The organism is Corynebacterium afermentans subsp. afermentans (assembly GCF_030408355.1).
GTDB classification, from domain to species: Bacteria; Actinomycetota; Actinomycetes; order Mycobacteriales; family Mycobacteriaceae; genus Corynebacterium; species Corynebacterium afermentans.
Map to the genome: position 1 here is coordinate 2,040,104 of NZ_CP046606.1, position 335,350 is coordinate 2,375,453.

Sequence of the window (335,350 nt, forward strand, 5' to 3'; positions counted from 1 at the left end):
GCTCGGCGTTGGGTCCGGTGTTGGGCCCGACTGGGCGCTCGGAGGGGTGCTCTGCAGAGTGCGGAACAGTCATGGGAGCTAATTATCCCACAGTTCCGAGTGCGGGCTGGTACGCAAAGCCTGCCCCGGTGCGAATACGCCGGATCCACCCCCAGACCGTCACCGAACTGGGGGATGTTTGAGGAGCTGCGACACACGATTGAAACCTGTCGCCCATTCCTTAAACTCCGGATCGACGATTTCTAGAAGCTCGAAGATATCGTTAAGCCGCTGACGAAGAGGATGCGTTGCGGTTACATGAGCTGAAGGCCCCAGCAGGTACTCGTGGTGCGCTATGCGGTTCCGAAAGTATGTGAGCCTGTAGAGAAGCCACCGCAATCGGTCCGGATCGGCTCCCGGCTGGAAAACACAGTTGAGGGCAGACTCCCAAAGAATGGTGCGGTAGTTGTTCGTCACCGGGTCTTTCGACTCTCCCCACTCAGACGGAAACAAATTGTGCCACGCTCCAAAAGTCACCTGAGCAAGAACATCGCCTTCCTGCAACGGAAATCCCTTTCGTGGGTGCGCAGGGTTCTGATCTCGACGGTTCTTCGCTTCCTTCGCCTTGGATTGAGCCTCAAGCAGAGGTCCCTTCATCAACTTCTGCAAAGGAAGCGGGAGCATAGCTGGCTCCGCGAGCAGCCATTTCCCCACGTCCCTAGAGAGACAGTAGCGGTCAACCCCTCTGTAGATGACGTTTCGCAAAGCAACCTCCGAAATGCCAAGCAATTCAAAATAAGCTGCCCCGACTTGGACATTCCAGAGATAAAACGAGAGCGCCAACTTCACGTTTCCATCAGCAAGCTGAAGGAACGGCGCTAAACGAGCCTCTCCGAAATAGGTTCCCCAGAAACCCTTATCCATTACCATCCCCCTCGATACGTGCTACTGTTCTACGCGAAAAGGCTCTACGGAGTCGGAGACTGAAAGCGGGTCTGCTGGTTTTCACCAGCACGGCCCGCTTTCGTTTGCGTTTACTCGGACAGACCCTGGGATCCTCACCCTGGGATCGGCCGATTTTCTAGGGGGAGTTGTCAGTGGGTGAAGATCCCAGAGTTTGGCGGTGCCGGGGGTCTGAGCAGCGCACTTCACGAATAATGATCGATCATTAAAAGTGATCAAGCGGATAAGACCAGTCGCCCACGGGCTCGTCCCCAACCAAACGACGAAGCGCCCCCGCCTCCCAGTGCGGGAAGCGGGGGCGCTCTGCTCGAGTACATGTGACAGAAAGATTTCACATGTCCACCAAACGGCGGTGGGACGCTGCAGCAGGCGCACGGCGAACAACGCAATAGCCCCTGCCCTCCCGCACGGGAGAACAGGGGCTACCTAAGCCGGACTACGCGGGACTACTACTTCTTGTCAGCAGCCTTCTCGCCAGCCTTATCGGCATCCTTCTTGTCAGCCTTCTTCTGGCCCTTCTTCGAAGAACCAGACTCAGCACCCTTCTCAGACGCCTTGCCACCCTTCTGATCCTTCTTCGAAGAACCAGCGTAGGTCTTACCGGAAGAACCCTTCAGCTCCAGATCCTTCACAGAGCTGCCACCACCATTCGGCGAGCAGTTGTCGTAGATCAAAGTGCCAGCCAGAATGCCAGCCGCAATCAGCGCCAGGCCAGCGGCAACGGTGCCAAGATCGGTGCCGAACTGCGCCAGCTGCTTGTTCGCAGCATCAACCTGCGCGGCAACCTCCGGGTTAAACAGACCCAGCTGCTGCTGAATCTGCGTATTCGCAGCCTGCAGCTGAGCATTCGCGTCAGCCACAACGTCGGACAGACCCGGGATCTCCATCTGGGTAGCCAGACCCAGCGGAATCAACGCCAGCAACGGCAAACCGAAACCAACCGAGGTAGCAACACACTTACCGGTGTCAATACCAACCTGCTCAGTGGTCTTGTTACCAGCACCGTCAGAAACAATCACCTTGTCACCAGGCTTGAGCTCGACATCAGCCGGAACCTTCACGGTCCACTTGCCGTCCTTGTCGGTCTCGGTCTCGACCTTCTTGCCACCCGGCAGCTCGACGATGATCTTCTCATTCGGACGATCACCCGTACCAGAGACGGTCTTATCACCCGGCTTAATCTCGTCGACCTTCGGAGCAGTCTTGTCCTCGCCCTGCTCAACCGTCACTTCGCTGGAGTTACCAGCACCATCGGTGACGGTGACCTTGTCGCCAGTCTTCAGCTCAACATCAACCGGGACGTCGACGGACCAGTTGCCGTTCTCGTCGGTCTTGGTCTTGATCTCCTTGCCGTTCGGCAGGGTGACAATGATCTCCTCGTTCGGACGATCACCCGTACCAGAGATGGTCTTGTCACCCTCGGTGATCGGGTTCACCTTCGGAGCGGTCTTGTCCTCGACATCGCCCCCCTCGGACGGCATGGAGTTATCGTCTGCCGGGTTGGAACCGCCTTCAATCTCCTCCTTGTTGGTGTAACCGTCACCGTCGAAGTCGCCTTCCGGATCCAGCAGGGACTTGCCGTCCTTGCCCAGCAGGTCGAAACCAGCGGTTGCGTCGTTTGTGGACTTGTCCTCGTACTCGAAACCAACCTTCACCTTCGGCTTCGCGTAGGGCTCGAAGGTCTCGACGAACTTGTCCCAACGCTTCTTCTCCTCAACCTTGGCAAGGTTCGGCAGCTCTTCATTCACCGCCTTCTTCACTTCGTCGGAGGTAGGAGCAGTTGCCTTGACGACGCCATCCGGCTGCGCCTCGAATTCCCAATCCGTCGCCGCAGTCTTCGGGTCCTCGCCGTTGATCTCCTTGATCACGGTGGAAGCGACCGGAACGTCCTTTTCGGTGAACGGGTTCTCAGTGTTGCCGTTCTCGCCGACCTTGACGCCGGTGACGTCCTTGTACTCCGGCACGAACTTCTCAGCGTCCGTGGCTGCCGGAGCGTCCGGCTCCTTGATCTCGACCTCGACGGTGTCGATGACGTTGCCCTCGGGATCCTTCACCTCGACAACAATCTTGTCGTCCGGCTTCGCGTCCTCAGACGGCGTCACCTTGATGTTGCCGTCTTCGTCCAGCTCCGCGGTACCCGGACCATCGGTCACCTCAACGGTCGAGCCTTCCGGAACATCACCGGAGCCGTCCTTCTTCGGAATCTCAACCGACTCACCCGGGGTCGTGAACGCATCGTCCCAATCCGGAGCCGCCGTCGGCTCTTTAACAACGATCTTGGAATCAACCTCGTCAACAGAGCCATCCGGGTAGGTCACCACAACGGTGACATCCTTGGTGCCCGGGGTGGAGGTGTCCGGCTTATCCGCGTACTCGAACGTAGTGCCCTCCGGCAGCTCGTCCGGGTTCTGGATGTTGTTCTTCGGATCCGGCTCGCTGTTGAGATCGACTTCCTGAGACTGCGCCTCTGGTTCGATCTTGTCGGCCTGGGAAACAACGAGAATGGTGGTACTTACTTCCTCGCTGGAGCCATCTGGGTAAGTCACAACCACGGTGACCGGCTTGTCACCGGTGGTGGAGGTATCCGGAGTCTCCGTGAATTCGAACGTGGTGCCATCCGGCAGCTCGTCGACGTTTTCGATGGAGTCCTTCGCCTCTGGCGTCGAGTTCAACGGCACCTCGCGACGTTGACCACGGGGATCGAATTCATCAGCCTGGTCCGTCACGGTGACGGTTGCCGGAACCTCGTCGGTGGAGCCATCCGGGTAGGTCACCACAACGGTGACGTCCTGCTGGCCGGGCTTAGAGGTGTCCGGATCCTTCTCATACTCGAACGTGGTGCCCTCAGGCAGCTTGTCCGCATCCTTGATGTTGTTCTTCGGATCCGGGGTTTCGCCCTGCTTAACCTTCTGGTCTTGGCCCTTCGGATCGTTGTTGTCCGCGTCCGAAGTTACCTTGACGGTGGTGTCCACGGTCTCGGAGGAGCCGTCCGGGTAGGTCACAACGACAGTGACGTCCTTCGTGCCCGGGGTGGAGGTATTCGGGGTCTCCTCGTACTCGAACTCGGTGCCCTCCGGCAGCTGATCAACGTTGCCGATGCTGTCCTTGGCCTCAGGCTCGGAGTTCAGTGGCACTTCCTGTTCCGCACCCTGCGGGGTGTAGTTGTCCGCATCCGTCTTGTCGGGATCGGCGACCTTCACCGTTGCGTCAACGGTGTCCTTGGTGCCGTCCGGGTAAGTCACGATCACCTTCACAGGCTTATCGCCCGGAGTGGAGGTGTCCGGATCCTTCTCATACTCGAACGTGGTGCCCTCAGGCAGCTTGTCCGCATCCTTGATGTTGTTCTTCGGATCCGGAGTCTCGCCTTCCTTGACGGTCTGGTCCTGACCCTCAGGCGAGTACTTCTCAGCGTCCTCGACGTCCTTGACCTTGAACTTCGCGAAACCAACCGTCTTCGTGCCATCTTCCAAGGTGGCACGCACCGGAACCTCGAGCTCAGTGCCGGGCTCCGCATCCTTCGGGAAGGTTACAGAGACTTCACCGGTCTCCTCATCGAGGTCAACCGTGTAGCCGTCCGGAACCTGGAAGGTATCCGGGATCTCGTACGACTTCACCGGAGACGGCAGATCGCTGCCCTTCTCCTTTTCCTCCTCATCGGTGGTGGTGTTATCGAACACCGGCTCACCGGACTTCAGCGGCTCACCCGGAGCACCTTCAGTCTCCTCATACACCGGAGCCCAACCAACCAACACAGTGAAGGAATCCGCGGCGATACGGCTGCCACGTGCGTTGTCTTCGTCGACGTCAACCGGGTAGAGATCCGCACGGAACGTCGTCGTCTTGTCGATGCCGTCCGGGAACAGCTTCGCATCACCGGTGTTCAGCGGGAACGATGGCAGAGTACCGTTCGCGTCCGCTGCCATCGGCTCGCTGGTGTTGACAACCTCACCGGTATCAGCGTTGACCCACTCGATGACGTAGTTGAGGTTCTTCACAAACTTTGCCGGCAGGCCACCAGTCTCCGTCTCCGCGACATCGCCCGGCTTCGCCCAGTTCGCGCCGGTGTCGTATGGCGTGACATCAAACGTGGCGTAGTCCGCGTACATGCTAAGGAAGGCAGTGTTCAGGTGCTCGCCGACCTTAACCACGTTCCAGGTGTCGTTGGTGTTGTATGCACCGACATCGAGGTAGCCGTTAGTGTGCCATGGCGTTTGCACACCAAGACCAGGCACGTCCTCAGTAGAAACAAACAGCCAGTCCCAGTTCACGTGCTTCGGCATCTTGTCGCTAGAGTTGCCCAGCGCACCCTTGCGGAAAGTACCGTAATTCGGGTCCGGCGCAACCGTGCCCAACAGATCCCACGCCACATGTTCAGAACCGTCCGGGAAAGTCACCTTTGTGTCGTCATTGCGGTTCAGCGGATTACGAGACACGCCGCCAGTGCCGCGGTCGCCCTTCTCGTCTTCGCCGAAAGTGCCGTTGAACTGCAGCGTGTAGTTGTTGTCGGCGCCGACCGTTGCCATGACGGTCTCGGCGATCCAGCGGTCCTTGCCGAACTTGCCCGTGATCGGGTCCTTTTCGGTGTCTGCGACCATCTCGCGCTTGATCCAGTTCTGCAGCGCAGCTTCGTCGTCACGCGTCCAATCGCGACGAGTGCCCTTACGGATCTCGTCGACACCAAGGTCAGCCGGCGCCTCGGTCATAATCTTGTTGATCGCATAATCCGACAGGTAGGAGCCGTAAATCTTCAGCCCTTCAGCAGCAACATCACCACTGTTGAGGGTGTTCATCAGGTTCCACGTAAAAGCACCAGCGGTGTGGTCCTGCTCCCAGAAAGCTTTACCCTGCACCTGGCCGCCCTGGCCGGAGGACTTCTTCGGGTTCTCCACCGCCTGGTCCAGCTTGTGCATGACCTCATTCTTCGCACGCTCGCCGTAGAAGAAGCTCACATTACTCACACGGTTCGGACCAACCAACCAATGCGTGTTTGCACCCTGGGTGTCGATGGTGCCGCTCTGTGGAGCCAAGAACCCGGAGTTGTAACTGTAGGTCTGCTGGAAGATCTCGCCGTCCGGGTTCTCCGCCCACACGCGGATTTTCTCGAGTTGCGGACGGTTCGGATCCGCGTCGAATTCGTGCAAACCACCCAGCGCGTCCACGAACGGACGCATCTTGATGGCGTAACGCCCATCCGGTCCAGTAACAGCGGTGTAGACCGGCGAAGTGTAACCACCCTTATCAATCCACTCCGCATAGACACGTACGCCCTCCATCGGAATCGGGCGGTAGTTCTTAGTTCCCGGGTGAACCGACATGTTGCCGTTGCGGTGATTCAGGACAAAGCCCTGGATCGAATCGGTGTCGTCCTGCGTGGTGCCAGATTCAATCGCATTGTGTTTTGCCGGACCCGGTTCGAAGGTGTAGCGCGGCTCGCCCACAGACGTCTGGTAGATGCCATCGGCGTTTTCGCCGGGGTACTTCACGTCGTTGTTTTTGGCGTTAGCCTGGCCCGCCTCCTCCTTAGTGGATGCGAAAGCGGAGGTTGCCGATCCCGGTACCGCTACCGACTGCGCCATCGGCGCAACTAGAGCAAAAGACAGCGCGGCTGCGGCAACGGAAGTGCCGCGACGGCGCGCGTTGTAGTTCTTCTTCAAAATGGTTCCCTTCAACAAATTGTAGATCATGAAGCCCTGCAGTTGATCCCCGGTTTCGACGGTGGATACACCTCTCCCAGAGCCAACAATGACGACCGTAAGCTAGCGGACACCTGTTCTCAAGGATGTTTAGACCATTTTCGAAACACCGGCTCGAAATATTAGCCACAGGTAATGCGATCCAAACCTGACCCCCACCTGCATCATCACCACTTTAAGTACACCTGTATATCATATTCGTCACGGGCGACTGAGAAAGGTATGAACTATGCCTGTCGACGACCAAAGGTTCACAACATCGCAGCAAGGCAGTGCAAACCCCTTTTGACAGAAACTCAATGTGTTGACGTGTCACATTATAGTTCTCTAAGAACGTGTCCAACTCCCTACATAAGGGGGTAAATGGAGGGCCTCGCAAAGGAATAACCCCTGCCCTCCCGCACGGGGAGGACAGGGGCTACGCAGCCGGACTAAGCGGGACTACTTCTTGTCAGCAGCCTTCTCGCCAGCCTTATCGGCATCCTTCTTATCAGCCTGCTTCTGATCCTTCTTCGAAGAACCAGACTCAGCACCCTTCTCAGACGCCTTGCTACCCTTCTCGTCCTTCTTCGAAGAACCAGCGTAGGTCTTACCGGAAGAACCCTTCAGCTCCAGATCCTTCACAGAGCTACCGCCCTCCGGGGAGCAGTTGTCGTAGATCAACGTGCCAACCAAGATGCCAGCCGCAATCAACGCCAGACCAGCGGCAACGGTGCCAAGATCTGCGCCGAACTGCGCCAGCTGCTTATTCGCAGCATCAACCTGCGCGGCAATCTCCGGATTGAACAGACCCAGCTGCTGCTGAATCTGCGTGTTCGCCGCCTGCAGCTGCGCATTCGCATCAGCCACAACGTTGGACAGACCCGGAATCTCCATCTGGGTAGCCAGACCCAACGGAATCAGCGCCAGCAACGGCAAACCGAAGCCGAGGGAGGTAGCAACACACTTACCGGTGTCGATACCCACCTTGGCGGTGGTCTCATTACCCGCAGCATCAGACACCTTGATGTTCTGACCCGGCTCAAGCTCAACACCAGCCGGCACCTTCACAGACCACTTACCATCCTTATCGGTCGTGGCCTCGACCTTCTTGCCGCCCGGCAGCTCAACGATGATCTTCGAGTTCGGACGATCGTCCGTACCGGTAATCGTCTTATCACCCGGCTTGATCGGCTGAACCGTCGGAGCCTTGTCCTGGACATCGCCCTTTTCCGGGGTCAGCGGATCAGTGCCGTCCTTCTCCTCGTCACCGTCGCTGATGCCGTCACCGTCGGTGTCCGGGTTATTGGGATCGGTCGGGGCCGGGTTGCCGTCCTTGTCCTTACGGTTGACCTCGTCACCATCGGAGATGCCGTCACCATCGGTGTCCGGGTTCAGCGGATCGGTCGGCTTACCGTCGAAGTTGTTGCCCTCACCGGAAACCTCGTCACCATCGTTGATGCCGTCACCGTCGGTATCGGCCTTGTTCGGATCGGTGCCGAGCTCCTTCTCCTTGGCGTCGGTCAAGCCATCGCCATCGGAATCCTTCTCCAGCGGGTTAGTACCGTCCTTCTCCTCGTCACCGTCGTTGATGCCGTCACCGTCGGTATCGGCCTTGTTCGGATCGGTCGGAGCCGGGTTGCCGTCCTTGTCCTTACGGTTGACCTCGTCACCATCGGAGATGCCGTCACCGTCGGTGTCCGGGTTCAGCGGATCGGTCGGCTTACCGTCGAAGTTGTTGCCCTCACCGGAAACCTCGTCACCATCGTTGATGCCGTCACCGTCGGTATCGGCCTTGTTCGGATCGGTGCCGAGCTCCTTTTCCTTGGCGTCGGTCAAGCCATCGCCATCGGAATCCTTCTCCAGCGGGTTAGTACCGTCCTTCTCCTCGTCACCGTCGTTGATGCCGTCACCGTCGGTATCGGCCTTGTTCGGATCGGTCGGAGCCGGGTTGCCGTCCTTGTCCTTACGGTTGACCTCGTCACCATCGGAGATGCCGTCACCGTCGGTGTCCGGGTTCAGCGGATCGGTCGGCTTACCGTCGAACTTGTTGCCCTCACCGGAAACCTCGTCACCATCGTTGATGCCGTCACCGTCGGTATCGGCCTTGTTCGGATCGGTGCCGAGCTCCTTTTCCTTGGCGTCGGTCAAACCGTCGCCATCGGAATCCTTGTCCTCAGGGTCCGCCGGAGCCGGAGCTTCAGGCTCCTCAACAGTGACAGTGACGTCAACATTGTCCTTCGAACCATCCGGGTAGGTCACCTCAACCGGAACAGTGATCTTGTCATCCGGCTTCGCATCCTCCGGCACAGTCACGGTGACCTCACCAGTGTCCGGATCAACCGTCACACCATCCGGAGCATTCTCACCCGGCTTGAACGTGGTGTCCTCAGGCGCCTCGGCCGGGTTACCATCCTTGTCCTTGAACTCCGGCGCCGGAACCGTCACATCATCGCCCGGCTTACCGTTGCCGTCCTCGTACCCCGGCTCGAACTTCTCGCTGTCCTTGTCCTCCGGAGTCGGAGCCGGAGCTTCAGGCTCCTCAACAGTGACAGTGACGTCAACATTGTCCTTCGAACCATCCGGGTAGGTCACCTCAACCGGAACAGTGATCTTGTCATCCGGCTTCGCATCCTCCGGCACAGTCACGGTGACCTCACCAGTGTCCGGATCAACCGTCACACCATCCGGAGCATTCTCACCCGGCTTGAACGTGGTGTCCTCAGGCGCCTCGGCCGGGTTACCATCCTTGTCCTTGAACTCCGGCGCCGGAACCGTCACATCATCGCCCGGCTTACCGTTGCCGTCCTCGTACCCCGGCTCGAACTTGTCCTTATCTTTCTCAACCGGAGCCAGCACGGTGACCTTGGCCTCGATGGTCTCGCGGGAACCATCCGGGTAGGTCACCACGACTGGGATGGTGTAGTCGCCAGGCTTCGCATCCTCCGGCGGTTCAACCACGATCGAACCATCTGGATTAACCGTGATCCACTCGGGCTTGTCGACCTTGTTGCCCTCCGGATCAGTCACCTGACCGGTCGGCTCGAAAGTGGTGCCCTCCGGAATCTCCTTGCCATCTTTGTCCTTCGGTGCTTCCACGGTGGTCTTCTCACCGGCAGGAGCAGTAGCGTCCTCATACTGCGGCTCAAAGTCACCGTTCTGGCGAACCTTGTCCAACGCGAGGAAGGAGTCCTGACCAACGACGACGTCGTACGCATTGACCAGCTGCGCGACGTACGTGCCCGGGTTCTTGAAATCTTCGGGAGCCAGAGAGCAGTTAGCAGCGTCCGCCAGGGTATCGACCGCGCAATCTTCGCCAATCTGCTTTCCATCCGGACCGATCCAACGGATCTTGTTATCACCAGAAAACGGCAGCGCACCCGTCAACTTGACCTTCGCCGGCTCAAGATTATTGATACTTTCCGGAAGATCTGCCGGGTTGAGGTAGGAATCGTAATTAACGATATCCAAGTTAGCGATGTCGGCCTGAACCTCAGCAAAGTTGATGTTGTACCAACGCTGGTTAGTGTAGCTCGGAATACCGACTGCACCGCCCCAGTTCGGGTTCTCACCCGCATTGCCGTTCACCTTCTGGAAGACCGGCGTCGGGAAGCCACCGAAGGAGTTGAGAACCTTGCCATCATTCTCAGCCCAAATGTAGGTGTAGTTCTTCATGCGGTCGTCGACATCGTCACCCATACGGATGGTGTATCGGCCTTCCGCATCGGTTTCAGCGCCGACGGTCTTGAGGATCGGCTCCTTGCCGTTCGCCCGCATGTTTTCAATCATGGCCTTGGTAGCGGCAGCCTGCTCACGGTACGGCATATCACCAATCGCCAAACGATCGTATTCAGCGATACCATCGTCGGAAAGAACCGAGGCATAGACCTTCGCACCCTCAATCGGCTGATCGCCGTCCCACTGGTAAAGCGGGCCGGTCTCGTCACGGTCCGGGCCACCTTCCGCATCGGCCCAAACCCTGCCGAAGTAGGAGTAGCGTGGCGCTTCCTTTCCTTCAGGCTTATGCCAGCCTTTATCATCCATGGAAAACTCCGGGCTCACCATGTAGGAGTTTTCCGAAACGCTCGGCGCACGCTCCTCCAAGAACACACCCGTGCGCTGCATGTTGGTGCCCCGCAAGAAGAAAGCACCGTTTGCGGTGCCCTTCAGGGCCGGTACCCAAGCGCCTGGGACGCCGCCACCAGCCTGGCGAACGTAACCCAGGTCGTTGCCCGTTTCCTCATTCTTCAGCGGGGAATCGACCCAAATGCGGTACTCCTGACCGCGCACAGCGCGGAAGACGTGAGGTTTACCGTTAGCATCGACGAAGGAGTACTCGCCGCCCGACACAGGGCTGTCCGGGTGGGAAAGCACATTGCCATCCTCATCCTTCGCACGAAGATCGAAAACGTACGTACCGGCATCGCCGCCAAGCTGGTGGGACTTCGTGGTGTAGATCGGCGAAATCGTGCCATCAACATCCTTGAACTGCATGTACACCGTGGCGTCATTGATACCCATGGTTCCATCGAGGGAACTCGACGCACTGGTTTCTTTCAGGCCGACGGAACCAGACAGCGTTGCGAAAGCGTTCGTCATATCGATTAGCTTCGTGACATAACCGTTGGCGATACCATCCGCTTCAATCAGCTTGGTCGGATCCGTTACCGGAGTAGCAGCAACCGTGCCCGAAGTTTGTGCATAAGCTGCCGGACCAACCTGCGGGGCCGCAACCGTCTGGACAGCAGGCGCGACCAACGCAAGCGACAGGGCCGCCGCAGCCACGGACGTGCCGCGGCGACGAGCGATGTAGTTCTTCTTCATAAAAGTCCCTTTCGAGGAATCTCGGAAACAACAGATCGCTGAGCCCGTGACAGGTGCACAGCTAGTCAACCGTCCATAAGGGCCAACAAAGGCAAGCGTACGGACGCCTCAAGGGGGCTGCAATGACCCCCAAATACATATCGACGCACGTCATACAGGGTCAATCCTTGACTAAAATGACATATGCCACGGTTTACCTGGTCAGATGTTCACAACACCAAGGACGAAAAAGCGGAGCATTGAAGTATGGCAAACTCCCGGAAAACGCCGTTTTTAACAACTCGCTGAGCGAGCCGGCGAGTGAACATTCCCCCGCCCGCGAGAGCGGTACCGAGGGGTGGCGCAACAAGATTCCCAGCTAGGAAGTTCACGTCACAAAACTTGCTGGGAACTTGCTGGACAACTCGCACCTAATGAGCTTCAGCCAGGAAGACGCAGGTAGAGAGGACTTAAAATCAAGTAAGAATGTGACGCAGCGCTGCGTTCTTCACCCTTATGGGGGTGGCCGGAGGGGCGTCGATAGGCAAAGGCCCCCACCCTCCCTTGCGGGAGCGCGGGGGCCAACCTGGGCTTAGCCGAGGCTACTTCTTCTCAGAAGAGCCCTGCTTCACCGCCTTCTCCTCCTTCTTGGAGGAACCGGCGTAGGTCTTGCCGGAGGAACCCTCGAGGCGCAGCTCGTTCACGGAGCTCTGGGAGCCCTCCGGAGCACACGCGTCGTAGATGATCGTGCCGGCGAGAATGCCAGCCGCGATCAGAGCCAGGGCGCCAGCGACAGTACCGAAATCGGTGCCGTACTGAGCCAGCTGCTTGTTAATCGCATCCACCTGGACTGCAACCTCCGGGTTGAACAGGCCGAGCTGCTGCTGCATCTGGGTGTTGACGTTCTGCAGCTGCGCGTTGACGTCGCCGACCATGTTGGAAAGACCCGGGAGCTCAACCTGGGTAGCCAGGCCAACCGGGATCAGTGCTAGCAGCGGCAGACCAAAGCCGAGGGACGTAGCCAGGCACTTCTCGTTTACCTCGCGCGGCTCAGCCGGCTTCGCAGCCTCGGAGATCTTGAAGGTGACCTCGCGGGTATCGATGACCTTGCCCTCTTCATCCTTCGTGGTGAAGGCAACCTTGAAGGTGCCGGCCTTGGTCGGAGTACCCGTGATCTTGCCGTCCTTGAAGGTCAGGCCATCCGGCAGCTTGCCGCCGGTCAACTCCGGCTTCACGCCGATAGCCGAGACGGTGATCGGGTCGATCGCCTTGCCGACAGTGCCGTTGAAGGAGCCGTCGATGCGGATGATGCCGTGGCCGTTCTCGAGCTCCTTCGGGAAGGAGTTCTTGTCCAGCGCGTCGGTGCCCTCGGAGATTTCGTGGCCGTCGTTGACGCCGTCGCCGTCCGTGTCCGGGTTGTTCGGGTCGGTGCCGCGCTCGATCTCCTGGCCGTCGGTCAGGCCGTCGCCGTCAGAGTCCGACTTGTTCGGATCCGTTGGAGCGCCGTTCTCCTCGCCGTCCTTCTTCGGGTTAGAGGTGAACGTGCCGTCCTCGTTCTTGGTCGGCTTGCCCCACGGGTTAAGGGAGCCGTCCTTCTCCTCCTTGTCGGTCAGGCCATCACGATCGGAGTCCTTGCCGCGGTAGTCGTCCTTATCCAGCGGGTCGGTGCCGTCGATCTTCTCCTGGCCGTCGTTGACGCCGTCACCATCGGTATCCGGGTTGTTCGGATTGGTCGGAGCCGGGTTGCCGTCCTCATCAACACGATTGACCTCGTCACCGTCGGAGATGCCGTCGCCGTCGGAGTCAGCCTTCGTCGGATCCGTCGGCTTACCGTCGAACTTGTTGCCCTCACCAGAGACCTCGTCACCATCATTGATGCCGTCGCCATCAGTGTCAGCCTTGTTCGGATCAGTACCAAGCTCCTTCTCCTCAGCGTCGGTCAGACCATCGCCATCAGAGTCCTTCTCCAGCGGGTTGGTGCCATCGGCCTTCTCCTCACCGTCAGAGATGCCGTCACCATCGGTATCCGGATTGTTCGGATCCGTGCCGTCAATGATCTCCTGACCATCGTTGACACCGTCCTTGTCGGAATCAGCGTTGTCCGGGTCGGTCGGAGCACCGTTGTCCTCGCCCTCACCCTTCGGGTTGGACGTCAGCGTGCCGTCCTCGTTCTCGGTCGGCTCACCCCACGGATTCTTGGAACCGTCCTTCTCCTCATTGTTGGTCAGACCATCGCGATCGTCGTCATCCTTATTCCCGCGGTAGTCATCCGGATCCAGCGGATCGGTGCCGTCGATCTTCTCCTGGCCGTCATTGACGCCGTCGCCGTCCGTATCCGGGTTGTTCGGATTGGTCGGAGCCGGGTTGCCGTCCTCATCAACACGGTTGACCTCATCCCCATCAGAGATGCCGTCACCATCGGAGTCAGCCTTCGTCGGATCCGTCGGCTTACCGTCGAACTTGTTGCCATCACCAGAGACCTCGTCACCATCATTGATGCCGTCGCCATCAGTGTCAGCCTTGTTCGGATCAGTACCAAGCTCCTTCTCCTCAGCGTCGGTCAGACCATCGCCATCGGAGTCCTTCTCCAGCGGGTTGGTGCCGTCCTTCTTCTCGTCACCATCAGAAATGCCGTCACCATCGGTATCCGGGTTGTTCGGATCCGTGCCATCGATGATCTCCTGACCGTCATCAACGCCATCCTCATCGGAGTCAGCGTTGTCCGGGTCCGTCGGAGCACCGTTGGTCTCACCCTCATCCTTCGGGTTCGAAGTAACGGTACCGTCCTCGTTTTCGGTCGGCTCACCCCACGGGTTCTTGGAACCGTCCTTCTCCTCGTTGTTGGTCAGACCGTCGCGATCGTCATCATTCCTGTTACCGCGGTAGTCATCCTCATCCAACGGGTCGGTGCCGTCGATCTTCTCCTGGCCGTCGGTCACACCGTCGCCGTCGGTATCCGGGTTATTCGGATCCGTCGGAGCCGGGTTGCCGTCCTCATCAACACGATTGACCTCGTCACCATCGTTGATGCCGTCACCATCGGTGTCAGCCTCGGTCGGATCCGTCGGCTTACCGTCGTACTTGTTGCCGTCACCGGAGACCTCATCACCATCGTTGATGCCGTCGCCGTCAGTGTCCTTCTTGGTCGGATCGGTGCCGAGCTCCTTCTCCTCACCATCGGTCAGGCCATCACCATCGGTGTCCTTGTTCTTCGGATCGGTGCCGTCGTTGACCTCATCACCGTCATTGACACCGTCACCATCGGTATCCGGGTTGTTCGGGTCGGTGCCGAGCTCCTTCTCCTCACCATCGGTCAGGCCATCGCCATCAGAATCCGGGTTCTTCGGATCAGTGCCGTTATCCTGCTCTTCCTTGTCAGAGACGCCATCACCATCGGTATCCGGGTTGTTCGGATCAGTGCCGAGCTCCTTCTCCTCACCATCCGTCAGGCCATCGCCATCAGAATCCGAGTTGTTCGGATCAGTGCCGTCCTTGGCCTCTTCGCCGTCCTTGACACCGTCACCGTCGGTATCCGGATTGTTCGGATCAGTGCCGAGCTCCTTCTCCTCACCATCCGTCAGGCCATCGCCATCAGAATCCGGGTTCTTCGGATCGGTGCCGTCTTCGGCCTCATCGGTGTCCTTGACACCGTCACCATCCATGTCGTCGACATCGGCGGCAATCACGCGGATGTTGAACTTTTTGGACTCGCTCGACTCACCGTTCGTTGCGGTGACGGTTACTTCGGACTCACCAAGCTGCGTGGGTGTGCCCTCGATGGTCTGGGTGTCCTCATTGAAGGTCACACCATCCGGCAAGCCGGTAACGGTGACCTCAGCGCCTTCTGCGCCGCGCCCGTCCACCTGAACCTCGATCGGCTTGAGTGCCTGGCCTTTTGTCACGATCGCATCGACGATCGGGTGGACGTGCACGTCATTCGCAAGCGGGGAGAGGACAAACCTCGCGGAGACCTTATCATCCACTGAACCATCCGGGTACGTCACCGTAACCGGAACATCAAACTCCTCAACAGTATCGCCAGTCGGCTTCTCCGGAGCGGTAACAGTGATCTCACCGGTGTCCTCATTAATGTCAACGGTGTAGCCCTCAGGAGCCGTGAAGTCATCAGGAATCTTAAACTTCGAATCCGCCGGAACCTCGACGTCCTTACCGTCCTTGTCGGTAAAGCTCGGCGAAGACTTCGTCTCCTTACCAGGAACAACGAGCTTGTCCTTGTACTCCGGCTCAACGGTATCCGCCACGGCCGTGGTTACCTTCAGCGGCACACGATCCGTCACCTCGTACTCTTCACCCTTGGAGTCAACCAGGGTGTAGGTCACGGTGACGTTCGGGTTTTGCTCGTCAGCCGCAACTTCTTCAGTCGGCGTCCCGGTAACCTTGCCAGTCGCCGCCTCAAAGGTAAGGCCTGCCGGCAGGGTCGCCTGATCGACCGAAAGGGAGTCTTCCTTCACCTTCAGCTTCAACGGGTGATTCTCAAAACCAGTTGGCTTAACGTCATGCTCATACTCGGCATCAACAAAGCCAGCCTCCATCGGTGTATCGGTGATGGTCGCCACCAGTGTCACACTGTCCGTGCGGTCTTCCTCAATCTCAACCGACTTCGTCTTGACAACACGCTCATTCTCGGGTGCTTCCGGGTCAACGTAAACCGGGTTACCGTCCTCGTCAAAGATCGGCTGGTCTACCGTCGTCTTCACCTTGACTGTACGGGTGATAGTCGCCTCAGAGGTGCCTGCCTTCTCCGGAGTACCAGAGATCATGCCGGTCTCTGAATCAAACTCCAAGCCCTCCGGAAGCCCCTCAGCCTTGTACGTCGTCTCCGAATTCTTAACCTTGTTGTTAGGTTCCTCTGGCAGATCCGCAAGCGCGTCAAATTCGTCGTACTCGTCGTACACCGAACCAAAAGGCATCACGACCGGCACAACAACAGTAAACGAGTCTGCAGCCAGCACAGTATCGTCGCCAGTGACGAACTCGGCAGTGTACAGATCACCATTCGCAGCGTCTTCAGGAACGGTCAGCTCGCAAGCATTTGCCTCAGCCTCGCTATTGATATCGCACGTCTTGACGACCTCGCCGTTGTTCTTCTTCCAAACAATCTTGTTCGGCGTCACCGGGAACGGACCGGTGACATTCAGCTCGGCAGTATCACCAATGCGCGCAGGCATATCCGTCATGTTCAGGTTGGTGATATCCAACGAGACATCATGACGCGGCACCAACGCAAAGTTCACGTTGTACCACATTGGGTTCTGCACCGGGTTTTCCGCAGCAATCGGCGCTGGGTTACGAGTGCCGTTGTTCTTCGGGGAGTTGAACAAGGGCACACGCCATGCGGAGTAACCACTCGGGATCTCCCCATCAGCATTTTCCACGTGCGCGTAAAGGTACTGCTTGGTGTCGTCGGTCAGCGTCCCGCCCGGGAACTTCACAGAGTAGTAGCCATCCTCGCCGACTTCAGAACGCACAGTGGCCGCAATGTACTCCGGGTGCTCCTCCAGCAGCTTCTTTGCAGCAGCAAGCTTCTGCGCTTCAGGGAGCGTATCCACGGTCTCAGCATACGCACCGGCGCCTGCCTTGGTCAGCACGCTCATGACCACATACATACCGGAGGCAGGAACATCGCGGGTATCGTTCGGTCCGTTGACGCGAGCATCCGTCGTCTCGTGCCAGACTTTGCCACCAACATGGCCCGTCATCGCCGGGTTAGTTGCCTGGCGCGGCACCGTCGGCGTCTCGTCGTTGATCCACTCGGACTTCGGCTTGTGCATGTACGGCACATCACGATCAGCCTGCATCAACACGGCAGTGCGCTGCATATTCGTACCGATCGTGTTCCAAGCGCCCTGCTGATCAGCACCCATGGAGTTGCGGAACACACCCGGGAAGAAACCACCAACCTGGCGGAACGGGTACACGGTAAATCCGTTACGCTCATCCTCGAACGGGTTGATCCACAGCTTGTAGTACTGGTTCGTCGAAGCCGTGTAGGTGTGCGCCTTGCCGTGATGATCGATCCATGGCTTGCGCAGATCAAACGCGTAGGCACCAGGACCAGCCTGGTTAGCATTGCCGCCGCCCAATTCGCTTGTAGTCTGTGCAACATACACCGGCGAAACAGCACCGTCTTTATCGATCCACTGCATGTAGACCTTCGTGCCGTCCGGCACGGCCTGCTGGCCACCATCCGTCGGAGAAAATCCGTAGCCATCGTCAATAAATGCACGGCCCGAAAGCGCGGACTTCGCATTGGTCATACCCGTTGCAGACCTGATGTAGCCGTTTGCAATGGCGTCGGCGACTATTGCACCGCTTTCATCCAAGGTCTCGGCGTCAGTGCTGACATCAGCAACCGCAGCAGGAGTCTCCTGAGCGACTGCTACCGACTGCGCGAACGGCGCTACCAGCGCAAACGACAGCGCGGCTGCGGCAACGGAGGTGCCACGGCGGCGAGCGATGTAGTTCTTCTTCACAAAAATTCCCTTCGAGAGAGGTATTAGAGAGACATGAAGCCTGACCCAGTTCCGCAACAAACACGCACCTGTCGCATAGGGTCAACACGATCATCGTAAGAAACAAGACGCACGTTCACAATGCGGTTTCCAGATAACATTCATCGATCGCCAATTTTTCCGTAAGATCGGCACTTCTTTTACACTTGTCTCACCTGGTACTTTCCGGATTTGCGCAACATGTGTACATAAAATGATCACACATCATAAGCTAATGGTGTGATATGAAAACAATCCCCATTACGTCACATCGCACACCCAACCCTCGACCCCACCCGGGTACGGCAGTCTCAAAACCGGTCGCCACACAGGCTCCCACCTGCATACTTGTTCACGTATCCACAACTACACCGTCAACGCCGCGCCACCGAGCATCCAACAAGGCAGGTCAAAACACTGAAATATTGTTAAGATTTTTGCGCTTACCCGAAAACGGGGGCGAAAACGCCGAAAGGCGCCTGCAAAACAGTCGCCTTTTCACCCCCAAACCCCCTTTGGAACGTGCTACCGCTCCATCACGTCGTGGCGCACGATGGTCTGGTCGCGTCCGGGGCCGACGCCGATGCAGGAGATCGGCGCGCCGGAGAGCTCCTCAAGTCGCAGCACGTAATCCTGGGCCTTCTGTGGCAGCTCATCAAACGTACGGCACTCGGTGATGTCCTCGTCCCAGGCCGGCATGGTCTCGTAGATCGGCTCGGCGTGGTGGAAGTCGGTTTGGGTGAGCGGCATTTCGTCGAAACGCTTGCCGTCCACGTCGTAGGCCACACAGATGGGGATCTCCCCGATGCCGGTGAGCACATCCAGCTTGGTCAGGAACAGGTCGGTGAAGCCGTTGACGCGGGAGGCGTAGCGCGCGATCACGCTGTCGTACCAGCCGGTGCGGCGGACACGCCCGGTGTTCACACCCACCTCGCCGCCGGTGACCTGGAGGAACTCGCCCCACTTATCAAACAGTTCCGTCGGGAACGGGCCGGCACCCACGCGGGTGGTGTACGCCTTCACAATGCCCAGCACCCCGGCGATGCGGGTCGGGCCGATTCCGGAGCCCACGCAGGCGCCGCCTGCTGTGGGGTTGGAGGACGTGACAAACGGGTAGGTGCCGTGGTCCACATCCAGCATCGTGGCCTGGCCGCCTTCCATGAGGACGTGCTCGCCGCGGTCCAGGGCGTCGTTAAGCACACGCTCCGCGTCGATGACCATGGGCGCGAGACGCTCGCCGTAGCGGCCGAAGTAGTCCATCGTCTCCTCCACGGAGATCGCGCGGCGGTTGTACATCTTCACCAGCATCTGGTTCTTCACGTCCAGCGCGGACTCGATCTTCTGGCGCAGGATGGACTCGTCGAAAATGTCCTGCACGCGCAAGCCCACGCGCGCGACCTTGTCGGCATAGGTGGGGCCAATACCGCGGCCGGTGGTGCCGATGGCGCGCTTGCCCAAGAAGCGCTCCTGCACGCGGTCCAGCTGCTGGTGGTACGGCGCCACCATGTGCGCGTTGGCCGAGACCTTCAGGCGCGAGGCGTTGGCGCCGCGGTCCTCGAGCCCGTCGATCTCCTCGAACAGCGCCTCCAGGTTCACCACCACGCCGTTGCCAAGGATCGGGGTGGCGTTCTCGCTGAGCACGCCGGCGGGCAGGAGCTTCAGCTCGTATTTCTCCCCGCCCACCACAACGGTGTGGCCCGCGTTGTTGCCGCCGTTGGGTTTCACTACGTAATCGACCTTGCCGCCGAGGATGTCGGTTGCCTTGCCTTTGCCCTCGTCGCCCCACTGGGCGCCCACAATGATGATGGCGGACATCGCACACTCCTTATATATGGCGCAATAACGGCCATATTGTAGCGTGAGCGCCATGCGGCTCATCCACTGCGCGTGCGGCGACGCGCCCGTCATCCCCGGCGCCCAGCGCTTCGACCTTCCCCAGCACCCCAGCCAGCGGGAACTGAAGTTTCTGGCGCAGATCGCCCGCGAAGTGTTGCCGGAGGATCCCACCCCATCTTTGGATGAGATTCAGGCAAGCCCGAACGTGTCCCACCTCGGCGAGCCGGCGTTTGCACCCCAGCGCCCCGCAGAGCCAGTGCGCGTGATTGTTTCCGGCGATGATCGCGCGCTCGGCCTCGTGCTCACCCGCCTCATGCGGGCGGATGTGATGTGGGTGGAGGTCGGTTACGTGCCCGTCGATAAGCACTCGCCCGCAGCGCTCGTGTGGGGCGCAGGCGATATAGCACTCGCGGTTGAGGGCGCGGTGCGGCCGATGCCGTGCGTGCGCACGGACTTCGGCGAGGCGGTTGCGGGGTCCGCGGAGCTCTACACCGGCGACGGGTCGGCGCCCTACGTAGGCGAAATTGTCGTGGATTCGGAGGTGCTCGTCGGCGGCGACGAGTACGGCGCACGGCTGGTGCCCACCGTGGACGCGCCCGGGCTGGTCGCGGTCCCGTTTGTCAGCCCGCTGGTGCCCACGCGCCGCTTCTTCCGGCGACTACCCGTGCGCCGCACTGACTCCTCCCGGGTGCTCGCGGGCCGCGCGCTGCAATCCGGGGGCGAGGAAATTGCCGTACTTATCGACGGCATTCTGCGCCCCCGCCCCGTTTCGCGGGTCACCTTTTACCGCCATTTACGCGACATCCAGAGCGTGCGAGAGTCTTAAATCCCTAAACGTGATTTATCTCACAGTGGGATTTTTGTGGCGTTTGGTTAGCGTTTCGTTACCTCGTCGGTATTTGAAAGTGTTGTAGGTTTTTTCGTTTTCGGTGCCGTCGATAGGCAAATGCCCACGTCACAGACACATTTAAGGGGCTACCTGAAACTGGGAGGTTTGTCGCTCGAACTTTTGTTCAGTGACCCAAATTTGGACGACCGTCCAGACGTAGGGGCGGGGCCTTCCCTACATTCGGATTTGTTCCCGCAAGGACCGCTTCAGACGGGAAACGCGGGGCACGACAAATCTACTAGCCGAAATCTTTAAGGAGAAATCATGGCTGACTTCAACCGCATCGAGGACCTGGCAAACGCTACCGCTTACGACGTCGACGGCGACAAGGTTGGCGGCGTCAAGGACGTTTACGTCAACGACACCACCGGCCAGCCGGACTTCGTTTCCGTCAACCACGGCCTCTTCGGCGGCGGCGACTCCATCGTTCCGCTGCGCGGCCACACCCTGCGTGATGGCGAGCTGCACCTCGCATTCCAGAAGGACCGCATCGAGGACGCTCCGGATCTGGACGAGAACGGCCACCTCACCACCGAGGACCAGGACGCGTTCTACCGCCACTACGGCCTGGAGAACACCCAGGACGTGACCACCTACGAGACCGGTAACCGCTTCGCAGAGACCGGCGCCGCAGGTGCTGCTGGCGCAGGTGCTGGTTACGCAGCTGGCGAGCGCACCGACGTCGACACCGAGCGTCGCGACGTTGTCGACGCTGACCGCCGCGATGTCGCTGACAACGACGAGATCATCCGCTCCGAGGAGCAGCTGAACGTCTCCAAGGACCGCGTCGAAACCGGCGAGGTTCGCCTGCGCAAGTACGTTGTCAACGAGACCGAGAACGTTGAGGTTCCGGTTGAGCGCGAAGAGGTCCGCGTTGTCCGCGAGCCGATCACCGACGCTGACCGCGCCAACTACGACGGCAACATCGGCGAGCAGGAAGCCTCCGTCACCCTCTCCGAGGACCGCGTGAACGTCTCCAAGGAGTCCGTCCCGGTGGAGAAGGTCTCCCTGGAGAAGGACACCGTCCGCGACACCGAGACCGTCTCCGAGGAGGTCCGCAAGGAGCGCTTCGAGACCGACGGCGTTGTCGAGGGCGACGTCGAGGGCGACATCAACAAGCGCTAAACACTGAGCGCTTGAGCGCTTGAGCGCTAGACGCCTCAAACCCCGGCTGGGTTTTCCTCCCAGCCGGGGTTTTCGCTGTGCATGGGGGCGGGGGTGGGCGGCGCGGAAGACGGGGCGCAACGGTGCCGCGCATCGCGAGCACCGCCGACGAGAGCGAGCGCACCGCCCCCAGGCGCGCTAGTCGAAGTCGAAGGCTTCCGGCTCTACCTTCGGTGTCTTCGAGGTTGGCGCAAGCGCCGCGAGCGCTGACTCGTTGGACATGCCGCACACCATCAGCAGATCCACGATCAAGGACCGCGTCTGCGCCAAGACGGCGTACGCGGACAGCACGCCGTCTTCCGGGATGACATCCATGCCAGCCTCCTGAGCAGCCTGACGCAGCTCGTTGACGCACTTCGGGATCACGGTGGCCTGGGTGACGCGAGAGTTGACGTCGTAGACCTCGGAAAGTTCCAGGCACACCTGGGAAAGGGTGTCCAGGAGTTGGATTTGGGCGGAGGTAGCGGAATCGTTGTCGTCGGCAAGCACGCCCGCCCTACGCGCCAACACACGAGTCGTGCGCACCGCATTATCGACGGGCGGGATCACGCGCGCGAGCGAATTGATGTAGCGGCGCGTACCCCACAAAAATGGCGAGACTCGCGACGTCTCCTGGCCAGCCTTGATGGCAGCGGCGAGGTCGTCGATGCCGGTCTGAGTGCCGCGGATCAGGTCGAGAGCTTCGTCGATGCTCGCAGGATCGTTGTCGCGCAATCCGTCCGAGACGTCGTCGAGCACCGACGACATGATGCCCAACACCTTGGACACCTCCGCACGCGCCGACTGCATCGGCGCCTGAGGGATCAGCGCGATAGTCGCCAACGCGACCAGGCAGCCGATGATCGCGTCCACGGTGCGGTCAATACCCGTGACTTCAGCGTCCGGCGGCATGATCGTGGCGATCAGGATCGCACCGATCGCGGCCTGGTTGTTCACCAGGATCGAACTGGACAGAAACGACGCAATAAGCAGCGATCCGGCGACGATGACCGCGATCTGCCAGCCGCCGTCGCCGAGCCGGTAGAAGATGAGGTCGCCCACTAAAACGCCGAGGATGCAGCCGAGCGCCATATCCAGAGACTTGGAAACGCGATCTCCGCCCGTCATACCAATAATGATGACCACGCTGATCGGGGCGAAAAACGGGCGCGGGTGGCCGGCAACGTCGCGTGCCAAGAAATAGGCCAAGCCGGCCGCGAGACCGATCTGCAGAATCGGGAGCAGACGCTTGCGCACACGCTTCAAGCGCGCCTGCACCGACTTATCCACATGTTGAAGACGCTCCCGCGTACCCATCCTCTGCTTCGCCATGGTTAGACAGTCTAGGCGGGAGGGCAACTGGATCCGGGCAAAGGAAAAACCTCCGGGGAGGGCCGGAGGTTTCGTCGATAAGCAAAGAGTGCTTACTTGGACACGGACTTCCCCACGGAGTGGAGGTCCTGGCACGCCTCGATGACGCGCTCGGACATGGCCTGCTCGGCCTTCTTCAGGTACGAGCGCGGGTCGTAGGTCTTCTTGTTGCCCACCTCGCCGTCGATCTTGAGCACACCGTCGTAGTTGGAGAACATGTGGGCCGCGACCGGGCGGGTGAACGCGTACTGGGTGTCGGTGTCCACGTTCATCTTGATCACGCCGTAGCGCAGGGACTCCTCGATCTTCTCCTTCTCCGAACCGGAGCCGCCGTGGAAAACGAAGTCGAAGGACTGGGCGCCCTCGTCCAGGCCCAGCTTGCGGGCGGCGACCTTCTGGCCCATGTCCAGCACCTCCGGGCGCAGCTTCACGTTGCCCGGCTTGTACACGCCGTGGACGTTGCCGAACGTAGCCGCCAGCAGGTAGCGGCCGTTCTCGCCGGTGCCGAGGGCGTCAACGGTCTTCTCAAAATCTGCCTCGGTGGTGTACAGGTTCGCGCCGGCCTTCGCCTCAACGCCGTCCTCTTCGCCACCGACGACACCGATCTCCACCTCGAGGATGATGTTCGCGGCCTTCGCCTTCGCAAGCAGCTCCTGGGCGATCTCCAGGTTCTCGTCGATCGGCACCGCGGAGCCGTCCCACATGTGGGACTGGAACAGCGGCAGCTCGCCGCGGTCCACGCGCTCCTGGGAAAGGGCGATAAGCGGACGGACGTAGTCGTCCAGCACTTCCTTCTGGCAGTGGTCAGTGTGCAGCGCGATGTTGACGTCGTAGTGCTGCGCCACCTCGTGCGCGAACGCCGCCAGCGCCTTTGCGCCCGCAACCTTATTCTTCACGCCCAGGCCGGAACCGAACTCAGCGCCGCCGAGGGAGAACTGGATGATGCCGTCAGACTCCGCCTCAGCGAAACCCTTGATTGCCGCGTTGATGGTCTCCGACGAGGTGCAGTTGATCGCCGGGAACGCGAAGCCGCCCTTCTTGGCGGTGTCCAGCATCTGGTTGTAGACCTCGGGGGTTGCGATAGGCATGGAAATCCTCCTGCTAGGGGTTGCAGTTACGTCCCCAGTATGCCCGTTTTACGCCTGCGCTGCAGCCACCCTCGCCGCCGCCTCCAGCAGCATCCAGCCGGAAAGTTGGACGGACAGGTCGCGCTCGTCGATACGCACAAGCCCCACCGCCTCGCTTATCGACGAAGGCCCGAGCCCGTAGTTGTGCGGCAACTTCGCATCCTGCGTCCACTCCGCGGCGAACACCGGCAAACCGTCCACCTCAAGGCGGTGCGACCACAGCGAATCCGCCGACTGCATAACCAGTCGCGCCGCGATCTTGCGGGTGGCGATGTTCTCCTTCGAATCCGCCGGCAGCCGCAGCGCCACCTCCGCCAGGTAGCGTGCGAGGATGCCCTTGAACAGGCCGCCGTCGCCCTCCCCGGACTCCTCCGGCGGGCTCAGCAACACACCCTGCGGGGTGGCCAGGTTCAGCGCCACCGACTGCACGATCGCGCGGATGTGGGTGATGTAGAACATCGACGCGTCCGCGCGCTCCGAGTAGACGAAGGAATCGATCTGCTCGTTGTACGCCAGGCCAACGTCCTCACGCAGCGCGAGTGCGATTTCCAGGCTCGCACCAAGTGCGGTGCCCTGGTTGTACGTGTAAATCTTATCCACGACCTCCGGTCCGCTCATGCGCATCCGAATGCCATCGTCGAGCAGGCCGTCCTCGCGCACCAGATTGTCAAAGATCCAGTCCACAATCTCACGCGCCTTATCCAGCCTGCCCGTGCGGGCGAACAGCAAAGCCGCAGTGGCATTCGACGGCACGTTGTAGAACGTCTCGCCGCTGCGCCAGGGCAGCACGCCGGTGACCGGGTCGATGCCCGCGAGCAGGTCAAACTCCAGATCATCCAAGTGGCGGTTGCGCTTGATGCCGCCGATGCGGGTCGCGCGGTTCCACGCCAGTGCCAACCACGCCTTGTCGTCGTAGTGGACGTTGGTGAGCAGCTTGCCCCGGTTGCGGCGCTGCACCCCGCGCAACGTGTCCGCGATCCGGCGGCGGCGGGTCTTGGTTTCCCGGCGGGTAGCGGCGTCGACCTGACAATCCAGGTACTGCGCCTGCCACCAGTAGTGCCAGTGCCAAAACAAACGGTCTTTGGGGCCCGGCGGCCACGTCACCACCGCCAGATTCGTTTTGGGCAAGCCCCAGAGCTTTTGCGCGTGGCGTTCATTTACGGCAGATTCAGCCAGGTCAGCGCGGTGCGCCCACGTTTCCGGCACAGGGGACTCCTCAAGTTCAAACGGTTCGTACCTATATTGCCAGAGGCACCGGTTTCGTTTCACCGGTTCTGGCGGGTTTTAGGGGTTCTGGCCGCCCAGCTAAACGAAACGCGTAAAAGTTGACATCCGAGACGGTTGTCCAACTTTAAACGGAAGGGGCCGCCAGCGAGATCCCTACCAGGCTTGGGAGAGGTCCGCGTGCTGGCGGACCCAGGCGTGCATGGCGATGCCGGCGGCCACCCCCGCGTTGATGGAGCGGGTGGAGCCGAACTGAGCGATCGAGCAGGTCATCACCGACGCCTGCTGGGCGGCTTCGGTCACACCCGGGCCTTCCTGGCCGAACAGCAGGACGCACTCGCGGGGAAGCTCGGCGGTCTCCAGCGGCATGGAGCCGGGAGTGTTGTCGATAGCGACCACCGGTATGGCCTCCGCGGCGGCCCATTCCATGAGGTCGGCGACGGTTTCGTGGTGGCGGATGTGCTGGTAGCGGTCCGTGACCATGGCGCCGCGCCGGTTCCACCGCTTGCGCCCGACAATGTGCACCTCGCGGGCCAAAAAGGCGTTGGCGGTGCGCACAACGGTGCCGATGTTCATGTCGTTTTCGAAGTTCTCGATGGCCACGTGGAAGGGGTGGCGGCGCTGGTCAAGGTCCTCCACGACCGCGTCCAGCGACCAGTAGCGGTACGCGTCGACGACGTTGCGGCGGTCGCCGTCGCGGAGAAACTCCGGGTCGTAGCGGGGGCCTTCGGGCCACTGCCCCTCCCAGGGGCCGACGCCGTGGCGGCCTTCGTTCCACTCGGTGGGGCCGCGGAGCTCCTCGTTGGACGAGTTGGACACGTCAGGCAAGTTAGGCAAGGCCCAGGTCTTCGAGTCCGAGGAGGAAACGGTACTCCAGGCCGGCGTCGCGGAGCACCTGGTCGGCGCCGGTCGCCCGGTCGACGACGGTGGCCACCGCGACCACCTCGGCGCCCTCCTCGCGGCAGGCCTCGACGGCGGTCAGCGGCGAGTTGCCGGTGGTGGTGGTGTCCTCGACCACCAGCACGCGCTTGCCCTTGATGGACGGGCCCTCGATACGGCGCTGCATGCCGTGCTTCTTCGCCTCCTTGCGCACCACAAAAGAGTCGATCGGGCGGCCGGGGGCGTGCATGACGGCGGTGGCCACCGGGTCGGCGCCCAGGGTGAGGCCGCCGACGGCGTCGAAGTCCAGGTCGTCGGTGAGCTCGCGCAGCAGCTGGCCAATCAGCGGGCTGGCCTCGTGATGCAGCGTCGCGCGGCGCAGATCCACGTAGTAGTCCGCCTCCTTGCCCGAAGACAGGGTCACCTTGCCGTGCACCACTGCCAGCTCTTTGACCAGATCAGCGAGTTTTTCCTTCATCGTTCTACTCCTTATCGTCGAAAATTGAGCTCGGGCCCTGCATGCGGCGCACCCGGGTCAGGTCCACCACGCGGCGCTCGTCGCCGGCGATAGCTTCCACGTCGTCGCCGCCGATGGTGTGGTCGGCCACCTCGCCGCGCTCGCCGCCGGTGGTGCGCGTCGGCAGCTCCACGGGGTCCTCCGGGCGCTGCATCACCGGCTCGTTCTCCGCCTCTTGCGCCGCCGCGGGGGCCTGTCCTGGGATTTCGCGGGTGGGGAATGGCAGGTTCAGCGGGGTGTCGTCGATAGGCGGCAGCGTCCGGGCCGCATCCGCGAGCAGCGCCAGGGGCGCCAGCGTCGCGTCCCAATCTTGCGGGGTGGCGTCGCGGCCCAGCTGGGCAATCGCCCACGCGCCCTCGAACCAGACGGCCTGCACAGCGGCGGGAAGTTGTTCGAGCGCAGTGAGCACTCGCCTATCGACGAACCTCCGGCCCGCCCCCGCCTGCGTCGCAAAACACGTGAACCCATGGTGCGTGTCCAGTTCCACCAGGTCGTCGGAGCCTTCCGCCGCGAAATCCGTGCGGCGGAAATCCACCACCGCGCTGGTCTCGGCGCCGGTGCCCATGGCGATGACGGTGGCATCACCCAGGTCCGCCACGTGCGCGTCGTGCCCGTAGGCGGCGCCGGTGGCAACGTTTCGGGCGGGCGCTCCCCCGGCGGCGGCGCCGCGCGACCACTCGCTGGCCAGCATGTCGTCGCTGGACGCAAACGCGTAGCCGTGTTCACGCGCCCAGGCGCGGCGGGCACGCTTGCTGGGCTTGGCGGGTTTGGCGGGGTGCGTGCTGCGCTCACGGGAGTCCGACGCGAACAGCGCCACGGCGGCGAGCAGCGCCACGAGTGCGAGAACGAACAGCAGGATGACCATCGCGGCCTATGCTACCGCGCGGCCCGACACTAAATGTCCGTCGCCACCGGGTTGTCGCGGTTCGCGCTCCACTGGGACCAGCCGCCCACGTAATGGGTGAGCAGCGGCAGGCCGGCGTGCTCCATCGCGGCCAGCAGCAGGGCGGAGTGGTTGCCGGAGCCGGAGTAGGTGATCACGCCGGCCGGGTCCGTGTTCTGGGTAACGCCCAGCTGGGAGAAACGGTCGCGGATCGTGTCGGTGTCCTTCACCTTGTGGCTCTCCGGATCGAACAGGTCGTTGACCGGCAAGTTCCGTGCACCCGGGATGTGCCCGGCGCGCAGGTCCAGGATTTCGCGGAGGCCCTGAAAACGGCGGGCACCTCTGGCGTCGATAAGCAATCCCTCAAATGCCCTGACGTCCTCCATAGTTGCGGACGGCAAGTTGCCCTCGGTGAGCTCGACGCCGCGCGGGACGACGATGCCTCCCGGGCCCGCGACCGTGGGGAAACCTTCGCCGTCCCAGGCGGCGAAGCCGCCGTCGAGAATGTGCACGTCCGTCACGCCCGCCCAGCGCAGAATCCACCATGCGCGGGCGGCGAACAGGCCGTTGCCACCGTCGTAGATGTACACCGGGCGGCCGTCCTCGATGCCCCAGCCCGCGGCCGCTTTCCTGACAACGTCAATGCTGGGCAGCGGGTTGCGGCCCACCGCACGGCCGGGCAAGCCGGCAAGCTGCACCGAAGGGTCGCAGTACAGCGCCGTCGGGATGTGCTCCGATTGGAATTTGGACCACGCTTTGCCGTCTTTCGGCTCCCACAGCGCGGCGATAATGGTCTGTTTTTGGCCAGTCTGGATGCGTTCGTTGAGTTCAGCGGCGGAGACAAACACGCTCATGGCCGCAAGTGTAACGGTGTTCTACGCCATGTACCCAGGAGCGAGCTGGATTGTGCCCTGCTCCTCCAGACCGCTGAGCCACTCGGTGATCCCCTCACGCGGACAGTCCGCGCCGATGCTGGCCGCAAGCATGCCGCCCGGGCCGAGCTCCACCCGGCAACCGAACGCCAGCAAGGTTCCGGCGATCTCATCAGGGTCCAGGCCCTCCGGATCCTCCGGCAGCACACGCACCGTCGATGCGCCGCCACGCACCACCACCCGATCCACATGGAACGCCCCACCCACCGTCACGCACTCAACGATGTCGCCCATCGCGAGCGTCGTATCCACGAACGGAACGCTCGCCACCACAAAATGATTCTGCCCAATCTGGTGCGCCTGCAGCTGCTCGCTCTCAACGCCCGGGATTGCAACGCGGGTGAGGATGGTGGTGGTTGCCTGCATGCAGGGCAGTCTAAACCCTTCCGGTGCTGATTTGGGATTTTGCCGATTGCCGCTGGCCTAGACTGCATGCGTGACTGGATACCTAGCCCCCACCAAGAAAGTGCGCGTCGCGGACTTCGCGCGCAAGAAAGCCGACGGCGAGAAGTGGGCGATGCTCACCGCGTACGACTACGCCACCGCGAGGGTGTTTTCCCAGGCCGGCATCGAGTGCCTCCTGGTCGGCGACTCCGCAGCCAACGTGGTCTACGGCTACGACACCACAAACCAGGTCTCCGTGGACGAGATGGCGTTCCTCGGCGCGGCCGTCGTGCGCGGCGTGGGCCATGCGCTGGTGATCATGGACCTGCCGTTCGGGAGCTACGAGGCCAGCGACGAGCAATGCGTCCGCACCGCCACCAGCCTGATCAGCCGCACCGGCGCCCACATGGTGAAGCTGGAGGGAGGCGTGCGGATCGCCCCGCGCATCCGTGCGCTGAAAAACGCCGGTCTGGCGGTGTGCGCCCACGTCGGCTTCACCCCGCAGTCCGTGGACAACCTGAGCGGGTTCAAGGTCCAGGGCCGCGACGCCGGGGCCGATCAGCTGCGTGACGACGTCAACGCGGTCGTCCAAGCCGGCGCCGACATGGTGGTCTTCGAAATGGTCCCCGCGGACTTAGCGGCGGAACTGACCGCCTCGTGCCCCGTCCCGACCGTCGGCATCGGCGCAGGTGCAGGCACTGATGCCCAAGTGCTGGTCTGGCACGACATGGCGGACATCCCCGCCGGCGACCACCGCGCGAAATTCGTGCGGAAGTTCGGCTCGGTGGGCACGGATCTGGCCGCCGCGGCCGCCGACTACAAGCGCGCAGTGCACACCGGGGAGTTCCCAGGGCCGGAGCACGCGTTCTAGGCGGGCGCGGGGGCGGTCGGCGCTACTTTGCACAGACCCTGGGAGGCTTACCCTGGGTTCGCGCAAAAATCTGCCGCTCCCAGGCTGAGGATCCCAGGGTTTGCGGATCGAGGCGGGCGGAAGTGGCGTGGCGTGATGCAGCGGTGATGCAGCGGGAGCGCGCCGCCGCGTTAGAGCTCGATCGGGGCGTTGTCCAGCAGCCTCGTCGATCCGACCTTCGCCGCCACGAGCAGGCGCGCCGACCCCGTGTATCCGTCGGGCAGCGCGGACATGTCCTCGGCGGTGGCAACGAGGTAGTCGAGGTGGAGTCCTTCGGTGGCGTCGAGAAGCGAGCGCGCTTCGGCGAAGCTGCCGGTGGCCAGCGCCCGCGGGATAGCGAGGGCAACTGTGCGCTCCTCGGCGGAGAGGTATCGGTTGCGCGAGGATAGCGCGAGGCCGTCGGTGTCGCGCACGATCGGGCAGCCGTGGATTCGCACGGGAAGGTGCAGGTCATCGACCATCTGCCGGATCAGCGCGAGCTGCTGGTAGTCCTTCTCGCCGAAAAGCGCGTCCGAGGCGCCGGTCAGCGCGAACAGCTTCGCCACCACCGTGAGCACGCCCGCGAAGTGCGTCGGCCGGGTCGCGCCCTCCAACACCCCGCCGAGCGGACCGGGTTGGATCGTCGTGCGCGGGCCGTGCGGGTACATCGTCTCGGCGGAAGGCGCGAAGACAGCGTCGACGCCGAGGGCCTCAAGCTTGGCGACGTCCTCAGCCAACGTCCGCGGATACTTCTCCAAATCCTCGCCCGGCGCGAACTGCAGCGGGTTGACAAAGATGCTCACCACCACGGGATTGCCCAGCGCTTTGGCGGCGCGGACGAGGGCGAGGTGGCCGCTATGCAGCGCACCCATGGTGGGAACGAGGGAGATGGGGCCGGCCGGAAGCGCCGTAGCCAGCGCTTCCGGGGTATGCACGAGTTGGGTCATACGCCCATTATCTACCTCGCGGCAACGTCCAGGCCCTCGCCTTCGTCAGCGACGTCCACGTGGACGGTGTCGCCGTCGACGATCTCACCCGCCAGCAGCTTCTTGGCCAGGCGGTCGCCGATGGCCTGCTGGATCAGGCGGCGCAGCGGGCGGGCACCGTAGGCCGGGTCGTAGCCGCGCTCGGCCAGCCAGGACTTCGCGGAATCCGACACGTCCAGCACGAGACGGCGGGCGGCGAGGCGCTCGGCCAGACCCTCAAGCTGGATGTCCACGATGCCGACGAGCTGGTCCTGGCTCAGCGGGTCGAAGACCACCACGTCGTCGAGACGGTTGATGAACTCCGGCTTGAAGTGGTGCTTCACCGCGTTCATGATCTGCTCGCGGTTGCCGCCGGCGCCCAGGTTGGAGGTGAGGATGACCACGGTGTTGCGGAAATCCACCGTCCTGCCCTGGCCGTCGGTGAGGCGCCCGTCGTCCAGGACCTGCAGGAGCACGTCGAAGACGTCCGGGTGCGCTTTCTCGACCTCGTCGAAAAGCACGAGCGAGTACGGGCGACGGCGCACGGCCTCGGTAAGCTGGCCGCCGGCATCGAAGCCGACGTATCCCGGAGGGGCGCCGACCAGGCGGGCGACGGAGTGCTTCTCGCCGTACTCGGACATGTCGATGCGGATCATGGCCGCTTCGTCGTCGAAGAGGAACTCCGAGAGCGACTTGGCCAGCTCCGTCTTACCCACGCCGGTGGGTCCGAGGAAGAGGAAGGAGCCGATCGGGCGGTTCGGGTCAGCCACACCGGCACGGGAGCGGCGCACCGCGTCGGAGACCGCGACGACGGCTTCATTCTGGCCCACGACGCGCTCGCCGAGCACGGACTCCATGTTCAGCAGCTTTTCCGTCTCGCCCTGCATCATCTTGCCGGCCGGGATGCCGGTCCAGGAAGACACGACGTCCGCGATGATGTCCGGTGTGACCTCCTCTTCCAGCATGGTCTTGTTGCTGGCCTCGGATTCCGCGCGCGCAACCTCGGCCTCGAGTTCCGGGATGCGGCCGTAGCGCAGCTCGGAAACCTTGGCGTAGTCGCCCTCGCGCTCCGCGATCTCGGACTCGTTGCGCAGGCGCTCGAGCTCCTCCTTCGCGGACTGGACCTTGTTCACCTCCGCCTTCTCGTTCTCCCAGCGCGCCTTCATCTCGCCGAGGCGCTCGCGCTGGTCCGCGAGCTCCTCGCGCAGGTGCTCCAGGCGCTGCGCGGAAGCGGCGTCGGACTCCTTCTGCAGGGCGATCTCCTCGATCTCCAGGCGGCGCACGATGCGCTCGAGTTCGTCGATCTCCTGCGGGGAGGAGTCGATCTGCATGCGCAGGCGCGAGCCGGCCTCGTCGACCAGGTCGATGGCCTTGTCCGGCAGGAAGCGGTTGGTGATGTAGCGGTTGGACAGCTCCGCCGCCGACACCAACGCGGAGTCCTGGATGCGCACACCGTGGTGCACCTCGTAGCGTTCCTTCAACCCGCGCAGGATGCCGATGGTGTCCTCCACCGTCGGCTCGCCCACGTACACCTGCTGGAAGCGGCGCTCTAAGGCGGCGTCCTTCTCGATGTACTGGCGGTACTCGTCCAGCGTGGTCGCGCCGACCAGGCGCAGCTCACCGCGGGCGAGCAGCGGCTTGATCATGTTGCCGGCATCCATCGCGGAATCGCCGGACGCACCGGCACCGACGATGGTGTGCAGCTCGTCGATGAACGTGATGATCTGCCCGTTGGACTCCTTAATCTCGTCCAGGACGGCCTTCAGGCGTTCCTCGAACTCGCCGCGGAACTTCGCGCCGGCGACCATGGAGCCCAGATCCAGCGAGATCAGCGTCTTGCCCTTGAGCGACTCCGGAACGTCGCCGGCCACAATGCGGCGGGCCAAGCCCTCGACGATCGCAGTCTTACCGACGCCCGGCTCACCGATGAGCACCGGGTTGTTCTTCGTGCGGCGGGAAAGCACCTGCACCACACGGCGGATCTCCGAATCGCGCCCGATCACCGGGTCGATCTTGCCCTCGCGCGCACGTGCGGTCAGGTCGGTGGAGTACTTCGCCAGCGCCTGGAACTGGTCCTCCGGGTTGTCGGAGGTGACGGTCTTTCCGCCGCGCACCGAGGAGAAGGCCTCCTTCAGCGCGTCGAAGGTGGCGCCGCGCTTGGTCAAAAGCTCAGCGGCGTCGTCGTTTCCCTTCGCAATGCTTGCCAAAAGGACGTCGGCGGAAACGAACTCGTCGCCAAGCTCGCCCGCGAGATCCTGCGCGTGCTGCAGTGCCGTCTGCAGATCCCGGTTGATGCCCGGGTTGGCCATGTTCTGCCCCTGTGCGCTGGGGTAGCCGCTAATCAGCTCGCCGGCCTCGCGCGCGACTGTCTCCGGGTCCACGCCCGTGGTCTTGAGCACCGGGGCGGCGATGCCGTCCTCCTGCTTCAAAAGCGCTTCGAGAACGTGTGCCGGGCGCATCTCCGGGTTGCCGGCGGCGGAGGCGCGCATCTGCGCCTGCTGCAGGGCCTCCTGTGTCTTCTGCGTGTACTTGTTCGCCATGATCCCATGGTCCTTTCTTGCCTAATGTTTGTTTCGCACTAGGTGTAACGCACAAGAAGTTGAGTCTGTTCCTGTCAACGGCAAAAAAGTTGCGCGGGGTTAGCTCAAATGGGGCAGGACTATAAGAGTCCAGTGGAGGGTGTCTCAGAGGTCGAGGCGCAAAGACCGGGTACCGGTCAGGGTGGGTTAAGGGTTAAAAAGGGGTTAAACGACAAAAAGTGTGTCTGGAATCGACGATTTTCAGGGTTTGACCTGTAGGTTTCAGGGAAATATATGCTTCGGGGGCATATATTTAGGTCTCGAGCGTTCAATCCTCGGTGTGGCTGCCGTGATGTGCTATGTGCGGCGTGGTGTGGTGTCGCAATGTCAAAGAACCAACCACGCTGCCACTGCGGCGGAGAAATGAAACGAAACGGCACCACTAGCAAAGGCACCACCAGGTGGCGCTGCAAACGATGCGGCGCCTCCAGCGTGAAACGCAGAAGCGACATCACCAACGCGGCGGCGTTCACCGTCTTCATCGACCACCTCACCACCGGCGCCAGCCTCGATACCGTTGCCCGCCGTGTGGGGTGCTCACCGCGCACGATGCAACGTCGATTCGAACCGTTCTGGTTCGTTGATGTGCCTGACCCCACCGCCGGCCACGACAAGCGGGTCTACGACCAGATCTTCCTTGACGGCACCTACACCGCTGGCGGCTGCTTGATCGTCGCGGCGACGATCGACCACGTGATTGCCTGGCACTGGTGCAAACACGAAACCACCCGCGACTACCAACTGCTGCTTGAGCGCATCGAAGCCCCACTCATCGCCGTCATCGACGGCGGCCAAGGCGCATACAGCGCGATCAAAAAGTGCTGGCCGACTACGAAAATTCAACGCTGCCTCGTCCACGCCCAACGCGTGGTACGCCGCTACACCACCAGTAACCCACGCACCGATGCCGGGCGCACCATCTACCGACTTGCGCTGAAGCTGACCCGGATCACCACGCTGGATGAAGCCGCTGCATGGGGTGCGCAGCTGCACGAGTTCTCCACGCTCTACCGGTCATGGATGGACGAGAAAACCCTGGTCAAAGATCCCAAAACCGGTGCATGGACCCGCGTGTGGACGCATCACAACGTGCGCAAGGCATACAACAGCCTCAACCATCTTTGGCGGTCCGAGATGCTGTTTGTCTACCTCAACCCGCCAAAAGCAGTACTTCAACCAGAGTGGATCAAATCCACCACCAACAGCCTGGAAGGCGGCATCAACGCCCAGCTCAAACTGCTCGCCAGAACACACCGCGGCAGATCAGGTGAACGACAACGCCGCATGCTGGATTGGTGGCTCTATTTGAAAACGGAACTGCCTGACGATCCAGTACGAATCGCCAGTCAGTCCGACTGGGGCCAGGGCCAACTCGCCAAAGTATCCACCCTGACCCGAAACGAGAACGAAGCCGACCACGAAACCGGACGACCAGCCCTCTACGACAACGCTATCGACACCAACTACACACACTCAATCGGCATCCAAAAAGGCCAAATCTAACCCCCACGACACGCTGAATCAGACACACTTTTTGTCGTTTAACCCTTAAAAAGAAACCCGCTGGGCGTGATGCCCAGCGGGGATTCTTATTGATACCGGATTTTAACCCGTCTTGTACCTGAAAGTGTATACATGGCACCGTGCAGGCGCAAACTATCTCAGCAATCACCAATGCCTTGTCCGATGCACGGTTCGACACCTACCGGGCTGCTGCAGGAGGATCCGAAGCAAAGGCGCTGAAGCTGTACTTATGGAACATTACGATGGCCGGTGCCGTCACTGCCACAACCGGAATTGTTGAAGTGCAGCTGCGAAACAGCATCGACACGAGGCTCCAAAGCTGGAACGAAACTGAGCCTGTACACGAGCCAGGTAGGTCAAGCTCCTATTCACGAGATTGGTTGATAGACCCCGCACCCAAACTCAAGCAAATTATCTCGCCAACCAACAGGCAACCTTTATGGAAGAAAGCTGCGCCTGCATTACTCGGAGAGGATGGCTCCGCCAGGAAAACTAACCCCACGCATGACGATCTTGTAGCAGCGCTTCCCTTCGGGGCATGGCTCTTCTTACTCCCTCAGCCTCAAGTGTCGTCCCCCAACAACCCAAGGATGAGGCTCTGGAATGAGGCGCTGAGCAACGCTTTTAATGCGAGGGCAGGTTCTCCATTCCGATACGCAAATCATTCAGTCATCTATCGGTGGGCAAACACAGTGCGATTCGCTCGAAACCGGGCGAGCCACTTGGAACCGCTACTCGATTCCAGGGAGCTCTTGCGGTACCACAGGGTCTGCCTCCGATTGATGAATTCGCTAAACCCTGCAGCAGCTTCCTGGCTTGCAGGGCAGCAGTACATTCCTACCGCGCTACGTAACCGCCCGTGATAAGCATCAAGCTTTACGACGATCTCTTGGCCGGTATCCACTTCATCACGTAAGCCAGCACGACCACCCCGACCGCGATCGCGAACGCGATCCAGCCGAAGATCGCGGTAAAGCCGGCGATCACCGCGATCGGCGCAATGATGGTCGTGCCGATCTCGAACGGGGCGAAACCGACGTAGGCCACGCCGTACTCGTTGAGCGTGCCGGACTTCAGCTTCGGGTCCACCATCTTCAGCAGCGCGATGCCGGTGGCCACGGCGGCGGTGGCCCAGCCCCAGCCGAACAGGCCGCGCTCGAGCCACTTCTCGCCGAAGAAAGTCGGGCCGGCCCAGAACATCCACACCACGCAGAACAGGGTGCCCAGCACGAAGATGAGCACGAGCGCCTGCCAGTAGCCCGCCAGTGCTGCGGGCACGATGGAGGCGATGCCGAAGGCGATCATGTAGTCCGTGGCGGCGCCGGAAACGGAGCTGATGGTGGAGCTGTCCAGGTAGTTCGGGCGCCCGACGAGCTTGAGCACCAGGCGGCCGATGAGCCCGATAACGAATGCCATGGCGAACAGCGGGATGGACACGTTCGACCACTGGTCCTTGATCAAACTGTTGACCATGTACGCGATGAGCACGGTGAACGCGATGAAGCCGGCGTGCAGCGCCAGCGGCTCGATGGACGAGGGGTTAGTGGTGGCCTTGCCGATGGAGGGGCGCTCGTCTTCGTTGTGAATGTAGCCGGTGCGCAGGTCGTCAGGCAGCGTGCCGGCGAGCTGGGACGACTTGCCCTTGCGGATGCCCCAGTTGGCCATGATCACACCGCCGACGATGGCAACCAGGGTGCCCACGGTGGCCGAGGTGAAGCCGATGGAGGAGGCCCCTTCCACGCCGATTTCCTCGAGTGCGGAGCCCACGGCCGCCGCGGTGCCGAAGCCGCCGATGAAGCCGACCGGCAGCATCATGCCGAACCACGGCTCGGTGCCGAACACCGGCGCAAAGACATACAGGCCGAGCAGGATGAACAGGCCCCACTGGCCCATGAACATGGCGGTGGAATAGCCCCACATGTTGCGGGCACCGGAGGCGACGGAGCCGCCGAGCTCCATCGAGTACGCCATGGAGGCGAACACCACTGCGATCAACAGCGTGGTGTACGTGCCCACTTGGTCAGACCAATGGATCACGCCCAGCACCTCGTCGCCCAGCAGCAGGCCGAGCAGACCTGCGGTGATCGGGGCGGGCAGCAGCAGCGCCTGCAGCACCTTCAGCCGGTTGCGCAGAATATTGCCGACGATGAGCAGGACCGAGATCCAGCCGATGTCCGTGAGCAGCGTATACGGGGTGAATTCCACCGCAGCACCTCTTTTCTATCCACTTATCACATTTAAACCGGGTGCAACTTTAGCCCACAGCCGCTAGGTAGCCTGTTTTCATGCCTTCCGTCCCCTTTTCGCAGACGTTGCGCACCCACGGCCCGCAGGTCAGCCGCGCGTGGCGCGCCCGCTTCTCCCAGGCGTACCCGCAGGCGGAAATGATGCTGCCACCTGGAGACGAGATGCCGCCGCTGCTTTTACGCGCCGCCCTCGCCGTGCTCGAACGCCCCGCCGAGGAAGTCCGCGACGAGCTCAAAGCGCTGGCGCTGGATCTGCGCCGCACAGGGTTTCCGGCTGAGGAGTACCCCAACGCTGTGCAGATGCTTATCGACGAAGGCGCGGACGCCGAAGCCGACCGCACCGCCCTATCCGACGCGGCCGAGCTCATGCGCGATGCCGCCTCCCAGGCCGACTACGCCGGCGTACCCGCCGCCACCGCCGCCCAGGTCACCAGCGTGGCGGACCACGGCGAGGTGCAGGTGGTGCGCCTGGAGGCCGGCACGCCGGTGCCGTACTCCCCCGGCCAGGTCATCCCCGTGATGTCGCCGAAGCGTCCCGGCGAGTGGACCGGCTTAGTCCCGGCGCTGCCGTCCAATCCGCTCGGGCAGCTGGAGTTCCACGTACCCGGCGGCATTCCGTTGGAGCCGGGCGACTGGTTGACGTTGGGGGCGGCGCGCGGTGGGCTGCGGGAGGTTGTGGACAAGCAACTGCTCCTGGTTGCCGCCGAGGGCGGTATCGCTGCGGCGAAGGCGCTGGTGTTCCACTGCCTAGAGCAGCCCGATCCGCCGGAGGTGCACCTGGTCGTCGGCGCGCGAGAGCCCGGCGAGTGGTACGACACTGCTGCGCTGGATGCGCTGGCCAAGGCCCAAAACTGGCTGGATATTACGTGGGTTGCAGAGTCGCGTGTGGGGGCATCGCTGGAGCAGGTGGCCTCTGGCGTCGGCATGTGGTGGGGCCGCGAGGTGATCGTGTGTGCGCAGCAGGAGCGGGCGGTGAGCCTGGCCGCTGCACTGGAGGTCGCCGGGGCGCAAGACGTGCAGACCGTCGCCCCCGATGCGGTGCCGGAGTGGTTCAGCGAATAGCGCTGTGCTCCCGAATCTCCGCCAGCGGCAGCTCCTTGCGCGCCTCGGTGGCGTCCGCCGGGTCGATTTCCACCACTAGCGTTTCTGGCCCGTAGCCGGCCTCCGCAAGCCGCTGGCCCGTCGGCCCCACCACCACAGAGTGGCCCGCGCCAGTGGGCCCTGAAGGCTCCCCGGCCTTGGTCTCGAAGTCCGGGCGAGCCTGGCCAGCGGCCGCGACGAACACCCCGGCATCCAGCGCACGCGCGACGGTGAGGATGCGCCACTGCTCCACCTTGCCCGGCCCATCCGCCCAGCTCGTGGGCACCACAACCACTTTCGCGCCCCGTTGAGCGAGCGCCTGGAACTGCTCTGGGAAGCGGATGTCGAAGCAGGTTGCCACTCCCACGGTCACGCCGTCGTGTTCAAACGTGACCAGCTTGTCGCCGGGGCGCACCGTGTCCGATTCCTTGTAGTTGAAGGCGTCGTACGTGTGGATCTTGTCGTATCCCTTATGCGCCCCGCCGCCGGTGATCAGCGTGGTGTTGTAGACGCGGTTGTACTGCTTGCCGTCCACGGTGTTCGTGTCTGCGGGGCGGAACATGCCGGCGACGATGGTGACGCGGAGCTCGTCGCTAAGCTTTTTCAGCCCTGTGGCGAACGGACCGTCCAGTTCCTCTGCCTGCGTATCCAGCCGCCCCTGCCCGAACGCCTGGCTGGTGGCCTCGGGCAAAACGATCAGCGTGGCGCCTTGGGCGGCGGCGTCGCGGATACGCGGTTCGATGGCGGACAAATTTTCCATCTTGTCGCCGCCGGCGGCAATTTGCAATAGCGCGATCTTCATGTGGATAACTCTAGGTGCGTCTCGGGGGAGTTATCCACAGATTTGGATTGGGGTATTGCGTCGACTGTTGCGTTCGCGGATGGTTCGTTGCATGACATTTCTTCAACTGACCACAGACACCGCACCCGCCGCCCGCAGCTGCATCCGCAGCTTCACCGCCCTTCCCGCCGCCCACTTAAATCCCTCGCGCTCCGCGTCCGCGCTCACATCGTTGCAGGACGTTGAGCATTTGCTTGTCGACGATGTCACGTCCCGCCTGGACACCCACCTCCACGACGTCGCCGCATTTGCGTCCAAAGTGGAGCAGACGGACACCCGCTTGGGCAAGGAGCTCACGCCGTGACGTACAAACCAGCACTGTCCACATCCGAATTGTTCGCCGCGGCAGCCGCCACCAAATTGGCAGCAGCCGGTGCGCGGGAGCGCGCGGAACACGCGCCGTATTCAGCCGCCGTCATTGCGGATTCAGGGTTCCGCGGACCCGCGTTCGAAGCGTCTGCTGCAAGGCTAGCCAGCTACAACGCGGCGCTTGCCGCCAGTGCTGTGCGGCTGGAGCAGGCGTCGGTGGCCTTGCTCGCCGCCGCCGGTTTGCAGCAGCAGTTGGACGAGGCCGCCGAGTTCATCGGCGTCACCGCCCATTCACGCGTCGTGCTGTGGCTCAACGGCATGTCCATGATGCTGGATCTGAGGCTGTCACGGACCCTGTTGGGTGCAGCCGGCAAGGAGCAGGACTACGACCCGCTGTTCGATCACCCGGACGAGTCCTTCGAATCGTTGCACGCCCGGCACGCACAGACGGTGCCAGCGTCCACGATGGCAGCGGTGGAAGACGCTGGCGGCGTGATCCTCGAGGCCGGTCCGACTGCGACCACGGTCCTGGTCGGCGACGCGGTGGACCCCTCACGCGTGATCACCATGGTCGCGGGTGCAACCACCGGCACACCCTCGAAGCTGCCGGGCGAGCTGGAGAAAGCCCAGATGTTGTCAGAAAAGACCGGGGCCGCCGTGGTGGTGTGGCAGGGCTACGCCCCTCCCCCGCTGCTCACGGACGCAGCCTCGCCCCACCGCGCCCACGCCGGCGCGGACGACCTTGCAATGTTCCAGGCCGCGTTGGAGGAGCGCTTCCCCGACGCACAGAAGACCGTGGTCTCCCACAGCTACGGCTCGCTCTTAGCCACGAAGGCGGCGCACCAGCACGGGTTGCTTGCAGACGACCTGTGGATCCTGGGCAGCGCAGGCGTCTCGGGCGAGCACGTCTCGAAGCTGACCCTGGCTGGGCCCGAAGCGACGGTGCACGTGGTGGATTCCCCCGAAGACCCGATCCTGTTGTTGCGCTCCGGTCCGACGGCGGCGATCGGCTCGTCGCCGTCGTACATCGGGTGGGGCGGCGAGCGTGTGCTGGGAGTCAGGGGCGGGCACACCGACTACTTCACAGACCCCACATTTCTGTCGGCTTTACAACAGCGCTCGGACCCAGCTGCGTAAAAGTCGTTACCATGGCGCACGTTGAATGAAACGACTAAACAGGAGATGTAGGTAGGCAATGCCCAATTTCGCAGAGCAAGTAGTCAAGCGCCTAGAGGACCTAGGCGTCAAGCGTATTTACGGCCTGGTGGGCGACTCGCTCAACCCGCTGTCCGACGCCGTGCGCCAGAGCGACATCGAATGGGTGCACGTACGCAATGAGGAGGCAGCCGCGTTCGCCGCCGGTGCCGATTCCCTGGCCGCCGACGAGCTCGCCGTCTGTGGCGCATCCTGCGGCCCGGGCAACACCCACTTCGTCCAGGGCCTGTTCGAGGCGCACCGCAACGGCGCGAAGCTGCTGGCCGTTGCGTCGCACATCCCCACCATGGAGATCGGCTCCTCCTTCTTCCAGGAGACCCACCCGGAGCTTCTGTTCCAGGAGTGCTCCTCCTACTGCGAGTTAGTCCACGAGGCGGACCAGGGCATGCGCGTGCTGCACAACGCCTTGCAGAACACCTTGGCAGGCAACGGCGTGTCCGTGATGGTCGTGCCTGGCGACATCTTCGCCGCCGACACCGCCGAGGGCCCGCACACCGCGGACTCCGTCTACGCCACCGGCAAAAACAAGCGCGTCTACCCGGACCCGCACGAGGCCGCCCGCCTGGTGGAGGCGATTAACAAGGCCGACAAGGTCACCCTGTTCTGCGGCTACGGCGCACGCGACGCCCGCGACGAGGTCTTCGCCCTGGCGGAGAAGATCAAGTCCCCGATCGGCCACTCCTTCCGCGGCAAGATGTACTTCGAGTACGACAACCCGTACGACGTAGGCATGTCCGGCCTGCTCGGCTACGGCGCTTGCGTGGACGCGATGGAAGAGTCCGACCTATTCATCATGGTCGGCACCGACTTCCCGTACACCGACTGGCTGCCCGACGAGAACGTCGCGCAGATCGACATCGACGGCACCCACATCGGCCGCCGCACCACTGTGGACTACCCGGTCGTCGGCGACGTGAAAAGCGTCATCGAGAACATCCTCCCGCACATCGAGGAGAAGACCGACCGCGGGTTCTTGGACAAGATGCTCAAGCGCCACTACCAGCTGCTGGACCACGTGGTGAAGAGCTACACCTCCAAGGCCTTCGAGTCCAAGAAGCCGATCCACCCGGAGCTCGCCGCATCCGTGCTGGACGAGCTCGCGGACGACGACGCGTACTTCACCGTCGACACCGGCATGTGCAACGTGTGGTCCTCGCGCTACCTCACCCCGAACGGCAAGCGCGACGAGGCCGCATCGTTCCTTCACGGCACCATGGCCAACGCCCTGCCGATGGCAATCGGCGTGCAAGCGGCATACCCCGACCGCCAGGTCATCTCCTGGTCCGGCGACGGCGGGTTGGGCATGCTCATGGGTGAGCTGCTCACCATCAAGCTGCACCAGCTGCCGGTGAAGGTGATCTGCTTCAACAACTCCTCGCTGGGCATGGTGAAGCTGGAGATGCTGGTGGCTGGCATGCCGTACTTCGGCACCGACCACGAGCAGGCCAACTACGCCGAGATTGCCAAGGGTGTGGGCATCAAGTCCTTCCGCATCGAGGACCCGGACGACCTCGAGCCCGTGCTCAAGGAGGCCCTGGCCTACGACGGCCCGGTGCTCGTGGACATCGTCACCGACCCGGAGGCGCTGTCGCTGCCGCCGGGAATCACCTGGGACATGATGAAGGGCTTCACCAAGTCCGGCGCCCGCACCGCTTTCCTCGAAGGTGGCGTTGGCCGCCTGTTCAACCTGGCTAAGTCCAACCTCCGCCACATCGGCGGCGCCGCGGCCATCGAGTTCGGCGGCTAAGTTCGGCTCGGTAGCCTCCTCAATGCGAAAACACATCGGCGTATGTAGTGTTGTGGAGGCTTTCAAAAGGCCCCTAGCCTTCCATGGCTAGGAAGCGTTTCGAATTTTCTAAGCACAAACGCCCGCGCTCAAGTGTTCACTGCGCGGGCGTTTTGTCATTCCGCATTCGATTTCCACTGCCGATACCCCAGCGCCCGCCGAATCAGCGCCGACCACCCGACGATCTGCAGCACAATGGACGCCGCACCCAGTGTGGCGTTGAGCCAAAACTGATCCTCGTACGGAAACCCGGTCAGCCTCAGCACGAGACCAATAACGTACGCGACACCCAGGTAGCCAGCGTCAACAATAAAATCGTTTACCCGGCGATTCTGCAGCGGAAGCCCGATGAGCAGCGCCGCGGCGAGCATCCCCAGCACGGGGATGACAACGTAGCCGCCGAATACCGCCACGCCTGGAAACGCAACGCACAGAATCGCGACCAGTAAAAACTCGGGGATGCGAAAACCCCACGGTCGCGTGTCTTTGAGCAGCGGCGGTTCGCTGACACCTGCCATCATGCTGCCGAGTATACGAGCCTCTGCGTCATTTCCTCTTCCACGCCAGGAGCGCAATTGCGCGCCGCAGCGCCGCGGAGACCCCGGTCAGAATTATGGCTGCGGCGACGTACGGCATGATGGCCGGCAGCGCACCGTACGGATTGTCACTTTTAGCCAAAATTACTGCGACGAGAACGCCCACCACGATGTAGGCGGCATCTCCCCAAAACTTGTTCACCGGCTGGCGCTGCAGCGGGATGCCCAGCACCATGCACATCAGCAAAACACCAAGCAACATCGGAGCGACGAATACCAGCGCAAATCCAAAGCCAGCGCTGATTTCACTGTTCGCGTCCTCAACCACCATCCACACGAACGCCGCAACCAACAGGATGACTTCCGGGAAACGGAACCGCCACGGACCGGTCTCTTTGAGCAACGGCGGAGCGCCAGCCTTAGTCGTCATGCGGCCGAGTTTAAAACTCCGATCGCTACCGCGTGGAGCGCCGGCGGCGTCGAGAAGCAGCTGGCTCCCACGTGACCACCGCGGTGGAGCGCGGCACGTGCACCAGCTCACCGCCGCGGCGAGTACCGGTCTGCAACTTCTGGCGCAGCTCCTCGTTATGTCCGCGTTGGGTTTCCAGTTCGTCCTGGAGGTCCTCGATCTGCTGGGAGAGCTCGATGATCGTCTTAATGCCGGCGAGGTTGACGCCCTCCTCCTGGGAGAGGTACTGGATGCGGCGCAGCATGGAGATGTCGCGCCGCGAGTAGCGGCGGCCGCCACCCTTGGTGCGCATCGGCGTGACCAGGCCAAGCCGGTCGTAGGTGCGCAGCGTCTGCGCGTGCATGCCGGTCAGTTCAGCGGCGACGGAGATGACAAAATACTCCTGTTTCTCATCCATCGTCTACACCTCCTTCCTGGGCTAGAGCCCGGCCCACCCGGCGCGCGGGTCGAAGCCGGAGTCCTTCTCAGCCTGGGCGTAGGCGCGCAGCGCGGAGGTGGCGGACGGATCCAGGTCCTTGGGCACCTTCACCTCCACGGTGACCATCAGGTCGCCGGCGGCGCCGGAGCGCTTCGGGATGCCGCGGCCCTTCACGCGCAGGGTGCGCCCGTTCGGGGTGCCAGCCGGAACCTTCACCTTCACCGGGTTGTCCAGGGTGGGCACCGCGATGGTTGCGCCGAGGGCGACCTCGGAGAACGCGACCGGGACGGTGACCTCAAGGTCGTCGCCGGAGCGGGTGAACACCTCGTCGTTGCGCACATGCACGGTGACGAACAGGTCGCCAGCGGGCGTGCCGTTCGGGCCCGCCTCGCCTTGGCCTGCCAGGCGCACCTTCTGCCCGTCGACCACGCCTGCGGGGATACGCACGGTGATCGAGCGGGTGCGCCGCACGGTGCCGGTGCCGCCGCAGGTGTCGCACGGGTCCTCGATGATCTCGCCGGTGCCGCCGCAGTTCGTGCAGGGACGTGCCATGCCGAAGGCGCCGGAATTCTCGCGGATGTAGCCGGAGCCAGAACACATCTGGCAGGTGTGCGTCTTGCCGTCCTTGGAACCGGAGCCGTGGCAAGTGGTGCACGGAGCTTCGCCGGTGAGCTCGACCGGGATGGTCGTGCCCTTGGCGGCCTCACGGAAATCGAGGGTTATTTCCGTTTCGACGTCGGCCCCCCGCGACGGCCGAGCGTTCCTGCCAGCACCGCCGCGGCCGCCAAAGAAGCCACCGAAGATATCACCAAGGCCGCTGTCTCCAGCTTGTCCACCAGCGGCTGATCCGAAGATGTCGGAGAGGTCGAATTCCGTTTCCGTGCCGCGAAACCCGCCCGGAAAGCCGGATCCTCCTCCCCGCCCGAACCGGCCGAAGCCGCCCGAGCTGATCATGGATTTCAGCTGGTCGTATTCCTTACGCTTCTGCTCGTCGCCGACAACGTCGTACGCCTCGGCCACCCGCTTAAACTTCTCCTCCGCCTTTTTGTTGCCGGGGTTGGAGTCGGGGTGGTTTTCGCGTGCGAGCTTGCGGTATGCCTTCTTGATGTCTGCAGCGCTTGCCGACGAGCTCACGCCCAAGTCGCCGTAATAGTCCTTATCGGCCCATTCTTGTTGCATAGCCATCTCGCACCCTCCTTTCCTCTACAAAGAGTGTTGAGTCTGTCTCGCTAAAGTTTGTTCACTAATTTATCTAAGTACAAAGGCCGGGGACGAGGCCGCGTGGGTCCGCGCTGCCTCATTCCCCGGCCCTTCCATCCGAGCGATTTACCTACTCGGTTGTGTCGGCTTCTGGCTCGCCGGCCGGCTCAGCAGGCTCGGCGGGATCAGCGATGATCACCATGGCGTTGCGCACCAGGCGGTCGCCGATCATGTAGCCCTTGCGCAGCACCGTGCCCACGGCCTTGGTGTCGCCCTGGGAGAGGTCCTGCACCGCCTCATGGATCTCCGGGTTGAACGCGTCGCCCTCAGCACCGAACTCCTTGATGCCCTGGCCGGCAACGATCGAGCGGAACTTGTCGGCAAAGGCCTTGAGCGGCCCCTCGGCCAAGTCGCCGTGCTGCTCGGCCAGATCCAGGTCGTCCAAAAGCGGCAGCAGCGGTGTGGCGAACTTCGCCTTGGCAGTGTTGGCCAGCTCACCACGCTCGCGTTCGGTGCGGCGGCGGTAGTTCGCGTACTCGGCGCTGACCCGCTGGAGCGACTCAGTACGCTCCGCCAGCTGCAGCTCGATGTCGCTGACTGCGCCGTCGCCGTCTGCGTCCGGGTCGATCGCGTTCTCCGCGATCTTCGCGGCGTCCTCGAGCTCGGCGTCCGCGGCTAAGAGAGGGTCTTCGTCCGTCGCAAGCGCCTCGGACTCAGCAGCCTCGTCGGCGAGGGTTTCCGCCTGGTCGGGGGACACGTACTCGGGGTCCGTGGCCTCCGGAGCGCCCGGGTTGTCGGGCATCTGCTCGTCGTGCGGATTCGTCATCAGACGTCGCCTCCTTACTTGTTATCGGAATCGGTTGCGTCGTCGTCCTCGACAACCTCAGCGTCGACCACGTTGTCGTCGCCGTCGGCAGCGTCGGCCTGGGTTGCACCCTCGTTCGCCTGAGCCTCGTAGAGCGCGGTGCCCATTGCCTGGGACTCGGTGTTGAGCTTCTCCACTGCGGACTTGATGGCATCCAGGTCCTCGCCCTTAAGCGCCTCATCGACAGCGTCGGCAGCCTCGGTCACGCGGCCCTTGATGTCCTCCGGCAGCTTCTCGCCGTTTTCATCCATGAACTTGCGGGTCTGGTACGCCATGGTCTCCGCGTTATTGCGGGTCTCCTGCTCCTCGCGGCGCTTCTTGTCCTCGTCGGCGTGAGCCTCGGCGTCCTTGATCATGCGATCGATCTCGTCGTCGGACAGACCGGAGCCGTCCTGGATCTTGATCGTGTTCTCCTTGCCGGTGGCCTTGTCCTTCGCGGACACGGACACGATGCCGTTAGCGTCGATGTCGAAGGTGACCTCGATCTGCGGCACACCACGCGGAGCCGGTGCGATGCCTGCCAGCTCGAAGGAGCCGAGCAGCTTGTTCGCGGACGCGATCTCGCGCTCGCCCTGGAAGACCTGGATCTGCACGGACGGCTGGTTGTCCTCAGCCGTGGTGAAGGTCTCCGAACGCTTCGTCGGGATGGTGGTGTTGCGCTCGATGAGCTTGGTCATCACGCCGCCCTTGGTCTCGATGCCGAGGGAAAGCGGAGTGACGTCGAGAAGCAGCACGTCCTTGACGTCGCCGCGCAGCACGCCAGCCTGCAGCGCAGCACCCAGTGCCACGACCTCGTCCGGGTTGACGGACTTGTTCGGCTCCTTGCCGGTCAGTTCCTTCACCAGCTCGGACACGGCCGGCATACGGGTGGAGCCGCCGACCAGAACCACGTGGTCGATGTCGCCGACGGACATGCCGGCGTCCTTGACCACCTGGTTGAACGGGCTCTTGGTGCGGTCCAGCAGATCGGAGGTGATCTTCTGGAACTCGGTGCGGGTCAGCGTCTCGTCCAGGAACAGCGGGTTCTTCTCGGAGTCCACCGTGATGTACGGCAGGTTGATGGAGGCCTGCTGTGCGGAAGACAGCTCGATCTTGGCCTTCTCCGCGGCCTCGCGCAGACGCTGCATCGCCATCTTGTCCTTGGACAGGTCAACGCCGTTCTGGGACTTGAACTTGTCCACGAGCCACTCAACTACGCGGTTGTCCCAATCGTCGCCGCCGAGCTCGTTGTCGCCGGCGGTAGCCAGCACCTCGACGACACCGTCGCCGATCTCCAGCAGGGACACGTCGAAGGTGCCGCCGCCAAGGTCGAAGACCAGGATGGTCTCTTCCTTCTCGTTCTTGTCCAGGCCGTACGCCAGGGCGGCCGCGGTCGGCTCGTTAACAATGCGCAGCACATCGAGGCCCGCGATCTGGCCGGCCTCCTTGGTGGCCTGACGCTGAGCGTCCTCGAAGTACGCCGGGACGGTAATAACAGCCTCGGTGACTTCCTCACCGAGGTACGCCTCAGCGTCGCGCTTCAGCTTCTGCAGGGTACGGGCGGAGATCTCCTGCGGGGTGTACTTCTTGTCGTCGATCTCCACGGTCCAGTCCTCGCCCATGTGGCGCTTGACGGAGCGGATGGTGCGGTCGACGTTGGTTACCGCCTGGTTCTTCGCGGACTGGCCAACCAGGACCTCGCCGTTCTTCGCGAAAGCGACGACGGACGGGGTGGTGCGGGAGCCCTCCGCGTTAGCGATCACAACCGGCTCGCCGCCCTCAAGGACGGAGACGACCGAGTTCGTGGTGCCAAGGTCAATACCAACTGCACGTGCCATAAGAGTTATTCCTCCTGTTGAGAAGTGGTTTATCAGTAAGTTGATGTGCTCCGACTCAACTTGACGGCCACCACTATAACACTGGCGGCGACGTTCTTGAGTCTGTCGCACTCATAGGTAACAACGGCACGTACAACAAAGTTGTTCCCACCCAGCGCAACTTTCTTTGTTTCCGCAGGCAAACGCATAGAAAAACCTCCGGTTACGTGGGTAACCGGAGGTTGAATCGTCGACAAGCAACTGCTTAGAACAAGCCAGTCTCCTGCTCGGAGTAGGACACCAGGAGGTTCTTAGTCTGCTGGTAGTGGTCCAGCATCATCAGGTGCGTCTCGCGGCCGATACCGGACTGCTTGTAGCCGCCAAACGCCGCGTGGGCGGGGTAGGTGTGGTACTGGTTCACCCACACGCGACCAGCCTGAATGGCGAGGCCGGCCTTGTACGCCGTGGTGCCCGAGCGCGCCCACACGCCCGCGCCCAGGCCGTAAATGGTGTCGTTGGCAATCGAGATGGCCTCATCGAAATCCTTGAACGTAGTCACGGACATCACCGGACCGAAGATCTCCTCCTGGAAAATGCGCATGTCGTTGGTGCCCTTAAACACGGTCGGCTCGATATAGAGGCCGTTTTCCAGGCCGTCGATCGTGTTCACGCCGCCTCCAGTGAGCACTTCCGCACCCTCCTGGGGCCCAAGCTCCAGGTAGGACTGGATCTTGTTCATCTGCTCGGTGGAGGCTTGCGCGCCCATCATGGTGTCAGTGTCCAGCGGGTTGCCGGTCTTGATCTTCTTGACGCGCTGCACGCCAAGCTCCAAAAACTCGTCCGCGATGGACTCGTGCACCAGCGCACGCGACGGGCAGGTGCACACCTCACCCTGGTTCAGCGCGAACATGGCGAAGCCCTCGACCGCCTTCCTCTTGAAGTCGTCGTCCTTTTCAAAGATGTCCTCGAAGAACAACGCCGGGGACTTGCCACCGAGCTCCAGAGTGACCGGAATGATCTTGTCCGCCGCGGCCTTGTTGATGATCTTGCCCACCTCGGTGGAGCCGGTGAAGGCGATCTTGGCAATACGGTCGGAGCCGGACAGCGCCGCACCCGCCTCGTCGCCCATGCCGTTGACGATGTTCAGCACGCCCGCCGGGATGAGGTCGCCGACCAGATCCATCAGGTACAGGATCGACGCCGGGGTCTGCTCCGCCGGCTTGAGCACGATCGCGTTGCCCGCCGCCAGCGCCGGTGCCAGCTTCCAGGAGGCCATGAGTAGCGGGAAGTTCCACGGGATGATCTGGCCGACCACGCCGAGCGGCTCGTTGAAGTGGTAGGCGACAGTGTCCTCGTCGATCTGGCTCAGGCGGCCTTCCTGCGCGCGCAGCGCACCCGCGTAGTAGCGGAAGTGGTCGATGGCAAGCGGGATGTCGGCGGCGAGCGTCTCGCGCACGGCCTTGCCGTTTTCCCAAGTCTCCGCCACCGCGAGCTCCTCGAGGTGCTCTTCCATGCGGTCAGCGATCTTCAGCAGCACCATCGCGCGCTCCGCCGGGGAGGTCTTGCCCCAGGCGGGCGCGGCCTTGTGCGCGGCGTCGAGCGCCAAGTTGATGTCGGGCTCTTTACCGCGCGCGACCTGGCAGAACACCTCGCCAGTGACGGGGGTGATGTTGTCGAAGTACTCGCCGTCCACTGGGGCGACCCAGTCGCCGCCGATGTAGTTGTCGTAGCGCTCGCGGTACTTGACGTTTGAGCCTTCGGTTCCGGGGTTCGGGTAGACAGCCATTTCCATGCCTTTCTTACATTAGGGTCAGGTTGTGTCCCACGCTACACTTGTATCCACGTGTGGTCTAGGGCATTGTTCTTGACGACGGCCCTCCAGCTCCCACGTCATATGCATTAACCAGCATCTCTGGCACAATGAGCGCGTGACTAAACACGAAAACAACGACTACGTCGGCGCGCTCGACACCGCAGTCGACGATGTCCGGATGCTGCCCACCCCGGCAGACGCGGCCCAGGAGCTTTCCAAAGAGCCCGTAGACCGCGGCGACATCATCGCCTCTGACGGCCGCACCGCCGCCGCCTGGGCGCTGCGCTTCATCATCATTGTCGCCGCCACCGCGATCCTGCTCTACCTGCTCAAATGGGTGTGGATGGGCCTTTTGCCCATCCTGCTTGCACTGATCCTTGCCACGGTGCTGTGGCCGCCGGTGCGCTGGATGCGGGGCCACAAGATCCCCGCCGCCCTCGCGGTGTTCATCACGCTAATCGCCACCTTCGGCATCCTCGGCGGCATCATCGCCGCGATGGCGCCGACCGTGAAGTCGCAGGGCACCGAGCTCGGCCACCAGGCCGAGCAGGGCATCAACCAGATCATCGCCTGGCTCAAGGAGCAGAACTTCACCTTCCTCGAGCCGGAACGTATCCAGCAGGCCGTGGACCAGGCCACCGCGTTTGTGAAGGGTCAGGCGTCGAACATCGCCTCCGGGGTGTTCTCCGGCATCGGCGCGATTACGTCGGTAGGCACCACGCTCGCGTTGACGCTCGTGCTGCTGTTCTTCTTCCTCAAAGACGGCGACCGCTTCCTGCCGTGGGTACGCAAGTACACGGGCGTGCGCGCCGGCTGGCACCTCACCGAGGTGTGCATGCGCTCCTGGAACACCCTGTCCGGCTTCATCCGCACCCAGGCCATCGTGTCCATGGTGGACGCCATCTTCATCGGTTTGGGCCTGCTCTTCCTCGGCGTGCCGCTGTGGCCGGTGCTGGCTGTGGTGACCTTCTTCGCCGGCTTCATCCCGATCGTGGGTGCGATCTCCGCCGGCGCCTTGGCCGTGATCATCGCGTTGGTGTCCAACGGGTTCATGAACGCTGTGTTCGTGCTCCTGCTCATCATCGCCGTGCAGCAGCTGGAGGGCAACGTCCTCTCCCCGATCCTGCAGTCCCAGGCCATGGGCCTGCACGCCGCCGTGGTCCTGCTCGCCGTCGCTGTGGGCGGCACCCTGTTCGGCATCGTCGGCGCGTTCCTGGCTGTGCCGGTCGCCGCCGTTGCCGCGGTATGGCTGCGTTACTGGGCCGAGATGGTCTCGCTGCGCTCCGGTGAAATCACCGCCGATGAGATAGCCATGGCCACCCAGCAAACCCAAACCATGGATTCGAAGACGTCGTTCCTCGCCGTGCGCGACCACATGATGCGCATGGCCAAGCGAGAAAAGTCCAACACCAAGGTCCCCGTCAAGGAAGGCCTCGGCTCCACCCGCGTCCCCTTGGGAGAGGTCGAGGGCGACACTGAGGTTCCGGGCCGCACCCACGCCATCAAGGACGAAGAATAGGTACGGTGGGCGCCGTACTTACTCATCGACGAAAGGACGAAACCATGGCTGACCTCAACGGCAAGAGCGTCGCAATTATCGCCACCAACGGCTTCGAGGATTCGGAGCTGACCTCCCCGAAGGAAGCCGTGGAGTCCGCCGGCGCGACCACCAAGGTCATCTCCACCGAAACCGGTGAGATCGAAGGCAAGAAGGGCGCGAAGGTGGCTGTCGACGCCAAAACGGCCGACGCCTCCGCCGACGAGTTCGACGCCCTTATCCTGCCCGGCGGCACCGTTAACGCTGACACCATCCGCACCGACGCCGACGCCGTAGCACTGGTTAAGACGTTCAAGGACGCCGGCAAGCCGATCGGCGTGATCTGCCACGGCGGCTGGATCCTCGCCGAAGCCGACGTGCTCAAGGGCGTGACGCTCACCTCCGTGGCCAACGTCAAGACCGACCTGGCCAACGCCGGCGCCAACTGGGTCGACGAGGAGGTTGTGGTCGACTCCGGCTTCATCTCTTCCCGCACCCCGGACGACCTGCCGGCGTTCAACGCCACGCTCGTGGAGGAGTTCGCGAAGTAGGACTCTGCTCTCGCCGCCAGATCCCCAGTACGAAACCCCTATTAAGCGCCATTTTCGCGCTTAATAGGGGTTTCGTGCTCTGGGTTTGTGGTGCCTCCGCATCGCTGCGGGCTCATCTGCTAGTTGCCCAAAAACGCTCCTAGCAGATGAGCTCCTTACTGGCACCTGGTTCCAACATCACCTGGAACAACAGAAAGTTGGACACTTGATCTGCTAGTTGGGCGTGCGGGGCAACTAGCAGATTCGCAAGATGGGGCGCAGGGAGCGGTCGCCGGGAGCGCAGCGGCCCCAGGCGATTACCGCAGGTGCTCGCGCAGCGCCTGCCCCAGCTCGACGCGGGCGCGCTCGAGGGCGGCCTCCCACACCGCGGAGGCGGACTCGTCGGCGGAATCGGACACCTGCTTGAGCAGGGTCAGCGGCACGCCGAAGGTGGAACACACCGCGGCCAGGGCGTAGCCCTCCATGTCCACGAGCTGGCACTCGCGGGCGAGCTCCTCGCGCAGATCGGAGCGGTTCACAAACGCATCCCCGGTAGCGAGTTTGGCCTTGGGCAGCTCGGTCAGCGGGTCGAACGAGAACCAGCGCGGGTAGACAAAGTCGGTGATCTCGGAGGTGCCACCGACTTTGAAGTCGTGTTTGACGGCGTCGGAAACCTCGTAGACGCCAGGCTCCAAGTCCACCAGGGCGCCGGCCGTGCCGACGTTGATCACGCGCGACGGCAGCGGCCCGGAAGACAGGCGGCGGGTCAGCGCGATCGCGGCGGGCAGGGTGCCGATGCCGGTGATCAGCACCTCGTGGTCGCCGCCGGACATGATGTCCGCGGCCTCTTCTTTCATCGCTGCGGCGATAAGCAAGTCAGACATGGTTGCTTATCGTAGGCGGGCTGGCTCCGCGTCGACCACTGTCGCTCCCTCGCGCTCCCCCGCGGCCCGCGAGTTCTGGCGCGCCTTGAGCACGCCGCGCACGGACAGCGCCGCACCGAGCACCAAAACCAGCACGCGCACGACCCACAGGCCGGAGTCCACGCCGAGGAACTTCAGCACCACCGGCAGGTTCAGAAACACGATCAAGGTGCCCACGACTCCGCCGAGCGCGATGGGGTTCATGCGGGTGACCACCCACGCTCCGATAGGCGCGGCGACGACTCCGCCCGCCAGCAGCGCGAGCACCCCAGCGAGGTTGGCCACAAGGTCGTTCCACATTCCCACCGCGAACCCGAGGGTGGCGGCCGTGGTGACCAGGAACTCGGCGGTGGTGACGGTGCCGACGATGCGTCGCGGCTCAGCGCGCCCGGCGGACAGCAGCGTCGAGGTGGTCACGGGCCCCCAGCCACCGCCGCCGGTGGCGTCCACAAACCCGCCGAACATGCCTAGCCCGGCTAAAAACCCGCGGGAATGAGGTTTTTCCACCAGCTTGCGCTGGGTCAGCCCGCGCGCGAAACGCAGCATCAGGTTCAGCCCGATCAGGGCCAGGATCAGCGACATCACCGGCCGAGCGGCTTCGGTGGAGAGGCGCACCAGCACTGTCGCGCCGAGGAACGCGCCGATCGCGCCGGGGATGCCGATGGCGAACGCGGTGCGCCAGTCCACGTTGCCGAAGCGGGTGTGCGCGACGCCGGAGGCCAGCGTGGTGCCCAGCTCCGCGGTGTGCACGACGGCGGACGCGGCCGCGGGGGTCAGCCCGGCCAGTGCGATGAGCATGGTGGACGAGGTGGCGCCGAAGCCCATGCCGAGGCCGCCGTCGACAAGTTGGGCGGCCAGGCCGGCCACGGCGATGAGCAGCAGCGTCTCAATCTTGTACATCTCAGGCGTCCTTTTCGGCAGTGCGGTATCGGTTGGCAACAACATCCGCGAGGTCTGTGGTCAGCGGCCCAGAAGCTGACAGGTGCGGTGGGATCCGGTCCAGGAGTGTTCCGTGGGTGACAAACAGCGGCAGCACGTGTGTGTGCCTATCGACGAACCTCCGGTCGCCCCTCGTCGCCTGCACCACCGACACATCGATCCCGGCCAAACGCGCCAGGTTGTCCGCCAGGCGGGCGTAGTTCGCGGCCTGTTCGGCATCCGATGTGCCGACGGGAAATAGGGTGGCGTGGGACGCCGAAGGTGCGTCGATACGCAAGCGCTTGTGCAGGGTCTCGGCGATGTCGGGGCCGGTGCCGAACGGCTCAGCGAGGGTGAGGTCGCAGTGCTCGCGCGCCTCGGTGAGGTGGGCCGGCACGTCCACCTTCGCGTGGAACGCGCGGGTGAACAGCAGCGGCACGACGATGGCGCGCGGCGAAGACAACGCGGCGGCCGCCTCGGCAAGGGTGGGGCGATCGAACTCGAGGTGCGCGTCCGCCCACTCCACACCGAGCTTTTCGGCGGCCGCTTCGGTGAGCGCGCGGATGCCCTCCTTGGCCCGCGGGTGGCGCGAGCCGTGGGAGAGGGTGATCAGCGCGGTCATGGTGGGTGCTCCTAGCGCAGGCGCTTTCCCACGAGACCCGCGGCCAGCGTGTTGCCGGAAGACTGGTCCACGAGCAGGAAGTTGCCCACCGCGCCGCGGGCCGCGTAGGGCTCGACCGGCAACTCGTCGGCGGTCTGGATGGTCACGTGCGCGATCTCGTTGAGCGCGACGGCCTCGGGCGAGGTGTTGTCGCCGGCAGCACCGTCGATGTCGAGGACGCGGTCCACGCTGGCCACGCGGGCGCGCACGAACGCGGTGCCGATGCGCAGCTTCACAGCCTGCCCGGCGCGCAACTCCTTCTCGGTGAGCCCCACAACGGTGGCGGCGAACTCCCTTGTGTCTTCTGGCCGGGTTCCAGAGGCCAGGAGGTCACCGCGGGTCAGGTCAATTTCGTCGGCAAGGCGCAGGGCCACCGAGTCGCCGGCGTGGGCGGCCTCCACCGGGCCGTCGGTGGAATCGATGCCGGCCACGGTGGTTTTCCGGCCGTACGGGGCGAGGACCTCATCGCCGACGGAGATGGAACCGGCGTTGACGCGGCCGGCGTAGGCGCGGTAGTCGGTGGCGTGCTCGCGAAGCACGTACTGGATGTTGAAGCGGAAGTCCAGGTCGTCGGCGCGGCCGTGGTTAACCGGGATGGTCTCCAGCAGCTCCAGCACGGTCGGGCCGGTGTACCAGGGCGTTTCCGCGGACAGTTCAGCGACGTTGTCGCCCTTGAGCGCGGAAATCGGCACCACGTGCGGGTCCTCGATGCCGAGCTCGGCGGCCTTGGCGTCGAAGGTGGTCTTGATCTCGTTGAAGGTCTCCTCCGAGTAGCCGACCAGGTCGATCTTGTTCACCGCCAGGATCACGGTGCGCACGCCCAGCAGCTTGGCCACGGTGAGGTGGCGGACGGTCTGTTCCACCACGCCGCTGCGGGCGTCCACCAGCAGCACGACCACCTGGGAGGTGGACATGCCGGTCACGGTGTTGCGCGTGTACTGCACGTGCCCCGGGGTGTCGGCGAGGATGAAGGTGCGCTTATCGGTGGCGAAGTAGCGGTAGGCCACGTCGATGGTGATGCCCTGTTCGCGTTCGGCGCGGAGCCCGTCGACAAGCAAGGAAAGGTCGAGGCCCTCAAAGCCCCTGTCGGCCGAGGTGCGCTCGACGGAGGCAAGCTGGTCCGCGAGCACGGACTTCGTGTCGTGCAAAAGGCGGCCGACGAAGGTGGACTTGCCGTCGTCGACGGAGCCGGCGGTGCACAGGCGCAGGGTTTCGCGGTCCGCCAACGCGGCTGCGGCGGAAGTGGTGGTCGGGGCAGTCATCAGAAGTAGCCTTCCTTCTTGCGGTCTTCCATGGCGGATTCGCTCAGGCGGTCATCGGCGCGCGTCGCGCCGCGCTCGGTCAGGGTGGAGTTGGCGATCTCGACGAGCACCTCGTCGATCGTGGACGCGTCCGAATCAACCGCGCCCGTGCAGGACATGTCGCCCACGGTGCGGTAGCGCACGCGGCGGGTCTCAAGCTGCTCGCCGTCGCGCGGGCCACCCCACTCGCCCGGGGTCAGCCACATGCCGTCGCGGCCGAACACCTCGCGGTCGTGCGCGAAGTAGATCGACGGCAGGGCAATCCCGCGGGCGCCGATGTACTCCCACACGTCCGCCTCGGTCCAGTTGGAGATGGGGAACACGCGCACGTTCTCGCCCGGCAGCGTCGCGCCGTTGTACAGGTCCCACAGCTCGGGGCGCTGGCGGCGCGGGTCCCAGCCGCCGAAGGAGTCGCGCACGGAGAACACACGCTCCTTGGCGCGGGCGCGTTCCTCATCGCGGCGCGCGCCTCCGAGCACGGCGTTGTAGCCGACCTCCGCGATGGTCTCCACCAGCGGCACGGTCTGCAGCGGGTTGCGGGTGCCGTCGGGGCGTTCCTGCAGGTCGCCGCGATCAATCCAGTCCTGCACCTCGGCCACACGCAGTCGCAGCCCGTGCTTTTTTACCAGCTCGTCGCGGAACTGGATCACCTCCGGGAAGTTGTGCCCGGTGTCCACGTGCAGCAGCTCAATCGGCATGGCCGCCGGCGCGAAGGCCCGGCGCGCCAGCTCGAGGACCACGCAGGAGTCCTTGCCGCCGGAAAACAGCAGGCCGATCTTGTCGAACTGCCCGGCCACCTCGCGGATGATGTGGATGGACTCGTTTTCCAAGTCCTTCAGGTGCGGCGACAGCTCAGGTGTCGTTGCTTGCGTCATCTTGTCTAAAGCTCCTTTTATTCGTGCAGGCCGCACTCGGTTTTGGATGCGAACGCCCAGCGCCCGGCGCGCGGGTCCTCCCCCTCGGCCACGGGCATGGTGCAGGTGGCGCAGCCGATGGAGGGGTAGCCCTGACGGGTCAGCGGGTGGATGATCAGGTCGTTATCCTCCTCGAATGCCTCCGTGTCCTCCAGCGACCAGGTCACCAGCGGGGAGATCTTCAGCCGCCCGGTGTTATCCAGGCTCAGCGCGGGCGCCTCGGCTCGGGTGGGGCCGTCGGCGCGGCGCAGGCCGGTGATCCAGCCGGCGTACGGGCTCATGTGCACCGCCAGCGGCTCAACCTTGCGCATGCGGCAGCACGCGCCGGGGTTGCGCAGGTACAAATTCGGACCGTACACCTTGTCCTGCTCCGGGCGGGTGAGCTGGGCGGTTGCGCGCACCAGCGTGTGCGAGGGGTAGCGGGCCTCAACTGCGTCGGCCACCTCGAGGGTCTCCGGGAAGTGGTACTCGGTGTCTAAAAAGAGGAAGTCCGCGTCGGGCAGGTGGCGCTCGGCCAACTCCGCCAGCACTGTGTTCTCCATGGAGAGGGTCACCGCGAGCTTGCCGGGCGCGTGCTCGTGGGCCCAGCCGAGGATGTCGGCGGCGGAGGCGTCGTAAAGCTTGGGTGCCCACTGGTCTACGAGCTGGGCGTTTTGCTTGGCGACGTCCTCCGGCAACGCCGCCGTCTCCCTCGGCCCTGCCGGGCTGATCTCGGGGTCGCGGAAGTTTCCTCCCGGCTGGTTGAGCAGGTTGGTCATCGCTTCTCTTCCTTCACTACTGCGGTATGCCCGTGCCGCGCCAGGGAGGCCTGCAGCGCCTCCTCCGTCGACGGCGCGGGCGCGTGCGGGGTGTCCGGATCGTCCTGGCCGTGGTACTTCACCTCGAAAACACGCAGGCACTCCCCGCATTTCCAGGCAAAGTCCGTCTCCTCGTTCGGCCAAAGGTCCTCCCCGCCACAATAGGGGCAAAACGAGGGGAAATTGCGGTTCGGATTCGGGGCTCGGCGAAAGCTCATCGCAAATCATCCTCGTCCGCGCGGGCGACCCATTGACGAAATGTTTCGCCGTCCTCGCGCTTGTCCACGTAATGCTGCACCACGCGCGTGACGTAATCCGTCAGCTCGGTGGACAGCACCTTGTGGCCGCGCAGCTTGCGGCCGAAGTTCGCGCCCTCGCCGATAGTGCCGCCGAGGTGCACCTGGAACCCCTCGACTTTCTTGCCGTCCTCGTTCGCCACCATCTGGCCCTTGAGCCCGATGTCGGAGACCTGGTGGCGCGCGCACGCATTCGGGCAGCCGTTGAGCGAGATGGTGATGGGCGAATCCAGGTCGCCGAAGCGCTCCTCCAGCTCATCCGCCAGCTCGATCGCGCGGGACTTCGTGGTCACGTGCGCGAGCTTGCAGTACTCCAGGCCGGTGCAGCTGAGCAGGCCGCGGCGGAACTCGGAGGGCTTCGAGTACAGCCCCATCTGTTCCAAATCGCTTTGCAGCTTCTCGACGTCCTCCGGTTCCACCCCGAGCAACAGCACCTCCTTAAACGGAGTAAAGCGCAGGTCGGTCACGCCGTATTGCTCCGCCAGGTCCGCGAGCGCGATGAGCTGCTCGCCGGACATGTGGCCCAGCGTGGGCTTCACGCCGATGTAGACGTTGCCGTCATTTTGTTCGTGCACGCCGATGTGGTCGCGGTCGACCAGGTTGTTGGGGGCCTTTGGGCCGTCGGCAAGCGCATAGCCCAAGTAATCCTCCTCGAGGATGCGGCGGAACTTCTCCACGCCCCACTCCTTGACCAGGAACTTCAGGCGCGCGCGGTTGCGCAGGCGGCGGTAGCCGTAGTCGCGGAAGATGCGCACCACGTTCGCCCACACGTCGGGGACCTGCTCGAGGGTGACAAATGCACCGAGGGACTGCGCGAGCATCGGGTTGGTGGACAGCCCGCCGCCGACGTAGCACTCGAAGCCGGGGCCGAGCTCGGGGTGCTCAACGCCGATGAAGGCAAGGTCGTTGATCTCGTGGACCACGTCCTGGCGGGCGTTGCCGGAAATAGCGGTCTTGAACTTGCGTGGCAGGTTCTGGAATTCCTCGTCGGTGACGATCTGCTGGATTTTGCGGATCGCGGGGGTGGCGTCGATGATCTCGTCCTTGGCAATGCCGGCGACCGGGGAGCCTAAGATCACGCGCGGCACGTCGCCGCACGCGTCCCAGGTGTTCAGGCCGTGCTCCTCGAGCTTCTCCCAGATCGCGGGGACGTTCTCGATGCGCACCCAGTGGAACTGCATGTTCTGGCGGTCGGTGAGGTCCACGGTGGAGCGCGCGTAGTCGCGGGAAAGCTCGCCGACGGCGCGGGCCTGCGCGGTGGAGCAGATACCGCCGTCGAAGCGAATGCGCATCATGAAGTACTTGTCTTCCAGGACGCTGTTGTCCTCGCCGGTGAACTCGCCACCCAGGTTCTGCTTGCGTTGGGTGTACAGGCCGAGCCACTTAAAGCGCGGGTAGAGGTCCTCGCGGTCGATCGAATCGAAGCCGCCCTTGGAGTAGACGTCGATTACGCGCTGCTTGACGTCTAGGACTGGGGATTCCTGCTTGATCTCCTCGTCGTGGTTCAGCGGCGCGGAGCCGTCTATTAGCCACTGCCCCTCCGACTTCTTCGGGCGTGTCCTGGGCTTAATGGGTGCGCTCATCTGCTCTCCCTAAATAGACAACTCTGTACGCATCCGGGCGGCCCGGAGCTATTGCTGGCCAATAGTGCCGTACTACTCGGTCTAAAACAACTGGACCGGAGAAAGTGCCGGTTAAGGCAGTGAATGTAAACGTTTTACGGGGGTTGAGAATGAAATTATTTGCGGGTTTAAGACCACTCGGTCTATACGCTATAGTGTCCAACATCAACACACCCTTTTGCGAAAGGACAACGAACATATGAGCCTGCGCGTCGCCGTAGTTGGAGCCGGCCCAGCCGGCATTTACGCCTCCGACCTGCTAATCCGCAACGAAGAGCACGACGTCCACGTCGACCTCTTCGAGCAGATGCCCGCCCCCTTCGGCCTGATCCGTTACGGCGTGGCACCCGACCACCCGCGAATTAAGGGCATTGTGAAGTCCCTGCACAACGTGCTGGACAAGGACAAGCTGCGCCTGATCGCTAACGTCACCGTCGGCCGCGACATCACTATCGACGACCTGCGCGACTACTACGACGCCGTCGTCATCTCCACCGGTGCCGTGCGCGACCGCGAGCTGCTTATCCCGGGCGGCGACAAGTCCATCGGCGCCGGCGAGTTCGTCGGCTTCTACGACGGCAACCCGCGCTTCGAGCGCAACTGGAACCTCGAGGCCAAGGAAGTCGCCGTCGTCGGCGTGGGCAACGTGGCACTCGATATCTCCCGCATCCTGGCCAAGACCGGCGACGAGCTCACCGTCACCGAAATTCCGGACAACGTCTACGAATCCCTGAAGAACAACAAAGCGGAGACGGTGCACATGTTCGGCCGCCGCGGCCCCGCCCAGGCGAAGTTCACGCCGAAGGAGCTGCGCGAGCTCGACGAGTCCGACACCATCCAGGTGCTCGTGGACCCCGAGGACATCGACTACGACGAGCTGTCGGAGCAGGTCCGCCGCTCCGACAAGTCCGTCGATCTGAACTGCCAGGTGCTGGAGCAGTACGCCATGCGCGAGCCGGACGACGCGCCGCACAAGATCCACATCCACTTCTTCGAAGAGCCGGTGGAGGTGCTCACCGACGACTCCGGTGCCGTGACCGGCATCCGCACCGAGCGCCAGGAGCTCGACGGCAACGGCGGCATCCGCGGCACCGAGAAGTTCACCGACTGGCCGGTCCAGCAGGTCTACCACGCCGTGGGCTACCGCTCCGAGCCGGTCGAGGGCGTGCCCTTCGACCTGGAGCGCCACGTCATCCCCAACGATGGCGGCCGCGTGTTGGTCACCGCCGAAGAGGGTGCCGCACCGGAGGACAAGCTCTACGTCACCGGCTGGATCAAGCGCGGACCCGTGGGCCTGATCGGCAACACCAAGTCCGACGCCAAGGAAACCACCGACATGCTCATCGCCGACGCGGACGCCGGCAAGCTTGCCGCGCCGACCCACACCGGCGCCGACGACATCTTTGACCTGCTGCGCGAACGCGGCGTGGACTACGCCACCTGGGACGGCTGGTACAAACTCGACGAGGCCGAGCGCGCCCTCGGCGCCGCCGACGCCAACTTCCCGCGCGAGCGCAAGAAGATCGTGGAGTGGGAGGACATGCTCGGCCACTCCCGCGCCGGCCAGTAAGCGTTTCGGCGGGCACACCCGCCGCCGCCCCAGCCGCAAACGCCGATATCGGCATTTAGCCTGAGCGCCGAGCCGCGACCTGGGCTTTTACAGCAGCTGGCGCCGTAAACGCCGATATCGGCGTTTAGGCAGCAGCAGTATCGCAGCAGCGCGGCCCCACCGGTCTAGGATTACCCCGGAGAAAAGAGAGGGGCACTCATGGATCTCATCCGCCTCACCGCGCGTTTTGGCAAGCGGTACAGCGGCAAGATCGCGCTGGTTATCGTGCTGCAGCTGGTCACGACCCTGGCCACGCTGTACTTGCCGGACTTGAACGCGGACATCATCAACAACGGCGTCGCCCAGGCGGACGTGCCGTATATCTGGCGCACCGGCCGCACGATGCTGGCAGTCGCGCTGGTGCAGATCGCAGCGGCGATCGCGGCAGTGTGGTTCGCCTCCCAGGTGGCCATGGACACCGGCCGGGACATCAGGGCCTCCGTGTACAACCGGGTGTCCGATTTCGATAGCGAGGAGATGGCGCATTTCGGCGCCGCCACACTGGTCACGCGCGGCACGAATGACGTCCAGCAGGTGCAAATGACGTTCCTGTTGTTCATGAACTTCATGGTCGCAGCACCCATCATGGCCATCGGCGGCATCATCATGGCGCTGCGCCAGGACGCTGGTATGTCGTGGCTGGTGGTCACGGCGGTGCTCGTCCTGGCCGTCGTGGTGGGCGTCACCGCGGCGATCCTGATGCCGCTGTTCAAGCGCATGCAGACAAAGCTTGACGCGATCAACGGCCTGTTGCGCGAGCAGATCGCGGGCATCCGGGTGGTGCGCGCGTTCGGCCGCGAGGACTACGAGGCCGAGCGGTTCACGGACGCGAACCACGACATCACCAGGCTAAGTCTGAACATCGGCCGCGTGTTCGTCACAATGTTCCCGGTGATCATGCTCATCCTCAACCTCGCCACCGCGGCCGTGCTGTGGTTCGGCGGCCACCGCGTGGACGACGGCCTGGTGGAGGTCGGTTCACTCACCGCGTTCATGCAGTACCTGATGCAGATCCTCATGGCGGTGATGATGGGCGTGTTCATGCTGATGATGCTGCCGCGCGCGATTGTCTGCGCGGATCGCATCGAGGAGGTGCTCGGGCATGAGGTGAAGGCGTCGGTGGCCGAAGGGGCGTCGATAGGCGAAGGCTCCGTGCGCTTCGAGGACGTCTCCTACACCTACCCGGGCGCGGAGAAGCCGGTGCTTGAGGGCATTTCGTTCGAGGCCCGCCCGGGGACCACGACTGCGATCATCGGCTCGACGGGCAGCGGCAAGACCACACTCGCGGGGCTGTTGCCCCGGCTGTACTCGCCGACTTCGGGGCGCGTGCTTATCGACGGCCATCCGGTCACCCACATCCCGCGCCAAGACCTGGTCAAGGCGGTCGCGATGGTGCCGCAGAAGCCGTGGCTGTTCTCCGGCACGGTGGCGTCGAACCTGCGCATGGGCAACCCGAACGCCACAGACGAGCAGCTTTGGGCGGCGCTGCGGACCGCGCAGGCCGGGTTCGTGGACGATTTGGACATGCCGATTTCCCAGGGCGGCACCAACGTCTCGGGCGGGCAGCGCCAGCGCCTGTGCATCGCGCGGATGTTTGTGGCGGATCCGAAGGTGTACGTCTTCGACGATTCGTTCAGCGCGCTGGACGCGACCACCGAGGCGAACCTGAACGCGGCGATGCGCGAGATCGTGCAGGAGCGCACCGTGATCGTGGTGGCGCAGAAAGTGTCCTCGATAAGGCACGCGGACCAGATTCTGGTGATGGAGGCTGGGCGCATCGTCGCGCGCGACACCCACGACGAGCTGCTGCAAACCAGCGAGACGTACCGGGAGATCGCGGCGAGCCAGGCGGAGGTGGACGCATGAGCAACCAGCACGGATCCGAGCTGACAGACGACCAGCTCGCCGAGTACGAAGAGAAGATGGCCGGCGACGACTACTCCAACAAGGCGCCGCGCAAGGCCAAGCAGTTCTGGCCGTCCGCGAAACGCCTGCTGGGGTTGCTTGCCCCGTACAAGCTGGCGCTGACTGCGGTGTTCGCCATGAACGCCGTGTCCGTGGTGCTGGCCGTGTACGCCCCGCGCGTGATGGGCCGGGCCATGGACGTGATCTTCTCCGGCGTGATGTCCAAGCACATGCCGCCGGGCACTACCAAGGAGCAGGCGGTCGAGGGCTTGCGCGCCGCGGGCCAGAACCGCTTCGCTGACATGGCCTCGGCGATGGATCTCACGCCCGGCACCGGCATCGACTTCGACCGGCTTGGCCAGCTCATCGTTGCGGTCCTAGTGCTCTACGTCGCTGCGTCGCTGCTGATGTGGGCGCAGGGCGCGATTTTGAATAGGCTGACCATGCGCGCGGTGTTCAACCTGCGCGAGCGGGTGGAGGCGAAGATCAACACCCTGCCTCTGCGCTACTTTGACACCCGCCAGCGCGGCGACGTGATGAGCCGCACCACCAACGACGTGGACAACGTGCAGCAAGCCCTGCAGCAGTCCCTGTCCTCGCTGTTCAACGCGATCCTGACGGTGGTGGGCATCCTGGTGATGATGTTCGCCATCTCCTGGCAGCTGGCCCTGGTGGCGCTGCTGGCCATCCCGCTAACCGGCCTGGTCATGGGTTTGGTGGGCACGCGCTCGCAGCAACAGTTCACCACCCAGTGGAAGGCCACGGGCGACGTCAACGGGCACGTGGAGGAATCCTTTTCCGGCCACGACGTCGCCGTCATATTCGGGCGCACCGAGGAGCTGCGCCGCACCTTCGACGAGCGCAACAACGAGCTCGCGGGCGCGGCACAAAAGGCGCAGTTTTTGGCCAACTCAATGCACCCGACCATGCAATTCATCTCGTACCTGTCGTATGTGGCCATCGCGGTGCTCGGCGGGGTGAAGGTCGCTTCGGGCAAGCTCACGCTCGGCGACGCCACCGCGTTTATCCAGTACTCCCGCCAGTTCAACCAGCCGCTCGGCGAGATCGCCGGCATGATGCAGATGCTCCAATCCGGTGTCGCTTCCGCGGAGCGAGTCTTCGAGCTTCTCGACGCTGAAGTAGAACCCGCAGACAGCACCACGGCCCGCATGGACGGCCGCGCCGAGGGCCTGGTGGAGTTCCGCGACGTGTCCTTCTCCTACACCGACGAGCCTTTGATTCAGGACCTGAACCTGCGGGTGGAGCCGGGCCAGACCGCCGCGATCGTCGGCCCCACCGGCGCCGGCAAGACCACGCTGGTGAACCTGATCATGCGCTTCTACGACGTCGATTCCGGCGCGATAACCCTCGACGGCACCGACATCCGGGAGTACTCCCGCGAGGACCTGCGCGGCCAGATCGGCATGGTGCTGCAAGACGCGGTGCTGTTCAAGGGCACGATCATGGACAACATCCGCTACGGGCGTTTGGACGCCACCGACGAGGAGGTCATCGAGGCGGCGAAGGCCACCTACGTGGACCGCTTCGTACGCTCGCTGCCGGAGGGTTACGACACGGTAGTCGACCAGGACGGCGGGTCCGTCTCCGCCGGCGAGCGCCAACTGATCACGATTGCGCGCGCGTTCCTGTCGCAGCCGGCGCTGTTGATCCTGGACGAGGCGACCTCGTCGGTGGACACCCGCACCGAGGTCATGGTGCAGCAGGCCATGCACGCGCTGCGATCCAACCGCACCTCGTTTGTCATCGCGCACCGCCTGTCCACCATCCGCGATGCGGACGTGATCGTGGTGATGGAAGACGGACGCATAGTGGAGCAAGGTTCGCATGCGGAGCTCGTCGCAAAGCAAGGTGCGTACTGGCGCCTGCACCAATCCCAGTTCAGCGCCTAACTGACAGCAAATTCACACGTTTCCCAAATGTTCACCTTGCGGACACCGTTCCATTAACGCGGCGGCCATACGCTGGCGGGCGAGCCTATGTCAGCTGACTGATTGGGAAACCATGAAACGTGAAGAAACCGGCGGATCTACCGTCGCCACGGCCGACAACACCGGCCGCACCGAAAAAGACGAAAACAAAAACCTCGAGGACCTCGACGTCGACGACGACAGCGAGCGCAAAGACCCGCTCGGCTTCCTCCCGCTCGACGGCAAAGCCAAGGAGATCGCCAACTGGATCGCCGTGATCATCGGCATCTGGATCCTGCTCAACGGCGTGGGCATGATCGGTGACGGCTTCAAGGGCATCGCCGGCGACCGCGCGGAGGAGCTGTTCTCCTTCGCCGAGAACCCGTTCGTGGGTCTGGCCATCGGCATCGTGGCCACCTCGATCATTCAGTCTTCCTCCACCACCACCTCGATCGTGGTGGGCATGATCGCCGGCGGCCTGCCGCTGAACATCGCGATTCCGATGCTCTTCGGCGCGAACATGGGCACCTCCGTGACCTCCACCCTGGTGGCGCTTGGTCTGGCCGGTAACAAGAAGCAGTTCCAGCAGGGCTTCTCCATGGCCACCGTGCACGACTTCTTCAACCTGATTGCCATCCTGATCTTCTTCACGCTGGAAATGTTCACCGGCTTTTTGGGCAAGACCGCAACGGCGATTGCGCCGTCGCTGTCCGGCTCCGGTGACGGTGTACTGGCGGGCATCTTCGAATCCATCGGCGACTTCATCGACATGATCACCGAGCCGCTGGTGGGCCTCGCCGGCAGCCTGGTCGAGCCGCTGGGCGACGTCTGGGGCGGCGTGGTCCTGGCCGTGCTGGGCATCGTGCTGATCCTGTTTTCCATCCAGTTCATCGGCAACATCCTCAACGCGCTGCTGGTGGGCAAGGCCCAGGACATCCTCTACGCGGCCCTGGGCAAGAACGCCTTTGTGGGTGTGCTCTCCGGTGCCGCCATCACCACCCTGGTGCAGTCCTCCTCCACCACCACCGCACTGACCGTGCCGCTGGCCGCCTCCGGCAAATTCAAGGTGCGCACCCTGTTCCCGTTCGTGGTCGGCGCCAACATCGGCACCACCGTCACCGGCCTGATCGCCGCGTTCTCCGCCTCCGGTGCCGAAGCCGAAGCCGCGATGGCAGGTGCGCTGGTGCACACCCTGTTCAACACCTTCGCCGCGATCCTGATCCTGGGCGTGCCGTTCTTGCGCAAGCTCCCGCCGGCCGGCTCCGACTGGCTCGCAGCCATGGCAACGAAGAACAAGCTCTACGTCTTCGCGTGGATCGGCGGCGTGTTCTTCCTCATCCCGATTCTGGCCGTGTTCATCTCCAACGCACTCTCCTAAGGAGCCCCCAAAATGACTACTCCCGAGAACCCGACCAACACTGGAAACACCCCGGGCGAGACCCCCGACCTGACCCCGCTGGCGCAGGACCTGATTAACCGCGAAGCCCCCGATGCCGAGCTGCACGCGCTGCTGCACGAGCTGGAGGAGACCGCAGACGAGCTTCGCGGCGAGCTGCAGGCCCGCATGGGCAACCGCGACAAGCTGGAAGGCGAACAGGCCCGCGCCCACCGCAAGATCAACCCGAACGTCACCCCGGAGCAGGAAGAAGAGCTGAAGAACTTCCCCGAGTACTGGGCAAACTCCAAGGGCTCCTGGAGCAACCTGTTCAAGCTGCTGCGCGAACTGCGCAACGAGGTGCGGGAAGGCAAGGGTAATGCGTAAACGACTCACCGCGACTGTCGCTGTGGCCGCCGTCGCTGCGCTGGCCGTCGGCTGCGGCAACGACACCACCCCGGGCGAGGACGCCATCAAGGTCACCGGCTCCTCCACCGTCGAACCGATCACCAGCTACATGGCCAACCGCTACGACTTCGACGTGGACATCGACGCGGTCGGCTCCACCGACGGCTTCGAGGTGTTTTGCGCCGGCGACGCCGACATCAACGACGCCTCCGTGGCCATCCCCGGCTCGAGCGCGGACGTGGACTACCAGAAGCAGTGCGCCGATGCCGGCGTGAACTTCATCGAGCTGCCCATCGCTTTGGACGCCATCACGCTGGTCAAGCACCGCGACAACGACTGGGCCCAGGACCTGTCCATCCAGCAGCTGCACGACATCTGGGCGAAGGACTCTTCCGTGACCAAGTGGTCGGACATCGACCCGTCCTGGCCGGACGAGGAAATCACCCTCTACGGCCGCCCGGACGGCTCCGGCACCCTCGGCGTGTTCGAGCAGCTCGTGCTGGGCGGCGACGAGATCCGCGACGACTACCAGGCCACCGACGACATCCAGGAGCTGTCCAAGTGGGTCTCCGAGGACGTCAACGGTCTGAGCTTCATGGGCATCGGCAACTACCTGGCCACCGAGGACCCGACGCGCAACCGCATCGACAACGTACTTGTCGACGGCGTGGCACCGAGCGTCGATGAAGCAAAGAGCGGCAACTACCCGCTGGCGCGCCCGCTGTTCATCTACGTCAACGAGGACTCCGCAAAGCGCGAGGACGTCAACGAGTTCGTCACCACCTACCTGGACAAGGTCGAGGCCGTGCTGCCGCGCGTGTACTTCTACCAGCTGCCGGAAGAAGAGTACGACAAGGCGAAGAAGCGCTACGAGGACCGCGAAACCGGCGCTGACGAGCGCTGGCAGTAAGTAGGATCAGGCGCATGACTACCGAAAACGAAGGCCTGTACACCAACATCGAGACCGGGAAGACCGCTGCCGGCCAGGACGCCGCGGGCGGCGCGAACCAGAACATGGACACCCTGCCGCTCGGCGAGGGCGTGCGCACCGTCGAGGAAGCCGAGAACCACGAGGACAACGCTCGCTGGAACGACGGCAACCTGCCGCGCGAAGAGGTCCGCGACGGCTCCCGCGAGGACAGCTAACCGCACGCGCAACCACCGCCCCGGACGTGCACGACAGCCGTCCGGGGCGTTACTATATGCGGCGTGAGCACCCCATACGGCAACTTCAGAATCGGCGACCAGGAGCGCATGGACGCCATGGACACCCTCGGCCGCGCACTTGGCGAGGGCCGACTCAACATGGGCGAATTCGATGACCGCTGCCGACAGGTCGCCGAAGCACAGGTCCACTCCGACCTGGAACCGATTCTCGGGGATTTGCCGCCGCAGCAGCAGGCCGGGGGTGCCGTCGATAGGCAAGAAGTGCACCCGGGCGACGTGTTTTACAGCGGCCGCGAGATCATGCAGGCGCGGCGCTCCGGCAAGCGCATGCGCGCGGGCATGTTTTGGCTGGGCACGGTAGGCGCGTTCGGGCTCACCGCGCTGCACCCGGTGTTCCTGCTACTCATCCCTACCCTGTTCATCCTGCTGTACGTAATGAAGGTCGGCCCGGACTCCTGGTACACCCCCACCCTGCGGCAGCTGGAGCAGCAGCGCCGCCAGGAAATCAAACGCCGCCAGCTGGAAATCGAATCTGCCAAGGCGCACCAGCATGCCATGATGCGGGTGCAGCGTAGGGACCAGTTCAACCAGCTGACCTCGGACGCGCTCGATGTTGCACAAAACACGATAAACCGCTTCCGCAAACAGTAAACAGGCCTACAGTGGTGCCATGAGTGAGCCACTGAAGAAGCACCGCCATTTCGACCAGGCGGACAAACTGAAAAACGTCTCCTACGACATCCGCGGGCCGGTGAGCGCCACCGCCGAGAAGATGGAGCGCGACGGCCACACCATCTTGAAGCTCAACACCGGCAACCCGGCCGTGTTCGGCTTCGAGGCGCCGGACGTGATCATGCGCGACATGATTGCCAACCTACCCACCTCACAGGGCTACACCACCTCCAAGGGCATCACGTCCGCACGCCGCGCGGTGGTTACGCGCTACGAGATGATCGACGGCTTCCCGCCCTTCGACATCGACGACGTTTACCTGGGCAACGGCGTGTCCGAGCTGATCAGCATGACCACCCAGGCGCTGCTCAACGACGGCGACGAAATCCTCATCCCCGCCCCCGACTACCCACTGTGGACCGCCGCGTCCACGCTCGCCGGCGGCAAAGTCGTGCACTACATGTGCGACGAAGAGGACGATTGGAACCCCTCGCTCGAGGACATCAGGGAGAAAGTCACCGACCGCACCAAGGCGATCGTGGTGATCAACCCGAACAACCCCACCGGCGCCGTGTACTCGCGCGAGGTGCTCGAAGGCATCGCCGACATCGCCCGCGAGCACGAGCTCATGGTGCTTTCCGACGAAATCTACGATCGCGTACTTTACGACGGAGCTTCGCACATCTCCATGGCAGAAATCGCCCCGGATCTCGTGTGCATCACCTTCAACGGCCTGTCCAAGGCGTACCGGGTGTGCGGCTACCGCGCCGGCTGGATGGTTATCACGGGCCCAAAGCGCCGCGCCGCCGGCTTCATCGAAGGCCTCGACCTGCTTTCGGGGACCAGGTTGTGCGCGAACGTGCCCGGACAGCACGCCATCCAGGTGGCTCTTGGCGGCCGGCAGTCCATCTACGAACTCACCGCCGAAGGCGGGCGCCTGCACAAGCAACGCAACGTCGCAGTGCGAAAGCTCCGCGAAATCCCCGGTGTGTCCGTGGTGGAGCCGAAGGGTGCGCTGTACTGCTTCCCCAAGATCGACGCGGAGATGTACAACATCCACGACGACGAGAGGTTCATGCTGGACCTGCTCAAATCCGAAAAGATCCTCATGGTCCAGGGCACCGGCTTCAACTACCCCACCCCGGACCACTTCCGCGTGGTCACGCTGCCGTGGGCGTCGCAGTTGGAAAACGCCATCGAACGCCTGGGCAACTTCCTGGTGGACTACCACCAGCACTAGGGGTTCCAGCGCGCGGGGTTCCAGCGGCGACCGTGGCGAGGCATCCTGCGCCTATGACTTCTGCGCCCGTGCCCGGGGAGACGTTCCGACACAGATCTGCTAGTTCGTTCGGAATACCTCCTGAGCGAACTAGCAGATCAAGCGTTCAACTTCGCGTTTCCCCAGGTGTTATTGAAACGCGGCGCCAATAACAAGCTGATCTGCTAGTTCGCCTGCAAACCCTTAAATGGCGAACTAGCAGATCGGTGGGCTGGGAGTTGGGCTGGGAGCTACGCCACCGGGCGGAAGGTGTCCGGGGAGGCGGCTTTCCAGTCGGGGGCCCAGATCGAGGGGGCGTCTTCAAGCAGTTGCCCCGGGCGCAGCCACTCGTAGATGGATGCGTAGGAGCGCGACTCGGTCGGCGAGACGCTGCGGCGCAGCATGTGCGGGGTGAGCTCGGACGGGTCGGCGACACCCATGGACGCCATGAGGCGCACGGCAGTGTTGACGGTGGTCTTCTGGAAGTTGTAGACCGCCTTGGACTTGTCCTCCACCACGATGGCGCGGTTGCGGCGCGGGTCCTGGGTGGCCACGCCCGTGGGGCATTCGCCGGTGTGGCAGCGCTGGGCCTGGATGCAGCCGGTGGCCATCATCATGGCGCGGGCGGAGTTGGTGTAGTCCGCGCCCTGGATCATCCGCATGACGATGTCGGAGCCGCCGGAGACTTTGCCGGAGGCGCCGATCTTGATCTGGTCGCGAAGCCCAGTGCCCACGAGCGCGTTGTGCATCAGCATCAGGCCGTGGGTCAGCGGCATGCCCATGTGGTCTTCGAAGTCGATGGGCGCAGCACCGGTGCCGCCTTCGGAGCCGTCCACCACGATGAAGTCGGGCGCGGTGCCGACAGTGCGGATGGCCTTGCAGATGGCCAGCACTTCCCTGCGGCTGCTGACGCACATCTTGAATCCCGCCGGCTTGCCACCGGAAAGCTCGCGCATCTTGGCAATGAACTCGATGAGCTCGACCGGGGTGGTGAACACGCGGTGCGCCGCCGGGCTGATGCAGTCCACGCCCATGGGCACGCCGCGGATCTCGGAGACTTCCTTGGTGATCTTGTCCGCCGGCAGCACGCCGCCGATGCCGGGCTTGGCACCCTGGCTGAGCTTCAGCTCCACCATCTTGACCTGGTCGTCCTGCGCTTTGTCGCGGAACTTGGCCGGGTCGAAGCCGCCGTCCTCGGTGCGGGCGCCGAAGTAGCCGGTACCCATCTGCCAGACCAGGTCGCCGCCATTTTCCTGGTGGTACGGGGAGATGCCGCCCTCGCCGGTGTTGTGGGCGAACCCACCCATGGCCGCACCCTTGTTCAGAGAGCGCACGGCGTTTTTGGACAGCGAGCCGAAGCTCATCGAGGACACGTTCAGCATGGAGATGGAGTACGGCTTGGTGCAGTCCTTGCCACCCACGAGCGCGCGGGGCGGCTCGGCCGGCTCCTCCACCGGGGCGATGGAGTGCACGAGGTGCTCGTGGTTGGAGTCGTAGACGTCCTGGACGGTGCCGAACGACGTCTCACTCTGCTTGCCCTTCGCACGCTCGTAGATGGCGTTGCGCTGGTCGCGGTTGAAGGGGCGGCCGTCCCAGTCGCGTTCGATGAAGTACTGGCGCAGCTCCGGACCGATGTCCGTGAGCAGGTAGCGCATGTGCCCCAAAACGGGGTAGTTGCGCAGAATCGGGTATTTGGTCTGTGTGAGGTCGTGAATGGCGACACCACCCAGCGCTGCTGCGGCCGCGCCCAGGGCGCCCTTGGCAAACTTTCCTGACTTCTCCTTGGACATGCGGACTATCATGCCCCACTCAGCCAGAAATACTAAGACGGGCACACCCTGCAGGTATGCCCGAATTAGGTACTACGAAACTACAGGGTCCGACCCAGGGCGCGGAGCTGCCAGCCAGTGTTTTGCCAGTCGGTGACGTTGAGGACGTTTCGTCCGTCGATAAGCAATTGCTTTGCGACGAGCTCCGCCGCCCACCGCGGGTCCATTTCCTTGAACTCCTGCCACTCGGTGGCGAGGATGACCAGTTCCGCGCCGCGCAGTGCGTCCTCGAGGCTGGTGGCGTAGTCGAGGGTGGGGAAGACCTTGCGGGCGTTGTCCATGCCCTGCGGGTCGTAGACGCGCACGGAAGCGCCGGCGAGCGAAAGCTGGCCGGCCACAGCCAGTGCCGGCGAGTCGCGCACGTCGTCCGAGTTCGGCTTGAACGCGGCACCGAGCACGGTGATGTTGCGGCCGATGACGCTGCCGAGCTCCTCGCGGGCTAAGTCGATCACGCGCTGGCGGCGGCGCATGTTGATCGCATCCACCTCGCGCAGGAAGGTCAGTGCCTGATCGGCGCCGACCTCGCCGGCGCGTGCCATGAACGCGCGGATGTCCTTGGGCAGGCAGCCGCCGCCGAAACCGAGGCCGGCGCCGAGGAACTTCCGGCCGATGCGGTCGTCGTAGCCGATGGCGTCCGCAAGCTGGGTCACGTCCGCACCGACGTTCTCGCAGACCTCGGACACGGCGTTGATAAACGAGATTTTCGTGGCGAGGAAGGCGTTGGCGGAGACTTTCACCAGCTCCGCGGTCTGCAAATCCGTCACGATAAACGGGGTGTCGTTTTCCAGCGGGGTGGCGTACACCTCGCGGGCGATCTCCTCCGCGCGGGAGTTCTCGGCGCGGTGCCCCAGTACGATGCGGTCCGGCTCGATGGTGTCTTTCACGGCGTAGCCCTCGCGGAGGAACTCCGGGTTCCAGGCGATCTCGACGCTGGCCTTGTTGCCGTTGGCGGCGGCGAGTTTGTCGGCGCGCCCCTGCAGGGCGGCAGCGGTGCCGACCGGCACGGTGGACTTGCCCAGGATCAGGTGCTCGCCCTCGAGCTGGGGCACCAGGGCGTCGATGACGGCCTCGACGTAGCGGGTGTCGGCCGCGTAGGAGCCGCGCTGCTGCGGGGTGCCCACACCGATGAAGTGCACGTTCGCGAAGGCGGCGGCCTCGGCGTAGTCCGTCGTAAAGCCAAGGCGTCCTGCGTCGATGTTGCGCTCGAGCACCTCGGGCAAGCCCGGCTCGTAGAACGGCACTTTGGAGTTCTTCAGCGCCTCGATCTTGGTTTCGTCAACGTCTACGCCCAGCACCTCGTGGCCGAGTTCAGCCATGCACGCCGCATGCGTCGCGCCGAGGTAACCAGTGCCAATCACAGTCATCCGCATAAGTGGCCATTATGCCGTGGAGCGGCGAGGTCGGCAGAGTGAGTAATGTGTGCATATTTTTAGCAGCGGAAATTCATATGCTCCTCGCGGTCTCTATTTTTCAAAATCGTATTTTTTGCAAAATAGATAGATGGAGATTTCGCTAAAATCCCAGAATTGAAGATTCTGACCTGTAAAGGACGCTCTGGAAATGGACAACTACAAAAACCTGAAGACAGTGTTTCACAAATCCCCAAACGGCCAACGGGCTGCAGAGGCGGAGTACATCTCCCGATTTTCATCCCCAGCTGCGCTTCATTGGGACTTCACAGTAGGCAAACATCAACTTTTCGCGGTACTAACTGCGGAGATTCAGTCGCTTTTGGAGCAGGTCTGGAGGACGGAGCTCCGAATTTCCCACAAGTGGTCCACGCTTCCAGGCGTAGCAGGTAGCCACTACCTGACTGGCCTGCTCATTGAGGAAATCAAAGCGACCAATCAGATTGAGGGCGTGCATTCGACCCGTAAAGAAATTGCGGAAGCCCTAACCCGCCCCTCAACCGGACCGCATAAGCGTTTTCGCGAAATGGTTGCCTTCTACGAGTCGCTGCTTAACCCTAATGATCGACCAGAGTTCCCGCGGACTCCCGCATCCCTCCGCGCTGAATACGACAAGTTACTTGCGAAAGAAATCGATGAAGCGGATCGTCCCGACGGGCAATTGTTCCGAGCAGGAACAGTAGAGATTCACGATGGCATGAAGGGAGTTCACAAAGCTCCCCTCGGCGAAGACAACATTGAAGAGCGCATGCGGACGTTCCTAGACACCCAACAAGATGAAACCCATGTCCTCATCAACGCGCTCGTCGGCCACTTCATCTTTGAGTACACTCACCCGTTTTACGACGGTAACGGCCGTATGGGACGCTTTCTTCTCGCATTCAAGGCCCTCGAGGTCCTTTCTCCACCGACCTCGATGTCCCTCTCTCAACAGTTCTCGCTCCAGAGGAAGAAGTACTACGCGGCTTTCGTAGAGACGGAAAACGCGATGAACTACGGGGAGGGAACTTTCTTCCTCAAAGCCATTCTCGAGATGCTGATCGATGCTCAGAATGACCTGGAGACATCACTGGATCAAAAGCATTCCCAGTTACGTAGTTTGCAGGAGGTTTTATCCTCGGTAAATCGAGACGAATACGAACGCGACTTACTTTTCTTAGCCGCGCAGGCATTTCTTTTTAGCCCGGAGCTCCCCTTCCCCCTCAAAGAAGCAGTTTCAGCAATGGGGCGCTCTTGGAACACCGTCCGACCCGTTGCAGAACGCCTGGAGGCGGAGGGCCTAATCCAATCCGCATCCAAGCGTCCGCTCACGCTCGAACTCACTTCTCAGGGCCGTGAATACTTGCGTTTGTCAGAGTACTGAGCGGGGTAGGCCTTTGGCTCGTCGATAAGCAAAAGCCCCTACCGGAAGTTCAGGTACGCCTTCGACGGGGTTGGGCCGCGCTGGCCCTGGTACTTCGAGCCGAGCTTGCCGGAGCCGTACGGGGTGTCCGCGGGCGAGGTCATGTTGAACAGCGCGAGCTGGCCGACCCTCATGCCCGGCCACAAGACGATGGGCAAATTGGCCACGTTGGATAGCTCCAAGGTGATGTGGCCCGAAAAGCCCGGGTCGATGAAGCCCGCGGTGGAGTGCGTGAGCAGTCCCAGGCGGCCAAGGGAGGACTTGCCCTCGAGGCGGCCCGCCAGGTCCGTGGGCAGCGTGAAGCACTCGAGGGTGGAGGCGAGTACGAACTCGCCGGGGTGCAGGACAAACGCGTCGCCGTCCGGCACCTCAACGAGCGTGGTTAGATCCGGCATCTCCTGCTTCGGGTCGATGTGCGTGTACTTCGAGTTGTTGAAAACGCGGAAGAACTTGTCAATGCGCACATCGATCGAACTCGGCTGAATAAGCTCGGCGTCGAATGGGTCGATACCGAGGTGGCCGGAGTCAATGGCATCGCGGATGTCGTGATCTGAAAGCAACACGAATCTGAGTGTACTTCCCTGTTTTGGGCCGCGAATCCGTGGTGCTAAAGTTGGCAGAGCTGCCGGCGTAGTTTAGTGGTAGAACATCAGCTTCCCAAGCTGAGAGTGCGAGTTCGATTCTCGTCGCCGGCTCTCTTTTCTTTTTCGGGGTGCGGGCTACAAGAAGTAGCGGATCTTCCACGGCACCTCTGGGCCGTACACCTGCCTCGAGCACGGGCGCATGTCCGCTCGTGCAAGGGAGATGAACGGGTCCTTGATGCCGCTTTCTTCGGGAAAATTGCACTGCATGACGTTGTAGCCCACGCAGTACTTCACGGCGAACTGCATTGCCCACGGGTCGTGGTGGAAGACCTCGTCAACACCGAGTGGTGTGGCAATGACAGTACGCAAACCGGTCTGCTCCACGACCTCCACGGGCTGCCAGTCCTCGTCGGTGTGCATGGTGGCGTCCCATATCTCGCCGCCGAGCACATGGTGGCCGTTCCCCTCCACCTCGCACTCGTCCGCGTCAACATAACGCCGCGCCACCCACACCGGCGGTGCGGAAATCAGCTCGCCGGAGGAGTTGCGAAACGCGTTGCGCCCCGGCGAATACTCGAAAAGGAACCCGAGGCGGCGGATGCACTGCAGCGCCTCCTTCGAATTCGGGAACCGAAAAGCGAGCAAGAGCTGCCCCACGTTCACGGTGAAGTAACGGCCGTTTTGGAAGTTGCGAGTTGCGGTAAGGAAGACGGTGGGGTCCGGGAGGTCGTCGAAAAGCATTACGCGTGGCTGCAGGGCCCGATCGGCTTCGAGGACACCACGCTCACCGGGTAGCTGCGGCCGTTAGGTTTACCGCGCAGCACAGGCCACTCGCGGTTGTAGGCAGTGGCGTTGGCAAGGCGCTCCGGATCGTGGTGGTAGCAGGTGTACACGCCGTCCTCGGTGGAAAAGATCAGCTTGTTGCCGTCGTGTTCGATGATGGTGATGGGCAGCCAGTCTTCTTTGGGGCCGTTGGCGGCGCGCAGCACCGGGATCCAGTGCCCCTTGTGGCCGTTCGCGACCAGGTCGCACTGGTCGTGTCCGCACGGGATGCGCTCAGCGGGCGGCTCCGGCAGCGGGATTACGGTGCCGTTTTGGTCGCGGATTGCCCCTTCGATGGCGGAGTACTCGAACTTTGGCCCGGTGCGGCCGACAAAGTCGAAAGCATCCATAGCTGACGGGAATTCCGCGGTGACCGTGTCATCGGTGCCGTCGACAGTGAAGGTGACCGTGCTGATGTTGACGTTGCCCAGGGTTGCGGGCGCCCAGTCGTCGGCGAAGATGGGCTGGTTGGACATGTCGTTCATGTCGTTCATGTCGGAAGACATGGTTGATCTCCTTTGAGAATCGCACTTCCGGCGCGGCGGTTGCGCGTGCCGGCGGATCTTCCCCCGGGGGCACCGTGCGCGATATGCGCGGTTGCCAGCCGACGAGCCGGGAGGCTTTTCCCTTGTGCAGGGTGCGTCGGACTTCGTGATCCAGTTCAGAACAATAGCAGACCGCTTGGTCTACTGCAAGTGGGGTCGGAGGACGCCGATAAGCAATATGCTCAGAAGGATGAAACTGAGCAGTGCGATGATGACACTGGCGGCCGGGTACGGGGCGGTGCGCGGGCTGCAAAACCGGCCGGCAATGCCGTTCAACGACCGGAATTTTCAGCCCACACACCCCACGCCGGTGATGTATGTACACGGCATTAACTCGCGCACCGCAGCGTTTGAGTCGAACGCTCATAGACTGCGCGAGCAGGGGTTTTGGGTATGGGGGTACGACTACGGCGACATGATTGCGCCGGGGTTCTTCGGCGCAGGCGACCTCAGTTCCATCGTCGGCGACGTGGAGGACCACGTGGACCGCGTACTGCGGAAAACCGGGGCGGAGCAGGTGGATATTGTGGCGCACTCGCAGGGCGCGCTGATGACCAAGCTGTTCATCTCGCGCGGTGGTGCGGCGAAGGTGCGGCGCGTGGTGGCGATGGGCGGCAACTTCCACGGCACCGACTTCCGCGGGCTGGCCGGGAGGATGGGCGAGATCGCCTCGAAGCACCCGCGCCTCACCGCGCTGTTCGCCCCGGGAGCGGCGCAGCAGCTCGCTGGTTCCGCCTGGTTGCGCGAGTTCGCGAGCGGCCCGGACACCGTTCCGGGAATCGTGTACACCTCCATTTACTCGCCGGCGGACACCGTGGTCACGCCCGCGTCCGCGTCGATGCTTCAGGCCGCGCCGGGGGCGGATGTGGCGAACATCGACTCCGGGCAGTGGTACGACGGCTACGCGCCCTACCACGCGCTCATGCCGCGCGATCCGCTCTACGCGGAGCTCACCGCGTGGGGGCTGCTACGCGACGTGGGCGACCATGTGCCGCCTGCAAGTTTCGACTGAGCGCGCTGCTTATCGACGGGCTAAAGTTGCTGGCTAGATAGGTTAGTTCGAACGGTTGTTCGTGTTTTGTGTGGTCATGTCGGAGGCGTGTCGTAGCGTGTGCATTGTTCATTCGTTGACGGCGTGACTTTGAAGGGAGGGATCCGGCCATGACCACCGTGATTGACCACCACGTGGATCAGCTCGTCGATAGCCTCAAAGCTCTCGAGGCGCTCATGATGCAGCCCGAATCCCTCCACCTGTTGTCCACGCACCAGGCGATGGAGCGGCTGCACGCGGCGCTGCCGCTGCTGTCCAACGCGAACATCGCGTTTGCGCACCTGTGCGAGCGCGACGAGGCGGGACGGCTGGTCGGCGCGAACCACCCAGTGGAGTATTTGACCAAGCAGCTCGGACTCCCGCGGGCCGAGGCCTTTAGCCTGCTCAACCAGGCGAAGACGATGTTCGGCGAGGTCGAGGTGCCGACGCCGCCCTCGGATCCGCTGATGGACGAGGAAGACCGCAAGAAGCAAGCAGAGGAAGAGGAGCGCCGCAAAGAAGAAGCGCGCAAGGCCAAAGAGCGCGCCCGGAAGGCGGCCGCGAAGGCCAACACGGAGAAGAAGCGCATCATCGAGCGGGCGCTGATGCAGCTCAACGAGCATTCGGACCCGGGCCACGACGAGATCTACGCGCAGGCGCTCGAGGCGGCGGAGACGATGTCCGCGGAAGAGCTGCGGAAGCACGTGAACACACTGGTCAAGCGCGCCAACCGCAGGGGCAGGGACTACGAGGGCAACAAGGACCCGCTCGCCGCGTTTAAGAAGCGCACCATGATCTTTGGCGAGGAGGACAGCGACGGCGGTTCCTGGGGGCAGATCTACTTCGACAAAGCCAGCCGCGCCGCGTTCGAAGCCGCGCTGGCCGCCGGCGAGTCGCCCGGGGCGAACCTGCCGCCCGGCGCCGAGGACAAGCGCACCCGCGGGCAACGGCGGTTCGACCAACTCATGGACATCGTTAACGACCACGCGAACTCATCGGCCGTGGCGCGCAAGGGCATCGGCACCGTGGTGATGACGCTGACGTTAGACGACCTCATGGGCGCGGACGCCTACACCGAGTTCGCCACCAACACCTCCGTGTCCTTGACCGCTCTGGACATGGTCCGGCTCGGGCTAGCGGGCGACTCGTTTGCCCTCCAGCTGGACTCCTGCACCGGGGTACCACTGTCCCTCGGGCGGGCGCGGTTGGCCAGCGTGGAGCAGAAACTGGTGCTGTTGGCCATGCAGCAGGTGTGCGCCTGGACCGGATGCACCAAGCCGGGCGTGGAACTGGAAGCCCACCACATCCAGTCGTACCTGCACGGCGGGCTCACGGACCTGGAAAACCTTGTCCTCCTGTGCCGCGAGCACCACATGTGCAACAACGACAACAGGGATGGCGCCGGCGGCAAGGGATATTTCGACAAAGACCCCTCCACCTGGGACATCACCCACCACCCCGCCGACGGTGGGCCACCGACACCAACCGCCACGCATCAGTACCAACAATCGCCTGGTCAGAGAACTATTCGGCGGGTGCGGAAGAAATACCCCGCGTTCGACGACCCGCCGAACCAGACCACCACCGATCCTCCGTTATTTGATCTCGGCGATGGGTCCAGGGCCGGCCCCGACCGGGGCGGAAACACAGCGTGAAAGTTGGACGCGCGGCGTGGAATGCCGCGCGGGGTACCTCAGCGTGCTAACCGCAACGCACGATCGGCTGCGGGTCGTACACCGTGGTCTGGGTCTCCCGGTTGCGCTCATTTCCGGCGAGGTCGTAGATGATGCGAGTGTCGGACGTAGTGAACCCCGGCGCGCCCGATGACGGCACGCAGCTCGACCCGGAAACGTTCACCGGCTGCGGCTGCGTCTGCGCCCACCGGCCACCGTTGACAGACTCGACGGTCACGGTCTTGACACCCATCAGGCTCACCGTGACCTCCCCACCGCCGACACTGGTGGCAATGCGCACCGGGTACGGACTGTCGTTGCGGAACTGCAGGTCGATCGCACCCTCGTACACGGTCGCCTCGCGGCCCGCCGGGTAACGGGAGATGTAGTAGGAGTGCGGCATGTGCGCCACATCCGTCATGCCGGCGAAGTAGGAGGCGTTATACAAGGTGGTGGCGAACTGAGAGATGCCGCCGCCGACCGCGGTATCCGCGCGCCCGTTGAGGATGATGCCGGACTCCACGTACCCCTGCGCGGGACCGCGCGGGCCGGTGTAGCCGTTCAAGGAGAACGTCTCGCCCGGGTTCACAATCGCGCCGTTGACGGTCTGGGCCACCAGCAAAATGTTGGTGCCGGACGCGCCCGAGTAGCCGCTGGTGGTGAACGAGCCGACCACGTCGTTGAAGGTGGCGTTTTGCGCCTGTTCGGTGGTGAATTGCGCGGGCACGTCCTTGTACACCGCGTCCCACGCACGGGGTTCGCTGCCGGTCAGCCGCTTTTCAAATCCTGCGAGGGTGGCGTCCCAGTCCACCACGGATCCGTCCACGGACGGCTCGACGCCGCCGCCGGCCAGCACGCGGGCATTTTTGCCCTCCACTTCGGTCTCCGCGAGCTGGTCGCCCAAGATGGTGCGCGTGGCATCGAGGTTCACATCAGGTGTGATGCGGCCTTCTACTGCGGGGAACTGCACGATCTCCCCGATGCGGTCCTGCGGCACCGCGGCGGCGACGCCGTCCTTGCCGGTGACGGTGATCGGGCCGTCCAGGGCGGCGCGCACGGGGCCGCCGAGCGCGGCCTTCATGGCGTCGTCGTTGACCGCGGGCTGCGTCTGCGACGGCTCCAACTCGACACCGTCTGGGTTGAGCCAGCCGGTGGTGACCTCGTCGCGCAGGGCGGCGCGGTCCACGTCCTGGCCCAGCTTCGGATCGGTCGTTTCGGCCTTGCCGCCCTGCACACGGATGGTGCCGTCGATGGGGTCCACGTGCAGCTCTTCAACCATGCGGTCGAGCTGGCCGCCCAGGGCTTTGTCGTCGACGGTCGGCACGACGTCCACTTCTCGGGTGGTGAACAACCCGCGGAGTCGGTCCACGGGGTTGGCGGTCTCGATGCCGGCGGCGTCCACCGTGGCGTCGAAGTCGATGCCCAGGCCCGACTTCGCAGGGATAAACTCGGTGGACTTCTCCCCCGCCTTCACGGGCACGGCCTTGTCGGCGACACCGCCGAGTTCTGCTTGGAGCTTCTCGCGCGCCTCATCCGGCGCCATCGCACCGATGTCCACGCCGCCGACCTGAGTACCGCGGGGGACGTTGCCCCGGTGGGTGGCCAGGTCCGCCAGGTAGATCGCAAGCGCCACGGCGAGGATGCCCAAAAGCACACCTAGCGTTATTTTCGTGCCGCGGCCCATCACGCCCGGCCCGCCCTTGGCGGTGCCGGCGCGGCCCTTTCTGTGCGAGGTTGCCTTCACCGTAGTCACGCGCCCCACAATAATGCAGATCTTTGATCCCTCATAGCCGCGGGAGCGTGAGAAACGCTTACAACCCCACGTCGATGAGCTGCTGCTGCACCCTGGTCGCTGCCTCGTCCACACGGGCTTCGGGGATGTAGCCCTGGTGGACGCACCACACGATGTGGTCGATGATGCCCGGCAGGTCCGCGCCCGAGGACCACAACGCCTGGTCCGCACCGGAACCGATTGCCCTGGCCACAGCGTCGCGGGTGGGGGCATAGTCCAGGATGCCGCGCATGCCGGATAGGTCGTCGGTGACTACAACGCCTTCGAAGGGCACGCCGCCGGGATAGTCGCCGGTGCGCAGCAGCCGGTAGGTGTCCGGGTTCATGGAGCTGGGCACGCCGTCCGGGCCAAGGCTGGGGACGATCATGTGCCCCATCATCACGCTGGCGCGCGGGAACTGTTCCAGTAGCGGGCCGTAGGGTCGCAGGTCCAGCTCGCGCATCTGGTCCAGCGGCGGGGTGACGGCCAGGTGGTGGTGCGTGTCCCCGGAGGCGCGCCCGTGGCCGGGGAAGTGTTTGAACGTCGGCGTGACCCCGGCGTCGATAAGCCCCTGCGAGAATAGCCCTGCCACGCGCACGACTTCGTCGGGGTTGCCGTGGAAGGAGCGGTCGCCCACGATGTCCAGGCCGTTGAGGTCCAGGTCCAGCAGCGGCGCGTAGTCCACGTTGATGCCGTGGGCGCGTAAGGAGCGGCCGATGTCGTAGCCGGTGCCGCGAATTACCTCGGGCGGCTGCCCGGCGAGCGCGCGCGGCGGCATGAACTCGCCGAGTACGGGGGTGTGGCGCTGCACGCGGCCGCCTTCGAAGTCGATGGCCACGCTAAACGGCCGGTGGTACTGAGCGCGCAGCGCGTTGATGTCGCGGCCCACCTCGGTCAGCAGTGCCGGGTCCGCCCAGCTGGGGATAATCAAACCGCCGACGCCTTGGTCCAGCGCGAACCGAGCCTGGTCGTAGTTGGCCACGCCGACCACCATGAGCGAGGCGACCTTTTGCCGCAGCTCGTCCGGCACACGCTGCTGCGCAGGCGTTAAGGGCGCGGGCGCCGCCGGGGGTTCAGGTGGCGCCGGCATCTCGGGGGCTTGTTGCTTCTCGACGTCCTCACGGTCCGCCCCCGCAGTCTCCAGGGCAACCTCAGCTGCGTTGTCCTCTGGCTGTTCGGCGCATCCGGCGAAGGCGACGGTAGACAGGAACGCAAGTGCGAGCATCGCCGCACCTGTCCGAGCCCGCATGCGCCTGTCCCCTTGTCAGCTGTTTCAACACTGTTTCAAACCACAGCCACTGTACCCGCTGCTGGTAGGCTTCTCCGACATGTCCCATCGAGTATTTGCCCTGCCGGCGTCGCTTGCCCGGCGCGCCACCGCGCCCGTGTTGGCCAGCACGGTCGTCGGCGTCGTACTCGGTGTTGTGGGGGTGCTCGGCATCGCGTCCGTGTCCGGCCAGTCCACGGTGCCGCAGGGCACGGCGGTGCCGGCGGATGAGGCGGTGCTGGGCGGGCCGGAGTACGGCTCGAGGAAGTAGGCGCTCGTGCGGGGGATGCGCGCGCACCTCGCGGGCTGGCTGGTCCTGCTCGTTGTTGTGCTTGCACAGCCGCCGGAGCAGGTCGCGGCGGACACCAAGTTCGACCTGGTTGCCGCCCCCGGTCGGTTTTTGCGCCGCGCGACCCACGCGTACACGGACGAGTTTCCGCTGGGCCAGGTGCAAAACCAGGCGTACGGGTATTTGTTCCCGCAAGGGCCGTTCTTCCTGGTGGGGGACCTACTGGGCGTGCCGGATTGGTTGATCCAGCGCGCGTGGTGGTGGCTGTTGCTGTGCCTGGCGTTCTCGGGCGCGCTGACGCTGGCGCGGCGCGTAGGCATCCGTGGCACGTTCCCGCAGGTCCTCGCGGCGGGGCTCTATGCGCTGAGCCCGCGCATCCTGACCACGCTCACCGCGATCTCCTCGGAAGCGTGGCCGGTGGCGCTGGTGCCGTGGACGCTGATCCCGCTGACGCTTCGCACCCCGCGGGTGGCGCCGGCGGTGGTGGCGGTGGCGTGCATGGGCGCGGTCAACGCTACCGCCACAATCGCCGCCTGCTTGCCGGCGTTTGTGCTGCTGATCGCCCGGCGCTCCTACGCGGCGGCGGGCAAGTTCGTGCTCGGCGCGGCGGCGGTGTCGGCGTGGTGGATTGGGCCACTGCTGGTGCTGGGGCGATACTCCCCGCCGTTTACGGACTTCATCGAGTCTGCCCGCGTGACCACCGCGTGGCTCAACCCGGTGGAGATTCTGCGTGGCACCACCAGCTGGACTCCGTTCGTGGACACGGAGCGCGCCGCCGGCCACCTGCTGGTGGCGGAGCCGACGTTCATCATCGCCACCTGTCTCGTCGCCGCCGCTGGGCTCGCGGGTTTGGCGCGCCGGGACATGCCGTGGCGCGGGCCGTTGCTCGCGGTGTTCGCGGTCGGCTTCTGGGTGCTCGGTTCCGCGCACATGGGCACTTCGCTTTACGACGGTGCTCTCGCCCCCTTCCGCAACCTGCATAAATTCGACCCCCTGGTTCACCTGCCGCTCGCGCTCGGTGCCGGGCATGCGGCCGCGAAGGTGAACCACCCCAAGGCCGTCGGCATCACGCTCGCCGCCGTCGTGGCGGTGGCGCCGGCGTGGTCACTGCGCCTGCTCCCGGAAGGCACCTGGACCGAGGTGTCCCAGGACTGGGTAGCCGCGGGTCAGTGGTTGGACGAGCACGCCGCCGGCACCCGCACGCTTGTGGTCCCTCCGGCGTCGTTCGCGCGGCAAACGTGGGGGTGGACGCGCGACGAGCCGATCCAGGCGCTGACCCAGGCGAAGTTCGCGTTCAGGGACGCGGTGCCGCTGGTGGACCCGGAGGCGATTCGGGGGTTGGAGGGGCAGGCGGAGCTCGTCGATAGGCAAGCGCTGCGATCCATCGGCGTGGGCGCGGTGGTGGTGCGCCGGGACCTTGAGCACCAACCTCCAACGCCGAGCCTGGGCGAGCCGGACGCGAGCTTCGGCGAGGTGGACGTGTTCCTGCTGGACCCGCATGCGGACGTGATGGAGACGGAGCGCGAGCCGGTCGCGGTGGACGGCGGCGGCGAGGTGTTGCCGCTTCTGTGGCGCGAGCTCGGCTACTTCCCGGCACGCCTGGCCAGCGGAAATGCTGATGTTGTCACCGACACCCCGGCGCTTGCGGTGCGCAACTACGGCACCATCGACGGCCAGTCCGGCCACCTCACCGCCGAGTGGGAGGACGCCACGGTGCGCAACCGGGTGAAGGACTACCCGTCTGCGGGCACGCGCACTGCGGTGACAATGGACGGCTTCGCCCGCGCGTCTTCGTCGGCCGCCGATGCCGGTGCGTTCGGCGGCCCCGACGCGTCAAAGTCGCTGACCTCCGCCTTCGACGGTGTGAGCGAAACAGCCTGGTGGCCTGCGCCCGGCGACGCGCGCGCCTGGATCGAATTCCAATCGCAGCAGGAGCACGTCACCATCGCCGCCACCGCAGACACGACGGTGCAGCTGTGCGACGGGCACAGTAATTGCCGCAGCGTCACCCTAGTGAAAGACCAGCCGCGCAGGCTCACCCGCGGCGACGCCACAATCCTGCAGCTGACGGAGCCGGTGGGCATCCGCGAGCTCGACGTGGGAGTCACGCGCATCGTGGAGGTCCAAGGCACCGCGGACCGCTACTTCTTCCAGCGCCACTTCCCCGAGCACACGGTGATCCAGCGCCGCTTCACCACCGCCGCAGACGCCACGTGGCAGCTCAGCGCGCCTGCCACCATCGACGGCGAGCGCCGCGTGGGCAGCGTGTTCTTGAAGGCCGGCACCCACGAGCTGTTCACACGCGCGGACACGGTCATGCTCTCCCGCGCGCCCCTGCCGAACCGCGCCGGCGACAGGTTGATCCTGACCACCCGCGCGTTCAACGACGGGCTTCGCGCCACCCTCGGCGACACCGAGTTAGAGCCGGTGCGTATCGACTCCGGCGCCCAAGCCTTCCGCGTCCCCGAGGGGGCAAACGGCGAGTTTCGGATGCGTTTCGCCGGGGACAACGCCTACCGCTACTCGCTGATCTTAGGCGGGGCGTTCAGCCTGCTCGTGCTGGCGCTGTGTTTGTGGGTGCCGTGGCGGCGCGAAGACGACACCCCGTACATGCCGAAGCCCAACGGGAACTGGGCGCCGACTGTCGCCGTGATCGCCTCGTTCCCGTTCCAGGGCCTGGCGGCGGTGGCGCTGGCGTGGGTGGTGCGCCGCTTCACCGTGTTGCCGATGCACCGCGTCGCGGCCGCCGCCATGGCCCTCTGCGGGCTCGTGCTGGCGCGGGCGGCGTGGCCGGCGGCGAACTACGCCGGTTCCTCCACCTTCTTGGTCGTGGCCGGCCTGTTCGCCGTGGCGTGCCTGACCAGCCGCGCGCCCGGCACCTCCACCAGCTCGTAGGAGATGTACGCCACCGCGGTACTCGCCAGCACGGTGGCCACGTACACCAGCACAAAGTGCCCCGAAAACATCGGCACCCCGAGTACGGGGAAGACGAAGTACAGCACCGCCATGTGCCACAGGAACACCGAGTAGGACCAGTGGCCCAGGGTGCGCATCACCCTCGACGACAGCACCGTGCCGCGCTCACGCCGCCCCAGCGCGAATGGCGCAACGACCAGCGCCGCGAACAACGCGCCGAGCAGCACACGCACGTTGAACTCGAGCGGCGACGGGTGCTCCAACCCCCGCGGGCCCACCACCCCACCGACCCACGCCACCGGCAGCGCCAGCGCCGCAACCGGCCAGCGCGGGCCGGCGTAACGCACGCCGGCGCGCTCCAGCTCCGCCAGCACGAGCCCCACCGCGAACCAGGGGGCGTACGACGGCGGCCAGATCTGCATGTTCACCACCGCCGGGTCCGCGATACCCGCCACTGCCCACGGCCACGCCAGCCCCAGCACCACCGACCCCGCCAGCGCAACGCGGCGGCCTCGCGGCCCGAGGCGTAGGTACAACGGCAGCACCAGGTAGAAGGCGGCTTCGACGCAGAGCGACCACATCTGCGTGAGCCCGTCGATAAGCGAATGCGGCACGTAAATCTGCGCAAGCAGCACATTCGCTGCGACCTGGCCCCACGTCACCCCCGCGAGCGGCGGCAGCGCAAGCAGCACCACAACCACGCACACGAGGTACGCGGGCGCAAGGCGTGCGATGCGGCGCGAATAGTACCCCTCCCGCCGTCCGCCGCGCGCCAGCAAAAACGCCGAGAGCGCGAAGAAGACAGCCACGAAGTAGTCGAAGCGCTCCAGCACCGCGGAGCCGGTGGCGGTCTGGAACGCGACGTGCGTGGCCACGATGCCGTAGGCGGCCACGGCGCGCAGCCCGTCGAGCTCGGGCAAAATGGCGGGTCTGTTCACGATGGCGCAAGTCTAGCCACCCGGTAGGGTGACACGGGTGAACCTGCGACGCCGACTTGCCGCCTGCCTAGGCATCATTGTCGTGTGCGCCGCGTTGAACCTCGTCTCCCCCATCGTGATTGCGCAGCAGCGCACACTTGATCCGGGCGAGTACACCATGCTTTTCGACGGCACTTCGCCCCGCACCCGCACCATCGCGCTGTCCAAAGCCCCGAAGAGCCTGGACGCGGTGGTGACGCTGGACGGCGACGAGGTGGACGCGTTTCCCATCGACCCCTCCACCGCCTTTCCCGCGAAGGGGCGCGCCGGGCTGGGGCCGCTGCTGCCCTACCGCCCGGAGCGGCGCACGTACCCGCTGTTCGATTCCACGTCCGGGGAGGATGTCGGGATGGACTACCTGGGCCCCGGTTCGGTGCAGGGGTTGGACACGTACAAGTACTCGGCTGCGCTTTCGGACGGGTGCGTGCGCACCGTTGATGCGGAGCGGCGCACCGGCCGCATCCTCGACGAGGTGTGGGACTGCGGCGCCGACCAGTGGGTGCTTGCCGATGCGACCAAGGCGGCGCAGGTTTCGGCGGCAGGGCGCGAGGTGGCGTGGCTGCGCGGGCTGCAGGTGATGTCGGTTATCACGCGGATCATCGCCGCTGCGGCGTTCGTGGCGGGCCTGGTGCTGTATGCGCGCCGCCGTTAACCGCTTCTGGGCGCCGGTGTACGGCGCTCTGCTGGTGGTGGCGCTGACCTGGCCGTTTTTGGTGCCCGGCGAGGCGTTCGCGCTTCGCGACATGATGGTGTTCGACTCCATGGCGCTCACCCGGGCGTCGCTCGGCTGGGGCGATCTGGCCGCGCGCAACGTGCCGCAGGACGCGCTTTTGGGGATCCTACCGTGGCCGGTGGCGTTCCTGCGCGTGTTCATGGTCGCCGCCGCCGGGTGCGCGGCGTGGGCGGGTTTTAGGCTCGGCCGCAGCCCGTTCGGGCAGGCGGCGGCGATGACGGTGGCGGTGTGGAACCCGTTCGTGGTGGAGCGGCTGCTGCAGGGGCAGTGGTCGTTGGCCGCGGCGGCATGGCTGCTGCCGCTGGTGGCGTTGGGCCTGGTGCCAGCGTCCGGCCTGGCGCACTGGTTGGCATCACTGACCCCCACCGGTGCGCTGGCGGCGGCTTGTTTCGCCCGCGGGTGGCGCGGGGCGGCGGTCAGCGTGTGCACCTGCCTGCCGTGGGTGGTGGCCGGCGTGTTCGCCGGCGCGGAGGGCACGTCCTCGGCGGCGTCCGTCGAGGCGTTCACACCCCGCGCCGAGGCATATGCCGGCACCCTCGGCTCCCTGCTGGGCCTCGGCGGGATCTGGAACGGCCAGGCGGTGCCTACCTCCCGCGAGCTCGGGTTCGCGCTGTTCGGCGTGGCACTGTTTGCCCTACTTGCGCTGTCGTGGCGGGCGGTGCCCCGCCACTTCGTGCTGCTGGCGGCGCTGGGGTTCGCGGTGGCGCTTGCGTCCTGGGCGGGGCTAACCGCACCACTTGTCCAGTATTTCCCGGGCGGTGGGTTGCTCCGCGACGGCCAGAAGTGGCTCATCCTCGCCATCCCTGCGTTCGTCGCTGCCGCCGGTGCACTCGAGCCTCGGCGCGCGCTCGCTGCCGCCGCGTTCGCCCTGCTGCAGGTCCCGGACGCGCCGCTCGCTCTCGCTGCGCTCACCCCCACCACCGTCGAGGTTCCCGCCGTCGACCACCGCGGCCGCGACGTCTTCTTCGAATCGCGCCCCGCGCTTTTGCCTCTCGACGGCCACCCAGTTGTCGACCCCGCCCCCAAGGCAATGAACGTGGTCGAATCCGGGGCGCTCACAGTCGACGGGGTGGCGGTAGACCCGCCGTCGCTGCGCTGGTCCGCGGCGCAGGCGGCCCTCGATGACCACGACCGCCTGCGCGAGCTGGGCGTCGGCGTGGTGATGCGCGCCGACGGTTCCGTAACCGAGACGGGCGCACCTGCACGCCCGCTGCCGCCTGTGGGTGTGGCGTTGTTTGCCCTGTGGTGCATGGTGCCATGGCTGCTGTGTGACACGGATCACACCTACTCAGCCCGGCGCTCCTGCCTGCGCGTTTCAGGAAATTAGTTGGCTTTTACCAATTAATGTGCACTTCCAATCATTGATGTCCTTGCACTGCTCGCCTCGCATTTCCTAAAGTGAACGCCAAGTTAACAACAGGTTGCGTACACGCGTAACCCTGAGCCTAGAGAAGGAGCAGATACCGCTTCTGCAAGGAGGAACACACCATGGCTAACAAGATTGACTTCAGCATCATCCGCGAGCGCGCCCTGCGCAACATCCGCGAGGACCTGCTCGCCGAGTTCGCCGGCCAGTTCGATGCACTCGAGATCAATGACGCGTTCGATGCTGTCCTGCGCACCCACCGCAGCTCCGCTGTAATCGAGGACTTTATCCCCGTCCTCGTCGAGGCCGAGATGCGCGACCGTCTCCGCGACGGCGAGCTGTTCCCCTCCGCGGCATAGCACCGCATAGACCCAACGCCCAGCCCTTCCCAGCGGCTGGGCGTTTTGCTATGCTCGGATGACACTGTCGGTAGCGGAAAAGCTCGCCGGCACCCAGCGAACGTCAACCCCACGCGTCCGGGGAAAAGGGCGCACTCCCGGCGCCTTGTGGCCGTATCAGGGCTGAAGCGGTTCGATTCCGCTCACACGCACAACGCATGCGGCCTGCACGACGCACACGGGCACGACCCCCACCACAGGGTTGCACCGAGCACTGTTTACTACCACGACGTTGGGGGTGCCGCGGACGCAGCCGCGAGGGTTGGGAAGGGTTAAACGACAAAAAGTGTGTCTGATTCAGCGTGTCGTGGGGGTTAGATTTGGCCTTTTTGGATGCCGATTGAGTGTGTGTAGTTGGTGTCGATAGCGTTGTCGTAGAGGGCTGGTCGTCCGGTTTCGTGGTCGGCTTCGTTCTCGTTTCGGGTCAGGGTGGATACTTTGGCGAGTTGGCCCTGGCCCCAGTCGGACTGACTGGCGATTCGTACTGGATCGTCAGGCAGTTCCGTTTTCAAATAGAGCCACCAATCCAGCATGCGGCGTTGTCGTTCACCTGATCTGCCGCGGTGTGTTCTGGCGAGCAGTTTGAGCTGGGCGTTGATGCCGCCTTCCAGGCTGTTGGTGGTGGATTTGATCCACTCTGGTTGAAGTACTGCTTTTGGCGGGTTGAGGTAGACAAACAGCATCTCGGACCGCCAAAGATGGTTGAGGCTGTTGTATGCCTTGCGCACGTTGTGATGCGTCCACACGCGGGTCCATGCACCGGTTTTGGGATCTTTGACCAGGGTTTTCTCGTCCATCCATGACCGGTAGAGCGTGGAGAACTCGTGCAGCTGCGCACCCCATGCAGCGGCTTCATCCAGCGTGGTGATCCGGGTCAGCTTCAGCGCAAGTCGGTAGATGGTGCGCCCGGCATCGGTGCGTGGGTTACTGGTGGTGTAGCGGCGTACCACGCGTTGGGCGTGGACGAGGCAGCGTTGAATTTTCGTAGTCGGCCAGCACTTTTTGATCGCGCTGTATGCGCCTTGGCCGCCGTCGATGACGGCGATGAGTGGGGCTTCGATGCGCTCAAGCAGCAGTTGGTAGTCGCGGGTGGTTTCGTGTTTGCACCAGTGCCAGGCAATCACGTGGTCGATCGTCGCCGCGACGATCAAGCAGCCGCCAGCGGTGTAGGTGCCGTCAAGGAAGATCTGGTCGTAGACCCGCTTGTCGTGGCCGGCGGTGGGGTCAGGCACATCAACGAACCAGAACGGTTCGAATCGACGTTGCATCGTGCGCGGTGAGCACCCCACACGGCGGGCAACGGTATCGAGGCTGGCGCCGGTGGTGAGGTGGTCGATGAAGACGGTGAACGCCGCCGCGTTGGTGATGTCGCTTCTGCGTTTCACGCTGGAGGCGCCGCATCGTTTGCAGCGCCACCTGGTGGTGCCTTTGCTAGTGGTGCCGTTTCGTTTCATTTCTCCGCCGCAGTGGCAGCGTGGTTGGTTCTTTGACATTGCGACACCACACCACGCCGCACATAGCACATCACGGCAGCCACACCGAGGATTGAACGCTCGAGACCTAAATATATGCCCCCGAAGCATATATTTCCCTGAAACCTACAGGTCAAACCCTGAAAATCGTCGATTCCAGACACACTTTTTGTCGTTTAACCCGTTGGGAACGGGGACAGCAACGTACAAGGAGGCACACACATGCTGCTCGCAGAGGCACTGGCGCGCCGCGCCGAGGCGCAGGACCGCCTGAACAAGCTGCAGGAACGCCTGGTACAGGGCGCGATGATCCAGGAGGGCGACACGCCCATCGAGGATCCGGCTGCCATGCTCGAGGAGGCCGCCGGCCTACTCCAGGAGATTGAGACGCTGGTGCGCCGCATCAACCACACCAATGCGCAGACGGAGTTCGAAGGTGCCACGCTCACCGACGCCATCGCGCGACGCGACGCGCTGCTGCGCTCCCGCCGCCTCTACGCCGCCATCGCCGACGCGGGCACCATGACAGGCTCGCGCTATTCCCGTTCAGAGGTCCGCTTCGTCCCCGCCGTGGACGTGAAAGCCCTGCGCGAGATGGCCGACAGCGCCGCGAAGGCGTACCGCGAGCTGGACACGAAGATCCAGCAGCTCAATTGGACAACACAGCTGCAATAATCCGCTCGAACTTTCGGCCGGTCTCCTCCCAGGAGAACCGCGCCGCCCACGCCCGCGCCGCAGGAGCCATTGCCTCTCGACGCCCCAAGGTCTCCCCCACAACCTCCCCAAACTCCTCACCAGGCTGCACCAGCCTGCCGGTCTCTCGGTCGCGGATAGAGTCCGCCACCCCGCCGGCGGACGCGTAGGCGACGGTGGGCACCCCGTGCTGCGCCGCCTCAATCACCGCAATCCCCCAGCCTTCTTTGCGCGAGGGCAAAAGGTGCAGCTCAGCCCGCTCCAGCAGGGCATGCTTGTACGGCTCGGAGACGTGCCGGTGGAAGACCACCTTGTCCCCGTACGGGGCGGCGTACTCGCGCAACTGGTCCTCCCACCAGCCGGAGCCGACCACGTCCAGCACGGCGCCGTCCATGTCCGCCACCGCGTCGATCGCCTCCTCGATGCGCTTGTGCGGCACCAGACGGGAGAGGGTGACCAGGTGCAACCGTTGGTCGTCGTAAAGCACAGGCGTATGCGCCGGAACAGGGTCCACGCCGTTTTCCACGATCGCGATGTCTGCCTCGCGCACCCCGAGCGCCACCAGGTCGCGCTTCGAGGCCTGCGACACCGTCACGTACTGCGCGCCCCGGTACACCCTCGGCGCCACCTTCGCTTCAAGGAACCAACCAAGCCGCCGGATCAGCGGGCCCGCCACCGGCCACTGCTCCTTGTGGCAGTGGTGCGTAAGCAGCACCACGGGTTTGCGCGTGAACAGCCGCGCGAAAAAGGGGATGCCGTTTTGCGTGTCCACCGCCACATCCGGCCGGTTTCGCCAGATCGACAGCGGCGCCGCAAGGTACACGCCGAACTTGCCGCCGGCACGCTCGTAGCGCACCCCGTTCCGCCTGGATCTGCGCGGCGCGTCCGTGTGTTTTGCGGTGCGGTAAATCACCTCGTGGCCCTGCGCCGCCAGGTACTCCCCGACGCGCTCGAGGTAGCGCTCCGACCCGCCGCCCTGCGGGTGGGTGGTGTCGCGCCAGCACAGAAGCAGTATCTTCATGGTGCGATGACCTCGAGCCCAACTTCGCGCGCCGCATCCGATAGCCGCATGTCGTAGGTGAGCACCGCATCCGACTCCAAGTCCAGCGCCGCCTGCAGGTGGATCGCATCCAGCGTTCGCAGGTACGGCATGGGCAGCATGCTCGCGCTGCGCAGCGTCGCCCGGTTGAGTTCCGCAAGCGAAATTCCGCGCAAGATGAGCGTGACCTCGCCCTGGGGCCTGCCCAAGCGCACCGCCAGCCGCCGCAGCTCAATCTCGAGCAGGTCCGACGAAACTACCTCGCACTTCCCTGCCTCGAGCCAGAGTCGCATCGCCCGCGTGTGTGGCTCCGCTTTCAGCAGGCAGGCGATAGCCGATGTATCCGCATACACCCGCCGCATCCTAGAAGCGGTCCTCGCGCATGTCATCGAGCATCTCAGTCAACGGTTCGCCTTCCGCCGGCTCCACCGGAAGGTCCAGCCATCCGCCAACACGGGTGGCGGGCCGAGTGATGGTCAACCGCGGTTTCGGCTCGTCGAGGGGCACCAGCCGCCCCACCGGTTCGCCGTTGTTGGTGACCACGAAGCTGTGCCCCGCCCGCACCGCGCGCAGGATCCGCGCAGAGTCGTTGCGCAACTCGCGCTGCGATATTCTGCGTTCAACCAGCGATTCGTCGTATTCCGGCGTGGCCATGCACCGCACTGTAGCACGGTTGCTACGGTATGCATATGCACCGTACCCGCCGGATGGCCACCTTTTCCCGCTCGCTCCGGCTGTTGCGCGCGTTTTCTTACGAGCAATTCCGCCCGCGCATCTTCTACTCCCTGCTCGCCCGCGACACGCGTTCGCTTCTCGACGCCCTCTCGCACGACCTCCTGGGCACCCCCGTCACCGGCCAGTCGGTACTGGACGTCGGCGGCGGGCCCGGCTACTTCGCCGACGCGTTCTCCGACTGCTTCTACGTGGGCCTCGAGCCGGACATCTCCGAAATGTCGGCCGCGGGGATATCGGGCTTCGGCTCCGTGCGCGGCGACGGCACCGCCCTTCCCTTCACTGACGATTCCTTCGACGTGGTGTACTCCTCCAACGTCGCCGAACACATCCCGAACTGGCAGGCCATGGGCGACGAGATGCTGCGCGTGGCCAAACCCGGCGGGCTGGTGGTGCTCAGCTACACGGTGTGGCTCGGCCCGTTCGGTGGACACGAGACGGGGCTGTGGCAGCACTACGTGGGCGGGGAGTACGCGCGGCATCGATACGCAAAAGTGCACGGCCGCGACCCGAAGAACATCTTCGGCGAGAGCCTGTTCGCCGCCTCCGCGCGCGAAGGACTTGCCTGGGCGGAGGCAACCGGCCAGCTCGCGGCCGCCTTCCCCCGCTACCACCCGCGGTGGGCGTGGTGGGTCACCCGCGTGCCGGCGCTCCGCGAGTTCGCGGTGTCAAACCTCGTGCTTGTCCTGCGCAAGGGTTAGAAACGCGGTCGCAGCAGCAAATTACGTTGCACCCGATCCATTTTCTTCATCACCCCGAGCGTCTGGGGAGACATCGCATGAACCAACGCGTACATGTCAGCCAATCGTTCTTGATGGTCAACGTTGAGTATTTGTTCCTGATGGCTCACACGGTTTCTCAACCTACGTAGCTGCTCGAGAGCAGTCGCAACAGCGTACCCGCTCTCCACCTGAACTGGAACAGAAGGATGAATGCTTGATCGGTGCGCGTCTACGAATTTTTCGGCCAATCCCGGAAACCCACCGGAGAGTGCATGTATCCACAGGTTCTCCTTCGCCGAGAATCCACTCGCGAAATTCGAGCGGTTGCGCGGGGCCTGCAAGGGGAATAATGAGCTGATATTGCCGAATGAAAGCTGCGAAATTCGATCATCTAAGGTTATCGGAGCACTAAACCGCGGATGATTTCGCGGTCTGCGGCGAGCACTGCTTTCCGCAGCGTTTAACGCGTCTGAAGCCATTCGACTGACCGCTTTCTTTAGCGGTTGAGCCGGATCCTCCAACCAATCCTCAGTGTTCCCTTGAGCTTGATTCCACTTTCTGAGTTCGCAATCAATACGATTGCGCAGTACGGGCTCGAAAATCGAGAGAGCCTCATACCAGGCCGATGCCACTGCGCTTTGCCACAGGTACAAGGACTGAACGGAGCGGTCAGAAACAGAGTTCGCGCTACGGCCTGTCTCCCCCACAATGGCCATGCGGTATGAGTGCACCCGTGCACTGCTAAGCCCCCGAAGCATCCCACCACTCATGCGGGTAACGCTAACAAAAAACCCGCCTTTCGGCGGGTTTTCTGCAAAATTAACAACAGATCCTGTCTGAAGTTTTCCAGCAGCGACGTTACAGCATTACTGCCGTGCTACACAAGCGCCTACTTCGCCGCAGCCTGGACGCGCTCGTCGAGTTTGGCCAGCTGGTCGAAGATCTCCTGCGGCACGCGGGAGCCGAGGCCCTCGAGGTAGCGGCGGGAGTCTGCGACGTCTTCCTTCCACAGCTCCGGGTCGGCGGTGAGTGCCTCGCGCACGTCCTCGATCGGGGTGTCCAGGCCGGTCAGGTCCAGGTCCTCGGCGCGGGCGGTGTAGCCGACCACGGTCTCGTCGGCGTCGACGTTGCCCTCGATGCGGTCGATGACCCACTTGAGCACGCGGGAGTTGTCGCCGAAGCCCGGCCACAGGAAGCGGTCGTCGTCGCCGCGGCGGAACCAGTTGACCAGGAAGATCTCCGGCATGCGGTCGCCGCCCTTTTCACCCATGTCCAGCCAGTGCTGGAAGTAGTCGCCCACGTTGTAGCCCATGAACGGCAGCATGGCCATCGGGTCGTGGCGCAGGGAGCCGACCTTGGCTTCCGCGGAGGCGGCGGTCTGGCCGGAGGAGAGCATCGCGCCGATCATGGTGCCGTGCTCCCAGTTGTGGGCCTGCGTGACCAGCGGCACGGTGTCCGGGCGGCGGCCGCCGAAGAGGATGGCGTCGATCTTGACGCCCTGCCAGTCGTTGAACTCCGGTGCGGCGGCCGGGCACTGCTCGATGGCCACGCAGTAGCGGGAGTTCGGGTGGGCGGCCTTGGAGGAGGACTCAGGCGTCCAGTCCTCGCCGCGCCAGTCGATGAGGTGGGCGGGCGCCTCGCCGTCCATGCCTTCCCACCAGACGTCGCCGTCGTCGGTGAGCGCGACGTTGGTGAACAGGATGTTGCCCGGCTCCATGCTCTTCATGGCGATCGGGTTGGAGGCGTAGTTGGTGCCCGGCGCGACGCCGAAGAAGCCGTTTTCCGGGTTGACGGCGTACAGCCCGTCCTCGCGCAGCTTCATCCAGGCGATGTCGTCGCCGACGACCTCGGCCGTCCAGCCGTCCAGCGTCGGGGTGATCATGGCCAGGTTGGTCTTGCCGCAGGCGGACGGGAAGGCGGCCGCGATGTGGTAGGCCTTGCCCTCCGGGGAGGTGAGCTTGAGGATGAGCATGTGCTCGGCCATCCAGCCCTCTTCTTTCGCCATCACGGTGGCGATGCGCAGGGCGTAGCACTTCTTGGCCAGGATGGCGTTGCCGCCGTAGCCAGAGCCGTAGGACCAGATCTCCTTGGTCTCCGGGAACTGGGAGATGTACTTGGTGTCGTTGCACGGCCACGCCACGTCTTCCTGGCCCGGCTCGAGCGGGGCGCCGACGGAGTGGAGGCAGTGCACGAAATTCTCGCCCTCGATCTTTTCCAGGGCCTGGGTGCCCATGCGGGTCATGATGCGCATGGAGAGCACGACGTAGGCGGAGTCCGTCAGCTGGACGCCGAGCTTCGGGTCCGGATCGGAGATGGGGCCCATGCAGAACGGCACGACGTACATGGTGCGGCCGCGCATGGAGCCTTCGAAGTGCTCCAGCATCTCCTCTTTGAGGGCTGCCGGCTTCATCCAGTTGTTGGTCGGGCCTGCATCTTCTTCGTTCTCGGTGGAGATGAAGGTGCGGGACTCCACGCGTGCCACGTCGGACGGGTTGGAGCGGGCGAGGAAGGAGTTGGGCCGCTTTTCCTCGTTGAGCTTGATCAGGGTGCCTGCGTCGACGAGTTCGGCGGTGAGGCGGTTCCACTCTTCCTGGGAGCCGTCCGCGAAGACGACCTTGTCAGGTTGGAAAAGTTCGACCGCCTCGTTGATCCAAGCGATGAGCTTGTCGTTGTCGGTGGGGTTGGTCCCCTCCAGGCGCTTGATTTCGGCGGTCATTTACGTACTCCTTGTGTAACTGGTTATGGCCAGTGCGCGTGCGAAATTCATCGTTGTTGCGCCCCAAGAGTATCGAAACGGGCGTTCATCTGGCCAAAAGTTCCGATCAATTCACTCGTACTGGATATAACCAGCTGGCACGAGCACGACCTTTGTCGCAAGCGGGGGTGGAGCTCTACCCCCGCCACCCGTTCTCGGGCATTTGCTTTACGACGCCTCCGGGGGTGACCCGTGGAGCTTGCGTTTGCCCAGTTCATGTGGACAATAAATTTGATGAATAATACTGAAAATTTGCGCCCGGGAACGGGCGAATTGCCGGCGGGCCGCCCGCTGCAAACCGAGTTCGACACCGGCCTGGACTACCCGCGCCTGGGGTCTGTGACCTTCCGCCGCGGCACCCTCACCGAAAACCAGGAAGCCCTGTTCGATGAGCATTGGCCGCGCTTAGGTCGCGTGCTGGCGGAAGGCTCGGACGAGCGCATCGACGTCGACGAGTGGTTCGATCGCACAGGCCACCCCACGATTGTGGAGATCGGCTCCGGCACCGGCACCTCCACCGCTGCGATGGCTCCGCTGGAAGCGGACACGAACGTCATCGCCGTGGAGTTGTACAAGCCGGGCCTGGCCAAACTGCTGGGTTCAGTGGTGCGCGGCGGCATCGACAACATCCGCATGGTGCGCGGCGACGGCGTGGAGGTCCTGGCCCGGATGTTCGGCGAGGAGTCCCTCGACGGCGTGCGCATCTTCTTCCCGGACCCGTGGCCGAAGGCGCGCCACCACAAGCGCCGCATCATCCAGTCCGGCACCCTGAACCTGATCGCCACCCGTTTAAAGCCGGGTGGTGTGCTGCATGTGGCCACGGACCACGCGGATTACGCGGAGTGGATCGACGAGCTGGTGAACGTGGAACCGATGCTGGAGTACAGGGGGTGGCCGTGGGAGGATGCACCGCTGCTCACGGACCGACAGGTGATCACTAAGTTCGAAGGCAAAGGTCTGGACAAGGATCACGTGATCCGCGAGTACCTGTGGGAGAAGAAGTAGCCATGGATCTGCAAGCGCTGTCGCACCCGTACACCCCAGGCGCGCCCGCCGGCCCGGAGAGCCTGCTGCTGGTGTGGGACGCGCCGAACCTGGACATGGGCCTCGGCGCGATCCTGGGCGGGCGCCCGACTGCGGCGCACCGCCCCCGCTTCGACGCGATCGGGCGCTGGCTCATCGACGAAGCCGAGGCCCGCGCCGACGACCTCGGCCGCGACATTGAGCCGGAGGCGACGGTGTTCACCAACGTCTCTGCCGGCGGAGCGGATTCCATCCGTCCATGGGTGGAGGCGCTGCGCAACGTCGGCTTCGCCGTGTTTGCCAAGCCGAAGAGCGACGAGGATTCGGACGTGGACCGGGACATGCTGGCCCACATCGAACGTCGCCGCGACGAGGGCGTGCTCCAAGGTGTCGTGGTCGCCTCGGCGGACGGGCAGAACTTCCAGGAGCCGCTGCTCGAGCTCGTCGACGCCGGCATCCCCGTCACCGTCCTCGGCTTCCACGAGCACGCCTCCTGGGCGGTGAACTCCCCGGACGTGGACTTCGTGGACTTGGAGGACATCCCGGGCGTGTTCCAGAACCCGCTGCCGCGCGTGAACCTGGACCGGCTGCCGAACGGCGGCGCGTGGCTGCAGCCGTTCCGCCCGCTGCGCTCCCTGCTGCACAACACCCGCGACTAGGAGGCCGGAGATGTTTTACAAGTGGGGCCGTTTTGCGTTCCGCCACCGTCGGATCATCCCGCTGGTGGTCATCGTGCTCATCCTGGCCATGCAGGTGCTGTTCGGCTCGAAGCTGGGCGAACGCCTCTCCCAGGAAGGGTGGGAGGATCCGGGAGCGGATTCGACCACGGCCGCGGTGATCGAGCAGGAGACGTTCGGCCGCGACAACTCGGGCGATGTGATCGTTTTAGTCAGCGCCAACGACGCCGACGACCCGCAGCTGACGGAGGCGGCCAACGCCCAGCTGACCTCGCTGCGCGAGCAGTTCCCCAACGAAATCGCCCACATCACTAGCTACTTTGAGCGCCCCAACCCGCAGCTGGTGAACGCCGAGCACACCAAGGCGTTCGCGGCGATCGGGCTCAAGGGCGACGGCGAGCAGACGCTGAAGGATTTCCGCACCATCAAGCCCGCGCTCGAGGCGATGGAGCTGCCGGGCGCGACCGTGCAGGTCGCCGGCGCGACCGCGGTGGCCGACGCGCTGGACGAGGGCATGGCCGCCGACATCGCCCGCGCCGAGAAGGTCGGCCTGGTGTTCGTGGCCGTCATCCTGCTGTTCGTTTTCGGCGGCGTGGTCGCGGCCGCGATGCCGCTGATCGTGGGCATTTTGTCCATCATCGGCTCGCTGTCTCTGCTCGCGGTGCTGGCGCAGTACCAGCAGGTGAACATCTTCTCCCAGTCCATCATCACGCTGCTGGGGCTGGGCCTGGCCATCGACTACGGCCTGTTCATGGTCTCGCGTTTCCGCGAGGAGCTGGACCGCGGCGCCGAGGTCGAGGAGGCGGTGGCGGTGACCACCAACACCGCCGGCAAGACCGTTTTCTTCTCCGCGCTCATGGTGGGCGTGGCCTTGTCCGGCCTACTGATGTTCCCGCAGGCGTTCCTCAAATCCGTGGCCTACGGCGCGATGAGCGCGGTGCTACTCGCCGCGGTGATCTCCGTGGCGGTGCTGCCGGCGCTGTTCGGCATGCTGGGCCCCAAGATCGACATGTGGTCGGTGCGTAAAGCTTCTCGACGTTCACGTCGCCTCGAGGACACCGTCTGGTACAAGATCCCGGCGTGGGCGATGCGCCACGCCAAGGCTGTCGTGGTCGGCTGCGCGGCGCTGTTGCTCCTGCTCACCGTGCCGATCGTGGGCATCACCTTCGGCGGCATCAACGAGACGTACCTGCCGCCGAGCCAGGCCACCCGCCAGGCCCAGGACGAGTTCAACGAGGAGTTCCCCGCCTTCCGCACCGACCCGGTCAAGCTCGTGGTCACCGGCGCGGACAACCAGCAGCTGGTAGACATCGTGATGCAGACCCGCCAGGTCGATGGCCTGGCCGCGCCGCTGAAGCCAGCGCACGCCACGCAGGACGGCACCACGGTGCTTTCCGCCCCGCTGGAGGATAGGGCCGGGGGCGCGGACGTCGTGAAGCAATTGCGAAACATTAACGCCCCCGAAGGCGTCGAGACCTACGTCTCCGGCACCCCGGCGATGGAAACCGAATCCATCGAGGCGCTGCTGAAGCGCCTGCCGTGGATGGCGCTGTACATGGTCATCGCCACGTTCCTGCTGATGGCGCTGGTATTCGGCTCCGTGATCCTGCCGGCGAAGGCCGTGATCATGAACGTGCTTGGCATCGGCGCCACACTCGGCTTCCTCACCGCCGTGTTCGTCGACGGCCTCGGCGCCGGCGCACTGAACTTCACCCCGGGCCCGCTGATGAGCCCGATTCTGGTGCTGATCATCTCCATCCTCTACGGCCTGTCCACGGACTACGAGGTCTTCCTGGTCTCCCGCATGGTGGAGGCCCGCCAGAACGGGCTGAGCACCGACGAAGCGATCAAGCGCGGCACCGCGCACACCGGCGGCATCATCACCGCCGCGGCCGCCATCATGATCGTGGTCGCCGCCGCCTTCGCGCTCAGCGAGATCGTGATGATGAAGTACATCGCCTACGGCATGATCTTCTCGCTGGCCCTCGACGCCACCCTGATCCGCCTGCTGTTCGTGCCCGCGGTGATGCACATGCTGCGCGAGGACAGCTGGTGGGCGCCGCGCTGGGTGAAACGTTTGGCCGGTGCGTTCGGAGAGGGCTCAAGCCTATCGACGCCACCGCGCACCGAAACCCCCATCACCGAAATGGTGCCCGACACCCAACCCGGCCGCGCGGGAGTGTCGGTGTCCGAAGACGCCTCCCTGGTGCCGTTCACCCAACTCATGCGCGACCTGGAGGAACGCCGCGCACGCCAGGCGTTAGAGCAGCTGAAGAAGAAGGAACTTGAGCGCTAACACGTGGCGGCAGTGGCTGCGCTGGCTCGCACCCGTGGCGCTGCTCGCGGTGCTGGCCGTCGCGTTTCGCAACGAGCTCGGCTTTCTCAGCGAAGCGTTCGTGGCCTTGCGCCGCGCCGTCGCCACCTCCCCCGGCCCGCTCGTCGGCGCGGTCATCGGCGCTTTCGGCGCGATTTTCGCCATGGCAGCCGTGATGATGATCCTGCTCAACGTGGACGCCCCGCGCACCAACATGATGCGCACCGTCGCGCTCACGCTCGGCTCCAACGCCTGGTCCACCTCCGTGCCCGGCGGGCCCGCGCTCTCGGCGTGGCTGACCTACCGCGTGCAGCGCAGCTGGGGCGCATCGAACGGCCTGTGCGGCTGGTTCTTCGTCATCTCCGGCGCGCTGTCCACGGTGTGGATGGTGCTCATCGGCCTGGTCGCCGTTGTCTTCCTCGGTGCTTCGCTGTCCGTGACGACGCTGGTAAGCACACTCGCGCTGACTCTCCTTGTCATCGCCGGAATGTTCTGGGCCACGCGCAACCCCGACATTCTTACGCGCTGGGCCCGCTACCTGCCGCCGAGTGTGCGTGACCGGGTCACGAACGTGATCCAGCAGGTCTCGCAGATCCGCATGAGCACCGGCCAGTTCGTAACCGCGGCGTTCTTCTCCCTGTGCAACCGGCTCCTCGATTTGGTGGTGCTCTTCTTCTGCGTCTGGGCCGTCCTCGGCACGCCGCCAGGCACGCAACCGGGACTCAACGAGGCCTCGCTCATGGGGGTCACGCTCGCGTTCATCATGACCAAGCTCGCCGGCGCCGCCCAGGTCACCCCGGGAGGGGTGGGCACCGTTGAGGCTGCCGCAGCCGCCTCGCTCGTCGCAGCGGGCATGTCGCTTGTCGACGCCACCGCCGCCACCCTCATTTACCGCATCATCTCGTTTGTACTCATCACCGCTATCGGCTGGGTCGTTCACATTGTCTGCTACGCCGGTCGTGGCTACATGCTGGGCGCACCGTCGCGGTCGGGGTCTGAGTCCGGCGAGCAGTGACAGGTTGAGAGGTCGTCGCGTGGCGTGCCTTAGCACTCACTTACGCTTTCCCTGGTTTTTTCTCGTCGTTGTTGTGGATTGCAGATTACGCTGAATCCCACGCCTCAATCAGATTTTGGGCCGCATTATCGCCACCTGGAACAAACGTTTTTAGCATGTTCACCACTTCACTAGTCCCCATCGTCCCCTTGTCGGAGTATTCATTAAACAGCACTACGGTTTCTCTGGGGAATGGCAATAACCCTAGGTTTATATCGACCTTTTCACCATTATTCTAAGCATGCACTGCTCCCAATAGCTTGAGCGCTAACGTCTCTTGTTCGAAAGTCAACGCCATTAGCATCGCTGGTTTTCGAAACACTGTTATCGGCGAGGGGAATGGGCTGTGAAGTTCAATCAGGCGTTCAATTTGAACAGACAGATACTCTATCCTCCGCTCCAGGGCAGCGACGTCTTCTGAGTCTTCTTCCACAAAAACTCTCCCTACAACAGGACAAACATCAATGCTTCAGCTATACCAAGGGCTAGTTGCTGACCTACGACTGGTTCAAGGTTGACACGTAGTTTCTCCTTCTACCTGTCTCACTTTCCGGTGGGAGTGTTCCTCACTTCCTAACCCTTACCCAAGCTTCAAGATTTCGCAGGACGACAGAAAATTAAGCACACATAGCGTACCGACGACAGTCGTGAGTGAGGAAAATCACCAGGACTAATCATCGCAATGTGGGGTTTTCTATAGCACGCTGTTTTCTACTCTTTTTCCACCGGCACTCAATAAATGTCAGCCCTCGAACTATGGAGCTCCGAATGTTTGAGCTGACTTCTAAATAAGAGCGTCGACACCGGCAGGCGAAAGACGGTGTAGAGACTGCAGTGTTTGCATGAGAATTCATTACATCTACAGACACTCGAATACCCGCAAACTCGGGTGCTACCACATACTCACCACCCCGCTACCGTTTCAGTCTTCTGAACATCTTGTTTTCCGCCTGTGCGGAATTAGTCTGGCAACTCGCTGGACGATAGGCAGAGGCGCAATGGGCGAGGCGGTAGAGCGTCGTCAAGCGCCGGACTGCCCGAACTTCCGCCGCTGCGGAATTAGACTAGGAGCTTGCTGGATGGGGTGCAGCCTTGAGGCACCCTTAGCTGAGGTAGGAACCAAACCCAGGACGCTTCACTAAAAGAATTCAGAGAGAAATATGATCTATGTCGTTTTTGGTGCGGTGGTCGCGCTATTCATCTCCTTATGCATCATGGCAATCGGGTACCTAGTCCACCTTTCAGCTAAGCAGAAAGTGCTTTCTCCATACCGTTTCTTAGTCGTGATGGTTTTACTAGCACCCGTTTTTCTGATCTACGACATACTCAACGATGAGATGTGTAGTGGCCTTTTCAATTATGCGGTCAGCGGTTACTTAATTACCGCAGTCATCATCTGTTCTCTATGGCGCATCGTTGCGGATGACCTCAGCGAAGCGTGGGAGTAGGAGCGGTCGTTAGGAGAGAGTGTGTATCCAGTGCTTCCCGCGAGGTATTTATACAAGGCGGTTCGCCCGATCCCGAGCCTGCGGGCGACTTCCGCTTTGGGCACACCATCAGCTATCCACCCCGGGACTGGGCAACCTGGGCGTCGTTAAGCACCTTCGCCCGCCCCTTGTATACCCCGCGCGTCTTCGCTCGGACGATGCCCTCGGCCTGGCGCTCCTTAATTAGGTCTCCGCGATCCGCATCTCCGCGCCAGCGTTTTTCGCGGCGGCGGGTCTGTCGCTTGCGAACCGGCTTTTGGACCTGGCCACGATGGTCTTCGCCGTGTGGGCCGTGGCCGGCCAGGGCGTGCCGCTTGCCGGGGTGTGCCTGGCGTTCATCATGACCAAGCTGGCCGGCTCAGCCCAGGTCACGCCCGGCGGTCTCGGCACAGTGGAGCCGGTGGCGGTGGGCATGCTGGTCGCCGCGGGGCTGCCGCTGGCCCACGCCACGGCGGCGACGGTGGTGTACCGGGCCGTGTCGTTTGTGCTCATCACCGCGATCGGGTGAGTCGTCTACGCGGCGGTGTACGCCGGGCGCGGGTTCATGGCCGGGCGCCCGGCCGCTGGCGAAGCCGTTTGAGCTTGCGTGACGTTTTATCTTGCGCACGGCGCGCAACTTGGGTCTATGGTGACAAGACATGAGCGTTTCCAGGATGTTTTACGGACGCAGCGTGGATTTTGAACGCGTCGTGCCCATCGGCTGGCACGCGCACGAGGAGGGGGTTGCCACACTCCTGGATAGCTTCCGGCGGGTGCCAGACGGCCAGCGGGTGCGCCTGGCCAAGAAGACGTCGAACCTTTTCCGTTCCCGCGACGCGGAGAGCGCCGGACTCAACGTGGATGGCCTGCGCGGCGTCATCGCCGTCGACCCAGTGACAAAAACCGCCGACGTGCAGGGCATGTGCACCTACGAAGACCTAGTCGACGCGACCCTGCCGTACGGCCTCGCGCCACTCGTGGTGCCGCAGCTGAAAACCATCACGCTCGGCGGCGCCGTCTCCGGCATGGGCGTGGAGTCCACCTCCTTCCGCAACGGCCTGCCGCATGAATCCGTGCTCGAGATGGACGTGCTGGTGGGCACCGGCGACGTCGTCACCTGCTCGCGCGAGGACAACGTTGCACTCTTCCGCGCGTTCCCAAACTCGTACGGCTCACTAGGCTACGCGGTACGCCTCACCATCGAGCTCGAGGAGGTCGCGCCGTTCATCGAGCTCCAGCACGTGCGTTACAACGACCTGACGGCCTTCCAGGACGCTCTGGCCGACGCCGCCGCCGCAGGTGAGTGGGGCGGGCGCGCCCTGCACGGCCTCGACGCCGTCGCGTTCTCCCCCACCGAGCAATACCTCGTCTGCGCCTTCCAGGCGAGCGAGGCGCCGGAGACCTCCGACTACACGCGCGACGCCGTGTACTACCGCTCGCTGCAGCACCCGTCGGGCGTGCACCACGACTTCCTCACTATCCGCGATTACATCTGGCGCTGGGACACCGACTGGTTCTGGTGCTCCCGCGCCTTCGGCACCCAGAACCCCAAGGTGCGCAAGTTCTGGCCGCGCGAGCTGCGTCGCAGCGCGTTCTATTGGAAGCTCGTGGGCCTGGACAAGAAGTACGACCTTGAGTATCGGTTCCTGAAGAAGCCGAAAGGCCTGCCGCGCACCGAGCGCGTCGTGCAAGACATCGAGGTGCGCGACACGCAGATCGCCGAGTTCCTCGACTGGTTCTTCAAAGCCAGCGATATCCAGCCGGTTTGGCTGTGTCCGATCCGGCTGCGGGACGGCGTCGATACGCTCGCTGGCGTCGGCCTCGACGAAGAGGCGCCGTGGCCGCTCTACCCCCTCGAGCCGGCGACGACGTGGGTGAACGTCGGCTTCTGGTCCGGCGTCCCGGAGGTGGAGCCGGGGGCCTTCAACAAGGTCATCGAGCGGAAGGTCTCAGACCTCGGCGGGCACAAATCCCTGTACTCCGAGGCGTTCTACGACCGCGCCGAGTTCGAGCGCCTCTACGGCGGGGACCTGCCGGAGCAGATGAAAGCCCAGTACGACCCGGACCGGCGCTTCCCGGGCCTCTATAAAAAGACAGTGGAAAACGCGTAGGAGAATGGCAATGCAGATGACCGTGGCGGATATCGTCGACACCCTCTTCCCCTCTGGCACCCCGTTCAAGTGGGAAGCTTTCGACGGCTCATCAACGGGACCGGCGGACGCCAAGCACACCGTGAAGGTGAACAGCCCCGGGGGCCTGTCCTACATAGTCACCCACCCCGGCGACGTCGGCCTCGCCCGCGCCTGGGTCACCGATGGCCTGGCGGTTGAAGGTGCGCACCTCGCGCACCCGTACGACGTCTTCGATGACATGCGCACCCTCTACAACAACTACAAGCGCCCGAACCCGCGCGAGCTCGTCCGCATCGCACGCTCCCTGCGCTCCATGGGCGCACTGCAGATCCAGCCAATCCCGGGGGCGGAGCAAGCGTCCTGGCTCGAGCGCACCATCCGCCAGGGTCTCGCCCCGCACTCGAAGGAACGCGACGCCCAGGTTATTTCGTCCCACTACGACGTGGGCAACGACTTCTACGAGCTGTTCCTCGGCGACTCCATGGCCTACACCTGCGCCTACTACCCCACCCCGGACGCCACACTCGACGAGGCGCAGGAAAACAAGTTCCGCCTCGTCTTTGAGAAGATGAACCTTAAGCCCGGTGACAAACACCTCGACGTCGGCTGTGGCTGGGGCTCCATGGTGCGTTACGCAGCCCGCCAGGGCGTGAAGTCACTCGGCGTCACCCTGTCGAAGGAGCAGGCCGAGTGGGCGCAGGCGAAGATTAAGGAGGAGGGCCTCGAGGACCTCGCGGAGGTGCGCTTCTTGGACTACCGCGATGTCACCGAGACCGACTTCGACGGCATCTCTTCGATCGGTCTGCTGGAACACATCGGGGTGAAGAATTTCGCCTCGTACTTTGAGTTCCTCGCCGGCAAGCTGCGCCCGGGTGGCGTGATGGTAAACCACTGCATCACCTACCCGGACAACCACAAGACGCCGCAGGGCGACTTCATCAACCGCTACATCTTCCCGGACGGCGAGCTCACCGGCTCCGGCACGATCATTTACGAGATGCAGGACCACGGCTTCGAAGTCTTCCACGAGGAGAACATCCGCTTCGACTACATGCGCACGCTGCACGACTGGTGTGAGAACCTCAAGGCCAATTGGGACGAGGCAGTCGCGCTCGTCGGCGAGAACACCGCTAAGTTGTGGGGCATGTACATGGCGGGCTCCGAATGGGGTTTCGAGCACGACGTCGTGGAGCTGCACCAGGTCGTGGGCATCAAGCTTGCTAGCGACGGCTCCCGCGCCGGCACACCTGAGCGCCGGTGGTGGAACGACTCGGTGTTCTAGAGTGGCTGGCATGAGCAACACCATCTCCAAGCCCTACGCCATCGCCGCCGACTACGTCGCCATCGCCGCCTTCGCCCTCTTGGCGCGCGCGGCGCACCAGTCCGACGACATGCCCTTCAACTTCACCGGCTGGCTGTCCACCCTGTGGCCGTTCGCCCTCGGCGTGACGCTCGGCTGGCTGATTACCCGTGAGAACAAGGGCGGGCTCATCTGGATCATCACCGTGGTCACGGGGCTCGTGATCTGGGGCATCCGCAACGGCGACGTCCCCCACTGGTCTTTCATCGTCGTCGCCACCACCATGAGTGCGCTGCTGATGCTCGGCTGGCGCGGCGTGGCCAAACTCGTGCGCAAGTAGGGCTTTTAGAACCCGATGCCGAAGTTCCAGGCCGGGTTTCCGGTCTGGATGCCATTGATAAACCAGACCAGCATGCTGATCAGGTCGCCGACGATGTCAAGAGTGGAAGAAAGCATGGGGTGAAACCTTACTAGAGGGGACTAATGGTGTGCTTCTTAGGCAGGTCGAATTCCTGCTTGGAGGCTAGCTGGCGCAGGGCACGTCGTAAAGCGAGGCGGGTCTGCGACGGTTCGATCATCTGGTCGATGTAACCGCGCTCCGCGGCGACGTACGGCGAGGTCATTTCCTGGTCGTAGAAGTCCATGAACATCTTCTTCATGGCCTCGCGCTGCGCCGGGTCCTCGATGGCGGCGAGCTGCTTGCCCTGCAGCATCACCACCGCCGCCGCCGAACCCATCACCGCGATCTGGGCGGTGGGCCACGCTAGGTTGATGTCGCCGTTGAGGTTCTTCGAACCCATCACCGCGTACGCGCCGCCGTAGGCCTTGCGCACCACCAGCGTGACCTTCGGCACGGTGGCCTCCACGCCCGCGAACGCGAACTTCGCGCCGCGGTGAATCAGTCCCTCGCGCTCCTGCTCCACGCCCGGCAGGTAGCCGGGGGTGTCCACGACGTAGACGATGGGGATGTTGTAGGCGTCGCAGGTGCGGATGAAGCGTGCGCCCTTGTCGGCGGCGTCCGCGTCGATGCAGCCCGCGGCGTACATGGGGTTGTTGGCGACGAAGCCGACGGCGCGGCCGTCGATACGCCCGAATGCGCAGATGAGGTTCTCCGCGTACCCGGACTGGACCTCGACGAGGTCCTCGTCGTCGCCGAGCTGTACCAGCAGGTCCATCATGTCGTAGCCGGCGTTGGTGTCGTCGGGCATGAAGGTGTCCAGCGCTGAGTCGTCGAGCTCCTCGTCCGGCTGCGCGGCGACGACGGGCGCGGCGTCGAACGTGGACGTCGGCAGGTGCGCCAGCAGGTCCTTGACGTAGTCGAAGGCGTCCCCCTCCGTCGCCACAACCGCCTGGATGTTGCCGGCTTGCTCCTGCACGCGCGCGCCACCGAGCTCGGCGGAGGTGATGTCCTCGCCGGTGACCTCGCGGATCACGTTCGGGCCGGTGACGTACATCTCGGACTCGCCGTCCACCGCCACCACGAAGTCCGTGGTCACCGGCGCGTACACGGCGCCGCCAGCGGACTTGCCCAGCATGATGGAGATCTGCGGCACGCGGCCCGACAGCGGCAGCTGGCGCTTCGCGATCTCGGAGTACATGGCCAGCGACGTCACCGCGTCCTGGATGCGCGCGCCGCCGGAGTCCTGGATGCCGATCACCGGGCAGGAGATCTTGATGGCGAACTCCATGACCTCGGTGACCTTGCGCCCGAACGTTACGCCGACTGACCCGCCGTAGACGGTCTTGTCGTGGGCGTACACCGCAACGGGGCGGCCGTCGATGCGCCCGTAGCCGGTGACCACGCCGTCGGAGTAGACGGCGTCCGGGTCGCCGGGGGTGCGGGCGAGCGTGCCGATTTCGACGAAGGAGCCTTCGTCCAGCAGCGCGTCGATGCGCTGGCGCGGGGTGGTGCGCCCGGCGTCGTCGCGGCGCTTCCGGGAGCGCTCAGAGCCCGGGTCCTGTGCCTTGTCCAGGCGCTCGCGCAGGTCGGCGAGTTTGTCTGCGGTACTCATCGCTTCCCCTCAATCCATGCGTTCATATGCTTGCCGACGATCCCCACCGCCGGCTCGTCCACCACCGCGAGGTGGTCGCCGGGTAGGTGGACGATAGTCAGGTCGTCCACGATAGCGCCCCAGCCGCCGTCCTCATCGATGTGCGCGTAGTTCGGCTCGAGCTGGATCGCACCGTCGTGCATGCGCTCGGAGCGGAACAGTAGCACCGGCACCTTCACATCCGCCCAGCGGCTGAAGTCCAGGTGGTTGAGGATCTGGTTGTCCACGAACGACGCCCGCTGGTGCTCGAGCACGCCGGCGGCCAGGCCGTGCTCGGAGGCGTCGGTGGTGGCCAAAAACTCGGTGAGCATTTGCAAAAGCGCGTCTTCGCCAGCGGTTTCCAGCAGCTCGTACGGCACGTCGAACTCGAGACCGTACGTCTCCTTGGCAAAGGCGGCGTAGCGGCCCCAGCGCGCCTTCGTCTCCTCGAGCGTGTCCGGGATCGGCTCGGACGGCTGGGTGGTGTCCAGAAGCGCGATGTAGTCGATCTTGTCGTTGCCCAGCTGGTGCGCGACCTCGTAGGCCAGCGCGCCGCCGAACGACCAGCCGGCTAGGACAACCTTGCGCCCGTCGGCAATGCGCTCAATGTCCTTGACGTACTCGGCGGCGCGCTCCTCCAGGGAGCCCTCGAGGCGCTCCACGCCGTAGACCGGCACGTCGTCGCCGAGCCTGCGCGCGAGCGGCGCGTACACCGACGACGAGCCGCCGGCCGGGTGGAAGACAAACACCGGATTGGCGGTGCCGTCGCGGAAGACGCGGATGTTGCCGTCCACCGGCGTCTCCAGCCCCTCGCGCACGAGGTTCGCCAGCGGCTCGAGCGTCTCAGCACCCAGCACGTCGTCCGCGGTGACCTCGATACCGGAGCGCTCAGTGAGGTGGGCGGCGATCTCGCCCGCCTGCTCCTTGCTAATCGACGGCAACGCCGACGTCACACCAGCCGCCGCCGCACCCGCGTACTTGGCCCAGGCGCCGAAGACCATGCGCTCGGAAGCGTCGCGTGGGGCAACGCCCACGCCCTGGGTCTTCTCGGTGGCCGCGGCCGGGTCGCGTGACTCGTCGTTGTACGCCAGCGGCTGCGGCTCCTCGGATTTGCCGGCGACGGCGTCTTCGACGATGCGGATCACGTCGGCGACGGAGGCGTCGCGAAGCGTTTGCACCTGCAGCGGCGGGATCTGGAAGTCGTTTTCCACACGGTTTTTGATGCGCATGCCCATCAGGGAGTCCAGGCCGAGGTCGATCAGCGGCAGCTCGTCGGGCAGGTCTGCGGCGTCGTAGCCCATGGACTCGGAGACGATGTCGCGCAGGCGGTCCTCGACCGATTCGCCGGAGTTGGGGTCCCAGCGCACCGCGTCATCGGTGTCGGCGGTGTCGGCGGTGTCGGCGGTGTCGGCATCGGCCGATGGTTCGTCGTCACGCGGATGCTCCATGACCCCCTGCACCGGCGCGCGGTCGATGGTGGAAGCGAAGCCCTCTGCCACCAGCGCGGAACCGTCGTACACCTTGACGGACACCCCGCCGAGCGAGGAGGCGACGATGGTGGTCACCTCGCCGTCCGCGGGCAGGTAGCCGTGCTCCTCGGTTGCCACCACGCGTGCGTTCGGCGAGACCTCGGCGGCGGCGGACTCGATGAGTTGGTACGGGCTGAAGATTTGGTCGGCGGCGGTGGAAAACGCCACTTCGCCGCCCGGTAGGCGCACGCGCGAGCCCAAAAGCGACGCGCGCGAGGACGACGGGCGCGCCGGCGTCCAGTGGTCCACCTGCCTGAACATGGTCTTCGGCGCCTGCACCACTTCACCCGCGCCGTAGAACGCGCCGAAGTCCACGCCCATGCCGTTCACGTACAGTTTCGCGGCGAGGTCCAACAGTGATTCCAGCTCGTCCACCTTGCGCTTGGTGGTGTACAGCAGCTGCGCGTCCGGCTTGCCGACGGCGAACGCGGTGTTCATCATGCCCATCAGCGCCACCGGGTTCGGGGTGATTTCCACGAGCGTGGTGTGGCCGGCGTTAAACGCGGCTTCGGTCGCGTCCTGGAAGTACACCGGCTGGCGGGTCATGCGCAGGAAGTACTCATCGTCGTGGACGATTTGGCCGGGCTGGTACACCTCGCCGCGGTCCACGGAGGAAAACAGCGGCACGCGCAAAGGCCGCGCGTTCAGGCCGGCGATTTCGCCGGCGAGGTCGCCCATGATCGGGTCGAGGGCGCTGGTGTGGCCGGCGCCGCGCACGTTGAGCTTGCGCGCGAACTTCTCCTCGGCTTCAAGCGCGGCCACTACGTAGTCGACGGCCTTGCCCGGCCCGCCGACGGTGGTCATGCCGGGCCCCGCGTACACGGCGGGCTCCACACCGGCCGCCTGCTCATGCTTATCGACGAACTCCGCCAACTCCTCGCGGGAGAGCTCCACCACCGCCATGGCGCCTTCCTGCTCAGTGCCGGCGATCATGGCCTCGCCCTCGCCCATCAAGCGGGCACGCGCGGTGGCGACGAGGATGCACTCCTCGGCACTTAAGCCGCCGGCGCCGTAGGCCGCGGCGATCTCGCCCATGGACATGCCCATCGTGGCGGCCGGGGTGATGCCGGCGGCGGCGAGCAGGTCGGTCTGGGCGATCTGGATGGCGGTGATGGTGACCTGGCCGTTTTCGGTGTCGTAGGTCAGCTCGTCGTTTTCGATGATCTCGAGCATGGACCAGCCGGCCTGGAATTTGACCATCTCGTCCAGCTCGCGCATGCGGCGTGCGAACAGCGGGGAGCGCGTGATGAGCTCCTTGGCCATCTTGCGGTGCTGGGATCCGAAGCCGGAGTAGACGAAGACCGGGCCCATCGGGGTGGGCGCGTCTGCGGCGGCGATGCCGGGGCCGATCTTGCCGTCGGCGACCTGGCGCAGTCGGCGCACGGCTTCCTCGACGCCAGTCGCCTGCACGACGGCGGCGGAACGGCCGTGGTTGCGCTTGGCCAGCGAGCGCGCGACGGGGATCAGGTCCGCGTCCGCGCGGCATTCGAGGAAGTCCGCGAGCACGCCGGCGGCCTCCTTGCGACGCGACGGCAGCAGGCCCGACACCGGCAGCGCCGCCACGGAAACGCCCTCGAACGCAGCCTCGGTCTCCGCGGCTTTAAAGTCGTAATCGGCCGGGTCGAAATCGGCCACGACCACGTGTGCGTTGGTGCCGCCGAAGCCGAAGCCGGAAACGCCGGCGACGCGGCGGCCGGAGTAGCGCGGCCACTCGCGCGGGTCCTGGACGACCTCGATGCGCTCGGCGTCGAAGTCCACGTAATGGTTCGGGCCAGAGAAGTTGATGGACTCCGGGATCGTGTCGTGCTTCAGTGCCTGCAGCACCTTGATCAGCGCCACCACGCCGGCGGCGGATTCGGAGTGGCCGATGTTGGACTTTGCCGAGCCCAGCAGCAGCGGCGCGGCCGCCTCGCGCCCGCGGCCGAGCACCTCGCCCAGCGCGGCGGCCTCGATCGGGTCGCCCAAGATGGTGCCGGTGCCGTGCGCCTCCACCAGATCCACCTCGTGCGGGTCCACGCCGGCGTCGGCGTAGGCGCGGCGCAGCACATCCACCTGCGCCTCCGGGTTCGGGGCGGTGAGCCCGTTGGAGTGGCCGTCGGAGTTCGTCGCCGAGCCCTTGATCACGGCCAGCACGTTGTCGCCGTCGCGGATAGCGTCCTCGACGCGCTTGAGCACGACAAAGCCCGCGGCGTCGGCACGCACGATGCCGTCGGCGTCGTCGGAGAACGCGTGGATGCGCCCGGTGGGCGAGATCACGCCGAGCTCGGAAAACGCCAGCGACGCGAACGGGTTAGCCAGGATGTTCACGCCGCCGGCCAGGGCGACGTCGGCCTCGCCGTCGCGAAGTGCGCGCACCGCGTGGTGCACCGACACCAGCGACGACGAGCAAGCGGTGTCGACGTTCATCGACGGACCGCGGAAGTCGAACGCGTACGAGATGCGGTTCGGGATCACGGCCGAGGACGCGCCCGTCAACGCGTAGGGGTGCGCCTCGTTCGGGTCGGCGGCGATGAGCATGCCGTAGTCGTTGTTGGATGAGCCCACGAATACGCCCACCGGCTCGCCGCGCAGCTCGCTGGGCGCCAGGCCGGCGTCCTCGAGCGCCTCCCACGCCACCTCGAGCATGATGCGCTGCTGCGGGTCCATGTTCTGCGCCTCGAGCGGGGAGATACCGAAGAACTCGTGGTCAAAGGACGCGATGCCGTCCATGTACCCGCCGTCGGTGTTTTCCTCGGCCATCTTGGTGCGCACCACAGGGTCGCCCAGGTATTCGTCCCAGCGGAGCGGGGGGAGGGGGCCGGTGGCTAAGCGGCCGTCGATAAGCAGCTGCCAGAACTCGTCGTTGTTTTTCGCGCCTGGGAAGCGCCCCGCGGAGCCCACGATCGCGATGTCGTGGGAGCTCGTTGCTTCTCGACGTTCAACCTCCGGCGCGTCCTGCCTTTGCGCAAGGAGCGCCTTCGCCAGCGCCGTGATGGTCGGGTACTGGTAGGCGACGGTGGGGTCGACCCGCCGGCCGAGCTTCTTTTCCAGCTCGCCGGAGAGGATCACCGCATCGCGGGATGCGAGGCCGTAGGTTTCGAGCGGCGTGGTCGGGTCCACCGAGTCGACGCCGGTGGCGCCCTCGACCCAACTGGTGAGCCACTGGATCAGTTGATGCTCGTTCATAACAGTTCAGAGTATCGCCCATTTTGGGCTTTTCGTTACTCTGCTGCAGCGTGTTCGCGTTCGGTGAACTGCTTCGCGTTGACGCGGCGGGCGATCTTGCCTGCGGTGGAGCGGGCCACCCCGCCCGGCGCACGGAACTCCACGACCTCTGGCGAGATGCCGTGGTTGGTGGTGATGGCGGAGCGGATGGCGTCCTCGGCGGCGGCATCGCCGTCCTCGGTGGCGCCGTCTGCACGCTCAGCGAGGATGATCAGGCGCTCCACGTCGTCGCCCGGCACGGCGAACGCGGCGACGGAGTCCTTGCGCACGTGGTCGGTGGCCTCCATCGCGGTGGCCTCGATGTCCTGCGGGTAGTGGTTGCGGCCCGCCACGACGACGAGGTCTTTCACACGGCCGGTGATGTAAAGGTGGTCATCCAGCACGGTGCCCAGGTCGCCGGTGGCGCACCAGTTGTCCTTGGGCAGGCCGTCCTGGAGGGTGGTTCCGATGGTGTTGCGGAAGGTCGCCTCGGTTTCCTCCGGGCGGTCGAGGTAGCCGGCGGCGACGTTGTTGCCGTTGACCCAGATCTCGCCGATCTCGCCTTCCGGCAGTTCGTTTTTGGTTTCGATGTCCACGATGGCGAAGTGCATCCACTTCACCGGCTGGCCGTTGGACGCCATGGGCACGCCGTCTTCGGCGGGCACCGCCTTGCCCTGCGCCAGCGCTTCGCGGTCGAACTCCACGAACTTCGGACGGTCCTCGGTGCGGTCGGTCGACACCAGCAGGGTGGTCTCCGCCAGGCCGTAGGAGGGGCGCAGCACAGTACGGTCCAGGCCAGAGTCGCCGAACGCGCCGATGAAGGCTTCCACGCCCGGCTTTGTCACGGATTCGGAGCCGATGATGATGCAGTCCACGGCGGAGAAGTCGTACTGGTCGGGCGACTCCGGCGCCGCGTAGCGCGCCGCGAGGTCGAGCGCGAAGTTGGGGATGCAGGTGTAGATGTGGACGTCGGCCGGATCGTCGTCACGCCTCGAAAGCTTGTCTACCCAGCGCTTCGGGTTCTGCAGAAAGTCGCGCGGGCTCATAATATCCAGCGCCTGGCCGAGCACGACGCCGAGAATGGCGACGATGACACCCATGTCGTGGTGCTGCGGCAGCCACGTGGGGATGCGCATCGGGGCTTCGAACCGCAGCGCCTCGTTGATCTGGAGCACGTCGGTGACCAGCGCTTCGTTGGTGATCATCACGCCGGCAGGGTTGCGGGTGGAGCCGGAGGTGTACTGCAAAAAGCAGATGGCGCCGGCGGTGTCCTCGCCCTCGACCGGGGCGATGGGCTGCCAAGACTCCGCGAGCGTGTCCGGCAGGGAGTCCGCGGCGAGGATGCGGGGGCGCTCGGCACCCGGCCGGTCGGCGAAGTAGGCGCGCACGGCCGGGGCGCCGGCGGAGTTGGTCACCACGAGCCGCACGTTGGCGTCGTTAAGCACGGCGCGCAGGTGGGCCTCATGGCCGGGCTCGTTCGGGTCGTACAGCGGCACCGGCACCAGTCCGGCGTACAGCGCGCCCATGAACGCGAAGAGGTATTCGGCGGAGTTCGGAGCCATGATCGCCACGCGCTCCCCCGGCTCGCCCACCTGCGCGAGACGCGCGGCGACGGCTTTGATGCGGGTGTTGACCTGGGTGCGGGTGAACTCGCGGGCCTCACCCTCCGGGTTGGAGGTGTAGTCCCAGTCGCGGATGTTCAACGCGTCACCGCCGCCGGTGGCGAGGTGGGCCTGGTAGATGGTCTCGCTCAGGCGTGGGAGGGTGAAGTGCTCTGGGAGCGCGATTTGGCCTTTGTCGTCGAAAAACTGCGCGATGAGCTGCTGAAGATCCATACCCGTAACTCCTTTGCGGGACAAAACTATTTTGGGCTACAAACTTTCTACCACGTTCTGCACCCAACCTACAGTCCATTCCGGCACGGTGGTCCCGGGAATGACGGCCGGATTGGTCGCGTACATGGCGTGATTGCCGTTCGCCGCGATGAGCGCGTGAGCCCGGTCGATGGCGTTGCCCACGCCCTTCGGCGCGTCGCAGACGGTGTCGTCTGGCGCGCAGATCTCAAACGCGCGGTCCTCCACCAAGCCGAAGCCGCCGGGGCGCGGGCCGGTCATGGTCGCGCCCGGGGTGACCCGGTCCACCAGCGCCTGCAGCGGCTGCATGACAATCTCCGCGCCCACGCCTGCGACCTCGGCGCCGGGGTTGACGCCCACGCCGTTTTCGCGCCGGCCGTCCGCAATCATCACCGCGCCCAGCAGCCGCTCCGGGTCGATCGGCCCTTCGCTATTGCCGATCTTCGACGCCACGTCGCCCACGATCACCGCGCCCTGGGAGAACCCGGCGATGATGAACTTCGTCGACGGGCATGTTTCCGCCACAAACCGCAGCTCGCCGGAAAGCTTCGCGGTACCTTCGGCACGCGAGTCGTCGTACGTCATCTCGGCACGGCCGTGCGCCGTCTGGATGTTCTTGAACTGCGCGGTGTACGGCACCGTGAACACGCGCACGTGGTTGATGTCGTACATCTGCTGCAGCGGCTGGGTGATCGAGAGCATGAAGCTCGCCGGGTTCGCTGCCGGGGCAAACGGGTCATCGTCCGCCGCGGACTCCCAGGTGCCGGGCACGGAGACGAACTCGACCGCGGGGCACCAGTCCGGCTCCGCCGCTTGCGTCTCTGACGGGGAGGCAGGAGCCTCGGACGTTGCCAGCGGGCCGTCCGCCGACGGCAGCCCGGTCTCGCCGGAGCGCCACTGGTAGATCCCGAGTCCGATTAAAGACAGCACCACAATCACTGCGGCGACGACAAATACGTTGCGCGATGTGCGCATGAGCCCAGGCTCCCTTCTGTACTGCTAGGAGCAGAGGTTGGCGCGAGCGGTGTCGCTGATCAGCGCCGCCACGCCCGCCGCGTCCATGTCGGTGCGGCGTTGCTCCACAAGCTGGCCTGCCACCGCGTCGCGGGTGATCAGGTTGTCAGCGCACACCGTAGCGCCGGTAGCTGTGAGCTGGTCTTCAATCCCGTCGACGTTGACTCCGCTTTCCCTTAAGGTGGCCAGGTATGCCTCTTCCTGCGGGGAGAAAGCGCTGGCTTGCTGCGGCACGTCGGTCACCTCGCGGGCCGGCTGATCATCGACGCGTTTGCTTTGCGACGACACCACAGCCGACGACGACGGAGCCTCCGACGTTTCCGACGTTTCCGTCGTTTCTGCAGTTTCCGTAGTTTCCGTCTCGGATTCAGTTTCAGCCTCGGAGGCCACCGTCGGAGTGTCGGTCACGTCGTCCGAGTCCACGGTGGCGCCCCCGCAGGCGGCCACGGCGACGGCGGCAGCGGCCGTCGCAAAGCAGAATGCAACCTTGCGCACTAGTTCTTCCTTACATCAACACGGCCGTTGACCTGCTGGATCGTGCCGTTCTGGAAGTCGATCGTCAGGCCGCCCGCCGGAATCTTCTCCATGTCCTTGACCGGCCAGCCCAGCTCACCCTGCTCGTAGCCGCGCTTGCCCCACTCGTCGAAGATGTCGCCGGTGAGGATGGTGTGCGCGCCGGTGGCCGCGGACCAGTAGATATTGCCGTGCTCGAACGGCTGGAAGAAGCCGCCCTTGACCGCAATCTCGTTGCCGGTCGGGTACCCCAGCTCAGAGGTGGCGGTGCCGATCTCGCCGTACTTCTCCGCGATCGCGCCGTGAACGATGAAGTGCGTGCCGTCCGGGTTGCGGGTGAGGAAGCCGCCCTGGAACTTCTGCACGTAGCCCTGACCCACCTGGTTTGCCTCGGCCACCGGGTACTTCAGGTCGCCGCCCTCGTAGCCGTTCTTGCCCCACGCAGCGAACATGTCGCCCGGGATGGCGTAAGCGCCGGTCTCCGGGGTCCAGTACACCGAACCGTGCTGGAAGTGCACAAAGCGGCCCACACCGTCCGGTGCCGGGGTCTCGCCCGTGACCGGGAAGCCCAGCCAGCCCGCCGGGCCGCCGAGCGCGTTGTACTTGGCCAAGATCGCGCCGAACAGCGCGTGCGCGCCAGTGTCTGGGGACCAGTAGGCGGTGCCGCCGCGGAAGTCCTGGGCCTTGCCCTTTGTGTCCTTGCCCGCGTCGTACTCGTCGTTGACGCAGGAGCCGATCGTGCCGGACTTGGTGGCCTCGGCGATCGCGCCGACCGGGGTGCACTTGGAGCCGCGGTCCGCCTCCGGCACCTCCAGCGCGTTGGCGATGTACGGCCATGCCTGCGCCATCTCGAACTGCCAGTACTCCCAAGAGTGCACACCCGACGGGCGGAAGCGCACAATCGGCTTTACCGCGGTGCGCGAGGCGTAGTCCACGAACGTCTGGGTGGACAGGCGGGACAGCACCTCCAGGCCGATGCCGGCCGGGTTGGCCTGGCCCTTTGCTACGGACTCCGGGTTGCCGAAGTCGTCGCGGCCGGAGCCTGCGGAGACGTAGACCGTCATGTCCTTCAGGTTCTCAATGCCCAGCTTCGGGTCGTGGTCGATCCAGTCCTGCGAGCCCAGCGGACCCCACATCGCTTCCGCGTTGTAGCCGCCGGCGTCCATCTGCGCCGCCTTGATCGCGGTGGGCATGCCGGTGGTGGTGGTGTCCAGGTAGCCGGAGAAGGAGCCGACGAACTTGAACAGGTGCGGGTTGCGCTCAGCCAGGTTGACCGCGGCGGTGCCGCCCATGGACAGGCCCACCACGGCGCGGGAGCCATTGGAGCGGAACTCGTTGTCCAGCACCGGGACGAGCTCCTTGGTCAGGAACGTCTCCCACTTGTAGTGCTTGCCGTTGTTCTCGCGCTGCCAGTCGGAGTAGAAGGAGGACTCGCCGCCCACCGGCAGGATCACATTGACGTTCTTGTCGGCGTAGAACTGCTCGATGTTCGTCTCGATGGTCCAGCCGTTTTCGTCGTCACGCGCGCGCAGGCCGTCGAGCGCCCACACCTCGGGGAACTTCGCGGTCGGGTTGGAGTGCCAGTCGCGCGCCAGCAGGATCTGCACCTGGATCGGGTGGTCCGGCATGGACGGGGAGTTGATAAACACGGCGACGCGGCGGTTGGTGATCCACTCGATGCGGTCCACCTTCACGCCCTCGGGCAGCCCCGGGATCTGCGGGGTGGTCTCCACCTCGATCGGGGTGCGCTTCGGCGGGTCGTGCGGGCGCAGGCCGTCGGAGATGCCGCGGTTCGAAGACATCTGCGAGGACAAGTCACCCGGCAGGCTCGACTGCGCGTTGGCGGGGCTGACAGCGACGGGTGCCAGCGTGAGGGCAAGGGCGGCGGGCAGCACCGCGGCGGCGAGCCGCGTTGGGGTGGTTCGGTTGTCTCGCATGAGTCTCCTACCTCGTCTGGCTACTGGTGTCACAAGAGTATCGACCAAAAGCTTAAGTTTCACTTGAAGGTTTAGTCGTGTGCGACACGCGATGCGTTACGACGAGCCCCTCCCCCGCCCCGGGCACAATCCGGCCCCAATCCACGCAAATGGTGAATCTTCGATGGTGAATCCGTGCTCCACAGCAGGTTTTCACCATCTGCGGTTCACCATTTGCCCCGAAAAGGCCAAAACCGGCGCACCGCAAGCGCTGCGGTAGCCGGTTAGTGATTGGTAGGCGCCTACCAGGCGTTCATCACGTTAAGGATGCGCGGCTTGGTGGCCGCGAGCTGGCCGCCGAACTGGTCCCAGTTGTGCAGGCCGGTCGGGGTGAACACAGCGGTGTGCTTCACGCCGGTCACGGTGGCCTTCGCGGACCATGCACGGGTGGTGGCGCTCGCGATGTTTTCCAGCGCGATGCCGGATGCGCGGTGCTGCGGCAGGTACTTCTCGTCGGCCGGGCCCGGCACGCCGGAGCCTGCGGAGACGTACACGTCGCGGCCGCGGAGGTTGCCCATGTTCAAAAACGGGTCGTTTTCAAAGCGGCGCGGGTTCAGCGAGGAGCCCCACATGGCGTTGAGGTTGTACATGCCGCCGTCGAGAAGCGCGGCGCGAAGCGCGGTCTGCGCACCCGGGACGGTGGTGGTGAGGTAGCCCGAGAAGGACAGCACCTGACGGAACTGGTTCGGGTGCAGCGCGGCGAGGTTGATCGCGGCGGTGCCGCCCATGGACAGGCCGAGGATGGAGTTGTTCGTGGGCGAGACGCCGAAGTGCGTCTGCAGGTAGGACGGCAGCTCCTTGGACAGGAAGGTGTCCCACTTGTAGGTCACCGGGTGGTTGAAGTCGTAGGTCGCCGGGGCGTTCCAATCGGTGTAGAAGGAGGACTGGCCGCCAACCGGCATCACCAGGGTGATGTTGTTGTCTTTGAACATCTGGGCGGCGTTGACGTCGTTGACCCAGGCGTTGGTGATCTCGGTGGCGCGCAGGCCGTCGAGCATGTACAGGCCAGCGTTGCCGGCGCGCTGCGCGGGCTGGATCTGGACGGGGATGTGGCGGTTCATCGCGGGGGACCAGACGGTGCAGCGCTGCACCCAGAACCCGACGCGGTCCCACTCGCAGTGGCCGGTGGAGTCGGGTCGCAGCCAGTCACGGTGCGCCGCTGACGCCTGCGGGGCGCCGATCACGGCTGCCAGGCCGGTGACCAGGGCCATCAGCAGCGCGGTGAGCTTACGGCGCACAGAATTTTTGGAGTTCATAGATCCCCTCAAAACGTGTTTTCAGGCAAAAGACACGTTTACGTTACCAATTAGAAACGTGCTCCGCTATTTCCTAGCGTGCGCCTCCACCGGCCAGGCGAGCTGTGCGCCGTCCATCCCGGGGTTGGCCCCGCGGCGGATTGCCCGGCGGGTATCGGTGTCGATGTAGAGGCCGGGGTCGCTGGAAAGTTGCAGCGTGCGGCCGTCGCTAAGCGAATAGCGCACGTTTTTCCAGAACCGCTCCCAGCTCATGGGTTCGCGCGACGTGGCCAAAAGTTCGGAGATTTCGGGGCTGCGCAGCGCGGCACGCGCCTGCTTCGCGCGCATGGAGCTGATAAACGGCGGCAGCCCGTCCAGGTAGGTGTCGGTGTCGGCGGCCTGCCAGGCGGGGTCGAGGAATTTGTCGTGGCCGACGCGGCCTTTCGGGTCGCGCGGCATGCGCGCGGCGATTGGGGTTGCCAGGCCTACGGTGTCCAGGATGCGCACGTCGAGAGGCGCGTTCATGCTGGTCATTCCCAGGTTGATTAGATACGCCGTCAGCGGCAGGTTGCTCAGATCCGACTCCTCGTCCTCGCGGTCGCGGTAGTACCAGCTGTACAGCTCCGGCTCCGCCGAGACGTAGGCGAGGTTGAGCTGCGCGGCGTCGGCGTCGATGGCGTCTTCCAGGGCGTCTTCCCAGTTCTGCATGAGCTTGGAGCCGAGGAAATCTTCGGCGTAGCGCGGCGGGTCAGTCAGCTCGCGGCCGACGGCGAGCGTCCAGAACTCCCGCTCGTCCACGATGCCGAGTTCTTTCTCGCCGGTCTGGTACGCCTCCCAGTCGATGGGGTGGGCGCGCACGATGGTTACGCCGGCCCACACGGCCACGGCGGTCGCCAGGGCAATGCTGACGCGCGTAATCGGCACGGCCATCGCGGGCAGCAGCAGCGCGAACAGGGGCAGAAGCCACATGCGCCCGTGCATGAAGTCGCCGCCGACGCGCAGCACGTAGAGGATGTGGGCGAGTGCGCAGCCGGTGACAAGCAAAACAATTGCTAATCGACGTCCTCCGGTTCCCCGCATCATCCACCCCACCAACCCCGCGGTGGCAAGCACGGGCAGCCAGAGCCAGTAGTAGCCGACAAAGTCTGCGAAGTACTCGAACCCGCGCGCCCATTCGGAGCCGGACGCCGATTTGGCCACTGCGGTGTGCGGGGTGATCAGGCCGTAGTACCCCATGCGGAAAAGCTGGTAGGCGGCAGGTACAGGCAGCGCCGCGGCAAGGATGCCGGGGGTTTTGCGCGGGGAACACCAGATGAGCAGGATGCCGGTCACACCTCCGTAGAGGGCCAGCTCCGGGCGCACGAGCCAGGACATTCCGCACCAGAAGGCGAGGAAGTAGCCGGCTCCCGGCGCGCGGCGGCGCACCGGCTCCGCCCACGCCACCAGGGCAGCCCACCACCCGGCGATCCACAGCAGCGACAGGCCCCACTCCAGCCCTGAAGTGGCGAAGTCGCGCGCCGGCGGCAGCGCCAGGTAGATGATGATGCCGAGCGGGAGAACCGGCCCGACCTTGCCCCAGTAGCGGCCCGCGGCGTAGGTGGCCAGCGCGGCGGCAGCGATGGTGAACAGGAGCGCGAGCCACATGGCTACGTCTTCGAGCCGGGCGCCGGTCACCCACCCGGCGGCGGTGATCAGGTACTGCCACAGGGTGGAGGTGTTGGCCTCAACTCGCTCGCCGGCGTTGAACACGGGTCCGTTGCCCGCCAGCAGGTTGCGCACGGTGCGCAGGACGATCAGCCCGTCGTCGGACATCCAGCGGCGGGTCCACCCGCCCCAGAACGCGAAGATGCCCGCGACTACGGCTGCGGCGAGCACGGAGAGGCGGGCGGTCTTTGTCATTGCGACAATGTTAGTGGGTCAAGACCTACCAGCCTAAGTTCGGCACAACGTAGACGGCCATGGCGATGCAGAACAGCCACGCTGCGGCGAGCAGCTGCAGAACGCGGTCTTCCAGAGCGATCTCGTCGGGCGCGCCACCCTGCCCGCCGTCGACTACGGAGGCGTAGCGCAGGATCGCAATGACAAACGGCACCATGGACACCTGGTACCAAATGGCGGCGGTACCCCCGACAGAGTTGGACAGTTGGAAACCCCACAGCGCGTACGACATGACCACGGCGGTGGCGGAAAGCGTCCACACGAACCGCAGGTAGGTCTCGGTGTAGCCTTGCAGCGAGCGGCGGATCTCCGCGCCGGTTTCTTTGACCAGCAGCAGCTCAGCGTAGCGCTTGCCGGATGCCATGAAGAGGGAGCCGAACGCCGCCACCAACAGGAACCACTGCGACAGGGCGATGCCTGCGGCCACGCCGCCGGCCATGGTGCGAAGCATAAAACCGGAGGACACCAGCGCGATGTCGATCACCGGGACGTGCTTCCAGCCGAAGCAGTAGCCCAGCTGCAGCGCGATGTAGATGCCGATGACCCAGGCCAGCGACGTGCCGTCGGTAGCCAGAAGCGACAGGCCGAGCGAGAGCGCGATGAGCACCGCCGCCATCACGTACGCCAGGTTGATCGGCAGCATGCCGGAGGCGATCGGGCGGAAGCGCTTGGTGGGGTGGCGGCGGTCGGATTCGACGTCGCGCGCGTCGTTGATCAGGTAGATCGAGGACGCGCCGAAGCAGAACACCACGAACGCCAGGAGGATGTCCACAGCGGTGCGGGAGTTGAAGGCATCCGCGCCGGCGGCCAGGGGCGCGGCCAGCACGAGAACGTTTTTCACCCACTGCTTGGGCCGCAGGCCCTTGACCATCGCGTCCGGGAGGTTCTTCGGCGGCGCCTTCTTCATCACCTGGTCAACGCCGGAGGTGTGCGGCTCCGACTTGATCAGGGGCTCGTCCACGGGTTCACGGGTGTTTGCCACTAGATCCTCTTCTCAGCCTCGATTGCCGCCTTCGCCGTCACCGCGCCCAGGGCAGCACCGGCGAGGGTGTCGGTTGGGTAATGCACGCCGAGCACGTTACGCGACAGCATCATCACCGGCACGAGCAGCCACGGCCACTTGCGTCCGGTGATGTCCGCCAGGTGCGCGGCTGCGGCGCCGGTGTTGGCGGCGTGCGACGAGGGAAACGACAGCTGCGAGGGCGTTTTCACGCCGATCTTCACGCGCGCATCGTTCGGACGCGGGCGGCGCACGATCCGCTTGAGCACCACGGTCGTGGCATGCGCGGCGAAGGTACCGGCACCGAGCGCGAGCCACTTGGAGCGCTTTCGCTTATCGACGGCTCCGCCAAGCCCCGCCACCGCCAGCCAACCGAGGTCGTGCTCGCCGAAGTAGCTCAAGCACCGGGCGGCCTTCGCGGTTTCCGGGGTGTACAACTTGTCCTGGATGGCGACGAGAAGGTCGGTTTCTTTACTGGGCATCGAAGACCTTCCCCCAGTTCTCGTGGCTGGTCAGCTCTTCGCGCGCGTCGCGGTAGGTGCGCTTGAGTTCCGGCCAGCGCTGCTTGATCTGGGCGCGGAGTTCCTTCTGCTCGCGCATCAGGTCGTCGGCAAGTGCCTTGTCGCGCTTGCGGAAGGCCACGCCGGTGCCGCCGGCGGTGGACACGGTCGCCGAGTCCACGCGGGCAAGCGTGTACCAGCGCGCCTCGTCGGCGGTGAGGTTGAGCTGCGGCGCGTCCCAGTGCGCGCGGTCCTCGTCCTTGCGCAGGTGCATCAGAGCCTTGACGGCCCACGGGATCTTCTTGATCTTGGCCAGGCGCCCGCCGACCTTGTTGGTGGGCACGCCCGGCGCGCCGGTCGGCGCGGGCAGGTCGGTCGCGGACGGCAGCACCTGCGCGTCCGAGTACTCCTTACGGATCCCCTGAATCCGCGGTAACGAGGATTCAAGGATGTCGAAGAGCTGGTCCGGGCCCGCGAGGAAGTCGCGCATCGCCTCGTTTTGGATGGCGATGGTGGAGTACTCCATGCAGAAGTAGTGTTTCGCGGTGGATTTAGACATGTTCTTCAGCATCGCCTCCGGGTTGTCCGGCCCGTAGATGCTGGCCACGATGAGGCGGTTGCGCATGTGGAAGTACGCCTGCCAGTCAATCGCGTCGTCCTTGTCCGCCCACGCCATGTGCCAGATGGCCACGCCGGGCCAGGTCACCGTCGGGAAGCCTGCTTCCTTGGCGCGCAGGGCGTACTCGTTGTCGTCCCACTTGATAAACAGCGGCAGCGGCAGCCCCAACTTCTCCGCCACCACGCGCGGGAACAGGTTCATCCACCAGCCGTTGTAGTCCACGTCGATGCGGCGGTGCAGCGGGCGCGAGGTGGTCTTTTTCGGGTCCAGGTCCTCTTCGTCCGTGCCCACGTAACCCAGCGGGTACTTGGCAAAGTCGTGGTCGTAGACGGCGTGCTTGGCGACGGAGAACATGAAGATCTCCGGGTCCACGGTCTCGCCGGTGGTGCGCAGCTGCGAGCGGTCCTGCAGGTTGAGCATCTGCCCGCCCACCAGGATCGGCTTAGCTGCGTAGCGGGCGGCCTGCACGGCGCGCACGATGGAATCCGGTTCGATGGCGATGTCGTCATCCATGTACAGGATGAACGGCGCGTCGGTGCGGTTCAGCGCCTCGTACATGATGCGGGAGTAGCCGCCGGAGCCGCCCAGGTTGCCCTGCTGGAAAATCTCCAGCTTGCCGTTCAAGTTCTTTTCGGCTTCGGCGAAGTCCGGCTCGTTCGCCGGGTGCTGGTTGCCTTGATCGGGCATGAGGACGTTGCTGATGCACGCTTCCACGTACGGGTCCTCCGCCAGGGCGTGCAGCGCGTTGACGGCGTCGCGGGGGCGGTTGAACGTGGGGATGCCCACGGCCACCTGTTTGGGCTGGGGCGGGACCACGGTGCCGTCGTCAAGCTCTTGCTCCTTTGGCTCCTGCGGCGAGCACCACGCGGCGTCGGCGATGCGCGTGTCGTCTTCGGCGGTGACGTCGAACCACAGCCAGCCGCCGTCCTCGAAGTTGCTCAGCTTCAGCGGGATTTCGATGCTGCCGGTGGCCTCGACGTTGGTGACGCTGACGCGCGTGCCGTCGTGCTTCGAACGGTAAACCGAGATGGTCGCGCGGCCCTCGATCTCCATGGCCAGGACCACCGTGTCCAGTTGCGACCAGCGGCGCCAGTAGCTTGCCGGAAACGCGTTGAAGTAGGTCTCGAAGCTGACCTCGTTGCCCGCGGGGACCTCGAAGCTCGTGCGGTCGGACCAGCGCAGACGCTGCTTGTTGTGCTCCTGCTCGATCAGGTACAGCATGCGCACGTCGTGCGGCTCGCCCTTTTTGGGCATGAGGACGCGCTGCAGCGTGTCCACGGCGAGGGTCTTGCTCGTCTCCACAGCTCTCACTTTCTGTTGTGGGCAGTCGGAAACCAAGCGTAATCGCTTCAATGGTGATTCCTTGGTGTGGCTCGCGGGATGGCGCGGGTTAGGCGGAGAAGAGGAGACGCAGGCCTTCGCGAAGGTCTGCCACGATGCGGCTGGCTTCAGATTCGGGAACCCGCAGGTTGTCTAGAGCGAGGCCGTTGATCAGCGCGGTAACCAGGCGCGCTTTGGGCTTTGCGTCCTCCTCACCGCCCAGCGCAGCGACAACGTTGCCCTGAAAGTCTTCAAGCACCTCGGTGTAGAGCTTCGCAATCCAGTCCCGGGTTGCAGAGGCGGAGCCGTACGTGACCCAGATCGCGGCATCTTCGGAACGCACCCCTCCGGTCGGGAGGAGCTCGGCAAGCCTCGCCACCCAGGTTTCGAGCTCGCCTTCCCTTTCAGACACCGCCGCCACCCGCTCGCTCTGGCGCTGGATGGAGCGGATGAACGCGTGAGCCAGCAGGGTGTCCCTGTTCGGAGCGTGGTACTGCACAGAGCCGGCGGCGAACCCGGATTCCTTCGCCACCTCCCGCACGCTCACGGCATCGAGCCCCCGCGACGCAATGATGCGGATAGTGGCGTCGGCAATGGTCGCGGCCGATTCTGAAAACTGATGGTCCAGGGAGAAGTCGTTCATGGTTGCGCCCCATTCTAGATTCTCGTACGTTCGTAAGGCGTAATACGTTCGTACGAGAGATCCGGAGCGTCCCATGGGTTCAGTCATCGCAGTTGGTGGTTTGGCGCTGCTCGACAGCCTGAGCTTGGGCACCCTTGTCATCCCCCTTGCGCTTATCGTCCACTGGCGCGCCGTTAAAGTTCCGGCGCTGACCGCGTATTTGATCACCGTTGCGGCGGTGTACTTCCTCCTCGGACTAGGGATCCTCCTCGGATTCGCCGGTCTGGGCTCAATTGCCGAACGGGTCACGCAGACCGACGTCTTCCCATGGATCACGTTGATACTGGGCGCGGTCCTCGCGCTTTTCGGCATCTTCGCGCCCAACCCCAAAAAGCCCGAACCCGGGCAGTTGCCGAAACGCGCAGCCGGAGCCACAAGCAGTGTGCCGAGCATGGTCGCCCTGGGCCTCGGCGCATCTCTCACCGAGGCGGCGACCATGCTGCCGTACATCGCTGCAATGGGCATCATCGGAAGCTGGGATATCCCCTCCGCGGCCAAGGCCGGGGCCGTGGGCATCTACTGCCTCATCATGATCTTGCCGACAGTCATCCTCGCCACCTTGGCACTGCTCTTTGGCCAGAAGTTCTTCCCGCGGCTCGAACGCCTTATCCCCCGCCTCGAGTACGAGGCAAAAGTGACGCTTCTCTGGATCGCCGCCATCGTCGGCATCTACATGGTGGCGAACAGCGTTGCGACGATCCGCGGTGACCTCCCCGCCTCATAGTGAGGACCGGTTTCGCGCGACGGCCGCATTGGCGCTTGATGCGCATGACCGATACGGTAGCTACGTTTTCACGCCCTCACCTGCCCGAGGGGGCACTTTCCCGCGCATTCAGAACGGTAGATTCCATGGCTTTCGCTCACACCGAGATTTCTCACGAACCGCCCGCTCCGACGGGGGTTGTGGAGTCCTTCCGCTACGCATTTTCGTCGCCTACTCGCCTGCGCAAGGAGGTGCTGGCGGGCCTCACCGTCGGACTGGCGCTCATCCCCGAGGCCATCGCGTTTTCCATCCTCGCCGGCGTTGATCCGGCGCTCGGGCTGTTCGCCTCGGTGATCATGGCCATCACCATCGCGTTCACCGGCGGCCGCCCCGCGATGATCTCGGCCGCCACGGGTGCGGTCGCCCTGGTCATCGCCCCGGTGGCCCGCGAGTACGGGGTGGACTACTTCATCGCAACCGTCTTGCTGGCGGGCATGCTGCAGATCGTGCTCGCGGCGCTCGGGGTGGCCAAGCTGCAGCGCTTCATCCCGCGGTCGGTGATGACCGGCTTCGTCAACGCGCTGGGTATTTTGATCTTCACCGCGCAGCTGGAGCATCTTATCGACGTACCAAAGGTCGTCTACGCCCTCGTCGCAGCTGGCATCGCGATCATGATCGGGTGGCCAAAGCTTACGGGCGCCATCCCCGCCCCGTTGATCACCATCATCGTCATCAGCGCTGTCGTGGGGCTTGCCGGATTCCGCGTCCCCACTGTGTCGGATATGGGGCAGCTGCCGGATTCCCTGCCGCGCCTGTTCATCCCGGACGTGCCACTGACGCTGGAAACGCTTCAGATTATCGCGCCGTATTCCCTGGCTATGGCAATCGTGGGCCTGCTGGAGTCGTTGATGACGGCCAAGCTTGTCGACGACATCACCGACACCCACTCCGACAAAACCCGAGAATCCTGGGGCCAAGGCGTGGCGAACATCGCCTCCGGCATCTTCGGCGGCATGGGCGGCTGCGCCATGATCGGCCAGACCATGATCAACGTCCGCGAATCTGGGGCGCGCACCCGCCTGTCTACGCTGCTGGCCGGCGTATTCCTCCTCGCATTCATCCTGCTGCTCGGCGACGTGGTGGGCCAGATCCCGATGGCGGCACTCGTGGCCATCATGATCATGGTGTCCGTGGGCACCATCGACTGGCACTCGGTGCACCCGCGCACCCTGAAATTCATGCCACTATCGGAGACCGTGGTGATGCTGGTGACCGTCGTAGCAACGCTTGCCACCAGCAACCTCGCCGTCGGCGTCGTACTCGGCGTGATCACCGCGATGATCACCTTCGCCCGCCGCGTCGCACACCTCGCCTCCGTCGAGCAGGTTTCCGCCGAGGACACGACCAACGACGGGCAGGTGGACACCCGCACCTACCGCATCCACGGCCAGCTGTTCTGGGCCTCCAGCAACGACCTGGTCTACGCATTCGACTACACCGACCCTGCAGAAAACATCGTGCTCGACTTGAGCGCGGCCGAGGTGTGGGACGCCTCCACCGTGGCCACGTTGGACTCCGTCACCCGCAAGTTCGAGGAACGAGGCAAGACCGTCACCATCGTCGGCCTCGACGGGCCGAGCAAGGACCGCCTGGACCGCCTGTCCGGAAAACTCAACAGCCAATAACAGCATGTCTCCCGTAGGCTGCGAATCATGCAGTTCAAGGGATACAACGACGACGGTCTCCCCCACGGCCCCGCAGGTGGACCACGCAACAGCTCCGGTACGCCGGCGCGCAACTACGCCATCGGCGCAGCCTGCATCGTGGTGGCCGTGCTCTCGTTCGCGTTCCTCACCGGCTCCACCGCCGTGTTTATCGGCATCGCGGGTGCGGTTACCGGTGCGGTGTTTCTGGTGATGGGGATCCAGGGCAGCGGCGACCAGCAGCCGGGCGTCCTCGAGCAGGGAAACTTCGGCACCCAGGACCCGGGTGCGGACTACGACTGGGACGGCAACTTCCGCCGCGAGTTCGGCGACGGTCAGCACCGCTAAAGCCCGGGCCAGCTAGATGTTGCCCGGTGGCGGCGGCGTACCCTAAGCTAATCGCGTTAGCTTAGGCACACCTAACCATGGGTGCTTTCGTTCCCGACCGAAAGGGCGAACCTTGAAACGTACTTCCCCATTGTCGCTTCAGCGGTTGACCGCTACCTTCACCGCGGCTGCGCTGCTGCTCACCGGCTGTTCCAGCGAGTCCGCAGACTCCGGCCAGCGCACCGACGCGGCGGGGTCGAACGACCGCATTGTCACGCTCGGGCTTGGCGACGTGGACACCGTCCTCGCGTTGGGGGAGCAACCGGTCGGCTACGCCACCTGGGAGGCAGAGGGCTCGGGCGATCCGTCCGGCCTCGGACCGTGGGCGAAAGACAAGCTCACCGCCGAGCCGAACCCGATCCGCAACACCACCACCGAGTTCAGCACCGACACCGCTGAGCAGGTCGCAGCGCTCGATCCGACCAAGATCATCGCAGTCAACAGCGGTTTCGACAGCGACAAGCAGGCCCTGCTGCAGCAGATTGCGCCGGCGACCTTCCATTCCGACCAACACGAAGACTGGCAGGTGCCGTGGGACGAGCAGATTAAGGAGATCGCGGCGGCGTTGGGTCAGGAAGCTGAGGGCGACAAGCTCATCGCAGAATCCGAGCAGGCTTTCGCCGACTTCCGGCAGGCGCATCCGGAGCTGCAGGGCAAGACCGCGGTCATCGGGATGCCTTACGACGGCAAGCTCGGCGTGTACACGGCAGGCGACGGCCGCGGCTCCTTCATTGAAAAGCTCGGGTTTACCATCCCGGACAAGTTCAACGGTGACGGATCCAGCTTCTTCATCGATTGGTCCCCCGAGAACTACTCCGACTTCAATGACGTGGACTACGTGTTCATCCTGGACTACTACGACGCGATCGACGCGCTGAAGAACGATGCCGCGTTTGCGAACCTTGACGTCAACACGCGCGGGGGCGTGCACTGGCTCGACACCGACACCGCCAACGCGATGAGCATGCCCAACCCGCTGACCATCCCGTACGCGATCACACAGATTGACCAGGAGCTCTAGAGCGCGCTAGCGGGGCACGATCAGCGGCCCTCCTGCCACCGGGTCCTCGGCGACCACGGCGGGCAGCGAGAATACGTCGGCAAGCAACTGCTCCGACACAACCTCGGCGGGCGTGCCCGCCGCTTGGACCTCGCCGCCTTTCATCACGACCAACTGGTCGGAAAAACGCGCCGCGAGGTTCAAATCGTGCAGCACCATGACCACGGTGCGCCCCATGTCATCGGCGAGACGGCGAATAAGCGCAAGTAACTCGACGGAGTGGGAAAGGTCCAGATACGTGGTCGGCTCGTCCAAAAGCACGAGCGGGGTGTCTTGGGCGAGCACCATCGCGATCCACGCGCGCTGCCGCTGCCCACCCGAGAGCCGCTCGAGCGGACGCTCCGCGAACTCGGACACCTGAGTCAGCTCCATCACCTCGTCCACCACCGCGCTGTCTTTCTCCGAGGTCTGGCGCAGCCACGTCTGGTGCGGGTGGCGCCCGCGTCCGACCAGGTCACGCACCGTCAGCCCGTCCGGCGCTACGGGGGTTTGCGGCAGCACCGCGAGCGTGCGGGCGATCTCGCGGCGTTTCATCTCCGCGGTGTTTCGGCCGTCCAAGACCACCTCCCCGCGCTCACGCGGGATGAGGCCAGCAACCGCGCGCAACAACGTTGATTTACCGCAGCCGTTCGGCCCGACGATGGTGGTGACGCCGCCGCGCGGGACGTCGAGGCCGAGCCCGTCGATGATCGTTGCCGCACCGTAGCTGACGGTGAGATCACGCACGTGAAGCATTACAAGGTCACCTTTCTGGTCGCGCGCATCAGCGCGTAGAGCAAGGCCGCCCCGCCGAACGCTGACGTGGCCACGCCTACCGGTAAGTCTCCCGGCACAACGGTGCGCACCGCGAGGTCCGCACCGGCGACGATCAGCGCGCCAGCAATCATGGCGGTGCCAAGTGGGGGCGTGGGGGCATTTGCTAATCGACGGCCCACGTGCGGCGCCACAAACGCCACAAAAGCAATCGGACCTGAAGCCGCCACCGCCGTCGATGTCAACGCCACGGCAAGCACCATGAGCACAAGCTGGGTGCGGCGCGGATCGACGCCCAGCCCCGCAGCCGTGTCGTCCCCGAGAGAGAGGGCTTCGAGCTGGAATGACGCCCAGCGCAGCAGCGGCACAACCAGCGCAAGCGCCACCAACACAGCGGCGGCGTCACCCCAACCCGAGGATCCGACAGAGCCGGTCACCCACGCCTGGGCTTTGCCCACATCGCGGTAGTCGGCACGGACGAGGAGGAAGGAGTTGTACGCCACCGCCAGGGCGTTGAGGATGATGCCGGCGAAGATGAGCTGAAACGATCCCAGGCCGTCGGCGCGGCTGAGCCACCAGATCGCCCCGGAGACCGCTATCCCGCCGACAAACGCGCTCAGCGGCACCTCGAGCGCGCTGAGCAGCACCCCGGTACCGCCACCCGCGAGCAGCGCTGTAAGTGCGAACGCCGACGCACCTGAAACAACGCCCAAGATGTCTGGACTGGCCAGCGGGTTACGAGTGATCGTCTGAAAGATCGCACCCGCGAATCCGAGCGCGGCCCCCACCGCCACCGCCGTGGCAACACGCGGCAGGCGCCATTCAACGACCACGGTGCGGGCCATGCCGGTGGACTGTCCGGTCAGGGCGGCGAGGACGTCGCGAAGCCCAAGCCCGAATTCACCCACCATGATGCCTCCGAGCGCGACGGCGAGCCCACACGCAGCGAGCACGACATTAACTGCGAACATGCGGGTCACAGCTTCGCCCCCTTCCGCAGCAGGTACAGGGCGAACGGGGCGCCGACGAATGCGAGGGTGATGCCAACTTGCAGCTCACCGGGGCGGGCGATGACTCGGCCGGCGACATCCGCGAGGAGCAGCAGCGTCGCACCGGCAAGCGCGGAGCATGGCAGCACCAGCCGGTAATCCGGCCCGGTCAGGGAGCGGACGATATGCGGCACGACCAAGCCGACAAACCCGATCGGGCCCGCCCCCGCCACAGCTGCACCAGCAAGCAGGGCGACCAGCAGGATTCCCACCGCGCGTGCAGCCGCGACGTTGACGCCGAGGGAGTGCGCGACGTCATCGCCCAGGTTCACCATGTTCACCCGGTTCGCCGTAGCGAACGCAGCCACCAGGCCGACCAGTATGACCGGGGCGACGGCGGCGACGATGTGCATGTCCCGGCCCGCGACGGAGCCCGCCGTCCAAAACCGCATGTCATTGAGGCTTTGCGTGCTGGTGAGCACGATGCCGCTGGTCAGCGCGGAAGACACCGCCCCGAGCGCGGACCCGCCGAGTACAACCGTGATCGGGGTGGATCCGCGGCTTCGCGCGCTCAGTGCGAAGACGAGCACTACCGCCATTGTCGCGCCGAGGAAACCGACCCCCACCGCGACCAGCACGGGCAGCGAGCCGAACACGGCGGTTGCTGCAGCCACCGCAAGCGCCGCCCCCGGGGCGATGCCCAGCAGGTTTGTGTCAGCCAGCGGGTTGCGCGTGTGCCCCTGGAGCAGAGCTCCCGCTGTGCCTAGCGCCGAGCCGGCGAGCAGGCCGAGCAGCGTGCGTGGAACCCGCAGTTGGGCAACCACTTGCGCTTCCTCGCTGACCTGCCCAGATTCGGTGTGGAACGCGAGGGCAAGCCCGTCACGCACAGCGCTGACGCTTTCTGTCACGCCCATCTGCCGCGCGCCGACGGCGAGCGAGAGCAACACCGCGGCGACAGCCGAAATCCCGAGCGCAATGGCGAATCCCGCGCGTCTAGTCGCACTCATGGTCTGTCACCGCCAATACCCCATGAACGAGATGTGCTCGCGCGGCAACCCCGCCTCTTTAACCAATAGGCGGCGCATCGCTTTCACCGAAGTGTTCTTGCCGGCGATCCAGTAGTAGGTGTGTCCGGACGCGCCCGCCCCACTGTTGATGGGTTCCCCGCTTCCCGAATACGTCGGGGTTTCCCAGACATTGTCTCGCTGGAGGCCACCGTCGTTATCGGGCTCATCGGTGGTGGGAGCTGCTGGGCCCCGCAGCGGCTCAATGTCCTGTTTAAGCTGCGCGTAGAGCTTGTCCCCATGCCCGACTTCGGGCTCGGTGCGGAAGTGCCAACGGACATCAACGTGGGCAGGCGCATCGATTTGAAGGCTGTTGCCCGCCGGCACCTCAATGTCAGCGGAACCGGCGAGGTCTTCGGGCCAGTCCTCCAGCACTCGGGAAATCGCCGGAAGAGCAGTTTCATCGCCGTACAGTCGAGCTGCCGCGGCAGCGCCGGGAGCGAATTCGATACCGACGCCAGACGCGTCATCGCGGGTCGGCCCGATGATCCACAGCGCCTGCCCGGGCAGCGCGCTTTCTGCCCACGCGGAGGCTGGCCCAGCGTTGTGGCCGTGCAGCACGAAATCCACATCGAGTTCGTCCGGGTCACCGTCGTTGCGCCGGAGGGCGCGAATGGAGTAGGTGCGGAGATGCCCGCGCGTGTGTTCCGGCATGGCGCGCCAGAGGTCCCACCACCCCTCGGCCGGCAAATCAACAAGCCCTGCCGCCGACGGGATGATGAGCTTGATCCGCAGATCCATGATGGGCACAGCGGGACCCATTGCGTCGACACCGGTGAACGTCACACGTTGAAAATTCGGTGCGATGCGCTCGCTGCGAACGACTGTTGCAAGGAAGGGCCGGAAACTCACCGCACGGACTATATAGGATTGCCTAACTTAACAAAAGTGGGGGGCTTGCCGATTAGCAAAGGCGCTAATTGCTGGCCAAGGTAAACGCCGGTAAGCGAAAAACCGCACCCTTGTACTTCATCATGACATCAAACCGAGTGTCCGGGTGACACCATTGGGGAACAAAATTTGGCGGATCCCTTCGCCATAAACCACCGCCACTGACCTGCCCATTTTGCATTTCGAAACGGTTTCACTTGGCGTTTTGAAAGCGATCCGCTTGGCATTTTGAAAACGGGGCGGGCCGGGGGCTCGTCGATAGGCAAAGCCCCTTACTTCGGCTCCCACAAGCTGCTCGGCCCAGTAAGAGCCTTGCGGTCGCGCGCGAGAATGAGGCGGTCCAGGTCGGCGAGCACCGCGTCGACATCGGACGGGTTGTAGCGGCGCTCGCGCCGAGCGCGCTGCAGCTCGCGGCTAGCGGCGCGAAGTGCGACCTCCTGCATCTGCATCGCCCCAGCATGGGCGCGCTTGAAGGCTTCCTTGCGCTCCTCGGACCCTTCCGGATCCTGCAAACGCTTCTCCGCAAACGAATTCAGCCACTCCTGCACCATCGCGTAGGCCTCGGGCTGGTACTCCTCGCCGTGCTCACGCACCGCCCTGCGCGCCGCATCGTAGGCGCGCTGGTTCAGCTCCTCGAGCGCCTGATCGGCGCCGGGTCCGTTTTGCAGATCAAGCTTATCGACGAGCCACGGCAGCAACAGCCCCGGCACCACCATCGTGCAGGTGAGCACGGTCAACGCGATGACTGAGAGTTCGTGGTGGTAGCTCGTCGCCGATGCCGGGATTGCCAGCACGAGCGCTAGCGTGACCAGCCCGCGCATGCCCGCCCACGCCATGAGCAGAACCTCCTGCAAACGCAGCGGGGAGACGTTCGTTCGGTGCTTTTTCTCGTTGAGCTTGTACAGCACCCACATCCACACGAAGCGCACCGCAAACGCGACGACGGACAGGACAACGCCCACCTGCACCGCCTGCCAGATGTGCGTGCCGGCAGTGTCGATAGCGTCGCGCACGCTCATGCCGATCAGGCCGAACGCCACGCCGGTAAACAGCAGCTCCACGGTTTCCCAGAAGGAGTGGCCGGTCAGCCGGTCCTCGGCGGTCATGGTGGAGCGCGAGGACATCTCCACCGCGGCGATAACAAGCGCGATGACGCCAGAAGCGTGGATGGCCTCGCAGCCTGCGTAGATGGCGAATGGGAGCACCCAGGTAAACGCGGTGCGGATCACGGAATCGGGCACGGAGTTGGCGAAGATAGCCGCCAGCCTGCCCACGACCAGGCCGATCAACACCGCGGCGACGGCGGCGTAGAGGAACTGCAAGAAACCCTTACCGAAGTCAACCTCGCCGTGCGCGACTGCGGCCGCCATGGCGACGTTGAAGGTCACGATGGAGGCGGCGTCGTTGAACAGCCCCTCAGTCTGCAGCGTGCCGGTGATGCGCTTCGGGATGCCGGCCGGGCCCGCCACCGCGTCCACCGCCACCGGGTCCGGCGGGGCAATCGCGGCGGCGAGCACCATCGCGGTGGCCAAGCTGAGCCCCGGAAGCATCCACATCGCCGTGGCGGTCAGCGCGGCGATGGTGAGGAACACCAGGATGATCGACATGGTCAGCACCACGTTGAGCTGCGAGCCGATTTGCCCCCAGCTCGTGCGCCGGGCCAGCGACCACAGCAGCGGCGGCAGGAAGATCGGCAAGATCAAGTGCGGATCGATGGACACCGTATCGATGCCGGGGATGAAGATCACCGGCGCGACCACCACGGTCAGAAGCGCCGGCCACGGCAGGCCGGTGCGCTCACCTACCGCGGCGACGAGGACGGTGGCCAGCAGCAGGCCGATTAGTGCTATGAAAGTTCCCACGGTGGGTCAGTGTACGGGGCACCGCGGGCGGCAGCAGGTGTCGCCGAAGCTGATCCTCCATCTCAACGTTCGTCGACTCGGTCCCGCGCACTCTCTACCTCCGCAAACCATATAGGCTTGCCTAACCTAAGAGAAGCACTGAGGTGCGTAATCCCCGGCGCCCGTATAGCTGGCCAAACGGCTAGTCGCCTTTAAAACAGGTGTCGGCACGGGCATCATCAACCACTCCGACATCAACCGGTACCTCGTTTCGACCTTCGTCGCCCCGGCCCTGAGCGCCTAACCAACCCTTTTCGGAGTTGTTTGAAACAACTCCAAAACAACTCGCCGTAAAACTGACCAGAAATCAACCCATCTGAGCAGGTCAGGATAGTTGTTTGGAGTTGTTTAGAGGGAAACCCACCGAACACTCGGACCTCGAGTCGGGCTACCGTCGGCAATCTTCGCTTTACCCAAATCTCGAAGGTGGCGAAGGATTCGGCTCACTGATTCACGCTCTACGCCGAGTTCATTCGCAACCTCACGAGCGTTCAGGGACTTCCCCTCGCGCAACTGAGCAATGATCCAGTCCTCGGTAGTCACGGATGCAATCGCAGTAGATTCGTTCCCCTCAAAGGCCGTCCGAGCTCGAGCGGACAGTATCCACTCAGGAGCATCCCGCAAAGGTTCTAGGAAGCCCTGACTTGCGTACCACCCCAAGGTTTCTTGGGCCTGCGCTTCCGGGACTTGCATGAGTCGAGCTGCCGTGGCCGTCATCAAAATCTGGTTGTTCGCTAGATGACGCGCAACCAAAAGCCCATCCACACTCTTGAAGATCGCTTCACCAAACTCAGTACGCAACAGGTACAGCGTCTTAATAAACGCCGAATCGACATTTCCGGCGGGCAACGTGACCTCAACAAACGGCCCATCGGCATTCAGACTGGGGGCTTGCCTACCACTAGCAAGCATGGAGACCCACATGCGATCGAAGCCTCGCGAAGATTCTTCAGCAAGTCCTAACTGTCGCAGTGCACCCATCAGAATCGGGTTGCGCGGAATCGATTGGGTGGTCAGAATCCGCTCCTCGGGCACGCCTACGGGGAGGCCACCAGGAGACCATACGGTCAGACTGGTCGGAGACTGATCAACGACGATTGCAGTGGTCGCTCCCCAGTCGCGGTGCGCGAATGCGTTAGAAACAATTTCATCTACAGCAGCCGCAGGAAACGCCGGAATGGGAAACTCTTGCCCGTTCGGGAGCTGCACTCGCGCAATCTCCTGCGACGTGTGAGCCTTAATCAACGCACGTAGCTGTTCTGACGCAGTAATCAACGGTGCGGAGATCTCGGTTACTTTCGGATCGCCACTGGGCACGTCGCGAAGCAAATGTCTCACGACCGTCCGGTTGTGCAGTGGCTGCATGAAGAGAATTTCTGCCGCAAATGTCAGCGCGCCATCGGCCGTAAGCAATCCCAACTCACTGCAGAGTTGATGACTCGTCTGGGGTACAGGCGAGTCATCACCCAAGGCATGCTTCCGGTTGGCAAGGAGTGCTTTAGCCTGCTCGATTGCCTTAGGGTCGAGATCTTCAGGGCTTCGTCGAGACACAGTAGCGCTCAGGTCAGGGTTCGAACGGGACAGGTGAATACTGCGACGCTCATCCTCCCCCAAAGGAACACAGTTTTTCCCGACGCGTTTACTGGCCTGGCCTTTGGATCGCTGATACAACGCCATCCCCCGCGGGATGCGCAACGCAATCAAACGCTTGCCACAGCGCTCGATTTCAGAAGCTTCGACCTGAATATGAGGCTGCGTCTTGCTGTAAATCTTTTCCACCAACCAATCGCATGAGCGATCAGTACCCGTGAACGCAGCAGGGCCTGCCTTCTTGTCATTGACGCCAAGGACAATGTAGGCGACTCCGCCGTCGGCGTTGGAGAAACAAATGACTTCGTCGATGAGAAACTCCACAAGACCCGCATCGGGGTTCTTGTTCATCGGGTGGACGGCGGGATCCTCCTTGAAATCCAGTACCTGGGATTCCCAGATATCAGCGCTATCTCCGGCCTCAATTGCCGACAGTGCTTCCTCCACACCCTCAAAACCCGAATCGAGCATGGGTTCAGAATAACAAAAGTTGTTTCAAAGTTGTTTGAAACAACTCCGAAACAACTTACCGCAAAAATCGCCCAAAATCAGTCCATCGACGCAGGTCAGAATAGTTGCTTGGAGTTGTTTCGAGTTGTCTATAACTCGACCGGAGCTACCATTCTCGTTATAATCCGTTCATCAGCTGGCTAGGAGGCGTGGTTATTTTCCACAACCTGGTCGGCGTTTTAATTGGTCGGCCGGGCAGCGGTGCCGGGCGACCCCGGCACCGCGTCGCCGTGGCCGCTACACCGCGTCGAAGAACTCCACCGTGGTGCCGTCGAGCACCTTCGAGGGCACGCCGATCTTGCCGGCGTCCCGAGCGGCGGCGTAACCGGACAGCCGGTCACGGTAGTGCAGGAAACGCTTCAGACCGCCGAGCTCGGTGACGTCGACAAGCTCCGCGTCGCCGAAGCTGTTCGGGCTGTCGTTGTACTCGGCGATGACGCCCGTGCAGTCCGGACAGTCGGGGTGAACGAAAATCTCTTGAATTGCCATGCCGCCCCCTAGTGCCCGCGCGGCTGGCTCAGCGGCTCGCCGGACTCGAAGAACGGGCGCAGCTGGTTGTCAAACAGGGTCAGCGCCGCCGCGATGGCCATGTGCATGTCCAGGTACTGGTAGGTGCCCAACCGGCCGCCGAACAGGACGTTGTTCTGCTCGGATTCTTCTGCCGCGAGGCGTCGATAGGCTTCGAGCTTTTCGCGGTCCTCCGGGGTGTTGATCGGGTAGTAGACCTCGTCGTCGTCGGAGGCGAAGCGGGAGTACTCCTTCACAATCACCGTCTTGTCGTCCGGGTACGAGGAGCGCTCCGGGTGGAAGTGACGGAACTCGTGGATGCGGGTGTACGGCACGTCCGCGTCGTTGTAGTTCATCACCGGGGTGCCCTGGAAGTCGCCGACCTCGAGGACTTCCTGCTCGAAGTCGAGGGTGCGCCAGCCCAGGCGGCCCTCGGCGTAGTCGAAGTACTGATCCAGCGGCCCGGTGTAGACCACGGGCGCGTCCGGGTTCTCGGCGCGGACCTCGGAAGCGACGGCGAACCAGTCGGTGTTCGTGCGGACGTCGATAAGCTCATGCTCCGCCATCTTCTCCAGCCAGGCGGCGTAGCCGTCGACGGGCAAGCCCTCGTAAGTGTCGTTGAAGTAGCGGTTGTTGAAGGTGTAGCGCACCGGCAGGCGCGAGATGATTTCCGGCGGCAGGTCCGTGGGGTCGGTCTGCCACTGCTTGGCGGTGTAGTGCTTCACAAACGCGTCGTAGAGCGGCTTGCCAATAAGCGCGATGCCACGCTCCTCCAGGTTCGTCGCGGCCGCGGGGTCGAGGCCTTCGCGCTGCTCCTCGATGAGCTTTTTCGCCTCTTCCGGCGAGTAGTAGCGGCCGAAGAACTGGTTGATCAGGCCGAGCCCCATGGGGAACTGGTAGGCGGTACCGTCGTGCATCGCGAAGACGCGGTGCTGGTAATCCGTGAAGTCGGTGAAGCGGTTGACGTATTCCCACACCCGCTCGTTGGAGGTGTGGAACAGGTGGGCGCCGTACTTGTGCACCTCAATCCCCGTTTCCGGCTCGCTTTCGCTGTACGCGTTGCCACCGATGTGGCTGCGCTTTTCCACCACCAGCACGCGTTTGCCCAGCTCACTCGCCGCTTGCTCGGCCACGGTGAGGCCGAAGAAACCCGATCCAACAACAATGAGGTCGTATGCCATGAGGCCTATTTTCGCACAGTTGCCTATCGACGGAGCTCCGCCGCGACACGCCCCAGAAGTCTCAAGTCTTTCTTGAGACTTGAACTTGCACTACACTTCGTTTCTGTCACATTTGCCACTGCTTTCGCAGTGAACCCCAAGAACCCCAGGAGTATTACTGTGCAGCAACGTCGCAGCATTCAGGGCGGCGCGGCCCGACCCGCCCGGGCCGCGATCATGCCCGTGATCGTGTCCGTCCTCCTCGTCACAGCACTCGTTGCCGCCAACGCATTCAGCGGCAACCGCATCCTGCAGGTGCAGTCCCTCGGCGCAGGCGCCCCGGAGGTCTACACCAGCACCTCATCGTTCGCGGCCGGCGACAACATCACCGTCGACGACGCCGCCATCCGCACCCAGGGTGGCGAAGAAGATCACGTGCGCCGCGTGGTCAAGGAATTCTCCAACGACCGCGAGTTCTCCATCGTGGGCCTGACCTGGACCGGCGAACGCGACGTCGCCGCGTACGTACGCTCCCAGAAGGCCGACGGCACCTGGTCCGAGTGGTTCGAGATGGACCCGGCAGACCCGCAGGCGGGCTCCGACAAGTTCGGCACCGAGCCGATCTACGTCGGCCGCACTAAGCGCATCCAGGTCTCCACCGGCAACGTGGACCTGCTTGAAGGCGGCCGCGCCGTCTCCGACGCCCCCACCACCGCCAACGACATCGAAGCCGTGTTCCTGGACGGCGGCACCGGCACCGTGCAAGGCGGCATCCAACCGGTTGCCGATTCCTACACCCGCGGCATGCCCGAGGTAGTCACCCGCGCGCAGTGGGGCGCCGGCCGCAGCAGCACCCCGTACTACTCCGAGCCCACCACCGCCGCCACCGTGCACCACACGGCCGGTTCCAACAACTACTCCGAGGCCGAGGCACCGGGCATCGTGCGCGGCATCTGGAACTACCACACCAACAACCTGGGCTGGGGAGACATCGGCTACCACGCGCTCGTCGATAAGTACGGCAACATCTACGAAGGCCGCGCCGGCGGCATGGACCGCGGCCCGCAGGGCGCCCACGTCGGCTCCTTCAACCAGAACACCTGGGGCGTGTCCATGCTGGGCGACTACCAGTCCGCCGAACCCACCTCGGCCGCCCTTCGCGCCATGGGCGAGATCATCGGCTGGAAGGCCGCCGTCGCGGGCTTCGACCCCACCGGCTCCAGCTACCACGTCGCCGAGGGCAACTTCCGCGGCTCCAAGTACGCAGCCGGCCAGGGCGCAATGTTCAGCAACATCAACGCCCACCGCGACTTCCACTACAACACCTGCCCGGGCGATAACCTGTACTCCAAGCTGCCCGTGGTCCGCGCAACTGCGGCCACGAAGTACCGCTCCTTGGGCGGAAGCCGCTCCGGCCTCGGCTCCATCCTGGACCGCTTGAGCGGCAACGACAAAACGTCCACCACGGCGACCACGACTGCGACCGCGACCACGACCGCGATGGATGCTGCCCCGGCAGATCCGAACTTCCGCGCCACCGGAACCGCGCCGACGCCAACGCCGACGCGCCAGGGCAGCCCGAGCAACGGCACCCCCGACGGCAACCTGGCCGCGCTGTCCTCCGGCGACCCGAACGCCATCGCCACCGTGGCCGGCACCGCCATCGGCCTGGTGCTGCTGTTCCTGGCGGCCCAGGACAAGCTACCCACCGTCTCCACCGCCGGCGACACCCAGGTCTTCGAGGGCCTGACGCTGGCACAAGCAGCCGGTTTAGCCAAGCAGATCAGCCCGGCCGTCGCGCCTACCCTCAACGCCTTCGGCTCCAGCGACGCCGCCCAGGTCTGGACCGCACTCGAGCCCACCTTGGGCAAGCTCGTCGCCGGCGTCGGCGGCCCCACCGGCCCGGCCGTGGCGCTGTACTCCAACGGCATCGGCGCCCGCAACAACGAAGGCGAAATCATCGCCCTGGTAGGCAAGATCGCCGAGGCCTGGCTGCAGCAGGGCCTCGACGCAGGCCCGCTGGGCATGCCGGTAACGCAGCAGTTCAACCCCACCGCCGACACCGTCCGCGTGGACTTCGAAGGCGGCTTCATCACCTACAACCCGTCCGCCAACACGGTGGACATCAACACCAACTAGGCCCTCGCAAGCTCGGGCCTAGCGGTTATGCCAAATTGAGGCAGCGCGACACCGCGTCCTCCCAGGCGGCGACAAGCCGGTCCCTTTCGGGGCCGGCCATTTCGTTTTCCCAGGTAGTTGAGGGGCCGAGCGTCAGCGGTTCGTCGATAAGCGAAATGCCCATGCCCGCCGCCGACGCCGCGCCCATCACCGTGGTCTCCGTGTTCGCGGGGCGCTCCACTGTCAGGCCCAGGATGTCGGCCTGCATCTGCATGAGCAGGTCGTTCGTGGTCATCCCGCCGTCGACCTTCAGCGCCTTCGGCTCCCCGCCCATCGCACACACCACCTCGCGCGCCTGCAAACAGGTCGCCTCGAGCGCCGCCCGGGCGATATGCCGCCTATCGACGAACCGGGTCAACCCCACGATCACCCCACGCGCATCGGGGCGCCACCTCGGCGCAAACAGGCCCGAAAACGCCGGCACGATCACCACTCCCCCACTGTCCTCGACCTGGCTGGCCAACGTCTCGGACTCCGCAGCGGTGGCGAGGATGCCCAGCTGGTCGCGCAGCCACTGAATCAGCGAACCGCCCACCGCCACCGAGCCTTCCTGCGCATACACCGGCGGCTGGCCCTGGATCTGGTACGCCACGGTGGTGAGCAGCCCGCGGTCGCTGAACCTCGGCGTTCCACCCGTGTTGAGCAGCATAAACAGGCCCGTGCCGTAGGTCATCTTCGCGTCGTTTTCGCGAATCCCGCCCTGACCGAACAGCGCGGCCTGCTGGTCGCCCAACACGCCAGTGATGGGCACGCCCGCCAGCGGGCCGCGGGGGCGGATCTTGCCGAAATTGCCCACCGACGGGCGGATCTCGGGGAGGATTTGCGGCGGGATGCGGAGCTCGTCGCAAAGCTGCATGTCCCACTGGAGCGTCTCCAAATCCATGAGCAGGGTGCGCGACGCGTTAGTCACATCCGTCAGGTGCAGCGCGCGATCCAGGTCCTTCGCGCCGCCGGTGAGGTTCCAGATCAGCCAAGTGTCGATCGTCCCCGCGAGCAGCTCGCCCTTTTCCGCGCGCTCGCGGGCGCCGGGCACGTTATCCAGGATCCACGCCCACTTCGGCGCCGCCGGGTACGAGTTGTGCAACAGCCCCGTCTTACGCAGGAACTTCTCGGCGTCGCCGTCGTGGTTCGTGCGTGTGTCCTGCCACACGATGGCGTTATAAATCGGCTTGCCGGTCTCCTTTTCCCAGATCACGGCCGTTTCGCGCTGGTTGGTCAAGCCGAGCGCGTCGATGTCCTGCTCGCTGATGTCCTCGTCCGCGAGCGCCTCGCTCAACGCCCGGCGCGTGTTGCGCCAGATCTCCATCGGGTCGTGCTCCACCCAGCCTTTTTGCGGCATGTGCTGGGCGTGCTCGAACTGCGACTGGGCGACGACCTTGCCGTCGGTGCCTGTGATGCACACGCGTGTCGACGTTGTGCCCTGGTCAATCGCCGCAATCAAAGCCATGCGCGTGATTCTACGGGCGGGGGCGGGGGTGTCTATCCGGTGGCCGGGAGCTTGCGGGGTCGTGGACAGGGCCGAGGGTGCAGATCTGCTAGTTGTCGCTGATCTGCTAGTTGCCCCCGCATCAGCCTGGCCCCGAACTAGCAGATCATGCTCTTACCGACAACGGCATTCAATACCACCTGGGCAAACACAAACTTGGACAGTTGATCTGCTAGTTGCGTCTCCCGGCCAACTAGCAGATCAGCGCAACTCGCAGATTCACATCACCACCAGCGGGGACCCCCACACAGACATGTCCAGAAAGTCACCAGACTCCGTGTCCAAAAAGTGTGTAGACACCACTGCCCACTGAAATCGACAAGATCCACCTTCACCCGCCCGACCACGAAAGGCATAGTGGGCGCATGGGGGATCTACAGCAGAAACGAGACGCAGAAATCCAGCTGATCAAGGACATCGCTTCGCGGTGCAAGACAGCAGTTATCACGGGCCCGGCCGCTGCACGGTGGCTTGACCTTTCCACAAAGACTTGGGTAACAAAGGTGGATCTCGCCTTGCCCGGCAACTCACGGACCTGGGGTGACAAGGATCCGCGCAAGGTGTATCACGGCGGCCTCCTCCGCGCGGCCGAGTTCGTGGAGCACAACGGCATCCGCACCGCGACAGCGATACGAGCCATGTTTGACTCGTTCCGCTACTACGGCCCGATCGAGGCGCTGGTGCAGATCGAGTCCGCGCGCTTCAAGCATGAGCACCTCACCACGGACTACTTGCTGGAAAAGACCGAAACGCTCACCCGCGCCCGCGGCATCAGGGCGTTCCGTGAACTGATCTGCTACTCCGCCGACACGTCCGCGAGCGCGTTGGAGACAATCGTGCGCTATGCGATTTTGCGCGCGATCGCGCAGGGCCGCCTCACGGGGGCGGAGACCATCGAGTTCCAGGTGGGGTTCCGCATCACTGAGGCAGATGGGTGGCCCACCGTCGCCTGGGCGGACGTGCTCATCAACGGGTTTATCGTGCTCGAGGCGGACGGGCTGGAGAAGAACAGCGGGGTGTTCGGGGATGCAGCAGAAGCTTTACGACGGGAACGCCACCGCGAAACCCAACTCCAGAATCAAGGCGCCGTGGTGCGCAGGGTCGGGTGGGACGGGGCGGGCACCGGGGAGTTCATCGCGCAGATCCAGAACGCCATTGACCAGCGCCCGGGGGTGCACCAGCTGGCGAACCGGCTGGACACTCCCTACCGGGTCTGGCTGGCCGAGCTAGCAAAAAAGGCGAGCTAGAACCAGCGCTCGAGCACTTGCGCGACGCCGTATTCGTCGTTGGTGGCGGTGACGTGGTCGGCGGCGTCGTGAAGCATGGGCGCGGCGTTGGCCATGGCCACCCCGCGGCCGGCCCAGCGCAGAAGCTCGAGGTCGTTGGGCATGTCGCCGAATGCGATCGCGTCGGCGGCGGTGACGCCGTAGCGCTCAGCCAGGTAGCGCGCGCCGGCGGCCTTGTCCACGCCGGGGCAGGACACTTCGATCAGGCCCTCGTCCATGGAGTAGGTCACGTGAGCGAGCTCCGGGTCCACCTCGGGGGCGATGAGCTCGAACATCTGCGCCGAGGTCATGGATGAGCAACGCACCAGCAGTTTCGCGGCGGGTTGGCTGATCAACGTTTGGGTGTCAGTGACGCCGAATTGGCTGTCCCAGGCGTCCCGGTTGTACTCGGGGGTGATGATGAAGCACTCTTCTTCCGGGTCGAGCGCGGACGAGCCGACGCGTTCTACGCCGTAACCGTGCGGCACACCGGCGAGGACACGCTCCGCTACCTCGACGACCTCGGCCATCGCGGCCGGTGTGAGTTCGTAGGCGTGCAGCACCCGGTCCGAAGCGGGGTCGTAGACCACGGCGCCGTTGGCGCACACGCACACCGGCGCGATCGGCAGCTGCTCCAGCACGGGAATGAGCCAGCGGTGCGGACGGCCCGTAGCCAGTCCGAAGTGCGCGCCGGATTCGACGGCGCGCACGATCACTGTGCGCAACCGGTCGGTGACTCGTCCGGCGGAGGTGATGAAGGTGCCGTCGATGTCGGAGATGATCAGGCGCGGGGCGGCGTTCATGTTGTCACTTCCTGCGCTGCTTCTTCGCTTCGCGCTCAGCGCGTTCCTTCGCGTAGAGCCCCTCAGCCTCCTCCAGCGTGGGCGCGGTGCCGCCGAGCGCCACCGGCATCCATGCCTCGCCCGCGCCGTCGGTGTAGAGGGTGGCGTATTCGGACCGTGAGGCGTCAAGTAGGGACTGCATCTGGCGCTTCAGCTCGGCGGTGTCCGCCTCGGCGTCGCCGGTGAGGGCGACGGGCTCGCCGTAGCGCACGATGACTGGCACGTCGCGGAAGTGTTTGGGCAGGTCCTTGGTCCAAATGCGCTGCGAGCCCCAGATCGCACAAGGCACGAGCGGCACCCCAGCCTGGTGGGCGATGCGCGCGGCGCCAGTTTTGAAGTTGGCCAGCTCAAACGACCGCGAGATGGTGGCCTCGGGGAAGATGCCAACGAGGTTGCCCTCGCGCAGCATCTGCACCGCCGACGCGATGGAGGCGCCGCCGCGAGCCCGGTCCACCGGCACATGCTTCATCAGCTTGAGCAGCCAGCCCAACACGGGCACGTCGAAGACGGACTTTTTGGCCATGAACCGCACGAGCCGCTCGCCGTGCAGGTAGGGCCCGGTGCCCATCAGGATAAAGTCGGCGTAACCGGTGTGGTTACCAGCGAGTAACGCGCCGCTTTCCGCCGGGATGTTTTCGGCGCCGATGACCGTGACCTCGATGTTTGCCGCGCGCATGAGGCGGCGCGCGAAGCCGACGAGGCCCTGGTAAAACCTCTCTGCTGCTTCGTTGCGGTTAGCGACGACGCCTTCGTAGAGTCGCGGGACCGTGAAACCGCGGTATCGGCGCGTATCCATTAGGGCGTGAGCACTTCCTTGCCCAGCCACGGACGCAGCGCCTCGGGAACACGCACGGAACCGTCCGCCTGCTGGTTGTTCTCCAGGATGGCTACCAGCCAGCGGGTGGTAGCCAGGGTGCCGTTGAGGGTGGCGGCGGTCTGGGTCTTGCCGTCCGCGTCGCGGTAGCGGGTGTGCAGGCGGCGCGCCTGGAAGGTGGTGCAGTTGGAGGTGGAGGTTAGCTCGCGGTACGTGCCTTGCGACGGCACCCACGCCTCCGTGTCGAACTTGCGGGCGGCGGATGAGCCGAGGTCGCCGGCCGCGACGTCGATGATGCGGTAGGGCACCTCCACGGCGGCGAGCATGTCGCGCTCTAGGCCGAGCAGCTTCTGGTGTATTTCCTCAGCGTCTTCTGGCTTGCAGTAGGCGAACATTTCCAGTTTGTCGAACTGGTGGACGCGCAGGATGCCCTTGGTGTCCTTGCCGTAGGAGCCGGCCTCGCGGCGGAAGCAGGAGGACCAACCGGCGTAGAGCAGCGGGCCGTCCGACAGGTCGATGATCTCGTCCTGGTGCAGACCGGCCAAGGCCACCTCGGAGGTGCCCACCAGGTACATGTCGTCGCGCTCGAGGTAGTAGATCTCCTCGTCGTGCGCGTCCAAAAAACCGGTGCCCTGCATGACGTCCGGGCGTACCAGCACCGGCGGAACCATGAGCGTGAACCCGGCCTCGCGCGCCTTCTGTGCGGCGAGCATGAGCATGCCCAGCTGCAGCCAGGCGCCGTCGCCCGCTAGGTAATAGAAGCGCGCGCCGCCGACCTTGGTGCCGCGCTTCATGTCGATGATGCCGAGCGGTTCCGCCAGGTCCAGGTGGTCTTTGACCTCGAAGTCGAATTCGGGTACCTCGCCGACGTGCTCGAGGACGACGAAGTCCTCCTCGCCGCCGGCCGGGGCGCCCTCGATGATGTTGGCGATAGAGTATTGCAGCTTCTCCAGCTTCTCCTGCGCCTCAGCCTTCGCCGCCTGGGCCTCCTTCACGCGGGCCTTGAGCTCGTTGGAGCCCTCCAGCAGCGCCGGGCGGTCTTCCGGGGCGGCCTGACCGATCTTCTTGCCAAACGCCTTCTGCTCGGAGCGCAGCTCGTCCGCCTTCTGGATGGCGGCGCGGCGGGCTTCGTCGGCGGCCAGCAACTCGTCCACAAGCGAAGGGTCTTCGCCGCGGGCTCGCTGGGACTCGCGGACGGCCTCGGGGTTTTCGCGCACACGCTTCAGATCAATCACGCTTGTTCACCTTACATTGTCTGCCGACGCAGCAACGGCACAACAGCGTCCGGTCATAACCAGTGGGCTATGGTGGGCGTATGACCCTCCCGATCGCAGACGGCCCTGTGCCCAAGCACGAGCAGCTCCGCTCGCTTCTGGAGTCCCGCATTGCCGCGGAGTTCTCCCCCGGCGACCCGCTTCCGGGTGAGCGCGCGCTGGAGGATGAGTACGGCGTCTCCCGCATCACGGTACGCCGCGCGATCGGGGATTTGGTGGCGGCGGGCCGGCTGCGCCGTGTGCGCGGCAAGGGCACGTTCGTCGCCCCGGCGCCGTTGGTGTCGCGTCTGCACCTGGCTAGTTTCTCGGATGAGATGCGGGCGCAGCGCGTGGAGGCGTCGTCACGCATCTTGTTGTGCGAGCGCACCGCCCCGCCGGAGGAGGTCGCGTAGTTTTTCGGCACCGCCGCCACCGACACGCACATCCGTTTGCGCAGGCTGAGGCTTGGCGACGGCGAACCGTACGCCGTCGACGACGCCTGGTACAACGCCACGCTCGTGCCGGACCTGTTGGAAAACGACGTCTACCACTCCGTGTACACCCTGCTGGAAAAGCACTACGGCCTCGGGGTCACGGAGGCGGAGCAGACCGTCACCGCGGTCACCGCCGGGCCGGACAACGCCCCGCTGCTAGACGTTGAGCCGGACGCAGCCCTGCTGCACATCGTGCGTTATGCCCGGTCAGGGGCGCACAACGTGGAGTTTTGCTCCTCGGTGTACCGAACGGACCGCTACCGGCTGACTACTCGAGTAGCGAGAGAAGTGGAATAATGGGCCGCCATGGCTTCGAAACAGAGCGCGCTGCGTTCCTTCATCATCGCCGCACTGGCGGGCGCCGTCGGCGCGGGCACGTACACGCTCGCCGCCGACACTTCGGAGACTGAGCCCGGCGCGCAGGCATCCTCGACCAGCGCCAGTTCCACCGTCTCGCCCGATCAGGCCACCACGTTCACAACCGCCGACGCGGGGGCCTGCCTGACCTGGCAGGTGGCAGAAGACGGCACGATCACCGGCTTCGAGCAGGCGGACTGCGAGGGCGAGCACCGCTTCGAGGTATCCCTGCGGCAGAATCTGGCCACCTACCCCACCTCCGAGTTCGGTCCGGAGGCGCCGATGCCGAACCCGACGCGCCAGGCCCAGCTGCGCGAGGAGCTGTGCGGCGCCGGCACGTTCCGGTACTTAGGCGGCAAGTACGACCCGAACGGCCGCTACTCCATCGCCCCGATCCTGCCGCCGGCGGACGCGTGGGCCCGCGGGGACCGCACGATGCTGTGCGGGCTGCAGGAGACCAACCGCGCCGGCGAACCAATCCTCACCTCGGGCCGCGTGGCGGAACAAGACCAGGCCCGCGTGTTCGAGGCGGGCCAGTGCGTGGCCATCGACGCATCCAACACGCTCACCGCGGTAAAGTGCGCAGACCCGCACCAGCTGGAGATCACCAGCCAGGTCTCGCTGGAGCAGGTTTTCCCGGATCACACCCCGGCCGTTGAGGAGCAGGACAAGCACCTCCAGGACGTGTGCACCCAGGCCGCGCAAGACTACATGGGCAGCGAGGAAAACCTCTACCAGATCGCGCTGCGCCCATTCTGGACCACGCAGACCCCCGCCGCCTGGGAGGGCGGCTCCCGCAGCGTGAATTGCGCGTTAATGTTCTCGCGCCCGGAGGGAGGTTTTGCCAACCTCACCGGGTCCGCAACGCAGGGCCGTGAGCATCTGCTTATCGACGACGCTCCGCCCCCCGAGCGCCCCCAGCGCCGCCCCTTGCGGGAACAGCAGGCTCCGGCCGCCCCGGCACAGGCTCCGGTGCAGTAGCCCATGCACCCGGTCAGCGACGAGGCGTTCGAGGAGATGATCAACGACGCGTTGGACACCATCCCGAACAACTTCGCCCAGTACATGACAAACATGGTGATCCTGGCGCGGGACTACAACCCGGACGACCCGACCTTGCTGGGCCTGTTCGAGGGGGTGCCACTCACGGAGCAGCACTCGAACCACTCCGGGTTCTTGCCGGACGCGGTGTTCGTGTACAAAAACGCCCTCGAGGCGATCTGCTCCGATGAGGAGCAGCTGCGCCACGAGGTGAAGGTGACCGTGCTGCACGAGGTGGGCCACTACTTCGGGCTGGAGGAAAACGAGCTCCACGCCCTCGGCTGGGGCTAGAACCCGCTCACCGGACTAGCGCCCCGTGCGCGCCCAGGTGCCAAGCTGCCGCATCGCGGTGGTGTGCGAGGCGCCAGCCTCCAGCGCGGCCGCCACCGCCGCGTCATTTGCGTGGCCTGCGAGGTCCACGAAGAAGTCGTAGGTGTTGGGCTCCTCGCGCGTGGGCCGCGACTCGATGCGCGTCATGTCCACCCCGCGCGCGGCGAACTCCTGCAGCACGCGCACCAGGGCGCCGGGTTCGTTCTTCGTGCGGAAGACAATCGCGGTGCGGTCGTTGCCGGTGGGTTCCGGCAGGGCAGGTTGCTTTGCGACGAGCACGAACCTCGTCCGCGCCGTCTCCGCGTCAGCGACACCCCGGGCGTGGATTTCCAGCCCGTGCAGCGCCGCCGCCCGCCCCGGGGCGACGGCCACGTCGGCCGCGCCGTCGGCGACCATCTTCGCCGCGGCAGCGTTGGACGGTGCAGGGATGAACTCCGCGCGTGGCGCGTGTGTTGCCACCCAGCGCTTGACCTGTTGGTGGGCGACGGGGTGGGTGGCGAGCCGGAGGGCGCTATCAAGTGCTTGGCCCTGCCTGGTCATGACGGCGAACGCGATGGCGAGCTCGGTCTCTCCCACGATGCGCGCGCTCGGGGTTGCGGCGAGCGCATCCATGGTGGTGGTCACCGCGCCGTCGATGGAGTTCTCAATCGCGCACACAGCGTACTCTGCCTCGCCCGCGTCCAGGGCGGCAAGAGCCGCGGCCGGCGAATCAACAGGCAGGTACTGCGCGCCCTCGATGCCGAAGCGCAGCGCTGCTTCTTCTGTGAAAGTGCCGGCAGGGCCCAGGTAGGCGACGCGGGTCATTGGACTCTCACCGGATCGCATAGCCACGTTTGTACACGAATGTCAGCTGGCAGGTATGTTTGCCGCCGCGTCCTCCGCGAGGACCGCGTAAGTGATCAACCAGTGCGTTGCCATGAAGTTGTCGCCGGTCAGGTGGGGCGCAGCTGCGTCGATAAGCACCTGTGTTCCTTCCGGCTTACCAATTTCGCGCAGCAACCAGGCGCGGGTGAGCATGAGCCCGATGAGATGGGCCTGCTGGCCGTCCTGCGGGTCCGCGACCTGGATCGGCGCGGTGTAGAACTCAAACGCCGCGGGTGTGAGGAAGCCGCCCAGCCAAGTGGAGAACTCTTCGGCTGGTAGCACCCGGCGCATTAGCGCGGACTCGGCCAGGCCGTTGGAAACGAAATCGTGGCCCGAAACCTCCCACGCGTGCGGGTAGGCGCGGTCGTCGCCGAACCAGGCTTCGGCGGTGCGCTCCACCAGCTCGTGCAGCGCAGGTGCAGCATCGTGGATGAGCAGCAGCGCCAGCGCCGAGTTCGAGTGCACCCCGTGGCGCACCGGCCACTGCTGCGTGCCCAGCCACACGGCGATGTTGCGCTCCAGCTGGGCCTCAAGCGGCGCGAGCGAGCCCTCCCACCGGGTACCGCGGCACACTTTGACCAGCTGCATCGCCCACGCCCAGCCGTACGGGCGCTCATAGACGGGATGTGTCCGCAGGTACTCGGCCTCAGCGGCGACGTTGTCTTTGGTCAGGCGCTCATCGAGAAGGTCGGCGAGCCTGTGGTCATCGACACGCAAATGCATCTTCACCGCGGTGCAGAGCATATGCACGCACGAGTGCCAGTCGTAGGAGCCCCAAAACGCCGGGTGCAGGGTCCGCGGGTCGGGGTGGCCGGAGCCTGCCTGCTCATGGTGCATGGCGGCGGGGTATTCCTGGCCGACAACCTGCTCGATAGTGCGCGCCCACGAATCCTGCATGGCGTTAAAGTTAGCGCATGACTCGGCGCCTGAAGCTCGAAATCATGCTCGTCCTCGCGGTCACCTTCGGCACCGCGGGGCTGCGTGCGGCGCTTCGGCTTGTGGACTCGCTGCTGAAAGCCCCGCTGAACCAACAGAGCACCACCATCCACGACGCAGCCTCGTCGATTCCCTGGCTCGACCTGGCGCTGCAGGCGACTTCCGCACTGACGCTTCTCGCGTGGGGCGGGCTGGCATGGTTCCTTTTGGAAGAGCGCTGGCGCTGGCCTCGGTGGTCCGACGCCGCTTGCGGGGCCGGGTTCGCAGCGCTGATCGGGCTGCCCGGCCTGACGTTCTACGTCGCCGCGGTGCACCTCGGCCTGTCCAAGGTGGTGGTGCCGACCACCGCCGCGGTGCAGATCCCCACTTCACTGTTGTGGTCGTTCGCCAATGGATTCGGCGAGGAGATCGTGGTGGTGATGTACCTGGTCACACGCCTGAAGCAGCTGGGGTGGAAACCGGGGCAGTTCATCGCGGCCTCGGCGGTGCTGCGCGGCTCCTACCACCTGTACCAGGGGGTCTCGGCGGGTGTCGGCAACATTGTCATGGGCGTAATCTTTGCCTGGTACTTCCACAAAACTGGCCGGGTGTGGCCGCTGATCCTGGCGCACTTTTTCATCGATGCCGTGGCGTTTATCGCCTACCCGCTGCTGGACCTGTCGTGGCTCGGAATCTAAACACTTCCGTCACACTGGTTACACTTAGCGCATGTCTACTACGCCCCATTCCAACGACCCCCGCGATAAGGCGGGCGAGTTCGTGCTGGGCAAAGACGGCAAGCCCCTCGTGGACCGCTTCGGCCGCCCCATTCGCCGTCGCACAACTGCTTCTCGACGCGATCCCGCCGCCCGCCACCCCGACGAATTCACGCGCGTAGAACCCCGCGCGCGCAGAGTTCCGCCGCCGGTTTCTGCGCGGGTTGAGCCGGGCCACACCGTCTACGAACCCCCCGCCGCCTACGAGCCGCGCCGCGCGCCGGAGCATCCGCGCAGCCGGCCCGCGCAGCAGCGGCCGGCGCCGCGTAAGGCGCAGCAGCGGCCCGCCCTGGAGGAAGTCCCGCTGCAGGTGTCGAAGCGGAGGCGGAGGGGGCCGAAGGAACGTCGCAAAGTAAAGCTCCCCGGCTGCGGCGCAGTACTTGCCCTGGTCATCGCCTTGCTTATCGGCTCGGTGCTGATCGCGGACGCGCGCCTCAACCGCACCGCCGCCATGCCTGACCAGCAAATCTCCGGCACCTCCGGGACGAACTGGCTGCTCGTGGGCTCCGACTCACGAACGGGCCTGAGCGAAAAGGACGTCGAACGCCTCGGCACCGGCGGCGACCTGGGCACCGTGCGCACCGACACGATCATGCTCATGCACCTACCACTGCGCGGAAAGCCGACGCTGGTGTCCATCCCGCGCGACTCGTATGTGCCCGTGCCCGGGTACGGCTACGACAAGATCAACGCCGCGTTCTCCATCGGCGGGCCGCAGCTGCTGGTGGAAACCGTGGAGCAGAACACCGGGCTGCACGTGGACCGCTACGCGGAGATCGGCATGGGCGGCCTCGCCGGCGTGGTCGACGCGGCGGGCGGCGTGGAGATTTGCGTCGCCGAGCCCATCGACGACCCGTTGGCCAACATCAACCTCCAACCCGGTTGCCAGCAAATGGACGGCCCCACCGCGCTGGGCTACGTGCGCACCCGCGCCACCGCCCAGGGCGACCTGGACCGCGTGGCACGCCAGCGCGAGTTCATGACCACGCTGGTCACGCGCCTGCTGTCCCCGTCCGTGTACCTGAACCCGTTCCGGATGGCGCGGCTGTTGTGGGTCACCCCCAGCCTGCTGACGGTCAACTCCGACGACCACGCCTGGAACCTCGCCCGCATCGTCATCGCGCTGCGCGGCGGCCTAAAGACGGAGACCGTGCCCATCGGCGGCTTCACCGACACCGAGGTGGGCAACGTGGTGCTCTGGGACGACGCGGAGGCCGAAGCGCTGTTCGAGTCCCTGTGGTAGGGCGCCGAGCGGGGCGGTTGGCGCAACAAGCGGCCACAGGCGGGAAACGGTGTTCTGGTTGTCCCGGAAGACCACAACACCGAGGAAGGTCATCGTGCTGCCCGGTGGGTGGTCTGCAGCGACCCAGCTCACCCCAGCGACCGACCATGCTGCGGGGTTAGGCGTACCGCAGGGAACTCATCATCCCGGTTTCCATGTGATAGGCGTTATGGCAGTGAAATGCCCACTCACCGGGGTTGTCAGCGATCAGGTCGGCGATCATGGTTTCACCGTGGCGGAGAAGGACGGTGTCCTTGCGTAGCCCGCCGCTGCCGGGCAGCGCCCACGTGTGTCCGTGGATGTGCATGGGATGGGGCATCATGGTCCTGTTGCGCATGACCATCCGCAGGCGCTGGCCCTCCTCCACGGTCGCGGAGGAGGATTGGCCGTCGGTGAGAATGCTCCATTCATACGGCATCATCTGCCCGCCCAGGTCGATGCTGACTTCTCGGTCTGGTGTGCCCTCGGGCAGGAGTGCACGGTCTGCTGGCTTCAGGGAGGACAGAAGCAGTCCGGTGGACGACAACTCGGGGAAGTCGACATCGGGGCGGGGGGCCTGGCCGCCGGCGGTGCGGATGACGGCGAAGGCGCGGTCGTCCTTACCCACCGCCAAAGCCGTGAGCGGGAAGATGCCGTCGCCGAGGATGACCTCGACGTCGACACGCTCGCCCATCGACAGGTAGATCGATTCGGTCTCCCTGGGCTGGACAGGGAAGCCGTCGGTGTGGGTGACGGTCATGCGGTGACCACCGAGGGCCACCTTGAAGATGGTGTCACCGCCCGCGTTGATAAACCGCAGGCGGGCCTTGTCGCCCGGGCGAGCCTCGAAGGTCCGGTGAGCACGGGGGATACGTCCGTTGATGAGGTAGTGCGGATACATCACATCACCGGCATCCCCGCCCAGTACCCGGTCCGGGGTGCCGTGCATCATCTGGCCGTGACCTCCCATTCCGTTATGGTCGCCCGAACCCATTCCGGTGAGCTTGTCGAGCTCATCGTCGGGAGTGCCCTGAATGCCATCGACCCAGTCGTCGAGCACGATGGTCCACTCGACGTCCTGGTCCTCAGCGTCTTGCGGGTCACGGATGATCAGTGGGGCGTGCAGACCCCGGTCGAGTTGCAGGCCGGTGTGGGAATGGTAGAAGTAGGTGCCACCGTGGGGGACTTCAAAAACATAGGAGAAAGACTCGCCAGGTTCAATGGGATCCTGGGTCATGCCGGGCACACCGTCGGCTGCGTTGTGGAGTGCGATGCCATGCCAGTGGATGGAGGTGCTCTCAGGCAGTTCATTGGTGATATCGACCTGGAGGACGTCGCCGGCGGTGGCCTCAATGGCCGCATCCCCGGTGTCAGAGACGTATCCCCACGTCTTGGCTTCGATGCCGCCGATATCCAGGGAGAGGGGCCGCGCGGTCAGCGTCCGGCGCACCGTCGGCTCACCGAGCGCAGTGGGGGTGGGAGTGGGGCGAAGGGAGGGACCTGGTGCCGGGGCAGCGGGTCCAGGGTCGCTGGTGCAGGCGGCCACGGCCCCGGTGCCGGCGAGGACGAGCCCGCCGAGCAGAAACTGTCGTCGGGAAAACGCGTTCGTCATGATTTAACCTTCCTTGGTGCAAGATTTCAGTGGCACGGGAGACAGTCGCAGGTGAGGATCCTGCTGAGCCATCACGTCAGGCGCAGGTCTGTGACACAGGTGGCACCGTCGTCGGTGGTGGAAAACTCCGTGGTGCCGGTACGCCCCTGGTAGCTGACCTCAATCAGGCCGGTGACATCATCGGGAAGCCAGAAGCCAATAAACCCGTTGTCGAAGGTTGTTGTCGCCTCGTCCACCAGCACCTCACCGGTCGCCTCATCGGTGATCGTGACCTGGATATCCTCATTGTCGAGTTCCCCCTGGCAGGTCGTGAGGCTGTGGTAGAAGCAGTCGTGGGTGGAGGTGAGATAGGGTGCGATCGAGACATACGTCTGATTGTCGGGAAGATCGAGCGCGACTTCCTGGTCATCGCTCGAGAGCAGCAGTTCATCGTTACGCACTGAGGCGATCAGATCCGTGGGACGCTCAGTGACCTTCTGCCGGTCGAGGTGATCAATGATCTCCACCGCGTCCATGTCGGCCAGGCCATGGCTAGTCAGGAATGCATCCTGGGACACCGTCCCATCGGCGGTGGGTTCCGGGTCGGCGGCCGAACACCCCGTGAGGGCGAGGGCAAGGGCGGCGGCTGCGATCGCTGCTCGTTTCACGTCAATCTCCTTGGATCGTGGTAGGGCCATGAGAAGACACCGCCTCAAGGTCGATGCCATACCTTTATCTAGCACGGGTGCCTAACGGACTAGAATTCAAAAACCCTGCTCAAAGCCTTATAACAGGGCGAAAAGGGGGTGAATTCGGTGGGCTGGGTCACCACCGGAACACCACCCCACAGCCGTGGGCGATGTCCTTCCACCCACCCCGGGTATGCGGTGCAGGCAGTGAAATCCCTGGTGGCGCCTGCTGAACCGACCAGGGGAGGCGATGCCGCCGGCCCGGGGTGGGGCACAGGGGTGACGACGGTCGAAGGGTGATGTTTGAAGATTTGATGAAGATTTCCCGCCGGGCACTGAGCGAAGGTGGTATTCCCCCTGCCCGGAGCGATACTGGGGTCTATGGCTGACCACACACCGACCACCGCCACGCCCCCGGGGCGGGTGCTGGTCGTCGATGATGAACAACCCCTGGCTCAGATGGTGGCCTCCTACCTCATCCGGGCCGGCTTCGATACCCGCCAGGCACACACCGGCACCCAGGCCGTGGACGAGACCCGTCACTTTTCCCCCGATGTTGTGGTACTGGATCTGGGGCTGCCCGAACTCGACGGCCTGGAGGTATGCCGACGGATCCGCACCTTCTCGGACTGCTACATCCTCATGCTCACCGCGCGTGGCAGCGAGGACGACAAGATCAGCGGTTTGACCCTGGGGGCGGATGACTACATCACCAAACCTTTTAGCATCCGGGAACTGGTGACCCGGGTGCATGCGGTGCTGCGCCGCCCGCGCACCAGCACCACCCCACCGCAGGTGACCACCCCCTTGATCGTTGGTGACCTCATCCTTGACCCCGTCGCCCATCAGGTGCGGGTGGGGGAGACGACCGTCGAGCTCACCCGCACGGAGTTCGAGCTGCTGGTTGCCCTGGCCCTGCGCCCCGGCCAGGTGCTGACCCGCCACGACCTGGTCACCGAGGTCTGGGACACCACCTGGGTCGGTGATGAACGCATCGTCGATGTCCACATCGGCAACTTGCGTCGCAAGCTCGGCACCGACACCCGGGGCCGGGGGTTTATCGACACCGTGCGTGGCGTGGGCTACCGGGTGGGGCAGCCATGAATCACGAACCCGGCCTGACCTTCCGCTTCCTGGCCGCCCAGGTGTTGGTCGTGGTGATTAGCCTGCTGGTGGCCGCGGCCGCGGCCACGATGGTGGGCCCGACCCTGTTCCAGGATCATATGTTGATGACCGGCCGGGAGTACCCCTCGCTGGAGCTGTTCCATGCCGAGCAGGCCTACCGGGACGCCAACCTGATCACCCTGGCCGTCGCCCTGCCCACCGCCTTGATCAGCGCCCTACTGGCCAGCCTGTGGTTATCGCGTCGCCTGCGCACCCCCCTGCAGGATCTCACCCGCGCCGCTACCAGCCTGACGGCCGGCAACTCCCATATCCGCGTGCCCGCCGGAGAAGCAGGCCCCGAGGTCACCACCCTGGCGCATGCTTTCAACACCATGGCCGACCGGCTGGAACACACCGAACAGGTCCGCCGCCAGATGCTCTCTGATCTGGCCCACGAAATGGGCACCCCCTTATCGGTGCTCACGGTCTACCTCGATGGTCTCCAGGACGGGGTCGTGGACTGGGATAATGCCACCCACGCGATCATGGCTGACCAACTCACCCGCCTGACCCGGTTGATGGAAGACATTGACGATGTCTCCCGGGCCCAGGAACACCGGATCGATTTGGACCTGGCGGAGGAAGGGCTCGGGGATCTGCTCCATACCGCCGCTGCTGCCGCGGGGGAAGCTTATGCTGACAAAGGCGTCGATTTACAGGTCGAGACCATTACGGACGCCGCCCGGGTGCTCGTGGACCGGCAACGCTTCGGCCAGGTGATGAGCAATCTCCTGTCGAACGCGCTACGGCACACCCCGGCCGGCGGGCAGGTTCGGATCAGCGTCTACCGACAGGGGGCGTCCACCGCGCTCATCCACGTCGCCGATGACGGCGAGGGCATCCCACCTGGCCAGCTCGGACACATCTTCGAACGCTTCTACCGGGGGGATGCCGCCCGCAGCCGGGATAACGGCGGGGCCGGTATCGGTCTGACCATCTCCAAGGCATTGATCGAGGCCCACGGCGGCACTCTCACCGCCACCTCCCCCGGACCCGGTCGCGGAGCGGTGTTTGCCCTCCGCCTCCCGCTGTCCCCTCCCGACAGTGAGGAGGCTGCTCGGTGACCACACCCTGCCCCGCGTGAGGGCCGTGCCCTCCACCCCTTGAAAATGTACCCCCGGGGGGTATATGCTAACGAGCGTTACCGCACCCAACGACCCATAGGAGCTTTCCCATGACCACCTCCCCGCCCCACCTCTTGCCGATGGCCTCCCACGGCTGCAGCTGTTGCGGACCCGCCTCACATGCCGACACCGCCTCCACCCCTGCCGCCAGCGACTCGTCAGCAGGAGGATCCTCCCCTAGCTACCAGGTCACCGGCCTGACCTGCGGGCACTGCGTGAAAAGCGTGACCCAGGCCCTTCAGGCCCTCCCCCAGGTCGACGACGTCCAGATTGATCTCGCCGCTGGTGGTGTTTCCACCGTCACGGTCACCGGTGCCGTACCTCCGGAGATGGTTCGCCGGGCCATCGAAGAGGCCGGCTACACCGTCTTATCCTGATCAGTTTTACCCATCATCTCGACCCCGACCGGGTTGATGCGGAAGGAACCTCATGAGCACTCCCCACCATTCCGGAGATCACCATGGTGATCACCCCGCTCCGGAAACAGACCACACCCACCACCCGGATCATGCCAGCCACGAACACCACGCAGATGCCGACACCCACGGCCAGGCGATGCCCCACGATCACCCGCACTCCGCCATGGACGAAGACCACCACGTTCATGGTCACGGCGAACACGCCGGACACAGCACCGCAATGTTTCGGGACCGCTTCTGGTGGTCGCTGATTCTGTCCATTCCCGTCGTTATTTTCAGCCCCATGGTCGCCCAGCTGCTCGGCTACCACCTCCCGGCATTCCCCGGATCCACCTGGATCCCCCCGGTGCTGGGCACGATCATCTTCGTCTACGGCGGAACGCCTTTCCTCAAGGGCGGATGGAACGAACTGAAATCCCGCCAACCCGGGATGATGCTCCTGATCGCCATGGCCATCACCGTGGCGTTTGTCGCCTCCTGGGTCACCACTCTGGGGCTGGGCGGTTTTGACCTGGACTTCTGGTGGGAGCTGGCCCTGCTGGTGACCATCATGCTGCTGGGCCACTGGCTGGAGATGCGTGCTCTCGGGGCCGCGTCCTCCGCGCTTGACGCGCTGGCTGCCCTGCTGCCGGATGAGGCCGAGAAGGTCATCGACGGGACCACCCGCACCGTGGCCATCTCCGAGCTGGTCGTCGACGACGTCGTGCTGGTGAGGGCCGGTGCCCGGGTGCCGGCCGACGGAACCATCCTCGACGGAGCCGCCGAATTCGATGAGGCGATGATCACCGGCGAATCCCGTCCCGTCTTCCGCGACACCGGTGACAAGGTGGTCGCCGGTACTGTGGCCACCGACAACACCGTCCGCATCCGGGTGGAGGCTACCGGCGGGGACACCGCCCTGGCCGGGATCCAACGCTTGGTTGCCGACGCCCAGGAGTCCTCCTCCCGGGCCCAGGCCCTGGCGGATCGGGCGGCGGCGTTGTTGTTCTGGTTCGCGCTGATCTCCGCTCTGATCACCGCGGTGGTGTGGACCATCCTCGGCAGCCCGGACGATGCCGTGGCGCGCACGGTCACGGTACTGGTCATCGCCTGCCCGCACGCCCTGGGCCTGGCGATTCCGCTGGTCATTGCGATCTCCACCGAGCGGGCCGCGAAATCCGGGGTGCTCATCAAGGACCGGATGGCGCTCGAACGGATGCGCACCATCGACGTGATGCTCTTCGACAAAACCGGCACCCTGACCGAGGGGGCGCACGCGGTCACCGGTGTCGCGGCAGCTGTCGGCGTCACCGAGGGCGAGCTGCTGGCCCTGGCCGCCGCCGCGGAGGCCGACAGCGAGCACCCCGTGGCCCGCGCCATCGTGGCGGCCGCGGCCGCCCATCCCGAGGCCTCCCGTCGGCAAATCCGTGCAACTGGTTTCAGCGCCGCCTCCGGCCGGGGGGTCCGGGCCACTGTCGATGGCGCTGAGATCCTCGTGGGCGGGCCGAACATGCTGCGCGAGCTCAACCTCACCGCCCCGGCCGAGCTCACCGACACCACCAGCGCCTGGACCGGGCGTGGGGCCGGTGTGCTCCATATTGTCCGCGACGGTCAGATCATCGGTGCGGTGGCCGTCGAGGACAAGATTCGCCCCGAATCCCACGCCGCCGTGAAAGCCCTGCAAGACCGCGGGGTGAAGGTCGCGATGATCACCGGTGACGCGCAGCAGGTGGCCCAGGCGGTTGGCAAGGACCTGGGGATCGATGAGGTCTTCGCCGAGGTCCTGCCCCAAGACAAGGACACCAAGGTCACCCAGTTACAGGAGCGTGGCCTGAGCGTGGCCATGGTCGGCGACGGTGTCAACGACGCCCCCGCTCTGACCCGCGCGGAGGTCGGTATCGCCATCGGGGCCGGCACGGATGTGGCCATGGAATCCGCCGGAGTGGTCCTGGCCAGTGATGACCCGCGGGCAGTGCTGTCGATGATTGAGCTCTCGCAGGCCAGCTACCGCAAGATGATCCAGAACCTCATCTGGGCCTCTGGCTACAACATCCTCGCCGTGCCGCTGGCCGCCGGCGTGCTCGCCCCGATCGGGTTCGTGCTGTCCCCGGCCATGGGCGCGATCTTGATGTCTGCCTCGACCATCGTGGTGGCCCTGAACGCCCAGCTGCTACGCCGCATTGATTTGGATCCGGCCCACCTGGCTCCGACCGACGGGAAGGAGGAGAAGGCTGCTATGAGCTCTGCAGCCCCCGTCCGCTGACTTTCAATCCTTCATCGACTCCCCCATACACAACCTCCGAAAGGGAACCCCCATGAAGCGCACCATCACCATCGCCGCTCTCGCCTTGACCTCCACCCTGGTTTTGTCCGCCTGCGCAGATAACACTGAGGGAGAAAACACCGACACCACGACCATCGCCACTACGTCCGCCCCCGACACCACCGAAACGACCGGGGCCACCACGGATCCTGAGACAGAGACGGGGGCGGCCGGAGAGGTCTCCGCCGAGCACAATGACGCGGACATCATGTTCTCGCAGATGATGATCCCGCATCACCAACAGGCCGTGGAGATGAGTGAAATCCTCCTGGCCAAGGACGATATCCCGGCCGAGGTCATCGAGTTCGCCCAGGGTGTTATCGATGCCCAGGGGCCGGAGATCGACCGGATGAATACCATGCTCGAGACCTGGGAAGAAGATCCGGTCACCGGTGATATGGGTGAGATGGACCATGGCGGGATGAGTGGAATGATGAGCGAGGAGGACATGACAGCCCTCGAGGACGCCAAGGGCACCGAGGCTGCCCGGCTCTACCTTGAGCAGATGACCGCCCACCATGAGGGCGCGGTCGATATGGCCCGCGAAGAGGTCACTGATGGCCAGAACCCGCAGGCCATCGCTCTGGCTGAGCAGGTCATTGAAGATCAGGAGGCCGAGATCGCCGAGATGGAGCAGATGCTCAACGAGCTCTGAATAAGGACATTCCCCGACCACCCCAGATGAGAAACACGACCATACGGCCATCGGGCCAAACGAGGATTTCCGGGAAGGACAATCAGCATGCCGAATAAAATCAAGGTTGCAGTAAACGGGTACGGTGTCATCGGTAAACGTGTAGCCGACGCGGTGAGAGCCCAGGAAGACATGGAACTCCTCGGGGTCAGCGACGTCACCACCGATTACCGGGTCGCCACCGCCATCACGCAGGGCATCCCGGTCTATGCCTCCACCGAAGAAGCCCACCAAGAGATGAGCGCTGCCGGATATCCCATCGCCGGGAAACTACCGGACCTGCTCGACAACGCGGATGTCGTGGTGGACTGCACCCCGTCCACCATCGGGGCCGGCAACCTCGACCTCTATCGCACCCATGGAGTCAAGTCCGTGTTCCAGGGCGGGGAGAAGCACAGTCTCACCGGCCACTCCTTCGTTGCCCACGCCAACTACAGTTCCACGCTTGGACGCGACACCACCCGCGTGGTTTCCTGCAACACCACCGGCACTGTCCGCACCCTTATCGCACTCCAGGACGCTGGATTGCTGTCCAAAGCGCGGGGAGTGCTTGTCCGCCGGGCCACCGATCCGTGGGAATCCGACCACTCGGGGATCATGAACACCATAGTTCCCGAAGGTCGTATTCCCAGCCATCAAGGCCCAGACGCCCAGTCGGTGGTCCCCGACCTGGATGTGGTGACCATGGCGGCCAAGGGAGCGCACACCCACAACCACCTGCATTTCTGGACCATCGAGCTAACCCGCCCGGCAGACACAGAAGAGGTTCTCGAAGCGTTGAAGGCGATGCCGCGGATCGCTTTCGTGCGGCGCTCCGATGGAATCGTGGCGGTCAACAGCACCGTCGAATTGATGCGAGATCTAGGCCGGCCACGGGGCGATATGTATGAGGTCGCCATCTGGGAAGATATCCTGACCGTGCAGGGCAATGAGTTGTTCTGGACGTACACGGTCGACAACCAGGCCATCGTCATCCCCGAGAACATCGACGCAATCCGTGCCCTGGCTGGCACCGTGGAAGACGGTGATGAGTCCATCCAGCGCACCGACCGTGCCCTGGGGGTGCGCGCGGACTTTTTCTCACCTCTGTCCAACGGCTGATTCCAGCAGGAGACACCCACGGCGGTGCCCGACCCAGATCGCTCATGTCCGGGTCGGGCACCGCTGTATAAGCAGTTGATCAGGCGCACCGCGCCTTTTCGGAAGGCGTAGTCAGGTGCGTGAGGCTTCCGCGATAGTGCCGATTGTTTCATCCAGGACAGCGTCGAATTCGCGGTCGTCCTGGGTGACGGTGAGCCCTTCGGTCAGGGCGCGGGAGAAACTGGCGACTATTCCGGGGTTGCGTGCCAGGCGAGCGTTAGCTTCCGCGCGAGTAGCCGCCTGATAGTGCCAGCACCCGCGGATGTTCCACGAGCTCGCGGTAGAAGTCATCAGTTTCGGGAAGCGTCAGTTTGAGGATGACCGCCTGGTCCTCCTTCAGCTGGTCGAGCTCTTTGCGCAGGGTCACCCGGAGCTGGTCTTCTACCTCGATCTTCCGGGGGCTGTGGATGTCGACCTCAGGCTCGACAATGGGTACCAGCCCGAACCGGAGGATCTGCTGAGCGATCGCGAACTGCTGCGCAACGACAGCGTCCACCCCCCTCCCCGGGAAGCCTGATGAACGAGCGCATTTTGGTGCCGAACATGTGCTTGCTTACCGCACGCTCGAGCAGGTTGTCCAGATCAGGGAGGGGCTTCATGACCTGAGCCCCGTGGGTTTCTTCCGCCAGGCCCTTGTCAATCTTGAGGAACGGCACAATGTCTTTGACTTTCCACAGATAATCCCCTGTAGGCATTCCCCCGATGTCGCGGTCCATTGTGTCCTCGAACAAAATCGCCCCGAGGATCCGGTCACCGTCGAAACTGGGGCTGGTAATGATGCGCGTGCGCATCTTATGCACCAGACCAAACATCTCCTCCCCACTGGAGTAGGCGTCCTCGTTGATCCCATAAAGTTTCAGCGCTTTCGGGGTACTGCCCCCGCTTTGATCCAACGCCGCGATGAAGCCGGTACCGGCCCTGACCTTGTCGTATTTTCCTACGTCCATGAAACGTCCTTCCGCCTAGCGAGTTGTGACCATGTCGTGGAGCCCACTGTGCCCCGGTCCCAGGCAACTGTGCTCGTTGTCGTATCCCGGTACGGTTCCAGTCCAGTTAGGTAAATACCGAGGATCTGCGTCATGACGGTTCTTCCCCGGTGGTGCCCGGCCAGCGTGGGTCTTCGGCAGCTGTGCTCTCCGCCGAAGGGAACCGGTCATGCTCCTGGCTTCGGCCTGCTTGGCAGACATCATGGGTTTTCTCACCTGGTTAGGTCCGGGGTAGGTTTGTTCTGCAGGCCGCGTCGTGCCTCGAATAGGTCCGTTGACTCCCCACCGGCGAGTTCCACATACGCTCCCGCGCTCCCCACGTAGATGGGTGGCGCAGTACTGGGGTGTAGTCGGATCAGGAGACTATCGATGCTCAGGGCAACATCGATCAGGTGCCCGCGGTACTGGATCTGGAATTCCACTTTTTCCAGGTGGGTACGCAGTCGGGGATCGAAGGTAAGGGCGTTGGCTTCGGTCTGAAGACCGGCAAAAGAGCGGGTTAGGATATCCACCGTGCCCGCCATCGCACCCAGATGAATTCCTGCGCGGGTGGTTCCCTCCTGGGTGTCATCCAGGTCCGCGACCACGGCTTCGCGGAAAAGGGCCCAGGCCCGGTCCTCGTTGAAGCGGGAGAGCACCGAGGAATGGACCACCCGGCTGAGTGTGGATCCTTCTGAGCTGCGGGACACGTAGTACTCTACGGTGCGTTTCAGGTCAGTTTCGGAGAAGGAATAACCGAGCCTGCCGAGTTGGTTGATGACACCGGTTGGTCCCAACAGATAGATGAGCATCAGTACGTCGGCCTGTTTGGCCAGTTTATACCGATTGGTGGTGTCGTTTTCGGCTTCCAGGATCAGGTCGAGCCGACCGATATTGCCGTACGATGTCAGTAACCGAAACCAAGCGCTGACCGCTATCCTGCGCATCGGCCCGCCCACGGAGGATCCCTACCACTGACACGTCAGAGTCCACTTTTTACGTACTGCGTTAACTTCTTGGGCCATCAGAGAAAGCGCATGAACAAAAACATGGTCTCCTCACCATTCGATGCTTCCCAGACCGGCTCCGAAAGGTTGTTTATATGCACAAAATATCGATCGAGGCCCTCGCCCGCAAGCAACTTAAAGAGGCCGTCATCGCCCCTAGTGCTCGTGCCGCCGATACCGTCTTCGGCGGACACGAAAAAGTTCTGCGGCAGACCGTCGTCGGGATACGTCAGGGTGCCGAGCTCGGAGAGCGCGACAATCACGATGAATCCACGATTTATGTCCTACAAGGGCGTGTCCAACTCAGGACGGGCGATGAGACCTGGATAGGTCGCAGCGGTGATCTGTTGATCGTGCCGCGATCTCGGCACAGCCTCGAGGCAATCGAGGACTCCGCTGTTTTGATCACCATTGCCAAACTGAAGCAATAAGAAAGATAGGGACTTCCCCTGGGGTGTTTGAGCCCGCCGAGGGTCCGTTTTTCGCGGCGAGACCATGGACCGGCACCGTTCGATCACCGGCCTCCTGTCGCTGATGTTTGTACCAGCATGCGACGGTGACCAGCTGACCGGTTCCACTATCCTTACCGCTACTGGCGGCGGGGGTAATCGAAGATATGTGCCCATTGGTGAAGGATCGGGGAGCTAGTAGGATGACAGTGAACCTATTTTCCACGTCTTTATCCGTAGTATCGGAGATCCGATGACCTACACAATCGCCCAGCCCTGCGTTGATGTCCTGGATCGAGCCTGCGTCGAAGAATGTCCCGTGGACTGCATTTACGAGGGCAAACGGATGCTCTACATCCACCCCGACGAGTGCGTCGACTGCGGTGCCTGCGAGCCCGTTTGCCCGGTTGAGGCCATCTTCTACGAAGACGATGTCCCAGACAAGTGGGTGGACTACATCGACGCTAACGCCGGCTTTTTCGACGACCTCGGTTCGCCAGGCGGTGCCGCCAGCCTGGGTCCGCAGGACTTCGACGTCCAGCTCGTCGCGGCGCTGCCGCCACAGAACCAGAACTAGGACCTGATAGGTGCTGTTGCAAACTCGCGTTTTCGACGAAAACGGCGGATCCGGTACCAGCGTTGTGCTGCACACTAACAAATAGTTAGTTATTTGGAATTCCTGTTTGCAACAGCACCCAACTCGCTGGAGTGGGCGACTAGTTGCCCGCCGCCGCGCCACAACTTCACCTCGCTACCGCGTATCTGCTCCGAGCGGCCTGCGTTCGAACTGCACTACCCGCACATGGTTGAACGCATGCGACGCGAGGGGCATGTCACCGCACGCGACGAACGTGCCGACACCACGCAGACCGGCGCCCCGGAGGACGACCATGCTGGCGTGAGGTAACGGGCGCTGAACGCACGAATGCAGAGACGGCCCCCACGGGGCAGGGGAGGCGCGCCTTCTGTCGGCGCAGTCTCGGAGGTCTGTGAGTGCCACTCCACTGGCTTCCTGAGCAGCGGCGCCGGCGGGGCCGATGGTGTTTCGCCGTCGGCTGCTGGGAGGGCGTCGCCGCGGTGATGTGCTTGTACGAGTGGTGGATCTTCCACAACGCCCACAGGGTTCATTAACCCCGCTATCGTCGGACAAACTCCGGACTTGCGTGCACACAGAGGGCTAGAGATACATCTAATCGCAGCGGTGCTGTTGTCCCTGATCCCGAAAACCCTGAAGTGCGCGCAGATCGTGGTTAGGATAGCGCTCGAGGTCATTGACCGTCGGCCGCCTTCAGGGCTGCGGCTCTCCCCCCAACTTTGCAACAGCACCGGTTGATGTTGCAGGTGGGGATGTGGTCAAGGTTGTTCAGTGGCGCGATCTTTTCGACCAGCAGCAACAGTGGCCATCAACCCGATCATGTCGCCGCCAGCAGCAGGACTCCGAAGCCTCCAGCCGGCAACAGGGGCGGTCAGAGTGGCCTGGCCGCCGTTCTCGACGGGGGTGTGGTGGTCGGGTCCCGGCCTGTCACCGGGCGAAACGGGCGATAGCGTCGGTGACTTCCTGGAACTTGGCGTCGGCCTCCTCTCCTCCTAACTTGGCGGCGTCACGGACGCAGTGTTTCATGTGGTCATCGAGTAGTCCCAGGGCAACGCTGCGTAGGGCAGCATTGACCGCGGAGATCTGGGTAAGGATGTCGATGCAGTACTGTTCCTCGTCGACCATGCTGCGCAGGCCCCGGGCCTGTCCCTCGATGCGCTTGAGGCGGGCGAGATAGCGATCCTTGTCGTTGATGTAGCCATGGGTCAAGTCCCGTGTAGTGGTGTAGCCGTTTGTGCTTTCGGCTCGGTATGAAGTTGGGGGGTTGTTAGGCGGTTAGCTGGTGGTGGTCACCATGATCATCTCCTGTGTGGGGGTGAAGCGTCCTGGGTTTAGTTCCTACCTCAGCTAAGGAAGGATTGAACTATGCCTAGAAAGTATTCCGTCGAGTTCAAGGAGAAGGCGGTCCATCAGATCATCGAAATGGTCCGCTTGGAGTCCTGCTCATTGCAGCGTGCCTACGAACAGGTCGGAGAGCTCCTCGGCGTATCACGCCACACATTGCGGGCGTGGTACCGCGACAGCGCCTCCACACGAGATGGCCGCACAACGCCGGATAGCGAAACAATGGAAGAAGAACTCAAGCGTTTGCGCCGAGAGAACCGTGAACTGAAGCGAGCAAACGGGATTCTTAAGACAGCTTCGGCTTTTTTCGCAGCGGAACTCGACCGACCCACGACCAAATGATCTCTTACATCGACACGTATAAAGATCAGTTTGGGGTCGAGGCCATCTGCCGAGTCCTGAAACAAGCAGATCGTGGATTCATTACTTCACGCGGCTACCGCAAAGCCACCACACGCGTTCCCAGTGCAAGGGCCTTAAGCGATAGCCTTCTCATCCCAGAAATACAGCGTGTGCATGCGGAGAACTTCTCGGTCTACGGTATCCGCAAAATGTGGCACGCGATGAACCGTGAAGGTTTTCATATCGGTCGTGACAAGGCTGCACGACTGATGAAGCTAGCAGGTGTTTCTGGCCGCAGACGTGGACGAACCCCTGTGACAACGATTAGCCCGAAGGCACCGGATCATCGCCCAGACCTAGTACAGCGAAACTTTCGTGCACAAGCACCAGGCAGGTTGTGGGTTGCCGACATTACCTATGTTCGCACTTCGTCGGGATTCGCCTACACCGCATTTGTAGTTGATGTCTTCAGTCGGAAAATTGTTGGTGTTGCTACACGCTCGACGATGCGTACCGATGCGCTGCCGATGGAGGCTTTGGAGCATGCGTTAACGACTGCAGGGCGAATTCATGGAAACCAGTTAATTCACCATAGTGATCGGGGCAGCCAGTACGTGTCACTGAAGTATTCCACTGCGCTAGCGGAATCCGGAATCCGTCCGAGTGTGGGAACAGTCGGCGATTCTTATGACAATGCTCTAGCCGAAACAGTCAATGGTCTCTACAAGGCGGAACTGATTCATGCCCAAGGTCCGTGGACGTCGGTCGGAGAAGTCGAACTGGCCACCTTGCGGTGGGTGCATTGGTGGAACACCAAGCGGCTTCATGAAGCTTTGGACTACGCCACCCCACAGGAAGTAGAAACCGAGTACTATCTCACCCAGCCCATCAACACAGGGCCGTAAAAGAAGCGGAACTAAACCCAGGACGCTTCAGGGTTGGGTTGGTGCATGAGGTGTTTGGTGTGCTCGAGTGCAGATAGTGACATGTAGCGTTTTTGTTGGATCCAATCGTCGTGTTGCTCGGCAAGGACGGCGCCGACAAGCCGGATGATCGATTCGCGGTTCGGGAAGATACCCACGACGTCGGTGCGCCGGCGGATCTCCCGGTTTAACCGCTCGGTGGGGTTGTTTGACCACACCTTCGTCCAGACCGGTTTCGGCGCTGCGGTAAACGCCAGCACCTCATCGAGTGATTCCTCCAGATACGCCGCAACCTGGGGGAACTTCGGCTCCAACAGGTCAACGACTTCGCGGGCTTGTCCCCAGGTGGATTGGGCGTCGGGTTGCTGGAAGATCGTCTGGAACATCGCCGAGACCATCGGCCACTGGGTTTTCGGCACCTTTTCGTAAAGGTTTTTCGCGAAATGGGTGCGACACCGCTGCCAGGACGCGTCAGGCAGCACTTCAGATATCGCGTGCTGGATGCCCTCATGAGCATCACTGGTGATAAGGAAGACACCGCGAAGCCCGCGGGCTTTTAAGTCTTGGAAGAAGCCTTTCCACGACGCGTTGGATTCCGCAGTGGCAACGTGCATGCCGAGCATTTCGCGGTACCCGTCGGCGTTGACACCGGTGGCAAGCAGCACGGAGCATTTGACCACCCGGCCGCCTTCGCGCACTTTGATCGTCAACGCGTCGCACGACAGGTAGGAGTACCCGCCGGGATCCAGTGGGCGGTTTCTGAAGTCTGCGACCATCTCGTCGAGTTCTTCCGACATGCGCGAGACTTGCGATTTCGACAGGTGAGAAATCCCAAGGGTTGCCACCAGATCGTTCATTCGGCGGGTGGAGACCCCTTTGAGGTAGCAGGTGGCAATCACAGTCGATAGTGCCCGTTCGGCTCGTGAGCGGCGCTCTAGCAGCCAGTCCGGGAAGAACGCGCCGTGGCGCAGCTTCGGCACCGCGACATCGATGGTGCCGACTCGGGTGTCGAGGTCGCGGTGGCGGTACCCGTTGCGGTGGTTGACCCGCTCGGTGGAAGCAACGCCGTATTCGGCGCCGCAGACGGTGTCGGCCTGGGCGGAGAGGATCTGGTTGATAAACCCTTGCAGCATCTGGCGCATCAGATCCGGGGAGGCTTGAGCGAGCAGATCATCCAGATAGGTTGTCGGGTCGATAGAATGCGGTGCAGCGGTCATCGTCATGTGCCTTTCGGTGAGATGTGGTAGTTGAGTCGAAAGGTTACTGACGATGGCCGCCCCTGTATTTCCCAGGGCCCACCATCAGCAAGCGTTACACCACACTAAGGGACGCAACCGTAGCCATGGGTGGTGTGACAGGTGTCGGCCCCACCCGAAGAGGAAACGGTCTAATCAGGGGTGCGAGTATCCACAATGGTCTCCTTGCTGAAAAAAGGGGGCAGGTATGTCCTGAGTCAGTTGCGGGTCGATCAGGATGGAAAGCCCGAGGGTATGGAATGAGGCGTGAGAACCTCATGGTTCCCACGCCCTGTGGCGTTATTCGGATAAGTAGTCGGCAAATTGTCAGCCCGGAGGGGCCTGCCGGGTGGGGCCGGGGGAGAGGTCAGGAGCAGGTACTTGGGGACGGAGGTTTGAGTGTTATTGGAGGGACTCAGCCGCAGGAGGAGGACACGGGGTTCCTTACCGCTAGCAAAGGATGCGGATTAGGCGGTGACCGGCTGCCGCACGGAGGGGCGAGCGGGCTGCGGTGAGGAACTTGTGTTGTCGTGGGAGGACTTGAATCTACGCAGCGTGAGGGAGTTGGAGACCACGAACACCGAGGAGAAGCCCATCGCAATGCCCGCCAACCCCGGGTTGAGGAAACCGATCGCGGCGACCGGGATCAGCACGACGTTGTAGGCGAACGCCCAGAACAGGTTGCCCTTGATGGTGCCCAGCGTGCGACGTGACAGACGGATGGCATCGCCCGCGGAGCGCAGGTCGTTGTTCATTAAAGTGATATCGGAGGCCTCGATGGCGACATCCGTGCCCGCCCCCATGGCCAGACCCAGATCGGCCTGGGCCAGGGCGGCCGCGTCATTGACGCCGTCGCCGACCATGGCGACCTTCTTGCCCTCATGTTGTAGCTTCTCGATGACCGCGACCTTGTCCTGCGGCATGACCTCGGCACTCACGTTGGCCGCATCGATGCCCACCTCTTGGGCGACGGCGGCCGCGGCCTTCGCGTTATCGCCGGTGAGCAGGTACGGCCTCAACCCCAGCCTGCGGAACTGGGCGACCGCTTCCGCTGAGGAGTCTTTGATGACATCGCGCACCACGACCACACCGGCGGGCTGGTCATCGACGTAGACAGCCACCGGGGTCGCGCCCTGCGACTGTGCGTGGTCGAAGGCGGTGGTGAGGTCACGGGGCAGCTGGCCGGCGGGGCGGCCGACGGTGACGACGTGACCCTTGACGGTGGCCGTGACGCCCCGGCCGGCGGTGCTGTCGAAGTCGGTGGCCTCCTGGATGTTCCCGGAGCGCTCGGCCTCGGTGACAATCGCCTTGGCGATGGGGTGCTCGGAGCCTGCTTCGACGGCCGCCGACAAGGCGAGGACCTCGTTGTTGGTGTAGCCGTCGGCGGCGTGGACGCCGGTGACCGACATGACCCCGGAGGTGACGGTGCCGGTCTTGTCCATGACGATGGTGTCGACCTGACGGGTGGATTCGAGGACCTCCGGGCCCTTGATCAACAAGCCCAGCTGCGCGCCCCGGGAGGTGCCCACCAGCAGGGCGGTCGGGGTGGCCAGTCCCAGGGCGCATGGGCAAGCGATGATCAGCACCGCGACTGCGGCGGAAAAGGCCCAGTTCGCCCCGCTGCCGAGGGCGAGGTGGACGATCAGGGTGATGATGGAGACGACAATGACCGTCGGGACGAAGACCGAGGAAATCTTATCCACCAGGCGCTGAACCGGGGCTTTTTTCGCCTGGGCGTCAGTGACCAGCTTGGCCATCTGGGACAGCGTGGTCTCCGAACCTGTGCGGGTGACTTCGACCAGCAGTCGACCGGAGGTGTTGATCGTCGCGCCCGTGACCGGGGTGCCGGGGGCGGCCTCGACGGGAACGGACTCGCCGGTCAGCATCGACTCGTCGATGGCCGAGGTGCCCTCGATGACACGACCGTCGGTGGCGATCTTCTCACCCGGGCGGACGACGAAGACGTCACCGACTGTCAGCTGGGAGACCGGGACGCGGACTTCCTCACCGTCGCGGATCACCGCGGCGTCTTTCGCACCCATGTCCAGCAGGGACTTCAGCGCCGCGGAGGACTGGCCCTTGGCGCGGACCTCAAACCACCGGCCGAGCAACAGGAAGGTGATGACTACGGCGATGGTCTCGAGGTAGATGTGGTCCATGCCGTCATCGCGGGGCAGCAGGCTCATCTCCATGACCATGCCGGGGTGCCCGGCGTTGCCGAAAAACAAGGCCCACAGCGACCACAGATACGCAGCAGTAGTGCCCAGAGACACGAGTGTGTCCATCGTGGTCGAGCCGTGACGCAGGTTGGTTAAGGTCGCCCGGTGGAACGGGGCGCCACCGTAGAAGTAGATCAGGGTGGACATGACGAGTAGGGCCCACTGCCAATTCATGAACTGCAGGGACGGGATCATCGAGATCGCGACCACCGGAACGGAGAGGATCGTCGACCCGATCAGACGCGACTTCAGGTCTGTGGCCTCGGCCTCGCGGGCCTGTTCGTGGCGGTCACCGACCACCTCGGTGTCCTCCTCCGGGCCGCTGTCCACGGCGGAGGCGTGTTGATCCCCCATGGTGAACGCGTCGTATCCGGCACCCCGCACGGTTTCGATCAGCCGATCGGCGTCGACTTTGGTGGGGTCGTAACTGACGGAGGCGGATTCGGTGGCGAAGTTGACGGTGGCCTCCACGCCATCGAGCTTGTTGAGCTTGCGCTCCACCCGCCCTGAGCACGACGTACAGGTCATGCCGGTGACGCCCAGATCGACCTGGAATAGGTCAACCGACGGTTGAGTTTGAATCATCAGTGATCAGTCCTTCAGCAAACAGTGGTGAGGTGCATCTCCGAGGTCCCAAAAGGCCCGCCCACAGATGCACCGTCGGGGATATCGAACCGGCATGGCTGGGCCTGATGGGCATATCCAGCAGGGTTGGCCCGGCCGTGTCTACGTGAGGCGGGGACCGGGCCCAGGGATTAGGGCTTGACGGTGTAGCCGGCTGTCGTGACAGCGGCGACAACATCGTCGTCGGTGAAGTTTTCACCCGTGACGGTCACCTGCCCGGTATCCACGGTGGCCTCCACCATGGTCACACCGGCGACCTCGCCGATCTCCTCCTCCACGGAGGACTTGCAGTGTCCACAGGTCATGCCTTCGATGATGTACTTCTTTGTTACGGCGCTCATCAGATGATCCTTTCCTTGATGTCCTGAGGGGCAGAAGTGGAGATGCCCCAACAACCTTCAACCTATACCCATGGGGGGTATCAGTCAAGGAGGTGCCCGGACCCGGTCGCGGAGCGGTGTTTGCCCTCCGCCTCCCGCTGCCCCCTCCCGACAGTGAGGAGGCTGCTCGGTGACCACACCCTGCCCCGCGTGAGGGCCGTGCCCTCCACCCCTTGAAAATGTACCCCCGGGGGGGTATATGCTAACGAGCGTTACCGCATCCCAACGACCCATAGGAGCTTTCCCATGACCACCTCCCCGCCCCACCTCTTGCCGATGGCCTCCCACGGCTGCAGCTGTTGCGGACCCGCCTCACATGCCGACACCGCCTCCACCCCTGCCGCCAGCGACTCGTCAGCAGGAGGATCCTCCCCTAGCTACCAGGTCACCGGCCTGACCTGCGGGCACTGCGTGAAAAGCGTGACCCAGGCCCTTCAGGCCCTCCCCCAGGTCGACGACGTCCAGATTGATCTCGCCGCTGGTGGTGTTTCCACCGTCACGGTCACCGGTGCCGTACCTCCGGAGATGGTTCGCCGGGCCATCGAAGAAGCCGGCTACACCGTCTTATCCTGATCAGTTTTACCCATCATCTCGACCCCGACCGGGTTGATGCGGAAGGAACCTCATGAGCACTCCCCACCATTCCGGAGATCACCATAGTGATCACCCCGCCCCGGAAAACAGACCACACCCGCCTAGGTAGCCGGTTTGATTACGGCTAGATGTTGCGGGCCGTGGTGACGACCTTGCCCTCGACGCCCGGCCAGGTGCCGGCCTTGATCATGCGGTTCTTGCGCTCCACCCAGAAGTCGGCGTTGCGGATACCCAGCGCCTCGGGGTCGAAGTGCGGGTCGATGCCAGCCTTTTTCTGGCGACGGTAGTCCCACAGGCACTTCAGCGCCGGGATCTGCAGGAAGATGATCGCCACGATGTTGAGCCATGCGGTCGCGCCGACGCCGATGTCGCCGAGCGCCCAGGCGGTGCCCGGGGTGGTGGTTGCGCCGATGAAGACGGCCACGAGGATCAGGGCGCGCAGCACCCAAATAATGGCCTTACGTGCGCTTTCGTTTTTCACCCAGCGGTTCAGGTAGGTGAAGTTGGTCTCTGCCATGTAGTAGTACGCCAGCACGGTGGTGAAGGCGAAGAACATGATCGCCAGGGCGATAAACGACGGGCCGAGGCCGGCGGAGAAGGAGTTCAGGGCTTCTTGGACGAAGCCGGGGCCGACAGGAATGCCGTCGGCAAGCGAGCCCTCGTAGATCAACGCACCGTCTTCGGACTGGCCCTCGAAGACCTTGTACATGTCGGTGGAGATGATGATGAAGGCGGTGGCGGAGCAGACGAACAGGGTGTCAATGTAGACGGCGAACGCCTGGACGAAGCCCTGCTTGGCCGGGTGGGAGACCTCGGCTGCTGCTGCAGACTGCGGGCCGGTGCCCTGGCCGGCCTCGTTGGAGTAAATGCCGCGCTTGACGCCCCACATGATGGCGGCGCCGAGCATGCCGGAGAACGCGGCTTCCTTGTCAAAGGCGGCGCGGACGATGGTGCCGAAGACCTCGGGAATCTGGGAAGCGTTGGCGAACAGCACCACGATGGCAATGATGATGTAGATGCCGGCCATGAACGGCACAACCATGGAGGCGAAGTTCGCAATGCGCTTGACACCGCCGATGATGATGAACGCGAGCAGCACGGTCATGATGGTGGCGGAGACCCAGATGTTGATGCCCCATGCATTATCGACGGCCGCAGCCACGCCGTTGGCCTGAATCCCCGGCAGGAAGTAGGACGTTGCCAGCAGCATGCACACCGCGAAGATAATGGCGTAGACCAGCATGAACGGGGCGGCCTTGGTGTGCTTGTAGGTCTTTTCGATGTAGTAGGCGGGGCCGCCGCGGTACTCGCCGGTGTCGCGGTCCGTCTCTTTGTAAATCTGGGCGAGGCAGCACTCGATGAACGAGGTGGCGGAGCCGAGCAGGGCCACCAGCCACATCCAGAACACCGCGCCCGGGCCGCCGAACGCGATGGCGGTGGCCACGCCGGCGATGTTGCCCACGCCGACGCGGCCGGCGAGCGAGATCATCAGGGATTGGAACGAGGAAATACCCTGCTCAGAGCTTTCTCCGGACTTGAGCTGGCGGATCATGTCCGGCAGGCAGCGGATCTGCAGGAACAGGGTTGCGAGCGTGAAGTACGCGCCTGCGCCGAGGCACAGATAGACGAGAGCGTTGGACCAAATCACGCCGTTGAGGGTGTCGATAAAACCTTCCACGGGACCCTCCTAAAGGGGTATGTGCTGAGAATTATTCGGGAAACCTTGCAGGTATCTAGAGAACATAGGCCATCTGGTTGTGCTTTGGGTCACTTTTGGTGTAAAAATTATGCGCCGACACCGAAAACATTCCGTTCTGCGCGATATCCGCAGGGTTTTGCGGTGCTGAACGCCACAGATGGAAGGACACAATGAACGAGACTGCGAAGCCGGTGCACTCCCGGCGCAGGTTTTCCCCCGCATGGCCGGTGAAGAACTTGCCTGCGGGTGCGGAGGCGCTCATCCCGGAGCTGGACAACCCCAGCTTTGAAGGCATCGAGGACCCCACGGACAACACTGAAAGCTTCACGCGCACGGAGCAGCCCGGTCAGCGAAGCACCGCACCTGAGGCGGACCCGAAGCCGAAGGCGGTGTGGCGCTTCTTCCTCTACAGCGCCATCGGCATCTTCGCGTTTTTCGTGCCGTTTACCATCGGCGATTCCAAATCCACGATCCTGCTGGACCACATTGTCAGCTGGATCACCACCACGCTCGGCGAGAACACCCGCTACCTGGCGTTGTTCGCCATCATCGCGGGCACGGTCTACCAGTTCGTCTCCGGGCGCTGGAAAGAGGATTACCCGCGCATGGCGTTCGCCGCGCTGTCGGTGCTGGCGATCGTGTTGTGCGCGATGCTCACCTTCGGCTTCGGCCCGGCGTGGCTGTTCAACCCGGATATCGGCCCGTTCATCTTGGACAAGCTGGTCATCTCGGTTGGCCTGCTCATCCCGGTCGGCGCGATCTTCCTCGGTCTGCTGGTCGGCTTCGGCCTGATGGAGTTCATCGGCGTGATGGTGCAGCCGATCATGCGGCCGGTGTTCCGTACCCCGGGCAAGTCCGCGGTGGATGCGGTGGCGTCGTTTTTGGGCTCCTACTCGCTGGGCCTGCTGATTACGGACCGCATGTACAAAAACGGCAGCTACAACGGCCGCGAGGCGTCGATTGTGGCGTCGGGATTTTCCACCGTGTCCGCGACGTTCATGGTCATCGTGGCCAAGACGCTGGACATGATGGAGCACTGGACGGCGTACTTCTTCATCACGTTCATCATCACCTTCATCGTCACCGCGATCGTGGTGCGCATCCCTCCCATCACCCGGATTCCAGAGGACTACTACCCGGGCGCCACCCCGCACCCGGAGAAAGAGATCGAGGGCAACCGTTTTAAGGCGGCGTGGCGCGAGGCGAAGATAGAGCTCAACCGCGCCGAGTCTTTGGGCAAGGTGCTGTGGGCGAACTTCCGCGACGGGTTGATCATGGCCGTGCAGGTCACCCCGGGCATCATGGCCGTGGGCACAATCGGCCTGGTGCTGGCCACCTACACGCCAGTGTTCAAGATTCTCGGCGTGGCGTTCTTCCCGGTGGTGTGGCTGCTGCGCCTGCCGGACCCGTGGGCGACCTCGGGCGCGCTGGCGTCGGGCCTGGCGGAGATGTTCCTGCCGGCCACACTGTCCGCAGGTTCGGACGACATGGTGCTGAAGTTCACCATGGCTGTGGTGTGCGTGAGCCAGATCTTCTTCTTCTCGGCGATGGTGCCGGCGGTGCTGGCCACCGACATCCCGCTGAGCATCTGGAAGATGGTGCAGATCTGGTTCATCCGCGTGGTGCTCACCGTGCTGATCACTGTGCCGGTGGCGCACCTGATCTTCTAAAAAGCAGCTGCTTGTCCGCGCAGCTTCGCCCCGACAACCGCATCGTCAATCAGCCGCGCGGCAGCCTTGGCGGTGCGGTTGTCCACGTCGAAGTCGGGGTTAAGCTCGACGACGTCGAGAAGCGCAACGCGCCCGGTGGACGCCACGGCCTCGACCATCGCGCGCAGCGTCGCGTACTCCACGCCGAAGCCGGCCGGGGCGGAAACGCCCGGCGCGACCGCCGCCGGCAGCACATCTAGGTCGATGGACAGGTGGATGGGCCGGTCGCCTTCCACCGCCGCGAGGGCACGCTCGGCGGCCTCACGCACGGTCATTGCCGCAAGCTCGGTGTCTAGGACGGTGGTCACGCCGAGTTCGTCGGCGGTGTCGAAGAGCACCTTGGTGTTGTTGGGCTTGGAGATACCGAAGACGCTGTAGTCGAAGTCCTCGCCCACCAGGCCGGCGATCTGCTTGAACGGGGTGCCGGAGGTGGGGCGGGTTTCGGTACGCAGGTCGAAGTGAGCGTCGAAGTTGATCACCTGCATCGGCCCGATCGCCTCGTAGGCGCCGCGGTGGGTGGCAAACGAGGTTTCGTGCCCGCCGCCGAGCACGACCGTCATCCCGTCTGCGCCCTGCGCCGCCACGAGGTCGCGCACCCGGTCGGACAGCTCGCGCTGGGAGCCTTCGAGGTCGGTGTTTTGGGTGGTCACGGTGCCGGCGTCGAGAAGCGATGTGCTCTCGTGGACCGCGAGTGAGCCGAGCGCGGCGCGAAACGCCTCCGGGCCCTTCGCCGCGCCCTGGCGGCCGCCGTTGCGCTCGACGCCTTCGTCGGAGGCGTAGCCGATCAGGTGCGTCGCACCCTCAGTGGGCTGGGCGGTCGTGTCGATGACACTGTGCCAGCGGGCGTGCTCGGGGCCGGGGCCGTCGTTGCGGCCGGACCAGTTGGAAGCGGGGGTGAAAAGCGGTGCAGTTACGGTGTTCATGCCCTCCGAGGGTAGCGCCGCGGGCATACTAAGTGCGATGACTAAGCCGCAGGTTCCCGCCGCGCACAATGTGTTGCGCATCCTGGCGCTGTTGTCCACCACGGACGCGCCGATTTCCGCCACCCGCATCCAGCGCGAGCTGGACCTGCCGCGTTCCACCACCTATCACCTGCTGCGGGAGCTGGAGGATTCCGGGTTTGTGGTGCACCTGCGCAAGCCCGGCACGTACGGGCTGGGGCTGGCGTCGTACCGCATGGCGCAGGCGTACACCACGCAGCAGCCGCTGGTGCGGCTGGCCACGAAGCCGCTGGCGCGGATCGCCGAGCTCGCGGGCGGTTCGGCGCACTTGACGCGCCTCGCTGGTCCGGAGATTGTGTACTTGCACGAGGTGCGCGCCCCCGGTGCGGTGTCGCTGGTCACGGAGGTGGGCGTGCGTTTGCCGTCGTTGAAGACCGCCTCGGGGCGCATCATGCTTGCGCAGCTGCCGGAGGCGGAGCTGCGCGCCGCGTACAACTCCTCGGGCGAGCGCCGCCGCTACAGCGAGGTCAAAGAGGAGCTTTCTGCTTATCGACGCCAAGGGTTCGCCACCGAGCACGAAGCCATCTCGCGCGGCCAGGAGTCCGTGGCGGTGGCGGTGCTGGACCACCTTTCGCGCCCAGCGGCGGCGCTCGCGGTGACCTTCGCCGTGGGCAGCGCGGACACGCAACAGCTGGTCAGCGCGCTGCACACCGCCGCCGAGGGGCTGCGGGCACAGTTCTTCGGAAACGTGTGATCGGACACACTTTTTTAGGCTACTATCACGTCCATGACGCACACAGTTTCAGTTGGAATTGGGGCCCTGTCCATCGAGGACGTTGTGGCCGTCGCCCGCCACGGAGCCGAGGTCGCCATCGACCCGACGGCCCTTGATGAGATCGCCGCGACCCGCAAGCGCGTCGAAGAGCTCGCCGCGGATCCCACCCCGGTCTACGGCGTCTCCACCGGTTTCGGCGCACTGGCTACCAAACACATCCCGGAGGACATGCGCGCCCAGCTGCAAGTCTCCTTGGTCCGCTCCCACGCTGCGGGTACCGGTCCTGAGGTGGAAGAAGAGGTCATCCGCGCGCTGATGCTGCTGCGCCTGTCCACGCTGTGCACCGGCCGCACCGGCGTGCGCCCCGTGGTCGCAGAAACCTACGCCGCCGCGCTCAACGCCGGCATCACCCCGGTGGTGCGCGAGTACGGCTCACTCGGCTGCTCCGGCGACCTGGCGCCGTTGGCGCACTGCGCGCTGGCGCTGCTCGGCGAGGGCGAAGTCCGCGTGCGCGGCGGCAAGATCGTCCCGGCGGCTGAGGCGCTTTCGGCTGCCGGCATCGAGCCGCTGGTGCTGCGTGAAAAGGAGGGCCTGGCGCTGATCAACGGCACCGACGGCATGCTCGGCATGCTGTGCCTGGCCATCGCGGATCTGCGCGAGGCCGCCAAGGTCTCCGACATCGCCACCGCCATGAGCGTCGAGGGCCTGACAGGCACCCTGTCCGTCTTCGACGAGGACTTGCAGGAGCTGCGCCCCCACCCTGGCCAGGCGGATTCCGCCTACAACATCCGCACCGTCGCCGCCGGCTCGCCGATCCTCGACGCAGCCCTGGACGGCTTCAAGACCAACGAGGTCCAAGACGCCTACTCCATCCGCTGCACCCCACAGGTCGCCGGCGGTTTCCGCGACACGCTGGCCCACGTCACCACCGTTGCGAACCGCGAGCTCGCCGCCGCCAACGACAACCCCGTGGTGGCCAAGGACGGCCGCGTGGCCTCCAACGGCAACTTCCACGGCGCGCCTGTGGCTTACGTGTTGGACTTTTTGGCGATTGTGGTGGCGGACTTGGCGTCGATTAGCGAACGGCGCACCGACCGCTTCCTCGACCCCGCCCGCAACCGCGGCCTCAACGCCTTCCTCGCCGGCGACCCGGGTGTGGACTCCGGCCACATGATCGCGCAGTACGCGCAAGCCGGCATCGTCGGCGAGCTCAAGCGCAACGCCGTGCCCGCCTCCGCCGACTCGATCCCGTCCTCGGCGATGCAAGAAGACCACGTCTCTTTGGGCTGGTCCGCCGGGCGCAAGCTGCGCCGCAGCATCGACGGCCTGCAGCGCGTGCTCGCCGTGGAGATCCTCACCGCCGCCCGCGCGCTGGACATGCGCGACGGCGAGTCCTCCGCCGGCACTGGCGCGGCAGTGTCCGTGCTGCGCAAGCGTGTCGACGGCCCCGGCACCGACCGTTACCTCTCCCCCGAAATCGAGCACTCCGTGCAGCTAGTCAAGGGCGGCGACTACGTCGAGGCCGTCGAAGCCGCGGTGGGCCAGCTGCGGTAGGAGGTTTTGGTCCCGGCTTTCAGCCCTGCCCCCCCCCCTTTTCCCACAAACCCTGGGATCAAAAGCCTGGCAACGTGCCGATTTTTGCCGTTCCCTGGGTGTGGCTCCCAGGGTTTGCTGCTTTGCCCAGAGGAGCAAAAGGTGCCGTGCAACTTTGGCTGCCTCCACCCTGTGCGCGAGTCTTGTATCCAAGACAACTCCCGCCGGAAGCCAGATGTGACCTCCAAAAACCTCCATACACTGTCGCGCACACCATAGTTTCGCGTCGATTGTGATTGGAGTCTCATCATGGCTGGACGGTACCCGAACGGCGATTTCTACGATTTTGAGTCCGAGCTGCCCGCGGAGGAAAAGGAGATCCTCCACAACGTCCGCGAGTGGGCGACGGAGAAAGTGTTGCCCATCGCCGTGGACTACTGGAACCGATCGGAGTTCCCGCACGAGCTGCTGCCGTCGATAGGCGAGCTGAACATCATCAGTCTCGTGCGCGGCCAGGGCCGCTCCCGTCTGCTAGCCGGCCTGGTTGCGGCGGAGATCCACCGCGCGGACGGCTCCGTGGGCACGTTCTTCTCCGGCCAGGACGGCCTGTTCACCGGCAGCATCGAGCTGCTTGGCTCCGAGGAGCAGAAGGAGCGCTGGCTGCCGGACCTGTACGCGGTGCGCAAAACCGGCGTGCTGGCAATCACCGAGCCGGAGGCCGGTTCCGACGTCGCACAGGGCATGCGCACCACCGCCACCAAGGTCGACGGCGGCTGGATCCTCAACGGCGCAAAGCGCTGGATCGGCAACGCCACCTTCTCCGACTACGTCGCCGTCTACGCCCGCGACCCGGAGGACGATCAGGTCAAGGGCTTCATCGTGGACACTTCCGCGGAGGGCTACACCGCCACGCTGATGGAAAACCGCATCGCCATCCGCGCGGTGCAAAACGCCGACATCACCCTGGACAACGTCTTCGTCCCAGACAGCGACAAGCTCGAGGGCGCGAACTCGTTCAAAGACATCAACAAGGTGTTCAAGAGCGCACGATCCACGGTGGGCTGGCAGGCCGTCGGCACGCAGATGGGCGCCCTTGACGTCGCGCTCGGCTACGCGGACGAGCGCATCCAGTTTGGCAAGAAGATCTCCTCATTCCAGCTCAACCAGAACAAGCTGGCCACGATGCAGGGCAACCTGGTCGCCTCCGAATCCATGATGGCGCAGCTCGCCCGCATGGAGGACCGCGGCTCCGCCAACAACGAGCAGTCCGCGCTGGCCAAGGGGTTCACCTCGAAACTCATGCGTGAAACGGTCGCGCTCGGCCGCGAGATCCTGGGCGGCAACGGTCTGATCTCGGACTACCGCATGGCCAAGATCTTCAACGACGCGGAGGCGATCTACTCCTACGAGGGCACCTACGACATCAACCAGCTCATCGTCGGCCGCTCCATCACGGGCGAGTCGGCGTTCGTGTAGTTCGGGTTAGGAGGAAACACCATGAATGCACCACTTTCCGGCATCCGCGTCCTCGATCTATCCCGAGTGCTCGCGGGCCCGTTCTGCTCCATGATCCTGGCGGATCTCGGCGCCGAGGTGATCAAGGTGGAATCGCCCTGGGGCGATGATTCGCGCCAGTTCGGCCCGTTCGTGGACGGCACGTCCGCCTACTACCGCCTGTTCAACCGCTCGAAGATGGGCATCACGCTGGACTTCAAAAACGACGACGACAAGGAGGTGCTGCGTGACCTGGTCCGCCGCGCCGACGTGGTCGTGGAGAATTTCCGCCCGGGCGTGTTGGAGAAGCTCGGTTTGGGCCCGGAGGGACTGTTGGAGGTCAACCCTCGGCTCGTCGTCACGAGCATCTCCGGCTTCGGTCAGACCGGATCTTTGTCCAAGGAACCGGCGTACGACCTGGTCGCCCAGGCGATGAGCGGCCTCATGTCCATCACCGGCTGGCCCAACGGCAAGCCGACGCGCGTCGGCATCTCCCTGGGCGACCTGATCCCAGGCCTCTACGCCGCCATCGGCACCGTCTCCGCGCTCTACCACCGCGAATCCACCGGCCGCGGCCAGCATCTGGATCTGGCTATGTACGACTCGCTTATCTCCGTCATGGAGTCCGTGGGCATGCGCGCGCTTTACGACGACGTCCCGCCCACCCGCATCGGCAACGACCACGGCCTCTCCGCGCCGTTTTCCACGTATGCGACCAAGGACGGCGACGTGGTCATCGCGATCACCACGAACCGGCTGTTCGAGCGCCTGGCAAACGCGCTGGACATCCCGGAGATGGCCACCGACCACCGCTTTGCCGAACCGGTGGCCCGCTCCGAGAACCGCGTCGCGCTGCGCGAACTCATCGAAGAAGCGCTGAGCACCAAAACCCGCGCCGAGACGATCGCGCTGTTTGAAGAGCACGGCGTGCCCACCGCCCGCGTCTACCACCTGGACGAGACGCTGCGCAGCCCGTTCGCGGAAGAACGCGGCGTGGTGGTGGAAGAAACGGATGGGTTCCGCACCCTCGCGTCCCCGCTCAAGCTGGCCGGCATGGAAGGGCCAAAGCCGGCGCCGGAGCTGGGGCAACACAACGACCGCATCGAGTCTTGGCTGAGCGAAGACCCGCGCTAAGTTCCGCGAAGGAGCAGCACCATGGAGGACCCCCTCAACACCCGCCGCGGCGGAAGCACCCGTTGGATCAAAGGCGAAAGCATCGCCCCTGTGCCCTCAATGCCCGAGCCGCACGAGGCAGACCGCACCGACCCGAAGCAGAAGTGGCGCTTCTTCGTCTACAGCGCCATCGGCTCGTTCGCATTCTTCGTGCCTTTCACAGTGGGCGAGAAGAACACGATTTTGCTGGACCACATCGTGGGCTGGCTGCAAGAAGGGCTCAGCGCCGCGCTGCCGTACATCACACTGGTGATGATCACCGCCGGCGCCGTCTACCAGTTTGCCACCGGCAAGTGGCGCGAGGATCGGGCGCGCGCGGTGTTCGCCTTCCTCTCCGCGTTGGCCGTGCTGCTGTGCGCGATGCTGGTGTTCGGCTTCGGTCCGGCATTTCTTTTCGACGAACGCCTCGGCCCCTTCATCCTGAACAAGCTGGTCATCCCCGTCGGCCTGCTTATCCCGGTGGGCGCGATCTTCCTCGGCCTACTGGTCGGCTTCGGCCTGATGGAGTTCATCGGCGTGCTGGTGCAGCGCTTCATGCGGCCCGTCTACCACACGCCGGGCAAATCCGCGGTGGACGCAGTGGCGTCGTTTCTGGGCTCGTACTCGCTGGGCCTTTTGATTACTAACCGCGTCTACCGCACCGGCGGCTACACCGCCCGCGAAGCGTCCATCATCGCGGCCGGGTTCTCCACCGCCTCGGCAACGTTCATGGTTGTTGTCGCCCGCACCCTGGACCTAATGCACATCTGGGGCGTGTACTTCGCCGTGACGTTGATCGTCTGCTTCCTGGTCACCATCGTCGTGGTGCGCATCCCACCGCTTTCCACCATCCCGGACGACTACTACCCCGGCGTCACCCCGCAACCCGAGGAGCAGGTGGAAGGCAACGTGTTCGCCGCCGCGTGGAAGGAAGCGATGGCGTTTCTCGCGCAGGCCGACTCGCTGCCGAAAACGCTGTGGCGCAACTTCAAAGATGGCGTGATCATGACCATCCAGGTCATCCCCGGCATCATGGCCGTGGGCATCATCGGCCTGGCGCTGGCGTTCTACACCCCGGCCTTCAAGATCCTCGGCGCGGTGTTCTACCCGCTCGCCCTACTGTTCCAGCTGCCCGACCCGTGGCTGGCCTCTGAGGCATTCGCCATCGGCCTGTCCGAGCTGTTCCTGCCGGCAACACTGGTATCCGGCAACGAGTCGGAAGTGCTGCGCTTCACCGTCGGAGTGGTCTCCATCAGCCAGGTGTTCTTCTTCTCCTCGATGATCCCGGCGGTGCTCGCCACGGACATCCCGCTGAAGATCAACCACATGGTGATCATCTGGTTCCAGCGCGTAGTGCTGTCGATCATCCTGACGGTGCCGATCGCGTACCTGATCTTCTAGCGCCTGGTGCTTCAGACCCTGAGCAAGCGATCCAGAGCATGCCCCAATTCCGGGCATGCTCTGGATCGCTTGCTCAGGGTTTGTGCGCGAGCACGGGCCCCTCCCTCAAAAAGTCTCGCATACGAGACAAATGGCCCTACGCCACCCTCCGCGCATCCTGTGACGAGCGTTACTGTTTATCCGATACCTCGATTGGGCAACAACAGAAAGGAATTCCCATGGCGAAGAACTGGTCCGAAGGCGCACGCGAGGTCCGCTCCCCGCGTGGCACTGAGATCTCGGCGAAGTCGTGGCAGACCGAGGCGCCGCTGCGCATGCTGCAGAACAACCTCGACCCGGAGGTTGCGGAGCGCCCGGACGACCTGGTCGTCTACGGCGGCACCGGTCGCGCTGCTCGTAGCTGGGAAGCGTTCGACGCGATCGTCGATACGCTGAAGGACCTCGAGTCCGACGAGACCCTGCTGGTGCAGTCCGGTAAGCCGGTCGGTGTGTGGAAGACCAACGAGTGGGCGCCGCGCGTGCTCATCGCCAACTCGAACCTGGTGGGCGACTGGGCGAACTGGGAGCATTTCCGCGAGCTCGAGGACGAGGGCCTAATGATGTACGGCCAGATGACGGCCGGTTCCTGGATCTACATCGCCACCCAGGGCATCCTGCAGGGCACCTACGAGACCTTCGCGGCTGTGGCGAAGAAGCGTTTCGACGGCACCCTGGCCGGCACCCTGACCCTGACCGGCGGCTGCGGCGGCATGGGCGGTGCACAGCCGCTGTCCGTCACTCTCAACGGCGGCGCCTGCCTGATCGTGGACGTGGACGAGGGCCGTCTGAAGCGCCGCCAGGGCAAGCGCTACCTCGACGAGGTCACCACCGACCTCGACGAAGCAATCAAGCTGGTCACCGAGGCCAAGGACGAGAAGCGCGCCCTGTCCGTGGGCTTGGTGGGCAACGCCGCAGAGGTGTTCCCGGAGATGCTGCGCCGCCAACGCGAAGGCGAGTTCACCGTGGACATCGTCACCGACCAGACGTCCGCGCACGACCCGCTGTCCTACCTGCCCACCGAGATCCCGTTCGAGAGCTGGCACAACGAGGCCGACGCGGATCCGACCACCTTCACCAAGAAGGCCCGCGAGGCGATGGCCGCCCAGGTCCAGGCGATGGTGGAGTTCCAGGACGAGGGCGCCGAGGTCTTCGACTACGGCAACTCCATCCGCGACGAGGCCCGCAAGGCCGGCTACACCCGCGCCTTCGAGTTCCCGGGCTTCGTCCCGGCCTACATCCGCCCGCTGTTCTGCGAGGGTCTCGGCCCGTTCCGCTGGGTTGCGCTGTCCGGCGACCCGGAGGACATCAAGGTCACCGACCAGGCCATCAAGGAGGCTTTCCCGGACAACGAGCACCTGCACCGCTGGCTGGACGCCGCTGAGGAGTACGTCGAATTCGAGGGCCTGCCGGCGCGCATCTGCTGGCTGGGCTACGGGGAGCGCGCGAAGGCCGGCGTGATCTTCAACAACCTGGTCAAGGAGGGCAAGGTCAAGGCCCCGATTGTCATTGGCCGCGACCACCTGGACTCCGGTTCCGTGGCGTCACCGTACCGCGAGACCGAGTCCATGCTCGACGGCACCGACGCTGTCGCGGACTGGCCGCTGCTCAACGCCATGACCGCCGTTTCCGGCGGTGCGACCTGGGTGTCCATCCACCACGGCGGCGGCGTGGGCATGGGCCGCTCCATCCACACCGGCCAGGTCACGGTGGCTGACGGCACTGAGCTCGCGGAGGCGAAGCTCAAGGCCGTGCTCACCAACGACCCGGGCATGGGTGTCATCCGCCACGTCGACGCCGGCTACACCCGCGCCGACGAGGTGGCCAAGGAGCGCGGCGTGCGCATCCCGATGGAGTTCAAGGCACGCGACTAGCCCCTTACTCATGCGCTGACGTTTCCCCTCGTGGGCGCGTCAGCGCTTTTCATTACCCTGGGCCCTGCAAACCCTCGAAGAAAGGCACACTCATGAGCACCTTCATCACCGGTATTTCCGAGCTGCGCACCGTCTCAGAGCTCGGCACCATCAAAGACGCCGCAATGCTTATCGACGACGGCGTGGTCACCTGGGTCGGCCCCGCCAACGAGGCGCCAGCTGAGGCGGCGAAGGCGGCGGAAACTGTAGACGTCGAGAAGCGAGCTGTGCTCCCTGGCTGGGTGGATTCCCACACGCACATGGTCTTCGACGGCAACCGCGCCGAGGAGTTCGAGGCGCGCATGGCCGGCGAAGGCTACGCCGCCGGCGGCATCGCCGTGACCATGGAAGCCACCCGCTCCGCGGGCGAGGAGCGCCTGGACAAACTGGTGGCGGAGCGCATCGCCGCGGCGCAGGCGCTGGGCACCACCACCTTTGAAACCAAGACCGGCTACGGCCTCAACGTCGAATCCGAGGCCGAGGCCGCGCGCGTGGCAGCCCGCCACGTCGACGAAGTCACCTTCCTCGGCGCCCACCTCGTGCCGCCGGGGGCGGACGCCGACGAGTACCTCGACGAGGTCGTCGGCCCGATGCTCGACGCGGTAAAGGACCACGTGCAGTGGATCGACGTGTTCTGCGAGCGCGGCGCGTTCAACGAGGAGCAGTCCCGCCGCGTCCTCGAGGCCGGCAAGGCCGCTGGCCTGGGCGTTCGCGTGCACGGCAACCAGCTCGGCGAAGGCCCCGGCGTGAAGCTCGCCGTGGAGACGGGTGCCGCCAGCGTCGACCACGTGAACTACCTGTCCGACGAAGACATCAAGCTGCTGGCCGAGTCGGAGACCGTCGCGACGCTGCTGCCCGCCTGCGACCTGTCCACCCGCGAGGAGCTCGCCCCGGGCCGCAAGCTCATCGACGCCGGCGCAACCGTCGCCATCGCCTCCAACCTGAACCCGGGCACCTCGTACACCTCCTCGATGAACTTCTGCGTCACCACCGCGGTGCTGCAGCAGCGCCTCACCCTCGACGAGGCCATCGAGGCTGCCACCACCGGCGGCGCGAAGGCATTGCGACGCCACAACGTCGGCGACGGCAAGGACCCCCAAGGCCGACCGGCGAAGGGCACCCTCGTGCCCGGCGCGGCCGCCGACCTGCACATCCTCGACGCCGAGAACGCCATCAACCTGGCGTACCGCCCGGGCATGCCGATCACCTGGCAGACCTGGGTCGCAGGCCAAAAGGTCTACGGCTAGGCGCCCGGCCCCCGCGTCCCAGCGCCCGCGTCCCAGCGCCCCAAATTCGCGGATCCAGCTAGTAAGACCCAGCTATTCGCCGAAAATCAGCGAATAGCTGGGTCTTACTAGCTGGATTTGGCCGTTAGCCCGCGCCCGAAACCGGCCGAGCGTTAAAGGTAGTCGTAGTTGATCTCGGTCTCCGGGTCGAAGAACACCACGCCACCTTCCATTGGGCGCAGGTAGATGGTGTCGCCGTGGTTGACTTCGATGCCGCGTGGAACCTTGACCGTGATGCGGTCGCCACGCACCGCGATGACGTTGTCGGCCGTTTCCCGGCGGTGCCCGTAGACGTAAAGATCGGAGCCGAGGTGCTCCACAATGTCGACCTCAACCGGCAACCCGTAATGCTCACCCGGCTGATTCACGCCGACGATCTCCCAGTTCTCCGGGCGCACACCGACGATCACGCGATCGGACTCCACTTTGGCGGCAAGCTCACGCGTAATGAAATAGTCCAGCGCGTGGCCCTTGCCGCCGACGACGTGACCGTCGATGAACGGCACGTTGTCAATCAACGTCATCGCCGGCGAACCGATAAACGATGCGACGAACGTGTTGCCCGGGTTGTTGTACAGGTTCGCCGGGGTATCAACCTGCTGAATGATGCCTTTCTTCAGCACGCAAACCCGATCACCCATGGTCATTGCCTCGGTCTGATCGTGAGTGACGTAGACCGTGGTGGTGCGCAACTTGCGTTGCAGCTGCAGAATCTGCGCGCGGGTGGACACACGCAGCTTGGCGTCCAGGTTGGACAGCGGTTCGTCCATGAGGAACACCTTCGGCTCACGCACGATTGCCCGCCCCATGGCCACGCGCTGCCGCTGACCACCGGACATCGCCGCAGGCTTTTTGTCCAGGAGATCCTCGAGCTCCAGCATCTTCGCCGCGAAGTCCACCCGTTCCTTGATGGTCGCTTTATCCGCCTTGGCGTTTTCCAACGCGAACGCCATATTCTGGCGCGCCGTCATATTTGGATAGAGAGCGTAAGACTGGAACACCATGGCGACGTCGCGGTCACGCGGACGCGTTTCCGTCACGTCCTCGCCGTCGATGAAGATCTGCCCTTCATCTACCGGCTCCAACCCTGCGAGCATACGCAGCGTCGTCGACTTGCCGCAGCCGGACGGACCGACCAGAACGAGGAACTCACCGTCGGCGATGTCCAGACTGATGCGGCTGACCGCAGGCGGGCGCGACGGATCGTAGATACGGGACGCTTGGCTGAACTCAACGGTTGCCATGGGCGGCTCCTTCTTTCGCTCGAGCCTGGAAGGCTACTTGTCCAGCTTCGGGGTGATGTCGCGGTCGATAACCTGCTGGGTTTCCTTGTCCAGGTCCGCGAAGACCTTCTCCACGTCCTGGCCGCCAACGGTGATTTTGTCCAGTGCACCACCAATGCGCTTGCCGCCGCCCGGCACAAACACGCGCGCGAAGTCCTGCGGCTTGGTGTTTTCGTTGAGCTGCTTAATGGCAGTCTCCGCGTTCGGGTTCTCATCCAGGAACTTGCGCTCCTCCGGGTTGTCCAGTGCGTCCTTACGCACCGGCATGTAGCCGGTCTTCTGAGAGAACATGATGGTGTTCTCGGTGTTGGTGATGAAGTCGATGAACTTCACGGCGTTCTTCTTGCGCGCGTCCGAGATGCCGTTCGGAACAGCCAGGCCAGCACCGCCCGTAGCCGCGGACGGGCCGGGCCCCGGCAGGTAGGTGGTGATAAACGGCACCGTTGCGGACTCCTTCAGACCACCCAGCGAGCCGGTGGATTCAAGCAGTCCAGAGACGTTGCCGTTGCCGAATGCCACGGTCGGGTCGGTACCGATCTCGATGTGGCCCTTGTTCACCTGATCCTGCAGAAACTTCGCAGCCTCGATGGTCTTTGGATCCGAGAACTTCGGCTCCCACTCGTTGGAGTAGCCGCCACCGAAGGCCCAGACCATGCCCTGGAAGTACCAGTCCAGGTAGCTGGAACCGTCCGGGATGGTCAGCGCCGGCTTACCCGTCTTCTCTGTGAGCTTGGCTGCCCACGCGTCGAACTCCTGCCAGGTCTCAGGACCGCGGTCCGTGGGCAGACCAGCGGCAGCCAGGTCGTCGGTGTTCCAGTACATCAGGTTGGTCGAGCGGGAGTACGGGACACCGTAGTGCTTGCCCTCATAGAGGTAATCGTCGCGCAGGGTGTCCACGTAGGACTCGTAATTGATGTCCTCGGACTCCCACAGATCGTTCAGCGGGGTGGTGGCATCGTTCAGGGCGAAGTTGAACCAGGTCACGTCGGAGGCGACAATGACGTCCGGCAGGTCCGAGCCAGCAAGCGCAGCGTTGAACTTTTGCGCCAGCTCTTCGTAGCTCGCGCCGCCGTCGACAAGCTCGACGCTCAGATCCGGGTTTTCCTTCTCAAACGCCTCGATGAGTTCCAGCTCGAGGTCGCGGGAGTTACCCGGGTGGTTAGACCAGAAGACGATCTTGTTCTCGTCGCCGCCGTTACCGCCGCCGGTGTTACCGCCGTCGCTGGTGGAGCCACCTGCGCAAGCAGTCAGGGAAACAGCGGTGAGGGCAGCCAGGGCAGCAGCACCGAGACGTTTGGTCAGTGAGTTGTTAGACATGGGAATCTCCATTCTTGGATTGGTATAGGGAGTTTGTAGTTAGCCCTTGACGGCACCCGCAGTCAGGCCCTTGATCATCTGTTTTTGCAAAAAGAGGAACACGATAATCATGGGCAAAGTGGTCAACACGGTGCCGGCCATGACGGGCGCCCAGTTGGTCAGACCCTCTGCATCCTGCAGTCGGGTCAGGCCCACTGGCAGTGTCGCCGCAGCCGGGGTGTCCGTGATGAGGAACGGCCAGAGGTACTGGTTCCATTCGTTAACCACAGTTATCAGCAGGAACGCCGACAAGGTCGGCCAGGACATGGGCAAGACAACCTTGAACAGCTTCGCGAAAAAGCCGGCGCCGTCCATCTCCGCTGCTTCCAAGATTTCGACCGGAAGCGATTGGAAGTGGTTGCGCATGAGGAAGCAGCCGAAAGCCACACCTGCCAGAGGCACGATCACACCGGTCCAGGTATCGCGCCACCCCAGGGATGCGGCGAGCGAGTAGTTGGAAATGATGGTGATCTGGTTGGGCACCATCAATGCCGCGATTACCAGAAGAAAAAGCAAGTTCCTCCCCGGGAAGCGAAGGAACGCGAAGGCGTACGCAGACAACACACCGAGCACCACCTCGATCACGGTGAGGATGAGCGTGATGCCGATGGAGTTACGCAGGTACTGCGGGAAACCGGACGTTTCCCACACACGCGCGTAGTTCTCCGGGACAATCGGTTCCGGCCAGAACGAAATCGGATCCGAGTACACGTCCTGATAGGTCTTGAACGAAGTGATCACGATGAAGTACAGCGGAACCAGAATCATCAGCACCGTGAGCACGAGCGCGATGTAGCCGAGGACTTTCATGCCCTTCGAGCTGGTCTCCGCAGGTGCTTCTTTACGATTGCGCTGAGCATCGGTGATCACCGGCTCGCCCGACGCTTGGCTTCCCGGCACAGGCGGCAGCGAATCCTCGTCCCGCACGACCGCTGCCGGGATCTGTGACACCGGTTTTGTGGCCTTGCCTGAATCAGCTGAGAATTTTGTCGACATTTACTTGTCCAACCTTTCCTGCAGCTTGATCTGGAGCACAGTGATAACCAGGACAATCAGGAACATGATCGTGGCCACGGCAGCGCCGTAGCCCGCGCGTCCGTTGACGAAGGTCTCGGTATACACCTGGAAAACCATCGTCGTGGTGCCGTAAGTGAACGGGCCGCCCCTGGTCATCGCATTGATGATGTCGAAGACCTGGAAGGAGCTGAGCAGCACGGTGATCAGGAGAAAGAACGTGGTGCCGCGCAGCTGCGGCAGCACGACGCGGAAGAAGTGGCGGGACGATGACGTGCCGTCGATCTCGGCTGCCTCGTCCAGGTCGCGGCGACGCCCCTGCAGGGCGGCAAGGTAGATGACGAAGACGTAACCGACGTTTTTCCAGATGTAAGTCACCGTGATCATGAACAAGGCCCAGCCGGAGTTTTGGTAGAAATTCGGCACCGGGATGTTCATCAGGTTGAGGAAGTACTGGATGAGCCCGTACCGCGGGTCGAATACAAACTGGAACGCCACACCGATCGCAGCGCCTGCGATGACGTACGGGGCAAAGACCATCGATCGTACTGCAGCGCGGCCGAAAAGTTTCTGGTCCAACAGGACTGCAAGCACAAGTCCGATCACCATCGACCCAGCGACAGCGAAGAGAGTGAAGATGAGGGTGTTCCAAACGATGGTCTTGGTTTCCGGGGCTTGGAACCAATCGATGTAGTTCTGTAGCCCTACCCACGTCATCGTTGGCGAGGAAATGTTCCAGTTGTAGAACGAAATTCGAATGTTATCTACCAACGGACGGTAGGTGAACAGGATGAGCAGCAGCAGGTTCGGGCCAATCAGCAAAGTGGCCAGCCCTACCTGGCGCCAGTCAACTTTCCGTCGTCCCCTCCCGCGGGATGCCGCGTACTCTTCGGAGACTTCAGGCTCCACGGAGACAGCCGGAATCGTCGCATTCATGCAGAGCACCGTAAGCTCTGCTGATGAACGAACAGTAAACTTAAAGTAGTCTTAAAGAAAACGTTGATCGAACGGATCGTGCTCGTAAAAAATTCTATGTCGCGGGGCAACGTCATATGTTCGCACCATTTTCATGCCAGCATTTCTGAGTGGCGTGTGAAAACGACGGAACCGGCCACCCCGCGTTCAGGGTGACCGGTTGGATCTCCTCGCTAGATGGTCACCTGGCGGGACTTGATGTTGTCCAACTGCTTGCGCTCGTCGGCAGACAGTGCGGCGTCGTTGGCGTACTCCGCCTCGATCTTCGTGTTCAGCGCGGTCAGCGCCTCCTCATATGAGCCTGCCTCCACGGACGGGTCGAGGTCGAACACCGGCACGACCAGGCCGTGGGTGCGGAAGGCGCCGGCGAACTTGGTGCCTTCGCCCAGGTTCAGCTCGCCGCGTGCGGCGATGCGGGCCAGAGCGGAGAGCATCTGCGCCTCGTTGTCCTCGGTGCGTACCCAGCGGATGTGGGCCTTGCCGCCGCCGGGGTTGACCCACCAGATCGCGCCCGGCAGGTCCGCGCCGACCTTCTCGGACGGCAGGACGGCGTCGTTGGCCTGCTGCAGCGCCTGCTGGATCTGCGGCGGCACTGCGGCACCTTCAGGGAACCACCAGGAGAAGTCCTGGTAGGTGGTGATCTCGGGCGTCGCGTCTGCGTCGATAAGCGAAGTGAGCTCCGGCTGCGAACCATCGGCGACGGTGGACTGCAGCGTCTCGCCCGGCTTCGCGTCGACGACCCAGTTCAGGGCGTACGCGAGGTCGCGGCCCGGGTTCTGGGAGTGGGAGGTGACCTGCAGGGCCACGAAACGCTCGCCTCCCTGCGACTCCTCGCGCACCAGCGCGGCGCCGGCGCCCGGCAGCACGCTGGCGATGTTCACCGGGGTGCCCTTGATGTCATAGGTGGTCACAGCGGACGGCACGAACTCCTGCAGGGCGACCAGGTCGGCCTCTGCGGCTAGGCCGCCGAACGGGCGGGGGTCCTTCTGCAGCTTCTCGCGCTCGGCAGCGCGGGCGGCCAGCTTGGCCTCGCGACGGGTCATGCCCTCGGGCAGGTCCTCGCGGTTCTTCTTCTTTTTCGGCTTGCGTTGCACCATGGGCGCAAATCTACAGCACACCCATGTCCGCCAAGGCTTAAGACAGTGTCTCCAGCGCGATGTGCGGCAGGTCGGTGCCGATTAATGACGCACCGTTTTCTTTCAGCCACACCATGTCCCTAGGCAGGTTCACGGTCCACACGTAGGTACGGAACCGTCCGTCGAGAAGCTCAGGCTGCGCTTTGGCTTGCCGCACACTCGGTCCTGCATCGCAGTCCCCCACAGGCGAAAACGTCCCATTCACCAGCAGAAACGTGTCGATATCTGGGAGCAATCGCTGGGACCGCTCAATCGCGCCAGGATCGAAAGAAATAAGGTGGACCCGCTCGTCCACGTCCATTCCGCGTGAGCGCAGCACCTCGGCGACTGCCTCCTCGAGCGCCGCGCCGAACGGCGATGGGTGCTTCGTCTCAATCAGAATGTGTTTGCCGGGATATCGGTCGAGCAGATCCAGCAGCTCGTCCAGCAGCATGATCTGCTGCGGATCATCGTTGGTGCCGACGTTGAGTTTGCGGAGCTCGTCGATAGTCATCTGCGCAACTTCGCCGGCGCCATCCGAAGTGCGGTCCACGGTGAGGTCGTGAATAACCACCACCTGGCCGTCCTTGGAAAGGTTTACGTCGCACTCGATACCTACGATGTCCAGCTTGAGCGCTTCTTCGAACGCACGGCGCGTGTTCTCTGGGTAAAGCCCGTTGAAGCCACGGTGGGCGATAATGCCGGCCATCGTCGCCCCTACCCCGCCACCGCCGCGGCCGGCACCTGCTCGAACGCAGCGAGTGCGACGTCCGGGAGGTCGGTGGCGATGACATCGACGCCGTTGTCGGCGCACCAACGCATCTGGCGTGGGGTGTTCACGGTCCAGGTGTAGGTGCGCAACCCCCGGTAGCCCAGCAACTCGCGGCGTATTTGCAGGTGCTGTAGCGCAGGCCCGACGCCATAGGGGCGGGAGAACATGTGGTTCTTCTTGTTCCACCGCATCTCTTTAAGGCGGAACAGGTAGAAGGTCTCCAGCTCGGGCGCCATGTGGGTGAAGTAGCGCACGGCGCGGTGGGAAAACGAGATCACGTGCACGTTCTCGGATTCGTGTAGCCCGGCGTAACGCAGGGTGCGGAGTGTCTGCTCGTCCACTTCGGGCCCGTAGATGGTGGGGTGTTTGGTTTCGATGTAGATGTGCTTGTCGGGGTAGTCCTGCATCAGTTCAAGCAGTTCTTCCAGGCACATGATTTGCTGCGGCTCGTCGGCGGTTCCGCAGTTGAGCCGGCGCAAATCAGCGAAGTCCATGCAGTCCACGCGACCGCGGCCGTCGGTGGTGCGGTTGACCGAAGCGTCGTGGAAGACCACCACGCGCCCGTCGCGGCTCAAGCGCACGTCGCATTCGATGCCGTGGATGGGCAGTTTCAACGCTTCTTCGAACGCCCGGCGCGTCAGCTCCGGGTGGTGGCCGGAGAATCCGCGGTGCGCAACAATCTTGGGAACCCTCAGTTCGCTCACGGCCCCTGAGGCTACCCGCGCGCAGCGGGCCCCGCGACCGGAATATTTTTGGAACAATCGCTTCCGTGCCTTCCAACTTCCTCGACCACGCCCGCAAGGCTTTGCATCAGCTGCCGGATGCGCTGCAACGCGCGCGTTCGCGCTATTCCGTCAGGCGCGACGGTGTGCTGGCGTTGCCGATGGGCGTGTTGGAGGTGTTGGCCGACATTTCCCCGGGCGTGCGCATGGGCGGTCTGCGCCGTTTGCCGCCGAGTTTCCGCGCGGGGCTTGCGGGGGCTGAGGTGGCGACGTGGGGTGCGGTGTCGCCGTCGCTGCTGCCGCACAGTTGGTGGGCGACAGCGGCGAACGTGGGTGTGTTGCAGGGCATGGGCCATGGCTTTGCGACGGTAGCTTCGCAAGCCCTCCGCCCCGTCCGCTCCGACGAACCGCAGAGTTTGCTTCCGGCCCCGGTGCGCCTGGCCATGACCGGGGTGACCGCCGGCGTGTTTGCCACGTCGTTGCGCAGACGCGCGCACCAGGAACAGCTGTTGGAAAGCGACGAGAAGTTCAAGGTCAGCCCGCAGATCCTTGGCATCACGCTGGGCACGCTGGGCTACGGCGTGGTGCTGCTGATCGGCGACGCGATCCAGGCGTTCATCGACGCGATCAACGAGCTGTTGGGCAAGAAGCTGCCGCCGGTGGCGTCCTGGCCGCTGGCGATCGCGGGCGGCGGCGCCCTGCTGATTTTGGTGGGCGACCAGATGGTGGTGCGCCGCTTCGCGGTGCGCGTAAGCCGCCAGGCCCAGGAGCTGGATCGCGAGTTCATGCGTGGCGCGGACCAGCCACAGCGCGCCGAGCGTTCCGGTTCGCCTGACTCGCTGGTGGATTGGGACACGATGGGTCGCCAGGGCCGCGCGGTGGCGGCCGGCGGGCCGCGCAAGGCCGACATTGAGCGCCTGCTCGAGGGCGAGGCGATGGAGCCGATCCGCATCTTCGTGGGCCTGGACTTGGGCACGGAGGACACCCCGGATTTCGAGGCTATGGCCGCCGTCGCAATCAAGGAGATGCACCGCACCGGCGCCTTCGAACGCAGCCACATCGCGGTGATGTCGGCGGCGGGCACGGGGTGGATCAACGACTTTCACACCTCGGGCTTCGAGTTTGTCACCCGCGGCGACTCGGCCGTGGTGGCCATGCAGTACTCCTACCTACCTTCGGCGTATTCGTACTTGGCGGACCGCAAAAACCCGGTGAACTCCTCGCGCGTGCTCATCGAGGCGATCCGCCGCGAGCTGGAGAGAATCGACCCTCACGATCGCCCGAAGCTGTACGTCGGTGGCGAGTCGCTGGGCGCGTACGGGGTCTCGGACGCGTTCGAAACCGTCGAGGAGTTCCTCGAGCACACCTCAGGCGGCGTGTTCACCGGCACGCCCGGGTTTGCCCGCAACCACAGCTACCTGACCAGGCACCGCGAGAAGGGCTCTCCGCAGCGCCTCCCGCTTATCGACGGCGGCCGCCACGTCCGCTTCACCGCCCATCCCGCACACCTGCGCCACGACTTCCGTGGCAACGCCTACCGCAACAGCTGGGAAGAACCCCGCTTTGTGTTTGCCCAGCACGCCTCCGACCCAGTGGTGTGGTGGGAGCCGTCCCTGGCGTGGAAGGCCCCGGACTGGCTGCGCGAGCCCGGCTCGCGCGGCGAACCCGCCCCCGCCGCCCAGCACTTGGACGCGCTGGACACGATGCGGTGGATGCCGCTGGTGACGTACTGGCAGGTGGGCATTGACCAGCTGCCGTCAAAGAACTACCCCTCACCGCACGGGCACAACTACCACGATGAGACGGTCGCCTATTGGAACGCGGTCATCCACGGCGCGGGCGACGACGCGCACGCCCAAGCGCTTTCCCGCCCCGAGCTGGTGCGTGTGTCACGCTGGATCCACAACGACGCCACGAAGACCCGAATGCCGACGGACGGTTTCCCTTCTAAGCACGGCTACTAGCTAGATCCCGCAGGCCACGCCGGTGGAGTGGTGCGGGCAGTAGCCGTTTGGCACCTTGTGCAGGTACTGCTGGTGCTCTTCCTCGGCCAGGTAGTAGCGCACGCCGCCGGCCTCCGCGGATTTCACCTCGGTGGTGATGTCGCCGTAACCGGCGCTTTGCAGGTCCTGCTCATACTGGCGGATCCACCCGCGGATCTGCTGCGCCTCTTCTTCGGTGTCGGTGTAGAAGGCGGAGCGGTACTGCGTGCCCACGTCGTTGCCCTGGCGGTAGCCCTGCGTCGGGTCGTGCGCCTCCAGCGCAGCCTTCACAATTTCTTTCAGCGTGATCACCTCCGGGTCGTAGACCACCTCCACCGCTTCGACGTGGTTGGTCTGACCGCTGCACACCTCGCGGTAGGTCGGGTTCGGGGTGATCCCGCCGGCGTAGCCCACCGACGTGGAGTTCACGCCGTCCATCTGCCAGTACATCTTCTCCGCGCCCCAGAAGCAGCCGATGCCCACCAGCACGCGTTTTTGTCCCTCGCGCCACGGCCCCGTGGTGGGTGTGCCCAGCACGGCGTGCTCGCGCGGGTTGGCGAGGATGGGCTCGGGGCGGCCGGGGAGGGCGGAGTTGGCGTCGACAAGCTTTGGCTCAGGTGCGAAAAGAAATCCCATGCCCCCTACAACGGATTACCTCACAACACTGTTCCCAAATTTTCTCTACCATGGGGCCCGCAACTGATTCGCAGACGAAAGGAATCAATCATGGCTGTTTACGAGCTTCCCGATCTCCCCTACGCATACGACGCGCTGGAGCCGCACATCTCCTCTGAGATTATGACGCTGCACCACGACAAGCACCACGCGACCTACGTCGCTGGCGCCAACGCCGCTCTCGAGGCCCTCGAGGCTGAGCGCAACGGTGAGGCTAACCCGGACCGCCTGCGCGCCCTGTCCAAGAACCTGGCGTTCAACCTGGGTGGCCACACCAACCACTCCATCTTCTGGAAGAACATGGCGCCGAACGCTGGCGGCAACCCGACCGGCGAGATCGCTGAGGCGATCGACCGCGACTTCGGTTCCTTCGAGGCCTTCAAGAAGCAGTTCGCTGGCGTGGCCACCGGCCTGCAGGGCTCCGGCTGGGCAGTGCTCGGCTACGACCACATCGCCGGCCGCCTGATCATCCAGCAGCTGACCGACCAGCAGGGCAACATCTCCGTGGACTTCACCCCGGTGCTCATGCTGGATATGTGGGAGCACGCGTTCTACCTGCAGTACAAGAACGTCAAGGCTGACTACGTTGAGGCATGGTGGAACGTTGTCAACTGGGACGACGTCAACGAGCGTTACGCAAAGGCATCCGCTTAACGACGTTAAGCTACCGCCCTTCCCCGGCCCCGCACATTTGTGCCCGGCCGGGGTTTTTCTTTCCTAGCATGGTGGGCATGCAGAAAGGCAGCCCGGAATACCGTCGCGCAACGTGGGCCATGCTCGCATTCGGGCTAGCCATCTTCAACGCGTTGTACGCAACACAAGCGCTGCTGCCCACGCTCACCACGGAGTTGGCGGTGAGCCCGTCCACCGCCGCGCTGACCGTCTCCGCCGCCACCGGCGCGCTCGCACTGTGCGTGGTGCCTGCCTCCATCCTGTCGGAGAAGTACGGCCGCGGGCGCGTGCTGGTGGTCTCGGCGCTGGGCGCGACCGCGCTCGGCCTCGCACTCCCGCTGGCGCAGACGGCGGGGCAACTCATCGCGTTGCGCGCGGTGCAGGGCGCGCTCATCGCCGGCACCCCGGCTGTTGCCATGACCTGGTTGTCCGAAGAACTCGATTCGCGCGACCTGCCCGGCGCGATGGGCCTGTACATCGCCGGTAACTCCATCGGGGGCTTAAGCGGGCGCCTTATCCCCGCCGGGCTTCTGGAGGTCACCTCCTGGCGATGGGCCATGTTCGGCAGCGCGCTCGTGGCGTTCACCTTGGCGGCCTTGGCGGCGTGGGCGTTGCCGCAGCAGCGCAACTTCGTGCCGAAGGCGTCGATACGCCCCAGCGTCGAAGTGGGCGCGATGCTGGGCCACCTGCGCAACCCGCGGCTGGTGGGGCTGTATGCCACCGCGTTCATCGCCATGGGCGTGTTCGTGTCCATGTACAACTTCTTCGGCTTCCGCGCCGTGCTTGACTACGGGCTGCCCGCGGCACTGTCGGGCCTGGTGTACGTGGTGTACCTGTCCGGCACCTGGTCCAGCGCGCGGGCCGGGGCACTTTCACGACGCTACGGGCGCGGCGTGGTCGTGCTCGCCTCCGCGACGATGATGTTGTTGGGCGCATTGGCCGTCGCAGCGCCGAGCCTCTGGATCGCTTTGGCGGGCCTGCTGGTGTTCACCGCCAGCTTCTTCGCGCTGCACTCCACGGCCTCCGGTTGGGTCGGGCTCATTGCCGAGCGCGACCGCGCAGAAGCGTCCAGCATGTACGTGTTCTGCTACTACATGGGCTCGTCCATCCTGGGTGCGGCGACCGGCTGGGCGTACGAGGGTTTGCCGTGGGCAGGGTTCGTCGCGGTGCTGGTGGCGCTGCTCGGCGGGCTGGCACTGGTGTCAACGGCGCTGTGGAAGGCGGAGCGGTACTGATCTGCTAGTTGCGCAAAAGTACCACTAGCAGATCCGCTCCTTACTGGCACTCAGTTTCAACATCACCTGGGCAATCAGAAAGTTGGACACGTGATCTGCTAGTTGCCCCAAATGATGAACTAGCAGATTCGATTACACGCTGCCGAACTCCGGCACGCCCGGCGCGCCGGCGTCCAGGAAGTCGCGCACCGCGCGGGTGGCGCGGCAGTCGTCCTCGTTGTAGCGCAGCAGCATGTCGCGGGCAGCCTGGTCGCCAAACCGGGCGGCGCGGCGCAGGGCGAGGGAGCGCTCGCCGTCGACGTCGTCGTCTTCCCACTCAAAGCCGACCACCGGACCAAGCACCTTCAGGCCCAGCCCGTCGGTGCCCACGAGCGAACGGCGCACATGGGCGAACACGTCCACCCACTCGTCGGAGGCGATGAACGCGGCAACTTCCCCGGCATCTACGGAGGCGAAGCGCTTGGCCGACGAGCGCAGCCAGTGGTTCTCCCCGCCCGCGGCGTAGCAGTAGGCGCGGAAGGTCTTGCCCTCCGCATGCGCCGCGGCCCGTCGCGCCATCAGCCAGGACCAGAACGCGGCGAAGTTTTCCTCCTCGGCGTCGCCGCCGACCTCGTCCCAGGTAGCGAAGGCGCGGTAGTCGGTGCTGTCGAAGGTACCCCACAGGTAGGCCCCTTGGTCCAGGTATGCCTCCATGTCCACGTCCACCTCCACGTCGGCGCGGGGTGCGGGCGTGAAATCGGATCGCCGCAGGATGGGAATGCCGGCGCGCCAGGCGCGGGCGAGGGCGGCGGGTTCGGGCGGAGCTTCGTCGATAAGCTGCTGCACCGTATGGATGCCGCGCTCACGCCAGTAGTCGCCGCGGCCGCCCGGAAGCAGCAGCGAGATGTCGTCGAGCTCAACCAGGCGCGGCTCGCACAATGGCCAAAAACGGCAGGTGGCGCACTGTTTCAACCGCTTGGGCTCGTCTGGCAGCGGCGCCAGCAGCGCGCCGATAAGCGACTCGATGTAGCGCTCCGGCTCGCACAGGTACGCGCGCGTGCGGTCCTGCCCGATCACAGCCGCGCGGCCGTCCGCGCGCTCACCGAGCAGCAGGTGCGCAAGCGTGACGCGATAGCCGTCCACGGTGTGGTGGCGCGCCTTCGCGTGCACCGTCAACGGCTGGGCCAGGCCCAGGCGCCCGGTGGGGATCATGAAAAGCTCGGCGCTCGGATGAGCCCGCGCCACTCGGTGGTTGGAAATCACCACGGGCAAATACCCGGCGTCGGTGCGCACGAGCACGTCCACGTCCGCCTCCGCGTCTATGCCCTCCACCGCGCCAACCAAGGTGGCGTTGGTGATCAGGTGCGCGCGGCGTCGAAAAGCATCCTGCGTTGCGGCCACACGGTCCGACCCGGGGTCGATGTCCACACGCACAAAAGTCTTGCCGGCGCCGTCGCCCACCGCGCGTTTGACGGGCAGCAGGTCGAACACGGTGGCGCGGGCGGCGTCGATCTGCGGCTGGCGCAGCAGCGCCTCCGGCAATTCGGGTACGTCCGGGTGCGCGCGGCGCTGCCGCTGGCGGAAGCGGCAGCCCACGAGGTCTGAAGCACGCACAGGTTCGTTACTCACAATGCCTCAAACGATACCTGGGCAGGGGTAGTGCCCCGGAAGGTACAGTGAATGGGCGTTAGAGCGAACGATTAGAGGAGATAAAACCATGGGTGTTTTCGAGGCCATCCGCAAGTCCCGCGCCAAGACGAAGGCCGAGGTCAAGGCCGCGCAGTCGCACGCACGCCAGCTGGCCAAGCAGGAGGCGAAGGCCGACGAGCGCGTGGCCAAACTCCTGGACAAGGCGGAAAAGCGCCTGCTCAAGGAAGAGAAGAAGGGCCTGAAGCGCAAGCGGAAGCACGAGAAGGACCTGGCCAAGGCGCACCTGAAGCGCATCCAGGAGTCCGGCATCACCCAGAAGAAGGCGAAGCAGTGGGTCTCCGCCGCACGCGTGCTGGTGCCGGTGCTGCTGCCGCTGGCGTACAAGGCGCTGACCTCCCTCCAGCAGGGCCAGGTGAACAACCGCGCCGCCGGTCTGGGGCTGACGTCGCAGGATCTCGCGCGCCACTCCGGCCGCGGCGCCGAGCTCAAGGCGCGTATCGACGCCGTCCGGCAGAACGTCGAGCACACCGACAACCTCGGCGAGGGCTTCAAGGGCGACGCGCGCGTGCGCCTGGACGAGCTGGAGCAGGCCGTGCGCAACGCCGAGCACGCCAACCCGGAGCAGCGCCGCCTAGCGCACAACTCCATCGACGAGGACCTGAACAAGCTGGCGGCAGAAGTGCACGCCAAGCTGTCCAAATAAGCCGCTACAGCACGCCCTGCTCGCGCGCTGACGCCACGGCGGAGGTGCGCGAGCGCACGCCCAGCTTGTCGTAAATGTGGACGAGGTGGGATTTCACGGTCGCCTCGGAGAGCATGAGCTGGCGGCCGATTTCGCGGTTGGAGGAGCCGGCGGCGACCAGCTGCAGCACCTCCAGCTCGCGCGGGGTGAGCGACGAGCGCGGGGTGCGCTCGCGGGATTCGAGCCGGTCGCGCACGACGGGGGACATGGTGGCATCGCCGCGTGCGGTGGAGCGCACAGCCGCGACGAGCTCCTCCGGCGGGGCGTCTTTAAGCAGGTAGCCCACGGCGCCGGCCTCGATGGCACCGAGGATGTCGGCGTCCGTGTCGTAGTTGGTCACCACCAGCACCTTGGGTGGGTGGGGCATGTTGGCCCGAATCGCGGCGGTGGCTTGGGCGCCGGTGGTCACGCGCTGGCCTTCCGCGCCGGCGCCGAAGCGCAGGTCCATGAGGATGACATCGATGCCGCCGGCCTGCGCGGTGGCAATCGCGCCTTCGGCGGTGGCTACCTCGGCCACCACTTTGATGTCCTCGGCGGCCTCCAGTACGGAGCGCAGGCCGAGGCGGACAATCTCGTGGTCGTCAGCCAGCAGTACCCGGATCAACGTCGGTCTCCTCGCTAGAATCAAGGTCAGTCTTTTGGTTGATCCTAACCGGCACAGCCACGGTCAGCGCCGTCGGCCCGCCGGGTGCGGACTCGATCTCCAACTTTCCGCCCAGCTCCACGGCGCGCGAGCGCATCGCGTCCAGCCCCAGGTGGCCCAGCCCGCTGGGTTTGAGCCCCTGCGCGTTAACGTCGAAACCGCGGCCGTTGTCCACCACGTCCAGGCGCACCTCCTCCGGCGCGTAGGTCAGGGTGATGCGGGCAATACTCGCCTCGGCGTGGTTGATCACGTTGGACACCGCACCCTGAGCAATGCGCAGCAGCCCGGCCTCCACCCGCATCGGCAGCGGCACCGCCTCGCCGTCGACTTCCACCCCGATGTCCAGGCCGCCTGCCTCGCCGAAGTCGCCGGCCACCCGCACCAGCGCGTCGCGCAGCGAGGACTCCGTCAGCGGCGCCGGCGCGAGCGCGGCGATCATCGCGCGGGTCTCCGCCAGGTTGTTGGAAGCCGCCCGGCGCGCCGTCTCCATCTTCCTCAGCGGCGCCTGCACCTTATCCTCCGGCAGCCCGCTTGCCCGCACGTCCTGCTCCGCCGAATGCAGCAGCATCTGGATCGACGACAGGTTCTGCGCCACCGTGTCGTGCAGCTCGTGCGCGAGGCGTTCGCGCTCCTGGGCCACGCCGGCGGCGCGTTCGGTGTCGGCGAGGCGGTCGCGTGTGGCCAGCAGTTCGTCGATAAGCTGCTGCCTCTCGCGGCTCACGCGGGTGATGGTGTCGAAGGCGTACGCGATCGCCACCACAACCACCGCGGACAGCGCCGGGCCCATGATCCCGCCGAGGGTGAGACCGGTCGGGACCTGCATGCCAATCGCAATGCCCAGGCACACCACCACCCACGCGTAGCCGATCCAGTTGTCAAAGGCGCGCAACGCCACGAAGAACAGCACGAACACCCAGTACACGGCTACTGGCGAGACGGTCATGTCCGCCACCCACACCGCCGTCGCCCCCAGCATCCACGCCACACGCCCCCACATGCCCCAGCGGTACATCTCCACCATGCCGTAGAACAGCAAAAATGCGAACGCCGCGGTCATCACAATGTGCAGCAGCGCGCTATTGAGCGGCATACGCGCGAGCGCACCGAAGGAGACGAGCATGAGGCACACCGCCAGCACCGTGATGCCCGAGTCGAGCGCCCGGTAGTCCGCGGTCTTTCCGGGATGCTGCTCCAACAGCACTAATCTGGAGCTCATGCGTCTGAGAGTACCCACCGCCCTGTTCGTGCTCGCCCTCGCCGGGTGTTCGCAGGAGCCTTCGCCTATCGACGACCCTTCGGCCGCCCCCGCGCCCGAACCCACCCTGCCCGTGCAGGCCCTGCCCGACACCCCGCGCGATAGCTGGACCGAGTGCCCCTACCTGGACACCGAATGGGTCGCGCAGACCAACGGCCAGCGCGTCACCGGCGTGGGCACGGACACCCGCTTCAACCCGCCAGCCTGCCAGTTCTGGTCCTACCCCGAGGAGCCGCAGCTGACCGTGCTGGTGCGCCACATGGATTCTGTGGAAGACGCCCGAGCCGTGGTGGACTTCGTCGCCCCGGTGGACCTGACCCAGCCGGCGACGCTGCCCGGCGGGTGGGACGGCGGCCGCCACGGCGGCGGGGACGTGCCCGGCCGCATCGGCGCAGCGTACGCCGTGGCCAAGGGGCCCACCGCGGTGGCGGTGTTCACCAACCAGCACGAGTCCGTCAAGGCCGAAACGGTGGCGAAAGAAGTAATCGCTAACCTGGCCCTGTGAATAGTCCCGTGATGATCTCCGTAGCCGCCATCGTGTTCACCGACGAGCAGGGCCGCGTGCTGTGCGTTCGCAAACACACCAGCCCGCGGTTCCAGCTGCCGGGCGGCAAGCCGGAGCCCGGCGAGACGCTGGTGGACACCGCGCTGCGCGAGACCCGGGAGGAGGTCGGCTTGGACGTCGACCCGGAAGATTTGAGCTACCTGGGCCAGTTCAGCGCACCCGCCTCCAACGAGCCAGGCTGCACCGTCACTTCCACGGTGTTTTTGCACCCCGGCACCGGCCTGTCCCCCGCGCCTGCCGCGGAGATCGCCGAGGCCCGCTGGATCGACCCCACGGCCCCCGATGCCGAGCTCGCACCGCTGCTGCGCGGCGAGATTTTCCCGGCGCTGAAGTCCCGCGAGATCGAAGCCATCGCCGTCTACGCCGGGGCGCGCGAGGGCACCAACCCGAACAACGCCGCGTTGGCCAGGGCGTTCGGCGAGGCGCTCGCGGACGCCGACATCACTTTGGTCTACGGCGGGTCAAAGGTGGGGCTGATGGGTGAGGTGGCCGAAGGGGCGTCGACAAGCATTGGCATACTCACCGAGCACCTAGCCAACTACGAGCTGCAGTACGAAGGCCTCGAGCGCCTCGAGGTGGTGACCACCATGTCCGAGCGCAAGGCCCGCATGAGCGAGCTTGCCGACGCCATCGTGGCCCTGCCCGGCGGCGCCGGCACCCTCGACGAGCTGTTCGAGGAATGGACCAGCCAACAACTCGGCCTGCACCAAAAACCCATCGGGCTGCTGGGCAGCGAATTCTGGGCGCCGCTGGTGGCGATGATCGACCACATGGTGGACCAGGGCTTCATGCGCCCGACGGACCGCGCGCATATGGTCGTCGCCGACGACCCGCAGGAGCTCCTGGCCAAACTGCGCGCATGGGCGCCGCCGGTGCCACGCTGGCTCTAGTCGGCTACACCGCGACGTCGTTGTACGGCATCATCGACGACACCCACGGGTAGACAACCTCCATGAGCAGGAAAAACACGCCCACTAAAATGATCAGGGTGAGCAGCCACTTCACCGGCGCGGGGCCGGGAAGCTTGCGCCACAGTGCCGCATACATCGTTATCGCACCTCTTTCATTACATCCGGCACCGCACCCGACGGGTCCTTCGGCTGCACCTCCGTGCGCACCGCGTGGATAATCATGCGCTCCGCGTTGGAGAACTGCGGGTGGCACGTGGTCAGCGTGATCAGGCCCTCCGTGCCCGGCTCCACCTTCGTCGAGCTGTTGCCCGGGATGGGGTTGACCACCTCGATGTCGCCCGGAAGCGTAATCTCGCGGCCCTTGACCTGCGCGTAGTCGCCAGCCGCGATACGCTCGTTCAGCTCGCCGGGCAGGCAATCGATTCCCTCTCTGCGGCGCTCCCCCGGGTCCTGCGACATCGGCAGCACGCGGTAGGTCACCCACTCGGTCTGCGTCTCCACCACGATGGCGTCGCAAACCTTCAGCGCACCCAAGTCGTTAAACGGTGCGCCCTTGCCCACGCGGTGCCCGGCCACGGCGAAGTTGCCGTCCTCGCCCGGCTGCTGCGTGCCCGGGTAGTGGCCTGGGCCGGTAAGCAACTGGTGCTCCTGCACGCCTTCCACGATGGCGAACTGGTAGTCCTGGCCGAACGCCGGGATGTACATGCGCGCGAACGCGTCGCCCAGCTCAGTGGTTTTGGCTTGGCGGGGGTTGACCCACTGCTCTTCCAGGCGAGTCTGCGCCTCATCCTGCATCCGGCCGGAGGCGATGTTGGTCCAATAAGACTCGTAGAAGGCGAACAACAGCAGTAGCACGCCGAACGTGAGCAGCAACTCGCCAATCACCTGCGAGGCGGTGATGCGGCGCGGCTGCGTGTGCATGTGGGCCGTGGTCATGCAGCTCAGCGTAGCGTCGGCGCGCTAGATGGAGTAATCCGGCGGCGGCGCGCCCAAGGTGTTTTCCGCCAGCGCGCGTGCGGTGCGCAGCGGCTCGATGCTGTGCAGGATCCTCGCGCCAGACAGCCCGCCATCGAGGAAGATCAGCAGCTCATCCGCCAGCGCGGAGGACTCGTAGCCGTTCTTCTCCGTCAATAACGCCGTGATCGTTTCGTGCATCCAGGAGCGGTGCGCCATGCACGCTGCGATGATGCGCTCTTCCGACTCCACCTCGGGGCGCGGGTATTCGCCCGCGGCGTTGAGGAAAGGAGAGCCGCGGAAGTCCTTGTCCGGCTCTTCGTCGATAGCCATGTCGAAGAATGCGAGGATCTTCGCGTCCGCGTCCGGCGCCTTCGCTGCGCGCTCACCCCAGCGGGCGCGGAACTGCTCGTCCAGCTGCTCCAGGTAGGCGATGACGAGGCTGTCCTTCGAGCCCAGCAGCGAGTACAGCGAGGCCTTTGCCACGTCCGCTTCGCGCAGGATCCGGTCGATGCCGATGACGCGAATGCCCTCTTCGGTGAACAGTTTTGTTGCAGCGTCCAGCAGCCGCTGGCGCGGGCTCGGCCGGTCCCGGCGTCGCTGCGCTGGCTTCTTCTTGCTGGTGGTGGCCAAGGAAAACTCCTTCGTGCGTCGGTCGCATATCAATATAGACAAACCGGTACGTATAGTCCACTGGGCACGAAAAAATCCCCCGGGTTCCACCCGAGGGATTTCACACTTTCGCCTATCGACGCTTGCTGGTCACCAGATTGATGATCCACAGCAAGATCACCGCGCCGAGCAGGCAGGTGAGGAAGCTGAAGAACAGCCCGCCACCGGCAACGTCGACGCCGAACACGGAGAGCAGCCAGCCGCCAAGCAGACCGCCGATAATGCCGACCACGATGTTCAGGCCGATGCCCATCTGTGCGTCACGGTTCTGGATCTTCGAACCGATCCAGCCAGCAAGACCGCCGATAACAATCCAACCGATAAGACCCATTGCAGGTGCCATAGTGTTTCAAACCCTTCTAATTGTTAATCAGTACGGGAGCCATTATGCGCCCCTTATAGATTGGGCGAGCAACGCATTGCATGCAGTTGCGTAACAATTCGCTTACAAATCTTGTGTACGCACGACCATCATGGGGCACGGTGCCTCCTGCAGCAGCGCGCGCGAAGTCGAGCCCAGCAGCATGCCCTTGAATCCGCCGCGGCCGTGCGAGCCGGTGACCAGCAGCTGTGCACCCTGCGCAGCTGCTGCGAGCGCACGCACCGGGCGGTCGCGGGTGATGACCTTCTTTACCACCACGTCCGGGTACTGCTCCGAAAGCTCATTCAGGTACGAGCTCAACAGCTCGTCCTTCTCCGCTCGCACAGCCTTCCAGTGGTCCTCGGAGACCGCGTAGCCTGCTCCCGGCCCCTGGATCTGGGTGTCCACCCAGGTGTGCACCGCGTGCAGCTCCGCACCGCGGGCGGCTGCCTCCTCAAAGGCCACCTCTGTGGCGCGACGCGACACTTCAGAACCGTCCACGCCGACGACGACAGGGCCGTACTTGTTCGCTTCCGTCACAGCGTTGTCTTCACGCACGACCACTACCGGGCAGGACGCGTGAGAAACCACGGCGCCGGACACCGAGCCGAGCACCATGCCGGAGATCCCGCTCAAACCGCGGGACCCCATCACCACCATGGTGGATTCCTTGGACATCTCCAGCAGCATGTCAATCGCCGAGCCTTCCGCTACCGCGTGGCCGATGTGCAGGTCTGGCGCCACCTCGAGCGCGATCTCGCGCGCACGGTCCACGGTCTGCAAGGTTTCACGCTGCAGCTCGTCGAAGACCTCCTGCGGCGGCACCATGCCTTCCGCGTACAGGAACTGCGGCATCGAGTACGCCGCCGCGAGGCGCAGCGGAATGTTGCGCTTCATCGCCGTATTTGCAGCCCAACGGACTGCATTGTCGGAGGCGGGGCTGCCGTCTACGGCAACGACAACGATATCTTCCTGGGTCATATACAAACCTTCCCTCAGATCGGCTGGTTATAACCCCAGTCTACTGCTGTCCGGCGTGTTAGCGCGGCAGTTCCTGCGGCGTCGCCGCAGGGGCGTTCGCGGGGAACAGCACCTGGTAAATCACACTCAGAACGTCCATGATGGCCTTACCGATACCCTCGGAGAAAAATGCCGTCAGCGGTTCAACCAAAGACCCTAAATCCATGGCGGCTAATCTACTACACAGCATGGCACGGAAAAAGACAAAGAATACAGGGCCGCTCCCGCCTCGCGACGGCCTCGGCGCCACCCGCGCACGCGTGCCAGAAGGGCCGGGTATCTCGGCCGCCGAATTCATCTGGCATCTCGTGTCCACCCAGCGCCACCGCCATCCCGAGGACAACGTGGATGCGGTCTTGGCAAGGTTCGCCGAAGGTGCCGTCGTCAAGCGCGATGGCTCCCATTTAACCGCAGAGACCTGGCTGGAACCCGGCACCGACGTCTTCTTCTACCGCCGGCCCGCGCCCGAGAAGCCAGTGCCCTTCGAAATCACCACGGTATTTGAGGACGACGACCTCCTTGTCGTAAACAAACCGCCATTTTTGGCTACCATGCCGCGCGCGTCCCACATCACCGAGACCGCCACCGTGAGACTGCGACGCGCGACCGGCAACGAAGAGCTCACGCCCGCACACCGCCTTGACCGGGCAACATCCGGACTACTCTTGCTGACGAAACGCCGCGAGATCCGCGGCGCTTACCAGGAACTCTTCGCGCGCCGCGAGGTACGCAAGGAATACGAAGCAATCGCCTTGCTTCACGACGTCCCTCCGGCCACCCCCTGGCACCACCACCTGACCAAAGAATCCGGCGAGCCCGCTGCCCGGTTGGTGCCAGACGCCGAGCCGAACGCCTCGACCGTGGTGTCGAACGTTTCGCGGTTAGAACCCGCCGTAGAAGTGGCGTTGCAAAAGCGCTACGGCGTTTCAGGCGCGCTGGGGCGGTATGTGCTGCAGCCCGAAACCGGCCGCACCCACCAACTCCGCGTCCAAATGATGGCGGAGGCGGCACCAATCCTCGGCGACAGGATCTACCCCAATCTGATGCCGGCAAGCACCGAGGACTTTTCGGTGCCGATGCTGCTGCGATGCACAGCTCTGGAATTCACCGACCCGCTGCGCGGCCGCAAACGGAAGTTCCGACTGAGCGAGACCTGGCCAACCATGTAGCCGCCGTTACTCTAGGCCGCTACCTGTATAACGATTTATGTGTGTTCCCCATTGTTGGTGCACCAGGTGTTGTCCGCAATGTGGAGCCTGGTCCTGAACCGCGGTTTCGTGGGCCGGCCCCATAGTTGGTACACCAAGAGTTGTCCGCAATGCGGAGTTTCGTGGGGGCAGCTTTCGCAAACGTTGACGATCGGGCCGTTTTCGGCGACTGTTTGCCCAGGTGGAAAACAGCGGCGTTAACCTTTACGAGACCGCCAGCTACATGGTCCGTGGGTAAGCACCGGTTGTTGGTGCAGGCGCAGTTGTCCACAATGCGGACTGTGGCCCCGATCTATAGTTCGTGGGTGCACACCAATGATGGGTGCCGCCGTGGTTGTCCGCAATGCGGAGTCGGGCCCGGGTGCGGAGTTGGTGGGTGCGCACCAATCATGGGTGCATCTGGGGTTGTCCGCAATGCGGAGTCGGGCCCGGCCCCAGGTTTTCGTGGGTGCGTTGTTGGTCGAGTAATGGAGGTCGAGTCCGTCGGTGTACGCGGGCGTACTCGACGTCCGGTACTCGACTTTCGCCCCGCAGTAGGCATCGTCGTTGCTGCTGTCCCCGCAACCTATGCGGCCCCTCGTTGGCAGGTCGCGTCCCGCCGGGTGGTTCCGCCTGGGGTTTTCATGGGTGTGCGCCAATGATGGGTGCCGCCGTGGTTGTCCGCAATGCGGAGTGAGGCCCGGGCACGGAATTGGTGGGTGTGCGCCAATGATGGGTGCGGGTGTGGTTGTCCGCAATGCGGAGTGAGGCCCGGGCACGGAATTGGTTGGTGTGCACCAATGATGGGTGCGGGTGCGGTCGTCCGCAATGCGGAGTGTGGCCGAGGGTTTCGTTGACGAGCGCGCTGTTTTCCACCCACGTGATTTGGTGGGTCACTGGTTGGGCATATGAAATTGGGCACATGAAAAAGCACCCGCCGCACCATCAGTGTTGGTGCGGCGGGTGCTTGTGTGAAGTTGTTGGGTCGGCGGTAACCTACTCTCCCACTCCCTCCCGGGAGCAGTACCATCGGCGCGGGCGGGCTTAGCTTCCGGGTTCGGAATGGGACCGGGCGTTTCCCCGCCGCCATCAACCACCGACACACCTTTGGGGCATGTGCGGCTGATCAACAATTCAGCGTTATGCAATTACACGTTGGCCATCCCGGTGTGTAGCCGGGTTGGTGTGTTGTGTCAGTGACTGCACAGTGGACGCAAGCAAAACGTTTCTTTGTGTTTCTTCGCGGTGTTCACAACCTATTGGTGTGTGAATGGTGTTTATTGGTGTATTAGTACCGGTCGCCTCCACACATTGCTGTGCTTCCAGGTCCGGCCTATCAACCCAGTAGTCTCCTGGGAACCTCAAATGAAACCTCATCTTAAAACAGGCTTCCCGCTTAGATGCTTTCAGCGGTTATCCCTCCCGTACGTAGCCAACCAGCCGTGCTCCTGGCGGAACAACTGGCACACTAGAGGTACGTCCGTCCCGGTCCTCTCGTACTAGGGACAGCCTTCTTCAAGTTTCAACGCGCGCGGCGGATAGAGACCGAACTGTCTCACGACGTTCTGAACCCAGCTCGCGTGCCGCTTTAATGGGCGAACAGCCCAACCCTTGGGACCTACTCCAGCCCCAGGATGCGACGAGCCGACATCGAGGTGCCAAACCATCCCGTCGATATGGACTCTTGGGGAAGATCAGCCTGTTATCCCCGGGGTACCTTTTATCCGTTGAGCGACACCACATCCACAAGTAGGTGCCGGATCACTAGTCCCGACTTTCGTCCCTGCTCGACTTGTAAGTCTCGCAGTCAAGCTCCCTTGTGCACTTACACTCTACACACCTGATTGCCAACCAGGCTGAGGGAACCTTTGGGCGCCTCCGTTACATTTTGGGAGGCAACCGCCCCAGTTAAACTACCCACCAGGCACTGTCCCCAACCCAGATCATGGGCCAAGGTTAGATATCCACTACGGTCAGAGTGGTATTTCAACAACGACTCCACACACACTGGCGTGCATGCTTCCAAGTCTCCCACCTATCCTACACAAACCGCACCGAATGCCAATACCAAGCTATAGTGAAGGTCCCGGGGTCTTTTCGTCCTGCCGCGCGAAACGAGCATCTTTACTCGTACTGCAATTTCACCGGGCCTGTGGTTGAGACAGCAGGGGAGTCGTTACGCCATTCGTGCAGGTCGGAACTTACCCGACAAGGAATTTCGCTACCTTAGGATGGTTATAGTTACCACCGCCGTTTACTGGGGCTTAAATTCTCCGCTTCGGACAACGTCCTAACGGGTCCTCTTAACCTTCCAGCACCGGGCAGGCGTCAGTCCGTATACATCAACTTAACCGTCTTCGCACGGACCTGTGTTTTTGATAAACAGTCGCTCCCCTCTCTTCTCTGCGACCCCAACCAGCTCAACACGAATGTGTGTCACCGGTTGTGGTCCCCCTTCTCCCGAAGTTACGGGGGCATTTTGCCGAGTTCCTTAACCACAGTTCACCCGCTCGCCTTAGTATTTTCTACCTGACCACCTGTGTCGGTTATGGGTACGGGCCGTACATGCACATCGCTAGAGGCTTTTCTCGGCAGTACAGGATCACCAACATCACCCGATTCGGGCTACGCATCACGCCTCACACTTGATGACAACCGGATTTGACCAATGTTGTCGTGCCACACGCTTGCACCGCAATCCAATAAGCGGCTTAGCTACCTCACTGCGTCACCCCATCACTGACCTACAACGGATCAGGCCCCACGCATCACCACCAACCAACCATCCCCGAAGGGATGGCAACGATCGGCAGATCAGGGTGGTTAGTCTCACCGCTTCGATACTGGGCGCGCACATACGGGTACGGGAATATCAACCCGTTAACCATCGACTACGCCTGTCGGCCTCGCCTTAGGACCCGACTCACCCTGGGAAGACGAACTTGACCCAGGAACCCTTAGTCATCCGGCGGGCAAGATTCTCACTTGCCATTCGTTACTCATGCCTGCATTCTCACTCGCATGCAGTCCACCGCTCCTTCCGATACGGCTTCACCCCACACACGACGCTCCCCTACCCAAACAACAAAATTGTTTGCCGCGGCTTCGGCGGTGTGCTTGAGCCCCACTGAATTGTCGGCGCGGAACCACTCGACCAGTGAGCTATTACGCACTCTTTCAAGGATGGCTGCTTCTAAGCCAACCTCCTGGCTGTCTTCGCGATCCCACATCCTTTTCCACTTAGCACACCCTTAGGGGCCTTAACCGGCGATCTGGGCTGTTTCCCTCTCGACTATGAAGCTTATCCCCCACAGTCTCACTGCAATGCACCACTATAACCGGTATTCGGAGTTTGGCTGACGTCGCTAAGATGATAGTCCCGCTCAACCAACCAGTAGCTCTACCTCCGGCAAGCTCACATCACGCTGCACCTAAATGCATTTCGGGGAGAACCAGCTATCACGGAGTTTGATTGGCCTTTCACCCCTACCCACAGCTCATCCCCTCAGTTTTCAACCTAAGTGGGTTCGCGCCTCCACAACCTCTTACAGCTGCTTCACACTGGCCATGGGTAGATCACCCCGCTTCGGGTCCAGGACATGCCACTTGCCACCCTATTCGGATTCGCTTTCGCTACGACTACCCCACACAAACGGGTTAACCTCGCGACATGCCGCTGACTCGCAGGCTCATTCTTCAAAAGGCACGCCATCACACACAAGGTGCTCTGACGGATTGTAAGCGCATGGTTTCAGGAACTCTTTCACTCCCCTCCCGGGGTACTTTTCACCATTCCCTCACGGTACTTCATTCACTATCGGTCACACTGAGTATTTAGGCTTACCGGGTGGTCCCGGCAGATTCACAGCAGATTCCACGAGCCCGCTGCTACTCGGGAACACAAACAACACAACCACACACACCTTCACGTACAGGACTATTCACCTACTCCGGTGCACCATCCCAGATGCTTCCGCTGATGCATATGCGTTGCGCTTGCAGTCGGCAGCCTGCAACATTTGCGCCCCACAACACCGCACACGCAACCCCTGCCAGGTATCACACGCACACGGTTTAGCCTCATCCGCTATCGCTCGCCACTACACACGGAATCACAATTGTTTTCTTCTCCTACGGGTACTGAGATGTTTCACTTCCCCGCGTCAACCCCCACACAGACTATGAATTCACCTGCGGGTAACACCACACAACCGGTGCTGGGTTTCCCCATTCGGACATCCTCGGATCAACGCTTTGTTGGCAACTCCCCGAGGCATAACGCAGCCTCACACGTCCTTCATCGGCTCAGCATGCCAAGGCATCCACCATACGCCCGTAACAAAACACACGGACACACAAACAAACAGGTATAAACACCAAAACACAAAAAAGAAAGATACTCGCGTCCACTATACAGTTCTCACACAACACAACCCCACACACAAACAGCCACAAACACTGCAGCCGTGTACGCAGGGCCCAACAGGAACAACCAATGCTGCCCCAGACACCCAACAGTGCACCAACGAAAAACCCCTTTTGTCACGCAAAACCGGTGTATCCACCAACCCAACACCACGCAGCACACACCCCAACCAGGCACCCCCATCACCACCTTCGATGACACGGCGACCTGCGGGTATGCCTCCACCCGGCAAAAACAAAAACAGTGGCAGTCACACACTCGGCGACTCAACCACACACACCCACAACTGTGGGCACACAAAATAAAAGCTCCTTAGAAAGGAGGTGATCCAGCCGCACCTTCCGGTACGGCTACCTTGTTACGACTTCGTCCCAATCGCCGATCCCACCTTCGACAGCTCCCTTTAACAGGCCACTGGCTTCGGGTGTTACCAACTTTCATGACGTGACGGGCGGTGTGTACAAGGCCCGGGAACGTATTCACCGCAGCGTTGCTGATCTGCGATTACTAGCGACTCCGACTTCATGGGGTCGAGTTGCAGACCCCAATCCGAACTACGACCGGCTTTCAGCGATTAGCACACCCTCACAGGCTCGCAAACGCGTTGTACCGACCATTGTAGCATGTGTGAAGCCCTGGACATAAGGGGCATGATGATTTGACGTCATCCCCACCTTCCTCCGAGTTAACCCCGGCAGTCTCTCACGAGTCCCCAACCGAATTGCTGGCAACATAAGACAAGGGTTGCGCTCGTTGCGGGACTTAACCCAACATCTCACGACACGAGCTGACGACAACCATGCACCACCTGTACACCAACCACAAAGGGAAACCGTATCTCTACGGCGATCTGGTGTATGTCAAGCCCAGGTAAGGTTCTTCGCGTTGCATCGAATTAATCCACATGCTCCGCCGCTTGTGCGGGCCCCCGTCAATTCCTTTGAGTTTTAGCCTTGCGGCCGTACTCCCCAGGCGGGGCGCTTAATGCGTTAGCTACGGCACGAACCCCGTGGAAGGGACTCACACCTAGCGCCCACCGTTTACGGCATGGACTACCAGGGTATCTAATCCTGTTCGCTACCCATGCTTTCGCTCCTCAGCGTCAGTTACTGCCCAGAGACCTGCCTTCGCCATCGGTGTTCCTCCTGATATCTGCGCATTCCACCGCTACACCAGGAATTCCAGTCTCCCCTACAGCACTCAAGTTATGCCCGTATCGCCTGCAGTCCCGCAGTTAAGCTGCGGGCTTACACAAACGACGCGACAAACCACCTACGAGCTCTTTACGCCCAGTAATTCCGGACAACGCTCGCACCCTACGTATTACCGCGGCTGCTGGCACGTAGTTAGCCGGTGCTTCTTCTCCAGGTACCGTCACAAAAAAGCTTCGTCCCTAGCGAAAGGAGTTTACAACCCGAAGGCCGTCATCCCCCACGCGGCGTCGCTGCATCAGGCTTGCGCCCATTGTGCAATATTCCCCACTGCTGCCTCCCGTAGGAGTCTGGGCCGTATCTCAGTCCCAATGTGGCCGTACACCCTCTCAGGCCGGCTACCCGTCGACGCCTTGGTAGGCCATTACCCCACCAACAAGCTGATAGGCCGCGAGCTCATCCCACACCGAAAAACTTTCCACCACACCATCCAAAATGTGGTCCTATCCGGTATTAGACCCAGTTTCCCAGGCTTATCCCGAAGTGCAGGGCAGATCACCCACGTGTTACTCACCCGTTCGCCACTCGAGTACCAGTGCAAGCACTGGCCTTTCCGTTCGACTTGCATGTGTTAAGCACGCCGCCAGCGTTCATCCTGAGCCAGGATCAAACTCTCCACAAAAAACGTTTCAGAAAGAAACAGGCCGTGAAAAGCCCAATACCCAACCAAAAACAAACCAACCAACACCCAAACAGGCGCCGGACTGGCAAAAATCCAAAAATTACAAGGTTCAACAACCGACCCCAACCCGACGGGGTTATAAAGCAGGGCCGATCAAAATACGTGAAACATGTTCAACCACACCCCACGCACACTATGAACCAAAAAAGATGACGCGATCCATCATTGGAATTCAACCACGCCACCACCGGCACACACCCAAAAAGGCGTCCACCACACAGTGCACAAAAAGAGCAGGCAAACACACCCACGCAACAAAAGTACATTGGCACACTATCGAGTTCTCAAACAACACCAGCACACCCAACACCAACCCACACACAGTGAGCCAGCATCAAAGTGACTTTGGAATCCGCCAGCGATTGTTTTCCTGCCCGCCACACAAACCAGAGAACCTCATTTCGCTCTCCAGCGGGGCGTTGTCGGTCTCGCTGACTCGATATAAGTTACACACACCCCACACACAACACAAACCCGCAGCGCACAAGCCTTTTTTACGTGTTCTTAAGTGCTTGTTTGGGGTTCATATAGCCACCCAAATACGCGCAGTGCATGCCAACGCCGATGAGCAGCAACAGCCCCGATACGCCCAGGCAATACACGACATGCCCGCCCATAAAGGACGCCTCTTCCGCCGCGCGCGAAATAGGGATGGCCAAGAACATCGCCGGCAACAGCCCCATATCGCTACGCCGGGTTTTCATGGCCGATCCCAGCACGGCGCAGGCAAAGGCACCCGCCGCGCCGACCACCACCGCGGCCCAGCTCAAACTCGAGACAACACCAACAATGACCGTATAGAACAGCACCGAGACAACTGATGCCGCGAGCGATACTCCAAGCCACCGCCGTCGTGGCACCCCGTAGCTCGCGCCCACGTCCGGGCCAGCGATTCCCGAGCCGTGCATGCAATACATGCCGTACCAAACCAACAGCGGCAACGCCCCGATCCACAACCGCAAAGGCTCACTACCGATGAAGCTCGCCAGGTAGAGCATCACGCAATGCGCCGCCGCAATACCCAAAGCCCACAGCAGCTGCGGTTTCCACACCAGCTCCGCAAGGAAGCCGCGTGAGCCTAAGCGCGACCGAACACGCTCGCTTGTCTCCGGCACCTCGCCGGTGACGTAGCGCTGCCCCATGATCAGGCCCATCGCCAGCGCACCTAGAGCGCCCAGCACGCCAACCCAATCGGGCCGCAGCAGCAACGCAACAACCGCGCCAATCACCACCGCCGGCACCACCGCCATCGCGGTCAGCCGTAACCGCCGATCCCGGGGCATGCCGTACGCCGCGTAGGCCGTCTCTTCCGTCGAGAGCGCGCCGATCACAAAGAGGGTCACAAATGCAGGCGTCGTCACCGCAGTAAGCGGGTGGTCCGCAATAGTCGCGCTGAGTGCAAACATCGCCGCCAGCGGCACCATCCACAGCAGCCTGTACAGCGAGGACGCGACGAACTGGTGACGGAAGAATCCGAGCAAGGTCGTGTTCATCAGTACACCTCCAGGTAGTGCTCGATGAGGTCGTCGAAGCGCGCGGGGCGGGCATGGCGCGGAGCGTCGTCGATAGGCAAAAGCTCCCCTCCCACAACCGCGAAGGCATCGGCGACTTCGGGAGCACATTGCTTGACGACGGCCCCCTCACGCCCCAGAATCACCGCCGTATCCAGCACCTTCGCGGCGTCCTCGATGTGGTGGGTGGCCATGACGATGGTGTGGCCGGTGTCCGCCTGGTCCAGCAGGTGGCGGTAGAAAACCTCGGTGTTGTGGGTGTCCAGGCCGACGTAGGGCTCGTCCAGGAGCAGCAGATCGGTGCCGGACGCAAGCCCGATAACGATGGCGATCATGGCGCGCTGCCCGCGGGAGAGCTTCCCGTAGCGGGTTTCCAATGCCTGATCCATGGCGAAGTCGGCGGTCAGCGCGTCGGCAAGCTGCTGGTCCCAGGTGCGGTAGCGCAACCGCGCGCCCTTGATTACATCCGCGCCGGACCACGTGCCCGGGTAAGCGGTATCAACGCCGGTCAGGCAGGTGTTGTCCATGACGAAGGCGTTGTCGAAGGGGCGCACGCCGAACACCTCGACGGTGCCGGAGGTGGGTTTGAGTTGCCCGGACAGGATGCGCAGCAGCGTGGATTTTCCCACGCCGTTGCGGCCGAGCAGGCCGTGGATGCCGGGGCCGAGATCCAGGTCGACGCCGGTGAGCACGTCCTTGGAGCCGAAGCTGCGGGTGAGGTCGCGGGTGTGGATGGTCATTGGTACATGCCTCTGCTTTCTGCGACGCGGTCGATTAGGTCGTGGAGGTCGGAGCGGGTGTAGCCCAGGTGCAGGGCTTCGTCGATGAGCGGGGCGATGTAGTCACCGGCGAAGTCCTCCCGGCGCTTGGCCAGGATTCGGTCGCGGGCCCCGTCGGTGACGAACATGCCGAGGCCGCGGCGTTTTTCCAGCACGTGATCGTCGACAAGCAATGCAAGCCCCTTGCGCGCCGTCGCGGGATTGATTTCGTGGAACTGGGCGAGCTGATTCGTCGACGGTGCTTGCTCGCCGGGTTTCAGGGTGCCGTCGACGATGAGGTCGGCGACGAAACTGGCGATCTGCACGAAGAGCGGCTCTGCGTCAGTGTTCATGCCCTGCCCTCCGGTTGATTGGTTAGTTACTCGAGTAACTAACTGACTATCACGGCGATCTGTCGAGCGCAACAGCTTCGCAGCAAACCGTGATGATTACGACGTGGAATGACTGAGGCTTTTCAGGCAAGATGGTGCGTGTAACTCAACTTAGTAACGAAAAAGAATCGGAATTTAGGAGCCATGCTTGAACGCACACTTGTGTTCGTCGACACGTCATACCTGCTCGCGAGCTTTTACAACTCGTGGGAAATCGGCGCCCGGGCACAGTTAGAAATTGACCTGCCGGAGGTTGTGGCAACCCTCGGCAAAATGATCACCAACCAACTCAACCAACCAATCCACCGCCAGTTCTGGTACGACGGCATCCCCGACTCCGGCCCGCACCGCTACCAACGGGCGCTTCGCACCTGCGACGGCGTGCAACTACGCACCGGTCAACTCATCGAGTGGGGCGAGCGCCGCACCCAAAAAGGCGTGGACACCCGCCTTGTCGCCGACCTTGTCATCAACGGCATGAGCGAGAACTTCACCGACTTCGTGCTGGTCTCCGGCGACGCGGACATGATCCCCGGTGTCGAGGAAGTGACCAGCCGTGGCGCGCGCATGCACCTCTACGGCTTCGGCTGGGACTCCATGTCTTCCGCCCTGCGCCACGCCTGCGACAGCACCACCATCCTGGACCCGCGCGAAGACTTCGCCGACGCCATGCGCCTCCAGGTGCTCGAGGGCCCGCTGCCGCCGAGCATCAGAGAGCGCCCGCTTAACGACGCTGCTCCGCTTGAAGAAGCCGTCGGCCCCACCGAGGTTCCAGGGCTGGGCCCAGACCCGCTCGGGCCGGACGCGGTTTCTGAGGCTACGGGCACTTCGGGGGACGGCTCGGACGCAGCCGACGACGACAGCCGAGACGGCGACCAGCCGGCGCAGGCCGCGCCGAAACCGGCGCCCAAGCCCGGTGGCGTGCCGAAGCCGTCCGACATCGTGGGCACTCCAACGCCGCAGCAACGCACCCACCGCCCGGACGAGCCAGAAATGGATGAGCCGTCCGAGGCGCAGGTGGAAGCCAACAACGAGTCGAATAAACCCGGCAACCAGAATGTCTCCAGCGAGTCGGCCGGATCGGCCCCGTCGGCTCCGTCTTCTTCGGACACCGCCAGCGGCGCGAAGCCGTCGCCTGCATCGCTCGCCGGCACCAAATCGGACACGCCGGGGAGCGCGCCGAAGCCGGGCCCCAAGCCTGCGCCGAAGCCTTCGATGATGGCTCCGCGACGCAAGCTGCGCTCCCGCTACGTGCCGCTGCCCGAGGAAGTGTGGACCTCCGCCGGCTTCCAAACCCCCTACGACGTAGGGCAGCAATACGCCAACTGGTGGTTTGAAAACGCCGCCTCCAGCGAACAGCGGGACAACGCCCACCTCCTCTCCGGCGGCGGGCTCCCCCCGGAGATCGACAGGCCGCTGCTGCAGTTCGCCTGCGAGACCCTGCACGAGTACACCCTGTCCGAGACCCAGCGCGTCAACCTTCGCGACGGGTTCCACTCCGGCATCCGCGGCGTACTCATCAACATCCGCCGGGAGAGCTAACGCGGTTCCGGCATTTCGCGGCGCCCCGGGGTTTCGGCCTTCGGGGCGCCTTTTCCGACCCAATTGCGAGATAGTTCACTCGCTTGTGAACTATCCCGCCGTGAGTTTTAGACGACCTGGGGATAGTGAATTATTCAACCGTCCAAGTGGGAAATAATTCACTGATCAGGTCTCATCGAGTGAACCAATCCGCTAGGGCGCCGACACTTCGCGCCGTAATCTGTCAGGCGGCCGTTTGTGATCTGCTAGTTGGAGGCGATTAGTCCTCGTCGCGCATGTACTTCTCGGCGTCGGCGAGGATGTCGTCGGTCTTCGGGGCGTCGGCGGCGACGCGGCGGGAGCTGCCGGACGGCTTCTGCTCGACGGCTGGCTCGGCGGCCTCCGCCTGCGCCGCTTCGCCCTGCACCGCTTCGCCCTGCACCGCTTCGCCCTGCGAGCCCTCACCCGGGCCCGCCTCGAGCTGGCGGTCAGCGTCGCCAGCACCGGCACCAGCACCGGAGCCGGCCTCAAGCTCACCGGACAGGGACGCGCGGATCTGGTCCAGGCGGCTGGCGGCGGCGGCGTCGGTGGAGCCGGACTCGATCTCGGCCATGCGATCAGTCATGGAGTCCTTCATCAGCTCCTGCTGGCCCAACGCGTTGGCGTAGCGGCGCTCGATCTTGTCGCGCACACCGTCGAGGGTGGGAACGTTGTCGTCGTTGAACTGGTTCATCGAGTCCATGGTCTTGGCCGTCTGCTCCTGCATGCGGGCCTGGTTGAGCTGAGACTCGAGCTGGCCCACCTGGGAGAGCTGCTCCTTCAGGTTCGCCTCGGACTGCTGCTGCTTCGCCTGGGCTTCCTTGGCGGCGTGGTCGGCAGAGGCGTAGGCCTGCTTGGTCTGCTCGAGCTCCTGCTCCACGGACACCAGCTGGGTGGCGATGACCTCGGCGGCATTGTTGAACTGCTGAGACTTCTCAGCGTCGCCGGCTGCCTCCGCCTTCTGGGCGGCCTGCAGGGCGGTGCGCGCCTTGTTCTGCAGGTCCTCCTGGGACTTGATCAGACGCTCCATCTTCATCTGCAGCTGGTTGCGGTTGCCGATGATGTTGGCTGCGTGCTCGGAGATTGCCTTGTGCTGCTCTTTTGCTGCTGCAACCGCCTGCTGGATCTGCACCTTCGGGTCTGCGTTCTGGTCGATCTTGGTGTCGAACGACTGCATGAGGTACTTCCAGCCCTTGCTAAACGGGTTCGCCATTGGAGTGTCCTTCCGGTGGTGGGATTCGTCGTTAAGCAAGTGTACGCATGAAAAAAGCGCCCGTCTTGCGGGCGCTGAATAAAAAACCCTACTGCTCGGTGGCGTTCTGCTCGGCGATCTGGCGGCGAACATCATCCATGTCGAGGTCCTTGACCTGCTGGACAAGGTCGTCGAACGCGGCCGGCGGCAAGGCCCCTGCGTTCTGGAAGATCAGGATGCCATCGCGGAACGCCATCAGCGTCGGGATCGCCTGGATTTCCAGGGCGGAAGCGAGCTGCTGGTTGGCCTCAGTGTCGAGCTTGGCGAAGGTGACGTCGGTGTGCTTCTCAGAGGCCTTCTCATACGTCGGCGCGAACTGCTTGCACGGGCCGCACCAGTCCGCCCATGCATCCACAAACACGATTCCGTCCTGGGTAACGGTCTCCTGGAAAGTGTCCTCGGTTACATCGATCGTGCTCAAAGTACACTCCTTAAAGCTTTTGGTTATTGTTGTAGAGATTGCAACGGGTACAACCCTAACAATGTCCGAGCTATTCCAAGCCGGGCTGGAACGAGTGGAAACCAGGAGGCGAGCAGCAGCCATGACGAAGACGTACCGGATCTCGGGTCCGAAGGACGACGTCGCGGTCGATTCGCTCAAAGATGAACTGTCGCTGGTGGACGGCACCCACGAGGTGGATTTGGACCTCGAGGCCGGGCACCTCACCGTTGTCGGCTTCACCTTCGCCGACGAAGATATTGTGCAGGCGGCGAAAAACGCCGGCTACGTAATCGAGATTTAAGGAGGACACACCATGGCCGGACGCGAGTTCAACGTTGAAGGCATGACCTGCGGACACTGCGAAATGAGCGTGCAGGAGGAGATCTCCGACGTCGCAGGCGTCACCGCGGTGAAGGCGGACCACACCACCGGAAAGGTCACGGTCGAGGGCGACGGCTACTCCACCGACGACATCGCGGCCGCGGTGAAAGAGGCCGGTTACACACTGGCCTAAGTCGGGCCTAGGGTGGGGGTTATGACTGAAACCCCCATAGCATTGCAGCACGTCGAGCTAGGCGTTACGGGGATGACCTGCTCGTCGTGCTCTTCGCGCGTGCAGCGCAAATTGAACAAGCTCGACGGTGTGGACGCCTCGGTGAATTACTCCACCGAAACCGCCACGGTCGATTTCGATCCGGCGAAGGCGTCGTCGCAGTTGCTTATCGACGAAGTGCGCTCCGCCGGGTACGACGCGTTTGAAATGACTGATGGCGCGGTGGGGGGTGAGGCGGCGGGGGCCGAAGGGGCGTCGACAAGCGAGAAGCTCGAAGACGCGCGCCTGGAGGAAGCCGAAAAGCTGAAACGCACCACGATTTGGGCGGCGCTGGTGTCGCTGCCGGTGATGGTGGTGAGCATGGTGCCGGCGCTGCAGTTCACGAATTGGCAGTGGGCGGCGTTTGCGGCGGCGACGCTGGTGTTTTTCGCCGCGGGCAGCGTATTTCACCGCGCGACCTGGGTGAACCTGAAGCACGGCGCGGCGACGATGGACACACTGATCACGCTGGGCACCTCCGCGGCGTACCTGTGGTCCGTGTGGGCGCTGTTTTTCGGCAACGCGGGCGAGCCGGGGATGGTCATGGAGATGTCAATCTTCCCCTCGCACGCGGGCATGGACGAGATTTACCTCGAATCCGTGTGTGTGGTGATTACGTTCCTGCTGCTAGGCAGGTGGTTTGAAACCCGGGCGAAGGGGCAGTCCTCCGAGGCGCTGCGCGAGCTGTTGGACATGGGGGCCAAAGACGCCGCGGTGATCCGGGGCGGCAAGGAAGTTCGCGTGCCGATTGCCCAGGTGGCGGTGGGTGACAGGTTCATCGTGCGGCCGGGCGAAAAGGTCGCCACGGACGGGCGCGTAGTGTCCGGGCACTCGGCGGTGGACGAGTCGATGCTCACCGGCGAGTCTGTCCCGGTGGAGGTCTCCGAGGGCTCCGCGGTCACCGGCGCGACGCTGAACACCTCAGGCCGGCTGGTGGTTGAGGCCACCCGCGTCGGCGCCGAGACCACGCTCGCGCAGATGGGCAAACTCGTGCGCGACGCGCAGGCCGGCAAGGCGCCGGTGGAACGGCTAGTGGACAAGATCTCGCAGGTCTTCGTCCCGGCGGTGGTGTTGGTTGCGGTGGTGACGCTGGCAGGGCACCTGCTGGTGGGCCACAGTGTTGCCCACGCGTTCACGGCTGCGGTGGCGGTGTTGATCATCGCCTGCCCGTGCGCGCTCGGCCTTGCCACCCCGACCGCGATTCTGGTGGGCACCGGCCGCGGCGCCCAGCTGGGGCTTCTGATCAAGGGCCCTGAGGTGCTCGAATCCACCCGCCAGGTGGACACGGTGGTCATGGATAAGACCGGCACGATCACCTCGGGCGAAATGGGAGTTGCGGACGTCGTCGCAGCTGACGGCTTCGAGGAGGGCGAAGTCTTGCGCCTCGCCGCGGGCGTGGAGGCTGGCTCCGAGCACCCGATCGCCCGCGCCATCGTGGAGGCCGCCAGCGACGTGCCGGCTTCGGAGAACTTCCAGAATGAGGTGGGCAAGGGAGCGTCCGCGCTTATCGACGGTCGCCCGGTCCGCGTCGGCCGCCCCTCCGTTCCGCTCGACGGACTGGCAGGCGCCTTTGAGGACGCCGAGCGCGCTGGAGCGACCCCGGTGGCCGTTGAGGTGGACGGTGCCCTGGCAGGACTTGTTGCTGTGCGCGACACCGTGAAGGAGGATTCCGCAGACGCTGTGGCGCAGCTGCGTGACCTGGGGCTGACGCCTCACTTGCTCACCGGCGACAACGCCGGCGCGGCCGCAGCTGTCGCGGCGGAGGTGGGCATCGACCCGGCGAACGTCACCGCTGGTGTCCTGCCGGAAGACAAGGTGGAGGTAGTTAAGCGCCTGCAGGCCGAAGGCAAGCACGTGGCCATGGTCGGCGACGGCGTCAACGACGCCGCCGCGCTGGCCCAGGCGGACCTGGGCTTGGCCATGGGCGCGGGCACGGACGTGGCCATCGAGGCCGCGGACATTGCGCTTATGCGCAACTCGCTGACCTCCGCGGCCGACGCGATCCGGCTGTCGCGCAAAACGTTGAGGACGATCAAGGGCAACCTGTTTTGGGCGTTCGCCTACAACGTCATCCTCATCCCGGTGGCGGCGCTGGGCTTCCTCAACCCGATGCTCGCGGGTATCGCTATGGCGTTGAGTTCCGTGTTCGTGGTGTCGAACTCGCTGCGGCTGCGGGCGTTTAACTCGGTCTCATCTCACGCACGTGAATATTAGCGGGTGAAGGGCGGTGCGGCGCGATCTACACTCCCCCGGATGAACTCTCCCGATCAGCTCACCCGCACTGAGCGCCTCGACCGCCTGCCGGTCACCCGAAAACACAAACGCCTTCTGGTCGGCTCCGGCATCGGCTGGGCGTTGGACGCGATGGACATCGGCCTGGTGTCCTTCATCCTCGCCGCACTGGCCGCGCAGTGGAATTTGGACAACACCACCACCGGCTGGATCGCCTCAATCGGGTTCGTCGGCATGGCGGTCGGCGCGAGCTTGGGCGGGCTGCTCGCCGACAAAATCGGCCGGCGCCAAGTCTTCGCCGCGACGCTGCTGCTGTACGGCCTAGCCACGGGCGCGTCGGCGCTGGCGTGGTCGGTGGCGTCCCTGATGGTGTTCCGCTTCCTGGTGGGCCTCGGGCTCGGTGCGGAGCTGCCGGTGGCGTCCACGCTGGTCAGCGAGTTTTCGCCACGCAGGGTGCGCGGCCGCATGGTCGTGCTGCTTGAGGCGTTCTGGGCGGTGGGCTGGATCATGGCCGCCGCCATCGGCACCTTCGTAGTAGCGCAAAGCGACAACGGCTGGCGCTGGGGCTTCGCGCTCGGCGCAGCACCGGCGCTGTACGCGATCTACGTGCGCATGGGGCTGCCGGAGTCCGTGCGCTTCCTCGAATCAGTGGGCCGGCACGACGAGGCCGAGCGGATCGTCCGCGACTTCGAGTCCGAGGCTGACCCCACGGACTACGACACCGCCGCGCCACCGCAAGAACAGCACGTCAACGGCGGCATCTGGGGCCCGGACCTGCGCGGGCGCACCGCCGCGTTTTGGGTGATCTGGTTCTGCGTGTCCCTTTCCTACTACGGCGCGTTCATCTGGATCCCGTCGCTGCTCGTGGAGCAGGGGTTCTCGCTGGTGCGATCGTTCACCTTCACGCTGATCATCACCCTGGCGCAGCTGCCCGGCTACGCCGCGGCCGCCTGGCTCATCGAGCGGTGGGGGCGCCGCGTCACGCTCGCAAGCTTCCTCGCCGGCTCGGCACTGTCCGCGTTCGCGTACGGCATGGCCAGCGCCGAATGGCAGATCATCACCGCGGGCTGCCTGCTCAGCTTCTTCAACCTCGGGGCGTGGGGCGCCCTGTACGCGATCGGCCCAGAGCTTTACCCCACCGCTATCCGCGCGACCGGCACGGGCGCGGGCGCGGCGTTCGGGCGCATCGGTTCTATTCTCGCACCACTGATTGTCCCGCCGGTGCTCGCCTTAGGCGGCTCGACGGCGGTATTCGGGGTGTTCGCCGCCGCCTTCGCGCTGGCCTGCGTGGCGGCGTTTACGCTGCCGGAGCAGCGTGGGGTGGCGATTGGCTAGGGAAAGCGGAGCTCGTCGCTAAGCAAAGAAGCGCGAAATGCGGGACAGCAGCGACTTGTCCTCCGTCGCCTTGTCGATCTCCTCGATGTTTCGCGGCAGGTTGAGCAGGAGGGTGTTCTCCCCCGTCTTGGCAACGGTAATGCTGGGGTCGAGCTTGGCCACCGTGCTCGCGCAGGCGGCGGGGCCGTTGATGGAACGCACGGTCATGGCTTTCTCCTTTGCTACTTCGGCGTTGTGCTGTTGAATCATAAACGCGTTTTCGCAGCGTGTCACCGTTGGAAAGCCATGCCTAACTGTTCATAGGGCAGGTTTACTAGCCGTGCGCCATGTTGACGAAGCGCGAGTAGTGCAGCTGGTGCGCCACCGGAATCGTGTCGATCGGGCCGCCGCGGTGCTTCGCCACGATGATGTCCGCCTCGCCCGCGCGCTCGTCGTCGCGGTCCTGTGAGTCCGGGCGGTAGAGCAGGAACACCATGTCGGCGTCCTGCTCCAGCGAGCCGGACTCACGCAGGTCAGCGAGCTGCGGGCGCTTGTCGGTGCGCGCCTCCGGGCCACGGTTGAGCTGGGAGATGGCGATCACGGGCACCTCGAGCTCCTTGGCTAGGAGCTTGAGGTGGCGGGAGAACTCCGAGACCTCCTGCTGGCGGGACTCGACCTTTTTGCCGGAGCTCATTAGCTGCAGGTAGTCCACCACCACGAGGTCGAGGCCGTGCTGCTGCTTCAGGCGGCGCGCCTTGGAGCGGATCTCCATCATGGTGAGGTTCGGCGAGTCGTCGATAAACAGCGGCGCGTCCTGGATCTCGGTGAGGCGGTGGGTGAGCTTCTCCCAGTCGCGCTCCTCCATCTGGCCCGAGCGCATCGCGGAGAGTTTGATCTCCGTCTCCGCGGACAGCATGCGCATGATGATCTCGGAGGCGCTCATCTCCAGAGAGAAGATCACGGACGTCTTGTTCTGGTGGATGGAGCAGGAGCGCATGAAGTCCAGCGCGAGCGTGGACTTACCCACACCCGGTCGCGCCGCGATGATGATCATCTGGCCGGCGTGCAGGCCGTTGGTGAGCTTGTCCAGGTCGATGAACCCGGTGGGCACGCCCGCCTCGAGCGCACCGCCCGAGGCGATCATGGTCAGCTCGTCGATTGTCGGCTTGAGCAGGTCCGACAGCGGGCGGTAATCCTCGCCCGACTGGTTGCGGGTGATGTTGAAGACCTTCTGCTGGGCATGGTCGACGATGGCGTCGACCTCCATGCCCTCTTCGCCCTCGTAGCCGAGCTGCACCACCTGCGTGCCGGCGTTGACCAGCTGGCGCAGGATCGACTTCTCCTCCACAATCTCCGCGTAGTAGCGCGCGTTCGCGGCCGTCGGCACCTCAGAGATCAGCGTGTGCAGGTAAGGCGCGCCGCCGACGCGCTCGAGCTCGTTAATGCGGTCTAAGCGGCCGGCGACGATCAGCACGTCGATGTTGCTGCCCTGCGCGAATAGGTCCAGCACCGCCTGGTAGATCAGCTGGTGCGCCGGGAAGTAGAAGTCGTCCGGGCGCAGGCTTTCCGCCACATCCAAGATGACGTCCGGGTTGAGCAGCATCGCGCCGATGACGGAGCGCTCCGCCAGCTCGTCGTGCGGCGGGGTGCGGTACTCCTGCAGCTCGTTGTTGCCGCGGTTGAAGTTGGAGTAGCGGTTGCTTCTCGACGAGCTGCCGCCCCGCCCGCCGCGCCCCTTCGAGCTGCCATTGTTGCCTTGGAACGCCTCAAAGTCGGAGTCGCTGAAGTCCCCGAAATCCGCGGCTGGCTCTGGCGGCGGCACGTAGTCGTCGAAGCTGTCGTCTGCACCCATGGTCTCCCCTTTCGCTGTGTGTATGAGACTACCCCGTAACGCAAACCGCAAACCGAGTTATCCACAGGGGCTGTGAACAATTGGGAAATGTGCGGGTGAGTTTTCCACAGGGTTGGGGTTTGCGGTGTGGAATTTGTGTGAATTCAGCTTCTTGAACCCCTGGTAAAGAGCACATTTTACCAGGTAGACATGTATATTTTCACACCAGTAGATAGTGACGATATAGGTGGATAACTCCGTTGACCACGGCATTTGACAACCACGAAATGTCCACTCGAGTGGACAACCTATCCCCTACCCAGGCTGTATAACTGACCACTTATCCACACTGCTTTACGTCTTCCGTCAGCACGCCTCCAGAGCACTTTCCTATGCTCTTCACCATGTCTGCTCGAAGCATTCTCTGGGCGTATCTCGCTTCCGTGGTAGCCGTGCCGGGCGCGTTTGTCGCGGGGATCGGACTCGCCGGTGACAGGCTCACCCACGCCACAACATGCCTCATCGGGATCGGCGTTGTCGTTCTGACAAGCGTGGGCTCTGTCGGCTGGGCGGCCGCATACACCCGCGCAACCCGCGCGCAGCGCGGTACCACCGTGGCCGTCTGGATCGCCACTGCCTGCCTACTTGTGGGCCTGGGCTCCACCGGCCACGTCTTTTGGGAGGAGTACCAGGCGGGCATGTCGCTGCCGGTCATCAACCTGTTTCTGTACCTCATCCCTCTCGGCTTACTCATCCTGCTCGGCTCGGCCGTTGCGCAGACAGCAGCGAGGACGTCACGCGCGCGAGGCGAACGTCAGCGGTAGCACCTCCACACCGAATCGCTCGGCGATATCGGCTGCGGCAACGGTGACCGACCAGCCGGAATCCACCTCGCCGGCAAGCAGCAACACCGGGCCCTCGCCCACGTCGAGCCCCGAGTAGTCGAAGTACCGGTCCAGCGCATTGACGCGGAAGGCGGAGTTACGCGCCTGAACCTCGGTCTCCCCGGCGCGCACTGCCCCGCCGTAGGACATCTGTCCGACGCGGGCGAGCGCCTCCGCGGTGGAGGCGACCATCTCCGCCCTCGCCGGATCCGCCGACCCGAGCGCGATCACCGTCGCAGGGCGTGTGTCCCAGTCCCAGTCCGCCAGCACCGCCACGAAGCGGGTGAGCCACTGGTCGTCGCGCCAGTTCGTGGCGGGACGGTAGGCGTTGTCGCGCAGAAGCTGAGCCAGGGCGGGGCCGCGGGCGACGTCGTTGAGCCGGCCGAGCGCCTTGCCCGCCTGAACGCCTTTGATTTTGCCGCGTCGGGCGGAGCCCGTCGGCCACATCTTGCGCTGGCTGAGTGGCACACCGGGGGCTTTCAGGCGGGCGTCTATGCGCTCGGCGAGCGCCGGATCCACGTCCGTGGGTAGGTGGTTGCCTGTGCAGTTGTCGCAGCGCCCGCAGCGCTCCCCCTGCCCGATCGTTGGATCGTCCAGCTCGCTGCGCAAAAACACCATGCGGCAGGCGTCCGTGGTCTCGTAGGCCAGCATGAGGTTCTGTTCGCGCCCGCGGGCGTCCGCCAGGCCGTCGTAGCGCTTGTGGTCATAGGCCCAGGGCTCGCCAGTGGCAACCCAGCCGCCTTTGACGCGGCGCACCGCGCCGTCGACGTCGAGCACCTTCAGCGCCTGATCGATGCGCGAGCGCGACAAATCCACGGCGTTTTCCAGCTTCGGGGTGGACACCGGCTCGTCACCGAGCGCCCCCAGCAGCTGCTTAACCACTGGCTCCTCCGGCATGGACACGGACGCGAAGTACTCCCACACGCGCTGGTCTTCCGGGCCGGGCAACAGCACCACCTCGGCGTGGTCGGTGGCGCGCCCGGCGCGGCCGATCTGCTGGTAGTAGCTCACCGGCGAGCTCGGCGCGCCTAGGTGCACCACGAAACCGAGGTCCGGCTTGTCAAACCCCATGCCGAGCGCCGAGGTGGCCACCAGGGCTTTCAACTCGTTGTTAATCAGCGCCTGCTCGAGGCGCTCGCGTTCCTCCGCCTCGGTACGGCCGGTGTAGGCGGCCACGTTCCAACCGGCGGTCTCCAGCGCCTCCGCCAGGTCGTGCGCGGCGGCCACGGTGAGGCAGTAAATGATGCCGGAGCCTTCCACCTGCGCCAGGTACTGCGCGATCCAAGCGGCGCGCTGGGTGGGGTCACTCAAACGCACCACGTTCAGTGACAGGGATTCGCGGTCCAGCCCGCCGCGGAGCACGCCGGTGCCCTCCCCGAGCTGAGCGACGACGTCGGCCACCACGCGGTCGTTCGCCGTCGCGGTGGTGGCGAGGACGGGGGTGTTCGCCGGCAGGTCGCTGATAAGCAACGCAATGCGCCGGTAATCCGGCCTGAAATCGTGCCCCCAGTCGGAGATGCAGTGGGCCTCGTCCACAACCAGCATGCCGACGGACCGCGCGAGCTGCGGCAGCACCTCCTCGCGGAAACCCGGCGCGTTGAGGCGCTCCGGGCTGATCAGGAGCAGGTCCAGGTCGTCGACGCCCGCCTGGATCTCCTCCCACTGCGTCATGTTTGCGGAGTTGATCGTGGCCGCCCGGATGCCGGCGCGTGCGGCCGCTTCGACCTGGTTGCGCATTAACGCGAGCAGGGGCGAGACGATGATGGATGGGCCTTCGCCCGCCTCGCGCAACAGCTTCGCGGCGATGAAGTACACCGCCGATTTCCCCCAACCCGTGCGTTGCACCACCAGCATGCGTTTGCGCTGGTTGACAAGGGAATCGATGGCCGTCCACTGGTCGTCGCGCAACGCGGCGTGGGGCCCCGCGATGCCCTTGAGAAGTTCGTCCGCTTGTTCGCGTGTCGCAGTCATGCCGCACACCATATACCACGACCCCGACACGGGTGTTCGAACAATGGTACCGAAACAGTACTATTGCAACCATGGCGCTGAATTTGAGACGGACACAAGCAACAGACCTTGCTTCGCTTGGTTCACCAGGAATGGGAGAAGGAAGAAGCTCGTAGGCACGCCCATGCTGAGCTGGATCGCATTTTCCAGAGCCGATCGAGACTCATGGACCGGTTGAAGGACGCATGACGGATCCTCGCTCACTCTTCCAGGTCGAAATCATCGCCGAATGGGTCGAACTCCGGGGATTCCATATCAAAGATATGGGCACCCTGAAGTATCCGATATCGCTGCTCGCTTACAGGAGCTAGCCAGCTAACCCAGCTCGTCTTCCGCCCAGTCCGCCATGTATTCAGCGATGCCCTCCGGATCTGCCAGAAAGTCGCGCATCGCCCGGAACGCGAGCGTGTCTTCCACCGCCAGGCCGCGATCCATGCCATGCTCACCGACTTCCACGATCTCCGCGCCCGGTACACCCAGCACGATCGGCGAGTGCGTCACCGCAATCACCTGCGCACCCGCCTCCCCTAGCGCATGCAACTGCGCCACCAGTGCCATCTGCGCCACTGGGGACAGCCCCGATTCGGGCTCGTCCAGCAGGTACAGCGCATCCGGGATAAGCCGCGAGGTCAGCTCCATCACGGACTCCCCGTGCGACCGGCCGCCGAACTCCGTCACGCGCGTGTGCGTCTCGCCACGCAAGAAGTACCCGGCCTTCGCGCGCGGCCCGGTCCGCAGCTTAAGCGCGCCAAACATCGGGTCGCGGGGGCCAGACTTACCGACGCCCCACGTACCGCCTTCCACCGCAAACCCCCACGCCCGCGCAATCCCCTCAAGCAGGGTGGACTTTCCCACCCCATTTCCGCCGGTGAGCAGCGTGATCGGGCGGGTAAACGGGAGGCCGAACTCCGCGACGAAACCTACTGCCGGCGCGTCGAGCGCCCATGCCGGGGCCGCCGCCGGGTCAACCGAGACGTGTTCGAGAAACATCATGGCTCCACCAAAAACCTTGCTGTGCCGGCTGGGTCGCGGACGAACTCCTGGGTAGCGGTGACGGGCTCGCAGTCGCGGAAAAGCACAGGCTCTAGCGTGGGGACGGACACGATGCGGGCGTCGGGGACGGCAAGCAGCACCGGGGAGTGCGTGGCTATGAGCACCTGCGCGCCCCGGCGGGTCAACACCGCCAGCAGGCCGAGCAGCTCGAGCTGCGAAAACACCGACAATCCGTCTTCGGGCTCGTCCAGAATGACCAGCGAGCCCGGGCTGAAGCGTTCGCGGGCCATGCGCATGATGCCCTGTCCGTGACTGCGTCGGGTGAGGTCGTGCAACCGGTCCCTGGGGCCGAGGGACTCGTGGTATTCGGCAAGGTCGAGGTAGGTTTCGCCGCGAAGGAAAAACACATCGCGCGGGTTTTCACGGCGGGTCAGCGTGAGCGAGGCGTGCAACTGGGAGTGGTCCGCGGCCTCAAAGCGGGCGTGGCGCGACCCGCCCGCGGCGTTGGCACCGGCGGCCACCGCAATGGCCTCTACAAGCGTGGACTTACCGGAACCGTTGTCTCCGGTGAGGATCGTGGTCTGCGCGAGTTCAAGCGGCCTATCGGCCAACCGACGCACCACCGGCAGATCACGGGCATAGCCGCCCACCGGCGCGTCGATGCGGATCGCGGTAAGAAACACCGCTACCTCAGGTTCGCCGGCAGCGGCAGAAGACCGTCCACCGCGAGCAGCACTCCGAACGCCGTGCCGGAGACCACGCCGATGATGTTGGCGCTGCCGTCCGGGTTCACGGTGTAGACCGGCCCGCCGGAATCGCCGTGCAGCGCCAGGATCAGTACCGCCAGCTCACCGGTGTCCGGGTTCACCTTCAGCACAGGACCGCAAGTGCGCGAGGTGCGCGCGCCGTCCTTGCACACAATCTGGCCCGGCTTCACCGCAGTCACCGGGTGGTAGCCCGCCACACGGCGGGTGGGGTTGATCCGCTGAACAGCATCCGACAGCGGGTTTACCGCGCCGATGACCGGGATATCCACCGCCCCGCCACGGGCAGCCGCAGCGTTTGTGACTCCGCCGTCCAGCGGGAACCAGGCGACGTCGCGAAGCGGGCTTCCCAGCGTGTTGTCGCCGCGCATCTCATAACCCGAATCGCGCAGGTCGCCTGCGATCTTCGTGCGGTTATCCGCCGCGTAAACCGCCACCGGCACCGCGCCACCGATAGGCGCTAAACAGTGGCCCGCCGTCACGCCATAAGCCCGCCCGTCGCGGTGCGCCACCGTGTTGAGGGAACAGCCGTAGCGGGAACCGTCGCTATAGGCGACGCGGATGCTATCGCCGGCATAGACAGCCACCGCCTGCGCCGGGGCGGCAAGACCAACCGCGGTAGCCGCCGCAAGCAGGAGGGACACGGCCAAAGTGCGCGCACGGCGCGCCACGGAAAACGTCATGGGCGGTATTGTATCGGCACACAAAAAGGCGCGGGCCCCACTCCTCACAAGTGGGACCCGCGCCTCAAATGCTGTTGTCGTTGGACTGCGTTATCCGTTCTCAGGCGGAGCAGTCGTCGATAAGCGAATGCTTTATGCGCTTACGACCTCGAAGTTCACCTTGCCCTCCACGGAATCGTGGAGATTGACCTTGACCTGGTAACCACCGGTCTTGGTAACAAGGCCCTTCGGCACGTTGATGCGGCGCTTATCCAGGTTCGGGCCGCCAGCAGCCTTCACGGCCTCAGCAATGTCAGCCGGCTTCACAGAGCCGAACAGCTTGCCGTTGTTAGCGGTGCGCACAGCAACCTTGACGCCCTTGAGCTGGTCGAGCTGGTCACGCAGCTCCTTCGCGTGATCCAGGTCGCGGACCTCGCGCTCAGCCTGGGCACGCTTAATGTCTTCAATCTGCTTCTCTGCGCCGCGGGTAGCCGGGATAGCCAGGCCGCGCGGGAGCAGGAAGTTGCGTCCGTAACCGTCCTTGACCTCGACGACCTCTCCAGGCTCGCCAAGCTTCTCGACGGCAGCGGTGAGGATCAGCTTCATAATCCTAACCTTCCTTATGGTGAAAAATGCTTGATGTGTGGTTGTCGTTTAGAACGGTGGCTCATCGCCCGCGCCGCCGGAAAAACCGCCGGCCTCAGGGGCGGAACCCCACGGATCATGCTGAGGCTGGGACTGGTTCGGGTTGCCCTGGCCCTGGCTCTGGCCGCCGAAGCCGCCGTTTGCCGGGTTGTAGCCACCCTGGCCCTGATTCTGGCCCTGGTTCTGGCCCTGGCCGCCCTGGTTGAAACCGCCCTGGTTTCCACCGAAACCGCCGCGCTGGCCTCCCTGGTTGCCGCCGCCGTAGCCGCCCGCACCGCCCTCACGCGGGTTGCGGGTGACAGACGCGCTGGCGTACTTCAGGGACGGGCCGACCTCGTCGACCTCGACCTCGAGCACGGTGCGGTTTTCGCCCTCTTTGGTCTGGTAGGAGCGCTGACGCAGCTTGCCGGTGACAACAACGCGCATGCCCTTGGCCAGGGACTCCGCGACGTTTTCCGCCATCTGGCGCCAGCAGTTGCAGGTCAGGAACAGGGCTTCGCCGTCTTCCCACTGGTTCGTCTCCCGGTTGAAAGTGCGGGGCGTTGACGCGATGCGGAAATTCGCAACTGCGGCGCCGCTCGGGATGAAGCGCAGCTCCGGGTCCGCAACCAAGTTGCCGACAACGGTAATGGGGGTATCGCCTTGAGCCATGTCCTAAACCTTCCTACCTGCTGATCGTGTGGTTTCTGAGCCTACCGGTTCTTACTTATCGGTACGCAGAACCTTGGTACGCAGAACGTTCTCGTTCAGGTTCAGCACGCGGTCGAGCTCCTTGACCGTGTCAGCCTCGCAGTCGAGGTTGATAACGGCGTAGATGCCCTCTTCCTTCTTGTTGATCGGGTAAGCAAGACGCTTCTTGCCCCACACATCAACGTTTTCCACCTTGCCGTTGTCCTTGCGGACGGTCTCCAGGAACTTATCCAGGGACGGGGCAACGGTGCGCTCATCCTGCTGCGGATCGAGGATGATCATTACTTCGTAGTGACGCACGGACCTCATCACCTCCTATGGTCTTGATTGTTTCGGCCATCACCCTTGTGGTCATGGCAGGAGGGTCGTTGCGTCAAGCAACCCGAACAGACTACCCCACGGTTTACCCAGCTCAAAACCTTAGGTTTCCCGCGAGCGTGCGCGGACTCCGCATTGCGGACAATCTCGCCACCACCAACTATTGGTGCGCACCCAGCAATCTGGGGCGCGTCGGAGCGGCTGCTCGCAAAAGTTGACGATTCGATTTCGCGACCTGGGTAAACGCGACGCCAAAACGGCCCGATCGTCAGCTTTTACGAATCCAGCCCGCCAGGACTCCGCATTGCGGACAACCCCGGGTCCACCAACTATTGGTGCGGACCCACTTTGTGTACGAATCAACGGGGCCAAAACCTGACCTGCACGTTTGCAACGCGGGAATCGGCCGAAATGTTGATTCGTACAAAATCCGGCTAGTGCGGGTTGGGCACCGCCGAGAAGTTACCGGCTAGAACGGCAGCGTCGGCAACCCTGGCAGCTGGATCCCCAGCATCGGCGCCCCAAAAGCGACTGCGATGCCGAGTGCTGCAAGGACGCCGACAGCAATGGTGACCGCAGTGAGCACCCCACCTTCAACCGTAGAGCCAGAATCATCGAGTCCACCTGGAGCGCCCGGGCCCCGCAACGAGTCGATGTTCCATTTTTCCAACTCTTCTACGCTGGCCGGATACTTCACCTTGAGATTGCCTCCGTCGGCACACGCGACCCGAGCCTGCATATCAACCTCCAGGTACGCCGTTGTCGCACCTACCGCCAGCTGCACATCCTTGACGGCAAGGAACGTCTCGCGGAACTTGGAGCGCTCCCCGCCAGACAGGTTCGCTTCCGCGACAAAGGCGCCCCATGCCGCGTCTTCAAAATCCTGCCGGTTCACGCGCTTCCCACGAACGACGGCAGCATCCTCGTGACTGGGGGCAGACATCTCACGCTCGGCCATGTCACTGGGCTTCGCCTTCGGCCTCGCTTCCGCGATCGCAGCCTCTGTGAGCTCCCCTACGAGATGCTTTGCCGCCCCTACTTCCAGGCCCAGTTGCTGAAGGCGGGCCACGTAGCGCTCCTCGGTCTGATCCTGCCTCTCACCCAAAACGGAGAGTTCGCTGTATGCGTGGTTCGCGTGAGCGTCGACAAGCTTTGCAAGCGACGGTTCCTCACGAAACTCCTGCGCAAGTTGATCCGTGCCCGGGTACAACCGCTCGAATGCTTCTACCGCCGCTTTGGCATACACGGCCTTAGCGCGAAGATTGAACCAGGTGGCGTAGGTTTCCGCTTCTTGAGAATTCAGAGCCACCGTGCAGAAGCCGTTCGGAGCAATCGACATCCGCCCGCCGTTCGGGCCAACAGTGGCGGCGATGGCCGAGGGCGCGATACCACTGACGGCGAGCGCGACAACGAGTTGGGAGGCGAGAATGCGAGTCTTCAACACAAATCCCTTCAGGCACCGGAATTCCGGAAACAAACAGGTCACCCACATGATATTTTCAACTGCACTTCCGCGCACTCGCATTGGGCGCGATGTGGGTCACATTTCCGCCTAGTGCGGGTTGGGCACCGCCGAGAAGAGGGCGAGGGAGACCGGGATAACGGTCATGAAGAGGAACGCCACTAAGCCGAAGCTTATCGACGTTCGCTTCCGCCCCTTCACCGCACAGTAGAACGAGGCACTGAACAGGAAAAACGCCACCACGATGGAGGCGATGCCCAGGATTGTGGTGGCGTTCATCGGCTAAGCCTTCGCCGGCTCAGTGCTAACCGGCTCGGTGCTAGCCGGTTCGGGGTGGGCCGGAGGGGCGTCGATAGGCAAAGGCTCCTTCCACTGCTGCGGCAGCGACATCAGCGGATCGTGACCGTTGTGGGCGTCGCGGACCTTGTCGCGGCGGCGGCCCAGGATCTGCTGCACCACCAGCACCATGATGACGATGATGAAGGCGTCGCGGGAGATGATCACCACGTTGAGGAACCACCCCGGCACGCCCATGTTGTCCGCGCCCATCATGTGCCACATCAGCACCGGCCACACAGCCATGTCCACGACCATCCAGCTCAGTAGGAGACGCCAGTGCGGCAGCGCGAGCACGGCGGGGATGACGAACCACAGGGAGTATTGCGGGCTCCACACCTTGTTGAAGATGAGGAACAGGCCGACGATCAGGCACACCAGCTCCGCGATGCGCGGGGTCTGCGGCGCCTTCAGGCCCAGGATGAGCACGCCAAGGCAGCCCAGCAGGAACAGGATCAGCGTTACGGCATTGAGGATCACCGGGGCACCCTCGCCTGAGTCGAAGCCGGTCCAGCCGGTCATGCGGGAGATCACCGCGTAGATGGTGGTCCACTCCCAGCCGCGGTCCGTGTTGAGGCGGTTGAACTCGCCCCAGGCGTCCGGGTTGCGCAGGTAGACCGGCACGTTCACTACAAGCCAGGACACCACCATTGCGGCGAGCATCTTGCCAAACGGGGCGAGGTCGCGCTTGCGCAGCGCCACCGTCAGGTAGGCGCCGAGCAGGAAGATCGGCCACAGCTTGAACGCGGTGCCCAGGCCAATGAGCACGCCGGCGAGCCAGAACTTCCGGTTGCGCGCAGCCAGCATCGCGGCCACCGCGAAGAAGATCGACGGGATGTCCCAGTTGGTGAACGCGTGGACGATCAGCAGCGGCGAACCTGCGACGAGCAGGGTGTCCCAGATGCGGTTGCCCGCGAGCTCGGCGACCATGCGGATAGTGATCACCCAGATGATGGACATCAAAAGCGCGGTGACGTAGAAGTACCAGCCGGAGTCCGGCACGAAGTTGTCCACCAGGAAGTAGGTGCTGCGCGACAGCCAGGCCGACAGCTGCTGGAACAGGCCGGCGAGTACCGGGTATTCCATGTAGCGGGTCAGGCCTTCTTCCACCCACGAGTAGTCGTAGACGAAGCCGCCCTTGTCCAGTCCGCGGGCGCCGTAGAGCGGAATGATGTCGTTGTAGCAGGCTGCGGTGTACTGGCGGTTGCCGTCCCAGTTGAGCTGGATGATGCCGTTGTCGTCAGCTTTGCCGCCGGCGCAGTGCGCCTTCTGCAGCAGGCCGAAAGACAGGAACACGTAGGCGACGGCGATGATGGAGCGCAACGGCGTCCAGAAGCGGGCGCGGCCAATCTGGGCGAAGCGGCCCATCGGCCCGCCGAGGAATTCCACCCAGCCGCGCGCGAGCGGCTCAGTACGGCCCGGCTGGACGCGGTCAGCCGGATCCGGCCAGGTGATCTGCTGGGTCTGCGTCGACTCGGACATTTACTGCAACGCTCCCTGGAATTGGTCGAGGACGTCGTTGATTGCGTCGCTGATATTCGGAGCGGGGGCCGGGGCAGGCGCGGGCGCGGGTGCGGGTGCGGGGGCCGGAGCGGGCGCGGGGGCCGGTGCAGGCTGCTCGCCAGGTGCTTCCGGCGCGGCCGGGCTCGCCGGGGCCTCCGGCTCCGCGGAGTTCGGCGCGGACGGAGCCTGAGAGGTGTTTCCGGTGTAACTCGGCGTCGGGTTGGAGTAATAGCCACCCAGGCCGGTACCGCCGGAGTAAGGGTTAACTCCCCAGTAAACGGGGCTGGCGTTGGGGAAGCTTTGGAACTCCTGTCCTTCCAGTTCGGTGTCCAGGAACTCCTTCCAGATTTGGGACGGGGTGTTGGAGCCGTACATGATGCCGCCCCACTCGTTAAAGATTGGCGAGGTGTTGTCGGCGGTGCCCACCCACACGGCCACGGCGAGCTGCGGGGTGGAGCCGACCATCCAGGCGTCCTTGTTGTTGCCGGTGTCGCCCATTTGGGCGGTGCCGGTCTTGGACGCGGACTGGCGGCCGCCTGCGAGGACGGCGTTGGAGTAGCCAGCCACACCCTGCATGGCCTGCAGTGTGTTGTCGGCGACCTGCTCGGCCACTCGGCGCTCGGTGTAGTCCTTGTCCACCTGGTAGAGGACCTCGCCGGTGGCGTCCTCAATCTTTTCCACGAAGTGGGTCGGGTGCATCAGGCCGCGGTTGGTCAGGGTTGCCATGGCGGTGGCCATGTCCAGCACGCGCGACTGGTACTGGCCCAGCACGATGCCCTCGTACGGCTGGCCGCCGTTTTCGCGCAAGGTCAGCGGGATGCCGGGGATGGACTTGGCCACGCCCAGGGCGTGCGCCATGTCGGCGGTGTCCTGCGTGGTGTTGTCCAGTTCGTCTTGAATGCGCATGTAGGCGGTGTTGGAGGACACGCGGGTGGCCTCAGTCATGGACAGCATTCCGCCTCCGCCGCCGTCCCAGTTGGTGACGGTGATGTTGCCGGGCAAGCGCACTGGCGACGAGTCGAACACGGACGTCAGCGGGATGCCCTGTTGCAGGGCCGCGGCGAGCGCGAAGATCTTGAACGTCGAGCCCGTTTGGAGGCCGGCGTTGGCGTAGTCCCAGCCGGACGGGTCGTCGCCGCCGTAGTACGCGCGCACCGCGCCTGTCGACGGATCCACGGCCACCGCACCAGTGCGCGCATCCTCCTGCAGGTTGGCCAGGCGCTCGCGAGCGATTCGCTCCATGTTGGCCTGGGACGCGGCGTCGATAGTTGTAGTGATCTGCAAACCGCGGTTGGTCAGGTCGCTTTCGGTGATGCCGAGGGCCTCGAGCTCCTTGATCACCTGGTTCTTGATCAGGCCGTTCGGGCCGGTGGCTTCGGTGTAGGCGGAGTAGGAGGCCGGGTCGCGCGTCTCCGGGTATACCATCCCCGCGCGCTGCTCCGGGGTGACCTTGCCCATCTCCACCAGGCCGTCCATGACGTAGTTCCAGCGCTGCTCCGCAGCCTGGCGGTTCGTCCACGGTTCCAGCTCGCTAGGGAGCTGGATGGAGGCGGCCAGCACGCCGCCCTCCTCGACGGTGAGCTGGGACGCCGGTTTGTCAAAGAAGGCGTGCGCGGCAGCCTCGACGCCGTAAGCGTTGCGGCCGAAGTACACGGTGTTCAGGTAGGCGCGGAGGATGTCCTCCTTGGACCACTGGTTGGTCATCTTCACGGAGTAGACCAGCTCGTTGGCTTTGCGCTCGTAGGAGTGCTCGTTGCCCACCAGCGCGTTTTTCACGTACTGCTGGGTGATGGTGGAGCCGCCGCCTGCCGTGGTGTCGCCGGTGATCTGGCCCAGCGCCGCGCGGGCGAAACCTGTGGGAGAGAATCCGGAGTTGGTCCAGAAGTCGCGGTCCTCCGCCGCCAAAACGGCATCCTGGACCTCCACCGGCACGGACTCCAAGGCGACCTGCTCGCGGTTGCCTTCCGGCGGCACGAGACGGGCGAGCTCGTTTTCGCCGTCGTTGAAGTAGATCGAGGAGATCTGCGCCGTCTCAATCTCGCCGGGGCCCGGGATCTCGGCCTTGGAGTACTTCCACATGAACCAGCCGACCGGGATCAACGCAAGGAGAAGAAGGAACAGCAAGAAAGCCAGTACCCACTGCCACGCGCGGGACTTCTCCTTTTTCTTCACTGCCGTAGTGCCGCCGGACGCCTTCGCTTTGTCAGCGCTCTTGTCGGCGCTTTTGCCAACGCTCTTTTCAGTCACACGTTTTTCCTGCACAATTGCACCCGCCGCGCCCGCGGGGTGGGCAAACGAGCGAGCTTCCTACCAAATACCTACCGGACACCCTACCTGCCCAGTTCAGATTCACACTACTGGTACTGCTGTGACTTCCTGCAACAGATGGTTCCATTTGCACGACGGACAGACCTCCACCACGTGGACGGTCAGCGGCCCTACCTCCGCCACGAGCCGGTCGATCTCCTCTTCGTTCCGCGCGGTGCCTGTGCGCCTGCCCAGTTTCTCGGAGTAGACCCAGCGCACGTTGCGCATCACTTCCCCACACACGGGGCAGGGCCTGGCGGAATCCTCGCCATGGTGCTGCGCTGCGGCGCGGAGCAAGAAATCGGCGTCGCATACGTCGTCGATAGGCAAATGTCCCCGTTTGAACTCGCGCAGCCGCTGGCGGCGCTGCCACTCGTGGGACACCTCGTGCTCGTACGTGAACATCCTGGCAATCATAACCCCTGTCCTAGCTGCTAGATTTTGGTAAAGACTTGGAAGAAAGAGGTGCATATAGGTGGCGCACGACGAACCCTCCGCGGAGGCCATGCGGATCGCGGCGGACATCCGCCCCGCACTGACCAGCCTGTATGTGGCGTACTTCCGCAACGCGGAAAACTCCGATCTCACCGGCCCGCAGCTGTCCGTGCTGCACCGGCTTGGTTTTGCCGGCCCCACCCGCATAAGCAAGCTGGCCGCGGAGGAGGGCGTGCGCCTACCCACCGCCTCCAACACCGTCAACCAGCTGGAAAAGCGCGACCTGGTGCGCCGCGTGCGCTCGGTGGACGACCGCCGCGGGGTCTCTGTTGAGCTCACCGATTTCGGCCGCGAGGAGCTGGAGCGGGTCGGCGCCGAGCGCACCCGTTCGCTCGCGCAGATGCTCAACGCGCTCGATGCGGAGGCGCTGGAGAAGCTGGACGCACTGCCTGAGGTCCTCAACGACCTCGCCCGCGCCTACGCAACGGCGTCCGCGGACTAGCCGCTTTTTCGTGGCAGGGACACATGTTTATGATGTGTTCATTACCCGAAAACTCGCATACGCGGACACGTGTCAAGGAGGCAGGCCCTGAGCAGCTCCCCCGGCGCTGACAGCGCCAACTTCCCTAACGTCGCGTTACCCGTGCGCGTCCTCGTGGGTTGGGACGTGGCAAATACTGAAGCGGTTGAGTTCGCCGCCTGGCTGGGCCGCTCGCTGCCCGTGACTGTGCAGGTTGTGTCCAGCGCCCAGGCGAAGTGGTCGAAGTCCCTGCCCAAAGCCTCCAAGGGCCGCAAGGGGCGCATGAAGGAAGCGCAAGCCACCTTCGACTCACGTGTGGAAAAGGCACTGAAGGAGCACATTCCACGTTCGCAGTGGTCGGCGAAAGTCTCCCACCTGGTGGACAGCAAGGACATCGTGCGCTCCCTGCACGGGGCCGCTGAGAACTTCGGTGCGGACTTGATTTTGATGGGCTCGCGCGCGAAAACGCCGAAGGGCCGGTTCCGCCCCTCCAGCGTGGCGGACGAGATGATGCGCTCCTGCCCCGTCCCGCTGGGCTTGGCCCCGCGCGGGGTGAAGCTGTCCAAGAAGGGGCTCACCCGCGTGACCTACGCGATTGTGCTTGGCGACGATCCGGTGGCCCCGGACTTCTCCGGCCTGGACTACGCCACCGCGACAGCCTGCAAACTGGGGTTACCGCTGCGCATCATCGCGTTTTCCCCCACTGCGTACGAGAAGCACACCTCCACCTGGAACGAGCAGACGTTGGGCATGCTGGACCACGCCCGCGACCGCGCGTGGGAGCTGGCGGCGACGTTCGCGCCGGAGGTGTGCGACACCTTCGACGTGACCAGTTCCATCTCCGCGGCGAAGAGCTGGAAACGTTCGATCGACTCGGTGAAGTGGAAAAAGGGCGACATCATGTTCTTGGGCACTCAGCCGGCGCCGCAGTTCACCAGCGTGTTTGTGGGCACGCTTGAGGGCGAGTTCATCCGGTACGCCTCGGTGCCTGTGGTGGTGTGTCCGCACGCCGCGAAGGGGCAGTAGGTTGGGCGACATGGAGCACCCGGAGAACGACCTTCACTCCCCCGCCGACCGTTTTTCGCGCATGCGGCCGGAACCGCGTTCCTTCGACGAGCTCGCGGACCAGCCGGATCCGCTGGAGGTGGACCGCAGAAACCGCCGCTCCACCCGCCAGGCGATCGCGTTTGCGCTGGGTACGGTGGCTACTACCCTACTGTTGGCACTCATTCTTGCGGTGATCTCGAGGGTTCAGGGCGGCCCGCTTTGCGACGGTGGCTCCGCCTGGCTCTGCACCGAATCCTGGCGCACGTGGTGGGCTGTCGCCACCTCGATCCCGCCCGTGGTGGGCTTGCTCGGCTGCGCGGTGATCACGGTGCGCAAGCTGAACCGCTACGAGCGCTGGGTTCCCTGGATCGGCGTGTTCTGGATCCCGTTGGTGCCGTTCACGATGGCGTGGCTGATTGTCACGCTGGGGATGCTGGCGACGCAGTAGCGCGCTGGGTGCACTCCGCGCAGTAGGGGTTTTCCTCCCGGCAGTCCTCGCAGCTCAGGTACTGGCGGCGGCACTCCGGCTCGTTGGCGCAGTTGTAGAACTGGTTCGTGGCTTCCCCGCAGTGCACGCAGTGGCCGAGCTGAACGTAGTCCGGGTCGCCCGGCGCGCCGAACTCGGTGTGCATGCGGTCGTCGAAGACGTAGAGCGAGCCTTCCCACAGCCCGGAGTTGCCGAATTTTTCGCCGTAGCGGACGATGCCGCCGTCGATCTGGTAGACCTCTTTGAACCCCCGGTTGATCATGAGGCTGGAGAGCACCTCACAGCGGATCCCGCCGGTGCAGTAGGAGATGACGGGTTTGTCCTTCATCCAGTCGTATTTGCCGGAGTCCAGCTCTTTGATGAAGTCGTGGGTGGTTTCCACATCCGGCACCACCGCGTCTTTGAACCGGCCGATTTCGGCTTCGCGGGCGTTGCGGCCGTCGAAGAACACAGCGTCGGGGTTGTCGGCCACCAACTGGTTGACTTGCTCCGGGCTGAGGTGCACTCCCCCGCCGACCACGCCGTTTTCGTCCACCTCGAGCTCTCCCGGCGCGCCGAAGGAAACGATTTCCTTGCGGGCTTTGACGCTGAGCTTGGGAAAGTCTTCCGCCCCGCCATCGGACCACTTGAACTCGATACCTTTGAAGTACTCGCGGGTTTTCTTGGCGTAGGTCTTGCAGGCGCGGATGTCGCCGCCGACGGTGCCGTTGATGCCGTCTTTGGACACGATGATGCGGCCGGTCAGCCCCAGTCCTTCGCACAGGTCCCGCTGCCACAGGCGCACCGCGTCCGGGTCGGCGATGGGCTGGAACTTGTAGTAGAGCAGGATCTTGCTGGTCATGCCTGGCAGTCTATTAGCCCCGCTTTTGCTTGAACGCGTGGGCGTCGCGCGTGTACACGCGGCGGTGGGTGCCCACCTTGTGGCCGGGCAGCTTGCCATCATCGATGAGCTTGACCACGAACGGGCGCGAGACGCCGAGCAGGTTGGCCACCTGCTGGGTGGTCATCTCCTCGTCCGGTTCCGGTGGGCGCACCAGGCGGCCCTCTGCGAGGTCCTCGAGCAGGTCGCGGACCCACACCGCGGTCTGTTTCGGCAGCGTGACGTGGTCTTTTTCCTGCGTGCGTGCGACAGCCAGGTTGTTGTTGAGCTCGGCTAGCGCGTCTTCCACCGGAGATTGCTGTTCCCGCATGGCCCCGACAATAAACCACAACCGAAACCAGCGCAATGGTTAGTGTGGAAAAACTTAGCGCTTGTGGTACAGCGCCTTCTTCCAGTACTTCGGCTCCGAGGTCGCCAACACGCCCAGGTTGCGAAAAATGCCCTCGTCCACGGACCCCAGGATGGTGGTGATGTGCGCGTCGCATCCGCGCAAGCTGCGCAAATGCTCCAGCGCCAACGCCGCGTCCGGGTTGCTGGACGCAGACACGGACAGGGCGATGAGCACCTCGTCCGTGTGCAGACGCGGGTTCACCGAGCCCAGGTGGCGGGTCTTCAGCGTCTGGATCGGCTCGATGGAATCGGGGGAGAGCAGGTGCACGTCGTCGTCGATGCCGGCCAGTAGCTTAAGCGCGTTGAGCAGCACCGCAGCTGACGGGCCGAGCAGGCCGGAGGTTTTGCCGGTGACGATGCTGCCGTCCGGCAGCTCCAGCGCGGCACCAGGCTTGCCGGTGCGCTCCGCCACCTCCAACGCAGGCGAGACCACGACGCGGTCTTCCACGGAAAGGTCCGCCTTGCGCATGACGTTGAAGTTGCGGTCGGAGACGGTGGAGTCGGCGTCGGCGCGGCGCTCGTCCACAAGCGCAGCGTAGTAGCGGCGGATGATCTCCTGCTCGGCGGCGTGGCGGCACGCGGCGTCGTCGGAGATGCAGTAGCCCGCCATGTTCACGCCCATGTCCGTCGGCGACTGGTAGGGATCCGAGCCGGTGACCTCCCGCAGCAGCGTCTTCAGCAGCGGGAAGACATCAATGTCGCGGTTATAGGAGGACACCTTTTCGCCGTATGCCTCGAGGTGGTACTGGTCGATGACGTTGATGTCGTCCAGGTCCGCCGTCGCCGCCTCGTACGCCAGGTTCACCGGGTGCGAAAGCGGCAGGTTCCAGATCGGGAACGTCTCAAACTTGGCGTAACCTGCGTCGATGCCGCGCTTGTGCTCGTGATACACCTGCGACAGGCAGGTGGCCAGCTTGCCGGAGCCCGGCCCCGGCGCCGTCATCACCACCAGGTCGCGGGAGGTTTCCACGTAATCGTTTCGGCCAAAGCCTTCCTCGCTGACCACCTTTTCGGTGTCGTTGGGGTAGCCCGCAATCATGTAGTGGCGCGAGACCTTCAGGCCCAGCCGCGCCAGGCGCTCCACAAACGCCTCGACGTTCTGGTTGTGGCCCTCCAGCTGCGTGACCACCACGTTTTCCACCAAAAAGCCGCGGTCGCGGAACACGTCCACAAGCCGCAGCACGTCGTCTTCGTAGGTGATGCCCAGATCAGCGCGCATTTTCTGGCGCACGACGTCGCCGGCGTTGAAGCAGATGACAATCTCCACTTCGTCCTTGATCCGGTCCAGCATGGCGATCTTGTTGTCGGGGGTGAACCCGGGCAGGACGCGGGAGGCGTGGTTGTCGTCGAAAAGCTTGCCGCCCATTTCCAGGTAGAGCTTGCCGCCCACCTCGGCGCGCCGTTTCTGAATGTGCTCGGATTGCATCTGGATGTATTTTTCGCGGTCGAACCCGATCTCATACGGCATGGGAGCAATAGTACAGTCAGCCCCCGTGCCTGAGGGTCATGTGATTCACCGGCTTGCGCGCCGGTTCAACGCGGACTTCCGCCCCGCGCCAATTGCCGCGAGCTCGCCGCAGGGGCGCTTCGAGCCTTCGCTTATCGACGGCACTGCGCTCACCCACGCGTCAGCCCACGGCAAACACCTGTTTCTGCAGTTCACGGACGCGACAGTGCACGTGCATCTAGGGCTGATTGGGAAGTTTTCCTTCGAGCCGGCGGACACGCTGCGCGGCCAGATCCGGCTGCGGCTGGTGCCGGACGGGGGAGCAGGCGATACCGCAGCGCACCTGCGCGGCCCGCAGAAATGCGCCTACATCACCCCGGCGGAGCAGCAAGCGATCCTTGACGCCGCGGGCGAGGACCCGCTTTCTCCTGCGGCGGACCCGGACTCGCTGTTCGAGCGGGTGCGACGCTCCCGACGCACCATCGGCTCGCTCATGATGGACCAGGCTTACTTCGCCGGTGTGGGCAACATCTACCGCGCCGAACCACTGTTTCGCCAGGGCATTTCCGCGTTTACTCCGGGCCGGGAGCTGGGGCGCGAGCGTTTCGACGCCATCTGGTCCGACCTGGTTTCGCTGATGGCCGCGGGCGTGGCCACCGGGCGCATAGACACAGTGCGGCCCGAGCACGCGCCGGAGGCGATGGAGCGCGCCCCGCGCGAGGACGACCACGGGGGAGAGGTTTACGTGTACCGCCGCGCCGGCGAGCCCTGCTACGTGTGCGGGCACCCGGTGGAAAAGCAGCAGTTCGAGGGCCGAAATCTGTTCTTCTGCCCGTCCTGCCAGGCGCTTTAGGTGGAGCGTACCCTGGTACGCATGTACGCCAGCACCTTCACCGCAGACCAAATCCGGGCCGCCGAGGCGCCGCTGTTGGCCGCGCAGGCCCACCCGGATCAGCTCATGCAATCCGCCGCACACGCCGTGTTCGAAGCGGCCGAGGCGATGCTGGCTGGCTCTGCCGGCTCAGCCGGGCGGGTGTTGGTGCTCGCCGGGCCGGGCGGAAACGGGGGTGACGCCCTGTACGCTGGCGCGGAGCTCGCACTCGCCGGGCACCGCGTGGACGCGCTGCTCACCGCAGGCCGCGCCCAACAGCGAGCACTCGCCGCCTTTTCCAACGCGGGCGGGCAGGTACTGGAAACGTTGCCGGACAGTTCAGCCGAATACGCCCTCGCCATCGATGGCATCACCGGCATCGGCGGCTCTGGGGGCCTGCGCGAGGAGCTGGCAGACGTGATGAGGTGGCTGCGCCGGGTTCGCGTGCTCTCCGTGGACGTGCCCTCCGGCGTAGATGCCGACACCGGGGAAGCGGGCGAGCTGCACATCACCGCCGACGCCACCGTCACCTTCGGCGGGCGGCGCCGCGCCCACGCCCTCGCCCCGGAGTGCGGGGTGCAGCTGCTCGCGGACATCGGCCTGCCCGGCCGCCCCTTGCACACGGAGCTGCTGGACACCATGCCCGAGTGGGCCCACGACGGCCCGACGCTGGTGCTGGCCAACCGCGCCGTCGCCGATCCGCAGGTGTGGCCGGACACCCTGTTGCCGCTGCCCGCCGCGCCTGTCCAAGACGTCGCGCCGGGGCCTGCCGACGATAAGTACAGCGGGGGAGTAGTCGGCATCCGGGCAGGCAGCGCCGGCTACCCGGGCGCGGCGGTCCTCACTGTCTCCGGTGCGGTGATGGCCACGCCCGCGATGGTCCGCTACGCCGGGCCGGAGGCGGATGGGGTGGTGCGGGTGAGGCCGGAGGTCGTCGTTACGCAAAGGCTCGAAGATGTCGGACGGGTCCAAGCATGGGTGTTTGGACCCGGCGCCGGGACGGGGGAGGATGCGGCGCGCGAGCTTGCGTGGGCGCTGGAACAACAGGTGCCATTGCTTATCGACGCCGACGGCCTCGCCCTCCTCACCCACCACGAGCAGCTGCGCCAGGCGGTCGCCTCCCGGGAGGAGCCGACGGTGCTGACCCCGCACGACGGGGAGTTTTCCCGCCTGCGCGAGGCTGCCGGAGTGCGCGAGGGCACGCGGTTCGAGGAGACGCTGGAGCTGGCCGCGACGCTGCGCGCCACCATCGTGCGCAAAGGCCGCATCACCCTAGTCGCGCCGGAGGACGACCCCTATCTCATCCACGCCGTGGATGCCGGGCACTCTTGGGCCGCCACCCCTGGGTCCGGCGACGTGCTGGCCGGGATTATGGGTGCCCACTTGGCGCTTTCCGCCGCGCGCGCCGCTGTTCCCGGCACCGCTGACGCCGCAGTGCCTGGTGCGGTGACCGGGGCAGTGACGCTGCACGCGGTGGCCGCCTGGCTGGCAGCGCAGACCCCGTTCGGCCCCGCCACCGCGCCCGCGGGCCGCATCGCCGAGCACGTCCGCGACGCCACCGCGGAGGTGTCCCATGCTTGACGCTGTCGTTGTCGGGGCCGGCCAATCCGGGCTGGCCGTGTCGTACTACCTGCGCAAATACGGCGCGGATTTCGTGGTGCTGGACGCCTCCGACACCTCCGGCGGGGCGTGGCCGCACTACTGGGACGCGCTCACACTGTTCTCCCGCGCGGAGTTTTCCAACCTGCCCGGCTGGCCCATGCCCCACTACGACGGGTACCCGCCGCGCGATCACGTCGTTGAGTATTTGACCGTCTACGAAAAGCGCTACGACCTGCCCATCCGCCGAGGTGAACGCGTCAAACAAGTGTTTCACGACGGCTCCGCCTTCCACCTCAACGGCTACTCCGCACGCAACGTGGTGATGGCCACCGGCATCTGGTCCGCACCGTTTGTGCCCTTCATCCCAGGGTCGTTCGCGGGGGAGCAGGTGCACTCGGCTCAGTACCGGCGGCCGGAGGATTTCGCCGGGCAGCGCGTCGCTGTCGTCGGGGGCGGAAACTCCGGTGCGCAGATCGTCGCCGACCTTGGCCTAGCTGGAGTGGACGTGCAATGGTTCACCCGCCGGCCGCCCGCGTTCATGCCGAAGGATGTCGACGGCGAGCAGCTTTTCCGCCGCAACCGCGAGCGCTTCGTCGCCATCTCGCGCGGCGAGGACGACCCTGGAGGCGCCGACTTCGGCGGCGACATCGTCCTCGTCCCCGAAGTCCGCCGGGCCCGATCATTGGACCTGCTGGACGCCGAACCCATGGTCGGGTCGTTGGACGAGCTGTCGGATTTCGACGCGCTGATCTGGGCCACCGGCTTTCGCCCCGCACTGTCGCCCGTTCGCGGACTGGAGCACGGCCTGGACACGCCCGGCCTGTTCGTCCTGGGCTTCGACTCATTGAACGGCCCGGGCGCAGGCACCATCGGCGGCGTGAGCCCCTTCGCCCGCGACATCGCCTCGCGCATCGCGGGCAAGGGCTAGCACATAACCGCGGATCCAGCTATCAGGACCTCGATAATCGCTGTTTTACGTCGAATAGCTGGGCCCTTGTAGCTGGAAACAGCCCACCGACCCAGACATCCCGGCTCGAATTTGGTGGGTGCAGACCAATAGTTGGTCCCCGCTTGATTGTCCGCAATGCGGAGTTGCGGAGTCCGCAAGCTCAGCACCGACGACACCAACATCGAAACCGCCATCCGCGCCTTGCTCCTCAAATCGTTTGCCCGCAACCAATAGTTGGCCCACCCCAGTTGTCCGCAATGCGGAGTTGCGGAGTCCGCAAGCTCGAGCAAAACACCGCACAGATGCTGTGCCCGCCCGCCCCATAGCCGCGGATCCAGCTATCAGGACCTCGATAATCGCTGTTTTACGTCGAATAGCTGGGCCCTTGTAGCTGGAAACAGCCCACCGACCCAGACATCCCGGCTCGAATTTGGTGGGTGCAGACCAATAGTTGGTCCCCGCTTGATTGTCCGCAATGCGGAGTTGCGGTTTCGCGCCCGCTCAGCACCGACGACACCAACATCGAAACCGCCATCCGCGCCTTGCTCCTCAAATCGTTTGACCGCAACCAATAGTTGGCCCACCCCAGTTGTCCGCAATGCGGAGTTGCGGAGTCCGCAAGCTCAGGGAAGATACCGACTGGATGCTGTACCGACCGCCCCATAACCGCGGATCCAGCTTTCAGGATCTCGCCACTTTATGCCGAATACCTGGAAACAGTCGACTGGACCTCGGCCCCCGCGCTAGCCGGGCCCCGGCAGTCACCCGCCTTGACCCGACCAACCACCGCAAACCGCCGAAACCACGCAAGAACCCCCAAAAAACAGCAGAAACCGCAAAAGAGAACGCCCAACGACCCACTCGCATAAAAAACGTAAATACCTTTGAACTACAAGCGTGTAATTTACCCCCGTGACAAGCGAAAACGCCCCTTAAAGGGCGTATCAAATCCCAAAATCTACTTTTTATTTTGCTTAGAAGGTTGAGTTAACGTTCCGGCAACCTGCACTTTCCCCGAATTTAAACGGCCCAGGCCGTGTAAGAGAGCCATGTCACCCATCTTCCGAATGCTGAATAGTCATTCTCCTGCGCTACGCTAACTGTGTGTTAAAAAATCGGAGGATAGTAGCGCTCACATGCGCAGCCGCAGCCGCAACTGCAGCGGCGGCGCTTGTCGTGCCTTCCGCCGGTGCCGCTACCGTGGGTGAGCCCAGCGAAGGCGTGTGCTCGCTGAAGGTAAATGACCCTGAACGTAAGTTCATTGACTCGCTCGACCGCAGTGTCGGCATCGGCGCAGTAGATGAGCGGACCCGCTGGGCTTCCGCGTTCGAGCAGTTGTACCCGACTGCTGCGGATACCGTCGCGCCGTTTTTGGAGCTGTACACCGGCTCATACGTGTCCTACTTCAACAGCAATCTCGAAGCCAACATTGAGATGTGGGCGCAGCGCGTCGCTGAGGACACCGGCGCAGACATCGATTCTTCCCGCGCGTACTTCACACAGGTGTGGAATTCGGCTGCGGTCAGCGACCACCAGGCGTTCGACATGACCAAGTACTGGGACATCGTCGATAACGCTGTGCAAAGCGGCGAAATCACGGTGCCAGCCCGGGACGGCTTCGCGGAGTTCGCGCTGATTCCAGACCGCGATGGGCTGATTAAGCAGCAGTCTCGTGATTACCCGGCGATGCCCAAGGACCAGGTTGAGGCGTGGGTTGATGCCTACGAGCAGCTGGCGGATGTGAAGCAGGCGCGTCGTGTGGCTCGGTTGATGGTGGCGTTCGAAGAGGCCCGTAAGACCTGCGCCGAAGGTGGCGGCAACGCAACGCTGCCTACCGACGGCCCGAACCCGGACGCCCCGACCACCACGCCGACGACGAGCAGCTATGGGGTGCCGAGTGGGCAGGCCGGCAAGAGCAAAGACACTGTGACCCACACGCTCGTCAACGATAACGTCACCGCGACGGTGACCACCGACACCGACAAGATGACCGGCCTGACGGTGTCCCAGACCACCCACAGAACGGAACAGACCGCGGACACCACCTCCGGCGGCTCCTCCGCGAGCACGGGTGCGATCATCGGCGTAATCGTGGCGATCCTGGTGGCGCTTGGTGCCGCGGGCGCAGCGTTTGCGCTGTCTGACCAGCAGTCGTAACTTAACCGGGTGCCCAACACCGACCAGACCGCCAAGCTTCCTGTTGTCCCGCTGGCGGCGATGAGTTTCGCCGCGTTCGTGTACGTCACGTTCGAGATGTTCGCCATCGGCTTGATCTCGCCGATGGCGCGCGATTTAAACGTCTCCGAAGGCCAGATCGGCCTGCTCATGAGCGTGTACGCCGGGCTGGTTGCGGTAGTGACCATTCCGCTGATGCACGTCACGCGGAAGGTGGACAGGCGCTACCTGCTCATTGCGACACTGGTCTTTCTCCTAGGCGGCATTGTCCTGCAGGCCACGGCAACAAGCTACGCCACGCTGGTGGCGGGCCGTGTGACCGCGGCGTTGACCCACGGTCTGTTCTGGTCGCTGGTCAACCCGGTCGCTGCCCGCATTGCGCCACCGGGGCAGATGGGTAAGGCGGTCGCTGCGGTGTCGTTCGGTTCGACGCTGTCGATGGTGGTCGGCTCGCCACTGACCACGGCAATGGGTTCCGCGATTGGCTGGCGCGCCGCCACCTGGGTGCTCGGCGCCGCGGTGGTCGGCGCACTGGTCATGCTGGTGGTCTCCCTGCCCAGCTTGCCCGCTAGGCCACCGGCACAGCAGACCGGCGCGCAGACGACGAAGTCTGCCATCCCGTCCTTGGTGATCTACCTGGTGCTGGCGGTGATGGCCATCTTTGTCACCTTCACCTACCTGGCCCTGCTCGTCGAGGCCACCGCCGGCCACCGGTTTGTGCCCTACGGTGTGGCTGTCTACGGCATCGCGGGGCTGGTCGGCGTGACCTTGTCGGGCCGCCTGGTGGATGCGCGCATGATCCGCCTCAACGGCATTGCCACGGCCACGCTGGTGGCCTCCGGCATCGCTGGACTGCTCGCGCTGCACTATGGCACGGGGATCGGCATGTTCACGGTGATCGTCGTCTTCGGCATCGCCGCGGGCGCGCTGCCCACGGTGGCCACCACGATCTTTCTGTTCGCGGGCCAGCGCAACCAGGATTTGGTCAGTTCGGTGTACGTGGTGACCTTCCAGGTGGGCATCGCGTCCGGCTCGGCGCTGGGCGCCGCCACGGTGGACCTGGGCTACTTGGGCGGTACGTTGCTGTCCACGGCGGTGCTCGGCGCGTTGGCGTTTACCGTCATGGCCACGCGCTCCCGGTCCCTTCTGCGGTAGCGCGCGGGTTCTACGAACCGCCCGGCCGCCTCCAATTCGAGGTAGCCGCGCAAAAACTCCGCGGTCTCGCCGGCTACATAGGTGCGCTGACCCCACTCTGGCACGCGGAAGATACCGTGCGGCACGCGCACGAGGTCGCGGCCGCGCACCATCGTCGCGCCGATTTCCTGCAACGAGGTCACGATGAACGCCTCGCCCACCGCGTACGCGACCACGTTGCGGTCCAAAGCGCGAAGCTTATCGACGACACTGCGCCCCGCCAGCCAGTAGCCATCGCCGGCCACGAGGGCGTCGTCAGGCAGTTGCGGAAGGGTGCGCACCTGCGGCCCGCACGACGAAAGCCCCGCCCTGCGCTCGATCTCCCCGGCAAGCAGGGTGGGGTCCAGCGGGGCGGGGCCGGGGGCGCAGTAGAACACTCGCGCCAGTTTAGGCGTAGGCCGGGGCGTTGACGCCGAGTTCGAAGATTTCGTCGGTGCTCTCGATCAGGGAGCGGTCGTGGGTGACAAAGCCGCAGGCGATGCCGCGCTCCGTGGTGAGCTGGCGCAGCAGCTGCACGATCTCTTGGGAGCGGTCGGCGTCGAGGGCGGCGGTGGGTTCGTCCGCAAGCAGAAGCGCTGGCTCGCCCATGAGCGCACGCGCAATGCCGACGCGCTGACGCTGGCCGCCGGACATCTCGCCGATGCGGCGGTCGCCTAGGCCCTCAAGGCCGACGGTGGCCAGCAGTTCCTCCGCCCTCTCCTTTCGAGGCCGCAGTCCTCGAATGTGGTCGGTGACCAGGAGTTGATCGCGCACGTTCAGCGCGGCGATGAGGTTGGCCTGCTGGAAAATCATGCCAATCTTGTCGCAGCGCACATCGTTGTCCACCACCTCGCCGTTGAGCTTCGCGGTGCCGGAGTCCGGCGTGATCAGGCCGGCTGCCACGGACAGCAGGGTGGACTTACCGGAGCCGGACTCGCCGACGATGAAGGTCATCTCGCCGGGCTTGGCGGTGAATTCCAGGTGGTCCAGCACGGTGCGCATTTCCTGGCCGTCCTTGAATGCGACGGTGACATCGTTGAGTTCGAGCATTATGCGACACCTCCAAGAGCCGCTTGAGGGTTAACTTTCGTGATGTTGCGGGTGGCGATCAGGGCGCCGACCATGCCCAGCGCCCAGATGGCAACCGGGGGAGCGATCGCGGTGAGTGCGGTCAGCGAGAACGGTGCGCCGCCCTGCATGAGCAGGCCGAGGCCGAAGGCCGCGACGCCGCCGATGAGCGCGCCGATGCCCAGGATCACCGCGGCCTGGCCGAGGGCGTCCTTGAGCAGGTAGGAGTTGGATGCGCCGATGGCCTTCAAAATGGCCAGGTCGCGGGTGCGCTGCATCGTCCACACGGTGAGGAAGGCAACGATCACCAGCGCGGCGATGGCGTAGAGGAAGCCCTGGATGAGCTTCAACGAGCCCTGCTCGGAGGAGTACGCCGGCAGGCCGTCGAAAGCCTCCTTCAGGCCCACTCCGCTGTCGACCTTATGGTCTGCCAACAGCACCGAGCCGTCGGCGTCGGTGTGCATTGCGGCCTGCCAGAAACCGGTGGGCACCCACAGGACGGGGGAGTGGGAGAACGCGAGGTCCTCGCCGATTGCGCCGACGGTGATGTCGTTGCCGGCAACGGTCACGGTCTCGCCCTCGCCCACTTCGAGGGAGGGCGCGGCCACGGCTTCGTCGGAAAGCTGCTGCCCTCCGGGAAGCTCGGTGCCCTTCGGCAGCGACAGGATGGCCACGGCCGCGTCCTCGCCGTTGCCCTTGGTCATAAGCATCTGGCTGGCGCCGAGCGGGGTGAGCCCGTCGCGCGCCTCGACGCGGGAGGTGGTGAACGAGATGTCTTCCGGGTCCTGGAAGACAACGGACTGCGGATCCAGCGCCTCAAGCGCGGACGTGTTTTGCTTGCCCAGGCCGGCGGTCAGGCCCGTGAGCACGACCACCAGCAGCGTAATCAGCGCCACGGTGCCTGCGATCAGCCCGAAGCGCCCCTTGGCTGACGTGATTTCTCTGATTCCTACGAACATGGCTTCAATCCTGCCGTTGACCTGCACTGCTCTACATCGCGCGGGCGGTTGAAATCCCGGTCAACCGATCGGTTGATCTACGCTCAGACGCATGTTGTCCACCACCCGTCTGCTCGACTTTCTGCGCGTGAGCCTGCACGTGCTCGTCGCCGTGCTGCTTGCGGTGGGGCTTGTGGGGCAGTTGCGTAGCGACGCACCCCTGGCAGCCCTAGCCCTGCCTCTGACCTTCGCCTGCGTGTACATGGCCGGCACCGTCTGGCACTTCCACGGCAAGGACTACCCGGCCTGGGCGCCGTATGCCTGGCTCGCGGTTGTCTCCGCGCTGTGGGTGGGGCTGGTGCAGATGTCCGAGAACTTCGTATGGCTGGAGTTCCCGCTGGTCATGCTGGCGTGCGTGCTGTTGACCACATGGTGGGAACTCGCGGCCACCGCGGCGCTTTTAGCCGTTGCCCTCACCGCCACCGCGCCGGGCGGCGGGGCCGGCGCGGTCATCGGCCCCACCATCGGCACCGTGCTGGCGGTGATCATCGTGCACGCCTACCAGGCGCTGCGCGCGGAGGCGGACCACTACCGGCAGATGGCCGAGGACCTCAAGGCCGCCCAGCGCGAAGCGGCAAAAGCCGAGCACGCCGCGGGCGTGGCGGAGGAGCGGGCCCGCCTGGCACGCGAGGTACACGACACAATGGCGCAGGGTTTTAGCTCCATCGTTCTGTTGGGCCGCGCGATGGACAAGCAGCTGCCCCAGGGCGACCCGGCGCGCGAGACGCTGGACGTGATCCGCTCCACCGCCTCCGACAACCTGGCGGAGGCGCGCCGCTTCGTCGCCGAGAACTCCGCCAACACGCAGGCCCCGAAGCGCGAGACGCTGCCGGTGCGCCTGGAGCGCCTGGCCCGCCACGCGCAGGACCGCCAGCGCGCCCTCGGCGAGCAGCTCGAGGTCCGTGTCCACGCCGTTGACCTGCCGGAACCCTGCGCGTCGGTGGCGGAGCGCGTCGTGCGCGAGGGCTTGAGCAACATCGTGCGCCACGCCGGTGCTTCGTCGGCGGTGGTGACCGTGGATAGGCTTGGTGCGACCGCAACCATCGACGTCTTCGACAACGGCCGCGGCATCACCGGGCCCGAGGGCTACGGCCTGAAGGGCCTGCGCGCCCGCGTGGAGGAGGTCGGCGGCGAGCTCACGGTGGAGGGCAACGTCCTCGCCGCAACCCTGCCTGTGGAGGAGAACGGATGACACTGAGCGTCATGCTTATCGACGACCATCCGGTCGTCCGCGCTGGCCTGCGCGCCGTGCTGAATTCCTTCGACGGCGTGGAAGTTGTCACCGAGGCCGCCGACGGCGACGCCGAGGTGCCCGAGGGGGTGGACGTGGTGGTCTCCGACATCCAGATGCCCGGCGCGGACGGCATCGCGCTGACCCGCCGCCTGGTCGCCGCCGGCGGGCCGCCGGTTTTGATCCTGACCACCTACGACACCCAAGCAGACGTGGTCGCCGCGGTGGAGGCCGGGGCGATGGGCTACCTGCTCAAGGACGCGCCGGAGGAAGAGCTGTATGAGGCGGTGCGGTGCGCGTCGCAAGGCAAAAGAGTGCTCTCGCCGCAGGTGGCCAACGTACTGGCGGACAGGCTGGTCAACCCGGCCGAGACGCTGTCCGCGCGCGAGATTGAGCTGCTGCGCGCGCTGCAGACCGGCGCCTCCAACAAGGAGATCGCCCAGCAGCTGTTCATCTCGCAGGCGACAGTGAAGACGCACCTGATCCACATCTACTCCAAACTCGGGGTGGACAACCGCACCGCGGCTGTGGAGGAAGCCCGGCAGCGCCGGATCATATAAGCTGGCCGCCATGTCATTCATCGAGCTGAACGCTGGCCCTTGGCGCGGGGTCGCATTCCTCCAGGGCCTCGGCGGACCCGACGACACTCCCGCGGGCTGCAAATCCTTTGCCTGGCGGCACGACGGCTCCGCACGCCTCGGCGGTGTGCTCGAGCGCGCACAGGTGCAAGTGCTGATCAGCGATGAAGCGGTCCCCGACAAAATCCAGCGCGCCCAACCGGACGCGTTTGGCCTGCGTAGCGTGACCACCGAATCCGCGGGTGAGGCCTTTGTCTTCGCCGGACGCATGTTCGGCCGCGCCGGCACCGTGGTAACCGACGAGCCCTGCGTGGCAGCCCAGCTGACCATCGCGCCTGAAACCGAACTGGCGGTCACCGTGTACGAGGAGTTCGAGTACGCCGTTATCGCCCCCGACGGCGACATCACCGTCAACAACACCCCGGTGCCGCCGCACTCCGCCGGCATGCTGGACGCCGGCCACCGCACCCTGGGGCTGAAGAACCGCTCCGAGAACATCGCCCACGTGCTCATCCTGGGCGGCCAGTCGGCGTAATTTACCCGGCTTTGCGGAGACATTTGCCACACCCTGCGCATTCACCCTGCGGGGTGCGGTTTCACGCTGCATAATCGCAGCGTGCTTTATATTTTCTTTGCAATTCTCGCCGTCATCGCCGTCGGCTATTTCATTGCCAAGAAGGTCCACGCGGCCTCCTCCATCTTCGCCGTCGGCGTGCTGCTGCTCATGATCGCCGCAGCTACCGGGCGTATCGACCACTCCACCGCGGACATCGAGTCCTCCGGCAACGCGTTTTACGACGAGCTGCTGATCATCGAGTCCCTGTTCAAGTCGCGCTTCGCCGGCACCGGCATGGCGATCATGGTGCTGTTCGGCTTCGTCGGCTACATGCGCCACATCGGCGCCGATGCCAAGACCGTGGTGGCGCTGTCCAGCCCGCTGCGCCGCTTCCACGGCTCCTACTGGCTCGTGCCCATCGGGTTTGCCGTCGCGACGCTTCTGTCCTTCGTCGTGCCTTCCGCCAGTGCGTTGTCGCTGCTGCTCGTGGCCACGCTGATGCCCGCGTTGATCGCCGCGGGGCTGACGCCGCTGACCGTCGGTGCGATCGTGGCCACCGCCTCCACCATCGCCCCGTCGCCGCTGGAGGCCGGCCTGATCCAGGCCGCGGACCTGACCGGCATGTCGGTGACCGAGTTCACCTTCGGCAACGTGGCCAAAGCCACCATCCCCGCGCTGATCGTCATCGCGTTTACCCACATGTGGTGGCAGCACCACTGCGATAAGAAAGACCTGGTCAAGTCCGGCGCTGGCGCGTCGGACACCGAGCTTGAGGCAGCCAGGGACGACGAGTCCGACCGCCGCATCCGCGAAGCCGTGGAACGCGCCGAGGGCCTGCCCGGCTTCTACGCCATCCTGCCGCTGCTGCCGCTGCTGCTGATCATCGTCTCCGCGGCGCTCAACCGCCTCGGCGTCATCTCGTTTGAGGCCGGCATCCTGCCAGTGACCGTGGTGTCGCTGATGATCACCATGATCATCGAGGCGATCCGGCTGCGCGACGTCAACTACGCCGCCGACTCCCTCCAAGAGTTCTTCAAGGGCCTCGGCGAGGGTGCGGCCGGCGTGGTTTCCTTGATCGTCGCCGCCGCCATCCTGGTGGAGGGCATCACCCAGATGGGCGTGATCGAGGGTCTGACCAACCTGGCGCAGGCATCCTCCGGCGCCGCCGTACTGATGGTGCTGGTGTTTGTGCTGGCCACCGCCACCATGGCGCTGCTCACCGGCTCCGGCGTGGCGCCCTACTTCGCCTTCTCCGAGATGGTGCCGGGCATCGCGGCGGACTCCGCCGTGTCCGCCCCGCAGATGCTCACCTCCATCTGGGCCGCCTCCAACACCATGCGCCAGGCCTCCCCGGTCAACGCCGCGGTGCTCATCGTCGCGGGTGCGCTCCAGGTCAACCCGATTGACGTGGTCCGCCGCACCGCCGTGCCGCTGACCGCGGGCGCGGTGACCGCCGTGGTGTGCGCCTTCCTATTCGTGGTTTAGGCCGTAAGGTTGCCGGTATGACCGTTTCAGTGCTCATGTTCGTGGAGGGCACCTCGCCCGAAATTTCCCGCTGCGTCAACGTCGAAGAGACCATGACGCTGGGCGAACTCTCCCAGATCATCGACGCCTCCCTCGGTTTCACCGGCGCCGCCACCCACCTCTACGTCAGCCAAGAAGGCGCGCAGCGTTCCGTCTACACCGCCGCGCCCGGCCCCGGCGAGCACCAGGAAGACGAGCTCACCGTCGCCGAGATGCGGCCCATGACCTACGTCTACGACCCGGCGGCCAATTGGAACATCCATGTCGAGGTTCTGGGTCCCTCCAACATCGAGGGCCCTACGCCCATGCTTATCGACGCAGCCGGGCCCGACGTCGTCGAAGCCTGCTCGGGGCCAGAGCTGATGACCACCTTCCGCCACCAAGCCCGCCTTTTGGCCGCCGGCATCGAACCGGACCTGGAGACCATCACCCTGATGTTTTCCTACCTGCCCGTCATGCCGCCGGAGCGCATGCTCGACCGCATGACACAGGCCGACCCGGTCTCCGTGGCCACCCGCATCGGCAACGTCGCCGAGGAGATGTTCTTCGACGAAGTCGCCGCCGCCGATGAAGGCACCGATGGCCCCGGCCTGGCCCAGCACTTCGACGACTTCCTCCAGTCCCGCCCGGACCTGCTCCAGATCATCGACATGGACCCGCACCCGGAGCGCAACCCCACCATGATCAATGCCGTGACCGAGTTCTTCGGCGAAATGCTCGGCGGGCCGGACGGGGTGGAGGTTCCCGACGTGCCGAGCATGCCTGGTCCGCCGGCGGTACAGAGCGTGCCGGGCGTGCCTGGCTTCCCCGGCTTCGGGCCAGACTCCTTCGACGATCTACCCGATCTCACCGATGTTTTCGCCGAGCTCATGCGCATTTTCTCCCCCGGGGTGCCGTACGAGCACGGGGGGATGCCTGCCTCGTTCGCCGTGGAAGTGCGCGACCTGACGGAGCTGCCGTTTCCCAACACTGTCGCTGACCTGCTCCTCGACGCCCGCCTGCTGAAAAAGCGCGGCGGCGAGCTGACCCCCACCAAAGCAGGCCTGGCTTTTCTCAACCACGACAACCCTATTCCCAAGGCCGCCGACAACATCCGCCTCGGCTTTGAAAAACTGATGGGCGAGGAAATTTGGCGTTCCATCGTGGAGTGGGTCGTCGACGACGAACCGCTTAACCCAGAGGCGGAGAGTTGGCTGTTCTGGCTGGAGGCTTTCGGCATCCTTCGCGAAACCGCCCCTGCCCAGATTTTCTGCACCGAGCAGGGCCTGCAGCTGCTGGAGATGCACTACGACCACTACACCAGCGGTCGGCGCTCGTAAAAGTTAACGGCTCGTTTTCGCGACCTGCGGAAATAGAGCGCCACAATCGCCGGATTGTCAACCGTTACGAGAGCCCGCCCGCTGACACCACCAGGTACAGACCCAGCCCGCCGGTCCCGAGCGTCATCGCGCTCAACAGGAACACGGCTGCGGCGTTGGGGTCGCTGCGCTCGTCGGCAAGCGCGGATGCCTCGAAGCGGTACGCCCTCCGGTTCAGCGCCACGATCACCAGCGCACCTGCCGCCAACGCCACCGACGCCACCACGATCAGCGCGGGGTAAGCACCGGCCCACCGCAAAAGCGTCGCCGCGCAGACGAGCATGGCCAGCGCGGTGCGCGTCCAGCTCATGGCGGTGCGTTCGGCCTGCAGGCCGGGATCGGCGACGGCGATCATGCGAGCAGGCTCACCGCCACAACCACCGCCGCGACAAACACCACCACGCACAAAACGGGGATGATGGCGGGGGCGGGCAGGGGCTCGTCGTGACGCAAGGCCCGCTCGATGCGCACCCAGCGCACCGCGGCACCTGCGGAAATGGCCATGGCGATCATGATGACTGCGGCGGCTGCAACGCGGCGCACGCCGGGTTCGATGCCGGGCAGCTCGAACGCCTCCAGCGCGATCCCGCCGGCGAGAAACGCCAGCGCGGTGCGGGTCCAGGCGAGGAAGGTGCGTTCGTTGGCCAGCGTGAAGCGCGGGTCGGGCTCCCCGCCGTCGGGGAAGACCCGCCTGGTAAACCATCCGCGCTCGCTCATGCGCTCAACCCTAGCGCCGCCCACACGGTGAGCACTACCGCGCCGGCCGCGGCGATGCTCCACAGCACCGTTGCGCGATTGCTTTTCGACGTCCCTCCGGCCACCCCGGCCCCCAGCGCCGCCCCGGCGGTGTTGCAGAGCACGTCGTCAGTATCGCTGTAGCCCCACGCGAACAGGTACTGCGCGACCTCGATGCCGAGGCTGCACACAAGCCCCACCAGCACCGCGCGTGCTACCGAGCCGCGGTGGGCGATGAAGCCGACCGGGGCGAACAGCGCGATGTTGCCGAACAGGTTCAGCCACGGCCCCCACCACACGCGCGCGTACTCGAAGGTCTCCAGCGGGTTCAGGCGGACCTGGCTGAGCTGGTGCGCCTCCGCCGACCACAGCCCCGGAATGGACACGAACGCCTTGCCCACCGTGAACGCGAGCACGACCAGAGCAGTCACGACCACCGCCGCGACGTGGGCGGCGGCGTTGTTGGTTCTGCTCGCTGATTTCACCCGGCCCACCGTACTGTGCGCCTATGCTGGCGACCATGAACCGCAGCTTGATTGTCACTGAAAATGGACCGGAGATCGTAGAAACGCAGGCGGCGTTCGCGGGTGAGGGCGACACCCTGATCAACGTGAGCCACTCCTCGGTGAACTACAAGGACGCGATGGCGCTTTCGGGCAACCGCGGCATCCTGCGCGAGCTGCCGACAGTGCCGGGTATCGACGCCGTGGGCACCCTCGAGGACGGCACGCTTGTCACCGTCAACGGACGCGGCATCGGCGAGCGCCGCCACGGCGGCTACACCCCGCAGATGCGTATCGACGCTAAAGACATCACCCGCGTGCCGTCCCGCTTCTCCGCGGATGAGGCCGCCGCGATCGGCACCGCCGGTTACACGGCCGCCCTTTCGGTCGCAGGTCTGGAGCGGGCCGCACTTTCGCCTATCGACGACCCCGTGCTCGTCACCGGCGCCACCGGCGGCGTCGGCTCCATTGCCGTGCAGCTTTTGGCCGCCCGCGGCTATGAGGTGTGGGCGTTGACCGGGCGCGTCGATAAGCATGGCGCCTGGCTGAAGGATCTCGGCGCCGCCGAGGTGCTCGACCGCGCCGAATTCTCCGAGCCGGGCAAGCCGCTGCAGAAGGCGCGGCTGGCGGGCGTGGTGGACACCGTCGGCTCGACCGTGCTGGCCAACGCGCTGACGCAGCTTCGCTGGGGCGGGGTCGCCACCGCCTGCGGCATGGCCGCCGGCAACGACCTGCCCGCCAGCGTCCTGCCGTTCATCCTGCGCGGGGTGCAGCTGGTGGGCATCAACTCCGTCGACGCTCCGATCGACATCCGCGACGAAGCCTGGGCGCTCCTCAACGCCTCCGTAGACACGAACGCCATCCGCACCGAGGAAGTCGGTTTGGATGGCGTCGTGGAAGTTGGGCGTTCGCTGCTCGATGGTGGGTGGAGCGGACGCGCCGTCGTTAAGCTGTAGCTTCTTTGGGCACCGGACCGCCGGAGATCTGGCGGTACGCGTGCGCCGCAGCCAGCATGGTGCCGGGCACGGTCACAACAAGGCCGACGAAAAACAGCGCCGCACCAACCAAGTTGATCAACCCGGCGAGCACCACGAAGCCCAAAATCTTCAGGTAATTCGACGCGCCAGCCCTGAACCCGCCGGAAATAGCGTTACCGAAAGAGCCGTTGTTATCCGCCGCGTACCACGCCTGGAACGTGAAAAACGGCATGACCAAAAGGCCAATCACGCCCGTGACAGCCAGCGCGCCCAGAATCGGGCGCACCAGGTTCCACATCTCGTCCGGGGCGACATTATCCGGGTTATCCGGCAGCGTTGCCGGATCGATGGAGGTCAGCGCGCCGAACGCGAGCACCATGAGGAGAATCGTAGAAACAATCCCGGCCACAACGCCGAGCAGCGCCGCCACACCCAGCGTCTTGCCGTACGCCGGCGCCTTCGCGTCGTTGTAAGTCAGCTGCTTCACCAGCGTCTGTTGCAAGACCACGCCAACCATCCACGGGACAAACGCCAACATGCCGATCATGCTGATCATCGAACCCACGCCCGGCAAAAACTGGCCCAGCAACGTTAGCACCGTGTAAACCACACCCAGCGGGATCCACAGCTTCGCGTTGGCGAACACGGCCTTCACGCCCCAGGTCAGCGCCTCGATGATCTCGAGCTTGCCGTTGCCCTTCACGTGGAACCAGCCGTTCGACGCCGGATCATTGATCGGGTGCGGCGACGTGCCGTCGCCGGGGGCGTTGTCCGTGAGCTGCTGGCCGTGGAAACGCAGCGCCGAGGCGCCGGCCATCGACGCCGCGGTGTTCACCTCGAAGGCGTCGTAGGAGCTGGGGGAGTTGGGGGAGTTGTAGGCGGAGTAGCCAGCGCCGTTTTCCGGGTGGCTGCCTTCCGGATGCTCCGGGTACGGCTGGAAATCGCCGTCGTTGTAAGGGGTGGACATGCACTCATCCTTCGTGATCGTTGGTCGCGTTCACTTGGGAGTTTATCAGTCACACCCGTCACAGACCTGGGTGGCGGGCGGGGGTTCCGCGGTAGCTGGGCGGCCAGGGTCCTGACAGATTACGCCAGCCGTTTGTGCCGACCTGGGGGGGTTCGCGGGCCGCCTGACAGATTCAGCCGCGAAGTGCCGGCGGCGGTGGTGCGGAATAGTTCATCGCCGAGTGAATAAGTCCGCCGCAGTGTTTTGGCGACCTGGGGAAAGTGAATTATCCAACCGTCCAAGGTGGACTAATTCACTGGGAGGGCCTGGCGAGTGAACTATTCCGCGGGACGGTGGGGACGGGGCGCCCCCGCAGCCAGCAACCTAGCTCAAAGCTCCTACTTCACCACCAGGTTGACCATGCGGCCCGGGATGGCGATCACCTTGACCACGTTCTTGCCGGCGACCAGGTCGGCCACGCGCTCGTCGGCAAGTGCGGCGGCTTCGAGGTCGTCCTTGGTGGCGTCGGTGGCGACGTCGATGCGCGCCTTGACCTTGCCGTTGATCTGGACGGGGACCTCGACGGTGTCGTCAACCAGCCACTGCTCGTCGAACTCCGGGAACGGCTCAAAGGTGATGGTCTCGGTGTGGCCCAGCACCGACCAGAGCTCTTCGGCGATGTGCGGGGCGAGCGGGGAGACCATCTGCACCAGCGGCTCGACGGCATCGCGCGGGGCGCCGGAAGGGTACGTCTTGGTCAGGTAGTTGACGTACTCGATGAGCTTGGCGGCGACTGTGTTGTCGCGCAGGTGCTCGTAGTCGTCGCGCACGCCGGCGATGGTGCGGTGCAGCGCCTTGAGGTCGTCTTCCGTCAGCGAAGCGTCTACCACGGCGACCTCGCCGGACGCCTCAGAGACAACCAGGCGCCACAGGCGCTGCAGGAAGCGGTGCGCGCCGACGACATCCTTCGTCGCCCACGGGCGGGAGGTGTCGAGCGGCCCCATGGACATTTCGTAGACACGCAGGGTGTCGGCGCCGAAGTCACGCACCACATCATCCGGCGCGACGGCGTTCTTCAGCGACTTGCCCATCTTGCCGTACTCGCGGTTGACTTCGGCGCCGTTGTAGAAGAACTTGCCGTCCTTTTCCTCCACCTCAGCGGCCGGGACGTACACGCCGCGGGAGTCCGTGTAGGCGTACGCCTGGATGTAGCCCTGGTTGTACAGGCGGCGGTAGGGCTCCTGGGAGGTGACAAAGCCGAGGTCAAACAGCACCTTGTGCCAGAAACGCGCATACAGCAGGTGCAGCACGGCGTGCTCGACGCCGCCGACGTAGAGGTCCACACCGCCCGGGTCGTTCGCGCCGTGCTCGTCGGGGTGCGGGCCGGTCCAGTAGCGCTCGTTCTCAATGTCCACAAAGGCGTCGGCATTGGTCGGGTCGATGTAGCGCAGCTGGTACCAGGAGGAACCCGCCCACTGCGGCATGACGTTCGTATCGCGCCAGTACTTCTGCGTCCCGTGGCCCAGGTCCAGCTCCACCTCGACCCAGTCGGTGGCCTTGGCCAGCGGCGGGGCGGGCTCGGAGTCGGCGTCCTCCGGGTCGAAGGCGACGGGGTTGTAGTCCTCTACCTGCGGCAATTCGACCGGCAGCATGTCTTCGGGCAGCCCGTGCGCCTGGCCGTTTTCGTCGTAGACGATCGGGAACGGCTCGCCCCAGTAGCGCTGGCGGGCGAACAGCCAGTCGCGCAGCTTGTACTGGATTTTCTCGGAGCCCTTTTGCCTATCGACGAGCCAAAGGACCGCCTTCTCAATCGCCTCGCCCTTGCCCAGACCATTCAAATCCAGGCCGTCTTCGTTGGCGGAGTTGATGTGGGCGGCGTCGCCGGTGAACGCCTCCTCGGAGACGTCGCCGTCCAGCACGGGGGTGATGGGCAGGCCGAAGACGGTGGCGAACTCGTAGTCGCGATCGTCGTGGGCCGGCACCGCCATAATCGCGCCGGTGCCGTAGCCGGTGAGCACGTAGTCAGCGATGAAGATCGGCACCTCTTCGCCGCTGACCGGGTTCACGGCGTAGGAGCCGAGGAACACGCCGGTCTTTTCCTTGTTCTCCTGGCGTTCCACGTCGGACTTCGCGGCGATGGATCGCAGGTAGCTATCCACTGCTTCGCGCGGAGTATCTGCCCCGCCGGTCCATCGGCTATCGACGTCGGTGGGGTAGGACGCGGTGACCAGCTCGTCGACAAGCGGATGCTCCGGCGCAAGCACCACATACGACGCGCCGAACAGCGTGTCCGGGCGGGTGGTGAAGACCGTGATGTCGCCGGCGGGGGAGGCGAAGTGCACGTCCGCGCCGCGGGAACGGCCGATCCAATTGCGCTGCATGCTCTTGACCTTTTCCGGCCAATCCAGCAGGTCAAGGTCGTCGAGCAGGCGGTCCGAGTAGTCGGTGATGCGCATCATCCACTGGCGCAGGCGCTTGCGAAAGACGGGGTAGTTGCCGCGCTCGGAGCGGCCCTCGGCGGTGACCTCCTCGTTGGCCAGCACGGTGCCGAGGCCCGGGCACCAGTTGACCATGGAGTCGGAGAGGTAGACGAGGCGGAACTCGTCGATAGCCTTGTGCTTTTCCTCCGTGGTCAGGTCGCGGAAGTTGCGGCCGTCCTTCGTGGTGCGCGCGCCGGACATGAGATCGCGCACCAGGTCCTCGATCGGGCGGGCCTTCTGCTGCTCCTCGTCGAACCACGCGTTGTAAATCTGCAGGAAGATCCACTGCGTCCACTTGTAAAACTCCGGATCCGTCGTGGCGACGGCGCGGCGACGGTCATGCCCCAGGCCCAGCTGGTCCAGCTGGCGGGTCATGTTCTTGATGTTCGCCTCAGTAGTCGTGCGCGGGTGCGTGCCCGTCTGAATCGCGTACTGCTCCGCCGGCAGGCCGAACGCGTCGTAGCCCAGGGTGTGCAGCACGTTCTTGCCCAGCATGCGGTTGTAGCGGGCGTAGACGTCCGTGGCGATGTAGCCAAGCGGGTGGCCCACGTGCAGGCCAGCGCCCGACGGGTACGGGAACATGTCCTGGACGTTGAGCTTGTCTTTCGGCAGCTCCTCGCCGGTGGCAAGGTCGCCGACCGGGTTGGGCGCGTTAAAGGTGCCGTGCTCGCGCCAGTGCGCTTGCCACTTCTGCTCGATGGTGTTGGCCAGTTCGGCCGTATAGCGGTGCGGGGTCGCCTCAGTCATGGTTAGACAGTGTAGTTAAGGGCCCTCGCCTATCGACGCACCTCCGGCCCTGCCCGTTCCCACCCCTTGGGCGTCGATAGGCTTCGGTGCCGAACTAGCAGATCATTTGGGCGTCGTTTTCGTATGATCTGACATCCCGGACAGGCGTCCAGATTTAAACCTGCAGGCCACAGACTTATGCGTCTCCTCGCATGTAAACTTTTGCGAGCGGGCGGCGGCAACCCCGCAGGACACCCCCGTTTCCCGCCACCTGCCAGATCTGGATATATTTATATCTGAACCTGTTGTTTTCCTGTCACAGACGAGGAGTTTCCCTGTGAAGAAGTTCGCGGCAGCCGCTCTGGCCGCAACCATGACCCTGCCCCTCGGCGCAGTTGAAGCCCAGGCTGCGTCCAACACGATGACCAACTACAACTTCGGCTGCCGTGTCGTTACTCCGCTGGGCACCGACAACACCACCCCGGACGAGGCCGAGCAATTCCTCGCCAACGACCCGGAGAAGCTCGCGAACGCCGTCATGACGTCTTCCTACCTCGCTGAGGCGTTTGGCTCCAGCGACTCCGCCGCGATCGAGGGGCGCGAGACCGTCAATGCGTACCAGGCTTGCGTCGACCGTAAGAACTACAAGACCACCCCGATGACCGACGGCACCAAGGCCGGCATCATCGCCGGTACCGTGATCTTGGGCCTGCTCGCACTTGGCGGCGCCGCTTGGCCATTCATCCAGCCGATGGTTCAGCAGTACCTGCCGTTCTAAAACCGGCGAATCAAAGCGGCCGTTCCCTATCACGGGGCGGCCGCTTTTTCGTTGGCCAGCACCAATCGTTGGTCCTCCCGGAATTGTCCGCAATGCGGAGTCCGCAACCTTGGATCCAAAGCCGCTACAGTCGCAAACATGCACCTCTACACCATCGGGTACAGCAAGAAGACCGCGGAGGAGTTCTTCGACATGCTCCGCAACAACGGGATCAAACAGATCGTCGATATCCGGCGCCACAACTCGAACCAGCTCGCCGGATTTACCAAGCAGTCGGACCTGCCGTGGTTCCTCGACACCATCGCGGGCATCGGCTACACGCACGAACTCGCTCTCGCGCCCAGCGAGGACCTCATGCACGCGTATCGCAAAGAGGGGCTGCCGTTCGACGAGTTTGCGAAGAAGCTCCGCGCCGAGTTCGACGAGCGCGAGATGCCCAAGCTTGTCGACGGCTCCGCCCTCCTCTGCTCAGAACCCGACCCCGCCGAATGTCATCGCTCGGTGGCCGCGGAGTACCTCGCCGAGAAGGGCGACGTTGAGGTCGTGCACCTCTAGGTTCTAGCCCGCGAACATCTGCCAGATGGCCACGCACATGATCACGATGCCCAGCACGAACACGAACCAGGTTTCCGGCTTGTTGGCGTAGCGCTGGTAGTCCTTGGCGTAGCGGAACAGAAGCATCGGCACGATGTAAACCAAGAATGTGATGAACACGCCGCCGACCACGGAGATGAGGTCCAGAATGGACGGGTTGAGGATGCCGGCGATCACTGTGGTGACGAAAATAAAGACGTAGATCCCCCAGCGCAGCTTCTTCGGATCCATGCGCTCAGCGACGCCAGGCGCCACGGCACGCACCAGGTACGTGGTGCCTTCCTCGGCGCCCATGACGTGGCCGAAGTAGGACGAGGCGATTGCGCACAGGGCGACGATCGGGGAGAGGACAGCCAAAAACGGCGTGTGGGTCTCGTTGGCCAGGTAGGACAGCACGGGGATGTTCTGCTCGCGGGCGGCGTCCATGCCGTCGGCACCCAACGCCAGGGTGCAGGACCACACGAAGAACATGGTGAATACCACCAGCAGCGCGGTGGTGATGAGCTCGGTCTTCGCCACGGCCTTCTTGGTGGACTCCAGGTCATCCGGGTACTTCTTCTGCACGTCCAGAGCGAACTGGGACATCGCCGGCATGTGGTTGAAGGAGAACACGAACACCGGCAGGATCAGCAGCATCGCCTTCCAGAACGGCACGTCGGACTCGTAGGAGCGGAAGCTGGCCAGGTCCCACTGGGGGATGAGGTAGAACGAGACCGCAGCCAAAGCGATGATCAGGGGGTAGACCAGCAGGTTGGCAAAGGCCAGTGTGGCCTTCTTGCCCAGCGCGTAGGCGCCGGTGAGCACGCCGACGCACAGGAGGGCCATGAGCCAGCGCGGCACTTCAGGGCCGTGGAGCTGGTTGACCACGAAGCTGTCCATCGTGTTGGTGATACTCACGCCGTAGATGAGCACGATGGGGTAGATGGACAGCCAGTACATCAGGCCCGTCATCAGGCCGCGGTTGCGGCCGGCAAGGGCGGTGACCACCTGCAGCACGTCCAGACCCTTGACCGGGGAAGCGGCCACGATGCGGGCGTAGGTGCGGTGGGAGAAAAACACCATCGGGCCGATGAAGAGGGTGATCAGCAGCAGTGGGACGAAGCCGAAGCTGCCGGCGTCGATGGGAAGGAACAGGATGCCGGCGCCGACGGCGGTGCCGAACAGGGTGATAGCCCAGGACAGGGTGCCGCCATCGGGGACGGCTCCGGACCGGTTTTCCTCTACCTGCCGCTTGTCGGCGACGGTGAGGTGTTCCAAATTGAACTCTTTGCCCGCAGTGGTCAAAGGTACTCCTTAACACATGAGTGGTATACGCCACACGAATGATAAGGCAACACGACGCGCAGCGATAACCGGGGAGCTAGGCGCGTTGCGCCCACTCCACAACCGGGTCGAGGAGTGCCAGGTCCACACGGTCCGTGTCCCGGCCGTAGCTGTCCACCATCGCTTGTTCGTTTTCGGTGCGCTGGACCTTGAGCCGCAGCGCGCCCACCAGCGCTTTCATCGCCCACCGGTGCGCGGTGGTCAGCTCCGAGTAGTTCAGCCTGCCAGGCAGGTAAAAGCGGGTCACTTGCCCGGCGCGGTCCCCGAGGAGGGGGCCGGAAGCGTCGTCGTGCCTTGCGGCGTCGACAGGCGTCATGCCCACAGTGACTAAAGCCAACGGACGGTCAATCGCCGGCAGTGATTTGATGAAGCGCACGCCCGGATGCGAGGGGCCGTGGACTGGAGAGAGGACGACGACGGGGCCGCCGGCGGCGTCGAGGGTGGCGGGCAGCTCGCGCGCGACGGTGCCGAGGCGGCCGGCCAGTGCCTCGGCGTACTGGCGTGTGGAGCCGTAGAACGTGGCGTAGAAGACACTGGTCATAGCCTTATTCTACGGCAGATAGACCTGCGCGTTTCCGCGAACCTACATCTGAGGCAGGAACGGGCGCAGCTGATCCAGCACCCACTGGAGCGCGCCGCCCGCGCCGGCGAGCACTGCCGCGAGCAGGCCAAGCACGCCCACCAGCACACCACCGGCGAAGACGCCGATGCTGCTGCCCACGTTGGAGGAGCCGTCGGAGGAGCCGTCCTGATCCTCCGCCGGCTTCGGCTCGGCGGTCACGGTGGTCGGCACCGAAACGGTCGTCGTCACCGGAGCAGCGGGAGCGGCCGTGGTGGTCGGCGCAGTGGTCGGCGCGGTCGTCGGCGCAGGGGCCTTGCCGCGGGCGGTCAGCCACTGGTCCGGGGCGATCGGGTGGTCCACCATGCGGATCTCGCCGATGTTGCCGAACCAGCCGTCGACCTTGTCGTTGTCCCAGGCGGAGGTGCCCAGAAGCCACTTGTCGCCGTTGCCGCCCATACCCAGCGGGCCGTAGCCGTCGCGCAGGATCGGGGAGCCGTCCACGTACATGGTCACGGACTCGTCGGCCGGGTCGTTGACCACGGCGATGTGCATCCACTTGCCCTTCGGCACCTCGTGGGTCCAGTTGGAAAAGCCCTCGCCGTTTTCGCCGTAGGAGTACCAGCGCAGCTCACGCAGGCTGGACACGCCGAGCATCTGGATCGGGTCGCCGTCTTCGTTTTCCGGGTGGGTGATGGTGCCGGAGGCGTCGCGGACCAGGGCGTTGGACCACTTGTTGTTGTCGGCGTTCCAGTCCTCGTCGAGTTTGAGGAAGGCCTCCACGGTGTAGCCGTCCTTGAATTCCTCGGAGTTGATGTCGGCGCCGGTGGCGGTTTCGAACCAGGCGGTGGAGTGCTTGAACTTCGGGTCCTTCCAGTGCAGGGAGCCGCGGTCCGAAGACAGCGGGTGCTTGTCGTCGGAGAAGGTCACCGCGTCGGCGCCTGCCGCGATGCGGTGGCGTGCACGGGTCATGTCGTCGCCGCTAGCGACGTCGGGGATGACGGCGCCGGCGGGGGCGGCTTCGCCGTCGTTAAGCAATGTGCCCTCGACCTTCGTCTGGCCGGGGCGCCAGTGCACCACGGTGCCGTCCACGTAGGCGTAGTCTTGCTCGTTCTTCGGCTTGTCCTTCTCGGTGACCTCGTAGGCCTTGTAGCCGTCGGTGATGGTCTGCTTCAGCGCCTCGTTGTAGTCCGGGTCGTTCGCGTCGCCGGCCGTAAACGAGGGCGCGAACGCCTTGAAGCGCTCCGCGAAGTCGAAATCGATGGTGTAGGAGTCGCCCTCGCCCTCCATGATCAGGTGGTCGAAGGAGTTGAGCTGCTCGTACTTCTTGGACTTCACCCACGGCGAGTACGCGAGCATCTCGAGCTGGTTGTTGGTCAGATCGAACTGCAGCTGGCCCATCAGGCCGTTGCCGCCCAGGTAGGCCATCTGGTAGTCCTGCAGGATGTTGATTACGTCGTGACCAGCGTCGTTCTTCTCCACGTGGTAGCCCGCACCGTGGTGGTGGCCGGCGATGGTAAGGAAGATCTGGTCGTTTTTACGGATCAGCTTGTCCCAGAGGTGCTCGCCGTACTCCTTGGTGAAGTAGGTGGACCCGTCGCCGTTGATGCCGGAGATCTCGTGCGCGGTGAGGATCACGGGCAGCTCCGGGTGCTTATCGATGACCTGCTGCGCCCACTCCAGCGTTTCGTCGTTGGCGCGGAAACCGAGCGCGAGCACCAGGTACTTCTGCCCCTCGGCTTCGAAGATGTGGTACTCCGAGTCGACGCTCTGGCCCGGGAAGGCGTAGCCGTCGCCGCCCGCGTGGATCTCCGTGGAGGCGGTGCGGCCCATGTAGGTGGAGTTCTTCTTCGCGCGCTCCTCCGGGAAGTACTCGGTGAACGCGGATTTCCCGTCGAACATGGTCAGGTCGTGGTTGCCCGGTAGCACGGAGTAGTTCACCCCGGCATCCTCGAGCGTTTTCATCGCGCGGTCCGCGATGTCCCAGCTGGCGCGGTCTTCCGGCTGGTCCACCACGTCGCCCAGGTGGGTGACAAACTGCGTGCCCAGCTTCTTGTGGTTTTCAGCCAGGAACTCGGTCTGCACATCAAATGGGTTGGTGCCGTAGCGGTCGCCGAAGATGTCGCCGGCGGCCTCGGTGCCGTAACGAGCGTAGAACTGGGTGTCCGGCATGACGCCGAGGGTGAAGCGGGAGGCGAGATCCTCCGCGTTGGCGACGGGAACTGGGGTGAGCAGGGCGAGAGCAGTAATCGCGGCGATGTGCTTGCGCATGGCAGTCCTTCGTTTCTAGAGGGGCGGTAGGCAGTTGGAAACGTAGCACCCTCAGGTTTCGCTGAGGTAAAATTCAGGTGAAACTTAAGCTTATCGACGCCCACGCGTCGCCCTTACCCATGTTTCCCCAGGGAATTCTTTTTGGACCCATTTTTCGGCTCCGAAAGATATAGGAAAGATATAGCGGGGCGAATGCGGGCCGGAATTCGCTATTTCCCCTGGTCAGCGAATTGTTCCGATATCTTTCTATATCTTTTTGGGCGCGAAAACCCTTACCCCGCAACGATGTTGCGCACCGCCACGCCCATGATCACCAGGCCCACCACTAGCACGAAGATGGTGTCCGGTTTGTCACCCTCGCGCTGCTCCTTGATCTGCTCGATGTCGGCATCCGAGAGGTTCTCCCGGTCGAACTCTTGGCGCGAGAGCTCAAGGTGCTCGTCGCTGTGCTGCTCCGGCAGCTCGGCGTTAGTCATGCTGGTTTAGGTTACGCGTGTTGCTGTAGGGAGCGGTGTTTTGCATTCGCCTATCGACGGGCCTCCGGTTGACCACCTCGCAGTTCACGCCAGCAGCGCCGCCATTCGCGCAGATGGTGAAAGGCTAATGGTGAAAGTCCGAAAATTTTCGCGGATTCACCATCCCTCATTCACCATCTGTGCGGTCTACCGTCTGATCGGGAGGATCTGCGGCACCACCACCGGACGTCCAATTGTTTGCCAGGTTTTGGTGATCTAGATTTTTAACTCGTCACCGTTTGGCCTGTGTCCCGAAGGATCGCACCACCATGTCCCGTTCCCGCATCGCAACTGCCACGCTCGCCTGCGCGCTCGCCGTCGGCACTGTTCAAGTCCCCGTCGCTGAGGCGCAGTCGTCAGGGAGTTCGACCAGCACCGTCGACCAGCAAGGATTCGACAAAGCGACCGCAAAGTGGCAGCCGCTTTTTAGCGACGCATCCGCCTCACTCCAACAGGCCGAACGCGACGCCAAAGCAGCGAAGGTGCAGCGCGACGCTGCGAACGCCGCCGTGCGAAACGCGGAGGCAGCGCTGACCGCGGCTGAGGCGGAGTTCGCGTGGGCGCAGGCCGCGGACCAGGACGCGCTGGCGGCGGCGGTGGAGTCCGCTCGGGAGCGCCTGGCCGGTGCGGAGCAGGGTGTCGAGGACGCGTACGAGCTTTCCGCCGCCGAGCAGATGACCCTCGACGAGGCCGAAGACTACGTCGCCGAAGCCGAAGCAGAGCTGGCGCAGGTCAACGCGCAGCGCCCGACTCTGGCGCAGTACACCACCACCGAAACCAACACCGCAGCTGTCGTGCTGGGTGTGCTGGCTGCGCTGGCGGTCGTGGGCATCGGCGTGGTGGCGTTGGCGCCGCGCCTCGGCATCGAGCTGCCCTGGCAGTAGCGACTCAGCCCCAGGGCACACCAAACTTATCGACGGCTAAAGTGCTCCCACGCCCGGTACGTGTCCTGGAGATTGAGCCACAGCTCTGCCGAGGTACCAAGCGCTGCCCCGACCAGCTCGGCGGATTCCCGCGTAAGCTCCCGCTCGCCCGAGATGAGCTCTTCAACGAAGCGCGTCGGCCGTCCCATGATCGCGGCGAAATCTGCTTCGCTCCAACCACGTTCTTCCAGTTCCTCCGCGAGGAAATCTCCTACTGGGAACGCTTCTGCCAAGGGTTGAGTAGCCACTGTTCACCTCCGTCAGTGGTAGTCGACCATTTCAATAACAACTGCGATGCGTCCATCTTCGCTAGTTTCAAATCGAATAACAAGGCGATATTGCTTATTCAGCCACCCCTACGCCAGCCGCACGCGCGCCCGCTCTAGCCGGTGCGCCTGCATAACCTTCTCCACCGCGTACACGATCTCCCGCAGCGCGCCGAACCCGGAACGCTTCGTGGACAGATCCACCGTCACTTGCACGCTGCCGACCCACATCTCCAGCACCACGTCCGGCTCCGCCTTGTTGGGTCCGAACAGCGGCAGCGGAAAGTAGATGGTGCTGGGCTCGGGCACGATCTCGACGCCGCGAACTTCTTCGCACTCGAAATCCATGCGCATGCCCGCAAGACCTGCGCGCTTCGGGCCTCCAAGTGTCGGAAGCGTCACTTCACTGATTTCGACCCGCATTGCATGGGCTACTGCGCCAAGACGCACCGGCTGGGGCAGAGCCCACGAGATGCTGGTGCACAGCACCGGCATGAATTCCATGATCCCCTGTTCAGCCTGCTCACGTGCCGTGACAGCAAGCGAGTAGATAGCAGCGAACCTCGGCTCAAGAGCCATCGCTTCCCTACATATCTCCGCGAGCATCCCCGCTGCACGCGCCGCCCTGTTCGCAGTCCTCGCGTCGCGCAGCATCATCAACGGGACGCCAGCCATCACGGTGTAGCTGACCAGCTCCTCAGCGCGCTCCCCGGTGACCGGCTGACTATCGTCCACCGTCCGCCACTGCCTCGCCGTGCGGTTCACGGCATCCACAATTTCCTGCCCGAGCGCCCGCGCAGTCGCGTTCAGCTCGCGCCCCGGATTCTCAACTATTACCCGGCCCCCAACGTGCGTTCCCGCCGCCTTGGCCCCAATTTTCCAAGTTTTCATCCCCATGCCGCGCAGCCTACGGGGCAGCCTGCTCAAGCACAGCCCCTCGAGTGCTCATTTCAGTGGACATTTGCCTATCGACGCACCAAAGGTTTCCAACGCCCAACAGTTGGTGCGCACCCAGTTGTCCGCAATGCGGAGTCCGCAAAGCCCTCGGGCAGGTGGCGGATTTCTAAATCACAGAACGTATCTGTTTCGCTGCAGGTGAGAGCGCCGTTATAGTGTCATGCGCAAATCCATTAGCAGGGAGGTGTTAGGTGGCTTTTAGCGCCCTAGTGACCCTTATGGGCGTGTGGTTCGCGGCGATGGCGTCACCGGGTCCAGACGTAATGCAAATCATTCGCTTAGGTGCGCGCTCTACGCGCGCAGCCGTATGGGCGGCGCTGGGTAGTACCACCGGCCTTACCATCTGGACCGTGGCCTCCTTAGCGGGGCTGTCCGCATTGATTTCTGCGCACCCTGGCATCCTCGTAGCACTGCAGGTTGTCGGTGGCAGTTACCTGCTGTGGATGGCCTATACCGCAATTACCGGTGGCATCAAGGAGCGCCGCGCGCCCGCAACTGTAGTGGGTACCGATACCCGCGCCCCGCAGCCGCGCGGGTTTACACCGGACGGCATCATCAAGGCATCCACCGCTTTTCGCATGGGATTTATCTGCGATCTTTCGAACCCCAAGGTGGTCATTTTCTTCGGCGCCATCTTTGCCAATTTCATCGATCCCGGCATGGGCATCGGTGCCAATCTCATGGTGGGTGCCGTATTGATTCTGGAAAGCCTTGTGCTCTTTGTGGGTGTGGCTTTGGCTACCCGCGCGGTTGCGAAGTGGATGGCTAAGAACTCCGCCTGGGTGGATATTGTCAGCGGTGTGGTCTTCCTTCTGCTGGGTGTGATTATCCTTTTTGAGGGCTTACGTTCTCTTTGAGGGCTTTGACCAACACGATCGAGCCGAGGAAATATGGCTCCTCCGCCCGCCACGCTACCGTCCCGGCCGGAGGCCTCGGCGAACTCGTCGAGCAACGCGAGAACGTCAGGGTAGCGCTACCCACGATGGGGTTTATCCAACTGCGCGGAGGTGACGAGTCCGTCGTCTTCCAGCCTGTCCAGAGCATTTCGGCCAGTGCATACGAGGGCGTCTACCAAACTTATGCCGTTATCCTTGGCGGTTGCTCACGGACACCAAACTTATCGACGGCTAAAGCGGTCCCCGGCACAGACCCCCATCACGCCGGCCGCACCCGCGCCCGCCCCAGCCGGTGCGCCTGCACAACCTCCTCCACGGCATACACCATGTCCCGAAGAGCACCGTACCCAGCGAGCTTCGCCTCGAGGTCCACGATCACCTGCAGGCCATCGACCCACATCTCCATAACCACGCGCGGTTCCGCCGTCCCCGGCGCAAACAGCGGCAGCGGGAAGTACGCTGAGCCGGAGTCTTTACCGATTTCGCCGCCATCTACCTCGCTGCATTTGTAGTTCAGGCCCATCTCCGCCAGGCCGTCGCCAGCCAATTCAGCGCTAGGTTCCGGGAAGTCAACCTCCCGGATTTCCACCCGCATCGCGCGATCCGCCTCGCCCGCGCTGGAGAGAGGTTGCGGCAACACGCTGGAGATGGTATCGCAAAACGGCCCCATCATGTCCAGACGGCCGGCGGCGGCGCATTCCCGGGCGGAGATCGCTAGCCCGTATACGCCTGCAAACCGCGGTTCCTGTGTGAGCGCCTCCCCGCTGATCTCCACCATCAACCTGGCTGCCGAACCCGCTGATTCTACGGTTGTTGCTTGCCGCATCAGCAGCAGCGGCAAGCCAGCCATCAAGGCAATGCCTGCGAGGTGCTCAGCCACCTCACCTGCTTCCGGCTGCTTCATACTGACCGTCCGACACTTTCTGGCCGCCCGATTTAGTCCGGCAACAACCGCTTGGGTTGCGTCCCTTAGTGTGGTGTAACGCTTGCTGATGGTGGGCCCTGGGAAATACAGGGGCGGCCATCGTCAGTAACCTTTCGACTCAACTACCACATCTCACCGAAAGGCACATGACGATGACCGCTGCACCGCATTCTATCGACCCGACAACCTATCTGGATGATCTGCTCGCTCAAGCCTCCCCGGATCTGATGCGCCAGATGCTGCAAGGGTTTATCAACCAGATCCTCTCCGCCCAGGCCGACACCGTCTGCGGCGCCGAATACGGCGTTGCTTCCACCGAGCGGGTCAACCACCGCAACGGGTACCGCCACCGCGACCTCGACACCCGAGTCGGCACCATCGATGTCGCGGTGCCGAAGCTGCGCCACGGCGCGTTCTTCCCGGACTGGCTGCTAGAGCGCCGCTCACGAGCCGAACGGGCACTATCGACTGTGATTGCCACCTGCTACCTCAAAGGGGTCTCCACCCGCCGAATGAACGATCTGGTGGCAACCCTTGGGATTTCTCACCTGTCGAAATCGCAAGTCTCGCGCATGTCGGAAGAACTCGACGAGATGGTCGCAGACTTCAGAAACCGCCCACTGGATCCCGGCGGGTACTCCTACCTGTCGTGCGACGCGTTGACGATCAAAGTGCGCGAAGGCGGCCGGGTGGTCAAATGCTCCGTGCTGCTTGCCACCGGTGTCAACGCCGACGGGTACCGCGAAATGCTCGGCATGCACGTTGCCACTGCGGAATCCAACGCGTCGTGGAAAGGCTTCTTCCAAGACTTAAAAGCCCGCGGGCTTCGCGGTGTCTTCCTTATCACCAGTGATGCTCATGAGGGCATCCAGCACGCGATATCTGAAGTGCTGCCTGACGCGTCCTGGCAGCGGTGTCGCACCCATTTCGCGAAAAACCTTTACGAAAAGGTGCCGAAAACCCAGTGGCCGATGGTCTCGGCGATGTTCCAGACGATCTTCCAGCAACCCGACGCCCAATCCACCTGGGGACAAGCCCGCGAAGTCGTTGACCTGTTGGAGCCGAAGTTCCCCCAGGTTGCGGCGTATCTGGAGGAATCACTCGATGAGGTGCTGGCGTTTACCGCAGCGCCGAAACCGGTCTGGACGAAGGTGTGGTCAAACAACCCCACCGAGCGGTTAAACCGGGAGATCCGCCGGCGCACCGACGTCGTGGGTATCTTCCCGAACCGCGAATCGATCATCCGGCTTGTCGGCGCCGTCCTTGCCGAGCAACACGACGATTGGATCCAACAAAAACGCTACATGTCACTATCTGCACTCGAGCACACCAAACACCTCATGCACCAACCCAACCCCCACACAGGAGATGATCATGGTGACCACCACCAGCTAACCGCCTAACAACCCCCCAACTTCATACCGAGCCGAAAGCACAAACGGCTACACCACTACACGGGACTTGACCACCGCTTGCCCAAGCTCCCGCCCAGAAGCGTCAATCTCACCGAAACGGTTCGCAACAATTACCCGGCCCCCAACGTGCGTTCCCGCCGCCTTAGCCCCAATTTTCCAAGTTTTCATCCCCATGCCCGGCAGCCTACGTCGCACCCCGCGCGAGCACAGCCCCTCACGTGCTCATTTCAGTGGACATCCGCCTATCGACGCACCAAAGGTTGCCAACCGCAAACAGTTGGTGCGCACCCAATTGTCCGCAATGCGGAGTTGTTAGAGCCAGTCTGCGCCCTTGTCATCGAGATCGACCAATGGCGGCCCACCGCAGTCGTACGCTGGTAGCTCATCTGCAGCATTTGACCCCGCCGATTCCCCAGCCCGCCCCAGCACCTGACGAAGGTCGCTCTTTACAGCCGCCACCTTGGCTGCCTCGAGAATGTTCGAGGAGAGATTGATGGAGGTGCTCATGCCGAAGAGCCTATTGAGCGTCAACGCTTCAGGCAATAGCTCCATGTCCGGCAGTTTCAAAACTTGGCGGACTCAAACAGTTGGTGCGTACCCACTTGTCCGCAATGTGGAGTCCGCAAGGGGCGACGCTCAAAATCGCCCCAGCTCATCAGCTCTATGCACGACGGGTTCAAGGTCGTACCCGAGCACGGCAAGAACGTCGATCACCTTGCCAATCTCGGCCGTCGGCTTACCGTGCTCCAGCTCCCGAAGGAACCGGTCCGACACGTCGGCAAGCTCGGCGACCTCCAGTTGGGTCAGCCTCCGCTCCTTACGCTGGGCGCGCACAAAGCTGCCGAGTGCCTCTATGTCCACGTGTCTCGTCTCCTCGCTGACCGTATGCTGTTACGGAACGTTCGCACCGAATCTGTTCCTATAGGCCGTGAGGTTAGCGCAAAACAGCGCATTTCGGTGTGTTCGCTCCGACTTGGAGGCACGCGCCCTCATTTTCAGATCGGCACGTTCGTTCCGCCGAGGGCAAGCTGGCAGGGTGGTCTCGGCCGCATACACGCAGCGATCTGCCTATCTACGCACCGGCTTAGCCCAGCGGCGCGTAGCCAAAGTCACCGCGCTGCACCTGACTGCGGGCATTCGGGTCGAAGGTTGCGCACAGGGCTGCCGCCACGTAGCGCACACCGCCTGCCGGCGAAGAGGAGCCGACGCGCTCGGCGCAGTTCTCCAGGGCTGGCAGGCCGATACTCTCCCCGGGCGAAGTCATGGAGAAGAAGGACGCGGCCATCATGGTGTTGCCATCGGCGCGCACGTATTCCGAAGAGCCCTTAATAGCTTGCCAAGCAATCGCCCCGACGGGATCGGTGCGGAACTGGTCCCGCTCAGTTGGGGTCAGCTCGGCGTTAGCAGCAGGCACGGACAGTGTTGTGATGAGCAGTGCTGCTGTTGCAGCAAGGAGAGGAAACTTTTTCATAGGAACACTCTATCTCCCGCGCCACAGTTTTCCTCGGCATTGCCGACCCCGGCTTAACTGATGGCGCTGCGCAACTGTCGAATCTCGGCAGGCCCCACACGGCGCAATGCGGAGTCCGCAAGGGCCGACGCATCGGTAACCTCCGTCACCTCAAGCTGAGTCGGTTTGGGTTTCGGATTACGCTCAACCACATGGGTTCCCCGAAGACGCTGCAGCTTTTCATGATGGACGGCACCGCCGCCGGGCCGATCAAGGCTTCAATTCGAAATTGGGTCGGGCGGGTGTATTCGATTCCGCGAACCGAGCTCAATTCGGAAGAGTTGCGCCGCCGCCCTGAGCTCAACCACCCGGCGGTGTACTTTCTGGTGGGCACAAACCCGGAGACGGATAAGCCACGGATCTACATTGGGCAGACCGCACCACGGCAGAACGGGGTAGCGTTCGCCCGCGCCGCCGAGCACGCGCGCAGTGAAGACAAGGACTTCTTCAACCGCATCATCTACGTAGTTGTTGTGGATGACTCCTGGGGTGCCACCGAGATCACCTTCCTGGAAAACGCGTTCCACCAGCGCGCTATCAGAGCAGACCGATATGAGATAGCGAACGGCAACACCCCGTCCGCCGGCAGTGTCAGCGAGGAGACGCAGGCAGAGCTCGACGAGTTCATCGAGAACACCAACCTGATCATCAGCGCATTGGGTATCTCCGCGTTTCAACCGAAGGCGACCGCGGGGAAGTCGTCGGCTGTGCACTCCTCAGGCACAACCCTGAATCAACAAGCAAAAGAGGAAGAACCGACGTTTGAACTTACCGTTCCACGGCATGGAGTACAGGGCCTGGGCCAACGCACCGCAGACGGCTTTTTAGTGCTGGCAGGTTCGACGCTCCGGAAAGAGCTTCTGCCCAGCGCCGCGCGAGGTGTCCACGCAACCCGGGACCGCTATGCGGACCAGATTCAAAACGGCACGTTGCTCTCAGATCTCGAATTCACAAGCCCATCGGCTGCTGCATCGTTTCTCGTCGGCGGTGCTGCGAATGGGCGAAGGCTTTGGCACCTCCAAGAGGAGCCAACCACCACGCTGGCGGATTGGGAGGACCGCGAAGGCGACGAGGCAGACCACCAGGCAGCGCAGCCCGAAACGCTCTAACCCTCCGGCAGCAGCTCCGACCGCTCGCCGACGGTAGTCACCACCAGTGCGTCGCGGGCGCGGGAGGCCGCCACGTACAGCAGTGAGCGCTCGCGTTGGAGGGCGGCGCGGGCGTCCTCCTCTGACAGGTTCTTTAGGCGGAAGCGCAGCGGCATGATCTCCTTGCCCACGCCCATGAGGATCACGTGGGTGAACTCCATGCCCTTGGCGCCGTGCATGGTCATCACACTGACCTGCTCGTGGGAGGCCAGTTCCGCATTTTTGGTCTGCACGGCGTCGATGCCGTGGTCTGCAAGTCCGGCCACCACGCGGGAGAGCTGCCCGCGGGTGCGGCACATCACGCCGACGCGGACCTCCTTGTGCGTGCCCTCCTCGGCCGCACGCTCGGCTTCCTCCAGCCACACGTTGATCAAGCCAGCGGCTACGGCAAATTCTTCGTCCTCGGACGCCGCGGTCACGATCATCGGCGCTGGGCCGGACCTCGCGGAGCGGTACTTCCCAACGGAATCCTTATCACCCTCCGCGTCCAGGAACTCCATGTCGCCGCCAACCAAGATGCGCAGCGCATAATCCAGGTTCTCCTTGGTGGTGCGGTAGTTCAGCGTCAGGCGCTGGGATGCTCGCCCGCGGGTGGAGATGCCGAAGTGCGACAGGGTCAGCGGATGGCCGTAGATGCGCTGGTGGGAGTCCTCGGCCAAGAACACGTCGTTAGGCCCATGCGCCACGCACGCGCGCAGGAAGCGCCAGTGCCCGGCGTTGAAGTCTTGGGCCTCGTCGACCACCACGTGGTCGAACAGCGACCCGCCGCCGCGCTCGTAGCGCACGTTCAAAATCTCTGCACCCACGGCGGACATGGTGGGCCAGAACAGCTGGCCATCGATGGCTTGGGTCTGCATCAGCGACTCCAGCACGGCCCACACCTGCTTGCGCTGCTTGCGGTTCAGGGGCGTGCCGCGGCCGGTGCGGGCGACCTTCAGGTACTCCGCCAAAGACACAATCCCGTTGGCCAGCACCACGGTCTCGTACTCGGCCTGCAGGAACGCCTCATTAGCAATCTCGCGCGGCAGCTCCTCCGGGGCGGACTCCACCGCGCCCTCCCACACCTGGCGCGCTGCCATGTCGGTGTACGGGCGCACGCGCGGGGCGGTGACGCCGAGCACGCGCCGGGTGGCCTCTTCCGTCTCCTCCACAGAGCCGAGGGAGACCACCTTGCGCACCACGGCATCGATGTTGTCCACCCACACGCCGTCCTCACCAGGCTCGCCGGCCTCCGGGTAGGAGGGACTCAACGCGTTGAGCTGGGACTTCAACCCTTGCGCCAGACCCTTGGTAAACGTGGTCAGCAGTACGCGCGGGCCGGCCCCCGCAATATGCCCCGCGGCCAGGTTGTTCGCGCGGTGCACCGCCACCACCGTCTTGCCGGTACCAGCGCCGCCGAACACGCGCGCGGACCCGGAGTAGGAGTTCTCCGCCATACGGCGCTGCTCCGGGTGGATGTACACGCGCCATTGGTCGAAATTGCCGGACTCGATCACGCTGCGCAGGGACTCGGTCTCCACGTCGTCCACGTACGCGAACTCCAGCTCCGCAGCCGCCTGACGCAGGCCCGCCAGCAGGCGCGCATCCTCGGACTCGGCAGCCTCCGCAGCCGAAACCTTGCGCAGCCCCAGCGACTCGCGCGTTTCCTCCACCGAGTACCCCGCCACCAGAGCGAGCACCGCTTCGTGCTCCCACTTCGGCCGGGAGGCAAGCAGCGCGTCCAGCCCGTCCTCGGACTCGAGTGCGAGCACCTGCTCAGTCAGCGCGGGATCAATGCCCAGCTCGTCCCACAGCATCGAAGGCGTGAGCCCTTCCAGCGCCTCACGGGGCGCGGGCGATGGCTTATCCGCGAGCTCCGCAACAACCCCCTGCTGCGCCGCCAGTTCACGCGCGGCCTGGGCTGCAGCTTCCGCCTTCGCCTGCGAGTCCTCGACAGGCTGAACGCTCTCAACCGCATCTTCCTTGATCAGCGTCGTAATACCGTTGATCGGGTTCACGTCCAGGCGCAGCCGCGCCGGGTCCAGCCGCTCAGCCTTGAGGTTGCCTTCGTCGTGCGAGTCCACGTCCACAAGCACGAAGTGGTGCGTGTCCTTGTCTTTGATCTCAAAGAGCACGGCGCGGAACTGGTCGTTGACGCGGCCGGTACGCACGCGCTTGTCCACGGCGTTCGTGAGCGTCTTGATCTTCAGCGACGGGTTCGTCGGGTCCACCGAGAGCTTCTGCAGGAAGTTCATCGTCGGCTTCATCAGCGCGCCGTCGATGTCCAACCCGCTGTACAGGCTAAACGTCACCATGGTGTTTTACTCCTTACCCAGCAGCGCCGCCGGGATCGTCTCTGGCGAGAGTGTATCGGGGTACAGCAGCGTCCAACCTTGCTCGCGAAGCTTGGCTTCGGCACCCGCGTAGGAGGCGTCCTGCTCAATCAACAGCGCAATGCGCAGCTCGGTCCAGGACACGGCGGTGGGGATGGAGCCGATTTCCTCGCCGATCTCCTCGGTCGGCGCCGCACCCGCGTCCACGAGGGTGCGCAGCGCGGCGGCCACGTCGGCTTCGTCCTCGAACTCCTCGATCGCCTCGGCCCACAACCCACTCACCGCGGTCTCGACGGCACTTTGCTTATCGACGACCTCCGGTTGCCCAACCATCTCCCCATCACCGACCGCAACAGTGACGGCGTTGTTGGCCAGCCACATGATGTTGGCGAAGCGCAGGAAGTCGCGCCAGTTGTCGGTGGTGATGGAGCCGGGTTCGGTGGCGTCGACGTGCAGGCGGCGCAGGGCCACTGCACCATCCGCCAGGGTTCCGTCGAAATGGACCTCGCTGCGGAAGGTCAGGCGCCCACCACCCGGGATGCGTGAGGGGCGAAGCGACCCGCTCAGCATCCGCAGCAACGCCTCGTCCATGAGCGCGTACGAGGCCCTGTTCGGCTCGGCCAAGTAGGTCAGCAGCTGGGTGATGGGGGAGGCCTTGAGGAAAGCAATCTCGTTGTTGCCGATGCCCTCCATGTCACGCGCGCGTTCCTCGGCCTCCTCGCTCACCCACGTCGGTGCTGCGGCACCGACCTTCACCTCTTGCGCGAACCAGTCCAGGCCGGCATCAGTGACGTTCCACGGCAGGATCTGCTTATCGGTGTGGTGCAGGCTGTTGCGCTTTTGGATGTCCGAGGGGAAGCGGTAGTGCTGCGGGCTGAAGTGGAACGCGGCGCCGTCGGTGTACACGGCCACCGGCCGCACAAGCGGGTTACGGCGGTGCTGGAAGAGGAAGTCCGGGCGGGTGTAGCCGTAGTCGTGCTGTTCGCGCATGGACCACTCCTCACCGGACGAGAACGTGATGTGCCACTCCACACCGCCGGCGTTGGCGATGTCCTTGACGGTGGCGTGGCGCGCCTCCAGGGTCTCGCGCAGCATCTCGCGGAAGCGCACCTCCAGGTTGGAGGACTGATCCAGCTGCGGCGCCTCCGTCTGCGGCTCCCACGTCACCTTTAGGGGATCGGTCTCTGCCGAGGGGTGGTCCTGGTTAGTCAGGATCGCACGCAGCGCGCGTTCTGCGGCGGCGCGGGAGGTAACGTCGATCTGCTGCCAGCGGGTGTACGGCAACAGGCACTCGGGGCAGGCGAGGCGCTCGTCATCCTGGCAGGTGCACTCCGCGACCTTCGTAAACGCCTTTTCCAACAGCCGGCGAACGTCTTCGGGCGAGGCGAACTGGGAGAGGTAACCGGTGCCGCCGGGGACGTTGTCGTGCATGAGCAGCGCCTCGACGGTGCCGCCGCGGTCATCCGGCACGCGGACGGTAACCACACCCAGGTGGTCCGGATCGCCGCCGAGCACCTCCTTGAAGCCGAGCTTGATCGCGGCAGTCAACGACGGGATGGTCGCCTTGTCGCCCGCAGTGAGCATCACCGGCACGTGCAGCAGCACGCCCTGGGTCTGCAAAGTGCGAGACAGCGCGACGGTGACGGACTCCTCCTCGCGGGCGTTGCGCTTCGGGCACCAGGGGCGGTGGTCCCACTTGGAGTTCGTGCCCTTCTGCGAGTCCAGGTGCCCGCAGTAGTTGCAGACGGTGAACATGGGCGCATCGATCTCAGTGTTGGCGAAGATGCGCTTCATTGCGGGCCCGCGGCCCAGGTTGAACCAGCTCAAGTTCACGTACCGCAGGTACTCCGCGCCGAAGCCTTGGGAGAGGAACCATTTACCACCGTGACCGCCTTCCGGCACGGAGAAGCTCAGGGCGGTGTGGTAGTTCAGTTCGCGGCGGTCGTCGCGTGAGTCGTCGATAAGCGCATTGCCCCGATCCACCTCCGCTGACACGCGGCGCATGCGCACCGTATCCAGCACCTGGCCGTTGTCGGCGAAGGTGTCCGCACTGCAGGAGGGGCACGCCCCGGCTGTGGCCCCTTTGCGCACGGGCTCGGCGTAGGAGCACTCGGGGCACAGGCGCCACCGCTCGATGTCCGCGCCGTTGAAGCCGACCTCGACCGCGTCCACGGTGGCGGCGATGCCGCGGGCGTAGAAGGTGTTGCCCGGCGCGAGCTCGTGAAGCGCGGAGGACACACCGCGGGAGAGTTCGAAGGAGTCCGGGTCGATCTGCATGGTGGTCGGGTTGAGCTGGGAGACCACCACGGACAGCTCCACCGCATCATCCAATAACGTGAAGTTGGGCAGCAGCCCGTAGCGCTCCATGGAGCTGATCCAGTGTTCGCCGAGCAGGATGTCGTTGAGGTCCTTGGCAGTGCGGTGGTACGCCGCCTTCGTGCTGCGCTTGTCGCGCTCCAGCTCCGCGTCGGCGTTTTCGGTGCCCGCGTTCGGGTCCACCTTGGCATCCAGGGCACTTAGCTGGTCTTGGAGGGTGCTCAGCCGCGTGGTGAACGCCTTGACTTCGCCGTCCCAGAGTCTGCGGGTGCGCTCCATCTCGCCCGTGAGCGAGTCGGGTCCCTGCCCGCACGCCCATGCGCGCACCCCGTCCACGGTGGTCGCGTCCACGGACCCTGCCACCGTGGCCAAAAACGCGTCCACGCGGTCCTCCACGCCGGCCGCGATGTCCTCGCCGAGCGCCTCTACCAGCGAGACCTTGCGGGTGCTGAATACGTCGCGCGAATACTTCACATCCAGCCCGCTGTTGCGGAACGACAATGTGTCCACCAAGTACGCCGTGGTCTGCCGGCGCAGGATCTCGGTGGCGGAGAGGAACGCCGCCGGCGGCACCACGGTGCCCGCGATCACAGACAGCGGCTGGTTCAGCTTCGGCAGCATGCTCCCGCGTCCCTGCACGAATGCGAGCACGAGCGAGTTGCCGGTGAGGCGCCCGGCGCGACCCACACGCTGCACGTACGAGGACACGGTGGTGGGCAGCGAGGCGAGCATGACCGTGGACAGGTCGCCGATGTCGATGCCCATCTCCAACGTCGGCGTTGCCACCAGAACGTTCGGCGCGTTCGGAGCCTCAGCGCCGCCGCGGAACGCCCGCTCGAGCGCAAGGCGTTCCTCCTTCGGGATCAACCCGGTGTGCTCGCGCGCCACCACCGCGCGCGGGTTGGTGGAGGTGTACAGCTGCGAGTAGTAGTTCGCCTCGATCGGCTCGTCTTCGAGCTCGCCGGGGCAGCCGGGCGTGGGGCACGGCAGGCCCGCGAGCAGCGAGCGCAGTTGCCTATCGACGCCCAACGGTGCATGACACACCCCACACTGCAACATCGCCGGTTCACCTTCACCAGCCACCACCACCTGTTGCGAGGCAATGGCGTACATCGTGCCGCCGGTGTCCGTGGACACGGCCATGAGCACCTCGCGCCGGGCGAGCTCGCGGAACACGTTGGTGAGCACCGTCGCCGCGTCGTGGGTGCCGATCCCCAGCACCTTGGAGGTCCACCGCGCGTAGCGCCCGCGCGGGCTGCCCAGCGGGGTCACGCCGCGGTCTTTGTCATCTACCGCCGGCCCGGAGCGCGGGAACTCCGGCGCGCCGCCCTTGGCAAACCGGCGCATGCCGCGCGCCTTGGCGTAGCGGTTATGCAGGCGCCACGTGTTGCCGTCGTCCTGCAGGTAGGACTTGAACATTGGCGTGTACACGCCGCCGCGTGCGCGCACCTGCTCCAACAGCCCGCGCATCCAGCGCAGCCGCACTTGCGGGTCGGCGGCGTCCACCACCTCGAACAGGCCGCTGTCGATGCTGCGCAGCGCCTCTTCCGCCGCCTCGAGCAGCACTGCGTCATCCGCATCCACCCGCGGTGTGAGTGCACCCGTGGACACCAGGGAACGCGGCAGGTCCGCCTGCTGGCCGAACTCGAGCGCCGCATCCAGCTCAAGGCGCTCCAGCACCGCCGCGGTGGCCGCGCGCCGGGACGCATCGTCAGCGTCCTTCTCCCAGAACGCGCGGAACGTGGGCGTCTCCGCGATCTCCTGGGGCAGCAGCTCAAACCGCGCGCGCAATGGGTCCTCAGCGGCGTCCGCGCGCTCGAGGATCCGCAGTGGCAGCTGCGCCACGGAGACCTCACCTTGTACTCCATTGTCGGAGCTTGCGACGACGCTGCGCATCAACGCGCGGATGCCAAACGCGCGCGCCCTGGCCTGCACAAACCCCGCACGGTGCGCCGCGTCCTGCACGGAGTCCGCGAACACGAGGGTCTTCTTCGCCTCCTGCTCCAGCTGCGGCATGCCGAACAGGTTGGACAGCCCCACCGACAGCAGCGTGGCCACACGCGAACCGATGTAGCGGATAGTGTCCGTCTCCCCGCACGACGGGCACACCTGCTCGCGGGCATACTCGCCGGCGTCGAGCCCGGCATAGGTGATCACGGGCACCGACAGGCCCTCCGCCCGCTCCCGCTCGTCCGGCTCGCTCGCGGACAGCGTGCGGGTCTGCGTGTGGAACCACATCAGGGCCCGCTTGCCCTCGTCGTCGCCGAACTCCTTCATCTCCTTGCCGTCTTTGAGCGCCCGGCGGTATTCATTGGTGGCATCGATGAGGGGGCGCACGAGCTCAGGCTTATCCACGCTCGCTTTGCGGATCTCCCCGCCACCAAGCACCACCGCGTCCGTGCCGGGCTCCAACGCCGTCATCCACCCGGCGCGCCCGCACTCGCGGCAGTAGATGGCTGGCAGCCACACCGCAGCGTCGTCCCCGCCGAGCTGGCCGTCATCCGCGAAGCGAAACACCTCGCCGTCCTCAGTCGGCGTCACCGTGCGCTCGATGCGGGAGACCTCCCGCAGCCACAGGTGCGTTTCCACACCCGGCAAGCGCTTGCCACCGAAGCCGTACTTCTCGCCCGCCAGCGCCCGCACGTGCGCGACCGCGGTGAGCAGGTGGGTGACAAACTCGCGCGCTGGGCCCTCCTTGAGGCTGCGCACCACAATCTCGCCAAGTACCGCCGCCGGCACCGTCGTTTCCTTCTCGCCTTCGCGCTGGATAAGCGGTGCCGCGTTCTTCGCCGCCTCCAGCAGCGCGCGGGTCAGCGGGTGCGCCGCGTACGCCGCGATGATCTCTTCCAGCGTCTCGCCGGCGTCCCACAGCTGCGTCCGGAAGACCTCAAGCACCACGTCCGCGTAGTCGCGGCCCGAGGCATCGTTTGCAATCGTGCTGTTGATCTGCTTGATCTGGTCGATGTCCGGCAGCGGAGTAGGGGAGTGGCTCCCGAAAGTCTCCGCGATCTCGTCGACCCACTGCTCGTACGTCAGCGTGCGCTCGCCGACCAGCGCGTCCGCGCTGAACTGCTCCCCGAAAATCGTGCCCGCGAAGTCCAGTACCTTCTGCGTGTCGTCTTTGCCGCCAAGCGTTGCCGACGTCGCCACCGGCGTGACCCGACCCAGCGGATTGGATGCGTACTCGCCGAGGAATCCCTCCTGCTGGTGTGCTTTAAGCATCAACCCCAACCGACGAAGCAGCAGTGCCACGTCCGTGCCCTGGGCGCCGTCGTACGTGTGGAACTCATCCAGCACCAGGTACTGCAACGATGTTGCGGAGCGCTTCCAGATCTCCCGATCCTCTTCACGCAACAACAGCTGGTCCAGCATCTTGTAGTTGGTAAGCAAGATGTCTGGCGGATCCGCGCGCATCTGGTCACGGTCAGTGATCAGCGAATCCCGCGTGACCTTGCGGACGGTGCCCTTCGACTCACCCGTGTAGATACCCGCCGTCACCCCAGCCAACGCCGGCTCGCTGGTGAGCAGCTTAGCCAGGCGGTCCGCCTGGTCGTTCGCCAGCGCGTTCATGGGGTACAGCAACAGTGCCTTGGTGCCGCGTTGCCCCTCAGCGCGAGCCCGCGCCGCGTGGTCCAGCACCGGGTAGAGGAACGACTCCGTTTTACCGGAGCCAGTACCCGTGATCACCAGCGTCGGCTCTGGGCGACGAGCACCCTGATCATCCCGGCTGCGCAAACGCCGGAACGCCTCCGCCTGATGGTGGTACGGGGTGAACCATTCCGGCATCCAATCCAGAATCCCGTCCCACCCGATCGCCCGCGCGTACGGCAACCGCGTGCGCACGTACGGCCCGTGGAACATGCCCCGCTCCGTGTCCTCCAAAAACGCCTTCAGCGCGTTAGACGTCTCCGGATTCGCAAGCGAAAACGCAGTGGCCAGATACTCAGAGACGCCCCCGAGGACGTGCTCCGATGCGTGAACGGGGATGAGGGTAGACACGAATATTTACCCTAGTCAGGATACTCCGGTCTAGCTCTCAGAAGAGCGTTAGTGTGCCCAGAGTCGTTCCTTCAGAGTCAAACTTTAATGATTCCTTCTTGACGTAACCGAAACTATCCAAGGTGCGTTCATGAACGACAATCCAAGAGACCCGGTCGCCGATGAACTTGCCGAGACCGTTGAAATCTTGCATCGAAACAGAAACAATCTGTTTCCTCCCTTTGGGAGTAGGGTCGTTCCGCAGCGTAACCCGGTATGAATTATTTTCATCCAGCGCTAGCTCAGTTATAAATCCTTGGACTGTTTCCTTTTCAGTCTCGTTTTCAATCCTCTGTTCGAGTTCCTCTAGGTACCTAAAACTTTGTTCGCTGACACGACTAAAAGAGGTACGACCGCTGGACGAAAACCAAGCGAAGTCAGCTACTAAATCCTTGGTCTTCAGCTCATGGTTCAGCTTTTTTAGACTTTTTATCGACTCTGCCCATTCACGAAGCGATCGGCGCCCTTCCAACGCATTCAAGAGCTTGAAGGCATTCTCCATCGCAGCTGCGTTGGGAGTACTACGAACCTTAACGGTCTCGTCTTCTAGCACGTTGTGGCTTTCAGTGTTAGGCGCCGAAGGCTCGAATACCATGATGGTACTTCCAGGCTCCGTGCGAACCATCTTCAAATCGACCTTGAACGGTTTCTCTGCGAAAAAAACCCTTATCGCTTTCTGAACGCTTTCAAGATCCTTATCAATGCCCGCAACTTCCGCAGCATCGCCACTGAGATGGACTTTTAACTTCTCCCCGAAAGAGGGATTTATCCCATAAGCCCCTCTAAGCATCTTAAAAGTTTGTTCCCTGGTAAGGGCCTCATCTTCCAGAGGGGCCAAAGCAGCTGTGTCGTTAAGCCAATTTGGATCGGATTCGTCGAGGTGCGAGATCAGCCGTTTACGAATTTCCGGATTCATAGGATCACCTCGACATATCCTCTCCGTGTAGCAGCCGATGACTCAGTAGGGGCATCAGTGTGGCTGTCGCGCAGACGCTGCCACCACTCATCCCATGCTCCTCTTTCCAACAGGTAATTGCGCTCGGCATTCCCGAGCTCACTCAAGTGGAAAACAGACTTTACCGGATAGTAATCAACCCGTATAGGAGATATTCCAGAAAAATTTGCATCCTTTGACAATGAATCACGCGCAAAAGCTTTGTTGCGTACCCACCCGCTACCTTTCTTGCCTTTTAGCTTCTCCAATGCGGGGCCGTTGAGGAAGACGGTCACGTCGAGGTTGCGGGGCGCTATCTTGTCACTTATGAAACTCCCGCCCAACCACACGTACTTAATGATCTCCTCATCATCGTCCAGCCAGCCAGAATCGATTGCTTTTTGTTCGATATCTGCAAAGTGTGCGAGATAGTTCTGAAACTTTCCCCACAATGCTAACCGTGCTGCCCGGTCGGGAAATTTGTCCACCCACTCTTGCCGGACGTCATCTAGGCACATCCTGACTCTCCCCGGCATGGGGGCTTGATACGTATTCTGCGGAGCATTCATCAATGGTGAGCTTACAAACTTAGAGGGGGAGAGTAACCGATTAGGACGATCTGCGAAAAGAGACGGATACGCGCTTTAGCGTGGTACCCCACAACCACCTCCGACACCACTTGCTTTTTGCAGACCAAGTTTTTCCCTACCATTTTGCGTCAATCACTCGTGGAGAGAACCCCGCCGGAGGCGTGACTGAGAATCCGAGCTCCTCCAGCGACTTTGCCGCGGCTTCCGGGTAGTCCCTTGCTGCGGCAGCCGTTTGCTTGAACAACCATTCTTGCCGTCGTCGCAGCAAGATCGGCTCCCAGCCCGGTTTGCCCCGAAACCCGCACTCGGCGATAACGAAGTAGAGGAATTCTTCGAGCGACGGGCGAAACCGTCTGTCACCCACCGGTAAGTGCAGTTCTTCCAGCCGTCCTTTCTTCCTCGGGTTTCCAGACTTCTCCTGGAAGTTCTGCATTAGGGCTGGGCTCAGCAATCCAGTGACTCCCGAGTAATGAATGTGGGCGCATGGAGCGCTGGTAAATCCCCGTTCGTATTCAAACCGAATGCCTGGGGACGTAGCTACCCGCAGCTCGAATTTACTTCTTTCCACGGCGAGGAACGTGCCGGTGGAATCGGAAGTTAATTCGTAGCGGACGATGACGAGGAATAGCTGGCTGTAGTCTTGGCTATCAACTTCGCTTTCAAGCTGACCGGCACCGTGGATAACCGGGGCATCAAATTCACCGACAACGATGTTCGTATCGGCGTTAAGCCACGCCCCTGTTTCGATATCCCTTTCAGGTGCGAGTGGGAGAGCATCTATAAGCGTGCTTCTCACCGCATCGAGAAACAGCTCAGCCTCGTCACGCAGATTCAAGTTGTCCCTCACCCAACAGCATCAATACGACGCTTAAATCGTCGTACAAGGCCCGCTCGGACTTATCTAGCATGCCCGAGTGGGCGAGCGTACGTAGTTCTTCAATGCTCGCAGAGGGCTGGCGTGTAGACCTGCGGAGAGCAGTGAGATAGTCTCGCTTCTTCTCCCAGAGTTCCTTGTTGTTGGTGGTCTTAATTTCAATTGCCGTGTCAATCACCTCAGCTCGCTGGGTTGTCGTTCTAGTCGCGAATAATAGTTAACGCCGCGCCACCGGCGACCCGCGCTGTAGAATGTTTGTTCTACAGCGCGGGTCGAGATGTTCGCACACAACACTGATCTCGACGAGACAGATGCGCTCGTGTTTCACTCATTGCTGGGCGTTTAACCCATCCCCTCAAACCACGCATACGCCTCCCGCATATCCGCCTCCCGTGCCCTGGCAGCGCCTTGGTGCCGCGTTGCCCCTCAGCGCGAGCCCGCGCCGCGTGGTCCAGCACCGGGTAGAGGAACGACTCCGTTTTACCGGAGCCAGTACCCGTGATCACCAGCGTCGGCTCTGGGCGACGAGCACCCTGATCATCCCGGCTGCGCAAACGCCGGAACGCCTCCGCCTGATGGTGGTACGGGGTGAACCATTCCGGCATCCAATCCAGAATCCCGTCCCACCCGATCGCGCGCATACGGCAACCGCGTACGCACATACGGGCCGCGGAACATGCCCCGCTCCGTGTCCTCCAAAAACGCCTTCAGCGCGTTAGACGTCTCCGGATTCGCAAGCGAAAACGCAGTGGCCAGATACTCAGAGACGCCCCCGAGGACGTGCTCCGATGCGTGAACGGGGATGAGGGTAGACACAATCGGAATCGTAGTTCAGATCGGATATCATTCACTTCGTCAGCAACTTGGTCACCTATACGATGCATCTTCGTCCACGTTTATCACCCTAGACGCTGCGGATGCCACATCTGCACAGAATGAAAGCACAGCTTCATTCTCATATACCTTGCTATCAATAGCCTTCCTGGCCCAAAGGTTTTTATCGCCAGAATCGAAAAGGGACCGATCAAAGCCCTCGAGCTCTCCAACTGGTAAAAGTAAGATCCCAATACTTGCCAAGCTCTTCAGCAGCTCCTCGACGAGACGTCGGATTTCCTCATCCTTATGGTCAGCCTTTATATCCTTGGCTATTCTGCTTTTGAGCTTGCCCTCGCTATTTTGTTTCGAAATCCCTTCGAATTCGGCTGAGTAGACTTCCCGAAAACGATCCCAAATCGCTGCTGCCAAGGAATCAACCTCCGAATACTTGTGCCGCCCCATCACCGAAACCGTATTCAACAGGCGCTTCTTTTCAGATATCAGGTCTAGATCGCCCACGATGAGGGTGGGAGTCCGGAGCCGTCGCAATAGATCTGCGATGGAGGCGAAGTTACCGTTCCCATTTGTGGGGATGAAGATTATCGAATCGTTTAGTGCATGAGCCTGGGGAACGGTGGAACCAGACTCATAATTATCGAATGCTTCCTCGAAGAAAAGCGCATCGTTCTCATTTTCAACCAGAACAGCGACCGCTGAGAAGAGGGACTCAAGGATCGGTGTGTAGCGGATCCGACTTTTTGCTCTAATGTCTTCGAAAGCATCAGGCTGCACGTTCGTCGACGAGTATTGATTGACCACGTCCCCCTTGTACGAAAGTCTGTGGACAACCAGCTGTTTAGAGCCTTCTCGGGCCATCCCACTTAGTAGATTCCTGTCGTGAGTTGCGCAAACAATTTGCCGCTTTTCCTCCTGGCATACTCTTTGAAGCACCTGCCCCAGCCGATATGCTTGTGGTGGATGCAGAAACGCCTCCGGTTCATCTATCAGCACTACGCTCCGCGAGTCCGTGTAGAGGCGCATCAATAGCCCAACTACATTCCGCATTCCGAGGCCTTGCTGATCGATTGTTCTCGCACTCTTAAGGAACTCAATTACATTTACCGAATTAGCGTCGGCGATCGAGGGCATTTCCTGCGGACGAGGCCCAAGGAAAAACGTCAGTTTCCCTTCGTGAAAATGGAAGTGGATTTCCTCATTGAAGATGTATTTGAAGGCCTCTCGCACCGCGTCATAAGCATCCTTTTGATCCCGGAGCTTTACGATCGCATTTCCGTAGTCCTCGAGCGATTTCCGGTCAGACTCAGTTATTCGACTCAAAGGCTCATCGAATCGAACAAACGTCTCGATAAACACACCAAAACGGTTAAACGGGCTATCCCATCTCGAAAAGTTTTCCTTATTTATCAAAGGGGAACTTCCGTAGACTGAATAGGGTAGTTCAGGATCGTAGTGAGTCCCGGCATCCTTGAAGTTACTTTCAGCGACCTGTCGTAGATAACTTCGCAAATCGCCCGTCGGCCAGCGGACCTCTACTGATTTAATCAGACCACGGTCGATACTTGCGGACGCAATTGATTTCCCATAGAGAATCGCGCGCAGTTGCTTGATGAAATATGACTTACCCGAGTTATTGGGGCCAACCAAAGCGAGGATTGAATTTGCTTCAAGACCAATCTGCTCTTCGGATTTCAAATGGATTGTTTGAAGAGTCGGTTGCTCTGGGTTTTGGACTGGTTTACCTGCCCAGTCGGAATCGCTCCCAATCACAGTTGTCACACCCCATCCGTTAGTAGGCCGTTTTGGCGCGTCCTAGTCAGACTAGTCCTACATCCAGACAAACTCGTGGGTTCTTAACTCACCCTTTTGAGAATTGGTGAATGCTTCGCATTTGGGACCATAGAATCGATCCCCCTTAGTTGCCCGCACTGAAGTTGGGACTTAATGAAAGTATCTAAATTCCCGCTCTGCCCTGTCGACTGGAATCTGGTTGGAAGGTATTCGGCGTCTAGTCTCCCATCCGCGCAAACTTCTTATACGCCTCCCGCAAATCCGCCTCCCGGTCCAGCTGCCTAAACGGATACTCGTAGACGTACTCCACACCCGACTGCGGATGCGTCCACGTCCGATCCGCCACCGACAATTCCGCACCGTCCTTCAACTTCGCATCCGCCTTCACAATCTCCTTCGGCACCTTCCGACCATTCGCATCAAACCGATCCTCCTGGTCATAACGCCGCATCACCGGAAACTGCGTCCGGTAAATCATGCACAACTCATCCGCCGTCACACCCAACGACAACGCCACAATCGCATCAATCTCCACCTGCGCAGCACGCCGCTCCTCATCCTTACGTAAAGGCGTATCGACGCCCCAAGGTTCCCCCACAACCTCCTCCCACAACGGGGCATAGGCCTCGGTGAGGCAGTTGAGGCGGAGGTAACTACGTAACAAGTGAATGTAACCCGAGAATTTTCGTCCGAAGACTAATCCTTCCACAACAGCTGGTCGGAGATGACTCACACCTGAAGCACGAACGAGAAAATCCACGACGAGACTCGATAGCGTCGCTCCCACGAGAACAGTGTCCGCAACGTCTTCCGTGCTGGCTGCGGAACCAACGGTATCTACGTGGGTCGCCCCAGGAGGAACTAGCGAGGGATAGGTCGTCCGGTACCCCGTTGTCGCTGCCATAACCCGCCACCCGACACGGTAAAAGTCTCGCGACGAAACGGTAGCACCATCCAACACCCAGCGGGTGTAATCAGCGTCGTATCTCGGCTGGTTCGTCCGATCCGGCTGGTATGCGGTCGCTGGAATGAAGCTAGCGGTCATCGATTCGAGGTCGATCTCAGACCAATCCTTATTACTCTTTAGACTGGGGTTCGGCTGCTTGACCATTGGGGTCGAGACGCCGAGGTGCGGTCCCTGAAGAATGACATCGTTCCACGAGGTAGGATGCGCCCAGCCGGTATCAAAATATCCCGCCTTCTTGTCAGCAGATTCGTGCCAGCCCGGGGAAAAATTCAGTTTGAGCTCGCGAATACGCGGTGCAGCTGCAAGTTTCTCGAGCACGGCCGCAGCTTCAGTGTTAACGGTGTAAACCATGCGGGACTCGACAGGTGGCACGGCGGTGTCCTCCAGAACCGAATGCCACACACCGAGTGCATTCTCATCGACAACTTGAATTCGGTCGCGGTGGGGGCGGACATCCCAATTGCCACTATCATCCTTTAGACCAGGCAGATTACCGGAGCCATCATGGGTCAAAGAGTCGGAAATGGTCGAAGAGTGATAAACAGATGTTGCTTGTTGGAATGAGGGCTTGTCCCGCATCGAACCGTACACGTGGATTCCGTACGTCACCAGATTATGCACGTCGAACAACCGGAGCTCATTGATGAACTGCCAATGCCTCCGTAACCGCAGGTACGCTCCTCGGCGCAGGGGAGCGGCCTTCTTCTCGGTGAAGTGTGATTCTGGGTGTATTAGCGAGGTAATGCCCTCATCGAATGAATTACCCCAGGTTCGTTCCATGAATCCTCGGTAGAGATCCGGCTGCTGGCCAGCTAGGTGGGGATAACGAGTGACGTCACCAAGAACCGCTGAAGTTGCTAACGCCTCGGCTAAACCGCGATATACAATCTCACGGGTCGGTTGATCGTGGTTCCACTGTTCCCGCCGCGATTTCTTTTCAGCCTGCGTCGGTTTGTGCGCGAGGGAAAACCACGCATCCGATTCGGAATAGAGCGCGTCCAAGTCAACGGTGGGCCGCACCCACGGCGGGTTGCCTACCTGGAGGTCGAACCCACCACGAGCGAAAACAGCGGCAAAATCCAGGTCCCAGTGGAAGAAGCCCTGCTCGGCGGCCACCGTGCGGACCGTGTTCAGCCACGGGTGCCTCTCCAAGACGATGTCGATCTTGCGTGCACCAGACAGCTCAATCTCGGTGCGCTCGAGCTGAACCAGTTCATCCCATCTGTCGGCGCGGCCAAGCTGTCCCTGCGCAGCATCTCGTGCGGTGATCTCAGTGCCCAAGATGTCGGTCAGCGTAGCGATCCACTCGTCGAAGTCAGGCAGCTCGTCGGTGGCGGTAAGGGGCCAGAAGGTCAGGGCGTTCCAGGCGTCCATGGCAAGGCGGAGACGCAGGTAGGCACCTTCGGCGTCGTGAAGCAGTTCCCGCTCGATCTGCTCGCGGCGCACGTTCTTGGCGGTGTGCTCGGTCTCGCGGCCCCAGAGGTCGATGTCGCGGCGGATCTGTTCTTCTGCGATGCGCATCTTCGACAGCGTGATGGCCCACAGGGACTCCACGCGGGCGGCGAGGTTGGTCAGCTTCTTCGTCTGCTCCTTAGTGGGTGCCTTGCCGGTGACGGAGCGTCTCCACGCCTTCATGGCGTTGATCTCGTCCTTGGCCAAGGTCTTGAGGTCCTTCGCGTCCGCAGCAGCTCCCCAGGTGGAGGAGGGGAGCAGGAACTGGTGGATGCGGCCAGCGGCGTTTATGTCCTTGGTCTCGCCGGCATCGATAGCCTCGGCCAGGTTCTGCACCGGCTCTCGGCGTGGCACAGAGCTGAGCCACTCGCGCTTCTTCAGCTGCGCGACTGCGTAGGTGGACCGCAGCGCGCCGATGAGCGAGTTGCCGCGGCGCAGGTGCAGGCCGAACCACGGGGCCTTGAGCTGGCTGGTCATGGTGTCCAGCCACAGGGAGATCTCGGCGAGCTCCACGGCGGTGGGGTTGAGGTCCACGCCGTAGACCTGGTGCAGAGCAATGTGGGCCTTGACCTGCTGCAGCTCAACAGCGCGGGTCTCGGGGTCGACCTGGGTGTCTAGCTCGTCCTCGCGCAGCTTCAGGTACAGCTCCGCCAGCTGACGCACGGCTTCCACGGCGAAGGCGCCGGAGCCCATGGCGGGCTCGCAGATGGTCAGACTGAGCACGTCATCGGATGTTTCGATGCGTCCTTCTTCCTGGAGCACCTCGATGGCCTGGCCGACGGTGAACTCGGTGAGCACCTGCGGGGTGTAGAAGGATGCGGAGCGCTCGCGGTCGCGGCTGGACTGACGGAACACGAAGGAGCCGGCCGGGTGCTCGCGGCGCACCTTGGAGGTGCCGCCTTCCTCCATCTGCTTGGTCTCCATGACAAAGCTGTCCTGCGGCACGGTGTCCGCGGCGTGGGTGGGCAGCACCCAGGAGCCCTTGGAGGCGTCGCCCTTCGGCGCGACCTCGTACAGGTCTTCCTGGGCGATGAAGCCGTGGTAGGACATCAGGCCCTCGTAGACCTGGCCGAGCTCGGTCACGCCCAGGGTGGCGTACGAGATGAAGCCGCGGTCCTTGCCGGCGGAAACCTTGGACAGCAGCAGGTTCTGCAGGACGTGGGTGAGGGCGTCGTTGGAGAGCTTGACTTCGTCGATGAGCGAGGTGGCCTCGCGCTTGAACAGGTCCGCCTCCAGGTTGCGAAAGGTCAGGCCCTCGTTCTGGGCGTCTTGGTCGGCACCAGCGACTTCGTGCGGCTCGTGGCCGTCGTTGACCTGGGTGAACAGCACCTGCAATGAGTCGTACAGGTGGGTACCCCGGCGCGCCTTGTCGGTCACGGGCGGGTTAAGGATCTGGTCGCGGAGGCGGTCCAGGCCGTAGCCCTCCACGTACTCCGGGGCGCCGGTGGGCAGGATGGCCAGCTCCGGGGAGGCCTCGGCAAACAGGAGGAACAGGATCCGGTAGAGGTAACGCAGGGACTGGTGCGCGAGCTCGTTGCCGTCGACTCCGTCGAGCGAGAGGTTCTGGTCGAGGACGTCGTTGCCGATGATCTCGATGGACTCGCGCACCGCGTCGCGCAGGTCCCCGGAAACCTTCACGGCGTGCTGCTGGGATTCCTCGCGGGTCTCGGCCCACCAGGTGGTGCCGTCCGCTGCGCGCTCAAGGTTCTCACGCGCGAGGATCACCGCGACGCGCTCGAGCTCGCCGGCCTTCTTGGTGTCGTTGCGCTCCACCGCCAGCTGCAGGCTCACGGCGAGGTAGCGCCCGAGCGGCCAAGACTCGCGCTCAGCGACGACTGCCCACGCGCCGGCGAGCACCACAATGAACTCCGGTGGTTCGGCGGCGAGGAACAAGTCGCCGACGAGCTTGGACACCTTCGCGTTCTCGGGCTTCTTGCCCTCGGCGGCGATGCCACCGGTGATCGGGAGCGTGGTCAGGTCCTCTTCGGTGGTGTCCTCGTTCGGTTCGGCACTGATCACCACCAGGGTGCCGGCGTTGCCCACCCAGCCCTGGTAGGTGAACGTCTCGCCTGCGCGGGTGTAGGTCTGCGCTGTGGGTGCGCCGTAGCTGAATGCGGTGCGCACCAGGGCGTCGGTAGGCGATTGCGTCGCAAAGGCTTGCTGGAGCTCACCGCGCGCGGCCTGGAAGCGTTTGATGGGGGAGGGGGTGTTAGATTCCTCCTCCAACTGTGCCCACTCCTTGGTGCGGTTTTTCACGCGTTTGGTGAAGGATTCGCCCTTGGTTTCGTCAGTGGTGAAGTAGTGGTCACTGATCCACTCATCAACGTTGATGATTGAGTCGTAGGTAGCCATTGATCTACTGCTCCTTCGGCAGGACGAGGACGAGCGGGCGGATAAGTTCACGGTCTGGTTCAAGCGAGGCGATCAGCGCGCGCTCCTCGGCGATGAGGTTCGCGGAGCGGCCAGCGCGCACGGTGGTCTGGCCGCCGTCCTTGGCGTACTGCCATTGATCCGCGCGGTCGATCCAATACTCGATGCGCTGTGATGCGTGATTGCGGGCCGCGGCCATCATCGGCTGGAGCTGGTTGTACGCCACCTCCACGGAGGAGGCGACGAGCTCCTGCGCGTTGTCGGGCAGGGTGAGCGTCTCCGGGTTGATGGCGTTTTCAGTCAGTCCGACGCTGCGAAGCCAGGCCACCGGGTCCTCGATGGTCTTGGGCAGCATGCCGCCTGCGACGGTGACAAAGGCGCGCGAAACCACCTGGCCGCGCTTGTTAGTCAGGGTCGCCATGAGCAGCACGGTGGGCATGTCCACCTCGCCCGCGATAGCAGTGATCTGGCCGGCGGACAGGGACGCCAGAGCGCGGTCGGCGGCCCAGTCCGTCACCGGGTGCAGGGGTCCTAGGAAGTGGGCCTTGGGCCACGTGGAGCCGTCCTGTCCCGTGCGGGCGTTGCGCAGAATCGTGTTGCCCACCGCGGTGTTGGTGGCCAGAAGGAACTTCTCGCGCACCTTGCGGTCCGCCAGGTAGTCCTGCGGCAGGATGTCCAGGCGACGGCACAGGTCCTCCGGCGGTGCGAGCTCAGCCACGCCGTTGTTGCCCAGTTCGTAGGCGACACCGTTGGCGCCGAGGGGTTTCTCCGGGGCACCGTAGAAGGCCTCTTTCAGGGCGTCTTCGAGGTAGCTGATCTCCGAGGCGTACAGGCTGGTGGTGTGCGCTGGGGCGACGGTTTGGCCCGGGGCGGGGGTGTCCGAGGGGTCGCTGCTAAGCCCAAAGCCCGACAGCCAGAAATCGATGAGGTCCTCCTCTGACTCCGCGTCGGTGTTGGCGATCTGCTCCGGGGTCTTCACCACATCGTCGAAGCCGGCCTGGTTCTGGATGACCTTGCGGATCTCCTCTTCCTCGCCGTTGATGGTGTGCTTGCCGATGAGCGAGCCGACGTCTCCAAGCAACGCATGCGCCTCGTTCTCACGGTTGATCAGCTTGGCCAGCACGTGCAGCTCGCCCACGTAGCCGCCCTGCTTCGTGTCCAACAGGAGTGCCGCGATCTGCGGGGGCTCCGTCTGCCCGTAGCGGTCCACGCGGCCGTTGCGCTGCTGAATGCGGATCAGCGACCACGGGATGTCGTAGTGGATCAGGTTGTGGCACAGGGTATGCAGGTTCACGCCTTCCGACGCCACGTCGCCAGTAATGAGGATGCGCAGCTTGGAGTCCTCTCGCTTGAACTCGTCCACCAGACGCATCTGCTCTTCGTCCGAAAGCCCGCCGTGCATGACCGCGACCGCAGCCGCCGGCATCTTCAGGTCCTTGGTCAGGTGCTCCTTGAGCCAATGCAGCGTGGCCACGCGCTCCGAGAACACCACCGCCCTAGTTTTCTTGCCCTTGCCCACGCCGATCTCCTGCAGGTAGTTCACCAGCGAGGCGTACTTGTTGGAGTTTTGGCGGGTGACCTTAGCGTTGAGCGTTTGGAGACGCTCCAGGGCCTGACGCTGATTGGTGTCAGATTCTGGGACGCGCTTGAGACGGTTGTCGATGGTCTCACCGAGTGCGGCGGGGGAGGAGAGGAACGCCTTGACCAACGTCCAGGGGAACAGGCGGTCCTGCGCCGGGTTGGCGTTCGTGTGGATCCAGGTCTGCTCCAGCTCGCCAGCGACGGCGTTTTCCTCCGCGGAGGCTTCCACCGGGATGTTTTTGGGCTCCTTGCGCTCCGCCCACTGCTCGCCGACCACGCTCGCCACCTCGTCGCTGTGGCGATGGCGACGGATGAGCAGGCGGGAGACCGCGTCTTTGTCGATCTCGCCGTTGGGCAGCACGGCGGTGGGGTCGAGCAGACGCAGGATCTCCTTGAAGCTCTCCGGATCGCCGTTGTGCGGGGTGGCAGACGCCAGCAGCAGCGCCTCCGTGGTGGGGGCGAGGGTGCGGGCCAGTTCATTATTCTGGGTGCCCACGTTGGTGGCGTTGTGGATCTCATCGATCACCACCGCGTCCCAACGCACCTTCTCCAGCTGGGCGCGGTACTTCGGGCTCTTCAGCGTGTCCATGGACACAATCACGCGGGGGAAGTACGTAAACGGGTTCCGGCTGGCCGGCAGCATCTGGCGCACGCGCTGGATACCCGTGGAGTCCAGGCGCACCAGCGGGATGGCAAAGCGGGACCACAGTTCCTGCTGGAACTGCTCCATGATGTGCTTCGGCGTGACCACCAGGATGCGCTCGCCGCGGCCGCGGCGAATCAGCTCGGAGAGGATCATGCCGATCTCGAGAGTCTTGCCCAGGCCGACGGCATCGGCGATGAGGACGCGGGGGCGGAGGTTGTCGTCGGAAAGCGCCTTGCGTACGGCGGTGAGCTGGTAATCCAGCGGATCCATGAGCATCTGATCCGCCACCGAGAGCTGCTCCTGGTACAGCGGAACCGGGGTTTGGCGCAGGGTGGTCTCCAGCCACAGGCGCGTCGTGCGGTAGCCGGGGGAGCGGTCCGGGACGACCTCCATCTTGGCGGGGTCAAAAACCTCCACGTCATCGATGGCGGTGTAGAAGCTCGCCGTGGTGTCGCGCACGTAATCCGACAGACCGCGAACCTTGAGCAGGTACCCGTCCACGGACTGGGTGACGCTGGTGATCAGCCACAACTCGTCGCGGACCTTAACCATGAGGCCGGGGGCGAAGGCGGTGGAGTTCGCCGCGTTGTCGGTGCGCGCTTCCGGCGCTGCTTCCTGCGTGGGAGAAGACATACTAGGCAGGTTATCCGGCGTGTGTGGGATGGGGGAGGTTTATATCGGACGGGTGTTTGGGCGGGGACTGGCGGGGGTGTTTCACGTGAAACTGCGTTGGTGTTGGGGCGCCAGCTAGATGACTGGCTGGTGGGTGTAGCCAGCCTCTGGCGTGTAGGTCCACTGCTCGTTGAGGTGGTCGATGAAGCTGATCTTGTCCACGCGCCAGGTGTTGGCGTACACCACGGGCTTAAACCTCTCGTTCTCGTTGATGGAGACGAGATTGCCCCAGCCATACTTCGTCGTTTTGTGCTCGATGAAGAACTCACCCACCGGAAGCGCGACCATCTGGTGAGACTCGTGGCAGGTCCGTTCCTTGTCCTTGCACTTGACCTCCACCCGGAAATCCTTCACCACCGTCGCACGCGGGCCCTTGTTACTGATCACCACTCCCCACTGGTTATCGTCCCGCTTCGCCCAGTAGGCGTAGACGCTCATCGCAACCGCATTGCGCCGTTGCTCCTCGTCCTTTTCGCGTTCCTCGTCCTTGAACTTCTGGCTGTCGTCGCGGGTTTTCTCCGCTAGCTCGTTGGCCTGCTTCGATGTCTGCAGAGCCATGGCGGCCAAAACTGCTGCGGCGACGGCTGCGATCGCCTCAATTAATGAAATGAAGGTTCCCATGAGGGCGAAAGTATCTCGGAGAGACCGAGTCCGCAGGGCGGGCAGAGGAACGCCTACCGCCCGGAGAAATCGCGCTGACCGAACGGCTGCCGGACAGGCACCCCGGTTTATTGCATCTCTGCAACTACTCTGCGGTAACGGCTACATAGTTGGCACTAACCGCGAGGTGCCCCTAAGGATGAGCGTCGTGCAGATAGCATTCGACCTGCGCAAACATTTTCAGAAAAACTTTTTTGCCCTACATGTAGACACACTGAGGGCGATAGTCTATATTCGCTTTTGGGCCCCTCCGCCCACGGTCCATCCCCCCGAGACCGGTTGAGCACTCACCCACCCCCCCATTTAGAGTGCGAGAAGGCGGAGGGGATTCCGCTATTCTTAGGAGTTTTCAAGCGGATACCCACCAAAAGGAGTGGCCCGCCACCTCGTGTTCTTAGGTGGCGGGCCGCGCTTCGAATTTCTCCGTGTCTAAGTATAAACACGGATTGATTAAAGGGAAGTGTAAACGCGAAATGTGTGGAAAGTCACACCCTTAGAAGCTGGAGCTGCCACCCCCGGCGCTAAATCCCGAGGAAGACACGGAGCTGCTGCTCGACGACGCAGCCTGTTCCGCCTGCACGTTGGACTCGTGCCAGGAGTGCATGTGCACGTACGGCACGTACCCGCCGTACCAGAACCCGGACTCGTACACCGCGGGCGCCGTCAGCTTCTCGTGCTCCTTGACGTCGCTGAACTGCTTCTTCTTCACTTGGTCCAGGATCACGCGGTAGTCGCCCAGCACGCGCACGAAGTCGTCCACGTAGGTGGGTGAGGAGGGGTTCGCGTCCAGCGCCTCGATGCGCTGCATCAGCAGGTCCAGCTCGCGGCGCAGGCCGGAATCCTCCACATCGCTGCGGGCGCGCAGCACGTCCTCGCGGATGGTGCTCAGGTCCGCCCGGCGCGTGGCCGGGTCGCCGTGTTCAACGCCAAAGAGGCGGTCGATGTTGTCCTCGGCGTTGGAGACGTGGTCCACACTCTCCGCGGCGTCCGCAAGCTGCTTGTGGTGCTTGTACACGTCCTTATCGTCGTCCATGTTGATGGAGCTGAGTCCCTGCGCGCCGTGCACCAGCTCGTTCATGCTCAGGAAGCGGTCGCGCACCTCGGCCCACTGGCGGCGCAGCGTCTCGTCCGCGAACGCCGAGGACAGCGAGTTCGCCCGGACATCCACCTCGTCCAGGCGGCCCGCGAGACGGGTGTACTCGTGGGTGACAAGCTCATAGTCCTCGCGGGCTTTCGCAATTGCTTTACGACGGTTATTCCGCACCGCCGCCACACCCGCACCAACCGCCGTGGTAACGCCGAACCCGCCCAGGGCGGCGCCGAAAACCGCCCCAGAGCGTTCGCCCTGCGCGTCGCTGAACTTCCGGTCCGAAAGCCCGTCCGCGTCCAAGGCCAGGTTCGCAGCGCGGAAGAGACCGGAGGGGATGTTCCCATCGTTTACGCCCGGTTTCATCGCATCGAGCAGGGATTCGCGGTACGTGTCGTCGTTAAGCATGAGCTCCTCGGTGACATCGTCGCCGCCGTAAATGAACGCCTGGCGCGGATCCAGGCCCACGCCCACGATGAGCACTCCGTCGGCGGGGCGGCCGTTTTCGCCCTTGGACTGGTCGATCAGCTCGGGGTACTGCGAGCGCAGCAGCTCCTCCACATCGTCGAGGATGTTCTCGTGGTTGGTTTCGAACACCATGTAGTGGAAATCCGTGACCACATCGGCCGCGTTGATGTTGGCGGTGTCGCGCTGGAGGCGCTGCTCGTCTTCAGGGGTCAGGACGTCCTGCGGGTCGTCGATAGTCGCGCTCGGCGCACCCGCTGCCTGGACGGTGTACTGATCGCGCTCCGGGGCGTCGATGGCGCTGTAGACGGCACCCGCACCACCAAGGCCGACAAGTGCGGCGACACCAAAGATGGCTGCTATCTCCTTCATCATTCCCATGTGCCCAGGGTAACCTCGTGTAAGGCGATGTGATGGTTTGGCGATACGCCTTTTACACGTGCCAGATCAGTGTCGGGTACCCGATTCACTAAAAGGAGATTGCCATGAAGCGCATCGCCACCGCTGCAGTTGCCGCAACCCTGTCCATGTCCGCTCTTTCCGCTCCGGCGTTCGCCGCTGACGCTGACACCGCCCCGGCCAAGGAGAACCAGGGCAGCTCCGCCCAGGCAGAGGGCGACCAGGCTGCAGGCGAAAAGGTCGGCTCCTCCGAGGTGTACAAGAAGTGCAAGGAGGGCAAGAAGGCCGAGTCCGAGCAGGGCAAGGACGCCACCGCCGGCAAGGACGGCGACAAGGCCGAGCCGGGCAAGGAGAAGGGCTCCAACAACGCCACCGGCGAGTGCATTCAGCAGCTCATCGACAACCCGGACACCAAGCCCGGCATCCTGGGTCTCCTGATCGGCGTGCCGCTCGCCCTCGTTGCACTGCTCGGCGCAGCAGCAGCTTTCTCCGGCTCCATCCCGGGTCTTTCCCTCCCGGCCATTCCGGACCTACCGATGTAAATAGGGTCCATCCGGCTTAGCCGCGTAGCCGAAATAGCCCGGTTCCCGCAGCGTGGGGGCCGGGTTATTGTTCTGCTACGTACCAGTACGAAAGTTCTCCCTCCGCTCACAAGGGTTTCGCAGACAGGCTCCGTAGAAAGTTTGTGATCCGGGCGAGACACCCGGGATCAATCCGACACGAGAAGGAGAATTATGTCTGCAAACACTCGTATTGCCGCATCGGCTACCGCACTCGTGCTGGCTGCCGCCGGCCTCACCGCCTGCAATGACAGTGACGGCGACACGGACACCACTGGCGTGAACCCGTCCGGTGCCGTGACCTCCGAGGACCCGGTTTCCGGCGGTTCTTCCTCCGGCGGTTCCATGTCCGACAGCTCCGCTGGTGGCTCTTCCGCGGGCGGTTCCTCTGTCGGCGGTTCCTCCGCAGACGGCTCGGTGTCTGACGGTTCCGCGGGCGGTTCCATGTCCGGCGGCTCCTCGGCAGGTGGCTCCTCCGCGGATGGCTCCGCATCCGGCGACACCGGCCTCGGCGGCGCGGAGATGACCGATTCCCCGCTGGGCGACGCTGAAATGACGGACTCCCCGCTGGGCGGCGCTGAGGCCCCGGAGGCGGTTGACCCGCTGAGCCCGCAGGTCACGCCGTAGGCTTAGCACCCGAAAAAGGCACCGGCGCGGAATATCCCTTCCTCCGCGCCGGTGCCTTTTCGTGATTAGAACGGCTCCTGCACCGCGCGGGTAATCACCACGGCGTCGGTATCAATGCGTTCGTGCAACTGCCTATCGTCGTCCTCCGGTCCATCCGACGTCAACAGCCACCCCGCCCACGCGTCCTTGCCGGGGGAGAAGTGTCCGTCACCCTTGCCGATGATGTTGAGCGTGGCATCGCGCAGCCACAGAGGACCGACCAACCCCGCATGCTCCGTTCCCTCGAGCGGGGCCACGTACGGCTGGTAGGCGACGGCGTTGAGGTCGGCCACGGTGGCGTCGAAAAGCCTCTGCGCCAGCAGCATGTGCTCGGGCGAGCCGAGGTAGACGATGGTGGTGAGTGACAGGGGGCCCTGCGGCTCGTCGCGAAGTGTGAGGTCCATGAGGCCCCCGAGGCTGGCAGGGAGGTGCGTCGGCGCGTCGTGGTCCTCGAAGAAGAATTTTTCGATGGCGTTGTCGCGGTTGGTGGTGGCGAAATCCACGAGCGCGTTGAGCTCGTACAGCCGCATCTGGTCCGGGGCGGGCAGGTTGTCGTATGCGGCCTGGCAGCGCAGGTCCCAGAGGGTGAACTCGTCCTCGATAGGGTGCGGGCGAGGGGAGACCGCCGAGATGACGGCGCCGCTCGTTTCGATGCGCTCGCGGTAGAGCTCGTACGCCTCCTCGAGGTCGCGCTCGTGGGCCACGAAGTGGGTGGTGACGATCTCGAAGGACATGCGCAAGAGGGTAGTCGATTGCGCCGGGCGCGGGGTGGTGCGGAGATCGGCGTTGTTTCACGTGAAACATGGCAAAAGAAAACCGCCCCGGAGGGCGGTCAGTGCGGCAGCAGGGGACTGCTACACAGCGGTGGAGCCGGTAGCGGGGGCGGCCGAAGGCTCGTCGATAGGCGACTGCTTGTGGATCTTGCCCGACGCGAACTTGTTCACGATGAGCGCGACCGCGCCGTCGCCAGTGACGTTGGCGGCGGTGCCGAAGGAGTCGACCACGATGTAGGACGCGATCATGAGCGAGAGCATCGAGTCGTCGAAGCCCAGGTTGGACTGCAGCAGGCCGGCAGCCGCCATGATGGCGCCGCCCGGCACGCCCGGGGCCGCGATCATCATGATGCCCAGCAGGAGGATGAAGCCGAAGATCTCGCTGCCAGAGACGTCCAGGCTGGCCATGTACACGATGGACAGCGTGTAGAGCATGATCTTCATCATCGAACCGGACAGCTGGATGGTGGCGCAAAGCGGGACCACGAAGCCGGCGACGTCCTCGTCCACGTTGTTTTTCAGCGTGGACTCATAGGTGACCGGGATGCTCGCGGCGGACGACGAGGTGCCCAGGGCGGTGAAGTACGCCGGCAGCATGTTCTTCAGGGCCTTGAACGGGTTCACGCCCGCGACCGCGCCGGCAACCAAGTACTGCATCAGCACGATGGCCACGGTCATAACCACGGACAGCAGCAGCACCACACCCATGGCGGCCATGGTGTCGCCGAAGTTCTCGTTCATGCCCAGGCCCAGGAAGGTGCCGAAGATGTACAGCGGCAGCAGCGGAATCACGAACGTGACCACGACCTTGAGCACGACGTCGTTGAGCTCTTGCAGCACGTTGTGCAGGTTGTCGGACTTCACCGCCGTCATGGCCAGGCCCACCACGAACGCGAGCAGCAGCGAGGACATAATCGCCAGCGGCGGCGGCATCTCCACGGTGAAGTAGGGGGTCAGGCCACCCTCGTCCGGGTCGGCCACGTTGGTAATCAAGTCCCTGCCGGCCAGCAGCTTCGGGTACAGCGCGGTGCCGGTGCCCCAGGCGATCAGGCCGGAGATGACGGTGGAGCTGAAGGCCACGCCCGCGGTGATGCCCAGCCACTTGCCGGCGCCGCGGCCCAGGCCCGCGATGGCGGGCGCGATGAGCGCGAAGATCAGCACCGGGACGAAGAAGCCGAGGAAGTTGGAGAACAGTCCGTTGAAGGTGATAAAGATGCGAGCAAGCCAGTCCGGGAAGAACAGGCTGCACAAGAACCCGAGGATGATGGCGACAACTACCCAGAAGAGTAGCGACCCTAAAAGCTTACTTTTCATGTGTCCAGAGTAGCCGGTGATTATACAGCAGACTGCATTTTTGGGGGCTTTTCTTTCGTGTCTACCCTCGCCGTATGCTTGGGAGCCATGAGCCCGTTTGAAAATATGAGCACTCTCAACGTCGTCGTCGGCATTATCTTTATCCTGCTGACCCTGCTTTTGCTCATCCCCGGCGCGCTGGCCTCTCTGGGCAACCTGCCGGGCAACAAGTGGTTCGGTCTGCACGTTCCGGCGGTGCGCAAGGACCGCGCGATTTGGGACCAGGCCCACAAGGTTGCCGGCCCGTTCTGGGTGTTGGCGGGTGTGGCGCTGGCGTTCGGCGCGGCGTTTTCCTTCATCGCCTCCGGGTGGATGTGGGTGCCGCCGGCGGTGGCGTTGGTGGCGGCCGTCGTCGCGGCGTCGTTGGGCGGCAACTTCGGCGCGCGTGCGGCCGCGGCGGTGGAGCAGGCGCGTGAGAAGCAGGCGGATGAGCCCAAGCCCGCAGTGAACATCGATGCTTTGCGACGAGCCGCCGGCCACGCCGACGAACAGAAGTAGGTGTCCATGACCTGGCAAGAAGCGATCCTGACCGTGTTGCGCAAGGCGGGCGAGCCGATGGCGTATAAGGACATTGCCGCCGAGATCGTCCGCCGCGGTTTAGTGGATGCCCCGCACATGAACCCGGAGATTGCCACCCACGCCGCCATTACCGGCCTGAAGGTGGACGGCGTGGTCGCCTCAGCGCCACGCGGAAAGTACCGTCTCCCTGAATAAAAAGCGCCCCGGAGTTTCGGTTCCGCTATAGTTGTCAATTGTGACGTACATGATTTCTTTGAACTGGTGGTGGCTCGCCTAACTGGCGCGCCCCCTTCGAAGTCACGGCCCGCCAGCTTGCACCCCAAGCGCCGCGGGCCTTTTTTCACCCTCGGTGCAATGAATACGACAGAACCGAGGACCACATGCATTACACCCACCGCGAGGTGCGCTACCACGAGGACGTGGCCAGCCTCTTCGCCCACATCGGTGGACTCGACGCGGAAGATTCCGTGCTGCTCGAGTCCGCCGACATCACCACCCGTAACGGCCTGCAATCCGTGGCGGTCCTGCGCGCGTCTGTGCGCGTGACCTGCACCGGCAACCGTGTGACCGTAGAGCCGCTGACCCCATCCGGCGAGGTCATCACAGCGGACCTTGGACTGGAGGAGTACCGGGTGGGGGAGGGCGTTTACGAGTTTCCCGCATCCATGGCCGCGGACGAGCGCGAGCGTCTCACCGCCCCGTCTTCCGCGGACGTGCTCCGTGCGCTGACCACGCGCGCCGGTTACGGCAACGAGGACTTCCCGTTTCTCGCCGGCGGCTTCGCCTACGACTACCTGGACTCTTTCGAGCCGCTGCCCTCTGTGGAGGTCGGCCCGAACACCTACCCGGACTTCCAGTTCGTGCTCGCCGAGGTTCTCCTGCGCATCAACCATGAAACATCCACGGCGTATCTCGCGGGCGTCGATGCGCATGGTGCTGGCATCGATCTTGAGCCGCTCGCGTCGCTTATCGACGCCCCCGTGCCCGCCTACGAACCAACCACCGGGGAGGCGAAGTGTGCCGTCGTCAAGGCGACTGTGCCCGACGCCGAATTCCGCGCGGACGTGGAGGGGCTGAAAGAGCACATCGCGAACGGGGACATCTACCAGGTGGTGCCGGCGCGGGCGTTCACGGCGGAGTGCGCGGACGCGTTCGGGGCGTACCGCCGGCTGCGGGAGTCTAACCCCTCGCCGTACATGTTCTACCTGCGCGGGCCCGGCTACGAGCTCTTCGGCGCCTCGCCGGAGTCCAACCTGAAGTTCGACCACGCAACGCGCCAGGTGGAGCTGTACCCGATCGCCGGTACGCGCCCGCGCGGGCTGAATCCAGACGAGACGGTCAACCACGAGCTGGACACGCGCATGGAGCTGCAGCTTCGCACCGACGCCAAGGAGGTCGCGGAGCACACCATGCTTGTGGACCTGGCGCGAAACGACATGGCGCGCGTGGCCGAGCCCCGCACCCGGCGAGTGCGCGAGCTGCTGCAGGTGGACCGCTATTCCCGCGTGATGCACCTGGTCAGCCGGGTCACCGCGACGCTTGCCTCAGACCTAGACGCGCTGGACGCCTACCGCGCCTGCATGAACATGGGCACGCTCACCGGCGCCCCGAAGCTACGCGCGACAGAGCTGTTACGCGGGGTGGAGGGCACCCGCCGCGGCTCCTACGGCGGGGCGGTGGGCTACCTGCATGGCAGCGGCGACTTCGACACCTGCATTGTCATCCGCTCCGCGTTCGTGGCCGACGGCGTCGCCACGGTGCAGGCCGGCGCGGGCGTGGTGCGCGACTCTATCCCGCAGGCCGAGGCCGACGAGACCCTGCACAAGGCCTACGCGGTGCTCCAGGCACTTGCCGCGGGCCGCGAATTGGAGGTGCGCAAGTGATCGTTTTGCTGGATAACCAGGACTCTTTCGTTTACAACCTGGTCGACGCGCTCGCCGGCTTCGACACCGTGGTCTACCGCAACACCGTCTCCGCCGACACTGTGCTCGGCGGCGGGCTCGGCGCGGACCCGGAGCTCATCGTGCTCTCACCGGGTCCCGGCTACCCCGCGGACGCTGGCTGCATGATGGAAGTCATCGAGCGCGCCCAGGGCCGCATCCCCATTCTGGGCATCTGCCTGGGCTACCAGGCTCTCATCGAGCACTTCGGCGGGCACGTCCAACCCTGCGGCCCCGAGCACGGCACCTCAGTTCCCATGAGGCTTACGGCGCCGCATCCGCTGTACCGCGGCCTCACGGTCGGCGTCGCTCCCGGCCAACCCGGCCTGGACGTGCCTGTTGCCCGCTACCACTCCCTAGGCGCGACCGAGGCACCCGCCGGGATCACGCCGCTCGCCTGGACGGACACCGCGATCGGCGAGGTGATCATGGCCGCCGAGACCGACGACGGCTACTCCATCGGCTTCCAATTCCACCCCGAATCCATCCTCACCCCCGCAGGGCCTCAGCTGTTGGAGCGATGCGTTGAACACCTGGTGCAGAAAGGACGCGACAATGGCTAACCACGTGGAGATTTTCCGCCGGTTCATCGACAACCCCGCCCCAACCTTGGAGGACGCGGTTGAGGCGTTCACCCCGCTGACCGTCGGCGACTACGACGACGTCCACATCGCGGCACTGCTCGCCACCATCCGGACCCGCGGCGAGACCTTCGCCGACATCGCGGGTGCGGCGAAGGCGTTCCTCGCCGCGGGACGGCCCTTCCCGGTGACGGGCAAGGGGATCATGGACACGGCGGGCACCGGCGGCGACGGCGCCAACACCATCAACATCACCACCGCCGCCTCCCTCATCGCCGCCGCCGGCGGGGTGAAGATGATCAAGTGCGGCAACCGCTCGGTGTCCTCCAAGTCCGGCTCGGCCGATGTGCTGGAGGCGCTGAACATCCCGCTGGACCTCGACCCGGAGCGCGCGGTGCGCCAGTTCGAGTCCTCGAACTTCACGTTCCTGTTCGCCCCGGCGTATAATCCAGCGATCGCTTTCGTGCAACCGGTGCGGAAGAAACTTGGAGTGAGCACGCTATTTAATACGATGGGCCCATTATTGAGTCCCGCAAGACCTGAATTCCAAATAATGGGGATTGCCAATTATAAGCTTGCGACCACTATTGCGGAGACCATGAGATCGCTCGGCCGTTCCCGCGCGCTTGTAGTGCACGGCGCCGGCACGGACGAGATCGCGGTCCACGGCGAGACCCTGGTCTGGGAGCTCAAGGACGGAGCGATTTCTCACTATACCGTGGAGCCGGCGGAGCTTGGCGTCGATAGGCATACGCTCGAGGACCTCCGCGGAGGCGACGGCGAGCACAACGCCGCCGCCATGCGCGCGACCTTCGCGGGGGAGGGGCCGGCCGCACACCGCGACGCCGTGGCCGTGAACGCGGGCGCGATGTTCTACCTCTACGGCATTGCGGATTCGCTCGCCGAGGGCACCGCGCATGCGAAGCAGTTGCTTGCCGACGGCTCCGTGTCCCAGTGGCTCACCACCCACGAGGAGGCGGACTACAGTGGCTAAGATTTTGACCGAAATCGTGGCGAACCGACAACGTCACATTGACGGAATTAGACAACGTATCGGTCACGTTGCTTTCGACACGTTACGTTATTCTGAGCGGTCCCTCTACGACGCTCTGGCCGCCCCGGGCGCCTCCTACATCATGGAGTGCAAGTCCGCCTCGCCCTCGCTCGGCACGATCCGCGAGGACTACAAGCCGGGGGAGATCGCGAGCATCTACTCGCGCTACGCCTCGGCGATCTCAGTACTGTGCGAGCCCGACTACTTCGGCGGGAACTACGACCACCTCGCCACCGTCGCCGCCACCACGCACCTGCCTGTGCTGTGCAAGGACTTCATCGTCGACGAGGTGCAAATCTACGCCGCCCGCTACTTCGGCGCGGACGCGGTGCTGCTGATGCTGTCGGTGCTCTCGGACGAGGAGTACACGCACCTGGCCTCGGTCGCGGAATCGCTGCGCATGGACGTGCTCACCGAAGTCATCGACGAGGACGAGGCCGCGCGGGCCGCGAAGTTGGGCGCCAGGATCTTCGGCGTGAACCACCGCAACCTCCACGACCTTTCCATCGACCTCGACCGCTCCGCCCGCCTGGCCGCACTCGCTCCGGCCGGGGCAGTGGTGGTGGCCGAATCCGGTATTCGCGGCGCCGCGACCGTTCGCCGGCTCGGCGGACACTCGGACGCGTTCCTTGTCGGCTCGCAGCTGACCTCCCAGCCGGACATCGACCGCGCCTGCCGCGATCTGGTGTACGGGCCGAACAAGGTCTGCGGCCTGCGTTCCGCATCCGCTGCCCAAGCGGCGAAGACGGCCGGCGCGGTCTACGGCGGCCTGATCTTCGAGGAAGCCTCCCCACGCAATGTTTCACGTGAAACGGCCACGGAGATCATCGCCGCGGAGCCGGGGCTGGACTACGTTGCGGTGTCGCGCCGCACCGAGGGCTACGACCACCTAGTCCAGCCCGGCATCACCGCTGTGCAGGTCCACGCCCCATACCAGGGCTCGATCGAGGCGGAGCACGCGTTGATCGCGCGCGTCCGCGATGAGGTCGAGGTCCAGGTGTGGCGCGCAGTCGACATGACCGGGCCCAATGATGCGGCGGGCGTGGCGGAGCTCGTCGATAAGCTTGTGCTCGATTCCGGCGCCGGCGGGACGGGGGAGCGCTTCGACTGGTCGCGCATTCCCACCACCGACGCGCTGCTCGCCGGCGGCCTGACCCCCGACAACCTCACCGACGCGCTGCGTACCGGCTGCTCCGGCCTCGACCTCAACTCCGGCTTCGAAGACCCCCGCGGCCACAAGGACGCCGCCGCCTTGCGACGAGGCTTCGCCACCGTCCGCAATTTCCACACTTAAGGACAAAAACATGACCCTGCTCCCTGCCTACTACGGCGAGTTCGGCGGACAGTTCGTCCCCGAGTCGCTCATCCCGGCGCTCGACCAGCTTGAGCGAGCCTTCGTCGACGCGTTCAACGACGAGGCGTTCATGGCCGAATACCGCGGCCTGCTCCGCGACTACCTCGGCCGACCCACCCCGCTCACCGAGTGCCGCAACCTGCCGCTGGAAGGCAACGCGCGCATCTTCCTCAAGCGCGAGGACCTCGTCCACGGCGGCGCGCACAAAACGAACCAGGTGATCGGCCAGGCGCTGCTTGCCAAGCAGATGGGCAAGACCCGCATCATCGCGGAGACCGGCGCGGGCCAGCACGGCACCGCCACCGCGCTCGCCTGCGCGCTGCTCGGCCTGGAGTGCGTGATCTACATGGGCAAGACCGACATGGAGCGCCAGGCGCCGAACGTCTACCGCATGCGGTTGATGGGCGCGGAGGTCGTCGGAGTGGAATCCGGCGCGGGCACGCTCAAAGACGCGGTGAACGAGGCGCTCCGCGACTGGACCGCCACCTTCCACGAATCCCACTACCTCCTTGGCACCGCGGCCGGGCCGCACCCGTTCCCGAAGATCGTCAAAGAGTTCCACCGCGTGATCTCCACCGAGGCCCGCGCCCAGATCCTCGAACGCACCGACCGACTCCCGGACGTCGTGGTCGCCTGCGTCGGCGGCGGCTCCAACGCGATTGGCACATTCGCCGACTTCATCGACGACACCAGTGTCGAGCTCGTCGGCGCCGAGCCCGGGGGAGAGGGCTTCGGCCTCGGCGCCCACGGCGCGGCCATCGCCCAGGGCACGACCGGCCTGCTCCACGGCACGTACTCCTACCTGATGTGCGACGAGGACGGCCAGGTGCAGGATTCCTACTCCATCTCCGCCGGCCTGGACTACCCGGGCGTGGGCCCGGAGCACGCGCACCTGGCCAAGTCCGGCCGCGCGAAGTACGTGCCCGTCACCGACGACGAGGCCCTCGACGCCTTCCAGGCACTGTCGCGCCACGAGGGCATCATCCCCGCGCTCGAGTCCTCCCACGCTCTCGCCTACGCCCTCAAGCGTGTCGCCGACCACCCCGCCGGCGCGGAGCCGCTGCACATCCTGGTCACCCTGTCCGGCCGCGGCGACAAAGACATCGCCCACGTGCGAGCTTCGCTCGACAAGAAGGAGAAGTAAATGAACCGCTACGACAAGCTCTTCGCTAAAGTAGAAGGCGCGTTCGTGCCCTTCATCATGCTCTCGGACCCGACCCCGGAGGACGCGGTGGAGATCGTCTCCGCCGTCGTCGATGCCGGCGCGAACGCCGTTGAGCTCGGCGTGCCGTTCTCCGACCCCGTCGCAGATGGCCCCGCCATTCAGGGTGCGCATGTGAGGGCGTTGGCGGGCGGAGCAACCGTCGATAAGGCGATTGCGCAAATCCGCACCATCCGCAGCCGCTACCCGGAGCTGCCCATCGGCATGCTGGTGTACGGCAACGTCGCGCACAAGCGCGGCCTCGAGCGCTTCTACGGCGAGTTCAAGGAGGCAGGTGCGGACAGCATTTTGCTTCCCGACGTCCCCGTGCGCGAATCCGCCCCCTTCAGCGCAGCCGCCACCGCGGCCGGCATCGACCCAATCTACATCGCCCCGGCGAAGGCGTCGAAGGCCACGCTCGAGGCTGTGGCCGCGAACTCGCGCGGCTACATCTACGCCATCTCCCGCGACGGCGTGACCGGTGCGGACAAGGAGGCGACGGTGGAGGGCCTGCGCGAGGTCGTCGACAATGTGCAGAAGTTCGGCGGGCCGCCGGTGCTACTGGGCTTCGGCATCTCGAAGCCACAGCACGTGCGCGACGCGATCGCCGCGGGGGCCGCGGGTGCGATCACCGGCTCGGCCATCACCACCATCATCGACACGTACATCGAGGGTAACCGTGTGACCGACATGGACGCGCTGAAAACCGAGCTGAGTGAGTACGTCACCGCGATGAAGGGCGCTACGATCGCATCATGACCTGTTCACGACGCATGTTCCTGCTCGGCACCGCAACCACGTTTGCCGGTGCGTTCCTCGCCGCCTGCGGAGAGGCGGCCCCCGAAGAAGTTGCCAAGACCGACGTGCCCGTCGGCTCTGCGGTGATCCTGGATAAGTTCATCATCGCCCAGCCCACCGCCGGCACCTACGTGGCCTACTCGAGTGTGTGCCCGCACCAGCAGAAGAAGATCACCAAGGTCGAGGGCGACACCGTCAAGTGCACCGCCCACGGCTCGGTGTTCAACATCGCCGACGGCGCCCGCGTCTCCGGCCCGGCCGTCACAGGGATGCGCGAGGTCTCAGTGACCGACGGCGGCGACAAAGTCTCCGTTTCCGAGTAAATGAAGAAGCTCGACCCGCTTCTCGTCGGCATCGTTGTCGCGGCGGCGCTCGCGTTCGTGCTGCCCGCCAAGGGCGCGTTCGCGGACGGGTTCGCCGTCGCGGTGAAGCTGGGCATCGCGCTGTTGTTCTTCCTCTACGGCGCGCGCCTGTCCACCCAGGAGGCGCTCAAGGGCCTGACCAACTGGCGTCTGCACGCGCTGATCCTGGCGTTCACGTTTGCCATCTACCCGGTCATCGGCTTGCTCGTGCGCCCGACGACGGCGTTCATGTCCGCAGACCTGTACCAGGGCCTGCTGTTCATGTCGCTCGTGCCGTCCACCGTCCAGTCCTCAGTGGCGCTCACCGGGGTGGCGCGCGGCAACGTCTCGGGCGCGGTCGTGGCGGCGTCTGTGTCCTCGCTCGTTGGAGTGGTCGCCACGCCGCTGCTTGTGATGTGGCTGATGGGCGCCGGCGACGGGGTGTCCGTGGACGCCTCCGTGTTCGGCGACATCGCGCTGCAGCTGCTCCTCCCGTTCATCTTGGGCCAGCTCGCGCACAACTTCGTCCCGCGGGTGGGGGAGCTGGCCAAGTCGAAGGCGACCAAGATCGTGGACCGCGGCTCTATCTGGATGGTGGTCTACTCCGCCTTCTCGCGCGGCGTCGTCTCCGGCGTGTGGTCGAATGTCTCCGCGTGGGAGATCGTGTTCCTCACCGTGTTCTCGTGCGTGCTGGTCGTCGCTATGCTGTGGCTGACCCGCATCCTCCCGGAGGCGTTGCACTTCCCGCGTGAGGACCGCGTCGCCATCCAAATGTGCGGCACCCAGAAGTCGCTCGCGACCGGCCTACCCATGGCCACCGTCATCTTCGGCGGCGCCTCGCTCGGCGTGCTGATCATTCCGCTGATGATCTACCACATGTGCCAACTGGTCATCTGCTCAGCGTACGCCTCCCGAATTTCCTAGGAGTTTCACGTGAAACATTTCGTCCGCATCCACTACAACGTCCCCGAACTCGGCGGCGAGCTGCTCAACATCGCCGAACTCGAGGAAATCTCAGCCCACGAGTGCACCATGGTGCGCATGATTGAACTCGACCCGGCCGAGACCATCACCGGCATCTACGTCGACGGCCGCGTCATCGGCCAGGCAAACCAGCCCATGGGTACCGTCCCACACCCGCGCACCTACGACTCCATGGAAGGCATCACCGCCACCCACCTCAGCGAGGAGGAGTTCGAGGGCCTCTGGTCCGAGGCTCAGGCAAAGCTGCAATAGCTTATCGACGTCCGTCCGGCCCGCCCCGCCACCGGCGCGGGCCTTTTTCGTTGGTGGACCCCAATAGTTGGTGGTGCCGGAATTGTCCGCAATGCGGAGTTGTGGGGGACAGGGTCCGTCAGGCAAAGGGACCGGACGACAACGCCACTACGAGAGTGATCGGCCAGGCAAACAGGGTAAGAACAGACAATATCCCCAGCAGGGGGCGCTTATCCCGCACCGCGATGACAAACCCCAGAACAGATACCGCGATCAAGGCAACCCAATAAAGCCATTGGCCCCACACGGGAACGCGGTCCCCCATAAACGGTGTTGCGATCCAAACCGCGAGAAAAATCGGGTAGATATACGCGGTGCGGTGAGCTTTCTCCATAGTCCGGCACCTCTTCCTTACTGTGCGCTACTGACAACCACCATACGTTGTGGCCATCCCAACATTCCCGCATCTGTCCGCAATACGGCACCGTTTCGTTGGCTCTTACCAACTATTGGTGGAGGCGGAATTGTCCGCAATGCGGAGTTCGGTGTGGTCTGAGGGGCGGGCATGGGCGGAGCTGACGTCGATAAGCAATAGCCAATAGTTGGTGAGTTCCCACTAGTCCGCAATGCGGAGTTGCGGACAACTTATAGCAATCGCTATAAACCGCATTTCCGCAGGTCAAAGGAATGTCGGGGGGGAGTTTTATAATGTCCACATTCGCACTCGCATTCGCCTCAAGGGGGCCCGAAATGACCGCCGCAGTTGCCTCAGAATCCAACCCAATCGCCATTGCATTAAGCCAGCAAATTGAAGACTCTCACCGCGCAATGACCCAGAGCAAAGCAGAGCTGTTGTCCGCAATTCAAACGTTTGATGAACTCGCACTTGCTATCGAATGCGGCTCGTCGACCACCGCGCACTTCCTCATGCGCCGCCTGGGCGTGTCATCCTCAACCGCCCACGAGTACGTCAGCGTCGCGCACCGCCTGAGGCCCTTCCGTTACCTCCACAAACACTTCACTGCCGCTGCGCTGAGCTACTCGGTGGTGCGGCTGCTTCTGAAGTACATGACGCCCGAAAATGAGCGTGAACTGGTAGATCTCGCCCTCGGAATGGGTTACCACGAGCTCGAATGCGCGCTGGCGGGGAAGAAGCCGCAGGACGGGGAGGACGACGACAGCCCGCAGTACTACCTGAGCCTGCACAAGCGCGACAACGGCGATATCGCGTTCCACGGCAATATGAATGCAGCGGACGGCGCCGGGTTCATCGCAGCGCTGAAGATCGGGGAGATCGCGTACTGCGACCTCAACGAGGTACTCGAGGACCTGGACCCCGAGGTTAACGGTGAAGTCGACATCGCCCTGGAGCGCGCCGAGGAGGTGGAGGAAAACCGCCCCGCGCGGAAGACAGTCTCCGGCTACGGGCTGCCGATCGGGCGGATGCTGCTGCGGGCGCTCATGGGCATCGTTCACATGGCGCGCACGACGCCGCGCAACACACTGACCACCCCGGGCGCTCACGTGAACATTCTGGCCACACCGGACGGTCGCGGGTATATGCCCAACAACGTGGGCGCGCCATCGAAAGCCATTGCAAGCTTGCTCGCTAACGCGGACATACGCCTATCGACGGTCAACTCCGACGGCCTCATCCTCAACACCGGACGCAAACAGCGCCTGGCAACAAACGGGCAAGTCAACGCGCTGCTGGCGATGTGGGGCGGGCAGTGCGCGGCACCGGGGTGCACGCACACGCGCTTCATCGAAATCCACCACATCGAGGACTGGGCCAGCGGCGGTCTCACCGACCTGGAGAACCTCCTGCCGCTGTGCTCCGCCTGCCACTCCCTGGTTACGGAGGGGTATCTGCAGACGTTGAAGGAGCGATCAGACATCCACTTCGTCTATCGCGACGGGACGCGCTTCGTGTCCACGAACTACTCCCTGCCGCAGCGCAACGACACCATGCGGACCATGGAGGAGTGCAACTGGTCCTTCAACGACCAGTGAGGCTTAGAAGAACTGCTCAACGGCCGGCACACCCGGGACACCCGGGATCTTGCCCGCTGCGGCCGCGGCGGCACCTACGAGTGCCAAGACGCCTGCGGCGATGCCGGTGCCGACGAGGATGTCGTAGGTGGTGCCGACCTTGTAGCCGCGGGCTGCGTCGTTCTTCAACGAGGAGGTGGCGCTCTTCGGCACCTGGTTCTTCTCAGAGGAGCTCTTGAACGGGCCGGAGTAGCCGGTGCCCGGATTCAGTTCTTCGCGGACCCTTGCCTGGGCTTTGTAGCCAGCGAGATAGGCGTCGTTGACGTCGGACGCCTTCTTCGGGTTCACTGCCGTCTCCAAGTTCTCCAGCGTGTCGTTCAACGTGTCCTCTTCAGCCTGTGCCGGGACGGCCGCAATGGACAGTGCAGTGGTTGCGGCCAAGGTAGCTGCGGTGATGCCCTTCATTGGAAACTCCTTTGTGCGAATCTGACGTTAAATAACCCGGAACCGGGCTCGCGACAGTAAAACACACGTTTCCGCAGGTATTCAACCTTGTCGGAAGGTGTAACACCGGGCTTCCTAGTGACGATATACATAGCTCCCAATGCGCAAAAACTCCCCTCCCGAGCAGGGGAGAGGAGTTCAGATAGTGGGTCTAAGCGGTGGGGCTTAGAACGGGAGCTGGCCAGCCAGCTGCGGCGGCAGAACGCCAGCAGCCTTTGCGCCGTAGCCGATCAGGCCGAGGCCAGCGACGGAGACAGCGATCCAGGTCAGGATCCAGCCAGCCTGGGTTGCACGGTATGTCTCTTCGGCGGACGAGCCTGCCTCGATAGAACCGCCCATCATCTGGCCAGCACCCTCGGTCTCCGGTGCAGCGCCAAGACCCTTGTCACCAACGATGCCGAGGAGCTTGAATGCCTCGACACCCTGACGAGCCCCCTCGAGCTCGTTGTTCGGCTTCGGAGCTGCCTGCGCCGGAGCGACAGCGAGGGACATTGCGGTTGCTGCGGCCAGGGCAGCGGCGGTAAAGCGCTTCATGGGACTCTCCTAGGTAGAAGCTGACGGAATAATGCCAGAAATCTGGACTACCGGCATTAAACCACATATATATGCAGCTCACAACTTTGAAAATATCAGTAACGCGACACAAGTTTCTGACGATTAATAGCGCCTTAAAGCACCGCGGTGAAACCGGCAAAAGAAAATCGCCGCCCCGACAGCGGGACGGCGATGTGCGCGGTTGCGCTTAGAGCGGCAGATCCGGGATAGAAATCGTGCCGGCGGGGATCAAGCCTGCGGCCTGCGCGGCGTAAGCGATAATGCCCAGTCCTGCTGCTGCGACAGTGGCCCACAGAACGAACCATCCGAACTGCAGCCAACCGACAGCGGTGTTGATGCTGGAGCCGGCATCGACAGAGCCCTCGACAGTGGCGATACCCGCACGAAACGCCCCCTCCGTGTTCGGAATCAGGCCTTCCGCGCTCGCCGGAGAGACGGCGATCCCGGCGGTAAGGGCAGCGGTTGCAGTGGCGATAGAGACAGCGCGCTTGACGTTCATGAGAGCTCCTCAAGGGTAGGTTCGGGCCAGCTGTGAATTACCTGGCTACCATCTATTAGACACGACCAACGGCCGCCTGTCTCGAGAACTGCGAAATATATTCCTGCTAGACAAACGCCGCCGATGTTTCACGTGAAACTAGTTGTCCTCGAGGTGCGCGGGGAAGGTGGCGAACAGGGGCAAAGGCATTGCTTGTCGACGCATCACGTCACCCCACAGATCCGCACCCGCGGGAGCGACGACGTCGGAGGGCAGGGCGGGGGTGACAAACCAGTCGCCGCGCAGGATCTCGTCGTCAAGTTGGCCCGGCGCCCACTCGGCGTAGCCGGCGAAGATGCGGATGCCGTCGAGAAAATCGCCGACCTCGAGGGGAGAGGCGTTCAGGTCCACGAGTACGAGGCGGTTGGCCAGGCGGTTCAGGTAGGGGTTCTCGGACGCGCCGGCCGTCGTCACGCCCAAGCCCACGGCGGATTCCGCACCCACCGGCCCACCGATGTGCACGGCCTGCGGCTTGGCGGCGAGTTCGGCCCAGCCCGCGTCCATCACGTTGGCGACGGCGACCTCGCTGCGGCGGTTGAGCACCACGCCGAGGGTGTGGTCCGCGTCGTGCTCCAGCACGAGCAACACAGTGCGGGCGAACTCGGGCGAGAACATGCCGGGCGCGGAGACGAGCAGCATGCCCGGCTCCGGATCCACCCGCTCCAATGCGTTGAACAGGCGGTCTGCGTAGAAATACTCAGGCATTTTCCTTCTCCCACCAGGCTTTCAGCTCGGCGACGGCCTCGTCGTGGTCCAGCTCGCCGCGCTCCAAGCGCAGCTCCTTGAGATACTTCCACGCCTTGCCCACCTCCGGGCCGGGTTCGAGCCCCAGGATCTGCATGATCTCGTTGCCGTCCAGGTCCGGTCGCACCCGCGCGAGGTCCTCCTTGGCGGCGATGTCGGCGATGCGCTCCTCTAGGTGGTCGTAGGTTCGCTGCAGGCGCGCGGCCTTCTTGGCGTTGCGGGTGGTGGAATCAGCGCGCACGAGTTTGTGCAGCTTGGGCAGCAGTTCGCCGGCGTCGGTGACGTAGCGGCGCACGGCGGAGTCGGTCCACTGGCCCTCGCCGAAACCGTGGAAGCGCATGTGCAGGAACACGAGTTGGCCCACGTCGGTGATGACGTGCTTCGGGTACTTCAGGGCCTTTAAGCGCTTGCGGGTCATCTTCGCGCCGACCACCTCGTGGTGGTGGAAGGTCACGCCGCCTCCCTCCTTGGGCGCGCGGGTGGCGGGTTTGCCGATGTCGTGCATCAGCGCCGCCCAGCGCAGCTTCAGATCCGGACCCTCGTCCTCCAGTTCGGTGGCCTGGCGCAGCACGGTCAGGGAGTGGCGGTAGACGTCCTTGTGCTGCATGTGCTCGTCGGTCTCCAGCTGCAGCGCGGGAATCTCGGGCAAAATATACGAAGCCAAACCGGTGGACACCAGCAGGTCGATGCCCTCCCAGGGATGTGCGCCGAGCATGAGTTTATCCAGCTCAGCCTGCACACGCTCGGCGGTGATGCGCTCGATCTCGCCCGCCATGTCGCACATCGCGTCGAACACCCGGTCGGCCACGCTGAAGCCCAGCTGGGAGACGAAGCGGGCCGCGCGCAGCATGCGCAAAGGATCGTCGCGGAACGACACCTCGGGTTCCTGCGGGGTGTCTAAGACCTGCTCCACAAGGTCCGCAAGCCCGTCGACGGGGTCGTGGAAGGTGGGGGAGAGGCGGAGCTCGTCGTCAAGCGAAAGCTCAATGGCCATGGCGTTGCAGGCGAAGTCGCGGCGGATGAGGTCGCCCTCGAGCGTGTCGCCGAAGGTGACTTCGGGGTTGCGGGTCACGCCGTCGTAGAGGTCGGAGCGGAAGGTGGTGATTTCCACGGTTTCGCCGCGGCGGATGGCGGAGACGGTGCCGAACTCGATGCCGGTGTCCCACACCTTCTCGCCCCATTCGCCCAGGATCTCCTGGATCACCTCGGGGCGGGCGGAGGTGGTGAAGTCGAGGTCGTGCACCCCGCGGCCGAGCATCGCGTCGCGCACGGAGCCGCCGACCATATATAAGGTCTCGCCGCGGTCGGAAAACAGTTGCGCGAGGGGCTCAAGCAGACCAGCATGCTTGGCCACGACATCCTGCGCCCTCGCCATCAGCGCAGGGGCGGCCAAAGGGTCGGTCGGGTCTGGCATATCGAAGAGCTTCTGCGTCACCCGGGACACGATACCCGCCACCCCCGCGCGGGAAGTACCACAACCGGCCGAAAGACCGATACCATGACACGAATGAGTGACAACCAGCGCCCGGTACCGGGACCCTCTAACGGCAAGGGGGGCTCCGGCGGCGGTAAGCGCCGGCCGCGGCGCCGGCGCGGGGGCAAACCCGCCGAGCAGAAACAGCAGCCGGGAGACAAACCGAAGCGGAAGCGGAATAACCGCCGCGGAAAGAACTCCCGCGGCGGGCGCAAGCAGCACAATCGTCGTAGGTCGAAGTACCAGCAGCACGATTCGTCGATAGAGACGCGCGACGAGACCTCCGCCGGCGGCCTAGTGGTCTCCGGCATGGCCGAGGCCGTGGGCAAAGACGGCAAGGTGGACATGAGCCGCATCTACGTCGCGCTCATCGGCCGCTTGGACCGCCGCGGGCGGCTGTTGTGGTCCATGCCGAAAGGCCACGTGGAAAACGGCGAGCACCAGTGGGTCACCGCCGAGCGCGAGGTGTGGGAGGAAACCGGCATCACCGGAGAGGCCTTCGACACCCTGGGCACAATCGACTACTGGTTCGTCTCCGACGGCGTGCGCATTCACAAGACGGTGCACCACAACCTGCTGCGCTACGTCGACGGCGTGTTCAACGACGAGGACCCAGAGGTCACCGAGGTGGCGTGGGTGCCCATGAGCGATTTGATGGAGCACCTCGCGTACGCCGATGAGCGCAAACTCGCGCGCATCGCCTACGACCGGATGCCGGACTTGGCCAGAAAGGAAAAGAAGGCCGGAAGGGCAACTCCGCGATGAACCGGTACGCCGCGCTGGCTGCCGTCGTGCTCGCCGCCCCCGCCGTGCCGCTGGCGCCGGACAACCCGGAAGTGACGGAGCACTGGGCGAACCTGACCGTGCGCCCGTCCGAAGGCGAGCAGGCGAGTGTGGAGGTCGTGGAGGCCCCGCACGCCATCTCCGCCCACGATCCGTTTCACGTGAAACTTCGCGTGACCAACCACACCAAGGACACGCTCGAGGGCTTCAGCGTGGTTCCGCGCCGAGCTTCGGCGGTGGCCTCCGTGATGGAGCAGCGCTACGCAACCATCGCCGGCCCGCAGGAGTATGGGGTGGTGGGGGACGCGCGTGACGTCGATAAGCAATTGGCCCCCGGCGACTCGCTGGAGATCGAGATGGACCTGGGCCTCGACCTGCCGGATGTGGGCACGTACCCAATCATGCTGCAGCTTCTCGACGCCTCCGGTGCCCCCCTCGACACCGACCGCTTCCACATGGGCGTCAAGGGCGTCCGGGACAACATCCGGGCCGCGGAGCTGACCGCGCTGTACCCGGTGACCGCGGACGTGGACATCCTGCCCGGCGAGACCGGCGAGGCACCCGAGACGCAGCCGCTGGTGCTGGCGAACGACTCGCTGGCCGGCCAACTCGCGCCCGAGGGGCGGCTGAGCAAACTGGTGGACCAGTACATCGAGGCGGCCCAGACGCCGGAAGTCGGTTACGCCACCTGCGTGGCGCTGGACCCGGCGCTGATCGACACCGTGGAGCGCATGCAACACGGCTACACCGTCGACGACGAACGCCCCGCCGTGGTGGAGGAACCGAAACGCCTGCGCGACTCCTGGGGAGGAGAAGGCGACCCCGACGGCGAACCCGGCGTCGGCGTAGACGACGCGAAGGTGTGGCTGGACAAGGTGCGCCACATCGCTGCCACCGGCTGCGTGGTGTCGCTGCCGTGGGCGAACGCGGACTTGAACGCCGTGGCGCGCACCGGCGACACGTGGCTCATGCGCGAGGCGGTGGAGCGCGGGCCGTTCGTGCTGCAGCGCGTACTGGGTACCGCCGGCACCCTCAACACCGTGGTCACCGGCGCAGGTTACGTCGAAAACGGCACCGCGCCGGCGCTGGGATGGGCGGACCATTCGCGCTCCACCGTCATGGACGAAGGCATGCAGGCCGCGTGGGAACGCGCCGAAGCGGCCGAGGTACAGGAAGAACACGACGGGTCTGAAAGCGCCCTGGAGCGCGCGGACCTGGCGGATCTCGCCGGGTCGGCCGCACCCGCACCGCAGCAACCAGTGCGCGTGCTGGCCGCCGCCGAGGGCAGGAACTACGGCTGGATCGCGCCGGGAGTGATGACGGTGGGCTACCAGTCCTCCCTGGCCACCGTGCTGGCCGCCACCGGCGTGGACCCCGAAACCACCGGTTTTTCCCAGCAGAACCTGCGCTACAACTACGCCGTGGACTCCAAGGCCGCCCGCGACACCAACGCCGCCGCCGCGGTGCGGCTGGCCGCCCAGTCCGCCTGGGTGGCGGGAGACTCCGGGGAGCAGCCGGAGCCGGTCCTGGTCGCCCCGCCGGTGAACTGGGACGCGGACACCGCCGCCGCCGTGCTGGGCACCGTGGCCGAGCTGGTCACCGGCGCGGGCGCGCACCCCATGGCGTTTGGCACCTACCTGGACGCTCCAGCTGATGTTCAGCCGGCGGGTGAGCCGGAGCAGCGCTCAGACCCCACCGCGTTTACCGACGCCGAGGTGCTCCAGGTGACCCAGCAGGCCGGGTTCATCAACGACCTGACGGGGTTGATGGTGCCCGATCCCGGCATTGCGCTGACCCGCTACGGGTTCACCCTGCCGCTGCGCCGGGACCTACTGCAGGCGCTGTCCATCGGGCAGCGCCGCGCAATGTCGCGCTACAGCGACGCGGCGGCGGCCACTAGCGAGCGCCTCGGCGCCTCCCGCGCCGCGCTGGGAGACCTGCGCTCGGCGGTGGACCTGATCCCGCCCGGGAACGTCTACACGCGCACCTCCAATTCCAGCCCGCTGCTCATCGTGGCCCGCAACGGATTGCCGCTGCCGGTGGAGACCTCCATCAACTTCTCCGGGCCTGCGGACGCCCGCCTGCACGTGCCCGGGGTGCTGCGCATCCCGGCCCGCGGGTCTGTCACGGTGCAGATGACCGCGGACCTGCCGGAAAGCTCCCGCGGCACGGACCTGAATCTGTACCTGGCGAGCGCGAACGGGCAGCCGATCTCGCAGCCCGTGGACATCTCCGTGCGCACCACGCGGATCACGGTGGGCCGCTGGCTCGCCATCGCCGCGCTGGTTCTGGCCGGGCTGCTGGTGGTCATCGCGTTGCGCGGCGCGCGGGGCAGCCCGCCCGCAAGCAGCGAACGAGAACCACAGCCCAGCAGACGTAAGAATCGGAGAACCAAGTGACGGAACAGGGACTGCGCCGGCGCATTGTCACGCCAGCGCCGCCAGCGCCGGTACCGGCGCCGCGCGAAACCAAACCGGCGCGCGAGGAGCTCGAGGACGGCGCGCCGGATAAGTCGCTGCTGACCACCAGCCCCAAGGGTGAGACCATCGCCCCGCCGCAGACCGCCGACACCGTAGCCGCGGGCACAGCAAGCACTGTCGCTGTCGCCGAACCCCAGGCCAGCGAGGAGGAGCCCACCGCCAAGGGCGGGGAGAAGGTCGTGCGCGCCACCGGCTCCATGGCCGTGGCCACCCTCATCTCGCGCATCACCGGGTTCATCCGCACCGTACTCATCGGCGCGGCGCTCGGCGAGGTGGTGGCGGCGTCCTTCAACACCGCCAACACCCTGCCCAACCTGATCACGGAGATCGTGCTCGGCTCCGTGCTCACAGCACTGGTGGTGCCGGTGCTGGTGCGCGCGGAGAAAGAGGATGCAGACCACGGCGCGGCGTTTATCCGCCGCCTGTTCACGCTGACCCTGACTCTGATGACGGTGGTCACCGTCGCCGCCGTGGCGGCCGCGCCGCTGCTGAGCCGGATGATGATGGACGAGGACTCCCTGGGCAACCTCGTCCAAACCACCTCGTTCGCGTATTTGGTGCTGCCGCAGATCTTCTTCTACGGCATGTTCTCCCTGTTCATGGCAATTTTGAACACGAAGGAGCACTTCCGCCCGGGCGCCTGGGCCCCGGTGGCCAACAACGTCGTCTCCATTGCCGTGCTCGTGGCGTACATGGCGCTGCCGGGGCGGCTGAACCCGGCGGCGCCGACGTCGATAAGCAATCCCCACGTGCTCCTGCTGGGCCTTGGCACCACGGCCGGCGTGGTGGTGCAGTGCCTGATCATGCTGCCCGCGCTGCGCAAGCTGGGCATCGATTTACGCCCGCTGTGGGGCATTGACGAGCGCCTCAAGCAGTTCGGCGGCATGGCGCTGGCGATTGTCACCTACGTGGCCATTAGCCAGTTCGGCTACGTCATCACCTCGCGCATCGCGTTTGACGCGGACGCGGCGGCGCAGTTCATCTACCAGCAGCACTGGATGTTGCTGCAAATGCCGTACGGCATCATCGGCGTCACCCTGCTGACCGCGATCATGCCGCGCATGTCCCGCAACGCCGCGGACGGCGACGACGCAGCCGTGGTCGCGGACCTGACCATGGGCACGAAGCTGACGTTCATCGCGATGCTCCCGATCATCATCTTCATGACGGCGCTGGGCCCCGACATCGCCCACGCCCTGTTCGCCTACGGCTCGTTCAGCCCCCAGGCCGCGCACCTGCTCGGCCTGACCATCTCCGCGTCCTCGTTCACCCTGATCCCGTACGCGCTGGTGATGCTGCACCTGCGCGTGTTCTACGCGCGCGAAGAGGCGTGGACGCCCACGTTCATCATCGCCGGCATCACCGGCACGAAGATCCTGCTGTCCGCGCTCGCGCCGTACATCGCGCAGGACCCCAGCCACGTGGTGGTGCTGCTCGGTGCGGCGAACGGCTTCGGCTTTGTCGCCGGCGCGCTCATCGGCGCGCTGCTGCTGCGCCGCAAGCTGGGCACCCTGCGCTCCAGCGACGTGCTGCGCACCTCCATCTGGGCGGTGGCCGCGGCACTCGTGGGTGTTGCGGTGATCTTCGGTGTGCGCTGGCTGCTTCGCGACGTCGCCGGCCTGCACCTGCCCGAGGCCCTCGGACGCCTCATCGGTGCCCCCAGCCTGGGCAACCTCATCGAGGTGGTCCTGCTGGGCCTGCTGTTTCTGGTGGTCACCGGCCTGGTGCTGTCGCGCTCCAAGCTGCCCGAGGTGCAGAACCTGGGCCGCGCGCTGCAGCGCATCCCGGTGCTGGGGCGCTTCATCCGCCCGGACGAGGACCGCGCGCTCGAGGTGGGCGAGGCGGACCCGCGGGACGTGTCCAACCAGTTCCTCGCCTCCGACACCTTCAACGCCTCCCCGGTGCCGCCGCCGATGTCGGCCGGTGTGGTCCGCGGGCCGCGTCTGGTGCCGGGCGCGAGCGTGTCCGACGGGCGCTTCCGCCTGATCCGCGACCACGGCGCCACCACCGGCGCGCGCTTCTGGCAGGCGAGGGAAGTGGCCACCGGCCGCGATGTGGCGCTGACGTTCGTGGACACCACCGGTGCCGCCCCGATGGCCCCGGCCACCCCCCGCGAGGCGGCGCTGAAGGCCGCCGGCGTGGCGCGGCGCACCCGCAAGATGGACAAGCTGCACCTGCCTGCGGTGGCCGAGAACATTGAAATCCTGTCGTACCGTTCCGGCGCCCTCGTGGTGGCGGACTGGGTGGAGGGCTCCTCGGTCAAGGCCGTGGCGGAGTCCGGCCAGACACTGCACACCGAGGCCGTGGCCAACGCGCTGGCACCGCTGGCCGGTGCCATGGCCGCGGCGCACGAGGAGGACGTGCCGCTGGGGCTAGACAACCGCCAGCAGCTGCGCATCGACCACGAAGGCCACGTGCGCCTGGCGTTCCCGGTGGTGTTGCCGGACGCCACCCCGGCAACGGACGCGGAGTCCTTCGCCTCCGCACTGACGCTGCTGACCAGCAACGTCAGCTCCGACGACCTGGACGATGTCACCGCCCGCACCCGCGCGCTTGTGGACGCGGACGCGGTGGACCAGGCCGCCTTCCGCGACATCGAGCGCGCCCTGTACGAGGCGGCGAACCTGCCGGTGCCCAACGAGGACGCCCCGACTGACGAGATCCCGGTGGTGGAGATCTACGAGCCGGTCGAGCCGGTGGCCGAGCACGTGGAGGACCCGGACGAGCTGCGCGGCGGCTTCGGCGGCCGCACCATGGGCCCGGTGACCATCGGGCTGCTCACCTTCGCCGCGGTCATCGCCGCGGTGCTGGTGGGCGTGCTCACCACGTACCTGGTGGACTTCGTCTCCGGCGAAAACGTAGTGGACCGTCCGTCGGCCGCGCCCACAACCACCACACGCGACCCGGGCATGCCGGTGGTCATCGGCCCGCTGAACATGGAGGTCTTAGACGACAGCTCCGTGCAGTTCACCCCTGAGGACGGCTCGACGTTCACGCTTGAGCAGGTGCTTATCGACGCCTCCGGCACCGCCAACTACACCCTGTACGGCGTGACGGCAGAGCAGGAGACCGCGCACCCGCCCGTGATCGCGGAGGGCAAGTTGCGGGGCGGCCAGATCAGCGCCGACGTCGAAACCAACGAACCATTGTTACGCGTGGTGCTGAAGGTCGACGGCGAGACGGATGTGAAGAACCTCTCGCTGGTCGGCCACGTAGTTGTCCACTGAAATGCGCACCCGGCCCTAGGCAGGGGGTCTAGGGCCGGGGCATAGTGGGGGCAACTGAATTTTTGGGGGGAAAATGGACTACATCAACGACCGGCAGCTGGTGGCGAACTACCTGGCAGGGGACCGGCAGGCCTTCGCGCTCATCGTGCGGCGCCACCGCAAACGTATGTACTTCGCCGCCCGCAACTTCGCGCGCAACGAGCAGGACGCCCAAGACATCGTCCAAGACGCCCTGTTCAAGGCGGCGCGCAGCATGCACACCTACCGCGGGGAAGCGAAGCTGTCCACGTGGCTGCACCGCATGACCATCAACGCGGCGATAGACCACCAGCGCAAAGACGGCCGCTCCGGCGCCCAGTGCAGCCTGGACGACAACGACACCGTCGACATCGACGCGAACAAGTACCTCGCCTACAACCCCATGGAGAACATGGAGCGCACGATGGCCATGCGGCAGGCCCTGGCGGTGCTGCCGCAGGCGCAGCGCAAAGCGCTGTGGCTCATCGACGTCGCGGGCATGAGCGTCGGCGACGCCGCCGCGGAACTCGGGGTGCAACCCGGCACCGTGAAGTCGCGCCGCTACCGGGCGCGCGAGGCCGTCGCAGCGGCGATAGGGGAGGCGGCGCCGGCGCGCTAAGATCTGCAACCATGACTTCCCCCGGCTTCAACTTTGTCACCCCGAAAACCGATGCGGCACCGGCGCCCGCAGCCGCCACCACCGGCACCGACGAGGTGCACGACCTGATCATCGTCGGCTCCGGCCCCTCCGGCTACACCGCCGCCCTCTACGCCGCCCGCGCCGAGCTGAAACCGCTCGTGTTCGAGGGCTACGAGTACGGCGGCGAACTGATGAACACCACCGAGGTGGAGAACTTCCCCGGCTTCGAAGACGGCATCATGGGCCCGGATCTCATGGCGAACATGCGCGCCCAGGCCGAAAAGTTCGGCGCGGACCTGCGCCAGGAGCTGGTGGACTCCGTGGACTTTTCCGGCGACATCAAAAAGGTCGTCGTGGACGACGAGGTCTACCAGGCCCGCGCCGTCATCCTCGCCACCGGCGCCGCGCCGCGCCACCTGGGCATTCCGGGCGAGGAGGAGCTGACCGGCCGTGGCGTGTCCACCTGCGCCACCTGCGACGGCTTCTTCTTCAAAGACCAGCACATCGCCGTCGTCGGCGGCGGCGACTCCGCCATGGAGGAGGCCACCTTCCTGACCAAGTTCGGCTCCAAGGTCACGCTGATCCACCGCTCGGAGAACTTCCGCGCCTCCAAGATCATGCTCGAGCGCGCACGCGAAAACGACAAGATCGAGATCCTTACCAACACCGTCGTCGACTCCGTGGTGGAAGCGGGCGGCAAGGTCGGCGGGCTGAACATCCGCAACACCGTCACCGGCGCAGAAAGCGTGCTGGATGCCACCGCGCTGTTCGTTGCCATCGGCCACGACCCGCGCTCCGGATTCCTGGCCGGCCAGGTTGCTGTGGACGAGGGTGGTTACGTCGAGGTAGCGGAGCCGTCGACAAGCACGAGCGTTGCAGGCGTGTTCGCGTGCGGCGACCTGGTGGACAAAACCTATCGCCAGGCCATCACCGCCGCTGGCGCCGGCTGCCGCGCCGCGCTGGACGCACAGCACTACCTGGCGGCGCTGTAGACTAGCGCGCATGAACGCACCAGTTGATGTGACCCAAGCAACCTTCAAAAACGAGGTCATCGAGGCGGACACCCCGGTGCTCGTGGACTTCTGGGCGGAGTGGTGCGGCCCGTGCCGCAAACTCTCCCCGCTGCTGGACGAAGTCGCACAGGAAATGGCCGGCCAAGTCAAGGTGGCGAAGGTCAACGTGGACAACGAGCGCGCGCTCGGCGCCATGTTCCAAGTCATGTCCATCCCCGCCGTCCTGCTGTTCAAGGACGGCAAAAAGGTCGACGAGTTCGTGGGTGTGCGCCCCAAATCCGAGATCGTTTCCAAGATTCAGGCGCAGCTCTAGCGGCGCGTAGACTGACTCTGTCCATCCGAATAGAAAGGCCCGCATGCAAGACATTTTGCGCGTTGGCGACTCCAGCACACGGGTCGCCGAGGTCCGGATGTCCTTAGCCCGCCTGGGCCTGCTAGACGGCTACGAGGGCGAGATCGACTCCACCCGCCGCTTCACCGAAGCCGAGATGCTTTACGACGACACGCTGTGCGAGGCCGTCAAAGCCTTCCAACAATCCCGCGGCATCGTGCCCACCGGGACCATCGACTCGGCGACGCTGCGGGAACTGCGCGAAGCGTCCTACACCCTCGGCGCGCGCGTGCTGAGCTACCAGCCCGGCCAGGAAATGGTCGGCGACGATGTCCGGCAGCTGCAATCCCAGCTCCACGAGCTGGGCTTCTACCCGCACCGGATAGACGGCCGCTTCGGTCCGCACACCTATGAGTCGCTGATGAACTACCAGCTCAACTCCGGGCTGGAAGACGACGGCGTGTGCGGCCCCGACACGCTGCGCGCCCTGTCGCTTCTGGGCCGGCGCATCACCGGCGGGTCCGCCCAGGCCATCCGCGAGCGCGAAACCGTGCGCCAGGCCGGCCCGAACCTGACCGGCAAGCGCGTGGTCATCGACCCGGACCTGGGCGGCACCGACCGCGGCCTGGTGGTGGACGGCCCGTACGGCCCCATCACAGAAGAAGAAATCCTGTGGGATTTGGCCCAGCGCATTGAGGGGCGCATGGTTGCCGCCGGCATGGAGACCATCCTGTCGCGCCCGCGCGGCGACAACCCCTCCAACAAGCAGCGCGCCGACCTGGCCAACGGGTTCAAGGCGGACCTGGTCATTTCGCTGCGCCTGGACTCCTACCCGAATGAGAAAGCCAACGGCGTGGCCACGTTCTATTTCGGCTCCGAGAAGGGCAGCTCCTCGTTAACCGGGGAGACGCTCTCGGGCTACATCCAGCGCGAGGTCGCCGCCCGCACTCAGCTACAGAACTGCCGTAACCACGCCCGCACCTGGGAGATGCTGCGCATGACCCGGATGCCGTCGGTGGAACTTGTGGCCGGCTACCTCACCAACCCGGGGGACCTGGCCATCCTCACCGACCCAAACGAGCGCGACGCCATCGCCGAAGCCGTCGTGGTGGCCGTGAAGCGCCTCTACCTACTCGGCCACGACAACCGGCCCACCGGCACCTACTCCTTCAAGGAGCTGCTGCGGGAGGAAAAGCACGCCTAGTCGGTGCCCTGGATGAGCCCCATGATGCGCTCGAAGTCGTCCTTGTCGCCGAACTCGACCACGATTTTGCCCTTGCGCTTGCCCATGGTCACCGACACCTTGGTGTCCCAGATGTCAGCCAGTGAGTCGGCGGCGCGGGTGAGGTACTCCGGCTGCGGGGCGGGCTGACGCTTCGGCTTGTCCGGCACCTTGCCGCCTGCGTTGATCAGGGACACGGCCTCTTCCGTGGCGCGGACGGACAACCCCTCGGCGACGATACGGTCAGCGAGTTGGGCCTGGGCGTCAGCGGTGTCGTCGCCAACTTTAATGCCCAACAGCGCACGCGCGTGGCCTGCGGAAAGCACGCCGGCGGCGACGCGGCGCTGCACGCCCACGGGCAGGTTGAGCAGGCGGATCGCGTTGGTGATCACGGGGCGCGAGCGGCCCAAACGGTCCGCGAGCTGCTCCTGGGTCACGCCGAACTCGTCGAGAAGCTGCTGGTAGGCGGCCGCCTCTTCGAGCGGGTTGAGCTGGACGCGGTGGATGTTTTCCAAAAGCGCGTCGCGCAGCATGTCCTCGTCGGAGGTTTCACGCACGATCGCCGGGATGTGCTTCAGGCCGGCCTTGGAGGCGGCGCGCCAGCGACGTTCGCCCATGATCAGCTCAAAACCCTCGGGCGTGTCGCGCACAACGATGGGCTGGAGCAGGCCGAACTCGCGGATGGAGTGGACCAGCTCAGCCAGCTCGTCCTCGTCGAAGACCTGGCGCGGCTGCTTCGGGTTGGGGATGATCTGGCCGACCGGGATCTCCTGGTAGCGCGCGCCCACCGGCACGGGCTGGATCACCTTGTCGCGCTTGGCAGACACTGTCGGGGCGCCCTGGACTTTCTTTTTGGGGGCACCCTTTGGTGCGTCGTCAGGCTTGGGTGCTTCCTTGCCAAAGATCACGTCGGAGGCGCCCCCGCCGATGCCCGGGGTCTTGCCGTTTTTGTCGATGTCCGACGGCGTCGACGGGATAAGCGCCGCCAGTCCGCGGCCGAGGCCGCCCTTGCGTTCTGCCATTGATTAGTCCTCCTCAGAGTCGAGCTGGTTGTAGACCTCGGGGCTCACGCCGATCGGGCCGGTAGTGGGGTGGGGCTGGTAGTCGCCGCGGGTGGCCAGCTCCTTCGCCGCGTCGAAGTAGGCCAGCGCACCGCGGGAGCCGGGGTCGTAATCGATGACGGTCTGGCCGTAGCCGGGCGCCTCGGAGACCTTCACGGAGCGGGGGATGACGTTGTTCAGCACCACTTGGCCGAACTGGCCGCGCACCTCGTCAGCCACGTCGGCGGCAAGGCGGGTGCGGGCGTCGTACATCGTCAGCAGGATCCCGGAGATGTGCAGGTTGTGGTTCAGGTGCTCGCGGATCATGCCGATGTTGCTCAAAAGCTGGCCCACGCCCTCGAGCGCGTAGTACTCGCACTGGATGGGGATGAGCACCTCGTCCACCGCGGTCATCGCGTTGATAGTGAGCAGCCCAAGCGACGGCGGGCAGTCAATGAACACGTAATCGAAGCCGTGCTCGTCCAAAAAGCCCCGGCGGATCTGGTCGTGCAGGCGGTATTCGCGCCGCACCATTGACACCAGTTCAATCTCCGCGCCGGCCAGGTCGATGGTGGCGGGGATGCAGAACAGGTTCGGGTTCTCCGGGTGCGGCTGCACCGCGTCGGAGCCCTCGGCCTCGCCGATGAGCAACTCGTAGCTCGACGTGGTGCCGGAGGTGTGCTCCGCACCGAGCGCGGTCGACGCGTTGCCCTGCGGGTCCAGGTCGATCACCAGCACCTTCAGGCCCTGCTTGCTCAGCCCGGCCGCCAGGTTCACGCTGGTGGTGGTCTTGCCCACGCCGCCCTTCTGGTTGGCCACGGTGATCACGCGCGGCTGGTCCGGCTTCGGGAGCGTTTCGCTTCTCGACGTCACACGCGCCGCCCGCATCGCCGCCTCCATCACAGGAGTCTCGTCGTAGTTTTCCATCTACGCCCCCTTCTTTCTGCGCTGGATACGAATCAACGTGGTGGGCTGCTCCAGCACGGATCCGCCCACGGTAAAGATCTCCGCCTCGCCGCCGCCGGCCTTCGCAATAGCCTTTTCGTCGCGCTCGAGTTCCTCGGCCACGGATTCGCCCTTCATCGCAATCATGTACCCGCCGCCCTGCAGCAGCGGAATGGACCACCCGGCGAGCTTACCCAGCGGGGCGACGGCGCGGGATGTGACGGCGTCGAACTCCGCCTTCGCCTGCTCCTCAGCGCGCCCACGCACCACAGTCACGTTGTCCAGGCCTAGCTCGGAGACGACCTCCTTGAGGTAGGTGGAGCGCTTCAGCAGCGGCTCGATCAGCGTGATGGAAAGATCCGGCCGTGCAATCGCCAGCGGGATGCCGGGAAGGCCCGCACCGGAGCCGATGTCCGCAACCTTCCGCCCGGGTTCGAACGCCTCCGCGATTACCGCGCAGTTGAGGATGTGGCGCTCCCACAAGCGGTCCAGCTCTTTCGGCCCGATAAAGCCGCGCTCGGCGGCCGTGGTGGCCAGCGAGCGGTGGTATGCCTCGGCCAATCCGAGGCGTTCTCCGAAGACTTGGGCTGCGGCTGCAGGGGAGGTATCCGACATGCACAACACTGTAGTCGGCCCGCCGACATGAAAAAGTCCCGGCCACAAAGGGCCGGGACTACACGTCGATAAGCTAGTGCTACTTACCTTGCTTCCGCTGCTTCTTCGTGCGGCGGTCCTTGGTGCGCGCGCCCGGGGCGGGGGCGGTGGTGCGCTTGAGCTCCACCTTGCGCGCCTCCTCGGCGGCCTCTTCTTTATCCATCTTGTTGTTCAGCCACATGGACTGGAAGAACGTCCAGACGTTGTTGGTGAGCATGTAGAACAGCAGGCCGATGTGCCAGATCACGCCGGTGGCAAGAATCATGACGGGGAAGAACCACATCATCATCTTGTTCATCAAGCCCATCTGGCTCTGCATCATCTCGGCCATCTCGCCCTGCGGCTTCGGGCCCTTGCCGGCAGCCTTGCGGGCCTCCTGGCGCTTGACCATGATGCGTGCGTTGAGGTGCGTAAACGCCGCACACAGCACAACCAGCGGCAGGCACACAGCGATGATCTGCGCGCGGGTCAGGTCCACGTTGCTGAACGCGGCGTAGGCTTCCTGCGGCATGGACATGTACGCAGACAGCGGCACGCCGAAGAAATCTGCGTCCAGGAAAGACTGCACGTCTTCAGCCGGGAAGGCGTAGTTGGCGGTGGAGCGGTTTTCCTCCACAGACATTCCCAGCTCACTGGTGCGGTTAAAGGAGCGCAGCACGTGCAGCAGGCCGATGAAGATGGGCAGCTGCACAATCGGCACGATGCAGGACGACAGCGGGTTCGTGCCGTTTTCGCGGTAGAGTTTCTGCGTCTCCTCGGCGATCTTCTGCTGGTCGCCCGCGTACTTCTCGCGGATCTCCTGCATCCGTGGCTGCATCTCCTGCATTTTGCGCATGGAGCGCATCTGGTTGACCATCGGCTTCAGCAGCAGCAGGCGCACCGTGCAGGTGAGCAGGACGATGGCCAGGATCCAGGAGATGCCCGAATCCTTGGAGATGACAAAGCCGAGAACCTCGTGCCAGAACCTCAGCACCCAGGAAATCGGCGAATAAATGAAATTCAGCACGTTTCGGTGTTACTCCTCACTCATTTCAATGCTGCCCGGCACCGGGTCGTAGCCGCCGGGGTGCCAGGGCCCGCATTTACACAGCCTGGCCGCGGCCATTGCGCCGCCGCGCACCGCCCCGTGGCGTGACACGGCTTCGAGCGCATATGCACTGCATACTGGCATAAAACGGCACGTCCCGCCCATCTTAAGGGGTGAGATGTACTTTTGGTAACCGCGAATCAGCCCCACCAGCAGTTTCGCCACAGGCCCCCTCGCGGCGGGGATTTCGCCGCCGGCGAAGTTGAAGTAGGCCATTATCGTTTCTTTTGCGCTTTGTCCAGCGCTTTTTCAAGATCGCGCGCGAGCTCGTCGCTAGTTGCGGCGGCGGCGGGCGGCAGGGCGCGGATCACAACATCGCAGGAGCGCCCAAGCTTTTCGACGAGCTCCCGTTGCAGCACCACATTCCGCAACTTCCGCGACACGGCGTGGCGCGTCACGGCGTTGCCCACCTGCTTGGACACCACCAGGCCGAAGCGTGGCCCTCCCTGGATGACTACGTCGCCGCGCTGGTGCATATGCACCATTAACGTGCGAGACCCCGCGCGCACACCCTTCCTCATCGCAGTTTTGAAGTCTGCGGAGGAAGAAAGTTTGTGCGGGCGGGGTAACACGCGCGGGTTAAAACTATGCCGTCAGCTTTGCGCGGCCCTTCTTGCGGCGCGCGGAAACGATGGCGCGGCCGGCGCGGGTCTGCATGCGGGCACGGAAGCCGTGCTTGCGTGCGCGGCGACGGTTGTTCGGCTGGAAAGTCCGCTTAGACACGGTGGACTCCTTGTGCGGTCATGAACAGCCGACGGCTCGTCAAAAGCCTCCCGGGGAAGTGGCCGTTCCAAATGTGAAACGTTGCGTTGAGATTGCGGTTCGGCTCCGAAGTTGGAGCGCATTTCGCGTGCAGCGCCTTCGCCAGCTCGCCTTGGATCAAGCGGCCCGGTGCCCGGCGGGGGCGGTGCTCTCAGATGTACGCCGGTACAACCGACGTAAAGACGGGGTTAAGACTACGCGAATTTGTCCGCCTCGGCCAAATCAACACGCACACTTTCTTCCAGGGGCGATCGGGTACCCCCGTAATTACAACGGTGTGTTTTTTCCCAGGTGGCGCGGGAAATCCTCCCCGCACCCTGCGAGAGATCTGAGAGTATGTGGACAGCTGTTCGACGCGACGAGTTATCCACAAAAACCCGCCTTGGCGAAGTTTCGACAGTCCGAGGTCGGAGCAGGTAACAATGAAGCAATCACCACAATCGCACAGCCTGGGGATGCACAGGCCTGTGGATAACTGTGAAGTACGGGTTGAGACTTTCGCCCAGAACTTGTCGTTTAAACAGGTCACAGCGTTACAAAACCTCGCACCCAGTTATCCACAGGGCGTGCAGTCCCTGTGGACAAACCGCGCTGCTAAAGTATCCACAGCTGTGGATAACTCTGTGGAACAGCAGGTGACAGCGCGCCGAGCGGGCGAGCAGAG

Annotated in this window: 288 protein-coding genes, 1 tRNA gene, 3 rRNA genes, 3 pseudogenes and 1 riboswitch (1 of these 296 only partly in view); of the genes and pseudogenes, 123 read left to right on the forward strand and 172 right to left on the reverse strand. The window is 64.2% G+C overall.

The window, feature by feature from the left end; all coding sequences use genetic code 11:
* The 6 genes from CAFEA_RS09795 to CAFEA_RS09820 all read right to left on the reverse strand — a co-directional run.
* Positions 1–73, reverse strand: partial view of an ATP-grasp domain-containing protein gene (locus tag CAFEA_RS09795; protein ID WP_253705041.1) — the 5' end (the start) only. The gene continues 1,142 nt to the left of window position 1, outside the view; the window shows 73 of its 1,215 coding nt (coding positions 1–73); its start codon is at positions 71–73; its stop codon lies beyond the left edge, outside the window.
* Positions 74–159: 86 nt separating this feature from the next.
* A complete protein-coding gene (locus CAFEA_RS09800; protein ID WP_063938949.1) occupies positions 160–903 on the reverse strand; it encodes a hypothetical protein in 744 nt (247 codons plus the stop codon).
* 488 nt (positions 904–1,391) lie between these two features.
* Positions 1,392–6,596: a Rib/alpha-like domain-containing protein gene (locus tag CAFEA_RS09805; RefSeq protein ID WP_290183519.1), complete on the reverse strand. Its 5,205-nt coding sequence runs from the start codon at positions 6,594–6,596 to the stop codon at positions 1,392–1,394.
* A 480-nt stretch (positions 6,597–7,076) separates the two neighbouring features.
* Positions 7,077–11,438, reverse strand: a complete 4,362-nt coding sequence (locus CAFEA_RS09810; protein ID WP_290183520.1) for a YPDG domain-containing protein — start codon at positions 11,436–11,438, stop codon at positions 7,077–7,079.
* Between the two features lie 581 nt (positions 11,439–12,019).
* Positions 12,020–17,911, reverse strand: coding sequence for a putative Ig domain-containing protein (locus tag CAFEA_RS09815; protein ID WP_063938952.1), 5,892 nt, complete (start codon positions 17,909–17,911; stop codon positions 12,020–12,022).
* A 543-nt stretch (positions 17,912–18,454) separates the two neighbouring features.
* Positions 18,455–19,744 (reverse strand): adenylosuccinate synthase, encoded by a 1,290-nt coding sequence (locus CAFEA_RS09820; protein WP_063938953.1) that lies wholly within the window; start codon positions 19,742–19,744, stop codon positions 18,455–18,457.
* 52 nt (positions 19,745–19,796) lie between these two features.
* On the opposite strand from CAFEA_RS09820, the gene CAFEA_RS09825 reads away from it, so the two are divergent.
* Both CAFEA_RS09825 and CAFEA_RS09830 read left to right on the forward strand, forming a co-directional pair.
* On the forward strand, positions 19,797–20,591 hold the full coding sequence (locus CAFEA_RS09825; RefSeq protein WP_063938954.1) for a hypothetical protein: 795 nt from the start codon (positions 19,797–19,799) through the stop codon (positions 20,589–20,591).
* Positions 20,592–20,918: 327 nt separating this feature from the next.
* Complete coding sequence (locus CAFEA_RS09830; RefSeq protein WP_063938955.1) at positions 20,919–21,779, forward strand: PRC and DUF2382 domain-containing protein; 861 nt, start codon at positions 20,919–20,921, stop codon at positions 21,777–21,779.
* Between the two features lie 177 nt (positions 21,780–21,956).
* Here the strand turns inward: CAFEA_RS09830 and CAFEA_RS09835 are convergent, their stop codons facing one another.
* The 8 genes from CAFEA_RS09835 to CAFEA_RS09870 form a co-directional block, all read right to left on the reverse strand.
* Positions 21,957–23,129, reverse strand: a complete 1,173-nt coding sequence (locus CAFEA_RS09835) for an FUSC family protein (RefSeq protein ID WP_063938956.1) — start codon at positions 23,127–23,129, stop codon at positions 21,957–21,959.
* Between the two features lie 92 nt (positions 23,130–23,221).
* The gene (gene fbaA / locus CAFEA_RS09840) at positions 23,222–24,256 is read right to left on the reverse strand and encodes a class II fructose-bisphosphate aldolase (protein ID WP_063938957.1); all 1,035 of its coding nucleotides are present in this window, start codon (positions 24,254–24,256) and stop codon (positions 23,222–23,224) included.
* A 48-nt stretch (positions 24,257–24,304) separates the two neighbouring features.
* Positions 24,305–25,501 carry a glycoside hydrolase family 76 protein gene (locus tag CAFEA_RS09845; RefSeq protein ID WP_063938958.1) on the reverse strand — a complete coding sequence of 399 codons (1,197 nt, stop codon included), beginning with the start codon at positions 25,499–25,501 and terminating at the stop codon, positions 24,305–24,307.
* A 174-nt stretch (positions 25,502–25,675) separates the two neighbouring features.
* Positions 25,676–26,338 (reverse strand): TrmH family RNA methyltransferase, encoded by a 663-nt coding sequence (locus tag CAFEA_RS09850; RefSeq protein ID WP_253705042.1) that lies wholly within the window; start codon positions 26,336–26,338, stop codon positions 25,676–25,678.
* Positions 26,339–26,348: 10 nt separating this feature from the next.
* Complete coding sequence (gene pyrE / locus CAFEA_RS09855) at positions 26,349–26,876, reverse strand: orotate phosphoribosyltransferase (protein WP_063938960.1); 528 nt, start codon at positions 26,874–26,876, stop codon at positions 26,349–26,351.
* A 4-nt stretch (positions 26,877–26,880) separates the two neighbouring features.
* Positions 26,881–27,780 (reverse strand): TtfA family protein, encoded by a 900-nt coding sequence (locus CAFEA_RS09860; RefSeq protein WP_076589923.1) that lies wholly within the window; start codon positions 27,778–27,780, stop codon positions 26,881–26,883.
* A gap of 29 nt (positions 27,781–27,809) precedes the next feature.
* Positions 27,810–28,652 carry a sulfurtransferase gene (locus tag CAFEA_RS09865; protein ID WP_063938961.1) on the reverse strand — a complete coding sequence of 281 codons (843 nt, stop codon included), beginning with the start codon at positions 28,650–28,652 and terminating at the stop codon, positions 27,810–27,812.
* 21 nt (positions 28,653–28,673) lie between these two features.
* Entirely contained in the window at positions 28,674–29,096 is a 423-nt protein-coding gene (locus tag CAFEA_RS09870; RefSeq protein WP_035000158.1) for a DUF4265 domain-containing protein, read from the reverse strand.
* Positions 29,097–29,166: 70 nt separating this feature from the next.
* Here CAFEA_RS09870 and panB point away from each other — a divergent pair, with 70 nt between their 5' ends.
* Positions 29,167–29,985, forward strand: a complete 819-nt coding sequence (gene panB / locus CAFEA_RS09875) for a 3-methyl-2-oxobutanoate hydroxymethyltransferase (RefSeq protein WP_063938962.1) — start codon at positions 29,167–29,169, stop codon at positions 29,983–29,985.
* A 170-nt stretch (positions 29,986–30,155) separates the two neighbouring features.
* Here the strand turns inward: panB and panC are convergent, their stop codons facing one another.
* Both panC and clpB read right to left on the reverse strand, forming a co-directional pair.
* Positions 30,156–30,950: a pantoate--beta-alanine ligase gene (panC, locus tag CAFEA_RS09880; protein ID WP_063938963.1), complete on the reverse strand. Its 795-nt coding sequence runs from the start codon at positions 30,948–30,950 to the stop codon at positions 30,156–30,158.
* Between the two features lie 11 nt (positions 30,951–30,961).
* Positions 30,962–33,508, reverse strand: a complete 2,547-nt coding sequence (gene clpB / locus CAFEA_RS09885) for an ATP-dependent chaperone ClpB (RefSeq protein ID WP_063938964.1) — start codon at positions 33,506–33,508, stop codon at positions 30,962–30,964.
* Positions 33,509–33,871: 363 nt separating this feature from the next.
* On the opposite strand from clpB, the gene CAFEA_RS09890 reads away from it, so the two are divergent.
* Complete coding sequence (locus CAFEA_RS09890) at positions 33,872–35,050, forward strand: IS1249 family transposase (RefSeq protein ID WP_063937531.1); 1,179 nt, start codon at positions 33,872–33,874, stop codon at positions 35,048–35,050.
* A gap of 897 nt (positions 35,051–35,947) precedes the next feature.
* On the opposite strand, the gene CAFEA_RS09895 is transcribed toward CAFEA_RS09890, so the two are convergent.
* Positions 35,948–37,276 carry a sodium/glutamate symporter gene (locus CAFEA_RS09895; RefSeq protein WP_063937027.1) on the reverse strand — a complete coding sequence of 443 codons (1,329 nt, stop codon included), beginning with the start codon at positions 37,274–37,276 and terminating at the stop codon, positions 35,948–35,950.
* Between the two features lie 80 nt (positions 37,277–37,356).
* Here CAFEA_RS09895 and CAFEA_RS09900 point away from each other — a divergent pair, with 80 nt between their 5' ends.
* Positions 37,357–38,379, forward strand: a complete 1,023-nt coding sequence (locus CAFEA_RS09900) for a ferredoxin reductase domain-containing protein (RefSeq protein WP_063937026.1) — start codon at positions 37,357–37,359, stop codon at positions 38,377–38,379.
* Here CAFEA_RS09900 and CAFEA_RS09905 read toward each other — a convergent pair.
* The gene (locus tag CAFEA_RS09905; protein WP_063937025.1) at positions 38,369–39,199 is read right to left on the reverse strand and encodes a carbon-nitrogen hydrolase family protein; all 831 of its coding nucleotides are present in this window, start codon (positions 39,197–39,199) and stop codon (positions 38,369–38,371) included. The two genes, CAFEA_RS09900 and CAFEA_RS09905, sit on opposite strands and share 11 nt — an antisense overlap.
* Positions 39,200–39,290: 91 nt before the next feature.
* Between CAFEA_RS09905 and CAFEA_RS09910 the strand changes: the two genes are divergently transcribed.
* The 3 genes from CAFEA_RS09910 to CAFEA_RS09920 are packed head-to-tail and all read left to right on the forward strand — an operon-like array spanning position 39,291 to position 42,509.
* Positions 39,291–39,542 carry a hypothetical protein gene (locus tag CAFEA_RS09910; RefSeq protein WP_063937024.1) on the forward strand — a complete coding sequence of 84 codons (252 nt, stop codon included), beginning with the start codon at positions 39,291–39,293 and terminating at the stop codon, positions 39,540–39,542.
* Entirely contained in the window at positions 39,539–40,684 is a 1,146-nt protein-coding gene (locus tag CAFEA_RS09915; protein ID WP_063937023.1) for an alpha/beta hydrolase, read from the forward strand. Before CAFEA_RS09910 ends, CAFEA_RS09915 begins: the two co-directional genes overlap by 4 nt.
* 58 nt (positions 40,685–40,742) lie before the next feature.
* A complete protein-coding gene (locus tag CAFEA_RS09920) occupies positions 40,743–42,509 on the forward strand; it encodes a pyruvate dehydrogenase (RefSeq protein WP_063937022.1) in 1,767 nt (588 codons plus the stop codon).
* Between the two features lie 155 nt (positions 42,510–42,664).
* Here CAFEA_RS09920 and CAFEA_RS09925 read toward each other — a convergent pair whose 3' ends face one another.
* From CAFEA_RS09925 to exaC, 7 genes are all read right to left on the reverse strand, one after another.
* Positions 42,665–43,069, reverse strand: a complete 405-nt coding sequence (locus CAFEA_RS09925; protein WP_063937021.1) for a hypothetical protein — start codon at positions 43,067–43,069, stop codon at positions 42,665–42,667.
* A 25-nt stretch (positions 43,070–43,094) separates the two neighbouring features.
* Complete coding sequence (locus CAFEA_RS09930; protein WP_076590022.1) at positions 43,095–43,514, reverse strand: hypothetical protein; 420 nt, start codon at positions 43,512–43,514, stop codon at positions 43,095–43,097.
* A gap of 25 nt (positions 43,515–43,539) precedes the next feature.
* Entirely contained in the window at positions 43,540–43,950 is a 411-nt protein-coding gene (locus tag CAFEA_RS09935; protein WP_063937019.1) for a heat shock protein transcriptional repressor HspR, read from the reverse strand.
* A gap of 21 nt (positions 43,951–43,971) precedes the next feature.
* Entirely contained in the window at positions 43,972–45,156 is a 1,185-nt protein-coding gene (dnaJ, locus tag CAFEA_RS09940; RefSeq protein ID WP_035000176.1) for a molecular chaperone DnaJ, read from the reverse strand.
* 145 nt (positions 45,157–45,301) lie between these two features.
* Positions 45,302–45,997: a nucleotide exchange factor GrpE gene (gene grpE / locus CAFEA_RS09945; RefSeq protein WP_063937018.1), complete on the reverse strand. Its 696-nt coding sequence runs from the start codon at positions 45,995–45,997 to the stop codon at positions 45,302–45,304.
* A gap of 14 nt (positions 45,998–46,011) precedes the next feature.
* Positions 46,012–47,853, reverse strand: coding sequence for a molecular chaperone DnaK (gene dnaK, locus CAFEA_RS09950; RefSeq protein ID WP_035000179.1), 1,842 nt, complete (start codon positions 47,851–47,853; stop codon positions 46,012–46,014).
* A gap of 244 nt (positions 47,854–48,097) precedes the next feature.
* Entirely contained in the window at positions 48,098–49,618 is a 1,521-nt protein-coding gene (gene exaC, locus CAFEA_RS09955) for an acetaldehyde dehydrogenase ExaC (RefSeq protein ID WP_063937037.1), read from the reverse strand.
* 142 nt (positions 49,619–49,760) lie between these two features.
* On the opposite strand from exaC, the gene CAFEA_RS09960 reads away from it, so the two are divergent.
* On the forward strand, positions 49,761–51,164 hold the full coding sequence (locus CAFEA_RS09960; protein WP_082855617.1) for an AI-2E family transporter: 1,404 nt from the start codon (positions 49,761–49,763) through the stop codon (positions 51,162–51,164).
* A gap of 44 nt (positions 51,165–51,208) precedes the next feature.
* Positions 51,209–51,733: a type 1 glutamine amidotransferase domain-containing protein gene (locus CAFEA_RS09965; protein ID WP_063937016.1), complete on the forward strand. Its 525-nt coding sequence runs from the start codon at positions 51,209–51,211 to the stop codon at positions 51,731–51,733.
* Between the two features lie 296 nt (positions 51,734–52,029).
* On the opposite strand, the gene CAFEA_RS09970 is transcribed toward CAFEA_RS09965, so the two are convergent.
* From CAFEA_RS09970 to CAFEA_RS10005, 8 genes are read right to left on the reverse strand one after another with little or no spacing between them, the layout of a single operon-like run.
* Complete coding sequence (locus CAFEA_RS09970; protein ID WP_063937015.1) at positions 52,030–52,596, reverse strand: nucleosidase; 567 nt, start codon at positions 52,594–52,596, stop codon at positions 52,030–52,032.
* A 6-nt stretch (positions 52,597–52,602) separates the two neighbouring features.
* The gene (locus CAFEA_RS09975; RefSeq protein WP_082855619.1) at positions 52,603–53,526 is read right to left on the reverse strand and encodes a sulfite exporter TauE/SafE family protein; all 924 of its coding nucleotides are present in this window, start codon (positions 53,524–53,526) and stop codon (positions 52,603–52,605) included.
* Positions 53,527–53,536: 10 nt separating this feature from the next.
* Entirely contained in the window at positions 53,537–54,175 is a 639-nt protein-coding gene (locus CAFEA_RS09980) for a sirohydrochlorin chelatase (RefSeq protein WP_063937013.1), read from the reverse strand.
* An 11-nt stretch (positions 54,176–54,186) separates the two neighbouring features.
* Positions 54,187–55,476 (reverse strand): sulfate adenylyltransferase subunit 1, encoded by a 1,290-nt coding sequence (locus CAFEA_RS09985; protein WP_063937012.1) that lies wholly within the window; start codon positions 55,474–55,476, stop codon positions 54,187–54,189.
* Positions 55,476–56,390 (reverse strand): sulfate adenylyltransferase subunit CysD, encoded by a 915-nt coding sequence (cysD, locus tag CAFEA_RS09990; protein WP_035000188.1) that lies wholly within the window; start codon positions 56,388–56,390, stop codon positions 55,476–55,478. The genes CAFEA_RS09985 and cysD overlap by 1 nt, the downstream gene beginning before the upstream one ends.
* A gap of 17 nt (positions 56,391–56,407) precedes the next feature.
* On the reverse strand, positions 56,408–57,187 hold the full coding sequence (locus tag CAFEA_RS09995; protein ID WP_035000189.1) for a phosphoadenylyl-sulfate reductase: 780 nt from the start codon (positions 57,185–57,187) through the stop codon (positions 56,408–56,410).
* Complete coding sequence (locus CAFEA_RS10000) at positions 57,184–57,444, reverse strand: hypothetical protein (RefSeq protein WP_035000191.1); 261 nt, start codon at positions 57,442–57,444, stop codon at positions 57,184–57,186. Before CAFEA_RS10000 ends, CAFEA_RS09995 begins: the two co-directional genes overlap by 4 nt.
* Positions 57,441–59,105: a nitrite/sulfite reductase gene (locus CAFEA_RS10005; protein ID WP_063937011.1), complete on the reverse strand. Its 1,665-nt coding sequence runs from the start codon at positions 59,103–59,105 to the stop codon at positions 57,441–57,443. Before CAFEA_RS10005 ends, CAFEA_RS10000 begins: the two co-directional genes overlap by 4 nt.
* 238 nt (positions 59,106–59,343) lie before the next feature.
* Between CAFEA_RS10005 and CAFEA_RS10010 the strand changes: the two genes are divergently transcribed.
* From CAFEA_RS10010 to CAFEA_RS10050, 9 genes are all read left to right on the forward strand, one after another.
* Complete coding sequence (locus CAFEA_RS10010) at positions 59,344–60,714, forward strand: FAD-dependent oxidoreductase (RefSeq protein ID WP_063937010.1); 1,371 nt, start codon at positions 59,344–59,346, stop codon at positions 60,712–60,714.
* Positions 60,715–60,912: 198 nt separating this feature from the next.
* Complete coding sequence (locus CAFEA_RS10015; protein ID WP_063937009.1) at positions 60,913–62,619, forward strand: ABC transporter ATP-binding protein; 1,707 nt, start codon at positions 60,913–60,915, stop codon at positions 62,617–62,619.
* Complete coding sequence (locus CAFEA_RS10020; RefSeq protein WP_063937008.1) at positions 62,616–64,568, forward strand: ABC transporter ATP-binding protein; 1,953 nt, start codon at positions 62,616–62,618, stop codon at positions 64,566–64,568. The genes CAFEA_RS10015 and CAFEA_RS10020 overlap by 4 nt, the downstream gene beginning before the upstream one ends.
* 112 nt (positions 64,569–64,680) lie before the next feature.
* Positions 64,681–65,964, forward strand: a complete 1,284-nt coding sequence (locus CAFEA_RS10025; protein WP_063937007.1) for a Na/Pi symporter — start codon at positions 64,681–64,683, stop codon at positions 65,962–65,964.
* A gap of 12 nt (positions 65,965–65,976) precedes the next feature.
* Positions 65,977–66,348 (forward strand): hypothetical protein, encoded by a 372-nt coding sequence (locus CAFEA_RS10030; RefSeq protein WP_063937006.1) that lies wholly within the window; start codon positions 65,977–65,979, stop codon positions 66,346–66,348.
* On the forward strand, positions 66,341–67,279 hold the full coding sequence (locus CAFEA_RS10035) for a substrate-binding domain-containing protein (RefSeq protein WP_063937005.1): 939 nt from the start codon (positions 66,341–66,343) through the stop codon (positions 67,277–67,279). Before CAFEA_RS10030 ends, CAFEA_RS10035 begins: the two co-directional genes overlap by 8 nt.
* Positions 67,280–67,293: 14 nt before the next feature.
* A complete protein-coding gene (locus CAFEA_RS10040; protein ID WP_035000198.1) occupies positions 67,294–67,515 on the forward strand; it encodes a hypothetical protein in 222 nt (73 codons plus the stop codon).
* A gap of 63 nt (positions 67,516–67,578) precedes the next feature.
* Entirely contained in the window at positions 67,579–68,187 is a 609-nt protein-coding gene (locus CAFEA_RS10045; protein ID WP_063937004.1) for a DUF1707 SHOCT-like domain-containing protein, read from the forward strand.
* Positions 68,188–68,206: 19 nt separating this feature from the next.
* Positions 68,207–69,448 carry a pyridoxal phosphate-dependent aminotransferase gene (locus CAFEA_RS10050; protein WP_063937003.1) on the forward strand — a complete coding sequence of 414 codons (1,242 nt, stop codon included), beginning with the start codon at positions 68,207–68,209 and terminating at the stop codon, positions 69,446–69,448.
* A gap of 269 nt (positions 69,449–69,717) precedes the next feature.
* On the opposite strand, the gene CAFEA_RS10055 is transcribed toward CAFEA_RS10050, so the two are convergent.
* Positions 69,718–71,256 (reverse strand): FMN-binding glutamate synthase family protein, encoded by a 1,539-nt coding sequence (locus CAFEA_RS10055; RefSeq protein WP_253704893.1) that lies wholly within the window; start codon positions 71,254–71,256, stop codon positions 69,718–69,720.
* 80 nt (positions 71,257–71,336) lie between these two features.
* Complete coding sequence (locus tag CAFEA_RS10060; protein ID WP_063937001.1) at positions 71,337–72,665, reverse strand: UDP-glucose dehydrogenase family protein; 1,329 nt, start codon at positions 72,663–72,665, stop codon at positions 71,337–71,339.
* Positions 72,666–72,855: 190 nt separating this feature from the next.
* Between CAFEA_RS10060 and CAFEA_RS10065 the strand changes: the two genes are divergently transcribed.
* Positions 72,856–74,067 carry a Fic family protein gene (locus CAFEA_RS10065; RefSeq protein ID WP_063937000.1) on the forward strand — a complete coding sequence of 404 codons (1,212 nt, stop codon included), beginning with the start codon at positions 72,856–72,858 and terminating at the stop codon, positions 74,065–74,067.
* A gap of 38 nt (positions 74,068–74,105) precedes the next feature.
* On the opposite strand, the gene dcd is transcribed toward CAFEA_RS10065, so the two are convergent.
* On the reverse strand, positions 74,106–74,669 hold the full coding sequence (gene dcd / locus CAFEA_RS10070) for a dCTP deaminase (protein ID WP_063936999.1): 564 nt from the start codon (positions 74,667–74,669) through the stop codon (positions 74,106–74,108).
* A 61-nt stretch (positions 74,670–74,730) separates the two neighbouring features.
* Here dcd and CAFEA_RS10075 point away from each other — a divergent pair.
* Positions 74,731–74,801: transfer RNA gene (locus CAFEA_RS10075), tRNA-Gly, on the forward strand.
* A gap of 24 nt (positions 74,802–74,825) precedes the next feature.
* Here the strand turns inward: CAFEA_RS10075 and CAFEA_RS10080 are convergent.
* Both CAFEA_RS10080 and CAFEA_RS10085 read right to left on the reverse strand, forming a co-directional pair.
* The gene (locus CAFEA_RS10080) at positions 74,826–75,431 is read right to left on the reverse strand and encodes a hypothetical protein (protein WP_063936998.1); all 606 of its coding nucleotides are present in this window, start codon (positions 75,429–75,431) and stop codon (positions 74,826–74,828) included.
* On the reverse strand, positions 75,431–76,018 hold the full coding sequence (locus tag CAFEA_RS10085; RefSeq protein WP_063936997.1) for a hypothetical protein: 588 nt from the start codon (positions 76,016–76,018) through the stop codon (positions 75,431–75,433). Before CAFEA_RS10085 ends, CAFEA_RS10080 begins: the two co-directional genes overlap by 1 nt.
* Positions 76,019–76,034: 16 nt before the next feature.
* Positions 76,035–76,169: riboswitch (SAM riboswitch) on the reverse strand.
* A 78-nt stretch (positions 76,170–76,247) separates the two neighbouring features.
* On the opposite strand from CAFEA_RS10085, the gene CAFEA_RS10090 reads away from it, so the two are divergent.
* Both CAFEA_RS10090 and CAFEA_RS10095 read left to right on the forward strand, forming a co-directional pair.
* Positions 76,248–77,069 carry a serine aminopeptidase domain-containing protein gene (locus CAFEA_RS10090; protein WP_253704891.1) on the forward strand — a complete coding sequence of 274 codons (822 nt, stop codon included), beginning with the start codon at positions 76,248–76,250 and terminating at the stop codon, positions 77,067–77,069.
* 149 nt (positions 77,070–77,218) lie between these two features.
* Complete coding sequence (locus CAFEA_RS10095) at positions 77,219–78,742, forward strand: HNH endonuclease signature motif containing protein (RefSeq protein WP_063936996.1); 1,524 nt, start codon at positions 77,219–77,221, stop codon at positions 78,740–78,742.
* 46 nt (positions 78,743–78,788) lie between these two features.
* On the opposite strand, the gene CAFEA_RS10100 is transcribed toward CAFEA_RS10095, so the two are convergent.
* Positions 78,789–80,444 carry a VanW family protein gene (locus tag CAFEA_RS10100; RefSeq protein WP_253704895.1) on the reverse strand — a complete coding sequence of 552 codons (1,656 nt, stop codon included), beginning with the start codon at positions 80,442–80,444 and terminating at the stop codon, positions 78,789–78,791.
* Positions 80,445–80,571: 127 nt separating this feature from the next.
* Entirely contained in the window at positions 80,572–81,780 is a 1,209-nt protein-coding gene (locus tag CAFEA_RS10105) for a glycoside hydrolase family 3 N-terminal domain-containing protein (RefSeq protein ID WP_063936995.1), read from the reverse strand.
* Positions 81,781–81,859: 79 nt separating this feature from the next.
* Between CAFEA_RS10105 and CAFEA_RS10110 the strand changes: the two genes are divergently transcribed.
* A complete protein-coding gene (locus CAFEA_RS10110) occupies positions 81,860–82,069 on the forward strand; it encodes a DUF2613 domain-containing protein (RefSeq protein ID WP_035000326.1) in 210 nt (69 codons plus the stop codon).
* Between the two features lie 15 nt (positions 82,070–82,084).
* The gene (locus tag CAFEA_RS10115) at positions 82,085–84,982 is read left to right on the forward strand and encodes an alpha-(1->3)-arabinofuranosyltransferase domain-containing protein (RefSeq protein ID WP_063936994.1); all 2,898 of its coding nucleotides are present in this window, start codon (positions 82,085–82,087) and stop codon (positions 84,980–84,982) included.
* Here the strand turns inward: CAFEA_RS10115 and CAFEA_RS10120 are convergent.
* The gene (locus CAFEA_RS10120) at positions 84,889–85,941 is read right to left on the reverse strand and encodes an acyltransferase family protein (RefSeq protein WP_286131615.1); all 1,053 of its coding nucleotides are present in this window, start codon (positions 85,939–85,941) and stop codon (positions 84,889–84,891) included. The two genes, CAFEA_RS10115 and CAFEA_RS10120, sit on opposite strands and share 94 nt — an antisense overlap.
* 37 nt (positions 85,942–85,978) lie before the next feature.
* Here CAFEA_RS10120 and CAFEA_RS10125 point away from each other — a divergent pair, with 37 nt between their 5' ends.
* From CAFEA_RS10125 to CAFEA_RS10135, 3 genes are all read left to right on the forward strand, one after another.
* Entirely contained in the window at positions 85,979–86,632 is a 654-nt protein-coding gene (locus tag CAFEA_RS10125; protein ID WP_063936993.1) for a porin PorA family protein, read from the forward strand.
* Entirely contained in the window at positions 86,616–88,040 is a 1,425-nt protein-coding gene (locus CAFEA_RS10130; protein ID WP_063936992.1) for an MmpA family trehalose lipid delivery protein, read from the forward strand. Before CAFEA_RS10125 ends, CAFEA_RS10130 begins: the two co-directional genes overlap by 17 nt.
* A gap of 161 nt (positions 88,041–88,201) precedes the next feature.
* On the forward strand, positions 88,202–88,438 hold the full coding sequence (locus CAFEA_RS10135; protein WP_063936991.1) for a three-helix bundle dimerization domain-containing protein: 237 nt from the start codon (positions 88,202–88,204) through the stop codon (positions 88,436–88,438).
* A gap of 353 nt (positions 88,439–88,791) precedes the next feature.
* On the opposite strand, the gene CAFEA_RS10140 is transcribed toward CAFEA_RS10135, so the two are convergent.
* Entirely contained in the window at positions 88,792–89,970 is a 1,179-nt protein-coding gene (locus tag CAFEA_RS10140; RefSeq protein ID WP_063937531.1) for an IS1249 family transposase, read from the reverse strand.
* A gap of 201 nt (positions 89,971–90,171) precedes the next feature.
* Between CAFEA_RS10140 and CAFEA_RS10145 the strand changes: the two genes are divergently transcribed.
* Positions 90,172–90,624, forward strand: coding sequence for a DIP1984 family protein (locus tag CAFEA_RS10145; RefSeq protein WP_063936990.1), 453 nt, complete (start codon positions 90,172–90,174; stop codon positions 90,622–90,624).
* Here the strand turns inward: CAFEA_RS10145 and CAFEA_RS10150 are convergent.
* From CAFEA_RS10150 to CAFEA_RS10160, 3 genes are read right to left on the reverse strand one after another with little or no spacing between them, the layout of a single operon-like run.
* A complete protein-coding gene (locus CAFEA_RS10150) occupies positions 90,599–91,663 on the reverse strand; it encodes a glycosyltransferase family 4 protein (protein ID WP_063936989.1) in 1,065 nt (354 codons plus the stop codon). The two genes, CAFEA_RS10145 and CAFEA_RS10150, sit on opposite strands and share 26 nt — an antisense overlap.
* Entirely contained in the window at positions 91,660–92,070 is a 411-nt protein-coding gene (locus tag CAFEA_RS10155) for a type II toxin-antitoxin system VapC family toxin (RefSeq protein ID WP_082855616.1), read from the reverse strand. Before CAFEA_RS10155 ends, CAFEA_RS10150 begins: the two co-directional genes overlap by 4 nt.
* On the reverse strand, positions 92,045–92,335 hold the full coding sequence (locus tag CAFEA_RS10160) for a type II toxin-antitoxin system Phd/YefM family antitoxin (protein WP_051106531.1): 291 nt from the start codon (positions 92,333–92,335) through the stop codon (positions 92,045–92,047). The genes CAFEA_RS10155 and CAFEA_RS10160 overlap by 26 nt, the downstream gene beginning before the upstream one ends.
* A gap of 35 nt (positions 92,336–92,370) precedes the next feature.
* Here CAFEA_RS10160 and CAFEA_RS10165 point away from each other — a divergent pair, with 35 nt between their 5' ends.
* The gene (locus CAFEA_RS10165) at positions 92,371–93,114 is read left to right on the forward strand and encodes a class I SAM-dependent methyltransferase (protein ID WP_063936987.1); all 744 of its coding nucleotides are present in this window, start codon (positions 92,371–92,373) and stop codon (positions 93,112–93,114) included.
* On the opposite strand, the gene CAFEA_RS10170 is transcribed toward CAFEA_RS10165, so the two are convergent.
* Positions 93,111–93,851, reverse strand: coding sequence for an Abi family protein (locus tag CAFEA_RS10170; protein ID WP_158293383.1), 741 nt, complete (start codon positions 93,849–93,851; stop codon positions 93,111–93,113). The genes CAFEA_RS10165 and CAFEA_RS10170 overlap by 4 nt on opposite strands.
* Before the next feature lie 173 nt (positions 93,852–94,024).
* Positions 94,025–95,851, reverse strand: a complete 1,827-nt coding sequence (locus CAFEA_RS10175; RefSeq protein WP_035000218.1) for a phosphoenolpyruvate carboxykinase (GTP) — start codon at positions 95,849–95,851, stop codon at positions 94,025–94,027.
* Positions 95,852–96,124: 273 nt separating this feature from the next.
* On the opposite strand from CAFEA_RS10175, the gene trmB reads away from it, so the two are divergent.
* From trmB to CAFEA_RS10195, 4 genes are read left to right on the forward strand one after another with little or no spacing between them, the layout of a single operon-like run.
* Positions 96,125–96,895, forward strand: a complete 771-nt coding sequence (gene trmB / locus CAFEA_RS10180) for a tRNA (guanosine(46)-N7)-methyltransferase TrmB (RefSeq protein ID WP_063936985.1) — start codon at positions 96,125–96,127, stop codon at positions 96,893–96,895.
* Between the two features lie 2 nt (positions 96,896–96,897).
* The gene (locus CAFEA_RS10185; RefSeq protein WP_063936984.1) at positions 96,898–97,572 is read left to right on the forward strand and encodes an NYN domain-containing protein; all 675 of its coding nucleotides are present in this window, start codon (positions 96,898–96,900) and stop codon (positions 97,570–97,572) included.
* A gap of 10 nt (positions 97,573–97,582) precedes the next feature.
* On the forward strand, positions 97,583–99,886 hold the full coding sequence (locus CAFEA_RS10190) for an MMPL family transporter (protein WP_063936983.1): 2,304 nt from the start codon (positions 97,583–97,585) through the stop codon (positions 99,884–99,886).
* Complete coding sequence (locus tag CAFEA_RS10195) at positions 99,876–100,919, forward strand: lysylphosphatidylglycerol synthase transmembrane domain-containing protein (protein WP_063936982.1); 1,044 nt, start codon at positions 99,876–99,878, stop codon at positions 100,917–100,919. The genes CAFEA_RS10190 and CAFEA_RS10195 overlap by 11 nt, the downstream gene beginning before the upstream one ends.
* Before the next feature lie 274 nt (positions 100,920–101,193).
* Here CAFEA_RS10195 and CAFEA_RS10200 read toward each other — a convergent pair whose 3' ends face one another.
* Positions 101,194–101,391 carry a hypothetical protein gene (locus tag CAFEA_RS10200; protein ID WP_143313296.1) on the reverse strand — a complete coding sequence of 66 codons (198 nt, stop codon included), beginning with the start codon at positions 101,389–101,391 and terminating at the stop codon, positions 101,194–101,196.
* A 727-nt stretch (positions 101,392–102,118) separates the two neighbouring features.
* On the opposite strand from CAFEA_RS10200, the gene CAFEA_RS10205 reads away from it, so the two are divergent.
* Positions 102,119–102,406 (forward strand): hypothetical protein, encoded by a 288-nt coding sequence (locus CAFEA_RS10205; protein ID WP_063936981.1) that lies wholly within the window; start codon positions 102,119–102,121, stop codon positions 102,404–102,406.
* Here CAFEA_RS10205 and CAFEA_RS11345 read toward each other — a convergent pair.
* Positions 102,331–102,510, reverse strand: a complete 180-nt coding sequence (locus CAFEA_RS11345; RefSeq protein WP_338081006.1) for a hypothetical protein — start codon at positions 102,508–102,510, stop codon at positions 102,331–102,333. The two genes, CAFEA_RS10205 and CAFEA_RS11345, sit on opposite strands and share 76 nt — an antisense overlap.
* A 137-nt stretch (positions 102,511–102,647) precedes the next feature.
* Between CAFEA_RS11345 and CAFEA_RS10210 the strand changes: the two genes are divergently transcribed.
* The 4 genes from CAFEA_RS10210 (at position 102,648) to CAFEA_RS10225 (ending at position 106,196) form a co-directional block, all read left to right on the forward strand.
* Positions 102,648–102,953, forward strand: a complete 306-nt coding sequence (locus tag CAFEA_RS10210; RefSeq protein ID WP_286131604.1) for a lysylphosphatidylglycerol synthase domain-containing protein — start codon at positions 102,648–102,650, stop codon at positions 102,951–102,953.
* 130 nt (positions 102,954–103,083) lie between these two features.
* Complete coding sequence (locus CAFEA_RS10215; RefSeq protein WP_063936979.1) at positions 103,084–104,535, forward strand: FAD-binding oxidoreductase; 1,452 nt, start codon at positions 103,084–103,086, stop codon at positions 104,533–104,535.
* A 16-nt stretch (positions 104,536–104,551) separates the two neighbouring features.
* Positions 104,552–105,838: an SAM-dependent methyltransferase gene (locus CAFEA_RS10220; protein ID WP_082855618.1), complete on the forward strand. Its 1,287-nt coding sequence runs from the start codon at positions 104,552–104,554 to the stop codon at positions 105,836–105,838.
* Positions 105,839–105,848: 10 nt separating this feature from the next.
* On the forward strand, positions 105,849–106,196 hold the full coding sequence (locus CAFEA_RS10225; RefSeq protein WP_253704888.1) for a DUF3054 domain-containing protein: 348 nt from the start codon (positions 105,849–105,851) through the stop codon (positions 106,194–106,196).
* Positions 106,197–106,326: 130 nt separating this feature from the next.
* On the opposite strand, the gene CAFEA_RS10230 is transcribed toward CAFEA_RS10225, so the two are convergent.
* The 12 genes from CAFEA_RS10230 to CAFEA_RS10285 form a co-directional block, all read right to left on the reverse strand.
* Positions 106,327–107,868: an acyl-CoA carboxylase subunit beta gene (locus CAFEA_RS10230; RefSeq protein WP_063936977.1), complete on the reverse strand. Its 1,542-nt coding sequence runs from the start codon at positions 107,866–107,868 to the stop codon at positions 106,327–106,329.
* Positions 107,865–112,580: a polyketide synthase Pks13 gene (gene pks13 / locus CAFEA_RS10235; RefSeq protein ID WP_063936976.1), complete on the reverse strand. Its 4,716-nt coding sequence runs from the start codon at positions 112,578–112,580 to the stop codon at positions 107,865–107,867. Before pks13 ends, CAFEA_RS10230 begins: the two co-directional genes overlap by 4 nt.
* A 35-nt stretch (positions 112,581–112,615) precedes the next feature.
* A complete protein-coding gene (locus CAFEA_RS10240; RefSeq protein ID WP_063936975.1) occupies positions 112,616–114,433 on the reverse strand; it encodes a FadD32-like long-chain-fatty-acid--AMP ligase in 1,818 nt (605 codons plus the stop codon).
* Positions 114,434–114,469: 36 nt separating this feature from the next.
* Positions 114,470–115,426, reverse strand: coding sequence for a cutinase family protein (locus CAFEA_RS10245; protein ID WP_063936974.1), 957 nt, complete (start codon positions 115,424–115,426; stop codon positions 114,470–114,472).
* A 24-nt stretch (positions 115,427–115,450) separates the two neighbouring features.
* Entirely contained in the window at positions 115,451–115,960 is a 510-nt protein-coding gene (locus CAFEA_RS10250; protein ID WP_063936973.1) for a DUF732 domain-containing protein, read from the reverse strand.
* A complete protein-coding gene (locus CAFEA_RS10255) occupies positions 115,960–117,915 on the reverse strand; it encodes an alpha/beta hydrolase-fold protein (RefSeq protein ID WP_035000230.1) in 1,956 nt (651 codons plus the stop codon). The genes CAFEA_RS10250 and CAFEA_RS10255 overlap by 1 nt, the downstream gene beginning before the upstream one ends.
* 281 nt (positions 117,916–118,196) lie before the next feature.
* Complete coding sequence (locus CAFEA_RS10260) at positions 118,197–119,210, reverse strand: alpha/beta hydrolase (protein ID WP_063936972.1); 1,014 nt, start codon at positions 119,208–119,210, stop codon at positions 118,197–118,199.
* A 66-nt stretch (positions 119,211–119,276) separates the two neighbouring features.
* Positions 119,277–121,088 (reverse strand): arabinofuranosyltransferase AftB family protein, encoded by a 1,812-nt coding sequence (locus CAFEA_RS10265; protein WP_063936971.1) that lies wholly within the window; start codon positions 121,086–121,088, stop codon positions 119,277–119,279.
* A 25-nt stretch (positions 121,089–121,113) separates the two neighbouring features.
* A complete protein-coding gene (locus CAFEA_RS10270) occupies positions 121,114–122,109 on the reverse strand; it encodes a decaprenyl-phosphate phosphoribosyltransferase (protein WP_063936970.1) in 996 nt (331 codons plus the stop codon).
* The gene (locus tag CAFEA_RS10275; protein ID WP_035000234.1) at positions 122,109–122,609 is read right to left on the reverse strand and encodes a phosphatase PAP2 family protein; all 501 of its coding nucleotides are present in this window, start codon (positions 122,607–122,609) and stop codon (positions 122,109–122,111) included. The genes CAFEA_RS10270 and CAFEA_RS10275 overlap by 1 nt, the downstream gene beginning before the upstream one ends.
* Entirely contained in the window at positions 122,599–124,548 is a 1,950-nt protein-coding gene (locus tag CAFEA_RS10280) for a glycosyltransferase (RefSeq protein WP_143313298.1), read from the reverse strand. Before CAFEA_RS10280 ends, CAFEA_RS10275 begins: the two co-directional genes overlap by 11 nt.
* A gap of 88 nt (positions 124,549–124,636) precedes the next feature.
* Positions 124,637–125,209: a TetR/AcrR family transcriptional regulator gene (locus CAFEA_RS10285; RefSeq protein WP_063936969.1), complete on the reverse strand. Its 573-nt coding sequence runs from the start codon at positions 125,207–125,209 to the stop codon at positions 124,637–124,639.
* A gap of 73 nt (positions 125,210–125,282) precedes the next feature.
* Here CAFEA_RS10285 and CAFEA_RS10290 point away from each other — a divergent pair, with 73 nt between their 5' ends.
* The 4 genes from CAFEA_RS10290 to CAFEA_RS10305 all read left to right on the forward strand — a co-directional run bounded on the left by CAFEA_RS10290 (position 125,283) and on the right by CAFEA_RS10305 (position 129,062).
* On the forward strand, positions 125,283–125,972 hold the full coding sequence (locus CAFEA_RS10290; RefSeq protein WP_063936968.1) for a GAP family protein: 690 nt from the start codon (positions 125,283–125,285) through the stop codon (positions 125,970–125,972).
* A 125-nt stretch (positions 125,973–126,097) separates the two neighbouring features.
* Positions 126,098–127,636 carry a SulP family inorganic anion transporter gene (locus CAFEA_RS10295; protein WP_063936967.1) on the forward strand — a complete coding sequence of 513 codons (1,539 nt, stop codon included), beginning with the start codon at positions 126,098–126,100 and terminating at the stop codon, positions 127,634–127,636.
* A gap of 27 nt (positions 127,637–127,663) precedes the next feature.
* Positions 127,664–128,002, forward strand: a complete 339-nt coding sequence (locus CAFEA_RS10300; RefSeq protein WP_063936966.1) for a hypothetical protein — start codon at positions 127,664–127,666, stop codon at positions 128,000–128,002.
* A gap of 112 nt (positions 128,003–128,114) precedes the next feature.
* Entirely contained in the window at positions 128,115–129,062 is a 948-nt protein-coding gene (locus CAFEA_RS10305; protein WP_063936965.1) for an ABC transporter substrate-binding protein, read from the forward strand.
* Positions 129,063–129,068: 6 nt separating this feature from the next.
* Here the strand turns inward: CAFEA_RS10305 and CAFEA_RS10310 are convergent, their stop codons facing one another.
* The 8 genes from CAFEA_RS10310 to glf form a co-directional block, all read right to left on the reverse strand.
* Complete coding sequence (locus CAFEA_RS10310; protein ID WP_063936964.1) at positions 129,069–129,836, reverse strand: ABC transporter ATP-binding protein; 768 nt, start codon at positions 129,834–129,836, stop codon at positions 129,069–129,071.
* The gene (locus CAFEA_RS10315; RefSeq protein ID WP_063937031.1) at positions 129,836–130,825 is read right to left on the reverse strand and encodes a FecCD family ABC transporter permease; all 990 of its coding nucleotides are present in this window, start codon (positions 130,823–130,825) and stop codon (positions 129,836–129,838) included. The genes CAFEA_RS10310 and CAFEA_RS10315 overlap by 1 nt, the downstream gene beginning before the upstream one ends.
* A 5-nt stretch (positions 130,826–130,830) precedes the next feature.
* Positions 130,831–131,850, reverse strand: coding sequence for a FecCD family ABC transporter permease (locus tag CAFEA_RS10320; protein WP_063936963.1), 1,020 nt, complete (start codon positions 131,848–131,850; stop codon positions 130,831–130,833).
* 6 nt (positions 131,851–131,856) lie between these two features.
* Positions 131,857–132,759 carry a siderophore-interacting protein gene (locus CAFEA_RS10325; protein WP_063936962.1) on the reverse strand — a complete coding sequence of 301 codons (903 nt, stop codon included), beginning with the start codon at positions 132,757–132,759 and terminating at the stop codon, positions 131,857–131,859.
* 311 nt (positions 132,760–133,070) lie between these two features.
* Positions 133,071–134,660: a cation:proton antiporter gene (locus CAFEA_RS10330; protein ID WP_063936961.1), complete on the reverse strand. Its 1,590-nt coding sequence runs from the start codon at positions 134,658–134,660 to the stop codon at positions 133,071–133,073.
* 387 nt (positions 134,661–135,047) lie between these two features.
* Positions 135,048–136,760, reverse strand: a complete 1,713-nt coding sequence (locus CAFEA_RS10335) for an RNA-binding domain-containing protein (RefSeq protein ID WP_063936960.1) — start codon at positions 136,758–136,760, stop codon at positions 135,048–135,050.
* A gap of 276 nt (positions 136,761–137,036) precedes the next feature.
* Complete coding sequence (locus CAFEA_RS10340; RefSeq protein ID WP_035000247.1) at positions 137,037–137,288, reverse strand: hypothetical protein; 252 nt, start codon at positions 137,286–137,288, stop codon at positions 137,037–137,039.
* An 8-nt stretch (positions 137,289–137,296) separates the two neighbouring features.
* Positions 137,297–138,487: a UDP-galactopyranose mutase gene (glf, locus tag CAFEA_RS10345; protein WP_063936959.1), complete on the reverse strand. Its 1,191-nt coding sequence runs from the start codon at positions 138,485–138,487 to the stop codon at positions 137,297–137,299.
* 159 nt (positions 138,488–138,646) lie between these two features.
* On the opposite strand from glf, the gene CAFEA_RS10350 reads away from it, so the two are divergent.
* Positions 138,647–140,605 (forward strand): N-acetylmuramoyl-L-alanine amidase, encoded by a 1,959-nt coding sequence (locus tag CAFEA_RS10350; protein WP_253704886.1) that lies wholly within the window; start codon positions 138,647–138,649, stop codon positions 140,603–140,605.
* A 25-nt stretch (positions 140,606–140,630) separates the two neighbouring features.
* Here the strand turns inward: CAFEA_RS10350 and glpK are convergent, their stop codons facing one another.
* Positions 140,631–142,091, reverse strand: a complete 1,461-nt coding sequence (gene glpK / locus CAFEA_RS10355) for a glycerol kinase GlpK (protein ID WP_063936958.1) — start codon at positions 142,089–142,091, stop codon at positions 140,631–140,633.
* A 404-nt stretch (positions 142,092–142,495) separates the two neighbouring features.
* On the opposite strand from glpK, the gene CAFEA_RS10360 reads away from it, so the two are divergent.
* Positions 142,496–143,377, forward strand: a complete 882-nt coding sequence (locus CAFEA_RS10360) for a hypothetical protein (RefSeq protein WP_063936957.1) — start codon at positions 142,496–142,498, stop codon at positions 143,375–143,377.
* Here CAFEA_RS10360 and CAFEA_RS10365 read toward each other — a convergent pair.
* From CAFEA_RS10365 to serS, 3 genes are read right to left on the reverse strand one after another with little or no spacing between them, the layout of a single operon-like run.
* Entirely contained in the window at positions 143,374–144,198 is an 825-nt protein-coding gene (locus CAFEA_RS10365) for an HAD family hydrolase (protein ID WP_063936956.1), read from the reverse strand. The two genes, CAFEA_RS10360 and CAFEA_RS10365, sit on opposite strands and share 4 nt — an antisense overlap.
* A gap of 4 nt (positions 144,199–144,202) precedes the next feature.
* Positions 144,203–145,033, reverse strand: coding sequence for a lysophospholipid acyltransferase family protein (locus CAFEA_RS10370; protein WP_063936955.1), 831 nt, complete (start codon positions 145,031–145,033; stop codon positions 144,203–144,205).
* A complete protein-coding gene (serS, locus tag CAFEA_RS10375; protein ID WP_063936954.1) occupies positions 145,033–146,286 on the reverse strand; it encodes a serine--tRNA ligase in 1,254 nt (417 codons plus the stop codon). Before serS ends, CAFEA_RS10370 begins: the two co-directional genes overlap by 1 nt.
* Positions 146,287–146,366: 80 nt before the next feature.
* On the opposite strand from serS, the pseudogene CAFEA_RS10380 reads away from it, so the two are divergent.
* The 3 genes and pseudogenes from CAFEA_RS10380 to CAFEA_RS10390 all read left to right on the forward strand — a co-directional run bounded on the left by CAFEA_RS10380 (position 146,367) and on the right by CAFEA_RS10390 (position 148,487).
* A pseudogene (locus CAFEA_RS10380) lies at positions 146,367–147,095 on the forward strand (GntR family transcriptional regulator).
* Between the two features lie 9 nt (positions 147,096–147,104).
* Positions 147,105–148,136: a septum formation family protein gene (locus CAFEA_RS10385; protein ID WP_063936952.1), complete on the forward strand. Its 1,032-nt coding sequence runs from the start codon at positions 147,105–147,107 to the stop codon at positions 148,134–148,136.
* Positions 148,137–148,139: 3 nt separating this feature from the next.
* On the forward strand, positions 148,140–148,487 hold the full coding sequence (locus CAFEA_RS10390) for a metallopeptidase family protein (protein ID WP_063936951.1): 348 nt from the start codon (positions 148,140–148,142) through the stop codon (positions 148,485–148,487).
* A 15-nt stretch (positions 148,488–148,502) separates the two neighbouring features.
* Here CAFEA_RS10390 and pheA read toward each other — a convergent pair whose 3' ends face one another.
* Both pheA and CAFEA_RS10400 read right to left on the reverse strand, forming a co-directional pair.
* A complete protein-coding gene (pheA, locus tag CAFEA_RS10395) occupies positions 148,503–149,351 on the reverse strand; it encodes a prephenate dehydratase (RefSeq protein ID WP_290183521.1) in 849 nt (282 codons plus the stop codon).
* Positions 149,352–149,372: 21 nt separating this feature from the next.
* Complete coding sequence (locus CAFEA_RS10400) at positions 149,373–150,287, reverse strand: DUF2891 family protein (protein WP_063936949.1); 915 nt, start codon at positions 150,285–150,287, stop codon at positions 149,373–149,375.
* A gap of 17 nt (positions 150,288–150,304) precedes the next feature.
* Here CAFEA_RS10400 and CAFEA_RS10405 point away from each other — a divergent pair, with 17 nt between their 5' ends.
* Positions 150,305–151,003, forward strand: a complete 699-nt coding sequence (locus CAFEA_RS10405; protein WP_063936948.1) for a CPBP family intramembrane glutamic endopeptidase — start codon at positions 150,305–150,307, stop codon at positions 151,001–151,003.
* A 31-nt stretch (positions 151,004–151,034) separates the two neighbouring features.
* A complete protein-coding gene (locus tag CAFEA_RS10410) occupies positions 151,035–152,324 on the forward strand; it encodes an LCP family protein (RefSeq protein ID WP_063936947.1) in 1,290 nt (429 codons plus the stop codon).
* Between the two features lie 157 nt (positions 152,325–152,481).
* Here the strand turns inward: CAFEA_RS10410 and CAFEA_RS10415 are convergent, their stop codons facing one another.
* Positions 152,482–153,954, reverse strand: a complete 1,473-nt coding sequence (locus tag CAFEA_RS10415; RefSeq protein ID WP_063936946.1) for a multicopper oxidase family protein — start codon at positions 153,952–153,954, stop codon at positions 152,482–152,484.
* A gap of 71 nt (positions 153,955–154,025) precedes the next feature.
* Positions 154,026–154,601, reverse strand: coding sequence for a CueP family metal-binding protein (locus tag CAFEA_RS10420; RefSeq protein ID WP_063936945.1), 576 nt, complete (start codon positions 154,599–154,601; stop codon positions 154,026–154,028).
* Between the two features lie 402 nt (positions 154,602–155,003).
* Here CAFEA_RS10420 and CAFEA_RS10425 point away from each other — a divergent pair, with 402 nt between their 5' ends.
* From CAFEA_RS10425 to CAFEA_RS10435, 3 genes are all read left to right on the forward strand, one after another.
* A complete protein-coding gene (locus tag CAFEA_RS10425) occupies positions 155,004–155,726 on the forward strand; it encodes a response regulator transcription factor (RefSeq protein ID WP_143313303.1) in 723 nt (240 codons plus the stop codon).
* Positions 155,723–156,850, forward strand: coding sequence for a sensor histidine kinase (locus CAFEA_RS10430; protein WP_063936944.1), 1,128 nt, complete (start codon positions 155,723–155,725; stop codon positions 156,848–156,850). The genes CAFEA_RS10425 and CAFEA_RS10430 overlap by 4 nt, the downstream gene beginning before the upstream one ends.
* A 110-nt stretch (positions 156,851–156,960) precedes the next feature.
* Positions 156,961–157,287 (forward strand): heavy-metal-associated domain-containing protein, encoded by a 327-nt coding sequence (locus tag CAFEA_RS10435; protein ID WP_063936943.1) that lies wholly within the window; start codon positions 156,961–156,963, stop codon positions 157,285–157,287.
* A 13-nt stretch (positions 157,288–157,300) separates the two neighbouring features.
* Here the strand turns inward: CAFEA_RS10435 and CAFEA_RS10440 are convergent, their stop codons facing one another.
* Complete coding sequence (locus tag CAFEA_RS10440) at positions 157,301–157,531, reverse strand: hypothetical protein (protein ID WP_290183940.1); 231 nt, start codon at positions 157,529–157,531, stop codon at positions 157,301–157,303.
* On the opposite strand from CAFEA_RS10440, the gene CAFEA_RS10445 reads away from it, so the two are divergent.
* The 3 genes from CAFEA_RS10445 (at position 157,466) to CAFEA_RS10455 (ending at position 161,426) form a co-directional block, all read left to right on the forward strand.
* On the forward strand, positions 157,466–159,571 hold the full coding sequence (locus CAFEA_RS10445; protein WP_290183936.1) for a copper-translocating P-type ATPase: 2,106 nt from the start codon (positions 157,466–157,468) through the stop codon (positions 159,569–159,571). The genes CAFEA_RS10440 and CAFEA_RS10445 overlap by 66 nt on opposite strands.
* 52 nt (positions 159,572–159,623) lie before the next feature.
* Positions 159,624–160,286, forward strand: coding sequence for a DUF305 domain-containing protein (locus CAFEA_RS10450; RefSeq protein ID WP_063936941.1), 663 nt, complete (start codon positions 159,624–159,626; stop codon positions 160,284–160,286).
* 87 nt (positions 160,287–160,373) lie between these two features.
* Complete coding sequence (locus CAFEA_RS10455) at positions 160,374–161,426, forward strand: type II glyceraldehyde-3-phosphate dehydrogenase (RefSeq protein WP_063936940.1); 1,053 nt, start codon at positions 160,374–160,376, stop codon at positions 161,424–161,426.
* Positions 161,427–161,537: 111 nt separating this feature from the next.
* Here the strand turns inward: CAFEA_RS10455 and CAFEA_RS10460 are convergent.
* The 3 genes and pseudogenes from CAFEA_RS10460 to CAFEA_RS10470 all read right to left on the reverse strand — a co-directional run bounded on the left by CAFEA_RS10460 (position 161,538) and on the right by CAFEA_RS10470 (position 163,700).
* Positions 161,538–162,412 (reverse strand): annotated as a pseudogene (locus CAFEA_RS10460) (fructose bisphosphate aldolase).
* A 251-nt stretch (positions 162,413–162,663) separates the two neighbouring features.
* Positions 162,664–163,389 carry a glycosyl hydrolase family 65 domain-containing protein gene (locus CAFEA_RS10465; protein WP_076590083.1) on the reverse strand — a complete coding sequence of 242 codons (726 nt, stop codon included), beginning with the start codon at positions 163,387–163,389 and terminating at the stop codon, positions 162,664–162,666.
* Between the two features lie 65 nt (positions 163,390–163,454).
* Positions 163,455–163,700 (reverse strand): hypothetical protein, encoded by a 246-nt coding sequence (locus tag CAFEA_RS10470; RefSeq protein WP_172796702.1) that lies wholly within the window; start codon positions 163,698–163,700, stop codon positions 163,455–163,457.
* Here CAFEA_RS10470 and CAFEA_RS10475 point away from each other — a divergent pair.
* The 3 genes and pseudogenes from CAFEA_RS10475 to CAFEA_RS10485 all read left to right on the forward strand — a co-directional run.
* Positions 163,587–163,868: a cupin domain-containing protein gene (locus tag CAFEA_RS10475; protein ID WP_253704894.1), complete on the forward strand. Its 282-nt coding sequence runs from the start codon at positions 163,587–163,589 to the stop codon at positions 163,866–163,868. The genes CAFEA_RS10470 and CAFEA_RS10475 overlap by 114 nt on opposite strands.
* Positions 163,869–164,139: 271 nt before the next feature.
* Positions 164,140–164,463 carry a ferredoxin gene (gene fdxA / locus CAFEA_RS10480; RefSeq protein WP_063936937.1) on the forward strand — a complete coding sequence of 108 codons (324 nt, stop codon included), beginning with the start codon at positions 164,140–164,142 and terminating at the stop codon, positions 164,461–164,463.
* A gap of 120 nt (positions 164,464–164,583) precedes the next feature.
* A pseudogene (locus tag CAFEA_RS10485) lies at positions 164,584–164,793 on the forward strand (aa3-type cytochrome oxidase subunit I); the annotation flags it as partial.
* Positions 164,794–165,408: 615 nt separating this feature from the next.
* Here the strand turns inward: CAFEA_RS10485 and CAFEA_RS10490 are convergent.
* Positions 165,409–165,690, reverse strand: coding sequence for a metal-sensitive transcriptional regulator (locus CAFEA_RS10490; protein WP_063936936.1), 282 nt, complete (start codon positions 165,688–165,690; stop codon positions 165,409–165,411).
* A gap of 156 nt (positions 165,691–165,846) precedes the next feature.
* Between CAFEA_RS10490 and CAFEA_RS10495 the strand changes: the two genes are divergently transcribed.
* Positions 165,847–167,072, forward strand: a protein-coding gene (locus CAFEA_RS10495; RefSeq protein WP_143313387.1) for an IS3 family transposase whose coding sequence is annotated in 2 segments (ribosomal slippage) — positions 165,847–166,126 and positions 166,126–167,072 — 1,227 coding nt in all. Because the reading frame shifts where the segments join, the coding sequence is not laid out codon by codon here.
* An 11-nt stretch (positions 167,073–167,083) separates the two neighbouring features.
* Here CAFEA_RS10495 and CAFEA_RS10500 read toward each other — a convergent pair.
* The 3 genes from CAFEA_RS10500 to CAFEA_RS10510 form a co-directional block, all read right to left on the reverse strand.
* Positions 167,084–168,307, reverse strand: coding sequence for an IS256 family transposase (locus CAFEA_RS10500; protein ID WP_290183522.1), 1,224 nt, complete (start codon positions 168,305–168,307; stop codon positions 167,084–167,086).
* A gap of 485 nt (positions 168,308–168,792) precedes the next feature.
* Positions 168,793–171,129 (reverse strand): heavy metal translocating P-type ATPase, encoded by a 2,337-nt coding sequence (locus CAFEA_RS10505; protein WP_063937172.1) that lies wholly within the window; start codon positions 171,127–171,129, stop codon positions 168,793–168,795.
* A 170-nt stretch (positions 171,130–171,299) separates the two neighbouring features.
* Entirely contained in the window at positions 171,300–171,509 is a 210-nt protein-coding gene (locus CAFEA_RS10510) for a heavy-metal-associated domain-containing protein (protein WP_034997583.1), read from the reverse strand.
* Between the two features lie 285 nt (positions 171,510–171,794).
* Between CAFEA_RS10510 and CAFEA_RS10515 the strand changes: the two genes are divergently transcribed.
* Positions 171,795–172,121 (forward strand): heavy-metal-associated domain-containing protein, encoded by a 327-nt coding sequence (locus CAFEA_RS10515; RefSeq protein ID WP_063936943.1) that lies wholly within the window; start codon positions 171,795–171,797, stop codon positions 172,119–172,121.
* Between the two features lie 145 nt (positions 172,122–172,266).
* Here CAFEA_RS10515 and CAFEA_RS10520 read toward each other — a convergent pair whose 3' ends face one another.
* Positions 172,267–173,820, reverse strand: coding sequence for an alanine/glycine:cation symporter family protein (locus CAFEA_RS10520; RefSeq protein ID WP_063937171.1), 1,554 nt, complete (start codon positions 173,818–173,820; stop codon positions 172,267–172,269).
* 191 nt (positions 173,821–174,011) lie between these two features.
* Here CAFEA_RS10520 and CAFEA_RS10525 point away from each other — a divergent pair, with 191 nt between their 5' ends.
* Positions 174,012–175,511, forward strand: coding sequence for a YjiH family protein (locus CAFEA_RS10525; protein WP_082855633.1), 1,500 nt, complete (start codon positions 174,012–174,014; stop codon positions 175,509–175,511).
* On the opposite strand, the gene hutG is transcribed toward CAFEA_RS10525, so the two are convergent.
* Positions 175,508–176,473: a formimidoylglutamase gene (gene hutG / locus CAFEA_RS10530; RefSeq protein ID WP_063937170.1), complete on the reverse strand. Its 966-nt coding sequence runs from the start codon at positions 176,471–176,473 to the stop codon at positions 175,508–175,510. The two genes, CAFEA_RS10525 and hutG, sit on opposite strands and share 4 nt — an antisense overlap.
* 37 nt (positions 176,474–176,510) lie before the next feature.
* Here hutG and CAFEA_RS10535 point away from each other — a divergent pair, with 37 nt between their 5' ends.
* The 7 genes from CAFEA_RS10535 to hutI all read left to right on the forward strand — a co-directional run bounded on the left by CAFEA_RS10535 (position 176,511) and on the right by hutI (position 186,042).
* Positions 176,511–177,245, forward strand: coding sequence for an IclR family transcriptional regulator (locus CAFEA_RS10535; protein WP_063937169.1), 735 nt, complete (start codon positions 176,511–176,513; stop codon positions 177,243–177,245).
* 33 nt (positions 177,246–177,278) lie between these two features.
* A complete protein-coding gene (gene hutH / locus CAFEA_RS10540; protein WP_063937168.1) occupies positions 177,279–178,820 on the forward strand; it encodes a histidine ammonia-lyase in 1,542 nt (513 codons plus the stop codon).
* A gap of 288 nt (positions 178,821–179,108) precedes the next feature.
* Positions 179,109–180,275, forward strand: a complete 1,167-nt coding sequence (locus CAFEA_RS10545) for an acyl-CoA dehydrogenase family protein (protein ID WP_063937167.1) — start codon at positions 179,109–179,111, stop codon at positions 180,273–180,275.
* Between the two features lie 21 nt (positions 180,276–180,296).
* Positions 180,297–181,427 carry a CaiB/BaiF CoA transferase family protein gene (locus CAFEA_RS10550; protein ID WP_063937166.1) on the forward strand — a complete coding sequence of 377 codons (1,131 nt, stop codon included), beginning with the start codon at positions 180,297–180,299 and terminating at the stop codon, positions 181,425–181,427.
* A gap of 21 nt (positions 181,428–181,448) precedes the next feature.
* Positions 181,449–182,846, forward strand: coding sequence for a YjiH family protein (locus CAFEA_RS10555; RefSeq protein ID WP_253704914.1), 1,398 nt, complete (start codon positions 181,449–181,451; stop codon positions 182,844–182,846).
* A 218-nt stretch (positions 182,847–183,064) separates the two neighbouring features.
* A complete protein-coding gene (gene hutU / locus CAFEA_RS10560) occupies positions 183,065–184,756 on the forward strand; it encodes a urocanate hydratase (protein WP_076590049.1) in 1,692 nt (563 codons plus the stop codon).
* Positions 184,757–184,848: 92 nt separating this feature from the next.
* The gene (gene hutI, locus CAFEA_RS10565) at positions 184,849–186,042 is read left to right on the forward strand and encodes an imidazolonepropionase (RefSeq protein ID WP_063937165.1); all 1,194 of its coding nucleotides are present in this window, start codon (positions 184,849–184,851) and stop codon (positions 186,040–186,042) included.
* A 152-nt stretch (positions 186,043–186,194) separates the two neighbouring features.
* On the opposite strand, the gene CAFEA_RS10570 is transcribed toward hutI, so the two are convergent.
* The 7 genes from CAFEA_RS10570 to CAFEA_RS10600 form a co-directional block, all read right to left on the reverse strand.
* On the reverse strand, positions 186,195–187,325 hold the full coding sequence (locus CAFEA_RS10570; protein ID WP_063937164.1) for an ABC transporter ATP-binding protein: 1,131 nt from the start codon (positions 187,323–187,325) through the stop codon (positions 186,195–186,197).
* A gap of 33 nt (positions 187,326–187,358) precedes the next feature.
* Positions 187,359–188,681 (reverse strand): ABC transporter substrate-binding protein, encoded by a 1,323-nt coding sequence (locus CAFEA_RS10575; protein ID WP_200803054.1) that lies wholly within the window; start codon positions 188,679–188,681, stop codon positions 187,359–187,361.
* A gap of 39 nt (positions 188,682–188,720) precedes the next feature.
* Positions 188,721–189,530, reverse strand: a complete 810-nt coding sequence (locus CAFEA_RS10580; protein ID WP_238635462.1) for a carbohydrate ABC transporter permease — start codon at positions 189,528–189,530, stop codon at positions 188,721–188,723.
* A gap of 186 nt (positions 189,531–189,716) precedes the next feature.
* On the reverse strand, positions 189,717–190,670 hold the full coding sequence (locus CAFEA_RS10585) for a carbohydrate ABC transporter permease (RefSeq protein ID WP_063937162.1): 954 nt from the start codon (positions 190,668–190,670) through the stop codon (positions 189,717–189,719).
* 212 nt (positions 190,671–190,882) lie between these two features.
* Entirely contained in the window at positions 190,883–191,806 is a 924-nt protein-coding gene (locus CAFEA_RS10590; RefSeq protein WP_035000266.1) for a DUF5926 family protein, read from the reverse strand.
* A gap of 37 nt (positions 191,807–191,843) precedes the next feature.
* Positions 191,844–192,533 carry a glycerophosphodiester phosphodiesterase family protein gene (locus CAFEA_RS10595; RefSeq protein WP_063937161.1) on the reverse strand — a complete coding sequence of 230 codons (690 nt, stop codon included), beginning with the start codon at positions 192,531–192,533 and terminating at the stop codon, positions 191,844–191,846.
* Between the two features lie 8 nt (positions 192,534–192,541).
* Positions 192,542–193,300, reverse strand: a complete 759-nt coding sequence (locus CAFEA_RS10600; protein ID WP_082855631.1) for a glycerophosphodiester phosphodiesterase — start codon at positions 193,298–193,300, stop codon at positions 192,542–192,544.
* 65 nt (positions 193,301–193,365) lie between these two features.
* Between CAFEA_RS10600 and CAFEA_RS10605 the strand changes: the two genes are divergently transcribed.
* Positions 193,366–195,282, forward strand: a complete 1,917-nt coding sequence (locus CAFEA_RS10605; RefSeq protein WP_253704912.1) for an alpha/beta-hydrolase family protein — start codon at positions 193,366–193,368, stop codon at positions 195,280–195,282.
* Here the strand turns inward: CAFEA_RS10605 and msrA are convergent, their stop codons facing one another.
* Complete coding sequence (msrA, locus tag CAFEA_RS10610) at positions 195,283–195,936, reverse strand: peptide-methionine (S)-S-oxide reductase MsrA (protein WP_063937160.1); 654 nt, start codon at positions 195,934–195,936, stop codon at positions 195,283–195,285.
* Positions 195,937–196,026: 90 nt separating this feature from the next.
* Here msrA and CAFEA_RS10615 point away from each other — a divergent pair, with 90 nt between their 5' ends.
* Both CAFEA_RS10615 and CAFEA_RS10620 read left to right on the forward strand, forming a co-directional pair.
* A complete protein-coding gene (locus tag CAFEA_RS10615) occupies positions 196,027–196,629 on the forward strand; it encodes a superoxide dismutase (RefSeq protein ID WP_035000270.1) in 603 nt (200 codons plus the stop codon).
* A 77-nt stretch (positions 196,630–196,706) separates the two neighbouring features.
* Positions 196,707–197,882, forward strand: coding sequence for an MFS transporter (locus CAFEA_RS10620; protein ID WP_253704911.1), 1,176 nt, complete (start codon positions 196,707–196,709; stop codon positions 197,880–197,882).
* A gap of 132 nt (positions 197,883–198,014) precedes the next feature.
* Here CAFEA_RS10620 and CAFEA_RS10625 read toward each other — a convergent pair whose 3' ends face one another.
* Positions 198,015–199,490 carry a TM0106 family RecB-like putative nuclease gene (locus CAFEA_RS10625; RefSeq protein ID WP_063937158.1) on the reverse strand — a complete coding sequence of 492 codons (1,476 nt, stop codon included), beginning with the start codon at positions 199,488–199,490 and terminating at the stop codon, positions 198,015–198,017.
* A gap of 88 nt (positions 199,491–199,578) precedes the next feature.
* On the opposite strand from CAFEA_RS10625, the gene CAFEA_RS10630 reads away from it, so the two are divergent.
* Positions 199,579–200,214: a DUF6474 family protein gene (locus tag CAFEA_RS10630; protein ID WP_063937157.1), complete on the forward strand. Its 636-nt coding sequence runs from the start codon at positions 199,579–199,581 to the stop codon at positions 200,212–200,214.
* A gap of 4 nt (positions 200,215–200,218) precedes the next feature.
* Here CAFEA_RS10630 and CAFEA_RS10635 read toward each other — a convergent pair whose 3' ends face one another.
* Positions 200,219–200,857, reverse strand: a complete 639-nt coding sequence (locus CAFEA_RS10635; RefSeq protein WP_035000276.1) for a LuxR C-terminal-related transcriptional regulator — start codon at positions 200,855–200,857, stop codon at positions 200,219–200,221.
* Positions 200,835–202,112 (reverse strand): sensor histidine kinase, encoded by a 1,278-nt coding sequence (locus tag CAFEA_RS10640; RefSeq protein WP_063937156.1) that lies wholly within the window; start codon positions 202,110–202,112, stop codon positions 200,835–200,837. Before CAFEA_RS10640 ends, CAFEA_RS10635 begins: the two co-directional genes overlap by 23 nt.
* Here CAFEA_RS10640 and CAFEA_RS10645 point away from each other — a divergent pair.
* Both CAFEA_RS10645 and CAFEA_RS10650 read left to right on the forward strand, forming a co-directional pair.
* Entirely contained in the window at positions 202,111–202,656 is a 546-nt protein-coding gene (locus CAFEA_RS10645) for a DUF2020 domain-containing protein (RefSeq protein ID WP_063937155.1), read from the forward strand. The two genes, CAFEA_RS10640 and CAFEA_RS10645, sit on opposite strands and share 2 nt — an antisense overlap.
* Complete coding sequence (locus CAFEA_RS10650; protein WP_253704910.1) at positions 202,653–203,606, forward strand: TIGR00730 family Rossman fold protein; 954 nt, start codon at positions 202,653–202,655, stop codon at positions 203,604–203,606. The genes CAFEA_RS10645 and CAFEA_RS10650 overlap by 4 nt, the downstream gene beginning before the upstream one ends.
* A 4-nt stretch (positions 203,607–203,610) precedes the next feature.
* Here CAFEA_RS10650 and CAFEA_RS10655 read toward each other — a convergent pair whose 3' ends face one another.
* From CAFEA_RS10655 to CAFEA_RS10680, 6 genes are all read right to left on the reverse strand, one after another.
* Complete coding sequence (locus CAFEA_RS10655) at positions 203,611–203,763, reverse strand: hypothetical protein (protein WP_035000279.1); 153 nt, start codon at positions 203,761–203,763, stop codon at positions 203,611–203,613.
* 2 nt (positions 203,764–203,765) lie between these two features.
* Positions 203,766–204,563, reverse strand: coding sequence for a class E sortase (locus CAFEA_RS10660; protein ID WP_063937154.1), 798 nt, complete (start codon positions 204,561–204,563; stop codon positions 203,766–203,768).
* A gap of 24 nt (positions 204,564–204,587) precedes the next feature.
* A complete protein-coding gene (locus CAFEA_RS10665; protein ID WP_063937153.1) occupies positions 204,588–205,214 on the reverse strand; it encodes a TetR/AcrR family transcriptional regulator in 627 nt (208 codons plus the stop codon).
* A gap of 112 nt (positions 205,215–205,326) precedes the next feature.
* Positions 205,327–205,596 (reverse strand): GlsB/YeaQ/YmgE family stress response membrane protein, encoded by a 270-nt coding sequence (locus tag CAFEA_RS10670; RefSeq protein ID WP_035000283.1) that lies wholly within the window; start codon positions 205,594–205,596, stop codon positions 205,327–205,329.
* A 102-nt stretch (positions 205,597–205,698) separates the two neighbouring features.
* Positions 205,699–206,595 carry a universal stress protein gene (locus tag CAFEA_RS10675; protein WP_063937152.1) on the reverse strand — a complete coding sequence of 299 codons (897 nt, stop codon included), beginning with the start codon at positions 206,593–206,595 and terminating at the stop codon, positions 205,699–205,701.
* 58 nt (positions 206,596–206,653) lie between these two features.
* Positions 206,654–206,800: a hypothetical protein gene (locus CAFEA_RS10680; RefSeq protein ID WP_172796707.1), complete on the reverse strand. Its 147-nt coding sequence runs from the start codon at positions 206,798–206,800 to the stop codon at positions 206,654–206,656.
* 22 nt (positions 206,801–206,822) lie between these two features.
* Here CAFEA_RS10680 and CAFEA_RS10685 point away from each other — a divergent pair, with 22 nt between their 5' ends.
* The gene (locus CAFEA_RS10685) at positions 206,823–207,803 is read left to right on the forward strand and encodes a pseudouridine synthase (RefSeq protein WP_143313337.1); all 981 of its coding nucleotides are present in this window, start codon (positions 206,823–206,825) and stop codon (positions 207,801–207,803) included.
* 1,001 nt (positions 207,804–208,804) lie between these two features.
* On the opposite strand, the gene rrf is transcribed toward CAFEA_RS10685, so the two are convergent.
* The 6 genes from rrf to CAFEA_RS10715 form a co-directional block, all read right to left on the reverse strand.
* Positions 208,805–208,922, reverse strand: a 5S ribosomal RNA gene (gene rrf, locus CAFEA_RS10690).
* A 168-nt stretch (positions 208,923–209,090) separates the two neighbouring features.
* Positions 209,091–212,170, reverse strand: a 23S ribosomal RNA gene (locus tag CAFEA_RS10695).
* 393 nt (positions 212,171–212,563) lie between these two features.
* A 16S ribosomal RNA gene (locus CAFEA_RS10700) occupies positions 212,564–214,080 on the reverse strand.
* The 16S, 23S and 5S rRNA genes sit together here, the layout of an rRNA operon.
* A gap of 554 nt (positions 214,081–214,634) precedes the next feature.
* A complete protein-coding gene (locus tag CAFEA_RS10705) occupies positions 214,635–215,633 on the reverse strand; it encodes a hypothetical protein (RefSeq protein ID WP_063937098.1) in 999 nt (332 codons plus the stop codon).
* Positions 215,633–216,391, reverse strand: a complete 759-nt coding sequence (locus CAFEA_RS10710; RefSeq protein WP_063937099.1) for an ATP-binding cassette domain-containing protein — start codon at positions 216,389–216,391, stop codon at positions 215,633–215,635. The genes CAFEA_RS10705 and CAFEA_RS10710 overlap by 1 nt, the downstream gene beginning before the upstream one ends.
* Positions 216,388–216,762, reverse strand: a complete 375-nt coding sequence (locus CAFEA_RS10715; RefSeq protein WP_063937100.1) for a GntR family transcriptional regulator — start codon at positions 216,760–216,762, stop codon at positions 216,388–216,390. The genes CAFEA_RS10710 and CAFEA_RS10715 overlap by 4 nt, the downstream gene beginning before the upstream one ends.
* 183 nt (positions 216,763–216,945) lie before the next feature.
* Here CAFEA_RS10715 and CAFEA_RS10720 point away from each other — a divergent pair, with 183 nt between their 5' ends.
* Positions 216,946–218,343: an NYN domain-containing protein gene (locus CAFEA_RS10720; protein WP_063937101.1), complete on the forward strand. Its 1,398-nt coding sequence runs from the start codon at positions 216,946–216,948 to the stop codon at positions 218,341–218,343.
* Positions 218,344–218,602: 259 nt separating this feature from the next.
* Here CAFEA_RS10720 and CAFEA_RS10725 read toward each other — a convergent pair whose 3' ends face one another.
* The gene (locus CAFEA_RS10725) at positions 218,603–219,574 is read right to left on the reverse strand and encodes a PspA/IM30 family protein (protein ID WP_082855626.1); all 972 of its coding nucleotides are present in this window, start codon (positions 219,572–219,574) and stop codon (positions 218,603–218,605) included.
* An 88-nt stretch (positions 219,575–219,662) separates the two neighbouring features.
* Complete coding sequence (trxA, locus tag CAFEA_RS10730; protein WP_034996507.1) at positions 219,663–220,034, reverse strand: thioredoxin; 372 nt, start codon at positions 220,032–220,034, stop codon at positions 219,663–219,665.
* Positions 220,035–220,155: 121 nt separating this feature from the next.
* Between trxA (CAFEA_RS10730) and CAFEA_RS10735 the strand changes: the two genes are divergently transcribed.
* From CAFEA_RS10735 to CAFEA_RS10750, 4 genes are read left to right on the forward strand one after another with little or no spacing between them, the layout of a single operon-like run.
* Positions 220,156–220,356, forward strand: coding sequence for a hypothetical protein (locus tag CAFEA_RS10735; protein WP_063937102.1), 201 nt, complete (start codon positions 220,156–220,158; stop codon positions 220,354–220,356).
* Positions 220,357–220,368: 12 nt separating this feature from the next.
* A complete protein-coding gene (locus CAFEA_RS10740; RefSeq protein WP_063937103.1) occupies positions 220,369–220,569 on the forward strand; it encodes a heavy-metal-associated domain-containing protein in 201 nt (66 codons plus the stop codon).
* 21 nt (positions 220,570–220,590) lie between these two features.
* The gene (locus CAFEA_RS10745; protein WP_063937104.1) at positions 220,591–222,861 is read left to right on the forward strand and encodes a heavy metal translocating P-type ATPase; all 2,271 of its coding nucleotides are present in this window, start codon (positions 220,591–220,593) and stop codon (positions 222,859–222,861) included.
* Positions 222,862–222,900: 39 nt separating this feature from the next.
* Complete coding sequence (locus tag CAFEA_RS10750; RefSeq protein ID WP_063937105.1) at positions 222,901–224,214, forward strand: MFS transporter; 1,314 nt, start codon at positions 222,901–222,903, stop codon at positions 224,212–224,214.
* Positions 224,215–224,232: 18 nt separating this feature from the next.
* On the opposite strand, the gene CAFEA_RS10755 is transcribed toward CAFEA_RS10750, so the two are convergent.
* Together CAFEA_RS10755 and dnaB are read right to left on the reverse strand one after the other, a co-directional pair.
* On the reverse strand, positions 224,233–224,421 hold the full coding sequence (locus CAFEA_RS10755) for a hypothetical protein (RefSeq protein ID WP_034996521.1): 189 nt from the start codon (positions 224,419–224,421) through the stop codon (positions 224,233–224,235).
* 106 nt (positions 224,422–224,527) lie between these two features.
* Entirely contained in the window at positions 224,528–226,045 is a 1,518-nt protein-coding gene (dnaB, locus tag CAFEA_RS10760; protein WP_063937106.1) for a replicative DNA helicase, read from the reverse strand.
* Positions 226,046–226,428: 383 nt separating this feature from the next.
* Between dnaB and CAFEA_RS10765 the strand changes: the two genes are divergently transcribed.
* Positions 226,429–226,848 carry a hypothetical protein gene (locus CAFEA_RS10765; RefSeq protein ID WP_143313313.1) on the forward strand — a complete coding sequence of 140 codons (420 nt, stop codon included), beginning with the start codon at positions 226,429–226,431 and terminating at the stop codon, positions 226,846–226,848.
* Here CAFEA_RS10765 and CAFEA_RS10770 read toward each other — a convergent pair.
* From CAFEA_RS10770 to CAFEA_RS10825, 12 genes are all read right to left on the reverse strand, one after another.
* Complete coding sequence (locus CAFEA_RS10770) at positions 226,819–228,879, reverse strand: RecQ family ATP-dependent DNA helicase (protein ID WP_063937108.1); 2,061 nt, start codon at positions 228,877–228,879, stop codon at positions 226,819–226,821. The genes CAFEA_RS10765 and CAFEA_RS10770 overlap by 30 nt on opposite strands.
* 354 nt (positions 228,880–229,233) lie before the next feature.
* Positions 229,234–229,911 carry an AAA family ATPase gene (locus tag CAFEA_RS10775; protein ID WP_034996532.1) on the reverse strand — a complete coding sequence of 226 codons (678 nt, stop codon included), beginning with the start codon at positions 229,909–229,911 and terminating at the stop codon, positions 229,234–229,236.
* Complete coding sequence (locus CAFEA_RS10780) at positions 229,908–230,594, reverse strand: AAA family ATPase (protein ID WP_063937109.1); 687 nt, start codon at positions 230,592–230,594, stop codon at positions 229,908–229,910. The genes CAFEA_RS10775 and CAFEA_RS10780 overlap by 4 nt, the downstream gene beginning before the upstream one ends.
* Positions 230,595–230,596: 2 nt before the next feature.
* A complete protein-coding gene (locus CAFEA_RS10785; protein WP_063937110.1) occupies positions 230,597–231,358 on the reverse strand; it encodes a chymotrypsin family serine protease in 762 nt (253 codons plus the stop codon).
* Between the two features lie 132 nt (positions 231,359–231,490).
* Entirely contained in the window at positions 231,491–231,943 is a 453-nt protein-coding gene (gene rplI / locus CAFEA_RS10790) for a 50S ribosomal protein L9 (protein ID WP_034996538.1), read from the reverse strand.
* Between the two features lie 48 nt (positions 231,944–231,991).
* Positions 231,992–232,633 carry a single-stranded DNA-binding protein gene (locus CAFEA_RS10795; protein WP_063937111.1) on the reverse strand — a complete coding sequence of 214 codons (642 nt, stop codon included), beginning with the start codon at positions 232,631–232,633 and terminating at the stop codon, positions 231,992–231,994.
* Between the two features lie 51 nt (positions 232,634–232,684).
* The gene (rpsF, locus tag CAFEA_RS10800; protein WP_063937112.1) at positions 232,685–232,981 is read right to left on the reverse strand and encodes a 30S ribosomal protein S6; all 297 of its coding nucleotides are present in this window, start codon (positions 232,979–232,981) and stop codon (positions 232,685–232,687) included.
* Positions 232,982–233,459: 478 nt separating this feature from the next.
* On the reverse strand, positions 233,460–234,431 hold the full coding sequence (locus CAFEA_RS10805) for a hypothetical protein (RefSeq protein WP_159437634.1): 972 nt from the start codon (positions 234,429–234,431) through the stop codon (positions 233,460–233,462).
* Between the two features lie 111 nt (positions 234,432–234,542).
* The gene (locus CAFEA_RS10810) at positions 234,543–234,731 is read right to left on the reverse strand and encodes a hypothetical protein (RefSeq protein WP_063937114.1); all 189 of its coding nucleotides are present in this window, start codon (positions 234,729–234,731) and stop codon (positions 234,543–234,545) included.
* A 3-nt stretch (positions 234,732–234,734) separates the two neighbouring features.
* On the reverse strand, positions 234,735–236,270 hold the full coding sequence (locus tag CAFEA_RS10815) for a glycosyltransferase family 87 protein (protein ID WP_063937115.1): 1,536 nt from the start codon (positions 236,268–236,270) through the stop codon (positions 234,735–234,737).
* Positions 236,271–238,538, reverse strand: coding sequence for a transglycosylase domain-containing protein (locus CAFEA_RS10820; protein ID WP_063937116.1), 2,268 nt, complete (start codon positions 238,536–238,538; stop codon positions 236,271–236,273). It abuts the gene before it with no gap.
* A gap of 102 nt (positions 238,539–238,640) precedes the next feature.
* On the reverse strand, positions 238,641–239,003 hold the full coding sequence (locus CAFEA_RS10825) for a DUF5318 family protein (protein ID WP_063937144.1): 363 nt from the start codon (positions 239,001–239,003) through the stop codon (positions 238,641–238,643).
* A 70-nt stretch (positions 239,004–239,073) separates the two neighbouring features.
* Here CAFEA_RS10825 and CAFEA_RS10830 point away from each other — a divergent pair, with 70 nt between their 5' ends.
* From CAFEA_RS10830 to CAFEA_RS10840, 3 genes are all read left to right on the forward strand, one after another.
* Positions 239,074–239,535 (forward strand): MarR family winged helix-turn-helix transcriptional regulator, encoded by a 462-nt coding sequence (locus tag CAFEA_RS10830; protein WP_274542227.1) that lies wholly within the window; start codon positions 239,074–239,076, stop codon positions 239,533–239,535.
* 165 nt (positions 239,536–239,700) lie between these two features.
* Positions 239,701–240,579, forward strand: coding sequence for a universal stress protein (locus tag CAFEA_RS10835; protein WP_158293351.1), 879 nt, complete (start codon positions 239,701–239,703; stop codon positions 240,577–240,579).
* A gap of 10 nt (positions 240,580–240,589) precedes the next feature.
* Positions 240,590–241,048 (forward strand): hypothetical protein, encoded by a 459-nt coding sequence (locus CAFEA_RS10840; protein ID WP_063937147.1) that lies wholly within the window; start codon positions 240,590–240,592, stop codon positions 241,046–241,048.
* On the opposite strand, the gene trhO is transcribed toward CAFEA_RS10840, so the two are convergent.
* Genes trhO through CAFEA_RS10855 form a run of 3 tightly spaced genes read right to left on the reverse strand, consistent with a single transcriptional unit; the run spans position 241,020 to position 243,825 of the window.
* Positions 241,020–241,928 carry an oxygen-dependent tRNA uridine(34) hydroxylase TrhO gene (gene trhO, locus CAFEA_RS10845; RefSeq protein ID WP_063937117.1) on the reverse strand — a complete coding sequence of 303 codons (909 nt, stop codon included), beginning with the start codon at positions 241,926–241,928 and terminating at the stop codon, positions 241,020–241,022. The genes CAFEA_RS10840 and trhO overlap by 29 nt on opposite strands.
* Positions 241,929–241,941: 13 nt before the next feature.
* A complete protein-coding gene (locus tag CAFEA_RS10850) occupies positions 241,942–242,277 on the reverse strand; it encodes a helix-turn-helix domain-containing protein (protein WP_051106179.1) in 336 nt (111 codons plus the stop codon).
* Between the two features lie 54 nt (positions 242,278–242,331).
* Positions 242,332–243,825, reverse strand: coding sequence for a DUF1846 domain-containing protein (locus CAFEA_RS10855; protein ID WP_063937119.1), 1,494 nt, complete (start codon positions 243,823–243,825; stop codon positions 242,332–242,334).
* A 25-nt stretch (positions 243,826–243,850) separates the two neighbouring features.
* Between CAFEA_RS10855 and CAFEA_RS10860 the strand changes: the two genes are divergently transcribed.
* The 5 genes from CAFEA_RS10860 (at position 243,851) to CAFEA_RS10880 (ending at position 250,556) form a co-directional block, all read left to right on the forward strand.
* Positions 243,851–244,657: an Fpg/Nei family DNA glycosylase gene (locus CAFEA_RS10860; RefSeq protein WP_063937120.1), complete on the forward strand. Its 807-nt coding sequence runs from the start codon at positions 243,851–243,853 to the stop codon at positions 244,655–244,657.
* Between the two features lie 21 nt (positions 244,658–244,678).
* Complete coding sequence (locus CAFEA_RS10865) at positions 244,679–246,256, forward strand: bifunctional ADP-dependent NAD(P)H-hydrate dehydratase/NAD(P)H-hydrate epimerase (RefSeq protein WP_063937148.1); 1,578 nt, start codon at positions 244,679–244,681, stop codon at positions 246,254–246,256.
* Positions 246,249–247,205 carry an NAD(P)-binding domain-containing protein gene (locus CAFEA_RS10870; protein WP_063937121.1) on the forward strand — a complete coding sequence of 319 codons (957 nt, stop codon included), beginning with the start codon at positions 246,249–246,251 and terminating at the stop codon, positions 247,203–247,205. Before CAFEA_RS10865 ends, CAFEA_RS10870 begins: the two co-directional genes overlap by 8 nt.
* A 1,197-nt stretch (positions 247,206–248,402) precedes the next feature.
* Positions 248,403–249,383 (forward strand): hypothetical protein, encoded by a 981-nt coding sequence (locus CAFEA_RS10875; RefSeq protein ID WP_143313309.1) that lies wholly within the window; start codon positions 248,403–248,405, stop codon positions 249,381–249,383.
* Between the two features lie 60 nt (positions 249,384–249,443).
* On the forward strand, positions 249,444–250,556 hold the full coding sequence (locus tag CAFEA_RS10880) for an MFS transporter (RefSeq protein ID WP_063937149.1): 1,113 nt from the start codon (positions 249,444–249,446) through the stop codon (positions 250,554–250,556).
* Here CAFEA_RS10880 and CAFEA_RS10885 read toward each other — a convergent pair.
* Genes CAFEA_RS10885 through CAFEA_RS10895 form a run of 3 tightly spaced genes read right to left on the reverse strand, consistent with a single transcriptional unit; the run spans position 250,466 to position 252,601 of the window.
* The gene (locus CAFEA_RS10885) at positions 250,466–250,972 is read right to left on the reverse strand and encodes a hypothetical protein (protein WP_063937123.1); all 507 of its coding nucleotides are present in this window, start codon (positions 250,970–250,972) and stop codon (positions 250,466–250,468) included. The genes CAFEA_RS10880 and CAFEA_RS10885 overlap by 91 nt on opposite strands.
* A gap of 10 nt (positions 250,973–250,982) precedes the next feature.
* The gene (locus CAFEA_RS10890; protein WP_063937124.1) at positions 250,983–251,624 is read right to left on the reverse strand and encodes an ABC transporter ATP-binding protein; all 642 of its coding nucleotides are present in this window, start codon (positions 251,622–251,624) and stop codon (positions 250,983–250,985) included.
* Complete coding sequence (locus tag CAFEA_RS10895) at positions 251,624–252,601, reverse strand: ABC transporter permease (RefSeq protein ID WP_063937125.1); 978 nt, start codon at positions 252,599–252,601, stop codon at positions 251,624–251,626. The genes CAFEA_RS10890 and CAFEA_RS10895 overlap by 1 nt, the downstream gene beginning before the upstream one ends.
* A 91-nt stretch (positions 252,602–252,692) precedes the next feature.
* Between CAFEA_RS10895 and CAFEA_RS10900 the strand changes: the two genes are divergently transcribed.
* From CAFEA_RS10900 to CAFEA_RS10920, 5 genes are all read left to right on the forward strand, one after another.
* Entirely contained in the window at positions 252,693–253,832 is a 1,140-nt protein-coding gene (locus tag CAFEA_RS10900) for a sensor histidine kinase (RefSeq protein ID WP_063937126.1), read from the forward strand.
* A complete protein-coding gene (locus CAFEA_RS10905) occupies positions 253,829–254,431 on the forward strand; it encodes a response regulator (RefSeq protein ID WP_063937127.1) in 603 nt (200 codons plus the stop codon). Before CAFEA_RS10900 ends, CAFEA_RS10905 begins: the two co-directional genes overlap by 4 nt.
* 10 nt (positions 254,432–254,441) lie before the next feature.
* Positions 254,442–254,984, forward strand: a complete 543-nt coding sequence (locus CAFEA_RS10910) for a hypothetical protein (protein WP_063937128.1) — start codon at positions 254,442–254,444, stop codon at positions 254,982–254,984.
* An 81-nt stretch (positions 254,985–255,065) separates the two neighbouring features.
* Positions 255,066–256,490 (forward strand): C4-dicarboxylate transporter DcuC, encoded by a 1,425-nt coding sequence (dcuC, locus tag CAFEA_RS10915; RefSeq protein WP_063937129.1) that lies wholly within the window; start codon positions 255,066–255,068, stop codon positions 256,488–256,490.
* A gap of 17 nt (positions 256,491–256,507) precedes the next feature.
* The gene (locus tag CAFEA_RS10920; RefSeq protein ID WP_051106182.1) at positions 256,508–257,848 is read left to right on the forward strand and encodes an IS1096 element passenger TnpR family protein; all 1,341 of its coding nucleotides are present in this window, start codon (positions 256,508–256,510) and stop codon (positions 257,846–257,848) included.
* A gap of 64 nt (positions 257,849–257,912) precedes the next feature.
* On the opposite strand, the gene CAFEA_RS10925 is transcribed toward CAFEA_RS10920, so the two are convergent.
* Genes CAFEA_RS10925 through CAFEA_RS10935 form a run of 3 tightly spaced genes read right to left on the reverse strand, consistent with a single transcriptional unit; the run spans position 257,913 to position 259,107 of the window.
* Positions 257,913–258,197: a DUF202 domain-containing protein gene (locus tag CAFEA_RS10925; protein ID WP_253704905.1), complete on the reverse strand. Its 285-nt coding sequence runs from the start codon at positions 258,195–258,197 to the stop codon at positions 257,913–257,915.
* A 41-nt stretch (positions 258,198–258,238) separates the two neighbouring features.
* A complete protein-coding gene (locus CAFEA_RS10930; RefSeq protein WP_034996572.1) occupies positions 258,239–258,604 on the reverse strand; it encodes a YidH family protein in 366 nt (121 codons plus the stop codon).
* Positions 258,601–259,107 carry a VanZ family protein gene (locus CAFEA_RS10935; RefSeq protein WP_063937131.1) on the reverse strand — a complete coding sequence of 169 codons (507 nt, stop codon included), beginning with the start codon at positions 259,105–259,107 and terminating at the stop codon, positions 258,601–258,603. Before CAFEA_RS10935 ends, CAFEA_RS10930 begins: the two co-directional genes overlap by 4 nt.
* Before the next feature lie 35 nt (positions 259,108–259,142).
* On the opposite strand from CAFEA_RS10935, the gene CAFEA_RS10940 reads away from it, so the two are divergent.
* Positions 259,143–260,081, forward strand: coding sequence for an acrylyl-CoA reductase family protein (locus CAFEA_RS10940; RefSeq protein WP_143313307.1), 939 nt, complete (start codon positions 259,143–259,145; stop codon positions 260,079–260,081).
* On the opposite strand, the gene CAFEA_RS10945 is transcribed toward CAFEA_RS10940, so the two are convergent.
* Both CAFEA_RS10945 and leuS read right to left on the reverse strand, forming a co-directional pair.
* Positions 260,071–261,069, reverse strand: coding sequence for a hypothetical protein (locus CAFEA_RS10945; protein WP_063937133.1), 999 nt, complete (start codon positions 261,067–261,069; stop codon positions 260,071–260,073). The two genes, CAFEA_RS10940 and CAFEA_RS10945, sit on opposite strands and share 11 nt — an antisense overlap.
* A 377-nt stretch (positions 261,070–261,446) precedes the next feature.
* A complete protein-coding gene (gene leuS / locus CAFEA_RS10950) occupies positions 261,447–264,275 on the reverse strand; it encodes a leucine--tRNA ligase (protein WP_063937134.1) in 2,829 nt (942 codons plus the stop codon).
* A gap of 316 nt (positions 264,276–264,591) precedes the next feature.
* Here leuS and CAFEA_RS10955 point away from each other — a divergent pair, with 316 nt between their 5' ends.
* Entirely contained in the window at positions 264,592–265,032 is a 441-nt protein-coding gene (locus CAFEA_RS10955) for a hypothetical protein (protein WP_063937135.1), read from the forward strand.
* Positions 265,033–265,170: 138 nt separating this feature from the next.
* Positions 265,171–265,587: a DUF488 domain-containing protein gene (locus CAFEA_RS10960; protein ID WP_063937136.1), complete on the forward strand. Its 417-nt coding sequence runs from the start codon at positions 265,171–265,173 to the stop codon at positions 265,585–265,587.
* 3 nt (positions 265,588–265,590) lie between these two features.
* On the opposite strand, the gene CAFEA_RS10965 is transcribed toward CAFEA_RS10960, so the two are convergent.
* The 4 genes from CAFEA_RS10965 to CAFEA_RS10980 form a co-directional block, all read right to left on the reverse strand.
* On the reverse strand, positions 265,591–266,910 hold the full coding sequence (locus CAFEA_RS10965; RefSeq protein ID WP_076590011.1) for an amino acid permease: 1,320 nt from the start codon (positions 266,908–266,910) through the stop codon (positions 265,591–265,593).
* Positions 266,911–266,986: 76 nt separating this feature from the next.
* A complete protein-coding gene (locus CAFEA_RS10970) occupies positions 266,987–267,490 on the reverse strand; it encodes a flavodoxin domain-containing protein (RefSeq protein WP_063937137.1) in 504 nt (167 codons plus the stop codon).
* Between the two features lie 42 nt (positions 267,491–267,532).
* Positions 267,533–269,779, reverse strand: a complete 2,247-nt coding sequence (locus CAFEA_RS10975; RefSeq protein WP_063937138.1) for a LamG-like jellyroll fold domain-containing protein — start codon at positions 269,777–269,779, stop codon at positions 267,533–267,535.
* Positions 269,780–270,051: 272 nt separating this feature from the next.
* On the reverse strand, positions 270,052–270,255 hold the full coding sequence (locus CAFEA_RS10980; protein ID WP_063937139.1) for a hypothetical protein: 204 nt from the start codon (positions 270,253–270,255) through the stop codon (positions 270,052–270,054).
* A 308-nt stretch (positions 270,256–270,563) separates the two neighbouring features.
* Between CAFEA_RS10980 and CAFEA_RS10985 the strand changes: the two genes are divergently transcribed.
* The gene (locus CAFEA_RS10985) at positions 270,564–271,178 is read left to right on the forward strand and encodes a hypothetical protein (RefSeq protein WP_063937140.1); all 615 of its coding nucleotides are present in this window, start codon (positions 270,564–270,566) and stop codon (positions 271,176–271,178) included.
* A gap of 26 nt (positions 271,179–271,204) precedes the next feature.
* On the opposite strand, the gene CAFEA_RS10990 is transcribed toward CAFEA_RS10985, so the two are convergent.
* Positions 271,205–271,465, reverse strand: coding sequence for a helix-turn-helix transcriptional regulator (locus CAFEA_RS10990; RefSeq protein WP_034996593.1), 261 nt, complete (start codon positions 271,463–271,465; stop codon positions 271,205–271,207).
* Positions 271,466–271,573: 108 nt separating this feature from the next.
* Positions 271,574–272,380, reverse strand: coding sequence for a hypothetical protein (locus CAFEA_RS10995; RefSeq protein ID WP_063937141.1), 807 nt, complete (start codon positions 272,378–272,380; stop codon positions 271,574–271,576).
* Between the two features lie 299 nt (positions 272,381–272,679).
* Between CAFEA_RS10995 and CAFEA_RS11000 the strand changes: the two genes are divergently transcribed.
* A complete protein-coding gene (locus CAFEA_RS11000) occupies positions 272,680–273,297 on the forward strand; it encodes a LysE family translocator (RefSeq protein ID WP_286131608.1) in 618 nt (205 codons plus the stop codon).
* Between the two features lie 298 nt (positions 273,298–273,595).
* Here CAFEA_RS11000 and CAFEA_RS11005 read toward each other — a convergent pair whose 3' ends face one another.
* Entirely contained in the window at positions 273,596–274,240 is a 645-nt protein-coding gene (locus CAFEA_RS11005; RefSeq protein WP_063937143.1) for a hypothetical protein, read from the reverse strand.
* 173 nt (positions 274,241–274,413) lie between these two features.
* Here CAFEA_RS11005 and CAFEA_RS11010 point away from each other — a divergent pair, with 173 nt between their 5' ends.
* Positions 274,414–275,664 (forward strand): IS256 family transposase, encoded by a 1,251-nt coding sequence (locus CAFEA_RS11010; RefSeq protein WP_187370376.1) that lies wholly within the window; start codon positions 274,414–274,416, stop codon positions 275,662–275,664.
* A 324-nt stretch (positions 275,665–275,988) separates the two neighbouring features.
* Here the strand turns inward: CAFEA_RS11010 and CAFEA_RS11015 are convergent, their stop codons facing one another.
* The 3 genes from CAFEA_RS11015 to CAFEA_RS11025 form a co-directional block, all read right to left on the reverse strand.
* Positions 275,989–276,183, reverse strand: coding sequence for a hypothetical protein (locus CAFEA_RS11015; RefSeq protein ID WP_143313276.1), 195 nt, complete (start codon positions 276,181–276,183; stop codon positions 275,989–275,991).
* Between the two features lie 129 nt (positions 276,184–276,312).
* A complete protein-coding gene (locus CAFEA_RS11020) occupies positions 276,313–276,537 on the reverse strand; it encodes a helix-turn-helix transcriptional regulator (protein ID WP_034996602.1) in 225 nt (74 codons plus the stop codon).
* Between the two features lie 223 nt (positions 276,538–276,760).
* The gene (locus tag CAFEA_RS11025; RefSeq protein ID WP_063937039.1) at positions 276,761–277,147 is read right to left on the reverse strand and encodes a hypothetical protein; all 387 of its coding nucleotides are present in this window, start codon (positions 277,145–277,147) and stop codon (positions 276,761–276,763) included.
* Positions 277,148–277,338: 191 nt separating this feature from the next.
* On the opposite strand from CAFEA_RS11025, the gene CAFEA_RS11030 reads away from it, so the two are divergent.
* Positions 277,339–278,295: a GIY-YIG nuclease family protein gene (locus tag CAFEA_RS11030; RefSeq protein ID WP_063937040.1), complete on the forward strand. Its 957-nt coding sequence runs from the start codon at positions 277,339–277,341 to the stop codon at positions 278,293–278,295.
* Here the strand turns inward: CAFEA_RS11030 and CAFEA_RS11035 are convergent.
* The 10 genes from CAFEA_RS11035 to CAFEA_RS11080 all read right to left on the reverse strand — a co-directional run bounded on the left by CAFEA_RS11035 (position 278,292) and on the right by CAFEA_RS11080 (position 302,304).
* A complete protein-coding gene (locus CAFEA_RS11035; RefSeq protein WP_063937041.1) occupies positions 278,292–280,628 on the reverse strand; it encodes a 3'-5' exonuclease in 2,337 nt (778 codons plus the stop codon). The two genes, CAFEA_RS11030 and CAFEA_RS11035, sit on opposite strands and share 4 nt — an antisense overlap.
* Before the next feature lie 6 nt (positions 280,629–280,634).
* The gene (locus CAFEA_RS11040) at positions 280,635–286,961 is read right to left on the reverse strand and encodes a DEAD/DEAH box helicase (RefSeq protein WP_063937042.1); all 6,327 of its coding nucleotides are present in this window, start codon (positions 286,959–286,961) and stop codon (positions 280,635–280,637) included.
* A gap of 37 nt (positions 286,962–286,998) precedes the next feature.
* Positions 286,999–287,916, reverse strand: coding sequence for a hypothetical protein (locus tag CAFEA_RS11045; RefSeq protein ID WP_063937043.1), 918 nt, complete (start codon positions 287,914–287,916; stop codon positions 286,999–287,001).
* Positions 287,913–288,503 carry a DUF6932 family protein gene (locus CAFEA_RS11050; protein ID WP_063937044.1) on the reverse strand — a complete coding sequence of 197 codons (591 nt, stop codon included), beginning with the start codon at positions 288,501–288,503 and terminating at the stop codon, positions 287,913–287,915. The genes CAFEA_RS11045 and CAFEA_RS11050 overlap by 4 nt, the downstream gene beginning before the upstream one ends.
* Positions 288,504–288,639: 136 nt before the next feature.
* Positions 288,640–289,359, reverse strand: coding sequence for a hypothetical protein (locus CAFEA_RS11055; protein ID WP_063937045.1), 720 nt, complete (start codon positions 289,357–289,359; stop codon positions 288,640–288,642).
* 906 nt (positions 289,360–290,265) lie between these two features.
* Positions 290,266–292,011, reverse strand: coding sequence for an ATP-dependent nuclease (locus tag CAFEA_RS11060; protein ID WP_082855621.1), 1,746 nt, complete (start codon positions 292,009–292,011; stop codon positions 290,266–290,268).
* A 229-nt stretch (positions 292,012–292,240) separates the two neighbouring features.
* Entirely contained in the window at positions 292,241–296,794 is a 4,554-nt protein-coding gene (locus CAFEA_RS11065) for an Eco57I restriction-modification methylase domain-containing protein (RefSeq protein WP_063937048.1), read from the reverse strand.
* A gap of 4 nt (positions 296,795–296,798) precedes the next feature.
* Positions 296,799–299,672 (reverse strand): DEAD/DEAH box helicase, encoded by a 2,874-nt coding sequence (locus CAFEA_RS11070; protein WP_063937049.1) that lies wholly within the window; start codon positions 299,670–299,672, stop codon positions 296,799–296,801.
* Between the two features lie 114 nt (positions 299,673–299,786).
* Positions 299,787–300,332: a hypothetical protein gene (locus tag CAFEA_RS11075; protein WP_076589989.1), complete on the reverse strand. Its 546-nt coding sequence runs from the start codon at positions 300,330–300,332 to the stop codon at positions 299,787–299,789.
* A 532-nt stretch (positions 300,333–300,864) separates the two neighbouring features.
* The gene (locus CAFEA_RS11080; protein ID WP_063937051.1) at positions 300,865–302,304 is read right to left on the reverse strand and encodes a DUF5129 domain-containing protein; all 1,440 of its coding nucleotides are present in this window, start codon (positions 302,302–302,304) and stop codon (positions 300,865–300,867) included.
* Positions 302,305–302,408: 104 nt separating this feature from the next.
* Between CAFEA_RS11080 and CAFEA_RS11085 the strand changes: the two genes are divergently transcribed.
* Both CAFEA_RS11085 and CAFEA_RS11090 read left to right on the forward strand, forming a co-directional pair.
* On the forward strand, positions 302,409–302,864 hold the full coding sequence (locus tag CAFEA_RS11085) for a hypothetical protein (RefSeq protein ID WP_063937052.1): 456 nt from the start codon (positions 302,409–302,411) through the stop codon (positions 302,862–302,864).
* A gap of 192 nt (positions 302,865–303,056) precedes the next feature.
* The gene (locus CAFEA_RS11090) at positions 303,057–303,509 is read left to right on the forward strand and encodes a hypothetical protein (protein WP_063937053.1); all 453 of its coding nucleotides are present in this window, start codon (positions 303,057–303,059) and stop codon (positions 303,507–303,509) included.
* Positions 303,510–303,574: 65 nt separating this feature from the next.
* Here the strand turns inward: CAFEA_RS11090 and CAFEA_RS11095 are convergent, their stop codons facing one another.
* Both CAFEA_RS11095 and CAFEA_RS11100 read right to left on the reverse strand, forming a co-directional pair.
* Positions 303,575–304,282: a hypothetical protein gene (locus CAFEA_RS11095; RefSeq protein WP_063937054.1), complete on the reverse strand. Its 708-nt coding sequence runs from the start codon at positions 304,280–304,282 to the stop codon at positions 303,575–303,577.
* Positions 304,283–304,402: 120 nt separating this feature from the next.
* Positions 304,403–305,635: a dicarboxylate/amino acid:cation symporter gene (locus CAFEA_RS11100; RefSeq protein WP_063937055.1), complete on the reverse strand. Its 1,233-nt coding sequence runs from the start codon at positions 305,633–305,635 to the stop codon at positions 304,403–304,405.
* A gap of 87 nt (positions 305,636–305,722) precedes the next feature.
* On the opposite strand from CAFEA_RS11100, the gene CAFEA_RS11105 reads away from it, so the two are divergent.
* The 11 genes from CAFEA_RS11105 (at position 305,723) to CAFEA_RS11155 (ending at position 314,698) form a co-directional block, all read left to right on the forward strand.
* Positions 305,723–306,172 (forward strand): SdpI family protein, encoded by a 450-nt coding sequence (locus CAFEA_RS11105; RefSeq protein ID WP_253704897.1) that lies wholly within the window; start codon positions 305,723–305,725, stop codon positions 306,170–306,172.
* A 6-nt stretch (positions 306,173–306,178) separates the two neighbouring features.
* The gene (locus CAFEA_RS11110; protein ID WP_126858153.1) at positions 306,179–306,388 is read left to right on the forward strand and encodes a winged helix-turn-helix domain-containing protein; all 210 of its coding nucleotides are present in this window, start codon (positions 306,179–306,181) and stop codon (positions 306,386–306,388) included.
* Between the two features lie 185 nt (positions 306,389–306,573).
* Entirely contained in the window at positions 306,574–308,076 is a 1,503-nt protein-coding gene (locus CAFEA_RS11115) for an anthranilate synthase component 1 (RefSeq protein WP_063937058.1), read from the forward strand.
* Positions 308,073–308,696 (forward strand): glutamine amidotransferase-related protein, encoded by a 624-nt coding sequence (locus tag CAFEA_RS11120; RefSeq protein WP_063937059.1) that lies wholly within the window; start codon positions 308,073–308,075, stop codon positions 308,694–308,696. The genes CAFEA_RS11115 and CAFEA_RS11120 overlap by 4 nt, the downstream gene beginning before the upstream one ends.
* Positions 308,689–309,708, forward strand: a complete 1,020-nt coding sequence (gene trpD / locus CAFEA_RS11125; protein ID WP_063937060.1) for an anthranilate phosphoribosyltransferase — start codon at positions 308,689–308,691, stop codon at positions 309,706–309,708. Before CAFEA_RS11120 ends, trpD begins: the two co-directional genes overlap by 8 nt.
* Positions 309,701–311,062 carry a bifunctional indole-3-glycerol-phosphate synthase TrpC/phosphoribosylanthranilate isomerase TrpF gene (gene trpCF / locus CAFEA_RS11130; protein WP_063937061.1) on the forward strand — a complete coding sequence of 454 codons (1,362 nt, stop codon included), beginning with the start codon at positions 309,701–309,703 and terminating at the stop codon, positions 311,060–311,062. Before trpD ends, trpCF begins: the two co-directional genes overlap by 8 nt.
* 10 nt (positions 311,063–311,072) lie before the next feature.
* On the forward strand, positions 311,073–312,266 hold the full coding sequence (trpB, locus tag CAFEA_RS11135) for a tryptophan synthase subunit beta (RefSeq protein WP_063937062.1): 1,194 nt from the start codon (positions 311,073–311,075) through the stop codon (positions 312,264–312,266).
* Positions 312,267–313,082 carry a tryptophan synthase subunit alpha gene (trpA, locus tag CAFEA_RS11140; protein WP_063937063.1) on the forward strand — a complete coding sequence of 272 codons (816 nt, stop codon included), beginning with the start codon at positions 312,267–312,269 and terminating at the stop codon, positions 313,080–313,082.
* Positions 313,079–313,444 (forward strand): Rieske (2Fe-2S) protein, encoded by a 366-nt coding sequence (locus CAFEA_RS11145; RefSeq protein WP_394326878.1) that lies wholly within the window; start codon positions 313,079–313,081, stop codon positions 313,442–313,444. Before trpA ends, CAFEA_RS11145 begins: the two co-directional genes overlap by 4 nt.
* On the forward strand, positions 313,445–314,386 hold the full coding sequence (locus tag CAFEA_RS11150; RefSeq protein WP_063937065.1) for a bile acid:sodium symporter family protein: 942 nt from the start codon (positions 313,445–313,447) through the stop codon (positions 314,384–314,386).
* 9 nt (positions 314,387–314,395) lie between these two features.
* Entirely contained in the window at positions 314,396–314,698 is a 303-nt protein-coding gene (locus CAFEA_RS11155) for a hypothetical protein (protein WP_063937066.1), read from the forward strand.
* A gap of 118 nt (positions 314,699–314,816) precedes the next feature.
* Here the strand turns inward: CAFEA_RS11155 and CAFEA_RS11160 are convergent, their stop codons facing one another.
* Entirely contained in the window at positions 314,817–315,071 is a 255-nt protein-coding gene (locus tag CAFEA_RS11160; protein WP_063937067.1) for a hypothetical protein, read from the reverse strand.
* Positions 315,072–315,427: 356 nt separating this feature from the next.
* Here CAFEA_RS11160 and CAFEA_RS11165 point away from each other — a divergent pair, with 356 nt between their 5' ends.
* Entirely contained in the window at positions 315,428–316,690 is a 1,263-nt protein-coding gene (locus CAFEA_RS11165) for an HNH endonuclease signature motif containing protein (RefSeq protein ID WP_063937068.1), read from the forward strand.
* Positions 316,691–316,693: 3 nt separating this feature from the next.
* Here CAFEA_RS11165 and CAFEA_RS11170 read toward each other — a convergent pair whose 3' ends face one another.
* From CAFEA_RS11170 to CAFEA_RS11190, 5 genes are all read right to left on the reverse strand, one after another.
* On the reverse strand, positions 316,694–317,134 hold the full coding sequence (locus CAFEA_RS11170) for a hypothetical protein (RefSeq protein ID WP_063937069.1): 441 nt from the start codon (positions 317,132–317,134) through the stop codon (positions 316,694–316,696).
* Positions 317,135–317,338: 204 nt separating this feature from the next.
* The gene (locus tag CAFEA_RS11175) at positions 317,339–317,707 is read right to left on the reverse strand and encodes a hypothetical protein (RefSeq protein ID WP_063937070.1); all 369 of its coding nucleotides are present in this window, start codon (positions 317,705–317,707) and stop codon (positions 317,339–317,341) included.
* Between the two features lie 208 nt (positions 317,708–317,915).
* On the reverse strand, positions 317,916–318,227 hold the full coding sequence (locus CAFEA_RS11180) for a hypothetical protein (RefSeq protein WP_063937071.1): 312 nt from the start codon (positions 318,225–318,227) through the stop codon (positions 317,916–317,918).
* Positions 318,228–318,365: 138 nt separating this feature from the next.
* Positions 318,366–318,971 carry a YqgE/AlgH family protein gene (locus CAFEA_RS11185; protein WP_063937072.1) on the reverse strand — a complete coding sequence of 202 codons (606 nt, stop codon included), beginning with the start codon at positions 318,969–318,971 and terminating at the stop codon, positions 318,366–318,368.
* On the reverse strand, positions 318,964–320,385 hold the full coding sequence (locus CAFEA_RS11190) for a CCA tRNA nucleotidyltransferase (RefSeq protein WP_394326879.1): 1,422 nt from the start codon (positions 320,383–320,385) through the stop codon (positions 318,964–318,966). Before CAFEA_RS11190 ends, CAFEA_RS11185 begins: the two co-directional genes overlap by 8 nt.
* Between CAFEA_RS11190 and CAFEA_RS11195 the strand changes: the two genes are divergently transcribed.
* The 7 genes from CAFEA_RS11195 to CAFEA_RS11225 all read left to right on the forward strand — a co-directional run bounded on the left by CAFEA_RS11195 (position 320,353) and on the right by CAFEA_RS11225 (position 330,180).
* Complete coding sequence (locus CAFEA_RS11195; protein WP_253704898.1) at positions 320,353–321,249, forward strand: NUDIX hydrolase; 897 nt, start codon at positions 320,353–320,355, stop codon at positions 321,247–321,249. The genes CAFEA_RS11190 and CAFEA_RS11195 overlap by 33 nt on opposite strands.
* Positions 321,246–323,666 (forward strand): DUF6049 family protein, encoded by a 2,421-nt coding sequence (locus CAFEA_RS11200; protein WP_063937074.1) that lies wholly within the window; start codon positions 321,246–321,248, stop codon positions 323,664–323,666. The genes CAFEA_RS11195 and CAFEA_RS11200 overlap by 4 nt, the downstream gene beginning before the upstream one ends.
* Positions 323,663–326,974, forward strand: coding sequence for a murein biosynthesis integral membrane protein MurJ (locus tag CAFEA_RS11205; RefSeq protein WP_063937075.1), 3,312 nt, complete (start codon positions 323,663–323,665; stop codon positions 326,972–326,974). Before CAFEA_RS11200 ends, CAFEA_RS11205 begins: the two co-directional genes overlap by 4 nt.
* 73 nt (positions 326,975–327,047) lie before the next feature.
* Positions 327,048–327,611: a sigma-70 family RNA polymerase sigma factor gene (locus CAFEA_RS11210; RefSeq protein WP_063937076.1), complete on the forward strand. Its 564-nt coding sequence runs from the start codon at positions 327,048–327,050 to the stop codon at positions 327,609–327,611.
* Between the two features lie 11 nt (positions 327,612–327,622).
* Complete coding sequence (gene trxB, locus CAFEA_RS11215; protein ID WP_082855624.1) at positions 327,623–328,624, forward strand: thioredoxin-disulfide reductase; 1,002 nt, start codon at positions 327,623–327,625, stop codon at positions 328,622–328,624.
* A gap of 10 nt (positions 328,625–328,634) precedes the next feature.
* Entirely contained in the window at positions 328,635–328,958 is a 324-nt protein-coding gene (gene trxA, locus CAFEA_RS11220; RefSeq protein WP_034996669.1) for a thioredoxin, read from the forward strand.
* 43 nt (positions 328,959–329,001) lie between these two features.
* The gene (locus CAFEA_RS11225; RefSeq protein WP_063937077.1) at positions 329,002–330,180 is read left to right on the forward strand and encodes an N-acetylmuramoyl-L-alanine amidase; all 1,179 of its coding nucleotides are present in this window, start codon (positions 329,002–329,004) and stop codon (positions 330,178–330,180) included.
* Here CAFEA_RS11225 and CAFEA_RS11230 read toward each other — a convergent pair.
* The 7 genes from CAFEA_RS11230 to rpmH all read right to left on the reverse strand — a co-directional run bounded on the left by CAFEA_RS11230 (position 330,177) and on the right by rpmH (position 334,647).
* A complete protein-coding gene (locus CAFEA_RS11230; RefSeq protein ID WP_063937078.1) occupies positions 330,177–331,220 on the reverse strand; it encodes a ParB/RepB/Spo0J family partition protein in 1,044 nt (347 codons plus the stop codon). The genes CAFEA_RS11225 and CAFEA_RS11230 overlap by 4 nt on opposite strands.
* 3 nt (positions 331,221–331,223) lie before the next feature.
* The gene (locus tag CAFEA_RS11235; protein WP_063937079.1) at positions 331,224–332,165 is read right to left on the reverse strand and encodes a ParA family protein; all 942 of its coding nucleotides are present in this window, start codon (positions 332,163–332,165) and stop codon (positions 331,224–331,226) included.
* Complete coding sequence (gene rsmG / locus CAFEA_RS11240) at positions 332,166–332,798, reverse strand: 16S rRNA (guanine(527)-N(7))-methyltransferase RsmG (RefSeq protein WP_063937080.1); 633 nt, start codon at positions 332,796–332,798, stop codon at positions 332,166–332,168.
* 79 nt (positions 332,799–332,877) lie between these two features.
* Positions 332,878–333,843 carry a membrane protein insertase YidC gene (yidC, locus tag CAFEA_RS11245; RefSeq protein WP_063937081.1) on the reverse strand — a complete coding sequence of 322 codons (966 nt, stop codon included), beginning with the start codon at positions 333,841–333,843 and terminating at the stop codon, positions 332,878–332,880.
* 9 nt (positions 333,844–333,852) lie between these two features.
* Positions 333,853–334,140, reverse strand: coding sequence for a membrane protein insertion efficiency factor YidD (gene yidD, locus CAFEA_RS11250; RefSeq protein WP_063937082.1), 288 nt, complete (start codon positions 334,138–334,140; stop codon positions 333,853–333,855).
* Entirely contained in the window at positions 334,140–334,496 is a 357-nt protein-coding gene (gene rnpA / locus CAFEA_RS11255; protein WP_063937083.1) for a ribonuclease P protein component, read from the reverse strand. Before rnpA ends, yidD begins: the two co-directional genes overlap by 1 nt.
* Before the next feature lie 13 nt (positions 334,497–334,509).
* Complete coding sequence (gene rpmH, locus CAFEA_RS11260) at positions 334,510–334,647, reverse strand: 50S ribosomal protein L34 (protein WP_034996682.1); 138 nt, start codon at positions 334,645–334,647, stop codon at positions 334,510–334,512.
* Between the last annotated feature and the right edge of the window lie 703 nt (positions 334,648–335,350).

Excerpts from the sequence above, each read along its gene's own strand:
- CAFEA_RS09800 (WP_063938949.1), bottom strand. The coding sequence starts at position 903 with ATGGATAAGGGTTTCTGGGGAACCTATTTCGGAGAGGCTCGTTTAGCG.
- CAFEA_RS09810 (WP_290183520.1), bottom strand. The coding sequence starts at position 11,438 with ATGAAGAAGAACTACATCGCTCGTCGCCGCGGCACGTCCGTGGCTGCG.
- CAFEA_RS09820 (WP_063938953.1), bottom strand. The coding sequence starts at position 19,744 with ATGTCCGCCATCATCATTGTGGGCGCCCAGTGGGGCGACGAGGGCAAA.
- CAFEA_RS09825 (WP_063938954.1), top strand. The coding sequence starts at position 19,797 with ATGCGGCTCATCCACTGCGCGTGCGGCGACGCGCCCGTCATCCCCGGC.
- CAFEA_RS09830 (WP_063938955.1), top strand. The coding sequence starts at position 20,919 with ATGGCTGACTTCAACCGCATCGAGGACCTGGCAAACGCTACCGCTTAC.
- CAFEA_RS09835 (WP_063938956.1), bottom strand. The coding sequence starts at position 23,129 with ATGGCGAAGCAGAGGATGGGTACGCGGGAGCGTCTTCAACATGTGGAT.
- fbaA (WP_063938957.1), bottom strand. The coding sequence starts at position 24,256 with ATGCCTATCGCAACCCCCGAGGTCTACAACCAGATGCTGGACACCGCC.
- pyrE (WP_063938960.1), bottom strand. The coding sequence starts at position 26,876 with ATGAAGGAAAAACTCGCTGATCTGGTCAAAGAGCTGGCAGTGGTGCAC.
- CAFEA_RS09860 (WP_076589923.1), bottom strand. The coding sequence starts at position 27,780 with ATGGTCATCCTGCTGTTCGTTCTCGCACTCGTGGCGCTGCTCGCCGCC.
- CAFEA_RS09865 (WP_063938961.1), bottom strand. The coding sequence starts at position 28,652 with ATGAGCGTGTTTGTCTCCGCCGCTGAACTCAACGAACGCATCCAGACT.
- CAFEA_RS09870 (WP_035000158.1), bottom strand. The coding sequence starts at position 29,096 with ATGCAGGCAACCACCACCATCCTCACCCGCGTTGCAATCCCGGGCGTT.
- panC (WP_063938963.1), bottom strand. The coding sequence starts at position 30,950 with ATGACCCAACTCGTGCATACCCCGGAAGCGCTGGCTACGGCGCTTCCG.
- clpB (WP_063938964.1), bottom strand. The coding sequence starts at position 33,508 with ATGGCGAACAAGTACACGCAGAAGACACAGGAGGCCCTGCAGCAGGCG.
- CAFEA_RS09890 (WP_063937531.1), top strand. The coding sequence starts at position 33,872 with ATGTCAAAGAACCAACCACGCTGCCACTGCGGCGGAGAAATGAAACGA.
- CAFEA_RS09900 (WP_063937026.1), top strand. The coding sequence starts at position 37,357 with ATGCCTTCCGTCCCCTTTTCGCAGACGTTGCGCACCCACGGCCCGCAG.
- CAFEA_RS09905 (WP_063937025.1), bottom strand. The coding sequence starts at position 39,199 with ATGAAGATCGCGCTATTGCAAATTGCCGCCGGCGGCGACAAGATGGAA.
- CAFEA_RS09910 (WP_063937024.1), top strand. The coding sequence starts at position 39,291 with ATGACATTTCTTCAACTGACCACAGACACCGCACCCGCCGCCCGCAGC.
- CAFEA_RS09920 (WP_063937022.1), top strand. The coding sequence starts at position 40,743 with ATGCCCAATTTCGCAGAGCAAGTAGTCAAGCGCCTAGAGGACCTAGGC.
- CAFEA_RS09925 (WP_063937021.1), bottom strand. The coding sequence starts at position 43,069 with ATGATGGCAGGTGTCAGCGAACCGCCGCTGCTCAAAGACACGCGACCG.
- CAFEA_RS09930 (WP_076590022.1), bottom strand. The coding sequence starts at position 43,514 with ATGACGACTAAGGCTGGCGCTCCGCCGTTGCTCAAAGAGACCGGTCCG.
- CAFEA_RS09935 (WP_063937019.1), bottom strand. The coding sequence starts at position 43,950 with ATGGATGAGAAACAGGAGTATTTTGTCATCTCCGTCGCCGCTGAACTG.
- dnaJ (WP_035000176.1), bottom strand. The coding sequence starts at position 45,156 with ATGGCTATGCAACAAGAATGGGCCGATAAGGACTATTACGGCGACTTG.
- grpE (WP_063937018.1), bottom strand. The coding sequence starts at position 45,997 with ATGACGAATCCGCACGACGAGCAGATGCCCGACAACCCGGGCGCTCCG.
- dnaK (WP_035000179.1), bottom strand. The coding sequence starts at position 47,853 with ATGGCACGTGCAGTTGGTATTGACCTTGGCACCACGAACTCGGTCGTC.
- exaC (WP_063937037.1), bottom strand. The coding sequence starts at position 49,618 with ATGGCTGTCTACCCGAACCCCGGAACCGAAGGCTCAAACGTCAAGTAC.
- CAFEA_RS09965 (WP_063937016.1), top strand. The coding sequence starts at position 51,209 with ATGGCTGACCTCAACGGCAAGAGCGTCGCAATTATCGCCACCAACGGC.
- CAFEA_RS09970 (WP_063937015.1), bottom strand. The coding sequence starts at position 52,596 with ATGTCTGACTTGCTTATCGCCGCAGCGATGAAAGAAGAGGCCGCGGAC.
- CAFEA_RS09980 (WP_063937013.1), bottom strand. The coding sequence starts at position 54,175 with ATGACCGCGCTGATCACCCTCTCCCACGGCTCGCGCCACCCGCGGGCC.
- CAFEA_RS09985 (WP_063937012.1), bottom strand. The coding sequence starts at position 55,476 with ATGACTGCCCCGACCACCACTTCCGCCGCAGCCGCGTTGGCGGACCGC.
- cysD (WP_035000188.1), bottom strand. The coding sequence starts at position 56,390 with ATGACGCAAGCAACGACACCTGAGCTGTCGCCGCACCTGAAGGACTTG.
- CAFEA_RS09995 (WP_035000189.1), bottom strand. The coding sequence starts at position 57,187 with ATGACCAACCTGCTCAACCAGCCGGGAGGAAACTTCCGCGACCCCGAG.
- CAFEA_RS10000 (WP_035000191.1), bottom strand. The coding sequence starts at position 57,444 with ATGAGCTTTCGCCGAGCCCCGAATCCGAACCGCAATTTCCCCTCGTTT.
- CAFEA_RS10005 (WP_063937011.1), bottom strand. The coding sequence starts at position 59,105 with ATGAGCGCACCCATTAAGCCCAGGACACGCCCGAAGAAGTCGGAGGGG.
- CAFEA_RS10010 (WP_063937010.1), top strand. The coding sequence starts at position 59,344 with ATGAGCCTGCGCGTCGCCGTAGTTGGAGCCGGCCCAGCCGGCATTTAC.
- CAFEA_RS10015 (WP_063937009.1), top strand. The coding sequence starts at position 60,913 with ATGGATCTCATCCGCCTCACCGCGCGTTTTGGCAAGCGGTACAGCGGC.
- CAFEA_RS10020 (WP_063937008.1), top strand. The coding sequence starts at position 62,616 with ATGAGCAACCAGCACGGATCCGAGCTGACAGACGACCAGCTCGCCGAG.
- CAFEA_RS10025 (WP_063937007.1), top strand. The coding sequence starts at position 64,681 with ATGAAACGTGAAGAAACCGGCGGATCTACCGTCGCCACGGCCGACAAC.
- CAFEA_RS10030 (WP_063937006.1), top strand. The coding sequence starts at position 65,977 with ATGACTACTCCCGAGAACCCGACCAACACTGGAAACACCCCGGGCGAG.
- CAFEA_RS10035 (WP_063937005.1), top strand. The coding sequence starts at position 66,341 with ATGCGTAAACGACTCACCGCGACTGTCGCTGTGGCCGCCGTCGCTGCG.
- CAFEA_RS10040 (WP_035000198.1), top strand. The coding sequence starts at position 67,294 with ATGACTACCGAAAACGAAGGCCTGTACACCAACATCGAGACCGGGAAG.
- CAFEA_RS10050 (WP_063937003.1), top strand. The coding sequence starts at position 68,207 with ATGAGTGAGCCACTGAAGAAGCACCGCCATTTCGACCAGGCGGACAAA.
- CAFEA_RS10055 (WP_253704893.1), bottom strand. The coding sequence starts at position 71,256 with ATGTCCAAGGAGAAGTCAGGAAAGTTTGCCAAGGGCGCCCTGGGCGCG.
- CAFEA_RS10060 (WP_063937001.1), bottom strand. The coding sequence starts at position 72,665 with ATGCGGATGACTGTGATTGGCACTGGTTACCTCGGCGCGACGCATGCG.
- CAFEA_RS10065 (WP_063937000.1), top strand. The coding sequence starts at position 72,856 with ATGGACAACTACAAAAACCTGAAGACAGTGTTTCACAAATCCCCAAAC.
- CAFEA_RS10080 (WP_063936998.1), bottom strand. The coding sequence starts at position 75,431 with ATGCTTTTCGACGACCTCCCGGACCCCACCGTCTTCCTTACCGCAACT.
- CAFEA_RS10085 (WP_063936997.1), bottom strand. The coding sequence starts at position 76,018 with ATGTCTTCCGACATGAACGACATGAACGACATGTCCAACCAGCCCATC.
- CAFEA_RS10090 (WP_253704891.1), top strand. The coding sequence starts at position 76,248 with ATGAAACTGAGCAGTGCGATGATGACACTGGCGGCCGGGTACGGGGCG.
- CAFEA_RS10095 (WP_063936996.1), top strand. The coding sequence starts at position 77,219 with ATGACCACCGTGATTGACCACCACGTGGATCAGCTCGTCGATAGCCTC.
- CAFEA_RS10100 (WP_253704895.1), bottom strand. The coding sequence starts at position 80,444 with ATGGGCCGCGGCACGAAAATAACGCTAGGTGTGCTTTTGGGCATCCTC.
- CAFEA_RS10105 (WP_063936995.1), bottom strand. The coding sequence starts at position 81,780 with ATGCGGGCTCGGACAGGTGCGGCGATGCTCGCACTTGCGTTCCTGTCT.
- CAFEA_RS10110 (WP_035000326.1), top strand. The coding sequence starts at position 81,860 with ATGTCCCATCGAGTATTTGCCCTGCCGGCGTCGCTTGCCCGGCGCGCC.
- CAFEA_RS10115 (WP_063936994.1), top strand. The coding sequence starts at position 82,085 with ATGCGCGCGCACCTCGCGGGCTGGCTGGTCCTGCTCGTTGTTGTGCTT.
- CAFEA_RS10130 (WP_063936992.1), top strand. The coding sequence starts at position 86,616 with ATGCGCGCCGCCGTTAACCGCTTCTGGGCGCCGGTGTACGGCGCTCTG.
- CAFEA_RS10135 (WP_063936991.1), top strand. The coding sequence starts at position 88,202 with ATGGCTAACAAGATTGACTTCAGCATCATCCGCGAGCGCGCCCTGCGC.
- CAFEA_RS10140 (WP_063937531.1), bottom strand. The coding sequence starts at position 89,970 with ATGTCAAAGAACCAACCACGCTGCCACTGCGGCGGAGAAATGAAACGA.
- CAFEA_RS10145 (WP_063936990.1), top strand. The coding sequence starts at position 90,172 with ATGCTGCTCGCAGAGGCACTGGCGCGCCGCGCCGAGGCGCAGGACCGC.
- CAFEA_RS10150 (WP_063936989.1), bottom strand. The coding sequence starts at position 91,663 with ATGAAGATACTGCTTCTGTGCTGGCGCGACACCACCCACCCGCAGGGC.
- CAFEA_RS10155 (WP_082855616.1), bottom strand. The coding sequence starts at position 92,070 with ATGACATGCGCGAGGACCGCTTCTAGGATGCGGCGGGTGTATGCGGAT.
- CAFEA_RS10160 (WP_051106531.1), bottom strand. The coding sequence starts at position 92,335 with ATGGCCACGCCGGAATACGACGAATCGCTGGTTGAACGCAGAATATCG.
- CAFEA_RS10165 (WP_063936987.1), top strand. The coding sequence starts at position 92,371 with ATGCACCGTACCCGCCGGATGGCCACCTTTTCCCGCTCGCTCCGGCTG.
- CAFEA_RS10170 (WP_158293383.1), bottom strand. The coding sequence starts at position 93,851 with ATGGCCATTGTGGGGGAGACAGGCCGTAGCGCGAACTCTGTTTCTGAC.
- CAFEA_RS10175 (WP_035000218.1), bottom strand. The coding sequence starts at position 95,851 with ATGACCGCCGAAATCAAGCGCCTGGAGGGGACCAACCCCACCGACAAC.
- trmB (WP_063936985.1), top strand. The coding sequence starts at position 96,125 with ATGAATAATACTGAAAATTTGCGCCCGGGAACGGGCGAATTGCCGGCG.
- CAFEA_RS10185 (WP_063936984.1), top strand. The coding sequence starts at position 96,898 with ATGGATCTGCAAGCGCTGTCGCACCCGTACACCCCAGGCGCGCCCGCC.
- CAFEA_RS10190 (WP_063936983.1), top strand. The coding sequence starts at position 97,583 with ATGTTTTACAAGTGGGGCCGTTTTGCGTTCCGCCACCGTCGGATCATC.
- CAFEA_RS10205 (WP_063936981.1), top strand. The coding sequence starts at position 102,119 with ATGATCTATGTCGTTTTTGGTGCGGTGGTCGCGCTATTCATCTCCTTA.
- CAFEA_RS10215 (WP_063936979.1), top strand. The coding sequence starts at position 103,084 with ATGAGCGTTTCCAGGATGTTTTACGGACGCAGCGTGGATTTTGAACGC.
- CAFEA_RS10220 (WP_082855618.1), top strand. The coding sequence starts at position 104,552 with ATGACCGTGGCGGATATCGTCGACACCCTCTTCCCCTCTGGCACCCCG.
- CAFEA_RS10225 (WP_253704888.1), top strand. The coding sequence starts at position 105,849 with ATGAGCAACACCATCTCCAAGCCCTACGCCATCGCCGCCGACTACGTC.
- CAFEA_RS10230 (WP_063936977.1), bottom strand. The coding sequence starts at position 107,868 with ATGAGTACCGCAGACAAACTCGCCGACCTGCGCGAGCGCCTGGACAAG.
- pks13 (WP_063936976.1), bottom strand. The coding sequence starts at position 112,580 with ATGAACGAGCATCAACTGATCCAGTGGCTCACCAGTTGGGTCGAGGGC.
- CAFEA_RS10240 (WP_063936975.1), bottom strand. The coding sequence starts at position 114,433 with ATGGATCTTCAGCAGCTCATCGCGCAGTTTTTCGACGACAAAGGCCAA.
- CAFEA_RS10245 (WP_063936974.1), bottom strand. The coding sequence starts at position 115,426 with ATGCGCACATCGCGCAACGTATTTGTCGTCGCCGCAGTGATTGTGGTG.
- CAFEA_RS10255 (WP_035000230.1), bottom strand. The coding sequence starts at position 117,915 with ATGCGAGACAACCGAACCACCCCAACGCGGCTCGCCGCCGCGGTGCTG.
- CAFEA_RS10260 (WP_063936972.1), bottom strand. The coding sequence starts at position 119,210 with ATGAACTCCAAAAATTCTGTGCGCCGTAAGCTCACCGCGCTGCTGATG.
- CAFEA_RS10265 (WP_063936971.1), bottom strand. The coding sequence starts at position 121,088 with ATGACAAAGACCGCCCGCCTCTCCGTGCTCGCCGCAGCCGTAGTCGCG.
- CAFEA_RS10275 (WP_035000234.1), bottom strand. The coding sequence starts at position 122,609 with ATGCCCAGTAAAGAAACCGACCTTCTCGTCGCCATCCAGGACAAGTTG.
- CAFEA_RS10285 (WP_063936969.1), bottom strand. The coding sequence starts at position 125,209 with ATGAACGACTTCTCCCTGGACCATCAGTTTTCAGAATCGGCCGCGACC.
- CAFEA_RS10290 (WP_063936968.1), top strand. The coding sequence starts at position 125,283 with ATGGGTTCAGTCATCGCAGTTGGTGGTTTGGCGCTGCTCGACAGCCTG.
- CAFEA_RS10295 (WP_063936967.1), top strand. The coding sequence starts at position 126,098 with ATGGCTTTCGCTCACACCGAGATTTCTCACGAACCGCCCGCTCCGACG.
- CAFEA_RS10300 (WP_063936966.1), top strand. The coding sequence starts at position 127,664 with ATGCAGTTCAAGGGATACAACGACGACGGTCTCCCCCACGGCCCCGCA.
- CAFEA_RS10310 (WP_063936964.1), bottom strand. The coding sequence starts at position 129,836 with ATGCTTCACGTGCGTGATCTCACCGTCAGCTACGGTGCGGCAACGATC.
- CAFEA_RS10315 (WP_063937031.1), bottom strand. The coding sequence starts at position 130,825 with ATGTTCGCAGTTAATGTCGTGCTCGCTGCGTGTGGGCTCGCCGTCGCG.
- CAFEA_RS10320 (WP_063936963.1), bottom strand. The coding sequence starts at position 131,850 with ATGAGTGCGACTAGACGCGCGGGATTCGCCATTGCGCTCGGGATTTCG.
- CAFEA_RS10335 (WP_063936960.1), bottom strand. The coding sequence starts at position 136,760 with ATGCTCGATTCGGGTTTTGAGGGTGTGGAGGAAGCACTGTCGGCAATT.
- CAFEA_RS10340 (WP_035000247.1), bottom strand. The coding sequence starts at position 137,288 with ATGGCAATTCAAGAGATTTTCGTTCACCCCGACTGTCCGGACTGCACG.
- glf (WP_063936959.1), bottom strand. The coding sequence starts at position 138,487 with ATGGCATACGACCTCATTGTTGTTGGATCGGGTTTCTTCGGCCTCACC.
- glpK (WP_063936958.1), bottom strand. The coding sequence starts at position 142,091 with ATGGCTTTGATTGCGGCGATTGACCAGGGCACAACGTCGACACGCGTG.
- CAFEA_RS10360 (WP_063936957.1), top strand. The coding sequence starts at position 142,496 with ATGGGGGATCTACAGCAGAAACGAGACGCAGAAATCCAGCTGATCAAG.
- CAFEA_RS10365 (WP_063936956.1), bottom strand. The coding sequence starts at position 144,198 with ATGAACGCCGCCCCGCGCCTGATCATCTCCGACATCGACGGCACCTTC.
- CAFEA_RS10370 (WP_063936955.1), bottom strand. The coding sequence starts at position 145,033 with ATGGATACGCGCCGATACCGCGGTTTCACGGTCCCGCGACTCTACGAA.
- CAFEA_RS10385 (WP_063936952.1), top strand. The coding sequence starts at position 147,105 with ATGGCTTCGAAACAGAGCGCGCTGCGTTCCTTCATCATCGCCGCACTG.
- CAFEA_RS10390 (WP_063936951.1), top strand. The coding sequence starts at position 148,140 with ATGCACCCGGTCAGCGACGAGGCGTTCGAGGAGATGATCAACGACGCG.
- pheA (WP_290183521.1), bottom strand. The coding sequence starts at position 149,351 with ATGCGATCCGGTGAGAGTCCAATGACCCGCGTCGCCTACCTGGGCCCT.
- CAFEA_RS10400 (WP_063936949.1), bottom strand. The coding sequence starts at position 150,287 with ATGCAGGATTCGTGGGCGCGCACTATCGAGCAGGTTGTCGGCCAGGAA.
- CAFEA_RS10405 (WP_063936948.1), top strand. The coding sequence starts at position 150,305 with ATGACTCGGCGCCTGAAGCTCGAAATCATGCTCGTCCTCGCGGTCACC.
- CAFEA_RS10410 (WP_063936947.1), top strand. The coding sequence starts at position 151,035 with ATGTCTACTACGCCCCATTCCAACGACCCCCGCGATAAGGCGGGCGAG.
- CAFEA_RS10415 (WP_063936946.1), bottom strand. The coding sequence starts at position 153,954 with ATGACGAACGCGTTTTCCCGACGACAGTTTCTGCTCGGCGGGCTCGTC.
- CAFEA_RS10425 (WP_143313303.1), top strand. The coding sequence starts at position 155,004 with ATGGCTGACCACACACCGACCACCGCCACGCCCCCGGGGCGGGTGCTG.
- CAFEA_RS10430 (WP_063936944.1), top strand. The coding sequence starts at position 155,723 with ATGAATCACGAACCCGGCCTGACCTTCCGCTTCCTGGCCGCCCAGGTG.
- CAFEA_RS10435 (WP_063936943.1), top strand. The coding sequence starts at position 156,961 with ATGACCACCTCCCCGCCCCACCTCTTGCCGATGGCCTCCCACGGCTGC.
- CAFEA_RS10445 (WP_290183936.1), top strand. The coding sequence starts at position 157,466 with ATGCCCCACGATCACCCGCACTCCGCCATGGACGAAGACCACCACGTT.
- CAFEA_RS10450 (WP_063936941.1), top strand. The coding sequence starts at position 159,624 with ATGAAGCGCACCATCACCATCGCCGCTCTCGCCTTGACCTCCACCCTG.
- CAFEA_RS10455 (WP_063936940.1), top strand. The coding sequence starts at position 160,374 with ATGCCGAATAAAATCAAGGTTGCAGTAAACGGGTACGGTGTCATCGGT.
- fdxA (WP_063936937.1), top strand. The coding sequence starts at position 164,140 with ATGACCTACACAATCGCCCAGCCCTGCGTTGATGTCCTGGATCGAGCC.
- CAFEA_RS10500 (WP_290183522.1), bottom strand. The coding sequence starts at position 168,307 with ATGACCGCTGCACCGCATTCTATCGACCCGACAACCTATCTGGATGAT.
- CAFEA_RS10505 (WP_063937172.1), bottom strand. The coding sequence starts at position 171,129 with ATGATTCAAACTCAACCGTCGGTTGACCTATTCCAGGTCGATCTGGGC.
- CAFEA_RS10510 (WP_034997583.1), bottom strand. The coding sequence starts at position 171,509 with ATGAGCGCCGTAACAAAGAAGTACATCATCGAAGGCATGACCTGTGGA.
- CAFEA_RS10515 (WP_063936943.1), top strand. The coding sequence starts at position 171,795 with ATGACCACCTCCCCGCCCCACCTCTTGCCGATGGCCTCCCACGGCTGC.
- CAFEA_RS10525 (WP_082855633.1), top strand. The coding sequence starts at position 174,012 with ATGAACGAGACTGCGAAGCCGGTGCACTCCCGGCGCAGGTTTTCCCCC.
- hutG (WP_063937170.1), bottom strand. The coding sequence starts at position 176,473 with ATGAACACCGTAACTGCACCGCTTTTCACCCCCGCTTCCAACTGGTCC.
- CAFEA_RS10535 (WP_063937169.1), top strand. The coding sequence starts at position 176,511 with ATGACTAAGCCGCAGGTTCCCGCCGCGCACAATGTGTTGCGCATCCTG.
- hutH (WP_063937168.1), top strand. The coding sequence starts at position 177,279 with ATGACGCACACAGTTTCAGTTGGAATTGGGGCCCTGTCCATCGAGGAC.
- CAFEA_RS10545 (WP_063937167.1), top strand. The coding sequence starts at position 179,109 with ATGGCTGGACGGTACCCGAACGGCGATTTCTACGATTTTGAGTCCGAG.
- CAFEA_RS10550 (WP_063937166.1), top strand. The coding sequence starts at position 180,297 with ATGAATGCACCACTTTCCGGCATCCGCGTCCTCGATCTATCCCGAGTG.
- CAFEA_RS10555 (WP_253704914.1), top strand. The coding sequence starts at position 181,449 with ATGGAGGACCCCCTCAACACCCGCCGCGGCGGAAGCACCCGTTGGATC.
- hutU (WP_076590049.1), top strand. The coding sequence starts at position 183,065 with ATGGCGAAGAACTGGTCCGAAGGCGCACGCGAGGTCCGCTCCCCGCGT.
- hutI (WP_063937165.1), top strand. The coding sequence starts at position 184,849 with ATGAGCACCTTCATCACCGGTATTTCCGAGCTGCGCACCGTCTCAGAG.
- CAFEA_RS10570 (WP_063937164.1), bottom strand. The coding sequence starts at position 187,325 with ATGGCAACCGTTGAGTTCAGCCAAGCGTCCCGTATCTACGATCCGTCG.
- CAFEA_RS10575 (WP_200803054.1), bottom strand. The coding sequence starts at position 188,681 with ATGTCTAACAACTCACTGACCAAACGTCTCGGTGCTGCTGCCCTGGCT.
- CAFEA_RS10580 (WP_238635462.1), bottom strand. The coding sequence starts at position 189,530 with ATGAAAGTCCTCGGCTACATCGCGCTCGTGCTCACGGTGCTGATGATT.
- CAFEA_RS10585 (WP_063937162.1), bottom strand. The coding sequence starts at position 190,670 with ATGAATGCGACGATTCCGGCTGTCTCCGTGGAGCCTGAAGTCTCCGAA.
- CAFEA_RS10590 (WP_035000266.1), bottom strand. The coding sequence starts at position 191,806 with ATGGTGCAACGCAAGCCGAAAAAGAAGAAGAACCGCGAGGACCTGCCC.
- CAFEA_RS10595 (WP_063937161.1), bottom strand. The coding sequence starts at position 192,533 with ATGGCCGGCATTATCGCCCACCGTGGCTTCAACGGGCTTTACCCAGAG.
- msrA (WP_063937160.1), bottom strand. The coding sequence starts at position 195,936 with ATGGGATTTCTTTTCGCACCTGAGCCAAAGCTTGTCGACGCCAACTCC.
- CAFEA_RS10615 (WP_035000270.1), top strand. The coding sequence starts at position 196,027 with ATGGCTGTTTACGAGCTTCCCGATCTCCCCTACGCATACGACGCGCTG.
- CAFEA_RS10620 (WP_253704911.1), top strand. The coding sequence starts at position 196,707 with ATGCAGAAAGGCAGCCCGGAATACCGTCGCGCAACGTGGGCCATGCTC.
- CAFEA_RS10630 (WP_063937157.1), top strand. The coding sequence starts at position 199,579 with ATGGGTGTTTTCGAGGCCATCCGCAAGTCCCGCGCCAAGACGAAGGCC.
- CAFEA_RS10645 (WP_063937155.1), top strand. The coding sequence starts at position 202,111 with ATGCGTCTGAGAGTACCCACCGCCCTGTTCGTGCTCGCCCTCGCCGGG.
- CAFEA_RS10640 (WP_063937156.1), bottom strand. The coding sequence starts at position 202,112 with ATGAGCTCCAGATTAGTGCTGTTGGAGCAGCATCCCGGAAAGACCGCG.
- CAFEA_RS10655 (WP_035000279.1), bottom strand. The coding sequence starts at position 203,763 with ATGTATGCGGCACTGTGGCGCAAGCTTCCCGGCCCCGCGCCGGTGAAG.
- CAFEA_RS10660 (WP_063937154.1), bottom strand. The coding sequence starts at position 204,563 with ATGACCACGGCCCACATGCACACGCAGCCGCGCCGCATCACCGCCTCG.
- CAFEA_RS10670 (WP_035000283.1), bottom strand. The coding sequence starts at position 205,596 with ATGGCACCTGCAATGGGTCTTATCGGTTGGATTGTTATCGGCGGTCTT.
- CAFEA_RS10675 (WP_063937152.1), bottom strand. The coding sequence starts at position 206,595 with ATGACCCAGGAAGATATCGTTGTCGTTGCCGTAGACGGCAGCCCCGCC.
- CAFEA_RS10680 (WP_172796707.1), bottom strand. The coding sequence starts at position 206,800 with ATGGATTTAGGGTCTTTGGTTGAACCGCTGACGGCATTTTTCTCCGAG.
- CAFEA_RS10685 (WP_143313337.1), top strand. The coding sequence starts at position 206,823 with ATGGCACGGAAAAAGACAAAGAATACAGGGCCGCTCCCGCCTCGCGAC.
- CAFEA_RS10705 (WP_063937098.1), bottom strand. The coding sequence starts at position 215,633 with ATGAACACGACCTTGCTCGGATTCTTCCGTCACCAGTTCGTCGCGTCC.
- CAFEA_RS10710 (WP_063937099.1), bottom strand. The coding sequence starts at position 216,391 with ATGACCATCCACACCCGCGACCTCACCCGCAGCTTCGGCTCCAAGGAC.
- CAFEA_RS10715 (WP_063937100.1), bottom strand. The coding sequence starts at position 216,762 with ATGAACACTGACGCAGAGCCGCTCTTCGTGCAGATCGCCAGTTTCGTC.
- CAFEA_RS10720 (WP_063937101.1), top strand. The coding sequence starts at position 216,946 with ATGCTTGAACGCACACTTGTGTTCGTCGACACGTCATACCTGCTCGCG.
- CAFEA_RS10725 (WP_082855626.1), bottom strand. The coding sequence starts at position 219,574 with ATGGCGAACCCGTTTAGCAAGGGCTGGAAGTACCTCATGCAGTCGTTC.
- CAFEA_RS10735 (WP_063937102.1), top strand. The coding sequence starts at position 220,156 with ATGACGAAGACGTACCGGATCTCGGGTCCGAAGGACGACGTCGCGGTC.
- CAFEA_RS10740 (WP_063937103.1), top strand. The coding sequence starts at position 220,369 with ATGGCCGGACGCGAGTTCAACGTTGAAGGCATGACCTGCGGACACTGC.
- CAFEA_RS10745 (WP_063937104.1), top strand. The coding sequence starts at position 220,591 with ATGACTGAAACCCCCATAGCATTGCAGCACGTCGAGCTAGGCGTTACG.
- CAFEA_RS10750 (WP_063937105.1), top strand. The coding sequence starts at position 222,901 with ATGAACTCTCCCGATCAGCTCACCCGCACTGAGCGCCTCGACCGCCTG.
- CAFEA_RS10755 (WP_034996521.1), bottom strand. The coding sequence starts at position 224,421 with ATGACCGTGCGTTCCATCAACGGCCCCGCCGCCTGCGCGAGCACGGTG.
- dnaB (WP_063937106.1), bottom strand. The coding sequence starts at position 226,045 with ATGGGTGCAGACGACAGCTTCGACGACTACGTGCCGCCGCCAGAGCCA.
- CAFEA_RS10765 (WP_143313313.1), top strand. The coding sequence starts at position 226,429 with ATGTCTGCTCGAAGCATTCTCTGGGCGTATCTCGCTTCCGTGGTAGCC.
- CAFEA_RS10770 (WP_063937108.1), bottom strand. The coding sequence starts at position 228,879 with ATGACTGCGACACGCGAACAAGCGGACGAACTTCTCAAGGGCATCGCG.
- CAFEA_RS10775 (WP_034996532.1), bottom strand. The coding sequence starts at position 229,911 with ATGATGTTTCTCGAACACGTCTCGGTTGACCCGGCGGCGGCCCCGGCA.
- CAFEA_RS10785 (WP_063937110.1), bottom strand. The coding sequence starts at position 231,358 with ATGACGTTTTCCGTGGCGCGCCGTGCGCGCACTTTGGCCGTGTCCCTC.
- rplI (WP_034996538.1), bottom strand. The coding sequence starts at position 231,943 with ATGAAGCTGATCCTCACCGCTGCCGTCGAGAAGCTTGGCGAGCCTGGA.
- CAFEA_RS10795 (WP_063937111.1), bottom strand. The coding sequence starts at position 232,633 with ATGGCTCAAGGCGATACCCCCATTACCGTTGTCGGCAACTTGGTTGCG.
- rpsF (WP_063937112.1), bottom strand. The coding sequence starts at position 232,981 with ATGAGGTCCGTGCGTCACTACGAAGTAATGATCATCCTCGATCCGCAG.
- CAFEA_RS10810 (WP_063937114.1), bottom strand. The coding sequence starts at position 234,731 with ATGAACGCCACCACAATCCTGGGCATCGCCTCCATCGTGGTGGCGTTT.
- CAFEA_RS10815 (WP_063937115.1), bottom strand. The coding sequence starts at position 236,270 with ATGTCCGAGTCGACGCAGACCCAGCAGATCACCTGGCCGGATCCGGCT.
- CAFEA_RS10825 (WP_063937144.1), bottom strand. The coding sequence starts at position 239,003 with ATGTTCACGTACGAGCACGAGGTGTCCCACGAGTGGCAGCGCCGCCAG.
- CAFEA_RS10840 (WP_063937147.1), top strand. The coding sequence starts at position 240,590 with ATGGAGCACCCGGAGAACGACCTTCACTCCCCCGCCGACCGTTTTTCG.
- trhO (WP_063937117.1), bottom strand. The coding sequence starts at position 241,928 with ATGACCAGCAAGATCCTGCTCTACTACAAGTTCCAGCCCATCGCCGAC.
- CAFEA_RS10850 (WP_051106179.1), bottom strand. The coding sequence starts at position 242,277 with ATGCGGGAACAGCAATCTCCGGTGGAAGACGCGCTAGCCGAGCTCAAC.
- CAFEA_RS10855 (WP_063937119.1), bottom strand. The coding sequence starts at position 243,825 with ATGCCGTATGAGATCGGGTTCGACCGCGAAAAATACATCCAGATGCAA.
- CAFEA_RS10865 (WP_063937148.1), top strand. The coding sequence starts at position 244,679 with ATGTACGCCAGCACCTTCACCGCAGACCAAATCCGGGCCGCCGAGGCG.
- CAFEA_RS10870 (WP_063937121.1), top strand. The coding sequence starts at position 246,249 with ATGCTTGACGCTGTCGTTGTCGGGGCCGGCCAATCCGGGCTGGCCGTG.
- CAFEA_RS10880 (WP_063937149.1), top strand. The coding sequence starts at position 249,444 with ATGAGTTTCGCCGCGTTCGTGTACGTCACGTTCGAGATGTTCGCCATC.
- CAFEA_RS10890 (WP_063937124.1), bottom strand. The coding sequence starts at position 251,624 with ATGCTCGAACTCAACGATGTCACCGTCGCATTCAAGGACGGCCAGGAA.
- CAFEA_RS10895 (WP_063937125.1), bottom strand. The coding sequence starts at position 252,601 with ATGTTCGTAGGAATCAGAGAAATCACGTCAGCCAAGGGGCGCTTCGGG.
- CAFEA_RS10900 (WP_063937126.1), top strand. The coding sequence starts at position 252,693 with ATGTTGTCCACCACCCGTCTGCTCGACTTTCTGCGCGTGAGCCTGCAC.
- CAFEA_RS10905 (WP_063937127.1), top strand. The coding sequence starts at position 253,829 with ATGACACTGAGCGTCATGCTTATCGACGACCATCCGGTCGTCCGCGCT.
- CAFEA_RS10910 (WP_063937128.1), top strand. The coding sequence starts at position 254,442 with ATGTCATTCATCGAGCTGAACGCTGGCCCTTGGCGCGGGGTCGCATTC.
- CAFEA_RS10920 (WP_051106182.1), top strand. The coding sequence starts at position 256,508 with ATGACCGTTTCAGTGCTCATGTTCGTGGAGGGCACCTCGCCCGAAATT.
- CAFEA_RS10925 (WP_253704905.1), bottom strand. The coding sequence starts at position 258,197 with ATGAGCTGGACGCGCACCGCGCTGGCCATGCTCGTCTGCGCGGCGACG.
- CAFEA_RS10930 (WP_034996572.1), bottom strand. The coding sequence starts at position 258,604 with ATGAGCGAGCGCGGATGGTTTACCAGGCGGGTCTTCCCCGACGGCGGG.
- CAFEA_RS10940 (WP_143313307.1), top strand. The coding sequence starts at position 259,143 with ATGAACCGCAGCTTGATTGTCACTGAAAATGGACCGGAGATCGTAGAA.
- CAFEA_RS10945 (WP_063937133.1), bottom strand. The coding sequence starts at position 261,069 with ATGTCCACCCCTTACAACGACGGCGATTTCCAGCCGTACCCGGAGCAT.
- leuS (WP_063937134.1), bottom strand. The coding sequence starts at position 264,275 with ATGACTGAGGCGACCCCGCACCGCTATACGGCCGAACTGGCCAACACC.
- CAFEA_RS10960 (WP_063937136.1), top strand. The coding sequence starts at position 265,171 with ATGCACCTCTACACCATCGGGTACAGCAAGAAGACCGCGGAGGAGTTC.
- CAFEA_RS10970 (WP_063937137.1), bottom strand. The coding sequence starts at position 267,490 with ATGACCAGTGTCTTCTACGCCACGTTCTACGGCTCCACACGCCAGTAC.
- CAFEA_RS10975 (WP_063937138.1), bottom strand. The coding sequence starts at position 269,779 with ATGCGCAAGCACATCGCCGCGATTACTGCTCTCGCCCTGCTCACCCCA.
- CAFEA_RS10980 (WP_063937139.1), bottom strand. The coding sequence starts at position 270,255 with ATGACTAACGCCGAGCTGCCGGAGCAGCACAGCGACGAGCACCTTGAG.
- CAFEA_RS10985 (WP_063937140.1), top strand. The coding sequence starts at position 270,564 with ATGTCCCGTTCCCGCATCGCAACTGCCACGCTCGCCTGCGCGCTCGCC.
- CAFEA_RS10995 (WP_063937141.1), bottom strand. The coding sequence starts at position 272,380 with ATGGGGATGAAAACTTGGAAAATTGGGGCCAAGGCGGCGGGAACGCAC.
- CAFEA_RS11000 (WP_286131608.1), top strand. The coding sequence starts at position 272,680 with ATGGCGTCACCGGGTCCAGACGTAATGCAAATCATTCGCTTAGGTGCG.
- CAFEA_RS11005 (WP_063937143.1), bottom strand. The coding sequence starts at position 274,240 with ATGAAGCAGCCGGAAGCAGGTGAGGTGGCTGAGCACCTCGCAGGCATT.
- CAFEA_RS11010 (WP_187370376.1), top strand. The coding sequence starts at position 274,414 with ATGACCGCTGCACCGCATTCTATCGACCCGACAACCTATCTGGATGAT.
- CAFEA_RS11015 (WP_143313276.1), bottom strand. The coding sequence starts at position 276,183 with ATGAGCACCTCCATCAATCTCTCCTCGAACATTCTCGAGGCAGCCAAG.
- CAFEA_RS11025 (WP_063937039.1), bottom strand. The coding sequence starts at position 277,147 with ATGAAAAAGTTTCCTCTCCTTGCTGCAACAGCAGCACTGCTCATCACA.
- CAFEA_RS11030 (WP_063937040.1), top strand. The coding sequence starts at position 277,339 with ATGGGTTCCCCGAAGACGCTGCAGCTTTTCATGATGGACGGCACCGCC.
- CAFEA_RS11035 (WP_063937041.1), bottom strand. The coding sequence starts at position 280,628 with ATGGTGACGTTTAGCCTGTACAGCGGGTTGGACATCGACGGCGCGCTG.
- CAFEA_RS11045 (WP_063937043.1), bottom strand. The coding sequence starts at position 287,916 with ATGAATCCGGAAATTCGTAAACGGCTGATCTCGCACCTCGACGAATCC.
- CAFEA_RS11050 (WP_063937044.1), bottom strand. The coding sequence starts at position 288,503 with ATGAATGCTCCGCAGAATACGTATCAAGCCCCCATGCCGGGGAGAGTC.
- CAFEA_RS11065 (WP_063937048.1), bottom strand. The coding sequence starts at position 296,794 with ATGGCTACCTACGACTCAATCATCAACGTTGATGAGTGGATCAGTGAC.
- CAFEA_RS11070 (WP_063937049.1), bottom strand. The coding sequence starts at position 299,672 with ATGTCTTCTCCCACGCAGGAAGCAGCGCCGGAAGCGCGCACCGACAAC.
- CAFEA_RS11075 (WP_076589989.1), bottom strand. The coding sequence starts at position 300,332 with ATGGGAACCTTCATTTCATTAATTGAGGCGATCGCAGCCGTCGCCGCA.
- CAFEA_RS11080 (WP_063937051.1), bottom strand. The coding sequence starts at position 302,304 with ATGGGAATGATGAAGGAGATAGCAGCCATCTTTGGTGTCGCCGCACTT.
- CAFEA_RS11085 (WP_063937052.1), top strand. The coding sequence starts at position 302,409 with ATGAAGCGCATCGCCACCGCTGCAGTTGCCGCAACCCTGTCCATGTCC.
- CAFEA_RS11090 (WP_063937053.1), top strand. The coding sequence starts at position 303,057 with ATGTCTGCAAACACTCGTATTGCCGCATCGGCTACCGCACTCGTGCTG.
- CAFEA_RS11095 (WP_063937054.1), bottom strand. The coding sequence starts at position 304,282 with ATGTCCTTCGAGATCGTCACCACCCACTTCGTGGCCCACGAGCGCGAC.
- CAFEA_RS11100 (WP_063937055.1), bottom strand. The coding sequence starts at position 305,635 with ATGAAAAGTAAGCTTTTAGGGTCGCTACTCTTCTGGGTAGTTGTCGCC.
- CAFEA_RS11105 (WP_253704897.1), top strand. The coding sequence starts at position 305,723 with ATGAGCCCGTTTGAAAATATGAGCACTCTCAACGTCGTCGTCGGCATT.
- CAFEA_RS11110 (WP_126858153.1), top strand. The coding sequence starts at position 306,179 with ATGACCTGGCAAGAAGCGATCCTGACCGTGTTGCGCAAGGCGGGCGAG.
- CAFEA_RS11115 (WP_063937058.1), top strand. The coding sequence starts at position 306,574 with ATGCATTACACCCACCGCGAGGTGCGCTACCACGAGGACGTGGCCAGC.
- trpD (WP_063937060.1), top strand. The coding sequence starts at position 308,689 with ATGGCTAACCACGTGGAGATTTTCCGCCGGTTCATCGACAACCCCGCC.
- trpB (WP_063937062.1), top strand. The coding sequence starts at position 311,073 with ATGACCCTGCTCCCTGCCTACTACGGCGAGTTCGGCGGACAGTTCGTC.
- trpA (WP_063937063.1), top strand. The coding sequence starts at position 312,267 with ATGAACCGCTACGACAAGCTCTTCGCTAAAGTAGAAGGCGCGTTCGTG.
- CAFEA_RS11145 (WP_394326878.1), top strand. The coding sequence starts at position 313,079 with ATGACCTGTTCACGACGCATGTTCCTGCTCGGCACCGCAACCACGTTT.
- CAFEA_RS11150 (WP_063937065.1), top strand. The coding sequence starts at position 313,445 with ATGAAGAAGCTCGACCCGCTTCTCGTCGGCATCGTTGTCGCGGCGGCG.
- CAFEA_RS11160 (WP_063937067.1), bottom strand. The coding sequence starts at position 315,071 with ATGGAGAAAGCTCACCGCACCGCGTATATCTACCCGATTTTTCTCGCG.
- CAFEA_RS11165 (WP_063937068.1), top strand. The coding sequence starts at position 315,428 with ATGACCGCCGCAGTTGCCTCAGAATCCAACCCAATCGCCATTGCATTA.
- CAFEA_RS11170 (WP_063937069.1), bottom strand. The coding sequence starts at position 317,134 with ATGAAGGGCATCACCGCAGCTACCTTGGCCGCAACCACTGCACTGTCC.
- CAFEA_RS11175 (WP_063937070.1), bottom strand. The coding sequence starts at position 317,707 with ATGAAGCGCTTTACCGCCGCTGCCCTGGCCGCAGCAACCGCAATGTCC.
- CAFEA_RS11180 (WP_063937071.1), bottom strand. The coding sequence starts at position 318,227 with ATGAACGTCAAGCGCGCTGTCTCTATCGCCACTGCAACCGCTGCCCTT.
- CAFEA_RS11185 (WP_063937072.1), bottom strand. The coding sequence starts at position 318,971 with ATGCCTGAGTATTTCTACGCAGACCGCCTGTTCAACGCATTGGAGCGG.
- CAFEA_RS11195 (WP_253704898.1), top strand. The coding sequence starts at position 320,353 with ATGCTTGGCCACGACATCCTGCGCCCTCGCCATCAGCGCAGGGGCGGC.
- CAFEA_RS11190 (WP_394326879.1), bottom strand. The coding sequence starts at position 320,385 with ATGGCGAGGGCGCAGGATGTCGTGGCCAAGCATGCTGGTCTGCTTGAG.
- CAFEA_RS11200 (WP_063937074.1), top strand. The coding sequence starts at position 321,246 with ATGAACCGGTACGCCGCGCTGGCTGCCGTCGTGCTCGCCGCCCCCGCC.
- CAFEA_RS11210 (WP_063937076.1), top strand. The coding sequence starts at position 327,048 with ATGGACTACATCAACGACCGGCAGCTGGTGGCGAACTACCTGGCAGGG.
- trxB (WP_082855624.1), top strand. The coding sequence starts at position 327,623 with ATGACTTCCCCCGGCTTCAACTTTGTCACCCCGAAAACCGATGCGGCA.
- trxA (WP_034996669.1), top strand. The coding sequence starts at position 328,635 with ATGAACGCACCAGTTGATGTGACCCAAGCAACCTTCAAAAACGAGGTC.
- CAFEA_RS11225 (WP_063937077.1), top strand. The coding sequence starts at position 329,002 with ATGCAAGACATTTTGCGCGTTGGCGACTCCAGCACACGGGTCGCCGAG.
- CAFEA_RS11230 (WP_063937078.1), bottom strand. The coding sequence starts at position 331,220 with ATGGCAGAACGCAAGGGCGGCCTCGGCCGCGGACTGGCGGCGCTTATC.
- CAFEA_RS11235 (WP_063937079.1), bottom strand. The coding sequence starts at position 332,165 with ATGGAAAACTACGACGAGACTCCTGTGATGGAGGCGGCGATGCGGGCG.
- rsmG (WP_063937080.1), bottom strand. The coding sequence starts at position 332,798 with ATGTCGGATACCTCCCCTGCAGCCGCAGCCCAAGTCTTCGGAGAACGC.
- yidD (WP_063937082.1), bottom strand. The coding sequence starts at position 334,140 with ATGGCCTACTTCAACTTCGCCGGCGGCGAAATCCCCGCCGCGAGGGGG.